The organism is Mesorhizobium sp. Cs1299R1N1 (assembly GCF_037179655.1).
GTDB classification, from domain to species: Bacteria; Pseudomonadota; Alphaproteobacteria; order Rhizobiales; family Rhizobiaceae; genus Mesorhizobium; species Mesorhizobium salmacidum.
Genome location: NZ_JAPYKR010000002.1, coordinates 113,444 through 574,816, shown reverse-complemented (window position 1 = coordinate 574,816; position 461,373 = coordinate 113,444). Strand labels below are relative to the sequence as shown.

398 protein-coding genes, 5 tRNA genes, 1 other RNA gene, 6 pseudogenes and 1 riboswitch (1 of these 411 running past the window's edge) are annotated in these 461,373 nt (G+C 62.9%); of the genes and pseudogenes, 194 read left to right on the top strand and 216 right to left on the bottom strand.

Features of this window, described 5'->3' with window-relative positions:
* Positions 1-37: 37 nt before the first annotated feature.
* A complete protein-coding gene (locus O7A70_RS06075; protein WP_337139583.1) occupies positions 38-1,327 on the bottom strand; it encodes an RsmB/NOP family class I SAM-dependent RNA methyltransferase in 1,290 nt (429 codons plus the stop codon).
* Between the two features lie 317 nt (positions 1,328-1,644).
* On the opposite strand from O7A70_RS06075, the gene O7A70_RS06070 reads away from it, so the two are divergent.
* Positions 1,645-2,322, top strand: a complete 678-nt coding sequence (locus O7A70_RS06070) for an MIP family channel protein (RefSeq protein ID WP_027146615.1) — start codon at positions 1,645-1,647, stop codon at positions 2,320-2,322.
* A 71-nt stretch (positions 2,323-2,393) separates the two neighbouring features.
* Here O7A70_RS06070 and katG read toward each other — a convergent pair whose 3' ends face one another.
* Positions 2,394-4,595 carry a catalase/peroxidase HPI gene (gene katG, locus O7A70_RS06065; RefSeq protein WP_337139582.1) on the bottom strand — a complete coding sequence of 734 codons (2,202 nt, stop codon included), beginning with the start codon at positions 4,593-4,595 and terminating at the stop codon, positions 2,394-2,396.
* Between the two features lie 179 nt (positions 4,596-4,774).
* Between katG and O7A70_RS06060 the strand changes: the two genes are divergently transcribed.
* Complete coding sequence (locus tag O7A70_RS06060) at positions 4,775-5,683, top strand: hydrogen peroxide-inducible genes activator (RefSeq protein WP_337139581.1); 909 nt, start codon at positions 4,775-4,777, stop codon at positions 5,681-5,683.
* A 91-nt stretch (positions 5,684-5,774) separates the two neighbouring features.
* On the opposite strand, the gene O7A70_RS06055 is transcribed toward O7A70_RS06060, so the two are convergent.
* The gene (locus tag O7A70_RS06055) at positions 5,775-6,407 is read right to left on the bottom strand and encodes a class I SAM-dependent methyltransferase (protein ID WP_337139580.1); all 633 of its coding nucleotides are present in this window, start codon (positions 6,405-6,407) and stop codon (positions 5,775-5,777) included.
* 210 nt (positions 6,408-6,617) lie between these two features.
* Between O7A70_RS06055 and O7A70_RS06050 the strand changes: the two genes are divergently transcribed.
* Positions 6,618-8,162: an alpha/beta fold hydrolase gene (locus tag O7A70_RS06050; RefSeq protein ID WP_337139689.1), complete on the top strand. Its 1,545-nt coding sequence runs from the start codon at positions 6,618-6,620 to the stop codon at positions 8,160-8,162.
* 7 nt (positions 8,163-8,169) lie between these two features.
* Here the strand turns inward: O7A70_RS06050 and O7A70_RS06045 are convergent, their stop codons facing one another.
* The 4 genes from O7A70_RS06045 to hisS form a co-directional block, all read right to left on the bottom strand.
* Complete coding sequence (locus tag O7A70_RS06045) at positions 8,170-9,942, bottom strand: AMP-binding protein (protein WP_337139579.1); 1,773 nt, start codon at positions 9,940-9,942, stop codon at positions 8,170-8,172.
* A gap of 92 nt (positions 9,943-10,034) precedes the next feature.
* Positions 10,035-10,733, bottom strand: coding sequence for an ATP phosphoribosyltransferase (gene hisG / locus O7A70_RS06040; RefSeq protein WP_337139578.1), 699 nt, complete (start codon positions 10,731-10,733; stop codon positions 10,035-10,037).
* Positions 10,730-11,851: an ATP phosphoribosyltransferase regulatory subunit gene (locus tag O7A70_RS06035; protein ID WP_337139577.1), complete on the bottom strand. Its 1,122-nt coding sequence runs from the start codon at positions 11,849-11,851 to the stop codon at positions 10,730-10,732. Before O7A70_RS06035 ends, hisG begins: the two co-directional genes overlap by 4 nt.
* A 181-nt stretch (positions 11,852-12,032) precedes the next feature.
* A complete protein-coding gene (hisS, locus tag O7A70_RS06030; protein ID WP_337139576.1) occupies positions 12,033-13,529 on the bottom strand; it encodes a histidine--tRNA ligase in 1,497 nt (498 codons plus the stop codon).
* Positions 13,530-13,765: 236 nt separating this feature from the next.
* On the opposite strand from hisS, the gene O7A70_RS06025 reads away from it, so the two are divergent.
* Complete coding sequence (locus O7A70_RS06025; RefSeq protein ID WP_337139575.1) at positions 13,766-14,017, top strand: hypothetical protein; 252 nt, start codon at positions 13,766-13,768, stop codon at positions 14,015-14,017.
* Positions 14,018-14,028: 11 nt separating this feature from the next.
* Here the strand turns inward: O7A70_RS06025 and O7A70_RS06020 are convergent, their stop codons facing one another.
* Positions 14,029-14,667 (bottom strand): DNA-3-methyladenine glycosylase I, encoded by a 639-nt coding sequence (locus tag O7A70_RS06020; protein WP_337139574.1) that lies wholly within the window; start codon positions 14,665-14,667, stop codon positions 14,029-14,031.
* A gap of 212 nt (positions 14,668-14,879) precedes the next feature.
* Here O7A70_RS06020 and O7A70_RS06015 point away from each other — a divergent pair, with 212 nt between their 5' ends.
* Positions 14,880-15,611: a L,D-transpeptidase gene (locus O7A70_RS06015; protein WP_337139573.1), complete on the top strand. Its 732-nt coding sequence runs from the start codon at positions 14,880-14,882 to the stop codon at positions 15,609-15,611.
* Between the two features lie 289 nt (positions 15,612-15,900).
* Positions 15,901-16,821, top strand: a complete 921-nt coding sequence (locus O7A70_RS06010; protein WP_140504580.1) for a bifunctional 5,10-methylenetetrahydrofolate dehydrogenase/5,10-methenyltetrahydrofolate cyclohydrolase — start codon at positions 15,901-15,903, stop codon at positions 16,819-16,821.
* 13 nt (positions 16,822-16,834) lie between these two features.
* Here O7A70_RS06010 and glcF read toward each other — a convergent pair whose 3' ends face one another.
* The 4 genes from glcF to O7A70_RS05990 all read right to left on the bottom strand — a co-directional run bounded on the left by glcF (position 16,835) and on the right by O7A70_RS05990 (position 22,409).
* The gene (glcF, locus tag O7A70_RS06005; RefSeq protein WP_337139572.1) at positions 16,835-18,160 is read right to left on the bottom strand and encodes a glycolate oxidase subunit GlcF; all 1,326 of its coding nucleotides are present in this window, start codon (positions 18,158-18,160) and stop codon (positions 16,835-16,837) included.
* A 10-nt stretch (positions 18,161-18,170) separates the two neighbouring features.
* On the bottom strand, positions 18,171-19,376 hold the full coding sequence (locus O7A70_RS06000) for an FAD-binding protein (protein WP_337139571.1): 1,206 nt from the start codon (positions 19,374-19,376) through the stop codon (positions 18,171-18,173).
* A gap of 57 nt (positions 19,377-19,433) precedes the next feature.
* Positions 19,434-20,930, bottom strand: coding sequence for an FAD-linked oxidase C-terminal domain-containing protein (locus O7A70_RS05995; RefSeq protein ID WP_337139570.1), 1,497 nt, complete (start codon positions 20,928-20,930; stop codon positions 19,434-19,436).
* Between the two features lie 156 nt (positions 20,931-21,086).
* Positions 21,087-22,409: a DUF3422 family protein gene (locus O7A70_RS05990; RefSeq protein WP_337139569.1), complete on the bottom strand. Its 1,323-nt coding sequence runs from the start codon at positions 22,407-22,409 to the stop codon at positions 21,087-21,089.
* Positions 22,410-22,616: 207 nt separating this feature from the next.
* Between O7A70_RS05990 and O7A70_RS05985 the strand changes: the two genes are divergently transcribed.
* Genes O7A70_RS05985 through O7A70_RS05975 form a run of 3 tightly spaced genes read left to right on the top strand, consistent with a single transcriptional unit; the run spans position 22,617 to position 25,390 of the window.
* A complete protein-coding gene (locus O7A70_RS05985; RefSeq protein WP_337139568.1) occupies positions 22,617-23,420 on the top strand; it encodes a FadR/GntR family transcriptional regulator in 804 nt (267 codons plus the stop codon).
* A 25-nt stretch (positions 23,421-23,445) separates the two neighbouring features.
* The gene (locus O7A70_RS05980; protein ID WP_140770396.1) at positions 23,446-24,582 is read left to right on the top strand and encodes an alpha-hydroxy acid oxidase; all 1,137 of its coding nucleotides are present in this window, start codon (positions 23,446-23,448) and stop codon (positions 24,580-24,582) included.
* 34 nt (positions 24,583-24,616) lie between these two features.
* Positions 24,617-25,390 carry a metallophosphoesterase gene (locus O7A70_RS05975; protein ID WP_337139688.1) on the top strand — a complete coding sequence of 258 codons (774 nt, stop codon included), beginning with the start codon at positions 24,617-24,619 and terminating at the stop codon, positions 25,388-25,390.
* A gap of 37 nt (positions 25,391-25,427) precedes the next feature.
* On the opposite strand, the gene O7A70_RS05970 is transcribed toward O7A70_RS05975, so the two are convergent.
* Together O7A70_RS05970 and O7A70_RS05965 are read right to left on the bottom strand one after the other, a co-directional pair.
* Positions 25,428-25,559, bottom strand: coding sequence for a hypothetical protein (locus O7A70_RS05970; RefSeq protein ID WP_013893872.1), 132 nt, complete (start codon positions 25,557-25,559; stop codon positions 25,428-25,430).
* A gap of 323 nt (positions 25,560-25,882) precedes the next feature.
* A complete protein-coding gene (locus tag O7A70_RS05965; RefSeq protein WP_337139567.1) occupies positions 25,883-26,581 on the bottom strand; it encodes a type 1 glutamine amidotransferase in 699 nt (232 codons plus the stop codon).
* Between the two features lie 87 nt (positions 26,582-26,668).
* Here O7A70_RS05965 and O7A70_RS05960 point away from each other — a divergent pair, with 87 nt between their 5' ends.
* The 5 genes from O7A70_RS05960 (at position 26,669) to O7A70_RS05940 (ending at position 31,047) form a co-directional block, all read left to right on the top strand.
* Positions 26,669-27,316, top strand: coding sequence for a hypothetical protein (locus tag O7A70_RS05960; protein ID WP_027146165.1), 648 nt, complete (start codon positions 26,669-26,671; stop codon positions 27,314-27,316).
* A 31-nt stretch (positions 27,317-27,347) separates the two neighbouring features.
* Positions 27,348-28,082 (top strand): 16S rRNA (uracil(1498)-N(3))-methyltransferase, encoded by a 735-nt coding sequence (locus O7A70_RS05955; protein ID WP_337139687.1) that lies wholly within the window; start codon positions 27,348-27,350, stop codon positions 28,080-28,082.
* A 144-nt stretch (positions 28,083-28,226) separates the two neighbouring features.
* Positions 28,227-29,600: a glutamate--cysteine ligase gene (locus O7A70_RS05950; RefSeq protein ID WP_337139566.1), complete on the top strand. Its 1,374-nt coding sequence runs from the start codon at positions 28,227-28,229 to the stop codon at positions 29,598-29,600.
* A gap of 89 nt (positions 29,601-29,689) precedes the next feature.
* Complete coding sequence (locus tag O7A70_RS05945; protein ID WP_337139565.1) at positions 29,690-30,724, top strand: DUF937 domain-containing protein; 1,035 nt, start codon at positions 29,690-29,692, stop codon at positions 30,722-30,724.
* Between the two features lie 98 nt (positions 30,725-30,822).
* Positions 30,823-31,047, top strand: coding sequence for a type II toxin-antitoxin system HicB family antitoxin (locus O7A70_RS05940; protein WP_337129660.1), 225 nt, complete (start codon positions 30,823-30,825; stop codon positions 31,045-31,047).
* A 139-nt stretch (positions 31,048-31,186) separates the two neighbouring features.
* Here O7A70_RS05940 and O7A70_RS05935 read toward each other — a convergent pair whose 3' ends face one another.
* Positions 31,187-31,477: a DUF1127 domain-containing protein gene (locus tag O7A70_RS05935; RefSeq protein WP_337139564.1), complete on the bottom strand. Its 291-nt coding sequence runs from the start codon at positions 31,475-31,477 to the stop codon at positions 31,187-31,189.
* Positions 31,478-31,654: 177 nt separating this feature from the next.
* On the opposite strand from O7A70_RS05935, the gene O7A70_RS05930 reads away from it, so the two are divergent.
* The 3 genes from O7A70_RS05930 (at position 31,655) to O7A70_RS05920 (ending at position 35,453) form a co-directional block, all read left to right on the top strand.
* A complete protein-coding gene (locus O7A70_RS05930; RefSeq protein WP_337107339.1) occupies positions 31,655-32,611 on the top strand; it encodes a LysR substrate-binding domain-containing protein in 957 nt (318 codons plus the stop codon).
* A gap of 72 nt (positions 32,612-32,683) precedes the next feature.
* Positions 32,684-34,330: an exodeoxyribonuclease VII large subunit gene (gene xseA / locus O7A70_RS05925; RefSeq protein ID WP_337139563.1), complete on the top strand. Its 1,647-nt coding sequence runs from the start codon at positions 32,684-32,686 to the stop codon at positions 34,328-34,330.
* Positions 34,331-34,334: 4 nt separating this feature from the next.
* Positions 34,335-35,453: a DmpA family aminopeptidase gene (locus O7A70_RS05920; RefSeq protein WP_337139562.1), complete on the top strand. Its 1,119-nt coding sequence runs from the start codon at positions 34,335-34,337 to the stop codon at positions 35,451-35,453.
* 65 nt (positions 35,454-35,518) lie between these two features.
* On the opposite strand, the gene O7A70_RS05915 is transcribed toward O7A70_RS05920, so the two are convergent.
* From O7A70_RS05915 to O7A70_RS05905, 3 genes are all read right to left on the bottom strand, one after another.
* Complete coding sequence (locus O7A70_RS05915) at positions 35,519-35,770, bottom strand: DUF768 domain-containing protein (protein ID WP_027146174.1); 252 nt, start codon at positions 35,768-35,770, stop codon at positions 35,519-35,521.
* A gap of 399 nt (positions 35,771-36,169) precedes the next feature.
* Positions 36,170-36,859 (bottom strand): SDR family NAD(P)-dependent oxidoreductase, encoded by a 690-nt coding sequence (locus O7A70_RS05910; protein WP_337139561.1) that lies wholly within the window; start codon positions 36,857-36,859, stop codon positions 36,170-36,172.
* A 286-nt stretch (positions 36,860-37,145) separates the two neighbouring features.
* Positions 37,146-38,165, bottom strand: a complete 1,020-nt coding sequence (locus O7A70_RS05905; protein ID WP_337139560.1) for an isopenicillin N synthase family dioxygenase — start codon at positions 38,163-38,165, stop codon at positions 37,146-37,148.
* A 199-nt stretch (positions 38,166-38,364) separates the two neighbouring features.
* On the opposite strand from O7A70_RS05905, the gene O7A70_RS05900 reads away from it, so the two are divergent.
* Positions 38,365-38,700 carry a hypothetical protein gene (locus O7A70_RS05900; RefSeq protein ID WP_337139559.1) on the top strand — a complete coding sequence of 112 codons (336 nt, stop codon included), beginning with the start codon at positions 38,365-38,367 and terminating at the stop codon, positions 38,698-38,700.
* 12 nt (positions 38,701-38,712) lie between these two features.
* Here the strand turns inward: O7A70_RS05900 and O7A70_RS05895 are convergent, their stop codons facing one another.
* The 5 genes from O7A70_RS05895 to O7A70_RS05875 all read right to left on the bottom strand — a co-directional run bounded on the left by O7A70_RS05895 (position 38,713) and on the right by O7A70_RS05875 (position 45,246).
* A complete protein-coding gene (locus O7A70_RS05895; protein WP_337139558.1) occupies positions 38,713-39,609 on the bottom strand; it encodes a dihydrodipicolinate synthase family protein in 897 nt (298 codons plus the stop codon).
* A 25-nt stretch (positions 39,610-39,634) separates the two neighbouring features.
* Positions 39,635-41,707, bottom strand: a complete 2,073-nt coding sequence (locus O7A70_RS05890) for an ABC transporter ATP-binding protein (protein ID WP_337139557.1) — start codon at positions 41,705-41,707, stop codon at positions 39,635-39,637.
* Entirely contained in the window at positions 41,707-42,609 is a 903-nt protein-coding gene (opp4C, locus tag O7A70_RS05885) for an oligopeptide ABC transporter permease (RefSeq protein ID WP_337139556.1), read from the bottom strand. Before opp4C ends, O7A70_RS05890 begins: the two co-directional genes overlap by 1 nt.
* Positions 42,602-43,558, bottom strand: a complete 957-nt coding sequence (locus tag O7A70_RS05880; RefSeq protein WP_337139554.1) for an ABC transporter permease — start codon at positions 43,556-43,558, stop codon at positions 42,602-42,604. Before O7A70_RS05880 ends, opp4C begins: the two co-directional genes overlap by 8 nt.
* Before the next feature lie 86 nt (positions 43,559-43,644).
* Positions 43,645-45,246 carry an ABC transporter substrate-binding protein gene (locus O7A70_RS05875; RefSeq protein ID WP_337139552.1) on the bottom strand — a complete coding sequence of 534 codons (1,602 nt, stop codon included), beginning with the start codon at positions 45,244-45,246 and terminating at the stop codon, positions 43,645-43,647.
* A 209-nt stretch (positions 45,247-45,455) separates the two neighbouring features.
* On the opposite strand from O7A70_RS05875, the gene nanR reads away from it, so the two are divergent.
* Positions 45,456-46,166, top strand: coding sequence for a transcriptional regulator NanR (gene nanR, locus O7A70_RS05870; RefSeq protein ID WP_140713473.1), 711 nt, complete (start codon positions 45,456-45,458; stop codon positions 46,164-46,166).
* A 31-nt stretch (positions 46,167-46,197) separates the two neighbouring features.
* Here the strand turns inward: nanR and O7A70_RS05865 are convergent, their stop codons facing one another.
* A complete protein-coding gene (locus tag O7A70_RS05865) occupies positions 46,198-47,544 on the bottom strand; it encodes an NAD(P)/FAD-dependent oxidoreductase (protein WP_337139549.1) in 1,347 nt (448 codons plus the stop codon).
* Positions 47,545-47,863: 319 nt separating this feature from the next.
* Positions 47,864-49,048, bottom strand: a complete 1,185-nt coding sequence (gene uxuA, locus O7A70_RS05860) for a mannonate dehydratase (RefSeq protein WP_337139547.1) — start codon at positions 49,046-49,048, stop codon at positions 47,864-47,866.
* A gap of 100 nt (positions 49,049-49,148) precedes the next feature.
* On the opposite strand from uxuA, the gene O7A70_RS05855 reads away from it, so the two are divergent.
* Positions 49,149-49,934: an SDR family NAD(P)-dependent oxidoreductase gene (locus tag O7A70_RS05855; protein ID WP_140504628.1), complete on the top strand. Its 786-nt coding sequence runs from the start codon at positions 49,149-49,151 to the stop codon at positions 49,932-49,934.
* 123 nt (positions 49,935-50,057) lie between these two features.
* Entirely contained in the window at positions 50,058-50,843 is a 786-nt protein-coding gene (locus O7A70_RS05850) for a DUF1236 domain-containing protein (protein WP_337139545.1), read from the top strand.
* Between the two features lie 156 nt (positions 50,844-50,999).
* On the opposite strand, the gene O7A70_RS05845 is transcribed toward O7A70_RS05850, so the two are convergent.
* Positions 51,000-51,611, bottom strand: a complete 612-nt coding sequence (locus O7A70_RS05845) for an alpha-ketoglutarate-dependent dioxygenase AlkB (RefSeq protein WP_337139543.1) — start codon at positions 51,609-51,611, stop codon at positions 51,000-51,002.
* A gap of 168 nt (positions 51,612-51,779) precedes the next feature.
* Between O7A70_RS05845 and O7A70_RS05840 the strand changes: the two genes are divergently transcribed.
* Both O7A70_RS05840 and O7A70_RS05835 read left to right on the top strand, forming a co-directional pair.
* A complete protein-coding gene (locus O7A70_RS05840; protein ID WP_337139542.1) occupies positions 51,780-52,217 on the top strand; it encodes a GFA family protein in 438 nt (145 codons plus the stop codon).
* Between the two features lie 71 nt (positions 52,218-52,288).
* Positions 52,289-52,489 (top strand): KTSC domain-containing protein, encoded by a 201-nt coding sequence (locus tag O7A70_RS05835; protein WP_337139540.1) that lies wholly within the window; start codon positions 52,289-52,291, stop codon positions 52,487-52,489.
* A gap of 18 nt (positions 52,490-52,507) precedes the next feature.
* On the opposite strand, the pseudogene O7A70_RS05830 reads toward O7A70_RS05835, so the two are convergent.
* The 8 genes and pseudogenes from O7A70_RS05830 to cyoA form a co-directional block, all read right to left on the bottom strand.
* Positions 52,508-53,769: pseudogene (locus O7A70_RS05830) on the bottom strand (DUF763 domain-containing protein).
* 136 nt (positions 53,770-53,905) lie between these two features.
* Positions 53,906-54,442, bottom strand: a complete 537-nt coding sequence (locus O7A70_RS05825; RefSeq protein ID WP_337139538.1) for a response regulator transcription factor — start codon at positions 54,440-54,442, stop codon at positions 53,906-53,908.
* Positions 54,432-55,784 carry an ATP-binding protein gene (locus tag O7A70_RS05820; RefSeq protein ID WP_337139536.1) on the bottom strand — a complete coding sequence of 451 codons (1,353 nt, stop codon included), beginning with the start codon at positions 55,782-55,784 and terminating at the stop codon, positions 54,432-54,434. Before O7A70_RS05820 ends, O7A70_RS05825 begins: the two co-directional genes overlap by 11 nt.
* Entirely contained in the window at positions 55,781-56,581 is an 801-nt protein-coding gene (locus O7A70_RS05815) for an SURF1 family protein (RefSeq protein ID WP_337139535.1), read from the bottom strand. The genes O7A70_RS05820 and O7A70_RS05815 overlap by 4 nt, the downstream gene beginning before the upstream one ends.
* Positions 56,578-56,955: a cytochrome o ubiquinol oxidase subunit IV gene (cyoD, locus tag O7A70_RS05810; protein WP_337139533.1), complete on the bottom strand. Its 378-nt coding sequence runs from the start codon at positions 56,953-56,955 to the stop codon at positions 56,578-56,580. The genes O7A70_RS05815 and cyoD overlap by 4 nt, the downstream gene beginning before the upstream one ends.
* The gene (gene cyoC, locus O7A70_RS05805) at positions 56,952-57,578 is read right to left on the bottom strand and encodes a cytochrome o ubiquinol oxidase subunit III (RefSeq protein WP_337139531.1); all 627 of its coding nucleotides are present in this window, start codon (positions 57,576-57,578) and stop codon (positions 56,952-56,954) included. The genes cyoD and cyoC overlap by 4 nt, the downstream gene beginning before the upstream one ends.
* 10 nt (positions 57,579-57,588) lie before the next feature.
* The gene (gene cyoB, locus O7A70_RS05800; RefSeq protein WP_337139529.1) at positions 57,589-59,586 is read right to left on the bottom strand and encodes a cytochrome o ubiquinol oxidase subunit I; all 1,998 of its coding nucleotides are present in this window, start codon (positions 59,584-59,586) and stop codon (positions 57,589-57,591) included.
* Between the two features lie 10 nt (positions 59,587-59,596).
* The gene (cyoA, locus tag O7A70_RS05795) at positions 59,597-60,778 is read right to left on the bottom strand and encodes a ubiquinol oxidase subunit II (protein ID WP_337139527.1); all 1,182 of its coding nucleotides are present in this window, start codon (positions 60,776-60,778) and stop codon (positions 59,597-59,599) included.
* A gap of 204 nt (positions 60,779-60,982) precedes the next feature.
* On the opposite strand from cyoA, the gene O7A70_RS05790 reads away from it, so the two are divergent.
* Positions 60,983-62,305, top strand: a complete 1,323-nt coding sequence (locus O7A70_RS05790) for an MFS transporter (protein ID WP_140504649.1) — start codon at positions 60,983-60,985, stop codon at positions 62,303-62,305.
* Positions 62,306-62,361: 56 nt separating this feature from the next.
* Here O7A70_RS05790 and O7A70_RS05785 read toward each other — a convergent pair whose 3' ends face one another.
* The 4 genes from O7A70_RS05785 to O7A70_RS05770 form a co-directional block, all read right to left on the bottom strand.
* On the bottom strand, positions 62,362-63,066 hold the full coding sequence (locus O7A70_RS05785) for an SDR family NAD(P)-dependent oxidoreductase (RefSeq protein ID WP_442921169.1): 705 nt from the start codon (positions 63,064-63,066) through the stop codon (positions 62,362-62,364).
* A gap of 149 nt (positions 63,067-63,215) precedes the next feature.
* Positions 63,216-63,551 carry a hypothetical protein gene (locus tag O7A70_RS05780; RefSeq protein WP_337139522.1) on the bottom strand — a complete coding sequence of 112 codons (336 nt, stop codon included), beginning with the start codon at positions 63,549-63,551 and terminating at the stop codon, positions 63,216-63,218.
* Positions 63,551-64,423: a DUF6772 family protein gene (locus O7A70_RS05775; RefSeq protein WP_337139686.1), complete on the bottom strand. Its 873-nt coding sequence runs from the start codon at positions 64,421-64,423 to the stop codon at positions 63,551-63,553. The genes O7A70_RS05780 and O7A70_RS05775 overlap by 1 nt, the downstream gene beginning before the upstream one ends.
* 58 nt (positions 64,424-64,481) lie before the next feature.
* On the bottom strand, positions 64,482-65,621 hold the full coding sequence (locus O7A70_RS05770; protein WP_337139520.1) for a mandelate racemase/muconate lactonizing enzyme family protein: 1,140 nt from the start codon (positions 65,619-65,621) through the stop codon (positions 64,482-64,484).
* A 131-nt stretch (positions 65,622-65,752) separates the two neighbouring features.
* Between O7A70_RS05770 and O7A70_RS05765 the strand changes: the two genes are divergently transcribed.
* From O7A70_RS05765 to O7A70_RS05740, 6 genes are all read left to right on the top strand, one after another.
* The gene (locus O7A70_RS05765; RefSeq protein WP_337139518.1) at positions 65,753-66,511 is read left to right on the top strand and encodes a FadR/GntR family transcriptional regulator; all 759 of its coding nucleotides are present in this window, start codon (positions 65,753-65,755) and stop codon (positions 66,509-66,511) included.
* Entirely contained in the window at positions 66,508-67,290 is a 783-nt protein-coding gene (locus O7A70_RS05760) for an SDR family NAD(P)-dependent oxidoreductase (RefSeq protein ID WP_337139516.1), read from the top strand. The genes O7A70_RS05765 and O7A70_RS05760 overlap by 4 nt, the downstream gene beginning before the upstream one ends.
* Before the next feature lie 79 nt (positions 67,291-67,369).
* Positions 67,370-68,614, top strand: coding sequence for an ABC transporter substrate-binding protein (locus O7A70_RS05755; RefSeq protein ID WP_337139514.1), 1,245 nt, complete (start codon positions 67,370-67,372; stop codon positions 68,612-68,614).
* Positions 68,615-68,705: 91 nt separating this feature from the next.
* The gene (locus O7A70_RS05750) at positions 68,706-69,560 is read left to right on the top strand and encodes a carbohydrate ABC transporter permease (protein ID WP_337139685.1); all 855 of its coding nucleotides are present in this window, start codon (positions 68,706-68,708) and stop codon (positions 69,558-69,560) included.
* Entirely contained in the window at positions 69,557-70,399 is an 843-nt protein-coding gene (locus tag O7A70_RS05745) for a carbohydrate ABC transporter permease (protein WP_337139512.1), read from the top strand. Before O7A70_RS05750 ends, O7A70_RS05745 begins: the two co-directional genes overlap by 4 nt.
* An 8-nt stretch (positions 70,400-70,407) precedes the next feature.
* Positions 70,408-71,433: an ABC transporter ATP-binding protein gene (locus O7A70_RS05740; protein WP_337139510.1), complete on the top strand. Its 1,026-nt coding sequence runs from the start codon at positions 70,408-70,410 to the stop codon at positions 71,431-71,433.
* A gap of 123 nt (positions 71,434-71,556) precedes the next feature.
* Here O7A70_RS05740 and O7A70_RS05735 read toward each other — a convergent pair whose 3' ends face one another.
* Positions 71,557-73,626, bottom strand: a complete 2,070-nt coding sequence (locus O7A70_RS05735; protein WP_337139508.1) for an oxidoreductase — start codon at positions 73,624-73,626, stop codon at positions 71,557-71,559.
* A gap of 223 nt (positions 73,627-73,849) precedes the next feature.
* On the opposite strand from O7A70_RS05735, the gene argE reads away from it, so the two are divergent.
* Positions 73,850-75,010: an acetylornithine deacetylase gene (argE, locus tag O7A70_RS05730; RefSeq protein ID WP_337139506.1), complete on the top strand. Its 1,161-nt coding sequence runs from the start codon at positions 73,850-73,852 to the stop codon at positions 75,008-75,010.
* A 15-nt stretch (positions 75,011-75,025) separates the two neighbouring features.
* On the opposite strand, the gene O7A70_RS05725 is transcribed toward argE, so the two are convergent.
* From O7A70_RS05725 to O7A70_RS05705, 5 genes are read right to left on the bottom strand one after another with little or no spacing between them, the layout of a single operon-like run.
* Positions 75,026-75,961, bottom strand: a complete 936-nt coding sequence (locus tag O7A70_RS05725; protein ID WP_027144830.1) for a LysR family transcriptional regulator — start codon at positions 75,959-75,961, stop codon at positions 75,026-75,028.
* 49 nt (positions 75,962-76,010) lie between these two features.
* Positions 76,011-77,501 (bottom strand): aldehyde dehydrogenase, encoded by a 1,491-nt coding sequence (locus O7A70_RS05720; RefSeq protein WP_337139504.1) that lies wholly within the window; start codon positions 77,499-77,501, stop codon positions 76,011-76,013.
* A 21-nt stretch (positions 77,502-77,522) separates the two neighbouring features.
* On the bottom strand, positions 77,523-78,197 hold the full coding sequence (locus tag O7A70_RS05715; protein WP_337139502.1) for a DUF1028 domain-containing protein: 675 nt from the start codon (positions 78,195-78,197) through the stop codon (positions 77,523-77,525).
* Between the two features lie 5 nt (positions 78,198-78,202).
* Positions 78,203-78,619, bottom strand: a complete 417-nt coding sequence (locus O7A70_RS05710; protein ID WP_337139500.1) for a RidA family protein — start codon at positions 78,617-78,619, stop codon at positions 78,203-78,205.
* 44 nt (positions 78,620-78,663) lie between these two features.
* A complete protein-coding gene (locus O7A70_RS05705) occupies positions 78,664-79,938 on the bottom strand; it encodes a flavin-containing monooxygenase (protein WP_337139684.1) in 1,275 nt (424 codons plus the stop codon).
* 386 nt (positions 79,939-80,324) lie between these two features.
* Between O7A70_RS05705 and O7A70_RS05700 the strand changes: the two genes are divergently transcribed.
* The gene (locus tag O7A70_RS05700) at positions 80,325-81,944 is read left to right on the top strand and encodes a GMC family oxidoreductase (protein WP_337139498.1); all 1,620 of its coding nucleotides are present in this window, start codon (positions 80,325-80,327) and stop codon (positions 81,942-81,944) included.
* Positions 81,945-82,059: 115 nt separating this feature from the next.
* Here O7A70_RS05700 and O7A70_RS05695 read toward each other — a convergent pair whose 3' ends face one another.
* The 3 genes from O7A70_RS05695 to O7A70_RS05685 all read right to left on the bottom strand — a co-directional run bounded on the left by O7A70_RS05695 (position 82,060) and on the right by O7A70_RS05685 (position 84,822).
* Positions 82,060-82,818, bottom strand: a complete 759-nt coding sequence (locus tag O7A70_RS05695; protein ID WP_337139683.1) for an ABC transporter ATP-binding protein — start codon at positions 82,816-82,818, stop codon at positions 82,060-82,062.
* Between the two features lie 122 nt (positions 82,819-82,940).
* Complete coding sequence (locus O7A70_RS05690; RefSeq protein ID WP_140748272.1) at positions 82,941-83,744, bottom strand: ABC transporter permease; 804 nt, start codon at positions 83,742-83,744, stop codon at positions 82,941-82,943.
* A gap of 94 nt (positions 83,745-83,838) precedes the next feature.
* Entirely contained in the window at positions 83,839-84,822 is a 984-nt protein-coding gene (locus O7A70_RS05685; RefSeq protein WP_337139497.1) for an ABC transporter substrate-binding protein, read from the bottom strand.
* A 456-nt stretch (positions 84,823-85,278) separates the two neighbouring features.
* Between O7A70_RS05685 and O7A70_RS05680 the strand changes: the two genes are divergently transcribed.
* The gene (locus tag O7A70_RS05680) at positions 85,279-85,695 is read left to right on the top strand and encodes an HD domain-containing protein (RefSeq protein ID WP_027144822.1); all 417 of its coding nucleotides are present in this window, start codon (positions 85,279-85,281) and stop codon (positions 85,693-85,695) included.
* Positions 85,696-85,940: 245 nt separating this feature from the next.
* Entirely contained in the window at positions 85,941-86,198 is a 258-nt protein-coding gene (locus tag O7A70_RS05675; protein ID WP_337139496.1) for a hypothetical protein, read from the top strand.
* Positions 86,199-86,364: 166 nt separating this feature from the next.
* Here O7A70_RS05675 and O7A70_RS05670 read toward each other — a convergent pair whose 3' ends face one another.
* The 7 genes from O7A70_RS05670 to O7A70_RS05640 form a co-directional block, all read right to left on the bottom strand.
* Entirely contained in the window at positions 86,365-86,583 is a 219-nt protein-coding gene (locus O7A70_RS05670) for a hypothetical protein (protein ID WP_337139495.1), read from the bottom strand.
* 144 nt (positions 86,584-86,727) lie between these two features.
* Positions 86,728-88,068: a PQQ-dependent sugar dehydrogenase gene (locus O7A70_RS05665; protein WP_442921168.1), complete on the bottom strand. Its 1,341-nt coding sequence runs from the start codon at positions 88,066-88,068 to the stop codon at positions 86,728-86,730.
* Between the two features lie 5 nt (positions 88,069-88,073).
* On the bottom strand, positions 88,074-88,487 hold the full coding sequence (locus tag O7A70_RS05660) for a DUF2231 domain-containing protein (RefSeq protein WP_337139493.1): 414 nt from the start codon (positions 88,485-88,487) through the stop codon (positions 88,074-88,076).
* A gap of 499 nt (positions 88,488-88,986) precedes the next feature.
* Positions 88,987-89,736 (bottom strand): Crp/Fnr family transcriptional regulator, encoded by a 750-nt coding sequence (locus O7A70_RS05655; protein WP_337139492.1) that lies wholly within the window; start codon positions 89,734-89,736, stop codon positions 88,987-88,989.
* A 171-nt stretch (positions 89,737-89,907) separates the two neighbouring features.
* Positions 89,908-90,072, bottom strand: coding sequence for a hypothetical protein (locus O7A70_RS05650; protein WP_337107304.1), 165 nt, complete (start codon positions 90,070-90,072; stop codon positions 89,908-89,910).
* 262 nt (positions 90,073-90,334) lie between these two features.
* On the bottom strand, positions 90,335-91,309 hold the full coding sequence (locus O7A70_RS05645; protein ID WP_337139491.1) for an aldo/keto reductase: 975 nt from the start codon (positions 91,307-91,309) through the stop codon (positions 90,335-90,337).
* Positions 91,310-91,325: 16 nt separating this feature from the next.
* The gene (locus O7A70_RS05640) at positions 91,326-91,481 is read right to left on the bottom strand and encodes a DUF1127 domain-containing protein (RefSeq protein WP_337139490.1); all 156 of its coding nucleotides are present in this window, start codon (positions 91,479-91,481) and stop codon (positions 91,326-91,328) included.
* Here O7A70_RS05640 and O7A70_RS05635 point away from each other — a divergent pair.
* Entirely contained in the window at positions 91,480-92,586 is a 1,107-nt protein-coding gene (locus O7A70_RS05635; RefSeq protein ID WP_337139488.1) for a LysR family transcriptional regulator, read from the top strand. The genes O7A70_RS05640 and O7A70_RS05635 overlap by 2 nt on opposite strands.
* Positions 92,587-92,757: 171 nt before the next feature.
* Here O7A70_RS05635 and O7A70_RS05630 read toward each other — a convergent pair.
* Both O7A70_RS05630 and O7A70_RS05625 read right to left on the bottom strand, forming a co-directional pair.
* Positions 92,758-92,834, bottom strand: a tRNA-His gene (locus O7A70_RS05630).
* Between the two features lie 350 nt (positions 92,835-93,184).
* A complete protein-coding gene (locus O7A70_RS05625) occupies positions 93,185-93,643 on the bottom strand; it encodes a phasin (RefSeq protein WP_027144815.1) in 459 nt (152 codons plus the stop codon).
* 248 nt (positions 93,644-93,891) lie between these two features.
* Here O7A70_RS05625 and O7A70_RS05620 point away from each other — a divergent pair, with 248 nt between their 5' ends.
* A complete protein-coding gene (locus O7A70_RS05620) occupies positions 93,892-97,854 on the top strand; it encodes a PAS domain S-box protein (protein WP_337139487.1) in 3,963 nt (1,320 codons plus the stop codon).
* Between the two features lie 236 nt (positions 97,855-98,090).
* On the opposite strand, the gene O7A70_RS05615 is transcribed toward O7A70_RS05620, so the two are convergent.
* The gene (locus tag O7A70_RS05615) at positions 98,091-100,049 is read right to left on the bottom strand and encodes an acetoacetate--CoA ligase (protein ID WP_337139486.1); all 1,959 of its coding nucleotides are present in this window, start codon (positions 100,047-100,049) and stop codon (positions 98,091-98,093) included.
* Positions 100,050-100,253: 204 nt separating this feature from the next.
* Here O7A70_RS05615 and O7A70_RS05610 point away from each other — a divergent pair, with 204 nt between their 5' ends.
* Positions 100,254-102,107, top strand: coding sequence for an AsmA family protein (locus O7A70_RS05610; RefSeq protein ID WP_337139485.1), 1,854 nt, complete (start codon positions 100,254-100,256; stop codon positions 102,105-102,107).
* Between the two features lie 24 nt (positions 102,108-102,131).
* Here O7A70_RS05610 and O7A70_RS05605 read toward each other — a convergent pair whose 3' ends face one another.
* The 6 genes from O7A70_RS05605 to O7A70_RS05580 form a co-directional block, all read right to left on the bottom strand.
* Positions 102,132-102,950: an ABC transporter permease gene (locus tag O7A70_RS05605; RefSeq protein WP_015316315.1), complete on the bottom strand. Its 819-nt coding sequence runs from the start codon at positions 102,948-102,950 to the stop codon at positions 102,132-102,134.
* Positions 102,947-103,915 carry an ABC transporter permease subunit gene (locus tag O7A70_RS05600; RefSeq protein WP_027144810.1) on the bottom strand — a complete coding sequence of 323 codons (969 nt, stop codon included), beginning with the start codon at positions 103,913-103,915 and terminating at the stop codon, positions 102,947-102,949. Before O7A70_RS05600 ends, O7A70_RS05605 begins: the two co-directional genes overlap by 4 nt.
* A gap of 9 nt (positions 103,916-103,924) precedes the next feature.
* Positions 103,925-105,061: an ABC transporter ATP-binding protein gene (locus O7A70_RS05595; protein WP_337139484.1), complete on the bottom strand. Its 1,137-nt coding sequence runs from the start codon at positions 105,059-105,061 to the stop codon at positions 103,925-103,927.
* A gap of 75 nt (positions 105,062-105,136) precedes the next feature.
* Positions 105,137-106,234, bottom strand: a complete 1,098-nt coding sequence (locus tag O7A70_RS05590; RefSeq protein ID WP_337139483.1) for a polyamine ABC transporter substrate-binding protein — start codon at positions 106,232-106,234, stop codon at positions 105,137-105,139.
* Positions 106,235-106,563: 329 nt separating this feature from the next.
* On the bottom strand, positions 106,564-107,535 hold the full coding sequence (locus tag O7A70_RS05585) for a DMT family transporter (RefSeq protein WP_337139482.1): 972 nt from the start codon (positions 107,533-107,535) through the stop codon (positions 106,564-106,566).
* 136 nt (positions 107,536-107,671) lie between these two features.
* Complete coding sequence (locus tag O7A70_RS05580) at positions 107,672-109,123, bottom strand: helix-turn-helix domain-containing protein (RefSeq protein WP_337139481.1); 1,452 nt, start codon at positions 109,121-109,123, stop codon at positions 107,672-107,674.
* A gap of 238 nt (positions 109,124-109,361) precedes the next feature.
* Here O7A70_RS05580 and aceA point away from each other — a divergent pair, with 238 nt between their 5' ends.
* The 3 genes from aceA to O7A70_RS05565 all read left to right on the top strand — a co-directional run bounded on the left by aceA (position 109,362) and on the right by O7A70_RS05565 (position 111,643).
* The gene (gene aceA / locus O7A70_RS05575; RefSeq protein ID WP_337139480.1) at positions 109,362-110,651 is read left to right on the top strand and encodes an isocitrate lyase; all 1,290 of its coding nucleotides are present in this window, start codon (positions 109,362-109,364) and stop codon (positions 110,649-110,651) included.
* A gap of 64 nt (positions 110,652-110,715) precedes the next feature.
* Positions 110,716-110,958: an SMc00767 family acetate metabolism repressor gene (locus O7A70_RS05570; protein WP_006202762.1), complete on the top strand. Its 243-nt coding sequence runs from the start codon at positions 110,716-110,718 to the stop codon at positions 110,956-110,958.
* 271 nt (positions 110,959-111,229) lie between these two features.
* Positions 111,230-111,643: a response regulator gene (locus tag O7A70_RS05565; RefSeq protein WP_337139479.1), complete on the top strand. Its 414-nt coding sequence runs from the start codon at positions 111,230-111,232 to the stop codon at positions 111,641-111,643.
* A 72-nt stretch (positions 111,644-111,715) separates the two neighbouring features.
* Here the strand turns inward: O7A70_RS05565 and O7A70_RS05560 are convergent, their stop codons facing one another.
* Positions 111,716-112,432, bottom strand: a complete 717-nt coding sequence (locus O7A70_RS05560; protein ID WP_337139478.1) for an HAD family hydrolase — start codon at positions 112,430-112,432, stop codon at positions 111,716-111,718.
* Positions 112,433-112,579: 147 nt separating this feature from the next.
* Between O7A70_RS05560 and O7A70_RS05555 the strand changes: the two genes are divergently transcribed.
* The 3 genes from O7A70_RS05555 (at position 112,580) to O7A70_RS05545 (ending at position 116,673) form a co-directional block, all read left to right on the top strand.
* Positions 112,580-114,016, top strand: coding sequence for a glutamine synthetase family protein (locus tag O7A70_RS05555; RefSeq protein ID WP_337139477.1), 1,437 nt, complete (start codon positions 112,580-112,582; stop codon positions 114,014-114,016).
* A 100-nt stretch (positions 114,017-114,116) separates the two neighbouring features.
* On the top strand, positions 114,117-115,403 hold the full coding sequence (locus O7A70_RS05550; RefSeq protein ID WP_337139476.1) for an NAD(P)/FAD-dependent oxidoreductase: 1,287 nt from the start codon (positions 114,117-114,119) through the stop codon (positions 115,401-115,403).
* A gap of 433 nt (positions 115,404-115,836) precedes the next feature.
* Positions 115,837-116,673 carry an SH3 domain-containing protein gene (locus tag O7A70_RS05545; protein WP_442921161.1) on the top strand — a complete coding sequence of 279 codons (837 nt, stop codon included), beginning with the start codon at positions 115,837-115,839 and terminating at the stop codon, positions 116,671-116,673.
* Between the two features lie 19 nt (positions 116,674-116,692).
* Here O7A70_RS05545 and O7A70_RS05540 read toward each other — a convergent pair whose 3' ends face one another.
* Positions 116,693-117,439 carry an SDR family oxidoreductase gene (locus tag O7A70_RS05540; protein ID WP_337107290.1) on the bottom strand — a complete coding sequence of 249 codons (747 nt, stop codon included), beginning with the start codon at positions 117,437-117,439 and terminating at the stop codon, positions 116,693-116,695.
* A gap of 407 nt (positions 117,440-117,846) precedes the next feature.
* On the opposite strand from O7A70_RS05540, the gene zwf reads away from it, so the two are divergent.
* From zwf to edd, 3 genes are all read left to right on the top strand, one after another.
* A complete protein-coding gene (gene zwf / locus O7A70_RS05535) occupies positions 117,847-119,319 on the top strand; it encodes a glucose-6-phosphate dehydrogenase (protein ID WP_027144797.1) in 1,473 nt (490 codons plus the stop codon).
* Positions 119,301-120,017: a 6-phosphogluconolactonase gene (gene pgl, locus O7A70_RS05530; RefSeq protein WP_337139474.1), complete on the top strand. Its 717-nt coding sequence runs from the start codon at positions 119,301-119,303 to the stop codon at positions 120,015-120,017. The genes zwf and pgl overlap by 19 nt, the downstream gene beginning before the upstream one ends.
* A gap of 73 nt (positions 120,018-120,090) precedes the next feature.
* The gene (edd, locus tag O7A70_RS05525; RefSeq protein WP_337139473.1) at positions 120,091-121,914 is read left to right on the top strand and encodes a phosphogluconate dehydratase; all 1,824 of its coding nucleotides are present in this window, start codon (positions 120,091-120,093) and stop codon (positions 121,912-121,914) included.
* A 68-nt stretch (positions 121,915-121,982) separates the two neighbouring features.
* On the opposite strand, the gene O7A70_RS05520 is transcribed toward edd, so the two are convergent.
* The 4 genes from O7A70_RS05520 to O7A70_RS05505 all read right to left on the bottom strand — a co-directional run bounded on the left by O7A70_RS05520 (position 121,983) and on the right by O7A70_RS05505 (position 126,863).
* Entirely contained in the window at positions 121,983-123,635 is a 1,653-nt protein-coding gene (locus O7A70_RS05520) for a vWA domain-containing protein (protein WP_337139472.1), read from the bottom strand.
* Between the two features lie 108 nt (positions 123,636-123,743).
* Positions 123,744-124,742: a GlxA family transcriptional regulator gene (locus O7A70_RS05515; RefSeq protein WP_032922464.1), complete on the bottom strand. Its 999-nt coding sequence runs from the start codon at positions 124,740-124,742 to the stop codon at positions 123,744-123,746.
* Positions 124,743-124,770: 28 nt separating this feature from the next.
* Positions 124,771-125,670, bottom strand: coding sequence for a bifunctional methylenetetrahydrofolate dehydrogenase/methenyltetrahydrofolate cyclohydrolase FolD (gene folD / locus O7A70_RS05510; RefSeq protein ID WP_337139470.1), 900 nt, complete (start codon positions 125,668-125,670; stop codon positions 124,771-124,773).
* A 182-nt stretch (positions 125,671-125,852) separates the two neighbouring features.
* Complete coding sequence (locus O7A70_RS05505; RefSeq protein ID WP_337139469.1) at positions 125,853-126,863, bottom strand: hypothetical protein; 1,011 nt, start codon at positions 126,861-126,863, stop codon at positions 125,853-125,855.
* Positions 126,864-127,026: 163 nt separating this feature from the next.
* Here O7A70_RS05505 and O7A70_RS05500 point away from each other — a divergent pair.
* Both O7A70_RS05500 and proC read left to right on the top strand, forming a co-directional pair.
* Positions 127,027-127,170: pseudogene (locus tag O7A70_RS05500) on the top strand (O-antigen ligase family protein); the annotation flags it as partial.
* A gap of 94 nt (positions 127,171-127,264) precedes the next feature.
* Complete coding sequence (gene proC / locus O7A70_RS05495) at positions 127,265-128,080, top strand: pyrroline-5-carboxylate reductase (RefSeq protein ID WP_337139467.1); 816 nt, start codon at positions 127,265-127,267, stop codon at positions 128,078-128,080.
* A gap of 50 nt (positions 128,081-128,130) precedes the next feature.
* Here the strand turns inward: proC and O7A70_RS05490 are convergent, their stop codons facing one another.
* The 6 genes from O7A70_RS05490 to O7A70_RS05465 form a co-directional block, all read right to left on the bottom strand.
* On the bottom strand, positions 128,131-128,373 hold the full coding sequence (locus O7A70_RS05490; RefSeq protein ID WP_337139465.1) for a type II toxin-antitoxin system VapB family antitoxin: 243 nt from the start codon (positions 128,371-128,373) through the stop codon (positions 128,131-128,133).
* An 18-nt stretch (positions 128,374-128,391) separates the two neighbouring features.
* The gene (locus tag O7A70_RS05485; RefSeq protein ID WP_337139464.1) at positions 128,392-129,705 is read right to left on the bottom strand and encodes an NAD(P)H-dependent oxidoreductase; all 1,314 of its coding nucleotides are present in this window, start codon (positions 129,703-129,705) and stop codon (positions 128,392-128,394) included.
* 167 nt (positions 129,706-129,872) lie between these two features.
* Positions 129,873-131,261 (bottom strand): multicopper oxidase family protein, encoded by a 1,389-nt coding sequence (locus O7A70_RS05480; protein ID WP_337139463.1) that lies wholly within the window; start codon positions 131,259-131,261, stop codon positions 129,873-129,875.
* A 135-nt stretch (positions 131,262-131,396) separates the two neighbouring features.
* Complete coding sequence (locus O7A70_RS05475) at positions 131,397-133,055, bottom strand: DUF882 domain-containing protein (RefSeq protein ID WP_337139462.1); 1,659 nt, start codon at positions 133,053-133,055, stop codon at positions 131,397-131,399.
* Between the two features lie 1,624 nt (positions 133,056-134,679).
* Positions 134,680-135,846, bottom strand: a complete 1,167-nt coding sequence (locus O7A70_RS05470) for an SH3 domain-containing protein (protein WP_337139461.1) — start codon at positions 135,844-135,846, stop codon at positions 134,680-134,682.
* Between the two features lie 651 nt (positions 135,847-136,497).
* Positions 136,498-137,013, bottom strand: a complete 516-nt coding sequence (locus tag O7A70_RS05465) for a hypothetical protein (RefSeq protein ID WP_337139460.1) — start codon at positions 137,011-137,013, stop codon at positions 136,498-136,500.
* A 104-nt stretch (positions 137,014-137,117) separates the two neighbouring features.
* On the opposite strand from O7A70_RS05465, the gene O7A70_RS34170 reads away from it, so the two are divergent.
* Positions 137,118-137,501 (top strand): AAA family ATPase, encoded by a 384-nt coding sequence (locus O7A70_RS34170; protein WP_442921160.1) that lies wholly within the window; start codon positions 137,118-137,120, stop codon positions 137,499-137,501.
* 318 nt (positions 137,502-137,819) lie between these two features.
* Here O7A70_RS34170 and O7A70_RS05460 read toward each other — a convergent pair.
* A tRNA-Thr gene (locus O7A70_RS05460) sits at positions 137,820-137,894 on the bottom strand.
* Between the two features lie 124 nt (positions 137,895-138,018).
* On the opposite strand from O7A70_RS05460, the gene O7A70_RS05455 reads away from it, so the two are divergent.
* The 9 genes from O7A70_RS05455 (at position 138,019) to yacG (ending at position 143,806) form a co-directional block, all read left to right on the top strand.
* Complete coding sequence (locus O7A70_RS05455; RefSeq protein WP_337139700.1) at positions 138,019-138,231, top strand: hypothetical protein; 213 nt, start codon at positions 138,019-138,021, stop codon at positions 138,229-138,231.
* A 148-nt stretch (positions 138,232-138,379) separates the two neighbouring features.
* Entirely contained in the window at positions 138,380-139,672 is a 1,293-nt protein-coding gene (murA, locus tag O7A70_RS05450) for a UDP-N-acetylglucosamine 1-carboxyvinyltransferase (RefSeq protein WP_027146553.1), read from the top strand.
* A gap of 197 nt (positions 139,673-139,869) precedes the next feature.
* Positions 139,870-140,301 carry a DUF2948 family protein gene (locus O7A70_RS05445; protein ID WP_337139459.1) on the top strand — a complete coding sequence of 144 codons (432 nt, stop codon included), beginning with the start codon at positions 139,870-139,872 and terminating at the stop codon, positions 140,299-140,301.
* Positions 140,302-140,308: 7 nt separating this feature from the next.
* Positions 140,309-141,601, top strand: a complete 1,293-nt coding sequence (gene hisD, locus O7A70_RS05440) for a histidinol dehydrogenase (protein WP_337139458.1) — start codon at positions 140,309-140,311, stop codon at positions 141,599-141,601.
* A gap of 6 nt (positions 141,602-141,607) precedes the next feature.
* A complete protein-coding gene (locus tag O7A70_RS05435; RefSeq protein ID WP_140504731.1) occupies positions 141,608-142,093 on the top strand; it encodes a UPF0262 family protein in 486 nt (161 codons plus the stop codon).
* Positions 142,081-142,551 carry an arsenate-mycothiol transferase ArsC gene (locus tag O7A70_RS05430; RefSeq protein ID WP_140504733.1) on the top strand — a complete coding sequence of 157 codons (471 nt, stop codon included), beginning with the start codon at positions 142,081-142,083 and terminating at the stop codon, positions 142,549-142,551. Before O7A70_RS05435 ends, O7A70_RS05430 begins: the two co-directional genes overlap by 13 nt.
* A gap of 197 nt (positions 142,552-142,748) precedes the next feature.
* Complete coding sequence (gene infA / locus O7A70_RS05425; RefSeq protein ID WP_006329283.1) at positions 142,749-142,967, top strand: translation initiation factor IF-1; 219 nt, start codon at positions 142,749-142,751, stop codon at positions 142,965-142,967.
* An 18-nt stretch (positions 142,968-142,985) separates the two neighbouring features.
* Positions 142,986-143,612: a Maf-like protein gene (locus O7A70_RS05420; RefSeq protein WP_337107274.1), complete on the top strand. Its 627-nt coding sequence runs from the start codon at positions 142,986-142,988 to the stop codon at positions 143,610-143,612.
* Entirely contained in the window at positions 143,609-143,806 is a 198-nt protein-coding gene (gene yacG, locus O7A70_RS05415; RefSeq protein WP_027146559.1) for a DNA gyrase inhibitor YacG, read from the top strand. The genes O7A70_RS05420 and yacG overlap by 4 nt, the downstream gene beginning before the upstream one ends.
* Before the next feature lie 32 nt (positions 143,807-143,838).
* Here the strand turns inward: yacG and O7A70_RS05410 are convergent, their stop codons facing one another.
* The 6 genes from O7A70_RS05410 to O7A70_RS05385 all read right to left on the bottom strand — a co-directional run bounded on the left by O7A70_RS05410 (position 143,839) and on the right by O7A70_RS05385 (position 152,891).
* Positions 143,839-145,209 (bottom strand): alpha-glucosidase/alpha-galactosidase, encoded by a 1,371-nt coding sequence (locus O7A70_RS05410; RefSeq protein WP_337139457.1) that lies wholly within the window; start codon positions 145,207-145,209, stop codon positions 143,839-143,841.
* A gap of 19 nt (positions 145,210-145,228) precedes the next feature.
* Positions 145,229-146,896, bottom strand: coding sequence for an ABC transporter ATP-binding protein (locus tag O7A70_RS05405; protein ID WP_337139456.1), 1,668 nt, complete (start codon positions 146,894-146,896; stop codon positions 145,229-145,231).
* Between the two features lie 10 nt (positions 146,897-146,906).
* Positions 146,907-148,043: an ABC transporter permease gene (locus O7A70_RS05400; protein WP_337139455.1), complete on the bottom strand. Its 1,137-nt coding sequence runs from the start codon at positions 148,041-148,043 to the stop codon at positions 146,907-146,909.
* Positions 148,044-149,051: an ABC transporter permease gene (locus O7A70_RS05395; protein ID WP_337139454.1), complete on the bottom strand. Its 1,008-nt coding sequence runs from the start codon at positions 149,049-149,051 to the stop codon at positions 148,044-148,046. It abuts the gene before it with no gap.
* A 132-nt stretch (positions 149,052-149,183) separates the two neighbouring features.
* Complete coding sequence (locus tag O7A70_RS05390) at positions 149,184-151,265, bottom strand: ABC transporter substrate-binding protein (RefSeq protein WP_337139452.1); 2,082 nt, start codon at positions 151,263-151,265, stop codon at positions 149,184-149,186.
* A 159-nt stretch (positions 151,266-151,424) separates the two neighbouring features.
* Positions 151,425-152,891, bottom strand: a complete 1,467-nt coding sequence (locus O7A70_RS05385) for an alpha-glucosidase/alpha-galactosidase (protein WP_337139450.1) — start codon at positions 152,889-152,891, stop codon at positions 151,425-151,427.
* A gap of 246 nt (positions 152,892-153,137) precedes the next feature.
* On the opposite strand from O7A70_RS05385, the gene O7A70_RS05380 reads away from it, so the two are divergent.
* Positions 153,138-154,013: an AraC family transcriptional regulator gene (locus O7A70_RS05380; RefSeq protein WP_140748178.1), complete on the top strand. Its 876-nt coding sequence runs from the start codon at positions 153,138-153,140 to the stop codon at positions 154,011-154,013.
* A 22-nt stretch (positions 154,014-154,035) separates the two neighbouring features.
* Here the strand turns inward: O7A70_RS05380 and O7A70_RS05375 are convergent, their stop codons facing one another.
* The 5 genes from O7A70_RS05375 to O7A70_RS05355 form a co-directional block, all read right to left on the bottom strand.
* On the bottom strand, positions 154,036-156,063 hold the full coding sequence (locus tag O7A70_RS05375) for an aldo/keto reductase (RefSeq protein ID WP_337139449.1): 2,028 nt from the start codon (positions 156,061-156,063) through the stop codon (positions 154,036-154,038).
* A 36-nt stretch (positions 156,064-156,099) separates the two neighbouring features.
* Complete coding sequence (locus O7A70_RS05370) at positions 156,100-157,179, bottom strand: ABC transporter ATP-binding protein (RefSeq protein ID WP_337139448.1); 1,080 nt, start codon at positions 157,177-157,179, stop codon at positions 156,100-156,102.
* A gap of 8 nt (positions 157,180-157,187) precedes the next feature.
* A complete protein-coding gene (locus O7A70_RS05365) occupies positions 157,188-158,024 on the bottom strand; it encodes a carbohydrate ABC transporter permease (RefSeq protein ID WP_337139447.1) in 837 nt (278 codons plus the stop codon).
* Positions 158,021-158,881, bottom strand: coding sequence for a carbohydrate ABC transporter permease (locus tag O7A70_RS05360; RefSeq protein ID WP_027146570.1), 861 nt, complete (start codon positions 158,879-158,881; stop codon positions 158,021-158,023). Before O7A70_RS05360 ends, O7A70_RS05365 begins: the two co-directional genes overlap by 4 nt.
* Before the next feature lie 93 nt (positions 158,882-158,974).
* A complete protein-coding gene (locus O7A70_RS05355) occupies positions 158,975-160,246 on the bottom strand; it encodes an ABC transporter substrate-binding protein (RefSeq protein WP_140504757.1) in 1,272 nt (423 codons plus the stop codon).
* A 104-nt stretch (positions 160,247-160,350) separates the two neighbouring features.
* Between O7A70_RS05355 and O7A70_RS05350 the strand changes: the two genes are divergently transcribed.
* The 6 genes and pseudogenes from O7A70_RS05350 to O7A70_RS05325 all read left to right on the top strand — a co-directional run bounded on the left by O7A70_RS05350 (position 160,351) and on the right by O7A70_RS05325 (position 166,247).
* The gene (locus tag O7A70_RS05350) at positions 160,351-161,223 is read left to right on the top strand and encodes a helix-turn-helix domain-containing protein (protein WP_140713384.1); all 873 of its coding nucleotides are present in this window, start codon (positions 160,351-160,353) and stop codon (positions 161,221-161,223) included.
* Between the two features lie 172 nt (positions 161,224-161,395).
* Positions 161,396-161,471: transfer RNA gene (locus O7A70_RS05345), tRNA-Phe, on the top strand.
* A 416-nt stretch (positions 161,472-161,887) separates the two neighbouring features.
* A pseudogene (locus O7A70_RS34165) lies at positions 161,888-161,996 on the top strand (substrate-binding domain-containing protein); the annotation flags it as partial.
* Between the two features lie 642 nt (positions 161,997-162,638).
* Positions 162,639-163,853 (top strand): glycosyltransferase family protein, encoded by a 1,215-nt coding sequence (locus tag O7A70_RS05335; protein WP_337139446.1) that lies wholly within the window; start codon positions 162,639-162,641, stop codon positions 163,851-163,853.
* Position 163,854: 1 nt separating this feature from the next.
* Positions 163,855-165,099, top strand: coding sequence for a glycosyltransferase (locus O7A70_RS05330; RefSeq protein ID WP_337139444.1), 1,245 nt, complete (start codon positions 163,855-163,857; stop codon positions 165,097-165,099).
* Positions 165,096-166,247 carry a glycosyltransferase family protein gene (locus O7A70_RS05325; protein WP_337139443.1) on the top strand — a complete coding sequence of 384 codons (1,152 nt, stop codon included), beginning with the start codon at positions 165,096-165,098 and terminating at the stop codon, positions 166,245-166,247. Before O7A70_RS05330 ends, O7A70_RS05325 begins: the two co-directional genes overlap by 4 nt.
* Before the next feature lie 37 nt (positions 166,248-166,284).
* On the opposite strand, the gene O7A70_RS05320 is transcribed toward O7A70_RS05325, so the two are convergent.
* On the bottom strand, positions 166,285-166,959 hold the full coding sequence (locus tag O7A70_RS05320) for a class I SAM-dependent methyltransferase (RefSeq protein WP_442921159.1): 675 nt from the start codon (positions 166,957-166,959) through the stop codon (positions 166,285-166,287).
* 173 nt (positions 166,960-167,132) lie between these two features.
* Between O7A70_RS05320 and O7A70_RS05315 the strand changes: the two genes are divergently transcribed.
* From O7A70_RS05315 to O7A70_RS05305, 3 genes are read left to right on the top strand one after another with little or no spacing between them, the layout of a single operon-like run.
* Positions 167,133-169,847, top strand: a complete 2,715-nt coding sequence (locus O7A70_RS05315) for an ABC transporter ATP-binding protein (RefSeq protein WP_337139441.1) — start codon at positions 167,133-167,135, stop codon at positions 169,845-169,847.
* Positions 169,848-169,881: 34 nt separating this feature from the next.
* Entirely contained in the window at positions 169,882-170,328 is a 447-nt protein-coding gene (locus O7A70_RS05310) for a cyclic nucleotide-binding domain-containing protein (RefSeq protein WP_337139440.1), read from the top strand.
* 23 nt (positions 170,329-170,351) lie between these two features.
* On the top strand, positions 170,352-171,206 hold the full coding sequence (locus O7A70_RS05305; protein ID WP_337139439.1) for an MBL fold metallo-hydrolase: 855 nt from the start codon (positions 170,352-170,354) through the stop codon (positions 171,204-171,206).
* Here the strand turns inward: O7A70_RS05305 and O7A70_RS05300 are convergent.
* Together O7A70_RS05300 and O7A70_RS05295 are read right to left on the bottom strand one after the other, a co-directional pair.
* Entirely contained in the window at positions 171,186-171,971 is a 786-nt protein-coding gene (locus tag O7A70_RS05300; RefSeq protein WP_337139438.1) for a polysaccharide deacetylase family protein, read from the bottom strand. The two genes, O7A70_RS05305 and O7A70_RS05300, sit on opposite strands and share 21 nt — an antisense overlap.
* Positions 171,968-173,056: a glycosyltransferase family 4 protein gene (locus tag O7A70_RS05295; protein WP_337139437.1), complete on the bottom strand. Its 1,089-nt coding sequence runs from the start codon at positions 173,054-173,056 to the stop codon at positions 171,968-171,970. Before O7A70_RS05295 ends, O7A70_RS05300 begins: the two co-directional genes overlap by 4 nt.
* Positions 173,057-173,129: 73 nt before the next feature.
* Between O7A70_RS05295 and O7A70_RS05290 the strand changes: the two genes are divergently transcribed.
* The 8 genes from O7A70_RS05290 (at position 173,130) to O7A70_RS05255 (ending at position 184,174) form a co-directional block, all read left to right on the top strand.
* Positions 173,130-174,308: a DUF3095 domain-containing protein gene (locus tag O7A70_RS05290; protein WP_337139436.1), complete on the top strand. Its 1,179-nt coding sequence runs from the start codon at positions 173,130-173,132 to the stop codon at positions 174,306-174,308.
* 114 nt (positions 174,309-174,422) lie between these two features.
* Positions 174,423-175,766 (top strand): nucleotide sugar dehydrogenase, encoded by a 1,344-nt coding sequence (locus O7A70_RS05285; RefSeq protein WP_337139435.1) that lies wholly within the window; start codon positions 174,423-174,425, stop codon positions 175,764-175,766.
* Between the two features lie 260 nt (positions 175,767-176,026).
* Positions 176,027-177,367 carry an adenylate/guanylate cyclase domain-containing protein gene (locus tag O7A70_RS05280; RefSeq protein WP_337139434.1) on the top strand — a complete coding sequence of 447 codons (1,341 nt, stop codon included), beginning with the start codon at positions 176,027-176,029 and terminating at the stop codon, positions 177,365-177,367.
* 148 nt (positions 177,368-177,515) lie between these two features.
* Entirely contained in the window at positions 177,516-179,411 is a 1,896-nt protein-coding gene (locus O7A70_RS05275; RefSeq protein WP_337139433.1) for an ABC transporter ATP-binding protein, read from the top strand.
* The gene (locus O7A70_RS05270) at positions 179,408-181,306 is read left to right on the top strand and encodes an ABC transporter substrate-binding protein (protein ID WP_337139431.1); all 1,899 of its coding nucleotides are present in this window, start codon (positions 179,408-179,410) and stop codon (positions 181,304-181,306) included. Before O7A70_RS05275 ends, O7A70_RS05270 begins: the two co-directional genes overlap by 4 nt.
* 2 nt (positions 181,307-181,308) lie before the next feature.
* Positions 181,309-182,307 (top strand): ABC transporter permease, encoded by a 999-nt coding sequence (locus O7A70_RS05265; protein ID WP_337139430.1) that lies wholly within the window; start codon positions 181,309-181,311, stop codon positions 182,305-182,307.
* A complete protein-coding gene (locus tag O7A70_RS05260) occupies positions 182,304-183,485 on the top strand; it encodes an ABC transporter permease (RefSeq protein ID WP_337139429.1) in 1,182 nt (393 codons plus the stop codon). Before O7A70_RS05265 ends, O7A70_RS05260 begins: the two co-directional genes overlap by 4 nt.
* Before the next feature lie 209 nt (positions 183,486-183,694).
* A complete protein-coding gene (locus O7A70_RS05255) occupies positions 183,695-184,174 on the top strand; it encodes a class I SAM-dependent methyltransferase (RefSeq protein ID WP_337139428.1) in 480 nt (159 codons plus the stop codon).
* A gap of 128 nt (positions 184,175-184,302) precedes the next feature.
* Here O7A70_RS05255 and O7A70_RS05250 read toward each other — a convergent pair whose 3' ends face one another.
* A complete protein-coding gene (locus tag O7A70_RS05250; protein ID WP_337139427.1) occupies positions 184,303-185,718 on the bottom strand; it encodes an adenylate/guanylate cyclase domain-containing protein in 1,416 nt (471 codons plus the stop codon).
* A 175-nt stretch (positions 185,719-185,893) separates the two neighbouring features.
* On the opposite strand from O7A70_RS05250, the gene O7A70_RS05245 reads away from it, so the two are divergent.
* The 3 genes from O7A70_RS05245 to O7A70_RS05235 all read left to right on the top strand — a co-directional run bounded on the left by O7A70_RS05245 (position 185,894) and on the right by O7A70_RS05235 (position 188,723).
* Positions 185,894-186,748 carry a hypothetical protein gene (locus O7A70_RS05245; RefSeq protein WP_337139426.1) on the top strand — a complete coding sequence of 285 codons (855 nt, stop codon included), beginning with the start codon at positions 185,894-185,896 and terminating at the stop codon, positions 186,746-186,748.
* A gap of 74 nt (positions 186,749-186,822) precedes the next feature.
* The gene (locus O7A70_RS05240) at positions 186,823-187,344 is read left to right on the top strand and encodes a GNAT family N-acetyltransferase (RefSeq protein ID WP_337139425.1); all 522 of its coding nucleotides are present in this window, start codon (positions 186,823-186,825) and stop codon (positions 187,342-187,344) included.
* Positions 187,344-188,723 (top strand): hypothetical protein, encoded by a 1,380-nt coding sequence (locus O7A70_RS05235; RefSeq protein WP_337139424.1) that lies wholly within the window; start codon positions 187,344-187,346, stop codon positions 188,721-188,723. The genes O7A70_RS05240 and O7A70_RS05235 overlap by 1 nt, the downstream gene beginning before the upstream one ends.
* 22 nt (positions 188,724-188,745) lie before the next feature.
* Here O7A70_RS05235 and O7A70_RS05230 read toward each other — a convergent pair whose 3' ends face one another.
* Positions 188,746-190,518 (bottom strand): adenylate/guanylate cyclase domain-containing protein, encoded by a 1,773-nt coding sequence (locus O7A70_RS05230; RefSeq protein ID WP_337139423.1) that lies wholly within the window; start codon positions 190,516-190,518, stop codon positions 188,746-188,748.
* 240 nt (positions 190,519-190,758) lie between these two features.
* Here O7A70_RS05230 and O7A70_RS05225 point away from each other — a divergent pair, with 240 nt between their 5' ends.
* Complete coding sequence (locus O7A70_RS05225) at positions 190,759-194,058, top strand: ATP-binding protein (protein WP_337139422.1); 3,300 nt, start codon at positions 190,759-190,761, stop codon at positions 194,056-194,058.
* Positions 194,059-194,077: 19 nt separating this feature from the next.
* Positions 194,078-194,758 carry a redoxin domain-containing protein gene (locus O7A70_RS05220; RefSeq protein WP_337139421.1) on the top strand — a complete coding sequence of 227 codons (681 nt, stop codon included), beginning with the start codon at positions 194,078-194,080 and terminating at the stop codon, positions 194,756-194,758.
* Positions 194,759-194,887: 129 nt separating this feature from the next.
* On the opposite strand, the gene O7A70_RS05215 is transcribed toward O7A70_RS05220, so the two are convergent.
* The 4 genes from O7A70_RS05215 to O7A70_RS05200 are packed head-to-tail and all read right to left on the bottom strand — an operon-like array spanning position 194,888 to position 200,199.
* Positions 194,888-195,958 (bottom strand): adenylate/guanylate cyclase domain-containing protein, encoded by a 1,071-nt coding sequence (locus tag O7A70_RS05215; RefSeq protein WP_337139420.1) that lies wholly within the window; start codon positions 195,956-195,958, stop codon positions 194,888-194,890.
* Between the two features lie 3 nt (positions 195,959-195,961).
* On the bottom strand, positions 195,962-196,456 hold the full coding sequence (locus O7A70_RS05210; protein ID WP_337139419.1) for a Rab family GTPase: 495 nt from the start codon (positions 196,454-196,456) through the stop codon (positions 195,962-195,964).
* 11 nt (positions 196,457-196,467) lie between these two features.
* Positions 196,468-199,527 carry an OmpA family protein gene (locus tag O7A70_RS05205; protein WP_337139418.1) on the bottom strand — a complete coding sequence of 1,020 codons (3,060 nt, stop codon included), beginning with the start codon at positions 199,525-199,527 and terminating at the stop codon, positions 196,468-196,470.
* A gap of 6 nt (positions 199,528-199,533) precedes the next feature.
* Positions 199,534-200,199, bottom strand: a complete 666-nt coding sequence (locus O7A70_RS05200; protein WP_337139417.1) for a hypothetical protein — start codon at positions 200,197-200,199, stop codon at positions 199,534-199,536.
* Between the two features lie 628 nt (positions 200,200-200,827).
* Between O7A70_RS05200 and O7A70_RS05195 the strand changes: the two genes are divergently transcribed.
* The 4 genes from O7A70_RS05195 (at position 200,828) to O7A70_RS05175 (ending at position 210,006) form a co-directional block, all read left to right on the top strand.
* Positions 200,828-203,740: a trifunctional glycosyltransferase/class I SAM-dependent methyltransferase/polysaccharide deacetylase gene (locus tag O7A70_RS05195; RefSeq protein ID WP_337139415.1), complete on the top strand. Its 2,913-nt coding sequence runs from the start codon at positions 200,828-200,830 to the stop codon at positions 203,738-203,740.
* 365 nt (positions 203,741-204,105) lie between these two features.
* Positions 204,106-205,527 carry an adenylate/guanylate cyclase domain-containing protein gene (locus tag O7A70_RS05190; protein WP_337139414.1) on the top strand — a complete coding sequence of 474 codons (1,422 nt, stop codon included), beginning with the start codon at positions 204,106-204,108 and terminating at the stop codon, positions 205,525-205,527.
* 351 nt (positions 205,528-205,878) lie between these two features.
* A complete protein-coding gene (locus O7A70_RS05180) occupies positions 205,879-208,179 on the top strand; it encodes a mechanosensitive ion channel family protein (protein WP_337139412.1) in 2,301 nt (766 codons plus the stop codon).
* Between the two features lie 150 nt (positions 208,180-208,329).
* On the top strand, positions 208,330-210,006 hold the full coding sequence (locus O7A70_RS05175; protein WP_337139411.1) for a tetratricopeptide repeat-containing sulfotransferase family protein: 1,677 nt from the start codon (positions 208,330-208,332) through the stop codon (positions 210,004-210,006).
* Positions 210,007-210,314: 308 nt separating this feature from the next.
* Here the strand turns inward: O7A70_RS05175 and O7A70_RS05170 are convergent, their stop codons facing one another.
* From O7A70_RS05170 to O7A70_RS34160, 3 genes are all read right to left on the bottom strand, one after another.
* Complete coding sequence (locus tag O7A70_RS05170; protein WP_337139410.1) at positions 210,315-211,481, bottom strand: porin; 1,167 nt, start codon at positions 211,479-211,481, stop codon at positions 210,315-210,317.
* Positions 211,482-212,097: 616 nt separating this feature from the next.
* Positions 212,098-213,165, bottom strand: a complete 1,068-nt coding sequence (locus O7A70_RS05165; protein WP_337139408.1) for a cyclic nucleotide-gated potassium channel — start codon at positions 213,163-213,165, stop codon at positions 212,098-212,100.
* Positions 213,166-213,465: 300 nt separating this feature from the next.
* Positions 213,466-213,651: an AraC family ligand binding domain-containing protein gene (locus O7A70_RS34160; protein ID WP_442921158.1), complete on the bottom strand. Its 186-nt coding sequence runs from the start codon at positions 213,649-213,651 to the stop codon at positions 213,466-213,468.
* 632 nt (positions 213,652-214,283) lie between these two features.
* On the opposite strand from O7A70_RS34160, the gene O7A70_RS05160 reads away from it, so the two are divergent.
* Positions 214,284-215,384 (top strand): RelA/SpoT domain-containing protein, encoded by a 1,101-nt coding sequence (locus O7A70_RS05160; protein ID WP_337139407.1) that lies wholly within the window; start codon positions 214,284-214,286, stop codon positions 215,382-215,384.
* A gap of 1,020 nt (positions 215,385-216,404) precedes the next feature.
* The gene (locus O7A70_RS05150) at positions 216,405-217,037 is read left to right on the top strand and encodes a LysE family translocator (RefSeq protein ID WP_337139406.1); all 633 of its coding nucleotides are present in this window, start codon (positions 216,405-216,407) and stop codon (positions 217,035-217,037) included.
* A gap of 79 nt (positions 217,038-217,116) precedes the next feature.
* On the opposite strand, the gene O7A70_RS05145 is transcribed toward O7A70_RS05150, so the two are convergent.
* Positions 217,117-217,671, bottom strand: a complete 555-nt coding sequence (locus O7A70_RS05145; protein ID WP_442921167.1) for a hypothetical protein — start codon at positions 217,669-217,671, stop codon at positions 217,117-217,119.
* Positions 217,672-217,840: 169 nt separating this feature from the next.
* Positions 217,841-219,142: a YadA-like family protein gene (locus tag O7A70_RS05140; protein WP_337139404.1), complete on the bottom strand. Its 1,302-nt coding sequence runs from the start codon at positions 219,140-219,142 to the stop codon at positions 217,841-217,843.
* A 503-nt stretch (positions 219,143-219,645) separates the two neighbouring features.
* Here O7A70_RS05140 and O7A70_RS05135 point away from each other — a divergent pair.
* On the top strand, positions 219,646-220,869 hold the full coding sequence (locus O7A70_RS05135) for a helix-turn-helix transcriptional regulator (RefSeq protein WP_337139402.1): 1,224 nt from the start codon (positions 219,646-219,648) through the stop codon (positions 220,867-220,869).
* 36 nt (positions 220,870-220,905) lie between these two features.
* Here the strand turns inward: O7A70_RS05135 and O7A70_RS05130 are convergent, their stop codons facing one another.
* Positions 220,906-221,244 carry a hypothetical protein gene (locus tag O7A70_RS05130; RefSeq protein ID WP_337139401.1) on the bottom strand — a complete coding sequence of 113 codons (339 nt, stop codon included), beginning with the start codon at positions 221,242-221,244 and terminating at the stop codon, positions 220,906-220,908.
* Positions 221,245-221,551: 307 nt separating this feature from the next.
* On the opposite strand from O7A70_RS05130, the gene O7A70_RS05125 reads away from it, so the two are divergent.
* Together O7A70_RS05125 and O7A70_RS05120 are read left to right on the top strand one after the other, a co-directional pair.
* Positions 221,552-221,938 carry a hypothetical protein gene (locus O7A70_RS05125; protein ID WP_337139400.1) on the top strand — a complete coding sequence of 129 codons (387 nt, stop codon included), beginning with the start codon at positions 221,552-221,554 and terminating at the stop codon, positions 221,936-221,938.
* Positions 221,939-221,990: 52 nt separating this feature from the next.
* Positions 221,991-222,464, top strand: a complete 474-nt coding sequence (locus O7A70_RS05120) for an RES family NAD+ phosphorylase (protein ID WP_337139399.1) — start codon at positions 221,991-221,993, stop codon at positions 222,462-222,464.
* Between the two features lie 41 nt (positions 222,465-222,505).
* Here O7A70_RS05120 and O7A70_RS05115 read toward each other — a convergent pair whose 3' ends face one another.
* The 4 genes and pseudogenes from O7A70_RS05115 to O7A70_RS05100 form a co-directional block, all read right to left on the bottom strand.
* Positions 222,506-222,952, bottom strand: a complete 447-nt coding sequence (locus tag O7A70_RS05115; protein ID WP_337139398.1) for a hypothetical protein — start codon at positions 222,950-222,952, stop codon at positions 222,506-222,508.
* Positions 222,953-222,954: 2 nt separating this feature from the next.
* Positions 222,955-223,362 (bottom strand): annotated as a pseudogene (locus O7A70_RS05110) (DUF1403 family protein); the annotation flags it as partial.
* Between the two features lie 33 nt (positions 223,363-223,395).
* The gene (locus O7A70_RS05105; RefSeq protein WP_337139396.1) at positions 223,396-224,106 is read right to left on the bottom strand and encodes a hypothetical protein; all 711 of its coding nucleotides are present in this window, start codon (positions 224,104-224,106) and stop codon (positions 223,396-223,398) included.
* A gap of 476 nt (positions 224,107-224,582) precedes the next feature.
* Positions 224,583-225,488, bottom strand: coding sequence for a LysR family transcriptional regulator (locus O7A70_RS05100; protein WP_337139395.1), 906 nt, complete (start codon positions 225,486-225,488; stop codon positions 224,583-224,585).
* Positions 225,489-225,574: 86 nt separating this feature from the next.
* Between O7A70_RS05100 and O7A70_RS05095 the strand changes: the two genes are divergently transcribed.
* Complete coding sequence (locus O7A70_RS05095) at positions 225,575-226,480, top strand: alcohol dehydrogenase catalytic domain-containing protein (protein ID WP_442921157.1); 906 nt, start codon at positions 225,575-225,577, stop codon at positions 226,478-226,480.
* Positions 226,481-226,988: 508 nt separating this feature from the next.
* A complete protein-coding gene (locus O7A70_RS05090; protein WP_337139393.1) occupies positions 226,989-229,688 on the top strand; it encodes an EAL domain-containing protein in 2,700 nt (899 codons plus the stop codon).
* Between the two features lie 19 nt (positions 229,689-229,707).
* Here O7A70_RS05090 and O7A70_RS05085 read toward each other — a convergent pair whose 3' ends face one another.
* On the bottom strand, positions 229,708-229,914 hold the full coding sequence (locus O7A70_RS05085; RefSeq protein ID WP_337139392.1) for a hypothetical protein: 207 nt from the start codon (positions 229,912-229,914) through the stop codon (positions 229,708-229,710).
* A 681-nt stretch (positions 229,915-230,595) separates the two neighbouring features.
* Here O7A70_RS05085 and O7A70_RS05080 point away from each other — a divergent pair.
* Positions 230,596-230,892, top strand: a complete 297-nt coding sequence (locus O7A70_RS05080) for an adenylate cyclase (protein ID WP_337139391.1) — start codon at positions 230,596-230,598, stop codon at positions 230,890-230,892.
* A gap of 331 nt (positions 230,893-231,223) precedes the next feature.
* Entirely contained in the window at positions 231,224-231,658 is a 435-nt protein-coding gene (locus O7A70_RS05075; RefSeq protein ID WP_027145699.1) for a hypothetical protein, read from the top strand.
* 9 nt (positions 231,659-231,667) lie between these two features.
* Here the strand turns inward: O7A70_RS05075 and O7A70_RS05070 are convergent.
* Positions 231,668-231,805: pseudogene (locus tag O7A70_RS05070) on the bottom strand (alpha/beta hydrolase); the annotation flags it as partial.
* Positions 231,806-232,114: 309 nt separating this feature from the next.
* Between O7A70_RS05070 and O7A70_RS05065 the strand changes: the two are divergent.
* Positions 232,115-232,456, top strand: a complete 342-nt coding sequence (locus tag O7A70_RS05065) for a hypothetical protein (protein WP_084636831.1) — start codon at positions 232,115-232,117, stop codon at positions 232,454-232,456.
* Between the two features lie 84 nt (positions 232,457-232,540).
* On the opposite strand, the gene ggt is transcribed toward O7A70_RS05065, so the two are convergent.
* The 3 genes from ggt to O7A70_RS05050 all read right to left on the bottom strand — a co-directional run bounded on the left by ggt (position 232,541) and on the right by O7A70_RS05050 (position 238,030).
* The gene (ggt, locus tag O7A70_RS05060) at positions 232,541-234,274 is read right to left on the bottom strand and encodes a gamma-glutamyltransferase (RefSeq protein ID WP_337139389.1); all 1,734 of its coding nucleotides are present in this window, start codon (positions 234,272-234,274) and stop codon (positions 232,541-232,543) included.
* A 253-nt stretch (positions 234,275-234,527) separates the two neighbouring features.
* The gene (gene rhaI / locus O7A70_RS05055) at positions 234,528-235,820 is read right to left on the bottom strand and encodes an L-rhamnose catabolism isomerase (RefSeq protein WP_337139388.1); all 1,293 of its coding nucleotides are present in this window, start codon (positions 235,818-235,820) and stop codon (positions 234,528-234,530) included.
* A 107-nt stretch (positions 235,821-235,927) separates the two neighbouring features.
* A complete protein-coding gene (locus O7A70_RS05050) occupies positions 235,928-238,030 on the bottom strand; it encodes a bifunctional rhamnulose-1-phosphate aldolase/short-chain dehydrogenase (protein ID WP_337139387.1) in 2,103 nt (700 codons plus the stop codon).
* Between the two features lie 187 nt (positions 238,031-238,217).
* On the opposite strand from O7A70_RS05050, the gene O7A70_RS05045 reads away from it, so the two are divergent.
* The 7 genes from O7A70_RS05045 (at position 238,218) to O7A70_RS05015 (ending at position 245,357) form a co-directional block, all read left to right on the top strand.
* On the top strand, positions 238,218-239,021 hold the full coding sequence (locus O7A70_RS05045; protein ID WP_027145694.1) for a DeoR/GlpR family DNA-binding transcription regulator: 804 nt from the start codon (positions 238,218-238,220) through the stop codon (positions 239,019-239,021).
* Positions 239,022-239,075: 54 nt separating this feature from the next.
* Positions 239,076-240,071 carry a rhamnose ABC transporter substrate-binding protein gene (gene rhaS / locus O7A70_RS05040; protein ID WP_015319234.1) on the top strand — a complete coding sequence of 332 codons (996 nt, stop codon included), beginning with the start codon at positions 239,076-239,078 and terminating at the stop codon, positions 240,069-240,071.
* An 82-nt stretch (positions 240,072-240,153) separates the two neighbouring features.
* Positions 240,154-241,695: a sugar ABC transporter ATP-binding protein gene (locus tag O7A70_RS05035; protein WP_337139386.1), complete on the top strand. Its 1,542-nt coding sequence runs from the start codon at positions 240,154-240,156 to the stop codon at positions 241,693-241,695.
* Positions 241,692-242,669: an ABC transporter permease gene (locus O7A70_RS05030; RefSeq protein WP_337139385.1), complete on the top strand. Its 978-nt coding sequence runs from the start codon at positions 241,692-241,694 to the stop codon at positions 242,667-242,669. The genes O7A70_RS05035 and O7A70_RS05030 overlap by 4 nt, the downstream gene beginning before the upstream one ends.
* The gene (locus O7A70_RS05025; protein WP_337139384.1) at positions 242,666-243,667 is read left to right on the top strand and encodes an ABC transporter permease; all 1,002 of its coding nucleotides are present in this window, start codon (positions 242,666-242,668) and stop codon (positions 243,665-243,667) included. The genes O7A70_RS05030 and O7A70_RS05025 overlap by 4 nt, the downstream gene beginning before the upstream one ends.
* The gene (rhaM, locus tag O7A70_RS05020) at positions 243,667-243,984 is read left to right on the top strand and encodes an L-rhamnose mutarotase (RefSeq protein WP_337139383.1); all 318 of its coding nucleotides are present in this window, start codon (positions 243,667-243,669) and stop codon (positions 243,982-243,984) included. The genes O7A70_RS05025 and rhaM overlap by 1 nt, the downstream gene beginning before the upstream one ends.
* Positions 243,981-245,357 carry an FGGY-family carbohydrate kinase gene (locus tag O7A70_RS05015; protein WP_337139382.1) on the top strand — a complete coding sequence of 459 codons (1,377 nt, stop codon included), beginning with the start codon at positions 243,981-243,983 and terminating at the stop codon, positions 245,355-245,357. The genes rhaM and O7A70_RS05015 overlap by 4 nt, the downstream gene beginning before the upstream one ends.
* On the opposite strand, the gene O7A70_RS05010 is transcribed toward O7A70_RS05015, so the two are convergent.
* The 3 genes from O7A70_RS05010 to galE all read right to left on the bottom strand — a co-directional run bounded on the left by O7A70_RS05010 (position 245,358) and on the right by galE (position 249,549).
* A complete protein-coding gene (locus O7A70_RS05010; protein WP_337139381.1) occupies positions 245,358-247,184 on the bottom strand; it encodes an alanine racemase in 1,827 nt (608 codons plus the stop codon).
* Between the two features lies 1 nt (position 247,185).
* Positions 247,186-248,436 (bottom strand): D-amino acid dehydrogenase, encoded by a 1,251-nt coding sequence (locus O7A70_RS05005; RefSeq protein ID WP_337139380.1) that lies wholly within the window; start codon positions 248,434-248,436, stop codon positions 247,186-247,188.
* A gap of 117 nt (positions 248,437-248,553) precedes the next feature.
* Positions 248,554-249,549: a UDP-glucose 4-epimerase GalE gene (gene galE / locus O7A70_RS05000; RefSeq protein WP_337139379.1), complete on the bottom strand. Its 996-nt coding sequence runs from the start codon at positions 249,547-249,549 to the stop codon at positions 248,554-248,556.
* A 279-nt stretch (positions 249,550-249,828) separates the two neighbouring features.
* Here galE and hemA point away from each other — a divergent pair, with 279 nt between their 5' ends.
* The gene (gene hemA, locus O7A70_RS04995; RefSeq protein WP_337139378.1) at positions 249,829-251,106 is read left to right on the top strand and encodes a 5-aminolevulinate synthase; all 1,278 of its coding nucleotides are present in this window, start codon (positions 249,829-249,831) and stop codon (positions 251,104-251,106) included.
* Positions 251,107-251,119: 13 nt separating this feature from the next.
* Here hemA and O7A70_RS04990 read toward each other — a convergent pair whose 3' ends face one another.
* Both O7A70_RS04990 and mscL read right to left on the bottom strand, forming a co-directional pair.
* Positions 251,120-252,286 carry a pyridoxal phosphate-dependent aminotransferase gene (locus tag O7A70_RS04990; RefSeq protein WP_337139377.1) on the bottom strand — a complete coding sequence of 389 codons (1,167 nt, stop codon included), beginning with the start codon at positions 252,284-252,286 and terminating at the stop codon, positions 251,120-251,122.
* A gap of 109 nt (positions 252,287-252,395) precedes the next feature.
* Positions 252,396-252,815: a large conductance mechanosensitive channel protein MscL gene (mscL, locus tag O7A70_RS04985; protein ID WP_337139682.1), complete on the bottom strand. Its 420-nt coding sequence runs from the start codon at positions 252,813-252,815 to the stop codon at positions 252,396-252,398.
* Between the two features lie 249 nt (positions 252,816-253,064).
* Here mscL and O7A70_RS04980 point away from each other — a divergent pair, with 249 nt between their 5' ends.
* A complete protein-coding gene (locus O7A70_RS04980; RefSeq protein WP_337139376.1) occupies positions 253,065-256,553 on the top strand; it encodes a PAS domain-containing hybrid sensor histidine kinase/response regulator in 3,489 nt (1,162 codons plus the stop codon).
* Between the two features lie 16 nt (positions 256,554-256,569).
* Here O7A70_RS04980 and O7A70_RS04975 read toward each other — a convergent pair whose 3' ends face one another.
* Complete coding sequence (locus O7A70_RS04975; protein WP_337139375.1) at positions 256,570-257,205, bottom strand: TetR family transcriptional regulator; 636 nt, start codon at positions 257,203-257,205, stop codon at positions 256,570-256,572.
* Between the two features lie 95 nt (positions 257,206-257,300).
* Between O7A70_RS04975 and O7A70_RS04970 the strand changes: the two genes are divergently transcribed.
* Positions 257,301-257,957: an O-methyltransferase gene (locus tag O7A70_RS04970; protein WP_337139374.1), complete on the top strand. Its 657-nt coding sequence runs from the start codon at positions 257,301-257,303 to the stop codon at positions 257,955-257,957.
* Between the two features lie 117 nt (positions 257,958-258,074).
* Entirely contained in the window at positions 258,075-259,373 is a 1,299-nt protein-coding gene (locus O7A70_RS04965; RefSeq protein ID WP_337139373.1) for an MDR family MFS transporter, read from the top strand.
* A gap of 23 nt (positions 259,374-259,396) precedes the next feature.
* Here the strand turns inward: O7A70_RS04965 and O7A70_RS04960 are convergent, their stop codons facing one another.
* Both O7A70_RS04960 and O7A70_RS04955 read right to left on the bottom strand, forming a co-directional pair.
* On the bottom strand, positions 259,397-260,056 hold the full coding sequence (locus O7A70_RS04960) for a response regulator transcription factor (RefSeq protein ID WP_027145680.1): 660 nt from the start codon (positions 260,054-260,056) through the stop codon (positions 259,397-259,399).
* Positions 260,057-260,179: 123 nt separating this feature from the next.
* A complete protein-coding gene (locus O7A70_RS04955) occupies positions 260,180-260,611 on the bottom strand; it encodes a hypothetical protein (RefSeq protein ID WP_337139371.1) in 432 nt (143 codons plus the stop codon).
* Between the two features lie 107 nt (positions 260,612-260,718).
* Here O7A70_RS04955 and O7A70_RS04950 point away from each other — a divergent pair, with 107 nt between their 5' ends.
* Entirely contained in the window at positions 260,719-261,069 is a 351-nt protein-coding gene (locus O7A70_RS04950; protein ID WP_337139370.1) for a DUF952 domain-containing protein, read from the top strand.
* A complete protein-coding gene (locus tag O7A70_RS04945) occupies positions 261,066-262,145 on the top strand; it encodes a quinone-dependent dihydroorotate dehydrogenase (protein ID WP_337139369.1) in 1,080 nt (359 codons plus the stop codon). The genes O7A70_RS04950 and O7A70_RS04945 overlap by 4 nt, the downstream gene beginning before the upstream one ends.
* On the opposite strand, the gene O7A70_RS04940 is transcribed toward O7A70_RS04945, so the two are convergent.
* A complete protein-coding gene (locus tag O7A70_RS04940) occupies positions 262,138-263,478 on the bottom strand; it encodes an MATE family efflux transporter (protein WP_337139368.1) in 1,341 nt (446 codons plus the stop codon). The two genes, O7A70_RS04945 and O7A70_RS04940, sit on opposite strands and share 8 nt — an antisense overlap.
* Before the next feature lie 132 nt (positions 263,479-263,610).
* On the opposite strand from O7A70_RS04940, the gene O7A70_RS04935 reads away from it, so the two are divergent.
* Positions 263,611-264,513 (top strand): histone deacetylase family protein, encoded by a 903-nt coding sequence (locus O7A70_RS04935; protein ID WP_337139367.1) that lies wholly within the window; start codon positions 263,611-263,613, stop codon positions 264,511-264,513.
* A gap of 3 nt (positions 264,514-264,516) precedes the next feature.
* Here the strand turns inward: O7A70_RS04935 and O7A70_RS04930 are convergent, their stop codons facing one another.
* Positions 264,517-264,780: a DUF6460 domain-containing protein gene (locus tag O7A70_RS04930; protein ID WP_027145674.1), complete on the bottom strand. Its 264-nt coding sequence runs from the start codon at positions 264,778-264,780 to the stop codon at positions 264,517-264,519.
* Between the two features lie 472 nt (positions 264,781-265,252).
* Here O7A70_RS04930 and O7A70_RS04925 point away from each other — a divergent pair, with 472 nt between their 5' ends.
* From O7A70_RS04925 to O7A70_RS04890, 8 genes and pseudogenes are all read left to right on the top strand, one after another.
* Positions 265,253-265,870: an outer membrane protein gene (locus O7A70_RS04925; RefSeq protein ID WP_337139366.1), complete on the top strand. Its 618-nt coding sequence runs from the start codon at positions 265,253-265,255 to the stop codon at positions 265,868-265,870.
* 189 nt (positions 265,871-266,059) lie between these two features.
* The gene (locus O7A70_RS04920) at positions 266,060-266,446 is read left to right on the top strand and encodes a hypothetical protein (protein ID WP_337139365.1); all 387 of its coding nucleotides are present in this window, start codon (positions 266,060-266,062) and stop codon (positions 266,444-266,446) included.
* A gap of 46 nt (positions 266,447-266,492) precedes the next feature.
* Positions 266,493-267,166 (top strand): annotated as a pseudogene (locus O7A70_RS04915) (response regulator transcription factor).
* Entirely contained in the window at positions 267,163-268,593 is a 1,431-nt protein-coding gene (locus tag O7A70_RS04910) for a sensor histidine kinase (RefSeq protein ID WP_337139364.1), read from the top strand. Before O7A70_RS04915 ends, O7A70_RS04910 begins: the two are co-directional and overlap by 4 nt.
* A gap of 121 nt (positions 268,594-268,714) precedes the next feature.
* Positions 268,715-269,743, top strand: a complete 1,029-nt coding sequence (locus O7A70_RS04905; protein ID WP_337139363.1) for a glycosyltransferase family 2 protein — start codon at positions 268,715-268,717, stop codon at positions 269,741-269,743.
* 63 nt (positions 269,744-269,806) lie between these two features.
* Positions 269,807-271,297, top strand: a complete 1,491-nt coding sequence (locus O7A70_RS04900; RefSeq protein ID WP_337139362.1) for a hypothetical protein — start codon at positions 269,807-269,809, stop codon at positions 271,295-271,297.
* A 210-nt stretch (positions 271,298-271,507) separates the two neighbouring features.
* The gene (locus O7A70_RS04895; protein WP_337139361.1) at positions 271,508-273,439 is read left to right on the top strand and encodes an acyltransferase family protein; all 1,932 of its coding nucleotides are present in this window, start codon (positions 271,508-271,510) and stop codon (positions 273,437-273,439) included.
* Positions 273,440-273,491: 52 nt separating this feature from the next.
* A tRNA-Gly gene (locus O7A70_RS04890) sits at positions 273,492-273,565 on the top strand.
* Between the two features lie 64 nt (positions 273,566-273,629).
* On the opposite strand, the gene O7A70_RS04885 is transcribed toward O7A70_RS04890, so the two are convergent.
* The 3 genes from O7A70_RS04885 to O7A70_RS04875 all read right to left on the bottom strand — a co-directional run bounded on the left by O7A70_RS04885 (position 273,630) and on the right by O7A70_RS04875 (position 276,114).
* The gene (locus O7A70_RS04885) at positions 273,630-274,391 is read right to left on the bottom strand and encodes a Stf0 family sulfotransferase (protein WP_337139360.1); all 762 of its coding nucleotides are present in this window, start codon (positions 274,389-274,391) and stop codon (positions 273,630-273,632) included.
* A 275-nt stretch (positions 274,392-274,666) separates the two neighbouring features.
* Entirely contained in the window at positions 274,667-275,017 is a 351-nt protein-coding gene (locus O7A70_RS04880; RefSeq protein WP_337139359.1) for a protamine-2 (modular protein), read from the bottom strand.
* A 107-nt stretch (positions 275,018-275,124) separates the two neighbouring features.
* Positions 275,125-276,114 (bottom strand): LysR family transcriptional regulator, encoded by a 990-nt coding sequence (locus O7A70_RS04875; protein ID WP_337139358.1) that lies wholly within the window; start codon positions 276,112-276,114, stop codon positions 275,125-275,127.
* Positions 276,115-276,405: 291 nt separating this feature from the next.
* Between O7A70_RS04875 and chvE the strand changes: the two genes are divergently transcribed.
* The 5 genes from chvE to O7A70_RS04850 all read left to right on the top strand — a co-directional run bounded on the left by chvE (position 276,406) and on the right by O7A70_RS04850 (position 282,095).
* Positions 276,406-277,476, top strand: coding sequence for a multiple monosaccharide ABC transporter substrate-binding protein (gene chvE / locus O7A70_RS04870; protein ID WP_140507547.1), 1,071 nt, complete (start codon positions 276,406-276,408; stop codon positions 277,474-277,476).
* A gap of 99 nt (positions 277,477-277,575) precedes the next feature.
* Entirely contained in the window at positions 277,576-279,108 is a 1,533-nt protein-coding gene (mmsA, locus tag O7A70_RS04865; RefSeq protein ID WP_337139357.1) for a multiple monosaccharide ABC transporter ATP-binding protein, read from the top strand.
* Positions 279,105-280,397: a multiple monosaccharide ABC transporter permease gene (gene mmsB, locus O7A70_RS04860; protein ID WP_337139356.1), complete on the top strand. Its 1,293-nt coding sequence runs from the start codon at positions 279,105-279,107 to the stop codon at positions 280,395-280,397. The genes mmsA and mmsB overlap by 4 nt, the downstream gene beginning before the upstream one ends.
* A 201-nt stretch (positions 280,398-280,598) precedes the next feature.
* The gene (gene araD1, locus O7A70_RS04855) at positions 280,599-281,591 is read left to right on the top strand and encodes an AraD1 family protein (protein ID WP_027145660.1); all 993 of its coding nucleotides are present in this window, start codon (positions 280,599-280,601) and stop codon (positions 281,589-281,591) included.
* Positions 281,592-281,825: 234 nt separating this feature from the next.
* Positions 281,826-282,095, top strand: a complete 270-nt coding sequence (locus tag O7A70_RS04850; protein WP_337139355.1) for a hypothetical protein — start codon at positions 281,826-281,828, stop codon at positions 282,093-282,095.
* A 77-nt stretch (positions 282,096-282,172) separates the two neighbouring features.
* On the opposite strand, the gene O7A70_RS04845 is transcribed toward O7A70_RS04850, so the two are convergent.
* The gene (locus tag O7A70_RS04845; RefSeq protein WP_337139681.1) at positions 282,173-283,264 is read right to left on the bottom strand and encodes a 2'-deoxycytidine 5'-triphosphate deaminase; all 1,092 of its coding nucleotides are present in this window, start codon (positions 283,262-283,264) and stop codon (positions 282,173-282,175) included.
* A gap of 140 nt (positions 283,265-283,404) precedes the next feature.
* A riboswitch (SAM riboswitch) is annotated at positions 283,405-283,482 on the top strand.
* A gap of 58 nt (positions 283,483-283,540) precedes the next feature.
* On the opposite strand from O7A70_RS04845, the gene O7A70_RS04840 reads away from it, so the two are divergent.
* Complete coding sequence (locus O7A70_RS04840; RefSeq protein WP_337139354.1) at positions 283,541-284,731, top strand: O-succinylhomoserine sulfhydrylase; 1,191 nt, start codon at positions 283,541-283,543, stop codon at positions 284,729-284,731.
* Between the two features lie 27 nt (positions 284,732-284,758).
* Here the strand turns inward: O7A70_RS04840 and O7A70_RS04835 are convergent, their stop codons facing one another.
* Positions 284,759-285,910: a ceramide glucosyltransferase gene (locus O7A70_RS04835; protein WP_337139353.1), complete on the bottom strand. Its 1,152-nt coding sequence runs from the start codon at positions 285,908-285,910 to the stop codon at positions 284,759-284,761.
* A 220-nt stretch (positions 285,911-286,130) separates the two neighbouring features.
* Between O7A70_RS04835 and apaG the strand changes: the two genes are divergently transcribed.
* Positions 286,131-286,523, top strand: coding sequence for a Co2+/Mg2+ efflux protein ApaG (apaG, locus tag O7A70_RS04830; RefSeq protein ID WP_027146773.1), 393 nt, complete (start codon positions 286,131-286,133; stop codon positions 286,521-286,523).
* A gap of 75 nt (positions 286,524-286,598) precedes the next feature.
* Here the strand turns inward: apaG and O7A70_RS04825 are convergent, their stop codons facing one another.
* From O7A70_RS04825 to O7A70_RS04815, 3 genes are all read right to left on the bottom strand, one after another.
* Positions 286,599-287,630, bottom strand: a complete 1,032-nt coding sequence (locus O7A70_RS04825) for an Hsp33 family molecular chaperone (RefSeq protein ID WP_337139352.1) — start codon at positions 287,628-287,630, stop codon at positions 286,599-286,601.
* A 148-nt stretch (positions 287,631-287,778) separates the two neighbouring features.
* On the bottom strand, positions 287,779-288,690 hold the full coding sequence (gene argF, locus O7A70_RS04820; RefSeq protein WP_140507557.1) for an ornithine carbamoyltransferase: 912 nt from the start codon (positions 288,688-288,690) through the stop codon (positions 287,779-287,781).
* 16 nt (positions 288,691-288,706) lie between these two features.
* Positions 288,707-289,906: an aspartate aminotransferase family protein gene (locus O7A70_RS04815; RefSeq protein ID WP_337139351.1), complete on the bottom strand. Its 1,200-nt coding sequence runs from the start codon at positions 289,904-289,906 to the stop codon at positions 288,707-288,709.
* 356 nt (positions 289,907-290,262) lie between these two features.
* Between O7A70_RS04815 and O7A70_RS04810 the strand changes: the two genes are divergently transcribed.
* Positions 290,263-290,781 (top strand): GcrA family cell cycle regulator, encoded by a 519-nt coding sequence (locus O7A70_RS04810; RefSeq protein WP_027141966.1) that lies wholly within the window; start codon positions 290,263-290,265, stop codon positions 290,779-290,781.
* 125 nt (positions 290,782-290,906) lie between these two features.
* Here O7A70_RS04810 and O7A70_RS04805 read toward each other — a convergent pair whose 3' ends face one another.
* The 3 genes from O7A70_RS04805 to O7A70_RS04795 all read right to left on the bottom strand — a co-directional run bounded on the left by O7A70_RS04805 (position 290,907) and on the right by O7A70_RS04795 (position 294,119).
* Entirely contained in the window at positions 290,907-291,914 is a 1,008-nt protein-coding gene (locus tag O7A70_RS04805) for a magnesium and cobalt transport protein CorA (protein ID WP_337139350.1), read from the bottom strand.
* A 97-nt stretch (positions 291,915-292,011) separates the two neighbouring features.
* Positions 292,012-292,737, bottom strand: a complete 726-nt coding sequence (gene phoU, locus O7A70_RS04800) for a phosphate signaling complex protein PhoU (RefSeq protein ID WP_337139349.1) — start codon at positions 292,735-292,737, stop codon at positions 292,012-292,014.
* Between the two features lie 116 nt (positions 292,738-292,853).
* Positions 292,854-294,119, bottom strand: coding sequence for an ATP-binding protein (locus tag O7A70_RS04795; protein WP_337139348.1), 1,266 nt, complete (start codon positions 294,117-294,119; stop codon positions 292,854-292,856).
* Positions 294,120-294,275: 156 nt separating this feature from the next.
* Here O7A70_RS04795 and ppk2 point away from each other — a divergent pair, with 156 nt between their 5' ends.
* A complete protein-coding gene (gene ppk2, locus O7A70_RS04790) occupies positions 294,276-295,184 on the top strand; it encodes a polyphosphate kinase 2 (RefSeq protein ID WP_337139347.1) in 909 nt (302 codons plus the stop codon).
* Positions 295,185-295,350: 166 nt separating this feature from the next.
* On the opposite strand, the gene O7A70_RS04785 is transcribed toward ppk2, so the two are convergent.
* The 3 genes from O7A70_RS04785 to O7A70_RS04775 all read right to left on the bottom strand — a co-directional run bounded on the left by O7A70_RS04785 (position 295,351) and on the right by O7A70_RS04775 (position 297,565).
* Complete coding sequence (locus O7A70_RS04785) at positions 295,351-296,100, bottom strand: enoyl-CoA hydratase-related protein (RefSeq protein ID WP_337139346.1); 750 nt, start codon at positions 296,098-296,100, stop codon at positions 295,351-295,353.
* Complete coding sequence (locus tag O7A70_RS04780) at positions 296,097-296,735, bottom strand: acyl-homoserine-lactone synthase (RefSeq protein ID WP_337139344.1); 639 nt, start codon at positions 296,733-296,735, stop codon at positions 296,097-296,099. The genes O7A70_RS04785 and O7A70_RS04780 overlap by 4 nt, the downstream gene beginning before the upstream one ends.
* Before the next feature lie 98 nt (positions 296,736-296,833).
* A complete protein-coding gene (locus O7A70_RS04775; protein ID WP_337139343.1) occupies positions 296,834-297,565 on the bottom strand; it encodes a helix-turn-helix transcriptional regulator in 732 nt (243 codons plus the stop codon).
* A gap of 258 nt (positions 297,566-297,823) precedes the next feature.
* Between O7A70_RS04775 and O7A70_RS04770 the strand changes: the two genes are divergently transcribed.
* A complete protein-coding gene (locus O7A70_RS04770) occupies positions 297,824-298,675 on the top strand; it encodes a transporter substrate-binding domain-containing protein (RefSeq protein ID WP_442920932.1) in 852 nt (283 codons plus the stop codon).
* A gap of 98 nt (positions 298,676-298,773) precedes the next feature.
* On the opposite strand, the gene O7A70_RS04765 is transcribed toward O7A70_RS04770, so the two are convergent.
* Complete coding sequence (locus O7A70_RS04765) at positions 298,774-299,187, bottom strand: tellurite resistance TerB family protein (RefSeq protein WP_027141975.1); 414 nt, start codon at positions 299,185-299,187, stop codon at positions 298,774-298,776.
* A gap of 159 nt (positions 299,188-299,346) precedes the next feature.
* Between O7A70_RS04765 and O7A70_RS04760 the strand changes: the two genes are divergently transcribed.
* On the top strand, positions 299,347-300,993 hold the full coding sequence (locus O7A70_RS04760; protein WP_337139342.1) for a lysine--tRNA ligase: 1,647 nt from the start codon (positions 299,347-299,349) through the stop codon (positions 300,991-300,993).
* On the opposite strand, the gene O7A70_RS04755 is transcribed toward O7A70_RS04760, so the two are convergent.
* Positions 300,959-301,810 carry a thermonuclease family protein gene (locus O7A70_RS04755; RefSeq protein WP_442921156.1) on the bottom strand — a complete coding sequence of 284 codons (852 nt, stop codon included), beginning with the start codon at positions 301,808-301,810 and terminating at the stop codon, positions 300,959-300,961. The two genes, O7A70_RS04760 and O7A70_RS04755, sit on opposite strands and share 35 nt — an antisense overlap.
* A 9-nt stretch (positions 301,811-301,819) precedes the next feature.
* On the bottom strand, positions 301,820-302,455 hold the full coding sequence (locus O7A70_RS04750) for a S24 family peptidase (RefSeq protein ID WP_023772997.1): 636 nt from the start codon (positions 302,453-302,455) through the stop codon (positions 301,820-301,822).
* A 282-nt stretch (positions 302,456-302,737) separates the two neighbouring features.
* On the opposite strand from O7A70_RS04750, the gene O7A70_RS04745 reads away from it, so the two are divergent.
* On the top strand, positions 302,738-304,216 hold the full coding sequence (locus tag O7A70_RS04745) for a hypothetical protein (protein ID WP_337139340.1): 1,479 nt from the start codon (positions 302,738-302,740) through the stop codon (positions 304,214-304,216).
* A gap of 46 nt (positions 304,217-304,262) precedes the next feature.
* A complete protein-coding gene (locus O7A70_RS04740; protein WP_337139339.1) occupies positions 304,263-304,385 on the top strand; it encodes a hypothetical protein in 123 nt (40 codons plus the stop codon).
* A gap of 23 nt (positions 304,386-304,408) precedes the next feature.
* Here O7A70_RS04740 and O7A70_RS04735 read toward each other — a convergent pair whose 3' ends face one another.
* The 6 genes from O7A70_RS04735 to O7A70_RS04710 form a co-directional block, all read right to left on the bottom strand.
* The gene (locus O7A70_RS04735) at positions 304,409-304,951 is read right to left on the bottom strand and encodes a thioesterase family protein (RefSeq protein WP_337139338.1); all 543 of its coding nucleotides are present in this window, start codon (positions 304,949-304,951) and stop codon (positions 304,409-304,411) included.
* Positions 304,952-304,960: 9 nt separating this feature from the next.
* Positions 304,961-307,180 carry a 3-hydroxyacyl-CoA dehydrogenase NAD-binding domain-containing protein gene (locus O7A70_RS04730; RefSeq protein ID WP_337139337.1) on the bottom strand — a complete coding sequence of 740 codons (2,220 nt, stop codon included), beginning with the start codon at positions 307,178-307,180 and terminating at the stop codon, positions 304,961-304,963.
* Positions 307,181-307,193: 13 nt separating this feature from the next.
* Complete coding sequence (locus O7A70_RS04725; RefSeq protein ID WP_027141981.1) at positions 307,194-308,402, bottom strand: acetyl-CoA C-acetyltransferase; 1,209 nt, start codon at positions 308,400-308,402, stop codon at positions 307,194-307,196.
* A 34-nt stretch (positions 308,403-308,436) separates the two neighbouring features.
* The gene (locus tag O7A70_RS04720; RefSeq protein ID WP_337106241.1) at positions 308,437-309,609 is read right to left on the bottom strand and encodes an acyl-CoA dehydrogenase family protein; all 1,173 of its coding nucleotides are present in this window, start codon (positions 309,607-309,609) and stop codon (positions 308,437-308,439) included.
* A 46-nt stretch (positions 309,610-309,655) separates the two neighbouring features.
* The gene (locus O7A70_RS04715) at positions 309,656-311,446 is read right to left on the bottom strand and encodes an acyl-CoA dehydrogenase (RefSeq protein ID WP_337139335.1); all 1,791 of its coding nucleotides are present in this window, start codon (positions 311,444-311,446) and stop codon (positions 309,656-309,658) included.
* A 263-nt stretch (positions 311,447-311,709) separates the two neighbouring features.
* Positions 311,710-312,171, bottom strand: a complete 462-nt coding sequence (locus tag O7A70_RS04710; protein ID WP_084636389.1) for a MerR family transcriptional regulator — start codon at positions 312,169-312,171, stop codon at positions 311,710-311,712.
* A gap of 454 nt (positions 312,172-312,625) precedes the next feature.
* Here O7A70_RS04710 and O7A70_RS04705 point away from each other — a divergent pair, with 454 nt between their 5' ends.
* The 4 genes from O7A70_RS04705 (at position 312,626) to O7A70_RS04690 (ending at position 320,033) form a co-directional block, all read left to right on the top strand.
* On the top strand, positions 312,626-316,708 hold the full coding sequence (locus O7A70_RS04705; RefSeq protein ID WP_337139334.1) for a peptidoglycan-binding protein: 4,083 nt from the start codon (positions 312,626-312,628) through the stop codon (positions 316,706-316,708).
* 193 nt (positions 316,709-316,901) lie between these two features.
* Positions 316,902-317,825 (top strand): sulfite exporter TauE/SafE family protein, encoded by a 924-nt coding sequence (locus O7A70_RS04700; protein ID WP_337139333.1) that lies wholly within the window; start codon positions 316,902-316,904, stop codon positions 317,823-317,825.
* A complete protein-coding gene (locus tag O7A70_RS04695; RefSeq protein ID WP_337139331.1) occupies positions 317,825-318,613 on the top strand; it encodes a TIGR02186 family protein in 789 nt (262 codons plus the stop codon). The genes O7A70_RS04700 and O7A70_RS04695 overlap by 1 nt, the downstream gene beginning before the upstream one ends.
* 163 nt (positions 318,614-318,776) lie before the next feature.
* Entirely contained in the window at positions 318,777-320,033 is a 1,257-nt protein-coding gene (locus tag O7A70_RS04690) for an Hsp70 family protein (RefSeq protein ID WP_337139330.1), read from the top strand.
* A 2-nt stretch (positions 320,034-320,035) separates the two neighbouring features.
* Here the strand turns inward: O7A70_RS04690 and O7A70_RS04685 are convergent, their stop codons facing one another.
* Positions 320,036-320,932 carry a LysR substrate-binding domain-containing protein gene (locus O7A70_RS04685; RefSeq protein ID WP_337139328.1) on the bottom strand — a complete coding sequence of 299 codons (897 nt, stop codon included), beginning with the start codon at positions 320,930-320,932 and terminating at the stop codon, positions 320,036-320,038.
* Positions 320,933-321,210: 278 nt separating this feature from the next.
* Between O7A70_RS04685 and O7A70_RS04680 the strand changes: the two genes are divergently transcribed.
* Genes O7A70_RS04680 through O7A70_RS04670 form a run of 3 tightly spaced genes read left to right on the top strand, consistent with a single transcriptional unit; the run spans position 321,211 to position 325,814 of the window.
* Positions 321,211-324,141, top strand: coding sequence for a molybdopterin oxidoreductase family protein (locus O7A70_RS04680; RefSeq protein WP_337139678.1), 2,931 nt, complete (start codon positions 321,211-321,213; stop codon positions 324,139-324,141).
* Positions 324,138-324,872 (top strand): 4Fe-4S dicluster domain-containing protein, encoded by a 735-nt coding sequence (locus O7A70_RS04675; protein ID WP_337139327.1) that lies wholly within the window; start codon positions 324,138-324,140, stop codon positions 324,870-324,872. Before O7A70_RS04680 ends, O7A70_RS04675 begins: the two co-directional genes overlap by 4 nt.
* A 6-nt stretch (positions 324,873-324,878) precedes the next feature.
* Positions 324,879-325,814, top strand: a complete 936-nt coding sequence (locus O7A70_RS04670) for a dimethyl sulfoxide reductase anchor subunit family protein (RefSeq protein WP_337139326.1) — start codon at positions 324,879-324,881, stop codon at positions 325,812-325,814.
* A gap of 3 nt (positions 325,815-325,817) precedes the next feature.
* Here the strand turns inward: O7A70_RS04670 and pdeM are convergent, their stop codons facing one another.
* The 5 genes from pdeM to O7A70_RS04645 all read right to left on the bottom strand — a co-directional run bounded on the left by pdeM (position 325,818) and on the right by O7A70_RS04645 (position 331,808).
* Positions 325,818-326,534 (bottom strand): ligase-associated DNA damage response endonuclease PdeM, encoded by a 717-nt coding sequence (gene pdeM / locus O7A70_RS04665; protein ID WP_337139324.1) that lies wholly within the window; start codon positions 326,532-326,534, stop codon positions 325,818-325,820.
* Complete coding sequence (locus O7A70_RS04660; protein ID WP_337139322.1) at positions 326,531-329,065, bottom strand: ligase-associated DNA damage response DEXH box helicase; 2,535 nt, start codon at positions 329,063-329,065, stop codon at positions 326,531-326,533. The genes pdeM and O7A70_RS04660 overlap by 4 nt, the downstream gene beginning before the upstream one ends.
* Before the next feature lie 66 nt (positions 329,066-329,131).
* Positions 329,132-329,992: a C40 family peptidase gene (locus O7A70_RS04655; RefSeq protein ID WP_337139320.1), complete on the bottom strand. Its 861-nt coding sequence runs from the start codon at positions 329,990-329,992 to the stop codon at positions 329,132-329,134.
* A 30-nt stretch (positions 329,993-330,022) separates the two neighbouring features.
* A complete protein-coding gene (locus O7A70_RS04650) occupies positions 330,023-330,373 on the bottom strand; it encodes a MarR family winged helix-turn-helix transcriptional regulator (protein ID WP_140507608.1) in 351 nt (116 codons plus the stop codon).
* A 70-nt stretch (positions 330,374-330,443) separates the two neighbouring features.
* The gene (locus tag O7A70_RS04645; RefSeq protein ID WP_337139318.1) at positions 330,444-331,808 is read right to left on the bottom strand and encodes a leucyl aminopeptidase family protein; all 1,365 of its coding nucleotides are present in this window, start codon (positions 331,806-331,808) and stop codon (positions 330,444-330,446) included.
* 130 nt (positions 331,809-331,938) lie between these two features.
* Between O7A70_RS04645 and O7A70_RS04640 the strand changes: the two genes are divergently transcribed.
* On the top strand, positions 331,939-332,769 hold the full coding sequence (locus tag O7A70_RS04640) for a tetratricopeptide repeat protein (protein ID WP_337139677.1): 831 nt from the start codon (positions 331,939-331,941) through the stop codon (positions 332,767-332,769).
* A gap of 82 nt (positions 332,770-332,851) precedes the next feature.
* Here the strand turns inward: O7A70_RS04640 and O7A70_RS04635 are convergent, their stop codons facing one another.
* From O7A70_RS04635 to O7A70_RS04595, 9 genes are all read right to left on the bottom strand, one after another.
* Positions 332,852-333,877: a type II secretion system F family protein gene (locus O7A70_RS04635; protein WP_337139316.1), complete on the bottom strand. Its 1,026-nt coding sequence runs from the start codon at positions 333,875-333,877 to the stop codon at positions 332,852-332,854.
* 9 nt (positions 333,878-333,886) lie between these two features.
* A complete protein-coding gene (locus tag O7A70_RS04630) occupies positions 333,887-334,900 on the bottom strand; it encodes a type II secretion system F family protein (RefSeq protein ID WP_337139313.1) in 1,014 nt (337 codons plus the stop codon).
* A 29-nt stretch (positions 334,901-334,929) separates the two neighbouring features.
* The gene (locus O7A70_RS04625) at positions 334,930-336,429 is read right to left on the bottom strand and encodes a CpaF family protein (protein ID WP_337139312.1); all 1,500 of its coding nucleotides are present in this window, start codon (positions 336,427-336,429) and stop codon (positions 334,930-334,932) included.
* A gap of 23 nt (positions 336,430-336,452) precedes the next feature.
* Positions 336,453-337,742 carry an AAA family ATPase gene (locus tag O7A70_RS04620; RefSeq protein WP_337139310.1) on the bottom strand — a complete coding sequence of 430 codons (1,290 nt, stop codon included), beginning with the start codon at positions 337,740-337,742 and terminating at the stop codon, positions 336,453-336,455.
* 46 nt (positions 337,743-337,788) lie between these two features.
* Positions 337,789-338,520, bottom strand: a complete 732-nt coding sequence (locus tag O7A70_RS04615; RefSeq protein ID WP_337139308.1) for a CpaD family pilus assembly protein — start codon at positions 338,518-338,520, stop codon at positions 337,789-337,791.
* A gap of 14 nt (positions 338,521-338,534) precedes the next feature.
* Positions 338,535-340,049, bottom strand: a complete 1,515-nt coding sequence (locus O7A70_RS04610) for a type II and III secretion system protein family protein (protein WP_337139306.1) — start codon at positions 340,047-340,049, stop codon at positions 338,535-338,537.
* Entirely contained in the window at positions 340,046-340,855 is an 810-nt protein-coding gene (gene cpaB, locus O7A70_RS04605) for a Flp pilus assembly protein CpaB (RefSeq protein ID WP_337139304.1), read from the bottom strand. Before cpaB ends, O7A70_RS04610 begins: the two co-directional genes overlap by 4 nt.
* A 212-nt stretch (positions 340,856-341,067) precedes the next feature.
* The gene (locus O7A70_RS04600; protein WP_337139302.1) at positions 341,068-341,586 is read right to left on the bottom strand and encodes an A24 family peptidase; all 519 of its coding nucleotides are present in this window, start codon (positions 341,584-341,586) and stop codon (positions 341,068-341,070) included.
* A gap of 172 nt (positions 341,587-341,758) precedes the next feature.
* Complete coding sequence (locus O7A70_RS04595) at positions 341,759-341,941, bottom strand: Flp family type IVb pilin (RefSeq protein WP_140507625.1); 183 nt, start codon at positions 341,939-341,941, stop codon at positions 341,759-341,761.
* A 358-nt stretch (positions 341,942-342,299) separates the two neighbouring features.
* Here O7A70_RS04595 and O7A70_RS04590 point away from each other — a divergent pair, with 358 nt between their 5' ends.
* From O7A70_RS04590 to O7A70_RS04580, 3 genes are all read left to right on the top strand, one after another.
* On the top strand, positions 342,300-342,722 hold the full coding sequence (locus O7A70_RS04590; RefSeq protein WP_337139300.1) for a pilus assembly protein N-terminal domain-containing protein: 423 nt from the start codon (positions 342,300-342,302) through the stop codon (positions 342,720-342,722).
* Positions 342,723-342,861: 139 nt separating this feature from the next.
* Positions 342,862-343,443, top strand: a complete 582-nt coding sequence (locus O7A70_RS04585) for a TadE/TadG family type IV pilus assembly protein (protein ID WP_337139298.1) — start codon at positions 342,862-342,864, stop codon at positions 343,441-343,443.
* A 40-nt stretch (positions 343,444-343,483) separates the two neighbouring features.
* The gene (locus tag O7A70_RS04580; protein ID WP_337139296.1) at positions 343,484-344,107 is read left to right on the top strand and encodes a TadE/TadG family type IV pilus assembly protein; all 624 of its coding nucleotides are present in this window, start codon (positions 343,484-343,486) and stop codon (positions 344,105-344,107) included.
* A gap of 5 nt (positions 344,108-344,112) precedes the next feature.
* Here O7A70_RS04580 and O7A70_RS04575 read toward each other — a convergent pair whose 3' ends face one another.
* A complete protein-coding gene (locus O7A70_RS04575; protein WP_337139676.1) occupies positions 344,113-345,033 on the bottom strand; it encodes a phosphate/phosphite/phosphonate ABC transporter substrate-binding protein in 921 nt (306 codons plus the stop codon).
* A gap of 314 nt (positions 345,034-345,347) precedes the next feature.
* On the opposite strand from O7A70_RS04575, the gene O7A70_RS04570 reads away from it, so the two are divergent.
* From O7A70_RS04570 to O7A70_RS04530, 9 genes are all read left to right on the top strand, one after another.
* Positions 345,348-346,589 carry a phosphopentomutase gene (locus O7A70_RS04570; RefSeq protein ID WP_337139294.1) on the top strand — a complete coding sequence of 414 codons (1,242 nt, stop codon included), beginning with the start codon at positions 345,348-345,350 and terminating at the stop codon, positions 346,587-346,589.
* Positions 346,582-347,472 carry a bifunctional DNA-formamidopyrimidine glycosylase/DNA-(apurinic or apyrimidinic site) lyase gene (mutM, locus tag O7A70_RS04565; RefSeq protein WP_337139292.1) on the top strand — a complete coding sequence of 297 codons (891 nt, stop codon included), beginning with the start codon at positions 346,582-346,584 and terminating at the stop codon, positions 347,470-347,472. The genes O7A70_RS04570 and mutM overlap by 8 nt, the downstream gene beginning before the upstream one ends.
* A gap of 33 nt (positions 347,473-347,505) precedes the next feature.
* On the top strand, positions 347,506-348,279 hold the full coding sequence (locus O7A70_RS04560) for an enoyl-CoA hydratase (RefSeq protein WP_337139291.1): 774 nt from the start codon (positions 347,506-347,508) through the stop codon (positions 348,277-348,279).
* Between the two features lie 180 nt (positions 348,280-348,459).
* Positions 348,460-348,726, top strand: a complete 267-nt coding sequence (gene rpsT / locus O7A70_RS04555; RefSeq protein ID WP_027026587.1) for a 30S ribosomal protein S20 — start codon at positions 348,460-348,462, stop codon at positions 348,724-348,726.
* Positions 348,727-349,580: 854 nt separating this feature from the next.
* Positions 349,581-351,125 carry a chromosomal replication initiator protein DnaA gene (gene dnaA, locus O7A70_RS04550; RefSeq protein ID WP_337139289.1) on the top strand — a complete coding sequence of 515 codons (1,545 nt, stop codon included), beginning with the start codon at positions 349,581-349,583 and terminating at the stop codon, positions 351,123-351,125.
* Positions 351,126-351,324: 199 nt separating this feature from the next.
* Positions 351,325-352,443 carry a DNA polymerase III subunit beta gene (gene dnaN, locus O7A70_RS04545; RefSeq protein WP_027142016.1) on the top strand — a complete coding sequence of 373 codons (1,119 nt, stop codon included), beginning with the start codon at positions 351,325-351,327 and terminating at the stop codon, positions 352,441-352,443.
* 68 nt (positions 352,444-352,511) lie between these two features.
* The gene (gene recF, locus O7A70_RS04540; protein ID WP_337139287.1) at positions 352,512-353,651 is read left to right on the top strand and encodes a DNA replication/repair protein RecF; all 1,140 of its coding nucleotides are present in this window, start codon (positions 352,512-352,514) and stop codon (positions 353,649-353,651) included.
* Positions 353,652-353,682: 31 nt separating this feature from the next.
* Positions 353,683-354,435 carry a molybdopterin-synthase adenylyltransferase MoeB gene (locus tag O7A70_RS04535; RefSeq protein ID WP_337139285.1) on the top strand — a complete coding sequence of 251 codons (753 nt, stop codon included), beginning with the start codon at positions 353,683-353,685 and terminating at the stop codon, positions 354,433-354,435.
* Between the two features lie 2 nt (positions 354,436-354,437).
* Complete coding sequence (locus O7A70_RS04530; protein ID WP_337139284.1) at positions 354,438-354,926, top strand: GNAT family N-acetyltransferase; 489 nt, start codon at positions 354,438-354,440, stop codon at positions 354,924-354,926.
* Positions 354,927-354,953: 27 nt separating this feature from the next.
* Here the strand turns inward: O7A70_RS04530 and O7A70_RS04525 are convergent, their stop codons facing one another.
* Positions 354,954-355,955: a 2-hydroxyacid dehydrogenase gene (locus O7A70_RS04525; protein ID WP_337139282.1), complete on the bottom strand. Its 1,002-nt coding sequence runs from the start codon at positions 355,953-355,955 to the stop codon at positions 354,954-354,956.
* Positions 355,956-356,103: 148 nt separating this feature from the next.
* Here O7A70_RS04525 and O7A70_RS04520 point away from each other — a divergent pair, with 148 nt between their 5' ends.
* Entirely contained in the window at positions 356,104-356,664 is a 561-nt protein-coding gene (locus O7A70_RS04520; protein WP_337139280.1) for an SH3 domain-containing protein, read from the top strand.
* Here the strand turns inward: O7A70_RS04520 and O7A70_RS04515 are convergent.
* Both O7A70_RS04515 and irrA read right to left on the bottom strand, forming a co-directional pair.
* Positions 356,654-357,034: a DUF4260 domain-containing protein gene (locus O7A70_RS04515; RefSeq protein ID WP_337139278.1), complete on the bottom strand. Its 381-nt coding sequence runs from the start codon at positions 357,032-357,034 to the stop codon at positions 356,654-356,656. The genes O7A70_RS04520 and O7A70_RS04515 overlap by 11 nt on opposite strands.
* Positions 357,035-357,171: 137 nt before the next feature.
* Positions 357,172-357,603, bottom strand: coding sequence for an iron response transcriptional regulator IrrA (irrA, locus tag O7A70_RS04510; protein WP_027142023.1), 432 nt, complete (start codon positions 357,601-357,603; stop codon positions 357,172-357,174).
* A 242-nt stretch (positions 357,604-357,845) separates the two neighbouring features.
* Here irrA and fabA point away from each other — a divergent pair, with 242 nt between their 5' ends.
* From fabA to O7A70_RS04485, 5 genes are all read left to right on the top strand, one after another.
* Positions 357,846-358,364 carry a 3-hydroxyacyl-[acyl-carrier-protein] dehydratase FabA gene (gene fabA, locus O7A70_RS04505; protein WP_027142024.1) on the top strand — a complete coding sequence of 173 codons (519 nt, stop codon included), beginning with the start codon at positions 357,846-357,848 and terminating at the stop codon, positions 358,362-358,364.
* A 49-nt stretch (positions 358,365-358,413) separates the two neighbouring features.
* The gene (gene fabB, locus O7A70_RS04500; protein WP_027142025.1) at positions 358,414-359,634 is read left to right on the top strand and encodes a beta-ketoacyl-ACP synthase I; all 1,221 of its coding nucleotides are present in this window, start codon (positions 358,414-358,416) and stop codon (positions 359,632-359,634) included.
* A 32-nt stretch (positions 359,635-359,666) separates the two neighbouring features.
* The gene (gene fabI, locus O7A70_RS04495; protein WP_027142026.1) at positions 359,667-360,479 is read left to right on the top strand and encodes an enoyl-ACP reductase FabI; all 813 of its coding nucleotides are present in this window, start codon (positions 359,667-359,669) and stop codon (positions 360,477-360,479) included.
* Positions 360,480-360,604: 125 nt separating this feature from the next.
* Positions 360,605-362,149 carry a putative bifunctional diguanylate cyclase/phosphodiesterase gene (locus O7A70_RS04490; RefSeq protein ID WP_337139276.1) on the top strand — a complete coding sequence of 515 codons (1,545 nt, stop codon included), beginning with the start codon at positions 360,605-360,607 and terminating at the stop codon, positions 362,147-362,149.
* 46 nt (positions 362,150-362,195) lie between these two features.
* Positions 362,196-362,633, top strand: coding sequence for a hypothetical protein (locus tag O7A70_RS04485; protein ID WP_337139273.1), 438 nt, complete (start codon positions 362,196-362,198; stop codon positions 362,631-362,633).
* A 35-nt stretch (positions 362,634-362,668) separates the two neighbouring features.
* Here the strand turns inward: O7A70_RS04485 and O7A70_RS04480 are convergent, their stop codons facing one another.
* The 28 genes from O7A70_RS04480 to O7A70_RS04345 form a co-directional block, all read right to left on the bottom strand.
* Positions 362,669-363,679: a class I SAM-dependent methyltransferase gene (locus O7A70_RS04480; protein ID WP_337139271.1), complete on the bottom strand. Its 1,011-nt coding sequence runs from the start codon at positions 363,677-363,679 to the stop codon at positions 362,669-362,671.
* Between the two features lie 67 nt (positions 363,680-363,746).
* Complete coding sequence (gene pnp / locus O7A70_RS04475; RefSeq protein WP_027142029.1) at positions 363,747-365,894, bottom strand: polyribonucleotide nucleotidyltransferase; 2,148 nt, start codon at positions 365,892-365,894, stop codon at positions 363,747-363,749.
* Positions 365,895-366,173: 279 nt separating this feature from the next.
* The gene (rpsO, locus tag O7A70_RS04470; protein ID WP_280940095.1) at positions 366,174-366,515 is read right to left on the bottom strand and encodes a 30S ribosomal protein S15; all 342 of its coding nucleotides are present in this window, start codon (positions 366,513-366,515) and stop codon (positions 366,174-366,176) included.
* Between the two features lie 109 nt (positions 366,516-366,624).
* Positions 366,625-367,719 carry a magnesium/cobalt transporter CorA gene (corA, locus tag O7A70_RS04465; protein ID WP_337139270.1) on the bottom strand — a complete coding sequence of 365 codons (1,095 nt, stop codon included), beginning with the start codon at positions 367,717-367,719 and terminating at the stop codon, positions 366,625-366,627.
* Positions 367,720-367,764: 45 nt separating this feature from the next.
* A complete protein-coding gene (truB, locus tag O7A70_RS04460) occupies positions 367,765-368,745 on the bottom strand; it encodes a tRNA pseudouridine(55) synthase TruB (RefSeq protein ID WP_337106204.1) in 981 nt (326 codons plus the stop codon).
* Complete coding sequence (gene rbfA / locus O7A70_RS04455) at positions 368,745-369,155, bottom strand: 30S ribosome-binding factor RbfA (protein WP_027142034.1); 411 nt, start codon at positions 369,153-369,155, stop codon at positions 368,745-368,747. The genes truB and rbfA overlap by 1 nt, the downstream gene beginning before the upstream one ends.
* Positions 369,156-369,280: 125 nt before the next feature.
* Complete coding sequence (gene infB, locus O7A70_RS04450) at positions 369,281-371,863, bottom strand: translation initiation factor IF-2 (protein WP_337139269.1); 2,583 nt, start codon at positions 371,861-371,863, stop codon at positions 369,281-369,283.
* Complete coding sequence (locus O7A70_RS04445) at positions 371,860-372,510, bottom strand: RNA-binding protein (protein WP_337139268.1); 651 nt, start codon at positions 372,508-372,510, stop codon at positions 371,860-371,862. The genes infB and O7A70_RS04445 overlap by 4 nt, the downstream gene beginning before the upstream one ends.
* 38 nt (positions 372,511-372,548) lie before the next feature.
* Positions 372,549-374,144, bottom strand: coding sequence for a transcription termination factor NusA (nusA, locus tag O7A70_RS04440; RefSeq protein ID WP_337139265.1), 1,596 nt, complete (start codon positions 374,142-374,144; stop codon positions 372,549-372,551).
* A 49-nt stretch (positions 374,145-374,193) separates the two neighbouring features.
* Positions 374,194-374,841 carry a ribosome maturation factor RimP gene (gene rimP, locus O7A70_RS04435; RefSeq protein WP_337139263.1) on the bottom strand — a complete coding sequence of 216 codons (648 nt, stop codon included), beginning with the start codon at positions 374,839-374,841 and terminating at the stop codon, positions 374,194-374,196.
* 356 nt (positions 374,842-375,197) lie between these two features.
* Positions 375,198-375,899, bottom strand: coding sequence for a tRNA (guanine(46)-N(7))-methyltransferase TrmB (gene trmB / locus O7A70_RS04430; RefSeq protein WP_337139260.1), 702 nt, complete (start codon positions 375,897-375,899; stop codon positions 375,198-375,200).
* A 26-nt stretch (positions 375,900-375,925) separates the two neighbouring features.
* The gene (gene metK, locus O7A70_RS04425) at positions 375,926-377,191 is read right to left on the bottom strand and encodes a methionine adenosyltransferase (protein ID WP_140507658.1); all 1,266 of its coding nucleotides are present in this window, start codon (positions 377,189-377,191) and stop codon (positions 375,926-375,928) included.
* A 168-nt stretch (positions 377,192-377,359) separates the two neighbouring features.
* Positions 377,360-377,779 (bottom strand): helix-turn-helix domain-containing protein, encoded by a 420-nt coding sequence (locus O7A70_RS04420; protein WP_027142040.1) that lies wholly within the window; start codon positions 377,777-377,779, stop codon positions 377,360-377,362.
* A 137-nt stretch (positions 377,780-377,916) separates the two neighbouring features.
* On the bottom strand, positions 377,917-379,509 hold the full coding sequence (gene lnt / locus O7A70_RS04415; RefSeq protein WP_337139258.1) for an apolipoprotein N-acyltransferase: 1,593 nt from the start codon (positions 379,507-379,509) through the stop codon (positions 377,917-377,919).
* An 89-nt stretch (positions 379,510-379,598) separates the two neighbouring features.
* Positions 379,599-380,069: a VOC family protein gene (locus tag O7A70_RS04410; RefSeq protein ID WP_337139256.1), complete on the bottom strand. Its 471-nt coding sequence runs from the start codon at positions 380,067-380,069 to the stop codon at positions 379,599-379,601.
* Positions 380,070-380,083: 14 nt separating this feature from the next.
* The gene (locus O7A70_RS04405) at positions 380,084-381,178 is read right to left on the bottom strand and encodes a hemolysin family protein (protein ID WP_337106199.1); all 1,095 of its coding nucleotides are present in this window, start codon (positions 381,176-381,178) and stop codon (positions 380,084-380,086) included.
* Between the two features lie 27 nt (positions 381,179-381,205).
* Positions 381,206-381,712 (bottom strand): rRNA maturation RNase YbeY, encoded by a 507-nt coding sequence (gene ybeY, locus O7A70_RS04400; protein WP_337139254.1) that lies wholly within the window; start codon positions 381,710-381,712, stop codon positions 381,206-381,208.
* Positions 381,713-381,729: 17 nt separating this feature from the next.
* Complete coding sequence (locus O7A70_RS04395) at positions 381,730-382,722, bottom strand: PhoH family protein (protein ID WP_027142045.1); 993 nt, start codon at positions 382,720-382,722, stop codon at positions 381,730-381,732.
* Positions 382,723-382,805: 83 nt separating this feature from the next.
* Positions 382,806-384,215 (bottom strand): tRNA (N6-isopentenyl adenosine(37)-C2)-methylthiotransferase MiaB, encoded by a 1,410-nt coding sequence (miaB, locus tag O7A70_RS04390; RefSeq protein WP_337139252.1) that lies wholly within the window; start codon positions 384,213-384,215, stop codon positions 382,806-382,808.
* Between the two features lie 74 nt (positions 384,216-384,289).
* Entirely contained in the window at positions 384,290-385,090 is an 801-nt protein-coding gene (locus O7A70_RS04385; protein WP_337139250.1) for a lysophospholipid acyltransferase family protein, read from the bottom strand.
* A gap of 26 nt (positions 385,091-385,116) precedes the next feature.
* Positions 385,117-385,611: a ribosomal protein S18-alanine N-acetyltransferase gene (rimI, locus tag O7A70_RS04380; protein ID WP_337139248.1), complete on the bottom strand. Its 495-nt coding sequence runs from the start codon at positions 385,609-385,611 to the stop codon at positions 385,117-385,119.
* A gap of 82 nt (positions 385,612-385,693) precedes the next feature.
* Positions 385,694-386,371 (bottom strand): tRNA (adenosine(37)-N6)-threonylcarbamoyltransferase complex dimerization subunit type 1 TsaB, encoded by a 678-nt coding sequence (tsaB, locus tag O7A70_RS04375; RefSeq protein ID WP_337139246.1) that lies wholly within the window; start codon positions 386,369-386,371, stop codon positions 385,694-385,696.
* Positions 386,372-386,478: 107 nt separating this feature from the next.
* The gene (locus O7A70_RS04370) at positions 386,479-387,585 is read right to left on the bottom strand and encodes a DUF1513 domain-containing protein (RefSeq protein WP_337139244.1); all 1,107 of its coding nucleotides are present in this window, start codon (positions 387,583-387,585) and stop codon (positions 386,479-386,481) included.
* Positions 387,586-387,587: 2 nt separating this feature from the next.
* On the bottom strand, positions 387,588-388,667 hold the full coding sequence (locus tag O7A70_RS04365; RefSeq protein ID WP_337139242.1) for an imelysin family protein: 1,080 nt from the start codon (positions 388,665-388,667) through the stop codon (positions 387,588-387,590).
* Positions 388,667-390,268 carry a di-heme oxidoreductase family protein gene (locus tag O7A70_RS04360; protein WP_337139240.1) on the bottom strand — a complete coding sequence of 534 codons (1,602 nt, stop codon included), beginning with the start codon at positions 390,266-390,268 and terminating at the stop codon, positions 388,667-388,669. Before O7A70_RS04360 ends, O7A70_RS04365 begins: the two co-directional genes overlap by 1 nt.
* 12 nt (positions 390,269-390,280) lie before the next feature.
* Positions 390,281-390,766 carry a bacterioferritin gene (gene bfr, locus O7A70_RS04355; protein WP_027142053.1) on the bottom strand — a complete coding sequence of 162 codons (486 nt, stop codon included), beginning with the start codon at positions 390,764-390,766 and terminating at the stop codon, positions 390,281-390,283.
* Complete coding sequence (locus O7A70_RS04350) at positions 390,732-391,043, bottom strand: (2Fe-2S)-binding protein (RefSeq protein WP_140507681.1); 312 nt, start codon at positions 391,041-391,043, stop codon at positions 390,732-390,734. Before O7A70_RS04350 ends, bfr begins: the two co-directional genes overlap by 35 nt.
* Before the next feature lie 53 nt (positions 391,044-391,096).
* A complete protein-coding gene (locus tag O7A70_RS04345) occupies positions 391,097-392,386 on the bottom strand; it encodes an imelysin family protein (protein ID WP_027142054.1) in 1,290 nt (429 codons plus the stop codon).
* 430 nt (positions 392,387-392,816) lie between these two features.
* Between O7A70_RS04345 and O7A70_RS04340 the strand changes: the two genes are divergently transcribed.
* From O7A70_RS04340 to O7A70_RS04330, 3 genes are read left to right on the top strand one after another with little or no spacing between them, the layout of a single operon-like run.
* Entirely contained in the window at positions 392,817-394,070 is a 1,254-nt protein-coding gene (locus tag O7A70_RS04340; RefSeq protein WP_337139236.1) for an NAD(P)/FAD-dependent oxidoreductase, read from the top strand.
* Positions 394,071-394,107: 37 nt separating this feature from the next.
* Positions 394,108-394,338 carry a type II toxin-antitoxin system ParD family antitoxin gene (locus O7A70_RS04335; RefSeq protein WP_337139235.1) on the top strand — a complete coding sequence of 77 codons (231 nt, stop codon included), beginning with the start codon at positions 394,108-394,110 and terminating at the stop codon, positions 394,336-394,338.
* A 5-nt stretch (positions 394,339-394,343) separates the two neighbouring features.
* Entirely contained in the window at positions 394,344-394,649 is a 306-nt protein-coding gene (locus O7A70_RS04330) for a type II toxin-antitoxin system RelE/ParE family toxin (protein WP_337139234.1), read from the top strand.
* A 76-nt stretch (positions 394,650-394,725) separates the two neighbouring features.
* Here O7A70_RS04330 and O7A70_RS04325 read toward each other — a convergent pair whose 3' ends face one another.
* Positions 394,726-396,003 (bottom strand): 4-aminobutyrate--2-oxoglutarate transaminase, encoded by a 1,278-nt coding sequence (locus O7A70_RS04325; protein ID WP_337139232.1) that lies wholly within the window; start codon positions 396,001-396,003, stop codon positions 394,726-394,728.
* Positions 396,004-396,222: 219 nt separating this feature from the next.
* Here O7A70_RS04325 and O7A70_RS04320 point away from each other — a divergent pair, with 219 nt between their 5' ends.
* Genes O7A70_RS04320 through O7A70_RS04310 form a run of 3 tightly spaced genes read left to right on the top strand, consistent with a single transcriptional unit; the run spans position 396,223 to position 401,524 of the window.
* Complete coding sequence (locus O7A70_RS04320) at positions 396,223-397,359, top strand: efflux RND transporter periplasmic adaptor subunit (protein ID WP_337139230.1); 1,137 nt, start codon at positions 396,223-396,225, stop codon at positions 397,357-397,359.
* Complete coding sequence (locus O7A70_RS04315) at positions 397,356-398,426, top strand: efflux RND transporter periplasmic adaptor subunit (protein ID WP_337139228.1); 1,071 nt, start codon at positions 397,356-397,358, stop codon at positions 398,424-398,426. The genes O7A70_RS04320 and O7A70_RS04315 overlap by 4 nt, the downstream gene beginning before the upstream one ends.
* Positions 398,423-401,524, top strand: coding sequence for an efflux RND transporter permease subunit (locus tag O7A70_RS04310; RefSeq protein ID WP_337139226.1), 3,102 nt, complete (start codon positions 398,423-398,425; stop codon positions 401,522-401,524). The genes O7A70_RS04315 and O7A70_RS04310 overlap by 4 nt, the downstream gene beginning before the upstream one ends.
* A gap of 34 nt (positions 401,525-401,558) precedes the next feature.
* Here the strand turns inward: O7A70_RS04310 and O7A70_RS04305 are convergent, their stop codons facing one another.
* The 12 genes from O7A70_RS04305 to ffs all read right to left on the bottom strand — a co-directional run bounded on the left by O7A70_RS04305 (position 401,559) and on the right by ffs (position 413,483).
* Entirely contained in the window at positions 401,559-402,320 is a 762-nt protein-coding gene (locus O7A70_RS04305; RefSeq protein WP_337139223.1) for an ABC transporter ATP-binding protein, read from the bottom strand.
* Positions 402,317-403,162 carry an ABC transporter ATP-binding protein gene (locus tag O7A70_RS04300; protein ID WP_337139220.1) on the bottom strand — a complete coding sequence of 282 codons (846 nt, stop codon included), beginning with the start codon at positions 403,160-403,162 and terminating at the stop codon, positions 402,317-402,319. Before O7A70_RS04300 ends, O7A70_RS04305 begins: the two co-directional genes overlap by 4 nt.
* The gene (nikC, locus tag O7A70_RS04295; RefSeq protein ID WP_337139218.1) at positions 403,159-404,085 is read right to left on the bottom strand and encodes a nickel transporter permease; all 927 of its coding nucleotides are present in this window, start codon (positions 404,083-404,085) and stop codon (positions 403,159-403,161) included. The genes O7A70_RS04300 and nikC overlap by 4 nt, the downstream gene beginning before the upstream one ends.
* A 190-nt stretch (positions 404,086-404,275) precedes the next feature.
* A complete protein-coding gene (locus O7A70_RS04290; protein WP_337139216.1) occupies positions 404,276-405,337 on the bottom strand; it encodes an ABC transporter permease in 1,062 nt (353 codons plus the stop codon).
* Positions 405,338-405,355: 18 nt separating this feature from the next.
* Positions 405,356-406,999 (bottom strand): ABC transporter substrate-binding protein, encoded by a 1,644-nt coding sequence (locus O7A70_RS04285; protein ID WP_337139214.1) that lies wholly within the window; start codon positions 406,997-406,999, stop codon positions 405,356-405,358.
* Between the two features lie 262 nt (positions 407,000-407,261).
* Entirely contained in the window at positions 407,262-408,539 is a 1,278-nt protein-coding gene (locus O7A70_RS04280) for a lytic murein transglycosylase (protein WP_337139212.1), read from the bottom strand.
* A gap of 194 nt (positions 408,540-408,733) precedes the next feature.
* Positions 408,734-409,339, bottom strand: a complete 606-nt coding sequence (gene recR, locus O7A70_RS04275) for a recombination mediator RecR (RefSeq protein WP_027142068.1) — start codon at positions 409,337-409,339, stop codon at positions 408,734-408,736.
* A 77-nt stretch (positions 409,340-409,416) separates the two neighbouring features.
* Complete coding sequence (locus O7A70_RS04270) at positions 409,417-410,424, bottom strand: cell wall hydrolase (protein ID WP_337139211.1); 1,008 nt, start codon at positions 410,422-410,424, stop codon at positions 409,417-409,419.
* Between the two features lie 252 nt (positions 410,425-410,676).
* Entirely contained in the window at positions 410,677-411,084 is a 408-nt protein-coding gene (locus O7A70_RS04265; RefSeq protein ID WP_337139209.1) for a hypothetical protein, read from the bottom strand.
* A 15-nt stretch (positions 411,085-411,099) separates the two neighbouring features.
* On the bottom strand, positions 411,100-411,423 hold the full coding sequence (locus O7A70_RS04260) for a YbaB/EbfC family nucleoid-associated protein (RefSeq protein ID WP_027142071.1): 324 nt from the start codon (positions 411,421-411,423) through the stop codon (positions 411,100-411,102).
* Between the two features lie 31 nt (positions 411,424-411,454).
* A complete protein-coding gene (locus tag O7A70_RS04255; RefSeq protein ID WP_337139208.1) occupies positions 411,455-413,284 on the bottom strand; it encodes a DNA polymerase III subunit gamma/tau in 1,830 nt (609 codons plus the stop codon).
* 102 nt (positions 413,285-413,386) lie between these two features.
* An RNA gene (ffs, locus tag O7A70_RS04250) (signal recognition particle sRNA small type) lies at positions 413,387-413,483 on the bottom strand.
* 144 nt (positions 413,484-413,627) lie between these two features.
* Between ffs and O7A70_RS04245 the strand changes: the two genes are divergently transcribed.
* From O7A70_RS04245 to O7A70_RS04235, 3 genes are read left to right on the top strand one after another with little or no spacing between them, the layout of a single operon-like run.
* Positions 413,628-414,047, top strand: a complete 420-nt coding sequence (locus O7A70_RS04245) for an HIT family protein (protein WP_337139207.1) — start codon at positions 413,628-413,630, stop codon at positions 414,045-414,047.
* A gap of 37 nt (positions 414,048-414,084) precedes the next feature.
* Positions 414,085-415,029, top strand: a complete 945-nt coding sequence (gene nudC / locus O7A70_RS04240) for an NAD(+) diphosphatase (protein ID WP_337139206.1) — start codon at positions 414,085-414,087, stop codon at positions 415,027-415,029.
* A gap of 27 nt (positions 415,030-415,056) precedes the next feature.
* Positions 415,057-415,356 (top strand): Dabb family protein, encoded by a 300-nt coding sequence (locus O7A70_RS04235; RefSeq protein WP_140507716.1) that lies wholly within the window; start codon positions 415,057-415,059, stop codon positions 415,354-415,356.
* Position 415,357: 1 nt separating this feature from the next.
* Here O7A70_RS04235 and O7A70_RS04230 read toward each other — a convergent pair whose 3' ends face one another.
* Together O7A70_RS04230 and O7A70_RS04225 are read right to left on the bottom strand one after the other, a co-directional pair.
* Positions 415,358-416,221 carry a prephenate dehydratase gene (locus O7A70_RS04230; protein WP_337139203.1) on the bottom strand — a complete coding sequence of 288 codons (864 nt, stop codon included), beginning with the start codon at positions 416,219-416,221 and terminating at the stop codon, positions 415,358-415,360.
* 9 nt (positions 416,222-416,230) lie between these two features.
* Positions 416,231-416,959, bottom strand: a complete 729-nt coding sequence (locus tag O7A70_RS04225; protein WP_337139200.1) for a 3-deoxy-manno-octulosonate cytidylyltransferase — start codon at positions 416,957-416,959, stop codon at positions 416,231-416,233.
* A gap of 192 nt (positions 416,960-417,151) precedes the next feature.
* Here O7A70_RS04225 and O7A70_RS04220 point away from each other — a divergent pair, with 192 nt between their 5' ends.
* From O7A70_RS04220 to O7A70_RS04190, 7 genes are all read left to right on the top strand, one after another.
* Positions 417,152-417,832 (top strand): c-type cytochrome, encoded by a 681-nt coding sequence (locus O7A70_RS04220; protein WP_337139197.1) that lies wholly within the window; start codon positions 417,152-417,154, stop codon positions 417,830-417,832.
* 163 nt (positions 417,833-417,995) lie between these two features.
* Positions 417,996-419,873 (top strand): extracellular solute-binding protein, encoded by a 1,878-nt coding sequence (locus tag O7A70_RS04215; protein WP_337139195.1) that lies wholly within the window; start codon positions 417,996-417,998, stop codon positions 419,871-419,873.
* Positions 419,873-421,741 carry an extracellular solute-binding protein gene (locus tag O7A70_RS04210; RefSeq protein ID WP_337139192.1) on the top strand — a complete coding sequence of 623 codons (1,869 nt, stop codon included), beginning with the start codon at positions 419,873-419,875 and terminating at the stop codon, positions 421,739-421,741. The genes O7A70_RS04215 and O7A70_RS04210 overlap by 1 nt, the downstream gene beginning before the upstream one ends.
* Before the next feature lie 30 nt (positions 421,742-421,771).
* Positions 421,772-422,866 (top strand): microcin C ABC transporter permease YejB, encoded by a 1,095-nt coding sequence (locus O7A70_RS04205; RefSeq protein WP_337139190.1) that lies wholly within the window; start codon positions 421,772-421,774, stop codon positions 422,864-422,866.
* A complete protein-coding gene (locus tag O7A70_RS04200) occupies positions 422,866-424,011 on the top strand; it encodes an ABC transporter permease (protein ID WP_337139188.1) in 1,146 nt (381 codons plus the stop codon). The genes O7A70_RS04205 and O7A70_RS04200 overlap by 1 nt, the downstream gene beginning before the upstream one ends.
* Positions 424,008-425,639 carry an ABC transporter ATP-binding protein gene (locus O7A70_RS04195; protein ID WP_337139185.1) on the top strand — a complete coding sequence of 544 codons (1,632 nt, stop codon included), beginning with the start codon at positions 424,008-424,010 and terminating at the stop codon, positions 425,637-425,639. The genes O7A70_RS04200 and O7A70_RS04195 overlap by 4 nt, the downstream gene beginning before the upstream one ends.
* 30 nt (positions 425,640-425,669) lie before the next feature.
* Entirely contained in the window at positions 425,670-426,611 is a 942-nt protein-coding gene (locus O7A70_RS04190; RefSeq protein WP_337139182.1) for a 2-hydroxyacid dehydrogenase, read from the top strand.
* Between the two features lie 13 nt (positions 426,612-426,624).
* On the opposite strand, the gene O7A70_RS04185 is transcribed toward O7A70_RS04190, so the two are convergent.
* The 3 genes from O7A70_RS04185 to O7A70_RS04175 form a co-directional block, all read right to left on the bottom strand.
* Positions 426,625-427,152: an AAA family ATPase gene (locus O7A70_RS04185; protein ID WP_140772724.1), complete on the bottom strand. Its 528-nt coding sequence runs from the start codon at positions 427,150-427,152 to the stop codon at positions 426,625-426,627.
* 33 nt (positions 427,153-427,185) lie between these two features.
* Entirely contained in the window at positions 427,186-427,545 is a 360-nt protein-coding gene (locus tag O7A70_RS04180; RefSeq protein WP_337139178.1) for a hypothetical protein, read from the bottom strand.
* Between the two features lie 100 nt (positions 427,546-427,645).
* The gene (locus O7A70_RS04175) at positions 427,646-428,563 is read right to left on the bottom strand and encodes a class I SAM-dependent methyltransferase (RefSeq protein ID WP_337139177.1); all 918 of its coding nucleotides are present in this window, start codon (positions 428,561-428,563) and stop codon (positions 427,646-427,648) included.
* A gap of 150 nt (positions 428,564-428,713) precedes the next feature.
* Here O7A70_RS04175 and O7A70_RS04170 point away from each other — a divergent pair, with 150 nt between their 5' ends.
* Together O7A70_RS04170 and O7A70_RS04165 are read left to right on the top strand one after the other, a co-directional pair.
* Positions 428,714-429,724, top strand: coding sequence for a ligase-associated DNA damage response exonuclease (locus tag O7A70_RS04170; RefSeq protein ID WP_337139176.1), 1,011 nt, complete (start codon positions 428,714-428,716; stop codon positions 429,722-429,724).
* A gap of 229 nt (positions 429,725-429,953) precedes the next feature.
* A complete protein-coding gene (locus tag O7A70_RS04165) occupies positions 429,954-431,555 on the top strand; it encodes a cisplatin damage response ATP-dependent DNA ligase (RefSeq protein WP_337139174.1) in 1,602 nt (533 codons plus the stop codon).
* Positions 431,556-431,583: 28 nt separating this feature from the next.
* On the opposite strand, the gene O7A70_RS04160 is transcribed toward O7A70_RS04165, so the two are convergent.
* Entirely contained in the window at positions 431,584-432,729 is a 1,146-nt protein-coding gene (locus O7A70_RS04160) for a hypothetical protein (protein ID WP_337139171.1), read from the bottom strand.
* Between the two features lie 288 nt (positions 432,730-433,017).
* Here O7A70_RS04160 and O7A70_RS04155 point away from each other — a divergent pair.
* The 9 genes from O7A70_RS04155 (at position 433,018) to O7A70_RS04115 (ending at position 439,002) form a co-directional block, all read left to right on the top strand.
* Positions 433,018-433,093 (top strand) — tRNA-Thr (locus tag O7A70_RS04155).
* Between the two features lie 141 nt (positions 433,094-433,234).
* Positions 433,235-433,423: a YodC family protein gene (locus tag O7A70_RS04150; RefSeq protein ID WP_027142105.1), complete on the top strand. Its 189-nt coding sequence runs from the start codon at positions 433,235-433,237 to the stop codon at positions 433,421-433,423.
* Positions 433,424-433,637: 214 nt separating this feature from the next.
* Positions 433,638-434,105: an EF-hand domain-containing protein gene (locus O7A70_RS04145; protein ID WP_337139169.1), complete on the top strand. Its 468-nt coding sequence runs from the start codon at positions 433,638-433,640 to the stop codon at positions 434,103-434,105.
* A 45-nt stretch (positions 434,106-434,150) separates the two neighbouring features.
* Complete coding sequence (locus tag O7A70_RS04140) at positions 434,151-434,693, top strand: RNA polymerase sigma factor (RefSeq protein ID WP_337139166.1); 543 nt, start codon at positions 434,151-434,153, stop codon at positions 434,691-434,693.
* Positions 434,694-434,806: 113 nt separating this feature from the next.
* Entirely contained in the window at positions 434,807-435,259 is a 453-nt protein-coding gene (locus tag O7A70_RS04135; RefSeq protein WP_337139165.1) for a hypothetical protein, read from the top strand.
* Positions 435,256-435,711, top strand: coding sequence for a periplasmic heavy metal sensor (locus O7A70_RS04130; RefSeq protein WP_027142109.1), 456 nt, complete (start codon positions 435,256-435,258; stop codon positions 435,709-435,711). Before O7A70_RS04135 ends, O7A70_RS04130 begins: the two co-directional genes overlap by 4 nt.
* A 110-nt stretch (positions 435,712-435,821) precedes the next feature.
* Positions 435,822-436,103, top strand: coding sequence for a GCG_CRPN prefix-to-repeats domain-containing protein (locus tag O7A70_RS04125; RefSeq protein WP_337139162.1), 282 nt, complete (start codon positions 435,822-435,824; stop codon positions 436,101-436,103).
* A 120-nt stretch (positions 436,104-436,223) separates the two neighbouring features.
* Positions 436,224-437,717, top strand: a complete 1,494-nt coding sequence (locus O7A70_RS04120) for a DUF1800 domain-containing protein (RefSeq protein WP_337139160.1) — start codon at positions 436,224-436,226, stop codon at positions 437,715-437,717.
* Between the two features lie 46 nt (positions 437,718-437,763).
* Positions 437,764-439,002: a DUF1501 domain-containing protein gene (locus tag O7A70_RS04115; RefSeq protein WP_337139158.1), complete on the top strand. Its 1,239-nt coding sequence runs from the start codon at positions 437,764-437,766 to the stop codon at positions 439,000-439,002.
* A gap of 53 nt (positions 439,003-439,055) precedes the next feature.
* Here the strand turns inward: O7A70_RS04115 and O7A70_RS04110 are convergent, their stop codons facing one another.
* The 6 genes from O7A70_RS04110 to O7A70_RS04085 all read right to left on the bottom strand — a co-directional run bounded on the left by O7A70_RS04110 (position 439,056) and on the right by O7A70_RS04085 (position 449,794).
* On the bottom strand, positions 439,056-442,466 hold the full coding sequence (locus O7A70_RS04110) for an acyl-[ACP]--phospholipid O-acyltransferase (protein WP_337139156.1): 3,411 nt from the start codon (positions 442,464-442,466) through the stop codon (positions 439,056-439,058).
* Positions 442,467-442,857: 391 nt separating this feature from the next.
* Complete coding sequence (locus tag O7A70_RS04105; RefSeq protein ID WP_337139154.1) at positions 442,858-444,438, bottom strand: indolepyruvate oxidoreductase subunit beta family protein; 1,581 nt, start codon at positions 444,436-444,438, stop codon at positions 442,858-442,860.
* On the bottom strand, positions 444,431-446,584 hold the full coding sequence (locus O7A70_RS04100) for an indolepyruvate ferredoxin oxidoreductase subunit alpha (RefSeq protein ID WP_337139153.1): 2,154 nt from the start codon (positions 446,582-446,584) through the stop codon (positions 444,431-444,433). Before O7A70_RS04100 ends, O7A70_RS04105 begins: the two co-directional genes overlap by 8 nt.
* A gap of 44 nt (positions 446,585-446,628) precedes the next feature.
* Positions 446,629-447,111 (bottom strand): MarR family winged helix-turn-helix transcriptional regulator, encoded by a 483-nt coding sequence (locus O7A70_RS04095; protein ID WP_140510587.1) that lies wholly within the window; start codon positions 447,109-447,111, stop codon positions 446,629-446,631.
* A complete protein-coding gene (locus O7A70_RS04090) occupies positions 447,111-448,682 on the bottom strand; it encodes a phytoene desaturase family protein (RefSeq protein ID WP_337139151.1) in 1,572 nt (523 codons plus the stop codon). The genes O7A70_RS04095 and O7A70_RS04090 overlap by 1 nt, the downstream gene beginning before the upstream one ends.
* 320 nt (positions 448,683-449,002) lie before the next feature.
* The gene (locus tag O7A70_RS04085) at positions 449,003-449,794 is read right to left on the bottom strand and encodes a cyclase family protein (protein ID WP_337106135.1); all 792 of its coding nucleotides are present in this window, start codon (positions 449,792-449,794) and stop codon (positions 449,003-449,005) included.
* Positions 449,795-449,912: 118 nt separating this feature from the next.
* Here O7A70_RS04085 and O7A70_RS04080 point away from each other — a divergent pair, with 118 nt between their 5' ends.
* From O7A70_RS04080 to O7A70_RS04030, 11 genes are all read left to right on the top strand, one after another.
* The gene (locus O7A70_RS04080) at positions 449,913-451,487 is read left to right on the top strand and encodes a phytoene desaturase family protein (RefSeq protein WP_337139149.1); all 1,575 of its coding nucleotides are present in this window, start codon (positions 449,913-449,915) and stop codon (positions 451,485-451,487) included.
* Positions 451,488-451,589: 102 nt separating this feature from the next.
* Positions 451,590-453,119 (top strand): ABC transporter substrate-binding protein, encoded by a 1,530-nt coding sequence (locus O7A70_RS04075; RefSeq protein WP_337139147.1) that lies wholly within the window; start codon positions 451,590-451,592, stop codon positions 453,117-453,119.
* Between the two features lie 155 nt (positions 453,120-453,274).
* Positions 453,275-454,282: an ABC transporter permease gene (locus O7A70_RS04070; protein ID WP_337139145.1), complete on the top strand. Its 1,008-nt coding sequence runs from the start codon at positions 453,275-453,277 to the stop codon at positions 454,280-454,282.
* Positions 454,275-455,123, top strand: coding sequence for an ABC transporter permease (locus O7A70_RS04065; RefSeq protein ID WP_337139143.1), 849 nt, complete (start codon positions 454,275-454,277; stop codon positions 455,121-455,123). Before O7A70_RS04070 ends, O7A70_RS04065 begins: the two co-directional genes overlap by 8 nt.
* Positions 455,120-455,998 carry an ABC transporter ATP-binding protein gene (locus O7A70_RS04060; protein ID WP_337139141.1) on the top strand — a complete coding sequence of 293 codons (879 nt, stop codon included), beginning with the start codon at positions 455,120-455,122 and terminating at the stop codon, positions 455,996-455,998. The genes O7A70_RS04065 and O7A70_RS04060 overlap by 4 nt, the downstream gene beginning before the upstream one ends.
* On the top strand, positions 455,991-456,827 hold the full coding sequence (locus O7A70_RS04055; RefSeq protein ID WP_337139140.1) for an ATP-binding cassette domain-containing protein: 837 nt from the start codon (positions 455,991-455,993) through the stop codon (positions 456,825-456,827). Before O7A70_RS04060 ends, O7A70_RS04055 begins: the two co-directional genes overlap by 8 nt.
* An 80-nt stretch (positions 456,828-456,907) precedes the next feature.
* Positions 456,908-457,507, top strand: a complete 600-nt coding sequence (locus O7A70_RS04050) for a VOC family protein (RefSeq protein ID WP_337139138.1) — start codon at positions 456,908-456,910, stop codon at positions 457,505-457,507.
* 142 nt (positions 457,508-457,649) lie between these two features.
* Positions 457,650-459,944, top strand: a complete 2,295-nt coding sequence (locus O7A70_RS04045) for a bifunctional salicylyl-CoA 5-hydroxylase/oxidoreductase (RefSeq protein ID WP_337139136.1) — start codon at positions 457,650-457,652, stop codon at positions 459,942-459,944.
* Complete coding sequence (locus O7A70_RS04040) at positions 459,941-460,714, top strand: SDR family NAD(P)-dependent oxidoreductase (RefSeq protein WP_337139135.1); 774 nt, start codon at positions 459,941-459,943, stop codon at positions 460,712-460,714. Before O7A70_RS04045 ends, O7A70_RS04040 begins: the two co-directional genes overlap by 4 nt.
* Positions 460,708-461,178, top strand: a complete 471-nt coding sequence (locus O7A70_RS04035; protein ID WP_337139134.1) for a MarR family winged helix-turn-helix transcriptional regulator — start codon at positions 460,708-460,710, stop codon at positions 461,176-461,178. Before O7A70_RS04040 ends, O7A70_RS04035 begins: the two co-directional genes overlap by 7 nt.
* On the top strand, positions 461,175-461,373 hold the 5' end (the start) of the coding sequence (locus tag O7A70_RS04030) for an enoyl-CoA hydratase family protein (protein WP_140510608.1). It continues 614 nt past the right edge of the window; only the first 199 of its 813 coding nucleotides appear in the window; its start codon is at positions 461,175-461,177; the stop codon falls past the right edge of the window. The genes O7A70_RS04035 and O7A70_RS04030 overlap by 4 nt, the downstream gene beginning before the upstream one ends.

Genomic DNA, 461,373 nt, shown 5'->3' with positions numbered 1-461,373 from the left:
CCGAGTGGCCGCGAACTGCCGGCGGATGCGGCAGGGCTCAGTTGGTCCGGCGCAGCGCGCAGAAATAGAACCCATCAGTGCCGCTCAGCGCCGGCGACAGGGAAATATCGCCGCCAGCGCCGATCCGCGCCGCTGCTTGGTGGCCCGGAAAACGGCCGTCCCAGAGAGCGCGGTGATCGACCGGAGCAAAGCCGCTGCTGCGCTCACGAAACGCCATGACCTGTTCGCCATTCTCCTCGTCGAACACCGAGCAGGTGATATAGACCAGCAGGCCGCCGGGTTTGACATACATCCTGGCGGCATCGAGGATCGTCGCCTGCTCGCCCTTGCGGGCGTCGAGCTGTCTGTGCGTCAGCCGCCATTTGGCATCGGGACGACGCCGCCAGGTACCGCTGCCGGTGCAGGGGGCATCGACCAGCACGATGTCCATGTGACCGACCAGTGGGGCAAGCTCGGCCGGCTTGGTGGCGACCTGCACATTGCGATTTTCCGACCGGCGGATGCGGTCGAAGATTGGCGCCAACCGCGCCTTTTCAGCATCATGGGCAAAGATCTGGCCGTGATTGTCCATCGCCGCCGACAGCGCCAGCGTCTTGCCGCCGGCGCCGGCGCAGAAGTCGAGCACCTGCATGCCGGCCGTCGCGCCGGCAAGCGCTGCCGCAATTTGCGACCCCTCGTCCTGGACTTCGAACCAGCCTTTCTGGAAGGCCGGCTCGGCCTGCACGTTCGGGTGTCGGCCATCACCGTCGATCGGCGGGATGCGGATACCGTAGGGTGCGATCCGTGCGACACTGGCACCGGTCTGCTCCAGTTCGGCCAAGACCTTGACGCGATCGGCTTGAAGCGTGTTGACCCGGATGTCGAGCGGCGGACGCCTGGCCAACGCCGCGCCCTCCTCGACCCATGTCTCGCCAAAGGCCCGCTCGAAAAGCGGTTCGCACCAATCGGGTATGTCGGCGCGAACCGCGGGCGGCGCGTCGGCAAGCCGGCGTTCCGCGATTGCCTTGAGTTCCGTGGCGCTGAGCAGCGGCGGCGCGAACTTGTCGCCTTCGAGCGCAGCATTGAGCGACTGCCCCGTCTGGTTCCATTCGAGCAATAGCGCCCCGAAGCCGATGGCGCGCGGCGTGTCTTCGCCCAGCAACCAGCCGGCAGAGCGCTTGTGGCGCAGCGCGTCGTAAACGATGTTGCCGATCGCGGCGCGATCACCACCGCCGGCGAAGCGATGTGACAGGCCCCAGTCCTTCAGCGCGTCGGCCACCGGCCGGTGACGCCGGCCAATGTCCTCCAGCACTTCGATAGCCGCAGCCACCCGTCCGCCCAGTCGCATTCGTCATTCCATCAAATCGAGCACATTATCTCGGTCTGCTCTTAGAGCCTTTCACGTCCGGATTGAACCCCGCTCGGTCTCGCCGCGAGAGCAAGCTGGCCGTGATCGCGAAACCTGCCCGACCAGTAAATCTCCGCAGCCGCTAGCAGCAGACAGACCAGTAGATGCAAGACTTCTAATGTTGTTAACTGGCGGCCGCAAGGACGACTTGCGGCGCAACCGCTCTGCTTTCCAAGTTTTCCGGTTGGGAATACTCTTGCCGCCATGATTCGCGGCGCGGAAACCGTGGACCGGCGGATCGTCACGAGGAGAGGGCAATGAAGACTTATCTGGCGGAAGTTCTAGGCACATTTCTGTTGGTGTTCATCGGTACGGCGTCCGTGGTGACGGGCGGCTTCGGCGGCGCGCTGCCGCTTGGCCAGGAAGGCATCGGCCTGGCATTCGGCATCGGCCTCATCGCGGCGGCCTATGCGATCGGCCCGATTTCGGGCGCGCATCTCAATCCGGCGGTGACACTCGGCGTCTTCCTTGCCGGCCGGCTGCCGGCCAAGGACGTCATCCCCTATTGGATCGCGCAGATCATCGGCGCCATCATCGCCTCGCTGGCGTTGTGGATCATCGTTTCCGGCCAGACCGGCGGCCACACAGGCGGCTTCGGCGCGAATGGCTGGGACGAGACGAAATGGGGCATGAGCTCGGCGTTCCTGTGGGAGCTGATCGGCACCTTCACCTTCGTCACGGTAATCCTCGGCGTTACCGCTGAAAAGCACTCGACGGCTTTTGCCGGTCTGGTCATCGGCTTGACGCTGGCCGGCATTCACTTCGCCATGATCCCGGTCACCGGCACCTCGGTCAATCCGGCGCGCTCCATCGGTCCGGCGCTGTTTACCGGCGGTGCCGCACTCAGCCAGCTCTGGCTGTTCATCGTCGCGCCGTTGATCGGCGGCGCCATTGCCGGGGTCGTCGCCAAGGCGCGTATTTTCGAGAAGGATTGATTGCCGGAGCTGGAATGCAAAAAGGCGCGAGCTACGGCCCGCGCCTTTTTTTGTACGACTTTGAATTCGGATCAGGCAGCGATATCAAACCGGTCGGCGTTCATCACCTTGGTCCATGCCGCAACGAAATCCCGGGCGAATTTCTGCCCGGCGTCCGCCGATCCGTAGACTTCGGCCAAGGCACGCAGCTGCGCATGCGAGCCGAAGATCAGATCGGCGCGGGTGCCGGTCCACTTGACGCCCTTGGTCCTGCGGTCGCGCGCCTCGTAGACCTCTTCCGAACCCGGCTCGGAGCCGGCAGCCGGATCCCAGATCGTGCTCATGCTGAGCAGGTTGACGAAGAAGTCGTTGGTCAGCTTACCCGGCCTGTCGGTGAACACGCCATGCTTTGACTGGCCGGTGTTGGCGCCGAGCACCCGCAGGCCGCCAACAAGCACCGTCAGCTCCGGCGCCGTCAGGCCCAGCAACTGCGCCCGGTCGACCAGCATGGCTTCGACCGACATGGGCTGCTTGCCTCTGACGTAGTTGCGGAAGCCGTCGACTTTCGGCTCGAGAGCGGCAAAAGAGTGGACGTCCGTCTGCTCCTGCGAGGCATCCATGCGGCCGGGCGTGAACGGCACCTTTACGTCATTGCCGCCATCCTTCGCAGCCCTCTCGACCGCCGCGACACCACCGAGAACAATCAGGTCGGCAAGCGAAACCTTCTTGCCGCCAGCGTTGAACTCCTTCTGAATGCCTTCGAGCTTGGCAAGCACCCTCGCTAGCTCGGCCGGCTGGTTGACGTCCCAGTCCTTCTGCGGTGCCAGCCGGATGCGGGCACCGTTGGCGCCGCCGCGCTTGTCGGAGTTGCGGAAGGTCGAAGCCGAGGCCCAGGCCGTCGAGACCAGTTCGGAAACCGACAGGCCGGAGGCCAGGATCTTGGCCTTCAGCGATGCGATGTCCTGATCGCTGACCAGTTCATGGTCGACCGCCGGGATCGGATCCTGCCAGATCAGCTCTTCCTTCGGCACCAACGGGCCGAGATAGCGGACGACCGGACCCATGTCGCGGTGGGTCAGCTTGAACCAGGCGCGGGCGAAGGCATCGGCGAACTGATCCGGATGTTCGTGGAAACGCCGTGAGATCTTCTCGTAGGCCGGGTCGGCCCGCAGCGCGAGGTCGGTGGTCAGCATGGCCGGCGCGCGACGCTTCGAGGGGTCGTGCGCATCGGGCACCGTGCCGGCACCGGCGCCACCCTTCGGCGTCCACTGATGGGCGCCTGCCGGGCTCTTCGTCAGTTCCCATTCGTAGTTGAACAGGTTGTCGAAGAAGTCGTTGCTCCACTTGGTAGGCGTCGTTGTCCAGGTGACTTCGAGGCCGGAGGTGATGGCGTCGCCAGCAATGCCCGACGCATACTTGCTCGACCAGCCGAGGCCCTGCGCCTCTATGCCGGCGCCTTCCGGCTCGGCCCCTACCAGCGAGGCATCACCGGCGCCATGGGTCTTGCCAAAGGTGTGGCCGCCGGCGATCAGCGCCACGGTTTCCTCGTCGTTCATCGCCATGCGAGCGAAGGTTTCGCGGATGTCGCGCGCGGCGGCGATCGGGTCCGGCTTGCCGTTCGGGCCTTCCGGGTTGACGTAGATCAGGCCCATCTGCACGGCCCCGAGATGGCCATGCAGCTCGCGATCGCCCGAATAGCGCTCGTCGCCAAGCCACTTGGTCTCGGAGCCCCAGTCGACGTCCTGCTCCGGCTCCCAAACGTCTGCGCGGCCGCCGGCGAAGCCGAAGGTCTTGAAGCCCATCGATTCCAGCGCGACGTTGCCGGTGAGGATCAACAGGTCGGCCCAGGAAATCTTGCGGCCGTATTTCTGCTTGACCGGCCACAGCAGCCGGCGCGCCTTGTCAAGATTGGCGTTATCAGGCCAGCTGTTCAGCGGCGCGAAACGCTGCTGGCCCGCTCCGGCCCCGCCGCGACCGTCGCCGATGCGATAGGTGCCGGCGCTGTGCCAGGCCATGCGGATGAAGAGCGGCCCATAATGGCCGAAGTCGGCCGGCCACCAGTCCTGCGAATCCGTCATGACCTTATGCAGGTCCTTGACCACCGCATCGAGGTCGAGACTCGCGAATTCCTTGGCATAATCGAAGTCCTCGCCCATCGGGTCCGACAGGTTCGACTGCTGGTGGAGAACGCCGAGGTCAAGCTGGTTCGGCCACCAGTCACGGTTGGTCCGGCTGGCGGATCCATGCGCAACAGGGCATTTGCCCGCGCTGTTGTCGTCGGTTTTCGCGTCCATCTCTCACTCCAATTTTGCCGAGGTTTGATTTTGCCGAGGTTGATTTTTGCCGAGATTTTGGGGGCGGCCAGCGGCCCGCGCCAATCTGGAACCACCCCAGACTAGGCCACACTGACGATAAAAACAAATTGCCTTTCCTGTTTATTTCGATAGGATTTTCTTATGGTAGGCTTGACTGCATGATCGGATTGACAGTTCGCCAGATGCATTATTTCGACGCGCTGGCGCAGACGCTGCATTTCGGGCGTGCGGCGAAACTTGCAGGTGTCAGCCAGCCGGCGCTGTCCTCCCAGATCGCAGAAATGGAGCAACGGCTGAACTGCCGGCTGTTCGAACGCGGCGGCAAGTCGGTGCGCATGACGGACGAAGCGGCCGCCCTGTTGCCACGCATCGAGCGCATCCTGGCTGACATACGTGACGTGGAAACGACGGCCCGGCGCGGCCGCACCGCCATGGAGGGACGCTTCCGGTTGGGCATCATCCCGACCGTCGCGCCCTATCTTCTGCCGCGCGCCTTGCCCGAACTGAAGAAGCATTTCCCGGCCCTGCTGCTCGAACTGCGCGAGGCGGTCACCACCTCCCTGGTCGAGGACACCGCATCGCGAAAACTCGATGCCTTCATCGCCGCGCTTCCGCTCGACCATCCCGGGCTGATCACCGAAGCGCTGTTTCCCGACCGGTTCTTCCTGGCCGTGCCATCAGGCGATCCGGCCTTTGCCTCGCCGCCGGTTCCGCCCGAGAGCCCGGCGCTGGAAAGACTGATGCTGCTGGAAGAAGGCCATTGCCTGCGCGAACAGGCGCTGGCCGTCTGCGGCAATGTGCGGCCGGTGGCAATGGCAAGCTATGGCGCGACCAGCCTGACCACGCTTTTGCAGATGGTGGCGCACGGGCTCGGCGTCACTCTCATCCCCGAAATGGCGGCGGGCCCTGCCGGCACTATCCCCGATCTTAAGATCGTGCCGTTCCAGGAGCCGATGCCGCAGCGCATGATCTGCCTAGCCTGGCGGCGCAACAATGCGCGGCACGGCGAATGCGTCGAACTGGCGAAAATTATCCGGGGTTTGGGCACGGTAATGCTGGTGGCGTGAGAAGCGAACAATTCCGCGCCGGACCTCGCGCGTGCGAGAGCCGGGTTCGGCGCAGGGCCGTCGGAGATGGGGAACCGATGACGTCAACCTGTCAGGGCATCGCGATGCCGGCATGGTGGCTTCCCAACTGCCAGAAGGGTAACCGAAACCGATCACGCTCCGCTTCGACGATATGGAAGCCCGTCGCCCGGATCAGCTGCAATGGGTCGCGGTTGAGATGGCAGCCGCCGGCGAGCCGGCCCCACAGCCGGTTCAGACGCTCCTGCCACCGGCGGCAACGCGGCCCTTCGGCCTGGCCGTGCTCGATGAAGATCAGCCGGCCCGTGGGCTTCAGGATGCGCCGGATCTCGGTCAGCGCCACCTCAGGGTCCGGGATGGTGCAGAAGGCATAGGTGACGACGACCGTGTCGGCGAAGCTGTCGGTCAAGGGCAGTCTTTCACCGCTGGCCCGGATACAGTCGACATCGAATGGCAAGGAACGGGTCTTCGGTTCGGCCAGACCCAGCATCGTGCCGTCGGGATCGACGCCGACCAATCGTTTCACCCTGCCGGCGTCGTAATAGGGAAGGTTCAGGCCGGACCCGAAACCGACCTCGACCACAACGCCCCCTGCCCGCGGGATCAAGCGCCTTCGCATATGCGCGAAGGCGCTGGCCGAACAGCCGGCGTGGACGAGGTAGGGAGCAATGCAGCGCGCGTACCAGGAGAGACAGGATTGGCACATGCTTCAGCCTCCTGGCCGTGTGCTGGCGGAACTGGAAGGGATGCCTCCGCCGGCAACGGGCCCTGACGTGCAATGGTAGGTGGGAGTATTGACCAGTGACATTTCTCGCTCCAAGGGAGTCTCATGATCGGGCCCGATCGGCCCGACGTCGTGGGGATGGATAGAAGCCCGGCGTCCCCTCAACGTCCCTGGATGGCGGTGGTCGGATCGATGGAGCAATTGGAATTCCGATTTCTGGGTTTTCCGGAGTTCCGCTTGAACGGCCGGCGGGTGGAACTCGCCCTGCGCAAGGCGGCAGCCCTCCTCATCTATATCGCCGAGGCCAGCGGGCCGGTGGCGCGCGAGGTCGCCGCCACGCTTTTGTGGCCCGAGACCGACGATCAGGCCGCACGCGCCCGCCTTCGGCGGACACTGTATAAAATCCGCATCGCGTTCGGCAGTGAGATCATCGCCGCCACAGGCGGCTCCCTCAGCCTGCACCCAGCATTGTCCGCCGGGATCGACACCAGGGTTTTCGAGCATGCCTGCAATTCCGGCTCTCTCGACGCCGCGGCCGATATCTACAAAGTCGACTATCTCGCCGGCTTCTCGCTGCCGGACTGTCCGGAATTCGAAGAATGGGTCTTCTTCCGGCGGGAGACCTTGCGCGGCCGCTTGGTGCAGGCGCTGGAGCGCCTCGTCGAAGCCAAGATCGCCGGCGGCGAGCCGCGCGGCGCGATCGTTCATGCGACGCGGTTGGCGGCACTCGACCCCCTGAGCGAAAGCGCGCACCGCCACTTGATCCGTGCCCACCTGGCGGCAGGCGACAGGGCGGCGGCGGAGCGTCAGATCGAGACGTGCATCCGGCTGTTGCGGGACGAACTCGGCGTAGCGCCGGACCCTGCCACGCTGGCCATGCTGCGCGAGCCAACTCAGGACACCACCTTGGATGTGCCCAGAACGCGCTATGTCGCGGTCGACGGCATCCACATCGCGTACCAGATCGTCGGTAGCGGCCCGACGGACATCGTGCTCGTTCCCGGCTTTATTTCGCATGTCGAGCGTATCTGGGAAGACCCGGGCTGCCGCGCCTGGCTGACCGCGATTTCGCGCCTGGGTCGCTTGATCCTCTTCGACCGGCGCGGCATGGGGCTTTCCGACCGCGTCGGTGCCCGTCCCACAGTTGAGGCGACGGCGCAGGATATTCTGGCGGTCATGAATGCGGCCGGCAGCCGCCGGGCCTTGCTGGTCGGCGCGTCGGAGGGTGGGCCCGGCTCTATCCGTTTTGCGGTCGAGCATCCCGATCGGCTGACAGGCCTTGTCCTGTGGGGCTCGCTTGCGAAAGGCAGCCGCGCGCCTGACTATCCCTACGCCTTGACCGTCGCGCAGTATGATCTTTGGACGCGACGCCTGCTCGCGGGCTGGGGTGGCCCGGCGGAAATCGAAACCTTCGCCCCAAGCCTCGCTGGCGACCGCCAGGCGAGGACTTGGTGGGCCGGATTGCTCAGGGCAGCCTCCAGCCCGGGCGCGGTCGCGGGCCTGCTCGAGGCATTACGGGACGCCGATGTCCGTCACCTCCTGGCAAAAGTCTCCGCCCCGACGATGGTCCTCCACCGTTCCGGCGACCGCGCCGTGCGCATCGAGGCCGGGCGGTTTCTCGCGGCCAGGATTCCCGGCGCGCGTTTCATCGAGGTCGACGGCGACGACCACTGGTTCTGGGTCGGCGACCAACAGATGCTGCTCAACAGCATCAGCGCGCTTGTGCGACGCGGCTGATCCGGCCTCACGCCGTCTTTTGCGTCACCAGTCCGAGCTCTTCCACCATCGCCTGACGCATCAGGAATTTCTGCGGTTTGCCGGTCACCGTCATCGGCAATTCGGTGCGGAAGCGGATGTGGCGCGGCACCTTGTAGTGGGCGATCTGGCCGGCGCAGAAGGCCTTGATCTCCTGTTCGGTGGCGACCTGGCCGGGTTTGAGCACGATCCAGGCGCACAACTCCTCGCCATATTTGGCGTCGGGAATGCCGAAGACCTGGACTTCCCGCACCTTGGGATGGCGGTAGAGGAATTCCTCGACCTCTCTGGGATAGACGTTCTCGCCGCCACGGATGACCATGTCCTTGACGCGGCCGACAATGTTGCAATAGCCCTCGGCATCGATGGTGGCGAGGTCGCCGGTGTGCATCCAGCCATCGCTATCGATCGCCTCGCGGGTCTTTTCGTCGTCGTCCCAATAGCCCTTCATCACTGAATAACCACGCGTGCAAAGCTCGCCCGGCGCGCCGACGGCAACGGTGGCGCCATCGGCGTCGATCGCCTTGACCTCGACATGCGGATGGATGCGCCCGACCGTCGAGACGCGCTTTTCCAGGGGATCGTCAACGCTGCTCTGGAACGAGACCGGACTGGTCTCGGTCATGCCGTAGGCGATGGTCACTTGCGCCATATGCATCAGCGACACCACCTTCTTCATCACCTCGATCGGGCATGGCGAACCGGCCATGATGCCGGTGCGCAGGCTGGACAGATCGACGGATGAAAAGTCCGGATGGTCGAGCATGCCGACGAACATGGTCGGCACGCCATAGAGGCCGGTGCAGCGCTCCTGCGACACGGCTTTCAACGTCAGTCCGGGATCGAAGCCTTCGCACGGGAAAACCATGGTCGCACCCTTCGACACGCAACCCATGGTTCCCATCGACATGCCGAAGCAATGATAGAGCGGCACAGGGATGCAGAGCCGGTCTTCGACGGTGAGCTTGATGGCCGAGGTGACGAAATTGCCGTTGTTGACGATGTTCAGATGGGTGAGCGTCGCGCCCTTGGGTGCCCCTGTCGTGCCCGAGGTGAACTGGATGTTGATCGCATCGCCCGGCTTCAATCCCTCGGAAATGCGGTCAAGGCTGTCATGCTCGTCGCGCCCAGCCATGGCCAGCACATCGCCGAAATTGAACATGCCTGGCGAGTTCTCCTCGCCCATGCGGATGACGATCCTGAGCGCCGGCAACTTGCTGGCATTCAGCTTGCCCGGTGTTGCCGTGGCGATCTCCGGCGCCAGGGTCTCGATCATGCCGAGATAGTCCGACGTCTTGAAGCTGGCCGCCGTCACCAGGGCCTTGCAGCCGACCTTGTTCAGGGCATATTCCAGTTCGGTCAGCCGGTAGGCGGGATTGATGTTGACCAGGATCAGGCCGATGCGGGCGGTGGCGAACTGCGTCACCAGCCATTCCCACCGATTGGGCGACCAGATGCCGACCCGGTCGCCCTTCTGGAGACCGAGTGCCAGGAAGCCGGCGGCCAGCGCATCCACCGTGTCCGACAGTTCGCTCCAGGTGAAGCGCTTGTCCTGGCCGACAAAGACGGCGGCATCGAGCGTGCCGTATTTGCTGACGGTGTCGGAGAAAAGTGCTGGAATGGTCTTGTCGAGCAGCGGCACGCCGCGATCGCCCGAGACATGCGCCCTGCCATCCACGGGCGCGATAAAGACGCCGCCAGCACGCGCGCCACGGCCGCGCAGATTGGTGGCGTTCTTCAGCTCGTCGAGATTGACCGGCATCGCTGTCTCCTCCAAGACTGGCCGAACCTATCAGCCTGCCGGGATACTGGAAATCCCGTCGATGGTACTGGAGCCCCTTCCCTGAAGGATCGCTATGCGACCGCTGCCGCCATTTTCGCGACGATGTCGCGCAAGACGGCTTCGTCGGCAGCGGCACGTGTCCTCCTCGAGGCCACAAGGCAGGCCTGTGACTCCAGCACGACGCCATCGCCCAGCACCTTGAGATGGTTGGCGCGCAGCGTCGAGCCGGTGCTGGTGATGTCGACGATGACGTCGGCAAGGCCGGCCGCCGGCGCGCCCTCGGTGGCACCGAGGCTCTCGACGATGCGATAGACCTGGATGCCGTGTTTGAGCGAAAAGAACTGCTGCGTCAGCCGCCAGTATTTGGTGGCGATCCTGAGCCGCCGGCCATGGCGCTGGCGGAAATCGGCTGCAACGTCATCGAGATCGGCCATGGTATCGACGTCGAGCCAGATCTCGGGCACCGCGACCACGACATCGGCATGGCCGAAGCCGAGGCGGGCGACGATCTCGGCTCGCGCTTCCCAGTCGGCGAGATTTTCCCGCACCAGGTCCTCACCGGTGATACCGAGATCGACCGCGCCCTGGCCTATTTCGCCCGATATTTCGGAGGCCGACAGGAAAACCACTTCGACATTGTCCAGGCCCTCGACGCGGGCGTGATATTTGCGCTCGTCGCCGGGCAGGCTGACGGCGAGGCCAGCCTTGGCCAGCACCTCCAGGGCCTGCTCCTTGAGCCTGCCCTTCGACGGGATCGCCAGTGTGATCATGATGCCGGCCCCCGCAACGCCTCGATGCGGTCGAGCCACACCGAGAAGCCGACACCAGGGATCGCGGTCTTGGCGCCGAGCAGCGTCAGCAACCTGTCATAGCGCCCGCCACCGGCGAGGGGACGCTCGCCATTGGCCGCCGCGATCTCGAAGACCACACCCGTGTAATAATCGAGCGGACGGCCGAAAGCGGCGTCGTAGCGGATTTTTCCCGAGGGCAAGCCATGCGCCTCGATCGCCTTGGCGCGGGCCGAGAATTTTTCCAGCGCGGCGCCCAGTGAAAATCCGGCGCCGGCGGCGAAGGTTTCCAATGCCTGGGCCGCGCCATCGAGCGGCACGTCGATCGCCAGAAAATTCTTCAGGGCAGCGAAGGCCTCGTTCGACAGCCGCACGCTGCGCAACTCGGCTTTCTCGATCAGCCGCCGCGCGATATCCGACGGCGCGCGCCCTGCGGATGCCGACAGGCCAGCCTCTTCCATGCCGCCGGCAATGTGCTGGGAAAGACCGTCCAGATCGCCGTCGAGGACAAGCGCCGCGACTGGACCGGAGAGCTGGCCGTTGCGCGGCGGGTTGGCGAGATCGGCGAGTGCGGCCTCCAGCATCGGCGCCGAGCCGAAGGCGCGGGCCAGCCGCATGCGCCAGCCGCGCGGCAGGCCGAGCGCCGCCAGCACCGCCTCGAACATGCCCTGGTCACCGAGCGTGATCGCCAGCGACTGGCCGGGCAGCACCAGCGACAGCAACGCATGCGCGTCGGCCACCGAGCGGGCATCGGCTTCGGCCGTGTCGCGGTCGCCGAGATCCTCGATGCCGGCCTGGAAGAACTCATTGCCGCCCTCGCGGCGCTGGCGAAACACTTCGCCCAGATAGGAATAGCGGCGCGGCGTGCCGGCCTGGCTGGCTATGTGGTCGAGGCAGACGGGAATGGTGAATTCGGGCCGCAGGCAGAGCGTCTGCCCGGTCTCGCTCTCGGTGAGGAAAATGCGGCGGCGCAGATCCTCGCCGGCCATGTCGAGGAACGGATCGGCCGGCTGCAGCACAGCGACTTCGACGGCATGTGTGTTGCGCGCAGCGAAGAGGGCGGTGATGTCGGCTGATATGGCTGGGTAGCGGGAGGTCATTGGGGGTGCCCTTCCCTTCTCCCCTTGTGGGAGAAGGTGGATCGGCGCGCAGCGCCGAGACGGATGAGGGGTGCGTGACGGAATGAGGCGTTTGCGTTCCCTGGAACACCCCTCATCCGACCTCGCTTCGCGAGGCCACCTTCTCCCACAAGGGGAGAAGGACAAAGGCGCGCGGCGCTCGTCACTTCGACCGCTCTTCGGCCTGCGCCGTCAAAATCTTCTTCACCTCGGCGACCAGTTCGCTTTCCGCCACCGTCACCTGTGCCGGGCGCGCGGCGCGCCATTCGGCATTGTCGGTGATTTCGGCGGACATGCGAGCGCCTTCGATCAGGTCCTTGATCTGCAATTCGCCCTTGGCGCGCTCGTCGCCGCCCTGGATGATGGCGACGGGACAACCGCGCCGGTCGGCATATTTGAGCTGCGCCTTCATGCCGGCGCCGCCGAGATACATTTCGGAGCGGATGCCGGCGGCACGCAATTGCGAGACCATCTTCTGGTAGCGGCCGAGGCTTTCGGTGTCCTTGTCCATGACCAGCACGACAACCGGCGCGATCACGTCGGCGCTGTCGAGCTTGCCGAGGTTTTTCAGCGCCGTCATCAGCCTGGAGACGCCGATGGAAAAACCCGTCGCCGGAACCGGCTCGCCACGGAAGCGCGAGACCAACCCATCATAGCGCCCGCCGCCACCGACCGAGCCGAAGCGCACGATCTGGCCGTCCTCATTGGGGATTTCGGCCAGCAGCTCGGCCTCGAAGACGGGGCCGGTGTAGTATTCCAGGCCGCGCACGACGGAACGATCCATGGCGATGCGGTCCTCGGCATATCCGGCGGCCCTGACCAGAGCTTCGATCGTCGCGAGTTCGCCTACGCCCTCCTGGTAGACCGCGTTCCCGCTGACGGTGGCATCCTGGCCGGCTTGCGCGTTTCGTGCAGTCGCCAGAAGAACGGCCCCGGCTTGCGTGTCATTCAGCCCGGCGCCCTTGGCGAAGTCGCCCTCGCCTTCCTTGCCACCGTCCCAGCGCCCCGGCCCAAGCAGAAGCCGGACCCCTTCCACGCCCAGCTTGTCCAGCTTGTCGATAGCGCGCAGAACCGTCAGCCTGCGCCCGACATTCTGGTCACCGCCAAGTCCGATCGCCTCCAGCACGCCGTCCAGTACCTTGCGGTTGTTGACGCGGATGACGTAGTCGCCGCGCTTGATACCGAGCGCTTCCATGACGTCGGCCATCATCATCGCCATCTCCGCGTCCGCCGCCACCCCCGGCGTGCCGATCGTATCGGCGTCGAACTGCATGAACTGGCGGAAGCGGCCGGGACCGGGCTTTTCGTTGCGGAACACCCAGCCGGATCGGTAGCTGCGATAGGGTTTCGGCAGGCGCTCGAAATTCTCGGCGACGAAACGCGCCGTCGGCGCGGTCAGGTCGTAGCGCAGCGATAGCCACTGGTCGTCATCGTCCTGGAACGAGAAAACACCTTCGTTCGGCCGATCCTGGTCGGGCAGGAATTTTCCCAGCGCATCGGTGTATTCGATCAGCGGCTGGTCGGCCGGCTCGAAGCCATAAAGCTCATAGACCGACCGGATCGTCGCCACCATCTTCTCGACGGCGCGAATGTCCTCGGCGCTGCGGTCGGCAAAACCGCGCGGCAGCCGCGCTTTCGTCTTTTCCGATTTGTCGGCCATGAGATGAGTCTTTTTGCTGGGTAAAGGATGACTTATTTTCGAGTGCGCGTGTCCTAGCCGAAGCAGCTTTGTGCGGCAAGGGTTGGCACTTCTGCCTTCTCCCGCTGCGGGAGAAGGCAGAAGTGCCAATATCTGAAACAAAACGCAGCAAAAATGAAACAATGGCGCCATCAGCCCGGCATGGTGCCGACACAATCGGAGCCGATATAGCGCACCGACACGAAGGGGTTCGGGACATGAGCAGCGCAACGACATTCCATGCCAACGGCGAAGCCGGTGAATTGCCGGCACGTCTGCGCCCGGCGGGCATCCATGCACCGAAAATGATTGGCCAGGCGGCCGGACCGTTCGATGTACCGGCCGACACCGGCAAGGATCCTTCCCTGCGCGACGCCTTGCTGACCGGCCTGCTGGTGATCTATCCGACAGTGGCTACCGTGGCGGCGATCGTCGCCGGGCTGTTTCTGGCCGGTGCCAACGGCACTTGAACTGCCCGTAGCTATTTCGGCCGTTTGAAAGCCTTCCGTTCCTTCTCAACCTCCTTGCGGCACACACACCCCTCGAGATGGTCGTTGACCATGCCCATGGCCTGCATGAAGGCGTAGACCGTGGTCGGGCCGACGAAGGTCCAGCCGCGCTTCTTCAGGTCCTTCGAGATCCGCACGGAGACCGCGGTGGTCGGGTTGGCGCGCAGATGAGCGAGGTCGACGGTTTGCGGCCGTTCCTCCTTGCCGGGTTCGAATTTCCAAAACCAGGCGGCCAGGGAGCCGAACTCGTCGACCATTTCGCGGGCGCGCTTGGCATTGTTGATGGTAGAGACGATCTTGCCGCGATGGCGGATGATGCCGGCATTGCCGAGCAGGCGCTCGACGTCCCGTTCGGTGAAGGTGGCGACCTTGTCGAAGTCGAAGCCAGCGAAGGCCTCGCGAAAATTCTCCCGCTTGCGCAGAATGGTCAGCCACGACAGGCCCGACTGGAACCCTTCCAGGCAGATCTTCTCGAACAGCCTGCGGTCGTCGGCCACCGGCCGGCCCCATTCATGGTCATGGTAATGTAGATAGTCGGGCAGATTGCCATGCCAGAAGCAGCGCGCGACACCGTCAGGACCGGCAAGCAGGCCGGTTTTTTCATTGCTCATCCTGAAAATTCCATCCGTTAACACGCTTCCGCGCTGTCTTTACCGTGGCTTTACCAGATTCCTGAACCCGGCGGTAACCACACCAAAGGGTTTACTGACAGAACCGCATTTTACGCATTCCGATTCATGTTTCGGTTGCTGCTCGCCGCCAATGATCGCGCAAGCCGGGAGCGTTCTCGCCCGGTGTATTAGACGATCAAGGTGCGTTCCCGATGAAGAGAGTTCTGTTTCCCTTGCTCGGCGCCGTGGCTGTGTTTGCCGCCGGCGTCACACCCTCAACAGCCGGCGACCGCTATGCCGACAGACCGCCGGTGATGGTGAGCCCCGACCTTTCCGCGCCCTGGGTGCTGCAACTCGGCCATGCGCCGGGTATCGTTCGGCAGAACCGACAGGCCGCGCAGCCGCGCCAGCGCACCGCGCAGCCCGACCGCCTGCAGACGGCCGCCGTGCAGGCCCCGGCCAAACGCATGGTCATGCGCCCGCAGATCAATCCGGTCTACCTGCCGCAGGAAGTCGCCTATGAAGGCGCGAAGAAGCCGGGCACCATCGTCATCGATACCACGCAGAATTTCCTCTATCTGGTCGAGAAGAACGGCAAGGCGCGGCGTTACGGCGTCGGCACCGGCAAGCCCGGCTTCGAATGGTCGGGCACGCACAAGATCACCAACAAGCGCGTCTGGCCGGACTGGCGTCCGCCGGCGGAGATGATCAAGCGCGAGGCGGCCAAGGGCCGCTACCTGCCGACCTATCTGGCCGGCGGCATGGAAAACCCGCTCGGCGCGCGCGCACTTTATCTCGGCACCACGGAGTACCGCATCCACGGCACCAACCAGCCCTGGACGATCGGCGGCGCGGTGTCGTCGGGCTGCATCCGCATGCGCAACGAGGATGTCGTCGACCTCTATGAACGGGTCAATGTCGGAACGACGGTCGAAGTGATATAGTGATAGCGAATCAGCCGGTTAAGCAGTGTTGAGTAGTTTTTGACGCACTGTTGCCCTCAAGTCATAGCGCACCTTTGGAAGACGTGCTTAGACTGGCAGCGAGTTAACGGGGGACGGGCCGTGTGGGGATACGGCCAGTCACGAGAGGGCAGCACGGGTAACCGGGCTGCCCTTTTCGTTTCACGGTGCGACAGGTCGCCCCGAAAGCACGGTGTTTCGTTTTCGGGGCTGATTTCCGGACCATGCTCTGCTATTGCAGTGCACAATTTCCCCACCAAAGGTTCGAACTATGTCCCCGTCCGACGACAGCCGCTATCTCAAGGGCGGGCCGGTTGCCCAGCGCATCATCGCCGCCGTGCGCGAGGACGCGGCCATTGCCAAGGCTGAGGGTTTCCCGCCCAAGCTGATCTCGATCACCGTCGGCGATACCGACGCGGTCGATGTCTATGTGCGCAACCAGCGTGCGAAGGCTCAGCTCGCCGGCATCGATTTCGAGGAGCGGCGCTTTCCCGCCACCATCACCGCAGGTGAACTCGAAGCAGCCATCCACGGGCTGAATGCCGATCCGCGCGTCACCGGCATCATCATCCAGCGGCCGGTTCCCGCACATATCCCGATCAAGACGCTGCAGGCGGCCGTGCACCCGCTGAAGGATGTCGAGGGCATGCACCCGGCCTCGATCGGCAACATCGTCTACAACCAGCTCGACCTCGCGCCCTGCACCGCGGCGGCCTCGGTCGAACTGCTCAAGGAAACCGGCCTTGATCTCAAGGGGCTGGAAGTCGTGATCGTCGGCCATTCTGAAATCGTCGGCAAGCCGATCGCCTTCCTTCTGATGAGCGAAGGCGCGACCGTGACGGTCTGCCATCACATGACGCGCTCGGTTGCCGCCCACGCGCGGCGCGCCGACGCGCTGTTCGTCGCCGTTGGCAAGCCCAGGCTGATCAAGGCCGACATGGTGAAACCAGGGGCGGCCGTCATCGATATCGGCATCAATTCCGAAATTGGGCCTGATGGCACGAGCCGCATCGTCGGCGACGTCGACACCGAAAGCGTACGCGAGGTTGCCTCCTGGATTACGCCCGTGCCGGGCGGCGTCGGCCCGATCACGGTGGCGATCCTGCTGCGCAACACGATGGTGGCGCTCAGCCGCCAGCGCGCGCTTTATGAAGCTACCTACGGCACGGCGGGCAGGCTCGCGGCCGAATAGTGCCAGGCCCCATCTACTCCGCGGCCGCCAAGCTCTCTTCCAGAACGCCTTCCGGCTTCGGCCCGCCATAAGCCCAATCGAGCAGCTTGATCGTATGTACCACAGGCATCCTGGCGGCGGATGCGATCTGCGTGATGCAGCCGATATTGCCGGTGGCGACGATCGAGGCGCCCGTCGCCTCGATGTTTTTCACCTTACGATCGCGCAGCTTCGCCGAAATCTCGGATTGCAGGATGTTGTAGGTGCCGGCCGAGCCGCAACAGAGGTGCCCCTCGCGTGGCTCGCGCACGACGAAGCCGGCGTTGGCGAGCAGTTCCTTCGGCTGGCGGATGATCTTCTGGCCGTGCTGCATGGAGCAGGCTGAGTGATAGACAACGACCGTGCCCGGCTTGCGCACCGGTTCAGGCAGATCGATGGCGGACAGATACTCGGTGATATCCTTGGCCAGCGCCGACACCCGTGCGGCCTTGTCGGCGTAGGCCGGATCGAGCCGCAGCATGAAGCCGTAATCCTTGATCGTCGTGCCACAGCCCGACGTGGTGATGATGATGGCGTCGAGCCCGCCCTGCTCGATGGAGTGCGTCCAGGCATCGACATTCTGCCTGGCCGAGGCAAGGGCGGCTTCATCCCGCCCCATGTGATGGACCAGTGCGCCGCAGCAGCCCTCGCCCGGCGGCACCACAACCTCGACGCCGAGCCGGGTCAGCAACGAGATGGTGGTGTCGTTGATGCCGGGATCAAGCACCGACTGCGCGCATCCGGTAAGGATGGCGACGCGGCCCTTTTTCGTCCCCTGCCCGGCATGGACGCCCGGCAAGGCCATCGGCGAAGCCGCGGGAATCGATGCCGGCGCGAGCTTGAGCATCGCGCCGAGCGGCTTCAGTGCCGGGATTTTTTCGAAGAGGCCGATGAAAGGCTTGCCCAGTTTTGCCAGTTTGAGTGCGGCGCGGAAGCGCTGGGGATAAGGCAGCACGAAGGCCAGCATGGCGCGGGTCAGCCGGTCGAGCAGCGGCCGCTTATAGGTCTCCTGGATATGGGCGCGAGCATGGTCGACCAGATGCATGTAGTTGACGCCCGATGGGCAGGTGGTCATGCAGGCGAGGCAGGACAGGCAACGGTCGATATGGGTGACGATCTCCTTATCGGCGGGGCGGCCGTTCTCCAGCATGTCCTTGATCAGATAGATGCGCCCGCGCGGTGAATCGAGTTCGTTGCCAAGCGTCACATAGGTCGGGCAGGTGGCGGTGCAAAAGCCGCAATGCACGCATTTGCGCAGGATCTTTTCCGATTCCGCGACGTGCGGATCGGCAAGCTGTGCGGGCGAAAAATTGGTCTGCATCTCTGATGTCCTAGGCCATGCGGCCGGGATTGAGGATGTTCTTCGGGTCGAATTCCTGTTTCAGCCGCTGGCTGAGCGCCACCAATGCCGGCGCCTGCGGCTCGAACACCGGCAGGCCCGCCCGATGGGACGGAGTAGCGCGCACCAGTGTCGCATGGCCGCCGCCATGTTTTCTCAAGAGCCCACGCAGCAGGGCTGCTTCAGGATCGCCCTCTTCCATGCGCAACCACACCAGCCCACCCTGCCAGTCGTAGAAGGCACTGACGGCGGCCTGCATGCGCAGCGTCAGGACCATCTGGTGCCCTTGCGCGGGGGTCATCGAGACCCGCCAGACCGGCTTCTCGCTGCCATCGACGAAGGGCCGGCAATCGCGCACGTCGCGCCAGATCAGCCGTGAAGCCTCGCCGGCAATTTCCTCCAGTGGGCCGGCCTTGCTAAGCAGGGTCTTCAGCGCGGCGATACGATAGGCGACGGAAGGACCAAAGCCTTCGACGCGCAGCAGCGTGGCGGCTTCAGTGCCGAGCGTGCCGCCGGCAACACGCGCGGCGATGCGCTCCGGCAGATGGGCCGCACTCGACACTTCGGCGCTGGAACCGAGCGCCAAGGCCATAGCGGCGCAGGCGGCATCATCGAGCAGGCCACGAACGGAGAGCGTGACTTCGGTCTCGGCCGCTGGCAGCACCTTGAAGGTGACGTCGGTGAAGACGGCCAGCGTACCCCAGCTGTTGGCCATCAGCTTCGACAGATCGTAGCCGGTGACGTTCTTGACCACGCGGCCGCCCGACTTGAAGGCTTCGCCGCGGCCGGAGACGACATTGATGCCCAGGATATGGTCGCGCGCGCCGCCCGCCTTCAGCCGGCGGGGACCGGACACGTTGGCGCCGAGCACGCCGCCAATGGTGCCTTTGCCCGGCTCGCCACCGTGCAACGGGCCGTAGTCCATCGGCTCGAAGGCAAGCTGCTGGCCGTTTTCAGCCAGCAGCTTTTCGATCTCGGCCAGCGGCGTGCCTGATTTGGCCGACAGCACCAGTTCGGCGGGCTCATAGAGGGTCACGCCCGAGAGTTTCGACAGGTCGAGCATGTGCTCGGTCTGCAGCGGACGGCCGATGCCGCGCTTGGAGCCGTGGCCGAGGATTTCGAGCGATGTTTCCTCTGCCGCCGCCCAGGCAACGGTGGAGAGGACTTCATCTGAGGTGGTAGGGGCAAAGGCGGTCATCAGATGATCGCGCCATTTGCGAATACGGAAGAGCCGCGAATTCGAACCCCCATCATCTCAAAACCTCGGAATGTCGGGAAATGCCACCTGGCCGCGATGCACGTGCATGCGGCCGAGTTCGGCGCAGCGGCGCAGTTGCGGGAACACCTTTCCGGGATTGAGCAGATGGTTGGGATCGAAGGCGCATTTGACGCGCATTTGCTGATCGAGGTCGATCTGGTTGAACATTTCCGGCATCAGGTCGCGCTTCTCGACCCCGACGCCATGCTCGCCGGTGAGCACGCCACCGACCTTGACGCAAAGCCGCAAAATATCGGCGCCGAAGCTTTCCGCCTTGTCGAGTTCGCCCGGCACGTTGGCATCGTAAAGGATCAGCGGATGCAGATTGCCGTCGCCGGCGTGGAAGACATTGGCGACGCCGAGACCATATTTTTCCGACAGCTCGCGCATGCCGGCCAGCACGCGCGGCAACTCCTTGCGTGGGATGGTGCCGTCCATGCAATAATAGTCGGGCGAGATGCGGCCAACGGCGGGGAAGGCCGCCTTGCGGCCGGCCCAAAAACTCAGCCGCTCCTGCTCGGACTGCGAGATGCGGCACGTGGTCGAGCTGTTGCGGATGGCGATCGCCTCGACCGCAGTGATGAGATGATCGACCTCCACGCTCGGACCGTCGAGCTCGACGATCAGCAGCGCCTCGACATCGAGGGGATAGCCGGCATGGACAAAATCTTCCGCCGCATGGATCGCCGGCCGGTCCATCATTTCCATGCCGCCTGGAATGATGCCGGCGCCGATGATGTCGGCGACGCACTGGCCGCCCTGCTCGCTGGTCGGAAAGCCGATCAGCAGCGCGCGCGCCGTCTCCGGCTTCCTCAGGATGCGCACGGTGACCTCCGTGACGACGCCGAGCAGACCTTCCGAACCGGTCATGACGCCGAGCAGATCATAGCCCTCGGCGTCGAGGTGACCGCCGCCGAGCCGCACCACCTCGCCATTCATCAGCACCATCTCGATGCCGAGCACATTGTTGGCGGTGAGGCCATATTTCAGGCAGTGCACGCCACCGGAATTCTCCGCCACGTTGCCGCCGATCGAGCAGGCGATCTGGGAGGATGGATCGGGGGCATAGTAAAACCCGTCCTGCTCGACGGCGATGGTGATGCCGAGATTGGTGACGCCGGGCTGGGCGACGACGATACGGTTGGGAAAATCGATCTCGAGGATGCGGTTGAACCTGCTCATGACGAGCAGCACCGCGTCCTCCAACGGCAGCGCGCCGCCCGACAGCGAGGTTCCGGATCCGCGCGGCACGACGCGAATGTTGCGGTCATTGCAGTATTTCAGAACGCGCGAAACCTGCGCCACCGTCTCGGGCAGGACCACGACCAGCGGCACTTGCCGGTAGGCGGTCAGGCCATCGCTTTCGAAGGCGCGCATTTCGTTGGCGGCGTCGACCACGCCCTCGCCCGGCACGATGATGCGCATATCGGCGACGATTTCGTTGCGCCGGCGCAGCGTCCCGGCGTCTGGCTTGGGCATGGCAAGGCCGGACATCGGCGCTTCCTCCACTCGACTGGTAAAAATGATTTACCAGCTAGCGGCATTTGTTGCAAACCCTGCTTTGGTGGCATCCGGGCGGCGAACGCGGGCAAAGCTTCCGCAGCGGCAATCTGCCGCTGCACTTCTATTGCGTTCGAAGCATAGCGCGGCCTATTCGCCCGGATGTTTCGCCGGCTCGGAATGCATCCGTCGCACCCTGCGCACGCCCCACCAGACCAGCAGGATGGCAAACGGCACCGAGGAGGCGGTGACGACCTCCGGCGCGAAGGTGTGGCCAAAGGCCGACGCGCCCTTGGCGACATAGCCGATGAGGCCGACCACGTAATAGGAGACGGCGGCGACCGAGAGGCCTTCGACGGTCTGCTGCAGGCGCAGTTGCAGGCGGGCGCGGTTGTTCATCGAGGCGAGCAGGTCGCGGTTCTGCTTCTCGACCTCGACATCGACCCAGGTCCGCAGCAGCGTGGTGGCACGGGTCAGCTTCCGCGACAGATTGGCCTGGCGCTCCTCGACCGAGCGGCAGGTGCGCATGGCTGGCGCCATGCGCCGCAGCAGAAAACCCGCCCAGGTGTCGTAGCCCTGGACAGGCTCCTCATCCAACGCCTCCAGCCTTTCCGTGACGATGCCGTCATAGGCGCGGCTGGCGCCGAAGCGGTAGAGGCTGGAAGCGGCATCAGCCTCCAGTTCGGCGGCAAGCTCCGTCAGGCCGGCGAGCAGCGTCTGGTTGTCGCGCGTCTCGGCGACCTTCATTTCCAGCGTCGTCTGCGCCAAGCGGTCCTCGATGCGGCGAGCGCGGCCGGACAAGGTGAGCGCCAGCGGCAGGCCGAGCATGGCAAGCGTGCGGTAGGTTTCGATGTCGATCAGCCGCTGCGACAGCGCGCCGGTGCTGGCCGGAGTGAGACCACGGTCGAGCACCAGCATGCGGGTCATGCCGTCGCCGTCCTGGCGGAAGTCGGTGACGATGGCCGCGCTGCCGCGCTCGACCAACGAGTGACAGAGGCTGGTCGGGTCGAAGCCGGCGATCAGCCTCTCGTTCGCCTGCGTCCATTTGCGGATCTCGAGCCGAATACCCGAGATGACGGTTCCCGGCGGTGAAAAGCCGTTGCCGAAGGGCGAATCCTCTTGCCCCCGGCCGTTCTCGGCCAACGGCCCTTCCCAGAGATAGGTCGAGAATTCCGTGTGCCGCTCCCAGCGCAGCGTGCCCTTGCCCCATTTCATGGCGTGGTGGCGGGCATGACGCTCGGGCGCGGCGATGCCGAGGCGGCGTGACAGTTCCGAAAGCACGGCATGGTCGACCGCGGAGCCGCCTTCGGTCATGAAGGAGAGTTGGACGAGCACGCGCGGCTTCTCGACCAGCGGATGCGGGCGGGCATGAACCTCGCCGAGCGCGCCGGGCCGGCCTTCATGCGCCGGAAAGCCCAGGACACTGCCTTGGCTGCGCGGCTGGAATTCAAGATTGGACGTCTCGTCCGACACGTCTGGTCCCCCTGGTTTCGACCCTTCGTGCAATGGCGTCGTCTTGCGGCAATCGGCGAGGGACGTAAACAGCAAAGTTTAGCCCGAGGCGATATGCCGGCGCGGCGCGGAAATCGACCCGATGAGACGAATTGGATAAATAATTTGACCAGTTGGCGACAGAGGCTTTAATCTGCGCGACATCATTCCGTTCTCCAGGCGCTTCCTTTGGGCGACATTTTCTCCAGGATCGAGCATTCGCGCACCGCCGACGAGGTGGTGCAGCAGATCGAAAGCCTAATTCTCGAAGGCGTGCTGCGCACCGGCGACCGGCTGCCGGGCGAGCGCGAGCTGGCACGCCAGTTCGATGTGTCGCGGCCCATCCTGCGCGATGCGCTGAAGGCGCTCGAAGGGCGCGGCCTGCTGTCGACCCGTCCGGGCGGCGGCACCCACGTCGCCGACATTATCGGCCAGTTGTTCACCAAGCCGGTGGCGGACCTGATCTCGACGCATCGCAAGGCGGTGGCCGACTATCTGGAATACCGCCGCGAGGTCGAAGGCATAGCCGCCGAATATGCGGCGCGGCGCGCCACACCCGAGGACCTTGCCTTGATCGACCGCATCATGGCACGCATGGACGAGGCGCATCGCACCGGCGACTTCGACGACGAGGCCGAGATCGACGTCGAATTCCATCATGCGATCTGCGAATGCGCGCACAACATCCTGCTCTTGCACACGCTGCGTTCCTGCTATCGGCTGTTGTCGGAAGGCGTGTTCCAGAACCGGCTGCTGGTGTTCACAGTGCCCGGCGCGCGCGAGGCGCTGCTGGCGCAGCACCGGGCGATCCACACCGCGGTCAAGGCCGGCGATCCGGCCGGCGCCCGCCAGGCGGCAATGGACCACATGACCTATGTCGAGCGTTCGATGGCGGAAGCCGAGCGCAGCGGCGACTGGCAACGCGTGTCGCGGCTGAGGCTGAGGCAGCGTTCGGAAGCCGGCGACAGCGAACCAGCGCGCAGGCGCTCCTAGTCAATTCGACCAAGCGGGGACCATCATGAGCGACATTCTCACCATCGCAGACCTCAAGGACCTCGCGCGCCGGCGCGTGCCCAAGATGTTCTTCGACTATGCCGACTCCGGCGCCTGGACCGAGAGCACCTACCGCGCGAACGAGGAAGACTTCCAGAAGATCAAGTTCCGCCAGCGCGTGCTGGTCGACATGAGCAACCGCTCACTGGAAACGACCATGATCGGCCAGAAAGTGTCGATGCCGGTAGCGCTGGCGCCGACCGGCCTGACCGGCATGCAGCATGCCGACGGCGAGATGCTGGCAGCGCAGGCGGCAGAGGAATTCGGCGTGCCGTTCACGCTCTCGACGATGAGCATCTGCTCGATCGAGGATGTCGCCTCCGTGACGAAGAAACCGTTCTGGTTCCAGCTCTATGTACTGCGCGACAAGGACTTCGTGCTCAATCTGATCGACAGGGCGAAGGCGGCGAAGTGCTCGGCGCTGGTGCTGACGCTCGACCTGCAGGTCCTCGGCCAGCGTCACAAGGATGTTCGCAACGGGCTTTCGGCGCCACCCAAGATGACGCTGGCCAACATAGCCAACATCGCGGTGCGGCCTGGCTGGTGGATGGGCATGGCTGGCACGAAGCGCCGTACCTTCCGCAACATCGTCGGCCATGCCAAGGGCGTCGGCGACGTGGCTTCGCTGTCGTCATGGACGACGGAGCAGTTCGATCCGCAACTGTCGTGGAAGGACGTCGCCTGGATCAAGGAGCGCTGGGGCGGCAAGCTGATCCTCAAGGGCATCCTCGACAAGGAAGACGCACTGATGGCGGCCAAGACCGGCGCCGACGCGATCATCGTTTCGAACCATGGCGGGCGGCAGCTCGACGGCGCGTCATCGTCGATCATGGTGCTGGAGGAGATCGCCGATGCGGTTGGCGACAGAATAGAAGTGCATATGGACGGCGGCATCCGCTCCGGCCAGGACGTGTTGAAAGCGCTCTGCCTGGGCGCCAAGGGCACCTATATCGGCCGGCCATTTCTTTACGGCCTGGGCGCGCTCGGCAAGGAAGGGGTTACCAAAGCGTTGGAAATCATCCGCAAGGAGATGGACATTACGCTGGCTCTGTGCGGAAAGCGTCTGGTCACCGACATGGGCAAGGACCAGCTCCGGCGCTAAGTCCGTGACATCTGACCACGGAGATATCAAGACCTTGGCGGAACCCGGCATCCATTTCCTCGACGCACACGGGCCGGACGGCGTGCGTCTCTACGCGATCGGCGACGTGCATGGCCGGCTCGACCTGCTGGCCGCCATGCACGGCCAGATCAAGGCCGAGATCGCGAAGGACCTGGTTGCGGACTGGCGCATCATCCATCTTGGCGACTATGTCGATCGCGGACCGGACTCCAAGGGCGTCATCGACTTTCTGATCGAAGCGCGCGAACGCGATCCGCGAAACATGATGCTGGTCGGCAATCACGACATCGGCTTTCTCGACTTTCTCAAGACACCCGATCCCGAAGGGCTCTTCATCCGCTTTGGCGGTATCCAGACCGCGCAATCCTATGGGGTGACGATCAGCAACGGCAACGGCGTTTGGTTCGGCAAGGCGGAATCAGCCATGCGCAAGGGCCACCAAGCCCTGCTCGAAGCCGTGCCGCAAAGCCATGTCGACTTCCTGCGATCGTTGCCGTTCTCGGTGACGTCAGGCGACTTCTTCTTCTGCCATGCCGGCATCAGGCCAGGCATTCCCCTGGACAATCAGAACCCGCAGGACCTGATCTGGATTCGCGATGTTTTCCACGACCACACCGGCCTCTTCGCCAAGGTCGTGGTGCACGGTCACACACCGGTCCCGGAGGCGGAAGTGATGGCCAACCGCGTCAATGTCGACACGCTTGCCTGGCAATCAGGCATGCTTACCGCGCTCGTCGTGGACGGCGTGGACAAACGCATCCTGGAAATGTCGATAAAAGAGCCTTGAGGGCCTCGGCGCCCGAGGGTGTGACGGATGCCCTGGCTTAGCGCAGGGAGGCGGTGACGCCGTAGCCGTCGACGGCGTTGTGGTTGTTGGCCGCATCGGCGGCATAGATACCAAGACCGCAAAGCACGATGGCGGACAACATGGCAAAGGACAGAAGCGCTGCTTTCACGGAGGTCATCTCTTGTTGAGCCTTCTGCATCTGTGCACGAGGCGGTTACCAATGCGTTGAAAAGGAAAAATCGCTTCAAAGTTTCGACGATTTCGCGCTTCTAGGCATGTTCCGTATCGATAGTGTGTCGCGCGGGTCACACAAAAGGTTCATCCCGGTTGCACAGCCGACATAGAGCGCGCGCCTTCTAGGATGGCGGCCGGACACAAGCCAAGGATGAAAAGGGGTTTTCCCGGACGGATTCATGACCGCGTGCCAATTATGTCACGCAGAACGCGAGGGATGGACGCTCAGGCTGTTTCGAAATTCGCTCTGACAGCCTCTCAGATCGTCGCTACCCAGGCACGGGCAATGGCGAGACCAGCAGCATCGGCGTCAGGGCCGTTGCGGGCCATTTCGCCATCGAGCTTGCCGGCCCAGTCGGGATGGCGCGCGGCAATGATCGGCGCGAAGGAGGAGCTCCAGTCCTTCACCATCGGCCGGTCAGCCTCGAAGTGGAACTGGAAGCCGTAGACGGCGCGGCCGAGGCGAAACGCCTGGTTTTCGGCGACATCGTTGCCGGCGAGCCGCACGGCGTTTTCGGGCAGCACGAATGTGTCGTCGTGCCACTGGAAGATCGGGAACTTTTCCGGCAGCTCAGCCAGCACCGGATCGGCCCTGGCGTCCGGCGTCAGCGACACGCCGCGCCAGCCGAATTCATTGGCGCCGCCGATGCGGTTCTCGCCGCCAAAGGCACGGGCGACGAGTTGGCCGCCGAGGCAGATGCCGAGCACGGCGCGATCCTTGCCGGCAAAATCGCGGGTCAGTTCGAGCAGCGCCGGAAAATAGGGATATTCTTCGTCGGCCAGCGCATTCTGGCCGCCGCCGAGCACCACCATGGCATCATGGCCGGTTGCGTCCTGTGGCAGCGGATCGCCCTTGTAGGGGAGGCGCACATCGAGATCGGCACCCGCTTCCGCCAATGCCGCGCCGACCTGGCCGAGCCCGGTATTGTCGTAGTTCTGGACAACCAGCACACGCATCGAAAACCCTGCTGACATGAAAAAGGTGCCGCGAGCGATATCATGACGCCGGCATTTCAGCCAAGATGCGAGCGCGCGGAGAAAACTATGCCACTGCAGAACCGGGTCGATCCGTTCGGCGCCATCCACGCCGTGCCGGAGCGCGGCCTGTTCACCGGCAATCGCGGCATCATCCACGACCCCGCGACAAAGACTCTCCTGAAAAAGCGCTGGGCGCTTCAGGCCTGGATCATCTGCGTGTGCCAATTCCGCAATGTGCGGCGCGAGCCGATGGGCCGCAACCGGGCCGGTGGCAAGGCCGGCTGGACCGAGCTGTTCTTTCTCGACGAGGTGACCGCGCTCGCCGCCGGGCATCGCCCGTGTTTCTTTTGCCAGCGCGAACGTGCCAGGGATTTTGTCGCTCGCTTCGGCCAAGCCTACGGTATTGCCGAGCCGCGCGCGCCGCAGGTCGACAAACGACTGCACAAGGAGCGGTTGGCTTCCGGCGGCAAACGGCCTGCGGTCGCAATGGACGCGCTTGCCCGCCTGCCCGACGGTGCGATGATCGCGGCTGGCGGCAGCGCGTACGCCTTGCGCCACGGCGAGGCATTGCCATGGGCTTTTGCCGGATATGCCCCGCCAACCAGCCTTGATCGGTTCGAGGACGAGACGCTTGTGCTGCTGACCCCGGAAACGACGCTTGCCGTCCTGCGCCATGGCTTTCAACCCGTGTGGCATCCTTCCGCCAAGGCTTGACGCCGGCAGCCGCCTCGCCCATTCCTCGGCCATGCGCGCCAACTACAAGATGCAACGTCTGTTCGTGCCCAATGACCTCGGACCAGACATCGAGTTCGAACCCGGCCAGCAGCAGAGCCATTATCTCCTGCATGTGCTGCGACTCGCCGAAGGCACCGAGATCCTTGTCTTCAATGGCCGCGACGGCGAGTGGTCGGCGGCGATATCAGCGAAATCAAAGCGGTCGGTGCGGCTGAAGGTACTGGCGCCGCAAAGACCGCAGCCGCCTTTGCCCGATCTCATCTATTGTTTCGCACCGCTGAAGCAGGGTCGGCTCGATTATCTCGTGCAGAAGGCGGTCGAGATGGGCGCCGGCATCTTGCAGCCGGTCATCACCCAGCACACGCAGGTGGCAAAACCGTCCATCGATCGCCTGCGTGCCAATGTCGTCGAGGCCGCCGAACAATGCGGCATCCTGGCGGTGCCGGAGGTTCGCGAGGTGGAAAAATTCGAGCGCCTGCTGACCGGGTGGGACAAGGAAAGGCGGCTGATCTTCTGCGACGAGGACGCCTCGACCAACAACCCGTTGCCTGCCTTGCAGGCGGTAAAGGAGAAGAAGCTCGCCCTGCTGGTCGGGCCCGAGGGCGGCTTTTCCGACGAGGAGCGTAAGATGTTGCGGGCGCTCCCCTTCGTGACCGCCATTCCGCTCGGGCCGCGTATCCTGCGCGCCGACACGGCGGCCGTGGCGGCGCTTGCGGCGATGCAGGCAACAATCGGCGACTGGTAGGACGTTGTCTCTCGCAAGAGGTGCTTGCGGGCAGTGGCCTTCAATTCCTCTTGACCTGTGGCTCAGGATTTTTCGCTTGATCGGCTACTGACATTTCGTCCATTTAGCGCCGGCGGTGGTCCAACCGCCTTTGAGGGCTTGACAATGGCGCGCGACACAACCGATTTCCGGCCCATCGAAGGCGTAGACGAGCTTGTCGAGCATCTGGCCGAAGGCAACAAGCCGCGCGAAAAATGGCGCATCGGCACCGAGCACGAAAAATTCCCGTTCTATGTCGATGGCAACGCACCGGTGCCTTACGGCGGCGAGCGCGGCATCCGCGCCATCCTAGAAGGCATGCAGAACAAGCTGGGCTGGGATCCGATCATGGATGCCGGCCGCATCATCGGTCTGGTCGAGCCGACCGGCCAGGGCGCGATTTCGCTTGAGCCCGGCGGACAATTCGAGCTCTCCGGCGCGCCGCTGGAGTCCATCCACCAGACCTGCCGCGAAGGCAATGCCCACCTGGCGCAGGTGCGCGAGATCGCCGAGCCGATGGGCATCCGCTTCCTTGGCCTCGGCGGCAGCCCGAAATGGTCGCTGGCCGAGACGCCGAAAATGCCGAAGTCGCGCTATGAGATCATGACGCGCTACATGCCCAAGGTCGGCACCAAGGGCCTCGACATGATGTACCGCACCTGCACGATCCAGGTGAACCTCGACTTCGAGAGCGAGACCGATATGCGGCGCAAGATGCAGGTGTCGCTGAAATTGCAGCCGCTGTCGACGGCGCTGTTCGCCAACTCGCCCTTCACCGACAGCCGGCCGAACGGGCTGCAGAGCTGGCGCGGCGACATCTGGCGCGACACCGACAACCAGCGCTCCGGCCTGCTCGAATTCTGCTTCTCGCCGGATTTCGGCTTTGCCGACTATGTCGAATGGGCGCTCGACGTGCCGATGTATTTCGTCATCCGTGACGGCCACTATCACGACATGACGCACATCACCTTCCGCCAGTTCATGGCCGGGGCCGCGCGTAACGAAGTGCCGGACGGCCTGCCGACGATGGGCGACTGGGCGAACCATCTGTCGACTTTGTTCCCCGACGTTCGGCTGAAGCGTTTCCTGGAAATGCGCGGCGCCGATGGCGGTCCCTGGCGGCGTATCTGCGCGCTGCCGGCCTTCTGGGTCGGGCTGCTTTATGACGAGGCGGCGCTCGACGCGGCCGAGGCGTTGACGTCGAGCTGGACCTACAAGGAAGTGCTGGCCATGCGCAACGCCGTGCCGGAGCTCGGTATTTCCGCGCCCTTCCGCAACACCACGCTGCGCGAGGTCGCGCGCGACGTCATGGCCATTTCGCGCACCGGGCTGAAGAACCGCGGCAAGAAGAATCGCGACGGCTACGACGAAACCTCGTTCCTCAACACGCTCGACGAAGTTGTGGCGCGCGGCACCACCAGCGCCGAGGAGATGCTGTCGGCCTATCACACGCGCTGGGGCGGCTCGATCGAGCCGGTATTCATGGAATATGCCTATTAACCGCGGGCGATGGCCACGGCAAAAGTAGCTTCAATCGGGCATTGAAACGAATTAGGCTCTCTTTCGAGGATTTCCCGGAGGAGAAGCCGATGCCCACCTTGTTCGACATGCTGACGCAGGCCCAGAACGGCAATGGCATGCAGGCGCTTGCCCAGCAATACGGGCTTTCGATGCAGCAGACACAGGCGGCGGTCGCCGCACTGTTGCCGGCCTTTTCACAAGGGTTGCAGCGCAACACCGCCGATCCCTATGGGCTCGGCGCCTTCATGACGGCGATGGCAAGCGGCCAGCACGCCAAGTATTTCGAGGACGCGACACGCGCCTTCTCCCCGCAAGGCGTCGATGAAGGCAACGGCATTCTGGGACATCTGTTCGGTTCGAAGGACCTGTCGCGCGCAGTGGCCAGCCAGGCGGCGCAGGCAAGCGGCGTCAGCCAGCAGGTCCTGCAGCAGATGCTGCCCGCGATCGCCTCGATGGTAATGGGCGGACTGTTCAAGCAGACGACAAACCAGTTGACAGGCGGCCAGACGCAGGCTGCGGGAGGCTTCGGCGGCGGCAACAATCCACTGGGCGAAATCATCGAGCAGATGATGCGGCAGGGCGGCATGCAGGCACCGGCGCCACAACAGCGCCAGGCACCGCCGCCTCAGATGGACAACCCGCTCGGCAAGGTCTTGCAGGACATGTTCGGCGGCGGCTCAGCGCAACCACAAAGCCAGCCGCAGCCGGCACCCAATCCCTATGGCGATAATCCGCTCGGCAAGGTGCTGCAGGATATGTTCGGTGGCGGCGCGCCGCAGCAACCACAAGGTCGACCCCAGCCACAGCAGACACAGAGCCCCTACGGCGACAACCCGCTGGGGAAAATCTTCGAGGAGATGCTGCGGCAAGGCGGCGGCTTCGGTGGCATGCCGGGCGGGCAGCCGACGCCGCAACCTCAGGCACCGCAACCGCAGCCGCGCCAGGCCCCACAGCCGCAGGCCAATCCAAGCGGCCGGCCAAGGAACCCGTTCGACGACATTTTCGGCAAGATGTTCGAAACCGGCGCCCAGCAGCGCGACGACTACCAGAAGGGCGTGGAAACGATCTTCGACCAGTTCAAGCGCGACATGGACCGGCGGTAGCAGTTCAAACGTCCGAGACAAATCCATGAGCAAACGGCTGGAGCAGATGCGCCGCAATATCCGGAAACTCGTAACATTCATCGACGAGGCAAAGAGACATGACGGACAGACTTGAATATCCGGTCATCATCGCGCCGCTTGCGATCGAGGACGGAGGTGGGTTTTCAGCCCTTGTACCAGATCTTCCTGGTTGCATGAGCGACGGTGAGACTCCCGAAGAGGCCATCGCAAATGTTCAAGACGCCATAGCGTCCTGGATAGAGGCCGCGCATGATCTCGGCAGATCGATACCAAAACCATCGCGAAAGCTGGCATTCGCCTGAGCAAAAAGAAAAGCCCGGTCCTTGGGAGGACCGGGCAGCGTGCAGGCAGGCCGGCGGGGGACCGGCAGGGAGTGGGGAGCCTGCATGAACCTTGGTCGCGCTGAGCCGCAAAAGGTTCAACGGGACCGAAACTCAGCAATCAGGCCACCTTGCGGGCGATGTCCTCGATCGTTTCAACGCGATCGCTGGCGATCTCACGCAGGATCGCCGTCGGGTCGCGGCCAAACGGCACGTCGATTGCGACATGCAGGTCGGCGCGCGTCAGGCCGATATCGGCGAGCTCGGCATCCGACATCTCGCCAAGGCGGTAGAAGGCGCGGCGATTTTTCCAGGCGCGGTAGGCGTTGGAGACGGTGTTGGCCACGCGCGTCGCTACGGCCGGACGCGAAGTGATGCGCGAGGTTTCGGCGGCGAAATCGATCGTGGTCATGTCGGTCTCCTTCAGACTCGAACGGACGAAACCCGACGATCGGCGCTGATGACAGCGGCCGTTCCGGCTTCGATTCACATGCCTTCATGTGGACAATGCCAATTTGCCATCGACCGATTGATTAATCCAACGAATGTTTCTAATCTTTGGCATCAACACTAGTGATGGATCACGTCGATGAAAGCGCCGCTCGATCTCGATCAATTGCAGACCTTCATCTCGATCGCCGATACCGGCAGCTTCACCCGTGCAGCGGAAGAAGTGCACCGCACCCAGTCGGCGGTGTCGATGCAGATGCGCCGGCTGGAGGAACGGATCGGCAAGCCCCTGTTCGAGAAAGAGGGGCGCAGCAACAGGCTGACCGAGGAAGGCGACAAGCTGCTCTCCTACGCAAGACGGCTGCTCTATCTCAACCGCGAGACGCTCGCCGCTTTCGATGACCAGCGGCTCGAAGGCACGATCCGCATCGGCACGCCGGACGACTATGCCGACCGTTTCCTGCCAGAGATCATGGCACGCTTCACCCGCTCCAATCCGCGCGTCGAACTGACCGTCATCTGCGAGCCGACGCCGGGGTTGGTCGAGCACATCAAGCGCGGCAATCTCGACCTGGCGCTGGTGACGCACAATGATGTGCGCGGCCAATCGGAGGTGGTGCGGCGCGAACCGCTGCTGTGGGTCTCCTCGGCCAACCATGCGACACATGAACAGGAGACGCTGCCGATGGCCTTCGGCCGGCCAAACTGCATCTGGCGGCGCGCCGCCGTCGACGTGCTGGACCAGCAGAACCGCGACTACCGCATCCTGTTCACCAGTTTCTCGGCAACCGTGATCACCGCGGCCGTGCTTTCGGGCCTAGCGATTTCGGTGCTGCCGGAATGCGCGCTCAGGCCCGGCATGAGGGTGCTGGGCGAAGCCGACGGCTTCGGCGCCCTGCCCGACTGCCGCATCGGCATCATGCGCGGCCAGACCTCGCGGCCGGAGATCGTCGATGCGCTTGCCCGCCACATCTCGGAAAGCCTGGACAACATCTCGATCCCGCTCGGCGAGGACACGGGAACGTTCGACTTCGCGGCCCTCGCCTTCGCCAAGATGAAGCGGAGCAAGGCAAACCAGATCGTGCCCGGCTGGTAGGATGCGGGTCATGAATATCGGGACTGACATGGCCGCCTTGACGTCGGCGCTCAACCAGCCCCCAATCACCGGATGAGCGAAGCAGCATCCGAATCACGCACCAACGCCACCGAATACACGGTGAGCGAGATTTCGGGCGCGCTGAAGCGCACGGTCGAGGACGTCTTCGGCAATGTGCGGGTGCGCGGCGAAATCTCGGGCTATCGTGGGCCGCATTCCTCCGGCCATGCCTATTTCGCGCTGAAGGACGACCGCGCCCGGCTCGACGCCGTGGTGTGGAAAGGCACGATGAGCCGGCTGAAATTCCGTCCCGAAGAGGGGATGGAGGTGATCGCCACCGGCAAGCTCACCACCTATCCCGGCAAGTCCAACTACCAGATCGTCATCGACAATCTGGAGCCGGCAGGCGCCGGGGCGCTGATGGCCCTGCTGGAGGAGCGCAAGCGCCGGCTGCAGGCGGAAGGGCTTTTCGATGCCGGCCGCAAGCGCCGGCTGCCGTTCATGCCGTGCACCATCGGCGTCGTCACATCGCCGACCGGGTCCGTCATCCGCGACATCATCCACCGCATCAAGGACCGCTTTCCGCTGCATGTACTGGTCTGGCCGGTGCGCGTGCAGGGCGACACGGCGAGTGCGGAAGTGACCAATGCCGTCACCGGTTTCAACGCACTGGTGTGGGACAGCCCCATCCAGCGCCCCGATCTGCTGATCGTCGCGCGCGGCGGCGGCAGCCTGGAAGATCTATGGGGCTTCAACGACGAGGCGCTCGCCCGCGCAGTCGCCGCCTCCGACATTCCGGTGATTTCGGCCGTAGGGCATGAAACCGACTGGACGCTGATCGACCTTGTCGCGGATGTGCGGGCGCCGACACCGACGGGCGCGGCCGAAATCGCCGTGCCGGTGAAGGCTGAGCTCGAAGCGACGCTGGCCAGCCTCGGCGCACGGCTCAAGGCCGCGGTGCTGCGCAATTTCGAACGCAAGCGTCAGGCAGCCCGTGCGGCGGCGCGTGCGCTGCCCTCGCCCGACCAATTGCTGGCGTTGCCGCGCCGGCGCCTGGACGAAGCGACATCGAGGCTCGGTCGTGGCCTGATGGTTTCCACCGAGCGCAAGCGGGCACGATTCTTCGCCGTAAAGTTGACGCCGGCAATGCTGTCGCAGCGGATTGCCGAGGCGCGGCGCACCAACGACCGTAATCTTTTGCGCGCGCAAGGTGCGCTGCGCACCCTGGCGAGAAGCCGGCGCGCGGAGCTCAACCGTGCCGCGGACCAGTTGCCAAAATGCGCCAAGGCGTCGTTGCTGAGGCACAGACAGCAACTGGCTTTGCTGCAGGGCCGCATCACGATCGAGCCGACAGCCCGGCGGCAACGTGTGCAAAGGGATATGCTGTCGGCTTTGACGAGACGCGGCGGTCAGGCGATGCTGCTCAGGCTGGAGCGGTTGCGCGGCCGCATCATCCAGGCCGACCGGCTGATGGCGACGCTTTCGCACAAGGCCGTCCTGGCGCGCGGCTTCGCGCTGGTTAAGGATGCCGACGGCGCCGTCATCAAGCAGGCCGCCGACGTGGCGTCTGGGATGGCGCTTTCGCTGGAATTCGCGGACGGTACGGCGGATGCGGTGGCAACCAGCGGCGCGGCGCGGCCAAAGCCCGCTGCCGGGCCGGCTGGAAAGGCCCCAGTTGCCAAGGCTAAAGAACCCGGCAATCAGGGATCCTTGTTCTAAGAGCATGACCGACAATCCGCACCATCTGGCAACGCCGTCCGGCAAGCCGCGCGCGCGAAGCTTCAATATCGGCTTCGACGGAACGCCTGGGCCGTTCAACGCGATCACCGACGTGCCTGGCGTCGCGGTCGGCTATGCGACGCTGATATCGGGCGATGGTCCGCTTGTCGTCGGCAAGGGACCGGTGCGCACCGGTGTCACCGCGATCCTGCCCAAGCCGCGCGACGAACTGGCGACGCCAGTCTTCGCCGGCATCTTCAGCCAGAACGGCAATGGCGAACTGACCGGCTCGCACATCATCGAGGAAACCGGCGCCTTCAACTTCCCGATCACCATCACCAACACGCATTCCTGCGGGGTTTCGCGTGACGGCACGCTGCGCTGGATGAACCAAGTGCTGCCGGCGGCCGTCGACAGCGCCTGGGGTTTGCCCGTGGCAGCGGAGACCTATGACGGGTTTCTCAACGACATCAACGGCCACCATCTGACATCGGAGCATGTCGCCGACGCCCTTGACAGCGCCGCCAGCGGTTCGATCGAGGAAGGCAGCGTCGGCGGCGGCACCGGCATGATTACTTTCGGCTTCAAGGCCGGATCCGGCACGGCCTCGCGCATCGTCACATGGCAAGGGCGCACCTACACGATCGGCGCCTTCGTGCAGTCGAATTTCGGCAAGCGGCACAATTTCACCATTCGTGGCCTGCGCGCCGGTTCCGAACTCACCGAACCGGCGATCCGCGAAACCACGTCGCGCGCGGAAAAGGGCTCAATCATCGCCGTCGTCGCGACCGACGCGCCTTTCCTGCCGCACCAGATGAAGCGGCTGGCCCGCCGCGTGCCGCTCGGCGTCGCCATGACCGGCGGCTTCGGCTATCACAGTTCGGGCGACATTTTTGTCGCCTTATCGACCGCAAATCCTGCTGCGGCGCTGGGGCTGACTGGCCGCATCGCCAGCGCCGATTTCATTCCCGATGTGGACATCGACCCGTTCTTCGATGCCGTGATCCAGACGGTGGAGGAATCGATCCTCAACGCTCTTGTCGCCAATCACGACATGACCGGTCGCGATGGCAATTTCGTGCCTGCCCTGCCGAAAGCGTGGCTCAAGGAAAAATTTGGCTGAGAAGGTACCAAAGACGAAAACGCGGGCCGAAGCCCGCGCATTCAGACGGGGTTGTCCCTGAAAATCTATTCCGCGGCCTTGCTGGAAGCCTGCTGGCTTTCATCAGCCTCGGCCGCTTCCTCCAGCCGGGAAGCGATGAGTTCCTGGATGTCGCCGACTTCCTCCTGGATGTCCTCCAGCGGTATGCCGACCTCGGCCGCCTTGGCGGCGCATTCCCTGGCCAGTGTCTCGGCCTGCTTCTCGATCCTGGCCGGGGACTGGCAATGGACCTTTTCGCCGATCCATCCCCGCAAGAATTCGATCGCGTGTTCACTCATACTGCTATTCCCTTGCGGCAAAGCCGGTTGGTAATCCTAAACGTCTGCATCCCGTAAAGGATGCATGTTCCCATTCGAGCCGAGTCGCGGCCGGACGGCAAGCCGAAGCCGTCCAGGGTCCACAGAGCCGAAGGAATTCGAGGGGTGAAGAACATTTTCTGTTTCTGAAGGACTGTACCGTTGGCGGGATCTGCCCGCTCCAAGCAATTGCTTCTACCTTTACGGCTTCCAGTCCGTTTCGTATCTCAATGGCTGTCGCTACCGCCGCCTTATGACGTTGCGCTTCAAGGCGCGAGCCATCGAAGCCGCCGCTATATAGTGATATCCATACACTATGTCGACTCTCCTCAAGGCCCGTGCACAGGAGCCATGCAAAAGTCGCATGGATCGCTGATCCGGTCAGAAGTTTTCGACCCACGGCCTGAGTTCCATTTCCCAGGTCCAGGCGCTGCGGTGCTGGCGGTGGATGGCGAGATAGGCCTCGGCGATCGCATCCGGCGATAGCCGCCGATCCTGCGGTTCGGACTCCTGTCCGGACGCGGCCGAGGCAATGGCGCCGTCGATGATGAAATGCGCGACGTGGATGTTCTTGGGCGCCAGTTCACGGGCCATGGACTGCGCCAGCCCGCGCAATCCGAATTTCGGCATCGCAAAGCCGGCGGAGCCGGCGAACCCCTTCACGCTTGCCGTCGCTCCGGTGAAGAAGATCGAGCCCGCCCCTTGAGCGATCAGCCGGCGGGCCGCCTGCTGGCCGACCAGGAACCCACCATAGGCCCCGACAAGCAGCGCCTGACGAACCGCCTCGGGATCGAGTTCGGCCAGCGGACCGCGGGCGCGGCCGCCGGCGTTGAAAACCACCAGGGAAAGCGGGCCAGCTTTGTCGGCGACATCGAACAGACGCTCCACCGACGTGGCATCGGAGACATCCGTTGCCACGGCTTGCGCGCCGGTTTGCGCCTGCAATGCATCGAGCTTCTCGATATCTCGGGCGGCCAGGACGATTTGGAACCCTTCCCTGGCGAGAAGACGCGCGAGCGAGGCGCTCAAGCCGGATCCCGCCCCGGCAATGACGGCGACATTGGATGTCATGAGACCTCTCCTTCTTCCACCAATTGCAATGGCTGGCAGATGTTGAACTCTGCCGGATCAGCGCCGCACCGGCAACGCGCACGGCGGAAAGAAAAATGGCCGGGCGCGAAAACGGCCCGGCCAAAAGAAGGTCATAACCTTCAGAGGGGAACACCGTTCAGCGAAATGGGAGGAAAACACCGAACGGATTTGTCATTCTGAACCGATCCTTGCACGGGCACGACAAATGATTTTCTAAAATCGGTCCGAACTACGAAAAATTCTGTTCGTTCTTGTATCAGCTGGCTCAACCCGCCCCGGTTTCCGGCTGAAGCATGTCCGCGTAATGGCGGCGCGCGACGTCAGGGTGCGAGCGCAGCCGGCTTTTCAGCACATTGGTTCCGACATCGCGAAACAAAGCATTGTCCGGATCGCTGGCCGGCCCGCGCGCCTGCGCCGCCAATTCCTCCGGCAATTCGAGCAACGGTATCGTCGCATCGAGCTTGGCGCTGAAGAAGAACGGCACCGAAATGCGCTCGATGCCGGCGGGCGGCATCACGACGCGATGCACGGTCGCGCGCAAATAGCCGTTCGAGGCCAGTTCGAGCAATTCACCGATGTTGACGACGAGCGTGCCGGGAATGGGGTCCACATCCACCCAGCTGCCATCATAGTCGACCTGGAGCCCCTTGTTGTCATCCTGGAGCAGCAGCGTCAGGAAACCGCCATCCTTGTGCGCGCCGACACCTTGGTCGCCGCCGGTCGCCTCGCGGCCGGGGTAGCGCACGATCTTCATGCGATGGTTTGGCGAGTCTCGATAGATCGGGTCGAAGGCATCCTCGGGTTGCTCGAGCGACAGCGCGAAAGCTTTCAGCAGCCGGATCGCCACCGCTGTTGCCTTGGCCTGCCAGGCAAGCAGCGCGGGTTTGAGCTCCGGCAACGCAGCGGGCCACTGGTTCGGCCCCTGCAGCCGCGTCCAGGCGGGAATTCCCGGCCCTTGCGCTATCGGTTGGCGCTCGACGCCGATGTCGAGCTGTTCGCGCCAATCGGCCTTGCCCTTGGTCAGCTCGCCGCCGGCGCGCGTATAGCCGCGGAACTGCGAGGACTTGACCATCTCGATCGCGAGCTTGTCGGCCTCGGCCAAGGCAAAGAAGCGGCGCGATGCGGTGAGCACCTCGCTGATCTCCGCCCACGAGATGCCATGCCCAGCCAGATAGAAAAAGCCGATGTCGCGCGAGGCGGAACGCAGATCCGCCAGAAACGTTCGACGTTCCGATGCGCCTTGTTCAAAGCGGCTCAGATCAAGCACGGGTACTATTCTGGGCATATCAGGCTCCTTTCCTGGTTTTCTGCGGATGTTTGCCCATCCGCGAACCAGGACTGTTGGACTTGCGTGCACTCTCGGCGGTCACAACGCCAGCAATGCCGGCAAGTCTCATCGACTCCAGATTGCCAAGAAAGAAACGATCGGCCCTTCGAAGCCGCCGCGACGAACAATTTTTCCACGCGCGCCGGCAAAGCTGACAATGGCCGCGATCATTCAGCAGGATGCGGACCGCCGCAACTGCGCACGGCCTCTGCCCTATTGGGCTGCCCTGAGCAGCATGCCGAAGAGGTCGCGTGGCTTGTCGGGATCGGCCAGCATGTCGAGCTCCCACGACAACGGCGTCTATCGCGGCTATGAGCTGGGTGCGGCCTTCAGCTATGTCGGGCTGAAGGCCAACGTGCTCGAATTCATCCCGCCACTGACGCCGACCGAAGATGAAGTGGCCGAGGACATTGATATCGTCGACCAAGCCATTGCCGACGTGAATGCCGGCAAGGTGTGGGATGCGGATGTCGCGTCGTTCATGATGTGGTGAAGGAGCCTCGGCTCACACCAGCCACTCCTTGATCGCCGGGCGGGCGAGCACCGCGCGCATGCGGTCCTCGGCATCGGTGACCGCCAGCGCCATCGGCGCGCGGGTCGGGCCGCAATCGACGCCGATAACGCGGAAGGCCGCCTTCATGCCCGGCAGCACGCCGGTCTCCAGCAGTGCCTCGACGAAGTCCTGCGACACCATCTGCAGCGCCTTCGCCCGTGAAAGATCGCCAGCGCGGACCGCCTGGTCGATCGCCACGTAGAGCCTGCCAAGCAGATTGTAGGTTGTGCCGATGCCGCCATCGGTGCCGAGCATGCCGGCGGCGGCATAGATCTCATCGAAGCCGTAGTAGAAGAGCTTTTGCGGCTGCCGCTTGCGCAGCAGGGAATATTTGAACAGGTCGGTGGAGGTGAACTTGATGCCGACGACATTTTTGAGGTCGAGCAGCCGAACCAGCAGGGGAAGCGGCAGCGGCCGGCCGGTGCGCAAGGGTATCTCATAGACAATAAGCGGCAGGTCCGTCGCCGCCGCCAGTGCCTGGTAATAGCCGAAGACTTCCTCGTCGGAGAACGGGTAGGAATGCGGCGGCAGCGCCGACAGGGCGTCATAGCCAAGCTTCTGCGCCTGCCGCGCCAGACGGATGGAATCGCGCACGTTCGGCATGCCGACATGGGCGATCAGCTTGACGCCCCTTGAGGTCGCGCTGGCGAAGACCATCTCTTGCTGCGCCGACAATTCGTCCACCGTCAGCAAACCGGATTCGCCGCTGCTGCCACCGACATAGAGACCGGCCAGACCCTGGCGCAGCACATAGTCGTTAATGTTGCGCTGGCGTTGCGGATCGAACTCGCCGGCATCGCTCAGTCCGGTCATCAGGGCGGCATACATGCCCGCCAATTGCTTGGTCATTGGGATCCTCGGTTTTCCAGATTTGTCATGATGTGGCTTCGCCAGCGTGGTGGCAGGCGACGAGATGCTGGCCGGTGACGGCGGAGCCGAAATCGCGCTGTGCCGGATCGACCTTGGTGCAGATCTCGGTCGCCAGGGGGCAGCGCGGATGGAAATGGCAGCCGGGCGGCGGCTTCGACGGATCGGGTACGCCACCGCCAAGCACGATGCGCCGGCGCGTTCCGCCCGCCTTGGGGTCTGGCACCGGAATCGCCGACAACAGCGCACGCGTATAGGGATGCAATGGTGCGCCGAACACCGCCGGCGTGGCGCCGATCTCGACGATGCGGCCGAGATACATCACCGCGACGCGGTCGCTGAGATAGCGGATCATCGACAGATCGTGACCGACGAACAGATAGGTCAAGCCGAGGCGCGCCTTGAGGTCGTCGAGCAGATTGACGATCTGCGCCTGGATCGAGACGTCGAGCGCCGAGATCGGCTCGTCGGCAATGATGAATTTCGGATTGGCCGCCAACGCGCGGGCAATGCCGACGCGCTGGCGCTGGCCGCCGGAGAGCTCGAACGGATAGCGGTTTCGCAGCGCTTCCCGGAGACCCACCAGCGCCAACAATTCGCTGACGCGCACGTCACGCGAGGCGCGGGTGCCGATCTTCTGCGCACGCAGCCCTTCGCCGATGATGCGGCCGACGGTCATGCGCGGGTTGAGTGAGCCGAACGGGTTCTGGAACACCATCTGCATGTCGCGGCGGCGCTGCTTCAGCTCTTCGCCTGTCGCGCCCGCATAGTCCCTGCCTTCGAACACGATGCTGCCGGCGCTTGGGCGCTCCAGGCCGAGCACGGCGCGGCCGGTCGTCGACTTGCCGCAGCCGCTTTCGCCGACCAGCGCCAGCGTCTCGCCGCGCATCACCTCGAAGCTGACGCCGTCGACCGCATGCACCGCGCCGACCTGCCGTCGCAGGACTCCGCGCCGGATCGGGAAATGCACTTTGAGGTCCGTGACCGTGAGCAACGGTTCCTGGGCAGCTGCGACAGCCGGCTTCGCGCCTGATGCGACCGCCAGAGAGCGCGGCAGATGGTCGACCTCGCGCCACCGCCAGCAGGCCGTGGTGTGGCCGGCGGCAACCAGTTCCAGCGGCGGCTTCTGCTCGCGACAGCGCGCTTCGGCATAGTCGCAGCGCGGCGCGAAGGCACAGAAGGTCGGCGCCAGTGTGACATTGGGCGGCGCGCCCTTGATCGGCACCAGCCTGGTGTTTGCCGCCGTCAGCGAGGGGATCGAGTTGAGCAGGCCGATCGTATAGGGATGCTTGGTTGCCGAAAACAAATCGTCGACCGGGGCGCTTTCAACGATCGAGCCGGCATACATCACCGCGACGCGATCGACGAAGCCGGCGACCAGGCTGAGGTCGTGGCTGATCCAGATGATCGCCATGCCGAGCTGCTTTTGCAGGCGCACGACCAGTTCGACGATCTGCGCCTGGATGGTGACGTCGAGCGCCGTCGTCGGCTCGTCGGCGATCAGGATCGACGGCTTGCACACCAGCGCCATGGCGATGCCTATGCGCTGCAACTGGCCGCCCGAGAACTGATGCGGAAAGGCGCGCATGCGCTGCGGCGCGTTGGCGATGCCGACCAGCGCCAGCATGTCGAGCGCCTCGCGTTCGGCCTCGGCCTCGCTGAGGCCCTGGTGCTCGCGAAGCGCCTCGGTCAGTTGCAGGCCGATGGTCAGCACCGGGTTCAGCGACGACATCGGATCCTGGAAGATCATGGCGATGTCGCGGCCGCGTATCCGGCGCAGTTCGCTGTCGGGTATGGCCAGCAGATCGCGGCCACGAAACAGCGCTCGGCCCGCGGTGACGCGGCCGGGCGGCTTGCGGATCAGGCCCATCAGCGTCTGCACGGTGACCGACTTGCCGGAGCCGCTCTCGCCGACGATCGCCAAAGACTCGCCCTCGGCAAGCTCGAAGGAGACGTCGTTGACGGCATAGACGGAGTTGCCGTGGGGGCCGAACTCGACGCTCAGCCCCTGTATGGAAAGCACCGCCTGCTGCCCGATCCCCTTCGCGGCAGTGTCGACGGCAAGCTTGTCGGCGCTCATCATTTGCCGCCCATGATGTGCTGCGGATCGAGCGCATCGCGCAGGCCGTCGCCGACGAAGTTGATGCTGAGCACTGCTATGGCGATCATCGCGCCGGGCGGGATCCACATCCAGGGCTGGCTCTCCAGGATCGACAGCGTGCGCGCGTCGCGCAGCATGTTGCCCCAGCTGGCGGCCGGCGCCTGCGCGCCAAGACCGAGGAAGGAGAGCGAAGCTTCGAGCAGGATGACGGTCGCGACGTCGAGGGTGATCGCCACCAGGATTGGGCTCAGCACGTTGGGCAGGATGTGTTCGAGGATGATGATCGAGGGCGAGGTGCCGAGCGAGCGCGCGGCCAGGATGAACTCCTGATTGCGCAAGGCCAGGATCTCGCCGCGTGTCAGGCGGGCTATGGAGGGCCAGCTCAGCAGTCCGATCACGACCATGGTGTTGAAGATGCTGGGCCCGACGACCGCGACGAAAGCGATGATGATGACCAGCCGCGGGAAGGTCAGCACCATGTCGATCAGGCCCATCAGCAAGAGGTCGACCTTGCCGCCGAAATAGCCGGCGACGCAGCCGATGAAGATGCCGATCGCGGCCGAGATCGCTACGGCGACGAAGCCGACCGTCAGCGAGATGCGGCCGCCATGGAGGATGCGGGCGAAGATGTCGCGACCGGTGCCGTCCGTGCCCAGCCAGTGCATGCCGCCGGGCGGCTGGTTGCGCCCCCTGAGGTCGATGTCGTTGGGTCCGTAATGGGCGATCAGCGGCGCCAGCACACAGGCGAGCACGATGATGGCAAGCATGATCAGGCCGAGCGTGGCCAGACGGTGGTTGAGGAAGCGGCGCGCCGCCTCGCCCCACAGGCCGCGCGAGGCGCCGGCAGCGATCGTCATGTCGGCGGCGGTGGCGTCAGTCATAGCTTACCCTGGGGTCGAGCACGCTGTAGGCAAGGTCGGTGGCGAGATTGGCCAGCATGACGATGATGGCGGTGATCAGCACATAGCCCATGATCACGGGGCTATCCCTGTTCACCACGGAATCGATGAACATCAGGCCGATGCCGGGCCACTGGAAGATGGTCTCGATCACCACCGAGCCACCGAACAGTGTCGGCAGTGCGAGGCCGAAGACGGTGACCAGCGGGATCAGCGCGTTGCGCAGGCCGTGGCGCAGCGTGATGGTGCGGGGCTTGAGCCCCTTGGCCCTGGCGGTGCGCATATAGCTCTGGTTCAGCACTTCGAGCATGCCGGCGCGGGCATAGCGCATGAAGATCGCGGCGCGGAACAAGGCAAGTGCTGCCGCCGGCAAGATCAGGTGCCTGAGATTGTCGAGGAGCGAGAAGTTTTCACCAGCCGTGGAAATGCCCGACGACGGCAGCCAGCGCAGCTCCAGCGCAAAGACGTAGACGAGCAAAAGTCCCATGAAGAAGTCCGGGATCGAGACGCCGACAAAGCCGGCAAGCGTCAGCGAATAGTCGGTGAGCTTGTATTGCCTGAGCGCCGAGATCACGCCAAGCGTGGTGCCGATGACGAAAGCGACGAGCAGTGCGACACCCATCAGCTCCAGCGTCATCGGCAACCGCTCGACGATGATGTCGCCGACACCGCGGCCATTGACGAAGGAGCGGCCGAGATTGCCGTGCAGGATCTGGCCGATCCAGTTGAGGTACTGGATATAGACCGGCTGGTCGAGGCCGAGTTCGCCGCGCCGCATGGCGATCAGCTCCTCGCTCGATGGCGCCTCCGCCGTGATCATCGCCAGCACCGCGTCGCCGGGCATGGCATGCGCGATGGCAAAGACGATCACGGTAACGCCGAACAGCACCGGGATGCTGAGCAAAAGTTTTCGCAGGAGATAGCTGAGCACCGGCCTCTCCTAGGGCTGAAGGCGGTTCTGAGACAATGGATCGTGAGGCTCGCTCAGAGCCCCACGACCGGCAGGGATATCCGCGGCTATTTCGCCACCTCCCACTTCTCGACTTCGTTGTAGACCGGGTGATTGAAGATCACGAGCGGCTGTTCCTTGAAGTGCTGCGCCAGGCCGACGATCCGGTTGTTGAAGGCCAGCGGCCGCACCTCGTTCCAAAGCCAGGCCTTGGGCAGGTCCTGATTGAGGATGCGCGAGGCCTCCTGATAGCTCGCGGCGCGCGTGGCGCGGTCGTTGGATTCAAGCCCCTTGTTGAAGAGTTCGTCGACCTTGGGGTTGCAGTAGCCCATGGCGAGCGGCTTGGCGCCGCAGACGACCAGAGGCGAGCCGAGCGAGGGATCGAGGCCCATGCCTTGCGCGAAGAAGCCCATCTGGAAGCTGCCGTCGGCATAGATCTGGTTGATCGCCGCCGGATCGAGCAGGCGCGGCTGGATGTTGACGCCGACGGCGGCCAGATAACTCTGGATGGCGGTGACGGTGTCGACGTTCATCTGGTCGGAATAATAGTAGATGAAGTCGACCGGCTGGCTCGCATCCCAGCCCGCGTCGGTGAGCAGCTGCTTGGCCTTGTCGGGATTGTAGTCGTAGGGTTCGAGGTCCTTGGCGCGCGCCCAGTCCTGCGGGAACAGCGTGTTCAGGAGTTCACCGGCGCCCTGCTTGACGGTCTCGATGATCGCCTTGCGGTCGATGGCATAGAGCATCGCCTGGCGCACGCGCACATCGGCGAAGCGCTTGTTCTCCAGGTTGAATTGCAGATAGGTCGGCAGGCCGGCGGAGAATTTCGGCAGCACGGTCAGATAGTCGAGCTTCTGCAGGCGGGGCAGTTCGGCGATCGGCACGCCGCCGCCCTCATAGGACATGGCGTCGATCTCCTGCGTCTCCAGCGCGGCGATGATCGGCGGCACATCCTTGTAGATCTGGTAGATGATGCGGTCGAGCTTGGGCGCGCCAAGGAAATAGTCGGGATTGCGGTCGACCTCGACATACTGGTCGCTCTCATACTTCTTCCAGATGAACGGGCCGGTGCCGACCCGGTTGACCCAGAAGGCATTGCCCTTGATGTCGGCGGGCGCGACCTTGCCCAGTATGTGCTCGGGAAAGATGCTGATGGCGATCAGCTGCAGCTCGACCCAGAGCGGCTTGGCGCTGTCGAGTTCGATCTGCACGGTCGCGTCGTCCACCGCCTTCACCCCGGCAAGCGAGGTGGCCGAGCCATCCTGGAAGGCCTTGTAGCCGGCCACGGCGGAAAGCTTCTGCGCCCAAGGCGAGCCGACCTTCGGGTTAGCGTAGAGGTTGAGGCTGAACACCACGTCCTTGGCGGTGAAAGGCGTGCCGTCATGCCATTTGACGCCATGGCGCAGGCTGAAGACATAGGTCTTGCCGCCGTCGGGCGTCTTCCAGCTTTCGGCCAGCATCGGCTGCACGCCGTCGCCCGTCCACTTTATGTGGACGAGGCCCTGCAGCACGGTCTCGTCGAGCCGATGGCCGCAGGTGGTGTGCAGCGTGCCCATCTCGATACAGCCGGTGCGCATGGCCGAGCGGAACGTGCCGCCTCCTTCGGCCTTCGCAGCGCCTGCGGCAAGCATGAGCGCCAGGGCCGGCAAAAGGCTGATCAGAAATCGTCTCATGGAATTCTCCTCCCTTCGATTGTGTCGGCCGGTCGCGGCTGACGTCGGAGCGCGCGTTCTCGCGGTCGCCTGGTCGCGGTTTCGCGTCCAGTCGCTCATTGGCAAGTAGCGACCTCCTCCTACCCTCGGTCGCACCGCGCCTCAGCGATCCACAGCTCCTTGCCTGTGCTCGCTTGCAGCGACTGGTCTAATAGCTTAAAAGGTAGACCATGCACAATATGCCGGTCCGAAAAAAATTGTCCGACGAGGTCCGTCTCCGCCTGGAGGCGATGATCAGGGATGAAGTTTATCCGGTCGGCGCTTCGCTGCCGTCCGAGCGCGAACTGATGTCGATGTTCGATGTCGGGCGCCCCTCGGTACGCGAGGCGCTGTTTGCGCTGGAGAAGATGGGCCTTGTGCGCATCAACAGCGGCGAGCGGCCCAAGGTGACGCGGCCGACGCCGAAGAACATGCTGGAGCAGCTGACAGGCACCGCACACCTTTTGATGGACCAGCCCGACGGCATCGGCCATTTCGAACAACTGCGGCTGTTCCTCGAAGTCTCGATCGCGCGCCATGCCGCCGAGATGGCGACGCAAGCGCAGATCGATGCTCTGGCCGCCGCACTGGCCGAAAACGAACGCGCCATTTCACGCGCCCGCGCCTTTGCCGTCACTGACGTCGCCTTTCACCGCGTGCTGACCGCGATCCCCGGGAATCCGATTTTTCTCGCCGCGCACGAAGCGCTGGTGGAGTGGCTGATCAACCAGCGCATCCACATGGCCAACACCGAGCTGGAAAACCGCATCAGTTTCGCCGGGCACAAGGCAGTCTTCGAAGCCATCGAGCGGCACGATCCGGAAGCCGCCGGCCAAGCGATGCGCGAGCATCTGGAAAACGCCCGGCGCAAGTTCAATCCCCGCCAGGCGAAACCAGATTAGCCTCTCGTCGAACCCGTACACCGGACGAGATCTAAAGCGATGGTCCCATCTGGATCGGGCTGCCGTCGCTGAACCGGGATTGGCGGAACCTATGAAGGTTATGTCCGGTCTCGTTGCCCTGGATCAAGTCGGACAGGACGCGGCCCATGCCAGGGCCTATGCCAAAGCCGTGGCCGCTCATCCCTGTCGCGATGACGAGACCCGGAACGGCAGCCGTACGATCCACGACAGGCACGACATCCGGCATCGCATCGATCATGCCGGCCCAGCTTGCCCTGAGCGGTACCGCCTCGAATTGTGGGAAAAGCTCCTTGAACCCTCGATCGATGGCGCGAAGCGCCTTGGCCTCCGGGGCAGGATTGAGAACGCGCATCCTTTCGAACGGGCTTTCCTTGTCCGCATCCCATTTGCGTGGGGTAGACCAGCTGTCCGGATATGCACGAGGCGCCGCCGGCAGGTAGCGCGTGCCGAAAGGATTTGCCTTCAGGGCGGGCAGGTATTTCGGTGCGTGACGCAATGCATCCGGCCCGACATAGAGCAGGTGGCTGCCTCCCGCCGCCAGCGTGTATCCGCCGTCCTTTCTGCGCCGGAAGGCGATGCGTTCGTCCGCTGCGGCGCCCGCATGGATTTCCGGCATCGGCGCGGTCGCGGCGACGGTCGTGCGGACACTGAGCTGCGGGATCGAGACGCCGTGCGCGCGCAGGAACAGCGACGTCCAGGCGCCGCTGGCGACAAGCACGTTCGATGTGGCGATGCGGCCTTGTTCGGTCCAGACACCGCTGATGCGCCCCGCGGAGATATCGAGCATGCGTGCCGCACAGTTCTCGATGATGGTGACGCCCTGGCGAGCGGCCAGGCGGGCAAACGCCGGCACCGCGACCCAGGGCTCGGCACGCATGTCCGATGGAGTGGTCATGGCGCCCTTGAAGGGGCGCGACATGGCCGGGATCAGCTTGGCGGTCTCACCCCGGTCGAGGAGACGCGTGTCGACGCCATGGGCCTCGGCGATCCTCAGGAACTTGGCGAAATCGGCCATCTCCTTGTCGGTCCGCGCCAGATAGGTCACGCCGGTCTGCGTCAAGCCTATGTCCTCGCCGCACTCCTCGGCCAGTTGGCGCCAGAGACGCTGCGCTTCGATGACGATGGGCAGTTCGTCCGCGTCGCGGCCCTGCTGGCGGATCCAACCCCAGTTGCGCGAGGACTGCTCCGCGGCGATGCGTCCCTTCTCCAGCAAAGTCACCGGTATGTTGCGCCGGGCCAGGAACAAGGCCGCGGTCACGCCGATGATGCCACCGCCGACAATGACCACATCCGACGTCTTCGGCAGCGGCGCCTGAAACTGGATCGGACTGGCTTCGGTGAAAGGGAAGATCGTCAAAGGATTGTCCTTTTCCATAAGCGTGGCCCCGCGCCGATGGCTGGTTCCGGTGGCGCGAGGTCGCGAGCTTCCATGGGAAACTGACCAGGCGTGAAGTGCGTCGACGAGCACTACACGACCAGTCGCGAAAATTTGCGTGCCAGCTCAATGAAATTGTTGACCACCCGTCTAGGTCGCTTCTCGTCGCCGCAGCCAGCCCCTGGCCTCATCGACTATCGGGATAATTAGGCTCGGGGATGCCGGACAGGGTCAGCCTCGGTGTGACCTGTCGCGACATTCCAGCGGAAGATCGCAAACGATAGCTTGCCGCCCTAAGACTTCAGGCGAGCCCGAACCGCTCTACGGCACGCATGATGCCGCGCAATTCGGCCAGACCTTTCAGCCGGCCGATGAGCGAATAGCCGGGGTTGATCTTCTTCTTGCCGATGTCGTCGGCGAGCAGATGCCCATGATCCGGCCGCATCGGGATTTGCCAGTCGGCCCTGCCTTCCCCGCGACGGCGCTTCTCTTCCTGCATCAAAGCGAGGATGACATGCGCCATGTCGGTGCCACCCTCCAGATGCTCAGCCTCATAGAACGAGCCGTCTTCCTCGATGGTGATGTTGCGCAGATGGACGAAATGGATGCGGTCAGCGAATTCCTTGACCATGGCGACGATGTCGTTGTCGGCGCGCGTGCCGTAGGAGCCGGTACAGAACGTCAAGCCATTGGCCGGGCTGTCGACCGTCGTGAGGATGAAGCGCGCATCCTCGGCCGTCGAGACAACGCGCGGCAGGCCATAGAGCGAGAACGGCGGATCGTCGGGATGGATGCACATGCGCACACCCTCCTCTTCGGCAGCCGGGATGATCTCGCGCAGGAACCAGGCCAGGTTGTCGCGCAGTTCCTTCGGCCCGATCGCATCGTATTCCGCCAGGGCCTCGCGAAAACTGTCCCTGTCATAACTGCGCTCCGTCGCCGGCAGGCCGGCGATCAGGTTGCGCTCGATCTGGTCGATCTGCTCCGGCGTCAGCACCTTCAGCCGCTGCTCGGCTTCGGCGATACGCGCCGGCGTGTAGCTTGCCGCGCCACTCTTGCGCTGCAGGACAAAGAGATCATAGGCGGCAAAGTCGATAGCGTCGAAACGCAAGGCATAACCGGTCGTCGGCAGCCGGTAGGCCAGGTCGGTGCGGGTCCAGTCGACCACCGGCATGAAATTGTAGCAGATCGTCCGGATGCCTGCCTTGGCGAGCGCGCGGATGCTGTCGCGATAATAGCCGGCATAGCGCTCGCGCTCCGGCGCGCCGATCTTGAAGGAATTGTGGACCGGAATGCTCTCGACAACCGACCAGGTCAGCCCAGCCGCCTCGATGATGCGCTTGCGCTCAAGCACATCGGCCGCGGGCCAGGCCCTGCCGTCATAAATCTGGTGAAGCGCTGAAACCACGCCGGTGGCGCCGGCTTGTTTGACATGTTCAAGCGTCACCGGATCATCGGGACCGTACCAGCGCCAACACTGTTCCATTGCCACTTCCTTTTTTGCGAGAGACCGGCAACCTATTGTTTGACCATGATGAGTGTCAAACTAAGAGCCGGTTTCGATAACGAATGAAGGAGCTTCCGCGATGAAGGATTTTGACGGCAAGGTGGCATTGGTGACAGGGACGACCGGTATCGGCCTGGCAACCGCCAAACGCCTTGCGGCTGGGGGTGCCGCGATCGTCGCCTGCGGCGTCGACCGGGAAGCCAATGCCGCCATGCAGGAGAGCCTCGCCAAGGCCGGAGCGAGCGTTCTGGTGCGGACGGTGGACGTCTCGGTTTCCGACCAGGTGCGCGAGGCGGTCGCGGCCGGCGTGGCGAAATTCGGCGGCATCGATGTCATCGTCAATTCGGCGGCGGTGCATCCCTATGGAACGGCGACGACGACCGACTGGGAAACCTGGAACCGGGCGATGACGGTCAATGTCGGTTCGATCTATCTGACCGCCCATTTCGGCATCCCGGAAATGATCAAGCGGGGCGGCGGCGCCATCGTCAACGTCGCTTCGGTGCAGGGCTTCGCCTGCCAGCAAAACGTCGCCGCCTATGCCACGACCAAGGGCGCCATCCATACGCTGACACGTTCGCTGGCGCTCGACTATGCCGCATCGGGCATAAGGGTCAATTCGGTCAGCCCAGGCTCGATCCGCACACCGATCCTCGAAAAGGCCGCGCGTGGCGACGGCGGCAGCGACGCAGATGTCGAAGAAGCCTACAGGCGGTTCGGCGCGGCCCATCCGCTCGGCCGTATCGGCGAGCCGGAGGAGGTGGCGGAGTTCATAGCGTTCCTGTGTTCGTCGAAGGCCGGCTTCTGCACCGGCGCGGACTATAAGATCGACGGCGGCCTTACCGCCGGCATCGGCGTGAAGTAGCGCCATGAAGGCCGGACTTGGGCTCTATCTGGGGTGGCGGCATTCACGCATCCAGTTCGGAACAATCTTTTTTGGTCGAAGTTTTACCCCTTGAAGGGACGAACTCTCCGAAGGAGATTTCCTATGAAACATGTTCTCATTACCAGCATGCTTGCGATCGGGCTCGGCTGCGGGACGGCGATGGCCCAGTCGCAGCAGCCCGCCGACAGCCAATCAGGAGCGGACACAAACTGCGCTTCCGGCACGACCAACTGCCAGAAGGGCTCGAAGATGAAAGAGCAGGCACAGGGTACCAAGTCCCAGACTGACCAGCAGGCTCAGGGCAAGGCCAAGGTCCAGACCGATCAGCAGGCCCAGGGCAAGGCCGGCACCACGACGGATCAGCAGGCCCAGGGCAAAGCCAAGGTCCAGACCGATCAGCAGGCCCAGGGCAAGGCCGGCGCCACCACGGACCAGCAGGCACAGGGCAAGACCAAGGTCCAGACCGATCAGCAGGCCCAGGGCAAGGCCGGCACCACGACCGACCAGCAGGCACAGGGCAAGGCCAAGGTCCAGACGGATCAACAGGCCCAGGGCAAGACCGGCACCACGACGGACCAGCAGGCCCAGGGCAAGACCTCCACACAGGATAAGACCTCGACCGCTTCCATCACCAATGTAACGGTTGAACAGAAGACCCAAATCACCCAGGTGATCCGGGAAACCAAGGTCGAGCCGGTAGCCAGCGTCAACTTCGACGTCTCAGTCGGCATCGAGGTTCCGCGGCACAAGATCAGGCTGCATCGTTTGCCGGCTCGCATCGTCAAGCTCGTCCCGGCGTACGAGAGCTACGAGTATTTCGTCCTCGCCGACGGCCGGATCGTCATCGTCGATCCGGATACGTACAAGATCGTGCTGATACTGACCTAGAGCAATTCCAGGAAAAGTGCGTAGCGCTTTCCCTAGGGAATTGCGTAAAAACAAAGAGCTAGAGCAGGAGATTGCTCAACCCGCCCCGCCGCGGTCGGGTTGAGCACTATGGCGAGATGATGCGGAAAGCTTCCTCGTGCAGGCCTCAGCGCATGCTCAAGGGTTCCGAGGCCGCAAAGTCCGCAAGGTAATCGAGTAGCGGTGCTCGGCAAGCGGCGGGATGCTGTGCTCCCATTGCGACCGCGAAGGGCCCGTCATGAGATAGGCCGATCTCGGCTCGACCGTGATGGTCCGGCGGTCCCATCCAGACCCATTCTTGCGTCGAAGGCGAAAATCGCAGGGCGCCAGCAGCGAAACGCCCGCGACGTCTTCGAAATGAGGCTTGTCGCGGTGCCAGCCGATGCCGGCGCCGGGCCGGTATTCATTGATCAAGACCTGCGCGAAGGCTTCGGTGGGCCGGCGCGCAAAGGCCGCGACCTGCTCGCGCAAGGGCAACAGAAAATCAGGTATAGGCGGTGCGTCGACGACTTCACGCCGGTCATAATCGTAGCGAAGACCAAAACCGACGACACGCCGGTTTGCCAAATGGCCGTGGAAGTCGAAGGGTCTGAAGGGCAGTCCTTCAAGCTGCCGGACGAGGTCGATTTCCTCTTGCGGTGTGATCAGTCCGGGCTGGTAGGCGAAACCCTCCGGTAGATCATCCTGAACGACACCGAAGAGATCGTACTGGGGCACACGGCCGGCTGTTTTCGGTTTGAGCGGCGACATTGTGCCTAGATGGTGAAGGCCAGACCGCAAGGCAATACAGGGAACCGCGCTTGCTTGCCTGGGACACATCTCAACACCGGCGCAACGGAACACCGTAGCGGCGTGAAAGTTTAGGCAACGGCGGTTCCGTCGGAGGCCGCCGGACATGTTCCAGCCTTGGAGTGCCGGATGCCGCGCGTTGAAACCGGGGCCTGCTTTTGCGGGGCGATTGCCGCCGCCATGGACGGTGATCCCTTCTGGATATGCTACGATCACGATGACGATTGCCGACGGGCGATCGGCAGTCCGCTCACCATCTGGGTTGGATATCGGCCGAGCCAGTTCCGCCTTTTGAAGGGAACGCCAAAGGCCTTCTCCAGGACGCCGGGCGTTGTCCGCACTTTCTGTCCCGATTGCGGGACCTCGATAGGCTATAGCGACGAAGGCCTGCCGGACGAGCTCTACCTGACGATCGGGTTCTTCGACAGACCCGAAGGGCTGCGGCCACAGGCTCATGCCTATTGGAACCTCAGACTGCCGTGGGTCGACTTTGCCGACAAGCTGCCGCGTATCGATCGATATTCGAGGAAGCGCGACACGAAGTTCGGCAATCCCCGCGACAGGTAGCGAGGTCGGGTGGCGGGACGGAACCGCACCATGCCTGAGGGGTTTATGTGGCTGAGCCGTCAGGTGCCAGCATGCCGTCGACCGCGATCCGAAACACGCAATACGATCCCGCGACCAGGACGCTCTCCGTCTGGTTCGTGCCGAGCGGTAACCGCTATGACTATGAGGACGTCGCACCGGCAACCTACGCCGCGTTCATGAAGGCTTCCTCGAAGGGCGGCTACTTCAATGAATTCATTCGGGACCGTTACAGATACCGTCGCGTGGCGTGATGCGGCGCCAGCGGCCTGTCATGCCTTCTTGTTCTGCTCGGCGGGCATCTGATCCGGCGCCGGCTCCCAACCAAAGACACTTCGGCCGCCAAGCAGATGCGACTGGTCGAATTCGCCGGCGACAATTTCCTTGAGGCTGGGACCGGTGACGTATCGCTCGACCTGCCGCGACTGATCGTCGAGCCGCCTCAATGACCGATTTCCTCTTCGCGACCAAGCCTGGCCTTTTGCACCGCGGACTTCAGCACGCCGATTGTTTCATCATAGACCTTGAGCGGAACAGGGAAGGGATGCCTGTCCTTGCCGCCATGCGCCAGCGAAAAACGGCCCGGGTCCGAAAACCGGCAAGGCGCGCCATGCACCACTTCGGCAACGAGGGCCAGCGCCCGCACCGTGCGGGCGCCCACACCAGGAACAAGGAGAAGCTCGGCGAAATCGGCAGGACCCCGCTCGGCGGCCGCGGCCATGTTGCCGTGAAGGCGATGCATCACGACATCGCTTTCGCGGACATCATGGTGAGCCGGCATGACCAGATGCGGCAACAATGGCTGCGCCGGAGCCGGTGCGGCGCCGGGTTCCAGGGCGGCGAGTTCCCGAAGGATGCGGTCCGGCCCAAGATCCTGGAGCAGGTCAAGTTGTCCCTGGCGTGAGGCCTCGGCGCGCCGGTCGGTCAGATTGACGATCTCGCCCTGGTTGGCGCCTTCGATGGCGGCATGCGGCTGGTCGACGAAACTCTTCAAACCTTCGGACAGCCAATGATAGCGGCGCGCCACCTTGCTGTCGCCGTTCATGCCTTGCTGCACCACCACCCAATCGCCATCGTTGGTGACGATGAAGCCGTGCAAATAGAGGTCGAAACCATCCTGAACGGCGGCGCTGTCCACCTTGGCTACAAGCCGGCTTGCGGTTGCCAGGCGCGCGCCGTCGAAGCCGATACGCTCGCCGATGGCGGCAAGCTCATGCGGGGTTTTGCGCGAATGCGCGCCACGGCCGCCGCAAACATGAATGCCGAGTTCGCCCGACAGCGGCGTGAGACCGCGTTTCAAGGCGCCGACGACGCTGGTCGTGATGCCGGAAGAATGCCAGTCCATGCCCATGACGGCGCCGAAGGACTGGAACCAGAACGGGTGCGCAAGGCGTCGCAGCAATTCATTGCGGCCATAATGATGGATGATCGCCTCGCACATGACGGCGCCGAGACGCGTCATGCGATCGCCCAGCCATTTCGGCACACGCCCGCCGTGAAGGGGAAGATCAGCACTGCCCGATCGTTGCGCCACGTTTGCCTGCTCCAATGTCCGCGAATCTCAGACAAATAGGTATCCCGGACCGGGCAAGGAAGCACTGAATGCTCGCACCCGGATGGTCGATGAGCCAGACCCGGCTTGGTCCGGTCACGAGAGCAACGGCGCTCTGCTATCTCACCACGCGCTTCTCGAGCTTGCGGGCAAGAGTGCGCCGGTGCAGGCCAAGCCGGCGAGCCGTTTCGGAGATGTTGAAGCCGGTTTCGACCAGCGTTTCGTGGATGCGCTCCCATTCCAGGTTCTTGATCGAGGTGGGCCGGCTGGAAAGCGGTACGGAAACATCGCCCTCGGCACGGCCGAAGGCGGCTTCGATGTCATCGGTGTTGGCGGGTTTCGCCAGGTAATGGCTCGCGCCGAGCTTGATCGCCTCGACAGCGGTGGCGATGCTGGCAAAGCCCGTCAGCACGACGATCCTGGTCGAAGCATCGCGGGCGCTGAGCAGCTTGACGCACTCCAGACCGGAGCCGCCAGCCCCAAGCTTGAGATCGACGACGGCGTAAGCCGGAACAGCTGTTTCGAGGGCGCTGAGCAATGCATCCCGGTCGTGGCAGACGACCACGTCGTAGTCGCGCTTTTCGAAGGAGCGCTTCAGCGTTTTCGCGAAGGTGGCGTCGTCCTCAAGGATAAACAGCGATCGATCAGGCCTCACGATCATCTCCATCGGTCAGCGCCGCCAGCGGCAGCGAAAGGGTAACACAGGCGCCCTGCTCCATGTTGCGCGCCGAAAAATCGCCGCCCAGGTTCCGGACCACGTTCATGACGAGGAAAAGACCAAGACCGCCGCCTGGCCGTCCCTTGCTCGACATATAGGGTTGGCCAAGTGCTGCCAGAATACCCTCGTCGAAGCCCGGCCCGCGATCGCGCACGGAAATCACCAGCTTGTCGCCCTGCCGCTCGGCAGTGACGCCAACCCAATCCTGCGATGCTTCTTGAGCATTGTCGAACAGGTTGAAGATGACCTGCTTCAGCGCCGTGTCGGACACGATCTGCTCGTCCGGGTCGAAATCGTTCTTGTATTCCAGCTTGGATGGCTGGCGACTGGTGCGCCATTCCTCGACCAGATCGTCGAGGAAACCGCGAATCGTCGTGCGTATCGTTCCCTCGCCCCTGGCCTGGCCGGAAGACATCAGGATCCCGGACACGATGCGCTTGCAGCGCTCGATCTGCGCCTGCATTTCGGCCACATCGGCCGCCAGTTCGCGGTTGCGCGCAAGGGTGCGCATCTGGCGCCAGTCGGACAGGATGACGGATATCGTGGCAAGCGGCGTGCCGAGTTCGTGCGCGGCGCCCGAGGCCAGCAGGCCCATGCGCACGATGTGGTCCTCCTCGGCCGAGCGCTGGCGCAGATCGGCGAGATAGGCGTCGCGCTCGCGCAGATTGCGGTCGATGCGCGTCATGAAGATCACGATCAGTCCGGCCGCCAGCACGAAGCAGATGAACATGCCCCTGATATGCAGGGACAGGAGATCGCTGCCGCCATGATGCGGGATCGCGATCGGCTGGAAGAGGAAGATGAGGAAGACGAAGCAGGCCGAGGCAGCCGCCACGAGGATCCAGGTAAACCTTGGCGTCAGCAATGCCGCGCCGAGCGTGATCTGCAAGAGGTAGAGCGATACGAACGGATTGGACGCGCCGCCGCTCAGGTAAAGCTGCGTCGTCAGTGCCGCCATGTCGAAGATGAGCGCGACGAAGAGTTGGGTGTTGCTGATAGGCCTGATACCGCGCAGGACCAGCAGGCTGAAGATGTTGAGGCCCACCAGGAAAAGCACCACGCCGGCCATCTCCGCCAGCGGCAGTGGGATATCGAACCAGTATTCCGTCGCCAGAATGGTGAGCACCTGGCCCGCCACCGCCAGCCAACGCAGCTGGATAAGCAGGAACAGGTTCTTCCTGTTCGTTGCTTCGGGATGCGATACTGCCCCGTTCTTGCCGGCAAGGGATGCCGCCACCAGGGATTTGTCATGGTGAAGCGCTTGCGTGGGAACGCTCATCTCGCAGGTCCTTGCCGTCGGCGGCGGCCGATCATCGGCCTGGCCAGGGCAGTGGCGAGCATCGCAGCGAGCGTGAACCAGGTCAAAGCATAGACCAGGTGGCTGTTGCGGAAAGTCACGACAGTGAGCCCGCCGCGCGGCCAACCCTCCATGCCGGATGCTTCCGCATCTACGAAATAAGGAGCGACGTTGGTCGTCAGGCTGCGCGCGGTTGCGATGGCTGCGACGTCTCGCGAATACCAGCGATTGCCCGTGGCGTCGTTCTTGCGCAGAAAGCCGCCGCCGGGTTCGCTCATGCGCAACAGCCCGTCAATGACGGCCGGCGCGGTTAGGCCGCCCCTCTCCCGCTCGAACTCAGCCTTGCGTTCCTGGGGAATGAAGCCGCGGTTGACCAGCACCACGAAGCCACGGTCGGTTCGCATCGGCGTCAGCACCCAATAGCCGCCGCCAAGCTCCGTCACCGCCTGCACCAGCGTGTTGGCGCCGCCCAGATAACGTCCCGCCAATCGCACATGACCATACTCGAAACCGGCCGCGGTGATGCCGTTCCAGCTCTCCGGGCCAGGCGCATCGACAACCGGGGCATGAATGCGCTGGTCGACACGGGCGATCAGGTCGAGCTTCCAGACCCGCCTTTCCAGCTGCCATATGCCGAGCCCGACAAACACCAGCACGCCGAGAAGTCCGAGCAGCACAAGGACAAGGCGCGACGCGGACGATCCGCCGGCGCCCTCTAGCGGGTCGGGACGTCCGATCGCCTCGATGGTTGTCCTCCCAGGGCCCGCCGCCAGGCTCATGGCATCTCGCGCATGTCGTGTAGCCCCGGCATCATGTTGGCGTTGAGATGGTACATCACCCAGAGCGAGCCGGTCAGCACGATGACGACCAGGATCAGCGTGAAGATCAGCGCCAGCATCGACCATCCGCCTTCCGAGCCGGTGTTCATATGCAGGAAGAAGATCATATGGACCACGATCTGCACGAACGCGAAGGCCATGATGACGATGGCCGTGGCCTGCTTGTTGTCGATGGCGCCGGTCATGACCAGCCAGAACGGAATGGCGGTCAGGATCGCCGACAGGACGAAGCCGGTCAGATAGCCCCGGAACGATCCGTGTGCTGCTCCACCATGGGCGTGGCCGTGGCCCTCGGCATGATCATGAGCGCTCATCGCAACATCCCCATCAGATAGACGAAGGTGAAGACGCCGATCCAGACGACGTCGAGGAAGTGCCAGAACATGCTGAGGCACATCAACCGGCGGCGGTTCGCCTCGATGAGGCCAAATCTCGCGACCTGTACCATCAGCGTCACCAGCCAGACGGTTCCGAAGGTGACATGCAGGCCGTGCGTGCCGACCAGCGTGAAAAAGGACGACAGGAAGGCGCTGCGCTGCGGCGTGGCGCCTTCATGGATCATATGCGCGAATTCGTAGAGCTCGATCGACAGGAACGCCAGGCCGAACAGGCCGGTCACCGCAAGCCAGGCTTGCGTCGCCGCGACACGGCCCTTGTCCATGGTCAGCATGGCGAAGCCATAGGTGATCGAGGACAAGAGCAGCATGGCGGTGTTGACCGCCACCAGATCGAGGTCGAACAGGTCCTTCGGTGCCGGCCCCGCCGCGTAATTGCCGCCAAGCACGCCATAGGCGGCGAACAGCATCGCGAAGATCAGGCAGTCGCTCATCAGATAGAGCCAGAAGCCGAGCATGGTGGAGCCGCCTTCGGCGTGCGCATGCTCTTCTTCCAGGTGGAAGACCGGTTCGGTGCCGGCCGTGATTGCCGTCGATGTCATGCTCAAACCCTTAGCCTTGAGCGGCGAGGAGCGTCGTCCTCGCCTCCTCCGTCTGCGCGACTTCGGCCGCCGGAATGTGGAAGTCGCGGTGATAGTTGAAGGTGTGGCCGATCGCGGTGGCGATGAGGCAGACGAAGCTCAGCGCCGCCAGCCACCAGATGTACCAGATCAGGCCGAAGCCGAGCGCGACACTGAAGGCGGCCAGGATGATGCCGGTGCCGGTATTGCTTGGCATGTGGATCGGCTTGAAGCCGGCAAGCGGCCTGATGTAGCCGGCCTGCTTCATGTCATACCAGGCATCGTTGTCGCGAATGACCGGCGTGAAGGCGAAATTGTAGGCGGGAGGCGGCGAGGACGTCGACCATTCGAGCGTGCGGCCGTCCCAGGGATCGCCGGTCGTATCGGCAAGCGCCTCGCGCCTGCGGATGGAGACGAAGATCTGGATCAGGAAGGCGCCGATGCCGCAGGCAATCAGCACCGCGCCGAAGGCGGCGATGACGAACCATATCTGCAGCGAGGGATCGTCGAACACACGCATGCGGCGCGTCACGCCCATCAGGCCGAGGATGTAGAGCGGCATGAAGGCGAACCAGAAGCCGACCACCCAGCACCAGAACGAGACCTTGCCCCAGAACGGATCGAGCTTGAACCCGAAGGCCTTGGGCCACCAGTAGGCAATGCCGGCGAACAGGCCGAACAGCACGCCGCCGATGATGACATTGTGGAAGTGCGCGATCAGGAACAGGCTGTTGTGCAGCACGAAATCCGCCGGCGGCACCGCAAGCAGCACGCCGGTCATGCCGCCGACGGTGAAGGTGAGCATGAAGGCCACCGTCCACATCATCGGCAGTTCGAAGCGGATACGGCCCCGGTACATTGTGAACAGCCAGTTGAAGATCTTCGCGCCGGTCGGGATCGAGATGATCATCGTCGTGATGCCGAAGAAGGAATTGACGCTGGCGCCGGAGCCCATTGTGAAGAAGTGGTGCAGCCAGACGAGGTACGACAGGATGGTGATGACCACCGTGGCGTAGACCATTGAGGTGTAGCCGAACAGGCGCTTGCCGGAGAAGGTCGAGGTGACCTCGGAAAAGACGCCGAACAGCGGCAGGATGAGGATGTAGACTTCCGGGTGACCCCATATCCAGATGAGGTTCACATACATCATCGGGTTGCCGCCGAAGTCGTTGGTGAAGAAGTTGGTGCCGACATAGCGGTCGAGCGCCAGCAGCGAGAGCACCGCCGTCAGTACCGGGAAGGAGGCGACAATCAGCACGTTGGTGCAGAGCGACGTCCAGGTGAAGACCGGCATGCGCATCATGGTCATGCCGGGCGCGCGCATCTTGATGATCGTGCAGATCAGGTTGATGCCTGACAGCGTCGTGCCGACGCCGGCCACCTGCAGCGCCCAGATATAGTAATCGACGCCGACGTCGGGACTGTAGCCGATGCCGGAGAGCGGCGGATAGGCAAGCCAGCCGGTGCGGGCGAATTCGCCTACGAACAGCGAGGCCATGACCAGAATGGCGCCGCCGACCGTCATCCAGAACGAGAAATTGTTGAGGAACGGAAAGGAGACGTCGCGCGCGCCGATCTGCAGCGGCACGACGAAGTTCATCAGTCCGGTGACGAAGGGCATCGCCACGAAGAAGATCATGATGACGCCGTGGGCGGTGAATATCTGGTCGTAGTGATGTGAGTTCAGGTAGCCCTCGGAGCCATTGAAGGCGATGGCCTGCTGGAGGCGCATCATGATGGCGTCCGAGAAGCCGCGCAGCAGCATGATCAGGCCCAGCACCATGTACATGATGCCGATCTTCTTGTGGTCGACGCTGGTGAACCATTCGCGCCAGAGGTAGCCCCATAGCTTGAAATAGGTGATCACGCCGAGAAGCGCGATGCCGCCGAGCGCCACCGCGACGAAGGTGGCGACGACGATGGGTTCGTGCAGCGGCAGCGAGTCCCAGGTGAGGCGGCCGAAGATGAATTTGGTCAGCGTATCGGGCATCGGCGGTCTCTCACAATTCACGCCGCAGCAGGCCGACGGTCGGCGTATCCGCCTCGGCGCTACGGCTGTCTGTCCCTGGCCGGAGCAGTCCCGCCCCGCGAAGCGGGGACAGGTTCTTCGCCGGCCAATAGGTCGGCCAGGCATCGCGGGAGGCGCGCGAGATGGCAGCGGCCTCTTCCGCGGTGCAGATGCTGGCGACATAAGAGGGATCGTTTCCGAACACCGCGCCGCGCCGGGCGAGCTTGTCATATTGCAGCGGCAAGGTGTTGCGCACACCTGCGAGACCGAGACCACCCTTGGCGTCGATCGACATCATCTCGTTCATGCACATCTTGCCGCGCTCGACGCACAGATTGAGGATGGCGCCATAAAGGGCGGGATCGACGGAGGCGTAGTGGCGGACCGGTTCGTTCTCGCTCGGCTTTTCGAGCTCGAGGTAACTGTCGCGGTTAAGCGCCGCCGACGCGGTCCTGGTCTGTGCCACCCACTGGTCGAAGGCCTGGTCGGACAGGCCGTGGAAGGCAAAGCGCATGCCCGAAAAGCCGGCGCCGCTGTAGTTGGCGGAGAAACCGCTATAGGTGCCCTGCCGGTTGATGACGGCGTGCAGCTTCGTCTCCATGCCCGGCATGGCATAGATCTGGCCGGCAAGGGCTGGAATGTAGAAGGAATTCATCACCGCCGACGAGGTGATGCGGAAATCGATCGGCTGGTTGACCGGCGCCGCCAGCTCGTTGACGGCGGCAATGCCGTAATCCGGATAGATGAACAGCCATTTCCAGTCGAGCGCCACGACCTCGACCCTGAGCGGCTTGTGGAGCTGGGTAACGGGCTGGCCGGCTTCAATCCGGTCGATCCGGCGGTATGGGTCGAGCAGGTGGGTGCCGAGCCAGGTCAGCGCGCCAAGGCATATGATGATCAGCAGAGGGGCTGCCCAGATCACCAGTTCCAGTTTCGTCGAATGATCCCAGTCCGGCGCATAGGTCGCCGAGGCGTTGGATTGCCGGTAGCGCCAGGCGAAAAAGACAGTCAGCGCCATGACCGGCACGATGATGATCAGCATCAGCAGGGTCGAGACCACCAGCAGGTCGCGCTGCTGGGCCGCGACATCGCCCGCCGGCGCGAGCACGACCATATCGCAGCCGCTCAACAGCCCGGCCAGGGGAAGCAGAAGCAAGGCTCCAAATCGTTTCATCAGACGCTGCCCTCGATGGACCGCCGCAACGCGTTGGGATGTTGCAGTGCGGTATCGATCAAGGGCTACTGCCGGCGGCGGCGTGGTGACATTGGACAATTTGTCCAATGCCCAGCCGGGGTGGGTCTGGCAATGTGCAGCGCACATGGGATTGCCGCAATTGGGCCCCAAATATTTCATTCCACCCGGGTGGCGACGGACAAGATGGCTCATACTTCGACTGGCGAAACAGACAGCGGGCTGATCGGCTCGGACCACGGCCAGGTCAGCGCGGGCGATATCGCGGTCGGCGTGATCGTCGGCAGGACGTCGGAATTCTTCGACTTTTTCGTCTATGCGATCGCGTCCGTCATCGTGTTCCCCAAGCTGGTGTTTCCGACGCACGATCCGCTCGTCGGAACGCTGTACTCCTTCGCCATCTTCGCGCTGGCCTTCATCGCCCGTCCATTCGGTTCCGTTCTGTTCATGGCCGTCGACCGCGCCTACGGTCGCGGTGCGAAATTGACGATCGCGCTGTTCCTGCTCGGCACCTCGACCGTCGCCATCGCGTTCCTTCCCGCCTATGGCGATATCGGCGTGCTTGCGATCTGGCTTCTGGCGCTGGCCCGCATCGGGCAGGGCGTGGCGCTTGGCGGGACGTGGGACGGCCTGCCCTCGCTGCTGGCGCTGAACGCGCCGCGGAACCGGCGCGGCTTCTACGCCATGATCCCGCAACTGGGCGCGCCGATCGGCCTCATCGTGGCCAGCGCCCTCTTCGCCTTCTTCGTCGCCAATCTGTCGGCCGACGACTTCCTTGCCTGGGGCTGGCGCTATCCCTTCTTCGTCGCCTTCGCCATCAATGTCGTGGCCCTGTTCGCCAGGCTGCGCATTGTGGTGACGCCCGAATTCTCGAAACTATACGAAAGCGGCGACCTGCAGCCGACGCGCATAAGGGACACGATCAGGGCCGAAGGCCGCAACGTCATCGTCGGCGCTTTCGCGCCGCTGGCGAGCTTCGCCCTGTTCCACATGGTGACGGTGTTTCCGCTCTCCTGGGTATTCCTGTTCACCAATGAGGGACCGGCACGCTTCCTGGCGATCGAGGCGGTGAGCGCGCTGTTCGGCATCGCCGCCATCGTCGCGTCGGGCCCACTTGCAGATCGTGTCGGACGCCGAGCGCTGCTCGGCGGTTCGGCGATCGCCATCGCGACGTTCAGCGGCTTTGCCCCGCAGCTTCTGGATGGCGGTACCGTTGGCGAGATCCTGTTCATGGTGCTGGGCTTCATCCTGCTGGGGTTGAGCTTCGGGCAGTCGTCAGGCGTCGTCGCATCGAGCTTTTCGCGACACCATCGCTATACCGGCTCGGCGATAACCTCGGATCTCGCGTGGATGTTCGGCGCCGGCTTCGCTCCGCTCGCAGCTCTGCTGCTGGCCGGCAATTTCGGCCTCATCGCGGCGGGCGCCTACCTGCTCTCGGGCGCGGCCTGCACCTTGCTTGCCTTGTGGATTGATAGACGGCGTTCGGCCGCGGACCGTCCGGTAGACTGAACACTATAAATGGCGGCAAGGGTCAGTGAGCGTCGCCGGAGCCGCGGCCCTGCCGGTCAGCGGAACATCGAACCGCCATCGACGTCGAGCGCCGCGCCATAGACGAAGCTCGCGGCGTCGGAGCACAGGAACAGGATCGCGGCGGCCATGTCGTCGGGCCGGCCCATGCGGCGTATGGGCAGGTTGGCCGCAATGCGATCCTTCAGGGCCGGATCGATGTGGGAATGCATCGGCGAATCGGTCGGCCCCGGATTGAGGGCGTTGATGCGCACCGCCTTTCCCGCCAGTTCGCGCGCGACCGACTTCACCAGCGACAGCGTGCCGGCCTTCGAGGCCGCATAGGCCGTGTCCGCGATAAGGCCACCGCCGCCATGCACGCCGGCGTCCGATGCCACGCAGACGATGTTTCCCCCGCCGCTGCCCTGCATGCGCTGCACCGCCCCCTGGACGGTGAAGAAAGTGCCCAGCAAATTGACGCCCAGCACGCGCTGCCAGTGCGCCCAATCCTGGTCCGGGATTCGCTTGGCGGTGATGATCGCGGCGCAGGTGACGACATTGTCGAGCCTCGCCAGCCTGGCATCGCAATAATCGAACATGCGCCTGATGCTGTCGGGATCGCCCATGTCGGCCACCACTTTGTGCGGTGTCCCGGCGATCCCGCCCACCTCGTCATGGCGCCTTGCAAGGCCTTCCGCGTCACGGTCGCACATCACGACCTCGGCCCCTTTGGAGAGGAATGCACGGGCGGTTTCGAAACCCATGCCGCTGGCGGCACCGGTCACCAGCACGGTCTTGCCGGCAAAGCTGTCCGGGGCAAATGTGGCGTATGCGTCGGTCATGATCTCTCCATGGGGCCGAAAAAGGGATTGGGCAGCCGCAGGCAAGGCCTGTGGCGCCGGCGCGAGCCGGTTCAGGCCTTCAGGTGCAGTGTCACCAGCACGGTGCACTCGGCGCCATCGTCGAACCGTGCCGCGACACGCAGCCAGTTGCCGAAATGGGCAAGCCGCGCCATCGCTACGGCATCGCGTTCCTTCGGCATCGGAAATTCGGTGCCCTCGCGCAGCCAGTGCATGCCGTCCGGCGAGACCTCGACCCATGCCGTGGCGGTGGGGCCGATGGGTTGCTTGAGCGCGCGCACGAAGAAGACCGCCTCTCGCGCCCATCCCGCCTCGTAAGGCTCGCTGGCGGCTTCGCCATGCCAGCGTTCGTTGCGCGAGACAATCGCGGTGATGTTCTCGGGCAGCATCAGAAATCTCCCGAAATGCAGATGGAATCGACGTAGAGGAAAGCCCGTTTGGCGACGTCGGTTTCAGCGAAAAGGCCGAAGTTGAGCATGCACCACAGGTTCTTCATCGCAGGAATGCGGATCGAATCGAAGCCTGTAAGATCAAAGCTGCGATCGTTGCAGCGCAGCCCGAGCGCCGTCATCGTCGCCAGATCGAAATCGAAGCACAGATACGTCCAGTTCACCTTGGTGGGGATTTCGTTGTAGCAGAGGCGCTGCGATCCACCGGGAAGATCGACCCAGCCCTCCGGCGACAGATGGTAGTGGCTGAGCGTCTTGTTGTCGGTGCCGATCGGGGTGATCCTTTCGGTCTCGCGCTTGTATTGCCATTTCTGCAGATGCTGGCCGTCGAGCGCGTTCAAGAAGCGCAGATGCGGCATGACGCGATCGTTGTTGCTGTTGCCGTCCTGGTCCCCACCCTGCAGGTCGAAGAGGAGGCCGACCGAGCGCACGTCGGTTTCGGACAGCTTCAGCGTGTTGGCCTCCGGCTTGAAGGTAAAATACATTTCGAAACGGATCGGCCCACGTCTGCGGAATGTGTGGCGTTTGATGGCGACGTTTCGGGCCCCCGCCACCGGGCGTGTCGCGATCTTCAAAGCATAGGACGAATCCATCCCGCCATGCGAGCCGGCGTCCCAGTGGGCGAGCGTCGACAGCATCGCGCTGGTGTGCTGCGCGTAGCCCGGCAGCATGGTGTCGAGATCGTCCTCGTAATTGCCGACGAGCTGCGACCAGCCGCAATGACCGCGCGCGAAATTGTCGAACGACAATATCCGCGGCAGCGGATCGAACCGGCTGAGCGCCGGGTCCGCGCGCAGCAGCGCCAGGCGCATCGCCTCGGTCAGATCGCCGGTCTGGTTTGGAGCCTGGTTCTTCATCTGGTCTTCGGCCTCATTCGGCTTTCAGTTTCTTGACGGCATTCCAGTCGATTTCGATGCCGAGCCCGGGTTTTTGCGGAACATCGAGCGTGCCGTTCTTCTGCCTGACGCAGCCGGGTGCAAGATCGGCCAGATGCGTCTTGAACGGGCTGGCATCGCATTCGCATTCCATCACGCCGAAGTTCGGCATCGCGGCGGCCAGGTGGACGCTTGCCGTCTCGCAGACGATGCCGGACATGCCGATATGCGGAGCGTAGCGGACGTCATGCGCGGCGGCGTAATCGGCCATGCGGCGCGTCTCGGAGATACCGCCGGCGCGCGCAACGTCCGGCTGCAGCACCGACAGTGTGCGGTTGGCGATCAGGCGTTGCGCCTGGTCGAGGGTGAAATTGCTCTCGCCCGCGGCCAGCGGTACGTCGCAGCGCCGGCGCAGTTCCTCATAGCCCTGCTCGTTCTCCGGTTGCAGCGGCTCCTCGAACCAGAAATAACCATTTGCCGAAAGCGCGCGGCCGACCTCGACGGCCTCATCCAGATTGTAGGCCCAGTTCGCATCGACACAGAGCCCGATCGCGTCTCCGGCCCGCTTGCGAATGCGCTCGATGCGTTTGCAGGCGTCCCGCACAGGGCGCGCCATCTTGACCTTGATGCGTGTAAAGCCCTCGGCGACATAGCGGTCGAGCTCGGCGTCGGCGGCCTTGTCATCGACCCAGTTGACGGCCGCCGCGTAGACGTCGATGCGATCACGTCCGACGCCGCCAAGAAGTTTGGCGATGGGCTGTCCGGTTGCCTTGCCCAGTATATCCCAAAGCGCGATATCGACGCCGGCGATGGCCTCGATCAGCATGCCACCTGCCCTGCCCGACAGCGCGCGGCGCATCGACTGCCACAAGGCGCCGATGTTGCGCGCGTCCTGGCCGAGCAGGCGCGGCCTGAGCGAATTTTCGATCAACTCGACATAGGCTTTGGGCGAAAACCGCGCCAGGGTTTCGCCGACCCCGACAATGCCGTCGGTGGTACGCATTTCGACCAGGACCAGCGAGACTTTTTCGTAGGCGCCCCAGGACGTGACCGTGGGCCTGGGCAGCGTCTGACTGAGGGGATGGGCTATCACCTCGGCAATCTTCAGTGGCCCCGCCACGGTTGGATCGCTCATGCGCATCAATACCAGACTTCCCTCGTCCTTGCGGATGGCTCGTCATAACGCCCACTTATAAACTTAGCAACCACAAAACTTAGTTGCTATGTTTGAGGCAATCGTGCTAGGCAGCCGACAGAGGAATCCGAATGATCGCAGAAACAGCACGCAAATCGATTTTCGCCGCGAAGCCCGCGAGCCCGTCCCGCCTCGCGGACGGAGTCTCGGATGCAATCGCCGCGGCGCTATTCGACGGACGCATCGCGCCCGGCGAAGCGCTGCCGCCGGAAGGCGAGATCGCCCGGGAGTTCGGCGTCTCCAAGCCGATCGCGCGCGAGGCGCTGCGCCAGCTGACCAGCGCGGGCCTGGTGTCGACGCAGCAAGGCAAGGTCGCGCGCGCCAAGGCACTGAGCGGCGAGCCCATGGACCGCATTTACGCCTATGCGGTCCGATCGAGCCTGACCCGGTTGCAGGAAGCCAACGAGATGCGCCGCGTCATCGAAGTCGGCATCGCCCGGCTGGCCGCCGAGCGCCGCGATCCCAGAGGATTGGAAATGATGCGCCAGGCCGTGCTCGACATGCACGCCGGCATCGGCAAGCCAGGCGATTTCACACAGGCCGACATTATGTTCCACCTCGGCCTCGCGACGGCCACTGGAAATTCAATGATCCGCATCCAGATGGAAGGGATGCGTTCGGTCCAACGGGAGGTTTCGGAACTGTTTTCGCGGCGCTCCAATCGCAGCGAGGCGGATTGGCGGGCGACCGTCGAACGGCACAAGGCAATCCATGACGCGATCGCGGCGGGTGATACCGACCTCGCGGACCGACGCATCCACGAGCACTTCGACGCGGCCGACATCGCCTCGTTCGAGGTCGCGGACAAACTCGGGGAGCCGTCACCTTGAACCAGGACCGTTTTTCCCTTGCCGGCCGTCGAGCGCTGGTGACCGGCGCTAGCTCCGGCATCGGGCGTGCGGTTGCGATCGCCCTTGCACGGCAAGGGGCCGCGGTCGCGCTGCACCATTTCGGCGACGCCGCCGGCGCGCGCGACACGGCGGCGGCCATCGGTCCCGGCACGACGGTCATCGAGGCCGATTTCACCGACAGCAGAGCGATGTCGGCCTTTGCGGACGAGGTCAGCGACGGCGCCATCGACATCCTGGTCTCGAACGGCGCGATCGAGCGTCGCCGTGCATGGAGCGAGGTCGACGACGCGCATATCCAGGCACATGTCGCGGCCAACTTCACGGCCCTGCTCACCTTAGCGGCGCGGCTGGTTCCAGCCATGGCAAAGCGCGGATGGGGGCGCGTGGTGGCGACCGGCAGCGTGATGGCGAGGCGCCCGCGCGCCGAGACCATCGTCTATGCGTCGCTGAAGGCCGCGCAACTGACGGCGGTGCGCGCCATGGCGCGTGAAGTCGCGCCGCATGGCGTCACCATGAACGTGGTATCGCCCGGCGCGATCGAGACGGAGGCGACTGCCGAGCGCTACCGCGACGCCTCTTTCCGCGCGGCGGTCGCAGCGAAGATTCCCGCCGGGCGCCACGGCCAGCCCGACGACGTCGTCGGCGCTTTCGTTTTCCTGTGCAGCGATGCCGCCCGTTACATCACCGGCGCCGATATTCCCGTCGATGGCGGCTGGACGATCGGCGACGCTCCCGGCGCCTTGCCAGGAGCAGCATGACAAGACGCCGCCGCTTGCGGGGCGATTGATATCGCACCCACAGTTCTTGATCGGACCATCAATGTTTCGGGAGGAAATCATGAAGACCGCAATCAAGCTCGCACTATCGGCCGTGGCGCTGTGGACCCTGTCGGCACAGTCGCCGGCCCAGGAACTCCGGATGACCGTGTGGACGGGCAACGAGGCCCATCTCAAGATGCTGAACGGCATCGCCGCGGGCTTCATCGCCAAGCATCCGGGCGTGACGGTGAAATTCGAGACCGTTCCGGTTGCCGACTATACGCAAAAGCTCACTTTCCAGGTCGCCGGCGGCAACGCCCCCGATATCGCCTGGATGATGGAGGATGCGGCACCGGCCTTCGAGAACGCCGGCCTGCTCATGGACATCGGCCCGACGCTGAAGGCGACCGAGGGATACAATTTCGAGGATTTCTCCGAGCCGGCGATGGCGCTCTGGCAGAAGGACGGCAAGGTCTATGGCATGCCGTTCTCGACCTCGCCGTTCCTGATCTACTACAACAAGGACATGTTCGACAAAGCGGGTCTCGAAGACCCCAACCAGCTCGCCGCCAAAGGCGAGTGGAACATGCAGAAATTCCAGGAGGTCGCCAAGAAGGTCACCGACGCCAATCCCGGCAAATGGGGCTTCGAGTTCAAGGACGGCGAAGGCTACGCATCGCGCATGACGCACGCTTTGCTGCCACCCGTGCGCGCCTATGGCGGCGACCTGTGGGCCAACGGTCAGTGCGGCCTGGACAAGCCGGAAGCGGTGACCGCGATCAAGCAGCTGCACGACATGGTGTTCAAGGACAAGTCGATCGTGCCGCCGGGAGAACAGGGCGACTATTTCTCCGGCAATTCGGCGATGACCGTGAACCAGATCTCGCGGGCCTCGAAGATGCCCGAGGCGGGTTTCAAGTGGGGCATCGCTCCGCTGCCTTCGGGACCGGCAGGCGAGGCTCCGGTCATCGGCCAGGCCGCGCTGACTGTCTTTGCATCGGGCAAGAACACCGAGCTCGCCGCGCAACTGGTTGCCGATATGACCAGCAAGGACAATGTGGCTGTCATGGCGCAGTTCTTCCCGCCCGCCCGCAAGAGCGTCCTGGAGAGCGATGCGTTCATCAATTCCAACAAGCTGATCCCGCCGCAGCAAATGAAGAGCGTGGCAGCCGCGATCGTCAACGGCCGCGTCCACCCCTCGCATGAGCATGTGCCGCAGATCTTCGCGGCGATGGCGCCGCGCGTCGACACATTGTGGCGGGCCGACGCCAATGTCGAAGAGGCACTGAAGGGCGTCTGCGCCGCCATCCAGCCGCTGCTCTGACACAGGGCTCCGCTTCGTGACTGGCAAGGCATCCCGGGGCAATGCGGCGCACCCACCGAGCGCGCCGTGGCTGACCCTGAAAACCAGGGAAATGCTGGAGGCGTGGCTGTTCGTCAGCCCGACCCTGATCGGCTTCCTGATCTTCTTCCTTGGGCCGCTGGTCGCCATTTTCTATTATTCGACGACCGAGTGGAACCTGCTCAGCCAGCAGGCGACATTCGTCGGGCTGCGCAATTTCCACAACGTCCTGCTGGAGAACCCCGACTTCTGGCATGTCGTGCGCAATTCCGTGATCTTCGCGCTGGGGCTTGTACCCCTGAACATGGCGCTGGCGCTCTCGCTTGCGCTGGCGCTGTCGCGGCCGTTCTTCGGCGTCGTCTTCTTTCGGACGGTTTTCTTCGCGCCGGTGGTCACGTCGGCGATTGCCTGGGCGATCGTCTGGAAATTCATGCTGCAGGGTGAAGGCGGCGCCGTGAACCAGATGCTTGCCTGGATCGGTATAGACGGTCCGAACTGGCTGCGCGAGCCCAACTGGGCGATGGCGGCGGTCATCGTTACCCGCGTCATCAAGATGGTCGGGCTCAACATGATCCTCTACATCGCGGCGCTGCAATCGATACCGCGCGACTATGAAGAGGCCGCAAAGCTGGAGGGCGCGTCGCGCTGGCAGGTCTTCCGCATGATCACCTGGCCGCTGCTTGCGCCGACGACGCTGGTCATCATGGTTCTGACGACGATCGGTTCGTTCAAGGTGTTCGACCACATCTACCAGATGACCGGTGGCGGCCCCGAAAACGGCACGCTGGTGCTGGCGTTCTACATTTACCAGCAGGGCTTCAAATTCTTCAATGTCGGCTATGCGGCCGCGCTTGCGCTGATCATGTTCGTCATCGTCATGGCGCTGACCCTGGTGCAGGTGATGCTGCGACGGAGGGAGATGGAGTGAGCCCGCGCCTGACCGAAATCCTGTACCGCATCTGCTGGACCGCAGCCCTGCTGCTGGTGGCGGTGCCTTTCATCTTCCCCTTCTTGTGGATGATTTCCGGCGGCTTCAAGAGCACCACCGAAATCTTCGGCACGCCGACCTTGATCCCCCGCGTCTGGCGCTTCGAGAATTTTGTGGAAGTGTTCACCTATCAGCCCTTCGCGCGGCAGTATTTCAACTCGCTCTACATTGCCGCGACGGTGACGGTGCTGACCTTGTTCATCGCCTCGCTCGCCGGCTACGCGCTGGCGCGCATCCGCTTTGCGGGTGCAGGCCTTTTGATGCTGTTCCTGGTGATGGCGCTGATGGTGCCGGAGGAAGTGACGATCATCCCGAACTTCTTCCTGATCCGCGCCATGGGTCTGATCGACACGCACTGGCCGCTCATCCTTCTGCCGGTGTTCGGACCGCAGGGCGTGGTGGCGACGTTCCTGATGCGCCAGTTCTTCCTGGCGCTGCCCAAGGAGCTTGAGGAGGCGGGCAAGATGGACGGGCTGTCACGTTTCGGCGTCTGGCTGAAGATCGCGCTGCCGATGTCGCGGCCGGCCCTTGCCGCGGTCGCGATCATCACTTTCCTGCATTCTTGGAACCTGTTCCTCGAACCCTTGATCTTCCTCAGTTCGCTGGAGAAGTTCACGCTGCCGCTGGCGCTGTCCAATTTCAACGACAGCTACGGCCTGCCCCTGTGGAACCTGCAACTGGCGGCGACGAGTCTGGCCGTGGTTCCCATCCTCATCATCTATCTGATCGCCCAGCGCCAGATCATCGAGAGCTTCGCCCTCTCCGGTGTCAAGGGATAAGGGAAGTCATGACAAAGGTTCTGCTCAAGGACATCCGCAAGAATTTCGGCACGGTCGAGGTCATCCGCGGCGTCGATCTCGAGATCGAGGATGGCGAGTTCGTGGTCTTCGTCGGACCATCGGGATGCGGGAAGTCGACGCTGCTGCGGCTGATCTCCGGCCTGGAGCACATCAGCGACGGCGAACTCCACATCGGCGATCGCCTGGTCAACGAGGTGCCGGCGGCCAGGCGCGGAGTCGCAATGGTGTTCCAGTCCTACGCGCTTTATCCGCACCTGACAGTCCGCGACAACATGGGTTTCGGCCTCAAGGTGCGCAAGGTGCCGGCCAGCGAACGCGCCCGCCGCGTTTCGGAAGCCGCCGCAACGCTGAAGCTCGAACCGTTGCTCGACCGCTTTCCGCGTCAGCTGTCGGGCGGCCAGCGCCAGCGCGTGGCCATCGGCCGGGCCATCGTCGGCAATCCGGACGTCTTCCTTTTCGACGAGCCGCTCTCGAACCTCGATGCTGAACTGCGTGTCCACATGCGCTCCGAGATCGCGGCGTTGCACCAGCGCCTGTCGACGACGATGATCTACGTGACCCACGACCAGATCGAGGCCATGACGCTTGCCGACAAGATCGTGGTGTTGCGCGACGGCAGGATCGAACAGGTCGGCTCGCCCCGCGATCTCTACGACAGCCCGCAAACCGTCTTCGTCGCCCAGTTTATCGGCAGCCCCAAGATGAACGTCCTGCCGCTCGCCGACGGACAACCTATGGCGCTTAGCGCATCGGTCCCCGCGACGGCCACATCGGTCGGTATTCGACCCGAGCACCTGTCGCTAGGCCAGCCCGCGAACGGCACGTTGCGCGGCAAGGTAAGGCTTGCTGAATATACCGGCGCCGTCACGCTGCTCCATGTCGAGCTGGACGGGGGCCAGACCTGCCTCGTCATCCACAATCAAGGACCGGCGCCGGAAACCGGCGCCGAGGTCGACCTGCGGGCCGAACCCGGGCATCTGCATTTCTTCGACCAGCAAGGGCGGGCGGTCTGATCTGCCGCGCCCCGGCGGTTCTACAGCATGTCGCGGCGAATAGGATTCGCCCGACCTGCTGTAGGCTTCTGATTTTATGCATGTCGTTGTCCCGGAAACGAGGACACTTCCGGGCGACATGCATTATTCCGCCGCCAGTGCGGCGACTTCCCGCCGAAACGGCAAGGCGTCGCCGATGTCGGGTTCGTCCAGCTCGCGAGCGAAGCGATGGCCGGCATAGGTTGCCCAGGCGATGGGTCCCGGTGCTTCGGCATCGCCGATGACCTTGACTGAACGGATGCCGGCGTCGGCCCACTCGCTTTCCCGGGCCTTGAGATTGCGCCAAACGGCGTCGTCCTGATTGCGCGACGTGACAAGTACGACCGCATCGGCCGTCAGATCCTGTTTCGCGCCGGTGTAGACGCAAGCCGTCACGACACCGCCCGAAGCGATACTCGTGACGGTCCTGTTGAGCACGATGTCGACCCCGAGTTCAGCCAGGCGGCGGTGAATGGCCCCTTGCTCAAGCGTGTTGCGGGTCCAGTCCGAGACATAGGCCGATGGCGTCACCAAGGTCACCTTCGTTCCCTGACGCGCCATCAGCTCGGCGAGAACGCCGCCCATGTAATAGTGGTCGTCGTCGAACAGCACGACGTTGCCATCTGGAACCTTGCCGGCCATCAGATCGTCGGGCGTAAGGACCGGCATCGCGGCGTCGATCGGCATCGGCACGACATGGGCACGCGCGACGCCATCACGGCGCCAGGTCGATCCGGTGGCGATGGCGATGTTCTGGAAGCCGAAGGATAGGATGTCATCCGCCGCCAGCCGGCTTTCGAAATAGATGTCGACGTCAGGCATCTGGCCGAGCTGATACCGCCGATAGTCGCGCACCCTGCCCCAGGCCGACAGGCCTGGAAGCTTGCTTTCGCGCGCCACACGCCCGCCGAGCTCGGTGCCGGCTTCCGCGATGGCCACTTTATAGCCGCGCAGGCCAAGCGCACGGGCAGCCTCCAGTCCGGCAGGCCCGGCGCCGACGATCAGCACGCTGTCGCTGTCGCCCTTGGCCTGCATGCGCTCCGGATGCCAGCCCTTGCGCCATTCCTCCATGAAGGTCGGGTTCTGCGTGCAGCGCGAGATCGACATGGTCATGTCGCCGGTGATGCAGATGTTGCAGCCGATACATTCGCGGATGTCCTCGATGCGGCCCTCCTCGACCTTCCTCGGTAGGAAGGGATCGGCGATCGACGGACGGGCGCAGCCGATGAAGTCGAGCGTTCCCGACCTGATCATCCTGACCATCACGTCGGGTGAAGTGAAGCGGCCGACGCCGACGACCGGCTTCGAGGTCAGCTTCTTGATGCCCGACACCAGGTTTTCCTGCGCCGCCTCGTCCTTGAAGCGCGACGGGCCCGAGCAATCCTCCCAGGCGCCGTGCGCGAGATCCCACAGGTCGGGCAGTTCGGCATGCATCTCGATCATGTCGCGGACTTCCGAATTGGCGAAGCCGAGCTCGCCGATCATCTCGTCCAGCGACAGCCTGAGCGTCAGGCCGCACGTGTCGCCGATCGCGTCGCGCCCTTCCTCGATCAACTCGCGCATCAGCCGCGAACGGTTTTCCAGCGAGCCGCCATATTCGTCGACGCGCTGGTTGGTGGCGGTCGACAGGAAATGCTGGATAATGCCGAAGCCGTGCGCGCCATAGAGGCATACCAGGTCGAAACCCGCCTGCTTCGCGCGCTTGAAGGCATTGCGGTGCCAGCGGCGCAAATCGCGAATATCCTGCTTGTCCATGGCGCGCGCCTGCACCGGATCGTTGGTGAAGGTGCGGATCGGCAGGGCCGACGGCCCGCGCGGCACCTCCTTGCTGTAGAGGTTGGGGCCGTTGATCCCGGAATAGGCGAGCTGGATGCCAGCCAACGCGCCGTGCTCGTGCATGGCCTTGGCCATCTTGGCCAAAGCCGGAATATCGGCGTCATCCCATAGCCGCAGTTCGATGAAGGGCGTGATCTCGGAAGTGTGGTGCATTTCCGTCTGCTCGGTGAAGATGACGCCCCAGCCCCCTTCGGACTTGACGCGGCGCATCTCTGCCGCGGCGGACGGATCGCGATAGCCGCCGCCATTGCAATGCGGAACCTGATAGAAGCGGTTCTTGGCCGTCACCGGGCCTATCTTCATCGGCTCGAACAGGATGTCGTAGCGTGGGTCGCGCATGGTGCTTCCTCCGTGCCGGCTCGGCACTCCCGGTGCTGCCGAAACTACTCATAAATTGGAGCCGGCGCGGGAAAACTACGGATTTCTTCTGTGCCGATTAGGACACGCCTAATCGCGGTACTGGGGCGGATTAGTCTGTGTTGAACCGGGGCTGAGCGAAATGCGACTTCAGAGCATCGGCGGCATGATGCTAGACAGCCAGGACCCTACCGAGAGACAGAAAATGGACACTATCAGGATCTTCGAACGGCTGATCGCTTTCCCGACGGTGAGCCGCGACTCCAACCTCGACCTGATCGGTTATGCGGCCGACTTGCTCGAGGCGAGCGGCGTTGCCTGCCAGATCGTCCACAGCGCGGACGGGCACAAGGCCAACCTCTTTGCCACCATCGGCCCGGCCGGCAGGCCCGGTGTCATGCTGTCCGGCCACACCGATGTAGTCCCCGTCGATGGCCAGAACTGGACGCTGCCGCCTTTCGAAATGACCGAGCGCGAGGGCAAGCTTTACGGACGCGGCGCGGCCGACATGAAGGGTTTTGTGGCCTCCGCGCTCGCCGCCTGCATCAGGGCTTCCACGATGGCGCTTCGGACGCCGTTGCATCTGGCGCTCTCCTATGACGAGGAGGTCGGCTGCCTGGGCGTGCGCGACCTGATCGAAATGCTGAGCGCGGCGCCGCAACGCCCGCTGCTGTGCATCGTCGGCGAGCCGACCAACATGCAGGTGGCGACCGGGCACAAGGGCAAGCTTGCCGCTCGCGCCGTCTGCAGGGGACGCGAAGGCCATTCGGCGCTCGCCCCGCTGGCGCTCAATGCCATCCACCTCGGCTGCGATTTCGTGCGTGCCTTGCGTGACGAACAGGAACGATTGGCCCGCGACGGCGCCCGCGACGGCGACTACGACATCCCCTACACGACGGTTCATGTCGGCAAGATCAATGCCGGCGTCGCGCTCAACATCGTGCCCAACCTCTGCCAGGTCGATTTCGAGATCCGCAACATTGCCGCCGACGATGCCGCCGGCATTCTGGACAGGCTGCGCGACGCCGCGGCACGCATTGCCGAGGACGCCGTTTCGATCGCGGCCGAGGCCGCAATCGAAATCGAGATCACCAACACCTATCCGGGCCTCGACACGCCGGCCGCATCGGAGGCGGTGGCCTTCGTCAAATCGCTGACCGGCGCCAATGACACGATGAAAGTCGCGTTCGGCACGGAAGGCGGATTGTTCAGTCGCGATCTCGGCACGCCTGCCATCGTCTGCGGACCTGGCTCGATGGCGCAGGGACACAAGCCGGATGAATTTGTCAGCGTCGAACAGCTGCGGCGTTGCGACGGGATGCTGGACAGATTGCTCGAACGGCTCACGGACGGCTGGCCGTCGTGATCCGCACGGCAGCCCTCACTTCACGATGCGTTCGGTGCCGAAGACGCCCTGCTCGACGACGAAGCGACGACAGTGGTCGATGAACGCCTGTACCGTCAGCGTGCGATGCTCTGCGTTCGGCAAGGCAATTCCTATTGTGAGCGGCCTGAGGTCTCCCAGCAGAGGCACGAAGACGAGCAATTTGCCGTCCGGCGACATGGTGTTGAGCGGCCGCATATTGGCAATGCCGTAGCCGAAGCCGTTGGCGACCATCGAGCGCATCACGGCGATGTCGCCGGTACGCTCGACGATCTTGGGCCGCAGGCCCCTGGGCTGGAAGGCCGACAGGAAATATTCCCTGCTGTAAGGCAGATCAAGCAGCACCATCGGCTCATCGACCAGCTCCTCGGGCGTGATGCCTGCCCTCGCCGCCAGGCGATGCGCGGCCGGTAGCATCACATAGGCCGGCAACTGCATCAGCGGCTCGAAGGTCATGTCCTGCGACAGCTCCAGATCGTAGGTCAGCGCGGCATCTATCTCGCCACGCTGCAGCATCTCGAACAATTGCCCCTGGTTGCGCTCGAATTGCCGGACGCGCACATCGGGATAGGCATCCTCGAATTTCTTGCGCAGCGCCGGCAGCACGATCTGCGCGAAAGTGAGCAGGCAGCCGATCGCCAGCGGTCCGCGTACCTTTTCGGCGATATCGCCGGCAATGTCGTGCAGCGCGTCCGCGTCGTTGAGCAGGCGCGCGGCTTCCTTGAGGAACAGGCGCCCGCCCGCGGTCAGCGCCAGCGCATGCGAATGCTTGCGCACGAAAAGCTGGACGCCGAACTCGGCTTCGAGCTGAGCGATCGACGCCGAGATCGACGGCGGCGAGACGTTCACCTGCTCGGCCGCCTTGGCGATCGAACCCGCTTCGCCAACGGCGACGAAATATTCAAGTTGTCTGAGCGTGAAGCGGAGGGGCATGATGGCTATGTTGCCGGTTTGCAGCCGGTGATCAAGTCGCGGCCGATTCTCAATACTTGATCCAGGTGGTCTTCAGAGCAGTGTATTTGTCGAGCGCATGCAGCGACAGGTCGCGTCCGAAGCCGGACTGCTTGAAACCGCCAAAGGGAGTCATCGGGCTCAGCGCATCGACCGTGTTCACGGAAACCGTGCCCACGCGCAGTCTTTCCGCGAGGCGATGCGCCCGCGACAGGCTGTCGGTCCACAGCGATGCGGCCAGGCCGTAGACGCTGTCGTTGGCTATGCGAAGCGCCTCGTCTTCGGTGTCGAAGGCGATCACCGACAGGACCGGACCGAATATCTCGTCGCGGGCAAGCGGGTCGTCGGGCGAGACGTCATCGAAGATCGTGGGCTGCACAAAACTGCCGCGCCCGTCGACGGCGACCCGGTCGCCACCGGTCACCAATCGTGCCGACTTCTTGCCGCCATCGATGAAACGCATGACGGTCGCGGCGTGGCGCGCGTCCACCATCGCACCCATCCTGGATGCTGGGTCGAGCGGATCGCCGGGCTGGGTCGCCGTTGCCCGCCGCACCAGTTTCTCGACCAGCGCATCCTTGATGCCGCGCTCCACCAGAAGCCGGGAATTGGCCGAGCATACCTGCCCCTGGTTGAAGAAGATGCCGAAGGCGGCCATGTCGGCGGCCGCATCCAGATCGCCGCAATCGGCGAACACCAGATTGGGGCTCTTGCCACCGGTCTCCAACCAGACCTGCTTCATGTTCGACTGGCCGGAATATTGCAGGAACATCTTGCCGACGGCGGTCGATCCGGTGAAGGCAAGGCAATCCACATCCATATGGCGGCCAAGCGCCTGGCCGGCCGTCTCGCCGAGGCCGGGCACCACATTCAGCACGCCCGCCGGCAAGCCCGCCTCCATGGCGAGCTCGGCCAGCCTGAGTGCCGAGAGAGGCGACTGCTCGGCGGGTTTCAGCACCACCGAATTGCCCGCGGCCAGCGCGGGCGCGCATTTCCAGGTCGCCATGTCGAGCGGAAAGTTCCATGGCACGACGGCACCCACGACCCCAAGCGGCTCCCGCCGTACCAAAGCGAGGTCACCCCGGCCCGTCGGCGCCACCTCGTCATAGATCTTGTCTATCGCTTCCGCATACCACTGGAAGACCGCCGCCGACCCCGGCACGTCGATGGTCGCGGCGTCCTTGACCAGCTTGCCCATATCCAGCGATTCCAGCAGCGCCAGTTCCTGCAGGTGCTCGCGCAGCAATTCCGCCAGCCGCAGCAGCACTTGCTTGCGATGCTGGGGGCTCGCTCGCGACCAAACGCCGGCTTCGAAGCTGCGGCGCGCGGCAGCGACGGCAAGGTCGATGTCCTCTTCGCCGCAGGAAGCCACCTCGGCGAGCGTTGCTCCCGTAGCCGGATTGATGCTGGTGAATGTTCGGCCTGAGCGCGCGGGCATCGTCTTGCCGTCGATGAAAGCCCCGTCGCGAAAACGGATCGCCGACGCCTTGGCGATCCAATCCTTATGACTGAGTTCGCTCATGCTGGCTCCGGATTGTCGGGACTACTCGTCACCGGGAACGCCGTAGCTCGGCGCACCCGACGGACTAAGGGCGCGCGTGACATAGGCATCGAGCTGGGGCTTGTAGATATCCCACAGCGTCGCCAGCTGCTCGATCGGACACTCCTCGCTCCAGTCGCAACGCAGGTCGGCGACGGGCCATGAGACATCGCGCACCAGTTTCATGCCGGCGGAGCGGACAGGTCCCGCCTCGCCGCCGGCCTCGAGCGCGGCTCGCATGGTGGCGATCAGCCGGTCGCCGAGATCGCCTTCGGAGGCGAGAAAGGCGTCCACCATGGCTTGCGGAACCCTATCGCTGGCAAGCAGGTTGCCGCCGCAGGCGACGTCCTCGCCGCGCGCCTCGGCCCAGATGCCGAGCGCTTTCGGCCCCGAATGGATCGCGCTGCCGCCGGCCGCGTCGACCGCCAGAACCTGCCGGTGTTCGCTGAAAGCGGCCGTACGCTTCAGGATCGCGACGGCCTCAGTGGCGGAGGCGCCCCGCGCCATCAGCTCCAGCGCTCGTGGCCCGAGCGTCGGGTCCGTGACGTTCTGGCTGGCAACCGCCCCGACGCCCGCTTGCGCATAGGCGCAGCGGGCCGCGACCGCCGGAGATGACGAGGACACCGCCACTCCGAACATGCCCGTGCGCCGGCACCGTGCGACGATGGAGAAGGTCATGGCGCTCAGTCCGGGATGACGGCCGTGCCGTCGATCTCGACCAGCCATTCCGGTCGCGCCAGGGCCGACACGACGAGGCCGGTCGAAACCGGATGCACGCCTTTGATGTATTCGCCCATCGTCCGGTAGACGGCTTCGCGATGGCGCACATCAGTCAGGTAGATCACCACCTTCACCAGATGCTCCATCGTCCCGCCGCATTCCTCGATGAGCTGCTTGATGTTCTGCATGACTTTGTGGGTCTGCTCGACCGGATCGTGGCTCTCGATGGTGTTGGCGGTGTCGAGATCCTGCGGACACTGGCCGCGCAGATAGATCGTGCGGCCGCCCCGCGTGACGACCGCCTGGCACAGATCGTTGTCGAGCTTCTGCTCGGGATAGGTATCCTTGGTGTTGAAGGTGCGAATTCGCGTATGCGCCATGTTGGTCTCCATCAGGTCGGGCTCGCAGCTGTCGTCGGCTTTGCTCAGGCGTCCACGGCCTCGCGCTTCGCGGCGGCATGGTAGGCCAGATATTTGCGCTGCGTCGAAATGCGGTCGGCCACGTGCTTGGCGTCGTGCCATACGCCCCAGATGAAACTCGATCCTCTTCGCGACTGCCAGGGCAGCCCCAGGAAATAGATTCCTGGCTCGATCGAGACGCCGCGGTGGTGCCTGGGCCGGCCCTTCTCGTCAAAGGCGTCGACCTTCAGCCAGCTGTAGTCGGCGGCAAAGCCCGTCGCCCAGATGATCGCCGCTATCCCGGCCTTGGCCAGGTGCAGTTCGCCGATCGGATTGGTCATGCATTCCGGATCCGGTTCGATCCGGCGGGCAGCGGGCTCTTCCGGAAGGTCGAGACCGTTGCGCGCGACATAGGCGTCGGCTTCATCCAGCAGCGACATCAGGCTGGCGTCGCCGCGAGCAATGTTTTTCGCAAGATCAGGCGCGAAGCTCATCAGCCCGTCCTGGTAGGTTCTAGTCATGCCGACCAGGGTAAGCCCCCGTGCCGCCAGCCGGCGGAAATCGATCGTTTCACCGCCGCGCGCGCCGCTCACCGCGATCGTGACATGTTCCGTGCCGGGTCCTGGGGTTTCGAGGTCCCATTTGCCGAGAACGCCCAGCCACCAACAGAAGTCGCGCCCGCGATAGGCCCGCGGCGGGCGGTCATGCGGGCCGACCGAAAGATAGACGCGCCTTCCCGCGCGCTGGAGCTCGTCCGCGATCTGCACCCCCGATGATCCCGCTCCGACCACCAGCACACCGCCCTTTGGCAATTTCGCGGGATTGCGGTACGCGCTGGAATGGATTTGCAGGATGCCAGCCTCCTCAGGGACAACGGGCGGAATGACGGGGATCTGGAATGGTCCGGTGGCGGCAACGACGCTGTTGGCCTCGATCACGCCATTGGACGTCTCGACGCGGAAGCCGGGCCGACCGACATTTCTTCGCACGAGTTTGACTTCCACGCCGCTGCGGATCGGCGCATCGATCTGCTTGGCGTAAGCGACAAAATAGTCGGCAACCTCGTCCTTGGAGGGAAAGCCGTCGGGGGCCGTCCGCGGAAACTCCATGCCCGGGAAGCGATCATGCCAGGCCGGGCCGTTGGCAACCAGGGAGTCCCATCGCTGCGTGCGCCAGCGCTCGGCGATGCGGCCACGTTCAAGGACGAGATGAGGCACTCCGCACTTGCTCAGGTGCTCGCTCATGGCCACCCCCGCCTGGCCGCCGCCAACGACAAGCGTGTCTATCGTCTCAACCGACATGCCCAGTCCTCTTCTGACCATTCGACAGCTCCCGCCGCATGGATGAAACCGATTTCCGGCGGCTGGCGGATGCAGCCCCGGGTGATCAATTTCACCGTGTTCCAGACAGGCCGTGCGTCATCCGGTCGTCTCGTTATTGGCGCTCACAAGTAGCAGCACGTGCCGGTGGGCGCCCATAACGAATCTCCGAAGTCACGCGTAACCATTTCCGAATTTCTCGCGCCGATAGACGCATCTACAGTTTCAGCGGTCGGATCCGCAGCGCCGCACGAGGTGGCGGGCGAAGTCGGGCATGGGTCGGCACGGAACTGGTTGCGGAACAGGATGCGCTAGCGCAGCGGCCCGTTCCGCAATGCCTCGAGCGCCGGCATCATCGAGGGGCTGGCATGAAGACCGAGAGCTATGATTACATCGTCGTCGGTGCGGGTTCGGCGGGCTGCGTGGCGGCCAATCGGCTGAGCGCCGATCTGTCGGTCAAGGTGTGCCTGATAGAGGCCGGCGGCAGCGACAACAGCCAGCGGGTAAGGGTGCCGGCAGGCATTCTGTCGCTCTATGGCAACCCGAATTACGACTATTGTTTCGTCGGCGTGCCACAGCCCCATCTCAACAACCGCAGCATTCCGGTCAACCGGGGCAAGGCGCTGGGCGGATCGAGCTCGATCAACTCGATGGTCTATATTCGCGGCGCCGCGGACGACTATGACGAATGGGCAGCGCTCGGCTGCGCCGGCTGGGCCTACAGCGACGTGCTGCCTGTGTTCAGGAAGCTGGAGCGCAACCTGATCGCCCAAGACCCCCGCTATCACGGCACGGACGGCGAGCTTATGGTCGACAATCCGCGTGATCCGAACGCGCTCTCCAGGATGTTCGTCAGGGCTGGCGAACGTGCCGGCCTGCCCGCCAACGAAGACTTCAATGCAGAGAGCCAGTTCGGCGTCGGGATCTACAACGTCACGCAGAATCGGGGCGAGCGCTTCAGCAGCTTCACCGCTTTCATGCGTCCGGTCCTCGATCGCAGGAACCTGACGCTGCTCAGCGCATGCGAGGTGATCGACCTCGTCATCGCCGAAGGGCGCGCGACTGGACTACGCGTGCGCCATGATGGCCAGCAAAAAATATTCGCGGCCAGCCGCGAGATCGTACTCTGCGCCGGGGCCATCAACTCGCCCCAGATCCTGATGGCGTCCGGCATCGGCCCCGCGGACGAGCTGCGGCAAATCGGCATCACGCCGGTTCTCAACCTGCCGGGTGTCGGCAAGAACCTGCAGGACCATGTCGACGGCATGATCACCGTGCGCTCCAGGAGCACCAGGACGCTCGGCCTGTCGCTTGCCAACCTGCCCCGCATCACGGCAGCGCCCTTCCAGTATTTCGCGCGGCGAAAGGGGATGCTCACCACCAATTATGTCGAGGCCGGTGGCTTTGCGAGAACCAGGCATGCGAACGGCCTGCCCGACATTCAGTTCCACTTCGTGCCGGGCTATCGCAGCCATCGCGGCAGGCTCATCGAATATGGCCACGGCTACGCCATTCATACCTGCGTGCTCAGACCGAAAAGCGTGGGTGAGATCAGATTGTCACGGGACAGTTCTCGCCGCGACGTTCTCATCGATCACCGCTTCTTCGCCGATGAAGACGACGCCATGGTGCTTGTCGAAGGCATCAAGATCGCGCGCGAGATCCTCGCCGCATCCGAGTTCGATCCGGTGCGTGGCAAGGAAATGCTTCCGGGCAAGGATATCCGCAGCGACGACGAGATCCTCGCCTATCTGCGCGCCGAAGCGTTGACCGTCTACCACCCTGTCGGGACCTGCAAGATGGGGACGGACGCGATGGCGGTCGTCGATCCGGCGACGCTGAAAGTGCGAGGCGTGGCTGGGCTCCGGGTCGCGGATGCGTCAGTCATGCCGAAGCTGATCGGCGGCAACACGAATGCGCCAAGCATGATGATCGGACAGAAGGCCTCGGAGATGATCCTGGGCTCGGCGCATCACGGCGAAAGGTGAGGATCCGCCCCGCCTTTCGAATGGGTCCGCTCGACGTTTGGTAGCACGCTGTTTTCCCAAAAACCGCCGCAGACCCTCGGGTCGAGCCCGTGGGCATGCGTTTGATCGACGTGCATCAATGATCCTCGTCGATCTCGTCGTGTAAAAGGCCGAGGATGCGGCGCTTGAGCGCGATGAACTCGGGTTCGAGGATCACGTCCATCGAGCGCGGCCTGGGGATGTCGACCTTGATCTCGGCCTTGATCTTGCCGGGCCTGGCCGTCATCACCAGGACGCGATCGCCCAAGACGAGCGCCTCGTCGATATCGTGGGTAACGAACAGCACCGTCTTTTGCTGCCGCTCCCAGACGCGCAAAAGCAGTTTCTGCATGGTGCCGCGCGTCTGGCTGTCGAGAGCACCGAAGGGCTCGTCCATCAACAGAACGGCCGGATCGTTGGCAAGGGCGCGTGCGATCGCGACGCGTTGCTTCATGCCGCCGGAAAGCTGGGCGGGGTAATGGTCGGCAAAGGGCGTGAGGCCGACTTCGTCCAGATACTGGTCGACGATCTGCTTGCGCCGCCCCGCCGGCAGGCCCTTGCGCTTAGGCCCATACTCGATGTTGGCGCGCACCGTGAGCCAGGGAAACAAGGTGTAGCTCTGGAACACCATGCCTCTGTCGGGACCGGGTTCGATCACTTCGCGGCCATCGACCTTGATGCTGCCCGAAGTCGCGTCATTGAGGCCGGCCGCAAGGTAGAGCAGGCTGGATTTGCCGCATCCCGAAGGGCCGACGATCACACAGAATTCGTTCTTGGCCACCTTCAGCGACACATCGTCCAGTGCCAGCACGCCGTTGACGTCGCCGTAACGCAATGTCACGTCCTCTACGGCCATCGTCGTGCCGGTCGAGCGCGGATCGCCAGTCGTCGCGGCCGAGCCGGCCAGATCATTCGCCTTGATGGCCTCGCTCATTGCTACCCTTGATCCGACCGCGGTTTGCGAGGTTGCGTTCAACATCAGGATGCCCATGGCGCGACCCTCGCCCGGATAATGCGGAACGCCGTGTCGGTGACAAGGCCCAGAAGTCCGATCGCGGCGATCGCCATGAAAATCACATCGACCTGGAAGCCTCGCATCGCCTTCAGGCTGATATAGCCGAGACCGCTGGACGCGGCGACGAGCTCGGCCACGACCAGATAGGTCCAGGCCCAGCCCATGGTGACGCGAAGCGTGTCGAGGATGGCTGGAAGCGCGGCCGGGAAAATGACGTGCCACACGGCTTCGCTGCGCTTGGTGCCCAGAGTGTAGGAGGCGTTGACCAGGTCCCTGGACACACTGCGCGCACAGTCGGAAATCATAACCAGCTGCTGGAAAAAGGTGCCGAAGAAGATGACCGCTATGCGCTGTTCGATCCCGATGCCGATCCAAAGGATGAACAGGGGCACGAAGGAGGTCACGGGCAGGTAGCGGATGAAATTGACCAACGGCTCCAGCGGCGCCTGCACCACCCGGTACGTCCCCATCCACAATCCCAGCGGCACCGAGATGAGCGAGGAGACGATGAAGCCCAGGATCACCACCTTGGCGCTGGTCAAAGTGTGGTAAAAAAGGCTGCCGTCCAGAGACATGCGATAGGTCGTCTGCAGCACGGTTCCAGGCGTCGGCAGGAACATGTTCGGCACGACGCGGCCATAGGACAGCAGGGCCCAGCCGCCGATCACGACCACCCACATCGCCAGCGCGAGTGTTGTTGCCGTGCTGGCTGGAATGTTGGCGAATGGGGTCGTCAGGCGTGTCCACGCTGTCCGCCTTTGTGCCATGGGATGGCCTCCGTTGATGTTCTGAAGCGCGAAGCTCGGGCCTGCCGGGAAATCGGGGGCGGCCCAGGCGGACCGACCCCAGTTTCTCGAAGCCTCACTGTTCCCTGATGAAATCGGTATCGAGGATGGTTTTCGCGTCGATCGTCATCTTGAGCTTGCCGGCCTTGCCCCAGATGTCCTGCGCGAAGTTCACAAGCTCGGACGCCTCGCTCTTCTGCGGCGTGCCGAAGAATTCCAGGTTACGGCCGCGGTCATAATAGCGCACGCCCTTGGCGCCGGCCGCGAAATCCTCTGGCTTTTCGAGATAGCCGCCAATGCCCTTGGCCATGATCTCAAAGGCTTTTTCCGGATTGGTCTTGATGTACTCGACCGCCTTGTAATAGCCCTTGACGAGGGCCTTTACGTCCTCGGGATGCTTTTCGATGAGATCGCATTTGAGGGCGATCACATCCACGATCAGGCCAGGGGTGGTCGTCGAATCGATCAGCACCTTTCCCTTGCCGCCCTTGCGGACTTCGGTGAGATGCGGCTCCCAGGTCACGGCGGCGGGAACCTGGCCGGCGATGAAGGCGGTCGCCGCGTCATCGGCGGTCATGTTGGTGATGGTGACGTCGTCCTCGGTCATGCCTTCCTTCTTCAGGAGCACGCTGAACCAGAACTCGGAAACAGAACCCTCGTTCAAGGCCACCTGCTGACCCTTCAGATCCTTGAGCGACTTGACGTCGGGCTGTGTGACGACGCCATCACCGCCGTGGCTGTCGTCGAGCGCCAGGACGTATTTGAAACAGAGATCGTCCGAGCGGTACTTCATCAGCTCGTCGACCGTGGAGGCGGCGCCATCGAGATCGCCACCGGCGACCGCCGCCATGTAAAGCGCTGATTCTTCTATGACCTTCAGGTCGACATCGACGCCGGCCTCCTTGAAGTAACCAAGGTCGCGGGCAAGAAAAAGCGGCCCGTAGCCCACCCAGGTCGTCATGCCAAGACGGATGGCGCCGGCGTTGGCAGGAGCGGCGAGCCCCAGGCCCAGCAAGCCTGCGCCGACCGCGCTCATCAGGCAGTTTCGAAATGTCTTCATTGTCGTGGTTCCCCTATGGCTGTTGCCGGCATCGGCCTCATTCTAGCGGCGTATGCCGGCTCTTGTTTTGGCAGCCGCTCTTGTTTGGGCGTCGCCTCCCAAGCGAGCCTTGCGTGTTCTAAGGTCCGCAAGAGAGCATTCGGGCAGGATCGCAAAAAGAAGTCTTTTTCTGCCCATTGCTTCGTCGAAACCGAAGCGCGGCCGATACCCAATCGGCTGCCTGGTTCTGGCCCCTCTTGCCGGTCCATTTCCGCCGGCTCCGTCAACGGAAGCGGCCTCGATGCCATGGCGCTCGGAACCGACGAACGTCCCGTGCGGGAACTCGCTCCTGCAAAAGGACAGGAACCGACGCCGGCGGCCGGCGTTTTGCTGCCGCATGGACTTGCCGCACCGCGAAACCAGGGAACGGTGTTAGTGCCTGAAGGCTGCGTGGGGGGTAAGGCGGAGATGGATGCGATGAGTATTTTCTATCGGGCGGCCAAGATTGCGGAGCAGGCCCATGCATCGCAGCACGACAAGACAGGAGGCCCCTATATCGATCATTGCCGTCGGGTGGTCGACGCTGTCGAGACGATGGACCAGAAAGTCGTCGCCTATCTGCACGACGTTCTGGAAAAAGGCGAAGGCTGGAGCCGGACCAGGCTTGAAGAGGCGGGCTTTGGACCGACGATCGCCGCCGCGGTCGACGCCATGACACGCAGAGACGGCGAGGACTATTTTGCGTTCGTGCGGCGGGCTGCATCGAACCCATTGGCGCTGCCGGTAAAACGGGCGGATCTGACCGACAATATCTGGCAATCGCGGCAGATCGGAGCACCCACGGCCAAATACGAAGAGGCGTTGCGCATTCTTGATGACGAGTTCACCAGGTGACAGGCGCCCGGATGCTGACGGCAATTGAGCCATGGTGTGCGGCATGCGCCGATGCCGTAGCCCGCGATTTCGGGCAAGACGTATGGATTACGGGAGCCAGCCGGTTCGGTTATTTTCGTACAAATGTTTTTTCGTGACACGCCGGGCGGGTGGTTTTATGAATCTGGCGATCGATCCGCGTCCGGCATGCCTTCTGGCGCAATGCCTGATCGCCTTCGGGGCGCTTCGAGACCAAGGTGACGCCCATGCGGGAATTGCCGAAAGACATTGACGCCGATGTGGTGATCGAAATCAGCAGATTGCTGGACGACAGCGCGCTTTTCGTGCCTGTCCGGGTTCATGAGCTCACAGCAAGGGTAAGGCTGAAAGTGAAGACGGGTTTGCCAGATCGTTCGATCGAAGAGCTGATCGTGGAAATGGCCTCCTTGCGTCGGTTGGCCATGGCCTTTGAGTTGCCTGGGACGGAAAATGTGGTGCAAATTCCAGAGCGACTCCCACGCTGACCGGATCAAGGTCACGCGCTCCACTCGGCAATCAGGATTAGCGATGCCCCGAACACCTGGGCGCCCGCGTCATTGCGCACCTTCGGTGATTTTGACCAGATCGCGATCGGGTATTTCGTCGCGAGCGCCATCCATCAACAACGAACCTGGATGAGCAGCCTTGGGCTCAATTTGCGGTACTGCCCTCGTCAAAAAGCTCAATGCCCCGCACAGCAGCTTTCTTGGTGATCAAGCCTTTCAGATCGGCATCCGATCGCTCTGTGCCGGTCCGCTCCCGCAGCATCGCTATGGCGGCTTGCATCGACGGGAAAGGGCTGTCCTGCAACTCATCGAGAATGGCGTCCACCGACGTGGCGACATTGGTCGGTTCGGGATTTGTCGACATGGCCGTTCGTCCGTCCGACTCGCCGCCCATATCGGCGTGGCAGGTATTTAAAAGCGCTTGATTTGATGGCTTTTCACTGTACGATTTTTACCAAGTCGTGCCAAGATCATCACGCGCCTTGCCTGCGCATACAATCCGAAACGGCTACCGAGGTGCGGCAGTCACGCGCCAGACGGTGTTTCCAACATCGTCCGCAATCAACAAAGCACCGGCCTTGTCGACAGCAACGCCCACGGGCCGCCCATGTGCCTTGTTGTCATTGTCAAGGAAACCGGTGACGACGTCCCGAGGCTTGCCGTCGGGATGACCTCCATTGAACGGTATGAAAACGACCTTGTAGCCGTTGAAGCGCTTTCGGTTCCAGCTGCCATGTTCGCCGACAAACGCGCCGTTGCGATAGGATTCGGGCAGATTGGTGCCGGTGTAAAATGCCAGGCCCAGGGGCGCGACATGGGAACTCAGTGCATAGTCCGGGGGGATCGCCTTGGCGACCAGGTCCGGCCGCTGCGGCATCACCCGCGGATCGACATGCTGACCATAGTAGCTGTATGGCCAGCCATAAAACGCGCCGTCCTTGACCGAAGTCATGTAGTCGGGAACCAGATTGGGACCGAGTTCGTCGCGCTCGTTGATAACGGCCCAAAGCGCTCCGCTCTGCGGCTCCCAGCTCAAACCGTTGGGATTGCGCAGCCCGCTTGCGAAAATGCGCGAACGGCCTGTCGCCCTGTCGACCTCCCAGATGGCGGCGCGGTCCTTCTCCGCCTGGATGCCGTTCTCCGTGATGTTGCTGTTGGAGCCGACCCCGACATAAAGCAGCGATCCGTCCGGGCTGGCGACGAGAGACTTGGTCCAGTGGTGATCGATCGGGCCGCCGGGCAGCGGCGTAAGCACGGTGCCAGGGGCGGTGATCTTGGTATCGCCTGGCGTGTAGGGATAGCGCACGATGGCATCCGTGTTGGCCACATAGAGGTCGTTGCCGACCAGAGCCACGCCGAAGGGCGAATTGAGATGGTCGAGGAAGACGTTCTGGAGATCGGGCACACCATCGCCGTTCGTATCGCGCAGCAAGGTTATGCGGTTGCTTCCCTCGGTGCCGCCGCCCGATGTCGCCATGGACTCGATCCAGCCCATGATCAGGTCCTTCGGACGTTTGATCGCGGCGCCGGGCGGCGCCACGGACTCGACCACCAGAACGTCACCGTTCGGCAAGGTGTAGAGCGAGCGCGGATGCTTCAATCCCTTGGCGAATGCCTGGATCTGCAACCCCTTCGCAACCGTGGGTTTCTCGTCCTGTTTCCAGCCAATGATCGACGCGACATGCATGGGCGGAACCAGATATTGCGTCGGTTCAGGCAGTGTCGGGTTCGGCCCGACCTGGCCGCTTGGGTCTGGGTCGTCGTCGCTGCAGGCAGGCAATGCCAGAAGCGATCCGCACAGCAGGCCTAATCCCACGGCACGCCGGATGTGTCTGTCGGAAACCTGCATGGCGCTCATTCGACCACCTCCCCGGGAGCGCGGTCCGTGCTCCATCGCAGCAGCCACACGAGAAGCAAGACGATCACGGCCGCTGCGGAGAGGATGAGCCCCGTCGGCACAACCGACGTCCAGGCATCACGGCTGTGCACCAGCGCGTTGAAGAACGAAAGGACAAGAACCACCAGGCTGCCGAGCAGATAGACCCAGCGCACTGGGAACATTCGACCGGCGAAGAGATCAACAAGGGCCGCAATTACCGCAAGCGCTCCCATCACCAGACCGGCTAACAACAGCCATGCGGAAAAATCGGTCCACATCATCTCCGCGGTCCGCCAATAGGCGAGGTCGGTCAGCAGCGTGCCGATGAAACAGGCATTGGCGATCGCCATTGGCGCCCGATAGATCGGGCGCCTGGTGACCACCGGCATCGATCGGGAATTGACCATGGATTTCTCCGCCCTGCTCCAGATAGCATCTGGGGCTCCAAACAAACCTGGAGTTGAGATGTTCCGGGAACAGTTTGCGTTCAAGGACTTGTGATTGCCTGACCGGTGCCGGCCATGAGCGGCGCCGGCGAGGTGCCGGCATTGCAAAGGGATCTATGACCAACATCCGCGATGTGAGCGGGGTGACGGTGCCCGGCCAGCGGCGGGAAGTTATGTTCTATTCCGAGAGTGCGATGCGCCAGGGTTGCGTGGCACCCCAGCGGCACAAGACAAGGTTCAGCTTCGTACGGTTCTTACCAATCATTTGACCTTTATTGTCGACCATCCCTAGATCACTAGATTGGCTAGGCGGCATCCACAAACCATGCCGCAATGGCCGACGCGAGCTTAGGCAATGTGCCGTCAAACCGGCATTATCGCGTCGGCCATTCCCGCACTTCCGGCCCACAATCCGGCCTACCAACCCCGGCAATGGTGGCGGTCAGGTGGGTGGACGATCCTGCCTAGAAGGGTTCTTTGAACCGAGATCTCCGACCAGCCGACGGTATTGCAGTTCGGGAGCGCCGTAAGAGTCCCGTGCCAGCGTCATGAGACCTTTCCGATCCCGGATCGTGATTTCGCCGCGGCGGGCACGGATGTAGCCATGGCTCTCGATTGTCTGAAGCCCCACGGTGACCCCGGGGCGCCTGACGCCCAGCATGACGGAAAGAAACTCGTGGGTTATCATAAGCCTGTCGCCGATGGTCCGGTCGCTGCACATCAGAAGCCATCTCGCCAGCCGGACCTCGAGGCTGTGCCGCGCGTTGATCGATGCCGTGTAGCTCGTCTGGATGTGGAGATACTGGACGTAGCGCAACAGGAACGGCCGCAAGGTAGGGCTGTCTTCCAAGGCTTCGAGGAATGGCGCGGCGCTCATCCGCAGCGCTTCGCTCGTCGACTGGATGTAACAATCGAAGCTTGCCAGCTCATCGCCCATGATCAGCGCCGAACCGGTCATGCCTTCGAAGCCGATTATTCCTACCTCTGATTCCGCCGTCGCTGAAGCCTTGGCGACGACCGATGCGATGCCACTCTCCAAGAAATAGACGGCCTCGATCTTTTGGCCTTCGTTCTCCAACGGTGATCGCAACTCCAGGAAAACGCTCTTGAGATGTGGCCGCAGCCGCTCGAAATCGTCCGCGCTCATCCGGCGCAACAACTCGCTCCTGGCCTGCAGAACCTTGTGATCCACGAGACGCTCTCCACTTGGGCAAGAGCACTGGGATCTCTCGGCCGCCCGCGCCCCTCGAACGAGCGGACGGTGGCAAAACATAAACTGTCCCACCCGGCCAGCACTAGGCGGGCGGCCGTGTCGGTATGAAACCGACAGTAGCTGCTGTGGACAAATCGCAGGTTTCGTCGGCTATCGATCCTTCGCCAGAAGGCGAGCTTCCCTGAGGATAGAGGAGCGGTCGAAACCTATCAGGAACACTATGTCGCGTATCTGCTGTTCCGTAGCGCCCGATTCGCGGGCAAGCGCACGCACGGCTTCGGCCGCTAGACCGGGCCGCTCGGGGTCTTTCGCCATGACATCCTAGCCTCACGCTGGGCAGGAGTGCGATGGTCGCTCCCAAGCGTCAACGCCCGTATCGTGCTGCTGACGACCCCTTTTTGTACGCCTTCGCACTGAACTTGGCGAATCAATTCGAACCGAGCCCGTTCGGGCGGCTAAACCGTGCCCGGTTGTCTTCGCCCAGAAGCTCTTTGCAAATGACATCAGCCGATTTTCAATCGGTATCAGCTCGGTGTGCTGTTCTGCTCCGAGGTGATGCGAATTTTGGACTGCAATGTCAGGCGGTCTTCAGCACGGCGTCGATCTCGGCCATCACCGCTGCCGGCAGCGGCCCTTTTTCCAGCGCACCGAGATTGTCCTCGACCTGCTCTGGTCGCGTGAAGCCGGGAACCGGCAAGGCGATTGCCGACTTGGCGAGGATCCAGCCGAGCGCGCCCTGAGCAAGTGTGCGCCCGCCCGAGGTGAGCAGGTCGCGGATTGCCGCGAGCCTTGACAGATAGTGCGGGTTGGCGGCGCCATCCCTGAAAAACACCATCCATTCGGCATTCCCGCCGCGCACGTCATCGGCGGGCAGCTTCATGGCCGGCGTGTATTTGCCGGTGAGCAGCCCCATTGCCAGGGGCAGCCGGCTGAACGAGACGAGGTCCTCGCGCGCCGCAACGGCCATCAGCTCGTTTGCCGGGGTAAATACATTGAAGTCATTCTCCACAGCCACGAAACCCTCGCGCGGCGCGTAGGCGGCAAGCCGTTCGCGGTGATCGGTGCTCCAGCCGAAGCCGCCGATCTTGCCCTCCTGGTGCAGCAGGCCGAGCGTATCGAACACCTCGCCGGCGCGCTCGATCGGGTACTCGTTGATATGCAGCAGCGCGACGTCGATACAATCGCGCTGCAGGCGCTGCCGCGAATTGTCGATCGAAGTCCGGATCGCCGCGGAAGAGGCATCCTCGGGAGCGATCTTGCGCGTTTCGGGATCGCCGAAATAGCCGACCTTGGTGACGATGACCGCTTCGTCCTTGCCCTTCAACGCCCGCCCAAGGATCAGCTCGGCATTGCCGGCGCCATAGGCGGCAGCCGTGTCGAACACCCGCGCGCCAATGTCATAGGCCATCGCCAATGCGGCTTGCGACCTGACGTCGTCGACCTCGCCATAGATGGTTGCCGTGTCATGCCAGCGCGCCGCGCCACCCGCCGCCCAGGTGCCGATGCCGATGCGCGGTACCGAGCGGCCGTCCCAAAGCTTCATCATCTGCATGCCCGCCTCCATTGGCTCAACGACGCAGGCCGGCGTGGCGGGCACGCTCGCGGATCTCTTCGCGAGAAATGCCGGCATCCGTCAGCGTGCTGTCCGGGACATGCCGCAAGCTCGCAAGCGTCTGGCGATAGGCAAGCCAACAGCCAAAACGGCGTCGAAATTCATGCAACATGATCGTCTCCTTTGGCGCGCGGAATACCCTTCGCGCGTGGTTGATCGAAAGCGCAAAGCATCCGCGCCAAGCGCCTGCGCGATCGAAGGGGTTGCGCTGGCTTCTTGGCCAGCCGAGGCGCTTCTCACTGTCCCTCCGGACAGGATTATCCAACGCCTCCAATGCCTGGATACTTGCGCATGAGGGCCGCTTCGCGCTACAGCCACGGTCGCAAGGAGTTTTTCATTTCTGCAAAATGGATATCGGCTGGGACGATCTGAGGTTGTTTCTAGACGTTGCGCGGCTGGGTGGCTTGAGCGCGGCGACGGCAACCACGCGCCTCAGCGCCGCCACCCTTGGACGACGCGTCACCGCGCTCGAAAAGCAGATCGGCGAACCGCTGTTCGTGCGTCAGCAGACCGGCTACCGGCTGACCCCGGTCGGTGAAGAACTGCTGCGGCGCGCCGAAGGTGTCGAGGCAGCCATGCAGTCGCTGACCCGCTGGCGGGAGGGAAGCCTGCCTGACCGCATTGTCCGCGTCTCGGCCGGGCCATGGACCTCGGCCTTCGTTTGCGCCCGTATCGGCGATATCTGGACGGTCGATGACGGCATAAGGGTGGAGTTCGTCACCACCACCGACAGGGTCGACATCGGGCGCCGTGCCGCCGACATCGGCATCCGCAGCGAGCGCCCGAACGAACAGTGGCTGGCCGGTCGCCAGAGCGGCAAGGTTGCCCACGCCATTTATTCCGGACGCCAGCTGATCAACGGCATCGCCGCCGGCTTGTTCGTCGGCGTCACCGGCGAAGGAGCAAACGTTGCCTCGGCGCGCTGGCTGCAAGCCCATCATGGCGACCGCATCGCCGTGCGCGGCAACAACACCCATTCGGTACGCGAACTGGTGGCCGCCGGCGCCGGCCTTTCGATTTTTCCGTGCTTCGTGGGTGACAGCGATCCGCGGCTGGTTCGCGTCGCTCAGCCTATCGCCGAACTCGAAACCGACCAATGGATCGTTACCCATCACGAGGAACGTCACTCCCCGCCGGTACGAAAAGTCGCCGACCGGATTACCGCCTTGATGCGGGCGCACCAGCCGCTGTTTCGCGGCAAGACGCCGATCCGGTAAGGCCAGCACGATGCCTCAGCCGCAGGAAGCCGTCAGGGTCTTGCGCTTCGCGATGTCTTCCCAGGCGTCATTTTGCAGCACAACAGACAGCAAAAAATCCGCGATCGCGTGGGATTTCGACGTACGCGGCCGGATTAGACAGTAAATTCAATTATTTAGCTAGAAAGCCAATGGTACCGTTGGCTGGGATCGAACCAGCGACCTCCGGATCCACAATCCGGCGCTCTAACCATCTGAGCTACAACGGCACGTCTTAACGTTGGTAGCGGGATCGAGGTGGAAGGTTCATTCTCCGCGATCCGCTCTGTCGTTCGGCGATGCGTCCTTACGGGCTTATGAATTCTAATTCAAGGCTTTTGCAAAGCAAAGGCCACTTCCCCACAGCGGTGCACCTTTCGCCGGGCAAAGAAAAAGGCCGGCGGGAGGAGGTGCCGGCCTTTTCCTGTTACGAGCCAGCGGGAGGAGGTGCTGGCTGGTCACCCCGGAGGTGAAGGGAGGAGGTTCCACCCGCCGGGTATTCGCTTGACCGTCACTATCTCACATCTATTTGTCCGACAAAATGCGACCTTTTGTTGCATCCGCGGACGATGCGCAATTATTAGGCGGCCTTGATTTCCTTGATCGCCTTCTCGAAGGCGGTCTTGATCGGCTTCGAGACATCCTCGGCCGCCTTGGAGGCAACAGCCTGGAAGTCCTTGGCCTGCTCGACGGTCAGCTCGACGCGCTTGCGCAGGAAGGCGGTCTGCAGCTCGACGACTTCCGACAGCGACTTGGCGCCGATCAGGGCTTCGAGATGCGAGAAGCCGGCCTCGGCGTTGGCGCGCAGCGCCGCGATGGTCTTGAGCGACAGATCGCTGGAAACAGTCTTGGCGGTTTCGTAGGTCGATTCCAGAGCCTTCTGGGTCTCCTCGGCGCCGGTCTTGAGCTTGGCGTAGGCCTCTTTCGACTGCTCAACGCCCTTTTCGGCGAAAGCGCGCATCTGGTCGGTGGCCTTGGAAGCGTCGAAGCTCGGGAATTCAACGTTTTCGATGGTCTCGGCAGTCTTGGTCCTGGACATTTTCCATCCTTTTCAGCGGCAGCGGCTTTGACAGAAAGCCGTCTCGTTCATGTATGATGGCAATATAAAGGCAATTTTTGTGCATTGCAATATCATTGTTGCAGTGCACAAAAAAATGTTTTCGGCCGTTAACCAAACAGCCAAAATTCAGCCTTTGCACGTTCTGGCTTGTGGACCTTCGTGGCTGCGGCTTTTATTAACAAAGCGTTAACTGCAAATTCGCCGCTCCGTGAGGGTTCGCCAAGCGCATGCCGTCCGAATATTCCTTCCTTGACGTCGCCGTACTCGACGCGGTCCGCCAGCGGTTTGCCGCCGGCGACGCGATCGCGATCCTGTCGGTGGACCTCGAGCAGGTGATCTGGGCCAATGGGCCGGGCGCCGCCATGTTCGGTTATCCCGATATCGAAGCGATCATCGGCGCCTCGGCGCGGCTGCCGCTGATCGCGCGCCGTCAGATCATGGCGACCAGCGGTTTCCCGCAGATCGGCAGCGATCGCTCGATCACGGTGCGCCTGGCGACCGGCATGACCAGCCGCGCCGTCGGCTTTCTTGCCAGTGCCGTGACGCTGCCCGATGGCGAGAATGCCATCATGCTGGCCGTGCCGGCGGCGCAGACCGGCTCGCGCAGTGCGGCCGAGATCGCCAGCCGGGCGATCAGTGGCTTGACCGAAGACGGCCATTTCATTGCCTTCATCGATGCCAAGGGCAATATCGAGTCCGCCTCGGAGGGATTTTCGGAGCTCGGCATCCAGCCCGCGACACTGGCGGCCCTGGTGGCCGACGTCGCGGCCGAGGGCGAGCGCATCGTCAAGCGCCTCGTTCCGGGCGGCAGGACCTCCTACCCGGCGGGCCTCGCCCGGCTGACGCCGGAGCGGCATCTATTGGTGGTGATCGACGAGGATCAACTGGAGGACAGCGCATCCGGCGCGGCGGTCTCGGCGGACGGCTCGCCCGAAACAACGGAAAGTCTTTCCAAGGAGATTGGCGGCACAATGGAGGCGGCGGAAACCGCCGCTGTAGAATCCGGGTCTCGGCACGACAAGCAGCCGACGGCGGCCGAAATGGAACAGGAGCCCGCCCCTTCCGAGCCCGTAGCTGACGATATGCAGGCACGAGCAAAGCGGGAGAGCGAGGAGCCGACAGCGCCGGCACCGGTCGCCGCCGACAATGACCAACCGGCGGCGGGCACGCCGGCACAGCACGATCATTGGTATTTCAATGCCGGAGAAGACGACGCGGAACCGAAAAGCGTGGCCGAGGCGGCCGGCACCGAGGCTTCGGCGGACAGCGTGAAGCAGGACGAGGTCGCCTCCCCGGCAGCTCCGACTACAGCTTCGGCCACCCGGACGATAGACCGCTCGGCGGCACCGATACGTTTTGTCTGGCGTACCGACGCCGAGGGCAAGTTCAGTGCGCTGTCACCGGAATTCGCCGATGTCGTCGGTCATCCGGCCGCCGACGTGATCGGCCGACGCTTCAGGGATGTCGCGGCGGCTTTCGGCCTTGATGCGTCCGGCGAGATCGCCGGCCTGCTGGAGCGGCGCGACACCTGGTCCGGCCGCTCGGTGCTGTGGCCCGTCGTCGGCACCGACCTGAAGATCCCGGTCGACCTGGCGGCATTGCCCGTCTATGGCCGCAGCCGCGCCTTCGAAGGCTTCCGCGGCTTCGGCGTCGCGCGAACCGGGGATGCGGTCGTCGATCCGGAAGCGATCGGCATGGCATTGGTGCCCAATGGCGAAATGCCGGCGGCACAGAAACCGGAGGCCGTGGAGACGCTGCCTGAGGAGCCGAAGGCTGAAGAGCCAAAGGCATCTGATCCGTTCAAGGGCGAAGTGCCGGCGCTGACGATAGTGCCTAAACCGGAGCGGCGCTTCGCCGACAAGGTCATCCGGTTGGCCGAACACCGGCAGCCGGCCAACGACAAGGGGCTGTCGACGCTGGAACGCAGCGCGTTCCGCGAGATCGGCGAGCGTCTGAAGAAAGAAAGTTCCACGGCAGAGCCGCCGGCGGCCGAACCAGCCGAGCCGGCAAGGCAAGCGGAACCAGGTGCCGGAACAGGCTCTTTGCCGGAGCCGCATGACGCGACCAAACCCGCGACCGGTGCGAAACCGCCGGTGGACATCGCCACCCCGGATGCCGAGCCAACAAATTCGACCCAGGAACCGGTGACCGGCCGGGCGCATGAGATGGCAGCGCCCGGTGCGGAAGACGAGCCGGGTGCGGGCGAACCTTCCCCGGGCGATGCCGAGGATCAGAGGGATCTGGCGCGGCTCGACGGTGCGCAGCCGGACCAGGTCGAACAACAGGCGCCGAGCTCCGAATCCCCGCCGCCGAGGGCTTCGGGCTCCCTGCTCGACTATGCCGATAAGGAGGACGAGCCTGCCCATACCGCCGACGGCAGCGACGAGGCGTCAGCACCCGAGGCACAGGAGATAGTCGGGAATGGCGAGGCGTCGGCGCAGGCAGGAACTGCCAAGGCACCGCCGGCCGATGACGACAGCATGACGTCGGACGATTTTCGCGACGCCGAGGACGATGAGGACTGGGCCGGCGAGCAAGCGACTGCATCCGGCGAGGAAACGATTGCGACCACCGGCGGAACCGGCGGCAGGCATGAGGCGCCCGAGACATTTACCGAGCGGCCGCGCCTGCAAGTGCCGCCGCTCAAAACCGAAGGGTTCATGCCGTCGGCTTTTTCCGCCGGCACCGAAAACAAGACGCCGGATACATCACTGCTCGGCAAGCTGCCGGTGCCGCTCATCATCCATTCGGGCGACCAGTTGCACTATGCAAACGAGGAATTCCTCGACCTGACCGGGTACGCGACGCTGGAGGACCTGGAGGATGCGGGCGGCCTCGGCGCTCTGTTTGCCGACCCTTATGCCGATGACGACGCCTCCGACGGCAGCGACCGGGCGCTGCGGCTGAAGACGCGCGACGGACAGGAATTCCCTATCGACGCCATCCTGCGCTCCGTGCCCTGGCGCGACGGCAAGGCCCTGATGCTGGTCGTGCGCCGCTCCGGCGAGGATGATGCGCCCGCGGCCCTGCACGTGATCGGCGAGGAGCCAACGCAGCCCGACATTTCCGAGCTCAAGGCACGCATCGCCGAGATGCGCACCATCATCGACACCGCCACAGACGGGGTCGTGCTGATCGGCAGCGACGGCACCATCCGCTCGATCAGCCGCCCGGCCGAAGCGCTGTTCGGTTTCGACAGCGACGAGGTGGCCGGCAAGCCGTTCGCCTCGCTGTTTGCGATCGAGAGCCAGCGCGCGGCGCGCGACTATCTCACCGGCCTGTTGGAGCCTGGCGTGGCTAGCGTCTTGAATGACGGTCGCGAGGTGATCGGCCGCGAAGCACAGGGGCGCTTCATCCCGCTGTTCATGACCATCGGCCGGCTGCCCAACGACAGCGGCTTCTGCGCCGTGGTGCGCGACATCACGCAGTGGAAGCGAGCCGAGGAGGACCTCACCCAGGCGCGTGCGGTGGCCGAACGCGCTTCCTCGCAGAAGACCGATTTCCTCGCCCGCATCAGCCACGAGATTCGCACGCCGCTCAACGCCATCATCGGTTTTTCCGAACTGATGGTCGACGAGAAGTTCGGGCCGGTCGCCAATGACCGCTACCGTGACTATCTGCGCGACATCAACCGCTCGGGCAACCACGTGCTCGATCTGGTCAATGACCTCCTGGACATCTCGAAGATCGAGGCCGGCCAGCAGGAAATGGCTTATGAGGCGGTGTCGCTCAACGATACGCTGGCCGAAACCGTAGCGATGATGCAGCCGCAGGCCAACCGCGAACGGGTCATCATCCGCTCCAGCTTCGCTTCGCGGCTGCCGGAAGTGGTGGCCGACCTGCGCAGCGTGCGCCAGATCGCGCTCAACATCCTGTCCAACGCCGTCCGCTATACCCAGGCCGGCGGCCAGGTGATCGTCTCGACCGCCTACGAGACCTCGGGCGATGTCGTCATGCGCGTGCGTGACACCGGTATCGGCATGAGCCAGTCCGAGATCGAGCAGGCGCTGAAGCCATTCAAGCAAATCAACGCCCTGAAGCGCGGGCGCGGCGACGGCACCGGCCTTGGCCTGCCGCTGACCAAGGCGATGGTGGAAGCCAACCGCGCCCGCTTCACTATCAATTCGACGCCCGGCGAAGGCACGCTGGTGGAGGTTGCATTCCCCTCGACCAGGGTGCTGGCGGAGTAGAAGGTCCAAAAGAAAAAGGCGTCCAAAGGACGCCTTAAGAGATGAGATTGCTGTCACAACGGGGGCTTGAGCTGAATTCAGATCCTCGGGGGCTGAGGAACGGGATTTCTCCCTCAAGTTACATGCGACTATCGACGCCGGGCCTTAACAAGTCCTTACCGGGTCGCCAAAAAATTTACGAATGTGTACCACTCGTGAAATCTAGGTAAATTCGCGCGACATATTTCGTTAACCGGTCACTCGGCGAGCTGCGGCAGGTTCCTGAACAGTTCCAGCGCTTCCGGGTTGGCGAGCGCTTCCCTATTTTTGATGGCACGACCATGCACGACGTCGCGCACGGCGAGTTCGGTGATCTTGCCCGACTTGGTGCGGGGGATATCCGATACGGCGACGATCCTGGCCGGAACGTGGCGAGGGCTGGCGCCGCTGCGTATCTTGGCGCGGATGCGTTTTTCCAGGTCCTCGTCCAATTGGACACCCGCGGCCAGGCGCACGAACAGCACGACGCGCACGTCATTGTCGAAATCCTGGCCGATGCACAGCGCTTCCAGGATTTCCGGCATCTGTTCGACCTGATTATAGATTTCCGCCGTGCCGATGCGCACGCCACCTGGATTGAGCGTCGCGTCCGAGCGGCCGTGGATGACCATGCCACCATGATCCGTCCATTCGGCGAAATCGCCATGACACCAGACATTGTCGAAACGCTCGAAATAGGCCGCCTGGTATTTCTTGCCGTCGGGATCGTTCCAGAAGCCGATCGGCATGGACGGGAAAGCCCTGGTGCAAACCAGTTCTCCCTTCTCCTGCCTGACCGGCTTGCCGTCATCGTCCCAGACATCGACGGCGAGGCCGAGGCCCGGCCCCTGGATCTCCCCGGTCCAGACCGGCTCGATCGGCACGCCGAGAACGAAGCAGGAGACGATGTCCGTGCCTCCGGAAACCGAGGCCAGATGCACGTCCTTCTTGATGCCTTCATAGACGAAGCGGAAATCCTCGGGCGAAAGCGGCGACCCGGTGGAGGAGATGGCGCGCACCGCCGACAGATCATGGCTGCGGATCGGCTTGAGGCCGGCCTTGCGCACGGAATCGATGAACTTGGCCGAGGTGCCGAAGAAGGTCATCTTCTCGGCATCGGCGAAATCGAACAGCACGTTGCCGTCGGGGTGGAAGGGAGAGCCGTCATAAAGCAGCAGCGTGGCGCCGGAGGCCAGACCCGATACCAGCCAGTTCCACATCATCCAGCCGCAGGTGGTGAAATAGAAGAAGCGGTCGCCGTCGCCGAGGCCGGCATGCAGCCTGTGTTCCTTGACATGCTGGATCAGCGTGCCGCCGGCCGAATGGACGATGCATTTGGGAATGCCGGTGGTGCCGGACGAAAACAGGATGTAGAGCGGATGCGAAAATGGCAGCCGCTCGAAGATGACGGGTTTGACGGCGAAGGGCGACAGCGCCTCCTCCATCGCCACCGCCTTGTCGATGGTATCAGCAACATCGGCGGAGGTGCCGAGATAGTCGACGAGCAGGACCTTGCGGACGCTGCCGAGCCTGGCCGCGACCGCCTTGACCTTGTCGGCGACCTCGATCGCCTTGCCATTGTACCAATAGCCGTCCGGCGCGATGAAGATGACAGGTTCGATCTGGCCGAACCGGTCGAGCACGCCCTGCTCGCCGAAATCGGGAGAACAGGATGACCACACCGCACCGATCGAGGCGGCGGCCAGGATGGCGGCGACGGCTTCGGGCATGTTGGGTATCATCGCAGCGATACGGTCACCCTTCTTCACCTTGAGCGACAGGAAGAGCTGCTGCAGGCGCGAGACCAGGCCATGCAGTTCGTTCCACGACAGCCGCCTCTCGACCTTGTCCTCGCCGCGGAAGACGATTGCCTCGCCGGCACCGGTTTTTTTCAGAAGGTTCTCGGCGAAATTCAGCGACGCGTCGGGGAAGAAAGAAGCGCCGGGCATCTTCTCGCCATCGAGCAGCAGTCGTTCGCCTTTGTCGCCTTCAAGACCGCAGAAATCCCAGACAAGATCCCAGAAAGATTCCCGGTTCTCGACCGACCAGCGATGAAGATCGGCGTAGGATGAAAATGGACTGCCGGTATTCGCTGCCGCAACCTTCATGAAGGCGGTCAAGGGCGAGGCATCAATCTGGTCTTGCGTCGGGGTCCAGAGCGGTACTTCGCCAGCCATGATCGATCCTCCCACGGTCGTCATCGCTTATGCATATCGCAGCGCAGCAGAGCAAGATTTTGTTGGGCTGACGCGGTCAGGTGTGCGCAAATGCCATCGCCGGGCCATAAAGACTTGAAATGCGTCAGCCCTAAGTCGTAGTGACGACAGGGGTTACACCCGTCGGACGATCGTTTTTGTCGGAATGGAAGCATACGGGGCTATATGCCATCATCCTTGATCCGCCGCGGAGTATGGGCGATCGGCGCTGCCGCGATCGTCATCGCTCTGGTGGTCGCGGCCCTGCCGCTGATTGCCTCGACGCGGATCGTGCGTGACCGCATCGCCTGGGAATTGAGCGCCTGGAGCGGCTTTCGGGTTGCCATCGAGGGGTCGCCGCGCATCGAGGTCTGGCCGAAATTCCGCGCGATCCTGACCGATGTGACGCTGTCGAAGTGGACGGATGCCGATGCGCCGCCGGTCGTCGAAGCCGAACGGGTCGAGGTCGACCTCTCGGCCATGGCGGCATTGCAGGGCGATGTGGTGTTTTCCACGGCACGGCTGGTGCGGCCGACGATCCGGGTCCAACGCACGGCGGGCGGGCTATTCCTGCCCACGGCGCCGACCGGCGGGCGCATCGCGCGCTCCATCGACGCGGCCCGTGGCCTGGTCAACGCGGACCCCGCCAAGCCCGACCTGGACAAGCTGCCGGACGACACTTTCGGAACCGTGGAGTTCAGGGATGGCCGCATGGTGGCGTCCGTCAAAGGCAAGGATGTGGAGATCCTGAGCAGTCTTAGCGGCCAGGCTACTTGGGCGGCGATGAACAGCAATGCGACATTGTCCGCGACCGGGATCTGGCGCGGCGAAAGCGTGACCGTGGATGCCGCCTCGCCGAGACCCCTGGTGCTGTTTGCCGGGGGCATGGCACCCCTCACTTTGTCCTTCAAGGCAGCGCCCGCCACCTTCTCCTTCGACGGCACGGCCAACATGTCCGAAAAAGCCTATTTCGATGGCCAGGTGAAATTCGCGGCGCCCTCGCTGCGGCGCGTGCTGGAATGGTCGCAGGCCGGCATCGCGCCGAGCGCGGCGATCGGCTCGTTCAGCATTTCGAGCAAGGTCACGGCGTCGGCCGGCCGCGTCAAATTTGAAAACACGGCGCTGGCGCTGGACAACAACCCGGGCATGGGCGCGCTGGACCTGTCGCTTGGCGAGACGCAACCGGTGATCTCGGGCACACTTGCCTTCGACACGCTCGACCTCAGGTCGTTTCTGTCCGCCTTCACGTCGCTGGGACCGGCGAGCAGCGGCGAGCCAGGTCAGGTCGACACGAGTTTCGCCGATCGGGTCAATCTAGATCTCAGGCTGTCGGCGGCCCGTGCCACGGCGGGGAGTATCCAGCTTGCCGATGTCGCGGCCACCGCCCAGGTCAAGGACGGTCTTTCCGTCTTCGACATCTCCGACGCCTCGGCTTTTGGCGGCAACATCCAGACCAGCCTTCGTTTCGACCGTAAACCCGAGGGCACCCAGGTCGAGATCCGGCTGCTGGCCTCCGACGTCGATGGTGGCGCGTTCGGTACCGCGGCAGGGATGACCCGGCTGGTGCCGGTCGGCACGGGCACCGTTTCGGTCATCCTCAAGGGACCGGGAAGGACCTGGGATTCGATCTTTGAAAACGCCGACGGCTCGGTCTCGGCGACCTTCGGCCCTGGCGCGCTCAGCAAGTTCAACCTGCCGGCCTTTCTCAAGCATACCGAACAAGGCGGCTTCTTCGCGCTCGACGATGTCTCGGACGGGACGCTGCCCATCGACGGCGCCGAAGTGAAGGCAACCATTTCAAGAGGTGTGGCGAGACTCGACAAGGCGGAGGCCAATTCGCCGAAATACAAGATCTGGCTTTCCGGCATCGCATCCTACGCAGGACGCGGACTGGCGCTGTCGGGCGGCGTCATCCAGCCGGATCAGCCAGCAACGCAAAAGAACGGCCAGCAGGGGCCCAACCAGTCGTCGTTTTTCGTCGGCGGAACGTGGAGCACGCCGTTCATTTCACCCATCAGCCGTGGCGTTTCGGGCGAATAACGCCTTGCGCCTGAAGCGCTGCTCCTAACCGCGTTGCGCGGCCCGCTCGTCAAGCTGCCGCTGCACCTCGCGCCGCTTGTTGGCGACCGAAGCGATGATGACGCCAACCGTGACGATCGCGATCAGAAGGGTGCAGGCGGCATTGATCTCCGGCGTCACGCCAAGGCGGACCTGGCTGTAGATCTTCATCGGCAGCGTGGTGGCGCCAGGGCCCGAAGCAAAGCTGGCGATGACCAGGTCGTCCAGTGACAGCGTGAAGGCCAGCATCCAGCCGGACACGATCGCCGGCAGAATGACTGGCAGCGTGATCTGGAAGAAGGTCTTCACCGGCGGCGCGCCAAGATCCATGGCGGCTTCTTCCAGCGAGCGATCGAAGCTGACAAGCCGCGACTGCACGACCACCGCGACAAAGCACATTGTGAAGGTGATATGCGCGAGGATCACGGTCGTCATGCCGCGATCCATGCCGATGGCGACAAACAGCAGGAGCAGCGACAGGCCGGTAATGACATCAGGCATGACCAATGGTGCGAAGATCATGCCGGAGAACAGGACCCTGCCCCGGAAGCGTGTGTAGCGGGTCAGCGCCAAGGCCCCCATAGTGCCGAGAACCGTGGCCACCGTCGCTGAAATCAGACCGACGCGGATGGTCACCCACGCGGCGTCCATCAGGCCCTGATTGTGGAACAGCGATACGTACCATTTGGTGGAAAAGCCGCCCCAGACGGTGACGAGCTTGGACTCGTTGAAGGAGAAGACGACGAGCAGCACGATCGGCAGATAGAGAAAGGCAAAACCGAGCGTGATCGAGGTGATGTTGAAGCGGCTCCAGGTGGTGTTCATTTGTCCTGCTCCTGCGCGCGGGCCTGGGCATGCTGGAACAACACGATCGGTACGATCAGCAGCAACAGCAGGATGACGGCAACGGCCGACGACACCGGCCAGTCACGATTGGCGAAGAACTCGTTCCACAGCGTCTTGCCGATCATCAGCGTCTGCGAGCCACCGAGCAGGTCGGGGATGACGAATTCGCCGACGGCCGGAATGAACACCAGCAGGCAGCCGGCAATGACGCCGGGCAGCGACAGCGGAAAGGTGATCTTCCAGAAGGCAGCGGTCGGCGGACAGCCGAGATCCTTGGCCGCCTCGATCAGGGAGTAGTCCATCTTTTCCAGCGACGAATAAAGCGGTAGCACCATGAACGGCAGGTAGGAATAAACGATGCCGATGAAGATGGCCGTGTAGGTGTTGAGGATCACCAGCGGCTGATTGATGATGTGCAGCGACAAGAGCAACTGGTTGAGCAGGCCCTCGGGCTTCAGGATACCGATCCAGGCATAGACGCGGATCAGGAACGACGTCCAGAACGGCAGGATGACCAGCATCAGCAATGTCGGGCGGATCGTGGCCGGAGCCCGCGCCATGCCATAGGCGATGGGATAGCCAACCAGCAAGGTCAGCCCCGTGGAGATGGCAGCGATGACGACGCTGGTGAGGTAGGCCTTGAAATAGAGTGCGTCCTGCGTCAGCCAGACATAATTGTCGAAGTTGAGGTCGCGAAAGCCGGCGAAGAAACCGGAAACGCCGTCCCTGAAATCGAGCACCGGCGTATAGGGCGGCATGGCGATAGCCGTCTGCGACAGCGAGATCTTGAAGACGATGACGAAGGGGACGAGAAAAAAGAACAGCAGCCAGAGATAGGGAACGATGATGACGAGCCGGCTGACGAAGCCGGCACCCAAACGCGTCAGGAACGGATTGGCGGCAGTCGATGGCGCGGCGGCATCGGCGACGGCGGTATTGGACATGCCCGCCCCCTACCGTGCCAGCACGACGCCCGCGTCGGGCCGGAAGGACACCCAGGCACGGTCGTTCCAGGTCAGCGGATCCTCGGTCACACGAGCCGCGTTCAGGGCGCTTGCCCGCACGATCTGCCCGTCGTCCAGCCTGACGTGATAGACGGTCATGTCGCCGAGATAGGCGATGTCGTAAACCTCGCCCTCCAGCGCGTTGACGGCATCGGCCGGCTTCTTCGACGAAACCCTGATCTTTTCCGGCCTGATGGCGAAGATGATGTCGGTGCCTGTTGCGGCGGCGCCATTCTCGACGACGATCTGGGCTCCGGTCGCGCCGGTGATGCGTGTTGTCTTGTCGGCGCGCTCGGCAACCTTGCCCTCGAACATATTCACGTTGCCGACAAAATGGGCGACGAAGCGCGACGTCGGAGCCTCGTAAACCTCCGCCGGTGTCGCAACCTGCATCACCTCGCCCTTGTCCATGATGGCGATGCGATCGGCCATCGTCATCGCCTCTTCCTGGTCATGGGTGACGACGACGAAGGTGAGACCAAGCTCCTGCTGCAGATCCATCAGTTCGAACTGGGTTTCCTCGCGCAGTTTCTTGTCGAGCGCGCCGAGCGGCTCGTCGAGCAGCAGCACCTTCGGTCGCTTGGCGACCGAGCGGGCAAGCGCGACGCGCTGGCGCTGGCCGCCCGAGAGCTGGTGCGGCTTGCGCTTGGCGAACTGCTCGAGCTTGACCAACTTCAGCATGTCGGCGACGCGCTTTTCGATATCGGGCTTCGGCATGCCCTCCTGCTTGAGGCCGAAGGCGATGTTGTTCTCGACCGTCATATGCGGGAACAGGGCATAGGACTGGAACATCATGTTGACCGGCCGGCGATAGGGCGGAATGCCGCGCAGATCCTGACCATCGAGCAGGATGCGACCGGCTGTCGGTTCCTCGAAGCCGGCAAGCATCCTGAGCAGCGTCGACTTTCCGCAACCCGAGGCGCCGAGCAGCGCGAAGAATTCACGCTCGAAAATGGTCAACGACAGATTGTTGACAGCGGTGAAGTCACCGAACCTCTTGGTGACGCCGTCGAACTGAATATATGGCTTGGCCTTCGGGTCGTTCCATGGCGCGAAGTCCCTGCGGATGCTGCCAAGCGATTTCATATCCCCACTCCGTACTTTTTATTCCCCAAAAGAAATCGACCCCGGCAGTTGGCTGCCGGGGTCGCGTCGGATTGCCTACTGGCCGGTGACGATCTTGGTCCAACTGCGCGTGATGATGCGCTGCGTCTTGGGATCGTAGGGCTGGACGGTATAGAGCTTCTGCAAGGACGCGGCGTCCGGATAGACCGAGGGATCGTCGAGCAGCGCCTTGTCGACGAACTGCTGCGATGCCTTGTTGCCGTTGGCATAAAGGACATAGTTCGACGATTTGGCGATCACTTCCGGCGTCATCATGTAGTTGATGAATTCAAGCGCCTCGGCGACATGCGGAGCATCGGCGGGGATCGCCATCTGATCGAACCACATCTGGGCGCCTTCCTTTGGGACGGAATAGCCAATCTCCACCCCTTGCTTGGCCTCGACCGCGCGGTTGCGAGCCTGGAACACGTCACCCGACCAGCCGACCGCCAGGCAGATGTCGCCATTGGCAAGTGCGTTGATGTATTCGGACGAGTGGAACTTCCTGATATAGGGACGGATCTTGAGAAGAGCTTCCTCGGCCTTGGCAATGTCGTCAGGCGAGGTGCTGTTGGGGTCCAGACCGAGATATTTCAGCGCCGCCGGCAGGATGTCGGACGGAGAATCCAGAACATAGACGCCGCAATCCTTCAATTTGGCCAGGCTGTCCGGGTTGAAGAAGGTATCCCAGCTGTCGATCTTGTCGGTGCCGAGCGCTGCCTGCACTTTCTTGGTGTTGTAACCGATGCCGACCGTGCCCCACATGTAATTGACCGAGTATTCGTTGCCGGGGTCGTATTGGGCGGTGCGCTCCGTAACCGTATCCCACATGTTGGAGAGGTTCGGCAGCTTCGACTTGTCGAGCTTCTGGAACACACCGGCCTGTATCTGGCGGGCCAGGAAATGGCCGCTCGGCACGACGACGTCGTAGCCGCTGCCGCCGGCGAGCAGTTTGGTTTCGAGGATTTCGTTGGAATCGAAGGTGTCGTAGACGACCTTGATACCGGTCTTTTTGGTGAAATCGTCGATGATCGAACTGTCGATATAGTCCGACCAGTTGAAGACGTTGACGACGCGGTCCGCGGCGTGACCGGCGGGCGTCAAAAGCGCCAGAAATACCGAGGTTGCCGAAAGCCAGAGCGCTTTGCGGATCATGCTATTCTCCTTTGGTGAGTGTTCCATTGCCGGCGCGTCGCGACATGCTCGCGCTGCCGGGCATTTTGCTTCAGACTATTGAGCTTTCCAGGGGCCGACAAGCGCCATCCGGCACGCCGCCTGCGGCAACCCGGTCGTTCGGGGCGGGAAGGAATTGCGGTGCCGTCAGAAGCTTTCGCCGCCGCGCGGAGAGAGATACAAGAATGTGGTCCGGTCTCGATCGAGCCGCCGGGGAGACTTGGCAAGATAAGCCTGTCTTGTTGTTGCCGTAGTCCCAGCCTGCCCGGGCGGCAGCGACATTGTCAATGGGCAAAGCTTCGGCGCCGGCATCAATTAGGCGAAGGCACTCCGGTGACCCCAGCCCGCTGCGGCCGCGCCTGGCGCTTGAATTCGAGCCCAATATGGACAAGCAGCGCCGTGACCACCACCGCGCCGCCGACCATGGTGCGCCCGGACGGCACCTCGGAATGGATGAGCCAGACCCATATCGGCCCCAGGATCGGCTCGAACGTGCCGAGCAGTGCCGCGATCGCCGCCGGGATCAGGCGCGCGCCGGTGGCGAAGAAAGCAAGGCCAAGGCCGAGATTGACCACGCCGAAGACGAAGAGAAAGCACATGTCACCGGCCGACACCATGAAGGTCGAGGCTTGCGAGGCAGCCAAGCCCGCCGCCAGGATCGTGCCGAGACAGGTCGCCGGCGTCATGCGCACGCTGGAGAAGCGCCGGGTGATGACGGTGGCGATCGAGAACATGAACGCGATCAGCAGCGCCAGTCCATCGCCGATGGGCGAGACGGCACCATCCAGTGATTCCGACACCATGATGGCTACGCCGGCGATAACGGCGGCGATGGCCATCCAGGTTGCAACGGTTACTCTTTCGCGAAACAGTGCCCAGGCAAACAAGGCCGCCAGGAGCGGCACGCCGGCCTGCATCAAGAGGATGTTGGCGACGGTGGTATAGGCAAGCGCCACGACGAACGAGGTCGAGGCGATGGCGAAGCAGAATCCCACGGCAATGCCTGGCAAGCCCATGTCCTGGAATGACTTCACCATGCCGCGCCAGCCGTCACGCCAGACCATGAAGCAGAGCAGGAAGGCGGCGGCCCAAACGGAACGCCAGAAAATAACCGTCCAGCTGTCACCGGCGCTGATGAAGCGAGCGATGGTGCCGCCGAAACTCCACATCAGCGCCGACAGGAAGACCAGAAGCATGCCGACGCGTTCCTCGCGCGGCGAGACTGTCGAGGTAGCAAGGCCGGTCGATGCAACAAGGGTCGGAGATGATGCTGTGTCTGTCATGGGCGCGACTGTCGAGCTTTTGTGGACGGGACGATGCGCAAGGGACGACAAAAAACTACTCTGTTCACGTAACGCAAAGACTTAAGCCGCGGGTGATCCAGAGACCGGCGACGATTGTGGCACCTTTGCCGCAACGCTACTGAAAATCGAATGCGCTCAGGCCGGTCACCATCTCGTCGAGTCCGAGGGGGCGCGTCACCGGCGGCTCGGCGCGCGCCAGGCAGCCGACACGCTCGCAAAGCCGGCAGGCCGGGCCGACAGGCGTCGTCGCCGCGATGGTGCCTGCCCCCACCTTCGCGCCGACTGCCGCGCCAGGCAGCACCGCGCCATAGACGATGTCGTCGCGAAAGCCGATGTCGCAGCCGAGTAGCAGTGCCGTGCGGCGCGGGCGTTCGGAGAATGCGCCTTGCGGCCCCTCCAGCGTGCGGGCGATGCACAGGAACTCGGCGCCATCAGGCATTTCCACCGCCTCGACGAAGACCTGACCGGGCTGGGTGAAGGCGACATGCACGGGAAGCTTGGGACAGCCGCCGCCAAAGCGGCTTTGCGGAAAGCCCTGGCTGCCGGCCTTGCGAAAGCGGTTTCCGGCATTGTCGACCTCGAGCATGAAAAAAGGCACGCCAGAAGAACCTGGCCGCTGCAGCATGGTCAGCCGGTTTGCCGCCTGCTCGAAGGAGACGCCAAAGCGCGAGCGCAGGACTTCGATGTCGTAGCGTGAGCGAACGGCCGCCGCGTGAAAAGGCTGATAAGGCATCATCAGCGCGTGGGCGGCATAGCGGCCGAGTTCGAAGCGGGCAAGGCGGCGCGCCTCGTCCGTGGCCAGCCTCAAGGCCTGGATCTCGCCGGCGATCGCGACCGTCATGCGGATCAGGCAGGCCTCCATCGCGACTTCACGCAACTGGTCGAATGGTGACAGGCGCTCGGACAGGAACAGGCGCTGCGAGTGGCGGTCGTAGCGGCGGCGCCAGTTCGGCATGGTGGCGACCGGCAAAACCTTGACCACGATGCCGTATTCGCGCTTCAGCCATGCCTTCAATGCCCCAAACAAGTCGTCGCCGGGGTCAAGCACCGACGTGAACGCCTCGGCCTCTTCCTCGAGCGAGGAAAAATGGTTCGGCCGCCGCTCGAAAATCTCGCGCACGTCGTCGATCGGCAAGCGGGCGCCGGAGAGCGCTGTCGTCCGACCCTCGCGTGCCAGAAGCTCGTTGATGTCGGACAGCCGCTCGGCCTGCTCGCGATAGGCGCGGAACAGTTTTATCACTCCGGCGGAGGCATTGGGCGCCGCCTCGGCAAGCTCGATCAGTTCCTGATCTCCCGGCAATTCGCCAACCAGCAGCGGATCGGTGAACACCTCCTTCAGGGCAGCGACCGATCCCCTTGCCTCGCCCTGAAGCTCGTGCGGATCGACCTTGTAGACGGAGGCCAGCTTCAGGATCAGCTGCACAGTCAGCGGCCGCTGGTTGCGCTCGATCAGGTTGAGATAGGACGGCGAGATGCCGAGCCCCTCGGCCATTGCCGTCTGGGTCAGGCCCTTGGCGTTGCGGATGCGGCGAATGCGCGGCCCGGCGAAAATCTTCTGATCAGCCATCGACCATCCTTGACAGGACTTTTACACGACATCAGCCGCGATCCCAGCCTGCTTGTCTTTACAAGATTGACAAATTTACAGCGCCTCCCTGTCAAACGCAACACAGATTTTCCCTTATGTTCGGTGAGGTTTTCTGATTTTTCTGGCTCATTTTGCATCGCAATGTAAATTCAGTCACATAGGAATGTTCTCGACAACTGGCGCGCGGACGTCGTGCAGAAACCCTTCGGAGCGACCAATGACTGATTTTTACAACCTCGTCCCCTCGGCGCCTGAAGGCCGCTTCGACGGCATTGAGCGTCCCTATTCGCCGGAGGATGTGAAGCGGCTGCGAGGTTCGGTGCAGATCAGGCAGAGCCTTGCCGAAATGGGTGCCAACCGGCTGTGGAAGCTCATCCACGAGGAGGACTTCGTCAACGCATTGGGCGCCATGTCCGGCAACCAGGCGATGCAGCAGGTGCGCGCCGGGCTGAAGGCGATCTATCTGTCGGGCTGGCAGGTTGCCGCCGACGCGAACACCGCCTCGGCGATGTATCCGGACCAGTCGCTCTATCCGGCCAATGCGGCGCCCGAACTGGTCAAGCGCATCAACCGCACGCTGCAGCGCGCCGACCAGATCGAGACCTCCGAAGGCAACGGGCTTTCGGTCGAGACCTGGTTCGCGCCGATCGTCGCCGACGCGGAAGCCGGCTTCGGCGGCCCGCTCAACGCCTTCGAGATCATGAAGGCGTTCATCGAGGCGGGTGCCGCCGGCGTCCATTATGAGGACCAGCTGGCGTCGGAGAAGAAGTGCGGTCATCTCGGCGGCAAGGTGCTGATCCCGACCGCGGCGCATATCCGCAACCTCAACGCCGCGCGGCTCGCGGCCGACGTGATGGCCACGCCCACCATGGTCGTGGCGCGCACCGACGCGGAAGCGGCAAAGCTGCTCACCTCCGATATCGATGAGCGCGACCAGCCCTTTGTCGACTATGATGCCGGCCGTACGGTGGAAGGCTTCTACCAGGTCAGGAACGGCATCGAGCCTTGTATCGCGCGGGCCGTTGCCTATGCGCCCCACGCCGACCTGATCTGGTGCGAGACCTCGAAGCCCGACCTGGCGCAGGCCAGGAAATTCGCGGAGGGGGTGCGCAGGCACCATCCAGGCAAGCTGCTCGCCTATAATTGCTCGCCGTCGTTCAACTGGAAGAAGAACCTCGATGACGCGACGATCGCCAAGTTCCAGCGGGAACTGGGCGCCATGGGTTACAAGTTCCAGTTCATTACGCTGGCCGGCTTCCACCAGCTCAACTACGGCATGTTCGAACTCGCCCGCGGCTACAAGGCGCGGCAGATGTCGGCCTATTCCGAGTTGCAGGAAGCGGAATTCGCGGCGGAGGCCAATGGCTATACCGCGACCAAGCACCAGCGTGAGGTCGGCACCGGCTATTTCGATGCCGTCTCGACGGCGATCACCGGGGGCCGGTCATCGACCACCGCCATGCATGAGTCGACCGAGCACGCGCAGTTCAAGCCGGCGGCGGAGTGAGTTCGCCAAAAAAGACGACCAACAGAGGAAACGCCCGAGAGGGCAAGGACATAGGAGACGACCAATGGCATCGATAAGCCGCGTCAAGGAACGGGCAGAAGAGCAATCGACCACGATGAGCGTCGACCAGCAGGCGACGATCCGCATGCTGGCCAACGATCTGCACAGGCTCAACCAGTCGGTGATGAAGGCGGTGGAGGCGGGCGTCTCGGTGGAGCTCGTGCGCTCCGCAAGGCACCATGGCGGTGACGGCAATTGGGGTGACCTTTTGATCCCGGTCATCGTCACGCAGCAGAGCCATGGCTGATCCGAAATCGTCCAGGCGGCCCTTTCACCTGCGCAATGAATGCGCAGGTGAATTTTATTTTTACGCAACCAAGCCATGGACAGAGCAGTACAGTACTGTTGCTTTGAATCCACTGTTGTGGGGGACGCCTCCAGGTTCTTTTATTTCAACTTGACAAGGGTGCGATCTCACGCCAATTGTCGCCCAGATTTCAACTCTGCATTGAAATGGGGGCGAACTTCTTGGCCGACTTGGGTGCCCAGTGAACCGCGAGGGCGAGACCGCAAAACATGTGAATCTGGGGACCCGGGATTCAAGCACCAACACGATCCGCGATCTCTCGCGGGTGCTTGTTGTCGGGAAATCGCCGATCAACCGGGTCGTCGTATCGAAGATCGTCGAACGGTCCGGGCTCAGACCAATCTCGGAACCGCCTGATATCGCAGCGAAAACCTTGCGGACGCTGGTGCCGGGAGCGATCGTCCTCGATGGTGGCCCCGACAACAAGGACTGCGACCATCTGATGCCCGGCATCGAAATGTTGCGCCGGACTTCGGGCAAATCGCTTCCTCCCGTGATCCTGCTTTCAACCAAGAATGGCACGCCGGAGAGCCTTGGCCTGGCGAATGTCGTCGACGTGGTGGTGGCAAAGCCGATCACGCCCGAACGGCTGCAACCGGTGATCGATCGCCTGATCAACCGCTGAGGCAATTCCGGGAAAGTCGTGCCGCGGTTTTCCGCCCGGATTTATTCAAAAAGCAAATAATCGCAGTCGCGATCAGCTTGGCTTCGCGATGCTTTCTATCAGTTCCGGCAATTGACCGAGATCCGATATCTGGCGGAAACGCGGCTCTGCGACTGGCGCCTCGACATGTTCGAGCACCCAGGTCAGTTCGTGCGGCACATGGACACCCCAGCCGCCGGCCTCGATGGCGGGCACCACGTCCGACTTCAGCGAATTGCCGACCATCATACTCCTTGCCGGGCCGTCGCCATGGCGGTTGAAGAGGCGCGCATAGGTCGCGGCCGTCTTGTCGCTGACGATCTCGACGGCATCGAACAGATCGCCCAGCCCGGAGCCGGCCAGCTTGCGCTCCTGATCGAACAAATCGCCCTTGGTGATCAGCACGAGGCGGAAGGTGCCGGCGAGTTTCTCGACCGTATCGCGCGCATACGGCAAGGGCTCGATCGGATGGCACAGCATCTCGCGACCGGCGTCGAGAATCTCCGATATGACCGAGGCCGGCACGCGCCCGTCGGTGACCTCGATCGCCGTTTCGATCATCGAGAGCGTAAATCCCTTGATGCCGAAACCATAGATCGCAAGGTTGCGCCTCTCGGCCTCCAGCAGTCGCGCCGAGATCTGCTTCTCCTCGCCATGATCGGCCAGCATGGCGGCAAAGCGCTTCTCCGTCATGCGGAAGAATTGTTCGTTTTGCCAAAGCGTGTCGTCGGCATCGAAGCCGATCGTGGTCAGTTCGCTGCTGGTTCGCATCACCGGCTTCTCGAATGCGGGAAGACACCAAACCTAAGCCGACCGGCGGGCGGTTTTCAACCTGCAACGGAAAATGCCGGCGGTGGCTCCCTTCCCTTCCATCGCGCGGCACGGCTATACTCCGAAATCCGCAACCCAATCTGGTGAATGATGCCGCCTGCAAAAAAGGAAGTCCGTCCGTCGAGCCGCGGAGGACGGGCGCGCACGCCTGCCTTTGTGAAAAACCTGCGTGGTGTGAAGAATTGGAAGGAAGTCAGCGATTGGCTGGAATGGCGCGGCATCGAGGATATCGAATGCATCACACCCGATCAGGCCGGCGTGGCGCGCGGCAAGATGATGCCGTCGAAGAAATTCACCTCCAATACTTCGCTGGCGCTGCCTTCGGCCGTCTTCATGACGACGATTTCTGGCGGCTATCCAGAGGACGGCAACGGCTTCCACTACCCTGAAGACGACGGCGACCTCAAGCTGATGCCGGACCTGTCGACGCTGACGGTGGTACCCTGGGAAGAAGACCCGACGGCGGCCGTGATCTGCGACCTCGTCCACCAGGACGGCCGCTCGGTCGAGTTCACGCCGCGCAATGTGCTGAAGCGCGTCCTTGCAGCCTATGACAGGCTTGGGCTGAAGCCGGTCGTGGCGCCCGAGATCGAGTTCTACCTCGTGCGCAAGAACCCGGACCCGGACTATCCGTTGACCCCGCCCGTCGGCCGCTCGGGGCGCGCGATCGGCGGCGGCGCCGGCTATTCGATCGCCGGCGTCAACGAGTTCGACGAACTGATCGACGACATCTATCATTTCTCCGAAAGCCAGGGGCTGGAGATCGACACGCTCATCCACGAGGAGGGCGCCGGCCAGCTCGAGATCAATCTACGCCATGGCGACCCGATCGAACTTGCCGACCAGGTGTTCATGTTCAAGCGCACCATCCGTGAGGCGGCACTCAAGCACGAGATCTACGCGACCTTCATGGCCAAGCCGATCCAGGGCCAACCGGGCTCCGCCATGCATATCCACCAGTCGATCGTCGACAAGAAGACGGGCAGGAACATCTTTTCGGCCGACGATGGTTCCGAAACCGAGGATTTCTTCCATTTCATCGGCGGCATGCAAAAGCACGTGCCGAACGCGTTGGTGATGTTCGCGCCCTACGTCAACTCCTACCGGCGGCTGACGCAGGCGGCATCGGCTCCCGTCAACAACAAATGGGGCTACGACAACCGCACCACGGCGTTCCGGGTGCCGCGTTCCGACCCCGCGGCGCGGCGCGTCGAGAACCGCATTCCGTCCTCCGACGCCAATCCCTACCTGGCACTTGCAGCCTCGCTCGCCTGCGGGCTGATCGGCATCACCCGGAAGATCAAGGCCGAGCCGCCCGTGCTTACCACCGCCAACGCGGACGAGATAGACCTGCCGCGCAGTCTGCTCGAAGCCGTGGACCTGTTCGAAGGCGACGAGGAACTCTGCGCGTTGCTGGGCAAGTCTTTCGCCGCCACCTATGCGGCGATCAAGCGTGCGGAATTCGAGACGTTCATGGAAGTGATCAGTCCGTGGGAGCGGGAATATCTGCTGCTCAACGTCTGAAGGGCGAATAGCGAATAGCGAATAGCAACAATATCGGTTTTTCCCTATTCGCTACTCCTCTTCTATTCCTTCCCAAACTCCCTCGAGTCTTCGCCACATCATGCCTTATCAATCCCCAATCTCCCCTGGTCGATCCTGGTATGAGGACACGGCTGGGCAACGGCCTGAATATCCGGCGCTCGACGGCGACCGGACCTGCGATGTGGTTATCATCGGCGGCGGGTTTACCGGCCTGTCTGCAGCGGTTTATCTAGCCAAGGCTGGAGCGGACGTGGTGCTGATCGAGTCCTACCGCTTCGGCGATGGCGCCTCAGGGCGCAATGGCGGCCAGCTCGGCACCGGCCAGCGCGCCTGGGCCGAGGATCTGGAGGCCGAATATGGCCTTTCCCGCGCCAAGGCGCTGTTCGATCTTGCCGAGGAGGCCAAAGCCCACCTGCTTGATTTCGCGGCCATCAACCAGATCGATATCGACTACATGCCGGGCCAGCTTTCGGTTGCGCACAAGCCGCGCTATGTCGACGACTACAAGGCCCATGCCGAGATCATGGCCGGCCGTTTCTCCTACCCGCATATCTCCTTCATGGATGCGAAGGAGACGGCGGAGCGGCTGGGCTCGAGCGCCTATTTCGGCGGCACGCGCGACACCGGCACCGGCCATATCCATCCGATGAAGCTGGTGATCGGCACCGCGCGGGTGGCGGCACAAGCCGGCGCGCACCTGTTCGAAGGAACGCCATCGACCGGCATCATATCCGCGGGGGGCAAGGTCAGGGTTTCCACGCCGAGGGGGACGATCTCGGCGCAGAAATGCCTGATCGCGGTCAATGCCTATGGCGGAACGCTCGAGCCGGTGAGTGCCGCGCACATCATGCCGATCGGATCCTTCATCGGCGCGACCGTGCCGCTGGGGTCGGAGTCGAAAGTGCTGCCGGGGGGCGAGTCGGTCGACGATTCCCGTTTCGTCGTGCGCTATTTCCGCAAATCCAGGGATGGCCGGCTGCTGTTCGGTGGACGCGAGGTCTATGGCGTCAACGATCCGAAGGATATCCACATCCATATTCGCCGCCAGATCGCGGAACTCTATCCGGCGCTGAGCGATATCGAGATCACCCACGGCTGGGGCGGTTATGTCGGAATCACGGTGCCAAGAAAGCCGTTCGTGCGTGAAGTGATGCCGAATGTGATCTCGGCCGGCGGCTATTCGGGTCACGGCGTCATGCTGTCCAACTTCTTCGGCAAACTCTATGCCGAAACCGTCACCGGCAACCGTGACCGGCTGAAGCTGATCGAGGAATTGAAAATTCCGCCATTTCCTGGCGGCCGCCGGTTCCGGGCGCCGCTGCTTTTCCTCGCGCTCAACTGGTTTGCGCTGCGGGACAGGATCTAATGCGTCGTGCAAAAGTGATGTGCCTGGGAAGAACGAAGCGCATCAAAACAATATCTAAAAGCGCATTGTATAAGTCCATTTCCACGCGACGTGCTTTAGGCAGGGATTGGATGGCCGTTATCCCATACGATCACGATCTCATGTAATATTGTAATATCCATGTAACATTTGTTGCCCGGGCGGCACATTGCGGAATTGCCGGCGACGGTGCAGAATCCTTGATAATGGCGTACTGATGCCACAATCGCGGGCGAAAGGTCCGCGTCTGGGCGATTGTTCGGGGATTGTTGCGGGCCTGTCCGCGTTTTGGGACCGATGCTGATCGAACGCATGATATGCGATATCTGATCGAAAGAACACCGGCCCGCTTATGGAGGTGGCAAGAGTGAGAGAGCCCTTCAGTTTCGGTGCTCCGGAACGTCGGCGCTTTGCCATGCAGTTCGGCTATGACATGCGCCCGTCATTCTGGCAGGGAGTCCGCTCGAACTCGCACCTGGTCATTGCCGCGGTCGGTACCGCAGCTCTGCTTGGCGTTGCCGCGGTGGCACTCTGGCTGGCATTGCCGACCAGCGAGAGGCAAGCGGTCGCCAGCCCCGAGCAGAGCATTCCGAGCATTCCGGTGAAGACGACGAAAGTTTCCCCTTCGGGAACTACGGTGACAGCGGCTGCCGTGACACCGCGGGTAGAGCGCAAGTCCAGCCAGGTCCCACCGACCATGGTAGCGGCGGCGAGCAACATACAAGCGCTTGCGGCCAACGATCCTCGCTGGACCGGGGCACAGCAGAAGGCTGCTGCCGCGGCAGCAGATCCCGATCAAACGGCTGCCCCCAGCCAGGTAGCCAAGCAGCCTGAGCCGACGCCTGACAAAACAGCGGCAGCATTCGCCCAATCGTCTGCCGATACCGATGCCACCGACGAGCTTGCCAAGGTTGCCGCGACGAGTCCGCCTGCGAACAGCAGCAATCCCGATGGGGCGCAGACCGCCGCCATTCCGGAGACGCAGCCGCAAGCACCGGAACAAAAACCCGCGAATGCACAAGGCGAGGATAACGCAGCCAAAGCGAAGCCGCGCAAGGTGGCGGCGACGGGCAGTGCCCGTATTCTCAGGACTGTGACCATGCGCAGTGCTCCGAAGAAGGGCGGCACCCCCATCGGCACGGTGCCTGCCCGGACTTCAGTGCAACTGATAGGCTGCAAGCAGTGGTGCGAGGTCGTCTACAACGGCAAGCACGGCTGGGTGTACAAGAGCTACGTCAAGCCCGGCGCGTAATATCCGAACATCGCCGCATTCAGATGCAGCGGCCGCCATCGACCTCCAGCGCCACGCCGGTGATGAATGCGGCCTCGTCCGAAGCCAGCCATAGCGCCGCATTGGCGATATCGAGCGGAGTCGACAGCCGCCCGAGCGGGATCGAGGCGCGGAATGTCTCGCGGATCTCGGGCGTGTCGGCGCCCATGAATTTCTCCAGCATGCCGGTCTCGCCGGCGACCGGGCAGAGGCAGTTGACGCGGATGTTCCTGGGCGCGAGTTCCACCGCCATCGACTTGGTGGCGGTGATCGCCCAGCCCTTCGAGGCATTGTACCAGGTGAGGCCGGGTCGAGGCCGCAGGCCAGCGGTGGACGCCGTGGTCAGGATGACGCCACCGCCCTGCCGCTCCATAATCGGCACGACGGCACGCGCGGCGTGATAGATCGCCTTCATGTTGACTGATGTGATCAGGTCGAAAGTTTCCTCGTCGACCTTGAGCATGTCGCCATTGCGGTGGGTGAACCCGGCGTTGTTGACCATGATGTCGATGCGGCCGAAGGCGCTTTTGGCCGCATAGACCATCTCGTCGAACTCGGAGCGCAACGAAACATCGGTCTGCGTCCAGATCGCCGCGTCGCCGATCTCGCCTGCGACGCGTTCCGCCCCCTTGGCGTTGAGATCGGCGACAACGACCCTGGCGCCCTCTTGCGCGAAGCGCTTGGCCATGCCTTCGCCGAAGCCTGATGCCGCACCGGTGATAATGGCGACCTTGTTTTCCAGACGCATGCGTTACCGCTCCTTGGGTTCATCGCGCAGCTTGCGCGAAAGGGCTGACAGTCCGGCCGGTGCCGCGATAGGTACGATTTCTCCCTTACAGCATGTCGCGGCGAATAGGATTCGCCCGACCTGCTGCAAGCTTCTGATTTTATGCATGTCGTTATCCCGGAACCGAGGACACTTCCGGGCGACATGCATTAGCTTTCGTCACATTCACGTTCTATGCTGCAACTGCGAAAGCTTCCGGAGTCTTCGTTCACCGACAAGCCTCCCGGTGGCGCCAGTGTCAAGCGCACAGGTGGACCCAATCAATATCCAGCGATTGGTCCTCGATGTGACAGCATGGCACTGGAAAATTTAAATCGATTAGAATATATCAGCCGCGTACTCGCGACCGGCGTCAAAGCGGACAGACCATGACCAGCCAGATCATCCCCGTCGACCCTTTCGACTTCATCATCTTCGGCGGCACCGGCGACCTGTCGGAGCGCAAGCTGCTGCCGTCGCTCTACTATCGCCAGCGCGACCATCAATTCTCCGAGCCGACGCGCATCATCGGCACGTCGCGCTCGAAAATGAGCGACGAGGAGTTCCAGGCCTTCGCCAGGCAGGCGATTTCGGACCACGTCAAGCCGGCCGATATCGATGCCAAGGAGTTGAAGACCTTCCTGGCGCGGCTTTCCTACGTCCCGGCCGATGCGACGAGCGGCGCCGGCTTCGACAAGCTGAAAAAGGCGATTGGCGAAAGCGACCACATCCGCGCCTTCTATCTGGCCGTGGCGCCGGCGCTGTTCGGCGATATCTCGCACAAGCTCAAAGAGCACAATCTGATCACGCCGAATTCGCGCATCGTGCTGGAGAAGCCGATCGGCCGCGACCTCGCCTCGGCGCAGGCGCTCAACGACCTGGTCGGCGACGACTTCCATGAAAGCCAGATTTTCCGCATCGACCATTATCTCGGCAAGGAGACGGTGCAGAACCTGATGGCGCTGCGCTTTGCCAATGCGCTCTACGAGCCGCTGTGGAACTCCGCCCATATCGACCACGTGCAGATCACCGTCGCCGAGACCGTCGGCCTGGAAGATCGCGTCACCTATTACGACAAGGCCGGCGCGCTGCGCGACATGGTGCAGAACCACATGCTGCAGCTGCTTTGCCTGGTCGCCATGGAAGCGCCGTCGTCGATGGACGCCGACGCCGTGCGCGACGAGAAGCTGAAGGTGTTGCGAGCGCTGAAGCGCATCAACGGCAATGAAGCGCCGAAGCACACCGTGCGTGGCCAGTATCGTGCCGGTGCGTCGGCGGGCGGACCGGTGAAAGGTTATGTCGAGGAACTCGGCAAGGACAGCGACACCGAGACCTTCGTCGCCATCAAGGCCGAGATCGGCACCTGGCGCTGGGCAGGTGTTCCGTTCTATCTCAGGACCGGAAAGCGGTTGGCGACCCGGGTTTCTGAAATCGTCATCGAGTTCAAGCCGATCCCACATTCGATCTTCGGCGACAGCGGCGCGGGGCCGATCTTCGCCAACCAGTTGGTCATCCGGCTGCAGCCGGACGAAGGCGTCAAACAGTTCATCATGATCAAGGATCCAGGCCCGGGCGGCATGCGGCTGCGCCAGATCTCGCTCGACATGAGTTTCGCGCAGTCTTTCGACGGCCGCGCGCCCGACGCCTATGAACGGCTGATCATGGATGTCATCCGTGGCAACCAGACCCTGTTCATGCGTCGCGACGAGGTGGAAGCCGCCTGGAAGTGGATAGACCCGATCCAGAATGCCTGGGAAGGCGCCAAGCAGGAAGCACAGGGCTATACGGCAGGCACATGGGGGCCGTCGGCCTCGATAGCGCTGATCGAACGCGACGGGCGGACATGGCACGAGAGCAATTGAACAGCGCCAGCTATAACTGGAATGCCTTTGCCGACCGTCCGCAACTGGCTTCGGCGCTGGCCGCAAAAGTGGCCGATCGCCTAACGAGGGCGATCGACCGGCGCGGCAGGGCGTTTCTGGCTGTCTCCGGCGGCACGACGCCGGCAAAATTCTTTGCCGATCTCTCCGCAGCGCCGATCGCCTGGGACAAGGTGATCGTGACGCTGGTCGACGAACGCTTCGTGCCGGCCTCCTCGCCGCGATCGAATGCCGGGCTGGTGGCCGCGAACCTGCTGCGGAACGCGGCCAAGGCCGCCCGTTTCGTTCCGCTCTACCACGAGGCGGCCGGCATCGAGGATGCCGCGACATCCGACGATGCGGCACTGCGATCCCTGCCCTGGCCGCTCGACGTCGTGGTGCTCGGCATGGGACCAGACGGCCACACCGCCTCGTTCTTTCCTGACGCCGACGATCTGCCGAAACTGCTCGACCCGGCCTCCGACAGGATGATCCTGCCGGTCCATGCCAAAAGCGCCGGAGAGCCGCGGCTGACCCTGACGCTCGCCCGCATCATCGATGCGGATTTCCTCGCCTTGCACATAGAGGGCGAGGACAAGCGCGTCGCCTTCGACAACGCTGTCGCGCCCGGGCCGCGCAAGCCGATCCGCGCCGTGCTCGACGCATCGCCCAAACCCGTGGAGGTTTTCTGGGCGCCCTGATTTCAAGTTTACAAATGGTCCCGGCAACGGCGGGAGGATGTTTCCGGGACCTCGGCTGAAAGGACCTGATGCCATGACCGCAAGACGCGATATCGAAGCCATCACCGAGCGGATACGCCAGCGCTCCAAACCGGGCCGAGAGCGCTACCTGAGCCGTATTGCCGAAGCGTCGAACCAGACCGCCAACCGGTCGGTGCTGTCCTGCGGCAATCTTGCCCACGGCTTCGCGGTGTGCAGCCCCTCGGAAAAGCTGGCGCTCGGCGCCGACAAGGTGCCCAATCTCGGCATCATCACCTCCTATAACGACATGCTGTCGGCGCATCAGCCCTTCGAGACCTTCCCCGCCCTGATCAAGCAGGCCGCGCACGAGGCCGGCGGCATCGCCCAGGTCGCCGGCGGCGTGCCGGCGATGTGCGATGGCGTGACACAAGGCCAGCCCGGCATGGAGCTGTCGCTGTTTTCGCGCGACGTGATCGCCATGGCAGCGGCGATCGGCCTGTCGCACAACATGTTCGACGCCGCCGTCTATCTGGGCGTCTGCGACAAGATCGTGCCAGGACTGGTGATCGCCGCACTCACCTTCGGCCATCTGCCGGCAGTGTTCATCCCGGCCGGGCCGATGACGACAGGCCTGCCCAACGACGAGAAGGCCAAGGTTCGCCAGCTCTATGCCGAGGGCAAGGCAGGTCGCGCCGAACTCTTGGAAGCCGAGTCGAAGTCTTACCATGGGCCGGGCACCTGCACCTTCTACGGCACGGCGAACTCCAACCAGATGCTGATGGAGATCATGGGCCTGCACACGCCGGGCGCGTCCTTCGTCAATCCAGGCACGCCGCTACGTGATGCCTTGACCCGCGAAGCGACGAAGCGGGCGCTGGCGATCACCGCACTCGGCAACGCCTATACGCCTGTCGGCCGGATGATCGACGAACGCTCGTTCGTCAACGGCGTCGTCGGCCTGCACGCCACCGGCGGCTCGACCAACCACACCATCCACCTGATCGCCATGGCGGCGGCCGCCGGCATCGCGCTGACCTGGCAGGACATTTCCGATCTCTCGGAAGCGGTGCCGCTGCTCGCGCGCGTCTATCCGAACGGCCTTGCCGACGTGAACCATTTCCACGCGGCGGGCGGGCTCGGCTTCCTGATCCGCGAACTGCTCGACGAAGGTGTCCTGCACGAGGATGTGCAGACAGTGTGGGGCGAAGGCCTGCGGCCCTATGCGGTCGAGGCAAAGCTCGGCGCCGACGGCGGCGTGCTGCGCGAGGCTTCGCCAAGCATAAGCGGCGACGAAAAGGTGCTGGCGCCGTTTAACAAGGCGTTCCAGCCGACGGGCGGCCTCAAGGTGCTTTCAGGCAACCTTGGCCATGCCGTTATCAAGACTTCGGCCGTCAAGCCGGAGCGACGTGTCATCGAGGCGCCGGCCAAGGTGTTCGACAGCCAGCAGGGGCTGAACGACGCCTTCAAGGCCGGCACGCTCACCGGTGATTTCATCGCCGTCATCCGCTTCCAGGGGCCGAAGGCGAACGGCATGCCGGAACTGCACAAGCTGACCACCGTGCTTGGCATCCTGCAGGACCGCGGCCAGCGTGTCGCGCTGGTCACGGACGGCCGCATGTCGGGCGCCTCCGGCAAGGTGCCGGCGGCGATCCATGTGACGCCGGAAGCGGTCGAGGAAGGACCGATCGCGCGGATCCATGACGGCGACGTCATCCGCCTCGACGCCGATGCCGGCACGCTGGAGGTGCTGGTGCCAGGGACCGAGCTCGCGCTGCGCCGCACGGCCGAAGCCGACCTGATCGGCAATGAATTCGGCTTCGGCCGCGAGCTGTTCGCCGGTTTCCGCCAATTGGTAGGCCGCGCCGACCACGGCGCCAGTGCGTTCGGAACCGCCTGACGCATTCTGTACCGCATGAAAAAAGGGCGGCTCGTGGCCGCCCTTTTTGCTGGTCGAAATCGCGATCCTTATTGCACCGTCAATTCAACCCGCTCGCCAGCCTTCACGGTCACGGTGCCTTCCTTCTTGCTGTTGTCCGACTTCTCCGAGACCACCGCGTAGTCGCCCGCCCCTATCGCGGCCTGATACTTCTCGTCATAGGCGTAGCCGATCGACTTGCGATTGCCATTGATGTCCTTCTTCGTCTCGAAAATCTCGATCTTGGAGGTGCCGGGCGCCGTGATAGCCAGCACGCCGGCATCCATGGCGACCTTGAGGTCCTGGAACTCGCCGACCTTGACGCTGAAAGGCTGTTCCACGACCGCGAGGTCAACCGTCGCGATCAACACATAGTCATCGGGCGGCAGGTCGAACTTGCTGTCGGGGCCATAGGCATACGTGACCTCGTCGCGGGTGCCATCGATCTTCTTCTTGGCCTTGAGCACCTTGAAGCCGATGCCTGAACCATCGACCTTGTCGCCTCCGGCCGCATAATATGCGTTGGCAAGGACATGGCCGACGCCGACGATGATGTCCTTGTCGATCACCCTGCCGGCAGCGAGCGGGATCGTTTCGGTGACCACGCCCTGTCCGATCGTGACGGTCACTTTCTCGTCGCCGGCCGGCAACACGACTTTCGTGTCGCCATAATAGGTCGGGGGGTTGTCGACGCCCGGATAGGCGATCACGACAGCCGCCCCGCTGGCTACGTCGGCACCTTGGCTGGGACGCGGATGCAGGATGAGCGTGCCGGCATTCAAGGTGAACAGCGGCTTGTAGACCTGGCCTGCCTCGATCCTGACCTTCTGCTCCACCTTGGCTTCGCCGTCGCGCGCGACGACGATGTAGTCGCCCGGTTCCAGATTGGCTTTGTAGTCGCCGTATTCGGTGGTGATGTTGTCGCCGCGCGTGCCGTCCGATTTGGCCTTGTAGACTTCCCAGGCATTGCCGTCGGTGACGGGATCGCCGCCCTCGGCCAGCACAACGGTCGGCATGAAATTGAACTCGGACTTCGCCGGCTCAGGCGCTGGTGCCGGTGCTGGCTCGAGCGCTGGTGCCGGGGCCGCCACAGTCTCGACCAGCGCTTCCTGCAGCGCCTTCTCGTCGGATGCCTGGATGTATTTGCCGCCGGTGTTGTCGGCGAGGCAGGCGATCTGCTTGCCTTCGTCGGCGGTCAGGCCGAAGCCGACGACATCGGCGGTGAAATCGACGCCGGAGGCTTCGAGTTCCTTGCCAAGCGCACAAGGATCGCCGCCGCAGGTTTCGAGCCCGTCGGTGATGAGGACGACGGTCGCCTTGTCCTCGGTGTATCTCAGCGCTTCGGCCGCCTGCTTGACGGCTGCCGTCAGCGGCGTCTTGCCGAGGAACTTCATACTGTCGGCGGCCGCCGAGATGGCGCTTGCCGAGCCCGCCTGAGGCGGCACGATAAGCTGGATGTCGTCGCAGCTGCCTTTCTCACGATGGCCATAGGCCATGAAGCCGATCTCGTCGGCGGCGGGAACCGATTGAAGCACGGTCCTCAGCGATTCGCGGGCGATTTCGAGCTTGGGCTTGCCATCGATCTGCGCCCACATCGATCCCGACGCGTCGAGGATGATGATGACCTTGTTGGCGGCAAAGCCGAATGTCGTCATCGACAAAAGGAGGATCGCCGCAGCGAAGCTCCGCGCAAGTATCGCCATCGAAATCTCCTGAATAGCCACCCCGTCCGCCGGCTGAAGCTATTTGAGCGCGTGCCGGGACACAAGCCACCGCTTCAACGAAGCTCGCATAGGCCCTGCGTACTTAATTCAGTATGTGGTGCGGCGCTCTTCCGAGGGCGGGCGGCCGAATTGCAGCCGATAGCTCTGGGCAAAATAGGAATGCGAGGTGAAGCCGGTCGCGATCGCCACGTCGAGGATCGGCATGTTGGTCTGACGCAGCAATTCGCGGGCCCGCTCCAGCCGAAGCCGCATATAGTAGCGCCCGGGCGTGACGTTGAGATGGCGCAGGAACAGCCGCTCCACCTGGCGCACCGAAAGGCCCGCCGACTTGGCGAGCTGTACCGCCGACAGCGGCTCGTCGAGATGGTCGGCCATCAGTTCGACGATGCGCCTGAGCTTCTCCGACTTGCCCGTCAGGTCACGCTCCGGCCCGACGCGCTGGCGGTCTCCGGCGGAGCGGATGCGCTCGTGCTGAAACTGGTTGGCGACGCCATTGGCGAGGTTGGAGCCGAAATCGCCGCGCACGATCTCCAGCATCAGGTCGATAGAGGTGGTGCCGCCGGCGCAGGTGTAGCGCTTGCGGTCGATCTCGAAGACATTGCCCGTGCAGTTGATGTCGGGAAAGCGCTCGACGAAGCCGGCGCGGTTTTCCCAATGGATGGTGCAGCGATAGCCTTCGAGCTGGCCGGCCTCGGCCAGCAGGTAGGATCCGACCGACAAGGCACCCAGTGCGTTGCCGCGCCGGCCCCAGCTGCGCAAGGCCGCCAGAACCTTGCTCTTGCCCGGAAATTCCGTCGTCAGGCCGACCGAGACGAAGAGTATGTCGACCGGCGGCAGATCGGCGACGGCGTAGTCGATCTTGAGCGGCAGGCCGTTGGAGGCCATTACCGGATCGCCATCGGCGGACACCGTCGTCCAACCGTAGAAATCGCGACCGAGCAGGCGGTTCGCCGACCGGAACGTGTCGATCGCTGCGGCCAGCGAGAACATGGAGAACTTGTCGACCAGCAGGAAAGCGAACTGCCGGCCTCCTTGAACGGGATCATTCGTGACCGGCCGTTCCGGGGAAATAGTGGGATTCGGCAAAGCTGCGGCTTTCAGGGTCAACCCGGGCTCAGAAGGAAGGCCGCTTCAATCCGGCCGCAAGGTAGGCCGAAGCTAACGTATTGGCCATCAGCATGGCAATGGTCATCGGCCCGACACCGCCGGGCACCGGGGTAATCGCGCCCGCCGCCTTTGCCGCTTCGGCATAGGCGACATCGCCGACGAGACGTGACTTGCCTTCGCCCTTCTCGGGCGCGGGAATGCGGTTGATACCGACATCGATGACGGTGGCGCCAGGCTTGACCCAATCACCCCTGATCATTTCCGGCCGTCCAACGGCGGCGACAAGAATGTCGGCCGTGCGGGCAAGCGCCGGCAGGTCCTTGGTGCGGCTGTGGGCGATGGTGACGGTGCAGTTGGCGGCAAGCAGCAGATTGGCCATCGGCTTGCCGACGATGTTGGAGCGGCCGACGACGACCGCGTTGAGGCCGGACAGGTCCTTGCCGCGCACGCGCTCGATCAGGAGCATAGAGCCGGCGGGCGTGCAGGGAACGAAGGCCGTGTCGAGTTCGCCGGTGCCGAGCTTGCCGACATTGATGAAATGGAAGCCGTCGACATCTTTCTGCGGCGCGATGGCCTGGATGATCTTGCCGGCATCGACATGGGCGGGCAGCGGAAGCTGGACCAGGATACCGTTGATGGCCGGGTCGGCGTTGAGCTCGGCGATGAGCTTGAGCAGTGCCGCCTCTGACGTCTCGGCCGGCAGCGTGTGCTGAAGCGAGTGAAAGCCGCATTCCTTGGCGGTGCGGGATTTGGAAGCGACATAGACCTGGCTCGCCGGATCCTCGCCGACGATGACCACGGCCAGACCTGGCTTGGCCTTGCCCTTGGCAACCAGCTCGGCGGTCAGCGCCTTGACCGATCGCACCACGTCTTCGGCAACGCTCTTTCCGTCAATCACTTCGGCCATGGACCACCCTCAATGTCGTTCCGCCCAACGCCGCTTTCGAGAACACAATGCAGCGGCGCAGGCAATCTGCAGCGCGGCATTGTCACGAAAATACAAGCTCGCAATCCCGTCAAAGCGCCTTCCCATGCCGTTTACGCGAAACCGGCCCGGTTTTGTTCGGCCTCCGCAACCTATCTGGTGGCTCAGAAGTAGCGGCGACGGGTGCGGCTTTCCGTGAGTTCGCGGACCGCTTCGTGGAATTCGCGCAGGCTGGCGCGAATCTCTTCGACCGATGGTTGCTCGCCACCCTCCTTGACCGGGATCGGCCTCGCATGCGGGGCGGCTGGTGGCTGCGTCGGAGCGGGCGGCGGCGGGTACGGCATCTGCGCCGCATAGGGTCCCGCCGTGGGTTGGGTGGAGGGATAGCCCGCCTGCGCATGTGCCTGGGGATACACCGGCGGCTGCGCATAGGGAGAGGACGGCAAGGGCGGAGCTGGATGCAGTCCCCATTGCGGCATCAGGGGCGAGCGCGAGGGCGACGCCATTTGCCGCCCATACCCGGCCTCGGGGCCTGGCTGGAAAGGTGACTGCGAATAATCCAGGCCGGCCGCCTGCCGAGGTCCGAAACCAGGCTTCGGATAAGTAGGGAATATCGGGACGTTGGCCGGCCGTCCGTTGTCGGCGAAGGCGGGAAGGCCGAACTCGCTGGACAGGTCGTCGGCTTCGGCCGACGGCTTGCGGGACATGGCCTTGCGCAATCTCGATATGAGTGCGCCGATCCTCCCGGGGCTTTCGTCGGTACCGCCATTGGAGGACGGGCCGGGTCTGCCCGCTGCGCGGGATCCGGCTGCATCATGAGCGCGACCCGTCGCTGGAGGTTCTTCCGGCGCCAGCCTTGCGCGCGGCATTTCGGGCGGCAGATCGCTGGTGCCGATCTGTCCCCGCGAACGCCAGACGTCGTCGGCTTCAAACGGCTGCTCCTCGTCAGGGGGGAACCGCGAAGCCTCACCGGCGACAGACTGCGGCGGGCTCGCCTTCGTCTCGCGCCGGGAACGGGCCAGGCGATGTCGGGTGGCGGCATCCTCGCGCCATGAGGGGTCCACGCGGTCCCCTATCGACACCAGCGACGCGTCGTCCTCGCCACGCAAGGCCTCGCCAAGCGCCAGCAAGGAGCGCTCGCGCTTCCAGTCCTCACGGTTTTTCCTGTCGACCATTGTCGTGGAGCTTTACTCTTTAGTCGCTTGGCGGCGGCGGTCGGCCATTCGTTAAGCCACGCTAAACAGGCATGGGAAACAAAAGGTTAATTTGCGGCGGATGATGGCAGGAATTCACGCCATGGTTGCGGTGACTTTCCACACATCTGAAAGCTTCAGAATCGTGCTGATGGGCATCCCTGCCCTTTGCGTGGCGACCTATCTTATCGCACAGTCGCGCGACTACATTCGCATTCCGCTGCGCAAGGAGAACATCTATCTCGGCGATTGCTTCATGATGGTGGTGCTGTTCACCGCGCTCAACGCCGATCGCGGTGCGCATGCCCGTCCAGCGGTCCTGAGAGGGCTTCCCCACCGATCCGCGAGCGTCTATGTCATGGCCTTTCCTAGGAGGGCTCTCGATGACGATCAGGCTTGTTCTCGCCGGCTGCGGCAATATGGGTTACGCCATGCTCTCGGGCTGGCTGATGTCCGGCAAGCTTGCACCCTCGGCGGTTTTCGTGGTCGAGCCCAATGGAGACCTGCTCCAGCGCGCGGCGACTCTGGGCTGCGGCACGGCGGCGGAAGCCGGAGGTATTCCGGCGGATGCCGTGCCTGAACTCGTCGTCATCGCCGTGAAGCCGCAGGTGATCCGTGACGTCACCGCCGCCTACAAGCGCTTCGGCGACGGCCGCACCACTTTTGTAAGCATCGCCGCCGGCACGCCCGTCGCTACCTTCGAGCAGGTCCTGGGCAACCGTGCGCCGATCGCGCGCTGCATGCCCAACACGCCGGCCGCCATCGGCAAGGGCATGATGGTGATGTTTTCCAATCCCCTGGTTTCCGGAGACACCAAGCGTTTCGTCGCCGACCTCTTGTCGGCCAGCGGCGAAGTGACCACCATCGATGACGAGAGCCTGATGGATGCGGTGACCGCCGTGTCCGGATCGGGTCCGGCCTACATCTTCCATTTCATCGAGGCGCTGACCGTTGCCGCCGAGAAGGCCGGGCTCCCGACGGCAACCGCCAAGCTGCTTGCCATGCAGACCGTCTACGGCGCCGCATCGCTCGCCGCCGAAAGCCGCGAGGATCCGGGTGTGCTGCGCCAGCAGGTGACCAGCCCCAACGGTACGACGGCAGCCGCGCTTGGCGTGCTGATGGGCGAGGATCGGCTGACAAACCTGCTCACGCAGGCGGTGGAAGCGGCACGACTAAGGTCGATCGAACTGGGGAAGTAGGCTGTGGGTCCGGCGGCATCAGGGCGACTGCGGGTACCGATGCGACGACGTTATGGATTGCTCCACATCTCGTCGATTTCGTCCTTGCTCACAGCCCGGCCAAGGCCGCCCGCTTTGGACCCGAGATCATCGGCAATGGCAGCTAGGCGTCCTGCAAGGGATGCTTGTTCTTGTTCTCTCACCAATTCATTTTCAAGCGCATCGATAACCGCTCTGGTCATAGAAACCTTGCGTCTTGCGGCAAGCTGAAAAGCTAACTCACGCGCACGTGGGTTGCTGATTCGAAGGTCCATGGGACCAACCTCTTAACGTCAAGCTCCGTACAGCATCTCATCCTGTAGCCGGCGCAAGGCGAAAAGTCTTGTCGTCTGGTCGGGCGCTGCATTGTCGGCGGTCAGCAACTCGCCTTTCCTGACCGGTTTCAGCACCTTGCCGCCCTCGAGCAGGCCGACCGGGACGGCGTGTTGGGCGCGGGCTTCGCCGACGGTCATGGTCCAGGAGCGATAGCGGGTTTCGCCGATCGCATCGAAGGTCTCGCCGGCGGCGAGATCGCGCTTGGCAACGGCGCAGACCTCGGCGACCGGCCTCGGCAGCGGCACCATGTCGGGCTTGCCGAACAGCACGATGCGGGCCGCTGTCAGCGGCACTTCCAACGAGGTCAGGTGATATGGTCGAAACAGGCTGTAATAGGGACCATGGCCGATATGCAGGTCATCCATGCGCTCGATGATGCGCGGATGCGTCGCCTCGACGATGACGAAGACACCAGGCGCCACACCCTTGCCGATCGTGTAATCGACGACGCCCTTTTTCAGCAGGAGGCCACCGTCCTCGCGCGGGATCAGCACCTTGACGAGGTCGTCGCGGTCCGCCTTGGGGCCGTGCATGCCAGGCACATCGGGCACCAGTCCGGTCGCATTGGCGATGGCGCACATCTCGACCATGGTCTTGGAGCCATCGACGAACTCGACCAGCATGCGCGGGTTCATGTTGCGGCGGGCCGCCTCGTCGCGATAGTCGTCGGGCACGGCATCATGGTTGAGCGGATTGTTCTTGCCCTTGCCGGCCGAGACGATCGTCAGTCCGAGTGCGGACGCGAACTCGATCAGTTCCATGCAGCTTGACGGCTCGTCGCCGGCGCCGACCGAATAGACGACGCCAAGCCGGTCGGCCTGCTGCTTGAGATAGCAGCCGATGGTGACGTCGGCCTCGACATTCATCATCACCAGATGCTTGCCGTGCTCCATCGCCATCAGGTCGAAATCGGCGGCAACGCCGGGTTTTCCCGTGGCGTCGATGACCACGTCGATCAGTGGATTGGTGACCAGCATCTCGTTCGAGGTGATGGCGATCCTGCCGCTTTCGATGGCGTCTGTGACTTTCGATGCGGTGTCGGCTTCGACCGCCATCGCCTCATCGCCATAGGCGATGCGGATGGCGTCACGCGCGGTGTGCGGGCGCCGGGTCGAGACGGCGCAGACCGCGATGCCCGGCATCAGCATGCCTTGCGTGACCAGGTCGGTGCCCATTTCGCCCGAGCCGATGACGCCGATGCGCACGGGGCGGCCCTCGGCGGCGCGTCTGGCGAGATCGCGGGCAAGTCCCGTCAAAGCGACATTGGTCATGCAGGGAATGTCCACGGCTTCTTGATTTGGGGCCGAATTAGCAGGGACTGGTCCCCTGTGCCAACGAAACCACTCGCGACCGGCGATTTCCAACGGAATCGCAGGGAAAAGGCACATTCGCCGCGAATTATTGGCCCGGGGTGCGAATCGACATTGTGGTGACGGCTTCAAACCACCCTGACGTAGCTTGTCATGCCTGATTTCTGATGCTCGATGATGTGACAGTGCAGCAGCCAGTCGCCGGGATTGTCGGCGACGAAGCCCAGGCTCACCTTCTCATTGGGTTGGATGAGATAAGTGTCCGAAATCAGCGGCTGCACCGGACGCGTCGAGGATGACAGCACCTTGAAGCTCATGCCATGCAAATGCATCGGATGCGATTGCGGCGTCAGGTTCTCCATGTCGATGATGTAGCTTTTGCCGAGCTTCAGTTCGGCCAAAGGCGCGGTCGGATCGGGCGTATCGCCCGGCCACGGCACCTTGTTGATGGCCCAGAAACTGTAGCCGAGCGAGCCGCAGATGCTGTCGCTCGGGACGTTCTCCGCCGTGGCGCTAAGCGCCAGCGAAATATGCTGGGCGGTAGTGAGATCGATCTCGGCCACCGGATTGGCCTCCAGCGGTGCGAGATCGCGGCTGTCGCGTTTGAGGGAAGCTCCAACCGCGCGCAGCGTCGCCAAGGCTTTCGGCTTGGTGCCCCTGACGTCCCGCAAGGTCACAAGCGCGCCCTCGTTGTCGGGCACGCGGACAGCGAGTTCCAGACGCTGACCGGGTCCGATCAATAGGGCGTCGGGTGCAAAACGCCGCGGCACCGGGTTGCCGTCCAGCGCGATGACATCAGCTTCGGCGCCGTCGACGCGAAAGGCGTAGATTCGGGTGACATCGGTGATTGCAACGCGCAGCCGCACCAACCCGCCGGCCGGCGCGTCATATTGTGGCTGGTCGAGCCAGTTCGCCGTGCGCACCGTGCCGTAGGTGCCGGTCCTGGCGGCATCGCGCGGTCGGAACTGGTCGATGAACTGAGCGTCGTCGCCAAGGCGCCAGTCGCGCAGGTTGAGGACAAATTCGGCGTCGAATTTTGGGTCGTTCGGGTTTTCGACCACGATCACACCGGTCAGGCCGTGCCCCATCTGTTCCAGCGTGTTGCAATGCGGATGATACCAGAAGGTGCCGGCGTCGGGCGGCGTGAAGGCATAGTCGAAATGGTCGCCGGTGTAGACGTAAGGCTGCACCAGGAAGGGCACGCCATCCATCTTGTTCGGCAGGCGAATGCCGTGCCAGTGGATGGTTGTCGGATCATCGATGGCGTTGACCAGGCGCGCGGCAAAAGGCTCGCCCTTTTTCATCCTGATCACCGGAGGCATGCCGGCGTTGCCGTAGGTCAGCACATCCCTGGTCTGGCCGACATCCATCAGTTTGGCCTGGATTTTCGCGGTCCGCAGCACCACCGGCTCAGGCGTGGCCGCGGCCCAGCCGCCAATCCTGCCGATCGCGGCAAGCCCAAAACCGCTCGCGCCAGCGATGGCGGCGGTTTTGAGAAGTGCGCGGCGTGTGATCATGATGCGCTCCAACGGAAAAGCTGACTAGCCTCCACATCTTTTACCGTTCATAGCCGGACTGGTACCCGTTTGCCAACGACACCGGTCAGGACGGCGGCTTCTCGGTTGCCAGTGAACGGATGCGCTCAAGCTTTGTTATTTGAAACTGGCGATAGGCAGGAATTTTACCGCCGAACCGGTGAAGCGGCGGTGGTCGGACGTCCGTCGTCGTGGCTGGAATCCATCGAGATAGACCTGCTCCGGCGCCGTGCGGATGAAATTGGCGGCGATGATGGTCGCCGTTGTCGAGCCGGTCCGGCCGGTGATGCGCCGACTTGTCTCAAGCGGCACAATGACGGCGGTGGCTTCGGGATCGAGACCTGGCTGGACGCGGTCGGCCTTGGGGCTGGTCCTGATACGATCTACGGGTTTCGATGCGGGGAGTGCAATCCGCTGGCCGGCCAGCGGATCGAGACCGTCGTCGGCGTGATGCATGGCCAGCAAGGCACCGATTGCATCGACAGGTCTGGCCGCCGCCGGTTGACGCGCGGGGCCAGTCTGGCCTTCGGGTCGCCATGTCGGGACAGGGATGTCGAGCGCCAGCATGTCGGCACCAGCAACCGCGGGAGCGGCATTCATCTTGGCCAAGGGAATTTCGGCGCCGGTCGCCGGTTCAGCCGCCGTGGATGCGCTGGCTACGCCGAACGGCACTGTTTGCGGGGTTGGAATGCTGGCAGCAAGCTCGGCGCGCCGTGCGAAGGCGGGTACCGGCACCGTGCCGGGCGCCATCGCCATGACAATCGCTTCCGGCGTCTTCGCGGGCGTTTCTTCAGCCGGATCGGCGGAAGCCATCCGGATGTCCGCTCGCTGGGCCGCCTCCGGCGCCACGATAGCAATGCCCTGGCCGGCCGTCTTGGGTTCATCAGCCGTCTTGGGTTCACCAGCCATCTTGGGTTCACCGGCCATCTTGGGTTCAACGGACTTGGCCGAGTTGCGTGGCGCAGGCGCCGCTTGCGCGGCATCGTCGGCTTCGTCCGCGCCGGGCCCGCCCAAAAGCGTTGCCAGCAGACCACGCACCGGCTTGCGCTGGCCGTTGTCGGCGCTTGCCAGCTCGATGCTGGGCGCGCCGGCGGCATTGCGGGATTTGTAGGCGGCAAACGCCTGGTCGTAGCCAGGCAGCGGTCGGCCGTCGGTCGGCACATGCAGCGTATTGCCGTTCGGGAAGACCCTGGCCAGTTCCTGGCGGCTGATGCCCGGCCAATGCCGTACATTGCCGACATCCATGTGGATGAAGGGTGAACCGGAAGTCGGGTAATAGCCGACGCCGCCGCCCTGCATCTTCAGGCCGATGTCGCGCAGCTTCTTCAGCGGCACATCCGGCAGGAAGAAGTCCATGGCGCGGCCAACCATATGCTGGCTTTCCCGGGCCACCCCTTTCGAGCGGCCGCGCAGCATGGCGTTGGTCGCCGGCGAGCGATAGGCGCTGACCACATGGATATAGGCTGTAGAGCCGCTGGCGCGGTAAGCCTGCCAGACCAGGTCGAGCAGACGCGGATCCATCCTGGTCGGTTCGTTGCGGCGCCAGTCGCGCAGCATGAAATTGATCTTCTTCAGTCCCGCCTGATCGTAACGCCCGTTGCGCTTGAAGACGATTTCGGCCTTCTCGCCCGTATGGAGATGCTGAATTCGCAGAGAGCGCGTTTCGGCGAACGCATCGGTGATGCACATGCAGAAGAAAGCGACCATGAAGGCCGGCAACCGGGTCCACCAGCGGAAACCGCCGGGCGCGTTTTGTTCGCTTTCAATCACGCTCATGCCTTGCACATCGTTCCTGTTTCGGGCGATTTGAGGTCTTCGCCGGATGCGGGGCCTTCCTTTCAGCACTCTCCCCGGCGATGGCTTGACCGGGCGAACAGGCAGCCATCCCACAACACGTCATGTCGAAGAACAGCATCTTGGTTAATGAATCGTGTCATGCCGAGGATGCGTTTCGACTGGAGATTGCCGAAGGCCCGCCTTTGGGGAAGCCACGTTGTCTTCCGGCTGAACGCGTCAACGGCTGATGCCATCGGACTGTAGCTGGCGGCGGCCGACTGGTACGGACAGACCTGAAGTGCCAGCGTGACGGGTGGTTTCGAGCAGCGCCGCAAGGGCACCTTCTCGTTAGACCACGTTGCCGACCGGATTCTCGGCCGGGGCAAGTAACAACCCCAACGATGCGTGGACATTCCTGGCACCTCGAGGGACAGCAGCGGGGAACGCAATCGCGACTGGAAGCCGGCCTTCGAGCAGCGCCATTTTGAACGCTGGTCCTCTCCTGTCCCATTTCAGCACTAAGGTGCTGGTATCGTTCTTGCATCGGACAGATTGCCGGTTGATCCCGGCCCTGGTCGCATAATCTGATCAGGTCGTAGGCTCGCCGGGCCAGATGGCGGGGTCTCCGCCCGGCGAGTTCTACCCATATCGGCCGTGCCATTGACAGCGGCAGCGGCCCGACAGGCTGTCGAGGTGTGTTCGACCGACCGTCGGGCCTGACCGGCTTGGGGTTCTTGTTGGGGCCGGCGCGTCGACCGCCTCGGCGAAGCGGCTGGATGCGCTGGGACGTCGTCTAGGTGCCGCCAGCCGCGCCGCGACGCTGGGTCCCCGATCGCAGCATGGCTTAACCAGCCATCCGCAGACATCGGATCAGCGGGCGTGAACGGGCGGCCCAGCGGCGTGGGTGCTAGGGGGACTGGCAGCGTCAGGCCGCTGGGCCTAACCGGCGGGGCTTTGAGGAGCGGGCGGCACGCCGGCTGATTTAGAAATATACACTCCAGCTAATATATCCGGAACACATCAATACGAACGAAGGAAGCAGCAAAAGGTGGAGCATAGGCCGAAGCGCCAAACGCGCAGCCCATTTCTCGGCGAGGCGTTATGCAACAAAATCCGCAGCAGAAATACTAGCTGCCTTCGATGTGAACGGTTTCATCCAGCGATATGGACGAGTGGAGGATTTCGAAGAAAAAGCCGAAGATGTCCGCAACTGGACCTTCTGGACCTATGCTACCCGATCGGGCGAAGTTTTGGGGCCTTAGGGCGTCCCATTTTCCGGCAACTTCGCCGCCAACGCACCGTCATCCTTGGGCGCATCCAGAGTGCGCTAGAGAATGCGGTAAAGTGGCGTGATCGGACCTGATATCGATGGGCAATGGCGAGAAGCTGGTTCTCGAGCTCGCAATTGTTGGCCATCTGCGCCTCAACGGCATCCGACGGGCTCTCGATGGGCGACGAGCTTTTGGACCTCCGAGTGCAACTCGCCTTGGTGGCGGCGTCAAGATTGCAAGTACCCGCGGCTCGCTCGTCACCCGACCAGACGATGGGAGCGCCAGGACGACGGCATCAAGCTTCTCCTGAAGGTGCCCGTTGCCTCACTGTCATAGTGCCTCATTGGCGATGCCTATTGGCAGCACACCTTGCGAACGTAAGTGTTACCGAATGTTGCGTAGGCGTCGTCGGGGATTGCGCCTCTTGCCTTCATCTCGCTGACCAAGCTCTTCGCCATGGGCTCATCGAAGGTGTTGGCAAGCGTGATCGCATACCACCCATTGGTAGCAAGGTAGGCGGAGAGTGGTATGGAGGAGGTTCGGACATAAGCCTCGGCCTCTGCGTAGTTGCTGAAGCTTTTGACCTGGATGTGCCGCCGTCCAAATGGACCGCTATCGTACTGATCAACATACACCCAGGTGTCGTGCATGTAGCCGATCTGGTTGCCGGCCTGGACTCGGTACCAGCGGCCGCTACTACCCAGGATCACGACTGGGCTCCCATTCCGCAGCACGGCGACATTCGTGGACTTTCCCTCCGGCAATGCCTTGAGGGGTGCAGAGCCCTTAGGGTGCCCTATCCGGCCAGAATGAGCTTCTGGAATCACGAGCGAGGGATTGGCAGAAGGTGCCGGTGTTGAGGCCGAGGTCGGCGGTGTGGGCGGCGGCGGCATCGGAGATGGTACCGCACTTGCCACAGTTGGCTGCCCCGAGTCGGGGGGGAGGGTGACAACGCTGTACTTCGCCATCTCGCTCATAGAGAGATAGCGTATGTCGTTGCTGTCGTATTGCAGCGAAAGTTGGAGCAGAGCCGGGTCTACGTCCATCTCGATCATGTAGGTAATAACGTCCGCAGTGATTTGCTGGACGGCGGACACCGCCTCTTGAGTGCTAAAGGGAACGTCGCCCTGAAACGACGACTTGTGGACGCCAATAGAGCCGGCCTCGGCGAAGCGCATCACTCCGCCCAGAAACGCCAACGAGCAAGCGGATGCACATTCAGAAGCCCTAAACTGCGCAGTTCCCAAGCCCAGCCTTCGAATTAGGCGACCCAGCTCCATTGCCTTCTGAATGTTGCCGCCGGGAGACCGAAATGTAACTGCCTTTGCGGCGCTGGATTGCGCTAGGGCCTCAAAGACCGACAGGTCGTCTCGATAGGCAAAATCTCCTGACACCAAAATGTAGTGGAGCCCACCGTCAGTCTGTCCGGCCTCGAACTGCAACCCGGCGTTGGCGGACGAAGCGCCTAGCAGCGCCGACACGACCCACAGTACAATCAGGATTGAGAAAACGCGAAACATGGCCCAAGCACTACCCCAAATCGAAGTCTAGCGTTGGCAGGCCGAAGTTGTCGAATCCTTGTTGCGAAAATGATGAATTTCAGCGTGAAGTCTAACTGTCACGGGGTACAAAATAGGATGGGGGGCCAAACGGCGGGAGACGTTCTCCCCGCGAATCCGAAGGGAGCAGCCCTTCTGTATCTTTTGCGGCGGCCACAGTCCGAGCGAGACCGTGGAGCACTACCCGCCACGCAGCATCTTCGACGGCAAGCACCGGCCCCAAGGCATGGAGTTCGGGGCGTGTAAGGAGTGCAACGAGGGCGCGCGGGAGGCGGACCTCGTGGTGGCCACGCTAAGCCGTATGATGCCCGATTCCAAGACTGAGGCCGGACGCCGGATGTGAGGAGGCTCATCGGATCGGCGCTTAAGATTCCCGGGTTCGCCGACGAGGTTCGCCCCGAGCGAGACCAACTACGCACCCTGATTTCAAGTTTTGGCAGGAAAGCGCCCTGTTCCCTACATACCGAATGGCCCTCCTGCACGTCTACGGGTGCTCGGTCGAAGGCACCCACTCGCCCCACGATCCCCACTGGCTGCGCGTGATCCCAGTTCTGACCAGCACCACCCATTCCGGGGCGACGGCCCCCTGTGCCCGCCCCCAACTGGATTATCCTAATAGCCTTCCCAGAAAGACGACCTACTGACAGTCCGCTTTGGCGCTGGCCTGCTTTGCCTTGCCCCGAAGAAGTAGTCCTGGGCACAGGGTATGCATTTGTAAAAGTCTTGGTCTGAGGCGGTATGCCCGATAAACTGGAGCAATGAGCGCTTCCGTTGCTCGAAACATGTTGGGCATAGCCTATGCGGGGGCTCACCATTGGCAGCGTCGGGCCTCAACTCATAGGCAAAGGTGCCTGCGCCGAAATCCCGCAACTGGTATCTGCTTGCGGTCGCCGCCCACTCATCAACGGCAGCCGCCTTGTGCTTAAGCTCCGCATTGTCCTGAAGCACCTCGAACAACTGCGTTTGAGCTGCCATCGCAGAAGATTGGGCGCTTAGGATAAGCTCCTGCATTTCTATTACTTTGTCCCGCACTTGCGAGATGTCGGTTATCTCTTTGACGGTCTTCCCGATGTCGATAGCCGTCTTGAGATTTGTAACAAGGGCCGTCACCAAGCTCAGATCAACCATAGCGATCTCCGCAACGCAAACTGTCAAAATCTAGCGATTCTAATTGAATGTCAAAGTCATGATGGCTAGAAATCTCCAGTCGCGGGCCTGGGGGGGGGAATGGCATGACGAAACATCCGTTAGAAGGGGTTAGCCTATCAGTTAGGAACTTTAAGAGCTTTGGGGATTACATGTTCCAAATGTTAAGTTTCCAGCCAATAAACATTCTGATTGGAAGGAATAACGCCGGGAAATCCTCCCTAATCGATTTGGTCGATTTGTTCGCGTCTGAGGGAAAAAAATACGACGGATCTAAGCACAACGTTAGGGGCCGACCCTATACACCCTACCTGTTGCAGGTGATAGATGAGAATCGTTTCGCAGGGTCTTTCAGGAAAACACTTCCGGAGGCCTGCTTCCAACCAATCACTGGGTCTATGGTAAGCAGTTTCTGGGCGCAGTCGCGGTCCGTGCGTTTGGTGGTTGATCCGCTGGGGTCCGTCCCGTAACAGGTCGCGCCACCCGGACCATATCGCCTCGACCTCAAGGATCACTTTCTTGAAGGCCCGCTTCCCTTGCGGTCCTTGGTTCTTAGAAAGCGGTGAATTTCACGCGTGACTTTGAAGCCAAGCTCCGCCAATCGGCCTTGATTTGCGAACAGGTCGGGAGGAGTTGCCTTGCGGAAATAGAGAATACCTGTCTTCGGATGGGCCAGGAACCATCATCACCCACCTACGCCGCATTGCCAATCGTGCTCTCCATTGCAGCAGCCATCTTGCGGGAAGCTACGGAAAACGCTAAGTTATTGACGCTACAGGCGAAGGAACTGGTGCTGCGAGAGAGGATTGAACTCTCGACCTCTCCCTTACCAAGGGAGTGCTCTACCACTGAGCTACCGCAGCCGCCGATGGCGGGCTTCTGCCACATCGAACCGGCAAGCGCAAGGCCAAGAACAACGCTTCTGTGAAAGCCTTTGCCGGATAGCTTTCCATGACATGGCGGCGCCACAATGTTGGCTATCCCTGAATGGCGGGTTGGCTGGTCGCCAACCGGGGCGGGATGATGAACGACAAGACAAATCCACCGAAAAGCAGCGAAACAACCCGCAAGAACCGGCTCGCCGAGCAGTTGCGTGCCAATCTGCAGAAGCGCAAGGCGCAGTCGCGCTCGCGCCGCACAGGTGAGGCCGACCAACGGCCCGACGGGCTCGGCGCGGCCAAGGAAATGAAGAAAGATTAACTCAAATCGGCCACTCTTGGGCCGGGGCGGGCGAAATCCTATTTCTTGAACCGGCCTAATTCTTGAACCAGATTGGTCAATGGTCTAGACGGGCCGATACACTCAAACGATTGAACCGGCCTTTTCTGGCTGAGAGGGACATTCTCTAATGGATCGCATCAGAATTGTCGGCGGCAACAAGCTTGCCGGAAGCATTCCGATCTCGGGCGCCAAAAACGCCGCTCTGCCGCTGATGATCGCCTCGCTTCTGACCGACGACACGCTGACACTCGAAAACGTGCCTCATCTGGCCGATGTCGAGCAACTGATCCGCATCCTCGGCAATCACGGCGTCGACTATTCGGTCAATGGCCGCCGCGAGAAGCAGAATGAGGGCTATTCGCGCACCATCAACTTCTCCGCCCGCAACATCGTCGATACCACCGCCCCTTACGAGCTGGTGTCCAAGATGCGCGCCTCGTTCTGGGTGATCGGGCCGCTGCTGGCCCGGATGGGCGAGGCCAAGGTCTCGCTGCCCGGCGGCTGCGCCATCGGCACGCGTCCGGTCGATCTGTTCCTCGAAGGCCTGCAGGCGCTGGGCGCCGATATCGATGTCGATACCGGCTATGTCATCGCCAAGACCCGGAATGGCCGCCTCGTCGGCAACCGTTACGCCTTCCCCAAGGTCTCGGTCGGCGCCACCCATGTGCTGATGATGGCGGCATCGCTCGCCAAGGGCGAGACAGTGCTCGAAAACGCCGCCTGCGAGCCCGAGATCGTCAACCTCGCCGAATGCCTCAACGCCATGGGCGCCAGGATTTCCGGCGCCGGCACGCCGACCATCACCATCGACGGCGTCGAAGCGCTGTCGGGCGCGCGCGTGCGCGTCATCCCCGACCGCATCGAGACCGGCACCTATGCCATGGCTGTGGCGATGACCGGCGGCGACGTCGTGCTCGAAGGCGCGCGGCCGGAGCTGCTGCAGACGGCGCTCGACGTGATTTCCCAGACGGGCGCGGAGATCACGCAGACCAATTCCGGCATCCGCGTGAGGCGCAACGGCGCCGGCATTTCGCCGGTCGATGTGACGACGGCGCCCTTCCCGGCCTTCCCGACCGACCTGCAGGCGCAGTTCATGGGCCTGATGACCATGGCCAAGGGCAAGTCGCGCATCACCGAGACGATCTTCGAAAACCGCTTCATGCACGTCCAGGAACTGGCTCGGCTCGGCGCCCACATCACGCTTTCGGGCCAGACGGCGATCGTCGACGGCGTGGCGAAGCTGAAAGGCGCGCCGGTCATGGCGACCGATCTTCGCGCTTCCGTCTCGCTGGTCATCGCTGGCCTGGCGGCCGAAGGCGAGACCACGGTCAACCGCGTCTACCATCTCGACCGCGGTTTCGAGCGGCTGGAGGAAAAGCTTTCCAATTGCGGCGCGGTGATCGAGCGTATTTCGGCTTAACGATCGGCGGTCGCTTGGCGAAATCATCTGCGAAGCGTCCTTCGCCCGCCACTATGCGGAGAAATGCCGGCAGGGCCGATGAGGGGTGCGCAAAACCTGAGGCAATTGCCTCTGGCAGCATTCCTGGCGCGGTTGCACCGATCGGAAAGACCGCCTAACAGAAAGGCTGGTTGCCAACCCCTAGGTGTGAAATCCGCATGGTCTTAAAACTCATCGCGCTCGACGACCAGGATCTGAGCATCGTCTCGGCCCATCTCCAGGACGCCGTGATGAAGGTCTCGGACCTCGAATTCCTGCCCAAAGCCAAGCGTTTCGTGCTGACCATGAACCGTTTCGTGTGGGAAGCCAAATCCGGCCTGTTTCGCCAACACAATGAGCGGCGGCAGGCCGTGCTGCATTTCGACCGGGTGCTGGGCGCCAAGACCAGCGGCATCGCGCGCGACAAGCCGGCCGAAATTCTCTCCCTGCTGGCGATCAGCTTCATCGAGATCAGCAAGCCCGCGGGCATCGTCGAACTGATCTTTTCGGGCGGCGGCACGATCATGCTCGATGTCGAATGCATCGAGGCTCGCCTTGCCGATATTGGCGGCGCGTGGGAAGCCACGTCGCGCCCCATACACAGGGCTTGAGCATACGATGGCCATCACGCTTCGCCAGTCCGACGCCGATTTCGAACAGCGTTTCGCCGCGTTCCTCCTGACCAAGCGCGAGGTATCGGCCGATGTCGACGCCGTGGTGCGCGACATCATCGCGCGCGTGCGCGCCGAGGGCGACGCGGCACTGTTCGACTACACGAAGAAATTCGGCGGAGGCGACCTCGCCGAGCTCGGCGTTGCCGTCTCGGCGGAAGACATCGCCGGCGCCTATGCCGAGGCCGATCCGGCCACGGTCGAGGCGCTGAAATTCGCGCGTGACCGCATCCGGTCCCATCACCAGCGGCAAAAGCCGCAAGACGAACGCTACACGGATGCCGCCGGCGTCGAGCTCGGCTCGCGCTGGACTGCGATCGAGGCGGTCGGGCTCTATGTGCCGGGCGGCACGGCAAGCTATCCGAGCTCGGTGCTGATGAACGCCGTGCCGGCCAAGGTAGCCGGCGTCGAGCGCATCGTCATGGTCGTGCCGGCACCGCATGGCATCGTCAACCCGCTGGTGCTGGTGGCGGCGGATATATCAGGCGTCTCCGAAATCTACCGCGTCGGCGGCGCGCAGGCGATCGCGGCGCTTGCCTATGGCACGCAGACGATCAAGCCGGTGGCCAAGATCGTCGGCCCCGGCAACGCCTATGTCGCCGCGGCCAAGCGGCGGGTGTTCGGCACTGTCGGCATCGACATGATCGCCGGGCCGTCGGAGGTGCTTGTGGTGGCCGACGGCGGCAATGATCCGGAGTGGATCGCGGCCGACCTGCTTGCCCAGGCCGAACACGACGTGTCGTCGCAGTCGATCCTGATCACCGATGACCCGGCTTTCGGCAAAGCGGTCGAACATGCGGTCGAACGCCAGCTGCAGAGCCTGCCGCGCGCTGAAACTGCGGCGGCGAGCTGGCGTGATTTCGGCGCGGTGATCGAGGTCGAAACGATCGAAGCGTCGCTGCCGCTGGTCGACCGCATCGCCGCCGAACATGTCGAGCTGGCCATCGACGATGCCGAGGGCTTCCTCGCAAAGATGCGCAACGCGGGCGCGGTTTTTCTCGGCCGCCACACGCCCGAGGTCATCGGCGACTATGTCGGCGGCTCCAACCATGTGCTGCCGACGGCGCGCTCGGCGCGCTTCTCGTCGGGCCTGTCCGTGCTCGATTTCGTCAAGCGCACCTCGGTCCTCAAACTCGGACCGGAGCAGTTGCGCATGCTGGCACCGGCGGCGATCGCACTCGCTCAGGCGGAAGGGCTCGACGCGCATGGCCGCTCTGTCGCCATACGTCTGAACATGTAGGCCGGCATGACGGGCCACGATCAAACCCGCGCAAAACTGATCGATGTCGAACTCGATGAATCGATCGGCCGTTCGACGCCCGATGTCGAGCATGAGCGGGCGGTGGCGATCTTCGACCTGATCGAGGAGAACAGTTTTAAGCCTGTCAACGACAGCGGTACAGGTCCTTACCGGCTGAAGCTGTCGCTGGCCGAGTCCCGCCTGGTCTTTGCCGTGGCGCGCGAGGACGGCGCCGCCGTCGTCACCCACATCCTGTCGCTGACGCCGCTCAGGCGCATCGTCAAGGACTACTATATGATCTGCGAGAGCTATTACGACGCCATCCGCTCCTCGACGCCGAGCCACATCGAGGCGATCGACATGGGCCGCCGTGGCCTGCACAATGAGGGCTCGCAGACACTGATGGATCGGCTCTCCGGCAAGATCGACATCGACTTCGACACGGCGCGACGGCTGTTCACGCTGGTCTGCGTGCTGCACTGGCGGGGCTGATCCTGGTCGCCGGCGCCCTGCCCCGCTCGGTCCTGTTCCTGTGCGGCATGAATGCCGTGCGCTCGCCAATGGCCGAGCAGCTGGCGCGCCGGATGCTTCCCGCCACCATTTTCGTCGCCTCGGCGGGTGTGCGCGCCGGCGAGCGCGACCCGTTCGTCGATGCCGTGCTTGCCGAAGACGGTCTGACGCTGGGCGAACGCCATCCACGGACGCTGGACGATCTCGAGGACGACTATTTCGACCTGATCGTGACCCTGGCGCCGGAGGCGCACCATGCCGCGCTCGAACTCACCCGCTCGCTTGCCGTCGAGGTGGAATACTGGCCTACGCCGGACCCGACCGGTGCCGACGGCACGCGTGAACAGATCATGGCCAGCTATCGCGACGTGCGCGAGCGGCTGAAGTTGCGCATAAGCCGACGTTTTTTGCTTCCCGAAGCAAAAAACGCGACGGATTAAGCGTGTTCACAAGCGCACGATTATCATATAGGTTCCGCCGAAATTCCGGCTGGAGTCGGATGATTTCAGGTCTGTCCGACCTGAAATCATCCGACTCTAGGTCAAACAAGTAGAGCATGATGTCGTCGGAAAACCGCTTCACACTTTTCGGCATCATGCTCTAGGCGCCGGAACTGCCATCCAAGCAAAGGTATCGAATGCCGAAGGAAGAAGTCCTCGAGTTTCCGGGTATCGTCACGGAATTGTTGCCCAACGCGATGTTCAGGGTAAAGCTCGAAAACGAACACGAGATCATCGCCCATACGGCCGGCCGCATGCGCAAAAACCGCATCCGCGTGCTGACTGGCGACAAGGTTCTGGTCGAGATGACGCCATACGACCTGACCAAGGGCCGCATCACCTATCGTTTCAAGTAAGATCAAGACCCGAGCGCGATGAGCATTTTGCATAAGCTGGTGCTTGCCTCGGGTTCGCCGCGTCGCATCGAACTCTTGCAGCAGGCCGGCATCGAGCCGGACCGCATCCTGCCAGCCGATATCGACGAAACACCGCTACGTGCCGAGCATCCGCGCTCGCTGGCCAAACGGCTGTCGAAGGAAAAGGCCGAGAAGGCGTTCGCGTCGCTGAAGGCCGAGACCGACTATGCGCCAAGCTTTGTGCTGGCGGCCGACACGGTGGTCGCCGTCGGGCGACGCATCCTGCCCAAGGCCGAGACACTGGATGACGCCGCCAACTGCCTCGGGCTGTTGTCCGGCCGTTCGCACCGGGTTTATTCCGGCATCTGCCTGATCACGCCAGGGGGCAAAATGCGCCAGCGGCTGGTCGAGACGCGGGTGCGTTTCAAGCGGCTGCCACGCGAGGAAATCGACGCCTATGTCGCCTCGGGCGAATGGCGGGGCAAGGCCGGAGGCTATGCCGTGCAAGGGTTGGCCGGCGCCTTCGTCGTCAAGCTCGTCGGCTCCTACACCAATATTGTCGGCCTGCCGCTCTATGAGACGGCGGCGCTGCTCTCGGGCGAAGGTTTCAAGACCCATCAAAACTGGTTGTCCGCGCGACCATGAGCCCGGACGACAAAGTCACGCCACTGCGGCCCAAGCGCCCTTGCCCCGAATGCGGCAAGCCGTCGGCGCGCGAGACCTATCCGTTCTGCTCGACGCGCTGCAAGGACATCGACCTCAACCGCTGGCTGAAGGGCGCCTATGTCATCTCCGCTCGCGACGACGAGGAAGAACCGGACGCCGACGAGCCGAAATGAAGCCGGGGCCGAAATGAACCCAGGGCCGCCGGTCAGGCGGCCCGGTTCTTGCGATCACCACGCGCCCAGGCCGGAAGCCAGTCGCCGTGGGCGGCCAGGAGATCGTCGACCAGTGACCAGATCTGGTCGAGGTCGAGTTCGGCCGCCGTGTGCGGGTCCATCATCGCCGCGTGATAGATGTGTTCGCGGTTTTCCGTCATCAGCGCCCGCACCGTCAGTTCCTGCACGTTGATGTTGGTACGGATCAGCGCCGTCAATTGCGGCGGCAGGTCGCCTATATAGGTCGGCTGGATGCCGGACGCGTCGACCAGGCACGGCACTTCGGCCGCGCAATCGCGGGGCAGCGAGGTGATGCAGCCATTGTTGCGGACATTGCCGTAGATCACCGACGGCTCGCCGGTCCACACAGAATTCATGATCGAGGAGGCATACTCCTTGGACTCCTCGACCTCGATACGTTGGGCCGAGCTATACGCCTGCGCCTGGTCCTTCCAGCGCTCGATCTGCTCGATGCAGCGCTTGGGGTATTCATCGAGCGGAATGCCGTATTTCTCGATCAAATCGGGGCGGCCGTCCTTGATGAAATAGGGCGTGTATTCGGCAAAATGCTCCGAGCTTTCGGTGACGAAATAGCCCAGCCGCGTCAGCATCTCGTAACGCACCTTGTTGGGGCAGCGCGGGTTCCAGCCGGGCTTCGGCGCGCGGCCTTCGCGATAGGCGCGCACGAGATCGGGATAGAGGTCGCGGTAGGATCCGTCCGGCTGGCGATGCTCGAACTTCAGGTAGAAGGCCATGTGGTTGATACCAGCCGAGCGGTAACGAATCTCGTCGTAGGGAAGGTCGAGGTCGTGCGCCAGTTCCATCGCCGTGCCTTGCACCGAGTGGCACAGCCCGACCTGCCTGATCTCGGGATATTTCTCTGAGATCGCCCAGGTGTTGATCGCCATCGGGTTGACGTATTGCAGCATGATCGCCTGCGGGCAGACTGCAAGCATGTCCTCGCAGATCTTCCACAGATGCGGCACGGTCCTCAGGCCCCGCATAATGCCGCCGACGCCGAGCGTATCGGCGATCGTCTGGCGCAGCCCGTATCTCTTCGGCACCTCGAAATCCGTGACGGTGCAGGGCTCATAACCGCCGATCTGGAAGGCGACGACGACGAAATCGGCGCCCGCCAGCGCCTTGCGCTGGTCCGTGTAGGTCTCGGCCTTCGCCTTGACGCCGAGTGTGGCGATCAGCTTGTTGACGACGACGGCGCTTTCTTCCAGCCGCTGCGGATTGATGTCCATCAGCGCGATCGTGGCGCCCGAAAGTGCCGGGCGCTGCAGCACGTCGCCGACGATGTTCTTCATGAACACCGTCGAACCGGCGCCGATGAAAGTGATCCTGGGATGTCTTGCCAATGTAACCTCCGGCATGTGTTCAGGCCACGTCGAAAGCGGCCCTGACGAGCCGTTCGGTGTAGGCGGTCTTGGGATTGGTGAGGACCTCGTCGACAGGGCCCTGCTCGACGATCTTGCCGTGCTGCATGACGATGACGCGGTGGCACAGCGCGCGCACCACCTTGAGGTCGTGCGAGATGAAGAGATAGCTCAGACCACGCTCGTCCTGCAGCTTGCGCAGCAGGTCGATGATCTGCGCCTGGACGGAGAGGTCGAGCGCCGATGTCGGCTCGTCGAGCAGGATGAATTCGGGTTCGAGTGCGATGGCCCGCGCAATCGCGATGCGCTGGCGCTGGCCACCGGAGAACTCATGCGGAAACCGCGACAGGATATCGCCCGGCATGCCGGCACTGACCAGTGCCTCGCGCACCCGGTCGACGCGCTCGCGCCGTGTCGCGCCGATGCTGTTGACGATCAGCCCTTCCTCGATGATCTGGCCGATCGTCATGCGCGGGTTGAGCGAGGAGAACGGATCCTGGAAGACGATCTGCATGCGCGAACGCAGCGGCCGCATCTCGCCTCGCGACAGGCCATGGATAGGCTGGCCATCGAAGCGGATCTCGCCGCGTTTGGCGTCGGTCAGCCTCAGCAACGCCTGGCCGAATGTGGTCTTGCCGGAACCGGATTCGCCGACCAGCCCCAGCGTCTCGTGGCGGCAAAGCTTGAGGTCGAGGTCGTCGACGGCAACCAGTTCGCGCCAGTCCGGCTTCAGGAACGTTCCATGGCGCAGCATGAAGCAGACGCGCACGCCGTTCGCCTCGAGTATGGTGCCGCTGCCCTCGGGCAGCGGTTGCGGCCGGCCGCGTGGCTCGGAGGCAAGCAGCCGCTGGGTGTAGGGATGCCGCGGAGCGGCGAAGAGCCGTTCGGTGACGTTGTGCTCGCACATTTCGCCATGCTGCATCACATAGACGTAGTCGGAAAACTTGCGCACCACGGTGAGATCGTGGGTGATCAGGATCACCGCCATCCGCAGCTCTTTCTGCAGATTGCGGATCAGGTTGAGGATCTGCGCCTGGACCGTGACATCCAGCGCGGTCGTCGGCTCATCGGCGATCAGCACGTCGGGATCGTTGGCGAGCGCCATGGCGATCATCACGCGCTGCCGCTGCCCGCCCGAGAGCTGGTGCGGATATTGTTTGAGCCGCGCTTCGGGTTCGGGGATCTGCACATGCCGCAGCAGCTCGAGCGCCCGCGCCCAGGCTTGCTTGCGGCTCACCTTGCGATGCACCCGGATTGCCTCGACGATCTGGCTGCCGACCGTATAGATCGGATTGAGCGAGCTCATCGGCTCCTGGAAGATCATCGAGATGCGGTTGCCGCGCAGCTTGCGCCGGGCGCTTTCGGAAAATTTCAGGATGTCCCGTCCGTCGTAACAGATGCTCGATTTCGGCGACACGGTGGCGCGGCGCGACAGCAGCCCCATGACGGTGCGCGCCGTCACCGACTTGCCGGAACCGGATTCGCCGACGATCGCGATCGTCTCGCCGCGATAGAGCTGAAACGAGATGTCCTTGACCGCCTCGACGACACCGTGTTCGACCTTGAAGGCCACCTCGATGTTGCGGGCATCGATGACGGGCTCTCCCTGGCGCCCATCATGGTCAAGGCGGAAAGCTGGTGCGAAGGGCTCGGCGAGTACAATGGTCATCCCGGTCCCCTCAATACGGATCGACGGCATCGCGCAGGCCGTCGCCCAGCGCGTTGAAGGCAAAGACGGTGATGAGCACGAAACCGACCGGCGACAGGATCCACGGATAAGTGCCGATGACCGAATAGGTCGCGGTGTCCTGCAGCATCAGACCCCAGGAGATCAGCGGCGGCTTGACGGCAAAACCGAGGAACCCGAGGAAGGATTCGAGCAGCACCACCGTCGGGATCGCCAGCGTCACGGCGACAATCACGTGGCTCATCACATTGGGAAAGATGTGCTGCAGGATGATGCGCCGGTCTGTCGCGCCGACCGCCATGGCGGCGCGCACATACTCTATGCGCGCCAGCGCCAGCGTCTTGCCGCGCACCTCGCGCGACATCTGCGCCCAGCCGAGCGCCGACATGACGATGATGACGAAGGCGAGGAACACATTGGTCGGCGCGGTGACCGGGATCAACGTCGTCAGCGCCAGGTAGAGCGGCAGTTGCGGGAAGGCGAGCACCAGTTCGACGAAGCGCTGCATCCAGACGTCGAACCGGCCGCCGAAATAGCCGGAGACCATGCCGACGGTGGTGCCGATGACGGTGATGATGAAGACGACCGTCAGCGCGATCATCAGTGAGACGCGCGAGCCGTGGATGGCGCGCGACAGCACGTCGCGGCCGAATTTGTCGGTGCCGAGGAAATGCACCGGCTGGCCGTCCGTCGAGGCGAAGAAATGCCGGTTCGCCGGTATCAGTCCGAAGAGCTTGTACGGTGCGCCTTCGACGAAGAAGCCAAGCAGCCTCGGGTGGTCGTAGTCGGGGCCGACGATGGGCTGGAAAGTGACCGGATCGAGGTCGGCCGAATCGGACAGTGCATAGACCCTCGGCCGCGCGACGAAATTGCCGTCCTTGTCGTGGAAGGACGGCAGCTGCGGCGGGGCGAAGCCGACATCGGTCGCCTTCGGGTCCATCGGCGCCAGGAATTCGGCGAATACGGCCATGACCAGGAGCAGCACGACCAGCCAAAGCCCGGCCATGCCGGTCCAGGAGCGCTTCAGCCGGCGCCAGACAAGCGCCATGTAGCTCTCATTGCCGCGTGCGGGCGCCACTGTGGCTCGCTCGGCCGGCAGTGGCGGTGGTGAAGGATCTCGTGCCAGCATCTAACCCTCCCCGAACTGGCGCACGCGCGGATCGAGCAGGACGAGCAGCATGTCGGCGATGATGTTGCCGACGATCAGCGTCGCCGACAGCACCATCATGAAGGTGGCGGTGACATAGACGTCGCCGACCGCCATAGAGCCGACGATCGCCGGACCGACGGTCGGCAGCGCGAAGATGATCGCCGTCTCGATCTCGCCGGTCAGCATATAGGGCAGCACCACGCCCTGATACATGACCAGCGGATGCAGGGCATTCGGCACGGCGTGGCGCATCACGACGGCGCTCCCGGTCAAGCCCTTGGCCTTGGCCGTCTCGACATATTGCGCGTTGAGCGTATCGAGCAGATTGCCGCGCATGACGCGCATATTGTAGGCAAGGCCGCCGAAGGTGGCGATCGCCACCACCGGCCAGACATGCTTGACCAGGTCGACGAACTTCGCCCACGACCATGGCGCGCCGCCATATTGCGGCGAGAAGAATGAGCCGATCTCCGAGACATTGAACTGGAAGACCAGGAGATAGACGATGATCAGCGCCATCAGGAAGCGCGGCACCGTCATGCCGAGGAACGAAATCGCCGACAGGGTCGAGTCGATCCAGGTGTATTGCCGGGTCGCCGCCCAGATGCCGAAGGTGATGCCCAGCACCGAGGCGAGCAGATGGCAGACCAAAGCCAGAAGCAGCGTGCGCGGAAGGCGCTCTGCGACGACGTCGGCCACCGGCTTGTTGTAATAGAGGCTGTAGCCGAAATCACCGTGGGTGACGATGCCGCCGATCCAGTTGAGATACTGGACGGGCAGCGGCTTATCGAGGCCGTGCTCGACGCGATAGGCCTGAGCCTGCGCATCGGCCTCGGCGAAGGAGGCTCCGCCCTGGTTGATCAATTGCGAGCGGATGTAATCGGCATAGTCGCCAGGCGGCGCCTGGATGATGGCAAAGGTGACGAGGCTCAGAATAGCGAGAACCGGTATTGCCGACGCTATTCGCGTGAGCAGGAATCGCAGCATGGGCGGTCCGCTTCCTCATCTCGCCGGACGCTCCTTGGGGGGCGCTCGGAGGGTTGGTTTGTCCCGGCCGCGCCAGCGGCGCGGCCGGGTCTCTCTCAGTCAGGGGAGGTAAACTTGCATCGGCCCTTAAACTTACATCGGACCCTTGTCTCCAGGCTTGCCGGGAAGCTCTTCCGGGAACAGTTCGTATTTGGCCTGCTTGTCGGCCGCGACGAAGACCCGTTCGCGGATGATGGAATCCTCAGCCCAATTGAACATGAAGATCGGCGTGCCTTGCGGAATGTTCGAGAAGCGCTTGTTGACGATCAGCGCGCCGGGATATTCCGTCAGGCCGATATTGTAGACGTGTTCGGTCGAGATTTTCTGGAAGTCCCGCATCAGACTGGCGCGCTGGTTATTATCCGCCGACGAGACGAACTTGTTGACGATGTCGACGAGATCCTTCTCGAAAGGCATCAGATCGACCTCCCCGCTTTCCGGCGCGCGGTGATCCCAGCTGGTCTTGGGGCCGACTGGAGCGAGCTGCACGGTGTTCTGCACCACTGAGGTCAGCTCCTGCTCATTGCGCCGGATCAGCCAGTCGAAACGGCCTGAATATTGCGTGGCATCGCGCTGGGTACCGTTGAGCCCGTTGAGCACGATCCGCAGGCCAAGCTTCTCCATCTGCGCGACCACGCCTTCGGCGAGACTCTTGTCGGTGGTGTAGTCGTTGTTGACCAGCATCACGATCTCGACATTCTTGCCGCCGGCGGTACCGGCCGGGAAGTTGACGAAACCATCGCCGTCGGTGTCCTTCAGGCCGGCCTTGGCGAGTTCGGCTTTGGCGCCCTCGAGGTCGAAAGGATAGTAGACGGTGGATTTGCGGTCGTAGAAGCTGGTGCCCGAGGAAAGGCCGCCAGGATAGATCGCGGTGAACGGCCCCTTGACGAGGGAATCGCCCAGCGCCTTGCGGTCAAGCGCCATGGTGACGGCCTTGCGGAAATCCTCGTTGCGGTTCAGTTCGCGGATCGCCTGGCCGCGCTCGTCCGGATTGCCCCAGCCATTGGCGGAAAAATTCATGCGCAGGTTATAGCCGATGAGGCGCGGGCCGAAGGCAAGGCGCGCCGGCGCATTCGCTTCCGCCGCGCGTTTCAGCGAGGCAACGAAGTTTTCCGGCTGCTCGAGATTGGAGAAGTCGCCTGCGCCGGCGACCGCCTGAACGTCCCGGTCGGCCCAGGTCGACAGCTTGTAGTGCAATTCGTTGAGATAGGGCAGCTGGTTGCCCTTCTCGTCCACCTTCCAATAATAGGGATTGCGGCGCATGACGATGATGTCGTCGGCCCGATATTCGACCGGCACCCAGGCGCCCATGACCGGCATGTTCATATATTCCGGCGGGAAGGCGTTCTTGAACTGGTCGTAGGTGTTCTTCGAATATTTCGGGTGCTGCGGCTTCAAGATATGCGAGGGACCGGGGCAGAAGGTGCCGTAAGCCATTGCGTAGAGGTGCTGTTTCGGGAAGGCGTCCTTGAAGGTCCACTCGACCGTATAGTCGTCGATCTTCTTCAGCGTCGTGCCGACACCGAAGGTTTCCTGGGTGGCGCCATTGAGCGGCGAGACGTTGGGATCCATGACCTCGTCGTCCCAGTAGAACATGACATCGTCGGCGTTGAATGGCACGCCGTCGGACCATTTGGCACCTTCGACGAGATGCATGGTCAGCTTGTGGCCATCGGCTGACCAATCCCAGCTTTTGGCGAGGTTGGGCAGCGGCTCGGTATCCTTCGCCTCGACCTGGAACAGCGGCGCGGTGCGCGTCAGGCACTCGGAAAGGCCGATGTCGATGCCGCCCCAGCCTTGGGTCTGGCCGGCGCCGTAGTTCCAGCCTTCCGGCCGGCCACCGATGACATGGCGCATCGTGTCGCCGTAGACGCCGACGCCGTTCGGCATGTTGCCCGTCTTGAAGACAAGCGGCTCCTTCGGCAGCCTTTCCTTGACCGGCGGCAGCTTGCCGGCCTTGACGAATTTTTCCGTCACCCAGCCGGGCTCGTGATATTCGGGCAGCGCCTTGAACTCCAGGATGGAGTCGCGCGCCACGTATTTGATCTTGCCCTCCGCCGGAAACGTCGCCGGCACCGGCGGGATGGTGGGTTCGGAAGCGAAAGCGTTGATCGCTGGAACGGAGACGCTCAGCGCCAGTCCAGCGGCAATGCCAATACTGCGTAGGTTCCTCATTAGTGTCCTCCCTCGTGTTCAGACGTTTGCTGCTGCTCGTCTTGTCTATGTCTCTATGCAATTCCGGACGGAGAACCGCTTCACACTGCTCCCGTGATTTCTCCGGGCGGCTGACCGCGGTGGACCTGCCTCCCGAGGGTCCGCCGCCGCGCCCGGTTTTCAGACGGCCTGTTTCAGCGCGGCCTTTTCTGCGCGTAGTTCCTCGATCGAGCGCACGTTCCGCCGCGCGGCACCCGCCCATTCCCGGGTCTTGACCGTGGATTTCGACAGCCGCTCTTTGGCCGCAGGAACCGCGTGGGCATATTGCGGCAACCATTGCGCCTGGGCGACGACCATTTCGTCCACCATCTGCCAGACCTCCTCCGGCGTCGACACGGCTCCGACCAGCGGGTCGTGCAGCACGGCAAGCTTCAGAAGATCGATGTCGCCAGAGATGGCGGCATGGACCGACATGCGCTGGACGTTGATCGAGGCCATGCAGGTGGCGGCACAGGCTTCCGGCAGTGTGATGCCGGCGGCCATGTTGATGCCGAAGCGGTCGACGAAGCCGGGCGATTCGATGATGGCGTCGCGTGGCAGATTGGTGATGACGCCGTCATTCTTGACGTTGAAGTGGCCGCGATAGACGCGGTTGGTTTCCAGCGCCTCCAATATGTGGCTGGCATGCTCGTTGGAGCGCTTCGACACATCGATCGGCTTCGATGCCGCTTCGAGGAATTGCGGATATTCGGTCTCGAACCAATTGCGGGTTTCCGTGGAATAGCGGAGATAGCCGCCCGTTTCGCCATGGATCCAGTCCGACATGTCGATCCAGCGCGTGATCTCGTCGGGGCGCTTACGGTACCAGGGCAGATATTCGGAGAGATGACCATTGCTTTCGGTCGAATAGACGCCGAAACGCTTGAGCACATCGATGCGAAGCTTTTCCTGCTGGGAATAGACCGGGTGCGCCTCGAAGGCGGCGACCAGCTCATCTTTGTCGATCTTTCGGCCGTTCAGCCGCAAATCGATGAACCAGGTCTGGTGGTTGATGCCGGAACAGACATAGTCGAGTTCCCGCGGCGATTTCGCGCCCAGCACCGCGGCGATCTGTTCGGCGCCGTGCTGGACACCATGGCAGAGGCCGACCGTGTCGACCTTGCCGTATTCGATCGCCGCCCAGGTGTTCATCGCCATCGGGTTGGCGTAGTTGAGGAATTTGGCGTTGGTGTCGGCGACTTCGCGGATGTCCTTGCAGAAATCAAGGATCACCGGAATGTTGCGCTGGCCGTAGAGGATGCCGCCGGCGCAGATCGTGTCGCCGACACACTGGTCGATACCGTATTTCAAGGGAATGCGGATATCGTCGGCATAGGCTTCGAGGCCGCCGACCCGCACGCAACTGATGATATAGCGCGCGCCCTCGATCGCCTTGCGGCGGTCGGTTGTCGCGGTCACCCTGGTCGGCAATCCGTTCGCCTCGACGATCCTGTCTAGGATCGCCTTGATCATCCCCAGATTGTGCTCGCTGACGTCGGTCAGCGCGAATTCGATGTCCTTGAATTCAGGCACGCAGAGAATGTCGGTGAACAGCTTCTTGGTGAAACCGACGCTGCCGGCGCCGATAATAGCGATTTTGAAACTCATCACCTTCACCTCGATCCATTCGAATGCTAGGCAAGGAGCAGCAAGGGAGAAAGACGGCTACACGCCTTGACGTGCAAGCCATTCAAGCCGGAATCCGGCTTTCTCTCCTCCCGCCCGCTCCTCGATCGCGGGTTATTCGCGTTCTTCGAGGCGGGATTATGCGCATATTCGCGGGCGCGGCCAGAGAAGGATTATGCTTTCAGGGGTAATTTTGTGCTACGGGATTTGATCGCCAACGGACAGTCGATGCGGACGGTCTCGCTGCCGCGTGGCCGCCAGCGTCTGCATGCCATGCCGACAAGCACGGGCTATGAGGTGCGCGAGGACGTGACCTATGACTGGGACGGGCGAAAGCGCGGCCAGACACCATTTACCGTACTGCAGCATACGATCAGCGGCACCGGCCGGCTGCGCTACGAGAACCGCGATTACCGCCTGCAGACGAACGACACGCTGCTGGTGCTGGTGCCGCACAACCACCGCTACTGGCTGGCCAGGGACGAGCGCTGGGAATATTTCTGGATCTCGATGAACGGCGAGGAGGCGCTGCGCATCCACAAGTCGATCCTCGACGTGTCGGGACCGGTCTTTCGGCTGCAGCCGGCGACGATCGATCATCTTGCCGATTGCAGCCTGCGTCTCATCAAGGGGGCCGCTTCGCCAGGCGCTGCTTCGGCAATCGCCTACGAGGCGGCGATGGCACTCTATGACGATGTGTTCGGCTCGCATGCCTTTGCCGAAAAACAGAGCGCCATGCAGCCGGTCATCGATCACATCAACGCCAATCTCGACAAGGCTCTGCCGGTGGCGGACCTCGTCCAGATCAGCGGGCTCAGCCGGGCTCATTTCTCACGCTGCTTCGCAGAAAGCGAAGGCCTGCCGCCCGCCGAGTTCGTGCTGCAGCAGCGGCTGCAACGGGCCGCGAAGCTTTTGACGAAAGCGGACTTCCTGCCGGTAAAGGAGGTCGCCATCCTGTGCGGTTTCGAGGACGCGAATTATTTTTCGAAGGTCTTCCGGCGGCTCTACGGCACGACGCCCAGCCAGTTCCGCACGACCGGCATGTATGCCAGCTTGCGAACCCCGGCCAGGCGCGGCGTCAGACTGTCGGACGACGAGACCTGACGCCGCCCGGGGCCTTGTTTTGTCAGGCCGCGTGCAGGCTGCCGCCGTCCAGCCACTCGAGTTCGGCGGGCGAAAGCGCGATGTCCAGCGCCCGCAGACTGTCGTCCAGTTCGCCAAGCGTGCGCGGCCCGATCAGCGGAATCGATGGGAAAGGCTGGTTGAGCACATAAGCCAGCGCAATGTGGATCGGGCTCTTGCGCAGCCGGGCCGCGAGTTCTATCGCGCGGTCGCGACGACCGAAATTGCGCTCGGAGTACCAGACCCGCACCAGTTCCTCGCTGTCCAGCCTGTCGCGCCCGGCGCGGTCGGTGAAGAAGCCGCGTCCCTGGCTCGACCAGGCAAAGTTCGGCATCTGCCTGGACGTCAGCCAGGCCTTCCAGTCATCGGTGGAGGAGGTGACACAACCAGCCCAGATCGGCTCCAGCATTTCGGCCAGCGAAAAATTGTTGGAGAGCACGCCGGGCTTCTGCTTGCCGGTTCGCTCGGCATAGGCGATCGCCTCGTCCATGCGCTGCATCGTCCAGTTCGAGCCGCCGAAGGGGCCGCGAATGCGCCCGGCTTTGACCTCGCGGTCCATGGCATCGACGAATTCGCCGACCGGCACGTCCGGATTGTCGCGATGCATGAAATAGATGTCGACATGGTCGGTCTGCAGGCGGTCGAGCGACTGGGCAAGCTGCTTGCCGATCACGTCGGGATAGCAGAGCGGCGAATGCGCTCCCTTGGCGATAACAACCGATTGCTCGCGCACGCCACGGTTCCTCAGCCATTGGCCGAGCAGCGTCTCGGTGTAGCCGCCGCCATAGACATAGCCGGTGTCGAAGAGATTGCCGCCGGCCTCGAAAAAGGCGTCGAGCAGGATCGACCCGGAGGAGAAGGTGCGGAAATCCTCGAAGCCGAGCGCCACCACGGAGGCCGGCTTCGCCAGGCCCGGAATGGTGCGCTTGCCGATCGCGGTGCCGCCCGGGCGCAAGGGTCGCCCGGAGATGGTGTTGGTGCGCAGCGAGGCCTTCTCGATCTCATATTCCAGCCCGACCGCCGCGCGCCAACTGTCAAGCACGCGCAAGGTGCCGAGGCTGTCGGCCCAGCCCATGCCCGGCCAGGCGAATTCCCGACGCCCGGCGCGGATCGCCTCGCCGGCGGCATCGACCTCGAAGGAATAGACATGGCGCTTCTCGTTGACGCTGATGGTCTCTTGCGCGCCGTCGGCACCGATCACGTCGATCCGGCCTGGGCCGACATCGCGGTCGCCGCCGGCGAACCAGAAGTCGGGCACCTCGATACGCCCCTTGGTGCCGAAGATACGCAGGACATTGTCCTGGTTGAGCGAGATGCTGCAGGAAACCTCGGCGACGATACCGCCGGGAAAATGCAGGACAGCGGAGGCCCATTCGTCGACACCGGATTGACCAAGATGGGCGGTGCCGGCGACTTTGTCGGGTTCGGCGAATGGCTCTCCAGCGGCAGCGCCGGCAATGAGGCGCACCATCGAAACGGGATAGCCGCCGACATCGAGAATGCCGCCGCCGGCGAGATCGTTGGCGTAGAGCCGGTGCCGCGGCATGAAATCAGGCATGGCGAAGCCGAAGCTCGACTTGATCATCCTGATCTCGCCGATGACGCCGGACTTGATCAAGTCGACCAGTTGCAGCGTCTGCGGATGCAGCCGGTACATGAAGGCTTCGCCGAGGAAGGTGCCGGCCTTGCGCGCCGCATGCATCATGGCGTCGGCCTCGAAGGCCGTCAGCCCGAGCGGCTTTTCGCAGAGCACATGCTTTCCGGCTTCCGCCGCCCTGATCGCCCATTGCGCATGGCCTGGATGCGGGACCGCGATATAGATCGCATCGATCTCCGGTTCGGCAAGAAGAGCGTCATAACCGTCGAGGATGCGGGCGCCGGGAAAGCTCTCGGCCAGTCCCGGCTTGCCGGGATTGCGCGCGCCGATGGCAACCAGTTTACCGGTGCGCGAACCGGCGACGCCGCCGGCAAAGGCCTTGGCGATCCCGCCCGGCCCAAGAATGCCCCAGCGAATGGGCGTTGATGCAGTCATGTCATTCTCCTTGCGGGCTGGGAAAGGGGCGGCCGGTCAGCGCAGCCGCATCCCTTTTTCGTCGAACAGGTAGGATTTGCGGATGGAAACGGTGACATCTGATGTCTCGGGGACCTTTGCCGCGTCGCGCTGGATCACCACGTCCTCGCCATGGGCCGTCCTGGCGTAGAGAAAACTCGTGCCGCCCAGGTGCTCGACCACGTCGATGGCGACGGTAAGGTCAGCGTCGCCTTCACCGGCAACGCCGAAATGTTCGGGCCGCACGCCGACGATGACCTTGCTGCCCGGCTCGGGCGCGACGCCTGTCAACGGCTGGACGACACGGGTCTTCTCCTCGCCCGCCAATTCGACCACAACGCCTTTTGCATCGCGCCCGACAATATGGGCCTTGATGAAGTTCATCTTCGGTGAGCCGACAAAGCCGGCCACGAAAATATTGTCGGGATTGTCATAGAGTTCGAGCGGCCTGCCGATCTGCTCGATATGGCCGGCGCGCAGCACGACGATCCGGTCGGCGAGCGTCATCGCCTCGGTCTGGTCATGGGTGACATAGACCATGGTGGCGCCGAGTTCCTTATGCAGCCTTGAGATTTCGACCCGCATCTGGACGCGCAGTTCGGCATCGAGATTGGAGAGCGGCTCGTCGAACAGGAACACTTGCGGCTCGCGCACGATGGCGCGGCCGATGGCGACACGCTGGCGCTGGCCACCGGAAAGTTTCTTGGGGCGGCGCTCCATCAATTCGCTGATGCGCAGGATCTCGGCCGCGCGCTTCACCCGCCGCTCGGTGTCGGCCTTGGGGTTGCCGGTCATGCGCAACCCGAAGGAGAGGTTCTGTTCGACGCTCATATGCGGATAAAGCGCGTAGGACTGGAACACCATGGCGATGCCGCGGTCGGCGGGCTCGACATCATTGACCACCTTGCCACCGATCGCGATCTCACCGCCGCTGATGTCTTCCAGCCCGGCGATCATCCTGAGGAGCGTGGACTTGCCGCAGCCCGACGGGCCGACGAAGACGACGAACTCGCCATCGGCGATGTCGATGTTGGCACCGTGGACGACCTCGAACGAGCCGAAGCGCTTGGCGACATTGGTGAGAGTGACGGTTGCCATTCTGCTCCTTATTTGACCGCGCCGGCGGCGATGCCGGCGATGAAATGACGCTGCAGGAGCACGAAGACGATGAGCATCGGCACGGTCAGCATCACCGCGCCCGCCATGATGCCGCCCCACGACACTTTGGTCAGCCCGATCAGCGTGCCGAGCGCCACGGGTGCTGTCATCGAACCCGGCTGGCTGTTGATCAAAAGCGGCCAGAGATAATTGTTCCAGGAGGCGAGAAACAGGATGATGCAGAGTGCGGCCAGCATCGGCCGCGCCAACGGCAAGGCGATGAAGACGAAGATGCGCCACTCCTTGACGCCCTCGACGCGGGCGGCATCGAACAGATCGTCCGGCATCATGGAAAAGCTCTGGCGCATGAACAGCACGCCAAGCGAATTGAACAGCGGCGGCACGATCAGCGCCACCCACGTGTTGGCGAGCTTGAAGTCGCGCGCCACCATGATGAATTGCGGGATCAGAACCACCGCATAGGGCAGCGTGATGGTGCCCAGGATGATGGCGACGACGACGCTTTTGCCGAAGAACTGGTAGCGGGCCAGCGCCCATCCGGCCATCGAGGTCAGAAGCACCGACAGGACGGTGTAGGTCACCGCCACGCAAACGGAGATGATGATGGCGCCGACGAAGTCGGTGTCGCGCTGCAGATTGTTGAAATTGTCGATGAAATTGCCGTGCGGCAACAGTTCGATGCCGGGGCTGAAGATGCCGTTGTCGGGCATGGTCGAGAACACCACCATCATCCACAGCGGAAACAGCCAGATCAGCGCCAGGGGCGTCAGGAAGAGGTGCAGTGCGATGCTTCGTTTCAGTTTTGCCGATGAGAGCGAACTCATTTCGGTTCCCTCGTCAGCCAAAGCTGCACCAGCGTGATCGCGATGGCGAGCCCCGCCATTGTGTAGGCGACGGCCGAGGCGTAGCCGAAATTGAGCGAGCGGAAACCCTGGCGGTAAAGCAGCAGGCCGAGCGTCTCTGTGCCGCCGCCCGGCCCGCCGCGCTCGGTGATCAGGAACGGCTCGGTGAACAATTGCATGGTGCCGATGATCGACAGCACGGCGCAGAAGACGATGACCGGCTTCAACAGCGGCAGGGTGATGTAGAAGAATTGCTTGAGCTTGCTCACCCGGTCGAGCGTCGCCGCCTCGTAGACATCATCGGGAATGGATTGCATGCCTGCCAGCAGGATAATGGCGTTGTACCCGGCCCAGCGCCAGGTGACCGCGATCATGATCAGCGCCATGGCCGGCGTGACATTGGAGAACCAGTCGACCTTCGGCAGGCCGATGCTGTTCAAGAGCTTGTTGACGATGCCGAAATCGAGGCTGAACATCAGCCGGAACACCGCGGAATAGGCGACCTCGCCGACGACGACCGGGGCGAAGAAGGCGAAGCGGTAGAGGCCGCGCGCCTTGAGCAGCGGCGAATTCAGCAACACCGCCATCACCATGGCCAGGGCGATCATCACCGGAACCTGGATGACGAGGATGAGCAGCGTGTTCTTCAGCGCGTTGAAGAAGGCAGGGTCGCCGATGAGCCGGCCCCAGTTGAAACCCGGTGCGAAGCGCCACGGCACGGTACGCGTCGCCTGGAACGAGATCAGGAACGAGGAGATGATCGGCCACACCCAGAAGATGGCGAAGATCAGGAGATAGGGCGTGAGGAAGCGATAGGCCGTGGCATTGCGGTTGCGCATCTTTTCTCCTCCTTCATCCCTGGTGTTCAAGACAAGCGAGCAAGTGGCGGTCCGGGACGGCCCATCTGCCATCCCGGACCCCGTCCCGGGAGGTCAGGACTTGACAGGCAGCCCAGTCGCCGAGGCGATCTGGCTAGCGGCATCGTCGAGTGCCGCCTTGGCGTCGGGATAGCCGCCGGCGAGATATTTGGTCTGCACCGCGCGGACGATGATCTCGGCATCGCTCTGGAACTGCGTGCCGCGGCTCGGAACAACCTTGGGCAAGGTGCCCAGAATATCCTTCCACACCGCCTGGCCACCCCAGTAGGGCAGGCCCTGGCTGACATAGGGGTCGTTCAGGGCCGAGACCAACGAGGGGACAAGACCGAACTCCTTCAGCATCGTGATCTGGCCTTCATTGGTGCCGAGCGTGTATTTCAAATACTCGTAGGCCGCTTCCTTGTTCTTCGACGCCGAGGTGATAGCCAGCGACGAGCCACCGAGATTGGCGGCGCGCGGGCCGTCCGCGGTCAGGCTCGGCATCAGGTAGACGCCCCATTTGCCGTTTTCGCCCGCCGATTCGGTGCGGATAGTGCCCTCGTACCAGCCGCCATAGACCTGGGTGGCGACGGCTCCGGCGGTGTTGTTGGTGATCTTGGTGCCCCAGTCGGCGGACGAGACGATGCCGGCGTCCTTCATCTCCTTGACCTTGGTCATGGCGTCGACGCATTTGGGCTGGTTGACCGTGATCGACTGGCCGTCCTCGGCGAAATAGGCGCAGCCCTGTTCGTTGGAGATCATGCGGAAGAATTCACTGTCGCCGTTGAAATCGGCATTGGTCATCGAGACCCCCGGATTGGCGGCCTGGATCTTCTTGCCGGCGGCGATAAAATCGTCCCAGGTCTTGATCGATGCCGGATCGACGCCGGCCTTCTCATAGAAGTCGCGGCGATAGAAGGCGGCAACCGGGCCGGAATCCCACGGCATCGCATAGGCCTTGTCGCCGACTTCGAGTTCGGTGCGCTTGAAATCGGGGAACTTCTTCTGGTCTTCCGCCGTATAGCCCAGCGTATGCAGGTCGACGAAACAGTCGGGGAACTGGCTCCAGTAATTCTCGGCCTCGCCATTCTCGATGGTGACGATATCGGGCAGCCCTACGCCGCCGGCCGCGCATCCGGCGATCGACTTGTCATAGGTCGGCTGGTTGCCGAGATCCTGGACCGTGACCTTGATGTCGGGATGCAGCTTGTTGAAGCCGGCAACCGTTGCTTTCAGGGATGAAGCGGCAATGTTCCAGCTCCAGATCGTGATTTCGCCGGATTGCGCGAAGGCCGGGGCGGAGCCCAGGGCAAGCGCTAGCGCGGCGCAGGACAGTGTGATGCGCATTGAAATCCTCCCATTTCATTTGCTCTCTCTGTGAGCGTGGCTAGACTAGGCACCGGTAAGGGCCTGTCCCTGACAGAGGGAATATGGAATTGGCGGAAAGTAAGATGCCTGACAGGCCGTTTTACCAGCCCGGCGCCAGCAGCGTTGAGGGTTTCCCGCTGGCGCTGCAGATGTTCCACACCAACCCGCTGGTGATGCTGAAGCCGCATTGGCATGCCCAGGTCGAGGTGAATTTCATCGTCCGCGGCTCCGTCCACTACCGCATGAACGAGCACGAAATATCGCTTTCGGCCGGCGAGATGTGCCTGTTCTGGGGCGGCTTGCCGCATCAGATGGACGATTTGAGCGACGACGCCATCTATGCCGGCGCGCATCTGCCGCTGGTGCATTTCTTTCGGCTGCACCTGCCGGCGGACATACGCCATCGGCTGATGACGGGCGCGACGCTGGTGACCAGCGCCACCGATCAATCCGACAACGACAATTTCGCCCGCTGGAACCGCTATGCCCGCTCAGGCGATCCAGCCAAGGCCGAGCACGCCGTCAACGAACTTCTGCTGCGGCTGGAGCGGGTGCGGTTCGAGCCCTACCGGCTGGTGCCGGGAAACGCCGCCGGGCAGGAAGCGGGCAGCCCCTTCGATCAGCAGTCGTCGCGCAATGTCGGGCGCATGTGCGATTTCATCGCCGAGAATTTCCTCTACGACATCGATTGCGTGAACATAGCGGCGGCCGCCGACATCCACCCCAAATACGCCATGAGCCTGTTCAAGAAATCGACCGGCATGACGCTCAACGAATATGTCAACCTTCTGCGGCTGAGCTACGCGCAGGCGTTGTTGATGCATCAGGACGCCAATGTGCTGCGCGTGGCCATGGATAGTGGCTTCGGCTCGCTCAGCGCCTTCAACAAATCCTTCCGCAAGCTCGCCGGCATGACGCCATCCGACTTCCGCAAGGGACTGGCAAGCGCCAGATAGGCGGGCGCACGGCATGGAAACCAGCCCATCGGGCGGCATTTCTTTTCCTGCGGGAAATCCACATCTGGGCGCTGGACAGGCCGGATTCCCATGCTATAACCCACGCGCTTTCAAGGGGTGCCCACGGTGCCTTTATGAAATCCGGAGCACGAGTTTTCGTTAGCCGGAACAGGCCCAGATAGCTCAGTTGGTAGAGCAGCGGACTGAAAATCCGCGTGTCGGTGGTTCGAATCCGCCTCTGGGCACCATTTTTATATAACAAAACCAATGGCTTATGCGGATGCAGGGCACTATTGCGGCTTAAGTCCAAGAGCCTCGTACGCCTTTGTACCGTCTCCGTACCTTTTCAGAGTCAGCCAGCAATAGCTACAACGGTCAACAAAGTTGGCCGAATAAAGCGCCATGCTGGACGCCACTTCCGAGTCTCTTCACCTATCTCTCGGCTACTTGCGCCTCATTCGGAAGGCGCGCGAGGAGGCGTTAAGTCATCTGGCCCGCTTGGCGGCGAAGGCAAGATCGTAGAAGCCGATGAAACCTACATTGGCCGCGTGGACCGCGATTACCGCCCCCAGCCATGGCCACGGGCGAGAGCTTAGGGCCATGATGCGCGCGCTGATCGTTGTGACCGCGTTGATAACAGCTGCTGGTTGATTGCCACCACGGCGCTCCCATCTCGACACTGCCGGCAGGCGCTCGGCGCCCAGTGGTGCAAGGATATCCACATCCGCTTCTTCGTCGGCGGCGCCCAGGGCGATGCCTTCGGCACCATGGTCGAACTGCCGCCCCAAGAGATAACTAGAGGCCATCGCGATCGACAAGTAACTGGTCTTGCACACGCCCACCTGCGGGCGTGCGTTGTCAGCGCTGGCATCCACTCGATTCTTGCTGAAATTCCGGCTAGCTTGGGCGACAGATGGCTCAGTTCTGGTCGGTGAATCACAATCAGACCGCCCGTCAAGACATTGATGGGCAGCACCTTTGGTCCCCCAAGACCGAGAGCAATGGCGCGCGAAATGAGTTCCACAACAATATGGGCCGTGCGCCGCCGGGCGACCGATCAATTGGCTATATGGGCAGGATAGCGATTTCGCCTTCACCGCTCCGAACCAATGGAGTTCGGAGACACCGGAACTTTTTGGAATCAAGAGGGATGATTTCTGCCGATCTTTTGGATACCATATTCCCCTTCGATCCTTCCCAAAACGACAACAAGGTGTCTCGGCCCGCTCCCGCCGAGGCGATATTCGCCAATCCAACAAGTTTCGGACTAAGACAATCGGAAAGCCTGTCTGAAAGGCATTCCACAGAAGTAATACGTATTAAAAATGGCGGCTCATTTTTCAAAACCACGATGGTTTCGAAGCCGGCGCGTCGCTCACGGTCCTCAAGGCGAGAATTCTAAGAGACGTTCAACAATGACCCAGCACGCAGAAAATGCTCGAATTCTTATGTACAGCCACGACACGTTCGGGCTCGGTCACTTGCAGCGCTGCCGGACGATCGCGCATTCGCTGGTCGAGGATTTTCGCGGACTTCAGGTGCTTATCATTTCGGGTGCGCCTATCGCTGGCGCCTTCGACTACCGCGCCCGTGTCGACTTCGTGAAGATCCCCAGCGTCATCAAGCTGCGCAATGGCGAATACACCTCGCTGGAAAAGGATATCGATCTGCATGAGACGCTAAGGATGCGCCAGTCAATCATCCGCCACACAGCCGAGACCTTCCGGCCGGATATCCTCATCGTCGACAAGGAACCGCTCGGCCTGCGTGGTGAGATTGAGGATACGCTGTCCTACCTCAAGACACGGGGCACCACGCTCGTGCTGGGCCTGCGCGAGGTGATGGACGCGCCGCATCTGCTCGAAGCAGAGTGGGCACGCAGGGATGTGATGCGCAAGATCGGCCTGTTCTACGACAAGGTCTGGGTCTACGGGCCGCCGGATTTCTATGATCCATTGACCGGCCTGGATGTGCCGCCGGCTGTCAGAGCAAAGATGAAGTTCGTGGGTTTCCTGCAACGGAGCCTGCAGAAGAACGAGTTGCCGGGCCACCGGCCCGAGGGTGACTATATCCTCGTTACGACCGGTGGCGGCGGTGACGGCGGTGAGTTGATTCACGACGTCATCGATGCCTACCAGCAGGATCCGCAATTGCAGCATAGGGCGCTGATCGTGCTTGGGCCTTACATGCCGGCCCGCAAGCGCAACAAGCTGCTCAAGAAGGGGTCCAAGATCCCGTATATCAAGATCATCGAGTTCGACAACCGCATGGAAGAGCTGATTGCCGGCGCCAAGGCGGTGGTGGCGATGGGCGGTTACAACACCTATTGCGAGATACTGTCTTTTGACAAGCCGGCGCTGATCGTGCCGCGCATTAAGCCCCGCGAGGAACAACTGATTCGTGCACGGCGCGCCGCCCAACTTGGCCTCATCGAGATGCTTTTGCCGGAAGAAGCAGAGGATTCTCAGCGGTTTGCCAATGCACTGGAAGTGCTGCCAAACCGGCCCCGCCCATCGCAGAGCAATCCGCATCTGACGCTGGAAGGGCTGCCTCATATTTCCGAAATCGTCGCGGAACTGCTCGACCGGCGGGCCGGCCATCACCTTTCGGTCATTGAAGGCATGAGCTGAGTTGCAACATCGCAAGATCGTCGTGGTTCTGAAGGGCTATCCGCGGCTGTCGGAAACCTTCATCGCGCAGGAACTGCTCGGTCTAGAGCGTTCGGGGTTCGACCTGATACTTGTCGCGCTCAGGCGGCCGACCGACGCAAGACGCCACCCCGTGCATGACGAGATCAAAGCGCCCGTCCATTATCTGCCGGAATATCTGCATCAAGAGCCGCTGCGCGTGGTCCGCTCGCTGTTTGCTTATCTGCTGCGGCCGGGCTTCTGGCGCGCGCTCGGATCGCTAGCTGCCGATATCCCCCGCGACTTTACGCGCAGTCGCGTCCGCCGCTTCGGGCAAGCGCTCGTGCTGGCGGCCGAATGGCCGGAAGACGCGGGGTGGTTGCATGCACATTTCGCGCACACGCCGGCATCGGTGACGCGCTATGCCAGCCAGCTTCGTGGCCTGCCCTGGAGTTGCTCGGCCCATGCCAAGGACATCTGGACTTCGGCAGACTGGGATCTGGCTGGCAAGCTTTCCTCGGCGCGCTGGACGGTCACTTGCACGAAAACCGGGTTCGACCGTCTGAAACAACTCGCTAACGGCAACGCGCGTGTGCATCTTAGTTATCATGGGCTCGACCTTGATCGCTTCGGCAGTTTCGGCGAGGTGCGAAAACAGCATGACGGCTCGGCGCCGGACAAACCAGTTATCGTTCTGAGTGTCGGGCGCGCCGTTGAAAAGAAAGGTTACGATACCTTGCTGGAGGCCCTTGCCCTCTTGCCTGGTGATTTGGCGTGGCGTTTCGAGCATATCGGAGGCGGCGAGGAACTGGAACGGCTCAAGGCGCTGGCGCAAAAGCTCGGACTGAATGGTCGCGTCTGCTGGAAAGGCGCGCTTGCGCAGGAAGAGGTGCTTGAGCACTACCGCTGCGCCGACATCTTCGCCCTGGCCTGCAGGATCACGGCAAATGGCGACCGGGACGGTCTGCCAAATGTTCTCGTTGAGGCAGCTAGCCAGCGGCTTGCCTGCGTGTCCACCGACGTTTCTGGTGTGCCGGAGCTTATATCGCCGGATGAAACCGGGCTGCTGGTGCCGACCGATAGCCCAATTGCCCTGGCACAGGCGCTGGAGCGCCTGATCCGTGATCCCGTGCTGCGCGCCCGCCTCGGCGACGCCGCAGAGCGGCACGTGCGCGGCAATTTCGATCATGTGGCGAGCATTGGACAGCTCAAGGAACTGTTCGAGCGCGAGTGGCGGGCCGCCGAATGAAGCAGCTGCGTGCCTTCCTCTATGTCCAGCACCTGCTCGGTATCGGCCATCTCGCACGCACCAGCCGCGTCGCGGCGGCTCTGGTCGATGACGGGTTTGACGTAACCGTCGTGACCGGCGGAGCGCCGATCGCGGGGTTTCCAGGACTGGGGGTAAAATCTGTCACCCTGCCACCTGTCACCTCCGGCGATGAAGGATTTTCCGGACTTGTCGACCTGCAGGGCAAACCCATCGACGATGATTTCAAGAAACGGCGTTCGGAGATGCTGCTGCAGGCATTCCGGGATTGCAGGCCTGATATCGTCATTGTCGAGGCGTTTCCATTTGGACGTCGGCAGATGCGTTTCGAACTCTTGCCGCTGATCGAGGCCATCGACGCGACGTCGCCCAGACCGCTGCTGGTGACGTCTGTCCGTGATATCCTTCAGGAGCGCGTCAAGCCGGGCCGAAACGAGGAAACGATCGATCTCATCAACAGGCATTTCGACCTCGTTATGGTCCACGGCGATCCGGCTTTCGCAACCATCGACAAGACATTTCCACTGGCTGGGGCGATCAGCGCCGAGGTCACCTACACAGGGCTCGTTGCGGGAGCGCCATCGCCCGCGGCCTGCGAGCGCTTCGACATTCTGGTGTCGGTTGGCGGCGGGGCTGCCGGAAAGGGCCTTGTTCACTCCACCATCGCAGCGGCGCGGAACGCCAAAAACGGTTGGAAATGGTGTTTGATCACCGGCCCAAACCTGCCGAAAGTCGAGTTTGACACGATCGCACGCGATGCCACGCCTGGCCTGTCCATCTTCCGGTTCCGCGAGGATTTCGCCAGCCTGCTGACCGGCGCCCGCCTGTCAGTCTCGCAGGTGGGTTACAACACGGTCTGCGATGTGCTGCGCGCGGGTTGTCGCTCCCTGCTTGTCCCATTTGCAGTCGGCGGGGAAACCGAACAAACGGTTCGCGCCCTGATGCTCGAAAAACTCGGTCTGGCAACGGTGTTGACCGAAAAGGACCTGACGCCTGAAGGTTTGACCCAAGCGATTGAACAGGCGTTTGGAGGGCCGACACCAGCCTCGCACCGTCTCGATCTGGAAGGCGCGCGTCGCTCGGCGCAGATTCTGCGTGAGCGGTATCGAACCTGGTCCCCGAAATCCTGACGCGGGCCGCGTCTGGGTTGGATTCGTGCAAAGCGCGTCAAACAGTTCCAATCAGCATGAAGCGCGTATATTTTTTGGTCGGCAGTTCACCGGAGAACCGCACCTCCCGTAGCGCCGCCATTGCTTCGAAAGCTGCCTGTGAAGCCACGCAGTTGATATGCGTCGGCTCGCTGAAATAATCATTGGATTGCAGCAGTACGTTCGTCCCTCGCGGAAGCAGGGCAAGCCAGGCACCCAGATCAGCTATGTGTTCGCAGCTCGTGTTGACCACCAGGTTGGGCCGCTCGGCCTCATAGTCGAGCGCGTACATATCTGCCGTCATAGCTCGGAACCGGTCGCCGGCTTCCCGATTGAGGGTCAGGGCGACGGGCGCGACTTCGGGATCGATGTCGATGCTATCGACCGCCGCGATGTCGAAGCGGGCATCGTTGAAAAGCATTGCCGGCAACACGCCATACCAACCACCCAGAACCCATATGCGCCCGAACCGGCCGCCGCAGCTTTCGAACAGCCTGTCGAGCGCCCACATCTTGCAGGCGACCTGCTTGTGGTTGAAGGCGTTGGCGATATCGGTGTTCGGATGCTTGGCGATGACGCGCGCCAGCCCTGCCACGAGAGGGCTTTTGACATAGGCCGCAATTCCTCGGGTGAGATCCAAGGCTTGCTCGTGCCCGTCCATGCCGGCATTGCGCGGTTGCGTGACATCCATCATATTCGCCTTGTATGTTGGGATTTCGGGCGACACAACGCAATCTTGCTGAGCGCAGCACTACTTCCGTGCACTGCAGCTTCGAGCTTGTCATTGGCGACGAAGAAATTGCCGATACGCCATTCGCCAGCAGGTGCTTTTGCATCCATCCTTCCAACTGAGGTCCACAGTCGCATATGGAACCCAGCCTAGCTCGCTATATCTGGACGCACACCAAGAAGCAGCAGGTCTGGATATTGCTGATCGTCGTGCTCTCGATGATCCCGTATTTCATGTCCTTCAACCTGCCGAAGCTGATCGTCAACGGCCCGATCCAGGGCCGCGGCTTCGAGCAACCCGACGCGACCCTGCCATTCATGAGGTTGCACTATAACCTGCCGTTTATTGGCGAGGTCCTGTTCTTCTCCGGTTTTCAGCTCGGCCGCAAGGCGACGCTGCTTGCGCTGAGCATTGTGTTCCTCTTGCTGGTCGTCATCAACGGCCTATTCAAACTCTACATCAACACCTACAAGGGCCGTCTCGGCGAACGCATGCTGCGGCGTATCCGCTTCGATCTTGTCGATCGTGTGCTGCGGTTTCCGCCGATTTACTTCAAGCGGGTGAAATCCGCCGAAGTGGCGACGATGGTGAAGGACGAGGTGGAGCCCTTGGGCGGCTTCATCGGCGATGCATTCCTGCAGCCAGTGCTGCTCGGCGGCCAGGCGCTGACGGCCATGCTGTTCATCATGGTCCAGAACGTCTGGCTCGGAATGATAGCGGTCGTGATCGTGGTGATCCAGATCGTGCTCATCCCGCGAATGCGGCGGCGGCTACTCGTGCTCGGGCGCCAACGGCAATTGACGGCGCGCGCGCTTTCGGGCCGGGTTGGCGAAATCGTCGACGGCATCGGCGCGGTTCACGTCCACGATACGTCAAACTACGAGCGCGCCGACATAGCTGCCCGGCTCGGGCTCATCTTCAAGATCCGCTTCGATCTTTACCAATGGAAATTCATGGTAAAGTTCCTCAACAATTTTCTCGCGCAGCTCACGCCCTTTCTGTTCTACATGATCGGCGGGTATCTGGTCATCGGGGGCCGGCTGGACGTCGGCCAACTCGTGGCCGTGATCGGCGCCTACAAGGACTTGCCCGGACCGATGAAGGAACTGATCGATTGGGATCAGGATCGGCAGGATGTCCAGGTCAAATATCAGCAGGTCGTTGAACAGTTTACCGTCGACAACATCATTGCGCCGGGAATCGGAGCACTGACGATCGACGATCCCGGTCCGATGACAAACCCACTGTCGGCGGTCGGTCTGTCCATGGCAGACGATGGCGGTGCAATGCTCCTCAACCGTATCTCCATGCAGGTCAAGCCGGCTGAGACGGTGGCGCTGGTCAGCACCCCAACAGGTGGAGCGGAGGCGCTAGCAGAAGCCTTCGCGCGGCTGAACTGGCCGGACAGTGGAAGGGTCACTTCGGGCGCCGACGACCTGCTTGAACTCCCCGAAGCAGTGACCGGCCGGCGCATGTCCTACGCCTCGTCGGATGTTTTCCTGTTCCAGGCAAGCCTCCGCGATAACCTGCTCTACGGGTTGAAACATGCGCCGCTGACATCGGTGGCTTATGATGGCGCCGCGGCAGACCAGCAGCGCTGGAACCTCGAGGAGGCGCGTCGGTCGGGCAATCCGGATCTCGACATCCACAGCGACTGGATCAACTATGCTTCCGCCGGGGCTACCGGACCGCACGACCTCTTTGAAGCCGTGCGCCGGGTGCTCGACGCGGTTCTTCTGTCGCGCGACATTCTGGATCTTGGCTTGCGCTCTTCGGCAGACCTCACGCGTCACACGAAGCTTGCCGGGCGGATCGTCGAACTGCGTGCGGCGCTGCGAACCCGGCTGGAACAGGAAGGGCTGCGCGAACTGGTGGTTCCTTTCGAGCCGGGCGCTTACAACACGGAAGCGACGATCGGCCAGAACCTGCTTTTCGGCGCTGCCGCCGGCCCCGAACTGGGCGACAAGGCCCTGGCGGCCAATCCCTATTTTGCTTCCGTGCTGAAGCAAGCCGGCCTCGACCGCACGCTCTACGAAATGGGCATGGAGATCGCCGAACAGGCGATCGAGCTGTTTGCCGACCTGCCGCCCGATCACCAGTTCTTCCAGCAGCTCGCCTTCATGAGCGCCGAGGAGATCCCCACCTACGAGACCTTGCTGCAGCGGCTCAAGAACCGTCCCTACGAGGCGGTTTCGGAGGCCGACCGCGCCATGATCATCACCTTGAGCTTTGCCTATATCGAGCCCCGGCACCGCTTCGGCCTGCTGACCGACGAGCTGATGAGCAAGATCGTCGCCGCACGCAACCAGTTCTATGAAAACCTGCCGCCCGAGCTGCAAAACGCGATCGAACGGTATGATCCCGCCAAATACATCGCCGCGGCCACCGTCATGGACAATGTCCTGTTCGGGCGTGTGGGCAACAACCATCCCGATGCGCCGGACCGCATACGCTCCATCGTCTATGAAATTCTTGACGAGCTGGGGCTTTATGCCGAGCTTCTGGATGTCGGCCTGGATTTCAACGTCGGCGCCGGCGGCAGGCGGCTGACCGGTGGACAGCGACAGAAGCTCGATGTTGCCCGGGCCCTGCTCAAGCGTCCCGATTTTCTCATTTTCAACCGGCCGCTGTCGGCGCTCGATCAGCGCATTCAGGACAAGGTGCTGCGAAACGTGCTCGAGGAAGCCAGACGCGACGGCCATTCGCCGGCGATTGTGTGGGTCGTGACGAGTCCGGCAATGGCGATAGGGTTCGATCGCGTTATCGTCTTTGACTCGGGTCAATTGGTGGAAGACGGTACACACGAGACGCTTTTGGCAGGGAACGGTATCTTCAAGGAACTTCTGTCATAGTCTGGCAGACGCGAATTTAGGAAGGTTTGCGACAATGCTGCTCAAGGATGAAGTTGGAATGCTGCAACGCGTTCCCTTGTTCTCTGGCATTGAGCCGGCCAAGCTCAAGCTGCTCGCGTTCACATCCGATCGCGTGAACTACAGCGCCGACCAGATTCTTTTCCGGCAGGGCGACGAGGCAGACGCCGCCTATGTCATCCTTTCAGGCAGGGCGGATATTCTGGTCGATTCCGACAGCGGGCCGATAAAAGTTGCCGAACTGATGCCAAATTCGATCGTCGGCGAGATCGCCATATTGTGCAACAGCTCCCGCACTGCCACCGTCAGAGCGGCAAGTGATCTGGAGGTTTTGAGAATCCGCAAGGATCATTTCCTGAGGCTTATGAAGGAGTTCCCGGAAATGACGATCGAGATATTGCGGGTTCTTGCCGATCGGCTGAGCCATACGACGGCGGATCTGATCGACGCACGAACCGCCTAGAGCCACGATGGGCGAAAAGTAGTATGGACGACGATTTTTTCCTGGTCAGGTTTTGGGGCGTGCGCGGCAGCATTGCGGTATCCGGGCCGGAATTCGTTCGCTATGGCGGCAACACAAGCTGTATTGAGATGCGATGCGGCAAGCATACGCTTCTATTCGACGCGGGCTCTGGCCTGCGGCCTGCCGGCAGGGCGTTTCAGGCGGCGGATGTGACCGATTTCGACCTGCTTTTCACTCATTGCCATTACGATCACATCATCGGGCTGCCGGCTTTTGCGCCGATCTTTGACCCGAGCGTCAAGCTTACCCTTTGGTCCGGGCATCTTGCAGGACGCATGACGACCCGGCAGATGATCGATGAGTTCATCCGGCCGCCGTGGTTTCCGGTGAAAATGGACGTCTGCAAGGCAAAGCTCGACTGCCGCGATTTCGTGTCCGGAGACGTGCTTCGGCCGCGCGAAGGGGTGGTGGTTCGGACCGGCAGCCTTACCCATCCGGGCGGCTGCATAGGCTACCGGGTCGAATGGGGCGGCCGCGTCGTGGCGGTGATCACGGACACCGAGCACGAGACGGGCAAACTCGATCAGTCGGTGCTCGGCCTGATCGACGATGCCGACCTCGTCATTTACGATTGCACCTACACCGAGAAGGAATTGGAACGCCGCCGCGGTAACGGCCACTCGACATGGCAACAGGGCGTCAAGCTCTGTGAGGCGGCCGGTGCGCGGGGGCTCGCGCTGTTTCACCACGATCCAACACGCACCGACGAGCAACTGGACGAGATGGAGAAACTGGCCAAGGACAGGTTTGCCGGCGCGTTTGCCGCGCGGGATGGCCAGACCCTCGAATTTACAGTCTCATCGCATAAAAAGCGCTGAGCTGTTTCTTCTACCGGCGCTGCGCGCGATCAATGTCCTGATCGGAAGCCATGCGCAGGCTTCAGTCCGTGCGGTGACTGCGAACAGCCGTTCGAGGAAAAGCCACGCCGATTCATCATGTACGAGATGGTGGGTGAGCAGGCCGACCGGTTCGTCGTCGAATGCATGCTGCAAGTGCGCGATGATAGCCTGAACCAATAGGCCGTGATCGCGGCAGCCGCGCGTGCCATGCCAATCCATGATGTCGACATTGCTGTTGATGACCGCCAGTGGAGCCGGCTTCGGCGGCCCATAGACCGACAATGCCGCAAATCCTATCGATCCAAGGTCGGATACCAGGCCGGCGTCGATCCTGTTCCAGGGTGGCACCAGCATCGGAACGGCACGTGCGCCGTGCAGGCCGGTTACGTGCGCCAGCCCGCGAGCCAGTTCATCGAGCACGGCCTCGCGTGGCCGATGGGCGCCGAGTTCCTGCTTTTTCTGACCCTCAGGCGCATGATTTCGATGCACCCAGCCATGGATGGCGACCGTGGCATGCGGCGCCTCGTCAAGCCGGGCGACAAGCTTCTCATCAGTGAGCGCCGGAATGACGGCCAGAGTGACCGGAACCGCGAATTCACCCGTGAGGTCGAGCAGCCGATCAAGCGCAGGCGTCGGATCCACGGCATCATCATCGCGCAGCCAGAACTCTGCCTTACGACCCGCCCGTTGCCGGCCCGCCAGTTCTTCCACCAAGGGCTGCCAGATCCGATCGGACGATGTCATGAAACCGGGACCCTCGGAAGAAGTTCGGCCAGATGCGCCGCTGCAACGCCGAGGGAACGTTCTTCAAGGATGAAACGTCTGGCTTCTGCAGCCATGATGGTTCTTTCGTCGTTACGGGCAAGAAGCCTTTCAATGGCAGAAGCGAACGCCGCCACATCGCCCGGCGGGGTGAGAAACCCGGTCTGGCCATCTCGCACGACTTCCGGCACGCCGGCGATGTCCTGAGCCACCACCGGAAGGCCAGCGGCCTGTGCTTCAAGATAGGCAACGCCATAGGCCTCGCCGTAACCCGGCCAGACGTAAATTCCTCCACCGTAGAGGACATCTGGCACGGCGGCTGGCTCAATCGCGCCAAGCCATTCGATACGGTCGGCGGCAAAGCCGGCGAATTGCGCCTTGACCTCGTCATGGGCAGGCCCGTCGCCGACGACCGACATGGTCCAGGGCAGGTGGCCGATCAGACCGAGCGCTTGCGCCAGCATGCGATAGCTTTCGACTTTGTCGCCCGGGCGCATCATGGCAACGGCAACGAGGCGCGTCGGACAACCTCGTGCCGGCATTTCCTGGAATACCGATGTGTCGATAAAGGGCGACAGCATATCAAGAGCGACCCCGGGTATCGCATCTGCCAGTCCCTGACGATCCCTTTGCGTGAAGCAGATGTTCAGCGCCGCCTGTTCGACGGCTCGCACCACCAACGCTTGCGTATCGGCCCACAAACCGGCATTGCGCCGCCTCGAATAGGAAGCTTCCGCCGTCACATAGGGGACAGCAAAGGTCGACGCCAGCTCGGGCCCGATCAGGTCGGGCGCTTTGTAATAGGGATGATAGCAGAACCATAGATCGGGCTTGCCGTCACGATCCCAGAGCCTGGTCAGCCGCGCGGCTTCCTCTCGGGCCTCTATCTTGAGCGCATCGAAACTTTTCGGCTCCGGTTCGCGTAGATAGAAGCGCAATTCGGATGCCAGTTCGACGCTGTGTCCTCCATGTTCCAGCGCCTTGACCAGCGTGCGTGCCATCTGGCGGTCGCCGGAGGCAACGGAATGATTGGGTGACTTCAGCGGCGCGTAGAAGGCAATTCGCATTGCGCGACCCTATCATCGGAAAGCATGCGCAAGCAATTTCGAAGCATCATCGACTTCACCTTCAAGCAGTGGAATGTGCTATCTGATGCTCATGGAAACAGCTGCCGCGTCGGTCCCGTTTATCGCTTCTCTACCTGTCTTCGCAAAGTTCGAAAGCGTTGCCGATATCGACAACTATCGGCCTCTCCCCGATGGCTGGGCGCTGGCCACCGCCGACATTGTCGGCTCGACCAAGGCGATCGAGACTGGACGCTATAAGACAGTCAATATGGCCGGCGCCAGCGTCATTTCGGCCCTGCTCAATGCGCTGGGTCGGCAAGATCTTCCCTTTGTCTTCGGCGGCGACGGGGCGCTCGTCGCATTTCCCGGCTCGGCAGTGGAGACCACCCGCAACGCGCTGGCGGCTGTCCAGAGATGGGTGGCGGACGAACTGGACCTAACCCTGCGTGCCGCAATCGTGCCGATAAAGGATATTCGAGCGCAAGGCCTGGACGTTCGCGTGGCAAGGTTCCAAGCATCCGATGCGGTTTTCTATGCAATGTTCGCCGGCGGTGGCGGCAGTTGGGCGGAAGCCGAGATGAAAGCGGGGCGCTACCGCATTGATCCTGCGCCGGCCGGCGCACGGCCGGATCTGACCGGCCTCTCCTGCCGCTGGAACCCGATCGAAACCCGGCATGGCGAAATCGTCTCGATCATAGCCATACCGGGGGCGTCGCGCGACCTGCGCGGTTTTCAGTTTCTGGCATCTGACATCATCGCCCTTGCCGGCAGGCAGGAACGCGATGGCCACCCGGTGCCGGTGAACGGGCCGGATTACAGCTTGCTGCCCGCCGGCCTCGATATTGAGGCGCGGGCCACGGCGCCGGCAGGACGGCGGTGGCTGTCGAAGCTGTGGATAGTGTTCCTGATGACGCTTACGGCCATCACCGACAGATACGGCTGGACGATCGGCAGTTTCGATCCGAAGATCTACAAACGCGACGTGGCCAGCAATTCGGATTTCCGGAAATTCGACGACGGCTTGAAGATGACCATCGACGTTGACGCTGATGTGTTGCAACGGATCGAGAACCGGCTGAAACAGGCGGAAGAGGCGGGCATCTGCAACTATGGCCTGCACCGCCAGAAATCGGCCTTGATGACATGCCTCGTCGCCTCGCCGCTGCAGCGCGATCACGTTCATTTCATAGATGGTGCCGCCGGCGGCTATGCGATGGCTGCCGCAAGCTTGAAGGCAAAGTTGCCGGTCTGATGGCGGCTTGCGAGAATCCATTTTCCGCAATATGCCTCGGGCATGGTTCCTGGGACCATGGTAAGCCGCGCCTGGCAGCGACCAGCCTATCCGAATTAACGGGAAAGCAGATTTTTGGACGCTTCACGATCGGCATATGACCGTCTGCTGAACCGTATCTCGACGCACGCCGCGCAGGTCGGCGTGATCGGATTGGGCTATGTCGGGTTGCCGCTGGCAATTGCGGTCGCACGCGCCGGCTTCCCGGTTTTCGGCTTCGACATCGAAGCCCAGAAGGTCGAGAGCCTGAACAACGGCCAATCCTACATTGAGGCGGTGACGTCGACAGACCTCGCCGGCCACGTGGCGAGTGGACGGTTCCGCGCGACGGCGGATTTTGCCGAACTGTCCGTCTGCGATATCATCATCATCTGCGTTCCGACACCGCTGACGAAAAACCGTGAGCCGGACCTCTCCTTTGTCAGGAACACGACTGGCGTCATCGCAAAGCATCTGCGTCTCGGCCACCTCATCGTGCTGGAATCTACCACCTATCCCGGCACAACCGACGACGTGATCAAGCCCATACTGGAAGAAACCGGCTTGCAGTCGAAGATAGACTTCTTCCTCGGCTTCTCGCCCGAACGCGAGGATCCCGGCAACCGCAACTTTGAAGTCGCGACGATCCCCAAGGTCGTGGCAGGTGACGGCATTGAGGCGGCGACGCTCGTGCAGGCTTTCTACCAAGGCGTGGTCAAAACCGTCGTTCCGGTTTCCAGCACGGCGACCGCCGAGGCAGTCAAGCTGACGGAAAACATCTTCCGTTCGGTCAACATAGCGCTCGTCAACGAATTGAAGGTCGTGCTCGGCGCGATGGGCATCGACATCTGGGAGGTGATCGAGGCGGCCAAGAGCAAGCCCTTCGGCTACATGCCTTTCTATCCTGGCCCCGGATTGGGCGGGCACTGCGTTCCGATCGATCCCTTTTACCTGACGTGGAAGGCGCGCGAGTATGAACTGCCGACCCGCTTCATCGAGCTGGCGGCAGAGATCAACACTGCTATGCCGCGTCATGTGGTCGATGAACTGGCGAAAGCGCTGGACCGGCGCTGCGGCAAGGCGCTCAGCCGCTCGCGCATTCTCATCATAGGGCTCGCCTACAAGAAGAATGTGCCCGATATCCGCGAAAGCCCCTCATTGCGGCTCATTGAACTCATCGAGGAATGGGGCGGCAAGGCGGAATTCCACGACCCGCATGTTCCCGATATTCCGACCACACGAGAGCATATGGCGATCAAGGGGCGCCGCTCGGTCGAATTGACCGAGGCGGCCTTGAAGGATTTCGATGCTGTCGTCGTTGCAACCGACCATGACGCGATCGACTATCAGACAATCGCTGATCACGCCGTTCTGATCGTCGACACACGCAATGTTTTTGGCCGTCTCGGGCTGCTCCGAGAGACGGTGGTGAAGGCCTGACGGCGTCCCAGCCGGCAAATTTTTTGCCCGGATGTCAGGATCGTGATTGCACTCCAGCCGCAGCTTCGCCACATAACGCCACAAGACATGAATGCAGTTAAGCCTGTCCTTGGTTGCAAGGACGGTCATTCGGGTAATTCCTTCGCCGTTCTGCCGCCGAAGCCGACCCCGTTGACTTTGGGCATCTTTGGCACGCTGGCGGACTGTGTTATGGCGGATCGAAGGATAATGGCTCCGTCTTCGACGGGTTTCGAGGTGGTATGAGCACGGCGCAAGCAGAAATTTCCACAATTCTCATGGATAAGGTTGCCGACTGGCTGACTCAGTCGGCGCTGGCGGGCAACGAGCTGGAAACATTGGTAAAGGGGTTTTGCGAACGGCTGGCTGCTGCCGGCCTGCCGTTGAAGCGGGTGCATTTGAGCTTTTCGATGCTTCATCCGCTTTATGACGCGCTTGGCTTCACCTGGATTCGCGGCCAAGGCATGGAAGTGGAAGGCTTCCGCAAAAAGGACGGCGTTCATTCTGACAGGTTCCTGACCAGCCCATACTACTATCTGCTCAGCAACAAGCTCGACCATCTGCGGCGTCGGCTCGACCCGTCGGTCCCGTCGGAATTTCCTGTTTTCGATGAACTCAGGCTTATGGGCGTGACCGATTACATGGCTTTCGTCCATCCCTTCAACGGCAATACCAGTCAGGGCATGATCGGGTCCTGGTCTACCGACAGTGCTTCAGGTTTCAGCGAGAGCATGATTTCGGCGCTGCTGCGTATCCAAAACCATCTCGCCATCGCAACCAAAATGGCGGTGCTCACCAAGTTGGCCGACAACATGATGACCACTTATCTCGGCGGCGACGCCGGCAGACGCGTGCTGGACGGCCAGATCAAGCGCGGCGAGGGCGACACAATCCGGGCCGCACTGGTCATGGCCGATATGCGCGGGTCGACAAGGCTTGCCGAAACTTCCGGCCGCGAAATCTACATCGATACGCTGAACCAGTTTTTCGATGCCATTGCTACACCTTTCAATCGCAAAGGCGGGCAGATCATGAGTTTCATAGGTGATGGCTTCATTGCCGTCTACCCTTGTGAAAGACATCGCTCGCATTCCGAGACCGCCTGCCAGTCTGCTCTGGCGGCAGCGCACAAGGCCATTGCGCGCATGGTGGATCTCAATCTGCGAAGGAAGGAAAAGGGGTTGTCCGACATAAAATTTGGCATCGGCCTGCATGTCGGCAACGTGATGTTCGGCAATGTCGGGCTTACCGACCGGCTCACATTCTCTGTCTTCGGCTCGGCTGTAAACGAGGTCCAGCGCCTCCAGACCCTGACCAAGAAATATCCGCACCGCGTTCTCGCCAGCAAAGACTTCGCCAGCTATTGCGGCGCCAGCAGCTGGCTGACGCTCGGCAGCGAGGAACTGGCGGGGATCAAGCAGAAGCTGACGGTGCTTTCACCCGATCTGTCGGGCGCTCTCGCACTCGATGAAGACGGTGCGCTGGAGCCGATTTACGACCGGAGATCGGAGGCCGAGCAGGTCATGCTGCTTCATCGCGATGCCGCACGGCAGTCGGCGGGCGACCCGAGGAAGCTCCAGTAGCCCACCCCAATCTGATCCGAACGCCTTTGGTAAGCAGTCCGGTCGCCGGTTCCGCCGCAGGCGACCGTGTCGAATCCAAGTTGCTCTAGACTGGCAATGCGCTAGTCTCTCGCTTTCTGGACGTTGCCAGAGTGGGGCTGGTGTGAGAATGAATTCGGGCGTTGATCTACTACGGGTCGAAGATCTTGGCATCTCTTTTGCCATTATCGGGGGACCATTGCACGCCGTCAGGCGCGCAAATCTTCGCGTCCTTCCCGGCAAGGTTACCGCGCTTGTGGGCGAGTCCGGTTCCGGAAAATCGGTTCTCAGCCAGGCAGTGATGGGCATTTTGCCGAACACAGCCCATGTTCGTGGCCGTATCCTATTTTCCGACCCTGAAAAGCCCGGCACGACACAGGATATCCTGCAGATGCCGCGTGATGGACCCGAAATCCGGGCGTTGAGGGGCAGCCGCATCGGCAAGATCTTTCAAGAGCCGATGATATCGCTTTCGCCGCTGCACACGATCGGCAACCAGGTCAGCGAATCCCTGCAGATTCATACGCCGATGGCTCGGGCAGAGCGCAAGGCGCGGACCGAGGAAATGCTCAGCCTTGTCGGCTTTCCCAATCCCAAGCGCGCCTACGACATGTATCCGTTTGAACTTTCGGGGGGATTGCGTCAGCGCGCCATGATCGCCATGGCGCTTATCTGCCGGCCCGCCCTGTTGATCGCCGACGAGCCGACGACGGCGTTGGACGTCACCATCCAGGCGCAGATCCTACAATTGCTGCGCGGGCTTCAGACCAAGCTGAACATGGCGATGCTGCTGATCACGCACGACCTCGGCGTTGTCGCCAATGTCGCCGACGAGGTGGTGGTCATGTACCATGGCGAGATCATGGAAGCGGGACCTGTCGAGGCGATATTCCGCCGGCCAGGTCACCCTTACCTGAAGGGCCTGATGGCAGCTGTTCCGCATTTCGACCTGAAGCCGGGCGAGAGGCTAAAGGCGCTCCGCGAGGTGCCGGTGAACGTCGGCACCCTGCTGGGCAAGCAGACGGCGCCGGCATCGAAGGGGCCGGACGACATCCTGTTGTCGGTCAGAGATCTGACAAAGGTTTTTACCATCCGCAAGTCCGGATGGTTCGGCGGGGATCGTCAAACCTCTATTCGCGCCGTGGACGGCGTGAGCTTCGATATCAGGCGGGGCGAGTGCCTGGGCCTGGTCGGCGAAAGCGGTTGCGGCAAAACCACCGTCAGCAAGATGCTCATGCGGGCTGTCACGCCTAGCGGCGGCTCTGTGATCTTCAATGGCCGCGATGGACCGATCGACGTATTGGGAGGCGACAGAGACGCCCTGCGCCTGCTGCGCGCGAAAATCCAGATGGTCTTCCAGGATCCGGTTTCGTCGCTTTCACCTCGCATGACGGTGGAAAATATCTTGAGCGAGCCGCTGGAAATCCATCAACGTGGCAATGCCGCGTCCCGACTAGCCACCGTCAAGAGCCTGATGCAGGCGATCGGGCTCGATCCGCGCTTCATCAAGCGTTATCCTCACAGTTTCTCCGGCGGGCAGCGTCAGCGTATCGGCATCGCGCGCGCGTTGGCCCTGGGGCCAGAACTCCTGATCTGCGACGAGCCGGTTTCGGCGCTCGATGTCTCTGTCCAGGCGCAGATCCTGAACCTCCTGAAGGACCTGCAGAAGGAACTGGGCCTGACCTACCTGTTCATATCCCACAATCTGGCGGTGGTGGACTACATGGCGGACCGCATCGCGGTGATGTGCGGCGGGCGTATCGTCGAGCTTGCGCCGCGCGAAATTCTGCTCAGGAAACCGGTCCACCCCTACACGCGCTCACTGGTCGCCGCAGTCCCTTTCCCCGATCTCGACCGGCCGATGGATTTCAAGACGCTGAAGCTCGGCGGCGCTTCCGACGCCAGCGCATGGGGACCGCAATTCCACGACGAGGGCGAAGAGGATGTGCTGTCGCCGCTCGATCTTGGCGGCGGTCACCTCGTGCTGGCCCGCCGTTCGGCCGATCTCAGCGAGCTACGCCTGTGATCAGCCGGCGCACCGTCCTTGGGCTCATGGCTTCGGCATTTCTGCCGGGCACGTCTCGCGCTGGCGATCTGGAGCCGGATTTTCTTCAGCCGCAGCTGAAAGCCAGGGCGCTGCCGGCACTCGCCGAACGCCTGCCCAAGAGCCCGCGCGTATTGAATCTCGCTGCGATGGGCCGGCAACCCGGCCAGTATGGCGGCACGCTGCGTACCATCATAGGCAGCCAGAAAGATATCCGGATGATGACGATCTACGGATATGCCCGCCTGGTCGGCTATGACGAAAAGCTTAACTTGCAAGCCGACATTCTCGAAAGCTTCGACGCAGCGGATGATCGCATCTTCACGTTCAAGATTCGGGAAGGGCATAAATGGTCCGATGGCAGCCTGCTGACGCCGGAGGATTTTCGCTATTGCTGGGAAGATGTCTGGCTGAATGATGAGCTTTCGCAAGGCGGGCTCGCCCCTGCCCTGCTGGCGGACGGCAAGCCGCCACGTTTCGAGATCGTCGATCCGTTGACTGTCCGCTATAGTTGGGAGGCGCCCAATCCCGACTTCCTGCCCAAGCTTGCCGCTGCTTCGCCGACACCGCTTGTTTTGCCGGCCGCCTATCTCAAGCAGTTCCACAAGAAATACCAGGATCCATTCCGGCTCGCCGGCCTGATGAAGGAGAATCGGGTCCAGAAATGGACGCTCCTGCATATCCGCATGTCGCGGCAGTATCGCCCGGAGAACCCGGAGCTGCCGACGCTCGATCCCTGGCAGAACCGGACCAAGCCGCCGGCTGAGCAGTTCATCTTCGAGCGAAACCCGTTCTTTCATAGAATAGACGATGATGGCCGGCAACTGCCCTATGTCGACCGGATTGTCATGAATGTCAGCTCGTCAGCGATCATTTCCGCCAAGACCGGTGCGGGTGAGAGCGATCTGCAAAGCATGGGAATTGACTTCGCCGATTACTCTTTTCTGAAGGATGCGGAGAAGCGCTATCCGGTGAAGATGCATCTGTGGAAACGCACACAGGGTTCGCGGCTGGCGCTGTTGCCCAATCTGAATTGTGGCGACCAGGTGTGGCGTGGCCTTTTTCGTGACGTGCGCGTGCGCCGCGCGCTTTCCCTCGCTGTGGACAGGCGCGAGATCAATTTGGCCGTGTTCTACGGATTGGCGCAGGAAAGCGCCGATACGGTCCTGCCGGAGAGCCCGCTCTACCGGCCGGAATTCGCGAACGCATGGATCGCCCATGATCCCAACCAGGCCAACGCCCTTCTCGACGAGGTCGGGCTTCAAGCGCGCGACGATGATGGCCTGCGGGTACTTCCCGATGGACGCCCCGCGCAGATCATAGTGGAAACGGCCGGCGAAAGCACGCTGGAAACCGACGCGCTCGAACTCATCACCGATCACTGGCGCCAGATCGGCATCGCCCTGTTCGTCCGGACTTCGCAGCGCGACATCTTCCGCAGCCGCGCACTTGGCGGCCAGATCATGATGTCGATGTGGTCGGGCATCGACAATGGCGTGCCGACCTCCGACATGAATCCGTACCAGCTGGCCCCCACCATCGACGACCAGCTGCAATGGCCGCTCTGGGGCACTTACTATCTGTCCCATGGCACGATGGGTGAGGCGCCCGATCTTCCTGAAGTGGTCGAGTTGATGGCTTTGCTCAAGCGCTGGAACGGATCGACCGAGGCCGCGGAGCGCGCCGAGATCTGGAATTCGATGTTGTCGATCTACACCGATCAGGTGTTTTCGATCGGCACGGTGAACGGAACGCATCAGCCGGTTCTGGTGTCCTCGCGGCTGCGCAATCTGCCTGACAAGGCGCTCTACGGCTATGACCCGACCGCCTATTTCGGTGTCTACATGCCGGATACATTCTGGCTTGGAGAGTCCTGAGCGTGTTTCGATATATTGTCTGGCGCATCGCTGTGATGGTTCCAACGCTGCTGATCATATCGGCGCTGGTGTTCACGATCATCGAACTTCCCCCAGGCGACTATTTCGACAGCTATGTTTCCGAGCTTCGGGCTCAGGGCGAAGCGGTGGATTCCGATCGCATCCAAATGATGCGGAAGGAATATGGTTTCGACCAGCCGCCCGTCATTCGCTATTTCTACTGGGTCGGCGGGATGCTGCACGGCGATTTCGGCTATTCCTTCGAGTATGAGCTGCCGGTTCGCGACGTCGTCGGGGACCGAATGTGGCTGACCGTGCTGGTTTCCTTCGTCACGATCATCTTCACCTGGCTCATCGCCTTTCCCATCGGCATGTACTCCGCCACGCATCAATACAGTTGGGGCGACTACGGCCTTACTCTCTTCGGCCTTCTCGGCCTTGCCATTCCGAATTTCATGCTGGCGCTGATCCTGATGTATTTCGCCAATATCTGGTTCGGCACCTCAATCGGCCATCTCATGGACCCGCAATATCTCAGTGAGCCGATGAGCTGGGCCAAGGCGAAGTCGATCCTCGCCCATCTCTGGATCCCGGTCTTGATCATCGGCACCGGCGGCACGGCAAGCATGATCCGGCGGCTGCGCGCCAATCTGCTCGATGAGCTTCACAAGCAATATGTCGTGACCGCGCGCGCCAAAGGCCTTCATCCGTTCAAGGCACTGGTCAAATATCCGCTGCGCATGGCGCTCAATTTCTTTATTTCCGACATCGGCTCCATCCTGCCGGCCATCATCTCCGGTGCCGAAATCACCGCGATCGTGCTGTCTTTGGAAACGACCGGGCCGATGCTGATCAAGGCGCTGCAAAGCCAGGACATGTATCTGGCAGGGTCTTTCCTGATGTTCCTCGCCTTCCTGACAGTCATCGGCGTGCTGATTTCCGACCTGGCGCTGGCGCTGCTTGATCCACGAATTCGTTTGCAGGGCGGCAGCACCAAATGAACAAGGAATCGCCCCTGCCCGCTCCGGGTGCCCCACTGCAACACTTCGTTTCCATCGCGCCCTTTGACCTGCAATCAGTCGAGGCGATGACGGCGGAGCAGTCGAAGGTCTTTCAGGCGTCGCAGTTGCGGCTGATGTGGTGGAAATTCCGACGGCACCGGCTTGCCCTTGTCTCCGGCATATTTCTGGCAGCGCTCTATTTCGGGATACTGATCTGCGAGTTCCTGGCGCCCTACAATCTGCACACACGCAACATGGACTACATCTATTCGCCGCCGCAGCGGGTACACCTGTTCCATAACGGCCAGCTTGTCGGGCCGTTCGTCTATGGTCGCCAGATGACGCTGGATATGGACACACTCAAGCGGAACTACATCGACAAACAGGATGATGTTCAGCGGATTCGTTTCTTCTGCAAGGGCGACAGCTACCGGTTCTGGGGCTTGGTCGAAGGTGACTGGCATTTTGTCTGTCCTGCCGAAAACGGCCAGCTCTTTCTGGCCGGCACCGACAGGCTGGGGCGCGATGTGCTCTCGCGTATCATCTATGGCGCACGCATTTCACTGACAATTGGCCTTGTCGGCATCAGTTTCAGCTTCCTGCTCGGCATTGTCATAGGCGGACTGGCTGGCTATCACGGCGGTATCTTCGACCTGATCGTTCAACGGATAATCGAAGTTCTGCAATCGATCCCCAGCATTCCGCTATGGCTGGCTCTGGCGGCGATCATGCCGATAACCTGGAGTCCAATCCTGATCTATTTCGGCATCACCGTCATCCTCGGGCTTCTCCACTGGACCGGACTGGCGCGGGCCGTGCGTTCAAAGCTTCTGGCCTTGCGCGAGGAGGATTACGTTCTGGCCGCGCAATTGATGGGCGCCAGCAGCAGCCGCATTATCCGGCGGCACCTCATCCCCGGTTTCATGTCGCATCTGATCGCGACGGCGACGATCTCCATACCCGGCATGATCCTGGGCGAGACGGCGCTGAGCTTCCTTGGGCTGGGCCTGAGGCCACCGACAACCAGTTGGGGCATCCTGCTAACCGAGGCGCGCAGCGTCAGCGTGATCGCGTTCTATCCATGGCTGCTTTTGCCGATGCTCCCCGTCGTTCTCGTCATCTTGGCGTTCAACTTCCTCGGCGACGGCTTGCGGGACGCCGCAGACCCCTACAAGTGAGATCACTATTCCGCCACGCGTCGGGCCGCCGGCCCCACCCGGTATGATCCCTGCCGGCAGCCAGTTCGGTTGTTGCAGTGTTCATCATCCGCCCCTATACGTGCCGACACGCAATCGAGCTGGCGCGCCGCCTTCGGGATGCACTCGTGAACAGTTCTTGTCGCGGGCATTGCCGATCTCTTGATCTGGTTCAGGACACACAAAAGCATATGAGTCGTCTCGAGAATTTCATCAGCAGAATGACCGCACAGCGTGACATTCTCGATCACGTCTGCGCCGAGGTGGCCAAGATGGAGGGGCTTGTGCTCGAGCTCGGCCTCGGCAATGGCCGGACGTTCCACCATCTGCGCGAGCGCCTGCCCGGGCGCCGGATCGTGGTGTTCGACCGCGAAGTCGGCGCACACGCCAGCTCAATTCCCGAAGCTGAAAACCTCGTGCTCGGCGAAATACGCGAGACGGCCCGCAAGTTCATTGGCATCGAAGCCGCCCTTGTTCATGCCGACATCGGCACCGGCTATGATGATCGCGATGCAGTGACCGCTACCTGGCTTCCCGATCTGATTGCGAGCCTGCTTCGCGTCGGCGGCTTCGCGGTCAGTGGCACGCCGCTCGATCACCCGCTGCTGCAACGCCTCCCGGCGCCGACGTCCGAGCCCGCCGATCGTTATTTCCTCTGCAAGCGCGTGTGAGCGGTCGAGAGCGCTTCACGGAAACGCTGCTCCAGCTCTTTATTTCAACGCGATTCCCAAGAGAAAGCGTTTCACGCTTTTCCCGGGAAAGCCGTTTCACGCTTTTCCCGGAATTGCTCCGGAATTCCTCAGGGGATTGTATACACCGCGATCTCCCGCTCAATGCCGCGCAGCGAGACTTCGTGAGGCACGGGCGTCAGCGCGTTCCTGCGCAACAGATCGGCGGTGAGATTGTCGTCGACCACCGCACGGGTGGCGAAGATCGCCTGTGCGTTGGCCAGGTTCTGGACCCGTGAAGCAATGTTGACCGTCTGGCCAAAATAGTCCTGCCGCTCGTTCATGGATACGGCGATGCAAGGGCCGGCATGGACTCCGATCTTGAGCAGCAGATCCGCGCGCCCGCTTTTTTCATTGAGCGCACGCATGGCATCGCGCATCCTGAGGGCCGCGGCAATCGCACGATCAGGCGTCGCGAAGGTCGCCATCACCGCATCACCGATCGTCTTCACCACCGCGCCCGCCTCCGCCGCGACGATCTCGTGCAGCACCTGGAAATGCTCGCGCACGAGATCGAAGGCTGAAAGATCGCCCACCCGCTCGTAAAGCTCGGTCGATCCGCGCAGGTCGGTGAACAGGAAGGTCAGGCTGGTGATCTTCAGCCGCTGGTTGATGTCGAGCGTGTCCGTGCGATAGAGATCGCGGAACGTCTGGTTGGTTAGCAGGCGCTTGGCGGTCAGGAAGGGCCGGCGCTTGGCCAGGAAATCATGCAATGCGTGGCCGGCGATGAAGACCGTCGGCAGCACGCGGGTGTCGGTCCTGTTTTCCAGCGAAATGCGCAAAGGGCCTGGTTGCATCTCCAACGTCTGGTTCTGGACATGGTCGCGGTCGAAAACCAAGGAGAGGCTTCGGCGCTCCTTTGTTGGTTCGCCCTTGGCGTCGATGAACTGCGCTGAATGCGTGACCGGCTCGAAGACGATGACGAATTCAGACGGAAGCTGTATGGGCAGAACCGCCTTTTCACCGGGCGCAAGCTCGATATCCTCCAGCGAGAACGCTTCCATCTTCTCCGCCAAATCCTCTTCCGGCAGATCGGCGCCGGACGCCAAGTAGATCTGGCGGAAGTATTCTATCAACGGCAGTTCGTGAGGATTGTGGGCGGCAATCCTGCGCATGCGGGGACTGACGGTGAATGTCACCTCGACCATCTCGTCGAGGGTCGGCGAATAGCCCTCGGAGCACAGCGCGCAGGTGTATTCGTCCTTCTGCATGGTTTTCAGCGTGGCGTTGGTGTCGAGCACGCCGCCGCAGCCGGGGCACAGAACATTCCAGGAGATGTCGAAGATGCCCACCCGCGCCGCATGGAGAAAGGCGCTGATGGTGCGTTCCTCGTCGAGGCCATTCTTGCTGGCGAAGGCCAGCGCATTGATGCGGCAAAGTTCGTGGTCCTTGCCCTCGGCGATGGTTCGCCGGATCGCGTCGATTGCCTGCGGATCGACATCGGTCGATTGCCGCAGAAGCGAGAACAGATCCTGAGCTTCGGTCATCGTGCAGGCTCCGGAAAATGCGCCCAGAGGCGTGTTGGCCGGACCGGTCTTCGGTCCGCGCACTCCATCTTACGTCGAAAGGGATCGAACGGCCATTCGAATGGATAGATCTGGTGACAGCTCAATTTGCATTCGGCGGATTTTCACCGGCCGCAAGCGGCACTATGATGGGTGCATGGCGCATTCATCTTTGGGGCTTTCTCCCGTGCCGACACCCGACAACCCGCCATTTCCCGCGGCGTTGCGGGTTTTCTCGGCAGGGGTCATTATCGTCCTGATCGTCGGCGCCGGCCTGTTTTTCGCGCCTGCGCTGGTCAAGCCGCGCTGGCCTTGGCCCGTCACGCCATTCAGTGCCCGCTTTCTCGGCGGCTTCTACACCGCCGAAATGGCAGTGATGGCGGCGCTCTTGTTCTGGAATCGCTGGTCGCCGGGCAGGCTCGTGCTGGTCATGGCCTTCATCTTCACCGTCATCGTGTCGGCGGTTTCGTTGATCAATCTCGGCTATTTCAACCTCGAGCGAAAAGCGACCTGGCTCTGGTTTCTGGTCTATCTTGGTTCGATCGCGGTATCCGGGTTGTTCCTGTGGCGGGCAAGAGCCCGTCCGTCAGCAAAAGGCGTGACCCTAAGCCCCGCATGGCGCAGCTACATGTTGGCGGAGACGGCAATCCTTGGGCTCTATGGCTTTGGCATGTTGCTGTTGCCCCTGATGGTCAGCAGCACCTGGCCATGGACGGTCGATCCCTTCCACGCCCAGGTCTACAGCGCCATCTTCCTCGCCGGCGCTGGCGGCACCTATCTCGTTTGGAAAAGCGCGCCGCGCGAAGAATTGCTGGTGCTAGGCCTGGCGCAATTTCTGGTCGGCCTGCTTTCCATCCTTGGCCTCGTTATCACCGACGCCGCGGTGCACCGGATCGACTGGACGGCGGCCGCTACATTGGGCTGGCTCGCCCTTTTCGGCTGGATCGGCATCAGCGGCGCCTTCAAACTCTACACCGCCTCCCGGTATTTTGGTTCGCAATCGGCAGCATAGGCTGCAGAGACGGCTGGATTTTCAGGTGACGTCCGGTGCATCGTGCCGGGCCGATTGCCTTCGCCGGGAAAGCCATGACCAGCACGACCTCGCCATCCGAGAAAATCCAGCCGCAGCTCCGGGCCGTCCGGCCAAACGATGCGGAGGCGCTTTGCGCTATCTTCAACATGCCGGGCTTCCGCTGGGGCACGCTCAGGATGCCGTTCGAGACGGTGGATCAGGTGGAGCGGCGCATCGCCAAGTCCGGCCAGGAAACCACCTGGATCGTCGCCGAATTGGACGGCGAGGTCGTCGGCCACGGCAGCCTGGTCGTGCAAAGCTCGCCGCGCCGTTCGCATATCGGCGAGATCAATATCGGCCTAGACGATGGCTTTGTCGGCAAGGGTATCGGCTCTGCCATCCTTGGCGCGCTGCTTGACGTGGCCGACAACTGGCGCGCCCTGAAGCGGGTCGAATTGAGCGTCTATGCCGACAACGAACCGGCCATCCGTCTTTACACCAGCCACGGCTTCCAGGTTGAAGGCCGGCATGTGAAGGCCGGTTTTACCAACGGGCAGTATCACGACCTCCTGAGCATGGCCCGGTTGCGGTTCTAATGACCGCCCTCTTCGCCCCAGCCCCTGCCCCCCCCGTGGAAATTCTGGCTGTGCTGTCGCTGCTCTGCCCGGAAGTCGTGCGTGACATCGAGCAGAACTGGAATGTTCCGGTTTCCGACTACGCCCGCCATCTGTGGCGGCCGGTGGCAAGGCCTGCATCGGGCCCGGCGATCGCTGCCCGCTCGATCCTGCGCGAAGTCCTGCATCAGCGCCTCGGTGCAATTATGCAGCCTGAGGAGATCGGCAAGGCCCTCGAAGAGTTCGAGCACAGACCGGTGATTCAATCCGGTCTGCACTGCCTGCTTCTGATGGACCGGATCACCTTCGATGCCCTCCTGTTTGCCTGGCTCGGCGCGGTCGAAAACGAGCTGTCAGCCTTCGTCGGCTTCATGGGAACGACGATGACGATGGAGACAATTGGCCGGGAGGGGCCTGGATGGCTCGATGTCGGAGACGACAAGGTCAATCTGTTTGGCATGGGGCGCCACAAACTGTGCCGCAAAAGCGCCTGCGTGGCCGGTCCCGTCTCCCTTAACAAGCGCGCGCTCGAAGCGGTGGGCGATGAAACGGATGCCAGCCGCTGGCTAGGTACACTGCTTGCCAGTCAGGATAAGGTCTTTGGAACCGCCGCCGATGCCATGACAGCCCTCAATGAGGATCTGGTCGCCAATTGGAATCGTTCCGGCATGGCCCTGCCCGTTTTCATCGATGATCGGCTCGCCGCGGCTGCCATGGCGCGACATCTACAATATGACGGCTGTCTTCTTTCCAGGCTGCTTCTTGAGCCCGCAAGGCGCCAGCGTCTCGACCATGCCTTGCAAGAGGCCGCGTCGGGCCCATTTGGCAGATTCCTGCCCAATGCCACCGCCTATTTCTGGGGCATCCGCGAGCAGCGCGTGCGCAAACTCGTCCTCGAGAACGGGCACCTGATCGAGCCTGACAGGCCGCATGGCCTTTCCATCCCGTTCGAGCGGCCGCATCTTCAGCAGGCGTTGCTGGAGGGCGTGCTGCTGCCGGACTTGTTCCTGACGTTTCTCGTCCTTGCCATATTGCCGCGCGTGCGGGTTGTGGGCGGCCTGAGACAGATTGGCTATGTAGCGCTTTTCCACTCGATCGTGCTGGCTGCGCTGGATGAAAGCGCGCCGGAAGAGCGTGATTTGGCTGCGGAGCTGCAGGTTCGGGAAAATGCCTGGGGCATGCGTGTCATCGATGAAAAGATCTCGGTCCGCGAGCAGCTTGCCGGCCTGCCGGAAGGGGCGCTCTTCGCGGACCTGCTCCGGCAATACCGTTCGCGGACATTTGCCGAGACCACCGACAACCTGAAACTGGTTCGCGAAAACGCGCGATGGCGCAAGATCGGCCAAGCCTACAGCGTCTGATCCGGCCGCATGGCCTCACCAGTCATTGCACTATACCGGCCTTGCGGAGCCCCTCCACCACGAGTTCGAAATCGGCAGGGTTCTTGTAGGGCAGGACTTTGCGACGGTATTCCAGTGAGTAGTCGGGATTGACGCGAAGCACCTCCTGCCATGCCGCTCGGGCCTCGGCGAAACGGCCCAGATGGCCGTAGCTGGCGGCCAGAAGCGCCCGCGAGACGTCGGTGACAGCATTGCGAGCCAGCCGTTGCATCAAGAGGTCAACGGCCTCTTCGTACCTTCCCAGTTGAAACAAGGCCAAAGCCTGGAAGTGCAGGAGCACATCAGGAAAATATGGATTCAAGATCTTCGCCCGGGCAAAACTCTCGAGGGCGGCCTCGGATCTGCCCGAATAATACAGCGCCTCGCCGAGGGCGACGTGCGCTTCGGCGAAGTTCGGATTGAGGACTAGCGCGCGCTCGGCCTCGTCGATGGCCCCATCGTGCCGTCGTGTGTACAGCTTGGCAATAGCAAGCGCCCAGTGCGCCCAGGGATCGCTGCCATCCAGCGTTACCGCTCGCGTTGCGGCTTCTTCCGCTTGCGCCATCGATTCCGGCGGCGACGCACTCCACCGGTTCAGGTAATCGAGTCCGTGCGTGAGGGCCAGGAATGCGTGGGCAGAGGCAAACTTCGGGTCCAGTTCGATGGCACGTTGCAAGAGGTCGCGGGCCGCGACGTTCGTCTCCCTCGTCAGCCGGTGCCACAACTCCCTGCCCCGCAGGAAATAGTCATACGCCTCCGTGTTGCGCGGGTACTCGGGCGCCAGCCGCTGACGGTCATCCTCAGTCAGATTGAGCGCCAGCGCGCCAACGATCTGTTGCGTCACGTCGTCCTGCACGGCGAATATGTCGGTCAGGTCGCGATCGAACCGCTCCGCCCAAAGATGGCCGCCCGAAGTTGCGTCGATGAGCTGCGCGGTGATGCGCACCCTGTTCCCCGACTTGCGTACGCTGCCCTCAAGGACATGCCGCACGCCGAGCTTCGTGCCCACCTCCTGCACATGGACGTTCTGGCCCTTGAAGGTGAACGACGAATTGCGTGCGATGACGAAGAGCTGTGACAGTTTGGATAGGGCCGTGATGATGTCTTCGGAGATGCCGTCGGCGAAGTAGTCCTGTTCGGCGTCACCGCTCATGTTGGCGAACGGCAGCACGGCGATCGACAGCTTCGGCGGCACTGCCGTAGCCGGCCGGCTCGTCGCGGTTTCCGAGGTCGCGGCCGCCTTGATTGCGGCGCTGCCTACTTGCAGCGAATAGACCCGGATCGGCTCGGCGATGTTCTTGAGCTGTGTGCTGCCGAGATCGCTGACCGAGAGGTCGAGCCTCGCCTTGACCTGGCGATAGGCATCCTCGGACAGGCAGATGGCGCCGGGCGCCGAGAGTCCCTCCAAACGCGAGGCGATGTTGACGCCGTCGCCCATCAGGTCGCCGTCGCTTTCTTCGACCACATCTCCCAGATGGATGCCGATCCTGAACTCGATACGGCGGTCCTGCGGCACGCCGGCATTGCGCTCAACCATACCATTCTGAACTTCTATGGCGCAGCGCACGGCATCCACCACACTGCGGAACTCAACCAGCGCCCCATCGCCGGTGCGCTTGATCACCCGGCCGTGGTGCACTGCGATGATCGGATCGATCAGGTCGCTGCGCAGTGCCCGCAGCCTCGCCAAAGTACGATCTTCGTCCGCGCTCGCGAGCCGGCTATATCCGACCACATCCGCAGCTAGGATTGCGGCTAGCTTACGATTCTCGCTCAAGGGTCCGCCTCCTCATCTCCACGATAGCAGGAAGACCGAACCAAGAGGAAACTTTCGTAACCGACAGCCACGCAGAAACCCGAATTGGCTGCGCGCTGCCACAGGCCCCACCCGATCGCCCGATGCCCATTTGCGCTGCCGCTTGCCGGTCGACGGCTATCGGTTCATGCTTGTGAATACCCTGGCCGTGAAGTGCGTAAGGAGATCACGCAGTCACGGCCCCTAGTGAGGTCTGGCTCGATGGACTGCGCAGGCTGCGGTTTCAAGGTTGAGGGCGGTTACGCTTTCTGTCCGAAGTGTGGCAAGCGCCAGCCCGTGCCATGCGCCAGTTGCGGCTATCCCTGCGCACCTGATTTCGAGTTCTGTCCGAAATGTGGGGCAAGCGTCGGTGCACCCGCAAAAGCCGTCGAACGGCCTGCTCCGACACCAAGCCGAACCATTGTGCCGCCTTCTCGAACTCCGTCGCTGCTTGCGAACATCGATAGCGACGAAGGGCTGCATCCCATCTCTGACGCCGATCGCCGGACGGTAACCGTCCTCTTTGCCGACCTTTGCGGTTTCACGACACTCAGCGAGCAGCTCGACCCCGAGGTCATGCAAACGCTGCAGAACGAACTGTTCAAGGAATTGACGGCGGCCGTGCGAAACTTTGGTGGTTTCGTCGACAAATTCATCGGCGACGCACTGCTCGCTTTGTTCGGTGCGCCGGTCGCGCATGAGGACGATCCGGAACGTGCGCTTCGCGCCGCTCTCGACATGATCGCCCGGACGGCGCGGCTCGGCGAAAGCGCCCCCCGCTCCGGCTCGCCTCTATTACTCCACATCGGCATAAACACTGGTCCGGTCGTTACTGGACGATTAGGCATCGGCACCGCCAAATCCTATTCGGTGACCGGCGACACGGTGAATACAGCGCAACGCCTGCAATCGCTGGCCGCACCGGGTGAAGTGCTGGTAGGCGAACTCACTCACAGGCTGACCCGGCATGCCTTCTCTTACGAGTCGATGGGTGATGTCGTGCTTCGCGGCAAGGCTGGCAGTGTGCTCGTCCATCGACTGGATGCACCGCTTGCGGCGCCGCGTGCAGCGCGTGGGCTCGAGGCGCTCGGCCTCAGCGCGCCGATGATAGGTCGTGCTGCGGAGCTCAATAGAATGCTGGCGAGCCTTGACCAGGCGTGCGGCGGCTCGGCCCAACTTGTCCGCCTCGTCGGAGAAGCCGGTATCGGGAAATCGCGGCTGGTGAAGGAGTTCGTCGCCCGTGTCGGCGACGAGGACCGTTTTCGCAACGTCGCCGTGCGACAGGCCACGTGCTCACCGCTGGGGGAACAATCATTTGGCGCCTTGGGTGCAGTGGTGCGCGGTGCTGCCGGGATGATGCAAAACGACAATGGGGACGAAATGCGGGGGAAGCTCGCAGGCTTGCTTGCCGATCTCGGCCTGCAGGGCGAGGAGGCGAAGCGGCTGATGCCTTTGCTCTACCATGTGCTTGGCCTTGGCGACCCCGATGCCACCTTGCAGCATGTCGAACCCGAGCAGCTACGGCGGCAAATTCTCTACGCGGTCCGCACCATCATAGAACGGCGGCTTGCGTTGTCGCCGCTGTTGATTGTCGTCGAAGACCTGCACTGGGCCGACGCCGTTTCGCTCGAGGCACTACGTTTCGTGATGGACAGGTTGGAACGCACGCGGTTGATGGTGCTGGTCACGCATCGCTCGGCGCCGGACAGCGGCCAGCTCGACTCAAGTCGGGTCAGTCACACGGCGCTCAGGCTTTCGCCGCTCAACAGCGATGAAGGACGCAGCCTGCTGGCGGCGCTTTTCGGCGAGAGCTGGGTAAGCTCCGCAGGAGGGCTCGTCGATCAGATCCTCGAGCGAGCGGGCGGCAACCCTCTTTTTGTAGAGGAGATCGTTCGCGGCCTTATCGATCGCGGTGTACTGATGCGCGAGGGGCCGCGATGGCGGACTGTGGCAGGCGAAGTCGCAACCGACATTCCCGCCACTATCCAGGCAATGTTGCTTGCTCGCGTCGACCGGCTGCCACAAGAGGTGCGCCGATTGGCCCAGGAAGCCGCGGTAATCGGCCCACGCTTCGATGCCACACTTCTGAAGACCGTGACAGCCGACCCCGCCCGGCTAGAAGCCGGCTGCGAACTGCTTTGCGATGCGGAAATCATTGAGGAAGTTGCCGGATCAGGCTCTGTCTCGTCGCAAAGCTATCGCTTTACTCAAACCTTGCTGCAGGACGTGATCTACCAGAATCTGCTCCTGCAACGCCGGACCGAAATCCACGGGCGGATAGGTGCTGCCTTGGAGCAACTGTGCGGCGATAATCCGGAACGGCTCGAGGATTTGACCGTGCTCGGTCATCAGTTCGCACAGAGCGCCGAGCGGGAGAAGGGCGCGCATTACCTGCAGGCGGCCGGTGATCGCGCTCGCATGATATACGCCAACGACGACGCCCTTCGTTTCTACGAGCGAGCACTGACTGCGTTGGAGGCGACCGGGCAAACACCGCTCAAACTGACAATTGCCGAGCGCATTGCCGATTTGAGCGGCCCGGCGGGCCGCCGCGAGATCGCTCACCGCCACTACGAGGCGGCGTTGCAGGCATACCGCGAGTCGGCCGATCGCGTAGCGTCGGCGCGAGTTTTGCGTAAGATCGGTCGGCTGCTCTGGGACGTCGGCAAGCGGGACAAAGCAGAATCCCGCTACGCTGAAGCGGCAGCGCTCCTCGATGGAGCGGATGCTCCGATCGAGCAGGCGCATCTCTGGGAAGAACGTGGCCGACAGGCGTTCCGTAGCGGAGATCACGCTCTCGCGGCAAAATGGGCAGACGCGGCGTTGGACTGCGTACGCACTCTGACAACGGAGCATGTCTCCGATGTAGGGCGTGAGGCCACTCTTGTGACCGCCGAGGCCCTCAATACCAAGGCTGTCGCGCTGGCTCGCCTTGGGCGAAATCGTGAAGCCGTGGGTCAGGTCGAGCACAGCATTGAATTGGCCGAAGCCGCCGGTCTGCTGGGCGCGGCCTGCCGCGGCTACACCAATCTCGGCGTGCTTTACACGACCATCGATCCAGCACGGGCGATGGAGGTCTGTCGGCGCGGTCTTGAAGTCGCGCGCCATATTGGTGATTTGGGCTTCCAGGCGCGCCTTCTCGCCAATCTGGCGGTCGCTTGTTGTACTTTCACGGATCGCTGTCCAACAGAGGGCGTGCCTGCTGCCGAGAAAGCCATCGAGATCGACCGGGCACTCGACCAGCGAGAGCACCTGCCGGTGCCGTTGATTGTGCTTGGGCAGATCCACCAGTGCAACGGCCGTCCGGAACTGGCCGTTGGCTTGTTCCAGGAAGCACTGGACGTAGCCCGCGAAACGGGCGAACCCCAACTGCTGTTTCCGTGCTATGATGGTCTCGCAACGCTTAATCTCGACCTCGACAATCTGGCTGAGGCCGAACGGTACTTTTCCCTGGCGCAGGGTATATGCGCCCAGCACGGGCTCGACCCGGAAGCGCTTGTGGTGCTGCCCTTTCTCGACTAGCCGGGGTTGGAGGTTGGAAATGTCCGCGCATAGTGACTTGTTGCCACTTCAACCGGGAGACCGAGCGCCGAACTTGGTACTCGACGCCATTACCCAGGAAGGCAAGATCGCGCTTGACGACTTTCGCGGACAAAAACCGGTGCTGGTCGGTCTGTTTCGAGGTCTGCATTGTGCGTTTTGCCGGCGCCATATCGCCGCCCAGGCGCGGCTTGATCCGGAGCTGCGCGAAAAGGGCGTGGAGAGCCTGACGGTGGTCAACACGCCGATCGAACGGGCGCGTCTCTATTTCCGCTACCACCCGATGCCGAACCTGCTTGCGGCCTCAGACCCTGAACGCGCTTCACATCGTGCTTTTGGACTGCCCAATCTCGAATTCACCCAAAACGAGACGAACTGGCCGTACAAGGTCTCGATCGCAGCGGCAAAGGATATGCGGGTCGTCATGCCGAGCGAGTTGCCCGGTCCCATGGATCCTTTTGCGGCCAGCGAATTCCTCGACAAGAAGGACAATTACGAAGTGACCGAAGCCGACGAGCAGATGATGGCGACGGGACACGGACAACTGATCGGTCAGTTCCTACTGGACCGGCAGGGGATCGTTCGCTGGAGCTTCACGGAGGTCCCAGAAGGTGGGCGATACATGTTTGGGGCGCCAAACCCGCAGGAGCTGATGTCAGCCGTGTCCCAAGTCGCCCAATAGATCGTCGGAAGACTGCATTGCTGCCATTTGCAATGCGGATAATGAAGGTCACCATTGCGTCAAAACTTCGCGTTACAGCTTGGGGCTTGAGATGCGTGGGCTCCAGGGTCGGCACTGCCGCGCGGCAAATCAGGCTGGGAGCCGCCACATTCGCACACGACCTGTACCACGCAATTCCGTTTCCTCGAGTGGGTCGCAAGCAAAATTTGGTCCAAGCATTTGGCGAGTTGCATCCGAAATGCGGATTTCATCGGGCTCCGCGGACGTTTGAATACGCGAGGCGAGATTAACCGTCTCGCCCCACAGGTCATAGGCGAACCGCCTCTTGCCTATGACGCCCGCGACGATTGGGCCTGAGTGAATTCCAATTCTGAGTCTCAGCGGTTCTCCTGCGAAGCGTTCGCGCTTGACCGCCTTGCGCAGCTCAAGTGCATAGCGCGCGAGGGCCTTTGCATGATCGGATCGCGCGGTGGGCAGGCCAGCGACCACCATCACACAATCGCCGATTGTCTTGATCTTTTCGCAGCCGTATCGTTCCGAGAGCCGATCCGCCGCCTTGAAGAAGTAATTTAAAATAGCGAGCGTGGTCACGGCTCCGACGCTCCGCGCTCGTTCTGTAAAACCGACTATGTCGGCAAAAAGCACACTCACTTCTGCGTGGTTGTCAGCAATTTTTTTGTGCGCTTTTAATCGCTCCGCGATCGACGCCGGAAGAATGTTGAGGAGCAGGGTTTCGGCGCGCTGGTATTCACGCGCCAACCCCTCCTGGCTCTTCCTCAACGCCTCGTTCGTCGATTGTAATTTCTCGTTGAGTTGACGCTCCCTCTCTTGCAGGAGTGTCATTTCATAAGCCTTTTGTTGAAGCCGCTGCCTATTGTCGCGTTCGGCAGTGGCATCAAGAAAGAGCAGCCACACGCAGGCATTGTCAGCAAAAAAATGAAGGTCCGCGACACACCCGCTGGGCAGCTCGACCATGGCAATGTGAAGCGGAAGCTCCGGGCAAGGCAGCAAACCTTCCATGAATTCAAGCTGCTCGGCAACAGGCTCGCCAATGCGAAGCGATGAAAGTCCATAATGTTCAATATTTCCGCCCTTAGCAGTTATGCAAAGCTGGGCATCGATTTTCAGATATGCGACCGAGTTCCCATTGTAGAAGAAATTGAAAATCCAACTGCTGACTTCTCGTGGCAATCCATGCATGGTCTATTTGGTTACCATCAAAGCAAGTTGACGAAACGCATCATCAACATTCTCACCCGAGAGCGCACTCGTTAGATAGATTTGCCATCCACGCTGCCTCAATTCGTCAATCTCGCTATCCGACATTGCCCACCGATCGGCCAGATCGGATTTGTTGAACAGCAATACAAACGGCATGGCGCCGAATTCGGCCTCGACCCGTTCGCGCAGCGTGAGCGCCACGGCAAGAGTGGCGGCGCGCGTTCCATCGACGACAAGCACAAGCCCGGTTGCACCTCGCACATAGCTGACGCGGAATGAGCCGATATCGTCTTCACCAGCTAAATCCCACAAAATCAGATCCACGGTTTTGTCCGGGAGCGCGACACTCTTCTTGTCGATTTTCACTCCCACCGTGGTCAAGTAGGTTTCTGAAAAGATGCTCTGCACATACCTGCGCACCAGACTCGTCTTCCCGACAGAGAACCCGCCCAGCATGCAGATCTTTTTTTGCAACATCCTTGGCTCCACTAGTCCAGGTTTACCGTAATCGAAACCCGGCGATTGGTGGAGCTCCCGGTTTGACTATTTTCAGGCACCAGCGGCTCAAAAGTGCCCGCGCCCCGAACCAGCAGCAGTTCCGGAGCGACGCCGCGTTTGTTGAGAAGCGCACGAACTGTCTCGGCGCGGGCTGCACTGATCGACGCGTTGGCCGTCTCACGGCCCGTGGTGTCCGAATGCCCGGTCAACATGAACCGTGCTGTTACGCCTGACTTGCGGGCATCTTGGGCGAATTCCTTTATTTGATCCGCCAACCTGTCGAGAACCGGCAACTGCTCCGGTCCCGGCACAACTTTGCCGGAAGAGAAGAAAATATCGGTCGCCTGGATGGCTTCTCTCAAATAATTAAGATCTGCAAGGTTCAGCTCACGCAGCTGCGAGACATCCAGAACCACTCCGTCCGCCGAAAGTTGTTCGGCGGCGGCCTGCGCCCGGTTGATCCAGCCGGCAGAAGCCTCACCCACGACAACGATGCGACCCTGGATGATCGAAAGCTGAACCGATTTCGGCGGGGACAGCGACGCCGTCAGCCGCTTCACCACGAACTTCGGATCAAGGCTCTGATAGAATTGCCACTGTGAATGAACGCGGGCAGGATCAACCTGCGTTCCGGACAGCAGAGCTTGCGGGTCGGCGGCAAGCGGGTCTCTCAGGCCGGAAATGTAGAACTGGCCGCCCCTCGCCGTTTGTTGGGCGACGATGATTCCCGGTTGGGCCTCAAGTCGCGACACATAATACTGCCAGTGCTCCGCCTCGCGTGCTTCGGGGCTCACATCACGAACCTTGGAGATGTCGAATTCCGGTCCGCCTGCCGAAAGCTGTCGGGCCGCTGCGCGCGCCCGATCTATCCAGGTGTCGGGAGCCTCACCCTCGGCAACGATGCGACCCTCCACGATCGAAAGCCGAACCGATTTCAGCGGATACAGCGACGCCGTCAGCCGCTTCAACACGAACTCCGGCGCAAGGCTCTGATAGAATTGCCACTGCGAATGAACCCGGGCGGGATCGACCTGCGTTCCGGACAACAGCGACTGCGGGTCGGCGCCAAGCGGGTCTCTCAGGCCGGAGATGTAGAATTGGCCGTCGCGTATCTTTTGTTCGGCAACGATGATGCCCGGCTGGGTCTCCAGTTGCGACACATAGGCCCGCCAGCGCTCCGCCTCGCGTTCTTCGGGGTCACGGACCCTGGAAATATCGAATACCGGCCCGCCTGCTGAAAGCTGCCGGGCTGCGGCCTGCGCCCGGTCGATCCACGTGGCAGCAGCCTCACCTTCGGCAACGATGTGATCATTGACGATTGAAAGCCGCACTGTGTTCGGCGGAGCCAGCGACGCCGTCAGCCGCTTCAACACGAACTCCGGCTCAAGGCTCTGATAGGATTGCCACTGTGAATGAACGCGGGCGGGATCGACCTGCGCTCCAGACAACAGCGACTGTGGGTCGGCGGCAAGCGGATCTCGCAGGCCTGCAATATAGAATTGGCCATCGTGTATCTTTTGTTCGGCAACGATGATGCCCGGCTGGGTCCCCAGTCGCGACACGTAGGCCTGCCAGTGCTCTGCCGCGCGTGCTTCGGGGCTTACATCGCGGACCCTTGAGATATCGAATACTGGCCCGCCTGCCGAAAGCTGTCGGGCCGCTGCGCGCGCCCGATCTATCCAGGTGTCGGGAGCCTCACCCTCGGCAACGATGCGATCATCGACGACCGAAAGTCGTACTGAATCCGGCGGAACCAGCGACGCCGTCAGCCGCTTCAACACGAACTCCGGTTCAAGGCTCTGATAAAATTGCCACTGCGAATGAACCCGGGCAGGATCGACCTGCGTTCCGGACAGCAGAGCTTGCGGGTCGGCGGCAAGCGGGTCTCTCAGGCCGGCAACATAAAATTGGCCGCCGCGTATCTCTTGTTCGGCAACGATGATGCCCGGCTGGGTCTCCAGTCGCGATACGTAGGCCTGCCATCGCTGCCCGGATTGCCAGGAAAGAAAGAACCAACCGCCTGCCAGACTCAAAAGCAGCAGAGCCAGAGCCATCACCAGCCACGGAAAACCCTCGTTTGACTCCTCCTGCTTCAGCTCGACGCAGGTCTGCAACTGCGCCTCTATGCCGGCCAACTGCGAACTGTCACCGTCAAACTCCACTAAAGCCTGCGAGCATTCCTCATGGATACGAAGCAATACATCGCGAACTATTTCATGCAGTTCTTCTGGCGGATTTCCTCGGATCACCGAAACCAGGGTCGCAAACGGTCCAACTTCCGACCAGAGACGAAGGTCGCCAAAGCGAATTGTGTCCAGGCCGCTCTGCTCTTTCTCGTTAAATGAATCTTTCACAAAATCTTGAATTGCACTGAGCATCGAAGAAATGAGTTGAGGATCTTCGCTCGTCGCATTGTCCGCAGTTACATGCGCTATCAAAAGACCTGAATTGCGATTAATGAGAAAGACGTGCTCTACACGATAGATAAGAGAATGCTTCAGCACAACTTCAGAGAAGCTAGCACCAGTCCTCCAGGATTCGAGTCTCCACTTGAGCCCATGCCAAGTGAATATATGCCTTAAAGTTTCATTCAGCGACTGAAAAGTCTGGTCGATCTTTTCCCCGATCGACTTGCGAATTGCCGGCAGAAACACCGGGTATAGTATATCCGTCAGCGTGCGCGGGCTCTTCTGGATGGACCGCTGCACAGCCCTTTCGACAGCCGGCGCAAGGGCCTCGCCGAGTTGCGCATGAGGCGCTCGTGCGGCCGCACTGGGAAGCACGTCGCCCACGGCTGCCGCAAGCTGCTCCGGTTCGTCGAGCAGATGCGTAACTCGTGAAAGCTCCGAAATTTCGCGGCTGACCAGCAACTGGCGCAGCGTTTCCATGCGAGGATCGGCGGTTGGAACTCCGCCGAGACGCGCACGGTAGTCCGGATCAACGTTCCGGGCAATTTCGATCAAAAGACGGGCCAGAGCCTCGCGATCAATCTCTGTATCGTTCGAGGCTGTTCTTTGCGGAAGGCTGATTGGGTCGACGGTCGACGTCAAATCCGATCAACTCACTTTCCAGCTACGGTCCGAGTTGTTCTTGCTGCCGACGGGATCCTGGTTCAGACATTTTGCAACCTCGACAAATAGGCCAGCCAAAAGATTTCGGTCGGTCTTGACGTTGCCGAGATCGGAGAACATTTTCTCCATCAGCATCTGAATGCCTTCATTCTTTTGCTTGATTTCCTCACGCAGCAAATGATCGTTTCGATTTATCCGGTCCGCAATTTCGCGTTCAAGCTCGTTCAATTGATCCGACAACGCGCGCACCTGCTTTTCAAGCGCTTGATTTTGCTCGCGAAGATTCCGGTCAATCTCCTTGTCGGCGTCGGCTCGCGCGTCTTTTTCGTTCCGCAATTGCGCCGCAAGCGAGTCGACCTGCTTTTTCGCATTTGACTCGTACATTTCAAGATTGCGCTTGGCCTCGGATTCGACATCCTTGAAGCGCTGCAAGACCCGTTCTTCAAGTTTGGAAAAGCGGCGGTCATAGTCCTGCATCTGGTTGCCGAACAGGAGATCACGTATCTTGTCGACACCTACAGCGTCGCCAGGGGTCCCGCTCTCGCGAGCCTGGCCCGCCATGAAGGCCAGCCCGTTTCCCTCTGCGTTACTTGTCAGATTTGCGTCCGCTTTATTTGCCGGAGAAGCGGTACTCGAAGATTCCTTAGCCATCCCTATACCCTTCATTTGAACAGCAGCCACCGTACTAATTTAGCAACTTATAAAGATGTCAGCAAAATACCCGGCTCGCAAGCCGGAATCTTTTCGGCTTAAGCCGGTTCGCGCGTGAATTTCGAGCGCCTTGGATCCATCATCAAGTAACTGCGGCGCTCGCAGTTCGGCCGCGGTTCCGAGTGGGTCGATCCGGATCAACTTGCGCTCTCGTCTTCGCCGCGATCATCTTTTTTGCCGAGGGCCGCAGCTCTAAGGCGTCGGGCATGAGCGCTTGCCATTCAAGCCTGTCTTCAAGTCTTTTTTCTTGCCCCTAATTCGCCCCGATCTTGACAGGGCAGTGCTGCCATCCGATGCCGTTATGCGGTTTTGACATTCGCCGGCTCTTGCCGAAGAAAACGAAAGCTCGATGATCCATGATGCTATCGCAAGGCGGTGTGGTACCGATGTTCAATGTCGAGCAAAACATCGGCGCAATGCCGGCATCCGCCAGCAGACCTACCAGACACTGGATATTGTCGTTGTGGACGATGGGTCGAATGGATCGGCGTCGATCGTGACGGCCTGCGCCGACAAAGATCGACGCAACTTGTTCTACTTCTTACGAACCAGGCGCGGGTAAGACAACGTGGCGCATAATCCATTGGTTTCAATCGTAGTTCCTGCGCATAACGCGGAGGTAACGCTGACGCGCGCACTCGATTGCCTTCTCGATCAGGAAACCGCGGATTGGGAGGCGATCATCATCGACGACGCCTCCACGGACCGCACCCCCGCGATCATCGCCGCTTATGTGGAACAAGATGCCCGATTTCGGACGTTGAGTTCTTGCGCGAATAGCCCTGCCGGCGCGCGCAATAACGGGATTTCTACAGCGCGCGGCCGCTGGCTGATGTTCCTGGATGCGGACGATTGGGTGGACGCCGGCTTCCTCGCGAAGATGCTGGCCGCACTGGAGACCGCGCCGGATGCCGTGGCTTGCTATTGCGGTTCCCGGCGCGTGATGCCCGATGGGGCACTGACCCCGTCGAGCATCGCGACCAAGGTTGCGATTGAACCCTTCGAGGCATTCGCGCGCCGATGTGCCATCCGCACGCACGCGCTGCTGATCGACCGGGAAACAATCGTCGAGTTGGGCGGCTTCGATGTGTCGCTGCGCACCTGCGAGGACTGGGATCTGTGGCAGCGCGTCGCACGTCTCGGCAAGAATTGGGTGATGGTCGACGAGCCGCTCGCCTTTTATCGAGCCAGCCCCAACTCGCTCACCCGCAATTCGACGCAGACGCTGGCAGATGCGGAAATCGTGATCGCCCGCGGCTTTTCCGCCGACCCAAGGGTCAAGCATCCAGCGTCGGCGCATGCCAATGGGGCGACCTCGGCGGACGGCCGCACCGCTTCTCAAGCACTGGCGTGGTTCGCGCTGTGGATCGCGGCAGCTGATTGCGGCCGCGGCGGCGGTTCGATCAACCGGCAGATCCTGCGTGCGCTCCCGGCAGGACGTAAATGGGCGCGTGAGATCGCCAAGGTGATTTTCGACGGCCTGATGGTGGGAAGCCTATCGGTGCCGGAGCAATTGGCTTCCAGGTGGGACAGGTTCGGCGGCCCCTTGAGCGGGCTGATCATCGACCTCGGCCAAGTCTGGGGCGATCCGGTCGCGGGTCGTCGCGTCCAGTATCATCTCGAGCAAATGCTTCTCGATGCCGACGATCTTGCCGCGCCGCGTCCGCTGGCGCTAACGCTCGGCATTCGCGTCGACGCTCGAAATCCAACCTCAACCGAGCTTCCGGAAGGAATCGATCAAATCTATGCCTACCTTATGATGGATGGCCAGATCGAAGCTGTCGTGCAGTTCGGCGTACTCGGGAAAGTGACAAAGCGTCATTGGATTGAACTGATTCTGGATTTCGCACTGCAAAAGGACGACGGTGCCGACACGTCAAACACGCTTGCAGCCGAGGCACTGTCGACCACAGCGGAACGCCGGCCTGATCCGGCCAGCCACTTCGGCAAGCTCGCGCAATTGGTCTCGGAAGCGCGGGAACTGGTTCGGTCGAGCGCCGAAGCTACGCAGCCTCTTCCAGCGCCGCGCCGTGCACCGGCCTCGGATGGCCACGACAAGGATCGTACTTCGTTCTGGAATCGCTATTTCGCGACAGAGGATCCCTGGAACTACAGCTCGCCCTACGAGCAGGAAAAATATGAGCGGCAGCTCGAGATTCTGCCGGCCGGCCCCATAGGACGGGCGCTTGAGCTGGCCTGCGCGGAGGGTCATTTCACGCGACAACTGGCGCCCCGAGTGGGCCATTTGACCGCAACCGACATTTCCGCAGTAGCCATCGAACGGGCGCGCGCGCGCTGCTCGGACCAGCCGAATGTCGAGTTCGGCGTACTGGATTTTTTTGCGGACACGCTGCCCGGTGAGATGGATCTGATCGTCTGTTCGGAAGTGCTCTACTACCTGGATGATCTCGCCGGGTTGCGGCGCATCGCCAAAAAATTCGTTGAGGCGCTGGCGCCTGGCGGCAGTTTCATCAACGCACACGCATTCGTGCTACGCGACAATGTTGAAAGGACTGGCTTCGACTGGAACACATTCGGTGCACAAATGATCTCGCAAACCCTGGCAGGGACCGAAGGCCTCGTCCTTGCGCACTCGATCCAGACCGAACTGTATCGCATAGATCGCTTCCGCCGCCTGTCACCGGACCACATTGCGACGGAGCCGGTGATTGATCATGTGCCGGTCCGCGCACCCATCGGAATCGGGGTCGCGCGAAATATCGTCTGGGGCGGGGCGCGGGCGCTGCGCCGCGAGGTCGCGCGCAGCGAGCGGCGGCATCGTATCCCTGTTCTCATGTATCACAGCGTCGCCGATGAAGGTCCGGCCGCGCTCGCCCGTTTCCGGGTCACGCCCGCCGCATTCGCGAGCCAGATGGCATGGTTGCGCGCAAATGGCTTTCACGCGATCATGTCCGAGCAGCTGGAATGGTCCATCGCCAACCGTCAGCCTTTCGCTGGCCGCCCGGTGCTCATCACTTTCGATGACGGCTTCCAGAACTTTGCCGACCATGCCTGGCCGATCTTGCGTGCGCACGACCTGACCGCGGAAGTGTTCCTGGTGACGGACCTGGTGGGTGAAAGTGCAAAGTGGGACGCCGTCAGCGGTCCGCCGACGCGGCTTATGGACGCCGGAACGGTGCGACGTCTCGCCGCCGAAGGTGCGTTCTTCGGAAGCCATCTGGCGACGCATCGCGCCATCGATGGTCTTTCGAGCTCCGACCTGGCCGGTGAGCTGTTACGCTCACGGATGTTCATCGAGCGGTGGACCGGCCGGCCCACGATGGCGTTCGCGGCACCTTTCTCGGTCACCGACCGACGGCTTGGCCGGCTGGCCAAGGAGTCCGGCTATCGGATCGGCTTCGGCGGCAGACACGGGCCGGCGGACCTCGATTGCGATCCCATCGATCTTCCGCGCATCGAGATTCGTGGGGATCGCTCGCTCGATGACTTTGTTGCCACCGTCGAGGCCGTGCTCAATTGAACGGTGAACTTTGTTTCCGCCCACAACGCCCAAGATCTACGAGACACTTCGCAGCGTGATCTTGCGATCGTAGAGAGCGCTCGAGACATTGCTGTTGACGATGGCTCACGCGAACAGATTGCGGCGATCGCCCGATTTCCGCGGAGATCGACACGCGTGTGCGGCTGATCGAGCAGGCAAAAACGCCGACAACCCTATGCCGACATTCAGAGCACCTGCACCAATGTGGCACGTGCCGCCCTAAGGCTCGAGACAGACGAAGGATTTCCATCCATTCGCATCGGGGCAGGATTTTGGTAAGCTGCCGCATGGCAAACGGTGGAGCTGTCGTTCCGGTGGTCAACGATCGTCTTCTCGAACGCAAGATGACCGAGATCGAGCAAGCGCGAGCATGGAGCCCGCGCGTCATCTCAAAATTCGAAACGCTTATCAGGAGCGGCGACGACCTTGCGCTGTATCGGGTCAATCCGCTGGCCTTCGCCCGCGACCGCGCAATCGCCGAGCCTGAAGCAATCGACCTCTTCCTTCACGCGGCTCGCTGCGGCCTGTTCGATATGAGCTGGGACGTGCTCTGTCCCCAGTCCGGGATGGTGCTCGACAGTTTCGGCGCCCTGCGCACACTGCAGACCCATTACGTCTGCGGCCTGTGCGACGTATCGGGCGATACAGACCTCGACGACTTCATCGAGGTCTCCTTCTCTGTATCGCCCCATTTGCGGCGCCTGCCGTTCCACGAGCCCGAGACGCTTTCTGTCGAGGATTTTCATTGGAAGCTACGCTTTGGCAATGACGGGCGGCTGCCCGGGCGGGACGTACGCTTTCTGGACCTTTTGCGAGGGTTAGTACGGGGCATGGCGTTCCTGCCTCCGGGCACAACAACAATGCTGCGCGCCGACCTCCATGCCGGCTCCCTGTCGGGCGTCAACGTGCAGACACAGGCTGCGTTCGCTGTGCCTATATCAGGCGATCCGGTGTTGGCGCCGACACTTCTTAAGATCAACTATGACGGCAAGCGTTTCTTGCCGGCGTTGCCGGTCGTGCCGCCCGGTCCGGTTGTCATTGAAGTTGCGAATACCGGGTCCGTTCGTGGCGCGCTGCTTCTCATCAACTGGCCGCCCGAGCTTGTAGCGCTGAAGACCAAACCGGCGCTCGATTTCGACCCATATGTTTCCGGTGGGGCTCTGCTTGCGCGGCAAACCTTCCGCCAGCTCTTCCGTTCCGAGTGTGTCGACGAGAAGGAGGGGCTCGGCATCCGGCAGATCACCTTCCTGTTTACGGACCTCAAGGGTTCCACCGCCATGTATGAGCGCCTGGGCGACCTCAACGCCTATGCTCTAGTCCGCGAGCATTTCGCGCTTCTCAATACTGCGGTCCACCAGCATTCCGGCGCTGTCGTAAAGACGATCGGAGATGCGGTCATGGCAGTATTCTCGCGGCCACCGGATGCGATTTCGGCCGCCCTTCACATTTTTGAAGAAATCGATCGCTTCAACGGCGACAATGTCAGGCCGGGGATCATCCTGAAGATGGGTGCCCACTGCGGCCCATCGATCGCCGTCACGCTCAATGAGAACCTCGACTACTTCGGCCAGACCGTTAATGTCGCCGCACGCGTGCAGTCACTGGCGGAAGCCGGGCAGATTTGCATCTCCGAAGCGCTCTATTCCGCGCCAGGCGTGAGCGACCTGCTTGCCGGCCTAGGCATCGTCGCGTTTGATGCGCCTCTTCGAGGTGTGGAGGGCGATGCGACTGTCTATCGCATTATGCGGGACAGACGCACACGGTGATGCTTACGGCTGCCTTCATGTGTACAGCTGTGTCAGAGCCCAGATAGGCAGCGCGTATCCGCTCGTCTGCAATTAGTCCTCGGCCGGCCCTGGATGATCATGGGCCCAGTTTCCATCACATAGCCTCGGTCGGCGATGCCCAACGCGGCATACGCGTTCTGCTCTACCAGAAGCACCGTGACGCCCAGTGTCTTCGAATTGCGGATCACATCATGATTTGCGCGACCAGACCCTGCGCAATGGTCTAGCTTGAACGATGGAGTCTTGTACCACAACATCGGCTTCTTCAAGGTGAGCGATGGCCGGCATAGATGCCGTTGCTTGCCGATTTGACCGGAAGGTTAACACACGATGCCACTCATGATTCGACGATTGGGAACCAGGAACCTGGCGCGCCCGGCACAACGTCTCCGACATCTGAGCGCGATATTTGTCCTGGTTGCCAGGGCGCTGATTGTTGGGATCGCCCTCTTGTTGGCGGGCCCGGCACAGGCGCAGGCGCCGGCGACCGTCCCGCCTGAAAGGGTCAAACAGCTATTCGAGCTTCTCGACGATCCATCAGTGAAAGCCTGGGTGGCCGAACAGCGAAATCAGGACGCCGGATCATCGGGAGCGCCTGCCAAGGCCGGAGCTTCTCCGGCCGACGCATCGTCCGGCGCCGCGGCCGCACCAGGCCAGATGAATACGATGGCATCCTCGACGCTCGATCGGATCAGGCATCATATCGAAAGAATCGTGCGAACTTTGCCCTTGCTGCCAGGTCAGTTCGCGCGCGTTCGGGCAGAGACCATGGAGGATATGTCCGGCAAGGGGTCCGCCGGCGTATTTATGCTGATTGCGATGTTCATCGCTGCCGGCCTGGCGCTCACTTGGGCAACGTACAAGTTGACCCGCCCATTTCGTCTCTGGATTATCGCGCAACCAAAGGATACGCCCGTTGGGCGAGTCAAGAAGATCGGTGGTCGCACGCTTTATTCCAGCACGTTGATCGTCTCGTTCGCACTGGGCAGCGCCGGCGCGTTCATGCTGTTCGACTGGCCAATGCTTATCCGCGAGATTGTACTGACATTTCTGATGGCGGCAGTCGTTACATGGGGTGTGCGCATGTACGTCATGGCCATGCTCGTCCCTTCGTTCATGAACGTCGAGAACGCCGTCGAGGTTCGTGCTTTGCCGATCACCAACGAAGCGGCTGACCATTGGTCCTATTGGCTACCCCGGATCGTTGGCGTCTTCGCCTTCTTCGGCGCCGCCTTCATCCTCTTGCCAGGTCTCGGCATAGATCAGGACGGAATGATGGTCCTGTCATTGGGCGCCGATTTCGTGCTGCTGTTGCTCTTGCTGCTGGCCATTTGGCGTCGGCCAAGAACGCAGCGAGACGGTGCGCGCCACAGCGTTCACACGGAAGCGACATGGATTTTGACGGCTTATTTCGTCGTCCTGTTCCTGCAGCGCATCGCCGGCCTTTATGGATACTTCTGGCTTACCTTCGCCGCATTCTTCCTGCCGTTGGCAATCGTGACGACGCAGCGCGGGGTTAATTTCGTCCTGCGGCCAGGTTCGGAAGATCTCGGCCGGCCTACGATACCGGCGGTGACGATCGCTGTCATCGATCGCGGAATCCGAATGATTTTCATCCTGGCGGCGGCTTACTTTCTCGCGCGTGTCTGGGGTCTGAACATGCAATCCATGCGGGACAGCGATCCGACGACGACCTTCATCTTGCGCGGCTTGATCAATGTCGTGGTCATTGCCCTCGCAGCCGATTTCGGCTGGTCGATCATCAAAGCCTTGATCGAACGAAAGCTGGGCATCGAAACACCACACCCTGCGATCAGCGACGAAGAGGTCCCGATCCTCGATCCGCAGCAGGCGCGGTTGCGCACGCTCTTGCCGATCCTCCAGAACATTCTGCTCGCATTGATCATCGTGATGGCGGTGCTGATGATGCTCGCCTCAATGGGTATCGAGATCGGCCCACTGATCGCTGGCGCTGGCGTCGTCGGCGTGGCGGTGGGCTTTGGGGCACAAACCATCGTCAAGGACATCATTTCGGGCGTGTTTTTTCTGCTCGATGATGCGTTTCGTGTCGGCGAATATATTTCCTCGGGCAATTACAAGGGTACCGTGGAAAGCTTTTCGCTGCGCTCGGTGAAGCTGCGCCATCATCGTGGTCCACTGTTCACCATACCTTTCGGGGAACTCGGGGCCGTCCAGAACCAGAGCCGTGACTGGGTTATCGACAAATTCAACATCACCGTCGGCTATGACACCGATATCGACTTCGCTCGCAAGCTGATCAAGCGGATCGGCCTCGAACTGGCGGAAGATCCCGAGTTCAAAAACTGGGTGCTCGACCCGATCAAGATGCAAGGCGTACAGGAGTTCGGCGAGTACGGCATCGTATTGAGGGTCAAGGCCATGACCAGACCGGGAGGCGCCTTCGCTATGAAACGCAAATTCTATGTACGCCTCCGCCAGGTCTTCAAGGAGCAGGGCATCGAGCTCCCATTCCCGACCGTTCACGTCCAGGGGCTACAGAATCCACATGAGGCAGAGAATGCGCCGTTGGAGATTACACCCGAGTTGCAAATGGCCGTCGCGCAGTCGCACACCAATCGGCGCAGAAAAAAAGCTAGCACAACGGAATAGGAAAGAGCGCCGTCACCGGACCGACCCGAACGGAAATCCGATAAGGGATCGATCGGGAAGCATGGGCAAATCGATGGCGCCGCGCCGGCGCTCTGCGCAAAACGGCTGTTGAGGCTGGATTCTCCAAGCCCCTTTTGCTAGCCAGACAGGATGAGCAACCGATTGCCGCCCGCATGGGCAAAGCACCTCAAGACCCAACCCTCGCCGAGGACGGCATCGCCGAAGGCTGCGCCACTCAAAGCGCAGCCCAAGGCAGGCCCCCACAGCAGCCACGCCGACGACTTGCTTTTACGGCAGGCGCTCGAATTGCAGCAGGCCGAACGTCTGTCCGAGGCCGAGGAACTGTGCCTCAGGGTCCTGGCTCGCACGTCAAACCATCCGCTAGCCCTGTATATCCTGGGAACGCTCGGGCTCGGTTTCGATAACGAAAAGTCACTGCGGTATTTCGCTCGGGCGATGGCAGAGGATCCGCACAACCCCTACTACCATCTTAGCCTCGGCGAGACCTATTTAAAGGTCAGCGAATTTACGCCGGCGATCAGGCACCTTCAGCATGCCCTGGACTTGAAGCCGGATCTGGTGGAAGCGCTTTGCGCCTTGGGCGATGCATACAATGCGTTTGACAAGGGGGAAATGGCGCTGCCGCTCTTTGAGAAGGCGCTCAGGGTCGACCGAGATCATCCCCTAGCCCGGTTGGGGCTACCCCGCGCGCTCGCAAGCCTCGGCCGTATGGACGAAGCCGCGGTTCATCTGAAAGAGGCAATAGAACGGCGCATCGCGGTGCCGGCTGCCCACAATGCGCTTGCACGCACGCGCAAATTCGCTGAAGAGCCGCCCGAACTCGGGGCAATCCTGAAGGAGCTTCAAGACCCGGGCCATGGGCCGGAAGGAGCGGCAGCGCTCCATCACGCCGCAGGAAAGGTTCTCAACGACCTCCGTCGCTATAAGGAGGCGATGGATCACTTCAAGAAGGGGAATCAAGCCGGGGGGCATGCATTCGATCTGCAATCCTACCGTCGCTGGATCGATGGCATGATCGAAACCTTCACGCCGGAACTGGTCGCTTCAAGAGCCGCGTACGGCAATCCCTCGGAGGCGCCTGTATTCGTCGTCGGCATGCCCCGTTCGGGCACAACATTGACAGAGCAGATCTGTGCCAGCCACCCCAATGTTCATGGCGCCGGCGAGCTCAGCAAACTTAGGCGAATAGCCAGTGGACTCGGTGTCGTGGACCACTCCAACGCGAACCTCGGTCAATCGATCGCGATGATTACTCCCGATCTAACCAGGACTTTGGCCGAAGAGCACCTTGCTTATTTGCGCGAGCGGGCTCCCGACTCGCTGCGAATTGTCGACAAGATGCCTCACAATTTCGAGATGATCGGCCTGGTTGGCCTTCTTTTCCCTAAAGCGCGTATCATTCATTGTCGTCGCGACGCCATCGACAATTGCATCTCCTGTTTCGTCCTGCAGTTCAATAGAGCCCACAGCTACAGTGCCGATCTTGAGACGCTGGGGCTTTACTACAGAGAGTATGATCGCTTGATGCGGCATTGGGATAATGTTTTCCCGGGTCGTATTTTCGAAAATCGCTACGAGACGTTGATCGAAAATCAGGAGGAGCAGTCGCGCCGGCTCATAGATTATCTCGGATTGCCGTGGGACGATGCCTGCCTGCGCTTTTTTGACAGGGGCGGCTCCGTAAATACCTACAGCAATTGGCAGGTCCGCCAGCCGATCTATACGTCGTCCGTCAAGCGCTGGAAGAATTACGAAAGCGAGATTCAGCCGTTGATCGAAGCCTTGGGCGATCTTGCCGAGGCTTGACAGGTAGTGCCTGATGCTGCGCGCAGCTTAGGTTGCACCCTATCCCGCCGGCGTACGCTTTCCGCCGCGAGGGTTTCCTCAGGCTGAACGCCGCGTTCCTTCACCTGTCCCGCCGGCGTATCCCGGCCACAGAGCCTGCCGCCGTTTCAAGCGTCGCTTGCCAAGCAGTTTTTCCTTTCGCTGCGAGGATTGCTGTTCCACGTCTGCATGCGTGGCCATGCCATCGGCTGTCCGAAGTGCCATACGGGCGGCATGAAAAAACCCGGCGGTTGCCCGCCGGGTTTTCGATTTCAATCAGGCAGCGCCTGTTAGAAGGAGCGCTGGAAGCGGAGCATACCGCCGACGCTGTTCTTCTTGTCGGCATTCGTCCAGTTCGAGAAGCCCACATCGTCGAAATGACCTGCGTGCAGGTAGTCGACTTCGGCCGTGACCGTGAAGCCGGGAACGACGTCGTAGGCTATGTTTGCTGCGATGCTGAGGTTCTTCCAGTCGTCATAGCCCGCCTGGGCGTTGAACGAGGTCTTCTCGTTGAACTTGTAGGTGCCACCGCCCCACACTGCCCAGTTGCCGCCCCACTGCTTGTAGAAGCCGCGGCCACCAGCCGGGAGCGCATAGGTAGGATCGTTGTAGTTGTCGTCGGTGCCGTAGCCAGCCATGATCCACAGCGACAGTGCGCTGGAGACATTCACGTCCAAGCGAACCTTGCCGGCGACTTCTTCGTAGTTGCTGTCATAAGCGACGACACCGGTGATGGCGCCCCAACCCTGCGTCCACTTCACGCCGCCGACGACATGCGGAACGTAGCTGTCGATCGTGCCCACGCCGTAGGAACCAAATTTGCCTGCACCCGAACCTTCTTCGAGCGAAACCACCGCCGAGAAGCCGTTGCCGGCGTCGAAGTAGTACTGCACGACGTTGGTGTCGAAGTCGCCGTAAGGAACAAGCGTATCCTGGATCACGTTGCCGGCGTAGCCGATGAACGTGTTGAAGGCCGATTCGTCCTTACCGACGCGCAGGCCGCCGAGCTGGATCCAGGCGAAGTTCAGCGAGGGGCTCGAGTTGCCAGCAGGATTGCCATAGTAGCTGGCATAGTTGTTGGCATTGTTGAAGTTCCACCGGGTCTCGGTGTAGGTCTTCAAGGTGCCGAGCTCGGTTTCCTGGCCGGTCCATGTCTTCAGCGTGAAGCGGGCCTTCTTGCGCCAAGTCTCCTGTACGTCACCGTCCTTCACGTCACGGGACTTCGCACCATCGAACGAACCGACATCACCACCCTGGATGTCGTAACGGATGTAGCCGCCGATGCGCAGGCAGGTTTCGGTGCCGGGGATGTAGAAGTAGCCAGCGCCGTAGACGTCGCAGATCTTGACGTATTCAGCGGGTTCCGGCTCGGCGACGACGACGGCGTCGGCGGCGCGCGCACCGGAAACTGCGATCAGGGCCGCAGCGGAGCCGAGAAGAAGGCTCTTGATGTTCATTTTCTGACCTCCAGTCAAAAGTTAAAAAACGGGTCTGGGTATTCTTTGCTGAAGGACAGCGTTCCCTGCCCCATCCCCACTACCGAAAAAGATGCGCACCGCGCCGCTTCCTCGAAACCGACATTACCCATGAGCCGGCGGCGTTCAACAACGATCGTACTGGCGAAAGGACAGTTCGGCTGCTATCCCCCAGCGTTGTTGCACAAATGACACGATTTGGCCTCACTCAGAAAGCTCTCGTTAACTATCGGGCCCGCCGCAACCGCCTATGTCCGGCCGAATCCGGCGGTCGGCCGACGGAATCATGGCAAGGCCTAAGTCGTCTGCCAGGGAATTGCCGCGGAACCGCCGCATCCGAGGAAAAGCCGATGTTCGGCGCGCTCACACTTTTCCATGGAATGACGCGGCCTTGTTGATTGTGCCGGCGCTTTCTTTGCCCAGCGGCGCAACGTGGCCGAGCGGACTCGGCGGCTGCGCCTCTGGGAATGTCAACGTCCCCTCCAGAACCTCCGCGTGGGGCCGATAGAGCGGCCCATGTAGTTCCAGCCAGCCATAATCGACAGGCAGTTGGGCAGCCTTGCCGTCGCGTCCTCCTCTTGGCGAACACCTGGTACGGTCAAGCCATCGGTGCCGCGCCGTGCCGCTCACGCGCGGTCCTGCGGATGATTTCCGCGATCTCCGGGCTGCTGCTGCACAGCATCTGGAAGTCCGCCGCGTGCAGCGACAGCAGTGAGACCGCCGTTGCGGCGCTGACGGTCGCCGAGCGCGGTTCGCCGCTGATCAGCGCCATCTCGCCGAAGAAGGCGCCAGGGCCAAGCTCCACCGGGTTCGGCGTCGCGACGCTGACCCGCCCCTCCACAACGAAGAACATCCGATCCCCGGTCTCGCCCCTGCGGCAGATCACGGCGCCCGGCGGCAAATTACGAGGTCTCAACGCGCGCACGATCTCGACCAGCGTGGCCGGGCCGAGCTTCTGAAACAACGGCACGGCGGCGACCAATTGCCAATTGCGGACGAAATCCTCGCGACGGATTTCTTGATAGAAGCCGGAGGCAAGAATGCCGGCCCAGAGCGCGAAGACGCCGATGCCACACATCATGACCGCCCCGGCAAGGAGGCGGCCGGCGAAACTTTGCGGAATGGCGTCGCCATAACCGGTGGTGGACAGCGTGACCACCGCCCACCACATTGCCTGGGGGATGCTGCCGAACTTTTCCGGTTGGATGTCGCGCTCGATGACATAGGCCGCGAGCGCGACACCGAACAGAACGACGCCGAAAAGCGTGGTGACGCCGATCAGGTTGCGCGCTTCGTTGGCCAGCACCCTGCCCAGTACCGGGAAGAACGTCGAGTCGCGCAGCGGTTTCAGCAGCCAAACAGCACAGTAAAGGCTCCGGTCGGGCGTGCCTTCGAGCAGAAATGCAGCGAGTGGAACCAAAACCGCAAGCATATCAATGGCGATTGCCGGCGTCCTGTCCCGAAGGTCTCCCGCCCAGCGCTTGAGCAGCGTCTCGGCCATCTGCAGAAGATAAGCGCCCCAAATGACCGCCAGCACGGCAGTCAGAGCCAGCCTGCTTCTTCCGGACATGTCCGGCATCGTGAGCGCAGCCACCGCCAGCAGCCCGGGCGCAGCCAGCACCGCGTTTAGCGGCGCGTAAATTCTCAAGAAAGGCAGGACCGACATTCTGTGCCCACGAGCGGATGCTATTCCTCCAGAATAGGATGCCTTCAAGGCAAGCGCAAAGGTGGCTCTTTCGCTGGGATGTTCATCACGAGGTGAACTCAGATGGCCTGAACGTAAACCGACAGGCCGCAACCGAGAATGGCCCATCCGGGCATTTGCAACAGGTTTCAACTGTTCCAGGGAGCCGGGCCGACGAGTTCAAGGCCGTAGAGATGCCCGGCCTCGAAGACGGCCGGCATGTCGGCAATGGAGAGGGTGCCGGCGGCGACACCCAAGAAGAGCGCTCCGATCCGCCTGGTGTCACGAGCGTGAGGTTCCCCCCGGCCCGTCACCCACTACCCAAAACGTGTGCGGCACGCCAGGCGGCGGGAAGATCGAGCTGCCCGGCCCGCCGCGGGTTATTGCGCAGTCGAGCCAAAACTCATGCTGGCCTTCCACCAGTTGCAGGACCTCGTATTCATTCTGATAATCGTGGACGAGTGCCATCGGCTGCTTGCACGCGGCCCTCCAACATTCCCAGCAGCCGGCTGTATCGGCCCTGGTGAGGGTGATCCGGAACATTTTATCCACATCCCAGGAGACTCTCGTCTAAGGGCGCGAACTGACAACTGCCACGTCCATGGCTGGTTCCTTTGGTTCGGCTTGGTGATAAGGTCTTGCAGAGCCAAGAAGAGATAGGCACTGCACCGGTGAGAGGAAGCGCATGTTCGTATGGGTTATTCGCTATATAAATCGCAGCGGTGGATCTCAATCTGCTGCGCGCGTTTGATGCGCATGATGCTTGAGAACAGTACGGTGCGGCCGACGACTGGATTGGTCTCAGCCAGAGCCGGCGGTCAGGTCCGCAATTGGCCAAGTGCTCCGCATCACTCGAGAGGCGCTGTTCGTACGCGACGGCAACGGCATGGTTGTGATGTTGCGTGCGCTCAAGTTGCAGGAGCCAGTGAGGTCACCGCTGACGCAACTCGAGGAGGCACTGTCGAGGTTTTGCGGCTTCAATCCCAGCCGCTCTGAGCGGACTTGGCGTATACAAAGCGATACGATCCATGAGATCCGATTCTCTTGCGGTCGTCCCGCCCAGTCCAGAATGAGGCGGCCTACCTTGACTTTGTGGTCCAATGACTGAGTACCCGCGCCTTAAATACAGCATGCAAGCCGTTCGCAAGGCAGGCGACCGGCTGGCCAAACCTATGCAGTTCGGACAAGACACCACCGCCGGCCAGTACGTGGACACGATGCGGATCTTCTCAATCGCCAATAGCTGGCGCGACTCGCACTTTCTGCCGATGCGGAGCGTTCGGTTCTCTGTCGGTCACCACATGAAAGCCCTGCGATTGAAGGGCGACATGGCATCGCGTCCGAAGCGTCTGGCATCCATTTGTCGAAAGCTTCGAGAGTCCACCACCAATTTGGATACAATGAACGACATCGGCGGCTGCCGAGCGATCATGCCCGACATTAAAAGTGTTCGCTTGCTTCTCGAATCGATGCGAGACAAGTTCCCTCACGAGATACACTGTCGGGAATTTAACTATATCGATGAGCCGAAGCCGGACGGCTATCGGAGTCACCATATTGTTCTGCAGTACCGACCCAGAGCTGCCGAGACTGAGGCTTTCGAGGGACGACGCATCGAATTGCAAGTTCGGACCACACTTCAGCACTCATGGGCAACTGCAGTTGAGGCCGTCGGGCTATTCCGGCGCCAGGATTTGAAGCACGGAAACGGCGAGCAGGATTGGCTACGCCTTTTCCAGCTTATGTCGGCGGAATTCGCGCATGTTGAGCAGTGTCCCATTCATGTCGGTGTTCCGGATCACGATGACCGAGTGCGGGAATTGCGGGATATTAACAGGCGTCTAGGTGCGACAAGTATACTGGAAGACATCACGAATCTTACCCTCCACTCAGAGAATATCGAACAGTCGGCGGGACATTTTCGGCACCATTTGTTGGAATATAGCACGGATCAGAGCGTCACCGCCCAACCATTCCGAACTCTTATGTTGGGTGCGCGGAAGTTGGAAGATATAGAGAGGAAAATCGCGCTAAGGGGGAGTGATTTGACGGCTGTCTTGGTTGAGGTGGACAACGTCGAAAAGCTTGTCAAAATATACCCGAATTACTTCGGGAACGTTTCATTGTTCGCCCGCAGTCTGAAATCCATCTGCTCGGGAAAGGCGGCTGTCGAATACAGAGTAGCCCGCACCGGATGGTAGCTCGGAAGCCCTGCGAAACGCCCGATTATGGTTGCCAGCAGCTTTGACTCAGTTCGGCGATCGGTGGCCACCGTATATGGCTGGAAGGGGGCCGCAAGCGGACTGTCCCTTTGCAAGAAGAATCTGTCAACGATCTGAATAGCCCTGTCAGTGGCGAGCGACCGGGCTACTCTAATCGCCCACCTGGCATCCCAGTGAGGGCATTGTTGCGCGTAAAAAGCACACCCTATGCAGAGTTGGGTCTCGACGATCTCAAGTGTTTGGATGACGCGTTGCTCGACTTCGAGGCGTCGAAGCCAGTCCCGGTTAGGCCCCAACCCACAGTGCGATCACGATTCGGGCAGTCCCAACAATCGCCCCGTGTACAGCTTTGTCCGCAATCGTGGGGGGAAATCCTGCTTCGACAATGGTGCGAATGCAAAATCCCGGTTCCAGCTCCAGCGCTCGCGCACAAATCGGCCTCGCCTCGTCCATTCGTCCCGCAAGTGCCAGCGCCCACGCCTGACACATAACGAACGTGCCAAGACTGGGATTGACTTGAGCACACTTTGCCCACTGCGCCGCGGACTCTTCGTATCGCCCTTCGTGGAGCGGGTGGGTCCCACCGAAAGCCAGTTGAAAACGATTGGAAAAAAACGACAGCCGAGAGTCAAGCCTAATCCAAATGGTGGACGCTGGGCAGCTTCTTTTGTGATTGGCTGCGCCAGCCTGAGGATGGACTGAATTCGGAGCCGTGCGACGCGCATCAGGAGAATTCTACATTTTCTCCACCGCCAGTTGGCGCGTCGGCTCGCGGGATAGAGCGACGTCTATACACGAAGGCACGTAAGTTAGACTTCTCTAATGTTTGGAGAAAATGTCAAGACGACCGCTTGTCAGCCCCGCCGACGGTCGACCTTCCGCCACAATGTCGAACAGCTCACGAAAACGGGACGACCCTTGCCAGCCACGGTCGGTATATGGCCGAGATCTTGCCTGGCCGGAACCCGACGATGTGCGCTCAAAGGAAGATCTATCAGCATGTCGGGTACATCGGAACTTGTCCTCAGTGCGATGCGAGGCGCCCTGCTCGGCTTTGCGGTCGCGGCCCCCATCGGTCCGACCGGCCTTTTATGCGTGCAGCGCACCATCGCGGGCGGCATCGGGCCGGGTCTGGCGACCGGCTATGGGGCGGCGACCACACACTCGGTCTATGCCTCCATCGCTGCCGCCGGGCTCGGGGCAGTGGCGCAAGTCCTGATGGGCTGGCACATGCTGCTGCAGCTCTGCGCCGGCATATTCCTGCTCTACATGTCGCTGACGGCGGCACGGCTGACGCCATCCCTGGACACGGCGTTGCAGCGTCGCATGCCGTCGGGCCGGGCCTATGTGACGGGGCTGATCTGGACGCTGGGCAATCCGATGACGCTGGTCGGCTTTCTCACGCTTACGCCGGGAATCCTGGGCGCCGGCATGCCGTCCTGGAAAACCCTGGCGCTTGTCTCGGCCGGCGTGCTGCTCGGCTCGGCGGCCTGGTGGACAACGCTGACACTGGCCACCAACCATCTGCGCAAGCGGCTGAGCGCGCGTGGGCTGCGTTATGTCAATCTCGGCTTCAGTTCGGCCCTGCTGATCTTTGCGCTGTCGCTGTTCGCAAGCGCCCTGCGCGCTTGAGGATTTTTCGCGCCCCAAAACAAAGAAGATCGAGCGGTCGATGTTATCTTGAAACGAGGAACAGCTCGAACGCTCGCGGCTACGGCTTTGTTTTCGTCTTCGGCACCACGGCCATGGAAGGAGCGTCAGGCGGCGGGCCCGCATCGTCGGGCTTCTGTTGTTCGGCCACCGGCGTGGCGGGCGCCTGCGGTGATCCCGAGGTGAGGTTCACCGACACGCCGTAGATTTTCCACTGACGGTTCGCCGGCTCGAACAAGAGCTCGAAATTGACCTGCATCGGCACGGAAGGGAAGAAGCCCGCCATGTGCAACATGCCGTTCGGCTCGATCTGCGGCAGCAGGGTCAGTTGCGGTTCCAGCACCGCGACCGCGCCGAAGTCGAGCGCCTGCTTGCGCTGGTTGGCGAAGACATCGCCGAGCCCCGCTGCGCTGTTGGCCTGGAAATTCGGTGAGCCGAGGTCGCGCAGCACGGTGTAGTTGCCGGTCTTGTTGGCCTGATCGAGCGCCAGGAGCGTGCCGCGGATCAGGATCAGCACGCCGTTGCGGTCGATGCTGGCCGGGCGGGCCGCATGGACCTTGTCGCCCTTATCGGTCTTTTTCGTCTGCGCCCACGCAACGCCCGGGGATGCCGTCATCCAGCCGGCCGACAGCAAGGCAGCCACGGCGGTCAGCGTCACCCGCCCTGTCGCTGAAATGTGTAGGCGCTTCATGTGGCCTCTTGAGATCGAATCGAGCCGGCGGCAGGCGATACTGGCGACCGCATCTGTGGGAACGCGGCCGCCAGCGGCCCCCTCGCACTCGTGATCAGTTCAGCGTCCACGACGCCCCGAGGCTGACGCCGACGTCGCCGCGATTGGTGGTCGCCGCCAGGGCGGCATTGAGCCGGAAATCCAGACTGGGATTGTAGCCGAGACCGAGCGCCAGGCCCGATTGGCCCTTGAAGTTGCCGAAGCCGCCGGCCAGCGACAATTTTCCGGGCCTGTCGTCATAGCGCAGCCCCGCCGTCGCCAGAGCCAGCGCGGTGCCGGCACGAGCCTCCGTGCGGGTTTCGCTGATCTGGTCGCCGAGATTCTGGATACCTGCTTCAAGCGCGCCGACACGTCCGTCGAGCTGGGTGATGTTGGCGGTGTTGGTCGTTACCCTAGTATCCAGGTTCGCGAGCTGCGTGGTGTGCACCGCAAGCTCATTGGTGTTGTTGGTGATGCGCGTCTCATGATTGGCGAGTTCTTGGGTGTTGGAGCTGATCTGTGAGGTGTTGTTGGTGATGCGCGTTTCGTGGTCGGCGAGCTCGGTGGTGTTGGCGTTGATCTGCGTCGTGTGGCTACTCACCGTGCTGTTCAGATTGGCGATGGCGATGCCGTTCTGGGCGACCTGGGCCGGCAGGTTGGCAAGCGTCGCGACATCGAATGTCGAGGCCGCCAGATTGCCGCCGCTGTCAGTCGTCACCAGATAGGTGGGGCCGGTCTGTGCGGCCTTGCTGGCTGCCGAAGCAACACCGGTCAGCGTGTAGGTGTTGAGGCCATTGCCAAGCATGACCTGATTGTCGTGCGTCGTTGTCGCGCCCACGCCGATGGCGACCGAGTTGTTATAGTTGGCCTTCGTGTCGGCGCCGATGGCAACGGCATTCACTGCATTTGCCTTGGCCGCGTTGCCAAGTGCCGTGGCGTTGCCGCCGTTCGCCTGAGCCGAACTGCCAAGGGCCGTGGCGTCCCCGGCATTCGCCTGGGCCGAAGTACCAAGCGCTGTGGCATTGGCCTGGCCAACCGCGCTGGTTCCGGCCTGGGCTCCGGTACCGATGGCCGTTGTATTCGCATTGTTATAGTCGGTGGTCAGACCGCCCGCGTTCGGGTCGTAAACAAGTCCACCGGCGCTCGCGTTGAGGCCGAGCGCCACGCTGTTGTCCCCGAAAGCACCCGCGGCATCACCTATCGCAGTCGAGAGGAAACCATCGCTATTGGCGGATCTTCCGCATGCCGTGCCGCTGGGTGACGTCTGCGCGAAAGCCGCTCCACCATCCGCACCATTGAAATCCTGGCAGATGACTCCTGCCGCGCGCGCGGCGCCTGGCGCCAAGGCGACAAAGCCGGTGGCCGCGACCGCCACCATCACTGCTGTCCCGAGAGCCGGCACTTGGGAGGATGCCAGCTCGCCGAAAACCGCCGTCGCGGCGGATCCAATGCTTTTTCGCACCTGGCGCCTAATCGCGATTGTTCTGCTTTTTGTTCCAGCCCCAGCGTCTTCCGATACGCTCACGCATCCAACCGTTTCTGCAATCACGTCCAAAGCCCTCGCTTCATTGCCTGACAATCGACCAAGTCGTCCTGCCGGCGGCAGGCGGTCCCGCGCGATGGCCGGGCCGGGCGGGAGGTGCTCCGGCTGGGCTGACAATCAAGCAGTTGCGCACTTGACGGTTGTGCTGCCGTCCCCGAACCGCACTCGCCTTGCAAACACCGATGCCCCCAAATTCCGCGCAGGACCGCAGCACCCGACCGGCGCAAACGAACACAAAGAAAATGCCGCGTCTTCCACCATTCGGTGGATAGCGACTGCCAGAGTTCGGTGGTACCGCCCAATGCTGGATCACCATCTCCGTCGGGAGATAATGGGGCTTGCCCAATCCGGGTCATGTGTTCATCTTATTGCGATGCAACAAAGATTTTATTGCCGTGCGGCAAGGGTATGGTGCGATGCGATCTCCTCTCTCCATGGCTCAATTGTCCGAACTGATCGGGCTGATCTACGACGCCGCGATCGATCCCTCGCGCTGGGCCGTCGCCATTGAAGAGATTCGCATCGCGCTCGATTTCGAGAACGCAGCCCTCAACCTGCAAGCGTTGCCGTCGGGCGAAGTGCTGCTCAACGTGACCAGCAATATGCCGCAGGACTACGTCGACCGGATCGCGGACTACGCCGTTGACATTGTCGACCAGTGGGGTGGGCTGGCGGTGCTATTGGCGCTGCCGATGGATCAGCCTGCGGTGATGAGCCGCGTCAATCCAGAGGCAAGTGCGACGAACCGCTACTCGCTGGAGTGGGCCAAACCGCGGGGGTTGGTCGATGTCATGGGGCTGGGACTCGCTCGCGACGAGCGTGGTTTTGGGTCGCTGGGCCTTGGCCGTCACGAGAGTGCGGAGCCGATCGGTGAATATGAGATCGAGGCCGCCCGATTGCTGATCCCCCATCTTCAGCGCGCCGCGACGATCAACCGGCTGCTGGACATGGCGGCGATCGCCCGGTCGACCTTCCAGACGGTGCTCGACACGCTGACAGCACCGATCTTTCTCACCACCGCCGACCTGCATGTCGTGCATGCCAATCCAGCTGCCCAGGACATCGTCGCCTCGGGCGAGCTGCTGAACATCCGCAACGGGGTTCTCAGCGCCAACGTCGCCGCCGTGTCCAGCGCGCTGGCCGTCGCGGTGTCCCAGGCGGCGCAGGACGAGAGCGCCATCGGTCGCAAGGGGTTGGGAGTTCCAATACGCTGGCGCGACGGCTCGGCCGGGGCCCTGCATGTCCTGCCGCTGCGCCCGGGGCGCGGGGCGTTCGATGCCAGCGTGGTCGCGGCGGTGTTTGTCGCACGCGCGGATACGCCCTTTGTCGCGCCGACCGCGCTGGTCGCGGCATTGTTCAGCCTGACGCCGGCCGAGGCGCGCGTCTTCGAGCAGATCGCGGCCGGCCGCACGGTTGAGGAGACGTCCGATGCTCTCGACATCGGCCGCAGCACGGTCAGGACGCATCTGCTGCGGTTGTTCGAGAAGACCGGCGTGCGGCGGCAGGCCGAGCTGGTTCAGCTCGCCGCGTCGCTCGCGTCGCCACTGGCTGGCATGGCGTAGAAAAGAACTCAAGCGGCCCGGCCGCGAGAATTCATTTCAACCAGGCAGTCCGATCCGCAAACCAACTTGCTCGATCACGCTGGCAAGCGTTGTCTTTTTGATCTCAAGCGAAATTATCGTCTTCGCGCGCGCAGCCGGGATGAACAATTCTTCCTCGCTGTATCTGCTCAGGAACTCCGCCACGGCCGACAATTCGGCACCCTTTACGCAGATATTAATAATGCTGTGCGACGGCCGCTTTGCGATTCGCTCAGATAAGATCTGCAGGGGCCCGCAAGTGCAGTCACAATATCCTTCGTCGTAGTGATAAATACATATACAATGCTTGTATTGCGGACAAACTGTATTACATTCGCAATCGTCCTCAATTGTCATCGTATTCTCCAAAAACTAGAAATTTATGGGGTGCCCATCGGATCTGGGACAGAGGTGGACGCAGACCACCACGAAAAGAATTTCGGGTCATCCACCGTTCGGTGGACAGGGACGGTCCCAGCCCGACGATTTCGCCCCCACCCGGCGCCCGTGCCGCGATGTGAGGGTGGGCGCGCCATAGCCGCCACATCCGCCTCGGCGGCAAGCCGCCAGTGGCTTTTTTCCAACAAACGCCGTCAGGCCTCTGTTCATTTGCTATGCGTAGGAATGTGCATATATTGTGCGTATGAGAGGTCGGAGAATTGTCATGGTCCACGCACAGCTCGCACGATCGAAAGTGGTTTCAGGCTTTATCGATAGCCTGCAGGAGCCGCGCACACCTTATATCTCACCGAAGCGCCTGTCACAGGCGCTGGGCGTGAAGGTTGCCAATTTGGCGCAGTTGACCGGCGTCCACCGCAACACACTCCGTAACCCGTCGTCGGAGCGCCTGCAGGGCAGGATGCGCGAGATGGTGAAGGTGATTTCGGCCGCGACGGAACTCACCGGCGACGTCAACAAGGCGATCTTTTGGTATCGCAACGAACCGATTGCCGACTATGGCCATCGCACGGCGGCCGAGCTCGTCGCGGACGGCCAGGTCGAGGCGGTGCTGGCTTTTATCCGGGATCTCGAGAACGGGGCGCGCGGGTGAAGATCACCCGCATCGGTCCAGACGAAATCTTCCATCGCTATCTGACTCCCAAATGGGCTTTCCTGCCCATCAGCGGTGCGGGCGCGGCGATCGATGGCGGGCGCTTCAATCGGCCAGGTGTCGAGGCGCGCTCTATCTGTCCCGGTCGACCCAGACAGCGCTCGATGAATACAGGCAGGGCGGCGCCAGCATTGTTCCGCCAGCCACCCTCGCCGCTTACAAGATCACGCTTGCCGAAGTTGCCGATCTGTCGCAGGGATTCGACCCGGACATCTGGGACGACGCCTGGAAGGAATGGGATTGTGCCTGGCGCCACATCGCTCGCATCGACAAGAAAATCCCGCCATCGTGGAAACTTGCGGACATGGTCATCACGACCGGGCTGCGCGGTATTCTGTTCCCGTCGCTGCGTCATGCCGGCGGCACCAACCTGGCGATCTTTCCGGCCAGTCTTGTCGACGGCGATCATGTCACGGTCCATGATCCCGAACAACGGCTACCGCACGACCAGTCGTCCTGGTCCTGAGTCATCGACTCGCTCTGTGGTCGCAACGCGACAACGCCCGCTCACGACACTTGGTCCTCAACGACATCACCCTCGCCGTCCGCGTTAGCCAACCCGGCCGGAATGCCGCCGGCCACCAGCTTCTCCTTCGACAGCAGCCCGGCGTCCTCGAGCGCCTCGAAATCCGGCAGCTGGCGCAGCGTGTCGAGCCCGAACTGCGACAGAAAATTTTTGGTCGTCACATAGGTATAAGGCGCCCCCGGCTGCGGGCTGTAGGGGCGGCCGGCCAGCTCGGCGCGGATGTCGTCGACGATCAGATCGATATTGCAGTTTCTTCCCACCACCCGCGCGAGGACACTACGTGTCACCGGCTCGCTGGCGGCAAAGATTACAGCTTCGACGCGGCCCATCCATTCGCGCCAGCGTAGTTCTGGCGGCAGGTGCTCGAGCTCGGTGTCCAGCAGTGCCGGCTGCTCGTTTGGCTTGCGACGGGCGGACGCTTCGCCCATCGCTACAGCCCAAAAATCCGGAACGAGGATCGGCCGGAGAGCTCGCGCACCGCCTCGAGCTGTTGCAGCCGTTCGAACAGGCGCCGCGCCGCAAACCGCGACAGGTTCTTTGTCACGAGCGAGCCGGAAACGGCATCTTCATTGAGGAGCAAAAAAGTCACATCGCCGGCGCCTTTCGCGCGCAGTTTCGGCGCCACCGCTAGCAGTTTTTCGGCGCGGCGCGACAACTCGGCGGCCAGCCGGCAGGCCTCCGCCGCCGCTTGAACCAGGGCGACGCAGACCGCCCGCTCAAAGCTTTTTTCGCCCGGCCGAATTCTTTTGCCGCCAACTTCAGCGCGGAAGGCCGGCGAAAAAACCTGGGTCATCAGCAGCGGCAGCGACCGCGGCCAGCGCAGGCTGTGCGCCAGCACGCCCAATCCTCTGACCCCTTGTTGCGATTCAGGTCACGCAGCCTGCGTAGGTGCTGCGCCGCGCGTTCTGGGATCGGCAACATCTGCGCCTTGCCGGTTGTAGGCTCGCAACCCCATCCCCGCGGTGCCGCGCTGGCAGGTCATGGTCAGCCACCACAGTCCGGCAAGCACGCCGGCTCCCACGCCAGGCTTGTTCATGATGCGGCCTGGCATTGGCTTCGTCAGATAGTCCTCCGCGAGCAAGAGGCTGCGCACCACGTCCTCTATCTCCGGTTTCCGGTCCCTCGGCTTGATATGGTAGGGGCCATACAGGAGCTTCCACCAGACATCTCTGTCAGACAGGCCTGACTTCTGAGACTGGTAGCGCAGGCACCAGTCGAGTGTGCTGCGGGTGTAGGTGACAACCTTCTTCGCCACGCTCACGCCGTACGTCTCGGCGCACTTGTCGCGGATGTCCTCGACCTGCCCCTTCGTGACATAACAGGCTGGGGTCCTCTTCAGTCCCTCGCACTCAGGGCGAGCGAAGGCGCCGCGGAGATCCTTCACCCCATTCGGGGTCAGATGGTTCTTTACCCCTTCCTTGGTTCGGGCCTTGATCACTTCCTCGATGCATTCGCCGAACGTCCAGGTGATCACTCTCGGCTTGATGGAATCGAGAGCCTCTTGATGGCCTTTCCCGGCGTGCCTGCCTATCAGGTATGGCTCGACCTTCTTCGGATCCTCAGCGAGCAGCGCCTGCACCAAGCCGCACAACCGTTCCGGAGACATAGGCAACAGTTTGTACCTAAGACATGTTTGTAGCTAATACATGGGTGACAACCTCGTGCCGAACGGGTTGTCGATGGTCTGCAGGGTCCTCTGTTCCAAGTCTATGTATCCCAGATCACAATGCATGAAGCTGACGAGCCATATGCCGTCGTCGAAGGTGGGTCCATTATCTCACCGATGAACTTTGATGCGTGGGATGAAAAGAAACAGGGTGCATTGGCGTCCATCTAACCGACTCACTGAGCATTCTGGTGACCGAGCGTGATGGTGACGGAAGGGAATATACAACATGCCCCGATGCCCGCCACCAGCGCTCACTCAAATCCAATTTTTGAATGCATTTACAACTGGTTACAAGTGAGCGTGGCGCACAACAAGAACTGCAACTATCCGAGATCGACGTAAGCGAGTAATTCCCTCTGCCACGCAACCGCTTGAGCTATCAGGTTAAGTTACTCGTACCGCGACTTCACGCTGTCCGTGACGCGGTTGGCCTTGAGGAATTGCCCAACCGAAGGCACTGGGCTGTGCCGACGCCAGGCAAGCCAATAGTCGACCGTATACTTCCACCATGGCAGCGATCTTAGGACAAGGCCCTGGTTTCCGGCACGAGAGATGCTGGCTTGCGCAAAGGCACGTCCTGCGCCTGCTTCGACAAGTCCCAGCAGCGCCGAGAGCTGCGCAACTTCATACCGAATATCCGGGCAGAATCCGGCAGTTGCGCATTGTTGCAGGAAACGATCGCGCCAATAAGCGTCGCCCTCTCTGGGAAGGGCAACCCACGAACTTGCTTCGAGATCCGACGGCGCAATCGCACGTCTTGAAACCAGGGCGTCGTCAGTCGACAAAACAAGCTTCATGCCGTCGGAAAGGAGCTTGCTGCAGGCAATGCCGTCGGGCCATTCGCGCGGCGTGTAGAGAATTGCGATATCGAGCTGGTTGTCGGCAAGCGCTTTAAGCTGCGTTTCTGTGCTGGCGGCCACGAGATCGACGACAAGAGTGGGGCAATGACTCCGAAGATTTCGCAGATGAGCGCTGAGGACGCCGCCCTGCATGGCGCCATCGACGTAACCTACACGAATTCGCCCACTCTCACCGCTTGATAGCGCACGCGCATGGCGGATTAGACCATCCGCCTTTGCGACAACGGCTTTCGCGTCTTCGACCATTGCTACACCGGCCGGTGTCAGAGCAATCCGTTGTCGTTGGCGCATGAACAGATCAACGCCGAGCTCGATCTCCAGCTCGCGTATCGCACGGCTCAAGGGCGGTTGAGAGATGTGCAGGCGCTGCGCTGCGCGTGTGACGTGCCCGCAATCAGCGACAGCCAGAAAGTAGCGCAGGTGCCGAAGCTCCATTTCATACCCGTAGAGTATTAACTTATCTCAAATCAGTCTTTAACTGTATCAACTTTGCGCGCAACCTTCCACTCGGAATTATCGAGATGGGGCGTTTGATGAAAGCTATTGTGTTTGATAGGCCCGGAGTTGCCGAGGAGGTTCTCGAGAACAGGGAAATGCCTGATCCCGCGTGCGGTCCGCGAGAGGCCCTCGTGCGCGTCACGACCCGCGTCATCCAGCCGGCCGACTTGCTGTTCGTCGCTGACAAATATTCAATAAAGCCGTTTTACCCGCAGGTCGCCGGATTCGACGGAGCGGGTATTGTCGAGGCAGTCGGCGCCGACATAGGCGAACTGGAGGTAGGGCAGCGCGTTGCATTTCGCAGCCCAGGCGCTTGGGCTGAGTACGCAGCAGTGCCAATTGCGCGAATCTATCCGGTTCCGACCGAGTTCGCGGACCGGCTCTCCGACGATGTCGTCTGCCAGTTTCCGCTCAATCCGCTGACCGCTTGGGGTCTCCTGGATCTCGCTTCGGTTAAGTCCGGGCAGCGAGTGCTCTTAACTGCAGCGCGATCAGTCGTCGCCGCCGTGGCTGATCAACTGGCCCGCGAGCGAGGGGCCGTCGTCGAACGGCTCTATCGGCACCACGGCAGCTACAAGCTGTGCGATTCGGAAGATAGGACACTAGGTATTGGCGACAACGTCGCCCATGCGCTCGCGGAGGCTAAGCCCTACGACCTGATCCTCGATCCAGTCGGAGGGCCCGACACGCTCGCCCTGATCGCGCGAGCGGCTGTGGGAGCGAACCTATTTTCGTACGGCGTACTCGACGATCGCCCGATCGAGATCAGGGCATCGGCCTTGCTCTACAGAGCGCTGCGCTGGCGCGGGTTCGCTGTTAAGCGTCTGGCAGAACAAGGCGAGCACCGAAACCTTGGCGGCCGCAGCGAAGGACTGCTGGTCCGTCCTTTCGCGATACCCCGAAAAGCTGCCGGTCGTTGCCCGATATAACCTTGAAGAATTCGCCACGGCATTGCCGCACGCGCGGGCGAGTACCGGTGAAGGCAAGGTCGTGCTCATCTAATCTTGCGATTGAACTGGAGAGACAGCGCGATGCGCGAACGCCCGCAGGCCGAGCACTGTCTGACGGATATTTTCGGACATGAGGTGGATAGCTCGGGTTACGAACCTGCCTGCGTTCGCAAGAGCTTTCGACCTCGAAGATGGGTCAGCTGACGTCGTACGGCGAGTAGTATTGGGAGTCGAACCAATTCACAGAAATATTTAGTTGATATTTTTGTTGGTCAGGATTGCCTTGCCTCAAAGCCAAGAATCTCTCTGGAGCAGGATTTTGCTGCGCTGTATTCGCCAATCGGGAGACCGTCGAACCGCCAGGGAAGCTACTACGGGCGCGGAAGATGTTCACGGACAATTAGTAGACATCAATTAACATGGCGACGATCTTAGCTCATTCCCGGCCAAATTGTTTTGCTCGGCAGGCCGAATTGGAGAACGCTACTTGGTCGCGGAATCGTCAAGGACCGCTGTGGAGACAGCCGGTCAGACCCATCTGGCCGCGCTATCGCAGCTGGCCGTTGCCTCCTATGAAACCCTGGAGCGCGAGCTCAGGGCCACGATTGCCGTGCTCGAAGCCCAGGCACGACGCTTCGAGATGGCGATCGACAACATCCCGCAAGGCATCTGCTTCTTCGACGTCGATGAGCGGCTGATCCTGTGCAACCGCCGCTACGCCGAGATCTACCGCATCGCGCCGGGAAAGCTGCAGGCGGGCATGAGACTTGCCGACATCATCGAACACCGGCTCGCTGCCGGAACATTGGCGATGGACGGCAAAGCCTATCTGGCTTTCGCCCGTTCGATCAATTCGAGCACCAGTTCGAGGACCTGGACCACCGAACTCAAGGACGGCCGCACCATCCAAGTCGGCCATCAGCCGATGCCCGATGGGGGATGGGTCGCGACGCATGAGGACGTCACCGAGATCGCCGCCAGCCGCGTGATGGTCAGCGAACGCGTCTCGCTGCAGGCGCTGATCGACTGGGTTCCAGACTATCTGTGGGTCAAGGATTCCGAAAGCCGATTCGTCGTGGCCAACAAGGCCCTCGCCGCGGACCACGGCAGAGACCCTAGCGAGATGATCGGCCTCAACGACTTCGACCTGCACGCGCCCGAACTCGCCCGGCAGTTCCGTGCCAGCGAGCAGGACCTGCTGCGCAGCGGCCAGCCGATGGTCGACAGGGAGGAATTCATCGTCGATGCTTCGGGCACCGGCAAATGGCTGTCATCGACGAAAGTACCCCTGCGAAACGCCGGGGACGAAATTTTCGGCCTGATCGGCATCGCCCGCGACATCACGGCGCGCAAGCAAGCGGACGATCTGCGGGATGGACAGGCGCATATCCTGGAAATGATCGCGACAAGTGCGCCGCTTCCAGAGGTGCTCGAACGTCTGATACGCCTCATCGAGTCGCAACTGAGCGGTATAGTCGGCTCGGTGCTGCTGCTCGATGAGGACGGCGCTCATCTGCACCACGGTGCGGCGCCCAGCCTGGCGAAGGAGTACACTCACGCCATCGACGGCACCCGCATCGGCCCCAAGGTCGGCTCCTGCGGCACCGCCGCCTACCGGCGCGAGCCCGTCATCGTCACCGATATTGTGAGCGATCCCTTGTGGGAGGATTTTCGCGATCTGGTGAGGCCCTATGGCTATCGTTCCTGCTGGTCGACGCCGATCCTGTCGCATACCGGCGTGGTGCTCGGCGTCTTTGCCATGTATTCGAAGACGGTGCGCGAGCCGACAAAGGCCGAGAGCAATCTCATCGATTTCACCACCCGCATCGCCGGCATCGCTATCGAGCGCAAGCTTGCCGAAGACCGCATCCATTTCATGGCCAACCACGACGCGCTGACCGGGCTGCCCAACCGCGCCCTGCTCGGCGACAGGCTCTCGCAGGCCATCCTGTATGCCCAGCGCTACGGCCGCTGGGTGAGCGTGGTGTTCATCGATCTGGACAATTTCAAGCTGGTTAACGATACGCTCGGCCACAACGCCGGAGATATGCTATTGAAGGCCGTCGCCAGCCGCATGGTCGAATGCGTCAGGGCGACCGATACCGTCGTGCGGCTGGGCGGCGACGAATTCGTCATCGTCCTCTTCGACCAGGATCCGAATGTCGACCTCATTGCCGCGACTTTGCAGAAGATCCGGACCGCAATCGTCGAGCCCGTTTGTCTGGGTGAGCATCACATCAGGGCAACGGCCAGCATGGGCGTCGCCAACTATCCCGATGACGGCGCCACGACGGATATGCTGCTGGCCAACGCCGATGCCGCTATGTACCGCGCCAAGGAGCTCGGCCGCGACAATTTCCAGTTCTATGCGCCCGAATTCAACGCGACGGCCCAGGAGAAATTCCTGCTGCAGGAGGAGTTGCGCAACGCGCTGGCGCGCGCCGAATTCACACTGCTCTACCAGCCGCAGGTCGATCTTCGCTCCGGCAACGTCTTTGCTGCCGAGGCGTTGATCCGCTGGAACCATCCGAGCCTCGGACTGATCGCACCGATGAAGTTTATTCCAATGGCCGAGGAGACCGGCCTGATCGTGCCGATCGGCGACTGGGTGCTGCATGAAGCCTGCAGGCAAAACAAGGCCTGGCAGGACGCAGGCCTGCCACCGCTCGTGGTGTGCGTGAACGTATCGGCAAGGCAGTTCAAGGAAAAGAATCTGATCAGCCACGTGGTCGATGCGCTGACGGACAGCGGCCTGGAGGCGAAATACCTCGAACTCGAAGTGACCGAGAGCCTGATCATGCAGGATGTCGAAATGGCGGTGGCGACGATGAACCAGCTGCAGAGCCTTGGCGTGCAGATCTCGATCGACGATTTCGGCACCGGCTATTCCAGCCTCAGTGCACTGAAGACCTTTCCGGTGGCGCGGCTGAAGATCGATAAATCCTTCATCAACGATCTCGCTACCGATGAAAACGACCAGGCCGTCGCCAGCGCCGTGATCTCGCTTGGACAGAAGCTCAATCTGCGTGTAATCGCGGAAGGCGTCGAAACAGACGATCAGATAGCGTTCCTGCGCAAAAACAACTGTGACGAGATGCAGGGCTATCATTTCAGCAAGCCGGTCTCCGCCCATGGGATCGCGAGACTGCTCTACAAGGAGCAAGATGGTCACACTTCCCCAGAATGAGATTCATTGGCGAAGCCGCCTATTTGCCGTACCTCTCTTCCAGCGCGTTGGCGAAGCGCTCGCAAAGCAGTTCTCCGATCGCCGCAGTTAAGTGAAGGCGCAGGCGGCTCCCTTGGATATTCACCAAAGTGATAACAATTCCTCGATCGGAATATCCGGCCTCCTGAGAGACGTCGGTGACGACGAAGTCCTGTATCTCACGGGCCCGCTGTGGATCTTTTGGCATCATTGTTTCCCGCATCGAACGGATCGTGGGCAGAAGCTTCCGCCCCAGTCTGTCAGACTTGCGGCTGCCTAAATTAGCAGATCAGCCATCCATCCGTCGATACATTAGTGATAACTAATTGTCTTTGACCGTTACGGACAAGTAAGAATTCCGAACATCCTTGCACCAAAGAGCGTGAAGGAGAGGACGATCTTGCCAGATCACGTGCCAAGAACTATCAAGCGCTTATGAAGTGATCCCTGATCGCTCTCGTATCGCATGCGCCTGTTGCAGGCGATTCGCGTGTCGGAACCTAGGCTTTCTTGTCGCCGTTGGGATTTGGTGCCGGCGCCTCTCGCACGTCTCGCGGTGGCGGATCGATATGCTCAAGCTCTGACGGTGCTGCCTTGTCCGGCCGACCGATGGGTGGCTGCGGGGCGGGCTTCGGCTGCGGTTCTTTGATCTTGGCCGGCATATCCAGTTAACTGGAATCCACAGGCTCTTGTTCCCTGATGCCTTAAAAGAACCTGATGCCTTAAAGGACCGGGAGAAGCCGCCAAAAGCGTGTCACGGTGAAACAAACAGATCACAGTTTGCGATAGTCGGGATGAATGGTGCTCCGAAGAGCGTTCTAACTTTAGTTCGCCGGGTGCTCACATGAACCCCGAGCACCCAAAATCAAATGCTTTTGGGAGAACGATCATGAAACATCTCCTCATTCCGATGATGGCAGGCTTGCTCATAGGTTCCACCAGCATGGCTTTGGCCACCAATGTCCACACGGTGACGGGCACGACAGGTCAGCCCAGCCAAGAAATCGGAACTGCTCAAACAGGAAGTGCGACCCCCGGCCACGCCAGCTCTGCTCCGGGCTCAGCCTTCAACCCGGATGGGAATGCCGGAACACATTACGCCGGCACCCAGCCACAAAACTCGAAAAATCCGAAGAGCGTATCTCAGTACGACGCGGCCGGCTTCCAGCAGTCCCATAATCATTAGGTGACAGCACGGTCCGCGAAACAACAGGCCCGGCCGCAGAAGCAGCCGGGCCGACGCATTCGCCAAGTTGACGCCACTTGTCGGCGTGGACAAGGCGCCGGGAAACTCGTCAGCACCACACGAAAAAGGGGCGAATCTGCTGCTCCGAACTCTTCTAGCCCTGGGGTCTCGGAATTTATCGGGACTTCCGTCGGCTTAGTGGGTACCCGCCCCCGTCACAAAAATCGATCGACGGAACGACTTTGCTCTCACCGAGCTTCTGTCGGATTCAATTTGCTTGGCGCCCCACCATCCCTAGGGCAAACTCCCTGCCGGGGCTGCAGGAGGTGAAATGAGAGCACGCGCAGCAACGCTGGGGGATCTCGAGGACGTCTTCCATGGCCTGTCCAAGCGGATGTCGGACGAGTACGCGGCGGCTGGCAAGGACAGCAAGATCGCCTACGACAATCTGATGATGAATTTGAAGGAAGGCCGGGCGCATGCGCTTGTCGAGGGCGAGAAGGCCGTGGCGATCATCGCCTGGCATGAAAACAGCGACGCCGCCGACACGCTGTTTGCCGCGCAGGAGGATTTCTTCCGCGGCTCGACCGTCCGTTTCTGCAAGCGGCATATCAGGCATATCCAGGCGCTCGCCGGCAACCTTCCCATCCACTCGCGCAGCTGGCTCAAGGGGCCCGATGTCGCCAGATGGTTCGGCATTATCGGCTATGTCGAACGCGGCCAGGAGAACGGCGCCAAACTGTTCGAACTGCCGCCGGCGCGCTGAATGGAAATTCTACCGCACCGCGAACGCCGCCTGAACCGCCCGGTTGACCGTCACCGGCAGGATCGACATGTGGTTCTCGCCGGCATCCAACTCGAAGCTCGCCCGCAGGCCCGGGAGCGCGTCGAGGCGTTCAGCCATCGCCCGAGAGCAGTTTGCCGAACAATCCGGCCGGGATTTGCCGGGCGCTGCGACTCCCCGCCGCAGCTGCCTAAGGCCTACCGGCACTGAATTGATCGGCGGCATTGTCTTTCTCCCGCGGACACCGTCCACTATGGATGGGCGATGGCGTACCATCCGGGCGGCGACGCCTGTTGCATTCGAGCCAGGTGGCCGAAAGATCGGTGACAAGCGCGGCCGGAAAGTGTTGAAGATAATGGTCAACATGGAGAGGGACGTGCGATCGGGTTGCGCTCGGCAGGCGTTGATGGTTTGTTGCCGGTCAGCGGAGATCAAGTGATGCGAGAATCCATGGGTCAAGACGAATACGGGTCGGCGAGCCCCTTCGATCCGGACGACCTGCCGAATTTAAACGCGATCGGACCAGGGATCGGCAACAACGACTTCGAGAAATACGCGGTCGCCGTGATCATCGTGTTCGGCGCCCTGATCATCGGCGGGCTGATGGCAGCGTCGATGACTTTCGGCCATCGCAACGGCTTCCTCTTCGCGCTGGGCGGCGCCACGTCGGCCTGGATATCGGGTAACGCGCTGCTGCTCGACCGGCCACGCATCTATGCGCTGTTCGTCGGCATCGCTGCCTTGATGCTGATTGCATCGACCGTCACGCTGGTGACCTGAGGACTCCTGCCGGGCCATGAGGTGGAGGCCGGTGCCGAAAGGCGGAATCCGGCCTCGTCAGGCAAGGAACAGGCTTGCGGCCTGTCAATATCCAAGCGCTTCGCCCGATGCGGCGCGGCTGTCGATGGCGCCATTGTAGCGCGCGCCACCGCCCTTCTCGATTTCCGCCAGGCTCTTGCCACCAACCAGGATTCCGGCCGCCTGCCCCCAGCTCTGGTCAGCGAGATCGAGGTGATAGCCCATGCCGGCCAGCAGCCTTTCGGTGTCGGGCGAAAGCCCGAACGGCTCGATATAGACGGTGTCGGGGAGCCATTGGTGATGAATGCGCGGCGCATCGATCGCCTCCTGGATGTTCATGCCGTGGTCGATGACGTTGACGATCGCTTCCAGCGTGATGGTGATGATGCGCGAGCCGCCGGGGCTGCCGATGACCATGAACGGCTTGCCGTCCTTGGCCACGACTGTCGGGCTCATCGAGGACAGCGGCGTCTTCTTCGGCTGGATGGCATTGGCTTCGCCCTGGACGAGGCCATAGAGGTTTGGCACGCCGGGTTTCTGGGTGAAGTCGTCCATCTCGTTGTTGAGCAGGATGCCGGTGCCGCCGGCGACGACACCGGCGCCGAACGAGCCGTTCAGCGTGTAGGTGACCGCAACCGCGGTGCCGTCCTTGTCGATGATCGAATAATGCGTGGTCTCCTTCGATTCGCCAAAACCCTTCGGCATCAGGTCCTGCGACACGCCGGCCCGGAATGGATCGATCTTGTCGCGGATGTCCTTGGCATAGGCTTTGTCCAGCAGCTTGGAGACCGGGTTGTCGACGAAATCGGGATCGCCGAGAGCCGAGTTGCGGTCGACATAGGCGTGGCGCATCGCCTCGACCATGACATGCACCGTTTCGGCCGAACCGGCGCCGAGATAGGACAGCGGGTAGCCTTCCAGCACGTTGAGGATTTCGCAGATGATGACGCCGCCTGAGCTCGGCGGCGGCGACGAGATGATCTCGTAGCCACGATAGGAGCAGGTGACGGGCTTCAGCTCGCGCACCGCATAGTGTTCGAAATCACCCTTGGCCAGGATACCGCCCCTGGCGCCGCTCGCCTTGACGATGGCGTCAGCGATGGCGCCTTTGTAGAAGGCATCGGGACCTCTCTCGGAAATGGCTGAGAGCGACGCGGCAAGGTCGGGCTGAACCAGCTTCTCGCCGATGCCATAGGGCTTGCCACCGGGTTTGAGGAAGGCGGCGGCCGCCGCTGGGTCCCTCGCCAACCTTTCAGCGCCGCCGGCGAATGAGGCTGCATCGCCCTGGTTGAGGATGAACCCGTCCTTGGCATAGTTTATCGCCGGCGCCATCAGGTCCTGCCTGGACAAGGTGCCGTATTTCTGGCGCGCCATCTCGAAACCGGCGACGGAACCCGGTACGCCGACCGCGAGATAGCCGTCGAGGCTGGCGCCCTTCACCGGGTTGCCATCCTTGTCGAGATACATGGTCTTGGTCGCGGCAAGCGGCGCCCGCTCACGAAAATCGAGGAAGGTCGATTTGCCGTCCTTGAAGCGGATGGTCATGAAGCCGCCGCCGCCGATATTGCCGGCGTTGGGGTAGACCACGGCCAAGGCATAGCCGACGGCGACAGCCGCATCGACGGCATTGCCGCCCTTTTTCAGAACCTCGACGCCAACTTCGGAAGCCAGATGCTGGGCCGTGACGACCATGCCGTTCTCGCCCTTGGCCGGTGCTGGTGAGGCGGCGAAGGCCGATGGCGAAAAGGCGAAAGTGATGGAAAGGCTGAGGGCGATCAGCGTTCGGCGGGTGAGGTGCATGGCGGGTTCTCCAGGTGGTGCTTGCTAAGAAGAGCTACTTGGAGCGATCGAGTCCATCTTCAATGAAGACATTCACGGGTTGGTGACTGCCCGCTTGTGGGGAGATACAGGGCGTGAGGGATCGCCAACCTTCAGACGTTTGTTCATCCAGGTTTGATTGTGAGGCAGCTCAATCAGCTGAGACGTCGGCGGGACAGCGCCCCCCTCTGTCCTGCCGGACATCTCCCCCGCAAGGGGGGAGATCGGCTCTACCTCAAACGATCCCGCCGGAGCCACCTGCGACCGCCGGGCGTTCCGCCGCGACCTTGGCGCGGTAGCCCGCTGCCCGGTAAGCCGCGACCGGATCGATGGCGCCACCGGTCTTCAGCCGCGCAATGGCAAGGATCGGCTCGACATCGGTGCGGTAAGCCGCCTTCAGCGTCTGCGTCGCCATCAGCGCGTCATTGCCGTCCTGAAAGCCTTCCAGCGCCTTGCGGTCGATCAGCAGCGCCTGCGCATAGGCGCGCTGCACCTCGACCGCCGACAGCATCAGGCTTTCGATCGGATCGGTGACGTTGTGGCTCTGGTCGAGCATATGGGCGGGATCAAAGCCCTCGGCGCCGGAAAGCTCGGCATCGACCAGTTCGTTGAAGACGAGGAACAGCCGGTAGGGATCGATCGAGCCGGCATCGAGATCGTCGTCGCCATATTTCGAATCGTTGAAGTGGAAGCCGCCGAGTTTTTTGAACTGGATCAGCCGAGACACGATCATCTCGATGTTGACGTTGGGCGCATGGTGGCCGAGGTCGACGAGGCAGAACGCCTTGTCACCCAATTCCTTGGCGATGATGTAGTTGGTGCCCCAGTCCTGCACCACGGTGGAATAGAAGGCCGGCTCGTACATCTTGTGCTCGGTGAACAGCTTCCAGTCGGCCGGCAGGCCGGCATAGACTTGCCTCATGGCATCGAGATAGCGCTCGAAGGCTTTGGCGAAATTGACCTGGCCGGGGAAATTCGAGCCGTCGCCGATCCACACCGTCAATGCCCTGGAGCCCAGCGTCTTGCCGATCTCTATGCATTCGAGATTGTGCTCGACCGCCTGCCGGCGCGTACCGGCATCGGAATGCGACAGCGAACCGAATTTATAGGAGAGCTTCTGGTCCTTCGTGTCCGAGAAGGTGTTGGAATTCATGGCATCGAAACCGAGACCGAAGCGGGAGGCCGCCTGCTTCAGCCGGTTCGGATCGGCCTTGTCCCACGGGATGTGCAGGGAGACGGTCGGGGTCGCCTGTGTCAACTGCTTGATGACGGCGCAATCCTCGATCTTGTCGAAGATGTCGCGTGGCTCGCCGGCGCCCGGGAAGCGGGCGAAGCGCGTGCCGCCTGTGCCGACGCCCCAGGAGGGGATCGCGACGGCGAATTTCTCGACCTTGTCCCTGATGGCGTCGATGGCGATGCCGCGCCGGTCGAGGCGTTCGCCGAGCGAGGCGTAGTCGCGCTCGAGGTCGGCCTTGCGCGCGGCATTGCTCTTATCGACGATGTCGGCGGAGATGATGGATTCGGACACTGCTGTTCCTCCCAGATGCATTCGGTCAGCGCTGCCCCTCATCCGGCCCTTCGGGCCACCTTCTCCCCGTATAGTGACGGGGAGAAGGGAAGCGCTTCGACGTTAGCTCAGCGCGTAAAGCTCTGTGCGTTGCCGGCGTCGACGTTGATGATGTTACCGGTCGACTTGGCCGACATGTCGGAGGCCAGGAAATAGATCGCCTCGGCGATGTCTTCCGGGAAGACGGAGCGCTTCAGCATCGAGCGCGAGCGGTAGTGCTCTTCCAGATCGTCGGTCGACATCTTGTAGGCGGCGGCGCGTTGTTCCTTCCACTCGCCGGTCCAGATCTTCGAGCCGCGCAACACGGCGTCCGGGTTGACGACATTGACCCGGATCTGCGCTTCCGCGCCTTCCAGCGCGAGACAGCGGGCCAGGTGGATCTCGGCGGCCTTGGCGGTGCAGTAGGCGGCGGCATTGGGTGACGCGGCAAGGCCGTTCTTGGAGGCGACGAAGACGACATTGCCGCCGATCTTCTGTACCCGTAACAGCCGGAACGCTTCCCGCGAGACCAGGAAATAGCCGGTCGACAGGATATCCATGTTCTTATTCCACAGCGCCAGCGTCGTCTCCTCGATCGGCGCCGAGGACGCAAGGCCAGCATTGGAGACCAGAATGTCGATACCGCCGAACTCGACCGCCGTCTCGGCGAAGCCGGCGACGACCTGATCCTCCGAGGTGACATTAATGAGGACCGGCCGGATGAAATCCTTGCCATAGGCTTTTGCGAGTTCCTCATTGGCGCTGGCGAGCGCCGCCTCGTCGATATCGGCCAGCACCACGCAGGCGCCTTCGCGCAGCAGGCGGTTGGCCGTAGCCCGGCCGATGCCGCCGGCGCCGCCGGTGACCAGCGCGATCTGGCCGGCGAGAGACTTCGGCTTCGGCATGCGCTGCAGCTTCAGGTCCTCGAGCAGCCAGTACTCGATGTCGAAAGCCTCCTGCGCGGGCAGGCCGACATAGGACGAGACGGTGGACGCGCCGCGCATGACGTTAATGGCGTTGACGTAGAATTCGCCCGAGATGCGTGCGGTCGCCTTGTCGCCGGCGAAGGTGAACATGCCGACGCCGGGCATCAGATAGACCACCGCATTGGGATCGCGGATGGCCGGCGAATCCGCATGCTTGCAGCTGTCGTAATAGGCCTGGTAGCCGACACGATAGGCGGCAATGTCGTCGGCGAGGCGCGCGATGACGGCATCGACGTCAGGCTTTGCCGGGTCGAATTCGATGACCAGCGGGCGGATCTTGGTGCGCAGGAAATGATCCGGGCACGAGGTGCCGAGCGCGGCCAGCGGGCGCAAATTTTTCGAGTTGACGAATTCGAGCACGGCGGCCGAATCGTCGAAATGGCCGAGCTTGTGGCTCTTTTCCGAGATCAGGCCACGGATTCTCGGCATCAGCTTGGCGGCAATGGCACGGCGGTCAGCGGCGTCGAGCGACTTCACCACCTCGCCACCGAAAGTCGCCACGCCTTCGGAGCGGCGATCGAGCCATTCGATCGCCTGGTTGATCACCGAGATCGTCGTCTCGTAGCACTCCTTGGGAGTGTCGCCCCAGGTGAACAGGCCGTGGCTTTCGAGGATGACGCCCTTGGCGGTTGGGTATTCGAGGCAGAATTTCTCCAGCCACAGGCCAAGCTCGAAGCCCGGCCGTTTCCATGGCAGCCAGCCAATGACGTCGCCGAAGATCTCCTTGGTCAGCGCCCTGGAATCTCTCGCGGCGGCGATGGCGATGATGGCATCGGGATGCATGTGGTCGACGAAGGGCTTCGGCACGTAGGCGTGCAGCGGCGTGTCGATCGAGGCCGCGCGTGGATTGAGGTTGAAGGTGCAGTGGGGCAGATAGCCCACCATCTCGTCCTCATGCTCGACGCCGCGGTAAAGCCCCTTCAGCGCCCGCAACTTGTCCATGTAGAGGGTGGCGAAGCCGTCCAGCTTGATCGAGGCGCTGTCGCCGCCCGAGCCCTTGACCCAAAGCACCTCGACATTCTCGCTGGTGAGCGGATCCTTCTGCCAGATCTTCGAGGAGGTATTGCCGCCGCCATAATTGGTGACGCGCTTGTCGGAGCCGAGCGTGTTCGAGCGATAGACCAGAAGCTCGGGCTCGCTCATCCCCTGTGCCTTCGCATCATCCCACAGATTGGCGAGGCGCGAGCCGGAGCGCTTGTCGAGCATAGGTAATCCTCCCTTGGAGCGCGGACGATGCGCTCCTTTTTCGCCCGGGAATGTCTACGCAAGAGGCGAGCTTGTCAATCACAAACGATCAACATCAATCATATTGCACTGCACAATGAAATTATATGATCGGAAATGATTGACACTGCTCGTTTTGGGTGCCTAGATGCTGAGGCAGGGAGGAACCATGCACGAAAAAGAGCGCCATAGGATCATTCTGTCCGCCGTCCAGGAAAAACCTGTGGTGACGGTGCAGGAGATGGTCGACCTGACGGAATCCTCCGAGGCGACGATCCGGCGCGACATCGCTGCTCTCCATGTCCAGAAACGCCTGCGCCGGGTGCGCGGCGGCGCCGAGGCGATCTCGCCGCCGCAGTTCATCGGGCTGGCGGGCCGCCCCTTCTCCGTCAACGAAACGCTCAACGCCGCGCAGAAGCGGGCCATCGCACGCGAAGCGGTCGAACTGTGCAAGGACGGCGAGCCGATCATCATCAATGGCGGCACCACCACCTTCCAGATGGTGCATTTCCTGACCGGCCGCCGCATGCCGATCTTCACCAATTCGTTCCCGATCGCCGAGCACCTGCTCAAGCACTCCAAGAACACGGTGATGCTGTCGGGCGGCACGATCTATCGCGAGCAGAACATCATCCTGTCGCCTTTCGACAATGACGTGACGCGCAATTTCTACGCGCGCCGCATGTTCATGGGTGCTCAAGGGTTGGGGCCTCTCGGCCTGATGGAAGGCGATCCGCTGCTAATCCAGGCGGAGCAGAAGCTGATCGACCAGGCCGACGAACTGGTGGTGTTGGTCGATTCCTCGAAATTCCGCAAACGCTCCAGCCTGATCCTGTGTGGTCTTTCGCGGATCGCAACCGTCATCACCGATGACGGCATCGAGGACCGTGAGGCAAAGATGCTGGAAACCGCGGGGGTGACGCTGATCGTCGCCCGCAAGTCGACAAAGGAAGAATCTTCACTGCAGGCCTGAGACACCCTCACGCCGCAGCGGCGATGGAATGCAACGCTCAAGGGAGGAAAAACGATGAGCTTTCTGAAGAAATTGATGGTGACGGCGGCCTTCTCGGCCGCCATGTTCGTGAATGCCGCCTACGCCGAGAACGTCAAGATCGCGCTGGTGGTGAAGTCGCTCGGCAACGGCTTCTTCGATGCCGCCAACAAGGGCGCGCAAGAGGCGGCCAAGGAACTCGGCGACGTCGACATCATCTACACCGGCCCGACCAAGGCGACCGCCGAGGCGCAGATCGAAGTGGTCAATTCGCTGATCGCGCAGAAGGTCAACGCCATCGCGATTTCCGCCAATGACGCCGACGCGCTGGTGCCGGTGCTGAAGAAGGCCATGGAGCGTGGCATCACCGTCATCTCCTGGGATTCGGGCGTCGCCAAGGAAGGCCGCCAGCTTCACCTCAACCCGTCCGACACCGGCCTGATCGGCGAGACCATCATCAAGCTTGCCGCCGACTATCTGCCGGAAGGCGGCGATGTCGCCATCCTGTCGGCCTCCTCGACCGCGACCAACCAGAACTCCTGGATCGAAGCGGCCAAGAAGGTGCTGCCGGAGAAGTTCCCCAAGATCAAGCTCGTCGCCACCGTCTATGGCGATGACGACTCGGCCAAGAGCACCGACGAGGCCAAGGGCCTGCTGAAGTCCTATCCGAACCTCAAGGCGATCATCGCGCCGACCACCGTCGGCGTCGTCGCCGCCGCACAGGTCGTCACCGACGAGAACCTGATCGGCAAGGTCAACGTCACCGGACTGGCGCTGCCGTCGGAGTTCAAGAAGTTCATCGACAACGGCGCCAGCCAGGCCGTTGCGCTGTGGAACCCGATCGACCTCGGTTACTCCGCCGTCTACCTCGCCCATGACCTGGCGGTGAAAAAGGAAGAGGCCAAGCCGGGCGCCACGCTGTCGATCGGCCGCGTCGGCAAGGTGACGCTCGACGACACCAACTCGGCCGCGATGGCTCCGCCCTTCCAGTTCGACAAGAGCAACATCGAGAAGTTCTCCAAGATCTATTGATCCTGGCGCCCTTCATTGGCGCGGCGGGGCTTTGGTCCCGCCGCGACTTCAAACGGACCTAGTTTCAGGGCTGGATACGGATATGGACACGACAGCCCAACACAGCGAGACAAAGGAGCGGCCTGCAGCCTCGGCTCCACGCCTGACGCTGTCCGGCATCTCCAAGAGCTTTCCCGGCGTGCGGGCGCTGCACAATGTCAGCCTTTCGCTTTATCCAGGCCAGGTGACCGCGCTGATCGGCGAGAACGGCGCCGGCAAGTCGACGCTGGTCAAGATCATGACCGGCATCTACCAGCCCGACGCGGGGACCATCAGCATTGACGGGCAGCCCGTCACCTTGCCCAGCGCGCATGCGGCCTTCGGAATCGGCGTCACCGCCATCCACCAGGAGACGGTTCTGTTCGACGATCTCAGCGTCGCCGAAAACATTTTCCTCGGCCATGCGCCGCGCTCGCGCTTCGGCACCATCGACTGGCGCACGATGCGCAAGAATGCGCGGGAAGTGCTCGACACAATGCATGCCGGCCATATCGACGCGGATGCGCGGCTCAGGGATCTCGGCATCGCCAACAAGCATCTGGTCGCGGTCGCGCGCGCCATGTCGATCGATTCTCAGATCGTCATCATGGACGAGCCGACCGCCGCCCTTTCGATGAAGGAGATCGAGGAGCTGTTCCTGCTCATCGAGTTCCTCAAGGAACAGGGCAAGGCGATCCTGTTCATCAGCCACAAGTTCGACGAGATCTATCGCATCGCCGACCGCTACACCGTATTCCGCGACGGCGAGATGGTCGGCGAAGGCCTGATCAGGGATGCCGGCCAGAGCCAGATCGTGCGCATGATGGTGGGCCGCGCGGTCGACCACATCTTTCCGCAGCGCAAGGCCGAGATCGGCGCGCCGGTGCTCTCCGTTTCCGGCCTGTCGCACCCGACCGAATTCAACGACATCGGCTTCGAGCTGCACAAGGGCGAGATCCTCGGCTTCTACGGCCTGGTCGGTGCTGGGCGCAGCGAGGTCATGCAGGCGATTTCAGGCATCACGCGCACCAGCAGCGGCACGATCACGCTGGAAGGCAAGGCGATCGCGCCGAAATCGGCGGCGGATTCGATCGAAGCCGGTATCGTCTACGTGCCGGAGGAACGCGGCAAGCAGGGCGTAGTGATCGGCCTGCCGATCTTCCAGAACGTTTCTCTCCCTTCGCTCGCCCGGACCTCCAAATCCGGCATGCTTCGGCTTGCGGAGGAATTTTCGCTGGCCCGTTCCTTTACAGAGAGGCTTGACCTCAGGGCCTCCTCGCTCAGCCAGGATGTCGGAACGCTTTCGGGGGGAAACCAGCAGAAGGTGGTCATCGCCAAATGGCTGGCGACGACACCCAAGGTGATCATCCTGGACGAGCCGACCAAGGGCATCGACATCGGCTCCAAGGCCGCCGTGCACGGCTTCATGGCGGAGCTTGTGGCGCAGGGCCTGTCGGTGATCATGGTGTCGTCCGAACTGCCCGAAATCCTCGGCATGTCCGACCGCGTCGTCGTCATGCGCGAGGGCCTCGTCGCGGCGGTCTACGACAACAAGGGACTGGATGCCGAGACGTTGGTCCGGACAGCAGCGGGGATCGCGGCATGAAAGCATTCCTCAAATACCGCGAAATCTGGCTGCTCGCGGCCATCGTCGTGCTGATCGGGCTGATCTCGACGCGCTTTCCGGCCTTTGCCGATGCAGGCAATCTGCGCCAGGTGTTCAACGACACGTCGATCCTGATGATCCTGGCGCTCGGCCAGATGGTCGTCATTCTGACCCGCTCCATCGACCTGTCGATGGCCTCGAATCTGTGCTTCACCGGCATGGTGGTGGCGATGCTGAACGCCGCCCATCCAGCAATCCCGATCCCACTGCTGATCGTCACCGCGCTTGCCGTCGGGCTGGTGCTCGGCGCGATCAACGGCCTGCTGGTGTGGCGGCTGAACATCCCCTCGATCGTGGTGACACTGGGCACGCTGACCATCTATCGCGGCGCTACTTTCGTCCTGTCCGGCGGCGCCTGGGTCAATGCCGACAAGATGAGCCCCGACTTCATCGGTTTCCAGCGCGCTGCTTTCCTCGGCATTCCCGTGCTGTCCTTGATCGCCATACTGGTCATCGGACTGTTCTTCGTGCTGATGACACGCACCGCGCTCGGCCGCTCGATCTATGCCATCGGCGTCAATCCGACGGCGTCGGTCTATGCCGGCATCGATGTCGGCCGCACGAAATTCATCGTCTTCTGCATCTCCGGCATGATCGGTGGCCTCTGCGGTTATCTCTGGATTTCGCGCTACGTCATTGCCTCGGTCGAGGTCGCCAACGGCTATGAGCTCAACATCATCGCCGCTTGCGTCATCGGCGGCATCTCGATCGCCGGCGGCATCGGTTCGGTCGGCGGTGCCGTGCTCGGTGCGCTGTTCCTCGGCATCATCTCCAACGCGTTGCCGGTCATCAACATCTCGCCCTTCTGGCAGATGGCGATTTCGGGCAGCGCCATCATCCTGGCCGTCGTGCTCAACGCGCGCGGTGAACGCCGGCAGGGCCGCATCATCCTGAGAAAGGTGGAAGCGGCATGACCGACGTCCCCGCCCCTCGCCACATTCCCGACCGGCTCGACAAGCCGCTCTCTTCGGCGATCTTTTCCTGGGAAGCGCTGCTGGTCGTGGTGGCGGTTGCCATCTTTGCCATCAACAGCTTCGCCTCACCCTATTTCCTCGACCCCTATTCGCTCTCCGATCTCACCTTCAACTTCACCGAAAAGGGTCTGATCGCCTTTGCCATGGCATTGCTGATCATCTCCGGCGAGATCGACCTGTCGGTGGCCGCCATCATCGCGCTGGCATCGACCATGATGGGCATGGCGGTGCAGGCCGGCGCCGGCACGCCAGTGCTTGTCTTGATCGGCATCGTCGTCGGCCTCGGCTGCGGCGCCTTCAACGGGCTGCTGGTCACGCGCCTCGGCCTGCCTTCCATCGTCGTCACCATCGGCACGATGAGCCTGTTTCGCGGCATCGCCTTCATCATCCTCGGCGATCAGGCCTACAAGGGCTATCCTGAAAGCTTCGCCTTCTTCGGCCAGGGTTACGTCTGGTGGGTGGTGTCGTTCGAACTGGTGCTCTTCCTCATCGCGGCTGCCGTCTATTGGCTTGTGCTGCATCGCACGACTTTCGGCCGTCGTGTCTTCGCCATCGGCAACAATCCGGTCGCGGCACAGTTTTCCGGCGTGCGCGTCGGCCGCATAAAATTCATCCTGTTTTGCCTGACCGGCCTGATGTCGGGCATCGCCTCGGTGCTGATCACCTCGCGGCTCGGCTCGACACGGCCGTCCATCGCCCAAGGTTATGAGCTCGAAGTCATCACCATGGTGGTGCTGGGCGGCGTCAGTATCCTTGGCGGCGCCGGCAGCATTCTGGGCGTCGTGCTCGCCGCCTTCATCATGGGGCTGGTGACCTTCGGCCTCGGCCTGCTCAACGTGCCCGGCATCGTCATGTCGATCTTCATAGGCCTGCTCCTGATCATCGTCATCGCGCTGCCGATCGTGTGGCGGCGGCTGCGCGGGGGACGCTTGGCCTGATGCCCGAGAAGTACGCATTCAAGATGATGCTCAAGCCCGGCATGAAGGCCAAGTACAAGAAGCGCCACGATGAAATCTGGCCGGCGCTGGTCGCGTTGCTCAAGCAGGCCGGCGTCTCCGACTATTCGATCCATCTCGACGAAGAGACCAATATCCTGTTTGGGGTGCTGTGGCGGCGCGATGGTCACGGCATGGACGATCTGCCGAAGCATCCGGTGATGCAGCGCTGGTGGGCTGAAATGGCCGACATCATGGAGACCAGGCCGGACAATGAACCGGTGGCGGTGCCCCTGGAAATAATGTTCCATATGGAATGAGCGCGATCCGCCACATCGCCGTCATCGATATCGGCAAGACCAACGCCAAGGTGGCGCTGGTCGATCTCGCCACATTGAGCGAGGTAGCGCTGCGCCGCAGGGCGAATGCGCCGGTGCGACAGGCGCCCTATCCGCATCACGATGTCGAAGCGCTGTGGGTTTTCATCCTCGACAGCCTTGCGGCGCTCAACCGTGAACAGCGCATCGACGCGATTTCGATCACCACCCATGGCGCGACCGGCGTGCTGGTCGATGCCTCCGGCGAACTCGTGCTGCCTGTTCTCGACTATGAATTCGACGGGCCCGACGAGCTTGCGGAAGGCTATGACGCGATCCGCCCGCCTTTCGCCGAGACCGGCACGCCGCGCCTGCCGCTCGGCCTCAATCTCGGCGCGCAATTCTTCTGGCAGCAGCAAAGCTTCCCGACGGAGTTCGCCAGGGCCGCCGCGATTCTGATGTACCCGCAATACTGGGCGCTGCGCCTGACCGGTGTCGTCGCCAACGAGGTCACCTCGCTCGGCTGCCACACCGATCTGTGGAACCCCTGGACGGGGGATTTTTCGGCGCTGGTCGACCGCCTGGGCTGGCGCGACGTGATGGCGCCCGTGCGGCCGGCCAGCGACCGTCTTGGCTCGATCCTGCCCGCGCTTGCGGAGCGGACCGGGCTCGACCCGCAAACGCCGGTCCTTTGCGGCCTGCACGATTCCAACGCCTCCCTGCTGCCGCATCTCCTATCCGACGCGCCGCCCTTCTCGGTGGTCTCGACCGGCACCTGGGTGGTGTCGATGGCGGTCGGCGGCAAGGCGGTCGCGCTCGATCCGGCAAGGGATACGCTGGTCAATGTCAATGCACTCGGCAACCCCGTGCCCTCGGCGCGGTTCATGGGCGGCCGCGAATTCTCGCTGCTGACCGAAGGCTCGGCGCAGAACTGGAACGACAGCGATGTCACAGCGGTGCTGACGCGCAAGACATTGCTTTTGCCTTCGATCCAGCAAGGCTCGGGGCCGTTTCCGCATCACACCGCCGCATGGCGCAAGGGCGAGGCGATCCCTCCCGGCCAGCGCTTTGCCGCGATCTCCTTCTACCTGGCGCTGATGACCGCCACGTGCCTCGACCTGATCGGCGGCGATGGTCCGACGACCGTCGAGGGACCGTTCGCGCGCAACCAATTGTTCACGCGGATGCTTGCCGCGAGCACCGGCCGCGCGGTCGTCGCATCGGAAGCCGCTACCGGCACCAGCATCGGGGCCGCCCTGCTGGCATCGGACCAGGGTGCCGCGCATGGCAAGGGCCAGACACAAGAGCCGCCGGCCGATCCGGCCTGGGCGGAGTATGCGCGCGTATGGCGGGCGGCCGTTGAGGCTATTGGCTGATCAGAGGATCCGCTTGCCGAAGGCCGACATGACGAAGTTGACGGTCTCCGTGCCAATTCTGGGCTCCAGATCGGCACTCAGGCCCGAGACATTCATCGACAGCAGTCCGCCGGAAAGCGCGATCGCCTCCATCGCCTGATGCGTCTCGCGCACGGTGAGGCCGCCGGAACCAGCCGCCCAGCCGGCGAATTCGGTCACATCAGGCGAGTAGCTGACGTGAAATCCTTGCGTGCCCGAGGTGGCGATGCGGATCGCCTCATGCATCAGGTCGCGCATGCCCATGGCGTCGATGTCGGTCATGGTGAAGGCCGAGACGCGCGAATCCTTCAGCACCCGCACTTCGGCCGGGTCGGCATGGCGCAGTCCGACGATGACGACGTTTTCCGGCGACAGCTGCGGCTGCAGCGCGCCGGCCTTGTGGTCGAGGCCAAGCGAGCGCGCCAGTACCGACACTTCCGGCAGGTCGATGCCGTCCTCGTCCTCGGGCATCAGCGCGGCGATGGAATCGATCCAGATCAGGCCGAAGGAGTGCGTCGCGCGCGCCGTCGCCGTCAGTGCCTTGTGCGCAATGCGACGATCGGCGCCCGCGGCTAACCGGATCAGGCCCGAGGGCGGCCGGTCAATATCGGCCAGCTCGACGACGTCGAAATTCATCGCTTCCAGTCGGGCGCCGGTTCCCTCCCGGGCGAGGATGCGGGCCGCTTCCGCTTCGGCCGAAATCGACACCATCTTGCGGCCGCAGAAATCCGCGACATCGTGCATTGGTGCTTTTTCGACATATTCCGAAGTCATTGCCAAAAGCATGGCGCCATAGCTCATGCGGAAGGCGACGCGATCGCCAACGGCGAGCGGCGGATCGGCGTCCTGGACATCGAGTAGCAGATGGTCACTGGAGGCGCCGAGCACCCTTATGCCCTTGACGATCGGGCTCAGCCCTTCGACCAGCACATCCTCGCGGCCGATATTGGCGATCGCGCGCAACCTGTCGCCTTCGTCGGGGAAGACAGGCTGGTTGCCGAAGGCGTCGTAGCCGGAGGTGCCGATCGGCCGCGACGGCTTAAGCTTGACCTCGATGACGTCGCTGGTCAGCCGGCAGGCATCGGGTTCGAGTTCGGCCCATGGCACGTCACGGAAGGTTTCCACACCACCCTGCAGGATCGCCTCGCCGACGCGCAGATTGTTGATGCCGGCCGGCAATTTGCCTTCGAGCAGCAGCGGCAGGGACGACGAGGCGCCGCCGGAGATGAAGTCCAGGCTTTTCCCGGACAGGCGCTCGGTCTTGTAGGCATGGGCGACGAGCTGGCCGAGATTTTCTTCCGTCGGCGTGATGGCGCCGAAGCAGCCGAGATTGGTGCCGATGCCGGCGATGCGTACGCCCTTCATGTCGAGAATCTGCTCGACCGTGGGGATGAGGTCGTTCGGCCAGATGCCCTCTCGGAGGTCGCCGAGATCGATCATCAGCATGATGTCGTGGACGCGGCCCATGCGCTCGGCGATGCGCGAGATTTCACGGATGATCGTCAGCTCCGACTGCAGGCTGACGTCGAAGGTGCGCACCACTTCCTCCACACGCGCCATCGGCGGGCTGCGCAACAGCATGATCGGCGCGCTGATACCGCTGTCGCGCAGTCGGCGGATGTTCTCGAAGCGGGATTCGGCAATGCCGGCGACGCCGCCGCGCAGCATGGCGCGCGCCACCTGCGGCATGCCGCAAGTGCCCTTGGTGACGCCGAACACCTTGATGCCCGAAAGCGCGCAACGATCGACAATGGTGCGTGCATTGCGCTCGATGCGGCCAAGGTCGATGGCGACTTGCGGTCCCGACATCTTATCCTCTGTAGACCAATCCCTGCGGGTCGATCTCCGGCTTGCGGCCGGCGACGAGGTCGGCGAGGAATTTTCCCGAGCCACAGGCCATGGTCCAGCCGACATGGCCGTGGCCGGTGTCGAGATAAAGGTTGCGGTATTTCGCTTGGCCGATGACCGGCACCGAGTTCGGCATCATTGGCCGCAAACCTGCCCACAGCTCTGCCTTCTTCTCGTCGAAGGCACCGGGGAACAGGTCCTTGCCGGTCCTGAACATGGTGGCAAAGTCGCTGGGCTTGTGGGTGCGGTCGAAGCCGGTGAATTCGGCGGTCGAAGCCAACCGCAAGCGATTGCCGAGGCGCGAATAGGCCATCAGCTGATCCTCGTCGGCGCCGCCCATGGTCGGGCCCTTGCTCTCGTCCTCCAGCGGAATCGTCGCCGTATAGCCCTTCACCGGATAGACCGGCAGGTCGATGCCGTAGCGCCGGCCGAGCAGCCCGCTTTCGGGACCCATCGAGATGACCACTGCATCGCCGACAATCGGTCCGGCCGAGGTCATCACGGCCCGCACCCGGTCGCCCTCGATATCGAGGCCCTCGACCGTCGTGCCGTAAAGAAAGTTCACGCCGAGCTTTTCGGCGGCGTGGGCGGCCAAATTTTCCACGAACTGGCGGGAATCGCCGGTCTGGTCGATCGGCGAGTAGACGCCTCCGGCGATCTTTTCCTTCACGCCGGCAAGACCTGGTTCAAGCTCGACCAGCCGGTCGCGGCCGACGATCTCGATCGGCAGGCCATGCTCGGCCAGATAGCGGTAGTTGTCGGTGCCGGTATCGAGACTGTGCTGCGAGCGGAAGAAGTAGAGGATGCCCTTCTTGCGCTCGTCATAGTGGATGCCGGTATCGGCTGAAATGGCGTTGATGCAGTCGCGCGAATAGAGCGCGAGCCGCAGCTTGACCTGGCTGTTGGCACGCAGGCGGGTCACCGTGCACTGGCGCAGGAAGCGCAGGCTCCAGGCGAGAAAATAGGGATCGAAGCGCAGCCGCACCTTGATGCCGAGATCATGATTGTAGAGCCCGCGCAGGAACGTCTTAAGTGCCGCCGGCGAGGCCCAGGCGGTGGCGTCCCCCGGAGACACCAGCCCGGCATTCGACTGGCTGGTGCCCCGCGCCGGCGCCGGATGGCGCTCGATCACGGTGACCTCGTGACCGTCGGCGGCCAGGTAATAGGCAGCCGCCGTACCGACGACGCCGGCTCCAAGCACCGTTATCCTCATGCCATCCCCCAAGCTCTCGCGGCACGCCGCCTCCACGCTGTGTCGCGAATGCTTGCATAGCGCGTCGCCGCGCATCTTGCGAGCCCTTGGGGCTTGTCAGCCCCTGGGAAAGCGCGCTCAGCTCCGCGCGGAGTTCTTGCCGGTCAGGATGCGCTCCCAGGCCAGCGCGTCGTTGACGATCTGGTCGAGATCGTCGCGCTGCGGGGTCCAGCCGAGTTCGGACCGTGCGAGATCGGAATTCGCAACCACCGCCGCGGCATCGCCGGGACGCCGGTCGCCCATCCTGACCTCGAAATCATGGCCAAAGGCGCGGCGCACGCTGTCGATGACCTCGAGCACCGAATAGCCATGGCTATAGCCGCAATTGGCGACGAGGCTGGCGCCGCCGGCGCGCAGCCGTTGCAGCGCAAGGCGATGCGCGGCGGCCAGATCGCTGACATGGATATAGTCGCGCATGCAGGTGCCATCCGGCGTCGGATAATCGGTGCCGAAGACCTGCATGAACGGGCGCTTGCCGAGCGCGGTCTCGCAGGCAACCTTGATCAGATGGGTGGCGCCCGGCGTCGACTGGCCGGTGCGGCCCTTCGGGTCGGCGCCGGCGACGTTGAAATAGCGCAGCGCCGTGTAACGGATGTTGTGCGCAAGGCCTGCATCGCGCAGCATCCATTCGCTCATCAGCTTGGACAGACCATAGGGCGATTCCGGCGCCAGACGGGCATCCTCGCGCACCGGCTCCAGTCCGGCGCCGCCATAGACGGCGGCTGTCGAGGAGAAGATGAAATTCGGCACGCCTTCGCGCACCGCGGTTTCGATCAGCGTGCGTGTCTTCGAGGTGTTGTTCTCATAGTAGGCGAGCGGGTCGGCGACCGATTCCGGGACGACGATGGAACCGGCGAAATGGATGATCGCGTCGACCTTGTTCTCCCGGATGACCGAGCCGACCAATTCCTTGTCGGCGACATCGCCGACGACCAGCCTTGCCTCCGGCGCCACCGCCCATTCGAAGCCGGTGGAAAGCCGGTCGAGAACGACCACGCTTTCGCCCGCATCCAGCAATTCCCAGACCATATGGCTGCCGATATAGCCTGCGCCACCTGTCACCAAAACTGTCATCCGCGTCCTCGCTTACCCTAGATTTATCGGAAACTGTCTCAACAACCGCCTTACTGGAAAGTCTGCCGTCTGCCCATTAAAACCCGATATAACCAGCGTTCACTTGATGTGGCATCGTGCGGAAACAAAAGTGAACCAAAGAGCGTGCCACGGATTGGGAATAGGCCACGATCCGCCGTCGTTAGGAACAGGTCCGGGGCGTGGCATTTTGACCAAATCGGCCCGGTGGACGACCAAAAGGCCAATGATTATGATCCCGCCCAAAATTGGGAAGTCGACATGAATTACCAGCGTTTCTTCGAGGAGGCGATCGACCAGCTCCATGCCGAGCGTCGCTACCGCGTCTTCGCCGACCTCGAGCGCATCGCGGGCAAGTTCCCGCGCGCCATCTGGCGTGCCAACGGCCGCGCCGAGGAAATCACCGTCTGGTGCTCCAACGACTATCTCGGCATGGGCCAGCACGCGGACGTGATCGCCGCGTTCCAGAACACGGCAGGCAAGATGGGCTCCGGCGCCGGCGGCACCCGAAACATCTCCGGCACGTCCAACCCGCTGGTCGAACTCGAGCATGAGCTGGCCGACCTGCACGGCAAGGAAGCGGCTCTCGTCTTCACCTCCGGCTTCGTCTCCAACGAAGCCTCGATCTCGACCATCGCACGGCTTTTGCCCAATTGCCTGATCATCTCGGACGAGCTGAACCATGCCTCGATGATCGAAGGCGTGCGGCGCTCGGGCGCCGAGAAAAAGATCTTCCGCCACAATGACGTCGCGCATCTGGAAAGCCTTTTGCAGACGGCAGGCCGCGAACGCGCCAAGCTGATCGTCTTCGAAAGCGTCTATTCGATGGATGGCGACATCGCGCCGATCAAAGAGATCGTCGAGCTCGCCGAGCGCTACAACGCCATGACCTATATCGACGAGGTCCATGCGGTGGGCATGTACGGGCCGCGCGGCGGCGGCATCACCGAGCGCGAAGGCCTGGCCGACCGCATCGACATCATCGAAGGCACGCTCGCCAAGGCGTTCGGCACGCTGGGCGGCTACATCACCGGCACCAGCGCCGTCATCGACGCGGTGCGCTCCTATGCGCCGGGCTTCATCTTCACCACGGCGCTGCCGCCGGCGATCGCCGCCGCGGCCACAACATCGATCCGTCATCTCAAGCGCTCGCAGGCCGAGCGCGATGCCCAGCAGCAGCAGGCGAGCCGAACCAAGCAGATCCTGTCCGCCGCCGGCCTGCCGGTGATGGAGTCGCCAACCCACATCGTGCCGCTGCTGGTTGGCGATCCGGAGCTCTGCAAGATGGCCAGCGACCGGCTGCTCGGCGTGCACGGCATCTACATCCAGCCGATCAACTACCCGACGGTGCCGCGCGGCACCGAGCGGCTGCGCATCACACCGACGCCGTTCCATTCCGACGCGCTGATCGCCGAACTGCAGGACGCGCTGGTCGAGACCTGGGACGCGCTCGGCATTCCTTACGGGTCAGCGGGACGGCCAGCCGTCGCGAAAAGCGACCGCATTATTCCGCTTCTGGTGCCGAAGTCAGGCGGCTAAGGCCGCCACCTGTTCAAACAGTGTTCATCCAGCTTGCCAGCCGGTTTGCCGCTTCCTCGAGCTGATCGAGGCGGCGGTGGAAGCACAGCCGCAGGAACGCTTCGCCACCGGGGCCGAAGGCGGTGCCGGGCGCCAGGCCAACATTGGCCTTGTCGACGATTTCGAAAGCGGCTGCCCGCGAATCCGTGATGCCGTCGACGGTGAAGAATAGGTAGAAGGCGCCCTGAGGCACGGTGAAGCGCGCCTTGCCGGTTTCGCCGAGAATGCCGCAGACCAGGTCGCGGGCTTTCCTCGCCCGCTCCACCTGTTCGGCGACGAAGGCATCGCCCTCGTCGAGCGCCGCGACCGCGCCGCGCTGCATGAACTGCGCGACGCCCGAGTTCGAATACTGGATCAGGTTCTCGAACACCTGCTGCAGGCTTGGATGGGTCTTGATCCAGCCGACGCGCCAGCCGGTCATGGCCCAGTTCTTGGAAAAACTGTTGACGAACAGGATGCGGTCTTCCGCCTGCGCGATGTCGAGGAAGGATGGCGCACGGCCATGACCATAGTGGAACAGCGAATAGATCTCGTCGGCGATGATCCACAGACCCCTGGCGCGGGCGAGATCCAGGATTGCCCGCAGGGTCTCATGGTCGGCGGTCCAGCCGGTCGGATTGGACGGCGTGTTGATGAACAGCGCCTTCGTGCGCGGCGTGACCGCCGCCGCGATCTTCTCGACGTCGCAGGACCAGCCATTTCCGGAATGGTCGAGCGTGACCGCCACCGGCACGGCACCCGCGATCGCGGCGGCGGCGTCGAAATTCGGCCAGGCGGGCGACAGGTAGATCACTTCGTCGCCAGCTCCCGCAAGCGCATCGAGCGCCAGCTGGATGGCATGCATGCCTGAGCCGGTGACGATGAATTGCTCCTCGGGGAAGGTCGTGGCGAAATGCCTGGAATAGTAGCGGGCCAGCGCTTGCCTGAGATCGGGGATGCCCCTCTGCCAGGTGTAGAACGTCTCGCCGCCGGCCAGCGCTTTCGACGCGGCATCGGTGATGAAGGCAGGCGTCGGCAGGTCGCCCTCGCCGGCCCAGAGCGGGATCAGGCCTTCGCGCAATCTGCCGTAGTTGACGACGGCGACGATACCGCTTTCAGGCGCGGCCAGGGCCTCGGGGCGCAGGGTCTGGATCAGGGTCATTGGGCAGGTCCGTTGTCTCGGGCGTTCGTAAGCGCTGCTTACCAGATACGAAAACAGAAAACCCCGGCCGCGAACGACCGGGGTCTTGGTCCAGAAGAACTCTATCCGTCTACCGCCGGGCCAGCAGATCGCGGATTTCGGTCAAAAGCTGTACATCGGCCGGCGGAGGAGCTGCCGCTGCTGCCGGCTTTTCCTTTTCCAGGCGCCTGCGCAGATTGTTCACTGCCTTGACCATCAGAAAGATGACAAAGGCTATGATCAAAAAATTCAGCGCCACGGTGATGAAGCTGCCGTAGGCAAAGACGGCGCCTTGCTTGCGTGCATCTTCCAGGTTGGTGGCGGTCACGTTGTGCGAGAGGCCAATGAAGTAGTTGTTAAAATCGACCCCTCCGAGAGCGCCGATAAAAGGCATGATGACGTCGTCGACCAGCGAAGTGACGATCTTGCCGAAGGCAGCGCCGATGATGACGCCGACGGCCAAGTCCATCACGTTGCCCTTGGAAATGAATTCCTGGAATTCTTTCAGCATTCGACCCTCCTTATCATGGCGGGCCGCACAGCCGTCCCATCCCCGCGGCACCGACCCGGCGACACCATAACAAAAACCTTGGGTTGCACCATCGGCGAAAAAATAAAACAACTGCTTTCTCCTTACCTGGGGGCGGCCGCCGGAAATCATCGCCCGCATGCGCCGAAAGCCGCGATGGACTTGGCGCCCAAGCTGTGATTGCGTCTGACCCGGCCAGGTGAAAATCGGCACAGGGAGGATCTTGCCGGCGTGCAGGGCTTGTTCATCGTCATCATCGCGATCGCCTATGTGACGCTGCTGTTCGCCATCGCCAGCCTGGGCGACCGCCGCTCGGCCTTGTCAGGCCCCGGTCGGGCGCGGCCCTTCATCTATGCGCTCAGCCTTGCCATTTACTGCACGTCCTGGACCTTCTTCGGCTCGGTCGGCCTTTCCTCCGAACGCGGCCTCGAATTCCTCGGCATCTATACCGGCCCGGTGCTGGTGTTCGTGTTCGGCTTTCCCTTGCTCAACCGCATCGTGCGGCTTGCCAAGACCGAGAAGATCACCTCGGTCGCCGACTTCCTCGGCGCGCGTTACGGCAAGAGTTTCACCGTGGCCGCGATCGCCACGCTGATCGCCACGATCGGCGCCGTGCCCTATATCGCGCTGCAATTGAAGGCGATCTCCGGCTCGGTCAGCCTGATGGTCGAGCATTATACGGGCTCGCCGCCCTCCTTCGATCCCTTCGTCAGCGACATCTCGCTGGTCGTCGCCATGCTGCTTGCGCTGTTTGCGGTCCTGTTCGGCACACGCCATGCCGACGCCACCGAACACCAGGACGGGCTGGTGCTGGCGGTGGCGGTCGAGACCGTGGTCAAGCTTGCCGCCTTCCTGGCCATCGGCCTGATGGTCATCTTCCTGATCTTCGGCGGCCCCGGCGACATGTTCGACCGGCTGGCCGAGAATGGCCAGGTGCGGCAGGCAATGGGCTATTCGACGTCGCTCGCCACCTGGCTGGTGCTGACATGTCTCAGCGGTTTCGCCATCATTCTCCTGCCGCGGCAGTTCTACGTCACCATCGTCGAGAACCGCAGCGAGGCCGAACTGCGCACCGCGACATGGGTGTTCCCGCTCTATCTGGTGGCGATCAACCTGTTCGTGCTGCCGATCGCCTTTGCCGGCCTGACGCTGGTCGGCACAAGGACGAGCAGCGATCTTTATGTGCTGTCGCTGCCGCTGTTCAGCGGCCACGATTTCCTGGCCATGGCCGCCTTCATCGGCGGCCTGTCGGCGGCAACCGCCATGGTCATCGTCGAGAGCGTGGCGCTGTCGATCATGATCTCCAACGACCTGATCATCCCGCTGTTCGTGCGCCGGCTGTTGCGCACGACCACCTCCGAGAACGAGGATTGGTCGACGCTCATCCTCAATGTGCGGCGTGGAGCGATCTTCATCCTTCTGTTCATCGCCTTTCTCTACTATCGCGAGAGCACCAACAGCGCCCGGCTGTCGTCGATCGGCCTGATGTCCTTCGCGGCGATCGGGCAATTCGCGCCGGCCCTGATCGGCGGATTGATCTGGCGCGGCGCCAACGGCCGGGGCGCGGCACTCGGCATGGTCGCCGGCATCCTGGTCTGGGGCTACACGCTGCTGGTGCCGTCGCTCGTCGCGCAAGATGCCGGCATCATCGTGCATGGACTGTTCGGCTTCGAGGCGTTGCGGCCGCAGGCACTGTTCGGCACCGTCGCCGAACCGCTGAACCACGGCGTGCTGTGGAGCCTGTCGGTCAATGCGCTGTTCTTCGTCTTCGGGTCGCTATCGCGCGCGTCGGTGCCGCTGGAGCGCATCCAGGCATCGATCTTCGTGCCGCGCGAAGCCGGCCCGATGCCGAGCCTGCGCCGCTTCCGCACCGCCATCACCGTCAACGACCTCAAGGATACGATCGCACGTTATCTCGGTGTCGAACGCACCGAGCGGTCCTTTCAATCCTTCGAGAAGAGCAACGGCACCTCGCTGCACGGCAACGAGCAGGCCAGCATGGACGTCATCCGCTTTTCCGAGCAGCTGTTGGCAAGCGCCGTCGGCTCTTCCTCGGCGCGTCTGATCCTGTCGCTGCTGTTTCGCCGCCACGACCGCGAATCCCGCGACGCCTTCCGCCTGCTCGACGACGCCACGGAAGCGCTGCAGCACAACCGCGACCTGCTGCAGATCGCGCTCGACCAGATGGAGCAAGGCATCACCGTCTTCGACCGCGATTTCCGGCTGATCTGCTGGAACCGCCAATACCGGGCGCTGTTCGATCTGCCCGACGAGATGGGCCAGGTCGGCGTTTCGCTCGACCAGATCCTTCGCCATCTTGCCGAGCGCGGCGACATTCCCGCCGACCAGCGCGTGACGATGCTCAACCGGCTGACCAGCTTCGTCAGCCCGTGGCAGATGGAGTTGAAGACCAGCGGCCGCATCGTGGAACTGCGCTCCAACCCGATGCCCGACGGCGGCATCGTCGCCACCTATGCCGACATCTCGGGGCGCGTCGAGCAGGACCTGGCGTTGAAGCGCGCCAATGAATCGCTGGAGCAGCGCGTCAAGACCCGCACCGTCGAACTGACTAGGGTCAACGAGGAATTGGCGCAGGCACAGATGCTCGCCGAGGAGGCCAATCTCGGCAAGACACGCTTCCTTGCCGCCGCCGGTCACGACATCCTGCAACCCTTGAATGCCGCCCGGCTCTATTGTTCCTCGCTGATCGAGAAGGCCGGCAAGGGTCCAGCAGGCAAGGCGGCCATCAACATCGAATCCTCGCTGGAATCGGTCGAGACCATTCTCGGCGCCGTGCTTGACATCTCGCGCCTCGATGCCGGCGCCATGAAACCGGATGACACCGCCTTCACCCTGGATGGCCTGCTGCGCCAGATCGGCAATGATTTTCGGCCACTGGCCGCGGAGAAAAAGCTTGGCCTGACGATCATGCCGTCGTCGCTGACGGTGATGACGGACCGTAACCTGTTGCGCCGCCTGATCCAGAATCTTGTCTCCAACGCCATCAAATACACCCGCCAGGGCCGCATCCTTGTCGGTGTGCGGCGCCGTGGCGATCTGGCCGAGATCCAGGTGATCGATACCGGTATCGGCATCGCAGGTGACAAGCTCAACACTGTTTTCCACGAGTTCACCCGGCTGGACGAAGGCGCACGCGAAGCCGAAGGTCTTGGTCTCGGCCTCTCCATCGTCGACCGCATCGCCAGGGTGTTGCGGCTCGAGATCCGCATCTTCTCCAACCCCGGCAAGGGCACGCGCTTTTCCGTCATCCTGCCGGTGGCGGCCGCGCAGGAGCCGCGACGCGAGGTCGAGACCAGGGCGCCGGCCCGCGCGGCGGCTTCGCTGTCCGGGCTGCATGTGCTGTGCATCGACAACGACATCCGTATCCTCGAAGGCATGCGGCTGCTGCTCGAAGGCTGGGGCTGCAATGTCGCCACGGTGACCGGCTCGGGGGATCTCGACAGGGTCGCGGTCCAACGTCCCGACATCGTGCTTGCCGACTACCATCTCGACCGCGAAACCGGTCTCGACATTATCGTCCGGCTGCGGGCGACGCATGGTGACGACCTGCCGGCCGTGCTGGTCACGGCCGACCGCTCCAACGAGGTGCGAGCCGCCGCGGCAGGCCTCGATATCCCGATGATCAACAAGCCGCTGAAGCCGGCGGTCCTGCGTTCGATGATGGCCAGGTTCAGGCCGATGGTGCGGGCGGCGGAGTGACGTCGATGCGCCTGGATCAGGCCTGGTGCCCCAGGCTTTTGAGATAGGCGCAGAACATGTCGGCGAGTGCGTCGGAATAGGCTTCGATTTCCGCCGACGTTCGCGGCTTTTCCGAAAACTCCGCCCCCACCGAGCTCAGCGTCGTTTGGATCAGGTCGCCGGCCATGACGCACACGGCATCGGGCGCATCGGGCAGCGTCTCGCGCATGAATGACTGGACCGCGCGATTGGCCAGGGCCCTCGATTCGTCGGCCTCAGGCGCGTCCCGGTAGAGCGGAGCGGCATCGTTCAGGGCCCCGCGCACCGCCGCCTCCTCGCATTCCGAACGGATGAAGGCGTGCACCAGGGTGCGCGTCCGCTCAAGCGGCGGACTTTCGGCGTTCTCCAGGATGCCGCACAAGAGCTCCGTCGTCTGCCGCCATTCATCGCTCTGCAGCCGGAACAGCAGAGCCGTCTTGTTGGGGAAGTACTGGTAGAGCGAGCCGACGCTGACGCCGGCCTTTTCGGCCACGCGCGTGGTGGTGAAACGCCGGGCGCCTTCACTCGCCAGAACCTGAACAGCAGCCTCTAAAATCGCGGCGACGAGTTCCGTGGCGCGCGCCTGTTTGGGCTGTTTTCGGGTGGAAATTGAAGGTGTTGGGCGTTTGATCATGGCGGCACCCGGGAATGCGAATTGGAAACCTGAAGGATTATTCGTATTTTTCGAGACAACACAACGACGCATGCATTCCCGACTGGAGAACTGCCATGACCACGCTCACCGGAACCCCGCTGGCTCCCCTGCTCGCGCGCCTGTTCGAGGAAGCCAATGCCGCGACAAGCCCGGCCATGGCGCGATATTCGCATGAAGAGCGGGCCCGCCTGCTCAACAGCAAGACCGAATATCGTGAGTTCTATGGCAGCATGAAGGATCTCTGGCTCGCGGTTTCGCCGGAAACCGGCACATTGCTCTACATGCTGGCGCGCAGCACGGGCGCGCGCATCATCGTCGAATTCGGCACCTCGTTCGGCATCTCGACGCTCTATCTCGCCGCCGCGCTGCGGGACAATGGCGGCGGCCGTCTGATCACGACCGAGTTCGAGAGTTCCAAGGTGATGCGGGCCAAGGCCAATCTCAGGGAAGGCGGCCTCATCGACCTGGTCGAAATCCGCGAGGGTGACGCGCTGGAGACGCTGAGCGCCGACTTGCCCGAGACGATCGACCTGCTGCTGCTCGACGGCGCCAAGGCGCTCTATCCGGAGATTCTTGGTTTGGTCGAGAGCCGGTTGAGGCCCGGCGCTTTGGTCATCGCCGACAACGCCGATTTCGCTCCCGACTATCTCGAGCGCGTGCGCTTGCCGGCGGGAGGCTACATGTCGACGCCGTTCGGCGACGAGGTGGAGTTGTCTATGCGGCTCGGCTGAGCACTCCGGCACAGAAACGATCAGATCAGCATGCTGCTCCTCGAGCGGCCGTACGCGTTAACGTCAGACAACGCGCAATCCGGCCCTTCGGGCCTCCGACGCGTAGGTGACATCATCATGACCACAATTCCCTCCTGGCGCGGGCTGCCGCGCCCGGCGACGCTTGGACTTTTTCTGTTCTTCTGCGCCGGTTTCGCCGACGGCGCGCTGGTGCCTTTCTTTCCACTCTGGGCAAGCAGCGAAGCCGGCATCCCTGTCGGCGCGATCGGCCTGCTGTTCGGCTGCTATGCCGGCGGCGAGCTGCTGGCGGCGCCGCTCATCGGCGGCATCGCCGACCGCATCGGCCGGCGGCCGGTGCTGATTGCCTCGTCGCTCGGCGTCGGTGCCGGCTTTCTGGCCCTGTTCTTCGCACACGGCGTCGTCGCCACCGCGCTCGTGCTGCTTTTGACCGGCATCTGCGAATCGGTGCTTCACCCGACAATACTGACCGCGATCGCCGATGTGACAGAGCCGTCCGCGCATCCGCGCTGGTTCAGCATGGCACGGGTGAGTTCGAGCGCGGGACAGATACTCGGGCCGGCCTGTGGTGCCTTGCTTGCGCTTATGTCGCTGCGCAGCGTGTTTCTCCCCGGCGGCACGATGCTTGTGCTGGGCGGGATCGTGATGCTGCTGGCCCTGGACGAAACGATCAGCGCCGGCCGCGCCACCGGCGACGGCGATGAAGAGTACGAGGAGGAAGAAGGCTTGTCCGCGCTGCTGTCGGCGTTCCGCGACGGCCGGTTGGCGAAGCTCCTGCTCTGGGTCGTCCTGTTCGAGGTCGCCGGCAACTGGATCGAGGCGGTTATCCCGCTCTATGCGCATGACGCCGGCACGCTGACACCATCCGGCATCGGCGCGCTGTTCGCCTACGCGGCCGCCCTGACGGTCGGCCTGCAGATGCTGGTAAGCCGCATGGTCGAGGCACGGTCCGCCTTGTGGCTGACGGTCGGTGCCGGCCTGGCAACGATACTCGCCTTCGCCCTGCTGGCCGCCTCGCCTGCAATGTTGGCGCTGATCGGCGCGGTCAGCCTGTGCTCGATCGCCCAGATGCTGGTCGGCCCGCTGGTGCCGACCGCCGTCAATGCGCTGGCGCCTCAGGCACGACGGGCTTCCTACATGGCGGCCTCGTCGGTGGCGGTCGACCTCAAGGATTCGCTCGGCCCTTCCATTGGCACGGCGCTTTACGCACTGGCGCCGCGCCTGCCATGGATCGCCGGCATTCCGCTGGTGGCGATCGCCTCGCTCGGTCTTGGCGCCGCGATCGGCCGCGCACGGCGGCCTTCAAACGATTCCAAATCGAAACCGAGCGCCAGACCGGAAGCGGTCAATCCACCGGAGTTGCCTGTACCATGGTCGCCAAATCCGGCAACCGAATAGTCACGACCCGCTGCAGCCGGCACTCAGCCCGCCGGTTGCAGCGGGTCGCTGCCGATCTTGGACAGCAGGATCACCGCCTGGGTGCGGCTGTCGACGCCGAGTTTTTGCAATATGGCCGAGACATGCGCCTTGATCGTCGCCTCGGAAACGCCGAGCTCATAAGCGATCTGCTTGTTGAGCAGGCCTTCAGCCAGCATGCCGAGCACGCGGGTCTGCTGCGGGGTCAACGCCTGCAGCCGTTTGATCAGGTCCGATATTTCGGGATCGCGTTCGACACCGAGATCGACGCCGACGGGTGCCGCGATATCGCCGGCAAGCACCGACTGCACGGCGCCGCGGATCTCCTCCATGCTGGCCGACTTGGAGATGAAACCGGAGGCGCCGAGATCGAGAGCGCGCCGGATGGTCGCTGGATCGTCATGCGCAGACACCACGACCAGCGGCACCGCCGGATGGATGCCGCGCAGGGAGATCAGGCCGGAGAGGCCGCTGGCGCCAGGCATCGACAGGTCCAGCAGCACGAGATCGACATCTTCGTTGGCAACGACCAGCGCCTTGGCGCTTTCGAAATCGCCCGCCTCATGAATGGCGGTGACATTGCCGATGCCGGCAAGCGCCTCGCGCAGGGCGCCGCGAAACAGCGGGTGGTCGTCGGCGATGACGAAAGTATAGCCTGACGGCAAGATGTCCCTCCCCGAATCCCCGATTTACTGCTTTTTGCGGGATCAGTCGGACGATTATGAGGGGCCGCGCGCTGTTTTCAAGCGGCAAAGCCAGCGCGCCGCGTTTTCCCTCGTCACTAGCGCTCAGGTCTTCTGCGAGTTGAGCTGGGCGCCGCCGCTATCCTTGTCCATATCCCTGACGATGCCCATGAAGCTCTTCAGGAAGCGCTCCATATAGCTCATCGTCGTGTTGAAATCCTCCTCGCTCGGCAGTTTCGATTCGAGGCGGGCGGAGAGCGAATTCTCCAGCCTGGTGACGCGCTCGTCCATCGCCTTCATCGAGGTCTGCAGGCGATCGACCTCATCCTGGTAAGCGGCGCGTTCATCGGCCGCCATCTTGCAGACGAGCTGGCCCGAATGCTCCTCGCAGATCGACATCGCGCCGGTCTGCGTATCCATGCGGACATAGCCGTTATCAGACTTTTCTAGCCGGTAGCGGTCGGCTTCTTCCGAATAAGCTGAGGCCGCGACCAGTGAAACGAGCGCGGCGGGGATCAAGATGTGCTGCAGACGCATGTTGTCCTCCATGGCCAAAGCCTGAAATATCGCATGTTTGCGCCGGAAATGGGGAAGACCCTTGGCGTGGCCTTCCCCGCGCGACTGGTTCGGATTATAGCGCAACCATGTCACAGATTATCTACAAGATAACTCCGCAAGCGCTTTGGCGCGAGGCCGAAGCCAATGGCCGCTTCACCGGAGCGCCAATCGACGTCGCCGACGGCTTCATCCATTTTTCGACGGCAGCGCAGGTTGCGGAAACCGCGGCAAAGCATTTTTCCGGCCAGATCGACCTTCTGCTGGTCGCCATCGACGGGATCGGCCTGGGCGATGCGCTGAAATACGAAGTCTCGCGCGGCGGCGCGCTGTTTCCGCATCTCTACGGCGTGCTCGACCTGAAAGCCGTGCTGTGGATCAAGCCGCTGCCGCTCGGTGCCGACGGTACTCACCAATTCCCGCCCCTGGAGGGGCAATGAGCGTGCTCGACCGGATCGGCCAGAAGCTGCTGTTCACCTTTGATCCGGAAACCGCGCACGGCCTGTCGATCGCGGCGCTGCGCTGCGGCCTGCCGGTTGGCGCGCGGACGGTACGCGATACAAGGCTGAAGGTCAGCCTTTGCGGTCTCGATTTCCCGAACCCACTTGGCATGGCGGCTGGCTACGACAAGAACGCCGAAGTACCCGATGCGCTGCTTGGCCTCGGTTTCGGCTTCGCCGAGGTCGGTACCATCACGCCCCTGCCGCAATCCGGCAACCCGAAGCCACGCATCTTCCGGCTGACATCGGATGAAGCCGTCATCAACCGGCTGGGCTTCAACAATGAAGGCCACGCGGCGGCCGAAAAACGCCTTGCCGCGCGCAAGGGGCGCGGCGGCATCGTCGGCGTCAACATCGGCGCGAACAAGGACAGCGCCGACCGCGCCGGCGATTATGAACGCGGCGTCGCCCGCTTCGCGCCCCACGCCAGCTATCTCACCGTCAACATTTCCTCACCCAACACGCCTGGCCTGCGCACCATGCAGGCGCGCGAGCAACTCGGCGAACTCCTGTCGCGCGTCGTGGCCGCGCGTGCGGCGGCAATCGCGCAGCCGCCGATCTTTCTCAAGATCGCGCCAGACCTGGTCGAGGCCGAGTTGCAGGATATCGCCGCCGAAGTCATGGAAAAGCGGATCGACGGCGTCATCGTCTCCAACACCACCATTTCACGACCGGGTCTGCGAAGCGGTGACGTCGCGCGGGAGACAGGCGGGCTTTCGGGAAAACCACTGTTCGAGCGCTCGACCATCGTGCTGGCCAAGATGCGCAAGCTGCTCGGGCCCGAAATGGCCATCATCGGTGTCGGCGGTGTCGATTCAGCGGAGACGGCGCTGGAAAAGATCCGCGCCGGCGCGGATCTGGTGCAGCTCTACACCGGCATGATCTATGCCGGGCCGGCGCTGCCGGGACGGATCGTCGCGGGGATGGCCCGCTTTGCCGAGACAGAGAAACTCAGCTCGATGCGCGAGCTGCGCGACAGCCATCTCGACCGATGGGCGTCGAAGCCGCTCAGCTGAATGCGGTTTGCATCCGCAGCCGCAAGATCGTCAGCAGGCTCAATCCCCGCACCAGCAAGAAGACGTGCAAGGCCGCCCACAGGCCGTGATTGCCGAAGGCGGGCGCCAGCGTGATCAGCGCGGCGGCAAAGACGAGGAATGACAGGAGCATCATGTTGCGCATGTCGCGCGACCATGTCGCGCCGATGAAGACCCCGTCCATCTGGAAGGCAAGGACGCCGCTCAGCGCGGTGAACGCCGCCCAGGGCAGGTAGGTATCGGCTACGGCGCGGACATCCTGCGACGTCGTCACGACGGCGACCAGGTTGGTGCCGGCCATGAGCAGCACCAGCGTCGCGGCACCGGCCAGACCAAGGCCCCAGAGCAGGGTTAGCCGCACCGCCTGCCTGAAGGGCTGCTCGGTATGCGCGCCGACGGCGCGGCCGGCGAGTTGCTCGGCGGCGGTGGCGAAACCGTCGAGGAAATAGCCGGCGACGAGGAAGAAATTCATCAGCACCGCATTGGCGGCGAGCGTCACCGTTCCGAACTGCGCGCCTTGGCGGGTGAACAGCGCGAAGGCGGCGAGCAGCGAGAACGAACGGATCATGATGTCGCGGTTGAGCGACAGCATGCGCAGGAAGGCGCTCATGTCGAGCAGGCGGTGGCGAGGCAAGGGCGGGCTGGATCGGAACCGGCGCACCACGATCGCGAGGCCAAGCAGCATGGCGAGGAATTCGCCGGTGACGGTTGCCCAGGCGACGCCGGAAACGCCCCAGCCAAGTTCAAGGCCGAGCAGGAAGCAGAGCGCGATGTTGATGCCATTGAGCACCAGTTGCAGGACAAGCCCGAGCCCGCCCTCGCCGCGCCCGAGCACGTAACCGAGGACGGCGAAGTTGATCAGCGAGAACGGGGCGGCGAGCAGCCTGATCCTGATATAAACGGCCATCGCCTCGCTGACGCGTGGTCCGGCATCCATGAACCACTGGCCGCCGACGGCGATGAGCGGCGAAAGCGCCGCCAGCATGACGCCGGCAACGACCGCGATCAGCACGGCGCGCCAGAACACCGCCTGTTCCTCGAGGGCGTCTCCACGCCCGAAAGCCTGGGCGACGAGGCCGGTCGTGCCCGAACGCAGAAAATTGAAGGTGGTGAAAACGACGTCGAAAGCAAGCGCACCGGCCGCCAGGCCGCCAAGCAAGGCTGCATCGCCGAACTGGCCGACAACAGCCGTGTCGACCAGGCCGAGCAGCGGCGTCGTCAGATAGGCGAGCGTCATCGGCACGGCGATGGCAAGCACCGAGCGGTTGGTGACGGAAAAGGCTCTGGCGTCGGTTAGGATTTCACCCTTGTCCAAAGGATTCCTGCCTTGCTGATTGCGGCTTGATCGGAGAGCCGATGTGCCCCATTTTCCGTCCACCGCGCAATCATTCTTCCCGCGACGGCCAACCGAAATCCCGGTCTGGCGCGAAGCCGCCGGACCAGTCTCATGCCCCTGCAGATCGTCCATCACCCCGACTACGACGCCGGCTTCGCGACCGACCATCGCTTTCCGATGAGCAAGTATCCGCTGCTGATGGAGGCCTTGCGCGCACGCGGCCTGGCCGGACCCGGCGCGCTCAACACAGCCGAACCCGCGCCGGCGCCGTGGCTGAAGCTTGCCCATGCGGCCACCTATGTCGACCAGGTCGTCTCCTGCTCCGTGCCGGAAAAAATCGAACGCGAGATCGGCTTTCCGGTCGGCCCCCGTGTCTCGCTGCGCGCGCAGCTTGCCACCGGCGGCACGGTGCTGGCAGCCCGGCTCGCCTTGCGTCACGGCATTGCCTGCAACACCGCCGGCGGCAGCCATCATGCGCGACGCGCGCAAGGCGCCGGCTTCTGCACCTTCAACGACGTCGCCGTCGCCTCGCTGGTTCTGCTGGAAGAAGGTGCGGTGCAGAAGGTTCTGGTCGTCGATCTCGACGTGCATCAGGGCGACGGCACGGCGGATATCCTAGGCGGTGAGCCACGCGTGTTCACCTTCTCCATGCATGGCGAGCGGAACTACCCCACACGCAAGATCGCCTCGGACCTCGACGTCGCACTGCCCGACGGCACGGGCGACGCCGCTTATGTCGAAAGGCTTGATACCATCCTGCCGGAACTCTCCACCCGCGCCCATTGGGATATCGTCTTCTACAATGCAGGCGTCGACGTCCATGCCGGGGACCGGCTCGGCAGGCTGGCGCTTTCCGACAATGGGCTGCGCACCCGCGACGAGACGGTCATCGGCCATTTTCGGGCGCTCGGCATTCCTGTCTGCGGTGTTATCGGCGGCGGCTATTCCACCGATGTGCCGGCACTTGCCGCGCGCCACGCCATCCTGTTCGAGGCCGCTTCGAGCTACGCCTGAACGTCACTTCCGGTAGTTGGCGATCCTGAGCAGGATGAAGGCCGGCACGACGATCGCGGCGCCAAGCAGGATATAGCCGAGGAAGCGGTCGATGGCGTGGAAGCCGAGATTCCAGAGATCGATGAAGAATTTCCGGATGCCGTAGAACACATCCATGGGCGACCAGCCGAAGGCGTTCATGACCAGGCCGACGAGAAAGGATACCACCAGCAGCTTCAGGACAACCCTGAGCGGCGAGTCGCCGAGAAAGCGCGTCAGTGCGGACAAGGCCGTCTCCCGATTGAGATGCCCGGACTCATGGGCACGGCCCAGAGATACGTGCTTGGCGGCCATCCATCAAGCCAGCACGGTCTGTACGGGGAAACCGATAAGCCGCAGCCAGATGTTGAGCGCCATCGAAAGCCCGCTCGAGCATCTGACAGAGCGGCTTCCGAAAGCCCGAAAATCTTAAATATCGGTAAACAATTTCATTTTAATTTATTGAAAATAAAGCACAAAATCGTCATTTTCCAATTTTGCGCAATGTGCGTGCAATTTTCACTTGCGAGATACCAGGCGTCTTTCAGGTGACGGACCGCGCGGCGCTCTGCCCCTACCACAGCCGGCGAAAGCCGGTCCCCAGAACCGCGCAGCCATCCCTGAAAGACACCGATCGGAGCCTGCCGCCTCAACGGCCAGGGTCCTCAGCAATTAACCAGCGTATCGGGTGCCGGATGCGCGTTTGTGTTGGAGTAATGCAGTGTCCCCTCAAGCAAAGATCGTCCTGACGGCGAGTGCCCTCGCCCTGTGCCTTCTCGGGCCGGCGATGGCCGCCGACCTCTCGCCTGCCTACAACGATCCCCCCGCCTTCCAGTGGAGCGGCGCCTATGTCGGCGTCCATGGCGGCACGGCGTTCACGGGGATGCCGAACCCGTTCGCCGGTCGAAAAGGCTTCAGCGGCGGCGTCCAGGCCGGCTACAACCAACAGATGGGCCCGGCGGTCGTCGGCGCCGAGATCGAAGGTTCCTATCTGGGCGGCGCCGAACACGATGTCCGGGGCGGCAAGATCAAGGAAAAATGGCGCGGCGCGGCCAAGGCGAAGGCCGGCGTGAGCTTCGACCAGACGTTGCTGTTCGGAACCGGTGGCGTCGCCATGACCAGGTTCGACAAGGGCGACGGCGTGAGGAGCAGCGACGGATGGAAGGTCGGCTACCTCGTCGGCGCCGGCATCGAGCAGGGCTTCGCCGGCGGCCTGTTGGCCAAGGTCGAGTACGACTATGTCCGCACCCCCGGCGTTGAAACGACATCGGCCCTTGGCAGGTCCAAGGAGACGATCGGCAGTCATGAGCTGAAGGCTGGCCTCAACTACCGGTTCTAGATTCCAGAACAGCAAGTGGCCGAGCTTGATCGCGCGATGCCGCAACGGCATCGCGCGATCTTGTTGTTGATGCGTCGATGCCGGACACGGACGTCCCCTCGAGGCAAGGAACATTCCATGCTTTCGCAATGTCGATGTAATCTTCGCAATCTAGGTCCCCGGCGTGAATTTTCACCATGGGAATCAGCAATGTCCACGCATCGCCCCGGCCGACGGTCGTCCAAGCTATTGTTCATTGCGATCGCGGTCGCATTGGCGGGCTGCGCCTCCGACATCATGAAGAACTATGTCGGACAACCGGTCGAATCGGTCGTTCTGGATTACGGTCCGCCAACGGCGATCGTCGACCTCGGCCAGGGAGAGCGCGCCTATCAGTGGCGCAAGATATCCACGTCAGCGGTTTCCGGGACATCGAGTGGGGAGGTCCGCCAAACAAAACACGGAACCGTCTATGAAGAGACTGAAACGCCCGGCTATATCGAGCGTCAGGAATGCTTCTACACTTTTTATGCCCGAGCTTCCGGCGGCCGCTGGTTCATCACCAATTTCCGCCGGCCAAAGCTGGAATGCGAATGAACCGCCGCCCCGCAAATCCTGCGGCGGCGCGTGAAGGAGAACGCCAATGCGCGTCCTGCTGATCGAGGACGAACCGGAAATGGCGTCCGTGCTGAAGGCCGCCCTGGAGCGCCTGGACATCATCGTCGACCACGCCGCGACCCTGGCCGACGCGGAGGCGGTCGCTCGTCTGGGTCATCACGACGCCGTGGTGCTGGACCGCCGGCTGCCGGATGGCGACGGCCTCAGCCTGATCCCGCGCCTGCGCGCCTTGCATCTGGATGTGCCGGTGATCGCGCTGACGGCGATGAGCGGGTTGGAGGACCGGGTTGCCGGGCTCGATGCCGGCGCCGACGATTACATGGTCAAGCCTTCGCCACGGTGGAACTCGTCGCGCGGCTCCACGCCCTGCACCGCCGCTCGTTCACCTCGCGCGCCAACCAGACGATGGTCGGTCGCCTCACCTATGATTTCCGCCATCGCGAGGCGCTGGTCGAGGATCAGGCGCTCGATTTGCCGCGGCGTGAAAGGCTGGTGCTTGAAACACTCATCCGCCGGCCGGGCCGGACCATCATGCGCAGCGCTCTCGAGGAGGCCGTCTACGCCCTGGACGACGAGATCGGCTCGAATGCGCTCGACGCGCATGTCTCGCGGCTGCGCCGCAAACTCGACGATGTCGCCGCCGGCATCGAGATACGGGCGATCCGCAATCTTGGCTATCTCCTGCGGGCAGCCTCGTGAAGAAGGTGCGCGCGCGCTCGCTGCAATGGATCCTGGTCCGCCGGCTGATCCTGCTGCAGGCGGCGACGCTGCTCCTCTTCATCGTGCTGTGCGCGGCAGCCCTTTGGATCGCCAATCCGAGGCTGCTTATCGACAACGAGGCTGCCGTCGCGGCCGTCAAGGACGCCGTCGACCGCGACAAGGACGGCAGGCTGATTGTCCGTGAAACGGAAGACCTCGCCGCGTTTCGCCAGAGCTTCCCCAATGTCTGGTACGTCGTGCGCGATGACAGCGGGCAGAGCGTCCGTTCCGGCGCGATACCGGATGTCTACACCAAAGAGATCGGTGGCCTGCTCGGCCAGGCAGACCACGCCACGATCGGATTCTCCGACAAGGACATGCGGCCGGAAGCCTATATCGAGAACGCTTCGACCAAAGCCGGCGCGGTACAGATCATTGCCGCGACGCAGTCGTCGCGCCAGGAGACCGACGGGCTCGAGATCAACATTTCGGCCACGGTGGAGGTCGCCCGCTATCCGGACGGCAGCAGGAATTGGGAGCGCGCCCTGCCGGCGCTTGCGCTCGTCATCGCGATCCTGCTGCTGCCCATCGTCCTCGTCATGGGCGCCACCACGCTGGTGACGACGCCGGCCGTGGTCCGCCGCTCCTTTGCCGGCCTTGTCGAAACCGTCCGCCAGGCTGCCCGCATCGATATCGGTACCCGCGCGATGCAGTTGCCGGTCAAACACGTGCCGCAGGAAATCGCGCCTCTGGTGCATGCTTTCAACGAGGCTTTGGCCCGCCTCGCGCAGGGATACGACCGACACAACCGTTTCCTCACCGACGCGGCGCACGAATTACGCACGCCGATCGCCATCCTGCGCACACGCGCCGAGTTGCTGCGGCAGGAGCCGCAAAGCACGCGGCTGCTGCATGATATCGAGCGCCTGTCGCACCTCGCACAACAACTGCTCGACCATCAATTGCTCGACCGCCCATCCGACCAGCGCGAGATCGTCGATCTCGACGATCTCGTCAGCCGGGTGGCGGCCGACTTCGCGCCGCTCGCCATCGAGGCCGGCTACGACCTTGCCTTCGAGCCTTCGCCCGACAAGACACGCATCGAAGTCAACGTGCTGCAGATCGAGCGGGCGCTCGCCAACCTCGTGCGCAACGCCATCGAGCATGGCGGCGGCGCCGGTACCATCACGATTGCGATCGACAGGACGGGCGGCATCGAAGTGCGCGACGAAGGTCCCGGCATTCCCGTGGAAGAGCGCGAGAATGTCTTCGAGCCCTTCTATCGCCTGCAGCCGCAGTCGCGCGGGGCGGGGTTGGGGCTGAACCTCGCCCGACAGATCGCGCTGCTGCACGAGGGAACGATCCGGATCCTGGCGGGCTCATGGCGCGGTGCCCGCATCCGCATGGAACTGCCGGTTCGGTCGTGACCCAGGCCGTTGACGCAAAACGCGTGGCGGCCGCCAGCCAGTAGCCGCGCCGATCCCTGACTTATCTGTTTTCTAACCAATTGCCGCTATTGCCATTTCCAAAGCGGGAGCCAGGGCTTTGGTGGGAACGGGAAAAATCAGCGCGCATCGCGCACCCATGTTGTCGGTCGTCGTGCCTTGCTACAATGAACGCGACGGCGTGGCGGAGCTTCATCGACGCGTCAGCGCGGTATGCCTCGAGCAAGGCCTCCCCTACGAGGTCGTGCTCGTCATCGACGGGGCGACCGACGGCACCCGCCAGGCCATTTTCGAACTGGCCGAAAAGGACGACCATGTGGTCGCCATCGATCTTGCACGCAACTACGGCCACCAGATCGCCTTGAGCGCGGGGCTGGAATTCTGCCGCGGCCAGCGCATTCTCATTCTCGACGCCGATCTCCAGGATCCGCCCGAACTGCTGGGTGCGATGATGGCGAAGATGGATGAAGGCTTCGACGTCGTCTACGGCCAAAGGGTGAAACGGGACGGCGAGAGCTGGTTCAAGCTGGCTTCCGCCTCGATGTTCTACCGTCTGCTCGGCAGGATGGTCGATGTCGAGATCGCATCGGACTCCGGAGATTTCCGGTTGATGAGCCGCCGTGCGCTCGATCATCTGATTGCAATGCCCGAACGCTACAGGTTCATTCGCGGCATGGTGAGCTGGATCGGGCTGAGGCAGGTCGCCTTCCCTTATGAACGGCAACGGCGCTTTGCCGGAACCACCCACTACCCGCTGAAGAAAATGGTTCTTCTGGCGGTCGACGCGATGACCAGTTTTTCGATCGTGCCTTTGCGCTTTGCCTCGCTGCTGGGAATGATGTTCGGGCTGCTCGGTCTGGTCGTGCTTGGCTATACGCTGTTGGAATGGTCTGTCGGCAATGTTCTGCCCGGCTGGACGAGCCTTGCCGCGATCATGCTTATCCTGGGCAGCGTCCAGCTTCTGGTGCTGGGCATCTTCGGCGAATATCTCGGCCGTATGTACATGGAAACGAAGCGGCGGCCGCTCTATTTCGTCAACGAGATCGTCTCACGAAGCCAGGCAGCGGCTGAAGGCCAGGATTTGCCTGTCCACCGCCTCCAGGAGATGGCGAAAAGGGCCGCGCGTGGCTGAGGCGAAGGTCGACCGGATGCAACGGAACGGCATGGGCAGGATGTGCTCGCCCGGAGCCTTGACGTGAACCAGGCCGCCGCCATCGCGACCGCCACGCCGTCGCTCGGGGACGCGCAACGCATCAGGCTGATATTCTGCCTTCTCTGCGCTTGCGCCGTGGCCTATCTGCTCACGGCCTTTGCCGGCGCGATCCTGCAGGATCCCGACAATTGGTGGCAAGTGAAGGTCGGGCTGGATTTCCTGGAAAACCGGACGTTTCCAACCGTCGACCCCTATTCCCACACTTTTGCCGGCCAGCCCTGGATCGCCAAGGAATGGCTGGGGCAGGTCTTGCTGGCCCTTGCCTACCGCGCGGGTGGCTGGAATGGCGTCGTCACACTGATCATCGCCACGATCAGCCTGACGGTCTTCCTGATGGGATGGTTCCTCAGCGCATGGCTGAAGCCGATATTGGCGATAGCGCTGGCCCTCGCCGCGGCCCTCCTGATCGCCCCGATCTATACCGCGCGCCCCCATGTCTTCACCTTGCCGATCATCGTCGTCTGGACGGCAATGCTGTTTCGTGCCGCGCGAGAAGAGAGAGCCCCACCGCCGTGGCTGCTCGTGCTAGTCGTATTGTGGGCGAACCTGCATGCCACGTTTACCCTGAGCTTCATCATCGCGGCCTTTGCCGGGCTCGATCTGCTGGCGCGCGCGGGTCTGTCTAAACCCTCCCTCCTGGTAAAATGGGTCGCTTTCGGCCTGCTCTGTCCGTTGGTCAGCCTGCTGCACCCCTATGGCGTGAAAGCCATCCTGGCCACGCTCACCGTGGCCTATGGCAATGAGGCTGTTCCACTCATCCTGGAATGGAACCCGTTCAATGCCCAGGAGCAACTCTTCCAGGAAGCGGCGATGTTGTTGGCGATTTTCGGGCTGTTGGTGTCAAGGCCGCGGATCGGCTGGGCCAAGGCGTTGTTCATCGTCTTCACCTTGCATGTCTATCTCGCCCATCTGCGATTTGTATATCTGCCCTTCCTGCTGATTCCGTTGGTCATCGCGGTCGAGATCGCACAGCAATATCCTTCGCTCTCGACCACGGCCTGGCTGGCGGAGAAGCGCGACGGGCTGGAAAAACTCTTCGCCAGCCGGTTCTATGCCATCTGCGGCGCGATGGCTGTGTTGCTGGTCGGTGCGGTCTCGATCCTCGGCAGTGCCTACCAGGTCGCGCCGAGCCCGGCGACATCAGCCACCGGCGCCCTTGCTTTCGCGCGGGATCACCACCTGTCCGGCAATGTGCTGAATTCCTACAATTTCGGCGGCACGCTGATTTTCCACGACATCAAGACTTATATCGACGGCAGGACGGACCAGTTGTTCCTGGGCGGATTCACGAAAACGGATGATGCAACGGGGCACAGCGACGGAAAGCCGCAGCTCGAGGCCCAGTTGAAGAAATACGCCATCGGCTGGGCATTGCTTACAGCCGATGACACCCGAATCCCCTTCTTCAATGAACTGGGCTGGAAGCGGGCCTATGCGGACGATCATGCCGTGATCTACCTGCCCAGCACCTGAATCACCAATCCCACAAAACCGGCGTGGCAAGCGTTCGAAGGCCTGCTATTCGCCTTGACACGGATGTTGCACTGCAGCAAAGTTGTGCTGCATAGCACAGTCCGTGAGGCCTACGAGCCAAGGTTTTTCGCACAATGGGGATTGCCTTATGACGGGCATGTCAGGCGGCGCCGCACGGCCACCGCGGGTCACCGCGTACGGACCGGTCGAATGAATTACAGGCGCGACATCGATGGCCTGCGGGCCGTTGCAGTGCTCCCCGTGGTGCTTTTCCATTTCGGCGTATCCGCCATTCCCGGGGGCTTCACCGGCGTCGATATTTTCTTTGTGATATCGGGCTACCTGATCAGCGGCAGCCTGCTGGATGATCTCGAGCGCGGCCAGTTCTCGATCGGACGCTTCTACTGGCGTCGTGCGCGGCGCATCCTGCCGGCACTGACCTTCGTCATCCTGCTTGCCAGCATTGCGGCCTGGTTCATCCTGTTGCCGTCGGATCTGCACGAATTCAGCCTCAGCGTGATTGCGGCCTCGACCTTCTGGTCGAACATCTATTTCTGGAAGACGACGAACTATTTTTCGATCGACGCCGAACTGCGGCCGCTGCTGCACACATGGTCGCTTTCGGTCGAGGAGCAGTATTACATCTTCGCGCCGATCCTTGTGTATCTGATCTACCGGTATGCCTCGAAGCGCTGGTTGACGATACTTCTGCCGATCGCCATCGGCAGTTTTGCCCTGGCGGTCATGGCGACCACGATGGCGCCGACCGCCGGCTTCTACCTCTTGCCGACACGCGCCTGGGAGCTGGCGCTGGGCGCCATGCTGATGCTGAAGAAGCCGCCGCCACTTGCCAACCGGACGGCAACGGAACTGGTCGGCCTTGCAGGCTTTGCCCTGCTCGCATTTGGTTTCCTGACGATTTCGGAAAGCGATCCGTTTCCCGGCTACAATGCCCTGTTTCCCTGTATCGGAACGGCCTTGCTCATCTATGCGGGCCAGAATCACGCGGACCGGCCCGTGCCTGTTGCCACGCGTGTGCTTCAATTCGCTCCGATCGTCTGGGTCGGCCTCATCTCCTATTCGCTCTATCTTGTTCACTGGCCGATCAATTCCTTCGTCCATTATCTCTCGCTGAAAGCCATCTCGGTGCCGACGATCGTCGCGATGACGGTGGCCAGCTTCGCCCTGGCGACCTTCTCGTGGAAATATGTCGAGCAGCCTTTCCGGCAGAAGCGAACCTTCACCGCCCCGCTGCCGATCTTCGCCTTTTCGGCGACGGCGATCGCCCTGCTGTGCGTCGGCGGTCTGGCCGGTGTGCTCGGCGAGGGCTTTCCGCAGCGGTTCCCCGATTTCTCGACGCAACGGATCGTGGTGGACGACTGGCGCAATGGCGTCTGCTTCAACGAGGGTACGAGCCGGATCGAGAATTGGAACCTTGCCGACTGCACGCGCACGCATGGCTTTCCCACCAATGTGCTGCTGTGGGGCGATTCCTTCGCGGCTCACTACGTTTCGGGCCTTGAGGCCAACGCGCAGAAAATCCAGGCCAACGTCATCCAATATACCTATGCCGGCTGTCCACCCAACCTCAGTTATTTTTCCTACGCCAGGCCAACCTGCACCCGCTTCAACGAACGGGCGCTGTCGATCATCCGCGATGACAATATCCAGGCGGTGATCCTGAGCGGCCGATGGACGGACTACCAGGCCAGGGGCTTCGACGGACTGCAGACGACGATCGACCGGCTGCGCGACATGGGTGTCAAGGTCTATGTCATCGGCCAGTCTCCGGAGTTCATCGCCGACGTCCAGAAGGTCGCTTTCTTTGCTAAACACGAAGGCGCCGCGAACACATCCTGGCCGATGGCCATGGATCCCGATATCAACAAGCAGGTGCAGCTCTTCGCCAAGGGCGCGACCTTCATCGATCCACTTACCTATCTGTGCGACGCCATCGGCTGTTCCTATGAGGATGCCACCAGCAAGCAGTTTCTCTATTTCGACTACGGGCATTTCTCTTCCGCCGGCGCGACGCTGGCCATCTCGAAATACTGGCCAAGCTTCGCCGCCGGCGGCGAAGTCGCAAAGGCCAGGGAGCAGGCACCGACCGTCACCGGTGAGCTGGCGAAGCCCGCATTGTGAGACCGGTTTGCGATTGCCCGAAGCCATGCCGTCATGATAACGAGGCTGCAGCGCGGGTATGATGTAATGGTAGCCTGTCAGCTTCCCAAGCTGAACGCGCGGGTTCGATTCCCGCTACCCGCTCCACCCTGAAGCCAAGAGTCCGTTGGCCCAGGCCGAACCTGTCCACTTGGCAGCACTGTCGGTGAGCCTAGGCTTGGCCGATTCGCATCTGCTTCTTGAGGAGGAACCGGGCGAGGTTGTTGATATTCCGCGGCGCCACCTTCCTGGGCAGATGCGCCAGCAGGTCTTCTGATTTGACGTCGTTGCGGAACCGCTCCGCCCAATCTTCGGTGAGGTCGTCCCGCTGCAGCCGCAAATTCGTCTCGAACTCTCCGTCCGGCATTCCCACCGACAACTGCCGGGCCACCGACGCGACGTAAGGACGAGGATCCTCCAACAGATCCTCATAGAAAAAGTGATCGTAGTGCAGATCGGCCAACCGCAGGTAAGCCTCCCAGAAGGCATAGCTCTGCTCGATCAGGAAATAGGCCTGGCAGATACCTGCGAAGTCGTATTGCGGAACCATATCCGCGCCGTCCATCGTGCTTTTCCAATGGCCCGACGCCTTTGCCCGGCAATAGGAAATCGCTTGGCGAAGACGGTCCCGTCGCTCCAGCAGGACCAGACCCAGGTCATGGCGCCGGCCGCATTCCGCCAGGAAGTCGGCTCCGTATTTGGCCTGCGACCAATGAAGGTGCCGTGGAAACAGCTTCACGGCGAACGTGCCGTTTGCAGTCCCGCCGCGATCGATCACGGCGGACAGCAGATCATCGAAGGATTTCGGCTTGCACCCCAGATTGGCCGTGTCGAGCCACTCGGCCGACTTGCCGAACAATCCCGTGCTGTTTGTGAGGCTGCCAAGCCATTCGGAGCCGCTGCGGGCTTCGGTCAGTATCGCGACGCCCTTCATGCGTGCCGATGGTCCGCGGCCCGCGTCATGTCGATTGCAGAATGCCGTTCTTCTTGATGGTCCCCCGCCATGGTCAAAGCTCCGCTTAAACAGCGCCTCAACGGACAAAGGCCTCTATGGTTCCGTCGATTCGACCGTAGGCTAAGGCAAAATGCAGGCCCAAACACGTTACAGTTGGGTAATCAACGCCACGCCTTGGGCTCGAAGAGCCCTGAATATACGCGCAAAGGCCGGCCACGCTGTGGTGGCCGCCCTTTGGCGTCAGCCAGAAGCGATTACAGCCAGACGCCGAGCCAGACGCGCTCGCGCCAGCAGCGGACGCGGCGGCGGCCGTGGCGCCAGTAGCTGCGGCAAACTCGTCTCCAGCCGCGGCGGCGTCCACGGCGGCGACGCCGGTAGCCATCGGGACCATGATGTCTCCAGCGATGCCAACGGCGGTGGGAGACCTGCTCCAGTTCGACCTGGTCATCCTCTTCGAAGACAGCCGGATCCGGCTTGTCCAACTCATCGAGAATTCCATTGCCCTGGGGAACACCGGCAAGCGCGCGGCCGGGTCGGGCCACGCTTGCAAACGCAACCGCCCCCGCAACGCCAAGCATTCCAGTAAGAAACAACCGACGTTCCATAAAAACCTCCCGAGTTGTTAACCACCGACACCTCGTTCCCTCGCCCGAAACAGGCTCCAGCGCGCATGCCGATCGGTTTTGAACGCGCGGAGGTGGTTCTCGTTCCATCACCCCACTTCACGCAGGATGAAATCATGCAGCATCTTGGCCGCCGGCGACAGGACGCGATTCCTGACCGTGATCAGGCTGTAGGGCCTGACCTCGATGTCGAACTCGGTCTGGACGACGTCGATGGCGCCGGCAAGTCCGTCCGGGTTCTGGATGAACTTCGCCACCTGCACCGAGACCGGCGCTATGGCATCGGATTGCGCGACCATGACCAGCGTGAGCAGCAGCGAGCTGGTATTCAAGATCCGATCCGGCAGCGCGATGTTGCGGTTCAGGAAATTGCTCTCCATCGCCTGGCGCAATGGCGAACCGCCTGACTGGAAGACCCAGTCATAGGCAGCGGTGTCTTCCAGCCGCACTACATTACCCCTCGCGAGCGGGTGGCCGCGGCGCACGATCAGGCAGGCTTTCTCGACGCCGATCACGCGGGATTCGAACAGCCGCGGATTGAGGTCGTCGGGAATGCGGGCGATGATGAAGTCGTGGCGCGAGGCGATCAGCTCGCGGGCGAGCACATTGGAGGTTTCGACCTGCATGGTGATCTCGATGCGCGGGTAGATGCGGCGGATCTCGCGAATCGCCGGCACGGCCAATTCGATCGCTGGCGCGGTCACGGCGCCGAGGAACACCGAACCGCCCTTGCCGGCCTTGAGCTCGGCAATCTCGCGGTCGGCTTCGTGCATCTCGAGCAGGATCGAGCGGGCCCGCCTGGCGAGCGCCTGACCATAGGGGGTGAGGGTCACGCCGCGCGGCAGCCGTTCGCACAGCTTCACGTCGAGCACCGCCTCCATCTCGGCGATCATGCGCGAGGCGGCCGGCTGGGAGATGTTCATGACCTGGGCCGCGGCGCTCACCCGTCCGTGATCGTCGAGGGCGGCGATCATGCGCATGTGGCGCAAGCTCAAGCCACTGCGCAGGAGTGTCTCCCCATTGCCCGGGAGCTTCTCGTAACTTACGGGAATCGCATCGGGATCGCGCAATGCCGCCATGATCTTCCAGCCCTTCCGCCGGTTCCTTTCCGCATGCTAGATCATACCGGTTTCGGTATAGCAACCACCAAAGATCGCATTTGACAGTTATGGCAAAGCGACCCACCCTTCGCGCGTTCCGGGGTGCAAGGGCGGTAACGACCAAAATCGTATCGATTGAAACTGCATCGCGGAGCCGATTGGGAGGATACCGGAGATCGATAAAGCCGACAGCGGCGCGTTTGCGCTCCTGTCTGGCTGCGCGGCCCGCGAAGCCCCGAGGTGTCGCGTCCATCAACCAGGGAGAGTAAGTTGAAGATCATCAAAACGCTGGCCGCCGTCGCGGCCCTTGGCATCGCTGCCATGAGTTATCAGGCGCACGCGGCCGACAAGGGTCTTGTCGGCGTGCTGATGCCGACCAAGACCTCGCAGCGCTGGATCAATGACGGCGACGCCGTCAAATCCCAGCTCGAGGCTCTCGGCTACACTGTCGACCTGCAGTACGCGCAGGACGACATCCCCAACCAGCTCAGCCAGTTGGAAAATGAAATCACCAAGGGCCCGAAGGCGCTGATCATCGCCTCGATCGACGGCACCACCCTGTCGGATGCGCTGCAGAAGGCCAACGACGCGGGCGTCGTCGTCGTCGCCTATGACCGCCTGATCAAGAAGACCGCCAATGTCGACTATTACACCACTTTCGACAATTTCGGCGTCGGCGTGATCCAGGCGAATTCGCTGGTCAAGGGCCTCAAGGAGCGTTTCCCGAACACCAAGCCGTGGAACGTCGAACTGTTCGGCGGCTCGCCCGACGACAACAACGCCTTCTTCTTCTACAATGGCGCAATCTCCGTCCTGCAGCCGCTGATCGACGACGGCTCGATCAAGATCAAGTCCGGCCAGACCGGCATGGACAAGGTCGGCACGCTGCGCTGGCTCGCCGCCACCGCCCAGGCGCGCATGGACAACCTCCTGTCGGCCAACTACTCGGACGGCAGCCGCGTCGATGGCGTCCTGTCGCCCTATGACGGCCTGTCGCGCGGCATCACCGCCTCGCTGCGCGCTGTCGGTTATGGCACCGACGCACAGCCCTGGCCGATCGTGACCGGCCAGGATGCCGAGACCGCCTCGGTCAAGCTGATCATCTCGGGCGAGCAGTACTCGACCGTGTTCAAGGACACCCGCGAACTGGCCAAGGCCACGGTGCAGCTGGTCGACAAGGTGCTCTCGGGCGGCAAGCCGGAAGGCCTGGATGAAAAGACCTACAACAACGACGTCAAGGTCGTTCCCTCGATCCTGCTGACGCCGCATGAAGTCGACAAGTCGAACTACCAGGCGCTGGTCGTCGACTCCGGCTACATCAAGGCCGAAGACCTGAAGTAATTTCGGTTATAAAGTCAGGGGTCCTGCGCAACGCAGGGCCCCTTTTCGTTAAAAGCGACCCCGGTATGGGTTCTGCCGGCCTCCTAGGAGCTTGCCCTAATGACCTCGACGATTTTGGAGATGCGCGACATCACCAAGACGTTCCCCGGCGTGAAGGCGCTCTCGAACGTCAACCTCAGCGTAGAGGAAGGCGAGATCCACGCCGTGGTCGGCGAAAATGGCGCCGGCAAGTCGACGCTGATGAAGGTGCTGTCGGGCGTCTATCCCTCCGGCACCTATGATGGCCAGATCATTTTTCAGGGCCAGGAATGCCATTTCAAAGGCATCCATGACAGCGAACACAAGGGCATTGTCATCATCCACCAGGAACTTGCGCTGGTGCCGATGCTGTCGATCGCCGAGAACATTTTCCTCGGCAACGAGCACGCCAGCTACGGCGTCATCGACTGGGACGCCAACGAGGCACGCACGTCCGGGCTTTTGAAGAAAGTCGGGCTCAAGGAAGACCCCAAGACGCTGATCACCCATATCGGCGTCGGCAAGCAGCAGCTGGTCGAGATCGCCAAGGCACTCAGCAAGGAAGTGAAGCTCCTGATCCTCGATGAGCCGACGGCATCGCTCAGCGAGAAGGACAGCCAGGCGCTGCTCGATCTTTTGCTTGAGTTCAAGCGGCAGGGCATGACCTCGATCCTGATCTCCCACAAGCTCAACGAGGTGAACCGCGTCGCCGACAAGGTGACGGTGATCCGCGACGGGCGCACGATCGAGACATTGCCGAGGAAGGACATCAGCGAGGACCGGATCATCACCTCCATGGTCGGCCGGTCCCTCGACGATCGCTACCCGCCGCGCGAGCCTCATATCGGCGACGTCATTTTCGAGGTCAAGGACTGGTCCGTCTACCACCCGATCCATGCCGAACGGCAAGTGATCAAGAGCATCGACCTCAAGGTGCGCAAGGGCGAAGTTGTCGGCATCGCCGGGCTGATGGGCGCCGGCCGCACCGAATTCGCCATGAGCCTGTTCGGTCGCTCCTATGGCCGGCGCATCAGCGGCGAGGTGCTGCTCAACGGCAAGCCCGTGGACCTTTCGACAGTGGGCAAGGCGGTGCAGAACGGCATCGCCTACGTCACCGAAGACCGCAAAACCTATGGGCTGAACCTCATTGACCACATCAAGCACAATGTGACATTGGCCAACCTCGCCGGCGTTTCCAATGGCGGCGTCATCGACGATATGCACGAAATGAGCGTCGCCAACGATTATCGCAAAAAGACCAATATCCGCGCATCCAGCGTCTATCAACTGACCGGCAATCTCTCGGGCGGCAACCAGCAGAAGGTGGTGCTATCGAAATGGCTGTTCGCCGACCCGGAAGTTCTGATCCTCGACGAGCCGACGCGCGGCATTGACGTCGGTGCCAAGTACGAAATCTATACAATCATCGCTCGCCTCGCCGCCGAGGGCAAGGCGATCATCGTCATCTCATCGGAAATGCCGGAACTGCTCGGCATCTCCGACAGAATATATGTCATGAACGAAGGGCGCATCGTTGGCGAGATGGCGGCAAGCGACGCCAGCCAGGAAAAAATCATGCGCGCCATTGTTCGCGGAGAAGGAAAAGCATCATGAGCACAGACAGCGCTCCCGCGCCGCAAAGCGGCACCGCCGAGGACGTCAAGCAGGGTCCTCGCATCGCCGTCTCGGCGCTGACGACGAACCTGCGCGAATACGGCCTGATCATCGCGCTGATCGTCATCATGCTGTTCTTCCAGTACACGACGTCGGGAACGCTGTTCAAACCAGTCAACCTCAGCAACCTGGTGCAGCAGAACTCGTTCATCATCGTCATGGCGCTCGGCATGCTGCTGGTCATCGTCGCCGGCTATATCGATCTCAGCGTAGGCTCGGTCGCCGGCTTCATCGGCGCACTTGCCGCCATGATGATGGTGATCTGGCCTCTTGGCATGTTCAGCAATCCGCTCGTTGTCTCGATCGTCTGCCTGATCGTCGGTGGGTTGATCGGTGGCGCGCAAGGCTACTGGATCGCCTATCACCGCATACCAAGCTTCATCGTGACGCTCGCCGGCATGCTGATCTTTCGCGGCATCTGCCAGGCGCTGCTTGGCGGCGGCTCCTCGGTCGGTCCGCTGCCCGACAGTTTCAAGGCACTGAGTTCCGGCTTCATCCCGGACGTGATCGGCCCGCTGACGCTGATCCCACCGACGGTGAATGCCGCCGGCAAGACCATTTTGGGTAGCGGGCTCACGCTGCACATGACGACGATCGTGCTGGGCGTGATCGCGGTGCTCGCCTACGCCTATTTCGGCTTCAGGGCGCGGCGCAAGCGCGAACGCCACGGCTATGAGGCCGAACCTTTCGCGCTGTTCGTCATCAAGATCCTGGTAGGCAGCGCGCTGGCGCTGTTCCTGGTCTTCCAGTTCGCGACCTATCGGGGCCTGCCGATCGTGCTGCTGGTGATGGGCGTGCTGATTTCATTGTTCGTCTTCGTCACCAAGCGCATGACCATCGGCCGCCGCATCTACGCCATGGGCGGCAACGCCAAGGCGGCGCAACTGTCGGGCATCAACACCGAGCGGCTGACGCTCCTGGTGTTCGTCAATATGGGCGTGCTGTCGGCTCTCGGCGGCCTCATCATCGCCGCGCGTCTCGGCCAGGCCGTGCCGGCCGCGGGCCTCGGCAGCGAGCTCGACGTTATTGCGGCCGTCTTCATCGGCGGCGCCTCGGCGATGGGCGGCGTCGGCCAGGTCATTGGCGCTGTGGTCGGCGGCTTCATCATGGGCGTGATGAACAACGGCATGTCGATCATGGGCGTCAATGTCGACTGGCAGCAGGTGGTCAAGGGACTGGTCCTGCTCGGGGCCGTCATCTTCGACGTCTACAACAAGAACAAGGCTTAAGGGCTGGGGCGAGGACTAGGAGGCATACGGGTTCTAGATCGCGAAGCTGCCGGCGGCCCGTCGGCACCAAGAAGTCCGGGGAAGGACCAGGTTCGCGAACGCAATCCGGACGAACGTTTCAACCGTGGCGCGTTCCCGCGCCGCGCCGGTCAGGGTTTGCCCATTGGCAGCCGGATACAGATAAATGAGAGAGGACTGATCATGCTGATCTCGCAGATTCTCGACGACGCCGAGACGATCCGTGTCGTTGCCCGCAGCGGCGGGAAGACCCGGATCATCAACGGCGCGCGCAGCGTCTATTCGCTGGCGATGGAGGCCGCCCGCACCGGCGTCGGCCTGACGGCCCTGATCGAACGCAAGGGACTTGGCGAGACGGTCGATCTCGACGCCGCCTACAAGCGGGGGCGCCTCCTGTCGCCGATCAATCACCCCGACCCGGCGCATCTGCATCTGACCGGCACGGGGTTGACGCATCTCGGTTCGGCCGCGACGCGCGATTCCATGCACAAGAAGCTCAGCACCGACGGCGAGGAGCAACTCACCGATTCCATGAAGATGTTCCGCATGGGACTGGAAGGCGGCAAGCCCGCGAAAGGCCAGATCGGCGTGCAGCCGGAATGGTTCTACAAGGGCAACGGTACCATGGCGGTCGCGCCTGGTGCCGCGCTCATGTCACCGGCCTTTGCCAAGGATGCCGGCGAAGAACCAGAGATCGCCGGGATCTATGTCATCGGCGATGACGGCGCGCCATTCCGTGTCGGCTTCACGCTGTCGAACGAATTCTCGGACCATGTGACGGAGCGCGTGAACTATCTGTTCCTCGCCCACTCCAAGCTGCGCAATGCCTCGTTCGGGCCCGAAATTCTGATCGGCGACCTGCCTTCGGACATCCGCGGCACGTCACGCATCGTGCGCGACGGCAGGACAATGTGGGAGAAGCCGTTCCTGTCGGGCGAAGCGAACATGTCGCACACCATCGCCAATCTCGAGCACCACCATTTCAAATATTCGGCGTTCCGCCAGCCGGGAGACGTGCATGTGCATATGTTCGGAACGGCCACGCTGTCCTTCGCCGACGGCGTCACGACCGAAGCCGGCGACGTGTTCGAGATCGAAGCCGGGGATTTCGGCCTGCCGCTGCGCAACCCGCTGGAAATCGAAAAGCCGGTGAAGGTGGCGGTGAAGGCGCTGTGAAGCGCCAGAAGTAAAGGACGTCATCTATGGTCCTATGACAGGCTTTGACATATGGTCCCAAGTTATTTGCCAGGCGCCATACGAACCTTTGGCTTCGCGCTCTTGCTCGCGGACGCGTCCTCCGTGGCTTATGGAGCCGCGCAGTGCAGTCCCAAATCCTATGGCGAAGCACTCGGACTTATGAAGAACCGGCTTCTAACGTCCGGGTACGCAAGCCCTCAGGTCGAATTTCTGATGCAAAACGCCGACCGGCGAATGTCCACGCTTGGCGGTGCGAAACTGAACGAAGCGGCCAAACCATGCGGGATAGACTCAGCCCGAGCCCATGTCCTCGGCTGCCTGGACAAAGTCCTGTTCCCCTTGCAAGGATCAAAGGCTTCGCTTGACGCTGCAAGGCAGACACGCAGCTGGGGTAAAACGCAACTCGCACGGCGCGAACTGCTGTTCATCGGCAGCTTCAATGCGTGTCTCGGCATTGCGAAAAAGCGCATGTTTCACGGCTAGTCGAACGTCAAACGGATGCTGAAGTCGTCGAGCCTACGGGGTCGGCTAACGTTCTGCATGGCCTCATGGCGCCAGGATCAGCGCGGGCGGAAATGCTTGGACAGCTTCAGGCCTTGTGCCTGGTAGTTCGAGCCCAGGTCGGTCCCGTAAAGCGCCTGCGGGCGCTTTAGCATGTGTTCGTAGACCAGCCGGCCGACGATCTGGCCATGATCGAGGATGAACGGCACTTCGTGGCTACGCACTTCGAGCACCGCGCGGCTGCCGGTGCCGCCGGCCGCCGAATGGCCGAACCCCGGATCGAAAAACCCGGCATAGTGGACACGGAACTCGCCGACAAGCGGATCGAAGGGCGTCATCTCGGCGGCGTAGAGCGGCGGCACATGCACCGCCTCCTGGCTGACGAGGATGTAGAACTCGTCAGGATCGAGCACCAGTTCGCCGGCGCCGCTCTTGTGGATCGGCTCCCAGAAGTCGAGGACATCCTGGGCGGCACGCTTGTCGACATCGATGAGGCCAGTGTGGTGCTTGCCGCGATAGCCGACCAGCCCATCCTTGTCGCCATTGAGATCGATCGACAGCGCGATGCCGCCGCCAGAAATGTTCGGCGGCTCGGTGGCGACCAGCATCTCGGCGCGGTGCAATTCATGCAGTTCGGCTTCCGAAAGCAGCGCGTTGCCGGTGCGAAAGCGGATTTGAGACAGGCGCGAACCGGTGCGCGCAACGATCGGGAAGGTGCGCGGGCTGACTTCGAGATAGAGCGGACCGTTGTAGCCGGCGGCGATCTTGTCGAACTCGTGGCCACGGTCGGTCATGACGCGGGTGAAGATGTCGAGGCGACCGGTCGAGCTCTTTGGATTGGCCGAGGCCGAAATGTCAGCCGGCAGGGCCAGGCTTTCGAGCAGCGGCACAATATAGACGCAGCCGGTTTCGAGAACCGCGCCTTCGGCCAGATTGATCTCGTGCAGTTGCAGCCGATCAAGTTTTTCCGAGACCTTGTGGTTGGGACCGGGCAAGAACGAGGCCCGCACCCGCCAGGCCTTTTCGCCCAATCTGAGATCAAGACTAGCCGGCTGGATCTGGTCGGCATCGAGCGCACGCGGCGACTTCAGCGCGCCGGACTGGAACAGCGCCGAAATGTCCTGATCGGGAAGAATGCCTGTCTGCCGCAAAGTCTGGCTCCGCCCCAAGACTGGTCTCCTTTGTTGCAGGTTCTTGCCGCAAAACCGCTGGGCACTTGGCGGAACCTGCCTTGGTACAAACCTCTTAATGAAGCCGGCAATTGACGCAAGCGTGGCGCGGGTCTAAAGGGTCGTTATCCCGTGGTGATTTGGCCGGTCGGCTTGCAGCCACGTTAAACAAGTCGCTAAAGGACCGTCGGGCCGCAAGGCCGTATGGACCGGTTGCGACTTTTTCGCGGCCGGTTTTTTTTGTGTTTGGATAGGACGATGACGAGCAAGACGCGCAACTGGAAACCTCAGACGGCACTCGTGCATGGCGGAACCCTGCGTTCCGGCTTCGGCGAAACCTCCGAGGCGATTTATCTGACCCAGGGCTATGTCTACAAGACCGCCCAAGCGGCGGAAGCCCGCTTCAAGGGCGAAGAGCCTGGCTTCATCTATTCGCGTTACGCCAACCCGACCGTCGACATGTTCGAAAAGCGCATGTGCGCGCTGGAAGGCGCCGAGGACGCGCGCGCCACGGCATCGGGCATGGCGGCGGTGACGGCGGCGCTGCTGTGCAGCGCCAAGGCCGGCGACCATATAGTGGCGGCGCGCGCGCTGTTCGGCTCCTGCCGCTGGGTGGTCGAGACGCTGGCGCCGCGCTATGGCATCGAGGCGACTTTGGTCGACGGCACCGACATTGCCAATTGGGAAAAGGCGGTCAGGCCGAACACCAAGCTGTTCTTCCTGGAAAGCCCGACCAATCCGACGCTGGAAGTCGTCGACATCGCGGCCGTTGCCTCGCTTGCCAACTCGATCGGCGCGCGGCTTGTCGTCGACAACGTCTTCGCCACGCCGCTGCAGCAGAAGCCGTTGCAGCTTGGCGCGCACATCGTCGTCTACTCGGCCACCAAGCACATTGACGGCCAGGGCCGCTGTCTGGGCGGTGTCATCCTGTCGGACAAGAAGTGGATCGACGAAAACCTGCACGACTATTTCCGCCACACCGGCCCCAGCCTGTCGCCGTTCAATGCCTGGACCTTGCTGAAGGGCCTCGAGACGCTGCCGGTGCGCGTGCGCCAGCAGACGGAAAGTGCTGGCAGGATCGCCGACTTCCTGGCCGAGCAGCCGCAGATCGCTCGCGTCATCTATCCCGGCCGCGCCGACCACCCGCAGGCTGATATCGTCAAGAAGCAGATGTCGGGCGGTTCGACTCTGATCTGCCTCGACGTCAAGGGTGGCAAGCCGGCGGCCTTCGCCCTGCAGAACGCCCTCGACATCGTGCTGATCTCGAACAATCTCGGCGATGCCAAGAGCCTGATCACCCATCCGGCGACGACGACGCACAAGAATTTGAGCGACGAGACCCGCGCCGAACTCGGCATCGGGCCTGGCACGCTCAGGCTGTCTGTCGGCCTGGAGGACGCCGACGACCTGCTGGAAGACATCGCGCAGGCGTTGCAGGCAGCCAGATAAGCTGCTTAGGAGCGTCGTCCGCGGCGATCAGGCGCGCGACGGCGTCTCCTCCAATTCGGCCGCCTTGGTGCGGATGGTCATGGCATTGCCACGCCAGTCGACGGCGCCGCCGAGCCAGCCGCGCGCCCAGATGGACGGGAGCATCACGTCCCGCGCGATCATCGCCGCGACCATGCGCGGCGACAGATGCCAGCCCTTGGACAAGGCCAGCGCGCATTCCGGAAGGTAGAAGGCCGCCAACACGGCAATCGCGGTTGCCCAGAGGCTGACGCCCGCGCTCGCCGCCGCAACCAGCGCGAGCGCGAGAGGCACCGCTGCGCCGGTCAGGATTTCCGGCGCGAAGAACCGCGGAAAGGTGACGCGGCGCAGGCGCGCCCAGCGGGCCTGGCGCGACCAAATCTCGCCAACGGTACGCTGGCCGAGCGGCTGCTCGAAGGGCGCCGCAACGAGATTGACGCGCAGGCCGAGGCCGTTGACCAGCTTGGTGGCGGCGGCGTCCTCGGCGATCTCGGCAGCCAGCGCCCGAATGCCGCCATTGGCGTCCAGCATCGGCTTGTTCCACAGCATGCTCTTGCCCTGGGCAAAGCCGAGGCCGAGCGCCTCGCCGGCATACTGCCAGCGGGCCTGCAATGTGTTGAGGAAGGCGCATTCGACATCGGCCCAGAAACCCTCGGGTCGCGAGCCGATCGGCGTCGAGCAGACAAGGCCGGTGTCGGGCCGCCATGCCGCCATCATGTGCTCGACATAGTCCCTCGGCATCAAGACGTTGGAATCGGCGAGAATGACCCAGCTGTGGCGCGCCGCTTCCCAGCCCTTGACGCAATTGTTGAGCTTTGGATTGGCGCTGACACGGTCGTCACCGATCAGCAGCCGGGCCGGCACCTTGGAAAACCGGGCAATCGCCCTGTTTATCAGTTTGACCACCAGATCGTCGGCATGGGCGACGCAGAAGATCAGCTCATAACGTGGCCAGTCGAGCGCGAAGGCGCGTTCCAGCGTCTCATGCGTGAACGCCTCGACGCCACGCGACGGGACGACGATCGATACCGGTTGCGACTTGGCGGCGGGCGGGGCGATCGTGCCGCGCCGTTTCAGCCGTGAGGCGGCGAGCGAAATGCTGGCGGCGTTTGAAAGGATGAGAGCGGTCGAAAGCGAGGCGGCTATGAAGGTGAGTTCCATCGAGATCTGGTCACTCCGGAAAGGCCGCCCGCATCGTGGCCGTTTTCAACAGTTCGACAGAGCGCCGAGTCGCCCGGTTCGTGCACACCACCATTGTCGTGTGTCACTTAAATGACATTCTTTGCCGGCACCTGCGGTTCAAGGCTAGGCGCGACAAGACGCGCACGTTGACCTGCTCACCGGGAGCGTCGAAAATCGTCGGATTGTTTTGGAGCCGCTCATGTACCGCGCCGTGACGCGCAACATCGAAGTGCAGGTCAGGCCGTTCTATCTCGAGGACCGTTCGGATCCCTCGGAGAACCGCTATGTCTGGGGCTATCAGATAACGATCGACAACCAGTCGGACGAGTTCGTGCAGTTGTTGTCGCGCTACTGGCACATCACCGATGGTGCCGGCCGGGTCGAGGAAGTGCGCGGGCCGGGCGTTGTCGGCGACCAGCCGGAGCTCAATCCCGGCGACAGCTATCAATATACGTCCGGCTGCCCGCTCTCGACACCGTCCGGGATCATGGTCGGACGCTACACGATGCGCAACAAGCGCGGCGAGACGTTCGACATCGCAATCCCCGCCTTCTCGCTCGATCTGCCGGGGACAAGGCGCACGGTGAACTGAGCACCGGCGGTCGCGCTGCCCCTCATCCGCCCGTCGGGCACCTTCTCCCCGTGAACGGGGAGAAGGAAAGATAGCTCACTGAGCCGCAAATTCCGCCGGATCGAAGTCGTACTGCGTCGAGCAGAACTCGCAGGCGACGTGGATGCCGCCATCCTCGGTGCTGTCCTCGATCTCCTGCGCGGAGAAGCCCTCGAGGATGCCGCGGATCTTGTCCCGGGAGCATGAGCACTGATCGGCGACGGGAACGCCGCCGAAGACGCGCACGCCATGCTCGTGGAACAAGCGGTAGAGCAGCCGCTCGGCGCCGATGGTCGGGTCGATCAATTCGGTCGGCTCGATGGTGCCGAGCAAGGCCAGCAACTCCTGCCAGGAATTGTCCGTGGGATCATGGATCTCCTCGCGCGGATCGCCATCCCCACCCGGCAGATCCGGAATGCGCATGCGCTCGGGCGATTGCGGCAGGAACTGCGCCAGGATACCGCCGGCGCGCCACTGCTCGCGCGCACCGCCGACACCGGGCGTCAGCAGCTTGGCGACCGAGAGCCTGAGGTCGGTCGGGATCTGTTCCGACTGGCGGAAATAGGTGCGCGCCGCCTCTTCCAGCGTCTCGCCGTCGAGCTGGACGATGCCCTGATAGCGCTGCGTATGGGCGCCCTGGTCGATGGTCAGCGCCAGCACGCCGCTGCCAAGCAGCGTTTGCTGCGAGGTCTCGCCGGCCGCGATCAGTGCCTCCAGCCGGTCGGCGTCGAAACGCGCATAGGCGCGCAGCGCCGAGGGCGTGGAAAAGTCCGCGACCAGCATGTCGACGGGCCCATCGGTACGGGTCTGCAGGATGAACTTGCCTTCGAACTTGAGCGAGGTGCCGAGCAGCACCGTCAGCACACAGGCTTCCGCCAGCAGGCGGGCGACCGGCTCGGGATAGTCGTGGCGGCCAAGGATGGCGTCGAGCATCGGCCCGAGCTGGACCGTGCGGCCACGCACGTCGAGCGGACCGACTTCGAAGGGAACGACGTGATCGTCGCCGGCGTAGCCGAACTCGCCGAGTTTGGGGTGATGTTCAGTCACTTGATGGCTTTCCAACATGACAAAGCTCCAGGGCGCGGCCATGCGGCCCTGGTGGGCACATGCGTCCAAACGCGCTTGATTTGCGTGATGCGGCGCAGATAGGCATCGCGCCCTCGCAGATCAAGCGCCCAGACATTTCAGGCGCCCAGGCACTTCAGGCGCCCAAGAGACTTCAAGCGCCCAAGAAACTTCAAGCACCGAGGCACCAGGCGAGCACGGCCTTCTGGGCGTGGAGCCGGTTCTCGGCCTCGTCGAACACCACCGAATGCGGCCCGTCGATGACCTCGTCGGTCACCTCCTCGCCGCGATGGGCCGGCAGGCAATGCATGAACAGGGCATCGGGCTTTGCCCTGGCCATCAGCGCTGCGTTGACCTGATAGGGCGAGAAGACATTGTGGCCGCGAGCACGGTGTTCCTGGCCCATCGACACCCAGCAGTCGGTGACGATGCAGTCGGCCTGGTCGACGGCTTCCTCTGGCGAGCGGGTGAAATGCAGCTTGCCGCCATGCGCCTTGGACCAGTCGATATGCTTCTGCGCCGGTTCGCTGCCTTCGGGCACGGCGACGTTGAGATTGAAGCGGAACCGTGCCGAGGCCTCGAGCAGCGAGTGCAGCACATTGTTGCCGTCGCCGGTCCAGGCGATCGTCTTGCCAGCCACCGGCCCGCGATGCTCCTCGAAAGTCATGATGTCGGCCATCAGCTGGCAGGGATGGGTGTCGTCGGTCAGGCCGTTGATCACCGGAACGGTCGCGTTCTCGGTCAGCTCCAGCAGCCGCTCATGCGAGGTGGTGCGGATCATGATCGCATCGACGTAGCGCGACAGCACCTTGGCGGTATCGGCGATGGTCTCGGAGCGGCCTAGCTGCATCTCGGTGCCGGTCAACATGATGGTCTCGCCGCCAAGCTGGCGCATGCCGACGTCGAAAGAAACGCGCGTGCGCGTCGATGGTTTGTCGAAGATCATCGCCAGCACCTTGCCTTCGAGCGGCTTGGTCCGCTCACCGGCCTTGAGACGCGCCTTTCGCGTCACCGCGTCATCCAGCATGAAGCGCAAATCGCCTTCGGAAACGGTGGAAAGATCAGTGAAATGGCGGACTGACATCAGGAATGGTTCCGGATTACTTCGCGGCGGCGGAGGCCATGGCCTCCGACAGGCCCTTGGCGCCAGCGCGGATGCGGTTGAGCGCTTCGTGAATCTCGGCATCGGTGACGGTGAGCGGTGGCAGCAGGCGAATGACGTTGTCGCCGGCCGGAACGGCCAGCAAATGCTGGTCGCGCAGCGCCATGTTCACCTTGCCGTTGGGCATCGCGCATTTGAGGCCGAGCATCAGCCCGGTGCCCCTGATATCCTCGACAATTTCGGGGAATTCGTCAGCTATTGACGCAAGCCCCTGCTTCATCAGAAGCGCCTTGCGCTGGACATCCTCGAGAAAGCCATCTTCCAGCACCACGTCGAGCACGGCGTTGCCGACCGCCATTGCCAGCGGATTGCCGCCGAATGTGGTGCCGTGCACGCCGGCGGTCATGCCGACGGCCGCCTCGTCGGTGGCAAGGCAGGCGCCCATCGGAAAACCGCCGCCAATGCCCTTGGCGATTGCCATGATGTCGGGCGTCACACCCGACCACTCATGCGCGAACAGCTTGCCGGTACGGCCGATGCCGCACTGGACCTCGTCATAGATCAACAACAGGCCGTGCTGTTCGCAGAGCTGCCGCAGCCGCTTCAGCGACTGTGTCGGCACCGGACGGATACCGCCCTCGCCTTGCACCGGCTCGATCAGGATCGCGGCGGTCTCCGGCGTGATCGCCTTTTCAGCGGCGTCGATGTCGTCGAAACCGACCTGGTCGAAGCCTTCGACCTTGGGTCCGAAGCCTTCGAGGTATTTGTACTGGCCGCCAGCCGCGATGGTCGCCAGCGTGCGGCCATGGAAGGCGCCTTCGAAGGTGATGACGCGGAAGCGCTCGGGATGGCCCTTGACGAAGTGGTAGCGCCGCGCCGTCTTGATCGCGCATTCCAGCGCCTCGGCGCCGGAATTGGTGAAGAACACCTTGTCGGCGAAGGTGGCATCGGCCAGCCGCTCGCCAAGCCTGCTCTGCCCCGGGATTTCATAGAGATTGGAGACGTGCCAGAGTTTCGCCGCCTGTTCGGTGAGGGCCGCGACCAGATGCGGATGACCGTGGCCAAGCGAATTGACCGCGATACCGCCGGCGAAATCGAGATATCGCTCGCCCTTGTCGGTAACCAGCCATGTGCCTTCCCCATGGTCGAAGGCCAGGGGTGCGCGAGCAAAGGTCTCGTAAAGCGCCGAACCGCTCATTATATGCGTCTCCGGTACCGGAAAATCAAAAAAGCCGCCAAAGCGGCGGCCTTCTGCGGCTTATCGTGTTTTTCGGCCATGAAGTCAACGAAAACGTCGCGTAGTGGCGCGCGGCAAGCCCCCTGACGCGACGCCGGCTCATGAGCGACCGGGCAAGTTGGGGAAAACCGAAAAAACCGATTCGTGTTGCACTTGGGACTCTTGTCACCGAGTCAGCGCATAGAGTAGTTGTAGTCGAGAAATAACTAGATTTCGTGCGGCGGACCTAATCACCAGATATATGTGGTGTCTGCCCCAGCAGTTGTGCTGGGCCGGGAATGGATTCTGATTGCCGCACGCTTATGAGGAGCGCGGTCATGAACTGGACTGACGAGCGGGTAGAACTCTTGAGAAAACTGTGGTCGGAGGGTCTGAGCGCAAGCCAGATTGCTGCGCAGCTTGGAGGGGTCAGCCGCAACGCGGTCATCGGCAAGGTGCACCGGCTGAAGCTGTCGGGCCGTGGCCGCGCAACAGCCACGCCGGCACGCCAGAAAAAGGCATCGCAAGGCTCCTCCGTCCAGAAGTCGGTGGCGCGCGCCGCGAGCACGGCACGCCATGTCACGACTTCGATCGGCGCGACGGCCCTTCAGACGCAATTCGACGCCGAACCCGTGGCAAGGCACTACATCCGCCCGGTCGAGAACGTCGTGGTACCGATCTCACGGCATCTGCAGCTCGTCGAACTGACCGAGCGCACCTGCAAATGGCCGAACGGCGATCCGCTTTCGGAGGACTTCAATTTCTGCGGCAACGAAGCCGCCGAAACCGGTCCCTACTGCAAATACCATGCCCGCGTGGCGTTCCAGCCAGCGGCGGAGCGGCGGCGGAATCGCTGAGCGAATAGCGAATAGCGAATAGCGAATAGCGAATAGCGAATAGCGAATAGACAGTGATTGAGCTTCCGCGAGGGAGCAATGCAGTTTTTCCCCTATTCGCTACTCCCTATTCGCTATTCGCTCTTTTACAGCCACCCATTCTTCCTGAACCGCCAGTACAGGAAGCAGCAGATCAGCGCGATCATGGTCAGCACCATCGGGTAGCCATATTCCATCTTCAGCTCCGGCATGTCGGTAAAGTTCATGCCGTAGATGCCCGCGAAGGCGGTTGGCACCGCCAGGATGGCCGCCCAGGAGGCGAGTTTCTTGGAGATCGCCGTTTCCTGGCTTTGACCGACCAGAAGACTGGCCTCGAAGGCGAAGGCCAGCACCTCGCGCAGGCTGTCGATCTTCTCCTGGACGGTACGGATATGATCCGTCACGTCGCGGAACAGCGGGTGCATGGCCGAATGGATCTGTGGCAGCTCAGCGCTGGTCAGCCGGCGACAGACTTCCACCAGGGGCAATGCCGCGTTGCGCAGGCGCAGGAGGTCGCGGCGCAGCATGTAAAGCCGCTCGATATCGGGGCCGGTCATGGGCTTCAGCAGGACCTTGTCCTCGATCGCCTCGACCTCGTCCTCGATCTGCTCGAGCACGGGCATGTAGTTGTCGACGATGAAGTCGAGAATGGCGTAGAGGACGAAATCCTCGCCCTTGGCCAGCGAATGCGGGCAGCTTTCCCAGTGCTGGCGCACAGCGGCATAGGATGTCGAAGGGCCGTGCCTGACGCTGACGATGTAGCCTGAGCCTACAAACAGATGCGTCTCGCCGAAGGTGACGCGCCCTTCGATCAATTGCGCCGTGCGAGCGACGATGAACAGCGCATCGCCATATTGCTCGATCTTTGGCCGCTGGTGCGGGTGCTCGGCATCCTCGATCGCCAGCTCATGCAGATGAAACTGCGCCTTGACGCGCAACAGAAGTTCGCGGTCGGGTTCAAGCAGCCCGATCCAGACGACATGTCCCGATTTCTTGGCCCACTCGCCGGCTTCCTCGATGGGAATATCGGCGATGCGGTGCCCGGCGGTGTAGACACCGCAGGCGATGATGCCCGATGTCGGCGGCGAGGGCTTGAACTCCCGGACATATTCCATCGCGGCCTCCCGAAAGCGTTGCCTTCCCTAGGGAACCGGCAAGCTTATCTCGGGATAGTTTAGCGCAATATGATCAAGGGTTCGAGAGGACGTGCGTTCACTTCACCGGCAGCGCCGCGGGGAGGCCGATCTTGTCCGTCTTGTCGCTCTTCGGCCGCTCGGCCGGCATCTGGTCGCCGGTGACGATGTAGTAGATGGTCTCGGCGATGTTGGTGGCGTGATCGCCGATGCGCTCGATGTTCTTGGCGCAGAACAGCAGATGCGTACAGGGCGTGATGTTGCGCGGATCTTCCATCATGTAGGTCAGCAATTCGCGAAACAGCGACGTGTACATGGCATCGATCTGGTCGTCACGGTCGCGCACGAAGCCGATCTTGTCGACCGAACGCGACGCATAGACGTCGAGGACTTCCTTCAGCTGGGTCAGCGCCAGGTTGGCCAACGCCTCCAGGCCGCGGAAAAGGCTGGTCGGCTGACGGCCGTCGGTGACGGCGACCACCCGTTTGGCAACGTTCTTGCCGAGGTCGCCGACCCGCTCGAGGTCGGCCGAAATGCGGATGGCGCCGACGATCTCGCGCAGGTCCGTCGCCATCGGCTGGCGCTTGGCGATGATGATGATCGCCTTGTCGTCGATCTCACGCTGCCCCTCATCCAGCACGACGTCGTCGCGAATGACCTTCTGGGCCAATCCCGGATCGGCATTGACCAAGGCGGCGACCGCCTGCTCGACCATGCGCTCGGCATGGCCGCCCATTGCGGCGATGCGCTTGGAGAGATATTTCAGTTCCTCGTCAAAGGCGCTCATTGTGTGAACGGACTGCATGGACGAAATGCCTTCCCACGGGGTGTCTTGATCTTGAGTCGTTTCCTCGAATCCCCGCTGATACGCTAACCGGATGACAGAAAAAAGAAACGGTCCCGTGGAAAACTAGGGCAGTATCAGTGCGCCGGCAAATGGACCGAGAAGGCGGCGCCCTTGCCGACCTCGGACTTGATCGTCAGCCTGGCATTGTGACGCGTCAGGATGTGCTTGACGATCGACAAGCCAAGTCCCGTGCCTTTCTGGGTCCGGCTGGTCTCGACATCGATGCGATAGAAGCGCTCGGTGATGCGCGGGATATGCTCCTCGGGAATGCCGGGGCCAAAATCCCTGATCGTCACGTCGATGCCTGGTTCGGAACCATCATCGCCACGCGCGATCGACACCACGACGCGGCCGCCCGACCGGCCGTATTTGCAGGCATTTTCCAAAAGGTTCTCGAAGACCTGGAACAACTCGTCGCGATCACCCGGCACATCGAGCGGCCCCTCGGCGAAATCGCGTTCGATGGCGACATTGTTTTCCCGGGCGAGCGGTCCGAGCGAATCGATGACGCTGTCGACGGTCTGGCGCAGATCGACTTCGGTTCCCGGCTTCAGATAGGGCTTCATCTCCAGCCGCGACAGCGACAGGAGATCATCGATCAGTCGCGCCATGCGGCCGGTCTGGTTCTGCATGATCTGGAGGAACTGCTCGCGCGCCGCCGGATCGTTGCGGGCCGGTCCGCGCAGCGTTTCGATGAATCCAGCGATCGAGGCCAGCGGGGTGCGCAACTCGTGACTGGCATTGGCGATGAAGTCGGCGCGCATGCGGTCTATGCGCCGCGTCTCGCTCTGGTCCTTGAAGACCAGCACATAGAGGTCGGTGCCATGCCCGACCGAGGACGCGCTGACTCGGTAGGCTCGTTCGACGGGAAGTTTCTCGGTATAGTCGACAACATCCGAGGCGACGGTGCCCGACAGAACACTGTCCAGCAGAGCCTGCATTTCCGGCGCCCGGAATTTCAGCGGCAGCGATATGCCGGGCGCGATGCCGCCAAAGGCGGCAAAAGCGGCGGCGTTGGCGTGGACGATGGTGGCGGCCTGGTCGAAGATGATGAGCGGATCGGCGACGGCGGCCGCGAGATATTCGCCGGACAGGCGCTGCAAGCCCATCGCTTCGATTGCCCCGGCGCTCTCGGCGGAATGGCGCGCAGCTGTAACCGGCAATAGTGCCGCCGCCAGCAGCAGGAGCAGCGCCGGTACCAGCACGTAGGCGGAAATACCCGCGAAGCCATAGGCGATCAGGACTGCCACGACACCGGCCGCGAGCAGCCAGCGGCTGGTCCACAGCCGGGCGGCGATCGCTTGCCCCATGCCTTTCTGCTCCGCGCCCAGGTCAGTCATTCGCGCGCCCAGCCTCCACCGGTCACACGGCGGCGAAAACTTCCGCTGGACCGCAAATCAAAAGTGCTACAGCGTCCTTTGCGCGCCCAAATGGACACGCGGCGCTGTAGTGGCTCCCAATAGCATGAGTCCAGACACTTAAAAGGGTTCGTCTGCATGAATAAGGCCAAGGAAAATTCCACCACGCCAACTTCAGGTCCGCTGAAAATCCGGATCGGCGGCAAGGAACGGGAGTTCGATATCGAGAATCCCGAGCTTCCGGACTGGGTCGAGGAGAACAAGCTGACCGCGGGCGGGTATCCCTACGACAAGAAGATGAAAGCCGAGGAGTACGACGAGACGCTCGAGCAATTGCAGATCGAGCTGGTCAAAGCGCAGGCATGGCTGCAGGCGACCGGCAAGCGGGCGATGGCGCTGTTCGAGGGGCGTGACGCCGCCGGCAAGGGCGGCACGATCTTCGTGCTGCGCCAGTACCTCAACCCGCGCACGGCGCGCAACGTCGCGCTGACCAAGCCAACCCCGACGGAGCTGGGGCAATGGTATTATCAGCGCTATGCCGACCATTTCCCGACGTCGGGCGAATTCGTCACCTTCGACCGCTCATGGTACAACCGCGCCGGCGTCGAGCCGGTGATGGGTTTTTGCACCCCAGAACAGCACGAGAAGTTTCTCGACGAGACGCCGCATTTCGAACGAATGATCGTCAATGACGGCATCCATTTCTTCAAATTCTGGCTGAACATCGGCCAGGAGACGCAGCTCGAGCGCTTTCACGATCGCCGCTACAGCCCCCTCAAGAGCTGGAAGTTCTCGCCGATCGACATTGCCGGCATCACCAAGTGGGACGACTACACCAAGGCGCGCGACAGCATGTTCGAGCGCACCCACAAGGAGTTCGCGCCATGGATCATCGTGCGGGCCAACGACAAGCGACGAGCGCGGCTGGCAGTGATGCGTCGCATCCTCCTGTCGCTGCCCTATGAGGGGCGCGATCTCGATATCATCGGCAAGGAAGACAAGAAGATCATCGGCGAAGGGCCATCATTCCTGGGCAAGCAGGACTGATTTTTTTGGCGCCGCGCAGCCAAAGGCGGCGCGGCGCCATTGATGAGCGCCCTTGATCCGGCTCTACAGCATGTCGCGGCGAATGGGATTCGGCCGACCTGCTGTAAGCTTCTGATTTTATGCATGTCGTTATCCCGGAACCGAGGACACTTCCGGGCGACATGCATTAGGCCGCCAGGCGCGCGATCCGCTGCAACCGTCGCAGCGTGCCGTCGTCCTGCAGCGCCTGCTGGAACAGCGATATCTCCTCATCGATGCGCTCGCAAAGCGCGGCGGTGTTGCCCTTGAGCAGGCCGCGCGTCTGCAGCAACGCCGCAACCGGCTTTTTGGCGAGCTGCCTGGCCCGGCCGAGCGTCGCCTCCTCGACGCTGCCTTCCGGGACGATCTCGGCGACCAGGCCGAGCGCCCTGGCATCTTCGGCACGAAGCGTGTCGCCGAGGCAGAAGAAGCGGAAGGCACCGGCATAGCCGAGCTTCTGCGGCGCCAGGATGCTGGTCGCCGCGTCGGGCACCAGGCCGAAATCGACGAATGGCACCCGGAACGTGCTTTTTTCCGACGCGATCACCATGTCGCAATGGAAGAGGATGGTGCAGCCGACGCCGACGGCATCGCCGTCGACACAGGCCAGGATGGGCTTTGGAAACGTCGCCAGCATGCGGAACATGTCGGTGACGGCGGCGATCAGCTTCTGATGCTTGGTGGCATCCAGGAATTCGGAAAAGTCGCCGCCAAGACAGAAGCAGCCCGCCAGGCCGCGCAGCACGACGACCCGCACCTCGTCGTTCTCGGCGGCTTCATGAAACGTCCTGGCAAGGCTCTCATAGGCCCTCCTGTCGAGCACCGGCCGGCCGTCATTCGACGATACGGTGACGATCAGCGCATGGTTGCGCAGTTCGGGTTGCGGGTGCGCGTTCATGACGCCCTCCTTTGGCCGAACATGTCGGGATATCCCCTGGCCAGGACGGGTGCATGATGATTGCGGCGCGAACGCACCACGTCCAGCGTGTGCTCGTTGAAGGTGAGCAGCGTCGCCACGACCTGCTGGTTGCCATAGGTGCGCTGATAGCCCAGCGGCGTCGCCAGGAAGTGCAGTTGCAATGCGCGCAGCACCCACATCGGCTCGAACTCGATGATGACCTTGTCGACGCCGCGCTCGAGACCCCACTCGACGAAACCGGCTATCAATTCCGTGCCGACGGTCGAGACGCCGCGCCGGCCATCGCGAAAACCCGGAGCCACCGCATAGCGGGTCAACTCCCAGATGTTGGGGCCCGCCGGCGGCGTTCCTTCGGAGAGATCGGTCAACACCTCGGTCAGCAGATGCGGCCGTGTGGTCGGCAACATCCTCTGATAGCCCGCGACTTCATCGCCCCTGATGACGATCTGATGCACCGCCTCGTCATGATCGAACTGGTCGACCTCAAAACCGTCGGGGCGCCGCAGGTCCTCCCATCCCATTTCCTCGACGAATATCCGGTAGCGCAGCCGATGGACGGCCTCCCAGAGGTCGGGGCGTTCCATCAATTCCTTGGTCGAAAGACAAAAAAGCATTCCGTAGTCTCCTGTGGTTCAGGGGAAGATACGGCCGTGCTTCGATGCGAAAATTGCGTGATCACGTAGGCAAGAAGTTCTAGGCCTGCACGGCCGACCTAGCTAATGTATCCGCGCCTTATCGCCTCGGCGACTGCCTGCACCCGGTTGACGGCACCGAGTTTGCTTTTGGCGTTAAGAAGATGTTTCTCCGACGTGTGCTCGGAGATGCCGAGGATTTGCGAAATCTCCCATTCGGACTTGCCGACCGCGGCCCATTGCAGGCACTCGCGTTCGCGCGGCGTCAGTTCGATGTGATCGATGGTCGTGGCCGCCATGGTGTGAAGTTGCATGGCGCGGCCAATGGCATAGGTCGAGACCAGCGAGACCAGACCGAACTCGGCCGCCGACAGTTCCACGGCCTCGCCACCCAGCGACACCATGACGATTTCGCCATCGAGCGTGATCAGCGGGAAGGCCAGCCCGTCGCGCAGCTTGAAGGCGCCGGCGTCGCCCATCACTTCGCCACTGCTCTTGTCGATGCGAACGCCCTGGGCGGCTTCCCGCCACTGGAACGGCGCCTGCAGCTGTTTCATGTGACTGACGACGGGATCGTGATCGACATAGTTGCGCGTCACATAGCGCTCGAGCCATTCGACCGGCCAGTCGCAAAGCAGCACATGCTGCTTTTGCTGCACCGTCGGCGTGCCCGGCCGCGGAACGGTTCCGGCCATCAGCGCGGTCAGGCCGAACTCCGATGTTACGCCTAACAGTTTCTCGCAGACCGCGGCCGCCGTTGCGGCGTGCTGCAGCTGGTCCATGTATTCCAGCGTCCGATCGAACTGACTCATCGCAACATCAACCCCATGTTGCCTTATGCATTGAAGTCCATGGTCCACGCCATGCGGGCACTTCGCCACCGACCAGGAATTGCAAAGCGCCCGCTTCCGGTTGTGGTTCTCGACCCTGGTACCCCCACCAGGGCAGCCACCGCTGTTTGCAAACCCACCAAATCATATCCCGAAATCGAAGCGTTGAAATCAAAAAGCATTGTGCCTGTACCATTTTCATACCAAAACCGGCACGAGCACGGTGCGGGGAGTTCTATCGTGGCGTTCCAATGGAGGTTCCAGGTCCTGGCAGCGGCGCTCATCGCGGCACTGGTTTTGGTTCCCGGAGCGCGCGCGGCGGAGCCGCAGGTACCAGTGCTATGGGACGCCAAGGAGCGGCTGCCCAAGCCAGACCTTTCGGCACTGCCGCGGCTGCGGTTCCTGACGACCACGGATTTTCCACCTTTCAATTTCCTCGATGGTTCGGGAAAGCTGTCCGGTTTCCATATCGACCTGGCGCGGGCCATCTGCGCGGAACTCGATATCGTCGACAAGTGCCAGATCCAGGCCTTGCCCTGGGCGGAACTTCAAGGCGCGCTCGAGAAAGGCGAAGGCGAGGCGATCATCGCCGGCATTGCCGCAACGCCGCAGTCGCGACAGACATACGCCTTCTCGCGCGCCTACCTGCAATTCCCGGCACGCTTCATCATGCCGAAGAACAAGGCGCTGGCGGAACCGATCTTCGACAAATTGCACGGCAAGCGCGTCGGCGTGATATCAGGTTCGGCGCATGAACGCATGCTGCGCGACTATTTCGGCACGGTCCAGATCGTCCCCTTCGACAGACCGGAAGCCCTCTACGGCGACCTCAAGGCCGGCAAGATCGACGCCGCCTTCGGCGACGGCATGCGATTCGCCTTCTGGCTGGGCGGCTCCGATGCCGCCGGCTGCTGCCGCTTTGCCGGCGGCCCCTACCTGGCGCCCGAATATCTGGGCACCGGCATGGCCATCGCCACGCGGGCGGACAATCCGGCACTGGCCGCGGCACTCGACTACGCGTTGCAGGAGATATCGATGAAAGGCACCTTCGCCGAATTCTATCTGCGCTATTTCCCGGTCAGTTTCTTCTGATCCGGTCCGGTCAGTTTCTTCTGATCCGGTCCGGTTTCTTCTAAGCACAGCCGATATTCAGGTGACCTGAACCCCAACAGCCCTCGTTGAGGCCGATGTCAGGTGAGCGTGCGAAGCCTTGCCTTCGCCGCACGGCCGATCGCCGCGACGGTCAGCGTGTCGAGATCGAGCTGACGGCGGATCAGCTGCAGCACGCGCACCTCTTCCAGCCGCATCTCCAGATCGACAGCGGCGACCTCGAAGGCGGCTGCGTAGGCAGTGTCGCGCAACCGCTCCGGCAGCGCCTCCGCAACCTGGGTCAGGACACCTTCCAGCCCATCCTTCTCATGCAGCATCTTCTGGCAGGCCTGGGCCACGGCAACCAGCCGGTCCTGCCTGAAATCCTCGAACACCGGCCACGAGCGGACGACATCGCCGATCCTGGCCAGTTCGACGTCGGTCATGTCCCGGTCGGAGGCCGAAGTGATGACCATCAGATAGATCAGGGCTTCGTGCGGGGTGGGCGACGGCATTCTTTTGCTCCTTGAACGGGCTTCGAAGGTAGGAAGGTGAGCCCGAGGCCGCAAGGAAAAAGCGCCCCACGCGTTGACGCTCCGGCCACGCGCGCCTAGAGACCGGTTGAAAATTGACACTTGCAGCCAGAGCGGCGAATAATTTTGGAAAACAGGACCATGGCGGGATCAAACATCATCGATCTCAATCCCGAACTGCTGACGGCCGCGGTCGAGAGCAAGGCATGGCCGTTCGAGGAAGCCAAAAAGATCATCGAACGCTACAAGGGCGCCGACTTTCCAGAATCGATCCTGTTCGAAACCGGCTATGGACCGTCGGGCCTGCCGCATATCGGCACGTTCGGCGAAGTGGCGCGCACATCGATGGTGCGTCATGCGTTCCGCGTGCTGACGCAGGACAAGGTCGCGACCAAGCTGCTGTGTTTTTCGGACGACATGGACGGCATGCGCAAGATACCCGACAGCGTGCCGGATCGCGCAGCGCTGGAGCCGCATCTGCACAAGCCGCTGTCGTCGGTGCCCAATCCGTTTGAAGGCGACTATGCGAGCTTCGCCGATCACAACAATGCGATGCTCTGCCGCTTCCTCGACACGTTCGGCTTCGACTATGAATTCGCCAGCGCGACGCAGTACTACAAGGCCGGCCGTTTCGATGCGATGCTGTTGCGCGCCGCCGAACGCTACGACCAGATCATGGCGGTCATGCTGCCGACGCTTGGGCCGGAGCGGCAGGCGACCTACAGCCCCTTCCTGCCGATCTCGCCGAAGAGCGGGCGCGTGCTTTACGTTCCCATGAAGCATGTGGACGCCAAGGCCGGCACCATCACCTTCGACGATGAAGGCACCGAAACCACGCTGCCGGTCACCGGCGGCAGGGTGAAGCTGCAGTGGAAGCCGGATTTCGGCATGCGCTGGGCGGCCCTCGGCGTCGACTTCGAGATGTTCGGCAAGGATCACCAGACCAATGCGGTGGTCTATGACCGCATCTGCAACATCCTGGGCGGGCGGGCGCCGGAGCATTTCGTCTACGAGCTGTTCCTCGACGAGAACGGCCAGAAGATCTCCAAGTCGAAGGGCAATGGCCTGACGATCGACGAATGGCTGACCTATGCGCCGACCGAGAGCCTGGGGCTCTACATGTACCAGCGGCCGCGGCAGGCCAAGAAGCTCTATTTCGACGTCATCCCGCGGGCCGTGGACGAATATTACACCTTCCTCGCCGCATACCCGCGTCAGGACTGGAAGGAGCGGCTGGGCAACCCGGTCTGGCATATGCATGACGGCAATCCGCCCGCCATCGACATGCCGGTACCGTTCTCGTTGCTGCTCAACCTGGTCAGCGCCTCCAATGCGCAGAACAAGGACGTGCTGTGGGGCTTCATCTCGCGCCACGTGCAGGGCGTGACGCCTGCCACCCATCCCGAGCTCGACCGGCTGACGGGCTATGCGATCCGCTATTTCGACGATTTCGTGAAGCCGACGAAGACCTTTCGACCGGCCGACGAGGTCGAGCGCGAAGCGCTGCTGACTCTCGAAAAGGCTCTTGGCGACTTGCCGGCGGGCGCCAGCGGCGAGGCGATCCAGAACGCTTCGCTCAACGTGGCGCGCAAGATCGAACGCTACCAGGACCATTCCAAGCAGAGCCCTGAAGGCGGCCCCGGCGTTTCAGGCGTCTTCTTCCAGATGATCTATCAGGTGCTGATCGGCCAGGAACGCGGTCCACGCTTCGGATCCTTCGCCGCCCTCTACGGCGTCACCGAGACCCGCTCGCTCATTCAGAAGGCGTTGGCTGGTCAGCTGGCTTGAGGACGCCGCCGTCCTCTTCCAGGATCGAGCCCGGCGCCTGAGGCGCCGGGGCGGGTGCGGCCGGTGCCGCCGAGATGCCGGCAAGGTTCGGCGCCGATCCGAAAATGCCTTTCTTAGCGCTTTGTGCTTTGTCACCCGCTTCCACATAGGGCCCGCCCTTGGCGGCGCGCCCCCAGCCGTTTTCGACCAGCCATTGACCGACATCCTGCTTGCCGATCCGGCACTCCGCCGCGATCCGGTCGCGACCACCTTCCGGCGGCACCGTGCAGACCACGGCGCGACCGCGCAGGAAGGCGCGGAACGCCGTGCGGGCACGGACACCGCACGGCCAGGATTTGCCGTCGGTGGTGCAGATCTCGTCCTGCCCGACGACATCGATGCCGGAAACGGCGACCGAATAGCCTTTCGCCTCGATCAGGCCGGCGGCCGGGGCGACCGGCTGGAACAGCTTTGTGCCGTTCCAGTCGTCGGGCATCTTCGGCTTGGGCGGCACGGCGAGCGCCAGCTTGCTCAACGGCTCGCGCGGCTCGACCCGCTCGAGCTCTCCGGCGGGCAGTTCCGGCGGCGCGACGACCTGCGGATCGATCGCCCGCGAATGCGCCGCCGATTTTGGCGGCTGCGGAGCAGGTATGGCTGAGGTGGCAGGTTCTTCTGGTACCGTCCCGGTGTCAGCCCGCGGGATCGTATCGGCGCCGGGATCGATCTGATCCACCGCAACAGTGCTTGCGCTGCCTTTCAGCGTGCGTCCGCCGGCAACGACCAGCGCCGCCATTACCGGAACCATCAGAACCGCCAGGACAAGATGGGGAAGTCGCACCCGTTGCACCTATTGGCTTGCCCAGACGATCCGCGCCACCCATTCGACCTCGCGCATGGGGATGTCGCGATCCGGATGCTCCGGATTGAGCGAGACCAGCGCGATCGACTTGACGGTCTGGCGTTCGAGCACCTTGGCCATCACCTCGCCTGACGTGGTCTTGACGACGACGCGATCGCCCTTGCGGGTGGCGGCGCCCGGCTCGACGATGAGCACGTCGCCGTTGCGGTAGAGCGGCAGCATGGAATCCCCCTGCACCTGCAGCGCATAGGAACTCTCGGTCGATTGCGCAGGCAATTCGACGAGATCCCAGCCCTGCCCGGCGGGAAAGCCGGCATCGTCGAAGAAGCCGCCGGCGCCTGCCTGGGCAAAGCCGAGCAACGGCACGGCGCGCCGGCTGGCGGGCGATGCGCCCCGGCCTTCGATCAGTCCCGTGAATTCGTCCAGCGAAGCGCCCGTGGCCTCGATGATCTTGGCCAGCGATTCGGTCGAAGGCCAGCGCGGCCGTCCGTCGGACGAGAGGCGTTTCGATTTGTTGAAGGCGGTCGAATCAAGTCCCGCGCGCCTTGCCAGACCCGAAGCCGAAAGCGAATAGCGCTCGGCAAGAGCATCGATGGCAGCCCAGACGCGGTCGTGCGAGAGCATGACGTGCTCTCCTTCGAAACAGGAAAAAATGCCTTGCCTGTCTATCCCGCGCCCAGTTGGTTGTCCACCGTTTCGATGACGGATCGCCGGCAGTGCGGCCGCTCGTGACAAAGGTCGTATCCTTATTGACCGCCGCGGGAGGATGGCCCTATGTTCAGCCTGCGGTGCAAGCCGCATCCGGGTCCGCGGGAAGGGTTGAACCCACTTGCCTTGATGAGCTTGTAGCCAAACCTTTGTGCTGCCGATTTGCGGACCTTCGGCACTTCACGCACGGAGGTTTTTATGAAAAAGCTCCCCAACCGGCCCAATCTCGATCTGTTGAAGAAGCAAGCAAAGGAATTGCTCGCGGACTACAAACGCGGCGATCCGGATGCGCTCGAGCGCCTTCGAAATGTCCTGCCGGCAGCCATGGGCAAGTCCGACCAGGCGATCAAGAGCCTCGCCTTGCGTCTTCATGATGCCCAGTCCTGCCTTGCGCGGGACTATGGGTTCCCGTCCTGGTCGGACATGAGCAGCTTCGTCGCGGCGCAGCGCGCTTACCGAACCGACCGTGCCGGCTCGATCCGCAATTGGGTGGGCCTCGTCTATGCCGGCGACATCAGCGGCGGTACGAACCGGGCAAGCCCGGCCGCCGCCGCGCGGATGGTCGAGGAGCATCCGGATCTCGTTGCAGGCGATCCTTATCTCGCCTGCGCTGTTGGCAATGAAGCCATCCTGCGCGGCTTCACGGAGCGGGACCCAGGATGGATCAATCGCCCGGGCGGTCCGCTCAACTTGCCGCCGCTGGTGGCGGTGGCGCATTCCAGTCTTCTCCGACTGCCACGCTTTCGCGAACCGCTTCATGCCTGTGCCGAGCTGCTGCTCGAAGCAGGTGCCGAACCAGACCAGGCCGTCGGCAGCCGATGGCCGCCGGCGTCCGTGGAAAAGCCCTCGGAACAGTTCCCGCTGTCCGCGCTCTACGGCGCTGCCGGCCAGAACTACGATCCCGTGCTGACAAAGCTGCTGCTCGACGCCGGCGCCAATCCGAACGACGGCGAGTCGCTTTATCACTCGCTCGAAAATCCGGACTGCACCCGGCTGCTGCTTGCCGCGGGCGCGCGCCTCACCGGCTCCAATGCGCTCTATCGCGTTCTTGACCTCGACAGCATCGAGGCGCTGCGCCTCCTGCTCGCGGCACCCGATGCCAATCCGAACGAAGGCACCACAAGCCAGCCGACATCCGACTGGGGCAGGCCGCTTTTGTGGGCGCTCCGGCGGCGGCGCTCTGCCGCCCACATCGAAGCGCTGCTTGCCGCCGGTGCCGATGCTGCGGTTCGCACGCCCGAAGGGGCGAGTGCCTATCTGGTCGCCCTGCATTTTGGGCTGACCGATGTCGCCGCGCTGCTGCGGCGATGGGCAGACAATGGACCGCTTCCCGATGACGAGCAGTTCATCGCCGCGTGTGCCGTGGGCGACGAGGCGACGGCTCGGCGGATAAAGGCCCGGCACCCGGACTTGCCCCACTCGCTGTCGGACATGCAGTTGCGCCTGCTGCCGGAGCTTGCCGCGCAAGGCTGCACCGAGGCGGTGAGAGCCATGGTCGATCTGGGTTGGCCGATCGCCGTGCGCGGCGGCGATTGGGATGCCCTCCGCGCTGAACCACGCCGTGTTTCGCGGCCACGCCGATCTCACCCGCTTCCTGCTCGAAAACGGCGCCAACTGGAAAGAACAGCATGGTTTCGGCGGCGACGTGCGCGGAACGCTCGGATGGGGTTCGGTTAATGAACCGGAGGCGAACGGCGACTGGCTTGGTTGCGCCGAGGCGCTCATGGCGCATGGGATGCCGAGCGGACGGCCGGACCCGAATGGCACGCGGAATGTCGTCTTCGAGGATCGTACGATGGTCTTTTCGGAGGAGGTGACAGATTTCCTGCTCGGTGCGGCGGCGTGACGAATACCGGCTTCGGAGCGCGATCAGGTTCGTTTGGCCTGATCGCGCAGGTTCCGGTGCGACGTCATGAAAATCCGTTCCGCCTGTGTCGGTGGCCGCGGGTTCACCGCAAGGCCAAGTGCGGCGACAACCTCGGCAATGTCGAGGAAGCGGCGCGCCTTGCGGTCATAGACGCCGGCCGTCGTCAGGATCAGGGCGGCGGTCTCGCCATTGTCGAGGACGAAGCGGTGCTTGCCGATGACCTGGGTGTCTTCCCAGGTCTCGATCGAGGACACCACTTCGAAGCGGCGCCACAGCCGTATCTCGCGGGCGTAAACGGCCTGCAGCCCGCCCATCATCGGCGCCCAGCCATTCTTCCTGGCCAGCGTGATGAGGCCGGCGCGGACGAACAGGTCGATGCGGCCAAGGTCGGCCAGCATCATGTAGCGCGCATTGTTGAGATGGATGTTGAAGTCGATGTCGGTCGGCAGGCAGCGAAAGGCCAGCCGGCCTTCGCCGCCCATCAGATAGGGACCACGCCTGCGCGCCGTGGCCAGCATGCGCGCCATGCGCGCCCAGACATACATGACGCTGTGTCAGGCTGCCTGCTTCACATCGCCCTTGGCATGGGGATCGAAGCGTTCGTAGAAGGTCTCACCTTTCTCGGCCATGTCGATCAGCAGCTTGGGCGCCTTGAACTCGGCGCCATACTTCTTCTGCAGGCCCTTGGCGATCTTGACGAATTGCTTGGTGCCGATCCCGTCAATGTAGGACAGCGCGCCACCGGTATAGGGCGCGAAGCCGAAGGCCAGGATCGACCCGACATCGGCCTCGCGCGGGTCGGTGACGATACCCTCTTCCATCACGCGTGCCGCTTCGAGCGCGATGGTGACCAGCAGGCGCTGCTGCAGCTCCTCATAGTCGACCTTCTCGGCCGCGAGCTGCGGATAGAGGTCCTTCAACCCCGGCCACAGCTTCTTCTTCGCGGGCTTGGCCGGATAGTCATAAAAACCCTTGCCGTTCTTGCGGCCGAGGCGGCCGTGGTCGTCGACCATGATGTTGATCAGCGCCATCTGCCTGGGGTCGACGGCCTTGTCGCCGAGATCCCTGATGGTCTGCTTCATGATCTTCTGGGCGAGGTCGATGGCCGTCTCGTCGGTCAGCGCCAAGGGACCGACCGGCATGCCGGCGGCCTTCGCCGCATTCTCGATCATCGGCGCGGGCACACCTTCGATTAGCATCTTGTAGGCTTCCGACATGTAGCGCAGCACGCAGCGGTTGACATAGAAGCCGCGCGTGTCGTTGACGACGATCGGCGTCTTCTTGATGGCGCGCACGAAGTCGATCGCGGTCGCCAGCGCCTTGTCGCCGGTCTTCTTGCCGAGGATGATCTCGACCAGCATCATCTTGTCGACCGGTGAGAAGAAGTGGATGCCGATGAAATTCTTCGGCCGCGCCGAATTCTTGGCCAGGCCGGTGATCGGAATGGTCGAGGTGTTGGAGGCAAAGATCGCCGACGACTTCAGCACGGCCTCCGCCTGTTCGGTGGCGTTCTTCTTGACGGCGGAATCCTCGAACACGGCTTCCACCACGAGATCGCAGCCGGCGAGGTCGGCATAGTCCGCCGTCGGCGTGATCAGCGACAGGAGCTTGTCCTTCTCCTCGGGCTTGGCGCGGCCCTTCTTGACCTGATCCGAGATCAGGCTGTCGGAATGCGCCTTGCCCTTTGCGGCCGCCTCCATATCCCGGTCGAGCAGCACCACCGGAATGCCGGCCTTGGCGGTGACATAGGCGATGCCCGCGCCCATGAAGCCGGCGCCGAGGATGCCGATCTTCTTGAACTTGGTATCCGGCACGCCGGCCGGGCGGCGCGCGCCCTTGTTCAGCTCCTGCAGCGACACGAACAGCGAGCGGATCATCGCCGCCGCCTCCTTGCTCTGCATGATCTCGGTGAAATAGCGCTGCTCGATCCTGAGCGCGGTGTCGAAGGGCACCAGCAGGCCCTCATAGACGCATTTCAGGATCGCAGCGGCGGCCGGGTAATTGCCATGGGTCTCGCGGCGCAGGATGGCGATGGCCGGCGGCCACAGATTGGCGCCGGCCGCCGAATAGATCGGCCCGCCGGGCAGCTTGAAACCCTTCTCGTCCCACGGCGCCACCGGCTTGAGGCCGTTCCTGATCATCGCCTTCGCGGTCTCGATCAGCTTCGCCGGTTCGGCGATCTCGTGGATCAGGCCCATCGCCTTCGCCTTCTGCGGCGACAGGGTCTGGCCGGAGGTCAGCATCTGCAACGCCTGTTGCTGGTCGGTCAGCCGCGGCACGCGCTGGGTGCCGCCGGCACCAGGGAAGATGCCGATCTTGACCTCGGGGAGCGCCATCTTCACCTTGTCGGAGTCCGCGGCGACGCGGCCATGGCAGGCGAGCGACATTTCGAAGGCGCCGCCCATGCAGGTGCCGTTGATTGCCGATACCCATGGCTTGCCGCAGGTTTCCAGCTTGCGGAACAGGCCGGTCATGATGCCGGCATTGTCGAACAGCGCCCTGGTCGCCTTTTCGACATCCCTGACCTTGTCAGTGGCGAAGCTGGTCAGCATCTTCTGCAGCAAGGTGATGTCGGCGCCACCGGAGAAAGTGTCCTTGCCGGAGGTGATCACCGCGCCTTTGATGGCGGCATCGCCAGCCACCTTGTCCACGATGGCGTTCAACTCGCGCATCACCTCTTCGGTGAAGACGTTCATCGAGCGGTCCGGGCTGTTCCAGGTGACCAGCGCGATGCCATCGGCGTCGATGTCGAGGGTGAAATTGGTGTAGCTCATCGTTCTCTCCCCGTCAGACGCGTTCGATGATGGTTGCGGTACCCATGCCGGCACCGATGCACAGTGTCACCAGCGCGGTGTTCAAGTCGCGGCGCTCGAGTTCGTCCAGCACCGTGCCGAAGATCATCGCGCCGGTGGCCCCGAGCGGATGGCCCATGGCGATGGCGCCGCCATTGACGTTGATTTTGTCGTGCGGGATCTCGAAAGCCTGCATGTAGCGCAGCACCACCGAGGCGAAGGCCTCGTTGAGCTCGAACAGGTCGATGTCCGACAGCTTCATCTTGGCACGCTTCAACAGTTTCTCGGTGACATCGACCGGGCCGGTCAGCATCAGCACCGGCTCGGAGCCGATGTTGGCGAAGGTGCGGATGCGGGCGCGGGGCTTGAGGCCCATCGCCTTACCGGCCTTCTTCGAGCCAAGCAGCACGGCCGCCGCGCCATCGACAATGCCGGACGAGTTGCCGGCGTGATGGACGTGGTTGACCTCCTCGACCTCGGGATGCTTCTGCACCGCCACCGCGTCGAAGCCGCCCATTTCGCCGGGCATGACAAAGGACGGATTGAGCGAGGCGAGCGACTGCATGTCGGTCGACGGCCGCATATGCTCGTCATGGTCGAGAATGGTGAGACCATTCTGGTCCTTGATCGGTATGACCGAGTTCTTGAAGCGGCCATCGGCCCAGGATCTTGCGGCGCGCTTCTGGCTCTCGACCGCGTAGGCGTCGACGTCGTCGCGCGAGAAGCCGTATTTGGTGGCGATCAGGTCGGCCGAAATGCCTTGCGGCACGAACCAGCCGGGCAGGCCGACCGAAGGATCCATGAACCAGGCGCCGCCGGACATGCCCATGCCGACGCGCGACATCGATTCGACGCCGCCGGCGATGACGATTTCATCGGCGCCCTGCGCGATCTTGGCGGCGCCGAAATTGATGGCGTCCAATCCGGAGGCGCAGAAGCGCGAGATCTGCATGCCGGGTGCCTTGGTGTCGTAACCGGCCTCGAAAGCGGCGGCACGCGGAATGACGGAACCCGCCTCGCCGACCGGGTCGACGCAGCCGAAGATGATGTCGTCGACCGTGCCGGTGTCCAGCCCGTTGCGGTCGCGCAGTGCCTCGAGCGTCCTGGCGGCGAGCCGCACCGCCGGCACCTCGTGCAGCGATCCGTCCTTCTTGCCCTTGCCGCGCGGCGTGCGAACGGCGTCATAGACATAAGCTTCGGCCATTTTCATGCTCCTTGGGTTCACTGAAGAGAGCTGCTCAGAGCGAGCGTCCGATCAGCAATTTCATGATCTCGTTGGTGCCGCCGTAGATGCGCTGGACGCGGGCGTCGCGGAACATGCGGGCGATCGGATATTCATTCATGTAGCCATAGCCGCCGTGCAATTGAAGGCATTCATCGACGACTTTGCCCTGCAGGTCGGAGAGCCAGTACTTGGCCATCGAGGCCGTTACCGGATCCAGCCCGCCATTGATGTGGCGGGTGACGCAGTCATTGTAGAAGACGCGGCCGATGGTAGCCTCCGTCTTCAATTCAGCCAGCTTGAACTGGGTGTTCTGGAAGTCGATGATCGCCTTGCCGAAGGCCCTGCGCTCCTTGACGTAGTCGATGGTCAGCGCCAGCGCCCGCTCGATCATGGCGATCGCCCCGGTGCCGATCTGCAGCCGCTCCTGCGGCAATTGCTGCATCAGCTGGACGAAGCCCTGTCCCTCTTCATGGCCTAGCAGGTTGGAGGTCGGCACACGCACGTCGTTGAAGAACAGCTCCGACGTGTCGTTGGCCTTCAGCCCGATCTTGTCGAGGTTGCGGCCGCGTTCGAACCCCTCGACTTCATCGGTCTCAATAACGATCAGCGAGGTGCCCTTGGCGCCCTTCTCCGGATCGGTCTTGGTGACGACGATGATGAAGTTCGCCAGCTGGCCGTTGGTGATGAAGGTCTTGGAGCCGTTGATCTTGTATTGGTTGCCGTCCTTCTCGGCACGGGTCTTGACACCCTGCAGGTCGGAACCAGCGCCAGGCTCGGTCATGGCAATGGCGCCGATCAGTTCGCCGGTGGCGAGCTTGGGCAGCCATTTCTTCTTCTGCTCCTCCGAACCGTAATGGAGGATGTAAGGGGCGACGATCGAATTGTGCAGGCCGATGCCGAAACCATCGACGCCGACGTGGCCGATCGCCTCGATGATGGCGCTCTCATGCGCGAAGGTGCCGCCCGAGCCGCCATATTCCTCCGGCATGGACGCGCAGAGCAGGCCGGCGGAACCTGCCTTCAGCCAGCTTTCGCGGTCGACCATCTCGTTCTTCTCGAACTCGTCGTAGCGCGGTGCGATCTCCTCCGACATGAAGCGGATAGCCATGTCGTAGAGCATGCCGACCTCGTCGGCCGCCCAGGCTGGCTTCGGCAAAGAGAGCACTTCGGCGGGATTTGTCGCCACGATTTCCTCCGCGTATCGACAGACAGAAAGGCTAGCGAGACCGAGTTTAGAACGCTTCCGCCGGCAGGGCCATCAGCGTATCGGCGCCGCTTGAAATCCGGGCGAGGTGCGCCGAGGTTTCCGGCATGATCCGTTCCATGAAGAAGCGCCCCGTCACGACCTTGTTGTCATAAAAGGATTGGGAACCGTTGGCGCCGGTCTTGCCCTGCGCCGCCTTGGCCATCTGCGCCCACATGTAGCCCAGCGCCACGAGGCCGAAGAGATGCATGTAGTCGGTCGAGGCCGCACCCGCATTGTCGGGCTTGGCCATGCCGTTCTGCAGCAGCCACATAGTCGCCGCCTGCAAATCGTTGAGGCCCTTCTTCAGACCCTTGGTGAAGGGCGCCATCTTCTCGTCCGTGCGGTTTTCCTCGCAGAATTCGCCGACCTCCTTGAAGAAGGCCTGTATGGCACGGCCGCCGTTCAAGCCGAGCTTGCGGCCGACGAGGTCGAGCGCCTGGATGCCGTTGGCGCCTTCATAGATCATGGCGATGCGGGCATCGCGCACGAACTGGCTCATGCCGTGCTCTTCGATGTAGCCATGGCCGCCGAACACCTGCTGCGCCATCACGGCGTGGTCGAACCCCTTGTCCGTGAGCACGCCCTTGACCACCGGCGTCATCAGGCCGGTGTAGTCGTCGGCCGCCTGGCGGTCCTTGTCGTCGGCGGAGCGGTGCGCGATGTCGGACTTGATCGCCGTCCACAGCGCCAGCGCGCGGCCGGCCTCGTTGAAAGCCTTCATGGTCATCAGCGAGCGGCGGATGTCGGGATGGACGATGATCGGGTCGGCCTTCTTCTCCGGCGCCTTAGGGCCCGACAGCGAGCGGCCCTGCAAACGGTCCTTGGCGTAGGCGACGGCGTTCTGGTAGGCGATCTCCGACAGCGACAGGCCCTGCAGGCCGACGCCGAGCCGCGCCTCGTTCATCATCGTGAACATCGCCTTCAGGCCGCCATTGGCCTCGCCCAGCAGCGTGCCTTCAGCCTCGTCATAGTTCATGACGCAGGTCGAATTGCCGTGGATGCCCATCTTCTCCTCGATGGAACCGCAGGAAACGGTGTTCCTTGTCTCCGGATTGCCCGACGCATCGAGCTTGAGCTTCGGCACGATGAACAGCGAGATTCCCTTGACGCCTTCGGGGGCGCCTTCGATACGGGCCAGCACCAGATGGACGATGTTGTCCGACATGTCGTGCTCACCGGCCGAGATGAAGATCTTCTGGCCCGAAATCTTGTAGGTGCCATCGCCGTTCGGCACTGCCTTGGTGCGCAGCAGGCCGAGATCAGTGCCGCAATGCGGCTCGGTCAGGTTCATGGTGCCGGTCCAGGTGCCCTCGACCATCCTGGGCAGCCAGGTCGCCTTCTGCTCGTCGGTGCCGTGGGTGATGATGGCCGCGATCGCACCCTGGGTAAGCCCGGGATACATCATCAGCGACATGTTGGCCGACACCATGTATTCGGCCACCGCCGTGTGCACGGCATAGGGCAGGCCCTGGCCGCCGAACTCGATCGGAGCCGCCAGACCCATCCAGCCACCTTCGCGATACTGGTAGAACGCTTCCTTGAAGCCCTTGGGCGTGGTCACCGAGGCGTCGTCGTGGCGCACGCAGCCTTCCATGTCGCCGACACGGTTGAGCGGATGCATGACGTTCTCGGCGAGCTTGGCCCCTTCGGCGAGAATTGCCTCCAGTACGTCGGGCGTTGCGTCGGCGAATCCGGCAAGGTTCGAATAGCGCTGATAGCCCAGCACCTCGTTGAGCACGAACAGCGTGTCCTGGACCGGGGCCCTGTAGATCGGCATGCTTTCCTCCACCATGCGGATAAAGGCCCCGAAATCAAGCCGTGCGCGGCAAGCGGGCCAATGTCGAAGTGGCAATAGCAAATATTGACGTTTGCGTAAACGTCAATATTTTCGATGCGACAAGATTCCGCCGCCACGCGCGCGGAGCCTAGCGTTGCGGCATTGCGCAAGCCAGCGCGAAACAGCAGGCCATGACAGCGAAAAGCCGCGCGGCATGGCCACGCGGCTTTGATGGTGAAGGTCCGACAGTGTCGGAGAGTGGCTTAGCTCGCGACGCTCGCCTGCGGCGTCGAACGCTCGGCCAACATCTGGCGCACCGCCGACATCGAGCCGCCGAGCTCATTGATGGCGTCGTCGATCAGTGCCCGCTGCTTCTGCAGGCGAGCGAGCTGCTTCTCCGACTTGTCCAGCGCCAGCCGCAACTGCTTGGTGTTGGAACCTTTCGGATCGTAGAGGTCCATCATCTGCTTGACGTCGCGCAGCGAGAACCCAACCTTGCGGCCGAGCAGGATCAGCTTCAGCCTGGCCTTGTCGCGGCGCGTATAGAGACGGGTCGAACCGTCGCGCTGCGGGTGGAGCAGGCCCTTGTCTTCGTAGAAACGCAGCGTGCGCAGCGTCACGCCATACTTTTTGGCCATTTCGCCGATGCGGGAGAGATCCTCGCCGACTTCGACGGATGCATTATTGGTATTGGCCGCGGTCTCGCCGGCCGAGATAAGTTTCATGGTCACTGGCTTCCCCGTCTGGTGGCGTCGCGGTCCCGGACCATGCGTCGCCTGACTGGAAGCGGGGGCGTGCTTCCAGCCGTGGTTTCAACAAACAAATCGCAAAACAGCACAGTTGATGCGCCATTTACGTTTACGTCAATTCTATACCGATAGCCGCCTCATGACGCAAGGGCGTTCTGAGAACGGTGCTTTATGCCGCACCGGAAATCGAGACCGCCAACTTCCTTGCAACTTCTTAAGCTTGGTTAACGCGTTGTTTACCACGTTGGGCGAAATGTGCGCATGTCGGCTATCCGTGGTTATCCTGTATCGAATTTTCACGGTTTTTCGGAGCGCGGGTGAAACCCGGGAAGCTTGTCTTCCACCGTGGCATGGAAGCGCGGTCGCCTCGTTCCGGCAGGGACTTGGGGAGCTGGTCGCAAGCCGGCCAATCTGAAAGACGGACGCACCGATGAACAGCAAGCGGTCCTACCTCGATACACTCAATGCCGGCAGGCAGCGCAAGCCGCAGACAACGCTCGAGCAGCTGAACCGCTCGCTGGAGACCCTGGAACAGCGCCTGGGGCAGACGCGTGAGGACGCGACGGCACGGCCCGTTCCTCGCCAATATGGCGCCGACCCGCGTTACCCCGCCGCGGAACCGCGTTATCCCGCCGGGCAGCCGACGGCCCAGCAGCGCTGGTATGAGGATCCGCAGCCGGCACCGCGTGCGCACAACCCTGCGCCCTCGCCTGCCTTCGACCAGAATTACCAGGCAATCGCGCGCGACATCGACCGCGTGCGCGGCCAGGAAGACAGCGTCGCGATGGTCGGCAAGATCGCGGGCGAGCTGCGCGGCATGCGCGAGGAACTGCGCCACCAGGTGACTTCAGGCCTGCAGCGCGAATTCGACGCGCTGCGCAAGGACATCGACCGCGCCTTCCAGGCGAACGCCAAGCCCGGCGCGACAGGCAAGGGCAGCGCCGAACTCGGCGTGGAATTCGAGCGGCTGTCCGGTGCCATCAAGTCGCTGTCGGAGAAGAGTGACGACAGGAGCGTCAACCTGCTGCGACTGGAGCTCGAGCAGGTCAAGGCCGCGCTCGAGACGCTGGCGCGCGAGGAGAGCGTGCAGAAGGTCGACCGCCGCTGGGACGATTTCGATCGCCGCTGGACGGCTTTCGAGGACCGCGTCGACGCCGACCAGCGCAAGCGCTCCGACGATCCCGCCCTTGCGGCCCTGACCGACCGGCTGGAGCAGATCAGCAACGCCGTCAACAACCTGCCGGAATCGCTATCGCTGCGTTCGCTGGAGGAAAAGGTCCGCACACTGGCTGGGGCGGTCGACCATTTCGCCAACCAGCAGGACAATCGCGGCGGCGGCACGCTGGCCATGATCGACGAGCGGCTGGACGAGATTTCCCGCGCCATCGTAGCCTCGACAGTCGCCGCACAGGCCAATTCAATCGACCACGAAGCCTTCGAGCGCATCGAGAAGCGAATCGACTCGCTCGCCCAGCAGATCGAGGAAGTGGCGCAGGACCGTCCCGGCAATGTCGTGATCGACCGGCTGAACACGCTGTCGAGCCGGGTCGATGACCTCGCCGGCCGCGCCAACCTGCCGGAGCAGGCGATGGAACGGCTCGCCAAGCAGATCGCGCTGATCGCAGACAAGATCGATCAGGCGCCGGCCATGCCCGACGCCGACTACATCTTCCACGGGCTTGAGCAGCGCTTCGACGTGCTGTCCGGCATGATGGAGCGTCGCCAGGGCGACGCCATCGAACAGGGCAACATGCTGTTTCGCGATCTCGAGCGCCGGCTGGACGAGGTTGCCGACCGGCTGGACCAGCGCAGCATGGCGCAGGTCGACAGCGCCGGCATCATGGACGCCATCGACGCCCGCTTCACCGCACTGGCCAAGCGCATGGAAACGCGCGCTCCCGATCCCGTCGGCGAGGCGGCGATCCGCGGGCTGGAAAGCCGGCTCGAGGACATTTCAAGCCGGCTGGACGCTTCGGCGGCTCAAGTGGCCGGCATCGATCCGGCGCTGATCCGCAGCCTGGAGGCGCAGGTCGCCGGCCTGTCGGCGCATCTTTCCAAGCCCAGCACGCCGCTGCCGGATTTCGAGGACATCAGCCCGCGCCTCAACGAAATCGAAAAGGCGCTGGCCGGGACCCGCGATTCCATCCTCGGCGCCGCACGCGAGGCGGCTGAGAACGCGGTGCGCTCGCTGGCCGGAACGAGCACCAATACAGCCGCGGTATCTGGCCTCGCCCAGGACCTGAAGACGCTGGAGACATTGACGCGGCGTTCCGACGAGCGCAATTCGCGCACCTTCGAGGCCATTCACGATACATTGCTCAAGATCGTCGACAGGCTGGGTTCGCTGGAAACCAGCGACCCGTCCGAAGCGGTAAGCGAACTCCTCGACGCGGCTCCGACCGAACCGAGCGGCTGGCGTGGCGCACGGCGGCCCAAGATGGCCGTGAACGCACCGTCGATGACAATGGACGAGCCGCAGCCGCTGACCGGCATGGCCGATCTGGACGCGCGTGCCGCGGCCATATTGCGCGCCGAGCCCGGCGAGCCGGCACTGCACGTTGAAACGGGCTTGTCTGCCCGGCCGGGCGCGCGCTCACCCGCGGAAGCAGCAGCCGCCGCCGCGATGGCCGCACTCGGTTCCGACGCCACCGCCGGAAAGGACCAGCCCGCTGGCCGCAGGTCGATGTTCGGCGGGCTGGCGCGCGCCTTCAAGGGCAAGAAGGCGGCGGATGTTCCGCCGCTGGCCGGCTCGGCGCCGAGCGCCGATATCCCGAGTGTCGATCTCGACGAGCCGCTCGACCCGAGAGTCGCCAACCGCCCGCTGGAGCCCGGCTCCGGCGCGCCCGACCTCAATGCCATCATGAAGCGCGTGCGCGACGAGCGCGGACAACCGGCAAAGCCCGGCGACAGCGACGCGGCGAAGTCGGATTTCATCGCCGCTGCCCGGCGCGCGGCGCAGGCGGCCGCGGCCGAAGCCGACGCCCTGAAGCGCCAGTCGACGATGAAAGGCCCGGTCAAGGCGCTCAGGATAGGCGATCTGCTCAAGGCGCGGCGCAAGCCGATCCTGATGGCTGCGGCAGCGATCATGCTGGCGCTTGCCGGCCTGCAGCTCGGCAAGGCGTTTCTTTCGGATCCCGCTCAGGTGGCAAATAACGACACGGCCCCGATCGTCGCCTCGCAGCCGGTGAAGACGGCATCTGTCGATACCGCCAGCCAGCCGAGGACCGAAGTCCAGCCGGCGGCGACAGACATCGCGCCGGCCCCTGCCGTCAGGCAGGCCGAACAATCCGCGCCGGCAAGCAAGGACGACATGACGGCGCAGACCGTCATGGCCATGCCGTCCGATACGGACGCGATGCCGGATACCGCATCCGCCGCCAGGCCCGCTCCGGCGCCGGTTGCGCCGGCCGTGGTTTCCGGCCCGAGCACAGCCGCTCCCGACGCGATGGCTTCGGCCGCGCCGGCGCCGGTTGCCCCGATGACCGCTGCTCCTACCATGACGGATCCGGCACCGGCCGCCATCGCCGGCGGTACTCAGGCGACGGATGCCGGTGCCCAACCGGCCCCTGCCGCGCCAGTCGCGACCGAGGCAACGGCCGACGACACGACTGGCACCGTTGCGCCCGTGGACAAGGCGGCGGCGACAGCCGCGACCAAGTTCGACATCCCGGCAGATGCCGGCCCGGCGGCCTTGCGTGACGCCGCCGCCGGTGGCGACGCCAAGGCACTGTTCGAGGTCGGCTCGCGCTACGCCGAGTCGCGCGGCGTCAAGGAAGACATGGCTGTGGCCGCCAGATGGTATGAGAAGTCGGCGGAACTCGGCTTCGCGCCGGCCGAATACCGCATTGGCAATTTCTACGAAAAGGGCATCGGCGTCGCGCGCGACATCAAGAAGTCGAAGACCTGGTACCAGCTCGCCGCCGCGCAGGGCAACGCCAGCGCCATGCACAACCTGGCGGTGCTGTTCGCCATGGCCGCCGATGGCGCGACCGACAATGAATCGGCAGCGCACTGGTTCCAGGAGGCCGCCGACCTCGGCGTCAAGGACAGCCAGTTCAATCTCGGCATCCTCGCCGCCAAGGGCGTCGGCATGAAGCAGAACCTGGAGGAATCCTACAAATGGTTCGCGCTGGTCGCCAAGACCGGCGACAAGGATGCCGCGGCCAAGCGCGACGAGATCGCCAATGCGCTGCGGCCCGAGCAGCTCGAGCGGGCGCGAGCAGCGACCGAATTGTGGAAGGCCAAGCCGCTCAACGCGGCGGCCAATTCGGTGGACATTCCTGAATCCTGGCAGGAAGGCACGCCGCAGACGACCGCCGGCATCGACATGAAGAAGGCGGTCAAGAACATCCAGCTCATCCTCAACAAGAACGGCTATGACGCCGGCGGTGCCGACGGCGTGATGGGCGGGAAGACCAAGAACGCGATCATCGCTTTCCAGACCGCCAACAAGCTGCCGGCGACCGGCGCGGTCGACGAGAAACTGGTCAAGGCATTGCTGGCGCGCAAATAACGGCAGAAGCGTCGTTTCCACGACGCCCTTGCCATATATTTGCCTGTTAACTGATTGAGTTGTCTTTTTGTTTCGGCGCGGTGGCGGGATTTGACCCCGCTGCCGCGTCGTCGCAAGAGAAAATTGGCTTTTCGATGCGATACTGTCCGCAACGGCTTTATTCGCCGACAGGCAAACTGATCGAGACTGACGGGTGGGCATCTATCTCCCGATCGCGGAAATTTCCGTCAACGTCTTCGTGCTGCTGGCCATGGGCGCCGCGGTGGGCTTCCTGTCGGGCATGTTCGGGGTGGGTGGCGGCTTCCTCATCACACCGCTCTTGATCTTCTACAACATCCCCCCGGCGATCGCGGTCGCCACCGGCGCCAACCAGGTCATCGCTTCTTCCGTCTCCGGCGTCCTTTCGCACATGAAGCGAGGCACACTCGACTTCAAGCTCGGCGGCGTGCTCCTGGCCGGCGGCATCGTCGGGTCCACCGCCGGCATCTACGTGTTCGGCTTCCTGCGCAGGCTCGGCCAGCTCGACCTGTTCATCTCGCTGCTCTACGTCGTGCTGCTCGGCACCGTCGGCGGGCTGATGCTGGTCGAAAGCATCAACGCGCTGCGCGCCACGCGCAGTGGGGCGGCACCAGTGCTGAAGAAATCCGGCCAGCACAACTGGATCCACCGCCTGCCGCTGAAGATGCGCTTCCGCGCGTCGAAACTGTTCGTCAGCGTCATTCCGGTGCTCGGGCTTGGCGCCGGCATCGGCTTCCTGTCGTCGATCATGGGCGTCGGCGGCGGCTTCATCATGGTTCCGGCGCTGATCTATCTGTTGAAAGTGCCGACCAACGTCGTCATCGGCACCTCGCTGTTCCAGATCATCTTCACCTCCGCCTACACGACGCTGGTTCACGCCACCACCAACCAGACCGTCGATGTGATGCTGGCCTTCCTCTTGATGGCCGGCGGCGTGGCCGGGGCACAATATGGCGCCAAGGCCGGCCAGCGGCTGCGCGGCGAGCAATTGAGAGCCCTGTTGGCGCTGCTGGTGCTGGCGGTGGCGATCCGGCTGGCTACCGATCTGTTCGCCACGCCACCCAACCTTTATTCGCTGTCCGGCGCGGGCCTCAACTGATGAATGGCCCGAAAGCGCTCGCAACCGTCGCTCTCCTGTCCCTGACCGCCGCCGCGCCGGCGAAGGCGCAAACGCCGGTGACGGAAGGCATCCAGATCGGTCTCTCCACCGACGCGGTGTCGATCACCGCCGGCTTTTCCGGCGCCGACCTGACCATTTTCGGTTCGCTGGAAAATCCCGACCCGCTGGTGGCACGCCAGGGCCGTTACGACGTCATCGTCGTGCTCGAAGGGCCGCCAAAGCCGGTGGTGGTGCGCCGCAAGGACCGGGTGCTGGGCGTCTGGGTCAATCTGGATTCCGAGACCTTCGAGAACGTGCCGGTGTCTTATTCTGTCGCGACGACGCGGCCGTTGCAGGACATCACCGAACCCAACAGCTACAAGCAACTGTCGCTCGGCGCCTCCAACCTTTACATGCAGCCCGCCGATGCCGGTGACAGTCCGGCGACGATCGAGGAGTTCACGGCGGCGCTGCGCGAGCGCAAGGCCGCCGCCGGCCTCTACAGCGAGAATGTCGGCGGCGTGCAATTCCTGTCGCAGAACCTGTTTCGCGCCACCGTCAGGCTGGCGCCTAATGTGTCGGTCGGCACGCACAAGGCGCGCGCGTTCCTGTTCAAGAGCGGCCTCTTCGTGAAGGAGAGTTCGGCGCAACTCGAAATCCGCAAATCGGGCTTCGAACAATCGATCTTCCGCGTCGCCCACGACTATTCGTTCCTCTACGGCGTATTCGCCATATCGCTGGCCATGGTGACGGGCTGGCTCGGCCGGCTGGTGTTCCGCAAAGATTGATGCTGCGGGAAAAGAGGGGTTCCCCTTTTCCACGCCATGCGATAAACCGCCGCCTCCCAGCCCAGGGGCAAACACGCACATACAATTCGCAAGAGCGGTCCGGGATGACAGCGCGATGCGCCGCCGCTGTTTTGCCGCCGTGAAACAATGACAGGAGGCTGCAATGCATCAGGCATTCGGCGGCATCGACTTCGGCACGTCCAATTCCACGGTGGGCGTGATCCGGAACGGCAAGGCGCGGCTGGTCCCGCTGGAGGGCGAACAACCCACTCTGCCAAGCGCCGTGTTCTTCAACTTCGAGGACGGCCACACCTATTTCGGCCGTCGCGCGATCGGCGATTATACCGACAGCATCGAAGGCCGCCTGATGCGCTCGTTGAAGAGCGTGCTCGGCAGTTCGCTCGCCCACGAGAAGACGCGTATCAAGGCGCGCCAGATCGGCTTCATCGACATTATCGGCCTGTTCATCGGTCATCTGAGGACGCGACTGGAGGCGGACGCCGGCGGCGTGGTGGAGAGCGTGGTGCTCGGCCGCCCGGTGCAGTTCGTCGATGACGATGCGCAAGCCGACGCGGAGGCGCAAGGCGAGCTCGAGAAGGCTGCCCGTGCCCAGGGCTTCAAGCATATCGCCTTCCAGTTCGAGCCGATCGCGGCGGCGCTCGACTACGAGCAGAAGGTGACGCGCGAGGAACTGGCGCTGATCATCGACATGGGCGGCGGCACGTCGGACTTCTCGATCGTGCGGGTCTCGCCGGAGCGCTCGCGATCGACCGACCGCAAGGACGACATCCTGGCCAGCCGCGGCATCCATATCGGCGGCACCGATTTCGACCGGCTGCTGAGCATCGCCCATGTCATGCCGCAGCTCGGCTATCTCTCCGCGACCAAGGACGGCAAGCGCAATCTGCCGGCCAGCTACTTCATCGATCTCGCCACATGGCAGCGCATCAACCTGGTCTACACCGCCAAGGCGATGACGCATCTGCGCCAGATCCGCTACGAGGCCGTACGCGCCGACCTGGTCGACCGTTTCATCCACATCGTCGAGCACCGCTACGGGCACGCTCTGGCGGCACTGGTCGAGAAAGCCAAGATAGAGCTGACCGACAGGTCATCGGCGGACGTGGCGGTGAAGCTGCCGGACCTGGCATTCGCCGCCGGGATCACGCGCGAGGGGCTGGAGGCCACGATCGCCCGTGATATCGAGCGGGTCACCGAGACGGTGGCGCAGACCATCCGCGACGCCGGAGTCAAGCCGTCCGACATCACCGCGGTGTTCCTGACCGGCGGATCGACGGCGATTCCGCTGGCAAGGCGGGAGATCCTGTCGCTGGTGCCGCAGGCTTCCGTCATCGACGGCGATATGTTCGGATCGGTCGGGCTTGGCCTGGCGCTCGACGCGCAGCGGAAGTTCGGCTGATCCTATCCTGACCCGTTCATGTCCTCGGCCAGATGCGCCTTCAGCGCCATCTGCGCCAGGCTTGCCTGGCGGTCGCGATGGGTGATCATGGCGAAGTCGCGCTTCGGCAATTCGATCGGCACGGCTCTCAGGCTCCCCTCGGCGACCGCGCGCCCGACGACGAGCTCCGAAATGATGGTCGCGCCGGCGCCGGCCTCGACGGCCTGACGAACCGCCTCGTTGCTGGGCAGCACCAGGAATATCCTGAGGTCGGCAAGCGAAATCCCCTCGCGGCGCGCCAGATCCTCCAGCACCTCGCGCGTGCCGGAGCCGCCCTCGCGGATGATCCAGCGCAGGCCGGTGATGTCGGGGCGGCCCGGCGCGATTTCGGCGATCTTGGGATGAGAGCTGGCAACGACCAGCATCAGCCGGTCGGTATCGACCTTGGCGCGGCGCAATATGTCGGATTCGGTGCGCCCTTCGACCAGGCCGAGATCGGCAGTTCCATCGAGCACGCTGGCCTCGACCTGCCTTGTGTTGCCGATGGTGACGCTAAGCCTGACGGCCGGATGCGCCTCGTGGAAGGAGGCCAGCCGGCGCGGCAGCCAATAGCTGGCGATGGTCAGGCTGGCGGCGATGGAGAGGGTGCCGGCGACCGTCTGCGAAACATGTTCCAGCACATTGCGGGCGGCGGCGGCCCGCTCCAGCACGGCCTTGGCCTCGGGCAGGAACCGGTGGCCGGTCTGGGCCAGTTCGATGTTGCGGCCGACACGATTGAACAGATGGACGCCGTGCTGCTCTTCCAGCGCGCGAATAGCCGCCGACGCGGCCGATTGGGAGATGCCCAGGAGTTCGGCCGCCTTGGTCATGTGGCCGCGCTCGGCGACGGCGACGAAAATGCGCAACTGATCCAGGGTCATGCGCGCATTAAGAACCAATATCGATCGAATTTACAAGAACAACTGATTAGACGGATCGATAGCTTTATTCTACTTTTTCGGAAGAAGTTAGAAAAAATTCGCCAGTGGATCGCGAAGGATAAAATGATCGGGCGGTTCAGATCCCTGCTTGCGCATTGGACCCGCGGCATCCGACGGCGGTTGGCCGGTGATCGATACCACCCGGAAGAGCATTACATGCGCGGCCCCGGGCCGAAGACGCGAGCCAAATCCGCCGGCCGCGCGAGCAGCATGGGATGATGATGCGAGGACCGCCGCGCGGCGCCAATTCAGCCCCTTCGCAACGCCAGCTTGCCGACACGCGGGCGCCCGATGAGGGCGATGGCGTCGACACCTCGCCTGACGTTTCCGACAGCATCGCCAAGACGACCTGCTACATGTGTGCCTGCCGCTGCGGCATCGACGTGCATATCAAGGACGGCAAGATCCGCTACATCAACGGCAACAAGGATCATCCGGTCAATCGCGGCGTGATCTGCGGCAAGGGCAGCTCCGGCATCATGCAGCACTACAGCCCGGCCCGGCTGAAGAAGCCCTTGCTGCGCACCGGCCCGCGCGGCTCGGGCGAGTTCCGCGAGATCGAGTGGGAGGAAGCCTTCTCGATCGCCACTGAAAGGCTGTCGAATATCCGCCGGACCGATCCTAAAAAACTCGCCTTCTTCACCGGGCGTGACCAGTCGCAATCGTTGACAGGCTGGTGGGCGAGCCAGTTCGGCACGCCTAACTTCGCAGCCCATGGCGGCTTTTGTTCGGTGAACATGGCGGCCGGAGGCCTTTACACGATCGGCGGCTCGTTCTGGGAGTTCGGCGAGCCCGATTGGGACAGCACGAAATACTTCATGCTGTTCGGCGTCGCCGAGGACCATGACTCCAACCCGATCAAGATCGGGCTGGGCAAGCTCAAGGCGCGCGGCGCCAAGGTGGTTTCGATCAATCCGTGCCGGACCGGCTACAATGCGATCGCCGATGACTGGATCGGCATCCGGCCCGGCACCGACGGCCTGTTCGTGTTCGCGCTGATCCACGAATTGTTGAAGGCGGGCCGCGTCGATCTCGATTATCTGCTCCGCTACACCAACGCGCATGTCCTGGTTATCCAGGAGCCTGGCGCGGCCGATGACGGGCTGTTCGTGCGCGACAGCGACGGCAATCCGCTGGCATGGGACAGAGTGGCGAAGCGTCCTGTGAGCGCTACCGATGCCGACACCAAACCGGCACTGACCGGCAGCTGCGATGTCGATGGCCGCCGCTGCGTTCCGGTGTTCCAGCTCATTGCGGACCGCTATCTCGACGAGAGCTACGCGCCCGATGCGGTCGCGGAGCGTTGCGGCATCTCCGCCGGAACGATCCGCCGAATCGCCGCCGAACTGGCCCACGTCGCCTTCGAACAGGCAATCGAACTGCCGGTCGCGTGGACGGACTGGGCGGGGCGCCGGCATGAGACGATCAAGGGACGGCCGGTTTCGATGCACGCGATGCGCGGCATCTCGGCCCATTCCAACGGCTTTCATACCTGCCGCGCCATCCACCTGCTGCAGGTTCTGCTGGGTACGGTGGACGTGCCGGGCGGCTTCCGCTTCAAGCCGCCCTACCCCAGATCCGCCCCGCCGGGCCCGAAGCCCTGCGGCAAGGACGTGAGGCCGATGACGCCGCTCGACGGCATGCCGCTCGGTTTCGTCTGCGGACCCGATGATCTGCTGGTCGACGAAGCGGGCACGCCGCTGCGCATCGACAAGGCCTATTCCTGGGATTCGCCGCTTGCAGCGCACGGTTTGATGCACACCGTCATCCGCAACGCCTGGGCGGGCGATCCGTACAAGATCGACACGCTGATGATGTATATGTCGAACATGGCCTGGAATTCCTCGATGAACACGGTCGAGACCATGGCCATGCTCACGGACCATGATGAAGCGGGCAATTACAGGATCCCCTTCATCATCTATTCCGACGCCTACTACTCCGAGACCGTGCCGTTCGCGGACCTCGTCCTGCCCGACACCACCTATCTCGAGCGTCATGACTGCATCAGCCTGCTCGACCGCCCGATCAGCCATGCCGACGGACCGGGCGACGCCATCCGCCATCCGGTCGTCGAGCCCGACCGCGACGTCAGACCGTTCCAGTCGGTGCTGATCGAACTCGGCGCACGGCTTGGCTTACCCGGCTTCGTCGATGACGACGGCTCGGCGACGTACCGCGACTACGCCGACTACATCGTCAATCATGAACGCACGCCCGGCATCGGCCCGCTCGCTGGCTGGCGCGGCAAGGATGAAACCTCGATCGGCATGGGCGAAGTCAACCCCAACCAGTTGCAACGCTATATCGATAATGGCGGTTTCTGGCACCACGACTTCGCCGATGACCAGCGCTACTACAAGATGGCCAACCGCTCCTATCTGGATTTCGCGGTGCAACTGGGCTTCATCCCCAAGGCCGAGCCGATCGTCTTCCAGCTCTATTCCGAACCGATGCAACGTTTTCGGCTGGCCGCGCGCGGACATGGCCTGGTGGTGCCGCCGCAGACGCAGCGCGAGCGCGTCGAGACCTATATGGATCCGCTGCCGTTCTGGTACATACCCTTCGAGGAAGCGGCCGTCGACCTTGGAAAATATCCGCTGCACGCGCTGACGCAGCGGCCGATGCACATGTACCATTCCTGGGGTTCGCAAAACGCGTGGTTGCGGCAGATCACCAGCCAGAACCGGCTGTTCGTACATCACCGGACCGCAGCCGCCCTCGGCCTCGCCGACGACGACTGGGTGTGGATCGAGAGCATCAACGGCAAGGTGAAGGGGCAGATCAAGTTGGTCGACGGGGTGAACGAAAGCACGGTCTGGACCTGGAACGCGATCGGCAAAAGGCGCGGCAGCTGGGGGCTGAAGGACGATGCCGCCGAGAGCAATCGCGGCTTCCTGCTCAACCACATCATCGGTGACCAGACTTCTGCTGACGCCAGCGGCAAACGCTATTCGAATTCCGATCCGGTCACGGGACAAGCTGCGTGGTTCGATCTGCGCGTGCGCATCGTCAAATGCGCGGCTGAAGAGGCCGGCTTCACCGAACCGCAATTCGAGCGTTTTCACCAGCCACCGCACTTCGAGCCCTCGCCGGACAAGCTCACTTTCGGCGCCGGGTTCCGGCAGGCAAGAGAGGCGGCCGAATGACCTGTCTTCCAAATCCAGGCGGCAAGAAGCTTGGCCTCGTCATCGACCTCGACACCTGTGTCGGTTGCCAGGCCTGCGTCACCGCCTGCAAGGAGTGGAACACCGGCGGCCACATGGCGCCGCTGACCGACATCGACCCTTATGGCGGCAATGTCGACGGGGTCTGGTTCAACCGCGTGCACAGTTACGAGCACATCACCGAGATGGGGGGGCGCACGGTGAACTTCCCGCGCTCCTGCCTGCATTGCGAGACGCCGGCCTGCGTCACCGTCTGCCCGACGGGCGCCTCCTACAAGCGGGCCTCCGATGGCATCGTACTGATCGACGAGGACAAGTGCATCGGCTGCAAATTGTGCAGCTGGGCCTGCCCCTATGGCGCGCGCGAGTTCGACACCGATGTCGGCGTGATGAAGAAATGCACGCTCTGCGTCGACCGCATCTATAACGACAATCTTGCCGAAGGGGACCGCGTTCCGGCCTGCGTCGCCGCCTGCCCGACCAGCGCCCGGCATTTCGGCGACCTCGGCGATCCCCAATCCCCCGTTTCGCAACTGGTGGCGGAGCGGGGCGGTGTCGACCTTATGCCGGAACTCGGCTATCGCCCGACCAACAAATACCTGCCGCCGCGCGCTCACACACAACGCGCCGCATCGGTGGCCGCTCCCGCGCTGGAGCCGGTACGGGCCGAGGGCGGTTTCCTCGGCTGGGTCGATCGCATGCTTTCGAGCTGACCGTCCATGCATCCAGCCTTTTCGGTCGTCTTCTTCACCACCGCCACGGGTGCCGGCTATGGGCTGCTCGCGCTGCTCGGCGTGCTCGGCCCGCTCGGCTTCATCGCACCCGATTTCTGGCCGGGCTTCGTCGGCATGGGGCTGGCGCTCGGCCTGATCGCCGCCGGCCTGTTGTCGTCGACCGGCCATCTCGGCCGACCCGAACGTGCCTGGCGGGCGTTCTCGCAATGGCGCAGTTCATGGCTGTCACGCGAAGGGGTCGCCTCGGTCGCCACCTTCATTCCCGCAGGCCTTTTCGGGATCGGCTGGATCTTCCTTGGCCGCCTCGACGGCTGGGTAGCGGCCGCGGGCGTTCTGGCCACCGTCGGCGCCATAGCCACCGTCTGCATGACCGGCATGCTCTATGCCTCGCTGAAGCCGATTGCGCAGTGGCACAGCCCCTACACCTTGCCCGGCTATCTCATCTTCTCGGCGATGAGCGGCAGTGTGCTTGTGAACGCCCTGCTGCAAGGCTTTGCGCTCGGCTCAACGATCCCGCTTGCAGCTTCCGTACTGCTCACCCTGCTTGGCTGGGGCTGGAAGCTGGCGACCTGGCACCACAACGACCAGCTTGAAATCCAGACCAATGCCAACACCGCGACCGGGCTCGCCGGCGGCACTGTACGATCCCTGGAATGGCCGCATACCGAGGAAAACTACCTGCTCAAGGAAATGGGCTTCCGCATCGCGCGCAAGCACAGCGCGAAGCTGCGCCGGGTCACGCAGGCGCTGGCCTTCGGTTTGCCGATCCTGTTGCTGCTTGCCGCCTTCGCCTTGCCGTGGCCGTTTGCGGCGGTGTCGTCGGCGCTCGCCGCGATCGCCCAGTTCGCCGGCATGCTGGTCGAGCGCTGGCTGTTCTTCGCCGAAGCGAAGCACACGGTCATGCTCTATTACGGGCGATAGATCTCAGCCCGGCCTCAGCATCGAGCGCGAGATGGCGAAGATGCGCTCGCTACCAAGCATGTAGGCCATCAACGTTTCCGGCCGAAACAGGCCGGCATAGGCGCGATCAAGCACGTTGAGCGAGCCGGTATAGGCGCCGAAGGCCGGCATGATCATGCGGCCGCCGTCGCCGGCAAAGCAGCGCCGCCGCACCGAACGGCCTTGCTGCACGATGCGGGCGCAAGGATGAAGGTGGCCCGATATTTCGCCCTCGACCCGCACTTTCGATGGCTCATGCCGGAACAGCAGCGAGCCTATGGCCAGTTCCCGCACGGTCTCACCGGGCAGGTCCGCGGGCGCTTCCGGGTCGTGATTGCCGGCGACCCAGAACCAGTCACGGCCCGTCATCAGCGCTTCCAGCCGTTCGCGGAAGCTCGAATGCATGCGCTCGGCGCCGCCGCCGTCGTGAAAGGAGTCACCCAGGCTGATGACGATCGACGGCTGGTAGTCTGATATGATCGCCTGCAGCCGCAGCAGGGTCGCGCCGGTATCATAGGGTGGGATCAGCGTGCCGCGCCTTGCCAGCGACGACCCCTTCTCCAGATGCAGGTCCGATACTGTCAGCAGCCCGAGCTCGGGAAAATAGAGCACGCCGCGTGGATCGCAGACCGCGCGCTCGCCCGCGATGCCGACAAGGTCGGCCTCGGCGATCAGCGACGCGCGCGCCAGCGAAAAGTTCATTCGTCAACCATCCCGGGCCCCATGGCCTCTTCGACCAGCGTCGCCGCATCCATCAGCAGCGTTTCATCGGCCTCGCCGTTCACCGGCATCTTGCCGATCTCAAGCATGATCGGCACGGCCAGCGGCGAAATCTGTTCGAGCGCCTTATGCATGATTCTACCCTGGATGCGCGAGAGCATGTCGGCAAGTCTGCTGACATCGAGCAGGCCGGTCGCCGCATCGGCACGCGTCGCCTGAAGCAGGATGTGGTCCGGCTCATGGCTGCGCAGCACATCGTAGATCAGGTCGGTCGAAACGGTGACCTGGCGTCCGCTCTTCTCCTGGCCGGGGTGGCGTTTTTCGATCAGACCCGAGATCAGCGCGCAATTGCGGAAAGTGCGCTTGAGAAGCCAGCTGTCGGCCAGCCAGGCTTCGAGATCGTCGCCCAGCATATCCTGGTCGAACAGTGCGCCGAGTGAAGGCTTCCTGGCTTTGAACATGGCGCCCATGTCGCCCAGCGACCATATGGCGAGCGCATAGTCGGTGGCGACAAAGCCGAGCGGCCTGGCGCCCGCCCTGTCGAGGCGACGGGTGAGCAGCATGCCAAGCGTCTGGTGCGCCAGCCTGCCCTCGAAGGGATAGGCGACCAGATAATGGCGGTTGCCGCGTGGAAAGGTCTCGATCAGCAAATCGTCGCGCTTGGGCAGCATCGATTTGTCCGACTGGAATCGCAGCCAGTCGGCCACTTGCTCCGGCAGCTTCTTCCAGCGCTGCGGATCGTCCAGCATGATGCGGACCTGCTCGGCCAGATAGGTCGAGAGCGGGAACTTGCCGCCGCCATAATAGGGCACCTTGGCGTCGCTGCCGGGCGCGTTCGAGACGAAGCATTCATTTTCGCGGATGCCTTCGAAGCGCAGCACCTTGCCGGCGAACATGAAGGTATCGCCATGCGTCAAGGTTTCGAGGAACGCCTCCTCGATCTTGCCGAGCACGCGGCCGCCGTGCGACGCCGAGCCTTTGCTGCCGGCCTTGACGTAACGCACGTTGAGCGCGGGCACCTCGATGATGGTGCCGACATTCAGCCTGTATTGCTGGGCGACGCGCGGATTGGATACACGCCACAGCCCATCCTTGTTCAGGCGGATGCGGGCGTAGCGCTCGTAGTTCTTCAGCGCATAGCCACCGGTGGCGACGAAATCGATGACGCGGTCGAATGTCGGACGATCGAGGCTTGAATAGGGTGCCGCCGTTCGCACTTCTTCATACAGGTCATCGGCGCGGAACGGTGCGCCGCAAGCGCAACCGAGCACATGCTGCGCCAGCACGTCGAGCCCGCCATCGACCAGCGGCGGCGTATCCTGCGCGCCGAGATAATTGGCGTCGAGTGCGGCCCGGCATTCCAGCACCTCGAAACGGTTGGCGGGAATCAGGATCGCCTTCGACGGCTCATCCATGCGGTGGTTGGCACGGCCGATGCGCTGCGCCAGCCGGCTGGCGCCCTTCGGAGCACCGACATGCACGACCAGATCGACATCGCCCCAGTCGATGCCGAGATCGAGCGTCGAGGTGGCGACGATGGCGCGCAGCGCGTTCTCGCCCATCGCCTTCTCGACGCGCCGGCGCTGGGCGACGTCGAGCGAGCCATGATGCAGGGCGATCGGCAAGGTGTCCTCGTTGACGCGCCACAACTCCTGGAACAGCAGCTCCGCCTGGCTGCGCGTGTTGACGAACAGCAAGGTCGTCTTGTGGCGCTTGACCTCGCGGTAGATTTCCGGCGTGGCGTAGCGCGCCGAGTGCCCCGCCCACGGCACGCGCTCCTCGGAATCCAGGATCGAGATTTCGGGCTTCGCACCGCCCGTCACAGTGATCAATTCCGCCATATCACCCGGCGGGTTCTGGCTGACCAGCCAGCGCCGCAATTCGTCCGGCTCGGCCACCGTCGCCGACAGGCCTATCGTCTGCAGGCCAGGGACGAAGCTGCGCAGCCGCGCCAGCCCAAGCGCCAGCAGATGGCCGCGCTTGGACGTCACCAGTGAATGCAACTCGTCGAGCACGACATAGCGCAGGTCCTCGAAGAAGCGCCTCGCATCACCTGCCGCGATCAGCAGCGCCAGTTGCTCCGGCGTGGTGAGCAGGATATCGGGCGGCGCAAGCTTCTGGCGCTGGCGCTTGTGGGCGGGGGTGTCGCCGGTGCGCGTTTCGATGGTGACGGGCAGACCGATCTCCTCGACCGGCTTGCCGAGATTGCGCTCGATGTCGACGGCCAATGCCTTAAGCGGCGAGATGTACAGCGTGTGGATGCCGCGCCGCGCCTGGCCTGGTTTTCGCCTCGGCCTGACGGCCAGTTCGGTCAGCGACGGCAGGAAGCCGGCCAGCGTCTTGCCGGCGCCGGTCGGCGCGATCAACAGCACCGATTGCCCGGCTTGGGCCTTCGCCAGGAGTTCGACCTGATGCGCGCGCGGCGACCAGCCTTTCTCGCCGAACCATTTTACGAATGGCTCGGGCAAGACGACGGCGGCATTCTGGTCGGCGAGGCGCGGCAGCTCGGTCACCCGCCAGAGGTAGCGCGGCGGCGCGCAATCGCCAAGCAGAATCGGAACAAAAGGGGATCGAAAGCCTTACGGCCGCCGGAACCCTGTCGGCGCCCCATAGAGATAACCGATGCGGGCGATGGCTTCCTTCAGCCCTTCGCGCGACACCAGCATGGTGTGGCCGTTGGCGTGGATCATGGTCTCGGCGTCGGTCATGATGGCGACATGGCCTTTCCAGAACACAAGGTCGCCACGTCGCAGCCCCGAACGATCGGGGCCGGGCTGAAGCGGCTCGCCGACCGAATTGGCCTGCATGTCGGAATCGCGAAGCACCTCCCTGCCGGCCATGCGCATCGCCAGTTGCACCAGGCCGGAGCAATCGATGCCGAAGCCGGAAACACCGCCCCAGAGATAGGGCGTGCCGAGAAACGTCTCGGCCACGGACACATAGTCGCCGGCCACTTCGCCGATCGGGCGCAGATGGCCAGCGATCACGGCTTCACCGGAGGGCAGCAGTGCATAGTGCGTGCCGCGCGTTTCGGCGGCACCCGTCACGGTTACCGTCGATCCCATCGACAATTGCCCGGCAATCGGAAAGCGCAGATCGGGACCGGGATATAGGAACGTGCGCGGCACCGAGACGATATGGGTGGGCGCATGGTCCCGCTCGCCCAACATGGCGTCGGCTACATAGCCGACATAGCCGTCTCGCTCTGCCTGGATCCAGGCCCAACCTTCTCTATCCTCGAAAACCAGGACATCGTCGCCGAACAGAGCTTGCGTGTTGACGCCCGAATCCAGCGTCGGCGCCTTGCGGATATCTGCCACCGGGACCGAAATCCGCGCCGGCCGACCCGCTACGAAACGGTCGGCAGCGACCTCACCTTTCAACCTGGCATCGGCGAGATCGGAGCGGAAAGCGTGCAGGCGGGGGTCGTGGGCGGTCAAATCGGCAATCCAGTTAGATAGGAAAATTGTTCAGATCGGCAGGTCGTGTGCCTTGGCAATGATACCATCGCCGAAGCGCTCGACAAAGAGCGCACCCTCGACCGTGCGCTTGATCAGGACATTGCGCTTGTCGAGTTCGTCGCGATGGCGCGACACCAGTTTTAGCGCGCCCATCGTGTCGAGCGCACGCGTGATGACCGGCTTGGTGACGTTGAGACGGGCGGCAAGCCCGCGCACGGTGTGCGGCGGCGGATCGAGATAGATGGTGAACAGGATCGCCGTCTGCCGCATGGTGAGATCAGGCGCATCCTCGCGCACCTGCGACAGCATCACTTGCTGCCACAGTCGCAAGGCCTGGCTCGGGCGCATCGCAATCGACATCGTGCCAGCATGACGGCAAATTGTTTCGGTTCCGTTTCAGTTTCTGCAAGTTGCCGGCTCTGCTTGCGCATCAGCCATAGCGCGTCGAGATGATCCGCTCCAACGCGCGGATGCCTTGCGCCTCGCCACCGGAAGGGCCGTACGGGCGATCGGCGGGGTTCCATGCGAAGATGTCGAAGTGGGCCCAGCTTGCCGACTTCTCGACAAAGCGCTTGAGGAACAGCGCGGCCGTGATCGACCCGGCGAAACCGTCCGTGGTGACGTTGTTGATGTCGGCGATCTTCGACGACAGTCTCGCGTCGTAGGGCCGCCACAGCGGCATGCGCCACAGCGGATCCTCGACCGCGATGGAGGCGGCCGCAAGCTCCGCGGCAAACGCCTCGTCATCGGTGTAGAAGGGCGGCAGGTCGGGACCCAGCGCGACGCGGGCTGCTCCGGTCAGGGTCGCCATGTCGACCAGGAGCTGCGGTTCCTCTTCGTCGGCAAGCGCCAGCGCATCGCCCAGCACCAGCCTTCCTTCCGCGTCCGTATTGCCGATCTCGACTGATATGCCCTTGCGGCTGGCCAGCACGTCACCCGGGCGGAAGGCGTTGCCGGCAATCGAATTCTCGACCGCGGGGATCAGCACCCGCAGCCGCACCTTGAGCCCAGCCGCCATGATCATCGAGGCCAGGCCCAGCACATTGGCCGCGCCGCCCATGTCCTTCTTCATCAACAGCATGCCCGAGGACGGCTTGATGTCGAGGCCGCCCGTGTCGAAGCAGACACCCTTGCCGACCAGGGTCACCTTCGGCGCGCCTTGCTGCCCCCATGTTAAGTCGATCAGGCGCGGCGCATCGGACGATGCACGGCCGACGGCGTGGATCATCGGGAAATTCTGTGTGAGCAGGTCGTCGCCCTTGATGACGGAGACTTCGGCCTTGTGGGTCCCAGCCAGGACCCGCACTGCCCTCTCCAGATCGTCCGGCCCCATATCGTTGGTCGGTGTGTTGACGAGGTCACGCGTCAGGAAAACGCCGTCGGCGATGCGGCGAACGCGCTGCGCATTGACGCCGGCCGGCAATTCGAAGCGCAGCGCCTTGCCCGGCTTCTTGCCATAGCGGGTAAAGACATAGCCGCCGAGCGCCAGCGCGATCGCCGCCAATTCAGGCTCGGCCGGCGCCGAGGCGAAGTGCCAGTCGCCTTCCGGCAGGGTTTTCGACAGCGCGCCCAGACCGAGCGCGCCCTCACCGTCGCCAAGACCGAACATGGCGCCCGCGAGTGCGCCGTTCTCGCCGGGCACGGCCAGCGTCCTGCCGGCCTCGCCGGAAAAGCCGTTTGCCTTGGCCCAAGCGACAATAGACGGCGACAGACCGGCCGCGTCCAGGCCGTCCCTAGCGACCAGATGGATCGGCAGCGGGTTCTTCAGCTTGTTCTCGACCAGTTCCACGGACATCAGACGTTTCTCCTGCCGAACTCGCCCGAGTCGGCGTTTCTTAACCCTCCGTTAGGGTTAACAGAATATTTCTGCTGGAGGGAAGATGGCCACGCAATGGCCACGCGCATGAATGGAGGCCCAGGTGCCGATGCCGACCAACCGCACGATAAACATCCAGGGAAAGCGGCTCATCACCACGGCATTCATGTTGGCGCTCGCGGCAGGTGTCGCGGGATGCGCAACCGACAAGTTCACCACCGGCTCGATCGGACGCACCAGCGGAAAGCCGCTGGAGACGATGTCGGCGGGAGAATTGCACAATGCCACGTCCGCTCTTGGCCAGTCCTATGCGAGGAACCCCACCGACAAGCGAATCGCCACCAATTTCGCGGCGGCGCTGCAAATGGATGGGGATGCCGACCAGTCGCTCGCCGTGATGCGCAAGCTGGCGATCGCCTATCCCAAGGACCGCGACGTACTCGCCGCCTATGGCAAGGCGCTGGCCGCCAACGGCCAGTTCGAGGCGGCGCTCGATGCGGTGCGCCGCGCACAGACGCCGGAATATCCCGACTGGAGGCTGGTGTCGGCGGAGGCGGCCATCCTCGATCAGACCGGTCAGAAGGACGAGGCGCGCCAACTCTACCGCAAGGCCCTCGAACTCAAGCCGAACGAGCCCTCGATCCTTTCCAATCTCGGCATGTCCTATGTGCTGGAAGGGGATCTGCGCACCGCCGAGACCTATATGCGGTCGGCCGCCCAGCAGTCGAACGCCGACAGCCGGGTGCGCCAGAACCTGGCGCTCGTTGTCGGCCTGCAGGGTCGTTTCGACGAAGCCGAGAAGATCGCCTCGCAGGAACTTTCCCCCGAACAGGCACAGGCCAACGTCGCCTATCTCAGGCAGATGCTGGCCCAGCAGAACGCCTGGAGCCAGCTCAAGGACCAGGACAAGGCGAAACCGGCGAAAACCGCCACCAACTGATCGCCGCGGGCTTACCGCAAATCGTAAAAGCCGCGCTCGATTGCAGCGCGGCTTTTGTTTTCGCAGACGGATTCTGCGTTGGTTACTGGCTGGTCGACGCGGCCGCCCCGGGATGATCGCCGAAGATACCGCGCTGGCTGACCTGGATGCCCGCCGGCCCCAGGATGATGGCAAACAGCACCGGCAGGAAGAACAAGATCATCGGCACGGTGAGTTTGGGCGGCAGGGCGGCCGCCTTTTTCTCGGCGGCGTTCATGCGCATGTCGCGGCTTTCGGCGGCGAGCACGCGCAGCGCGTGCGCTACCGGCGTACCGTAGCGTTCGGCCTGGACAAGCGCCTGCGACACAGACTTGACCGATTCCAGCCCCGTGCGGCTGGCCAGGTTCTCGTAAGCCTGCTTGCGCTCCTGCAGATAGGAGAGTTCGGCGTTGGTCAGGATGAATTCTTCCGCCAAGGCCACCGACTGCGCGCCGATCTCGTCGGCGACCTTGCGCAGCGCGGCTTCCACCGACATGCCGGACTCCACGCAGATGAGCATCAGGTCGAGCGCATCCGGCCACGCCATCTGGATCGACTGCTTGCGCTTGGTCGCGCGATTGTTGACGTAGAGGACCGGCGCGTAGAAGCCGCCATAGGCAACCAGGACGCAAACGAACAGCCGGACCACCAATGGCTTATCGGGCAATCCTCCGAGCACGAAAATATAGAACAGACCGAGCGCGAAGCCGACAAAAGGAAGCACCAGGCGGAAGAACAGAAAACGCGTTAGCGGATTCTGCCCGCGAAAGCCGGCAACCTTGAGCTTTTGCAAGGTGGCCTCGTCGGCCAACGCACGCCGCAGATCGAGCCGGTCGACAATGTTGCGCATGCCGATCGACTGTTCCTCGCGCAGACCCTTGCGGCGGCGATCGGCCTCTGTCGCAAGCCGCGCGCGCTGCTTGGCGCGAAGCTCATCACGCTCCAGCGCGACCGATTTCATGCGCGCCTTGAGCTGGTTTCCGCCAAGCGCAGGGAGCAGCGTAAAGACGGTTGCGAACACGGCGATAGCGACCAGCAGCGCAATCAGGAAGCTGGGATCCGTCAGTGATTTGATGGCTTGTTCGGTCATGCCGCGGCCCTAGACTTCAAAGTTCATCATCTTGCGCATCACGAAGATGCCGATCGACATCCAGACGGCGGCGAAACCGAGTATCAAATGGCCGACGCTGGTCGTGAACAGCGGCATCAAATAGTTGGGACTGGAGAGATAGACGAGAAAGGCGACGATGAAAGGCAAGGCGCCGATGATGGCGGCGGATGCTTTCGCTTCCATCGACAGTGCCGCGACCTTGGCCTTCATCTTCTTGCGGTCGCGCAACACGCGCGAGAGGTTACCCAGCGCCTCGGAGAGATTGCCACCGGCCTGCGACTGGATCTGGATGACGATGCCGAAGAAACTCGCCTCGGTGCACGGCATGGTTTCGGGCATGCGCAAGGTCGCGTCGGGGATCGACAGGCCCATCTGCTGCGAATCGACTATCCGGCGAAACTCGGCCTTCACGGGTTCAGGCGATTCATTGGCGATCAGGCGTATGGCGTCGTTCAGCGGCAGGCCGGACTTGACCGCCCGCACGATGATGTCGAGCGCGTTTGGAAATTCGTTGAGGAATGACTTGACGCGGCGGGTACGACGAAAGGAGACGAACCAACGCGGCAGGCCGAGCGCTCCGGCGAGCAGCACACCGGGCAAGACAATCATCGGCGCTCCGGCCATGAACGCGACGATTGTCAGCGCGAGGCCGAATATGGCCGAATAGATATAGAAACGCTCGATCGGCACCTTCATCCCAGCTTGGCGAAGCTGGGCTTTCAGCGGCGGCTTCTTGACGGCGGTATCCTTGGTCTTCTGCTTCTCGTCGAGTTCCTTCAGGGAATCCTGCACCGATTTGCGGCGCTTGGCCGCGTCCGCCGCGCGGTCACGGGTCGCCTTGACGACAGAACGGTCCGTCTCGGCGGCCTTGATCGTTTCAAGCCGCTTTCCGGCCTGTTTCTCATTGCTGATCTGGGTGAACAGGAATGCATAGGCGACCGCGCCGGCGCTGAAGCCGGCGAGCACGACAAACGCCAATACGGTGCCGTCAATTCCAAACATCGACCAGAACCTTCACGCCTGCGTATGCGTCAGTCAGCACGTTTCTCCATAGCCTCGAGCGCTGTGGCGAGACGCTGCTCCTCGCCATAGTATCGAGCCCGCTCCCAGAAATGGGGGCGGCCGATGCCGGTCGAGACGTGTTCACCCAGCAGCCTGCCGTTGGCGTCCTCGCCCTTGATGTTGTAGAGGACAATATCCTGCGTGATGATGACGTCGCCCTCCATCCCGATCACTTCGGTGATGTGGGTGATGCGGCGCGATCCATCGCGCAGGCGCGCCGCCTGGATGATCACGTCGATGGAGCCGACGACGATTTCGCGCACGGTTTTCTGCGGCAGCGAATAGCCGCCCATGGCGATCATGGACTCGATACGGTTCAGGCATTCGCGCGGGCTGTTGGAGTGGATCGTTCCCATCGAGCCGTCATGGCCGGTATTCATCGCCTGCAGGAGGTCGAAGACCTCGGGTCCGCGCACTTCGCCGACGATGATGCGTTCGGGACGCATGCGCAGGCAGTTCTTGACCAGGTCGCGCATCGTCACCTCGCCCTCGCCCTCAAGGTTGGGCGGACGCGTTTCCAGGCGCACGACATGCGGCTGCTGCAGTTGCAGTTCGGCCGAGTCCTCGCAGGTGATGACGCGCTCATCACGGTCGATATAGTTGGTCAGGCAGTTGAGCAATGTCGTCTTGCCGGAGCCGGTGCCGCCCGAGATGACGATGTTGCAGCGGACACGGCCGATGATCTTGAGAACTTCGGCCCCTTGCGGAGAGATGGCGCCGAACTTGACCAGTTGGTCGAGCGTCAGCTTGTCCTTCTTGAATTTGCGGATGGTGAGCGCGGTGCCGTCGATGGCCAGCGGCGGCGCAATGACGTTGACGCGCGACCCGTCGGGAAGACGGGCGTCGCAAATCGGGCTGGATTCGTCGACGCGCCGGCCGACCTGGCTGACGATGCGCTGGCAGATGTTGAGCAGCTGCTGGTTGTCGCGGAAGCGGATGTTGGTCTGTTCGACCTTGCCGTTGACTTCGATGTAGACGTTCTTGGACCCGTTGACCATGATGTCGGCGATGTCGTCGCGCGCGAGCAACGGCTCGAGCGGCCCGTAGCCGAGCACGTCATTGCAGATGTCCTCGAGCAGTTCTTCCTGCTCAGCGATCGACATCGCGAAGTTCTTGATCGCGATGATATCGTTGACGATGTCGCGGATTTCCTCGCGGGCGCTTTCGGGATCGAGCTTGGCGAGTTGCGACAGGTCGATCGTATCGATGAGGGCCGAGAAAACCTGGCTCTTGGTATCGTAGTAGGTTTCGCTCTTTTCGCGGCCTTTCCTCGGTTCCGGCGCCATCGGCGGCGCCTCGACCGCGCGCCTGGCCGGTGGCGCGACAGGCGCGCTCGGCTGAGGCGTGGCCGCGGGCCGGGCAAGAACCGCGGTGTCCGCCGAGACCGCGGCGGCCGGCGCGACCGGTGCCGGCTGGCGAAATTCCGGCGTGAACCGATTGCCGTCGTCGTTGCCTCTTTTACCGAACATGACCGACTACCGACCCCATTGCATCACTTCTTGTTGCGCGAGAGCTTGCCGAGCAGACTGCCCAGGCCAGCCTTCTTTTTCGCCCTGATTTCGCTGCGGCCGGTCAGCACATGAGCAATCTCGTTGATGGTGGCCACAACCGGGTTCTTGGCATCCATCTCGCCCAGCATGCGTCCGTTGTTTGCGGCATTGCCGAACAGCAAGGGATCAAAGCCGATGACCGACATCGGTGTCAGGCCGAGCGGCTCGGCGAAATCGGATGGCGATATCTCCGGCCGCTTGGGCACGCCGGCCTGGTTGATGATCAATTTCGGCGGCGGATCGTTCGGGCGAAGCCGCTTCAACATGTCGACCAGGTTCTTGGTGTTGCGCAGATTGGCCAGTTCCGGCGTTGCCGTGATGACGATCTCGTCGGCCTTGACCAGCGTGTTCTTGGCCCATCCCGTCCATACATGGGGAACGTCGAGCACAAGGATCGGCACGCTGCGCTGCGCGGTATCGACAAGTTGCGCGAAGGCATCGGGATCGAAGTCGTAGACGCGTTCCAGCGTCGAGGGCGCCGCGAGCAGCGACAGATGCTCGGCGCATTGGGTCAGCAGCCGGTCGAGATAGACTTCGTCGACGCGCTCGGGCGAGAACACGGCCTCGGCGATGCCCTGGGCCGGATCCTGATCGAAATTGATGTTGGCGGTGCCGAAGGCGAGATCGAGGTCGGCCACAACGACCTCGGATTTGAACAGGGAGGACATTGCCCAAGCAACATTGTGGGCGATCGTGGAAGAGCCGACGCCGCCCTTGGCGCCGACGAAGGCGACCGAGCGGCCAAGCGGTTCAGCTTCCGGATCGACGAAGATCGACGACACGACGCTGACGACGTCGGCCATCGACACCGGCGCGATGACGTATTCGGAGATGCCGGAGCGGATGAGTTCGCGATAGAGACCAACATCATTGTAGTGACCGATCACCACCACTTTCGAGGATGGATCGCAGTATTCCGAGAGCTGGGCGAGTTGCTCCAGCAGTTGCTTGGGTTCGCTGCGCGATTCCAGCAGGATCAGGTTCGGTGTCGGCGCCGACTGGTAGAACTCGATGGCGGTGGGAACGCCGCCCATATGGACCTTGAGGTGCGCCTTGGTCATGCGGCGGTCCTCGCCGGCGCGCTGCACCGGATTGGCAACGCCCTCCGTCTCGCAGAATGCCTGGATCGAAATACGCGGAACCGGCCGCAACGCCTGCATCGCGGCGACGTCCTGCGGCGAGGTGTCACCGGCCTCCACGGTGGCGTCATAGGCAAGGTTGCTCATGGTCATGCTCTTTCCGTGGCCTGTTCGTGGCGTCGCTTCTTTCCGAGGCGGCTTAGTAAGTCACTTCCGAGTTGCCGAGTAGTTCCTCCGAAATGCCCCTGTCTTGGTAGACACCGATGGCTTTGCTGCGATTTGCCGCATCAATGGTGGTAGACTTGCGCGGCCCGAGAAGATCGCCTGGATTGGCCATCTGGGCGGCAAGATTGTTCTGATAGGAGCAGCCGAAATCGGCGTAGTGCTTGTTCTCCGACGTTTCCACCAGGTCGGCGGGCCAACGTCCGCATTTGTCGGTCTGTGCCCTCACCGCGATGTAGGAGACACGAACCGGGGCTGATGCCTCGCTCGATCCAGCCTGATAGGAGACCACGACGATCCGGTCGCGCTTGATCCCCGCGGCGACCGCGAGCCGGGCGAAATCGTGGCCGGCCGCCGCCGCGGCGACTTCGTTGGCCGATCCGCTTGGAATCTGGATCGTCAATGCCGGAGCGGCACTCTTGTCATAGCCGTCGAGGAAACCCAGGAGCGTGTCGCGCTGCGAGCCGGTCATGCCGCGGTCGCCGGCGCCGACAGGAAGATCGATCTTCTGGTTCTTCTCCGCGATGACGATCGGATGATTGGTGCGATAGTCGTCGGGAATGGCGCCGACGGTAATGCTGTCGCGGTGGGCACAACCGGCCAGCAGAGCCGATACCGCCACCGCCATGATCGGAAGGGCTCGCAGGCTTATCCGAGAACGGCCGGAGCGCATCGCCATGGTCCTTGCCTTCAATGCTGACTGAGACATGTCTGCTTTCCCGTTCACTTGTAGATGAAGCCGACAACGCCGTGATAGCGGCCATTGGGCCTGTCGGTCTGCATGGTGCCGTAGACGCGATTGACACGCCCAAGGAACATGCCGGCCCCGTCGCCCGGAGGGTTGAAATTGTCGTCCGGCTTGGCGAGATCGTTGCGTGCCACGGGTTTCACCAGATAGGGCGTGATGATGATGACGAGCTCGGTCTCGTTGCGCACGAAATCCCTGCTGCGGAAGAGCGCGCCGAGCACAGGAATCTTTGTCAGTCCAGGCAAGCCGTTGACGGCCTGCCTGACATCGTCGCGAACCAGGCCGGCGATCATCATGGAGCCGCCCGAGGGCAGTTCGACGGTCGTATCGGCAAGACGCTTGCGCAGTGACAAGGCATTCATGCCGATACTCCGATTGTCCGTGGATGCCGAGACGGACCCCTCGGTTGTCGGCTCGGAAACCGAAGTCCTGACTTTCAGGCTTATCCGGCCGGGCGATAAAACCACCGGCTGAAATTCCAATCCGATTCCGTACTCGATCTTATCGACGGAATAGTTCTTCAAGCCGGTCTGGTTGTCTTGCGATACATTCGCGGAGACGCTGGTCACCATGTTGTATTCGCCACCCACCTTGAACGTCGCCTTCTCACCAGATACGGCGGTCAGGGTCGGTTCGGCCAACGTCTTCATGACCCCCGACTGCTCCATGGCGTTTATATATGCCTGGAGTGCGGAGGAGCCGATGCTTAGGCCCGCGTTCGACAACGGCTTTCCGAGACCAGTGAAAGGGTCGCTGAGCGCGCCATAGCTGATGCCGTTGCTGCCGCCGCTGCCGACCATATTGACACCGAGCTGCTTCATCACGGAGCGGCTGACTTCGGCGACCGTCACCTTCAGCGTGACCTGATCGTCTCCGATGATCTGCAGCAGATTGACGATTTGGCTGGTGCGGCGCTCCTGGTCCGGGTTGTTGATGTCGACACCGCTCTGGGCCGAGCCGCCGGCGGCGGTCTGCGAATATTGTCCCGTCGTCGCTTCACCGCCGGACACAAACATATTTGCCAGCTGTTCGGCACGCTTGGCATCCAAGGGGGTGTCCACGGTGCCGGTCAGAACCACGTTGTCGTTGAGCAGTTCCACCTTGACGGCCGAGGTCGGAATGAAGCGCCTGATATAGTCCTCCAGGCCAGCGACGTCGCGCTCGATGGCCAGGTCCAAGCTGGCGATCTGTTCGCCGTTCGGCCCAAAGACGAAGATGTTGGTTTCGCCGACCGCCTTGCCGAAGAGGTAGATGCGCCTTGCGGTGCGGGTCACCGCATCGGCGACAGAGGGATTGGCGACAAGAATGTCGTAGGCATCGCTCGGCAGGTCTATGACCACCGACTTGTTGAGGCCAAGCTTGACGCGCTGGGTGGCTGTCGTGGCCGACACTTGCGTGCTCTTCGCCTCGACGCCCTGCACATTCGCTCCGACGAGCAAAAGGCCGAGTGCCGTGGCGACGATTGCCGGCAGTTTAGCGCTTAGCCTCATTTCCTTGCCCCTACTTCGGAGACTTCGCCCGACTTGATCAGCCTCACCGTTCCCCGGCGGCCATTGCCGGAAACGAGATAGTCGGCCTCGCCCACATTCTTTTCCTGGGTGTCCGTGATCGCCCGCAGCGCCAGCGTCAGGCGATCCGCCATCTGTTGGGCGACGGTGATGATCTCCGCCTGTTTGGGTGTCAGCTCCAGCGTGGCGGTCTGGCCCACCCTGGTCTTCTTGCCTTCCTCGTCTTCCTGGATGGTCTGGTCGATTGCCAGGACGCGGATATTCTTCAGGATGGTCTCGGTGCTGAATCCGGCCCCGGTGTTGGCATCGGCCCTGCGGGTCATGATGACGTCGACGAAATCGTTGGGAAGGATGAAGCCGCCGGCCGAAGTGTCCGCCGATATTGTCGTTGCGACCGCCCGCATGCCGGACGGCAGAATGGACGACATGAAGCTTTGTCCCTCGCCGATCAGCTTGGAGCGCCGCACGGGCTCGCCAGCATACATCGGCACACGGGCAATCGACCCTTTCAGCTTCTCCAGGGCATCGGGAGCTGTGGCCTTGGTGATGAAATTCGCGTTGATGCCGTCAGCAGGCCAGGATTGCCAGCCTATGTTGTTCTCGAGCGCGTTGCCCGTTGCGACATCGCCCGAGAGCACAAGCACGTCCTGCAGCGCCACCGCGGGGGCCTGGGGGCCAGAATCGACAACGACCTGAGGCGGCGGAGCCACCATGTTTTTCGCGACATAGCCAGCACCGCCCGCCGCGGCCACCGCCACGCTCAGAATAATCAATCGGGATGCTGGCATCTGTCCGAACCCTCGCCCTTGGCAAACCACCTGGCCAAGCCGGACTTTGCAGCGGCAATCGTCAAAACAAGGTTAATGCAATGCTTACGATCGTGATTAATTTAAGGTTTATACAAATTAGAATAGATCGCGCCGTGAGGCGCGGAAATGTTGGGCCGCCGCTCCGCAAAGCCGGCGTGCAAGGCATGTCGGCCGACGAAAATTTAATGAATTCAGCTCGCCAGCCTTGCCAGCGCCCAAACCATCAAGGGAGAATCGGGATAGGTCAGCAGGCCACCCAGGCCGAGCGCGATCCCGTAGGGAACACCGGCTGACTCTTCCGCAAAATGACGCAGGAATGGATTGCGTCCGGTGAACATCGCCAGAGGCGATTTCCGGTAAAACAGGATCGCGATTGTCAGAAGGCCGCCGATGATTGTCGAAGCGACAAGATATTCGACGAGATGGACGTTGAGCCCCATCCACACGGCCGTGGCGGCCAGCAGCTTGGCATCGCCACCGCCCATGCCACCCAAGGCGAACAGACCGAATGTCACGGCCAGGACAATGGCGCCGGCGGCGAAATGCCAGCCGTAAGCCGCCCATTCCATGCCCGTCAGCGGCGCCACCAGCGCGAAGACGACGACAAGCAGCACCGGCACGCGATTGGCGATGGTCATCGACAGCATGTCGGAGATCGCGGCAAACAGCATGCAGAACGGAAAGACGACGAAGATCAGGGCTTCAAGCATCGGGGCTATGCCTATTGTCGGATTCCACGGGGCTCAATCTAGGCATGTTCGATTAACGATTGATGAGGCTCGGAACGAAAAGACGACTGGTATTGGCAGCGGCATAGGACAAGGGCCGCAACGCGGCGGCCCTTGTCCAGAATGCAGTCTGGGTGTTCAGCAATACGACAGATCAGCTGCCGCTGCCTGCGGTGTTCATCGCGGTACCGATAGTGGTAAACTTGGCATTGATTGCATTGCCGAGGGCGCCGGCGCCGGTGATGATGGCGAGCGCGATGAGAGCGGCGATCAGACCATATTCGATGGCGGTCGCGCCGGATTCGTCCTTCACGAAACGTGCGATGAGATTAGACATTCGAGAGCTCCTACTCCACGTGTTACAGCACTTCCGTCAACTTCTGTGATGGTTGATCGGATGCTGCCAATCTAGGGAGAAGCTCTTTCAATCGGCTTAATAAACAGCCTTACCGATTCCTTTCCCGGCTCGAACCGAGTGCGTGGTTAACTCTACACTAAGCGCTGGCTAATATTCCGTTTCGCGGGTCAACGCCGTAAAAGGCAAGGGCTTGCGGAAGCTTGCGGGCCCTGCGCGCATCCGGCCATGCCGGTAGCCATGCCGACCGCCACATCCGGCGGCGGCAAGCCGACTTAACCGTTGGTTCACCAATCTCGTTCATGTTCCGTTGAACAGTCCGCTTGCGTGGAGCGCCTTGATGGCCGTGCCGAAATCCTCAATCCTGATTGCCGCGCTTCTTGTCGCCGCCAGCTTGATTACGACCGCCAGGGCTGGCGCCGACATCGAGGTCACCATGAATCAGGCTAAGATCGTGAAACTGTCGCGCCCCGCCGATACGATCGTCGTGGGTAACCCGGCAATCGCCGACGCTTCCGTCCAGGATGCCTCGACGATCGTGCTCACCGGCAAGGGTTTCGGTGTCACCAATCTCGTCGTTCTCGACCCGGACGGCAGCCCGATCGTCGACGCACAGGTTACCGTGGTCCGCCAGGCAGCCTCGTCGGTTCGCATTTACCGGCGCGCGGATGTCCAGACCATGTCGTGCACACCCTATTGCGAAAGCTCGTACAAGAGCGAGGCGGAGAAATCGTCCGAAGCCGAGATGAACCTCAGCAAATAGGCTGCACGGAGTGCGCCATGGCCCAGGTTACCGCCTGGTTAAAACGCCCGCGCCGACTTTAACGATCATTCAAACCGGACCTCAATCGGTTTGCGCTAGTAGACCTGTCAGCACCGTCCAGGGATGGCAGGAACATCGCATGAGCATGGAATTCAGCTCGACAGGTCAGCACAAGATGGAGCGCACCAGATCTTTCAGGCGCTTCGTGCGCGACCGGCGCGGCAGCACGGCGCTGGAGTTCGCGCTGCTTGCAATGCCGTTCGCACTCCTGGTGTTCGCCATCCTCGAAAGCTGCATCTCGTTTGCCAGCCAGGAGGTGATGGCCAACATCACGGACGATGTCGCACGCCGGCTGCGCACCGGCCAGTTGAGGGCCGCCGACATCGCCGGAGATAGTTTGAAGAACATGATCTGCGACAAGCTGGAAATCATCGTTTCCCAGGATTGTCCCAATCAGTTGAGCGTCGATCTTCGCCAGTACACGGCGTTCTCCGACGCGGCTTTGGCCGGCTTCAGGATTCAGGGCGGTGACATCAAGCTGACGAACAGCGGCGCCGATGTGCCCTTTGCCGTCACGGCGGGTGCGGCGGAATCAAAGAACATGCTGCGGGTCTTTTACAAATGGCCGATCATGACCGACCTGATGGCGCAGTCGATGGGGGGTAACAAAACCCTGCATTTCGCTTCAGTGACCTGGCAGAACGAGCCGTTCGACAATTGAGACTATCACGCAAGCACCAACAAGAAAAAAGGCAACGAGTATGATGCGTGCGGGGGCACATCTGGGAATTGCAGGGCTCTGGGGCAAATCGGTCCGGTTCTGGTCCAATCGCCGCGGCGTCGCGGCGGTCGAGTTCGCGCTTATCGCGCCTATCCTGCTGGTCATGTATTTCATGACCTTGGAGGCTTCGCAGGCCATAGAGACAAGCAAGAAGGTCAGCCGTGTCGGCAGCATGGTCGCCGATCTCGTGACGCAACAGCCGAGCATCGTCAAGGCGGAGCTCGATGCCATCATGAAGATCGGCAGCGTAACCCTTCAACCCTACAACCGCTCGACGCCGGACATCACCATCACGGCCATACAGGTCACCACCGATGCCACCCCGAAGGTGCTGGTGGTGTGGTCGCGCAAGGTGGTCAACGGTGTGAACGGCGTCGGAGCCACCGCCGGCACCGCGACCACGGTTCCGGCAACCCTCAAGGTCCCTGGCACGTTCCTCGTCCGCGTGGAAAGCAATCTGGGCTATTTGCCGATCATCGGCTGGACGACGGACAGCCAGCAGAAGCTTGGATTGACCCCGTCTCTCACCACGAAGATTCCGATGGGCGAAACCTATTATCTGCGCCCCCGCAGGAGCGTTACGATCCCTTGCGGCGACTGCTGAAGGACTTATCGCCGCCCACCATCGACCGACACCAGGCGCACAAAGGCCTCCGCCGTGGCATAATCTTTTGAAACCACGGGCATGAAGCCGCCGGCATGCTTCGATTCCAGAAGATCGTAGACATCCGGCGTCGTCGATTTGAGGTTGGTGAGGAACACGGTCAGCCGACGCTTGGCTTCCGGATCGAGATCGCTGCGCACCGCATGGGGACCGTATCTCAGCAGACCCGACGTCCACACAACCCGAAGGGCTGACGCCGAAAGCCCTGATGCCTCGAGCCTTGCCTGCGTGCCCCCTGACAGCCGCGGCTGGCCGTCGGCCGCTGCCTTCACCCAGCCGAACATGGCGTCGGCCTCGCCGTCGACGAGCATGGTTTCGGCCGCCGACGCCGAGGGGGCATGGACAAGAAACCGTGCATCTTCGGCGATCTCGACCTGTTCGGCAGCCAACCCCGCCAAGGGCAAAAGAGAACCGCCGACGCTATCCGGCGGCGGCATGGCGACCCGGTGGGTCTCCATATCGGCCAAGCCGCGCAGTTTGCCATCCCTGGTCAGCAGTACCGAGCGGATGCCGGCCACACCGTCGGAATCGACCGGAGCCACGAGCGGCTCGATGCATCCGCAGCGTTGCCGCGCCGTGGCGTAGGCGGTCGCCGAATAGATGGCGTATTCGATCCGTGCATTGGCCTGTCCCTCGATCAGTGCCGCATAATCGCGGGCAACGACGAACTCGACCTTCATGCCGAGCGCATTGGTAAAGGCTTGCGTCAACACCGTCAGCCCCGGAACGGTGTTGCCGGCGCCGGGCTCGGCGACGATGCCGATGCGAAATGTGCCTATATCATCGCGCCAGTCTGCCCACGCCGGTTCACACCAGAACGCGTTCACAGCCATGAAGGCGGTCCATGCCTTGAGCGCAGCCGACAGGACCGTCCCGCCTCTTGTTCCGTCCATGGATCCCTCGTCACAACACCTGATCGTTGTGTCTCGTTGCCAAGACCGCCAGGCACATTGGGGCGACATGGATCCCTAGCTTGTCCATGTCGTTATCCCCAAAACCGCTGCGTACTTTGGGCGACATGGATTCCTAGCTTATCCATGTCGTCATCCCAAAACCGCTGCGCACTTTTGGGCGACATGGACTTGACTATCGCGCCAAGCCGTTGCCGTTTGGTTTCCGAATTGCCAAGGCCGCCGCGGAACCCTATGTCTGGGTGTCCACACTGGCAACAAATGACCCGATGGCGCGTGCTTTCCTCTTCGTCCTGGATTCCTTCGGCATCGGCGGCGCGGCCGACGCTGAAAACTATGGCGATGCCGGCGCCAACACGCTGGCGCACATCGCCGAAGCCTGCGCCGAAGGGCGCGCGGATCGCGAAGGGCTTCGTCAGGGACCGCTGTTCGTCCCCAATATGGCATCGCTGGGACTTGGCAAGGCGGCCGAGACCGCGACAGGACTGGGGTTTACGCATTTCGGGACGGACCTGCTCGCCAATGCCTTCCATGGCGCGGCGCAAGAGATTTCGAGCGGCAAGGACACGCCTTCCGGCCATTGGGAGATCGCAGGCCTGCCGGTGCGCTTCGACTGGGGTTATTTCCCCGACACGGTTCCCGCCTTCCCGGCCGACCTGACCGAGGCGATCATCCGCGAGGGCAAGGTGCCCGGCATTCTCGGCAATTGCCATGCGCCAGGTACCGAGATCATCGAGCGGTTCGGCGAGGAACATATCCGCACCGGCAAGCCGATTTGCTACACGTCGGTCGATTCCGTCCTGCAGATCGCCGCGCATGAGGTCCATTTCGGCCTCGAGCGGCTCTATGAATTGTGTCAGGTGGCGCGCCGGCTGGTCGACCCGCTGAGGATCGGACGGGTGATCGCGCGCCCCTTCGTCGGCGAGACATCAGCCACGTTCGAGCGAACCTACAATCGCCACGACTACGCCGTGCCGCCACCCGAGCCGACATTGCTCGACCGGCTGACGGCGCGCGGCAGCCGCGTCATCGCCGTCGGCAAGATCGGCGACATCTTCGCCCATCGCGGGATCTCGCAAGTCCGCAAGGCCGCGGGCAACATGGCCATGTTCGACCAGGCGCTGGTCGCGATGGACGAGGCCACCGACGGCGACCTCGTCTTCGCCAATTTCGTCGATTTCGATACCGAATTCGGCCATCGCCGCGACGTCGCCGGTTATGCCGCCGCACTCGAGGCCTTCGACCGGAGACTGCCGGAGGCATTCGCGAAGCTGAAGCAGGGCGACCTTCTCATCCTGACCGCCGATCACGGCAACGATCCGACCTGGCACGGCACCGATCATACGCGTGAGCGCATTCCGGTCATCGGCACTGGACCCGGCCTCAAAGGCGGCGACATAGGGCTTAGGGCGACATTTGCCGATATCGGCGAGACCGTTGCCGAACATCTCGCGCTGACGCGCGGCCGCAACGGCATTTCCTTTTATGCCTCGATTGGCGGCCATGCCTGAACTACCCGAAGTCGAAACGGTCCGGCGCGGTCTGCAGCCGGTCCTGGAAGGTGCCCAACTGGCCGAGGTCGAGATGAGACGGCCCGACCTGCGGTTCCCCTTCCCCGAACGGTTTTCGGAGCGGCTGACCGGCAGGACGATCACGGCGCTTGGGCGGCGGGCCAAATATCTGACCATGCATATGCTGGGCGGTCCGGTGCTGATCTGCCATCTCGGCATGTCCGGCTCCTTTCGCATCGAGACCGGCGACGCCGGCGAGACACCTGGCGTGTTCCACCATGAGCGCTCGAAGAGCGCGGCGCACGATCATGTCGTGTTCCATGTCGTTTCCGCGGCCGGCGGGCGGTCACGTGTGATCTTCAACGATCCGCGCCGCTTCGGTTTCATGCTGTTTGCGCAAGAGCCGCCGGAGACGCATCCGATGCTCGCCGGACTGGGCGTCGAACCGACCGGCAATGCGCTGGACGGCGTTCTGCTTGCCTCGTTGCTGAAAGGCCGCAGATCGCCGCTCAAGACAGCACTTCTCGACCAAAGGCTGATCGCCGGCTTAGGCAATATATATGTCTCGGAGGCGCTCTGGCGCGCCGGCCTGTCACCGCTACGTGAGGCGGGCACCATCGCAAGGCCAGGCAAGAAGGCCAGGGAACAAAGCGAACGCCTCGCCGAGGCGATCCGCTCGGTCATATCAGATGCCATCGCGGCCGGCGGGTCTTCACTGCGCGACTATATGCACACCGATGGATCGCTGGGTTATTTCCAGCATTCCTTCGCCGTCTACGACCGCGAGGGTGAGCCTTGCCCCAAGCCTGGCTGCGGCGGCCATGTCGAACGTATCGTGCAGAGCGGACGCTCGACCTTCTATTGCCGGACCTGTCAGACGTGAGCTAGACCGGTGTCGAGCAAGGAGGAACAGCCAATGGCCTATGAGACGATCATCACCGAGAGGCGCGGTAAGGTCGGACTGATCACGCTGAACCGGCCAAAGGCGCTCAACGCGTTGAATTCCCAGATCCTCGCCGAACTCGTCGCAGCCGTGAACGTTTTCTGCGCCGATCCCGGCATCGGCGCCATGGTTGTTACCGGCTCCGACAAGGCCTTTGCCGCGGGTGCCGACATCAAGGAAATGCAGGCAATCTCCTATGCGGATGCCTACAGCCAGGACTTCTTCGTCGGCTGGGAAGAGTTCACGCGGGCGCGAAAGCCGATCATCGCGGCGGTGGCCGGCTATGCGCTCGGTGGCGGGTGCGAACTGGCGATGATGTGCGATTTCATCATTGCCGCCGACACGGCGAAATTCGGCCAGCCGGAGATCACGCTCGGTGTCATTCCCGGCATGGGCGGGTCGCAACGCCTGACCCGGTTCGTCGGTAAATCGAAAGCGATGGACATGTGCCTGACCGGGCGGATGATGGATGCCGCCGAGGCCGAACGTTCGGGCCTTGTGTCGCGGGTCGTTCCGGCCGGCGAGCTGGTCGAGGAGGCCGTCAAGGCGGCGGCCAAAATAGCCGATTTCTCGCTGCCGTCGGTGATGATGGCCAAGGAAGCCGTCAACCGGGCCTATGAGACGACGCTTGCCGAGGGATTGCGCTTCGAACGCCGCCTGTTCCATTCGCTTTTCGCGCTCGAAGACCAGAAGGAAGGCATGGCGGCGTTCACCGAAAAACGGAAGCCCAATTTCACCAACCGGTAGGGCGTCGCAGGCCGGCGACCGAAACCCGTGGCATTGGCCAAAAAGAACGCCAGGCGGCGTTGACGCGCCGGAAAAGCTGAACTATAAGCCGCACCAACCGAGGCGGCCCCGTGGCTGCCCGTTTGTTTTTTGCGCCCTGCGGCACGCCGCGTGCGCCGACCAGATCAGAAGAGAGGCATCATGGCCAACACATCCTCGGCCAAAAAGGCAACGCGCAAGATCGCCCGCCGCGCGGCGATCAATAAGAACCGCCGCTCGCGCGTCCGCACCTACGTCCGCCAGGTCGAGGAGGCACTCGCCTCGGGCGACAAGGCCGCCGCACAGGCCGCCTTCAAGGCTGCCGAGCCGGAATTGATGCGCGCCGCGACCAAGGGCGTGATCCACAAGAACACGGCATCCCGCAAGGTGTCGCGCCTCGCCCAGCGCCTCAAGGTGCTGTCGGCCTGACATCGCCTTCTCAGGACGATCTTCTTCGAACCCGGCCGATCGCGCCGGGTTTTTTCGTTTGCCGGCAAGTACTTAAAAAGAATAGCCGGAAACAACTGCAAATGCAGAGTCCACAGTTTGAAATGGTTTGCCGGCACATTCATGCCCACTGATGATCGGAACGCTTGAAAAGCGTCGACTTAAAAAACCATGTCCATCAGAAATAACTGATACTTTTCCAATAGTTAGCGACGGTCATCCACAGCTTGTCCACAACGCGCCGAAGGGACGGGAGGACAACTGGCTGTCAAGTGAATTATTTCAGAAAATTTCGCGCCGGTCCGGCTTTTTCATATTCGTCGGAAAAGGGTTTGAATCACAATGGCTTTGTCAAAATACAGCACTGCGGCATGGCGCTCCAACCCGCCCGAGGTAACCAGATTCCTTAAAAATCCGTTAGACGTGGCCTTGCCCTATCCACAGCGATTTCGGTAATGTCGATCTATCGAAAGAGACGGGCCTCTGGCCCTTAACCAGTCTGACGCGGCCAGCTTAAATTGGCGGGATTTGCGACGCGGATCAAGTCCGCGGACGGGGATGGTTTGCTCTTTTTCGATACGGTAGGGGACTGGCGTAACTAGACATGGCAGGTAGGACGGCGCGCCGGCGCTCTTTCGCCGGACGGTGTTGTATTGCCCTGACATACCCAACGCGGGCTGGCTTCCATGAGCCGGCACCGGTTCCCTTGGATGGTGGGCGACGTTCATTGCCGGCGGCGGCAACGGGCATCGTAGCGAAGACACGGTCGCTGGAAAAAGGATGCAGGAGGCGCATCCCCAGCGAAAAACAGGTACAGAAAGGCAAGGAACTCGATCATGCAGAGCGGCATCGAAAGGGAGCTTACGGGCGACCTCCCATTTCCTGGAACTTTGATCGGAGCAAACGAGATGGCGGTCTCCAGCGACGCGGAACAGAAGTTCGACCGGGTCAAGGCCCAGTTGAAGGCGCGCTTGGGAACCGAAGTCTATTCCAGCTGGTTCGGCCGCATGAAAGTCGCGGAAGCTTCCAAGGGCATTGTCCGCATCTCTGTGCCCACCGCGTTCCTGCGCTCGTGGATCAACGGCCACTATCACGATCTCATTTCCGAGCTGTGGAAGCACGAGGATCCCGAGCTTCTCAAGATCGAGATCGTCGTGCGCACCGCGACCCGTCAGGGGCGCAGCCAGCCCGAACCGGAATTGGCGCCGGCGCGCAAGATGACGCGGCAGACGCAGACGGCGCTGGCCGCCGGCACGGTCAGCCCAGGCAGGGTGGAGCGGTCTCCCGTGCCGCGTCCGGGCGTGCCGGTCGAGAGCGAGTTCCGCCACAATGTGCTGGGATCACCGCTTGATCCACGTTACACGTTCGGCTCCTTCATCGAAGGGCCCTCGAACCGCGTCGCCTTCGCCGCCGCCAAGGCCGTGGCGGAATCTCAGTCGAGCGCGGTGCGCTTCAATCCGCTTTTCCTGCATGCCACCGTCGGGCTCGGCAAGACGCACCTCTTGCAAGCCATCGCCGCGGAATCGCTGAAGCAGAACCCGAAGTCGCGCGTCGTCTATCTCACCGCCGAGTATTTCATGTGGCGCTTCGCCACGGCGATCCGCGACAACAACGCATTGACGCTCAAGGAGCAGCTGCGCGACATCGACCTCCTGATCATCGACGACATGCAGTTCCTGCAGGGCAAGTCGATCCAGCATGAATTCTGCCATCTGATCAACATGCTGCTCGACAGCGCCAAGCAGGTCGTCGTCGCGGCCGACCGGCCACCGTCGGAGTTGGAATCGCTCGAGCCGCGGGTCCGTTCGCGCCTCAATGGCGGCGTCGCGCTCGAAATGTCGGCACCCGATTTCGCCATGCGACTCGGCATGCTCAAATTGCGCCTGGCCACAGCCAGGATCGACGATGCATCGCTCGACATTTCCGAAGAGATCCTCAACCACGTTGCCCGCACCGTGACCGGCAGCGGACGTGAACTGGAAGGCGCCTTCAACCAGCTCTTGTTTCGCCAGTCGTTCGAGCCGCAGATCACCATCGACCGCATCGACGAGATCCTCGGCCATATCTATCGCACAGGCGAGCCGAAGAGGGTCCGCATCGAGGACATCCAGCGCATCGTCGCGCGCCACTACAACGTCTCGAAGACGGAATTGCTGTCCAACCGGCGCACGCGCACCATCGTCAAGCCGCGGCAGGTCGCCATGTACCTGTCGAAGGTGATGACGCCGCGCTCGCTGCCGGAGATCGGGCGGCGTTTCGGCGGCCGCGACCACACGACGGTGCTGCACGCCGTGCGCAAGATCGAGGACCTGTCCGGCAATGACAACACGCTGGCGCAGGAACTGGAATTGCTGAGAAGGCTGATCAACGACCAGGCCTGACCGGCCAGAACGGCCCGCTTGCAGGGTTGGCCAGCTTTATCCCCAGAAAGCCCGCGTAACCGGCCCGAACCGGTGGCGCGGGCTTGCGCTCACTGGTTTTTTCCTGTCAGTTTGCGTAGATTCTGAAGCCTGTTCAGACCTTTTGCGGGGCGCCGGTAGCCGGAGACCCGTTCATTCATTCAAGCGAGCCTGTTTCGTCATGCGTGTTATCCTGGAACGGTCAAATCTCCTGAAGTCGCTCAACCACGTCCACCGCGTGGTCGAACGGCGCAACACCATACCGATCCTGTCCAACGTGCTGCTCAGCGCCGAAGGCGCCAGCCTCGAAATGAAGGCCACCGATCTCGACCTGGAGGTGACGGAAGCGACGCCCGCCAAGGTCGAGCGCGGCGGCGCGACGACCGTCCCGGCGCACTTGCTCTATGACATCGTGCGCAAGCTTTCAGACGGCGCCGAGGTGATGCTGAAGACGGATGAGGACGGCAACGCCATGACGGTTACGTCGGGCCGCTCCAGCTTCCGCCTGCAGTGCCTGCCGCAATCCGACTTCCCCGAGCTTTCGGCGGGATCCTTCTCGCATATTTTCCGTCTCGATGCGGTGGCGTTGAAGGGCCTGATCGAGAAGACGCAGTTCGCCATCTCCACCGAGGAGACGCGCTACTATCTCAATGGTATCTACCTGCACACGCATGAAGTCGGTGGCAAGCTGAAGCTGCGCTCGGTGGCAACCGACGGCCACCGCCTGGCGCGCGCCGAGATCGACGCGCCGGCGGGTTCGGAGGGCATGCCGGGCATCATCATTCCGCGCAAGACGGTGAGTGAGTTGCAGAAGCTGGTCGACGATCCGGATGTCGCCGTGACCACCGAACTGTCCGACACCAAGATCCGCTTCACCATCGGCAGCGTCGTCCTGACCTCGAAGCTGATCGACGGCACCTTCCCGGACTATCAGCGGGTCATTCCGACCGGCAACGACAAGAAGCTGATCCTCGACCGCCAGAGCTTCGCTGCCGCGGTCGACCGCGTCTCGACCATCTCTTCCGAACGCGGCCGCGCGGTGAAGCTCTCGATCAGCGAAGGCCAGGTGACGCTTGCCGTCAACAATCCGGATTCAGGCAGCGCCACGGAAGAACTGGCTGCAGACTATTCGTCCGACCCGATCGAAATCGGTTTCAATGCGAAATATCTGCTCGATGTCGCCGCGCAGCTGACCGGCACGGAAGCCAAATTCATGCTGGCCGATGCCGGTTCGCCAACGCTGATCCACGACATGGCCGACGAGACCGCGCTTTACGTGCTGATGCCGATGCGGGTATAGCCGGCGTCGCCTGACGATACGGCCGGCGGCGGACATTGGTTGCGGTGACTTCCACAGGCGGATAGCGGTTGCCGGCACAAACCCACATAAGTAAGCTTACGCTTACCAATTTTCGCAACTACGCAAGCCTGGCGATAGATTTTGCTCCGGGCGCCGTGGTCTTTTCCGGCGACAATGGTGCCGGCAAGACCAATCTCCTCGAAGCGATCTCCTTTTTGACCCCGGGGCGCGGCTTGCGCCGCGCGCCTTACGGAGATGTGGCCCGTGAGGGTGGCGATGGCGGCTTTGCCCTGCATGCCCGGCTCGATGGACCTGACGGCGAGATCGAGATCGGCACCGGCATTTCCGGAGGCGACACGGCGGAGAGCGGCAGGCGGGTGCGTATAAACGGAGCCGCCGCCCGGGCCGAGGACATGCTGGAGTGGCTGCGGGTCGTGTGGCTGACGCCGGCGATGGATTCGTTGTTCACCGGACCGGCCGCGGATCGCCGGCGCTTTCTCGACCGACTGGTGCTGGCGATCGATCCCGGACACGGCCAGCGTGCGCTCGACTACGAGAAGGCGATGCGGGGCCGTAACCGTTTGCTGACGGAAGGCTCACGCGATGCCGGCTGGTTCGAGGCGATAGAGACGCAGATGGCGGAGACCGGCGTGGCGATCGCCGCGGCGCGCGCCGAAATGGTGCGGCTGCTGGCCGCCATGATCGGCAGGCTGCCCGACACGGGGCCGTTTCCGCAGGCTGATATCGGCCTTTCGGGTGACCTGGAGGCCGAGATTGCCAATGCACCGGCGGTCGATGTCGAGGAGCGGTTCCGGCGGGCGCTTGCCGATGGCCGAGACCGTGACCGTGCCGCCGGACGCACCCTCGAAGGCCCGCACCGCTCGGACCTCGTGGTCCGGCACCGGCCCAAGGCCATGCCGGCCGAACTTTGCTCGACCGGCGAACAGAAGGCACTGCTGGTCGGTGTCGTGCTGTCGCATGCCCGGCTGACCGGCGAAATGTCCGGCCTGACGCCGATCCTTTTGCTCGACGAGATCGCGGCGCACCTCGATGCCGGACGGCGCGCGGCACTGTTCTCGATCCTGGAGGAACTGAACTGCCAGGCTTTCATGACGGGAACCGATGCGGCGCTGTTTTCCAGCCTGCATGGCCGCGCGCAGTTCCTGACGGTCGACCATGGCACGGTTGGGCCAACCGAAGACCCCTGACAAGGTTTTTCGGCCGCTATATGGTCCTGATATGACCACTGCGCTCACCGCCGACGAGATCGAACGTTATGCCCGCCACATCGTGCTGCCGGAGGTCGGCGGCGCGGGCCAGCAGAAGCTCAAGCAGGCGCGGGTCCTGGTGATCGGCGCCGGCGGGCTCGGTGCGCCGGTGCTTGAATATCTCGCCGCGGCCGGCGTCGGCACGCTCGGCGTGATCGACGACGACACAGTTTCGCTCTCCAACCTGCAACGCCAGGTCATCCATGGCACCGATACGATCGGCATGCTGAAAACCCAGAGCGCCGAGGCGGCGATCGCCCGTATCAATCCCAACATATCAGTCGAAACGCACACGTTCCGGCTGACCGCGGAGAACGCCCCTGCCCTCGTCGCCAAGTACGATATCGTCGTCGATGGGTCCGATAATTTCGAGACGCGTTATGTGGTGGCCGATGCCTGCGCGGCCGAAGGGAAGCCGCTTGTGCATGCGGCCGTCGGACGTTTCGACGGCTCGGTGACCGTGCTGAAGCCTTTCGAAAACGGCAGCGACGGCAAGCCAAACCCGAGCTATCGGGATCTGTTTCCCGAAGCCCCGCCGCCGGGCCTGATGCCGTCCTGTGCGGAGGCCGGGGTGCTCGGCGCACTGACCGGGGTCATCGGCACGCTGCAGGCGATGGAGGCGATCAAGCTGGTGACCGGCATAGGCGAGCCGCTGATCGGCAGGCTGCTGCTCTATGATGCGCTGGCCGCGCGCTTCGAGACGATCCGCTACAAGAGACGCTGATCTTGGAACAATCCCGTATTTCGATCACGCAGATCCCGGCCGATTTCTGCCGCTGGGGTGATGTGCTTGCCCTCATCATGCGTGCCTTCGCCTTCATGGAAGGCATCATCGACCCGCCGTCGTCGGCTCACCTGCTCACAGTCGATGCGCTACGCGCCAAGGCCCTGTGGGAGACGGGCTTTCTGGCACTCGACGGCGACGACAGAATCGTGGGCTGCGTTTTTGCTCTTGAAAGGGCTGACGGTCTTTATATCGGCAAGCTCGCCGTCGCCCCGGACCGCCAGGGGCAAGGCATTGGCCGGCGGCTGATGCAAGCGGTCGAGGACCTGGCCCGCAGCCGCGGCAAGTCCGCCATCGAGCTCGAGACGAGGATCGAGCTCACCGCAAATCATGCCGCCTTTGCCCGGCTCGGCTTTCGCGAGACCGAACGGACGGCGCATGACGGCTATGACAGGTCGACGTCCATCACCATGCGCAAAACGATCTCATAAAACGGCGAGCCTACGCCTGGACGGTTTTCAGGTTCTGAGCGGCAGCACGCGGTCCGGCGGGCGATGGCCATCGACGAAGGCGCGGATATTGATGATGACCTTCTCGCCCATGTCGATACGGCCCTCGAGCGTGGCCGAGCCCATATGCGGCAGAAGCACGACCTTGTTCCTGGCGGCGAGCTTCAAGAGCTTGCCGTTCAGGGCCGGCTCGTGCTCGTAAACGTCGAGGCCGGCGCCGGCGATCTTGCCATCCTGGATCAGCTTGACCAGCGCTTCTTCGTCGATGATGTCGCCGCGGGCGGTGTTGACGATGTAGGCGGTGGGCTGCAGCAACGCCAGCCGCCGTGCCGACAGAAGATGGAAGGTCGCCGGCGTCGACGGACAGTTGACCGAGATGATGTCCATGCGGGCGAGCATCTGGTCGAGACTCTCCCAATAGGTCGCCTCCAGTCCATCTTCGACCGCCGGCAGCACGCGATGCCGGTTGTGATAGTGGATGGACAAGCCGAAAGCCTTGGCCCGTTTGGCAACGGCGGTGCCGATGCGGCCCATGCCGACAATGCCGAGCCGTTTCCCCCAGATGCGCCGGCCAAGCATCCAGGTCGGCGACCAGCCGGCCCATTTCTTGTCGCCGGTAAGCACGCTGGCGCCTTCCGCCAGCCGGCGCGGTACGGCCAGCATCAGCGCCATGGTCATGTCGGCGGTATCTTCGGTGAGCACATTGGGCGTGTTGGTGACGGTGATGCCTCTCTTGGCCGCCGCCGTCACGTCGATCTTGTCGACGCCATTGCCGAAATTGGCGATCAGCTTGAGGTTGTCGCCGGCCTGGGCGATCAGCGCGGCATCGATCTGGTCGGTCACGGTCGGTACCAGCACGTCGGCTTCCTTGACCGCAGCGACCAGTTCCGGCTGCGTCATCGGCCTGTCCTCGACATTCAGCCTTGCGTCGAACAGTTCGCGCATGCGGGTCTCGACCGGGTCGGGCAGCTTTCGCGTGATGACCACGAGAGGCTTCTTTTTGCCTGGCATTGTTTCCCTCGTTGAGACCTCTTTAACCAAGACCGGCGAAACTGAAAGCTGGTCGCGGTAGCCGATTTACCCATGTAACAAGCGGTGCCGCCGAAGACAAAGAAAAAGGGGTGCCGCAGCCGTCGGGCCGGCGCCGAAAGGAACGAAAGTGTCTGGTTTCGCGTCGCTTCGCCTGGCCCTCAGCACAGCATTTCTCGGCGCTCTCCTCTATTCTCCGCTTGCCGGCGCGCAGAGCGCGGCCGCCCCAGCCCAGAGCGCCATCACGCTCGGACCGAGCGGGCTGCCGCTGCCGCGATTCGTCAGCCTGAAATCCGGCCGCGTCAACTCGCGCGTCGGCCCCGGCGCCAACTATTCCGTCGACTGGATGTATATGAAGGCTGGCCTGCCGATGGAGATCATCCAGGAGTTCGATACGTGGCGGCGGGTGCGCGACGCCGACGGCTCGGAAGGATGGATCAACCAGTCGCTGCTTTCGGGCCGGCGCACAGCGATCATCGCGCCCTGGCAGCGCGGCAAGGGCGGCCAGATCAATCTTCTGAAAGGTCCCGACAAGGATGCCAGGGTGGTGGCGATCGTCGAACCCGGCGTGATGGGCATGATCAAGTCCTGCGACGGCCAGTGGTGCGAAATGACGCTCGACGGCCACACCGGCTGGCTTGCCCAGTCGGTCGTCTGGGGTGCTTATCCGGGCGAGCGGGTCAAGGACTGAACGTCTCGCGTTTGCGCCCGATGGGGCCAAGATGGGTGTCCTGAAATCCTGTCGACAGCTTCAAGCCGTAGCCCAGTGCACGGTCGATCGCGATATGGGCGATCCAGATCAGTGCGATGGCGCTGCCGACCGCACTGCCTGCGAGATGCCCGGCAAGCAGCAGAAGCACCGGTACGATCAGGGTGTGCAAGGCGTTGTAGGCGATGGCGCCGATGCGCGGGCCACCGAGATAACCCAGCATCGAGAGGTCCGGCGCCAGGATGAGCAACGCGAAGAGCCACCAGGAGACACCTGTCGCGCCATAGAAGACGATTGCGGCAACCGCCGTGACAGCCCATTCGAGCCGGACTACCCAATCGAGGGGCTTCATCCCAGACCGATTATTCGGGCCAGACCGATTATTCGGGCCAGACCGATTATTCGGACCGGACCGACTATTCGAGCCTGACGGATTATTCCGGCCTGGCTGATTGTCCTGGCCCTGGCCAATTATTCCGGCCTCGCCGGTCATTCCGGACGCTTGGGACGCAGCCTCACCACGATATCGACATTGGCGATTTCCATGCCTTCGGGCGGGTCCGGCAGGTTGGTGACCGTGACCGGGCCGTTGGCGATGTCGAATATCCTGTTTTCGCCTTCGATATAGAAATGGTGGTGGTCGGAGGTATTGGTGTCGAAGTAGGTCTTGGAACCCTCGACGGCGAGGATGCGTAGCAGCCCCGCCTGGGTAAACTGGTGAAGCGCGTTGTAGACGGTGGCCAGCGACACCGGCACGCCGGCGGCCTGCGCCTCCTCGTGCAGTTCCTCAGCCGACAGATGGCGGTCGCCCTTGGCGAAAAGCAGGTCGGCCAGCGCAATGCGCTGACGCGTCGGCCTCAGGCCGGCTTCACGTACCCGCTTGTCCACAGCGACATTTTCCTTCCGGCAGCCCCGGTCCATCTGGTCGTCCAAACTCGCAGTCCCGCTTCAAGACATGCCCAGAATGGCAAAAAGATGAATGTCTGCCGAAACCGGACCCCTGTTGACATATATTCTGTCGCCCGAATGCGATCAATAGCGCGCATTGACCCGGGCGGACTGGCGGGTTAAGCGCAAACGCCGGTTTCCGGCCTGAAACAGATTGTGTTAGGACACCAACGACAAGGGCGCGCTACCGCCCGGACGATATGGGGATGAAATTGATGGCGGGTTCGAAATCCAGCTACGACTACGAAGAATTGCTGGCCTGCGCCCGCGGCGAGCTGTTCGGAGAGGGCAATGCCCAGCTGCCCTACCCGCCGATGCTGATGTTCGATCGTATCACCGAGGTCAGCGAGACCGGCGGCGCCTTCGACAAGGGTTTCATCCGTGCCGAATTCGATATCAAGCCGGACCTGTGGTTCTTTGCCTGCCATTTCATCGGCAATCCGATCATGCCTGGGTGTCTCGGCCTGGACGCCCTGTGGCAATTGACCGGCTTCTATCTCGGCTGGCTTGGCGAACCCGGCAGGGGAATGGCGCTGTCGACCGGAGAGGTCAAGTTCAAGGGCATGGTCACGCCATCGGTCAAGAAGGTCGAGTATGGCGTGGATTTCAAGCGTGTGATGCGCGGCCGGCTGGTGCTCGGCATCGCTGATGGCTGGATGAAGGCGGATGGCGAGCCCATATATGCGGCGACGGACCTGAAGGTCGGCCTGTCAAAGCAGTCGGCGGTCGCTTGACCGCAGCCCTGGCCCGCCCATTGGCCAGCATCCCTGGAAGGAGTTGCGAATGAGACGTGTCGTAGTCACAGGCCTCGGCATCGTGTCGTCGATCGGCAACAATGCCAACGAGGTGCAGACCTCGCTGCATGATGCCAGATCCGGCATCAGCTTTTCCGATTCCTTTGCCGAGCATGGCTTCCGCTGCCAGGTCTGGGGCGCGCCGACGCTCGACCCTTCCGCCATGATCGACCGCCGCGCGATGCGCTTCCTGAGCCAGGGCGCGGCCTGGAATCACGTCGCCATGGACCAGGCGATCGCGGATGCCGGTCTCGGCGAGAGCGATATCACCAATGAGCGCACCGGCATCGTCATGGGTTCGGGCGGCCCCTCCACCCGCACCATCGTCGAGGCGGCCGAAACCACGCTCAAGAACGGCAGCCCCAAGCGCATCGGTCCCTTCGCGGTGCCGAAGGCGATGTCGTCGACCGCGTCGGCGACGCTGGCCACGTGGTTCAAGATCCATGGCGTCAACTATTCGATCTCCTCGGCCTGCTCGACCTCGGCGCATTGCATCGGCAATGGTTACGAGCTGATCCAGTGGGGCAAGCAGGACATGGTCTTTGCCGGCGGCCACGAGGATCTTGACTGGACGATGTCGGACCTGTTCGACGCCATGGGCGCCATGTCGTCGAAGTTCAACGACAGGGCCTCGACCGCATCGCGCGCCTATGACGCCAATCGCGACGGCTTCGTCATTGCCGGCGGCGCCGGCGTGCTGGTGCTGGAAGAGTTGGAACATGCCAAGGCGCGCGGCGCCAAGATCTACGCAGAGATCGTCGGTTATGGCGCAACCTCGGACGGTTTCGACATGGTCGCGCCCTCGGGCGAAGGCGCGGTCCGCTGCATGCGCCAGGCGCTGGCGACGGTTTCCACGCCGGTCGACTACATCAACACCCACGGCACATCGACGCCGGTCGGGGATTCCAAGGAAATGGGCGCGATCCGTGAAGTGTTCGGCGAGAAGATGCCGTTCATCACGTCGACGAAATCGCTGACCGGCCATTCGCTGGGCGCGGCAGGCGTGCAGGAATCCATCTATTCGATCCTGATGATGCAAGGCGGCTTCATCGGCGAAAGCGCCCATATCGAGACGCTCGATCCGGAATTCGAGGGCATGCCGATCGTGCGCAAGCGCATCGACAACGCAGGGATCGACACCGTTCTGTCGAATTCCTTCGGTTTCGGCGGCACCAACGCAACGCTCGTTTTCCAGCGCTATTCCGCATAAGGCCAAGTTTTTTATATAAGGATTTGCCGGCCATGGACGGATTGATGAAGGGCAAGCGCGGGCTTGTCATGGGTGTCGCCAACGATCATTCGATTGCTTGGGGCATCGCCCGGAAATTGTCCGAACATGGGGCGGAACTCGCCTTCACCTACCAGGGCGAGGCTTTCGGCCGCCGCGTCAAGCCGCTCGCCGACAAGCTCGGCGCTTCGCTGGTCGTTCCCTGCGACGTCGAGGACAGCGCTTCGGTCGCCGCCACGTTCGAGACGCTCGGCAAGGCATGGGGCGGACTGGACTTCGTCGTCCATGCCATCGGCTTTTCAGACAAGAACGAATTGAAAGGCCTCTATGCCGACACCAGCCGGGACAATTTCGTCCGCACCATGGTGATCTCCTGCTATTCCTTCACCGAAGTGGCGCGCAACGCTGCGCCGCTGATGACTGCCGGCGGCTCGATGATCACGCTGACTTATGCCGGCTCGGTCCGCGTCATGCCGAACTACAATGTCATGGGGGTCGCCAAGGCTGGGCTCGAGGCCAGCGTGCGCTACCTCGCCAACGACTACGGCCCACGCGGCATCCGCGTCAACGGCATCTCGGCCGGTCCGGTGCGCACACTGGCCGGCGCCGGCATTTCTGACGCCCGCCACATGTTCTCCTACCAGCAGCGCAACTCGCCGTTGCGCCGGACCGTAACGATCGACGAGGTCGGCGGCTCCTCGCTCTATCTCCTGTCCGACCTTGCTTCCGGTGTCACCGGCGAAATCCACTATGTCGATTCCGGCTATCATATCGTCTCGATGCCGACACTCGATGAGTTGAAGCAGACGGATGGCGGGCGTGACTGAAGCGTCCCCAAGTTGGGTCCTTTGCCAGTAAAGAAAATAATCCTCTCCAGTAAAATTGGATTCATTCGCGGAAACTCATTTTAAGAGGATTTCCGCTATAGAGCTCCCCATCTGGGGACCTTTTCATGCCTGGCATCAGCAACCCGAAGCGAACACCCGTGTTCCGACTGCTCACGATAGCAAGTTCGGGCATTGGCAGTTTCGTCCTCGGCATCTGGGGCCTGAAGCACGGTCTCGGCGACGGGTTTGCCGGCATATCGGCTGATATGATGGTGTCGGTCATGGCCGCGCTTTGCGCGCTGGCGGCATCGGTGGCGGCAATGTCCTTCTTCGCCGGCATCGATGAATCGGCGGATTTCGTCTTCAACGAAACCCATTTCGACAAGCTGACCGGACTGCTGGCGCGCCCGGCCATGGTCGGCAAGATCGCCGAGGCGGCATGCGCGACAAGCCGCACCGGGGAACCGGTGTTCCTGATCGACATCGACATTGACCGGTTCAAGCAGATCAACGACGCTATCGGCTACACCCAGGGCGATGAACTGATCCGCGCCTTCACCAGGCGGCTGCACGACTGCGTGCCCGCGCGCGCCCTGATCGGCCGCATCGGGGCCGGCGAGTTCGCGGTGCTCATCCCGGACCATCTGATCCAGGGAACCCTGGAAAGCATGGTCGAGAGGCTCATCGACGAGATGATGGAGCCGTATGAACTCGGCAGCCACCAGCAATCGGTGAGCCTGTCGGTCGGCATCGTGGCGATGCCCAAGGACGGTATCGATCCGGTCCTTATCCTGCGGCGCTCCAACCTGGCGCTGCAGAATGCGCGTGCCAGAGGGGTTGGCAACTGGTCGGTCTTCGACAGCGAGATGGGACGCGTGGCCGATCATCGCCAATGGGTCGAATCCGAGCTGCATAGCGCCTTTGAACGCGGCGATTTCGACCTGCACTATCAGCCGCAGCTCGATCTCCCGACCGGCCGCATCGTCGGCTACGAGGCATTGATCCGCTGGAAGCATCCCGAACGCGGCATGATCCCGCCGATGGAGTTCATCCAGATCGCCGAGGAGACCGGCATGATCAACCCGATCGGCGAATGGGTTCTGCGCAAGGCCTGCAGCGATGCCCGCCATCTGCCTGACGACTGTTTCGTCGCCGTCAACATCTCGCCGGTCCAGTTCATGACCAAGGACTTCGTCGGCATTGTGCGCGACACGATGCGGGCCACCGGCATCAAGCCGTCACGGCTGGAACTGGAAGTCACCGAGACGGCGATGATGCAGGACCGCGACCGCGCGGCCATCATCTTGAAAGAACTTGCCGAGATGGGAATCTCGGTCGCCGTCGATGATTTCGGCACCGGCTATTCCAATCTCAGCTATCTGATCGACTTCTCGTTCGGCAAGCTGAAGATCGACCGTTCCTTCGTCAGCCGCATCGATACCGATGCCAGCTCCGGCGCGGTCGTGTCGACCATTGTCGGGTTGTCGCGGGCGCTCGGCGTCAGCATCATCGCCGAAGGCGTCGAGACCGAAAGCCAGGCGACGCTGCTGCGGGCCGCCGGCTGCGAGGTGGTGCAGGGCTACCTGTTCGGCCGGCCAGCACCGCTCAAGATTAGCGTTGGCGACGGGCATGTCGCCGACGACATGAGGCGCGTCGCCAACCTGCATTGAAGGCCACCGAAATCCGACGCCCTCGTCGCCTTGTTCAGATTTCGTGATGCCGGAGTATAAAATTCTATTGAAGCAATATCCCCTTCTTTACGGCTGTCTCGGCACAATGATGGTCTCCGTGCCAAGCGCGCTCTTGCTGCTTGCATTGGTTCGGCCCTGGGCTCGAAGCCTAGCCATATCGGATTTTTCGGCCGCGTACGCTGCAAGCCATGGTCCTGGGCTGCTCGTTCTCGGTGTCTTTGTCTCGCTTGCTTCACTTCGACCCCGTACCAGAAAAGCATGGGTAATTGGATTTGTCGGCTGTGCCTTGCTGAATGTGGTTTTGTGGGGAGGACTGGCGCTCGTCTCTCCTCCCCCTCCACCTGACGCGTGGGATCACTACATCGACCTTACGGGCGTGCTCGCAATAGCCGCCATTCCAAGCGTCGCAATTTCCGCTATAGCCGGCGTCTTCTTCAGCAAATTTGCAAATGACATCGGCTGATCAGGCAAGGCAGCGCCAGCCATCGCCAACGCGCTTCAGCGACGCGCGGCAAACACCTTGAACATGCCGTCGCGGGCAAGCTCCGCATGACCGGCAAAGGCGGCCGACAGCACCGGCTCGTAAGGAAGCTGCCGGTTGGCGACCATGAACAGGCGTCCACCGGGCTTCAGGGCCTTGGCTGCCGCGCGGATCATGCCGGCACCGATCTCCGGCTCCGCCGCACGGCTGCGATGGAAGGGCGGGTTCATGGCGATGACGTCGTAACGGCGCTCGACAGGCTCGGCGAGCAGATCCATCCAGAAGAAGCCCTGCGCCACGGTGTTGCCGAGATTGCCCCTGGCCGCCTCCAGCGCATCGAAATCGGCCTCGTAAAGATCGAGGGCCGACAAGCCCGGCGAGCGGGCGGCCATCTCCGCCGCCACATAGCCCCAGCCGGCGCAGAAATCGGCCGCACTGCCACGCAGATCGCCGGGCAAGTTCTCGACCAGCAGTTTTGAACCGGCATCGACACGATCGAAGGAGAACATGCCGGGCGCGGTGTGGAACCGCTCCCCAACCAGCAAGGCGGGATTGGCGGCGCGAAGCGCGGCGGCGGCTTGCGTGTCGGCCGGGCGGCGCAGCCAGAAGGCGATGCCGTGATATTTCGGCATGTGGCCATCAAGCGGCGCAAGATCGCCGACGCGCTTGCGCAGGCTGGCGATGCCATCCTCCTTGCCACCGGCAATGACGATCAATCCACCCTCGGCCACGCGCTCGAAAGCCTCGGCGATGCGCAGTTCGTTCTGACCGCGATGGCGGCCGGCGAGCACGAGCGCGGCATCAAAACGGTCGCCGGTCGATTGCGGCGTGACCGTGAAGCCCGCCGCCTGCAGCGCACGGAAATACGGCCGGAAGCCCTGTACGAGATTGAGCGTGGCCTCGAAAGCCGGCGGCAAGCGCAGGCCGGGTTCGGCGCCAATGAAGAGGATGTGCTCGCCCTTGCGCGGTGGGGAAACAGCCTCGGCATCGAACGGATGAAAAAGCGTCTTCAGCGCTTCAGCGGACATAGCCGTGCTCCATAAACAAAAACGGGCGCGACCTAAGCCGCGCCCGCCTCATTTGCCGTCAGATCGCTCAGGCGGCGTCTTCTTCGCCTTCTGTCTTCTTCTCGCGCGCGATTTCCTTGCCGGTGGCCTGGTCGACGACTTTCATCGACAGGCGGACCTTGCCGCGCTCGTCGAAGCCCATCAGCTTGACCCAGACCTTGTCGCCTTCCTTGACGACGTCCGAGGTCTTGGCGACCCGGTCGTTGGCAAGCTGCGAGATGTGGACGAGGCCGTCACGCGGACCGAAGAAGTTGACGAAGGCGCCGAAGTCGGCGGTCTTGACGACCGTGCCTTCGTAGATTTCGCCGACTTCCGGCTCGGCAACGATGGTGTGAATCCACTTCTTCGCCGCCTCGATCTCCTTGGCGTTCGAGGAAGCGATCTTGACCGTGCCGTCATCCTCGATGTTGATCTTGGCGCCGGTCTTCTCGACGATCTCGCGGATGACCTTGCCGCCCGAACCGATGACGTCGCGGATCTTGTCGGTCGGGATGTGCATGACCTCGATGCGCGGCGCGAACTCGCCGAGTTCGGGACGGGCGCCGGTCAGGGCATGAGCCATCTCGCCGAGGATATGCAGGCGGCCGTCCTTGGCCTGGCCGAGGGCGATCTTCATGATCTCTTCGGTGATGCCATCGATCTTGATGTCCATCTGCAGCGAGGTGATGCCGCCTTCGGTGCCGGCAACCTTGAAGTCCATGTCGCCGAGGTGATCCTCGTCGCCAAGGATGTCGGAGAGCACGGCGAAGCGCTCGCCTTCCTTGATCAGGCCCATGGCAATGCCGGCGACCGGCTTGGCCAGCGGCACGCCGGCATCCATCAGCGCCAGCGAGGTACCGCAGACGGTAGCCATCGACGACGAACCGTTGGACTCGGTGATCTCCGAGACGACGCGCAGCGTGTAGGGGAACTGGTCAGCGCTCGGCAGCATCGGACGGATAGCGCGCCAGGCGAGCTTGCCGTGACCGATTTCGCGGCGGCCGGGCGACCCCATGCGGCCGGTCTCACCGACTGAGTAGGGAGGGAAGTTGTAGTGAAGGAGGAACTTCTCCTTGTACATACCGGTCAAGGAATCGACATACTGCTCGTCCTCGCCGGTGCCGAGCGTGGCAACGACCAGCGCCTGGGTCTCGCCGCGGGTGAACAGCGCCGAGCCGTGGGTGCGCGGCAGGACGCCGACTTCGGAGACGATCTTGCGCACGGTCTTCAGGTCGCGGCCATCGATGCGCGAGCCGGTGTCGAGAATGTTCCAGCGCACGACCTTGGCCTGGAGCTCCTTGAACACCGAGCCGATCTGTTCGGAGGTGTACTTGGCGTCTTCGCCTTCGGCGGGGGCAAACGCTGCCTTGACCTTCGCCTTGACGGCGTCGACGGCGGCATAACGCTTCTGCTTGTCGACGTTCTTGTAGGCATCGCTGAGTTCGTCGCCGACGATCTTCAGCATCGCGGCCTCAAGCGCGGAATAATCCGGCGCGGTGAAGTCGCGCGGCTCCTTGGCGGCAACTTCGGCCAGCTTGATGATGGCGTCGATGACCGGCTGGAAACCCTTGTGGCCGAACATGACGGCGCCGAGCATCAGCTCTTCGCCAAGTTCCCTGGCTTCCGACTCGACCATCAGCACGGCGTCGGCGGTGCCGGCGACAACGAGGTCGAGCTTGGATTCCTGCATCTCGTCGACATGCGGGTTCAGCACATATTCGCCGTTGATGTAACCGACGCGGGCGCCGCCGACCGGGCCCATGAACGGAACGCCGGAGAGCGTCAGAGCGGCCGAGGTGGCAACGATCGACAGGATGTCCGGATCGTTTTCGAGATCATGCTGGACGACGGTGACGACGATCTGGGTGTCGTTCTTGTAGCCGGCGGCGAAGAGCGGGCGGATCGGGCGGTCGATGAGGCGGGAAACCAGCGTTTCCTTTTCGCTCGGACGGCCTTCGCGCTTGAAATAGCCGCCCGGGATCTTGCCGGCGGCATAGGTCTTTTCCTGGTAGTTGACGGTCAGCGGAAAGAAGTCGAGGCCGGGCTTCGGCTCCTTCATCGAAACGACGGTGGCGAGAACCTTGGTCTCGCCGTAGGTGGCGAGCACCGCGCCGTCAGCCTGGCGCGCGATCTTGCCGGTTTCGAGGATGAGCGGACGGCCGCCCCATTCGATTTCCACTTTATGGTGATTGAACATGTCTTGTCCTTAATAAGCGGAAAGGGGCGCGCCGTTTCACGGTGCGCGGATGCCCTTTCCCTGGCTTCCTTTCTCGGGCAGCCACGGGCAAGACAACGGGAAGCTCGGATGATTTAAGCGCGACGAGCGCGCACGAGCGTCCTGCAATCCTGCCCCATGACCGTCCATGGGCGGTTTCGAGTGGCCCTCTGCACGCTCGAAACCGGGTCTGGCCAGCCGATACGACTGGCAGAATGCGTGACCGGCGGACTTCCCTGGGAAAGTCCGCCGGTCAATTCGTCAACGGCGCAGACCGAGCTTCTCGATCAGTGTCTGATAGCGCGTGTCGTCCTTACGCTTGAGATAATCAAGCAGGCTGCGGCGCTGGGACACGAGAGCGAGCAGACCACGGCGGGAATGGTTATCCTTCTTGTGGTCCTTGAAATGGTCGGTCAGGTTCTTGATGCGCTCGGAAAGGATGGCTACCTGGACTTCCGGAGAACCGGTATCGCCCTTGGCGGTTGCGAATTCACCCATCAATTCCTGTTTGCGCTCGGCAGTAATCGACATCGTGTTTTTCCTTATCTGTTTGAGGAAACGGGTCGCCCACAGCCGGGATGTCGTCCAGCAGGGGCCGTGCATGCAAGGCGTCAAGGCGCTATGCTGCGGCGCATATAGTGCAATTTCCCGAAAAACACCAGCCCAATTCACAAGCCGGCTTTTGACGCTCAAATGGCAGGTTTAATCCCAGTCAAAGCCATTTCTTCCATTTGAAGAATGCAATCAGCCCGACAGCGACGGCAGCCATGAACAGAAGCGACAACGGATAGCCGTAGTACGCCTTCAGCTCCGGCATGTTCCATGGCGAGCTCGCGGGGTCGAAATTCATGCCCCAGATACCAACCAGGAAGGTGAGCGGCATGAAGATGACCGAGACGATGGTGAGATAGGAGATGACGTCGTTGGTGCGGGCCTGGCTCAGCGACAGGTGCATTTCGATCAGGCCGGTCAGCATGTCGCGCTGGGTCTCGACCAGTTCGATCAGCCTGAGCGAATGGTCGAGCGTGTCGTTGAGGAAGACCTTGGTCTCGGCTCCGACATAGGCCACGTCGTTACGGATCAGGGTGGCCAGCGCATCGCGCATGGGCCACAGCACGCCTTTCAGGACGTTGGCATCGCGCCGCAATTCGTGCAGCTGCCGCATCTGGTGCTTGTGCGTCGAATGCAACATCTGGTCCTCGATGCTGTCGACAAGGTCGCCGGCAGCCTCGATCGGCGGAAAATAGCTGTCGACGATGGCGTCGATCAGCGCGTAGGCGAGATAGTCGGCGCCGCGCGTGCGCAACCGGTTGGGCGCCGAACTCTCGATGCGCTTGCGCACCGGATTGAACGGATCGCCCTCGCGTTCCTGGAAGGTGACGACGAAGTTCTCGCCGAGGAAGAGAGCGATCTGTTCGTAGCGATGCGACGTGACATCGTCGATCATGCGCATGACGACGAAGGCGTGATCCTCGAAGAAGTCGACTTTCGGCCGCTGGCCGGTATTGACGACATCCTCCAGCGCCAGCGGATGCAGGCTGAAGATGCGACCGATCTCCTCGATCAACTGGATGTTGGCGAGGCCGGTGCAGTCGAGCCAGATGACCGGCCATTTCCGGCAATTGACCTCGACATCGTCGATGCTGGCATTCTCGATCGTCTTGAACTTCTGCGGCGAGATCAGGGTCAGCCGCAATTCGGAGCGCCGCGCGGCCGGATCGGCGATCAATGTGCCCGGCGAGGCGCCGACAGGCGGCCGCCTCGTCTTCACCGGCGCGCGCTTTTTGACCGTGTCAGCCTTTGCCATGGAAGCCCCCTGCCGCAATGTCATACCGACATTAGATGAGTGGCATCACCCGGCAAAGACCCGCTTGGGCTTGAACATGCCTTGCTCGATGGCGCCGATGGCGACCAGCTTGCCGCGTGACGTCGCGCAGGCCTCTTCCGCCTCCACCGGTGCGTCACGGCCGCGGATGATGACCGGATTGCCGAGGCGGATCTTTGTCGCCGCGTCATCGCTGATGGCGATCTGCGGCAGACAGTCGAGCGCCGCTGACGTGTCGACGAGAAGCCCGTCGATGGCGCCGAAGTCGATCGGCACTTCCACCGCGTCAGCAGGATCTGCTTCTGGGTCCGATTTGTCCTCGCCTTGCGCGCCGAAGCGGGCGGCCTCGAGTTCGGCGATGGTGACGAAGTCCTCCGGCGTGAACGGCTCAACCTCGACCCGGCGCAGCTCGCTGATATGGCCGAAGCAGCCGAGGTCGCGGCCCATGTCGCGGGCCAGCGAACGCACATACGTGCCCTTGCCGCATTCGACTTCGAAAATCGTCTGGTCCGGCTTGTGCTCGACAATATCGAGCCGGCCGATCTCGATCTCGCGCGCGGGTATGTCGACCGTCCCGCCTTCGCGGGCGAGGTCGTAGGCGCGCTCGCCCGCAATCTTGATGGCCGAGAATTGCGGCGGCGTCTGCATGATGACGCCGGTGTATTTCGGCAGCAGCGCCCGCACCTCGGCTTCCGCCGGACGCAGCTCGGAGCTCTTCGTCACCGGCCCTTCAAGATCGTCGGTGGAACGCTCATCGCCCCAGGCAACGGTGAAACGATAGACCTTGGCGCCGTCCTGCACGTAGGGCACGGTCTTGGTGGCTTCGCCGAGCGCGATCGGCAGCATGCCGGAGGCGAGAGGGTCGAGCGTGCCGGCATGGCCGGCCTTTTCGGCTTGGAACAGCCATTTGATCTTGGACACGGCCTCGGTCGAGCCCATGCCGACCGGCTTGTCCAGGACCACCCAGCCGGAGACCGGCCGGCCCTTTTTCTTGCCGCGACGCGCCATTATTCTTCTTCCTTATTGTCGTCGCTATCCAGATCGCGCGCCACTTCGGGCGATTTCAGCAGATCGTTGATCCTGGCGAAATTGTCGAAGGACGTATCCAGCCGGAAGCGGAATTCCGGCATGTACTTCATCTGCCTGAGCGCGCCGGAGACGCGGCCGCGCACGAACTTGGCATGCTTGTTCAGCGCCTCGATCACCGCGTCGGCGTCCTTGGCGCCGAGCGGAGAAACAAAGGCGGTGGCGATCTTGAGATCGGGCGACATGCGCACTTCGGAGACCGAAACAACCGAGTTTTCAATCAACGGGTCGATGATCTCGCCACGCTGCAAGGTTTCGGAGAGCGCATGGCGCACCTGCTCGCCGACGCGCAGCATGCGCTGGGATGGACTTGATGTCGTGGAACGGGGCATTTTTCTCAATCCTGAAAGCGTGCGGCGCGGGATGGGACCGTGCCGCATGTCTCAAACGGTCATTCTCAATAGCACTGAGGCGGCGGTCTTTCGACCACCGCCCGGTATCGACGAGCCACTCGAACTCAGAGTGTGCGGGTCACCATCTCGACGCGGAAGCACTCGATGACGTCGCCGACGCGCATGTCCTCGTAGTTCTGGAAGGCCATACCGCACTCCTGGCCGCCAGGGACTTCCGAAACCTCGTCCTTGAAACGCTTCAGGGTCTTCAGCGTGCCTTCGTGGATGACGACGTTGTCGCGGATCAGGCGTACGCCCGCGCCACGTTCCACCTTGCCTTCGGTGACACGGCAGCCGGCGATCTTGCCGACCTTGGTGATGTCGAAGATTTCGAGGATCTCGGCATTGCCGATGAAGGTCTCGCGACGCTCCGGCGACAACAGGCCCGACAGAGCCGCTTTCACATCATCCACAAGGTTGTAGATGATCGAGTAGTAGCGGATCTCGATGCCCGCGGCCGCGGCCGCGGCACGCGCCTGCACATTGGCGCGCACGTTGAAGCCGATGATCGCCGCACCCGACGTTTCCGCCAGCGAGACGTCGCTTTCGGTGATGGCGCCGGCGCCGGAATGGACGATGCGCGCACGCACTTCATCGGTGCCGAGCTTGTCCAGGGCAGCATTGATCGCTTCGATCGAACCCTGCACGTCGCCCTTGATGACCAGCGGGAATTCCTTCAACCCGCTCGTCTGCAGCTGCGACATCATCTGTTCGAGCGAGCCGCGCTGGCCGGCATGCCTGGCCACCGCCTTCTCGCGCGCCAGACGCTGGCGATATTCGGTGATCTCGCGGGCACGGGCTTCGTTGTTGACCACGGCGAAGCGGTCGCCGGCCTGCGGGGTTCCCTGAAGGCCGAGCACCTCGACCGGCATTGCCGGCGGCGCTTCCTTGATCTGATCGCCGCGATCGTTGACCAGCGCGCGCACGCGACCCCATTCGTTGCCGGCGACAAGGATGTCGCCCGGCATCAAGGTGCCGGTCTGCACCAGCACGGTAGCGACGGGACCACGGCCCTTGTCGAGCTGCGCTTCGATGACGACACCCTCGGCGGTGCGGTCGGGGTTGGCCTTGAGGTCGAGGATTTCGGCCTGCAGCAGGATCGCTTCGAGCAACTTGTCGAGATTGGTGCCCTTGGTCGCCGACACTTCGACGTCCAGCACTTCACCGCCCATCGATTCGACGAAGACTTCATGACGCAAGAGTTCCGAGCGCACTTTCTGCGGATCGGCATCATGCTTGTCGATCTTGTTGATCGCCACGATGATCGGAACGCCGGCAGCCTTGGCATGGCTGATCGATTCGATCGTCTGCGGCATGACGCTGTCGTCGGCCGCCACCACCAGGATGGCGATGTCGGTGGCCTGGGCGCCACGGGCGCGCATCGCCGTGAATGCGGCGTGGCCGGGCGTGTCGATGAAGGTGATCTTCTGACCGTTCTTCTCGACCTGATAGGCGCCGATATGCTGGGTGATGCCGCCGGCCTCGCCGGAAACGACATTGGCGTTGCGGATCGCATCGAGCAGCGACGTCTTGCCGTGGTCGACGTGGCCCATGATGGTGACGACCGGCGGACGAGACACGAGGTCTTCCGGACGATCGGCGATATTGAATAGGCCTTCCTCGATATCGGACTCGGCGACGCGGCGGACCGTGTGGCCGAATTCGGTGGCCACCAGCTCGGCCGTGTCGGCGTCGATGACGTCGCCCGGCTTCAGTATCTGGCCCTGCTTCATGAAGTACTTGACCAGGTCGACAGCACGCTCGGACATGCGCTGCGCCAATTCCTGGATGGTGATGGTTTCGGGCAGGATCACTTCGCGCATGACCTTCTCGCGCGGTTCATTGTGCATCGCGCGCTTGAATTTTTCCTGGCGGCGACGCATCGACGACAGCGAACGGGCCCGCGCATCCTCGTCGGACAACGCGGAATTCAGTGTCAGTTTGCCACGGCGGCGGTCTTCCTCGCTCTTGGTGGGCTTGGCCGGGCGTGCCACTTCGGGCGTGACCAGGCGGCGCACCGGTGCACCGGCGGTCGCCCGCTTCGGCTTGGCCCCTTCCTCCTCGTCGGCGGTCGCCAACTCAGCGGCTTGCGGTGCGCGGCGGCGTGCTTCTTCCTCGGCGCGACGGCGCGATTCGGCCTCGGTCTGCAACCGGGCCTCTTCCTCGGCCTGGCGGCGTGCGGAGTCCTCGCGTTCGCGCTTGCGGCGCTCTTCGTCCTCGGCGCGGCGCTTGGCCTCGTCGGCTGCGCGCTGACGGTCTTCGACCTCGCGGACCTTCGAGCCCTCGAGCGCCTTGCGGCGCGCTTCCATTTCGCTGCGCGACAGTTCGTTCAGCACCATGCCGCTGCGCTCGACCGGAGGCGGCGGCGGGGGCGGTGCCTTGGGCGCTTCCTGCACGACAGGTGCCGCCACGACTGCCGGCTTCGGCGTGAAGACGGGCGCAGGCGCAGGCGGAGCCGCAGCCGGCTCCGGCTTGTCGCCGGGCAGCGAGAACTTGCGCTTCTTGGTCTCGACCACGACCGACTTGGTACGGCCGTGCGAGAAGTTCTGGCGCACAGTGCCCTGTTCCATGCCGGGGCGCTTCAGCGTCAAGGTCTTCTTCGGTGTAACACTCAACGTCTTGTCGTCGCCCGATTTCGTATCGTTCATTCCATATCCTCTGCGGCATCATCTTCGTCAGCAACGGCCGCAAGCATTGCAAGATCGTCCGGGGTTCCGCCCCGATATCGGTCGAGCGCAACCATGCGCTTCTGGACCGCCTTACCCGCGTCTCCCGCGAGGACGGCAGCATGTATCACATTTGTACCCCCCAATGCCAAGCTCAACTCGACCTCGGAGAAAAGTTTGTAGGCAAGGATGGAAGGGCCGCCGATATGGACGGTCGCCCGCCGCGCCTGGCTGATCTTGCGCACGCCATCGTCGGACGCTTCGGTCGCGTGGAGCACGAAAAGCGCCAGCCCACCGCGCACCGCGCTCTCGACCTTGGTAGCACCGAGCGAAATCGCGCCTGCCTTGCGGGCAAGGCCCAGCATGCCCAGAGCGGATCTGGAGAGCAACCCGTCGACCATGCCACCGAGATCGGGCGGCACGACCACCTGTGCCTTAAAGGCGCGGGCAAAAAGGTTCTTGGCCGCCGCCTTCTCGATATGTAGGCGGTCGGCACTCACCCAGCAACCACGGCCGGGCAGATTTCTCTTGAGATCGGGAACGACGGCCGAATCCGGACCGACGACGAACCGGATCAGTTCATCCGGTTCGGCCTGTTTTCGGGTGACGATGCAGGTGCGATCGTTCATCTCGTCCAAGGGCGGGTTGTGTGCGATGCGGTTTCACCTCACGCACCAACGGCTTCGTCAGCCGTTTCTTCTTCGGCCGCAAGCTCGTCTTCGGTGATCCAGCCGGCCTTAAGGCGAGCGGCCAGAACCATCTGCTCGGCATCGGCGCGCGAAACGCCGTGATTGGCCAGCACGCCGGGATAGACCTTGGTCTCGCCGTCCTTGCGTTCCTTCCAGCCGGTGAGGTCGTCGGCGGCATAGCCAGCGAAATCCTCGATCGTCTTCACGCCGTCCTCGCCGAGCGTCACCATCATGGCGGTGGTGACGCCGGGGATTTCGCGCAGATCATCCGAAACGCCCAGCACCTTGCGCTTCTCGTCGTGCTCGGCCTCGATCTTCTCCAGATACTCGCGGGCGCGGGTCTGGATTTCAGAGGCGGTATCCTCATCGAAACCGTCGATCGAGGCGATCTCGCCGGCATCGACATAGGCGACTTCCTCGACGCTGGTGAAGCCTTCGGAAGCCAGCACCTGGCCGACCATCTCGTCGACATCGAGCGCTTCCATGAACAGTGCCGAGCGCTCGACGAATTCCTTCTGACGGCGCTCGGATTCCTCTGCCTCGGTCAGGATGTCGATGTCCCAGCCGGTGAGCTGCGAGGCAAGGCGCACGTTCTGGCCGCGGCGGCCGATGGCCAGCGACAGCTGATCGTCGGGAACCACCACTTCGATGCGCTCCGCATCCTCGTCGAGCACGACCTTGGCGACTTCCGCCGGCTGCAGTGCATTGACGATGAAGGAGGCGGCCGAAGGTGACCACGGAATGATGTCGATCTTCTCGCCCTGCAATTCGCCGACGACGGCTTGGACGCGGCTGCCGCGCATACCGACGCAGGCGCCGACCGGGTCGATCGAGCTATCACGCGAGATGACGGCGATCTTGGCGCGCGAGCCCGGGTCGCGGGCGACCGACTTGATCTCGATGATGCCGTCATAGATCTCCGGCACTTCCATGGTGAAGAGCTTGGCCATGAACTGCGGATGGGTGCGCGACAGGAATATCTGCGGGCCGCGCTGCTCGCGGCGCACGTCGTAGACATAGGCACGGACGCGATCGCCGTATTTGTAGTTTTCGCGTGGGATCAGCTCGTCGCGGCGGATGATCGCCTCGCCACGGCCGAGGTCGACGATGACGTTGCCGTACTCGACGCGCTTGACGGTGCCGTTGACGATCTCACCGATACGGTCCTTGTACTCATCATACTGGCGGTCGCGCTCGGCCTCGCGCACCTTCTGCACGATGACCTGCTTGGCCGACTGGGCGGCGATACGGCCGAAATCCATCGGCGGCAGCTGTTCGGCGATGAAATCGCCGAGCTGGGCATCGGGATTACGCTCACGGGCCGAGGAAATGGCGATCTGGGTAGCGTAGTCGTCCACTTTCTCGACCACTTCCATCAGCCGCTGCAGCTTCATCTCGCCGGTGTTCGGGTTGATGTCGGCGCGGATGTTGGTCTCCTGGCCATAACGCGAGCGTGCCGCCTTCTGGATCGCATCGGCCATGGCGGCGATGACGATCGACTTGTCGATCGACTTTTCACGCGCGACCGCATCGGCAATCTGCAGCAGTTCAAGTCTGTTGGCGCTTACAACCATGTTCTTTCTCCCGAGCCTGTTCGCCGGACCTTTGCGCCCGGCAGCTCAATCAAATTTCCTGTTCGTGTTCTTCCGTGGCGTCCAGTTCCGCACCCTCGGACACATCGTCGTCCGGTTCACCGCGGCGTCTCTTGGCTTCCTTGCGCGCCCTGTTGTCCTTCGACAACGCTTCGCGAATGAGGTCGTCGGTCAGGATCAGCCGGACATCGGCAATGGTGTCATAGGGCACGCGCACCGTCGGCTCCTCACCATAGGCCGCCTTGTCGCGCTCAATCAGCACGTCGTTCTCACCGGCCTCGGCGATCTTGCCCTTGAAACGCTTGCGGTCAGCGACGACGACCGATGTCTCCATCTTCACCAGATGACCGGTCCAGGTCACGAAATCCGATTTGCGCACCAAGGGCCGGTCGATGCCGGGCGAGGAAACTTCGAGATGATACGCCTTTTCGATCGGATCATCGACGTCGAGCGCCGGCGACACCGCGCGGCTGACCTCTTCGCAATCCTCGACGGTCATGGTGCCGTCCTCACGCTCGGCCATGATCTGCAGCGTCAGCCCGTTCTGGCCGGACAGATGCACGCGCACGAGGCGAAAACCGATGCCGCGCAGCACCGGCTGGACGATCAGCGCAATGCGCGCATCGATGCCGCTTTCGCGGATGATGCGGTCGTCACCTTCGCTTGCCGTTGCAGTCATCAATTGCCTGTTGTTCGTTTCGAACCTATCGGCAGGTAATAAAAAAGAGCGGGACCGGGTGGACCCACTCTTCGTCATCCCGACCAAGAATTTGAGGTCGATATAAACGATCCGGGCTGGTGTTTCAAGCCCGCAGTGCCGGCCTGTCGTAAGCACATGAGTTGTCCGGATTAGGTAGCACATGAGTTGTCCGGTTCTCATCCCCAGCCAATGGAGGCTGGGGATGGCACGGACAGCATGGCTACAGGGCCGGAGAATGCAGAAGTTAGGGATGTATTGAGCCGCTGGGATCGCGGCGATTTGTCGATGATCCCGGCTCCCGGCAAGTTGCCGCAGCCGTTGCCGGTCGGGCGGGCTTACGTCCTGATGAAGGTAAGATAGGCCGGCCGGCGACCCTCGCGAATGGCCTTGGCCTCATAGCGCGTGCCGGGCCAGCCCTCATAGCAGCGATGCCAGTCCGCCGCCTCATCCGCCTGCCATGCGAAGGCGCCATGCGCCCGGCAATGCAGCAAGGTCCAGTTCACATAGGTGTCGATATCCGACGCGAAGCGGAATTTCGAGCCCGGCTTCAGGACGCGCGCGAAACGGTCGAGATTGACCGGGCTGACGAAACGCCGCTTCCAGTGCTTCTTCTTCGGCCAGGGATCGGGATAGAGAAGGTCGATGCCGTCGAGCGAGGCCGGCGGCAGCCAGTCAAGCAACTGGGTGGCGTCGTCGTCGTAGACCCTGAGATTGGCCAGCGGCGCTGCCCGCACCGCCATCATCATCTTGGCCATGCCGTTGACGAAGGGTTCTACGCCGATGAAGCCGATCGTCGGCGCCTCGGTCGCGCGGTGCAGAAGATGTTCGCCGCCGCCAAAGCCGATCTCGAGCCGAACCGCCGAAACCGCGGTTTTGAACAAGGTTCGCAATTCCGACGGCGCTTCAGCCGTCAGATCGAGCCGGTAGGCGCCGAGGCCGCTTTCCAGCGCCGCCGCCTGCTGCGGGCGAACGGGCTTGCCGCGCCGACGGCCGAAGAAGGCTTCGGTCGTACGGCTTGGCCTGTCTTGCTGGCTCATCTGGGTCGCGTGGTCTGTCGTGGCGATCAGGCCGCGACAGCATCCTTGAGCGCCTTGGCGAGATCTGTCTTTTCCCAGGAGAAAGATCCGTCGCGGCCGGCCTTGCGGCCGAAATGGCCGTAAGACGACGTCTTGGCGTAGATCGGCTTGTTGAGATCGAGATGACGGCGAATGCCTGACGGCGACAGGTCCATCACGGTGCGCAGCGCGTCCTCGAGCTTTGCCTCATCGACCTTGCCGGTGCCATGCAGGTCGACATAGACCGACAGCGGCTGGGCGACGCCGATGGCATAGGAAAGCTGGATGGTGCAGCGGTCGGCGAGCTTCGCCGCCACGACGTTCTTGGCCAGGTAGCGCGCCGCATAGGCGGCCGACCGGTCGACCTTGGTGGTGTCCTTGCCGGAGAAGGCGCCGCCGCCATGGGGAGCCGCGCCGCCATAGGTGTCGACGATGATCTTGCGGCCGGTCAGGCCGGCATCGCCGTCCGGACCGCCAATGACGAACTTGCCGGTCGGGTTGATGTACCACATGCAGTCGTCAGCGATCTTGAGGTCACCCAATGCCTCGCGGATATAGGGTTCCACGACCTTGCGGACCTTCTTGGAATCCCAGCTCGAATCGAGATGCTGGGTCGACAGCACGATCTGCGTCGCCTCCGCGGCCTTGCCGTCGACATAGCGGACTGTGACCTGGCTCTTTGCATCCGGCCCGAGCTTGCCAGCCTCGCCGTTGTTTTCGTGACGGGCGGCGGCCAGAAGCTCAAGGATCTTGTGGCTGTAGTAGATCGGCGCCGGCATCAGGTCCGGCGTCTCGCGGCAGGCATAGCCGAACATGATGCCCTGGTCGCCGGCACCTTCCTCGCCCTGACGGTCGGCGGCGTTGTCCACGCCCTGGCCGATATCAGGCGACTGGCCATGCAGCAGGACCTCGATCTTGGCCGTCTTCCAGTGGAAGCCGGCCTGCTCGTAGCCGATCTCGCGGATCGCCTTGCGGGCGACGGATTTGAACTTCGCCGGATTGACGACCGGATGGCCCGCGGCGTCCTTGAGGACGTTGCCGGCCTTATCCTTCTTCAAGAGTGTCTCGGGAACGCGCACCTCGCCGGCGATGACGACACGGTTGGTGGTCGCGAGCGTCTCGCAGGCGACACGGACTTTCCACGGGTCCATGCCGGTCTTCTTGGCTTCACGATAGACCAGATCGACAATTTCGTCGGAGATCCTATCACAGACTTTGTCGGGATGGCCCTCGGCAACGGATTCCGAGGTAAAGAAGTAGTTCTGCCGCGTCACGGGTGTCCCCTCTTGAAAAACGATCGGCAGGCTGCCGATTTTGGCGCGCCACGTGTTAGCGGGGCGGAGCGCTGCTCGTCAAGCGTTGCCGCGGGTCTGGCCTGAATGTCGGAAGCGATATCTTGTGCCACCGGCGGTGCACGCCGCCGGTGCGAAGCGCACCGCCGATCAGTCGAGATCGCCCTCGGCGAGCGATTTCACCAGGTCTATGATCCTGCGGCGCACCTTGACGTCGGCGATCTTGACAAAGGCCCGGTTGAGCTGAAGCCCTTCGGGACTGCCGCAGAATTCGACGGCGAACGCCATCGAGCTATCCTCGGCAAAGCCGCGGTTGGCGGTCAACTCCTGGCCCGGCGCATCCTCGAAAAAGAAGGCGACGGGCACGCCGAGTATCGAAGCTATCGCCTGCAGCCGGCTGGCACCGACGCGATTAGTGCCCTTTTCATATTTCTGGATTTGCTGAAACGTGATGCCGAGATTCTCGCCCAGCTTTTCCTGGCTCATTCCGAGCATATTGCGGCGAAGCCGAACCCGACTTCCAACGTGAATATCGATGGGATTGGGTTTCTTCTTGTTTTCTTCTGTCATTTTTTCCTCGCCGAATTTTTTCGGCTTTGTGTTTTTTCCTGCCCAAACAAAGCCGGAGGCGACTGCCCCAACAGAACGATTCACCGGCTTCGAGAAATTTTCAGGCCGTACAGTATGAGTTTCTAATGTGCCAACTGTCAATTCACCCGTAGCTTTTGCCTTACGTTCAACAGCAGCCCCACCAGCGCAAACAGCAACATGATCAGCATTCCGTTAATGCGCCGCTGGTTGGGCGAAATCACCGTCTGTTCGGAAACGGGCACCTTCACATCGATGACCCCGCGCGCGTCGATCGCCAGCGCATCGACGACGCGGCCATGCGTGTCGACAACGGCCGAGATGCCGTTGTTGGCAGCACGCAACAAGGGCAATCCGTTCTCCACCGCGCGAATCTGGGCCTGCCTGAAATGCTGATACGGTCCCGGCGTGTCGCCGAACCACGCATCGTTGGTAACGTTCACAATAAGCTGCGCTGACGTAGCGTCAACTGCCACCAGATCGGGAAAGATCACCTCATAACAGATAAATGGCAGGGCACGAATGCCACCCGGCAGCGCGATGGGATGACGCTCGTTGCCGGCCGTGAACGTCAGCGGCCCGGCGACGAGCTGTTCGATGCCGAAACGGCCGAGCAGGTCGGCAAAAGGCAGGTACTCGCCGAACGGCACCAGATGGACCTTGTCCACGGCATCGGCGATTTCGCCCTTGTCGTTGATCGCCACAACGGAGTTGTAGTAGCGGCTGTCGGTGCTGGCTGCCGAGCCGCCCTCTTCACGCACGACGCCGGCGATCAGCATCTGGCCGTCGCCCAGCATGTCGCCCAGCGCCGTCAAGGCATCGGGGCGCTCGGTGAAAAGGAACGGCACCGAGGTTTCCGGCCAGAGAATCAGTTGCGGTTTTTCGTGACCTGGGTCCGGCGCTTTGGCGGACAGGCCCAGCAAGGTGGCGAAGATGCGGTCGCGCACCGAGGCGTCCCATTTTTCCGACAGGTCGACGGCCGGCTGGACGATGCGGACATTGAGACTGCGCGTCGCCGGCTTTTCGGGGGCCGTGAGCCTGACATAGCCAAAGCCGACATGGGCTGCGGCGAGTATGACAAACAGCGTGGCGCCCAGCCGAAGATGCCGGCGCGTCGCCAGCAGCGCCGGCAGTGCGAAAAGGAAGACCGCGAGCGCGTTCATGCCGATCATGCCGGTCACCGAGACGCTCTGCATCAAAATAGGTACAGGCATCGCCGCGTAGCCGACGGCATTCCAGGGAAAACCGGTGAACAGGAAGCCGCGCAGCCACTCCGCCAGCGCAAAACCGAAGGCAAGGCCGGCGATACGGCCGATATCGCTGCTCCACAGGAGCCGGGCGACCATCGTTGCGAAGCCATAGAAAAATGCGAGCGCGAAAGGAATGCCGACCACAGCGAAAGGAAGCGCCCAGGCAAAGTCGTCGGCCTCGACCAGCAGCGCCGAGCCGATCCACCAGAGGCCGGCGAGGAAATAGCCGAAGCCGAACCACCAGCCGACGGCGAAGGCCGGCCGCAGGCGCCGCAACAGGCTGCCGGAGGCTTCGCCGGTCGCGCCGTCGAGCAGCCAGACCAGCACCGGAAACGAAATGAAACAGGCGGCGAAGAAATCGTAAGGCGCCTGGCCCAGCACCGCCAGCACCCCGGCGAAAAAGGCCACCAGCGCGCGGCGCCAGCCCCAGAGCAGAATTATCCGACCGGCAAGGCGCACCATGAATACTTCCGAGTCGCTAGAATCAGGACGCAAGATTTATCAGGCCGCGGCCTGCAATCCAAACGCCGGCGCCATCACCCGGCTGCGCTCTACCGGTGCCAGCCTTCGATGCGCAAGCCACCCAACCGCTCGGCTTCTTCACGGGAAACAGAACGGATTGGTTGCGTGAACGTCCAGATATGGCCTTCAGGATCGCGCGCCCGATACTGGCGTTCGCCGTAGAACTGGTCCGCCGGCTCCTGGATTATGGCAGCACCGGCCGCGCGGGCCTGCTCGCAATGTGCATCCAGGCCGTCTCTCAGCCTGATATAGACCGACTGCGTGTTCTTGCCGCCGACCGATGCGGGGCTCGCGACGTGATCGGCCCATTCGGAATCGACGATGATGTAGCCATCCCCGAACCGCATCTCGGCATGGACCAGTTTTCCATCGGCATCGCTGACCACCATGCTGCGCTCGAACCCGAAGGCCGCTTCGAGCCAATCCAGCGCCGCACGCGGGTCGCGGTAGAATACGCCAGAACCGAGGACCGGATGCTTGAACGGGTCCTCGACCGTCATGGCGCGGCAGCTTTTCAGGCCTGTTCGGTGCGCGCCGTGGCGCGCCGGCGGCGCTCGCCCTTCTGGCTCTGCACGATGCGGACACGCTTGACGCGGCGCGGATCGGCGTCAAGCACATGGAACTCGAAGCCGGGAATGGCCTGCACCACCTCGCCGCGCGCCGGCACGCGGCCGAGCGTGTTGAAGATCATGCCGCCAATGGTGTCGACATATTCGCCATGTTCACCCGCGGCGAAATCCTCGCCGATCATCTTGGCGACCTCGTCGATCTCGGCCTTGCCGTCGACGATGAACACGCCGTCACCGGTCTGGGTGATCATCGGCTCGTCGTCGTCGTGCTCGTCCTCGATGTCGCCGACCACCATCTCGACGATGTCCTCGAGCGAGACGAGGCCGTCCGTGCCGCCATATTCATCGATGACCAGGGCCATTTGCGTGCGCGTCGTCTGCATGCGGCCCATCAGGTCGGAAGCAAGCATCGACGGCGGCACGAACAGGACCTGGCGGATCAGGTTGAGCTCCCCGATGGTGCGCGCGAGGTCGACCTGGGCAAGATCGAGAACCGTGGCGACGGGCGTTTTGCGGGTCGTGCGGCCTTTCCTGACGCGCGCAATCTTGGTGATATGGGCCAGCACGTCGCGGATATGGACCATGCCGCGCGGGTCGTCGAGCGTCTCGGAATAGACCGGCATGCGGGAATGGCCGGATTGCTCGAACATGCCAAGCAAGTCACCAAGCGTCGTGGCGATCTCAACCGCCTCGATATCGGCGCGCGGTACCATGACGTCCTCGACGCGCACTTCGCGCAGGCGCAGGATATTGTTGAGCATGGCACGTTCGCCAGGCGAGAAGGATTCGACATCGCTTGTCGTTTCGGCGAGCGCGCCGGCGATCTCCTCGCGCAAGCTGGTGCCGTTGCGTTGCCGGAACAGGCCCAGCACGCGGTTGAACAGGGAGGGACCGGCAGGCGACGGGCCGATGGCGGCGCTGCCGGTGTTGGCAACACCAGCGGTAACGGTACTGGGACTTGATCCCTCTTCCGACGTATCGGAAGCCTTGATCGCACTGCCGGCATCGGGGCGGGCGGCAGTCTCTGGTTTGTCGTTCATCGTCGTCCGGTCAATTGATCTTTTTAGTTACGCGTAGGGATCAGGAATGGCAAGCCTTGCAAGCGCGGCGCGCTCGATGGCTTCCATCTCCTCGGCCTCGGCGTCGGTCTCGTGATCATGACCCATGAGATGCAGCAGGCCATGGATGACGAGATGGCAGATATGGTTCTCCAGCGGCTTGTCTTCCAGTGCCGCCTCGCGCGCCACGGTTTCGGCGGCAAGCACGATGTCGCCGAGCATCGGCGGCAGCGGACCACTTTTCACATGCGGAAAAGCCGGGAAAGACAAGACGTTGGTGGGCTTGTCCTTGCCGCGCCAGTCCGCATTCAAGCTACGGATATGGGCATCGTCGGAAAAAACAATGCTGAGTTCGGAACGACCCGTCACACCGGTCTCGGCGAAGGCGGCGTCAACCGCGCGATCGACCAGCCGCGTCAGGCTTGCTTCATCGGGCCAGTCGCCCGCTTCAACCGACATATCGATCTCGACGGGAACCGGAAGGCTCCCGCCTCCGGATATGTTGTCCTCAGGCATGAGGCCGCATCGTCACATCAATTCTCGGCGCCAAGGCCACGCGCCAGCTTGGTGTCCCGGTCATAGGCCCTGACGATTTCCGCCACCAGCGGATGGCGAACGACGTCGACGTCGTTGAAGCGCACGGTTACCGCGCCTGCCACACCGTCGAGCACACGCAAGGCTTCGACCAGGCCTGATTTGGTGCTCGGGGGAAGATCGATCTGGGTGGGATCGCCGGTGACGATCATGCGCGAGTTCTCGCCGAGACGGGTGAGAAACATCTTCATCTGCATCGGCGTGGTGTTCTGCGCCTCGTCGAGAATGACGGCGGCGTGCGCCAGCGTACGGCCGCGCATGAAGGCAAGCGGCGCGATTTCGATCACTTCGGCGGCAATCGCACGCTCGACCTTGTCGGCCGGCATCATGTCGTAGAGCGCGTCATAGAGCGGGCGCAGATACGGATCGACCTTCTCCTTCATGTCGCCCGGCAGGAAACCCAGCCGTTCGCCGGCCTCGACGGCCGGTCGCGACAAAATGATGCGTTCGACCATGCCGCGCTCGAGCAGCATCGCCGCATGCGCCACCGCCAGATAGGTCTTGCCGGTGCCGGCCGGACCGATGCCGAACACCAGTTCGGACCGCTCCAGCGCCCGCATATAGGCGTCCTGGTTCAGCGAGCGGGCATAGATGGTCTTCTTGCGGGTAGCGATCTGGGCGGCGGAGACCTTGCCCTTGCGCTCCAATGTCGGCAGCGTGAGCTGATCATCGGCGGCGACAGCCATGCGAACGGCACCGTCGACATCGGACTGGCCGATATCGACACCCTTCTGCAGGATGCCGTAGAGATTGTCCAAGGCGCGGCGTGCCTGTTCGGCGGCAGAAGCGGACCCCTTGATGGTCAGCTGGTTGCCGCGCGAGCGGATGTCGACGCCGAGCTTCTGCTCCAGCCGGGCGAGGTTTTCATCGAACTGGCCGTAAAGGGCGCTGGCAAGCTTGTTGTTGTCGAAAGTCAGAACGATGTGCGCCATGTCAGAAGCCCCGGATGCCGGTACCGGGGGCAGATTCTTCAGCTCCGCTGCGCTCAACCGTCTCTCCTCATCTGCCGAGACCCTCAGGCCAATTCGGCGAACAGGCTGTTGTAGCCCGTCTTCGTGATTCGCACCTTGATAATGTCACCGATTTCGCCCGCCATTTCATCAACAATAACCGGCTGCAGCCAAGGCGAGCGACCAACCTTCTGGCCGGCCTGGCGGCCGGGCTTCTCGATCAATGTATCTATGGTGCTGCCGACCAAACTCAAGCCGAAATCCTGCTGTTGTTTCAACAGCAGTGCCTGCAGGCGCTGCAGGCGCTCATCCTTGACCGCTTCCGGCACGTGGTCGGGCATGTCGGCGCCCGGCGTGCCGGGGCGCGGCGAATATTTGAACGAGAAGGCCGAGGCGTAGTTCACCTGGCGCACCAGCTCCATCGTCGCCTCGAAATCGGTTTCCGTCTCGCCGGGGAAACCGACGATGAAGTCGCCCGACAGCGCGATATCGGGACGGGCAGCACGGATGCGGTCGAGCAGCGCCAGATAGTCCCGCGCAGTATGCCTGCGGTTCATCGCCTTCAGAATGCGATCCGAGCCGGATTGCACCGGCAGATGCAGATAGGGCATCAGCGACGGCAGGTCGCGATGGGCCGCGATCAGTTCGTCGTCCATGTCGCGCGGATGGCTGGTGGTATAGCGCAGCCGCGCCAGGCCGGGGATTTCAGACAACCTGAACAGCAGGCGGCCTAGACCCCATTCCTGACCGTTCTCGCCCTCGCCATGCCAGGCGTTGACGTTCTGGCCGAGCAGCGTCACCTCACGCACCCCGGCATCGGCCAGGCGCTCGGCCTCCGCGACGATCTGCGCCACCGGCCGCGACACTTCCGAACCTCTGGTATAAGGCACGACGCAGAAGGTGCAGAACTTGTCGCAACCTTCCTGGACGGTGAGGAAGGCGGTGACGCCGCGCTTGATCACCTCGGCACGCTTGGGCTGCGGCAGATGCTCGAATTTGTCCTCGATGGCGTATTCGGTCTCGACGATCTTCTCGCCGCCGCGAACCCGGGCCAGCACGTCGGGCAGACGGTGATAGGTCTGCGGCCCGATGACCAGGTCGACGGCCGGGGACCGGCGGATGATCTCGGCGCCCTCGGCCTGCGCCACGCAGCCGGCGACGCCGATCAGCATCTCGCGGCCGGCGCTGGCGCGCTCGGCCTTCATGTCACGGATGCGGCCAAGTTCCGAATAGACTTTTTCGGCGGCTTTTTCCCTGATATGGCAGGTGTTGAGCAGCACCAGATCGGCCTCGCCGATGGCATCGGTCGCGGTATAGCCGTCGGCGACCAGCGCATCGGTCATGCGCTGTGAATCATAGACGTTCATCTGGCAGCCATAGGTCTTGATGAAGACCTTTTTCGCTGCCGTGGTGCGCACCGCCGGCTGTCCGGCCACGGTGCCGATGTCGTCGCTTTCAATCGTGTTCAAGTCCATCCGGCGGCTTCTAACGCCTTTCCGTGACAAAAAACAGACGATTCTGGCATGCGTCAGCTGACGCATGCCGGCGGCTAACGGCTCGGGAGCGGATCGGCGAGGGCCGCCTGCATCATCTCGCGCACCCGGCCTTCCATCAGCTTGGCCGTTTCCTTGCGGTTGGAACCCTTGGCAAAGGCGATCGGTTCGCCAAAATGCACCTCCACGTCGAGGGCGCCCTCGGCCATCAGCACCTTGAGATGCGGCATCAGGTCCTCGTCGCCGATCCAGGCGGCGATCGGGCGGTGGCGGCGGCCGAGTGGCACGCCGTGCAGCCGCGTGTAGGCGATCGCCACCGGCTGGATGAACACTTCCTGCGCGGCACCTTCCGAGATCGCCATCGAGGCGGCGCCGAACAGCGTGCTCTTGAAGGGCAGGACGACATTGCCGTCACCGGTCGACCCCTCCGCGAACAGCACCATGGCATCGCCCTTGGCCATCCGATTGGCGATCTCGCTGGCCTGGTCGCCCGAGGAGCGCTTGCGCTCGCGCTCGATGAAGACGGTGCGCTGCAGCTTCGACAGCATGCCGATCAGCGGCCAGCCTTCCATGTCGGCCCTGGCGATGAACTTCACATCGGCAAAAGAGCCCAGCACCATGATGTCGGTCCAGGAAATGTGGTTGGAAGCCACCAGCAAGGGCCGCTTGGCCGACAGCGTTCCCCTGACATGAATGCGCATGCCGAGCGCCCGGATGATCAGCCGGTGCCAGATCTTGAGGACGAAGGCTTCCGGCCACCAGCCCGTCTTCATCGACAGGATCTGCAGCGGCACGAGAACCAGCGACCCGACGACGACAAGGCCCAGCGCCAGGAAAATCCTGATTTTTCCGATCATATGTCCTGGCCCTACCCGATCCCTCGCTAGCGAAGATCGCGGCGCATGACAAGCGCGCCGGTCGGCCCGCGATCAGGCGACTGGTAGTAATCCGGGCGCTTGCCGACTTCCCGAAAACCCAGCCGACGATAGAGGGCGATCGCGGCGGCATTGGTCTCATCGACCTCGAGGAACAGGGCTTCGGCACGCTGCGAATGCAGTTCGCGCAGCACCGCGTCCATCAACTGCCAGCCCAGGCCCTGGCGGCGATGCGATCGCGCCACCGCGACGGTCAGGATTTCACCCTCGCCCGCGGCCAGCCGGGCGAGGACGAAGCCAACAGGCGGCTTGTCGCCCTGCCCGGTTTCGCGCGCGGCATAGCCAAAGACGGTGTCCTGTTCGAGCAAGGCAGCGAACTCACCGTCGGTCCATGGGCGGACAAAGTCCTCGCGGTGCAGCACCGAGACAGCGGGACTGTCGGTGACCCTGAGCGGTTCGAGCGCGTAGTCGCGGCGACGCGATTGAAGAAAAGGTATACGCATCAATTCTCGTTTTCTCGCCTGACCATGATCTGTGGACAAACGGGACCGTTTGTCCGCGAAAACCGGCTTCCACTTTTCGGGATCATGGTCTTTGCCTCGAAAGTATAAATCCGGCCTGTGGCTTGGCATCGGCACCGCGCAGATAAAGCGGCTTCGGCCTTTCGCCCTGTCCCTTTGCGGCAGCCAGCCGGGCGTAGGTGAGGATGTCGGCGGTTGCTGTCCGAGGCCCGATGTCGAAGGGGCGGCCGGCCGCTTCAGCGATCAGCGTCGCTGCCGTACCGGCGAGCACCGCGGAATGCTCCGACGCCATGGCTACCGCGTTCGCAAGCGTGGTCACCGCCGGACCGTAAGTCAAAACTGACATTTCATCATAGAGCGCGGCATGGATTTCCTCGCGTCCGGCATCGAGCGCCGCCAGCACGGCACGGCCTGGAAATGCGGTGGCCGCCTCGGCGGCCAGCGCCTCGAGGGTCGTCACCCCGATTGCCGGCACCTTGAGCGCCAGCGCCAGGCCGCGCGCGGTCGACACACCGACGCGCAGGCCGGTGAAGGAGCCGGGGCCAACGGAAACGGCAATGGCGCCAAGGCCGGCGTAGTCGGTCGCACCGACCTTCAACGCTTCGGCGATGACGGCCATCAGGTGCTCGGCATGGCCTTTGCCCAGATCGAGCACCGAACGGCCGAGCTCCCGCCCGACCGCCGCGTCGTAGACACAGGCGGCGCAGAGGCTGGCGGCACAGTCGATGGCGAGAACTTTCATGAAACGACCCGTTCGAGAAACAATTCCCTGTGCCCGCCATGGCGCGCAACCGCAAGGGTATAGTGTACAATTTGTTAAGCGGCTTCGGTTTGGCCTGGCGGAAGAGCTTATGCCGCCTGCTCTATGCGCAGCATGTGGTTGTCCCAGACATAGTCCGGTTCCGACCGCGTCCCACCATTGCCCTCGATGATCTCGCCGGCACCCGTGGTGGCCATGAAGCCGGCCCCGTCGGGCGCCACGCCGCAGACCTCCACCAGTGCGCTGGAGGAGACGACCCGTTCGCTGCCCGCATCGATCACGACCAGTGAATTACCTTCCGGCGAGGAAACGGCGACGGTACCGGCAACAGGATTGGCGGCGACCGAGCCGATATAGTTGCGGAAACCGGACAGCACGTCCTGCGGCATGTCGAGCAGCCGCAACTCCTTGCCCCGCGCCGCCAGCCCAACCAGCAGCGGACGATCGGTGCCGGGGCCCCGGTACTGGCAACCGAACCAGACGGCGCCCGTCTGGTCGGTATCCATGTGGCGGATCGACAATTGGTGCAGTGCAGCCGGCAATTCATGCTTTTCGACCAGGTCGCCGGTGACGCGGTCGACAAGGACGTAGGAGGGTTTCATCGTCGCAATGTTGAGCTCGGCGCGGCCATAGTCGGGATGGGTCTCGATGCCGCCATTGGCGACTGCGATCGTCCTGCCGTCGCCCAGCAGCAGAAGTTCGTGGGGACCCATGCCGTAGGTCGGGAATTCGCCGATGCGACTGAATTTCGCCCGCGCATCGTAGACGCCGACCACGCCGGCCGCGTTGTCGAAATCGTTCTCGGTGGCGTAGAGCAACGCGCCGTCGGGCGAGAACACGCCGTGACCGAAGAAGTGCCGGCCGGTGATGCTGGCGATGGTTTGCGGAGCGTCGCGCCCCGTGTGATCGAAAACGACGGCGAAGGTGCCGGGCTGGCGGGCGAAGACCACCGATCGCTTCGATATGGGATCGAAGGTGACGTCATGGCCGCGATCGGGCAAGTCGATCGCATGCAGAAGCTTGCCGGCCTCGGACAGGACGGCAGCGCCAAAACTGCCGTCGCGCTTGACGAAGGCGGTGGCGAAGACCGCGTCAGCAGCAAGCGTGTTTGCCCAGGCTGAGGGCGTCACGGCGGCGGCGAAGCCGATGCCGGCGGCCCTCAAGAAATCGCGGCGGTCGATGAGCAATCTCTTCATGCTCAGTCCCCATCCAGCGACGAGAAGCCGGCGGTCAGGCCGAATTCGGCGGTCAGCCTGGTGCCGATCAAGGTCGACAGGCTGGAGGTGATCAGGGCGAAATGCTCGAGTTTTTCACGCAGCGCCGGATCGGCGAGCGCCTTGTCGATCGGGCCCTGGACGGCCTTGGCGGTCGCCACGCCGTTGACCAGTTGGATGTGGATCGATTCCGCCATCCAATGCGCATCCGGCGGCAGCGCGTCGCCAAGCTTCGACACCTGGAACAGCGCATCGACACCGGCCAGATTTCCAGCCAGCGCTTTGGTGGTGTTTTGTGAACGCCAGTAGATCGCCTGTTTTGGCTTGTCGGCGTTGGGTCCGGCGCCCAGAAAACCCTTCAGGCGCACATCGCGGACCATTTCCAGCTCGTTGATGAAGACGCCGACCAGTTCGGTGACCGCCTCGTTGCCATCACGATAGAGCGCATTTTGCGGCCCCGGATTGGCCCAGAGCGCGGCGAAACCGTCCGGTTTGTTCCAGGCCGCGCTGACGTCGGCGGCGATGATTTCGATGTTGCCGGCAACGGCCGCACCATAGGCGCAGCGATAGGGTTCGTCCTTGCCCGTCAAGACATCGGCGCCGTCGCCGTAAAGCACGAATTCCAGCGCGCCGAGCCCCTGCATGGCAACGCTCTTGCCGGCGAGCTGGACAGGGTCGGTGGCGGCTGGATCCTTGTCCGACAACGCCGCCTGAACCTGTTTCAGACCGATGCTCTTGCGGTCCGGCCAGAACAGCATGCGCTCCAGCCTGTTGTTCTCCTTGATCGGCCCAAAACCGATGATCTCGGCCGATGACCAGGCATGGATGGTGGCCGAAAATTCGGCCCGCGCCGCATCAAGCTCCCCTTGCGACGGCGCCTCGCAGAGCTTGTGCATCGCTTTCACGAGGGCTTCCGTATGCTGGTGCAGGTCCTCATAGGCCGGTCGGATAAAGCCGTCGATCGCGCGCTGGATGACGTCAGAGGCTTTCACCGCGGCCGATGCGGGCAAGGCCCCCAGCAGGGTCAATGGGAGAACGAGGACCAGCGCGAAACGCTTCGGCATCAAAGTGACTCCAGGAATTTGACCAATGCATCGCGCTCGGTGGCGCCGGTGGCGGCAAAGCGGTCGCGCGCCTTCTGCGCCTCGCCACCATGCCACAGGATAGCCTCGACCAAAGAGCGCGCACGGCCATCGTGCAGATAGAAGGAATTGCCGTTGACCGTTTCGGTGAGGCCGATGCCCCATAGCGGCGGGGTGCGCCACTCATTGCCGGTCGCCTCGCCCACGGCCTGGCCATCGGCAAGATCTGGCCCCATGTCGTGCAGCAGGAAATCGGAATAAGGCCAGATCAACTGGAACGCCTGCGCCTTGTCAGGCGCATCGCGACGGGTGACGAATTTCGGCGTGTGACAGGCAACGCAGCCGATTTCGTAAAAGACCTTCTTGCCGGCGAGCACATCAGGTGAGGCGAGGCCGCGCCGCGCCGGCACAGCCAGGTTCTGTGAATAGAAGGTGACGAGATCCATTACCGGCGCCGGCGCCTCGGCCGGGCCGAGGCGCGCCTGCACGCCGTTGGGCATTGCGAGGCATTTTTCCTGCGCGGCGGTGCAATCACCCCAGTGTTTCGGCTCTTCCGGCGTCGAGATGCCGATATCGCCGGCAAAGGCATCCGCGGCCTGCTGGCGGATCGACGCCGCCTGCGCCTTCCAGCCGAAACGGCCAAGCGTCAGCTCGCCGCTCAGGTCATCACGCACGATGTTCGGCTTGCCGGAGATGCCATCGCCGTCCCTGTCGTCCGGGTCGGCATGGGCCAGAATGTCGGCCGGCGCAATCTGTTCGATCAGGCCAAGGCCGATCATCGGCGGCGTCAGGCGCGGCGACAGCGTGGTGCGCGGATCGAGCGGTCCATAGGCAAGATCGTCGACCGCGTAGGTGGGTTTGCGCAGGGAAATGACGGTGCCGTCCGTCAGCTCCACCTTACGTTCTTTATAGTCGACACGCATCCTGCCTTCACCCTTGAGGCCAGGCACGGCCAGTTCCTGCAACTGCGTGCCATAGACCGGGTCCGGGAGATTGAGCAGCCTGCGGTCGGCGAGCGCCGCCTTCTCTTCCGCGCTGCTTGCGTCACGCGCCAGCCGCAGGAACATCGAGGTGGTGCCGGCATCGCCTTGCGGCGGTCGGCCGCGGCCATCCTTCAGATGGCAGTTCTGGCAGGCGCGTTCGTTGAACAGGGGCCCAAGCCCATCCGAGGCCTGCGTCGAGGATGGCGACGACACCCAGTTCTTGCGGAAAAGCGCGTTGCCGAGCTTGAAGGTGCCTTCTTCCTCGAAGCTGATGTTGGCCGAGGATTGCGAGAAGGAATCACGGCTGACGTCCTTCCGCGAGGTGCCGGCGCCACCTTGCATCAGTTCGAAAGGCTCGGGTTTGGAGAAATCCGTGGTCGGCCTGCTGACGGCGGTGACGCGCGCCTGATCCTTGGCAGTGAGATCGGTGCGCGTGGTGGCGAGGCCAGCCGGTTGAAGGTCGCCGGCGATCGCGGAGGATGTCAGCGCCAGCACGAGAATAAGGCCATGCCGACCAGCCGGTATGGCTGGCGTTTTCCGAAGGCGCAGCGGACCCTTGGCCCGCCGCAAGCGGCGCAGGACGTCTAAGAGGCGCCGCATTCCCGCATATCCTTAGTCCGCCTCGTCCGCCGATGCGGCGTTGAGCTGGCCGTACTTCTCCTCGCCGATCGAGGCCAGGAGGTCGAGCTGCGTCTCGAGGAAGTCGATGTGGCCTTCCTCGTCGGTCAGCAGTTCCTCGAACAGTTTCATCGATACGTAGTCGCCCGCTTCATCGCAGATTTCGCGCGAGCGCTTGTAGGCAGTGCGCGCGTCATATTCACCGGCAAGATCGGATTCGAGCACTTCCTTGACGTTCTGGCCGATGCGCAGCGGCGCCACGGACTGCAGGTTGGGATGGCCTTCAAGGAAGATGATGCGGGCCACGAGCTTGTCGGCGTGGTGCATCTCCTCGATCGATTCCGCACGCTCCTTCTTGGCCAGCTTGGCGTATCCCCAATCCTCGAGCAGACGGAAATGTACCCAATATTGGTTGACGGCGCCGAGTTCCAGAAAAAGAGCCTCGTTAAGCCGCTCGATGACCTGTGGTTCGCCTTTCATGGGTTCTGCTCCCGTATTGGACGCGCAGGCCTCTGACGCGATCCAGATGTGAAACGATGTCCACGCCGCTCGCCTGCGAGCGGGCGTGGTAGTTCTCGGTGACCCGAATGATCGTTTCGACCACATTTGGGAAGCAGCCGCAACACCGACCCCGTTTGTGCATGGCGTGATAGACTTTCGCCGGCACGATGAGTTGCCAGGGATCCTGATCCAGCAGGCCGATGATCGTCTGCTCGATCTCCTTCTCGGTGATGATGTTGCAATGGCAGATCAGCATTTCGTCGCTCTGGCTGACGGCGCCGGTGCGGCGCCGTTTGGCTTGGGGTAGGCCTACTTGAACACCTTGTCGGGTGCGTCGAGGCTGTCGGAACCTTCGAAGGCAATGGCGTTCAACTTCAACGAACCGACCGCGCGCTCGATCGACTTGGTCTGGTCGATCAACGCGTCGATAGCCGCCTGAACGGTGGCATTGCCCGCCGTGTTGCCTTCGGCGATCTGCTGGTCATAGGCCTCGCCGGCCTCGGCGCGCGCCTTGATCGCCTCCATCCTGGCGACGGTGACATCGAGTTTATCAGACAATTCCTTGTCGATCGCCCGATCGGCGACCTTGACCATATCGGACACCGAGGGACCTGAAACGACGGTGCCATCAAGCCTGGTATAGCTGGCGTGGTAAGCAGCGCGGATGCCGACCGCATCATAGAGATGCGAATTGTAGGTGTTGTCGGAGAAGCAGTCCTGCTCCTCTTCGGGATCGTGCAGCAGCAGGCCGAGCTTCATGCGTTCGCCCGCCAGTTCGCCGTAGGAGAGCGAGCCCATGCCCGTGAAGATGACCGAAATGGCGGTGTTCGGCTCGCCATCGAGCAGGTTCTTGCGCGCGGCGCCGTCTTCCTTCCAGTCGTCGACCATCTTCTGCAGGTCGGAGACCAGGAGGCCAGTCGCCGACTTCAGGTACTCTGCGCGGCGGTCGCAATTGCCGCCGGTGCAGTTCTTGAGATCGTAGTCTGTGTAGGGGCGCTCGCCGGCGCCCGGACCGGTGCCGTGCAGGTCCTGGCCCCAGAGCAGGAATTCGATCGCGTGATAGCCGGTGGCGACATTGGCTTCGACGCCGCCGGCCTGCTGCAGCGTGCCGGACAGGAATTCCGGCGAAAGCTTCGACGCATCGACCTTCTTGCCGTTGATCTCGATCTCCTTGTTGGCGATCACATTGGCGGTATAGAGCGAATTCGCATCGGACTCGGTGCCGTAGCTCTTGGCGACATAGTCGATCAGGCCTTCGTCCAGCGGCCAGGAATTCACCTCACCTTCCCAGTCATCGACAATCTTGTTGCCGAAGCGGTAGACCTCGGTCTGCTGGTAGGGCACGCGCGCCGCCTTCCAGGCGTCGCGGGCAGCATGGAGCGTTTCCGCCGACGGGTTGGCAAGCAGTGCGTCGACCGCCTTGTCGAGCGCCTGCGCCGTGGTCAGCGAATCCTCATATTTGGCAAGCCCGATATCTGCGTAAGTCTTGATGACCGCCTTCGCGTCAGTTTCCGCCCTGGCAGGCAGCACGAATACCGCTGCCGTCAGCAGCGCCGTGGCGCCGATCGCCGCCAGCCTGCCGCCATATCGTGCTGTCATTATCGCTCTCCAGTTCCTCGGAAATTTTCTAAGCGGCGCGCGCGCCAACCCGCGCCAGGCCACATTCATGCCATTGGGCGCAAGACATGCCGCGTGATCGCGCGGCTCGGGGAAGAAAGACACCAAAATGCCTCCAATCGAACGGGTTCAAGGCCCAGACATCAAAGGGATGCGCCAATGCGCGAGCCTCCTTAAAGCTTCGAGTCCGATGAAAGTCAATGGGAATTGCTGGAAAACCCAATCGAAACAATAGTTTAGAATTATTCTAAACTGCAATAGTCAACTTTATGCGCCGTTGCGCGGGCATTTGCACCGAACTGTACGATTGACAGTCGCCGTCCCGGGTGCGACCCGCAAACCCTCTCTTGCGGCGGCGCCAGACAATTGCCACTTGGCGGGACGTCCTAGGATCGAGCGGGATCGGAATGCGATGAAGAACGGCGTGGTCATTGTCGGTGCGGGTCATGCGGGCGTGCAGGCGGCCGCCAGTCTGCGCGAGGATGGCTATGACGGGCCGGTGATCCTGGTCGGCGACGAAAACGAACTGCCCTACCACAAGCCGCCGCTGTCGAAGACCTTCATCAAGGATGCCGGTGCCAAGCCTCAACCGCTTCGGGGCGAGACGTTCTACACCGGTAGCGCCATCGACTACCGACCGGGCATGCGGATCGAGCGCATCGATGCCGGCCGCCACAATCTCGACATTGCCGGCGGCGGCGCACTTGTCTTCGACCATCTGATCCTGGCGACCGGATCGCGCCCGCGCGCCCTGCCGCTGCCCGGCGCGGATCTATCCGGCGTGGTGTCGCTGCGCTCGCTGGCCGATGCGCGGCTGATCCGGGAGTTGAGCGCGCGGAGCGAAGACGTCGTTATCCTCGGCGGCGGCTTCATCGGGCTGGAGATCGCCGCGACGCTGCGGGCGGCCGGCCGCAGCGTGACGGTCGTCGAAGCCGTCGACCGGCTGCTCGGACGCGCCGTGGCGCCGATGGTGGCGAGCCATGTCCGGCAAAGGCTGGAAGCGACAGGCGTGCGCATCCTCACCGGAACCTCGATTTCAAGGCTCGAAGGCGAAAACGGCCATGTCACGGCCGCGATCACCTCGTCAGGCGAAAGGCTGCCGGCGCGCATGGTCGTGGTCGGCATCGGTGCCGTGCCGAATGTCGAACTGGCGCAAGCCGCGGGCCTTCATGTCGCCAACGGCATTCGCGTCGATCACCAGATGCGCAGCTCTGTGCCGGAGATTCTGGCCATCGGCGACGCCGCCTCCTACCGGCACTGGTTCACCGGCGACGACGTGCGGCTGGAATCGGTGCAGAACGCCACCGACCAGGCGCGGCTTGCCGCCCGGACAATTACCGGTCACACCGACGCCTACTCGGCGGTGCCATGGTTCTGGTCCGACATTGGCGACATGAAATTGCAGATGGTCGGCCTGACCGCCGGCGGCGACAACCATGTCGTTCTGGGCGACCTGCCCGACAACAAATTCTCGATCTACCACTATGCCGGTGACCGCCTGCTCGGCATCGAATCCGTCAACCGCCCCGGCGACCACATGCTTGGCCGCAAGATGCTCGGCGCCGGTTTCTCGCCGACACCGCAGATGGTGGCCGCAGGCCCGGACGAGCTGAAGGCGGCACTGGCGGCATTCCAGAACATGGAGCCAGCCAAGGCCCGTGCGTAGGATTGCCAATTTTTGTCATAGGCAATAAAATGCCGGAATGAGCACCATGAATATCTCGCTGCCGGACAGCTTGAAGCATTTTGTCGATCAGCAAGTGACGGACCGCGGCTATGGCTCAAGCAGCGAGTATGTGCGTGAATTGATCCGCCACGATCAGGATCGTCAGCTTCTGCGCGGTTTGCTCCTCGAAGGCGCGTCATCCGCACCAGGCGCTCCCATTGACGCTAACTATTTCGCCTTGCTGCGAAAACGAGCCCAAGGCCAATAAATTAGGTGGCCGCAAAGGCGATTGTTCCTCGAACCCTTGCACTGCGAGATATCGAGAACGCTGTTGATTATTATGCGCGCGAAGTTGGTTCTCATACAGCGTTGGGCTATGTCGACGATCTTCAAAACGCCTACAAACTGATCGCCGACCATCCGGCATCGGGCTCTTTGAGATATGGCTACGAAATCGGATTGCCTGGTCTTCGTAGTGTGCAACTCAAACGCTACCCATATCTGATCTTCTATCTTGAGCAGGCCGACCATATCGATGTGTGGCGAGTGCTACACGCCAAAATGGACATCCCAGCCTGATTGCAGAATCCGAGCTCCTGACGGCACCTTCACCAGCTTTGATGCAAGCCGTCAGGAGAAATGAGGCGCCGCCTTTTCAGGCGGCGCAGACTTCGCGGATCGAGCTTTCCAGAATGTCGAGCGCTTCGTTCATGACCTCGTCCTGGATGGTGATCGGCGCCAGGAAGCGGATGACGTTGCCATAGACGCCGCAGGTCAGCAGGATCAGGCCCTTGTCGAGCGCCTTCAAGCGGATCGCGTTGGCGATCTCGGCCGACGGCAGGCCTTTCTTGACGTCGTTGAACTCCACGGCGTTCATGAAGCCCAAACCCCTGATGTCGACAATCTCGGGCACGTCGTCACGGATCGACTGCAGACGCTGCTTCAGCCTCGCACCCAGCGTGTTGGCGCGGTCGCAGAGCTTTTCGTCCTCGATGACATCCAGAACCGCATGTGCCGCGGCGACGCCGATCGGGCTGCCGCCATAGGTGCCGCCGAGGCCGCCGGGAGCGGGCGCATCCATGATCTCGGCGCGGCCGGTTACCGCCGACAGCGGGAAGCCGCCGGCGAGGCTCTTGGCCATGGTGGTGATGTCGGCCGCCACCTCATGGTGGTCCATGGCGAACATCTTGCCGGTGCGGGCAAAGCCGGTCTGCACTTCGTCCGCGATCAAAAGCATGCCGTGCTGGTCGCAGAGCTTGCGCAGCGCCGTCAGCAGTTCACGCGGCGCGTCGTAGAAGCCGCCCTCGCCCTGAACCGGCTCGATGATGATCGCGGCGACGCGGGCCGGATCGACATCCGCCTTGAACAGCTTGTCGAGCGCGGCCAGCGAATCGGCGACCGAGACACCATGCAGTTGCACGGGGAACGGCACGTGGTAGACGTCTCCCGGCATGGCTCCGAAGCCAACCTTGTAGGGCACGACCTTGCCGGTCAGCGCCATGCCCATGAAGGTGCGGCCGTGAAAGCCGCCGCCGAAGGCGATGACGGCTTGGCGGCCGGTGGCATTGCGAGCGATCTTGATGGCATTCTCCACCGCCTCGGCGCCGGTGGTGACGAAGATGGTCTTCTTCTCGAACTTGCCGGGCAGCATGGCGTTCAGTCGTTCGGCCAGCCGAACATAGCTTTCATAAGGCACGACCTGGTGGCAGGTGTGGGTGAAGCGGTCGAGTTGGGCCTTGACCGCCTCGATCACCCTGGGATGGCGGTGGCCGGTGTTGACGACGGCGATGCCCGAGGAGAAGTCGATATAGCGGCGGCCCTCGACATCCCAGATTTCCGAATTTTCAGCCCGATCGGCGTAGATCTGCGTGGTCATGCCGACGCCGCGCGAGATCGACTGGTTCTTGCGTTCGGAAATGGCGGAGTTCTTCATGATATCCCTCACCGGGCCGGCGCCCGTTCTGTTTGATGTCGTTGAATTCCCCTTCTGGCCTTATTTCAGATTTTCCTCAAGTCGGCACCGTCACCGGGTCGATTGGGCCTGACTTAACCAGTCCGGCGATACACCGGTTTCCTTTTCTTCGGGATCGATTATCCTCCTGATATCCGCGAGGGGATCGCGATCAGCGACCGGCGCGCGACCGAGGGAACCATGAGCAGGAACGCGACATCGTCCATCTCGCCGCGATCCACCAAAACTCCCAGCCCTTTGTCTTGTCCAGCCGCTCAGATTCTCGCCTGCACGACCCTGGTGCTGCTCGCCGGTTGCCAGAAGGAGGAGGCGGCGGAAAAAAAGCTGCCGGTCATGGTGCGCACCGAAACGGTGGCGATGGCCGATTATGCGCCGAGAACCTCGCTGACCGGGGTGATCGCGGCGCGTACGTTGAACAATCTTTCATTCCGGGTTGGCGGACGCGTCGCGGAGCGATTTGTCGATGTCGGCCAGCATGTCGATCAGGGGACGGTGCTTGCCCGCATCGACCCGCAGGAGCAGGAATCCGATCTGCGTTCGGCGCAGGCCGATCTCGATGCCGCGCAGGCGCAATTGACACAGGCCGCGGCCACTTTCGAGCGGCAAAAGACGCTGCTTGCCCAGGGCTTCACCACCAGGCGCGACTATGACGTGGCCGACCAGACACTGAAGGTGGCGCAAGGCAGCGTCGATGCCGCGCGGAGCGCGCTCACCAATGCCCAGCAGAACCTGTCCTTCACCGAACTCAAGGCCGGTGCGGCCGGCGTGATCACCGCCCGGCAGGTCGAAACCGGCCAGGTGGTGCAGGCGGCGCAGACCGTCTTCACCGTCGCCGAGGATGGCGACCGCGACGCGGTGTTCAATGTGCAGGAGACGCTGGTCGCCAGGACGCCGGCCTCTCCGGCGGTGACGATCACGCTGTTGTCCGACCCGCAGGTCAGGGCAACAGGCAAGGTGCGCGAAATCTCGCCGGCGGTCGACCCGGCTTCAGGCTCGATAAGGGTCAAGGTCGCCATTCCCGACACGCCCGCCGGCATGCCGCTCGGGGCAGCCGTGATCGGCTCGGTCGGCGCCAAGCCGGCGAAGGCGATCCTGTTGCCTTGGCAGGCCCTGACATCCAGCGCCGGCAAGCCAGCGGTCTGGATCGTCGATCCCGCGTCCAAGGCAGTCGCGACGACGCCGGTGGAGGTGCTGGCGTTCGATTCGGGTACCGTCGTCATTGCCAAGGGACTGAACGAAGGCCAGAGCGTCGTTACATCAGGCGGGCAATTGCTCAGCCCCGGCCAGACGGTCGAGATATCGGGAGCGGCGCAATGAAGCGGCTGCTACCCGTCCTGCTTGGCCTTGCCGCGCTTGCCGCCTGTTCGAAATCGGACGAGAAGCCGCCGGAGATCGTCCGGCCGGTGCTGTCGGTGGTGGTCGAGCCGCGCACCACGCAAACCTTCGGTTTCGCCGGATCGGTCGAACCGCAGGTCAGCGCCGATCTTGCCTTCCGCCTGCTCGGTCGCGTCGTCTCGCGCGACGTCAAGGTCGGCGACATCGTCAGCAAGGGCGCGACGATCGCTGCACTCGACCCAACCGCGCTGGAGCTGGCTGTCCAGGCGGCCAAGGCCGAACTCTCCAATGCCGAGGCGCAATTCGCCAATGCCGCCGCCAGCGAGGAGCGCCAGCGCCAGTTGCTCACGTCCGCCAATACGTCGCAATCGGTCTTCGACGCCGCGCAGCAGGCACGCAAAGCCGCGGAAGCCAGTGTCGAGCGGGCCAAGGCTTCGCTGGCCAAATCCCAGGAGCAACTCGGCTATGCCAGGCTGTTCTCGGATTTCGATGGCGTCGTCACCGCCGTCGGTGCCGAGGTCGGCCAGACGGTCTCACCCGGGCAGACGGTGGTCACCGTGGCGCGCTCGGACCCGCGCGAGGCAGTCGTCGACATTCCCGACCAGTTGACCGGCGACCTAACGGCCGGCACGCCGTTCCATGTCATCCTGCAGTCGCTGCCGACAATCCAGACCGAGGCCAAGCTGCGCGAGATCGCGCCCCAGGCCGAGGGCTCGACCCGAACGCGCCGCGTCAAGCTGACGCTGACCGATCCGCCGCAGGCCTTCAGGCTCGGCTCGACGGTAACGGCGACCCGCATGACCAAGGTCGTACCAACGATCGAACTGCCCATCTCGGCCTTGCTCGACAAGAATGGTTCCGAAAAAGTGTGGATCGTCGACCCGCAGACCTCGAGCGTGAGCATGCGCGACATCAAGGTCGCGGCGAAGGCCGGCGGCACCTTCACGGTGGCCGAAGGGCTCGAGGCCGGGATGCGCGTCGTCACGGCGGGCGTCCACAACCTGAGCGAGGGCCAGAAGGTCAAAGTGCCCGAGGGAGGGGCCTCATGAAAGGCTTCAACCTCTCCGACTGGGCGCTCAACCACCGCTCGCTGGTCTGGTATTTCATGCTGGTCTTCGTGGTGGCCGGCGTGTTTTCCTATCTCAATCTCGGCCGCGAGGAAGATCCAGCCTTCACCATCAAGACGATGATCATCCAGGCCAACTGGCCGGGCGCATCGGTCAACGAGACGGTGCGGCAGGTGACCGACCGCATCGAGAAGAAGCTCGAGGAACTCGACAGCCTCGACTACACCAAATCGGTCACCACAGCCGGCCAGACTGTTATCTTCGTCAACCTGAAGGACACCACCAAGGCGCGCGACGTCGTGCCGAACTGGCTTCAGGTGCGCAACATGGTCAACGACATCAAGGCGCAATTTCCGCAAGGCGTGCAGGGCCCGTTCTTCAACGACCGCTTCGGCGATGTCTACGGCAACATCTATGCCTTCACCGCGGACGGGCTGACACAACGTCAATTGCGCGACTATGTGGAGGATATCAGGACAAAAATCCTGACCGTGCCCAATGCCGGCAAGGTCGATCTGGTCGGCGCGCAGGACGAGGCCATCTATCTCGAATTCTCGACGCGCCAGATAGCGGCGCTTGGCCTTAACCAGCAGCAAATCGTCGCCAGCCTGCAGGCGCAGAATGCGATCACGCCGTCCGGCGTGATCCAGTCCGGGCCGGAGCGCATCAGCGTGCGCGTCGGCGGCCAATTCGCTTCCGAGGAGAGCCTGCGCGCCATCAATCTGCGCGTCAACGATCGGTTCTTCCGGCTGAGCGACGTGGCGACGATCACACGCGGTTACGTCGACCCGCCGACGGCCTTGTTCCGCTTCAACGGCCAAAACGCGATCGGGCTTGCCATCGGCATGAAGCCCAATGCCAATCTGCTCAAATTCGGCGAGGCACTGCACGAGGAGATGAACAAAGTACTGGCCGACTTGCCGGTCGGCGTCGGCGTGCATCTGGTCGCCGACCAGCCTGTCATCGTCGAGGAGGCGGTCTCAGGTTTCACGCATGCGCTGTTCGAGGCGGTGGCCATCGTACTCGCGGTGTCGTTCATCAGCCTCGGCATGCGCGCCGGCTTCGTCGTGGCGCTGTCGATCCCGCTTGTGCTGGCCATCACCTTCACGGTCATGGAGTACCTGGGGATATCGCTGCAGCGCATTTCACTGGGCGCGCTGATCATCGCGCTCGGACTGCTGGTCGACGATGCGATGATCGCGGTCGAAATGATGGTGGCGCGGCTGGAGGTTGGTGACAATCTGCGCAAGGCGGCGACCTATGTCTACACCTCGACCGCCTTCCCGATGCTGACCGGCACGCTGGTGACGGTCGCAGGCTTCATTCCGATCGGGCTCAACTCGAGTGCTGCCGGCGAATACACCTTCACGCTGTTCGTCGTCATCGCCGTATCGCTGCTGGTGTCATGGATCGTGGCGGTGCTGTTCGCGCCGCTGCTCGGCGTCACCATCCTGCCGGCGACAATGAAGACCAAGCATCACGACCGGCCGGGCCGTTTCACGTCGCTGTTCCGGCGCGTGCTTGTCGGCTCGGTGCGCCGGCATTGGCTGACGATCATCGTGACCGTGCTTCTGTTCGCTGCCTCGATCGCCGGCTTCGGGTTCGTCCAGCAACAGTTCTTCCCGCCTTCCGACCGGCCGGAGCTGATCGTCGATTGGAACCTGCCACAGAACTCCTCGATTGCCGAAACGCGCGACCAGATGGAGCGCTTCGAACAGCGGGCGCTGGTCGGCAATCCCGACATCGACCACTTTTCCTCTTATATCGGTCAGGGCGCGGTGCGCTTCGTGCTGGCCTATGACGTGCAACCGGCCAATCCCTATTTCGGGCAGACGGTGATCGTCACCAAGAGCATCGAGGCCCGCAACCGGGTGAAGCCGGCGCTGGAGAAGCTGCTGCGCGCGGAGTTTGTCGGCACCGACGCCTTCGTCAAGCCGCTTGAGCTCGGCCCACCGGTTGGACGGCCTGTGCAGTACCGCGTCGGCGGCGCCGACATCCAGACGGTTCGAGAACTGGCTCACCAATTCGCCGGCGTGATCTCAGCCAATCCGAAGCTCGCAGCACCGACCTTCGACTGGAACGAACCGCAGCGTGTGCTGAGGGTCGACGTGCTGCAGGACAAGGCGCGCCAGCTCGGCATCACCTCGTCCGACATCGCCAGCACGCTGAACAGCACGGTGGGCGGCGCGACGATCACGCAGGTGCGTGACGCGACATACCTCATCAACGTCGTGGCACGTTCGCGCGAAGCCGAGCGCGGCTCGATCGAGACGCTGCAGAACATCCAGCTGCCGACCGGCAATGGCGAGGCGATCCCCCTCGCCGCGGTCGCCAATTTTCGCTACGATCTGGAGCAACCCACCGTCTGGCGGCGCGACCGCATCCCGACTATCACGGTGCGCGCCGGCTTGGTTGGCAACGTACTGCCGGCGACCGTCGTCAACGAGTTGAAGCCGTCGGTCGACGCCTTCATCGCCAAGCTGCCGCCTGGCTATTCGGTCGAGACCGCCGGCTCGGTCGAGGAAAGCGCCAAGAGCCAAGGACCAATCGCGGCCGTGGTGCCGCTGATGCTGTTCGTCATGGCGACCATCCTGATGGTGCAGTTGCAGAGCTTCCAGCGCCTGTTCCTGGTGGTGGCGGTGGCGCCGCTGGGCCTGATCGGCGTTGTGGCGGCCCTGGTGCCAAGCGGCGCGCCGCTCGGCTTCGTCGCCATCCTCGGCGTGCTGGCGCTGATCGGCATCCTGATCCGCAACTCGGTCATCCTGATCGTGCAGATCGAGGACCTTGTCGCCGAAGGCAGGGATCGCTGGGCCGCGGTCATCGAAGCGACAGAGCACCGCATGCGGCCGATCGCGCTGACCGCCGCCGCCGCCAGCCTGGCCCTGATCCCGATCGCCCGCGAAGTGTTCTGGGGGCCGATGGCCTACGCGATGATGGGCGGCATCATTGCGGGTACCGCAATCACGCTGCTGTTCCTGCCGGCGCTTTATGTGACGTGGTTCAGGATCAAGGAGCCGAAAGACGCGGCGGAAGGCGAAGCGCAGCAGGGTGAGGTCCTGCCGGAAAGCGGAACGGTCTGAGGCGGGAAATACACTTTGCGTCGGACAACTATCGTCAAACTTGCTCGGAGGCGGTTCTCACAAACCCGTCGCTCGCCCTGAGCAGGTTGCGCGTATAATCCTTCGTCACGCGGCGCTCGACGAGGTCGTTCGCCACCAGATTCTCCACCGCCTCGCCGCCCTGCATCACCATCAGCCGCTCGCACATGTGGGTGATGATGGCGAGGTCGTGGCTGACCATCAGGAAGGTCAGCTTGCGCCGCCGGCGGACTTCCTCCAGCAGGTTGAGCACTTCGGCCTGCACCGAGGCGTCGAGCGCCGAGGTCGGCTCGTCGAGCAGCAGGATCGAGGGCTCGAGGATGAGCGCGCGCGCGATCGCCACGCGCTGGCGCTGGCCGCCCGACAATTGGTGCGCGTAACGGAAGCGAAAACCGTTGCCGAGGCCGACCTCGTCGAGTGCGCGTTCAATCCGCCTTTCGCCATCGGCAAAGCCGTGGATGGCAAGCGGCTCCTGCAGCAGGCGGTCGACGGTCTGGCGCGGATGCAGCGAGCCATACGGATCCTGAAAAACCATCTGCACTTCGCGGTAAAAAGCCTTGTCGCGGCGCGTGCCGAGCGTCTTGCCGTTGACGGTGATGCTGCCCGAGGCGACCGGCGCAAGGCCGGCTATGGCTCGCAGCAATGTCGATTTGCCTGAGCCGGATTCACCGACCAGGCCGAAGGATTCACCCGGCTGCACATCAAGGCTGACGTCCTTCAACGCGCGGAAGCGGTCGAAGATCACCTCCAGCCTGTCGACGGCAATCGCGGAAGTCATGCCGCCCACTCCGGCTTGCGGTCGAGTACCGGCAGCGGGTGACGGTCGGCGCCGATCTTGGGCATGCAGTTGAGCAGGCCGCGCGTGTAGGGATGCTGCGCCCGGCTGAGTTCCGAAGCCTTGAGCTGCTCGACCACCTTGCCGGCATACATGACGATGACGCGGTCGCAGAAGGACGAGACCAGGCGCAGGTCGTGCGAGATGAAGATCAGCCCCATACCGCGCTCTGCGACCAGCCTGTCGAGAATGCCGAGCACGTCGAGCTGCACCGTGACGTCAAGCGCCGAGGTCGGCTCGTCGGCGATCATCATTTCCGGCCCGGCGATCAGCATCATGGCAATCATGGCGCGCTGGCCCATGCCGCCGGACACTTCGTGCGGATGCAGGTCGAAGACACGTTTGGGATCGCGGATCTGCACCGCCTCCAGCATGGCCAGCGCGCGCTCGCGCGCCTCGGCCTTACCGACCTTTTCATGGGTGCGCAAAGTCTCGACGATCTGGCGGCCGATGCTCATCACCGGGTCGAGGGAATATTTCGGATCCTGCAGGATCATGGCGATGCGGTTGCCGCGCAGCGCCCGGCGTTGGCGTGGCGAGACGCCGAGCAAGTCGATGCCGTCGAAGGTCAATTTGCTGGCCGATATCCGGGCCTGCGGGGGTGTCAGGCCCATGATGGCGCGACCCGTCTGCGACTTGCCCGAGCCGGACTCACCGACAATGCCGAGCCGCTCGCGGCCGAGCGAAAAGGAGACGCCGCGGACCGCCTCGATCATGCCGGTACGGGTCGGAAAGGTGACCCGCAGATCATCTACCTCAAGCAGTGTCTCCGTCTGGCCGCTCATTGGTCACCGCTCCGGGGGTCGAGTGCGTCGCGCAGGCCGTCGCCAAGCAGGTTGAAGCCGAGGCTGACGATGAGGATGGCGAAGCCCGGCGCACCGGCCACCCACCATTGGTCGAGGATGAAGCGGCGGCCCGAAGCGATCATCGTGCCCCATTCCGGCAGCGGCGGCTGCGCGCCAAGGCCGAGGAAGCCGAGGCCCGCGGCCGTCAGGATGATGCCGGCCATGTCGAGCGTCACGCGGACGATGAGCGAAGAGATGCAGAGCGGCATGATGTGGCGCAGCACGATGCGGAAAGGCGAGGCGCCCATCAGTTGCACTGCCTTGATGTAGTCCGAGTTGCGCACGGTCAGCGTTTCCGCACGCGCAATGCGCGCATAGGGCGGCCAGGAGGTGATGGCGATGGCGAGCACGGCGTTCTCGATGCCGGGGCCAAGGGCGGCGACGAAGGCCAGCGCCAGCACCAGCTTGGGGAAAGCGAGGAAGATGTCGGTGATGCGCATCAGGATGGCATCGGTCCAGCCGCCGGCATAGCCGGCGACGGTGCCGACCAGAAGACCGATGGGAGCCGCGATGATGGCGACCAGGATGACCACATAGAGGGTCCAACGCGAACCGTAGAGAATGCGCGAAAGGATGTCGCGGCCGAGGTCGTCGGTGCCGAACCAGTGTTGCGCACTCGGTGCCAGCAGCCGCGCGTTCTTCAGGTCACCGAAGGTCGGCGAATACGGCGCCAGCACACCGGCAAGGGCGGCGACGAGCAGCAGGGCGATGATGATCAGCAGACCGACAAAGGCCAGACGATTGGCGGAAAAGCGCCGCCACGCGACGTAGGCGCGGCCGAGCCTTGCCTGCATGCGCGATGCCGGCCGCTCCGACAGCAACCATGCGCGACGGGAGAAGGGGCGGGCGTCGGAGACGGTCATGACGATGCCCCTTGAAGCTGTCGACCCTTACTCCGGTCTGCTTCGCAGACCACCTCTCCCGGGTTCGACGGGGGAGAGGAAAGGCGCCAAGCATGCGATCGCCTTTTCCTCTCCCCCGGGCAGGGGGAGAGGTGGCCCGAAGGGCCGGAGTGAGGGTGACTGGCCGCAGCCAATCCCGAAATACCTCTACTCATCCTGTCTTGGTCCTCGGGTCGAGTACACGGTAGAGCAGGTCGGACAGAAGGTTGATGCCGATGAACACCGAGCCGATGACGATGGTACCGCCGAGCACCGCGTTCATGTCGGCGTTCTGCAGTGAGTTGGTGATGTAGAGGCCGATGCCCGGCCAAGAGAAGACGGTCTCGGTGAGTACCGAGCCCTCGAGCAGCCCGGCATAGGACAGCGCGATCACGGTCACCATCGGCACGGCGGCATTGCGCAACGCGTGGCCCCAGATGATGCGCGTTTCCGACAGGCCCTTGGCGCGCGCCGCGACGATATATTCCTGGGCGAGCTCATTGAGCATGAACGATCGCGTCATGCGGCTGATATAGGCGAGCGAGAAATAGCCGAGAAGCGAGGCCGGCAGGATGATGTGACGGAAGGCGTCGTAAAAGACGTCCCACTGTCCCTGCATCGCGGAATCGAGCAGGTAGAAACCGGTGATCGGCGTGAAAGTGTATTCGTAGACGATGTCGAGCCGTGCAGGGAAGGCCACCCACTGCAGCTTGGCGTAGAACAGCACCAAACCCAGCAGACCCAGCCAGAAGATGGGTACGGAATAGCCGATCAGCCCGATGACGCGCACGATCTGATCGATGAGACTGCCGCGTTTGACCGCGGCCAGCACCCCGAGCGGCACACCGAACAGCGCGCCGATCAGTGTCCCCAGCGTCGCCAGTTCCGTCGTCGCGGGAAGAGCGCGGCGGATGTCGGTCATGACAGGATTTGTGGTCAGCACCGAGATACCGAAATCGCCGCTCAGCGCGTGTTTCACATAGATATAGAACTGCTCGATCAACGGCAGGTCGAGGCCCATCTCGCGGCGCGTGCGCTCCACGACATTGGCGGGTGCCCGGTCGCCCAGAACAGCGAGCACCGGGTCGATCGGGATGACGCGGCCAATGAAGAAGGTGACAGCGAGAAGACCAAGATAGGTCGTCACCGCAATGACCAGGAAACGGCCGAGCGATGATGCAAGGGCGACGGCGCGGGCGCTGCCGCGCCCGCCCTCGTTTTCAATCGCGCTCATGCGGCGTGTCCGCGAACACTATTCCTTGGAAACCGGCCCGACGAAGTTGGTGTCGAAGCTCGGACCGAGCGCGAAGCCCTTGAGGTTCTTGCGCAGACCCGCGACTTCCAGCTGCTGGTGGATGATGACGAAGGGGCTAGTGTCGAGAATCTTTTTCTCAAGATCCTTGTACATATCGGCGCGCTTGCCCGAATCCTTTTCCAGGAGTGCCGCTTCCGTTTCCTTGGTCAGGTCCGGAATGTCCCAGCTATTGCGCCAGGCGAGCGTGTGGGACTTGCCTGCATCCGAATTGTCCGGGTTCGAGGCAAAGGTCTGCGCGTTGGAGTTTGGATCGAAATAGTCCTGGCCCCAATTGCCGATATAAATGTCGTGGTTGCGGGCGCGGTATTTGGTCAGCGTCTGCTTGCCGTCACCCGGAATGATCTCCAGCTTGATGCCAGCCTGGCCGAGCGTCTGCTGGATCGATTCCGCCATGCCGGTGGTCGGCTGGCCGGTGCGTACATCCATCGTGACGCTGAAGCCGTCGGGCAGGCCTGCCTTGGCCAGCAGTTCCTTGGCCTTGGCGACGTCGAGCTTGAACGGGTTTTCGTCCAGTTCGCCGAGCACGCCCTTGGGCAGGAAGGTCTGGTGGATTTCGCCAATGCCCTTGAGGATGGTCGAGCTCAAGGCATCATAGTCGACAAGGTATTTGAAGGCCTGACGGACCTCGGGTTTGGCGAGGTTCGGGTTCTTCTGGTTGAGGCTGATGTAGTAGACGGTGCCTTTCGGCGCGCTGGTGGTGGTGAGGTCGGCGTTCTTGGCGATGGCGTCGAGGTCATTCGGCTCGAGATTGCGGGCAACGTCGATGTCGCCGGCTTCAAGCGCCAGGCGCTGGGCCGAGCTTTCCTTCATGTTGCGGTAGATGACGCGGGCGAGCTTGGCCTTTTCGCCGTAATAATTGTCGTTGCGCTCCATGACGACCGCCTCGTTGGCACGCCATTCACGCAGCTTGTAGGCGCCCGAGCCGGCATAGCCTGTCTTCAGCCAGGCATTGCCGAAGTCATTATCCCATTTGTAGTCGGCGCTCGGCGTCACCGCCGCGACATGTTCTTTGACCAGCTTGGCGTCGACAACGGAGGCGACGGTGGCCGACAGGCAGTTCAGGACGAAACTTGGCGCGTAGGCCTTGTCGACGGTGAACTGGAAGGTGGTGTCGTCGACCGCCTTGGCCTTCTCGGTGACGTTGTCGCCGCTGATGCCGAACTGATCGATGATGAAGGCCGGGCTCTTGTCCAGCTTGACGGCACGCTCGAAAGACCAGGCGACGTCGGCGGCGGTGATCGGGTTGCCGGAAGCGAATTTCAGGCCCGGCTTGAGCTTGAACGTATAGGTCAGGCCATCGTCGGAGACGGTCCAGCTTTCCGCGAGATCGGGCTTGACCTTGGAGGTGTCGCTGAGGTCGAGGCGGACAAGAAGGTCATAGGTGTTGCCGGTGACTTCGGCGGTCGACAGCTCGAACGCCTCGCCCGGATCCATCGAGATGATGTCGTCGATGGCAAAACCTTCGACAAGCGTGTCGGCAGGGGTGACCGCGCCAGCCGGCGCGCCGGCCAGAAGCAGCGCCGACATGGCGGCGCCCGCAAGCAAGGTGCGGGATCGTAGAGCAAGCTTTTCCATCATCATGATGATTGTTCCCTGTTTTGTTGTTTGTTGACCTGAGTTCCCGGCTCAGGGTTGCGGTGTTCTTTCAAGGCTCGACGAGAGCCTCTGAGCCACCAACGTCGTGGTTTTTGTCCAGTTGGTCAATACCTTATCCGGCGACACCCGGCCCGGCAACGAGGATTTGCGAGACGGCCTCAGTGGAGCAGAATGCACGGCGGCGTGTCGACGCATGCGCCGGCCAAATGACGCCGCGGATCGTGAAAAATCTGCTAAAATTTCGAAGCTATTTCAGCGCGGCGACCAGACCGGCATCAGGAAAACAGGTGGCCACCTGACCATTCTTTTCCTGCCATCTGCCGATCGAGCGGCGGGTCTTGAAGCCGGGCAGGCCGTCGGCGCTGCCAACATCATAGCCCTTGGCTTCAAGGGTCCGCTGCAAGGCGGCGATGTCGGAGCGGTGGAGATCGCCGACCGGACCCCAGCCACCGGAAAAATTCTGATCGCCATGGGCAATGCGGTCGGCGCCGTGGCCGATGAACAGCGCGTAGAGGTCGCTGGTGTTGTATTCCTTCAGCACGTAGAAATTGGGGGTGGCGATAAAGGCCGGGCCGCTGCGCCCGGCCGGCATCAGCAGGAAGCCTTCCGTCTTCAGCTCGCTCGCCGGGAACGCTTTGCCGCCCACGCGCTTGATACCCATGGCGGCCCATTGCGAAATCTTTTTGCCCTGGTCCGGGCCTTCCAGCGAACAGGAGACGCTCTGAGGCACGGTCACCTCGAAACCCCAACCGCGTCCCCTCACCCAGCCATAATGGACAAGGTAATTTGCGATCGAGGCCAGCACGTCAGGCGTCGAATTCCAGATGTCGACGCGGCCGTCGCCGTCGAAATCGACGGCATGTTTCAGGAAAGAGGTCGGCATGAATTGCGGCTGGCCGAGCGCGCCGGCCCAGGACGATTTCATCGCGCCGACCGGGGCCAGCCCGCGTTCGACGATTTCCAGCGCCGCCAGCAGCTCGGTGCGGAAGAAATCCTTTTTCGTCGACATGAACGCCTTGGTGCCCAGCACCTCGAAGGCGTCGTAGGGCATCTTCGCCGCGCCGAATCCGGTCTCGCGGCCCCAGATCGCCAGAAGGATTTCACCCGGCACGCCGTAACGCTTTTCGATCGCGGCAAGCGTGCGGGCATTGGCGGCTTCGCGGGTGCGTCCACCCGATGTCACCGCACGAACCGTCTTCTCGGCAAAATAGGCGCCGGGCGAACCGAACTCGGCCTGGTGCTGTTTTTGCGGCGTCTTCGGCTTCTCGCCTGGCAAGACAAGGTCGGGAAGATCGAGATTGGGCTTGATGCCGTTGAAGGCGGCGTCGAAGGTGTTTTTGGAAATGCCGTTCGCCTTGGCGTCGGGCCAGAGGTCGGATTGGACCCAGGCGCGGAACTGGTCGTCGATCTTGGCGGCGGATGCGGGGATGGTGAGGAAGACGGCGAGGAGTGCGGCCAGAAAGAACACCAAGCTGCATTTGCGAATGCCGCGTTCTGTGGCGCCCCCCTCTGTCCTGCCGGACATCTCCCCCTCAAGGGGGGAGATTGGCAGTTTCGACCTTGCCGCCAATCTTGCAGTGTTGAAAATCAGCGACCGCAGCCAAATCTGGCGATCTCCCCACTTGAGGGGGAGATGTCCGGCAGGACAGAGGGGGGCGTGCACCACCCGCTTCGAATGATGCGTGACAATCATCGCGCGCATCCTCTCCGCCGATCTGGTCAAAACGCCGTCCGCGAGCGCAGCGCGGCGGCCAGCGTGCCTTCGTCGAGATAGTCGAGTTCACCGCCGACCGGCACGCCGTGCGCCAGACGCGTTATCTTGACCTCGAAGCCGGAGAGCTGATCGGTGAGGTAGTGCGCGGTGGTCTGGCCCTCGACCGTCGCGTTGACGGCGAGGATGACCTCCTTGACCTCGCCGCCGGCTATGCGGTCGACCAGCGAGCGGATGTTGAGCTGATCGGGGCCGATGCCGTCGAGCGGCGACAGCGTGCCGCCGAGCACGTGGTAGCGCACGTTCATCGCCGCCGCCCGCTCCAGCGCCCAGAGATCGGAGACGTCCTCGACGACGATCAGGGTGGCGGCATCGCGGCGAGGATCGGTGCAGATCATGCAGGGGTCCGAGGTGTCGACATTGCCGCAGGTCGAGCAGATGCGCACCTTGTCGGCGGCCTCGCCCATCGCGGCGGCGAGCGGCGACAAAAGCTGCTCCTTCTTCTTGATCAGGTGCAGCGCCGCGCGCCTGGCTGAACGGGGGCCAAGCCCCGGCACTTTGGCCAGAAGCTGGATCAGGCGTTCGATCTCGGGACCGGCGATTCGCTTGGACATCGCACTGATCTAGGATTTTTCAGAGCGGTTTGAAACATCCCTGTCGACGCACGGTCCGCCATGCTGCCATGCGAGAATCAGTTGGTTTCGAGCGGGCGACCCTGGCTGACGATCATCGCGCCTATGGCGTCGGTGTTCTCAGGCGTCGACTGGAATCCCATCGATGCTTCCTGCGGAGCGTCCTGGACCGAGGAGATGACCCTTTTGTTCAAGGTTCCGCTGTTCAAGGTTCCGCCAAAACGGGCGGCATCAGGCTCTTCCATCGGCTCCTGCATCGCAATTTCGATCGGCTTCGCCTGGACTCGCGCGGACTTTGCCGACGGCGCCGCGGATGCGGTCAGATAGGTCTGCTGCGCGGGGGCAGTGCGGGCGGGCGCCGGCTTGGCCGCCGGTTCCGCCGCTGCGGTCATGTAGACCTGTTCTGCCGGAGCATTGCGGGCAGTCGCCTTGGCCGGGCGCACCATCTCGACGGACGCGACACGCGTCGCGGGTACTCCCGGCAACGCGGCTGGCCGCTCGGCCGACGCAACCATCGGCTCATCCGGCAGCGGCTGCCAGTTGCGGCCGCGCTTTTCGTAGAAGGCATTGCCGCCGGCAACCATGGTGTAGTGCATGTTCTTGTAGGGGAAGCGCAGGCCGGCGGTGTGGAAATACATCGTGTTCTTGAGCTTGGCCTTGCGCTCGCCCTTGAGCACGGCGTCGGCGGCCTCCTCGACATCGGGCATTGCACGCGAGTTCATCGGCCTGGTCATGACGCCCGGCGCGAACTGCCCGGGCTCGCCCACCACCTGGCAGATGGTGCTGCCATGATTGCCCGAGCGCAGCCGGTTCATCACCACCGTGCCGACGGCGACCATGCCGTCGCGGCTCGACCGGTTGGATTCGAAGAACATCGCCCGTTCCAGGCATTCCCTGTCCTTGGGCGTATGGCTGTAGGCGCGCGAACTCAGGAAACTCGGCGTGATGGCGTCGGTCAGGCTGGCGACCGACATGCCGTGCGAGGTGGTCTGGCTGCAAGCGGCCAAGAAAAGGGGAGACGTGACGACGCCGAGCAATAGCGGCGTCTTCCATCGCGTGGCTATCAACAGGTAACCCTCTCACTTCAATGCCCGCCCCCAGGCTGCGGCAAGAATGAGACACTTTCGGGCAAAATGATGGCCAAAACGTTATTAACGGCGGACTGTTGCCGAATTGACACAAATCGAGGCTTTCCAGATGGATCGGGCCGTCGTTTCACACGGACGATGACCGCCTTTTCTTCGTTTTGCCGCAATTCCGCTGGGGTAAACGCCATGCGCTTTTGCCGGGAAGAGCGCGCCACGGCTTCCCATAATAGCCTATCGCCCGGCGGCGATTGCTGCCGGCCAACCGGGTTCGATCTCTTCGACCGTGTCTGAAAACAGGCCCCGCCTGAGAAACAGCGCCCGCGCCTCCCTGGCCGTCGGCGCGATCTTGCCCGGCCAGTCGCTGTCGATGAACTCGGCCTTGGTGAAATCAGGATTTGTTTCGGAGGCCGCCTCCAGGAACTCGGCGATTTCCAGCACGATGGCGCGTTCATCCTTCGAAAGCGCCGACGTGCCGGCCTCGATCGACGGGCGGTGCACGAAATCCTCGAAGAGATTGAAGTAGCCCTTGATGCCGACGAGATCGACCCCCGCATCGCAATCGGCGAGGATTTCCAGAATCTCGTAGATCCTGTTGCGGATACGCTGCTCGATCAGTCTTTCGGATGGCTCGCCGATCACGGGCGCACCGAACGCCTAGAAGGGCAGTTTCATTCCCGGCGGAATAGGCAGGCCGGCGGTCAACGCCTTGGTCTTTTCCTGCATGATCTGCTCGACCTTGGCCTTGGCGTCATTGTGCGCGGCAAGAATCAAATCCTCGAGGATTTCGACCTCGTCTTCCCTAAACAAAGACGGGTCGATCTTCAGCGACTTGATGTCGAACTTTCCGCTCAACGTGATGCTGACCAGGCCGCCGCCGGCCTGGCCGACGGCTTCGACCGTGGCGATCTCATCCTGCATGGCCTGGAACTTGGCCTGCATTTCCTTCGCCTTGCCCATCAGGCCGAGAAGATCTTTCATGGTCCGATCCTTTGCGGATTAGTGCTGGATATCAGGGTTCGTCGTCATCGGCCGGCGGCTCGACCGGCATTTCGGCGTCGGTCGCGTCGGCGTCCGGCGTATCGGGAATTCGCACATCGATGATCTTGGCGCCGGGAAAGCGGGCCAGGATGGCGGCCACGGTCGGGTCGTTCCTGGCGTCGAGGAAAGCGTTTTCACGCTTCGTCGATTCCATTTCGGCCAACGTCTGGCCGCCGTCTTCCTTCGACAGCGACACCAGCCAGCTGCGGCCGGTCCAGGCGCGCAGTTTCGTCGTCAGCTCGTTGAGCAGCATCTTGGGCGCGTCATCGGTCAGGCTGACGTCGATGCGGCCGGGTTCGATGTGCACCAAACGGATGCAGCGCTTGACCAGCACCTTGAAGGCGATGTCGCGCTGCGCGTCGGCGAGGGCAACGATGTCGGCCAGCGATTTCAGCGGTACGGCTTGCGTCTCCGGCGCAGGTTGCGGGGGCGCTACGAAGGCGGCCGGAGCGGGCGTGGCCTCGACCAGCCGCATGGTCTGCGCGCCGCCCGACCCGCCAGGCATGCGCGCCTGCGCCACGGCGCTGGCGCCATTGCCGCCTGCACCGCCATTGCCGGGGTTCACCGGCGCGCCGTTCGGGCGCGGCGCCGCGCCAGTCGTCGAAGCACCGCTCTCCAGCGATCTCAGCGCCTCGTCCAATGTCGGCAGGTCGGCGGCGTGCGCCAGCCGGATCAACACCATTTCGGCGGCACTGACCGGCCGGTTGGAGGACTGCACCTCGGGAATGCCCTTGAGCAGCATCTGCCAGGTCCGCGACAACACGCGGACCGACAGCGCCCTGGCGAAATCGGCGCCGCGCTGGCGCTCGTCCTGCGACAGCGAGGCATCGTCCATGGCGGTCGGCACGAAGCGCAAACGGGTGACGAGGTGGTTGAACTCGGCCAGATCGGTGAGCACGGCGGCCGGATCGGCACCGGTGTCGTATTGCGCGCGGAATTCGCCGAGTGCTGCCGCCACATCGCCCTTCATCACATATTCGAACAGATCGACGATGCGGGCACGGTCGGCGAGCCCCAGCATGGCGCGCACGGCCTCGGCGCTGACGGAGCCGGCGCCATGGGCGATCGCCTGGTCGAGAATGGAGAGCGAATCGCGGGCGGAACCTTCCGCGGCGCGCGCGATCATGGCCAGCGCGTCATCGTCGACTGAAATGCCTTCCTTGCCGGCGATCGAGGAGAGATGCGCGACCAGCGCGCCGGCGTCGATGCGCCGCAGGTCGAAACGCTGGCAGCGCGACAGGACGGTGATCGGAACCTTGCGGATCTCGGTGGTGGCGAAGATGAACTTGACGTGCGGCGGCGGTTCTTCCAGCGTCTTCAGCAGGCCGTTGAAGGCCTGCGTGGACAGCATGTGCACTTCGTCGATGATGTAGACCTTGTAGCGGGCCGAGACGGGCGCATAGCGCACGCGCTCGATGATGTCCCTGATGTCGTCGATACCGGTGTGCGAGGCGGCGTCCATCTCGATGACGTCGACATGGCGGCCTTCCATGATCGCCTGGCAATGCTCGCCAAGCACGGCGAGATCGACCGAGGGCTGGTCAACGGTGGCGGTTTTATAATTCAGGGCTCGCGCCAGTATGCGCGCCGTCGTGGTCTTGCCGACGCCACGCACGCCGGTCAGCATCCAGGCCTGGGCAATGCGGCCAGTGGCAAACGCGTTGGTGAGGGTGCGCACCATCGGCTCCTGGCCGACGAGCTCGGAGAAATTCGACGGACGGTATTTGCGCGCCAGCACGCGATAGGCAGCGGCCTTGCCCGTTACCAGACTGTCGGGCCCCGAATTTCCGGCTTCGCTCATTCGCCCGTTAAGCTCCAAAAGGCCGCCCAAGGGCGCCGATTCCTGCGCATAGTCTCGCCCGCGCTGCAATGCGTCGTCAATGTCGCGAGGAGGGCCGATGAGGTGGGAGGCTGGAACAATGACCCGTTCCGGGCTCGTTAGGGCTGCTTCCTTCCGGACCTGACCCGGTTGGCGAGTGGATCGTCCACCACCAACCTCCCGCTGTCCATATCGGCAATTGCGCGACGAAATGCAAGTGCGCAGGCAAATCGGCACCGCCAACCACGAGATTCGCTTGCAGCCCCGAAGCAGCCGCTTTAGCGTTCAAGGTTTGAGGAAGCCAAGAAAAGCAAGGGAAACGCCAATGCTGCCGGGCCTGAAGGCCGGATTCACGCTGGATGCCCGGCTGGAGGCTGACAGCGAGCAGTTGATGTGGCTTGGGCTGTGCGAATTGCGGGTGATGAACGACCGCCGCTGGCCATGGCTGCTCCTCGTGCCGCAGCGGCCGGGCGCGGAGGAGATCCACGACATGACGCCGCTCGACCAGGCGATGCTGACCTTCGAGACCAACATGGTGGCGCAGGCGCTGAAGAAGGCGAGCGGCTGCACCAAGATCAACACCGGCGCACTCGGCAACATCGTGCGCCAGCTGCATGTCCACATCATCGCACGGTCCGAGGGCGACCCCGGCTGGCCCGGCCCGGTGTGGGGACATGGCCTGCGCGTGCCCTATGAGCCTTCCGACCTGCGCCGGTTTGCCGAAACGATAAGGGCGGCGCTATAAGCCTTCCCCGTGTCCATCCCAAAGCACCAGAGTCCCTATGAGCTTCCGCCTGTTTGACGCGCCCCTGCGCGAGCCGAGCCAGTTCGTCGGCTTTGCCGGCAACACCATCGACCGGCAATCCGAGAACCGAGCCGACGATTCGGTCGAAAAGGCGCTGGCCGATCCGACGACACGGCTGCTTTTGATGAATGGCGGCCGGCTCCACCTGAAACTGGCGGATGGCGGTTTCGACCCTTGGTACCGCATCGCCGAGAGCGAGCCCTTCAGCCCTTCCTTCACCCAGGGCGTCCTGCTCGGGTTTTCCGAACAGGGGCCGGTGCTGGCGGTCCTGGCCGGCATCGATCCCGAACAGTTGCCCGAAACCGTCAAGGCGATCGATTACCGCTCGGTCTATATGCAAGGGCTGATCGACGAGGCCGCCGCCGGCGCGATGGCGCAAGGAGCGGCCCTGCTCGCCTGGCACGCCAGCCACCGCTTCTGCAGCAAATGCGGCACCGAATCGCAGATGCGGGCGGGTGGCTACAAACGCCATTGCCCCAATTGCGGCACCGAGCATTTTCCGCGCACCGACCCAGTGGCGATCATGCTGACGGCGACGCGGGAGAAATGCCTGCTCGGGCGCGGCCGGCATTTCGGGCCGGGCATGTATTCGGCGCTTGCCGGCTTCATCGAGCCCGGCGAGACGATCGAGGCGGCGGTGCGCCGCGAAACGCTGGAGGAGGCCGGGATACGGCTCGGCCGCGTCGTCTACCACGCCAGCCAACCCTGGCCGTTTCCCTATTCGCTGATGATCGGCTGCTTCGGCGAGCCGCTCAACGACGACATCCAGGCCGATCTCGACGAGTTGGAGGACTGCCGCTGGTTTTTGCGCGACGAGGTGCGCCTGATGCTGGACCGTGCGCATCCCGACGCCCTGGTCACGCCGCCGAAAGGCGCCATCGCGCATCACCTCATCCGCGCCTGGGTCGACAGCGAATTGTGAATATCGAAGTCATTGCAGGAGAGACAAATGATCCGTCACACCGTCGTCTTCACGCTGAAGCACCCGCCGCATTCGCTGGAGGAAAAGCGATTTCTCGTCGATGCAAGGAAAATCCTCTCGGCGATCCGGGGCGTCACGCATTTCGAGCAATTGCGGCAGATCAGCCCCAAGAACGATTATCGGTTCGGCTTCTCGATGGAGTTCGCCGACCAGGCCGCCTACACCAGGTACAACGACCATCCCGATCATGTCGCCTTCGTGCGCGACCGCTGGGTGCCGGAGGTCGAGACCTTCATGGAAATCGACTACGTGCCGCTGGGCTGGTAGCTCAATCCGCCACCTTCCACTGCTCGCGCGACTCGCTGGCCGGATAGACGCCGAGGATCCGCACTTCGCGCGAGAAGAAGCGAAGCTCGTCCAGCGCCAGCTTGACCAGCGGATCGTCTGGGTGGCCCTCGATGTCGGCATAGAACAGCGTCGCCGTGAAGGCGCCGAGCTGATAGCTCTCCAGCTTGGTCATGTTGATGCCGTTGGTGGCGAAGCCGCCCATGGCCTTGTAGAGCGCGGCCGGCACGTTGCGGACGCGGAAGATGAAGGTCGTCATCATCTTGACGTCCAGTGCCGGACGCTCTGCCCATTGCTTGTTCTTGGTCAGGACCACGAAGCGGGTGACGTTGCTGTCGGTGTCCTCGACATTCTCCTCGATGATATCGAGCCCGTAGAGCGTCGCGGCCAGCGCCGGGGCCAGCGCGGCCATGGTGCGGTCCTTGACTTCGGAGACCATCTTGGCGGCACCCGCCGTGTCCCCCGCGACTACTCCCTTCCAGCCGTTCTTGCGGATGTATTTGCGGCACTGGCCGAGGGCGTGGATGTGGGTGTGCACGGTCTTGATCTCGTCGCGCCTGACGCCCGGCAGCACCATCAGCTGGAAATGGATCGGCAGGAAATATTCGCCGACAATGTGCATCCTCGATTCCGGCAGAAGATGGTGGATGTCGGCAACGCGTCCGGCGATGGTGTTCTCGATCGGGATCATGGCGAGATCGGCCTTGCCAGTCTCGACGGCATTGAACGCGTCCTCGAAGGTCGGGCACGGCAACGGCTCCATCGAGGGATAGACGTTGCGGCAGGCGGTGTCGGAATTAGCGCCCGGCTCGCCCTGGAAGGATATTCTGTTGGTCTTTTCAGGCATGCGGATATCTCAGTTTGAAAGAATTTCCCTGGCGCGTTCCAGGTCATGCGGTGTGTCGACGCCAAGCGGCAGCGACTGCACGATCTCGGCGTCGATGCGCATACCGGCTTCCAGCGCCCGCAGTTGCTCCAGCCGCTCGCGGCGCTCCAGCGGCGACGGCCTCAGCGCGACGAAACGCTCGAGCGCGGCGCGGCGATAGGCGTAGAGGCCGACATGGTGATAAAGCGGCCCCTCGCCCCACGGCGCAGTAGCCCGGGTGAAGTAAAGCGCCCGCAACCGCGTGCCGGAGAGCGGCGAGCCGACGATCTTGACGACGTTGGAATTGGTCTTTTCCTCCTCGCGGACGATCTCGACGCCGAGCGTGGCGATATCGACCGTGGCGTCCTCGAACGGCCTGAGCGAGGCGGCGATGATGGCGGGATCGATGGTCGGCAGGTCGCCCTGCACATTGACGATCGTTTCGACCTTGCCCAGGGGATCAAGAGCAACCAACGCCTCGTGGATGCGATCCGAGCCGGACTCATGATCCATGCGCGTCATCACCGCCTCGAAACCATGCGCGCGCACCGCCTCGGCCACGCTTTGCGTGTCGGTCGCCACCACCACCCGGCCAAGGCCGGCCTCGGCCGCGCGGCGGGCGACATGCACGATCATCGGCGCGCCTGATATATCGGCCAGCGGCTTGCCCGGCAGGCGGGTCGAGGCCATGCGGGCCGGTATCAGGATCAAGGTGGACATCGGTCTGGCAGGCGTCCGAAACGAGGAGGGGAAAAGTGGCAAAAGGTCTCACTGGCAGCGCCCTTATAGGTGTTGCAACGCCCGAGCAAAAGACCTAGTTTCCGCCCGATTTGACCGGCTCTGGAGGGCAGGTCTCGATACCGACGGACGGAATGGACGGATCAGTCCGCCGGAAAAGGGAGCAAGGGGCGAATGGATTCCAACGAAGTCAACAAACTGCTCGCCGGATTGCTCGGAACTGTCTTCGTCGTTTTCTCGGTCGGCCTGGTGTCGGACGCGCTGTTTGCCTCGCCGGCGCCGGAAAAGCCCGGCTTCGCCATCGAGGCGACCGAACCTGCCGAAGGCGGCGCGGCTGCGCCGGCAGCGGCCGAAACGCCGATCGCCGACCTGCTGGCCAAGGCCAGCGTCGAACAGGGCGCTGCCATCTTCAAGAAATGCCAGGCCTGCCATTCCGGTGAAAAGGGCGGTCCCAATAAAGTCGGTCCCGATCTTTGGGACATCGTCGACCGTCCGGTCGCCTCTCACGAGGGCTTTGCCTATTCGGCCGGCATGAAGGAATATTCCAAGGGCGGCACCGAGAAGTGGACTTACGATAACATCAACCACTTCATCACCTCGCCGAAGAAGGACGTGAAGGGCACGGCGATGGGCTTTGCCGGCCTGCCGAAGGAAGAAGACCGCGCCAACGTCATCGCCTATCTGCGCACGCTGTCGGACAACCCCAAGCCGCTGCCGGCGCCGGGCGCCGCCGCGGACGCCGGCGCGCCGGCCAAGCCCGCCGATGGAGCCGCTCCGCCGAAACCGGCTGACGGCGCCGCACCGGCCAAACCCGCGGCTCCCGCCGCGCCTGCGCCGGCCGCACCGGCAAAATAACCGGAAATACCGTGGTCATCTTGAAAAAGCCGGGTTCTGCCCGGCTTTTTCGTTAGGGAAAAGCTCCGGTGCGGCGACAAAGCCGCGCATGGCGGTTTTCACGAGCGTCAAATCATCTAGATTGCGTCTGGATGATCCGCAGGCATGGCGAAGAGGATAGTGCATGACGGTTGGCCGAACGCTTCTCAAGTCGTTGTTGGCGGCGGCCCTGCTGGCGGCGGGGTTGCAGGCAACCCGGGCCGACGAGTGGCGGACCACCTCATCGCTGATCGGCGAATCCAAATACGGCGACAATTTCCAGCACTATGACTACGTCAATCCGAACGCGCCCAAGGGCGGCACGCTGAGTTCGGTGCTGCTTGGCACCTATGACAGCTTCAATCCCTATATCGTCCAGGGATCGCCGGCGGCGGGCCTCGTCGGATTCGGCGGCGGGCTGCTCTACGACACGCTGATGGAGCAGGCGACCGATGAGGGCAGCGTCAGCCATCCCCTGATCGCCGACGCCTACAAATACCCGGCCGACTATTCCTCGGCGACGTACCGGCTCGATCCGCGCGCCAAATGGCATGACGGCCAGCCGATCACCGTCGACGACGTGATCTGGTCGTTCAAGGTGCTGAAGGCGAACAGCCCGCAATACAGCCGCTATTTCGAGAACGTCACCGATGCGGTGGCAATCTCCGACCGCGAGGTCGAATTCCATTTCAACCAGAAGGGCAACCGCGAACTGCCCAAGATCATGGGCGACCTTGCCGTGCTGCCGAAACACTGGTGGGAAGGCACGGACGCCAGCGGCAAGAAGCGCGACGTCACCAGGCCGACGTTGGAAATCCCGCTCGGCTCGGCCGCCTACAAGATCGCCAGCTTCAAGTCGGGTTCGGAGATCGTCTGGCAGCGCGTACCGGACTACTGGGCGGCCAAGCTGCCGGTGAAGGTCGGCCGCGAGAATTTCGACACGCGCCGATACACCTACATCCTCGACGACAATGCCGCCTGGCTTGCCTTCACCAAGGGTGGGCTGGAAGACATCAACCGTGAATACAGTTCCCGCAAATGGGCGACGGCCTATAATTTCCCGGCCATCCAGGCCGGCGACGTCATCAAGAAGGACTTCCAGACCCACTCGCCACAGCCGATGCAGGGCTTTGCTCTCAACCAGAGGCGGCCGCTGTTCCAAGACCGGCTGGTCCGCGAAGCACTGACCATACCGTTCGATTTCGAAAGCATGAATCGTACGCTGTTCTTCGGTTTCAATACCCGAACATCAAGCTATTTCCAGGGTACCGAACTAGCATCCAGTGGATTGCCGCAGGGCAAGGAACTGGAAATCCTGGAAAAGTACCGCGACAAGCTGCCGCCGGAACTCTTCACCCAGGGATACAAGCTGCCTGTCTACGACTCTCCGCAAGCGGAGCGAAAGTACCTGAAGCAGGCCGTCGAACTCTTCGCCAAGGCCGGGTGGGTCATCAAGGGCGGCAAGATGGTCAACGCCAAGACAGGCGCACCGTTCAAGTTCGAGATCCTCGGCTGGAATGACACAGACCAGGTGATCGCCAGCCCCTATATAGCCAATCTGCGCAAGATCGGCGTCGACGCTACTCTGCGCATCATCGACCAGACGCAGTACATCAACCGCGTCAACAACTTTGATTTCGATGTCGTGACGGGTCTGTTCGGCCAGTCGGATTCGCCCGGCAACGAGCAGCGCGATTTCTGGAGTTCCAAGGCGGCCGATGCGCCTGGTTCGCGCAACCTGATGGGCATCAAGGATCCAATCGTCGACGCGCTGGTCGATCGCATCATCTTCGCCACCGATCGCGATGATCTCGTCGCCGCCACACACGCACTCGACCGCGTCCTGCTGTGGAACTTCTATGTGGTGCCGCAATATTACCGTTCCGCCGTCTGGCTGGCCTATTGGAACAAGTTCAAGTTCCCCGACAAGCAGCCTGCCTATGTGGGCGCCGATATCGATTCCTGGTGGGTCGATCTCGACAAGGAAAAAGCGCTGGCGGCCAAATACAAGGGCGGCAATTGATGGCGGCGCTGCCCCGCCGCGATTTCCTGGCTTTGGGCGGCGCCGCCGCTGCCGCGGCCTTGATACCGGGCAAAGCCTTCGCAAACATTGCAACCGACACCAAGCTGCACGGTCTGTCCGCCTTCGGCGATCTCAAATACAAGCCTGATTTCCCGCATTTCGACTATGTCAATCCGGACGCGCCCAAGGGCGGCCAGATGAATTTCGCGCCGCCCAACGCAACCCTCAACCAGAGCTTTCTGACTTTCAACACGCTGAATTTCCTGGTGTTGAAAGGGGAGGCGCCGCCGCGCGCCGAACTCTGCTTCGATTCCCTGATGACAAGCGCACTCGATGAGCCGGATGCGGTCTATGGCTTGCTTGCCGAGTCCGTCACGCTGTCGCAAGACCGCAACGGCTTCCGCTTCGCGCTTCGACCGCAAGCGCGTTTCCACGACGGCTCGCCGCTGACAGCCGCGGACGTCGCCTTCGCGCTGAAACTTTACAAGGACCAAGGCCACCCGAACCTTTCCAAGGCGCTGCGGCATATGACGGAAGCGGTCGCGGTCGATCCAGTCACCCTTGCCCTGACCTTCAATGGCGAACAGTCGGCGCAAAACATCCTGGCGGTCGTGGGAATGCCGATCGTGTCCAAGGCCTTTTATACGGCCAACAATTTCGATGCCTCGACGATGACACCGCCGCTTGGCTCGGGACCCTACAGAATTGGGCGCGTGGCGGCCGGGCAGACTGTCGAATATGACCGCGTGGCCGACTATTGGGGCCGCGATCTTCCGGTGAACCGCGGCCTGTACAATTTTGACCGTATCCGCATCGATTTCTATCTCGACCGGCAGGCGGCCTTCGAAGCGTTCAAGAAAGGCGACACGCATTTTCGCGAGGAATTCACCGCGCGTGTATGGGCGACCGGATACGACTTTCCAGCGTTGAAGGACGGCAAGGTCGTCAAACGGGAATTTCCCGGTGAAAAGACGCCGGACATGCAGGGCGTCGCTCTGAACCAGCGTCGTCCGCAATTCCGCGATGAACGGGTGCGACGGGCGATCGCCAGATGCTTCGATTTCGAATGGATGAAGCGGGCGCTGTTTTACGGCTCTTACGAACGCGCTCAATCGAATTTCGAACGGTCGAATTACAAGGCCGAAGGCCTGCCCTCGCCCGAGGAATTGGCCCTGCTGGAGCCGTTCAGGGCCGAGTTGCCGCCAGAGGTCTTCGGTGAAGCCGTAACGCAGCCTCTCTCCGACGGGTCGGGCCACGACCGCAAGCAGCTGGGCGAGGCTTCGCGATTGCTTGCGCAAGCCGGCTGGAAGCGTGCGGGCGGTTTTCTCGTCAACGACAAGGGTGAGCGGCTGCGGGTTGAAATGCTGGCGGAGGATGACGGCATCGTTCGCATCTACACCCCTTGGTCCGAGAATATGAAGGCGATCGGAATCGACGCATCGATCCGGCAAGTCGATTCAGCGCAATATGAACAGCGGCAGAGCGATTTCGACTTCGATCTCGACATGCTGCATTGGTCGATCGGAGCGACACCGACTGATGACGGGCTGGAAATGCTCTATGATTCCCGGATGGCTGATACACCGGGGCAGCGCAATTATCCGGGCACGAAAAGCAAGGCCATCGATGCGCTGATCGTGGCGGCCGGCAAGGCGCAAAGCCGCGCAGAACTCGTCACCGCGCTCAGGGCGCTCGACCGGGTCTTGCGCGCGCGGCTAGACTGGATTCCAACATACTATCTGGCGAATCACCGCGTCGCCTATTGGGACATGTTCGGCTTTGTCGAGCAAAAGCCCGATTTCGGCTTTCCGGTCGAGACGCTGTGGTGGTTCGATAAGGACAAGGCGGCAAAAATTGGCAAAGGCTGAGATGTTCGCACGAGCAGGACGCGAGGCCTGATGGGCGCCTATATACTGCGCCGTATCCTTCTGATGATCCCGACCCTGTTCGGCATCATGGCGATATCCTTCGCCGTCATCCAGTTCGCCCCTGGCGGCCCGGTCGAGCAGGTCATCGCCAAGCTGACCAACCAGGGCGGCAGCGACCGCCTCGGCGGTGGTGGCGGCGACGCGGGCGGCTCCAATTTCGATACGGCCGGCGATGTCGGTTCGAAATATCGCGGCGCCCAGGGTCTCGACCCCGAATTCATCAAGAAGCTGGAGAAGCAGTTCGGCTTCGACAAGCCGCCGCTCGAACGCTTCGGCATGATGCTGTGGAATTACGCCAGGTTCGATTTCGGCAACAGCTATTTCCGCGATATTTCCGTGCTCGACCTGATCCTTGAGAAGATGCCTGTGTCGATTTCGATCGGACTCTGGATTACGTTGTTGTCCTATCTGATCTCGATCCCGCTCGGCATCCGCAAGGCTGTGAAGGACGGCAGCCCCTTCGACGTCTGGACCAGCGGCGTCGTCATTGTCGGCTATGCCATTCCGGGCTTCCTGTTCGGCATCCTTTTGATGGTGCTGTTTGCCGGCGGCTCGTTCTGGGACTGGTTCCCGTTGCGCGGCATCGTTTCCGACAATTGGGACCAGTTGTCCTGGCCGGCCAGGATTGCCGATTATTTCTGGCACATGACCTTGCCGCTGACGGCGCTGGTGCTGTCGGCCTTCGCCACGACGACGCTTTTGACCAAGAACTCGTTCCTGGAGGAAATCCGCAAGCAGTATGTGGTGACGGCGCGCGCCAAGGGCCTGTCGGAACGGCAGGTGCTTTACGGGCACGTCTTCCGCAACGCCATGCTGATCGTCATCGCCGGCTTCCCGGGTGCCTTCATCTCGGCCTTCTTCACCGGCTCGCTGCTGATCGAGAACATCTTTTCCCTCGACGGGCTCGGCCTGCTCGGCTTCCGGTCGGTGGTCGAGCGCGACTATCCCGTGGTGTTCGCCAATCTCTATATCTTCTCGCTGCTTGGCCTGTTCGTCGGGCTGCTGTCCGACCTGATGTACACCTGGGTCGATCCGCGCATCGATTTCGAGCGGAGAGACGTCTGATGTCGGAGGCAAGCGTTACCGCCGGTGTCTTGCCGGAGCGGCTCCCACGGCCGTTCCTGTCGCCGCTCAACAAGCGTCGCCTGCAGAATTTCAAGGCCAACCGGCGCGGCTACTGGTCGCTGTGGATTTTCCTCGTCCTGTTCGTGCTGTCGCTGTTTGCCGAATTCATCGCCAACGACAAGCCGATCATCGCTTCCTACAAGGGCGAAATCCTTTTCCCGGTGATGGTCGCTTACCCCGAGGAAAAATTCGGCGGCTTCTATGCCGTCACCGACTATCGCGACCCGGTGATCCAGGACGAGATCAATGCCCATGGCTGGATGATCTGGCCGCCGATCCGCTATTCCTACCAGACCGTCAACAACGCCATTCCCGAAGCGGCACCCGCCAAGCCGTCGTGGGAATATGACGCCAAGACGCGCTGCAACCAATATCCGCAAGGAGCCGATGACCCGGCCTGCAATGTCGGTAACTGGAACTGGTTCGGCACCGACGACCAGGCGCGCGACGTGCTGGCGCGCGTCATCTACGGCTTCCGCATTTCGGTGCTGTTCGGCCTGATCCTGACCGCGGGCTCGGCGCTGATCGGCGTCGGCGCCGGTGCGTTGCAGGGCTATTTCGGCGGCTGGACCGATCTGCTGTTCCAACGCTTCATCGAGATCTGGTCGGCCATTCCCGTGCTTTATCTGCTGCTGATCGTCGCCGCCATCCTGCCGCCGGGCTTTTTCATCCTGCTTGGCCTGATGCTGCTGTTTTCCTGGGTGGCGCTGGTAGGCGTGGTGCGGGCGGAGTTCCTGCGCGCCCGCAACTTCGAATATGTCAACGCGGCGCGCGCGCTCGGCGTGCGCAACCGCACCATCATGTTACGGCACCTGCTGCCCAACGCGATGGTGGCGACATTGACCTTCCTGCCCTTTTTGCTGAGCGGCTCGATCTCGACGCTGACCTCGCTCGACTATCTCGGCTTCGGCCTGCCGCCCGGCTCCGCCTCGCTCGGCGAACTGCTCAAGCAGGCACAGCGCAACCTCAACGCGCCTTGGCTCGGCATATCCGGCTTCGTCGTCATCTCGCTGATGCTGTCGCTGCTGGTCTTTGTCGGCGAGGCGACGCGCGACGCCTTCGATCCGCGCAAGACGTTCAAATGAGCGAAGCCCCCTTGCTCAGCGTCCAGGACCTCAGCGTCGCCTTCAGCCAGGACGGCGGCCAGTCTGTCGCCGTCGACCATATCTCGTTCGACATCGCCAGGGGCGAGACGGTGGCGCTTGTCGGCGAATCCGGCTCCGGCAAATCGGTCTCGGCGCTGTCGGTGCTGAAGCTGCTGCCCTACCCCAGCGCCAGCCACCCATCGGGCAAGATCCTGTTCCAGGGCGCCGACCTGCTGGCCATGAGCGAGAAGCAATTGCGGCAGGTGCGCGGCAACAAGATCACCATGATCTTCCAGGAGCCGATGACCTCGCTCAATCCGTTGCACACGATCGAGCACCAGATCGTCGAGATCCTGAAGCTGCATCAAGGCATGAGCGACCGTCCGGCCAAGGCGCGCACGCTGGCCTTGCTGAAAGAGGTCGGCATCCGCGATCCGGAAAAACGGCTCGATGCCTATCCGCACCAGCTTTCGGGCGGCCAGCGCCAACGCGTCATGATCGCCATGGCGCTCGCCAACGAGCCGGAACTGTTGATCGCCGACGAGCCGACGACGGCGCTCGACGTCACTGTGCAGGCACAGATCCTCGAACTGCTCGCGGGCCTCAAAAGCCGCAAGGGCATGTCGATGCTGTTCATCACCCATGACCTCGGCATCGTACGCAAGATCGCCGATCGGGTCTGCGTGATGACCAAGGGCAAGATCGTCGAGACCGGACCGACCAAGGACATCTTCGCCAGCCCGCAGCACCCCTATACGCGTCATCTTCTGGCGGCCGAGCCGAAAGGCAAGCCACCAGCCGCCAATGCCGAAGCCAAGCCTGTCATGACCGGCAGGGACATCAAGGTCTGGTTTCCGATCAAGCAGGGCTTCTTCCGGCGCACTGTCGATCATGTGAAGGCGGTCGACGGCATCGACGTCACGGTGCGCGCCGGCCAGACGCTGGGCGTGGTCGGAGAATCCGGTTCCGGCAAGACCACGCTCGGCCTGGCGCTGGCGCGCATGATCTCGTCGACCGGAACCATCAAGTTCAACGGCCGCGACATCAACCAGCTCACCTTCAACGCCATGCGGCCGCTCAGGCGCGAACTGCAGATCGTCTTCCAGGACCCGTTCGGTTCGCTCAACCCGCGCATGTCGATCGCCGAGATCATCGAGGAAGGCCTGAAGATCCACGAGCCTAAGCTGTCGCCCGACGAGCGCGATGACAAGGTGGCCGCCGTGCTGAAGGAAGTCGGCCTCGACCCGGCGACCCGAAACCGCTATCCGCACGAATTTTCCGGTGGCCAGCGCCAACGTGTCGCCATCGCGCGCGCCATGGTGCTCAACCCGCGCTTCGTCATGCTGGACGAGCCGACATCGGCGCTCGACATGAGCGTGCAGGCGCAGGTCGTCGATCTCCTGCGCAATTTGCAGGCCAAGCACGACCTCGCCTATCTCTTCATCAGCCATGACCTCAAGGTCATCCGGGCGCTGGCCAACGACGTCATCGTCATGCGCAATGGCCAGATCGTCGAAGCCGGCCCTTCCGAACAGATTTTTGGAAATCCGCAAACCGACTATACTCGGGCGCTGATCTCGGCCGCCTTCAAGATCGAGACGGCGCCGACAGGCGTGGTCAGCGAGTGATCCGCATAAGGAAGGACTGAACGAACCGCGATGGAAAAAGGCCGCATCCTGCTTGCCGTCACCGGCTTTCATCCGCAGCGCTGGCGCGACCTGTTGTCGGCCGAGCGCGAGGTGGTGCTGGAGCCGGACGGCGCCAAGGATCCCTCGATCACCTATGCGGTGGTGTGGAAGCACAAGCCCAACCTGATGTCGTCGCTGCCCAATCTGCGCGCCATCTTCTCGATCGGCGCCGGCGTCGATCATATCTTCGCCGATCCCGGCCTGCCCGACGTGCCGATCGTCAAGGTCGTCGCCGACAACCTCACGCAGTACATGACCGAGTACGTCGTCTGGCGGGTGCTCGACCATCATCGGCAGGGCCTGCTCTACAGGTCGCAGCAGCTAAAGAAGATCTGGCACGAACCGCAACAGAGGCCGGCCGGCGACATTTCCGTCGGCATCATGGGTCTCGGCAGTCTCGGCCGGGCCGCGGCCTCGGTACTTCTGTCGCTCGGCTTCGCGGTCAATGGCTGGTCGCGCAGCGACCGGCCGATGAACGGGGTGGCAACCTATTCCGGCGAAGCAGGCCTGATCCCGTTCCTCAATGCCACCGACATTCTGGTGGTGCTTCTGCCGTTGACGCCGGATACGCAAGGCATCATCAATTACGGCGTGCTGAAGGAGTTGCGCAAGCGCAACGGACTTGGCGGCTCGGTGCTGATCAACGCCGGGCGTGGGCGCCTGCAGAAGGACGCCGACATCGTGCGGGCATTGGACGACGGTACGCTGAAGGAAGCGAGCCTCGACGTGTTCGAGGTCGAACCGCTGCCGAAGACCAGTCCGCTGTGGCGCCATCCGAAAGTGTTCGTGACGCCGCATGCCGCGGCGACCTCCGATCCCGTGCACCTGGCGCCGATCATGCTGCGCCAGATGGACGCTTTCGAGCGCGGCGAGAAGCTCGACAATCTGGTGGACCGCAAGGCGGGATATTAGCCAGACATCGTCATCACCTGGCCAAGTCCCAGTCCTGAAAACATTTCTTGATCGCCCGAACCGAAGACAGCTGCAGCTTCTGCAGGTCGATCTGCTCCAACATCGCCCTGTATCTCTGTCGGTTTTTCGGCGTGGCCACGGCGATGTGGTGGATCATGTCCCATTTGATGCTGTCGCGCCCGCCTTCCAAGCCACCGCGCCTCTCCCTCTCGAACAGGGTTCGCCTGAAATAGCGCAGCAGACTTGCCGAGGTGGAGATGTCCAGCAGGATCAATCCCGTCGCGCGCTGAAAGCGTTGCGGCATGCAGACCGAGTAGTTTCCGTCCATCACCCACCGCTCACCGGCGATCGCGGCGTCATGCAAGGCAATGAACTCGTCCCTCGGACGCTGCTCCCAATCCGTGTTGGGCAGATGAAAGAGCAGATCGAGATGGATGGGCGTCAGGCCACGCTTGCGCGCGATCGCGTCGGCAAGCGTCGACTTGCCGCTGTTGGACGGCCCCAAAATACAGATGCGGTCGCCGAGGTCCGAGAGGTTCACCGGATGGATCCTAGCAAGATGGACGATTGGTCATCAGCCGGGTAGAGCGAACTTCGTCTGCTTGTCCGGCTTGCCGCAGTCGCGGCGGCCGATGGACCGGTTCATGGCATCGATTTCGCCTGACGCCTTGTCGCTGTCGCGCTGGCCCTTGGAGCGCATGTCGGGCGTGAACGGGCCGAATCCCATGGCGGGATTGGAGAAGGTTGGCTTGGCGGTGGTCGGGAGATTATATTGCTGCGCCAATCCGTTGCGCTGCGCCAGCAACTGATCGCATGGCACGCTGTCATATTGCAGCGAGGATTCGATGTTGGCGTCCTGCCGCTCGGACGCTGAATTGCCGACGCAGCCGGCGGTTGCCAGGCAAGACGCCAAGATCATCATGTTCCAGCGCATCGAAGTGCTCCTCCTGGTATCCCGCCCTGATGCGACCAGATCGCAAATATCAGTCGCGCACGCAAATCGGACTTTTTCGCAGCAGTACCAGGGGCTGCCCTCATATGGCATGAGCTTTCCGTGCCACGACGGCCAGACCTTTGACGGGCTCGCGGCGATCCTGGCGGATGCTTGTTGGCTCCAACGCCACCATCGAGAGGCCGTTGGCCTCGAGGGTCCGCCTGACATAGCCCTCCGAATGGGCGTAGCGCCGCGACGGCTGCAGTGCCAAGTCGCCGCCGTCCGCCAGGCTCTCGACGGAAAAGGCAAACAGGCCGCCCTGGGCGAGCAGGCCGGCGACCGTTCCCACAAAACCTTCGAGCCCGCCGATGTAGATCAGCACATCGGCCGACGTCACCAGATCGGCCTTGTCGCCCGAATAGGAAAAGTCCTGCAAATCCGCTTTTGTCAGCGCGTCATAGATATTTTTTGCCCGCGCCTTCCTCAGCATCCTTGCCGAGATATCGACGCCCTCCAGCCGGTCGACGATCGGCCTCAGCCTCTCGCCCATCAGTCCGGTGCCGCAACCCAGGTCGAGCGCCACGCGGAAGCGGCCCGGCCTTGCCTTGCGGATGGCGGCGTCGAGCACCTCCGGCAGCCGGTACTCGAGCTTACCGACCAGCATCTCTTCGAACGTCTCGGCATAGTGGTCGAACAGCGTTTCGACAAAGGCGCTGGGCGGCGCCATCGAGGCCGGACCCTTGCCGATCAGATGCAGTTTGAGAGCCGCGCCCTGGCGATCGGCCGGATCGAGTTTCATCGACGTCGTCCAGGCTTGCGCCGCCAGGTCGAGCCTGCCTGATGCCTCCTGCATCTCGCCGAGCCGAAACCAGCCCATTGCCCATTGCGGCGCCAGTTCCAGCGCGCCGAGCAGCAACTCGGCCGCGGCAGTGTGATCACCGGAGGCAAAGAGCATTTCGGCATAATCTGCACGGCGATCGGCGTTCGGGTCGCCCGACGAGGTCTGAAGCGGTTTCATGATGATGGTTCCACCGGCAGGGTAGCCGGCCGCCCACCTCTGTAGAGCAAAGCATGCCGAAGCTGAACCGAATTGAGAAGGCTTTGCCCGGGAGTCAGCAGTCTCGGGCAACAGGCTTCCCGCGGCGGAATTATATCCTATCTTGGCATCATGCGCGCCAGCGACCTGCTTCATCCCCGGCCCGAAGGCCTCTACTGCCCGCCGGGCGATTTCTTCATCGATCCGGTGCGGCCGGTGAACCGGGCGCTGATCACGCACGGCCATTCCGACCATGCGCGTTCCGGCCACGGCTCGGTGCTTGCGACGCAGCAGACGCTCGACATCATGGGGCTGCGCTATGGCCAGGATTTTGCCGGGACCACGCAGGCAGCCATGCTCGGCGAGACGATTGCCATCGACGGCGTCGATGTCAGCTTTCATCCGGCCGGCCATGTGTTGGGTTCGGCGCAGATATCGGTCGAGCACCAGGGCAGGCGCATCGTCGCCTCCGGCGACTACAAGCGACAGAAGGATGCGACCTGCGCCCCGTTCGAGCCGATCGCCTGCGACGTCTTCATAACCGAGGCGACCTTCGGCCTGCCGGTGTTTCGCCATCCGCCCGACACGGAAGAGATCGCCCGCCTCTTGAAATCGGCGGCGCAATTCCCGGAGCGTTCGCATCTGGTCGGGGCCTACGCACTGGGCAAGGCGCAGCGGGTGATGCGGCTGCTGCGCGACGCCGGTTACGACAAGCCGCTCTACATCCATGGCGCGCTGGCCAAGCTCAGCGAATATTACCAGAGCCAGGGCATCGATCTCGGCGAACTCGAGCCGGCGACGGTGGAGAGCGGTGCCAAGCAGGATTTCGCCGGCGCCATCGTGGTCGGCCCGCCATCGGCCTTCGCCGACCGCTGGGCGCGGCGCTTTCCCGATCCGATCTCGTGCTTCGCGTCGGGCTGGATGCGCATCCGCCAGCGCGCCAGGCAAGGCGGCGTCGAGCTGCCGCTGATCATCTCGGACCATGCCGACTGGGACGAACTGATCATCACCATCAAGGAGACCGGCGCCGAGGAAATCTGGGTCACGCACGGCCGAGAGGAAGCGCTGGTGCGCTGGTGCGAATTGGAAGGCATCGCCGCACGGCCGCTGCATCTGGTGGGCTATGAGGACGAGGGCGATTGAGGATGACATCCATCGACGCCGCGCCCTACGGCGCCCCCCTCTGTCCTGCCGGACATCTCCCCGTCGAGTGGGGAGATTGGCAGTTTTGGCGGCTGCGCCCTTGCTTCTGCGTTAAGGATTGGCGAAAGCCGTCACAACATCCGATCTCCCCCCTGGAGGGGGAGATGTCCGGCAGGACAGAGAGGGGCACCTCGCGCAAACCTCTTCCCTTCGTGCGGTCCTCATCGCCATGAACCGCTTCGCCGAACTTCTCGACCGCCTGGTGCTGACGCCGTCGCGCAACGGCAAACTTACATTGCTGACCGATTATTTCCGCAGCGTCGAGGATCCCGATCGCGGCCTGGCGCTGGCGGCCATCACCGGCGATCTCAGGATTGCCGCGGTCAAGCCGGCCATGCTGCGCACGCTGGTCATCGAACGCATGGACCCGGTGCTGTTCGGCTATTCCTACGACTATGTCGGCGATCTCGCCGAGACGGTGTCGCTGGTCTGGCCGCAAGCCCCTGGCAGGATCGCGAACCGCGATCCGACGCTTGGCGAGGTGGTGGCCAAGCTGCAGGCGGCAAGCCGCTCCGACGGACCGAAGGTGCTGACGGGGCTGCTCGACAGCGCCGGCATCTCGGCACGCTTTGCCATCATCAAGCTGGTCACCGGCGGCCTGCGCATCGGTGTCTCGGCGCGGCTGGCCAAACAGGCGCTGGCCGATTTCGGTAAGGTCGACGTCGCCGAGATCGAGGAGCTCTGGCATGGGCTGTCGCCGCCCTACACGGCGCTGTTCGCCTGGCTGGAAGGCAAGGCCGAAAAACCGCGCAACACGGCGATGGCGCTGTTCCGCCCGGTCATGCTGTCGAATCCGATCGGCGACGGCGACCTCGAAAAGCTCGATCCGGTGGACTATGCGGCCGAGTGGAAATGGGACGGGATCCGCGTCCAGGCGGTGGCCGAAGGCGGCATCCGCAGGCTCTATTCGCGCACCGGCGACGACGTCTCGGGCGCCTTTCCAGATCTCGCCGACGCCATGCATTTTTCCGCGACGCTCGATGGCGAGTTGCTGGTCGGCGATCCGCGAGAAGCGACGGGAACCTTCTCGGACCTGCAGCAGCGGCTGAACCGCAAGACGGTGACGCCGAAGATGCAGCAGCAGTATCCGGCCTTCATGCGCTGTTACGATCTGCTGCAGATCGGCGCGGAGGATCTGCGCGGACTGTCCTTCCGCGAGCGGCGCGGTCGCCTCGAAGCCTTCATCGGGACGCTCGATCCCAGCCGCTTCGATCTCTCCCCCTTCGTCGAGTTCACGGACTGGCAGGCGCTCGAGGACCTGCGCCGTGCGCCGCCGCATCCGATCATCGAAGGCGTGATGCTGAAGCGCTGGGATTCGCCCTATGTCGCGGGCCGGCCGAAGGGTCCGTGGTTCAAATGGAAGCGCGATCCGCACACGGTGGACGCCGTGCTGATGTATGCCCAGCGCGGCCACGGCAAGCGCTCGAGCTTCTATTCCGACTATACATTCGGCGTCTGGTCCGGAGCCGAGGGCGCGGAGGAACTGGTGCCGGTCGGCAAGGCCTATTTCGGCTTCACCGACGAGGAACTGAGGCAGATCGATAAATATGTCCGCGACAACACCGTCGAGCGCTTTGGACCGGTGCGCTCGGTGCGCGCCGACCGCGACAATGGCCTGGTGCTGGAAGTCGCCTTCGAGGGGCTCAACCGCTCGACCCGGCACAAATCGGGCGTCGCCATGCGTTTCCCCAGGATTTCACGGCTGCGCTGGGACAAGCCGGCCAACGAGGCCGACCGCATAGAAACCCTGCAGGCGCTGCTCGACCGCTAGGAGCGGCCGATATGTCGGTCGCAACGGTTCAGGGTTCGATCGAGACGCGGATCTCGTAGACGTTGACCGCCTTGCCCTGTTTGTCGAAATCGGAATTGATGGCGATGGTTCCGGCTGAGCCGGGATGCTTGTCGGGGAACTTCAGGTCGAACAGATATTCGTTTTTCTGCTGGCCGACCGCGTAGCGCTTGCGGCCGCAGTCGCCGAGTTCGCCGAAATTGCAGTCGACCGAGATCTGCGTGTCCTTGCCGTCCTCGGCGCGGGCGATGATGTCGAACACGGCGTGCTTGCCGGCGAGTTTTTCCAGCACGCCCTGCCCGACGTCGAAGGCGATCGCCGAGCCGGAGGCGCCGGACTGGATGCGCAGGAACGGTCCGCTGTCGTCCTTCATCACCTCGGCCTTGGCGTCCGACGGGGCGGCGACATGGGTCGGGTCGGTCGGCGAAAACACATTGATCCAGTCGCGCGACTGATCCGCGGCACCGGGCTTTGCCGGTGCATTGGCGCCGTCGGCCGGGGTAAAATCGTCGTCCTCGACCGTCGGCGGCGCTTCCGGCGGCGCGGTATTGAGCTGCGCCGCCGTTTTGAACACACCGGTCTGCATGGCGAAGTACAGTCCGATACCAATCGCCGCGAGCAGCGTGACCGTGAAGAAAATGGCGGTCAGCGGCAGGCGCCGGCCGCGTATGCGCCGCTCATCGCGGTCGGGCGCCACTTCCGTCGCGGCTCCCGGCGCGGCGGGAGCCGACATGTCGATGGCTGGCGCGCTGGGAAGACTGGCGTCCGGCATGATGTCGGGAACCACCGGCAGCACGCGCGAGCGCGGCGCGTCGGATCCGGGCTGCACGGGGCCGTCGACGGCGACGGCGGGCGATGGCGCCCTCGGGCCGGCCTCGATCGCCGGCGCCGCGCCGCCCTCGGCCTCGCCTGCCGGCGTGTCGATCTGCGGGGCAACGCCGGGCACCGCCGGCAGATACTCGGATTCGATTTCGGTGATTTTCGCCTGGATAGCCTTGCGGCGCTTGATGGCGACTTCCACGGTCACGCCGGGATTGGCCTGGAGCGCACGGTCGAGCGCGGCGAAGGCCGCACGATAGACCCTCTCGCGGAACGCGCGGTCCTCGGCGTTGCCCTTTTCCAAGGCGTTCCGGATCGCTTTTTCGATCGCGTCCAAGCGAGGTCCCTCTGCAAATTGCCACAAGCTTTCATGATGGTTAGCGGCAGGCGACCAATCAATCAACGGGCGGGCAGCCGCATTCTGCCTCGACGGGCCGTTCAAAGTCCATCTTCGCGATGTTCCGGCAAACAAAATCGGAATCTGCCGGCGATTCCAGCATGCAGGGACGCCAGAACCCCGGTTTCGATCGCGGCGGGCCTCTTGCATGATTTGCCAAGTCGCATCTTGAATTCGCGGCCGGTTGAGTCTATCACCCAGCCCATCTTGGAGGCCTTGGCCTCCCGGGCCGCTTTAGCTCAGTTGGTAGAGCACATCATTCGTAATGATGGGGTCAGGTGTTCGAGTCACCTAAGCGGCACCAATTCCTCTTGTCCACCTGCATGCTGCAATCAGCACCTGCGTCACTGCCCGTGCAGTGGATCGCGACGCTGGCGAAGCATATCCGCCATTGTCGAGACCGGGGTTTGATGTGAAACTCGCGGTGTCAGCATGGGAGGTCCAAATGCCCAACACTTTCAAGACCGGAGACGTCGTCAAGCTGAGGTCGGGAGGCCCGAGGATGACGGTCAGCGACGGCGCCGCTTCCGGCATGTATCTCTGCCACTGGTTCAACCGCGAGGGCGATGTGTGGACCCCGCAACACGCGGGGTTCAAGCAGGAGCAACTGGTAGCCGCCGATCAATCGACGTAATTCCCGCTTTAGCCAAGGGATGGCCGGGCCGGGGCGAATCCAGACGCGCCGGACGAGGTGTTCTGCTGTTTCCGGGACCGCCACGGTCCGTCATCGCCGGCAAGCGGCGTGATCGACATTGGTGACCGACGGATTTTTATGATCACGACGTTTAACGGCTGAAGCGTGACCGTGGCATTGGGCCATGGCAATGCGCCAACCGGAGACGTGAAGCATGATACGCCGTTCGATCCTTGCCACTGCCTTGAGCGTGCTGACCACCGCGGCTCTGGCCCAGACAGCGACACAGCCACCGGCCGCGACGCCACCGGCCGCCGCGTCGCCCGCTGGCACATCGTCGGCTGGCACATCGTCGGCTGGCGCATCGTCGGCCGCCAAGTCCGACATCACACTGGCCAAGTTCCAGAAACGGCGGGAGAGGGCGATCATGGCCGCCGACACGGACGGCGACGGCAAGATCAGGCTGCTCGAATGGCAGGCCTTTCAGGCCAAACGCAACGTCAGGCGCGCCCCCGCCAAATCCTTCGCGCGCATCGATTCCAACCATGACGGCTTCATCGACCGGGCCGAGCTCGATGCGTTCTTCGCCAAGCGCTTTGCCAGGCTGGACAAGAATGGCGACGGCATTCTGACGGTCGACGAGAGGCCGAGCCACAAATCCGCTCCCAAGCCGGAGCAGTGATCAAGAGGCTATGACGTGTGATGGATATCGGGAGTGCGCCAGCCGATGAGCGCCGATCCGGACGAGGAGCTGGTTCGTCGGGTCGGTGCTGGCGATCCCGCGGCGGTGCAGGCGCTCGTCGCGCGCAAGCTGCCGCGCATCCTTTCGCTTGCCGTGCGCATGCTGGGCGATGCGGCGGAGGCCGAGGATGTCGCGCAGGAAACCTTCGTGCGCATCTGGCGTCATGCCTCGAAGTGGCGGCGTGGCAATGCACGCTTCGACACCTGGGTCCACCGCGTGACGCTCAACCTTTGCTACGACCGGCTGCGCCGGCGCCGCGAATGGGTGACCGACGAGATGCCGGACATTGTCGACCCCGCTCCGCTTCCCGATTCCCATCCTGGCGAAGAGGCGCATCGGGTCGAGCAGGCCTTGCAGGCAATCGCGCCACGCCAGCGCGAGGCGATCATCCTGGTCTACTATCAGGAGATGTCCAACATCGAGGCGGCCGCGACCCTGGAGATCAGTGTCGATGCCCTGGAGAGCCTGCTGTCGCGCGGCCGGCGGGCGCTGCAGGCGATGCTGGCCGGGGATGGCGGCCATGACTGAGAAAGGCGCGCGCCCGTATACTGTACGTTCAACCCGCCTTGCGGGCGTCCGGTTGGTCTGCGTTGTTTCCGACCCGCGTGGGCACGCGGCACCGAGGTGCAAGGGGAAAACAAATGGCTGAAGACATCGAAGACGGGCCGGCAATGGATGCCAAGCGTTTCGCGGCGCTGGCGGATGCCTATGGCGGCGATTTGCGCCGCTGGCCGGAAGCGGAACGCGAAGCCGCCAGAGCCTTCGTTTCAAGTGAAGCGGGCCAGGCCATTTCGCGACAGGCCGACACACTTGACGCCCTGCTTGACAGCTATAGCGTCCAGCATCCCGGCAAGGCGCTGCACGGCAGCATCCTGCGCGCAGCCGACCGGCACCTCGTCCAGCGCCGGCGTCATCGGTTCTGGTGGCTGGGTCTGGGACTCGCCGGCATTGGTCTGGCGGGCGCCGTCGCCGGGCTGGCGTTGGTGAGCGTCGTCACGCCGGAAGCCGGATCGGATCACTATGTGCTGGATGCCAATGTAACGGCGTTCGGCGATGCCGGGCCCGATGCCGAAAACGGCGAGGAGAGCCTATGAGCATGGGCCGCAACCTCATCATCGCATCGGTGGTGCTGAACGTCTTCCTGGCCGGGGCGCTTGCCGGCGGGGCCGTCTGGATAAGAAGCGGCAAGTCCGGCCAGGGCTATTCGCTGGAAGCCGCCGGCGGCCGGCTTCCAGACCAGGAGCGCATGCTGTTCCGCAAGGCACTGCGCGAAGTGCGGCGCGAATCCCGCCAGGTCATCCTCGATGGTCAGCAGGCCAGGCGCGAGGCAGCCGACCTGCTGCGCCAGCCGGTTGTCGACACGGCGGCCCTATCGGCTGCGCTGGAGCGGGCCCGCAACGCCGACATCGCCGTGCGCACGCGGCTTGAGCAGCGCATCATCGAATTCGCGGCGGCGGGTTCGGCCGCGGATCGCGCCGTGCTGGCGGAAGGGCTGGCCCGGCGGGCCGGGCCGCAGCCGAAGGCAGAGCCAAAAAAATCGCCATGACGACCGACGGAAAACGCCCGCAAGGCCGTTTAACCGGGAGAAGGGCAGACCTGCCGGACCAATCGGTGCGAACAGGTTTTTCATTCTCGGACAACATTCGGAGTAACATCATGAACCGCCTGACACAGTATGCGGCAGCAGCCGTCCTCGCCTTGACCGGAACCGCAGCAACCGTCGCGACCTCCGCCGCCATGCCGATGGTGGCGCAACCGGCCGCCCCGGCGCTGATCGAGCATGTGGCCTGGGGTTGCGGACCCGGCTGGCATCCCAATCCCTGGGGGCGCTGCGTTCCCAACCGTGTCGTGGTGTATCCGCGCTACCGCTATTGGCACGGCCCGGCTTACTACGGCTGGCATCCGCACCGCCACTGGCACCGCTGGAACCGCTGGTAAGCGCGTGGGAAGGGCCGGGCGGCACCCGCCTGCCCGGCCGCCTATCCCCGGTTCAAGCTGGGGAAACAGCCCAATCGGGCGTCGCGCACCTCGCATGAGATCCAACCATGGAGCGCTGACATGGCAGCCCAGGCTAAAGATTCCGCGCCGCCGGATCCCGCCCTGATCGCCTTCAACCGCTTTGGCCTCGGAGCCCGACCCGGCGACCGCGACAGGTTGGCGAACGACCCACGCGGCTATCTCAAGGCGGAACTGCGGCGGCCCGACGTCGCCATGATATCGCTCGACGACCCCACCTATGCCGATCTCAAGGGAAGCACGCCTGCCATCCAGGCCAGCATGGCGGCGAACCTCCAGCGCAAGCTGGACCGGGAGCGAATGGCGACAGAGCAGCCGGCAACGGGCACGCCAGCCTCGGCTTCGGCCATGCCGCCAGCCGCCGCACCGGGCATGTCGGCGCCCGCCGCCCCGGCCGCTGCCAAGGCCAAGCCCCCCGTGCCGCCCGTCGAGGCCATCTTGTTCCGGGCCGAGGCCCAGGCGCGCTTCGACAAGGCAATGCAGGCCGAGGCCGGCTTCGTCGAGCGCCTCGTCTATTTCTGGTCGAACCATTTCTGCGTCTCCGTGGCCAAGGCCAACATCGTGCGCGCCAGCGCCGGGGCCTTCGAACGGGAAGCCATCCGGCCCTTCGTGCTCGGCCGCTTCGCCGACATGCTCATGGCGGTGGAGCGGCATCCGGCCATGCTGTTCTATCTCGACAACCAGCAGTCGATCGGCCCGGGGTCCCGCGCCGGCAAGAACCGGCAGCGCGGGCTCAACGAGAATCTCGCCCGCGAGATCCTGGAACTGCACACGCTCGGTGTCGGCAGCGGCTATAGCCAGGCCGACGTCACCAGCTTCGCGCGCATCCTGACCGGCTGGACGATGGCCGGGCGGGAAGGACGGCTGGGCGAACCCGGCAGTTCCGTCTTCAACGCCAATGCGCACGAGCCGGGCGACGCGGTGCTGCTCGGCAAGACCTATCCGGCTGGCGGCATGGGCCAGGCCGAGGCCGCGCTCAATGACATCGCCCGTCATCCGGCGACCGCGCAACACATCGCCACGCAACTTGCCCGCCATTTCATAGCCGATGACCCGCCGCCAGCGGCGGTCGCCCGTCTCGCAAAGGTGTTCGTCAAGAACGACGGCAATCTCAGGGCACTGGCGGCGGCGCTCGTCGACCTGCCGGAGGCGTGGTCGACGCCCCTGGCCAAAATGCGCTCGCCCTTCGATTATGTCGCTGCCATCAGGCGGGCGGCCGGCCAGGGACCGAACGATCCCGGCCAGTCGCTCAACTGGCTCAACGCACTGGGTCAGCCGCTCTGGCAGCCGCCGGGACCGAACGGCTTTTCCGACCAAGCGGACAGCTGGGCATCGGCCGAGGGCATGAAGATCCGCCTCGACATCGCTTGGCAGGCCGCCAGGCAAGTGAAAGATATCGGCAATCCCAACGACATGCTCGACGCGATCATCGGGCCCTCCGCCTCGCCGGAGACGCGGCAGGCGGTCGCCCGCGCCGAGTCCAAGCAGCAAGGCCTGGCGCTGCTGCTGATGGCGCCCGAATTCCAGCGCCGATAGCTCGAGCGATAGGTCCGGCGCCGACAACTCCCATGGAGACCAAGTCATGAGCCTGCTGTGCGAAAGCCCTCACCCTTCCCGCCGCGCCGTGCTGATGACCGGCGGCGCGCTGTTTGCCTGGGCTTATCTGCCCCGCTTCGCCCGCGCCGCCGACAACCGCGACCCGCGCCTGATCGTCATCGTGCTGCGTGGCGCGCTGGACGGCCTGTCGGCGGTCGGTCCGGTCGGCGACCCCGACTATGCCGGCCTGCATGGCGACATCGCCCTGTCGCTTTCCGGTCCGCATGCGGCGCTGCCGCTCGATGCGTTCTTCGCGGTCAATCCGGCGATGCCGGTGTTTGCGCGCCTGTTCAAGGCAAGCCAGGCGGCGGTCGTGCATGCGGCGGCGACCGGCTATCGCGAGCGCTCGCATTTCGACGGACAGGATGTGCTGGAAAGCGGCTTTGCCGGCCCCGGCCATGTCGCCACCGGCTGGCTCAACCGGGCGCTGGAGAGCCTGCCGGCAGGCGACCGCGTGGCGACGCTTGGCGGCCTGGCCGTCGGACCATCGACGCCGCTGGTGATCCGTGGCGCGGCACCGGTGCTCGGCTGGGCGCCGCAATCGCTGCCAACGCCGGCAGGCGACCTCGCGACGCGGGTTCTCGATCTTTACCAGCACCGCGATCCGATGCTGGCGGTGGCGCTGCAGAAGGGCCTCGACGCCAACAAGATGGCGCTCGACGACCAGATCGGCGTCAAGGCGATGAAGCCTAGAGGCGGCCTAGACAGCGCCGCCGGCATGCGGCAGGCCGCGCAAGGTGCGGCCAGGCTGATCGCGGCCGATGACGGGCCACGCGTCGCGGCACTCGCCTTCGACGGCTGGGACACGCATGTCAACGAGGGTGGCGCGACCGGTCGGCTCGCCACTTTGCTCGGCGGCCTCGACGGGGCGTTCGAGGAATTCGAAAAAGGTCTCGGCGAACGCTGGAAGGATACGGCCATCGTCGCGATCACCGAATTCGGCCGCACGGCGCGGATCAACGGCACGGTCGGCACCGATCACGGCACCGGCACCGTGGTGCTGCTCGCCGGCGGCGCGATCAAGGGTGGGCGCGTCATCGCCGACTGGCCGGGGCTGAAGCCCGCGCAACTTTACCAGCAACGCGACCTTGCGCCGACCAGCGATGTCAGGGCGGTGCTGAAAGGCCTGCTCGCCGACCAGTTCGGACTTTCGGCCGCGGTGCTCGGCGAGAAGGTATTTCCGGACTCAGGTGCGGTGAAGCCGATGATGAACCTGATTGTCTGACGTCTGGCGACGCCGCGTTTTCTGCCGCGGCGCCGTCTCGCTCTTGCCGGTGATCAGGCGGCCTCGACCTTGGCGGGCGCGAAGTCTTCGCCGCGCACCAGCCTGGTCACGCCGACGAAATCGATCTTGCCCGAGCCAAGCACCGGCACATGCGCCACGACGCGCACCTCGGCCGGCACCATCAGGTCCATGGCGCCGTTTGCCTTGGCGAAGGCCAGAAACTCGGCGCGCGTCGCCTTTTCGGCTTCGGTGATGAGCACCAGCTTTTCGCCCTTGCGCAGGTCCGGCACGGTCGCGACCGCCGAGAGCGATCCTTTCCACAGCTCGCCCGCCAATGCTTCGACGGCAGCCAGCGAAATCATCTCGCCGCCGATCTTGGCGAAGCGCTTGGCGCGGCCGCGAATGCTGACGAAGCCCGCATCGTCGATGCTGACGATGTCGCCGGTGTCGTGCCAGCCGTCCTGCAGCGGCTCGAGCACACCAGGCTTTTCGGCCCTGAGATAGCCCGCCATGACGTTTGGGCCGCGCACGAACAGCCGTCCGCCACCTTCGACGCCGATCACCGGTTCCAGGCGGTACTCCATGCCGGGCATGATTTTTCCGACCGTGCCTGATTTGTTGTACATCGGCGTGTTGATGGAGATCACCGGCGCCGTCTCGGTAACGCCATAGCCTTCGAGAATGCGCAGGCCGAACTTCTCCATATAGGTTTCGCGGGTCGAGGCCTTGACCGGCTCGGCACCGGAAAAGCAATAGCGCACCGAGCGGAAATCATAGGGATGGGCGGTGCGCGCATAGCCGCTGAGGAAGGTGTCGGTGCCGAAGATGATCGTCGCGTTCGAGGCGTAGACCAGTTCCGGCACGATGCGGTAGTGCAGCGGCGAAGGGTAGAAATAGACGGGAACGCCGGACACCAGCGGCAGCACCGTGCCCGCCGTCAGACCGAACGAATGGAAGATCGGCAGTACGTTGAACACCTTGTCGCCCGAATGAAAATCGATGCGCGAGGCGGCCTGTGCGGCATTGGCCAGGATGTTGCGATGGGTTAGCACCACGCCCTTCGGCGTGCCTTCGGAGCCCGAGGTGAACAGGATCACGGCCGGGTCGGTGGCCTTGCGGGCAACCCTGGGCGTGGTCTTGCGCAACAGGCCAAGCAGCTTGTCCTTGAGGCCGATGCTTGCACGCAGATCATCGAGCCAGACGATTTTGACCGACCGGCCGACCTCCTCGACGATTGCGCCAAGCTTGGCCTGCTCGACAAAGGCCCGAGAGGTCAGGATGGTGGTTACCTGCGCCGCCTTGCAGGCGGACAGGATGTTGGTGGCACCGGCGGTGAAGTTGATCATCGCCGGGACCTTGCCGGCCGACATGACGCCGAGCAGCGCGGCACAGGCGCCATTGGCGTTGGGCAGCATGATGCCGAGCGTGTCCTGTCCGGCATAAAGCGTCTCGAACTTCTCGCCGAGCACCGCGACGCCAGTGAGCAGCTTGCCGTAGCTCAGCGAACCGGCGACCGGATCCTGCACGGCAAGTTGCTGCATGCCGCGCTCGGTCGCCGTCTCGATGATCCTTTCGAGCACGGTCTTGTCGATATGCTGGGTGCGGAAGACGAGGTCTGACATCACCTGGTAGAGCGCGGCACCGGCGGCGGCCCGGCGCTTGCGGCCTTTCAGATCGTTGTCGACCTTGAGCTTGACCGGCGGCAGTATGGTGACCCTGACCTTCGGGAACAGGCGGCGGCGCACGTGCTGCGCCGTCAGCCGCGAGAAGGGGCTTTTCTCCAGCCCCTCGATCCGGATCGGCACCACCATCGAGCCGGTCTTGTCGGCCACCATGGCGGCGCCGTCATAGACCTTCATCAGCCCGCCGGTGACGGTGATGCGGCCCTCGGGAAAGATGACCAGCGGATCGCCGTTCTGCACGATCTTGATCAGCGTGCGCGTCGACATCGGCTTGGCCGGATTGAGCGGCAGGGCGCGGGTCAATTTGAGGAACGGCTTCATCCACCATGCCTGCGCGATCGTGTAGTCGATGGCGAAGACCGGCTCTTCATCGGTCAGCGTCAGCGCCAGCGGGCCGTCGAGGAAGCTGACATGGTTGAGCGCCAGGATCGGCGCCGGACCTGCGGCCTTGAGGTTTTCCAGGCCCTCCACTTCCAGGCGATGGAAGGCACGGAAGAGAATGGAGACGAAGTCGCGGAAGGCGTTGGTCGGCAGATATTTCAACATCAGCCAGGCGGCCACGGCATTGAAGGCGGCAAGCCCGAACAGCACGCTGGCAATAGAGACGCCCGCGGCCTGAATGGCGGCGACGAGGATGCCGCCCATCGTCATGAAGCCGGCGTTGACGATGCTGACAGCGGCGACGACGCGGGCGCGGCGCGCCTCGGGCGACCAGGCCTGCACGGCGGCGAAGGTCGGCACCACCAGGAAGGCGCTGGAAATGGCCATGCCGGCAAGGTCGATCGCAACGCGGATCGTGTTTGGCCCTGCGAAGAAGAGGCCAAGGGTTTCGGCCTTGGGCGAAGGCTGCATGCTCCAGATCGTCCAGGCAAGGTGCAAGCCGAACAGTGCCAGCAGCGCCGTGCCGACCGGCGCCGGGAGCAGCACCATGCGGCCTTGCGACATCCAGGCGGCGATCGCCGAGCCGATGGCGATGGAGACGGCGAACACCGCGAGATAGGCGGTGACCGCGATCTCGTTGCCGCCGAGATGATCCTTGATCAGCGTGGGCAGGATCGAAAGCACGATGGCGCCGATCAGCCAGAACCACGAGGTCATCAATCCGGCGCGCCAGATGCGCGTGTCGGTGCGCAATTCGCTGACCTGCCGCCATGTCGAGCGGAAGATGTTCCAGTCGATGACAAGGTTCGGCGCGGCGGAGCCGGTCGAAGGGATGGAGCGGCTGACGGCCCAGCAGCCGACCGCCAGGATCATCATCATCGGGCCGAAGACGGCGACACCAATGCCGTCGGCGGAGACGACGCCGCCCACGATCGTGCCGCCAAGGATGGCGGCGAAGGTCGCCGACTCGATCCAGGCGTTGGCGCGGGGCAATTCCTTGCGCTCGAGATGATCCGGCAGGATGCCGTATTTGATCGGCCCAAACAGTGCCGAGATGACGCCGAACATCAGCAACGCGGTCATCAACACCGGGATCGACGAAAGCGCGATGCCGACGACCGCGACGGCGGCGGCGCCGATCTCGGCAAATTTCAGCCGGCGGGCGATGAGCGCCTTGTCGAAGCGGTCGGCAATCTCGCCGCCCAGCGCCGACAGCAGCAGGAACGGAGCCATGAACACGGCGCCAGCCAAGGTGACCAGCGACGCCGCCTGGTCGGCGGCGAGTGTGAAGAGGATCAGGAACACCAGCGTGTTCTTGAGGAAATTGTCGTTGAAGGCGGACAAGAACTGCGTCCAGAAAAGCGGCGCGAAGCGCCGCGAAAGCATGAGATGCGTGTTCATGGCGATTTCCCATTTGGCGGAACCACGCGGCGATGCTCCGGTGATCCCCGCGGGTTCATGCGCTGTTTCAATCGTTGTAATAACGTGAGCTGGTTAAACTTCTTACCGCGTCTGATCTTCGCAGCGATCACAAGTCCAGGCTCGTTTCGGCCAGCGGCCCTGCCCGGTGTCTATCGTGGAGCTGTTCAACATTGCGCTTCTCCCTATGAACAATGTTCATGGCGCCAACTTACCACAACGTGAACAATGTTCAAGCGTAAAAATGAACGACGTTCACAAGAGAGCGGATTGATGATCGAGGAGGTGCAACGGTGGCGGCCAGCCGTGTTGCCGTGGCCAGAGTCGCGAATGCGGTTGGTCGGCGCGATCGGCGGAGGTCACCCGCTGAAACTCAGATGATTGGAGATGACCCCAACGTCGCCACGGTCTTCAGCGCGCCGTCGAGCATGTCGCCCTTCTCGTCCTTCAGCGCCGCCTCGCGCAGGCGTCGGAGCCAGTCGGCGGCGTCGGCGCGGCCCTTGAGCAGGTCGAGAGCAGAGAGTACGCGGTCGAATTTCGACTGAGCGCGCACATGGGTGTCGCTGTAGCCCTTGATCAGCCGGCGGCAGTTGAGGATTTCGACGGCAACGGCGTAGTCGACCGGCACGTAGCCAAGCGCCAACGTATACCAACCTTCCAGATGCGCGGTCTCGACCTTGTGGCGCAGCAGGCCGCGGCGCCAGCGGCGCAGGCCGCCGATGAACCACAGGGCGGCAAAGCCGGCAAAGCTGTCGGTGCGGATGCGGCGGCCACGGTTGATGCGGCGGTCGAGAAAGCCGGCGAGCTTGGGCCGGTTCTCGATGTAGCTGCCGAGCCCCGCCGGCAGCGTGCCGCAGAACTCCTCGATGCGGGGATGGAAATACTCGGTCACTTGCAGGACCGAACCGTCCTTTACGCCAACCTCCTTGCGCACCCGCCTGTCGCGGGTCGAGCGCGTCTTCAGATCGGCGACGCGGATCATGTCGTCATAGCACATGGCATTGGCCAGATGCTTTGCGGCGGCGATGGACAGCGCATGGGCGTGGCCGGCGCTGTCCAGCGCGACGGCCTTATCCAGCCGGTCGAGATATTCGCGCCCATAGGTGATGTCCTGATAGTCGACGACCTTTCTCAGGCCGCGAAGCGCCATGTCGCGCACGGCCAGAGGCATCAGCTCGATGCGAGCGGCCAGCGCCTGCCATCCCTGGAGCAGATTTTGCGGACCGCTCACGCGACCGGTACCCTGGGCGGATTCGACAATCGCTGGCTCCGCCGGCTTCGACGAAGGTGTTGCCGCCAGGCCCCGCGCGCGATCGAACGCGGCGCTAAAGGCCGCGAGGCTAGCTTTGACGCCACGGCCGCCGGTGCCGATCGCCTGTTCATAACTTTCACGGGTAAACGGCAGTGCGTCGGAGCCGGCCAATGCGCCAAGCAGGCTGGCCGAGATCATCGACCCGTTGTCGGCGGCGATCTTTTCCATGTCGAAAGCGATGAAGCGCTTCGACGCGGCCTCAGCCGTTGCATGGACCTTGGACGACGAGGCGCGGCCGTCGCCCGGTTCGATCTTTTCCGACACGGCGGCGATGCGGTGCGAGGAGGCGATCAGCGTCGTGCGGTTGGGGGTGACGAAGCCCCTGATGATCGCACGGCCGGCTTCCATCAATTCGGCGGCGATCAAGATGTCGACATCGCCCTGCGAGGGCGACAGCGCGAACACCGGCAGCCGGCCGGTGTCGCGGGCCATTTCGATATAGTAGATGGTGGCGCCGGTGCGCTGGGCGACGCCGGCGACCGAGGTCGATTGCGCGACATAGCCATTGCGCTCGGCGACATCGGTGATCCAGTCGGCCAGCACGCCGCCGCCCTGGCCGCCAACGGCCAGCACTGCGAGCTTGATCACCGGCTCATCGGCAGCACCGGACCTGGGACGCAGGGAAGGAACAGGCTCAAGCATCGGCGAATATCAGGCGCCGGCTTTCGCGCCGCCTCTGCAGCAAGCCGATCGTCGCGCGGCGTGCCGCTTGCAGGAAGCGATCCCAGCGGCTTGGATTGTGCACGACATCGGCGCGGTAGAAGGAAGGGCACAGCACCGCGGCGTCCGCCACCTCGCCGCAATTGCCGCAGCCGACGCAGTTCTGGTCGATCGATGCGACCGGATCGTCGCGCAGCGGATCGTCGAGCGATTTGACCGACAGCGACGGGCAGCCGGACAGCCGCATGCAGGCGTGGTCGCCGGTGCAGATGTCCTCGTCGACGCCGAACTTCGGCTTGACGACCCTTGTCCCACCCTTGATCGCCTTGTCGACCAGCGGCTTTTCGCGGCGCTGGCGATTGAGCATGCACTCCGACGAGGCGACGATGACTTTTGGCCCCTTCTCGTCCGTCGTCAGCGCCTCGCGCAACGTGTCCTGCATCTTGCCGACATCGTAGGTGCGGTCGACATGGCGCAGCCATTTGACGCCCATGCCTTTCACCGCCTCGGTGATTGGATGCTTGGTCGACTTGGTCTTGTTGCCGGCGCGCGACGACAGGATGTCCTGGCCGCCGGTGGCGGCGGAGTAAAAATTATCGACGATGACGATGACGCCGTCATTCTTGTTGAACACCGCATTGCCGATCGAGGAGGTCAGGCCGTTGTGCCAGAAGCCGCCGTCGCCGACGAAGGAGATCGAGCGGCGCTTGGCGTCGGGCGAATTGAACGCCGAGGCCGAGGCGGGTCCCAGTCCGTAGCCCATTGTGGTGGCGCCGAGCTCGAAAGGCGGCATGATCGAGAACAGATGGCAGCCGATGTCGGAGGCGATGTGGTGCTTGCCGAGTTCCTGCTCGACCAGCTTGGTCGCGGCGAAGATCGGCCGCTCCGGGCAACCGATGCAGAAGCCCGGCGGCCGGCCCGGCACGACGTTGACCAGATCGGCCGTGTCGACGCCGTCGCCAACCTTATTGGGCGCGCGCACCTCGCCCGGCAAAAGATGCGGCGCCTCGGCGCGCAGGAAGGCACCGATGCCGTCGAGCATAACCTGGCCAGTATATTCGCCGGCCATCGGCAGATGCTCCTTGCCGACCAGCCTGGTGCCGCGCCCCGCCTTGTGCAGCATCGCGGCAAAAGCCTGTTCGATATAGTTGGGCTGGCCTTCCTCGACCACCAGCACCGCCTGCTTGCCCTCGCAGAAGGCGAGGAACTCGTCATCGACCAAGGGATAGACGGCGTTGAGCACGTAGAGCGGCACATCCGTGTCGCCATAGGTGTCGGCAAGGCCGAGCCGCTGCAGCGCACGGATGACCGAATTGTACATGCCGCCCTGCATGACGATGCCGACCGAGCCGTGGTCCGAGCCGAAGAACTCGTTGATCTTGTTCCTGGCGATGAAATCCACCGCCGCCGGCCAGCGCTTTTGCACCTTCTCCTTTTCGTGCAGGAAGGAGGCGGGCGGCAACACGATGCGTCCGGTGTCGCGGCGCGGCGCGTCGAGCGCATCGGCCACCGTCATCGGCGGACGCTTGTTGTCCTTGGCGATGAAATGGCCGTGCACGTGGCAGCAGCGGATGCGCACCTGTAGCATGACCGGCGTGTTGGAGATTTCCGACAGCTCGAAACCATCCTCCACCGCCTTGACGATGGATGGCAGGTTGGGGCGCGGGTCGAGCAGCCAGACCTGGCTTTTCATGGCGAAGGCATGGCTGCGCTCCTGCATGATGGAGGAGCCCTCGCCATAGTCCTCGCCGACGATGATCAGCGCGCCGCCGGTGACACCGCCGGACGCGAGATTGGCCAGCGCATCGGAAGCGACGTTCGTGCCGACGGTGGACTTGAAGGTCGCGGCACCACGGATCGGGTAGTGCACCGAGGCGGCGAGCATGGCTGTGGCGGTGGCTTCCGAGGCGCTGGCCTCGAAATGCACGCCGAGCTCGCCCAGAATGTCCTGCGCATCGGCCAAAACATCCATCAGATGGCTGATCGGCGCGCCCTGGTAGCCGCCGACATAGCCGACGCCGCATTGCAGCAGCGCCTTGGTGATGGCGAGGATGCCCTCGCCGGCAAATTCCTCGCCGGCGCCGAGCCTCAGCTTTTCGACTTCCTTGGCAAAAGACCGTTCAGCCATCTCTGCCTCCTTCCGTTGCCGCCGACAGCCGGCGGCGCGTACATCTAGATGTCGTGCTTGCGAATGTTCTTCAGCATCTTCAAAAGCGTCGCGATGAGTGCTGCATATTCGGCGTCATCGATATCGTCGAACATGGCCTCGAACGCATCGTGCATGGCCGGCCAGGCGCGAGTGAACTCGGCGCGGCCCTCGTCGGTCAGGAACACGTGGCGGATGCGGCTGTCGGTGACGCCCTGCTCGCGCCGCACGAACCCTTGCCCCTCCAGCGTGTCCAGCGTGCGGCTCAAGGTCGACTGCTCGATGACGGTATAGACCGAGAGGTCGTTGACGGTGACGCCGTCGGCGACCGACAGCACGGCGAGCGTGCGCACCTGCGAAATCGTCAGGCCCTGCTTGCGGAAATCATCACGCAGGGTGGCGTTGTAGCGGCCCATGATGCGGTTCATCAGATAGGGCGCGAATTGCTGCAGGCCGATCTGACCGAGGGTCGAAATGCGTTGGCGTTTTTCGGCGACCTTCTGTTCCATCACAGTTTCCCCGCCAGCAGGAAACCGGAGCCGCCGCCGAGTCCGGCACCGGGATGGGTCGAGGCACCGATATGGTAGAGGTTCTTGATGCCGGTCTGGTGATTGCGGCTGGTCTTGAACGGCCGCCACAGGAACGACTGGTCGATAACAGAGGAGCCGCCATAAGGGTCGCCGCCGACCAGGTTGATGTTCATCGTTTCGAGATCGGCCGGCGAATAGGCGCGGCGCGCGATGATGCTGTCCTTGAAGCCGTCGATATGGCTGGCGAGGATCGCTTCAACGCGATCGGCATAGGCCTCGCGCAGCGCCTCGGTCCATTGCCCGTCAGCCGGTGCCTGCAGCTTGCCGGCGGCGTCGCCCTTGATGTGGCGCGGCGCCTCGGGCAGTTGCAGCCACAGGATCGCCTTGCCTTCCGGACAGCGCGACGGGTCGAGCGCATGCGGCTGGCCGACACAGATGGTCGGCACCTCCGGCAGCATGCCGCGTGCCGCCTCGTTGCAGGCTTTCGAGACGCCATCCAATCCAGGCGTCAGATGCAGCAGCGCCACCTTGTCGAGGCCCTGGCCACGCCAGGACGGCGGCTTGTCGAGGGCGTAGTGGATCTGGAAATTGCCTTTGCCATAGCGGTATTTCCGCGTCGCTTCGACGTCGCCCTTCGGAGCATCCTTGCCGAGCAGGCGACCGTAAAGCTGCGTCGGCGTGACCGAGCAGATGACGCTCTTGGTGGCGTGAACCGTTTCGCCCGAGGCCAGCCGTACGCCTGTGGCGCGACCTCCGGCCAGGAGAATGGAGGCAACGTCCGCTTCGGTGGAAATGACGCCGCCGCGTTCCTTGATGAGCGCCTCGAAAGCCGCCAGCAGGTTCTGCGCCCCGCCCTTGACGATCGGCGCGCCGGCCGCCTCCAGCGCGAAGGCGATCACCTTGGCGATCTGGCCGGAAAAGGCGTCTTCGGGACCAAGCCCGGCATGCAGCACCCACGGCGCCCAGAGCGCGCGGACTGTCTCCGACTGATACGTGCCTTCCAGCCAGCTACGCGCCGGCACCAGGGCGTCGCCGAGAAAGGCGGCAAGCCCGCGCGGACCACGCCGCCAGGCATCGCCGGCCAGCAGCTTCGCGGTCGGGTACGACCACAGGCTACCACCCAGCAGGCCGAACAGCAGGCCGGCATTGCGCTCGATGCCGCCGACATCTTCCGCGTGGCGGTCGCCGTCGCCAGCAGCGATCCTGTTAAGCGCGGCGATGTTGGCGGCACGGTCGGTGGTGAGCACCGCGTGGCTGCCGTCCGGCCGCAGCACTCCGGTCGGCGTGCCGGTATGGCAGAATTCCAGCCCGTGCCGGGCGAGATCGGCGCCCAGTGCCGCGAATGCCGGCGAGGTGATGAACAGCACGAAGGTCGTTGCCATCACATCGTGGATGAAGCCGGGCGCGGTGATCTCCTCGGTGCGCATGCAGCCGCCGATGCGGTCGTTGCGCTCCAGCACGAGCACCTTGGCGCCCTTGCCGCCGAGCATCGCCGCGCAGACCAGCGCATTGATGCCGCTGCCGACGATGATGTGATCGGGGGCGTTCACCGGCGGGTGCTCCCGGTCGGGAGGTGGGGGTCAATTGCGCGGGGTAGCGTTCCTTGGCGCCCCCCTCTGTCCTGCCGGACATCTCCCCCTCTAGGGGGGAGATCGACCGTCGTAGCGGATTTCGCCAATCTCCTACGCAGAAGAAGTGAGTGGGGCGCCAGAACTGCCAATCTCCCCCCTAGAGGGGGAGATGTCCGGCAGGACAGAGGGGGGCGCCGTAGAGCGCCAGCGCCACGCGGCCGGCGCTCTCCCTTTGTTCCCTTTGTCACTACAACATCACCTGCAACAACCATGATCTTCTCCCGAAGACCGCCCTCGCCCTATTTGCCCGCAACCAGCGCCAGCGCGCGGATCGGGCTGCCGGTGCCGTGCTCGATCTTGAGCGGGGCCGCGATCAGGATCGCGCCTTTCGGCGGCAGCTGGTCGAGATTGCAGAGACTGGCGAGGCCGTAGCGGTTGGCCTTGTGCATCAGCGTGTGCGCCGGGAATGGCGGCTCCATGCCGCCGGCTTTGCCGGCATCGGTGCCGATGGTCTCCGAGCCCCAGCCCTTGATGTCCTTGCTGATCAGGAACTGGATGGCTTCCGCCGTCGGGCCGGGCGTGTGCGGGCCGGTTTCGTTGGCATTGAGGAATTCGGCTTCCGAGCCGTTGCGCTTATACCAGTCGGTGCGCATCACCACCCACTCGCCGGCGTTGATCGCGCCATGCTTGGCTTCCCAGGCCTTGATGTGGTCGACGGTGAGCAGGAAATCGTGATCGGCGGCGGCTTCCTTCGAACAGTCGATGACATTGACCGGCCCGATGAAATTCTGCGCCGGAATGGTGTCGGTGGCGCCGTCCGGATAATCCTTGCCGGAGATCCAATGCTGCGGGGCGTCGAAATGCGTGCCGGAATGCTCGCCAAGCTTCAGCCAGTTCCACGCCCACCACGGACCGTTCTTGTCATAGCGGGAGATCGAATGGATTTCGACCTTCGGCGTGTCGACCGCAAGTTCCGGCGGCAGCTTGATCAGCGGTGTGTCCGGCCCGAGCGGCGCTGTCAGGTCGACCACCTTGATGGCGCCGGAAAGGAGCTGGGCGGCGACTTCGCCGAGGAGTTTTTGGCTGTCCATGGTCTCTGTTCCCTCTTGTCTGACATGATCAAGGCTCGTCTCGGCCCTTAATATCCTACTAGACGAAAACATATGCATCTGCAATTATCTTTAAGCATAAAGGAAATGGGAACGGGGCGTGAGCGAGTTCGACGCCATCTTTGTCGGGGCGGGCCACAACACTCTGGCATGCGCCGCGCATCTGGCGCTCAAGGGCTGGAAAACCGGGGTTTTCGAACGCGGCGCAACAATCGGCGGCGCCGTCCAGACCCGCGAGTTCACCCTCCCCGGCTTCCGCCACGATTTCGGCGCGATGAATCTGAGCCTGTTCGCCGGCTCGGCGTTCCACCGGAAATATGCAAATGAATTGAAAGCGCAGGGGCTGGAGTTCGCCCCGGTCGCCGACTGTTTCGCCAGCACCTTTCCGGATGGACGCTGGTTCGGGGTCAGCAACGACCTGGAAAAGACCGCCGGCCACATGGCTGCCTTTTCGGCCGCCGATGCCGCGACATGGCGCAGGCTGGTTGCCGCCTTCCCGGCCGAAGCCGAGCATTTGTTCAAGCTGCTGGGATCGCCGATGAGCGCCCGGGCGCTTGCGGGCACCGCATGGAACCTGTGGCGCAAGAAGGGTGTTTCGGGCGCGCTCGACACCGGCCGGCTGCTGTTGACTTCGCCGCGTGCCTGGCTGGAGGAAAATTTCGAGTCTCCACACATCAGGGCGACGCTCGCCACCTGGGGCATGCATCTCGACTTCGCGCCCGACATCGCCGGCGGTGCCGTGTTTCCCTATCTGGAATCGATGGCCAACCAGAGTTTTGGCATGGTGCTGGGCAAGGGCGGCGCCGACACCATCATCCGGGCGATGGCCGGCATGGTGACATCCGCCGGCGGCAGGATCGTCACCGGCGCCGATGTCGCCGAGATCACGGTCTCCGGCGGCAAGGCGACAGGTGTGCGGCTTGTTTCCGGCGAAACGCATACGGCCACCAAGGCGGTGATTGCAGGGGTGGCGCCCAAGGCGCTGTCCGGCAAGCTGCTGCCCGGCGGTTCCGGCGACGCCGGCTTCGACACGGCGATGCAGAAGTTTCGACATGCGCCGGGCACGATGATGATCCACCTGGCGCTGGACGATTTGCCGGATTGGCGCGCCGGGGCAGAGTTGCGCCAGTTCGCCTATGTGCATCTGGCGCCGTCGCTCGACCAGATGTCGCGCACCTATCAACAGGCGGTGGCAGGCATGCTGCCGGACGAACCGGTGCTGGTCGTCGGCCAGCCGACCGCGGTCGATCCGTCGCGTGCACCCGCGGGCAAACATGTTCTGTGGGTGCAGGTGCGCATGCTGCCCGCCGAAATCGTGGGCGACGCCTCGGCCAAGATCGCGCCAGCGCATTGGGACGAGGTCAAGGATGCCTATGCCGACCGCGTGCTCGACATCATCGAAACCCACGCGCCTGGCCTGCGCGCAAAAATCCTCGATCGCGCGGTGTTTTCGCCCATCGATCTCGAGCGCGAGAACCCGAACCTCGTCGGTGGAGACCAGCTCTGCGGCAGCCATCATCTGGCGCAGAATTTCCTGTTCCGTCCGGCGCGCGGCTATGCCGGCTGGAACACGCCGGTAACCAATCTGCATCTCACCGGCGCCGCGACATGGCCCGGTGCCGGCACGGGTGCCGCCTCGGGCTTCATGCTCGCGCAACAGCTTGGCGGGAGATAGACGATTTCATGAGGGCGACGACAGGCAAGGCGCTGCTGCCGACGAAGCCGAATCAATGACCGGACGAAGCTGCGCGAAGACAAAACAACAAGGGGAACGACCATGACAATCAACAGACGCGAATTGCTTGGATATAGTGCCGCGGCACTTGGCGTGGCCGCCGTCGGCCTGCCGAAGATCGCCCAGGCTGCCGCCGGCGAACTGACCATCGCCTACAACGTCAACCTGCCGTCCTGGGATCCGACCACCGGACCGTCCGCCGTCAACCCGACCATCCAGGGCCTCTATCAGTCGGTGTTCGACCAGTTCATCCCGCAGAAGCCTGACCTGTCCTTCGCGCCTGGCCTTTTGACGGAATGGGGCTGGAACGAGGACCGCACCAAGATCATGATGACAGTGCGCGAAGGCGTGAAATGGCATGACGGCTCGCCGTTCACGCCGGAAGACGTCGTCTGGTCGCTGCAGCGGGCGGGCGACGAGAAGACCGGGAACCCGATCCAGTTCGTCTGGAAGAACGTCAGCAATTTCAAGATCGACGGCAACAAGATCACAGGCGACGTCGTCCAGTTCGACCCGGTTTATTTCAAATGGATGTCGTTCCTGACCGGCTACATCATGCCCAAAGCCTATTACGAGAAGGTCGGCGCCGAAGGTTTCGAGAAGGCGCCGATCGGCACCGGCCCTTATATGGTCGAGAAGTTCGAGCGCAACGCCTTCCTGCGGTTGAAAGCCAATCCGAACTATTGGGGTGGCAAGCCGGCCTTCGAGAATGTGACGATCAAGTTCGTCACCGATGCGGCGAGCCGCGTCGCCGAGATCGAATCCGGCTCCTCGCAGGTGACGCTCGAAATCCCCTACGAGGAGTATGACCGCCTGATCGCCAAGGAGGGGCTCGCCGGCTCGATCAAGAATGTTTCCGACATCGGCATGATCTTCTTCAACGACATCGAAGCAATGCTCGACAAGAACGTGCGCCAGGCAGCCGTCATGGCGGTCGACAAGGAGCTTCTGGTCAAGCGGCTGCTGCGCGGCTACGGCCAGCCGATCGCCACGCTGGAAACGCCGGAATATGCGGCCTTCGACGCCTCGATCAAGGTGGAGCACAATCCGGAGAAAGCCAAGGAACTGCTGGCCGCCTCAGGCTATTCGCCGGAAAAGCCGGTCAAGTTCACCATCCAGACGACCAAGGGCTTCAAGCCCAAGGATTATGAGATGATCCAGGCGATCGTCGGCATGTGGCGCAAGGTCGGCATCGAGGCGACGATCGAGGTCTACGAGATCGCCAAGCACTACGAGCTGCGCGCCGCCGACAAGCTCGCGCCCGCGGCCTTCTACAACTGGGGCAACGCCATTGGCGATCCGACCACTTCGACCGGCTTTGCCATGTATGGACCGAGCCCGCATTCGGTCTGGGACAGCCAGGACCTGATCGACATGATCAACCCGCTGTGGAGAGAGAAGGACGAGGCCAAGCGCATCGCCGGCTGGAAGGCGGTCGACAAATACATCGCCGAGCAGGCCTATGTGCTGCCGCTGATGCAGTACGCGCAGCCGATCGTGCATGCCAAGGGCGTCAACGTGGTGCAGCATATTTCAGGCGCGCTGCTGCCGGCCCTGATGACCCCGGCCTGAGACAGACGACAAGGAGCGCCGTCGCAAGACGGCGTGCAACTTACGCAGGCCCTCTCATCCGGCCCTTCGCGCCACCTTCCCCCTCGGAGAGAAGGTGGCCGCGAAGCGTCCGGATGATGGGGCTGCTCGTTAGAACACGCTAGGCCAACGCCAGAATGCTCCTGCAACGTTTCCTGATCCGTCTTGCGACTATGCTGATCACGCTGTTCGGCGTGGCCGTCGTCGTTTTCGTGGTCATCCGCGTCGCGCCCGGCGATCCGATCGCCATGATGCTGCCGCCCGGCGCCACCAATGACGACATCGCCCGGCTGCGCGCGCTCTACGGGCTCGACAAGACGATCGTACAGCAGTTCTTCATCTGGCTGTCCGGTGTCGCCAGGGGCGATTTCGGCACCTCGATCTCGCTGCGGCAAGACGTGCTCGGCCTCGTCTTCAATCGGCTGCCGGCGACGCTTGAGCTTGCCATCGTCGCGCTTGTCATGGCGGTGGCGATCGGTGGCACGACGGCGATACTCGGCGCCCGTGAACGCGGTACGGCGGTCGAAGCCGGCATCGACATCGCCAGCGGTGCAGCGCTCTCCATTCCCGATTTCCTCTGGGGCCTCGTGCTGATCCTGCTGTTCGGCGTGCTGGTGCCGATCTTCGACATTTCGGGCCGCGTGTCGCCGCAACTCGACCTGCCCTTCGTCACCCAGTTCTATTTCTTCGAGAGCCTGCTGCGGCTGCGCTTCGACCTGACCTGGGATCTCTTGAAGCACATGCTGATGCCGGCGATTGCCCTGGCGCTGCCGCTGGCGGCAATCATCTCGCAACTGTTGAAACAGTCGCTGAAGGAAGTGCTCGACCTCGACTATGTGGTGCTGGCGCGGGTCAAAGGGTTTTCGGAAACGCAGGTCATCCTGCGCGAGGCGCTGAAGAACGCCGCACTGCCGACGCTGACCCTGGTCGGCGTGCAATTCACCTTCCTCATCGGCGGCACGGTCATCGTCGAACGGCTGTTTTCCTATGAGGGCCTCGGCAACATGGCCATCGATGCCGTCATCAACCGCGACCTGCCGCTGATCCAGGGCATCGTGCTGGTCTTCGCGCTGCTGTTCGTGCTGATCAACCTCGCCGTCGACATGATGTATGCGCTGCTCAATCCGAGGCTGCGCCATGGATGAGGCACGCATCTCCCGGCGCGGATTGAGCCCGAGGCTGTGGCTCGCCGGCGGCTGGCTGCTGCTGGCACTGCTGGCGGCGATCTTCGCGCCGCTGGTGGCGCCGCAGGATCCGCTGGCGCAGGATTTAATGCTGGAGCGGTTGCCGCCGTTCTGGCTCGATGGTGCCGAGCCCGGCTATTGGCTCGGCACCGACAGCCTCGGCCGCGACCTGCTCTCGCGCCTGATTTTTGGTGGCCGCATCGCCTTCATCGTTGCTTTCGCGGCGGCGATCGCCGCCTGCGTCGTCGGCTCGACGCTTGGGCTGATCGCTGGCTATTTCGGCGGCTGGGCGGATCGCATCATCTCGCGCATCGTCGACGTCTGGATGGCCTTCCCGCCGGTGCTGTTCGCCATTCTGCTGGTTGCCGTGCTCGGCACCGGCTTAAGCTCCGTCATTCTCGCCATTGCGATCATCGACTGGACGCGCTTCTGCCGGGTGATCCGCGCCGAAGCCATGGGCCAGTCGCGCATGGACTATGTCGAGAATGCCCGCATCGCCGGGTATGGCCGCATCGGCATCATGCTGCGCGAGGTGCTGCCGAACGTCGTTCCCTCGATCGTGGCGCTGCTGTCGCTGGAGATGGGTATCGCCGTCATCGTCGAGGCGATCCTGTCCTTCGTCAATCTGTCGATCTCGACCGACGATCCGACCTGGGGCGGCATCATCGCCGAGGGCCGGCTCTCGATCCATCAGGCATGGTGGGTGCTGGTGTTCCCGCTGATCACGCTGATCCTCACCGTGCTGTCTTTCAGCCAGTTCGGCGAAGCGCTGAAAACGCGCTTCGATCCGGTGCTGCGATGAGCGCCTGTCTCGACATCGCCAATCTGAGCGCCGTGCTGGCCAACGGCCAGCGCGTGCTGCGCTCAGTTTCGCTTGCCGTGCAACCCGGCGAGGTGCGCGCGCTCGTCGGCGAAAGCGGCGCCGGCAAGACAATGATCGGCAAGGCGGTGCTCGGCGTGCTGCCATCGAGCGTGCGCATCGTCGAAGGCGATATGCGGCTCGAGGGCGAAGACCTCGGCAAACTCCAGCCCAGGGCGCGGCGCACGCTGATCGGCGCGCGCACGGCGCTGATCCCGCAGGATCCGCTGACCGCGCTCAACCCCTCGCGCCGCATCGGCCCGCAGATGACCGACCGGCTGGTGCGCATCCTCGGCTGGAGCGGCGACAAGGCCGACCGGCGTATCCGGCAATTGCTGGACGAGGTGCAGATCCGCGACCCCGACCGCGTGCTGAAGACTTATCCGCACGAACTGTCCGGTGGCATGCGCCAACGCGTGCTGATTGCCGCCGCATTCGCCGCCGAGCCACGGCTGATCGTCGCCGACGAGCCGACCACGGCGCTCGACGTCACCGTACAGAAGCAGATCCTTCGGCTGATCGGCGCGTTGCAGCGCGAGCACGGCACCGCGATCCTGTTCGTCACCCATGATCTCGGCGTCGTCGCCAAGATCAGCCAGAAAGTGTCGGTGCTCTATGCCGGCAAGGTGGTGGAAGAGGCCGAGACCGCAGCGCTGTTCGCGGCACCTCGGCACCCCTACACCCGGGCACTGATGGCTGCGACGCCGCGCTACACCGATCCCTTCGCTTCGTTGAGACCCGTGGACGAGACGGTGCTGGCCGGACTTGCCGCCGAGATCGCTTCCGCCGACCAGGCCTGGAGGCGCCCGCATGGCTGAGCCGCTGTTTTCCGTGCGCGGGCTGAAGGTTTCGCTGCCCGACATGACGCGCAAGCCGCTGATCGGCCGCGCACCGCTGGCCGAGATTCTGAAAGGCCTGGATTTCGACCTGCCCAGCGGCTCGGTGACCGGCATCGTCGGCGAATCCGGGTCCGGCAAATCGACGCTCGGCCGCGCGCTGGTGCGGCTGCTGGAGCCGAGCGCCGGCAGCATCCGTTTCGAGGGCCGCGATATCACCCATCTGCCGGAGGCGGCACTGCGGCCACTGCGCCGCGACCTGCAGATGATCTTCCAGGATCCGATGTCGTCGCTCAACCCGCGCCGCACCATTGCCAGCATCATCGCCGCACCGCTCAGGCAGAACGGGCTCGGCGACAATCTGAAATCCCGTGTCGCCGAGGCACTGCAACGCGTCGGCCTGCCGCAGAGCTTCGCCGGCCGCTATCGCCACCAGCTTTCGGGCGGCCAACGCCAGCGCGTCGGCATTGCGCGCGCGCTGGCGCTGTCGCCGAAATTCGTGCTGGCCGACGAGATCGTCTCCGGGCTCGACGTCTCGACGCAGGCCCAGATCCTCACCTTGCTGGAGAAGCTTGCCGCGGAGATGGGCCTGACGGTCGCCTTCATCAGCCACGATCTGTCGGTGATCCGGCGGCTCTGCCAACAGGTGATCGTCATGCGCGAAGGCATGATCGTCGAGGCGAGCGCCACCGACGCCTTGTTCGACAAGCCGCGGCAGGCCTACACACGCGACCTCATCGCAGCCATTCCGCTGCCCGAAATCGACGCGGGCTGGCTGGACATACCTTCCACAGGCAAGGCGCCGATATGAATGCGAACGCACGCCGAGAAGCGGGCCTCGGACGTGCGACTGGAAAATGACGAAGTCCCGCCAAATGGAGCAGGACTGACATGAAGACAACAATCGCAATTGCAACGCTCGCCGCTGCTATCCTTGGTAGTGCCGGCATGGCCTCGGCGGATTCGATCCCCGGCATGCACGGCCACGACCATACCGGCGTCACGGTTCCCGACATGAAGCAGGCGGTCGACTTCTTCACCGAGGTCGTCGGCTGCAAGAAGGCGATGTCGTTCGGACCGTTCGCCGACGACAAGGGCACCTTCATGCAAGACCTGCTCGGCGTCGATCCGAAAGCTGTCATCGAGCAGGTCACCATGGTCCGCTGCGGCTATGGATCGAACATCGAGCTGTTCAAATACACCGCGCCCGACCAGAAGGACCTGACACCGAAGAACAGCGACATTGGCGGCTTCCACATCGCCTTCTATGTCGATGATGTCGCCGCCGCGAAAGCCTATCTCGATGGCAAGAGCGTCAAGACAAGGATGGGGCCGCTGCCGGTCAAGGAAGGGCCCGCCGCTGGCCAGACCATCCTCTATTTCCAGGCACCTTGGGGCCTGCAATTGGAAGCGATCAGTTATCCCTCTGGCATGGCTTATGAGAAGACAGCCGAGACCGTGCTGTGGAGCCCGAAGAATCCGGAGAAATGATCTCTCGCGGCGCGCTTGCAGGACGTCACGGCAAGCGCGCCACCCAGGCCTGCATGATCATTTCGACATAAAACTTTAAGCTTGAAATATCTTACCTCCGGCGCGATACTGAGGCATAGCCAGCGAAGAGGAGATCGCACGGATGAAGGTTGCGGTTCTCGGCGGCGGACCAGCCGGCCTCTACTTTGCCATTTCGATGAAGCTGAGGGACGCCGCGCACGACGTGACGGTTTTCGAGCGCAATCGGGCCGACGACACGTTCGGCTGGGGCGTCGTGCTGTCGGCCGAGACGCTCGATAATCTTGCGAAGAACGATCCTGTCAGCGCCGTCTGGATCAAGAAGCACTTTGCCTATTGGGATGACATCGCCGTCATTCATGACGGCGTGCGCACGGTCTCATCAGGCCACGGCTTCTGCGGCATCGGCCGCAAGCGACTGTTGATCCTGCTGCAGCGCCGCGCGCGCGAACTCGGCGTCAAGCTGATGTTCGAAACCGACATCGCCGACCCAAAACCCTATATGGAGACGCACGACCTGGTCGTCGCCGCCGACGGGTTGAACTCCAGGGCGCGCAACAGCTTCGTCGATATCTTCAAGCCCGACATCGACACGCGCAAATGCAAGTTCGTCTGGCTCGGCACCAACCAGAAATTCGACGACGCCTTCACCTTCATCTTCGAGAAGACCGAGCATGGCTGGGTGTGGGCGCACGCCTACCAGTTCGACAGCGATACCGCGACCTTCATCGTCGAATGCAGCGAACAGACCTGGGCCGCCTTCGGCTTCGGCGCGATGTCGCAGCAGGCGTCCATCGCGGTGTGCGAGCGCATCTTTGCCAGGCATCTTGGCGGCCACGCGCTGATGACCAACGCCAACCATATCAGGGGCTCGGCCTGGATCAATTTTCCGCGCGTGCTGTGCGAGCGCTGGTCCTACAAGAATCTGGCGCTGATGGGCGACGCCGCGGCCTCGGCGCATTTCTCGATCGGCTCCGGCACCAAACTCGCCTTGGAAAGCGCGGTGGCGCTGGCCGACTATGTCGAGACCGAACCGGACCTCGAGGCCGCCTTCCGCAAATATGAAGACGCCCGCCGCACCGAAGTGCTGAAGCTGCAGTCGGCGGCGCGCAATTCTCTGGAATGGTTCGAGGAGGTCGAGCGCTATCTCGGCCTCGATCCGGTGCAGTTCAACTATTCGCTTTTGACGCGTTCGCAACGCATCAGCCACGAGAATCTGCGGTTGCGCGATGCCGAGTGGCTGGGCGGCGCGGAAGAGTGGTTCCAGCGGCAGGCCGGTGCCGGCGGCAACAGGCTGCGCCGGGCGCCGATGTTCGCGCCCTTCAAGCTGCGCGACATGGTCCTCAACAACCGCGTCGTCGTTTCGCCGATGGCGCAGTACAAGGCCGTTGACGGCCGCCCGACCGACTGGCATTTCACGCATTATGCCGAGCGCGCCAAGGGCGGCGCCGGGCTCGTCTATATCGAGATGACCTGCGTCAGCCCGGAAGGACGCATCACGCCCGGCTGTCCCGGCTTCTACGCGCCCGAACATGAGGTGGCGTGGAGGCGACTGGTCGATTTCGTCCATACCGAAACCGAGGCGAAGATCTGCGCCCAGATCGGCCATTCCGGCGCCAAGGGTTCGACCCGCGTCGGCTGGGAAGGCACCGACGTGCCGCTGGCCTCGGGCAACTGGCCTGTCATGGCGGCATCGGCCGTCGCGTGGTCGCCTGAGAACCAGGTGCCGAAGGCGATGGACCGCGCCGACATGGACTTGGTGCGCGATCAATTCGTGGCCTCGGCGGAAATGGCCGATCGCTGCGGCTTCGATATGCTCGAGATCCACGCCGCGCACGGCTATCTCCTGTCGTCGTTCATCACGCCGGTCACCAATCAGCGCACGGACGCCTATGGCGGCTCACTGGAAAACCGCATGCGTTATCCCCTGGAAATCTTCCACGCGGTGCGCGCCGCCTGGCCGGCGGAAAAACCGATCTCGATGCGCATTTCAGCCAATGACTGGGTCGGTATCGAAGGCGTGACGCCGGCAGACGCCGTCGAGATCGCGCGGATGCTGCATGAGGCCGGCGTCGATATATGCGATGTTTCGGCCGGCCAGACGTCGGTTGCCGCCAAGCCGGTCTATGGACGCATGTTCCAGACGCCGTTCTCCGACCGTATCCGCAACGAAGTCGGCATGGCGACGATGGCGGTCGGCAACATCTACGAGCCCGACCATGTCAATTCGATCCTGATGGCCGGCCGCGCCGATCTGGTGGCGCTGGCACGGCCGCATCTCGCCGATCCCTACTGGATGCTGCATGCGGCGGTGACGCTCGGCGACCGTGGCGTCAAATGGCCGGATCCTTATCTGCCCGGGCGCGACCAGCTCTACCGGCTGGCCGAGCGCGACGCCGCTGCGGGGCTGAAAGTATGACGGCCGCGACAACGATTCCCGGCAAGCACGCGCTGGTCACCGGCGGCGGATCCGGCGTCGGCCGGGCCATCGCGCTCACTTTGTCCGAGGCTGGTATCGACGTGACCATATGTGGGCGCCGCGAAGCTGAGCTCACCAAGGTTGCCGGCGAAAACGGCCGCATCCATAGCATCGTCGCAGATGTCACGAGCGAGGCGGCGATGGCGGCGCTTTACGAGATGGCGGAGGCCGCGCGCGGACCGTTCGACATCGTCGTCGCCAATGCCGGCATGGCCGGCAGCACGCCGGCGCACAAGACCGCCGTGGCCGACTGGCAGCGGACGCTCGACGTCAATCTGACCGGGGCCTTCCTGACGGTGAGGCCGGCGCTGGCCGGCATGGCCGCGCGCAAGGCAGGCCGCATCGTCTTCATCGCCTCGACCGCCGGATTGAAAGGCTACCCCTATGTCGCGCCTTATGTGGCGGCCAAGCATGGCGTCGTCGGCCTGATGAGGGCGCTGGCCGCGGAGACGGCGAGATCCGGCGTCACCGTCAATGCGGTGTGTCCGGGCTTCGTCGAGACCGACATGTTGGAGGAATCCATCCAGCGCATCGTCGAAAAGACCGGCCGCTCGGCTGGCGAGGCGCGAGCCAGCCTCGTCTCGACCAACCCGCAAGGCCGCTTCATCCAGCCGCAAGAAATTGCCGAAGCCGTGCTGTGGTTATGTGGCGACGCGGCGGCGTCGATCACCGGACAGGCGATTTCGATCTCGGGAGGTGAAACATGGTAGCCGGCCCCCTGCCCGTGCCACCGGGACCCGGCAAGGACCGGCTGCGTCTTTGGATAAGGCTGCTGCGGGCTTCACGCACGATCGAGGCCGAATTGCGCGAGCGCCTGAAGAAGGAATTCGACACGACGCTGCCGCGTTTCGACGTGATGGCAGCGCTTTACCGGGCGCCGGAAGGCATGCTGATGAGCGACCTGTCGCGCTTCCTGCTGGTGTCCAACGGCAATGTCACCGGCATTGTCGACCGGCTGGTGTCGGAAGGACTTGTCGCCCGGGCCCGCCGCAATGGCGACCGCCGCACCTCGATGGTGCGGTTGACCGAGGAAGGCACGAAGTCCTTTGCCACCATCGCCGCGGCGCATGAGGGCTGGATCGGCGAATTGCTGGGCAAGGTCAGCGAGGAGGATGCGCACCGGCTGACCGGCATGCTGACCTCGTTCCGCAGCAACTGGGAGGGACGCGAATGACTGCAATGGCCGGCCTCAAGCCGAAGCATTTCCTGTGGGAAGTCGAGGGTCGGATCGCCAGGGTCCGGCTCGACCGGCCGGAGCGCAAGAACCCGCTGACCTTCGACAGCTATGCCGAGCTGCGCGACACGTTCCGCGATCTCGTCTATGCCGAGGACGTCGACGCCGTGGTGTTCCTCTCCAATGGCGGCAATT

Excerpts from the sequence above, each read along its gene's own strand:
- O7A70_RS05600 (WP_027144810.1), bottom strand. The coding sequence starts at position 103,915 with ATGTCCAATACCGCCGTCGCCGATGCCGCCGCGCCATCGACTGCCGCC.
- O7A70_RS05610 (WP_337139485.1), top strand. The coding sequence starts at position 100,254 with ATGCCATCATCCTTGATCCGCCGCGGAGTATGGGCGATCGGCGCTGCC.
- O7A70_RS05305 (WP_337139439.1), top strand. The coding sequence starts at position 170,352 with ATGGACGACGATTTTTTCCTGGTCAGGTTTTGGGGCGTGCGCGGCAGC.
- O7A70_RS04420 (WP_027142040.1), bottom strand. The coding sequence starts at position 377,779 with ATGACAGAAGAAAACAAGAAGAAACCCAATCCCATCGATATTCACGTT.
- O7A70_RS05775 (WP_337139686.1), bottom strand. The coding sequence starts at position 64,423 with ATGCGCCTGGCGCTGCTGCGCGCGGACCCGGCGCTCAGCCGGTTCGAT.
- O7A70_RS05960 (WP_027146165.1), top strand. The coding sequence starts at position 26,669 with ATGCCACTGCAGAACCGGGTCGATCCGTTCGGCGCCATCCACGCCGTG.
- araD1 (WP_027145660.1), top strand. The coding sequence starts at position 280,599 with ATGCTGATCTCGCAGATTCTCGACGACGCCGAGACGATCCGTGTCGTT.
- opp4C (WP_337139556.1), bottom strand. The coding sequence starts at position 42,609 with ATGACTGACGCCACCGCCGCCGACATGACGATCGCTGCCGGCGCCTCG.
- O7A70_RS04615 (WP_337139308.1), bottom strand. The coding sequence starts at position 338,520 with ATGTCTCAGTCAGCATTGAAGGCAAGGACCATGGCGATGCGCTCCGGC.
- cyoA (WP_337139527.1), bottom strand. The coding sequence starts at position 60,778 with ATGAAACGATTTGGAGCCTTGCTTCTGCTTCCCCTGGCCGGGCTGTTG.
- O7A70_RS05560 (WP_337139478.1), bottom strand. The coding sequence starts at position 112,432 with ATGCGAACCAGCAGCGAACTGACCACGATCGGCTTCGATGCCGACGAC.
- O7A70_RS04680 (WP_337139678.1), top strand. The coding sequence starts at position 321,211 with ATGATGCGAGGACCGCCGCGCGGCGCCAATTCAGCCCCTTCGCAACGC.
- O7A70_RS05715 (WP_337139502.1), bottom strand. The coding sequence starts at position 78,197 with ATGACCTTCTCCATCGTCGCACGGTGCCGGCGCACGGGCATGTTCGGA.
- O7A70_RS05315 (WP_337139441.1), top strand. The coding sequence starts at position 167,133 with ATGGAACCCAGCCTAGCTCGCTATATCTGGACGCACACCAAGAAGCAG.
- recR (WP_027142068.1), bottom strand. The coding sequence starts at position 409,339 with ATGTCCAAGCGAATCGCCGGTCCCGAGATCGAACGCCTGATCCAGCTT.
- O7A70_RS04225 (WP_337139200.1), bottom strand. The coding sequence starts at position 416,959 with ATGTCCACCTTGATCCTGATACCGGCCCGCATGGCCTCGACCCGCCTG.
- O7A70_RS05980 (WP_140770396.1), top strand. The coding sequence starts at position 23,446 with ATGAGCGACATTCTCACCATCGCAGACCTCAAGGACCTCGCGCGCCGG.
- O7A70_RS04220 (WP_337139197.1), top strand. The coding sequence starts at position 417,152 with ATGGATTCCAACGAAGTCAACAAACTGCTCGCCGGATTGCTCGGAACT.
- O7A70_RS04675 (WP_337139327.1), top strand. The coding sequence starts at position 324,138 with ATGACCTGTCTTCCAAATCCAGGCGGCAAGAAGCTTGGCCTCGTCATC.
- O7A70_RS04245 (WP_337139207.1), top strand. The coding sequence starts at position 413,628 with ATGCTGCCGGGCCTGAAGGCCGGATTCACGCTGGATGCCCGGCTGGAG.
- O7A70_RS04285 (WP_337139214.1), bottom strand. The coding sequence starts at position 406,999 with ATGATGATGGAAAAGCTTGCTCTACGATCCCGCACCTTGCTTGCGGGC.
- fabI (WP_027142026.1), top strand. The coding sequence starts at position 359,667 with ATGGACGGATTGATGAAGGGCAAGCGCGGGCTTGTCATGGGTGTCGCC.
- O7A70_RS05545 (WP_442921161.1), top strand. The coding sequence starts at position 115,837 with ATGCAGTTCGGCTATGACATGCGCCCGTCATTCTGGCAGGGAGTCCGC.
- O7A70_RS05355 (WP_140504757.1), bottom strand. The coding sequence starts at position 160,246 with ATGCGCATCACACTGTCCTGCGCCGCGCTAGCGCTTGCCCTGGGCTCC.
- O7A70_RS05485 (WP_337139464.1), bottom strand. The coding sequence starts at position 129,705 with ATGACCAATGTCGCTTTGACGGGACTTGCCCGCGATCTCGCCAGACGC.
- O7A70_RS05240 (WP_337139425.1), top strand. The coding sequence starts at position 186,823 with ATGACCAGCACGACCTCGCCATCCGAGAAAATCCAGCCGCAGCTCCGG.
- hisG (WP_337139578.1), bottom strand. The coding sequence starts at position 10,733 with ATGATCACACTGGCGATCCCGTCGAAGGGCAGGCTCAAGGAGCAGGCC.
- O7A70_RS06015 (WP_337139573.1), top strand. The coding sequence starts at position 14,880 with ATGAAGAGAGTTCTGTTTCCCTTGCTCGGCGCCGTGGCTGTGTTTGCC.
- O7A70_RS04570 (WP_337139294.1), top strand. The coding sequence starts at position 345,348 with ATGGCGCGTGCTTTCCTCTTCGTCCTGGATTCCTTCGGCATCGGCGGC.
- O7A70_RS05125 (WP_337139400.1), top strand. The coding sequence starts at position 221,552 with ATGGTCCACGCACAGCTCGCACGATCGAAAGTGGTTTCAGGCTTTATC.
- rpsO (WP_280940095.1), bottom strand. The coding sequence starts at position 366,515 with ATGCACGGCCCCTGCTGGACGACATCCCGGCTGTGGGCGACCCGTTTC.
- O7A70_RS05250 (WP_337139427.1), bottom strand. The coding sequence starts at position 185,718 with ATGACCGAAGCTCAGGATCTGTTCTCGCTTCTGCGGCAATCGACCGAT.
- O7A70_RS04895 (WP_337139361.1), top strand. The coding sequence starts at position 271,508 with ATGAATTACAGGCGCGACATCGATGGCCTGCGGGCCGTTGCAGTGCTC.
- O7A70_RS04805 (WP_337139350.1), bottom strand. The coding sequence starts at position 291,914 with ATGGAATATGTCCGGGAGTTCAAGCCCTCGCCGCCGACATCGGGCATC.
- rhaS (WP_015319234.1), top strand. The coding sequence starts at position 239,076 with ATGAGCTTTCTGAAGAAATTGATGGTGACGGCGGCCTTCTCGGCCGCC.
- O7A70_RS05180 (WP_337139412.1), top strand. The coding sequence starts at position 205,879 with ATGCCACTCATGATTCGACGATTGGGAACCAGGAACCTGGCGCGCCCG.
- O7A70_RS05220 (WP_337139421.1), top strand. The coding sequence starts at position 194,078 with ATGTCCGCGCATAGTGACTTGTTGCCACTTCAACCGGGAGACCGAGCG.
- O7A70_RS04370 (WP_337139244.1), bottom strand. The coding sequence starts at position 387,585 with ATGAAGAGATTGCTCATCGACCGCCGCGATTTCTTGAGGGCCGCCGGC.
- O7A70_RS05720 (WP_337139504.1), bottom strand. The coding sequence starts at position 77,501 with ATGAGCGAACTCAGTCATAAGGATTGGATCGCCAAGGCGTCGGCGATC.
- O7A70_RS05890 (WP_337139557.1), bottom strand. The coding sequence starts at position 41,707 with ATGAGCGCCGACAAGCTTGCCGTCGACACTGCCGCGAAGGGGATCGGG.
- O7A70_RS05585 (WP_337139482.1), bottom strand. The coding sequence starts at position 107,535 with ATGACAGACACAGCATCATCTCCGACCCTTGTTGCATCGACCGGCCTT.
- murA (WP_027146553.1), top strand. The coding sequence starts at position 138,380 with ATGGATCGCATCAGAATTGTCGGCGGCAACAAGCTTGCCGGAAGCATT.
- O7A70_RS05520 (WP_337139472.1), bottom strand. The coding sequence starts at position 123,635 with ATGGCGATACTTGCGCGGAGCTTCGCTGCGGCGATCCTCCTTTTGTCG.
- O7A70_RS34160 (WP_442921158.1), bottom strand. The coding sequence starts at position 213,651 with ATGGCACTCGTCCACGATTATCAGAATGAATACGAGGTCCTGCAACTG.
- O7A70_RS04485 (WP_337139273.1), top strand. The coding sequence starts at position 362,196 with ATGCCGGAGTATAAAATTCTATTGAAGCAATATCCCCTTCTTTACGGC.
- O7A70_RS05085 (WP_337139392.1), bottom strand. The coding sequence starts at position 229,914 with ATGCCAAAAGATCCACAGCGGGCCCGTGAGATACAGGACTTCGTCGTC.
- O7A70_RS04970 (WP_337139374.1), top strand. The coding sequence starts at position 257,301 with ATGACCACGCTCACCGGAACCCCGCTGGCTCCCCTGCTCGCGCGCCTG.
- O7A70_RS04695 (WP_337139331.1), top strand. The coding sequence starts at position 317,825 with ATGAATGGCCCGAAAGCGCTCGCAACCGTCGCTCTCCTGTCCCTGACC.
- O7A70_RS04340 (WP_337139236.1), top strand. The coding sequence starts at position 392,817 with ATGAAGAACGGCGTGGTCATTGTCGGTGCGGGTCATGCGGGCGTGCAG.
- O7A70_RS04635 (WP_337139316.1), bottom strand. The coding sequence starts at position 333,877 with ATGACCGAACAAGCCATCAAATCACTGACGGATCCCAGCTTCCTGATT.
- O7A70_RS04725 (WP_027141981.1), bottom strand. The coding sequence starts at position 308,402 with ATGGCCGAAGCTTATGTCTATGACGCCGTTCGCACGCCGCGCGGCAAG.
- O7A70_RS04745 (WP_337139340.1), top strand. The coding sequence starts at position 302,738 with ATGAAAAAGCTCCCCAACCGGCCCAATCTCGATCTGTTGAAGAAGCAA.
- pgl (WP_337139474.1), top strand. The coding sequence starts at position 119,301 with ATGGCACGAGAGCAATTGAACAGCGCCAGCTATAACTGGAATGCCTTT.
- tsaB (WP_337139246.1), bottom strand. The coding sequence starts at position 386,371 with ATGAAAGTTCTCGCCATCGACTGTGCCGCCAGCCTCTGCGCCGCCTGT.
- nusA (WP_337139265.1), bottom strand. The coding sequence starts at position 374,144 with ATGGTTGTAAGCGCCAACAGACTTGAACTGCTGCAGATTGCCGATGCG.
- xseA (WP_337139563.1), top strand. The coding sequence starts at position 32,684 with ATGAGCGAAGCAGCATCCGAATCACGCACCAACGCCACCGAATACACG.
- O7A70_RS04180 (WP_337139178.1), bottom strand. The coding sequence starts at position 427,545 with ATGCGCTGGAACATGATGATCTTGGCGTCTTGCCTGGCAACCGCCGGC.
- O7A70_RS04205 (WP_337139190.1), top strand. The coding sequence starts at position 421,772 with ATGGGCGCCTATATACTGCGCCGTATCCTTCTGATGATCCCGACCCTG.
- O7A70_RS06020 (WP_337139574.1), bottom strand. The coding sequence starts at position 14,667 with ATGAGCAATGAAAAAACCGGCCTGCTTGCCGGTCCTGACGGTGTCGCG.
- O7A70_RS05995 (WP_337139570.1), bottom strand. The coding sequence starts at position 20,930 with ATGTCCGGCCTTGCCATGCCCAAGCCAGACGCCGGGACGCTGCGCCGG.
- O7A70_RS05320 (WP_442921159.1), bottom strand. The coding sequence starts at position 166,959 with ATGATGGATGTCACGCAACCGCGCAATGCCGGCATGGACGGGCACGAG.
- O7A70_RS04610 (WP_337139306.1), bottom strand. The coding sequence starts at position 340,049 with ATGAGGCTAAGCGCTAAACTGCCGGCAATCGTCGCCACGGCACTCGGC.
- O7A70_RS04070 (WP_337139145.1), top strand. The coding sequence starts at position 453,275 with ATGCTCCTGCAACGTTTCCTGATCCGTCTTGCGACTATGCTGATCACG.
- O7A70_RS05540 (WP_337107290.1), bottom strand. The coding sequence starts at position 117,439 with ATGCGTCTGGAAAACAAGGTCGCCATTATCACCGGTGCGGCATCAGGC.
- O7A70_RS04715 (WP_337139335.1), bottom strand. The coding sequence starts at position 311,446 with ATGCCGATCTACAGGGCCCCGGTCCAGGACACGCTGTTCGTGCTCAAC.
- ggt (WP_337139389.1), bottom strand. The coding sequence starts at position 234,274 with ATGCACCTCACCCGCCGAACGCTGATCGCCCTCAGCCTTTCCATCACT.
- ybeY (WP_337139254.1), bottom strand. The coding sequence starts at position 381,712 with ATGCCTGAGGACAACATATCCGGAGGCGGGAGCCTTCCGGTTCCCGTC.
- O7A70_RS05945 (WP_337139565.1), top strand. The coding sequence starts at position 29,690 with ATGCCCACCTTGTTCGACATGCTGACGCAGGCCCAGAACGGCAATGGC.
- O7A70_RS04385 (WP_337139250.1), bottom strand. The coding sequence starts at position 385,090 with ATGATCGGAAAAATCAGGATTTTCCTGGCGCTGGGCCTTGTCGTCGTC.
- infB (WP_337139269.1), bottom strand. The coding sequence starts at position 371,863 with ATGAACGATACGAAATCGGGCGACGACAAGACGTTGAGTGTTACACCG.
- O7A70_RS05190 (WP_337139414.1), top strand. The coding sequence starts at position 204,106 with ATGACCGAGATCGAGCAAGCGCGAGCATGGAGCCCGCGCGTCATCTCA.
- O7A70_RS04515 (WP_337139278.1), bottom strand. The coding sequence starts at position 357,034 with ATGAAGCCCCTCGATTGGGTAGTCCGGCTCGAATGGGCTGTCACGGCG.
- O7A70_RS05845 (WP_337139543.1), bottom strand. The coding sequence starts at position 51,611 with ATGTCGCCGCTCAAACCGAAAACAGCCGGCCGTGTGCCCCAGTACGAT.
- O7A70_RS04365 (WP_337139242.1), bottom strand. The coding sequence starts at position 388,667 with ATGCCGAAGCGTTTCGCGCTGGTCCTCGTTCTCCCATTGACCCTGCTG.
- O7A70_RS05850 (WP_337139545.1), top strand. The coding sequence starts at position 50,058 with ATGAAACATGTTCTCATTACCAGCATGCTTGCGATCGGGCTCGGCTGC.
- O7A70_RS05370 (WP_337139448.1), bottom strand. The coding sequence starts at position 157,179 with ATGGCAACCGTCACTCTCACCAATGTCGCCAAGCGCTTCGGCTCGTTC.
- O7A70_RS04050 (WP_337139138.1), top strand. The coding sequence starts at position 456,908 with ATGAAGACAACAATCGCAATTGCAACGCTCGCCGCTGCTATCCTTGGT.
- O7A70_RS04140 (WP_337139166.1), top strand. The coding sequence starts at position 434,151 with ATGAGCGCCGATCCGGACGAGGAGCTGGTTCGTCGGGTCGGTGCTGGC.
- O7A70_RS04305 (WP_337139223.1), bottom strand. The coding sequence starts at position 402,320 with ATGACTTCCGCGATTGCCGTCGACAGGCTGGAGGTGATCTTCGACCGC.
- O7A70_RS05130 (WP_337139401.1), bottom strand. The coding sequence starts at position 221,244 with ATGACAATTGAGGACGATTGCGAATGTAATACAGTTTGTCCGCAATAC.
- O7A70_RS05935 (WP_337139564.1), bottom strand. The coding sequence starts at position 31,477 with ATGACCACGATCGATTTCGCCGCCGAAACCTCGCGCATCACTTCGCGT.
- phoU (WP_337139349.1), bottom strand. The coding sequence starts at position 292,737 with ATGCAGTCCGTTCACACAATGAGCGCCTTTGACGAGGAACTGAAATAT.
- O7A70_RS05470 (WP_337139461.1), bottom strand. The coding sequence starts at position 135,846 with ATGTTTCGCGTTTTCTCAATCCTGATTGTACTGTGGGTCGTGTCGGCG.
- O7A70_RS05690 (WP_140748272.1), bottom strand. The coding sequence starts at position 83,744 with ATGGCACAAAGGCGGACAGCGTGGACACGCCTGACGACCCCATTCGCC.
- aceA (WP_337139480.1), top strand. The coding sequence starts at position 109,362 with ATGACTGATTTTTACAACCTCGTCCCCTCGGCGCCTGAAGGCCGCTTC.
- O7A70_RS05235 (WP_337139424.1), top strand. The coding sequence starts at position 187,344 with ATGACCGCCCTCTTCGCCCCAGCCCCTGCCCCCCCCGTGGAAATTCTG.
- rbfA (WP_027142034.1), bottom strand. The coding sequence starts at position 369,155 with ATGCCCCGTTCCACGACATCAAGTCCATCCCAGCGCATGCTGCGCGTC.
- O7A70_RS04955 (WP_337139371.1), bottom strand. The coding sequence starts at position 260,611 with ATGCGTCTGCAGCACATCTTGATCCCCGCCGCGCTCGTTTCACTGGTC.
- O7A70_RS04075 (WP_337139147.1), top strand. The coding sequence starts at position 451,590 with ATGACAATCAACAGACGCGAATTGCTTGGATATAGTGCCGCGGCACTT.
- O7A70_RS04740 (WP_337139339.1), top strand. The coding sequence starts at position 304,263 with ATGGCGCATGGGATGCCGAGCGGACGGCCGGACCCGAATGGCACGCGG.
- O7A70_RS04490 (WP_337139276.1), top strand. The coding sequence starts at position 360,605 with ATGCCTGGCATCAGCAACCCGAAGCGAACACCCGTGTTCCGACTGCTC.
- O7A70_RS04235 (WP_140507716.1), top strand. The coding sequence starts at position 415,057 with ATGATCCGTCACACCGTCGTCTTCACGCTGAAGCACCCGCCGCATTCG.
- O7A70_RS04630 (WP_337139313.1), bottom strand. The coding sequence starts at position 334,900 with ATGTTTGGAATTGACGGCACCGTATTGGCGTTTGTCGTGCTCGCCGGC.
- nikC (WP_337139218.1), bottom strand. The coding sequence starts at position 404,085 with ATGACCGTCTCCGACGCCCGCCCCTTCTCCCGTCGCGCATGGTTGCTG.
- O7A70_RS05895 (WP_337139558.1), bottom strand. The coding sequence starts at position 39,609 with ATGACCAAGCAATTGGCGGGCATGTATGCCGCCCTGATGACCGGACTG.
- O7A70_RS05490 (WP_337139465.1), bottom strand. The coding sequence starts at position 128,373 with ATGGACCTTCGAATCAGCAACCCACGTGCGCGTGAGTTAGCTTTTCAG.
- O7A70_RS05300 (WP_337139438.1), bottom strand. The coding sequence starts at position 171,971 with ATGACATCGTCCGATCGGATCTGGCAGCCCTTGGTGGAAGAACTGGCG.
- O7A70_RS05790 (WP_140504649.1), top strand. The coding sequence starts at position 60,983 with ATGGCTCATACTTCGACTGGCGAAACAGACAGCGGGCTGATCGGCTCG.
- O7A70_RS05770 (WP_337139520.1), bottom strand. The coding sequence starts at position 65,621 with ATGAGCGATCCAACCGTGGCGGGGCCACTGAAGATTGCCGAGGTGATA.
- O7A70_RS05940 (WP_337129660.1), top strand. The coding sequence starts at position 30,823 with ATGACGGACAGACTTGAATATCCGGTCATCATCGCGCCGCTTGCGATC.
- O7A70_RS05215 (WP_337139420.1), bottom strand. The coding sequence starts at position 195,958 with ATGCATGGATTGCCACGAGAAGTCAGCAGTTGGATTTTCAATTTCTTC.
- O7A70_RS05325 (WP_337139443.1), top strand. The coding sequence starts at position 165,096 with ATGAAGCAGCTGCGTGCCTTCCTCTATGTCCAGCACCTGCTCGGTATC.
- O7A70_RS04105 (WP_337139154.1), bottom strand. The coding sequence starts at position 444,438 with ATGCTTGAGCCTGTTCCTTCCCTGCGTCCCAGGTCCGGTGCTGCCGAT.
- O7A70_RS06010 (WP_140504580.1), top strand. The coding sequence starts at position 15,901 with ATGTCCCCGTCCGACGACAGCCGCTATCTCAAGGGCGGGCCGGTTGCC.
- O7A70_RS04640 (WP_337139677.1), top strand. The coding sequence starts at position 331,939 with ATGCCGACCAACCGCACGATAAACATCCAGGGAAAGCGGCTCATCACC.
- O7A70_RS05620 (WP_337139487.1), top strand. The coding sequence starts at position 93,892 with ATGCCGTCCGAATATTCCTTCCTTGACGTCGCCGTACTCGACGCGGTC.
- O7A70_RS05740 (WP_337139510.1), top strand. The coding sequence starts at position 70,408 with ATGACAAAGGTTCTGCTCAAGGACATCCGCAAGAATTTCGGCACGGTC.
- O7A70_RS04280 (WP_337139212.1), bottom strand. The coding sequence starts at position 408,539 with ATGTCCGGCAGGACAGAGGGGGGCGCCACAGAACGCGGCATTCGCAAA.
- O7A70_RS05700 (WP_337139498.1), top strand. The coding sequence starts at position 80,325 with ATGAAGACCGAGAGCTATGATTACATCGTCGTCGGTGCGGGTTCGGCG.
- O7A70_RS05665 (WP_442921168.1), bottom strand. The coding sequence starts at position 88,068 with ATGCAGGTTTCCGACAGACACATCCGGCGTGCCGTGGGATTAGGCCTG.
- O7A70_RS04145 (WP_337139169.1), top strand. The coding sequence starts at position 433,638 with ATGATACGCCGTTCGATCCTTGCCACTGCCTTGAGCGTGCTGACCACC.
- O7A70_RS05855 (WP_140504628.1), top strand. The coding sequence starts at position 49,149 with ATGAAGGATTTTGACGGCAAGGTGGCATTGGTGACAGGGACGACCGGT.
- mmsA (WP_337139357.1), top strand. The coding sequence starts at position 277,576 with ATGACCTCGACGATTTTGGAGATGCGCGACATCACCAAGACGTTCCCC.
- O7A70_RS05015 (WP_337139382.1), top strand. The coding sequence starts at position 243,981 with ATGAGCGCGATCCGCCACATCGCCGTCATCGATATCGGCAAGACCAAC.
- O7A70_RS04780 (WP_337139344.1), bottom strand. The coding sequence starts at position 296,735 with ATGCTTTTTTGTCTTTCGACCAAGGAATTGATGGAACGCCCCGACCTC.
- O7A70_RS04480 (WP_337139271.1), bottom strand. The coding sequence starts at position 363,679 with ATGTCCGCTGAAGCGCTGAAGACGCTTTTTCATCCGTTCGATGCCGAG.
- O7A70_RS04525 (WP_337139282.1), bottom strand. The coding sequence starts at position 355,955 with ATGCCAGGCAAAAAGAAGCCTCTCGTGGTCATCACGCGAAAGCTGCCC.
- O7A70_RS05260 (WP_337139429.1), top strand. The coding sequence starts at position 182,304 with ATGAACAAGGAATCGCCCCTGCCCGCTCCGGGTGCCCCACTGCAACAC.
- O7A70_RS05030 (WP_337139385.1), top strand. The coding sequence starts at position 241,692 with ATGAAAGCATTCCTCAAATACCGCGAAATCTGGCTGCTCGCGGCCATC.
- pdeM (WP_337139324.1), bottom strand. The coding sequence starts at position 326,534 with ATGAACTTTTCGCTGGCGCGCGCGTCGCTGATCGCCGAGGCCGACCTT.
- O7A70_RS04035 (WP_337139134.1), top strand. The coding sequence starts at position 460,708 with ATGGTAGCCGGCCCCCTGCCCGTGCCACCGGGACCCGGCAAGGACCGG.
- O7A70_RS04685 (WP_337139328.1), bottom strand. The coding sequence starts at position 320,932 with ATGACCCTGGATCAGTTGCGCATTTTCGTCGCCGTCGCCGAGCGCGGC.
- O7A70_RS05010 (WP_337139381.1), bottom strand. The coding sequence starts at position 247,184 with ATGTCGGGACCGCAAGTCGCCATCGACCTTGGCCGCATCGAGCGCAAT.
- O7A70_RS05065 (WP_084636831.1), top strand. The coding sequence starts at position 232,115 with ATGCGAGAATCCATGGGTCAAGACGAATACGGGTCGGCGAGCCCCTTC.
- O7A70_RS05475 (WP_337139462.1), bottom strand. The coding sequence starts at position 133,055 with ATGAGCGTGATTGAAAGCGAACAAAACGCGCCCGGCGGTTTCCGCTGG.
- apaG (WP_027146773.1), top strand. The coding sequence starts at position 286,131 with ATGTACCGCGCCGTGACGCGCAACATCGAAGTGCAGGTCAGGCCGTTC.
- fabB (WP_027142025.1), top strand. The coding sequence starts at position 358,414 with ATGAGACGTGTCGTAGTCACAGGCCTCGGCATCGTGTCGTCGATCGGC.
- O7A70_RS05915 (WP_027146174.1), bottom strand. The coding sequence starts at position 35,770 with ATGAGTGAACACGCGATCGAATTCTTGCGGGGATGGATCGGCGAAAAG.
- O7A70_RS05670 (WP_337139495.1), bottom strand. The coding sequence starts at position 86,583 with ATGTCGACAAATCCCGAACCGACCAATGTCGCCACGTCGGTGGACGCC.
- cyoB (WP_337139529.1), bottom strand. The coding sequence starts at position 59,586 with ATGCCCGATACGCTGACCAAATTCATCTTCGGCCGCCTCACCTGGGAC.
- cyoC (WP_337139531.1), bottom strand. The coding sequence starts at position 57,578 with ATGACATCGACGGCAATCACGGCCGGCACCGAACCGGTCTTCCACCTG.
- O7A70_RS05955 (WP_337139687.1), top strand. The coding sequence starts at position 27,348 with ATGCGCGCCAACTACAAGATGCAACGTCTGTTCGTGCCCAATGACCTC.
- irrA (WP_027142023.1), bottom strand. The coding sequence starts at position 357,603 with ATGGACCGGGGCTGCCGGAAGGAAAATGTCGCTGTGGACAAGCGGGTA.
- O7A70_RS05660 (WP_337139493.1), bottom strand. The coding sequence starts at position 88,487 with ATGCCGGTGGTCACCAGGCGCCCGATCTATCGGGCGCCAATGGCGATC.
- O7A70_RS04150 (WP_027142105.1), top strand. The coding sequence starts at position 433,235 with ATGCCCAACACTTTCAAGACCGGAGACGTCGTCAAGCTGAGGTCGGGA.
- O7A70_RS04840 (WP_337139354.1), top strand. The coding sequence starts at position 283,541 with ATGACGAGCAAGACGCGCAACTGGAAACCTCAGACGGCACTCGTGCAT.
- O7A70_RS04350 (WP_140507681.1), bottom strand. The coding sequence starts at position 391,043 with ATGCTGATCTGCCATTGCAACATCATCACCGAGAAGGAGATCGAGCAG.
- O7A70_RS05435 (WP_140504731.1), top strand. The coding sequence starts at position 141,608 with ATGACGGGCCACGATCAAACCCGCGCAAAACTGATCGATGTCGAACTC.
- O7A70_RS04880 (WP_337139359.1), bottom strand. The coding sequence starts at position 275,017 with ATGGAACGTCGGTTGTTTCTTACTGGAATGCTTGGCGTTGCGGGGGCG.
- O7A70_RS05815 (WP_337139535.1), bottom strand. The coding sequence starts at position 56,581 with ATGAGCCTGGCGGCGGGCCCTGGGAGGACAACCATCGAGGCGATCGGA.
- O7A70_RS04290 (WP_337139216.1), bottom strand. The coding sequence starts at position 405,337 with ATGAGCGCGATTGAAAACGAGGGCGGGCGCGGCAGCGCCCGCGCCGTC.
- O7A70_RS05480 (WP_337139463.1), bottom strand. The coding sequence starts at position 131,261 with ATGATCACACGCCGCGCACTTCTCAAAACCGCCGCCATCGCTGGCGCG.
- O7A70_RS05160 (WP_337139407.1), top strand. The coding sequence starts at position 214,284 with ATGACTGAGTACCCGCGCCTTAAATACAGCATGCAAGCCGTTCGCAAG.
- O7A70_RS04085 (WP_337106135.1), bottom strand. The coding sequence starts at position 449,794 with ATGGACAGCCAAAAACTCCTCGGCGAAGTCGCCGCCCAGCTCCTTTCC.
- O7A70_RS04735 (WP_337139338.1), bottom strand. The coding sequence starts at position 304,951 with ATGTATGTCTGGGCGCGCATGGCGCGCATGCTGGCCACGGCGCGCAGG.
- O7A70_RS04585 (WP_337139298.1), top strand. The coding sequence starts at position 342,862 with ATGAGCATGGAATTCAGCTCGACAGGTCAGCACAAGATGGAGCGCACC.
- O7A70_RS05140 (WP_337139404.1), bottom strand. The coding sequence starts at position 219,142 with ATGGTGGCGGTCGCGGCCACCGGCTTTGTCGCCTTGGCGCCAGGCGCC.
- O7A70_RS05580 (WP_337139481.1), bottom strand. The coding sequence starts at position 109,123 with ATGGCTGATCAGAAGATTTTCGCCGGGCCGCGCATTCGCCGCATCCGC.
- O7A70_RS04335 (WP_337139235.1), top strand. The coding sequence starts at position 394,108 with ATGAGCACCATGAATATCTCGCTGCCGGACAGCTTGAAGCATTTTGTC.
- bfr (WP_027142053.1), bottom strand. The coding sequence starts at position 390,766 with ATGAAAGGCGAACCACAGGTCATCGAGCGGCTTAACGAGGCTCTTTTT.
- O7A70_RS05910 (WP_337139561.1), bottom strand. The coding sequence starts at position 36,859 with ATGACATCCAATGTCGCCGTCATTGCCGGGGCGGGATCCGGCTTGAGC.
- O7A70_RS04060 (WP_337139141.1), top strand. The coding sequence starts at position 455,120 with ATGAGCGCCTGTCTCGACATCGCCAATCTGAGCGCCGTGCTGGCCAAC.
- O7A70_RS04850 (WP_337139355.1), top strand. The coding sequence starts at position 281,826 with ATGCAAAACGCCGACCGGCGAATGTCCACGCTTGGCGGTGCGAAACTG.
- O7A70_RS05680 (WP_027144822.1), top strand. The coding sequence starts at position 85,279 with ATGAGTATTTTCTATCGGGCGGCCAAGATTGCGGAGCAGGCCCATGCA.
- O7A70_RS06025 (WP_337139575.1), top strand. The coding sequence starts at position 13,766 with ATGAGCAGCGCAACGACATTCCATGCCAACGGCGAAGCCGGTGAATTG.
- O7A70_RS04810 (WP_027141966.1), top strand. The coding sequence starts at position 290,263 with ATGAACTGGACTGACGAGCGGGTAGAACTCTTGAGAAAACTGTGGTCG.
- O7A70_RS04195 (WP_337139185.1), top strand. The coding sequence starts at position 424,008 with ATGAGCGAAGCCCCCTTGCTCAGCGTCCAGGACCTCAGCGTCGCCTTC.
- O7A70_RS05080 (WP_337139391.1), top strand. The coding sequence starts at position 230,596 with ATGAAACATCTCCTCATTCCGATGATGGCAGGCTTGCTCATAGGTTCC.
- O7A70_RS04580 (WP_337139296.1), top strand. The coding sequence starts at position 343,484 with ATGATGCGTGCGGGGGCACATCTGGGAATTGCAGGGCTCTGGGGCAAA.
- O7A70_RS04620 (WP_337139310.1), bottom strand. The coding sequence starts at position 337,742 with ATGACCATGAGCAACCTTGCCTATGACGCCACCGTGGAGGCCGGTGAC.
- O7A70_RS04065 (WP_337139143.1), top strand. The coding sequence starts at position 454,275 with ATGGATGAGGCACGCATCTCCCGGCGCGGATTGAGCCCGAGGCTGTGG.
- O7A70_RS04935 (WP_337139367.1), top strand. The coding sequence starts at position 263,611 with ATGCCCCTGCAGATCGTCCATCACCCCGACTACGACGCCGGCTTCGCG.
- O7A70_RS05835 (WP_337139540.1), top strand. The coding sequence starts at position 52,289 with ATGCCGTCGACCGCGATCCGAAACACGCAATACGATCCCGCGACCAGG.
- mutM (WP_337139292.1), top strand. The coding sequence starts at position 346,582 with ATGCCTGAACTACCCGAAGTCGAAACGGTCCGGCGCGGTCTGCAGCCG.
- O7A70_RS05645 (WP_337139491.1), bottom strand. The coding sequence starts at position 91,309 with ATGCAGATGATGAAGCTTTGGGACGGCCGCTCGGTACCGCGCATCGGC.
- O7A70_RS05920 (WP_337139562.1), top strand. The coding sequence starts at position 34,335 with ATGACCGACAATCCGCACCATCTGGCAACGCCGTCCGGCAAGCCGCGC.
- O7A70_RS04445 (WP_337139268.1), bottom strand. The coding sequence starts at position 372,510 with ATGAACGATCGCACCTGCATCGTCACCCGAAAACAGGCCGAACCGGAT.
- O7A70_RS04130 (WP_027142109.1), top strand. The coding sequence starts at position 435,256 with ATGAGCATGGGCCGCAACCTCATCATCGCATCGGTGGTGCTGAACGTC.
- O7A70_RS04165 (WP_337139174.1), top strand. The coding sequence starts at position 429,954 with ATGAACCGCTTCGCCGAACTTCTCGACCGCCTGGTGCTGACGCCGTCG.
- O7A70_RS04670 (WP_337139326.1), top strand. The coding sequence starts at position 324,879 with ATGCATCCAGCCTTTTCGGTCGTCTTCTTCACCACCGCCACGGGTGCC.
- O7A70_RS05780 (WP_337139522.1), bottom strand. The coding sequence starts at position 63,551 with ATGCTGCCCGAGAACATCACCGCGATTGTCTCGCGCAACGAACGCTGG.
- O7A70_RS05820 (WP_337139536.1), bottom strand. The coding sequence starts at position 55,784 with ATGAGCGTTCCCACGCAAGCGCTTCACCATGACAAATCCCTGGTGGCG.
- nanR (WP_140713473.1), top strand. The coding sequence starts at position 45,456 with ATGCACAATATGCCGGTCCGAAAAAAATTGTCCGACGAGGTCCGTCTC.
- argF (WP_140507557.1), bottom strand. The coding sequence starts at position 288,690 with ATGTCAGTCCGCCATTTCACTGATCTTTCCACCGTTTCCGAAGGCGAT.
- O7A70_RS05295 (WP_337139437.1), bottom strand. The coding sequence starts at position 173,056 with ATGCGAATTGCCTTCTACGCGCCGCTGAAGTCACCCAATCATTCCGTT.
- O7A70_RS05050 (WP_337139387.1), bottom strand. The coding sequence starts at position 238,030 with ATGCTCGACAAGCGCTCCGGCTCGCGCCTCGCCAATCTGTGGGATGAT.
- O7A70_RS04535 (WP_337139285.1), top strand. The coding sequence starts at position 353,683 with ATGACCACTGCGCTCACCGCCGACGAGATCGAACGTTATGCCCGCCAC.
- O7A70_RS05075 (WP_027145699.1), top strand. The coding sequence starts at position 231,224 with ATGAGAGCACGCGCAGCAACGCTGGGGGATCTCGAGGACGTCTTCCAT.
- O7A70_RS06075 (WP_337139583.1), bottom strand. The coding sequence starts at position 1,327 with ATGCGACTGGGCGGACGGGTGGCTGCGGCTATCGAAGTGCTGGAGGAC.
- O7A70_RS05765 (WP_337139518.1), top strand. The coding sequence starts at position 65,753 with ATGATCGCAGAAACAGCACGCAAATCGATTTTCGCCGCGAAGCCCGCG.
- O7A70_RS04170 (WP_337139176.1), top strand. The coding sequence starts at position 428,714 with ATGCGCGCCAGCGACCTGCTTCATCCCCGGCCCGAAGGCCTCTACTGC.
- O7A70_RS05335 (WP_337139446.1), top strand. The coding sequence starts at position 162,639 with ATGACCCAGCACGCAGAAAATGCTCGAATTCTTATGTACAGCCACGAC.
- O7A70_RS05900 (WP_337139559.1), top strand. The coding sequence starts at position 38,365 with ATGGCCGCGATCATTCAGCAGGATGCGGACCGCCGCAACTGCGCACGG.
- O7A70_RS05380 (WP_140748178.1), top strand. The coding sequence starts at position 153,138 with ATGCGGACGGTCTCGCTGCCGCGTGGCCGCCAGCGTCTGCATGCCATG.
- O7A70_RS04705 (WP_337139334.1), top strand. The coding sequence starts at position 312,626 with ATGAACAGCAAGCGGTCCTACCTCGATACACTCAATGCCGGCAGGCAG.
- argE (WP_337139506.1), top strand. The coding sequence starts at position 73,850 with ATGGACACTATCAGGATCTTCGAACGGCTGATCGCTTTCCCGACGGTG.
- O7A70_RS06055 (WP_337139580.1), bottom strand. The coding sequence starts at position 6,407 with ATGTGCCAATCCTGTCTCTCCTGGTACGCGCGCTGCATTGCTCCCTAC.
- hisS (WP_337139576.1), bottom strand. The coding sequence starts at position 13,529 with ATGGCCGACAAATCGGAAAAGACGAAAGCGCGGCTGCCGCGCGGTTTT.
- glcF (WP_337139572.1), bottom strand. The coding sequence starts at position 18,160 with ATGCAGACCAATTTTTCGCCCGCACAGCTTGCCGATCCGCACGTCGCG.
- O7A70_RS04045 (WP_337139136.1), top strand. The coding sequence starts at position 457,650 with ATGAAGGTTGCGGTTCTCGGCGGCGGACCAGCCGGCCTCTACTTTGCC.
- lnt (WP_337139258.1), bottom strand. The coding sequence starts at position 379,509 with ATGGTGCGCCTTGCCGGTCGGATAATTCTGCTCTGGGGCTGGCGCCGC.
- O7A70_RS05965 (WP_337139567.1), bottom strand. The coding sequence starts at position 26,581 with ATGCGTGTGCTGGTTGTCCAGAACTACGACAATACCGGGCTCGGCCAG.
- O7A70_RS05840 (WP_337139542.1), top strand. The coding sequence starts at position 51,780 with ATGCCGCGCGTTGAAACCGGGGCCTGCTTTTGCGGGGCGATTGCCGCC.
- O7A70_RS06060 (WP_337139581.1), top strand. The coding sequence starts at position 4,775 with ATGATCGGATTGACAGTTCGCCAGATGCATTATTTCGACGCGCTGGCG.
- nudC (WP_337139206.1), top strand. The coding sequence starts at position 414,085 with ATGAGCTTCCGCCTGTTTGACGCGCCCCTGCGCGAGCCGAGCCAGTTC.
- hisD (WP_337139458.1), top strand. The coding sequence starts at position 140,309 with ATGGCCATCACGCTTCGCCAGTCCGACGCCGATTTCGAACAGCGTTTC.
- O7A70_RS05445 (WP_337139459.1), top strand. The coding sequence starts at position 139,870 with ATGGTCTTAAAACTCATCGCGCTCGACGACCAGGATCTGAGCATCGTC.
- O7A70_RS04710 (WP_084636389.1), bottom strand. The coding sequence starts at position 312,171 with ATGAAACTTATCTCGGCCGGCGAGACCGCGGCCAATACCAATAATGCA.
- O7A70_RS04315 (WP_337139228.1), top strand. The coding sequence starts at position 397,356 with ATGAAGCGGCTGCTACCCGTCCTGCTTGGCCTTGCCGCGCTTGCCGCC.
- O7A70_RS04405 (WP_337106199.1), bottom strand. The coding sequence starts at position 381,178 with ATGAACGACAAACCAGAGACTGCCGCCCGCCCCGATGCCGGCAGTGCG.
- O7A70_RS05280 (WP_337139434.1), top strand. The coding sequence starts at position 176,027 with ATGAGCACGGCGCAAGCAGAAATTTCCACAATTCTCATGGATAAGGTT.
- O7A70_RS04120 (WP_337139160.1), top strand. The coding sequence starts at position 436,224 with ATGGCAGCCCAGGCTAAAGATTCCGCGCCGCCGGATCCCGCCCTGATC.
- O7A70_RS06045 (WP_337139579.1), bottom strand. The coding sequence starts at position 9,942 with ATGCCGGTCAATCTCGACGAGCTGAAGAACGCCACCAATCTGCGCGGC.
- O7A70_RS05255 (WP_337139428.1), top strand. The coding sequence starts at position 183,695 with ATGAGTCGTCTCGAGAATTTCATCAGCAGAATGACCGCACAGCGTGAC.
- O7A70_RS04100 (WP_337139153.1), bottom strand. The coding sequence starts at position 446,584 with ATGGCTGAACGGTCTTTTGCCAAGGAAGTCGAAAAGCTGAGGCTCGGC.
- O7A70_RS04095 (WP_140510587.1), bottom strand. The coding sequence starts at position 447,111 with ATGGAACAGAAGGTCGCCGAAAAACGCCAACGCATTTCGACCCTCGGT.
- O7A70_RS04650 (WP_140507608.1), bottom strand. The coding sequence starts at position 330,373 with ATGTCGATTGCGATGCGCCCGAGCCAGGCCTTGCGACTGTGGCAGCAA.
- O7A70_RS04360 (WP_337139240.1), bottom strand. The coding sequence starts at position 390,268 with ATGCGGCGCCTCTTAGACGTCCTGCGCCGCTTGCGGCGGGCCAAGGGT.
- O7A70_RS04410 (WP_337139256.1), bottom strand. The coding sequence starts at position 380,069 with ATGACGGTCGAGGACCCGTTCAAGCATCCGGTCCTCGGTTCTGGCGTA.
- galE (WP_337139379.1), bottom strand. The coding sequence starts at position 249,549 with ATGACAGTTTTGGTGACAGGTGGCGCAGGCTATATCGGCAGCCATATG.
- O7A70_RS04690 (WP_337139330.1), top strand. The coding sequence starts at position 318,777 with ATGCATCAGGCATTCGGCGGCATCGACTTCGGCACGTCCAATTCCACG.
- O7A70_RS04210 (WP_337139192.1), top strand. The coding sequence starts at position 419,873 with ATGGCGGCGCTGCCCCGCCGCGATTTCCTGGCTTTGGGCGGCGCCGCC.
- O7A70_RS04945 (WP_337139369.1), top strand. The coding sequence starts at position 261,066 with ATGAGCGTGCTCGACCGGATCGGCCAGAAGCTGCTGTTCACCTTTGAT.
- O7A70_RS05170 (WP_337139410.1), bottom strand. The coding sequence starts at position 211,481 with ATGAACATCAAGAGCCTTCTTCTCGGCTCCGCTGCGGCCCTGATCGCA.
- O7A70_RS04645 (WP_337139318.1), bottom strand. The coding sequence starts at position 331,808 with ATGTCCGTGGAACTGGTCGAGAACAAGCTGAAGAACCCGCTGCCGATC.
- O7A70_RS04625 (WP_337139312.1), bottom strand. The coding sequence starts at position 336,429 with ATGTTCGGTAAAAGAGGCAACGACGACGGCAATCGGTTCACGCCGGAA.
- O7A70_RS04310 (WP_337139226.1), top strand. The coding sequence starts at position 398,423 with ATGAAAGGCTTCAACCTCTCCGACTGGGCGCTCAACCACCGCTCGCTG.
- O7A70_RS05115 (WP_337139398.1), bottom strand. The coding sequence starts at position 222,952 with ATGGGCGAAGCGTCCGCCCGTCGCAAGCCAAACGAGCAGCCGGCACTG.
- O7A70_RS05350 (WP_140713384.1), top strand. The coding sequence starts at position 160,351 with ATGCCTGACAGGCCGTTTTACCAGCCCGGCGCCAGCAGCGTTGAGGGT.
- O7A70_RS06050 (WP_337139689.1), top strand. The coding sequence starts at position 6,618 with ATGGAGCAATTGGAATTCCGATTTCTGGGTTTTCCGGAGTTCCGCTTG.
- O7A70_RS04190 (WP_337139182.1), top strand. The coding sequence starts at position 425,670 with ATGGAAAAAGGCCGCATCCTGCTTGCCGTCACCGGCTTTCATCCGCAG.
- O7A70_RS04760 (WP_337139342.1), top strand. The coding sequence starts at position 299,347 with ATGGCGGGATCAAACATCATCGATCTCAATCCCGAACTGCTGACGGCC.
- O7A70_RS04730 (WP_337139337.1), bottom strand. The coding sequence starts at position 307,180 with ATGAGCTACACCAATTTCACCCTCGACATCGACGCCGATGGCATCGCG.
- dnaA (WP_337139289.1), top strand. The coding sequence starts at position 349,581 with ATGCAGAGCGGCATCGAAAGGGAGCTTACGGGCGACCTCCCATTTCCT.
- O7A70_RS05640 (WP_337139490.1), bottom strand. The coding sequence starts at position 91,481 with ATGTTGCATGAATTTCGACGCCGTTTTGGCTGTTGGCTTGCCTATCGC.
- O7A70_RS04765 (WP_027141975.1), bottom strand. The coding sequence starts at position 299,187 with ATGCCGTCGCCCACCCCGCACGAAGCCCTGATCTATCTGATGGTCATC.
- O7A70_RS05625 (WP_027144815.1), bottom strand. The coding sequence starts at position 93,643 with ATGTCCAGGACCAAGACTGCCGAGACCATCGAAAACGTTGAATTCCCG.
- O7A70_RS04595 (WP_140507625.1), bottom strand. The coding sequence starts at position 341,941 with ATGTCTAATCTCATCGCACGTTTCGTGAAGGACGAATCCGGCGCGACC.
- O7A70_RS04950 (WP_337139370.1), top strand. The coding sequence starts at position 260,719 with ATGTCACAGATTATCTACAAGATAACTCCGCAAGCGCTTTGGCGCGAG.
- O7A70_RS05225 (WP_337139422.1), top strand. The coding sequence starts at position 190,759 with ATGGACTGCGCAGGCTGCGGTTTCAAGGTTGAGGGCGGTTACGCTTTC.
- O7A70_RS05390 (WP_337139452.1), bottom strand. The coding sequence starts at position 151,265 with ATGAGGAACCTACGCAGTATTGGCATTGCCGCTGGACTGGCGCTGAGC.
- O7A70_RS05465 (WP_337139460.1), bottom strand. The coding sequence starts at position 137,013 with ATGGTTGATCTGAGCTTGGTGACGGCCCTTGTTACAAATCTCAAGACG.
- O7A70_RS05650 (WP_337107304.1), bottom strand. The coding sequence starts at position 90,072 with ATGGCGAAAGACCCCGAGCGGCCCGGTCTAGCGGCCGAAGCCGTGCGT.
- O7A70_RS04835 (WP_337139353.1), bottom strand. The coding sequence starts at position 285,910 with ATGGAACTCACCTTCATAGCCGCCTCGCTTTCGACCGCTCTCATCCTT.
- proC (WP_337139467.1), top strand. The coding sequence starts at position 127,265 with ATGACGATCAGGCTTGTTCTCGCCGGCTGCGGCAATATGGGTTACGCC.
- O7A70_RS05675 (WP_337139496.1), top strand. The coding sequence starts at position 85,941 with ATGCGGGAATTGCCGAAAGACATTGACGCCGATGTGGTGATCGAAATC.
- O7A70_RS05100 (WP_337139395.1), bottom strand. The coding sequence starts at position 225,488 with ATGGAGCTTCGGCACCTGCGCTACTTTCTGGCTGTCGCTGATTGCGGG.
- zwf (WP_027144797.1), top strand. The coding sequence starts at position 117,847 with ATGACCAGCCAGATCATCCCCGTCGACCCTTTCGACTTCATCATCTTC.
- O7A70_RS05025 (WP_337139384.1), top strand. The coding sequence starts at position 242,666 with ATGACCGACGTCCCCGCCCCTCGCCACATTCCCGACCGGCTCGACAAG.
- O7A70_RS05605 (WP_015316315.1), bottom strand. The coding sequence starts at position 102,950 with ATGAACACCACCTGGAGCCGCTTCAACATCACCTCGATCACGCTCGGT.
- O7A70_RS04590 (WP_337139300.1), top strand. The coding sequence starts at position 342,300 with ATGGCCGTGCCGAAATCCTCAATCCTGATTGCCGCGCTTCTTGTCGCC.
- rpsT (WP_027026587.1), top strand. The coding sequence starts at position 348,460 with ATGGCCAACACATCCTCGGCCAAAAAGGCAACGCGCAAGATCGCCCGC.
- O7A70_RS05705 (WP_337139684.1), bottom strand. The coding sequence starts at position 79,938 with ATGTCGGTTGAGACGATAGACACGCTTGTCGTTGGCGGCGGCCAGGCG.
- O7A70_RS05120 (WP_337139399.1), top strand. The coding sequence starts at position 221,991 with ATGGGCTTTCCTGCCCATCAGCGGTGCGGGCGCGGCGATCGATGGCGG.
- O7A70_RS04215 (WP_337139195.1), top strand. The coding sequence starts at position 417,996 with ATGACGGTTGGCCGAACGCTTCTCAAGTCGTTGTTGGCGGCGGCCCTG.
- O7A70_RS05385 (WP_337139450.1), bottom strand. The coding sequence starts at position 152,891 with ATGAGTTTCAAAATCGCTATTATCGGCGCCGGCAGCGTCGGTTTCACC.
- O7A70_RS04875 (WP_337139358.1), bottom strand. The coding sequence starts at position 276,114 with ATGGCGGCATTGCGCGATCCCGATGCGATTCCCGTAAGTTACGAGAAG.
- mmsB (WP_337139356.1), top strand. The coding sequence starts at position 279,105 with ATGAGCACAGACAGCGCTCCCGCGCCGCAAAGCGGCACCGCCGAGGAC.
- O7A70_RS05725 (WP_027144830.1), bottom strand. The coding sequence starts at position 75,961 with ATGCCCCTCCGCTTCACGCTCAGACAACTTGAATATTTCGTCGCCGTT.
- pnp (WP_027142029.1), bottom strand. The coding sequence starts at position 365,894 with ATGTTCAATCACCATAAAGTGGAAATCGAATGGGGCGGCCGTCCGCTC.
- O7A70_RS05145 (WP_442921167.1), bottom strand. The coding sequence starts at position 217,671 with ATGACGGCATCCCCGGGCGTTGCGTGGGCGCAGACGAAAAAGACCGAT.
- O7A70_RS04125 (WP_337139162.1), top strand. The coding sequence starts at position 435,822 with ATGAACCGCCTGACACAGTATGCGGCAGCAGCCGTCCTCGCCTTGACC.
- O7A70_RS05695 (WP_337139683.1), bottom strand. The coding sequence starts at position 82,818 with ATGGCCGTAGAGGACGTGACATTGCGTTACGGCGACGTCAACGGCGTG.
- O7A70_RS05400 (WP_337139455.1), bottom strand. The coding sequence starts at position 148,043 with ATGCTGGCACGAGATCCTTCACCACCGCCACTGCCGGCCGAGCGAGCC.
- uxuA (WP_337139547.1), bottom strand. The coding sequence starts at position 49,048 with ATGGAACAGTGTTGGCGCTGGTACGGTCCCGATGATCCGGTGACGCTT.
- rhaM (WP_337139383.1), top strand. The coding sequence starts at position 243,667 with ATGCCCGAGAAGTACGCATTCAAGATGATGCTCAAGCCCGGCATGAAG.
- O7A70_RS05150 (WP_337139406.1), top strand. The coding sequence starts at position 216,405 with ATGTCGGGTACATCGGAACTTGTCCTCAGTGCGATGCGAGGCGCCCTG.
- O7A70_RS04175 (WP_337139177.1), bottom strand. The coding sequence starts at position 428,563 with ATGAAACCGCTTCAGACCTCGTCGGGCGACCCGAACGCCGATCGCCGT.
- O7A70_RS04320 (WP_337139230.1), top strand. The coding sequence starts at position 396,223 with ATGAGCAGGAACGCGACATCGTCCATCTCGCCGCGATCCACCAAAACT.
- O7A70_RS05210 (WP_337139419.1), bottom strand. The coding sequence starts at position 196,456 with ATGTTGCAAAAAAAGATCTGCATGCTGGGCGGGTTCTCTGTCGGGAAG.
- O7A70_RS05785 (WP_442921169.1), bottom strand. The coding sequence starts at position 63,066 with ATGGGTTTCGAAACCGCCCGTGCATTCCTCTCCAAAGGGGCCGAGGTC.
- O7A70_RS04920 (WP_337139365.1), top strand. The coding sequence starts at position 266,060 with ATGTCCACGCATCGCCCCGGCCGACGGTCGTCCAAGCTATTGTTCATT.
- O7A70_RS05275 (WP_337139433.1), top strand. The coding sequence starts at position 177,516 with ATGAATTCGGGCGTTGATCTACTACGGGTCGAAGATCTTGGCATCTCT.
- cyoD (WP_337139533.1), bottom strand. The coding sequence starts at position 56,955 with ATGAGCGCTCATGATCATGCCGAGGGCCACGGCCACGCCCATGGTGGA.
- O7A70_RS34170 (WP_442921160.1), top strand. The coding sequence starts at position 137,118 with ATGACGAAACATCCGTTAGAAGGGGTTAGCCTATCAGTTAGGAACTTT.
- O7A70_RS04975 (WP_337139375.1), bottom strand. The coding sequence starts at position 257,205 with ATGATCAAACGCCCAACACCTTCAATTTCCACCCGAAAACAGCCCAAA.
- O7A70_RS05615 (WP_337139486.1), bottom strand. The coding sequence starts at position 100,049 with ATGGCTGGCGAAGTACCGCTCTGGACCCCGACGCAAGACCAGATTGAT.
- O7A70_RS04965 (WP_337139373.1), top strand. The coding sequence starts at position 258,075 with ATGACCACAATTCCCTCCTGGCGCGGGCTGCCGCGCCCGGCGACGCTT.
- katG (WP_337139582.1), bottom strand. The coding sequence starts at position 4,595 with ATGGACGCGAAAACCGACGACAACAGCGCGGGCAAATGCCCTGTTGCG.
- O7A70_RS04600 (WP_337139302.1), bottom strand. The coding sequence starts at position 341,586 with ATGCTTGAAGCCCTGATCTTCGTCGTCTTTCCGTTCTGCATGCTGTTT.
- O7A70_RS04135 (WP_337139165.1), top strand. The coding sequence starts at position 434,807 with ATGGCTGAAGACATCGAAGACGGGCCGGCAATGGATGCCAAGCGTTTC.
- O7A70_RS04325 (WP_337139232.1), bottom strand. The coding sequence starts at position 396,003 with ATGAAGAACTCCGCCATTTCCGAACGCAAGAACCAGTCGATCTCGCGC.
- O7A70_RS05875 (WP_337139552.1), bottom strand. The coding sequence starts at position 45,246 with ATGAGACGATTTCTGATCAGCCTTTTGCCGGCCCTGGCGCTCATGCTT.
- O7A70_RS05375 (WP_337139449.1), bottom strand. The coding sequence starts at position 156,063 with ATGACTGCATCAACGCCCATTCGCTGGGGCATTCTTGGGCCGGGCGGG.
- O7A70_RS04785 (WP_337139346.1), bottom strand. The coding sequence starts at position 296,100 with ATGAACGCGCACCCGCAACCCGAACTGCGCAACCATGCGCTGATCGTC.
- O7A70_RS04825 (WP_337139352.1), bottom strand. The coding sequence starts at position 287,630 with ATGGCCGCGCCCTGGAGCTTTGTCATGTTGGAAAGCCATCAAGTGACT.
- O7A70_RS04230 (WP_337139203.1), bottom strand. The coding sequence starts at position 416,221 with ATGCCTGAAAAGACCAACAGAATATCCTTCCAGGGCGAGCCGGGCGCT.
- O7A70_RS05555 (WP_337139477.1), top strand. The coding sequence starts at position 112,580 with ATGATGCCGCCTGCAAAAAAGGAAGTCCGTCCGTCGAGCCGCGGAGGA.
- ppk2 (WP_337139347.1), top strand. The coding sequence starts at position 294,276 with ATGAATAAGGCCAAGGAAAATTCCACCACGCCAACTTCAGGTCCGCTG.
- O7A70_RS05045 (WP_027145694.1), top strand. The coding sequence starts at position 238,218 with ATGCACGAAAAAGAGCGCCATAGGATCATTCTGTCCGCCGTCCAGGAA.
- O7A70_RS05735 (WP_337139508.1), bottom strand. The coding sequence starts at position 73,626 with ATGCGCGACCCACGCTACGACATCCTGTTCGAGCCGATGAAGATAGGC.
- O7A70_RS05035 (WP_337139386.1), top strand. The coding sequence starts at position 240,154 with ATGGACACGACAGCCCAACACAGCGAGACAAAGGAGCGGCCTGCAGCC.
- O7A70_RS05365 (WP_337139447.1), bottom strand. The coding sequence starts at position 158,024 with ATGAGTTCGCTCTCATCGGCAAAACTGAAACGAAGCATCGCACTGCAC.
- dnaN (WP_027142016.1), top strand. The coding sequence starts at position 351,325 with ATGCGTGTTATCCTGGAACGGTCAAATCTCCTGAAGTCGCTCAACCAC.
- O7A70_RS04260 (WP_027142071.1), bottom strand. The coding sequence starts at position 411,423 with ATGAAAGATCTTCTCGGCCTGATGGGCAAGGCGAAGGAAATGCAGGCC.
- rimP (WP_337139263.1), bottom strand. The coding sequence starts at position 374,841 with ATGACTGCAACGGCAAGCGAAGGTGACGACCGCATCATCCGCGAAAGC.
- truB (WP_337106204.1), bottom strand. The coding sequence starts at position 368,745 with ATGGCGCGTCGCGGCAAGAAAAAGGGCCGGCCGGTCTCCGGCTGGGTG.
- mscL (WP_337139682.1), bottom strand. The coding sequence starts at position 252,815 with ATGCTGAAAGAATTCCAGGAATTCATTTCCAAGGGCAACGTGATGGAC.
- O7A70_RS04885 (WP_337139360.1), bottom strand. The coding sequence starts at position 274,391 with ATGAAGGGCGTCGCGATACTGACCGAAGCCCGCAGCGGCTCCGAATGG.
- O7A70_RS05590 (WP_337139483.1), bottom strand. The coding sequence starts at position 106,234 with ATGATCCGCAAAGCGCTCTGGCTTTCGGCAACCTCGGTATTTCTGGCG.
- O7A70_RS05310 (WP_337139440.1), top strand. The coding sequence starts at position 169,882 with ATGCTGCTCAAGGATGAAGTTGGAATGCTGCAACGCGTTCCCTTGTTC.
- O7A70_RS05005 (WP_337139380.1), bottom strand. The coding sequence starts at position 248,436 with ATGAGGATAACGGTGCTTGGAGCCGGCGTCGTCGGTACGGCGGCTGCC.
- O7A70_RS05710 (WP_337139500.1), bottom strand. The coding sequence starts at position 78,619 with ATGGCGCATACGCGAATTCGCACCTTCAACACCAAGGATACCTATCCC.
- O7A70_RS06035 (WP_337139577.1), bottom strand. The coding sequence starts at position 11,851 with ATGACCTCCCGCTACCCAGCCATATCAGCCGACATCACCGCCCTCTTC.
- O7A70_RS05595 (WP_337139484.1), bottom strand. The coding sequence starts at position 105,061 with ATGAAATCGCTTGGCAGCATCCGCAGGGACTTCGCGCCATGGAACGAC.
- O7A70_RS05165 (WP_337139408.1), bottom strand. The coding sequence starts at position 213,165 with ATGTCGGTCCTGCCTTTCTTGAGAATTTACGCGCCGCTAAACGCGGTG.
- O7A70_RS05200 (WP_337139417.1), bottom strand. The coding sequence starts at position 200,199 with ATGGCTAAGGAATCTTCGAGTACCGCTTCTCCGGCAAATAAAGCGGAC.
- O7A70_RS05505 (WP_337139469.1), bottom strand. The coding sequence starts at position 126,863 with ATGGTCGACAGGAAAAACCGTGAGGACTGGAAGCGCGAGCGCTCCTTG.
- O7A70_RS05685 (WP_337139497.1), bottom strand. The coding sequence starts at position 84,822 with ATGAAGACATTTCGAAACTGCCTGATGAGCGCGGTCGGCGCAGGCTTG.
- O7A70_RS04560 (WP_337139291.1), top strand. The coding sequence starts at position 347,506 with ATGGCCTATGAGACGATCATCACCGAGAGGCGCGGTAAGGTCGGACTG.
- O7A70_RS05095 (WP_442921157.1), top strand. The coding sequence starts at position 225,575 with ATGGGGCGTTTGATGAAAGCTATTGTGTTTGATAGGCCCGGAGTTGCC.
- O7A70_RS05175 (WP_337139411.1), top strand. The coding sequence starts at position 208,330 with ATGAGCAACCGATTGCCGCCCGCATGGGCAAAGCACCTCAAGACCCAA.
- O7A70_RS04040 (WP_337139135.1), top strand. The coding sequence starts at position 459,941 with ATGACGGCCGCGACAACGATTCCCGGCAAGCACGCGCTGGTCACCGGC.
- O7A70_RS04300 (WP_337139220.1), bottom strand. The coding sequence starts at position 403,162 with ATGAGCGGCCAGACGGAGACACTGCTTGAGGTAGATGATCTGCGGGTC.
- O7A70_RS05570 (WP_006202762.1), top strand. The coding sequence starts at position 110,716 with ATGGCATCGATAAGCCGCGTCAAGGAACGGGCAGAAGAGCAATCGACC.
- O7A70_RS04815 (WP_337139351.1), bottom strand. The coding sequence starts at position 289,906 with ATGAGCGGTTCGGCGCTTTACGAGACCTTTGCTCGCGCACCCCTGGCC.
- O7A70_RS05420 (WP_337107274.1), top strand. The coding sequence starts at position 142,986 with ATGAGCATTTTGCATAAGCTGGTGCTTGCCTCGGGTTCGCCGCGTCGC.
- O7A70_RS05245 (WP_337139426.1), top strand. The coding sequence starts at position 185,894 with ATGGCGCATTCATCTTTGGGGCTTTCTCCCGTGCCGACACCCGACAAC.
- O7A70_RS04110 (WP_337139156.1), bottom strand. The coding sequence starts at position 442,466 with ATGAACACGCATCTCATGCTTTCGCGGCGCTTCGCGCCGCTTTTCTGG.
- O7A70_RS05405 (WP_337139456.1), bottom strand. The coding sequence starts at position 146,896 with ATGACCATTGTACTCGCCGAGCCCTTCGCACCAGCTTTCCGCCTTGAC.
- cpaB (WP_337139304.1), bottom strand. The coding sequence starts at position 340,855 with ATGCCAGCATCCCGATTGATTATTCTGAGCGTGGCGGTGGCCGCGGCG.
- corA (WP_337139270.1), bottom strand. The coding sequence starts at position 367,719 with ATGGCAAAGGCTGACACGGTCAAAAAGCGCGCGCCGGTGAAGACGAGG.
- hemA (WP_337139378.1), top strand. The coding sequence starts at position 249,829 with ATGAATTACCAGCGTTTCTTCGAGGAGGCGATCGACCAGCTCCATGCC.
- O7A70_RS05755 (WP_337139514.1), top strand. The coding sequence starts at position 67,370 with ATGAAGACCGCAATCAAGCTCGCACTATCGGCCGTGGCGCTGTGGACC.
- O7A70_RS04750 (WP_023772997.1), bottom strand. The coding sequence starts at position 302,455 with ATGCTCTCGCACGACCGCGTCTGGGCTGCCATCGATGCTCTTGCCGAG.
- O7A70_RS06070 (WP_027146615.1), top strand. The coding sequence starts at position 1,645 with ATGAAGACTTATCTGGCGGAAGTTCTAGGCACATTTCTGTTGGTGTTC.
- O7A70_RS05930 (WP_337107339.1), top strand. The coding sequence starts at position 31,655 with ATGAAAGCGCCGCTCGATCTCGATCAATTGCAGACCTTCATCTCGATC.
- fabA (WP_027142024.1), top strand. The coding sequence starts at position 357,846 with ATGGCGGGTTCGAAATCCAGCTACGACTACGAAGAATTGCTGGCCTGC.
- rimI (WP_337139248.1), bottom strand. The coding sequence starts at position 385,611 with ATGCGTATACCTTTTCTTCAATCGCGTCGCCGCGACTACGCGCTCGAA.
- O7A70_RS05455 (WP_337139700.1), top strand. The coding sequence starts at position 138,019 with ATGGCGGGTTGGCTGGTCGCCAACCGGGGCGGGATGATGAACGACAAG.
- O7A70_RS04775 (WP_337139343.1), bottom strand. The coding sequence starts at position 297,565 with ATGAGTCAGTTCGATCGGACGCTGGAATACATGGACCAGCTGCAGCAC.
- O7A70_RS05360 (WP_027146570.1), bottom strand. The coding sequence starts at position 158,881 with ATGCGCAACCGCAATGCCACGGCCTATCGCTTCCTCACGCCCTATCTC.
- O7A70_RS05395 (WP_337139454.1), bottom strand. The coding sequence starts at position 149,051 with ATGCTGCGATTCCTGCTCACGCGAATAGCGTCGGCAATACCGGTTCTC.
- folD (WP_337139470.1), bottom strand. The coding sequence starts at position 125,670 with ATGGCCGAAGTGATTGACGGAAAGAGCGTTGCCGAAGACGTGGTGCGA.
- yacG (WP_027146559.1), top strand. The coding sequence starts at position 143,609 with ATGAGCCCGGACGACAAAGTCACGCCACTGCGGCCCAAGCGCCCTTGC.
- O7A70_RS05950 (WP_337139566.1), top strand. The coding sequence starts at position 28,227 with ATGGCGCGCGACACAACCGATTTCCGGCCCATCGAAGGCGTAGACGAG.
- O7A70_RS04795 (WP_337139348.1), bottom strand. The coding sequence starts at position 294,119 with ATGACTGACCTGGGCGCGGAGCAGAAAGGCATGGGGCAAGCGATCGCC.
- O7A70_RS04055 (WP_337139140.1), top strand. The coding sequence starts at position 455,991 with ATGGCTGAGCCGCTGTTTTCCGTGCGCGGGCTGAAGGTTTCGCTGCCC.
- O7A70_RS04200 (WP_337139188.1), top strand. The coding sequence starts at position 422,866 with ATGTCGGAGGCAAGCGTTACCGCCGGTGTCTTGCCGGAGCGGCTCCCA.
- O7A70_RS04345 (WP_027142054.1), bottom strand. The coding sequence starts at position 392,386 with ATGACAGCACGATATGGCGGCAGGCTGGCGGCGATCGGCGCCACGGCG.
- O7A70_RS05550 (WP_337139476.1), top strand. The coding sequence starts at position 114,117 with ATGCCTTATCAATCCCCAATCTCCCCTGGTCGATCCTGGTATGAGGAC.
- O7A70_RS04395 (WP_027142045.1), bottom strand. The coding sequence starts at position 382,722 with ATGGCGCACATCGTTCTGACTTTCGACAACAACAAGCTTGCCAGCGCC.
- edd (WP_337139473.1), top strand. The coding sequence starts at position 120,091 with ATGACCGCAAGACGCGATATCGAAGCCATCACCGAGCGGATACGCCAG.
- O7A70_RS05750 (WP_337139685.1), top strand. The coding sequence starts at position 68,706 with ATGCTGGAGGCGTGGCTGTTCGTCAGCCCGACCCTGATCGGCTTCCTG.
- trmB (WP_337139260.1), bottom strand. The coding sequence starts at position 375,899 with ATGAGCCAGCAAGACAGGCCAAGCCGTACGACCGAAGCCTTCTTCGGC.
- miaB (WP_337139252.1), bottom strand. The coding sequence starts at position 384,215 with ATGGACTTGAACACGATTGAAAGCGACGACATCGGCACCGTGGCCGGA.
- infA (WP_006329283.1), top strand. The coding sequence starts at position 142,749 with ATGCCGAAGGAAGAAGTCCTCGAGTTTCCGGGTATCGTCACGGAATTG.
- O7A70_RS04255 (WP_337139208.1), bottom strand. The coding sequence starts at position 413,284 with ATGAGCGAAGCCGGAAATTCGGGGCCCGACAGTCTGGTAACGGGCAAG.
- O7A70_RS05635 (WP_337139488.1), top strand. The coding sequence starts at position 91,480 with ATGATCGTCTCCTTTGGCGCGCGGAATACCCTTCGCGCGTGGTTGATC.
- O7A70_RS06000 (WP_337139571.1), bottom strand. The coding sequence starts at position 19,376 with ATGACCGCCTTTGCCCCTACCACCTCAGATGAAGTCCTCTCCACCGTT.
- O7A70_RS04115 (WP_337139158.1), top strand. The coding sequence starts at position 437,764 with ATGAGCCTGCTGTGCGAAAGCCCTCACCCTTCCCGCCGCGCCGTGCTG.
- O7A70_RS05290 (WP_337139436.1), top strand. The coding sequence starts at position 173,130 with ATGTGCTATCTGATGCTCATGGAAACAGCTGCCGCGTCGGTCCCGTTT.
- O7A70_RS04990 (WP_337139377.1), bottom strand. The coding sequence starts at position 252,286 with ATGACCCTGATCCAGACCCTGCGCCCCGAGGCCCTGGCCGCGCCTGAA.
- O7A70_RS05905 (WP_337139560.1), bottom strand. The coding sequence starts at position 38,165 with ATGCCCAGAATAGTACCCGTGCTTGATCTGAGCCGCTTTGAACAAGGC.